The organism is Nocardia sp. NBC_01329 (genome assembly GCF_035956715.1).
GTDB lineage: Bacteria > Actinomycetota > Actinomycetes > Mycobacteriales > Mycobacteriaceae > Nocardia.
In genome coordinates this window covers 5,642,908-6,104,280 of sequence record NZ_CP108381.1, presented here as the reverse complement: position 1 = coordinate 6,104,280, position 461,373 = coordinate 5,642,908, and the positions used below count along the sequence as shown (strand labels likewise).

426 protein-coding genes, 2 tRNA genes, 6 pseudogenes and 1 riboswitch (1 of these 435 only partly in view) are annotated in these 461,373 nt (G+C 66.8%); of the genes and pseudogenes, 207 read left to right on the top strand and 227 right to left on the bottom strand.

Features of this window, described 5'->3' with window-relative positions:
• The 6 genes in view from OG405_RS27780 to mnhG are tightly spaced (at most 17 nt apart) and all read left to right on the top strand, a layout consistent with a single transcriptional unit that may run on beyond the window.
• On the top strand, positions 1–430 hold the 3' portion of the coding sequence (locus tag OG405_RS27780) for a Na+/H+ antiporter subunit A (RefSeq protein ID WP_327149356.1). It extends 2,360 nt beyond the left edge of the window; only the last 430 of its 2,790 coding nucleotides appear in the window; its start codon lies off the left edge, out of view; it ends in the stop codon at positions 428–430.
• Positions 427–807, top strand: coding sequence for a Na(+)/H(+) antiporter subunit C (locus OG405_RS27775; protein ID WP_327149355.1), 381 nt, complete (start codon positions 427–429; stop codon positions 805–807). The genes OG405_RS27780 and OG405_RS27775 overlap by 4 nt, the downstream gene beginning before the upstream one ends.
• Positions 804–2,399, top strand: coding sequence for a Na+/H+ antiporter subunit D (locus OG405_RS27770; RefSeq protein ID WP_327149354.1), 1,596 nt, complete (start codon positions 804–806; stop codon positions 2,397–2,399). Before OG405_RS27775 ends, OG405_RS27770 begins: the two co-directional genes overlap by 4 nt.
• Positions 2,400–2,416: 17 nt before the next feature.
• On the top strand, positions 2,417–2,959 hold the full coding sequence (locus OG405_RS27765; protein ID WP_327152555.1) for a Na+/H+ antiporter subunit E: 543 nt from the start codon (positions 2,417–2,419) through the stop codon (positions 2,957–2,959).
• Positions 2,956–3,216, top strand: coding sequence for a monovalent cation/H+ antiporter complex subunit F (locus OG405_RS27760; protein WP_327149353.1), 261 nt, complete (start codon positions 2,956–2,958; stop codon positions 3,214–3,216). The genes OG405_RS27765 and OG405_RS27760 overlap by 4 nt, the downstream gene beginning before the upstream one ends.
• Positions 3,213–3,560 carry a monovalent cation/H(+) antiporter subunit G gene (gene mnhG / locus OG405_RS27755; protein ID WP_327149352.1) on the top strand — a complete coding sequence of 116 codons (348 nt, stop codon included), beginning with the start codon at positions 3,213–3,215 and terminating at the stop codon, positions 3,558–3,560. The genes OG405_RS27760 and mnhG overlap by 4 nt, the downstream gene beginning before the upstream one ends.
• On the opposite strand, the gene OG405_RS27750 is transcribed toward mnhG, so the two are convergent.
• From OG405_RS27750 to OG405_RS27730, 5 genes are all read right to left on the bottom strand, one after another.
• Entirely contained in the window at positions 3,520–4,926 is a 1,407-nt protein-coding gene (locus OG405_RS27750; protein WP_327152554.1) for a phosphatase PAP2 family protein, read from the bottom strand. The two genes, mnhG and OG405_RS27750, sit on opposite strands and share 41 nt — an antisense overlap.
• A 118-nt stretch (positions 4,927–5,044) precedes the next feature.
• Positions 5,045–6,190 carry a glutamate--cysteine ligase gene (locus tag OG405_RS27745; RefSeq protein ID WP_327149351.1) on the bottom strand — a complete coding sequence of 382 codons (1,146 nt, stop codon included), beginning with the start codon at positions 6,188–6,190 and terminating at the stop codon, positions 5,045–5,047.
• Positions 6,191–6,214: 24 nt separating this feature from the next.
• A complete protein-coding gene (sodC, locus tag OG405_RS27740) occupies positions 6,215–6,907 on the bottom strand; it encodes a superoxide dismutase[Cu-Zn] (RefSeq protein WP_327149350.1) in 693 nt (230 codons plus the stop codon).
• A 125-nt stretch (positions 6,908–7,032) separates the two neighbouring features.
• Entirely contained in the window at positions 7,033–7,590 is a 558-nt protein-coding gene (locus OG405_RS27735; RefSeq protein WP_327149349.1) for a LytR C-terminal domain-containing protein, read from the bottom strand.
• Between the two features lie 399 nt (positions 7,591–7,989).
• Entirely contained in the window at positions 7,990–8,337 is a 348-nt protein-coding gene (locus OG405_RS27730) for a DUF3263 domain-containing protein (RefSeq protein ID WP_327149348.1), read from the bottom strand.
• A gap of 247 nt (positions 8,338–8,584) precedes the next feature.
• Between OG405_RS27730 and OG405_RS27725 the strand changes: the two genes are divergently transcribed.
• The 3 genes from OG405_RS27725 to OG405_RS27715 all read left to right on the top strand — a co-directional run bounded on the left by OG405_RS27725 (position 8,585) and on the right by OG405_RS27715 (position 11,350).
• The gene (locus OG405_RS27725) at positions 8,585–9,175 is read left to right on the top strand and encodes a peptide deformylase (RefSeq protein WP_327149346.1); all 591 of its coding nucleotides are present in this window, start codon (positions 8,585–8,587) and stop codon (positions 9,173–9,175) included.
• On the top strand, positions 9,165–10,172 hold the full coding sequence (locus tag OG405_RS27720; RefSeq protein WP_327149345.1) for an N-acetylglutamate synthase, CG3035 family: 1,008 nt from the start codon (positions 9,165–9,167) through the stop codon (positions 10,170–10,172). Before OG405_RS27725 ends, OG405_RS27720 begins: the two co-directional genes overlap by 11 nt.
• Positions 10,173–10,534: 362 nt before the next feature.
• Entirely contained in the window at positions 10,535–11,350 is an 816-nt protein-coding gene (locus OG405_RS27715; RefSeq protein ID WP_327149344.1) for an exodeoxyribonuclease III, read from the top strand.
• A 6-nt stretch (positions 11,351–11,356) separates the two neighbouring features.
• Here the strand turns inward: OG405_RS27715 and OG405_RS27710 are convergent, their stop codons facing one another.
• Positions 11,357–11,935: a Uma2 family endonuclease gene (locus OG405_RS27710; protein WP_327149343.1), complete on the bottom strand. Its 579-nt coding sequence runs from the start codon at positions 11,933–11,935 to the stop codon at positions 11,357–11,359.
• A 557-nt stretch (positions 11,936–12,492) separates the two neighbouring features.
• Between OG405_RS27710 and thiC the strand changes: the two genes are divergently transcribed.
• On the top strand, positions 12,493–14,121 hold the full coding sequence (gene thiC / locus OG405_RS27705) for a phosphomethylpyrimidine synthase ThiC (RefSeq protein ID WP_327149342.1): 1,629 nt from the start codon (positions 12,493–12,495) through the stop codon (positions 14,119–14,121).
• 181 nt (positions 14,122–14,302) lie between these two features.
• On the opposite strand, the gene OG405_RS27700 is transcribed toward thiC, so the two are convergent.
• Entirely contained in the window at positions 14,303–14,926 is a 624-nt protein-coding gene (locus tag OG405_RS27700) for an NAD(P)-dependent oxidoreductase (RefSeq protein ID WP_327149341.1), read from the bottom strand.
• 120 nt (positions 14,927–15,046) lie between these two features.
• Positions 15,047–15,823, bottom strand: a complete 777-nt coding sequence (locus tag OG405_RS27695) for a helix-turn-helix domain-containing protein (protein ID WP_442790798.1) — start codon at positions 15,821–15,823, stop codon at positions 15,047–15,049.
• Positions 15,824–15,942: 119 nt separating this feature from the next.
• On the opposite strand from OG405_RS27695, the gene OG405_RS27690 reads away from it, so the two are divergent.
• Positions 15,943–16,296, top strand: coding sequence for a nuclear transport factor 2 family protein (locus OG405_RS27690; protein WP_327149339.1), 354 nt, complete (start codon positions 15,943–15,945; stop codon positions 16,294–16,296).
• A gap of 86 nt (positions 16,297–16,382) precedes the next feature.
• Here OG405_RS27690 and OG405_RS27685 read toward each other — a convergent pair whose 3' ends face one another.
• Positions 16,383–17,627 (bottom strand): KasA/KasB family beta-ketoacyl-ACP synthase, encoded by a 1,245-nt coding sequence (locus OG405_RS27685; protein ID WP_442790625.1) that lies wholly within the window; start codon positions 17,625–17,627, stop codon positions 16,383–16,385.
• A gap of 39 nt (positions 17,628–17,666) precedes the next feature.
• On the opposite strand from OG405_RS27685, the gene OG405_RS27680 reads away from it, so the two are divergent.
• The 7 genes from OG405_RS27680 to OG405_RS27650 all read left to right on the top strand — a co-directional run bounded on the left by OG405_RS27680 (position 17,667) and on the right by OG405_RS27650 (position 25,353).
• The gene (locus OG405_RS27680) at positions 17,667–18,224 is read left to right on the top strand and encodes a TetR/AcrR family transcriptional regulator (RefSeq protein ID WP_327149338.1); all 558 of its coding nucleotides are present in this window, start codon (positions 17,667–17,669) and stop codon (positions 18,222–18,224) included.
• 53 nt (positions 18,225–18,277) lie between these two features.
• Positions 18,278–19,117, top strand: a complete 840-nt coding sequence (thiD, locus tag OG405_RS27675; protein ID WP_327149337.1) for a bifunctional hydroxymethylpyrimidine kinase/phosphomethylpyrimidine kinase — start codon at positions 18,278–18,280, stop codon at positions 19,115–19,117.
• 101 nt (positions 19,118–19,218) lie between these two features.
• A complete protein-coding gene (locus OG405_RS27670; RefSeq protein ID WP_327149336.1) occupies positions 19,219–19,539 on the top strand; it encodes a type II toxin-antitoxin system Phd/YefM family antitoxin in 321 nt (106 codons plus the stop codon).
• 11 nt (positions 19,540–19,550) lie between these two features.
• Positions 19,551–19,958: a type II toxin-antitoxin system VapC family toxin gene (locus OG405_RS27665; protein ID WP_327149335.1), complete on the top strand. Its 408-nt coding sequence runs from the start codon at positions 19,551–19,553 to the stop codon at positions 19,956–19,958.
• Positions 19,959–20,234: 276 nt separating this feature from the next.
• On the top strand, positions 20,235–21,488 hold the full coding sequence (locus tag OG405_RS27660) for a bifunctional glycosyltransferase family 2/GtrA family protein (RefSeq protein WP_327149334.1): 1,254 nt from the start codon (positions 20,235–20,237) through the stop codon (positions 21,486–21,488).
• The gene (locus OG405_RS27655; RefSeq protein WP_327149333.1) at positions 21,485–23,596 is read left to right on the top strand and encodes a glycosyltransferase family 39 protein; all 2,112 of its coding nucleotides are present in this window, start codon (positions 21,485–21,487) and stop codon (positions 23,594–23,596) included. Before OG405_RS27660 ends, OG405_RS27655 begins: the two co-directional genes overlap by 4 nt.
• Before the next feature lie 239 nt (positions 23,597–23,835).
• Positions 23,836–25,353, top strand: a complete 1,518-nt coding sequence (locus OG405_RS27650; protein ID WP_327149332.1) for a wax ester/triacylglycerol synthase family O-acyltransferase — start codon at positions 23,836–23,838, stop codon at positions 25,351–25,353.
• Positions 25,354–25,402: 49 nt separating this feature from the next.
• Here the strand turns inward: OG405_RS27650 and OG405_RS27645 are convergent, their stop codons facing one another.
• The 4 genes from OG405_RS27645 to OG405_RS27630 all read right to left on the bottom strand — a co-directional run bounded on the left by OG405_RS27645 (position 25,403) and on the right by OG405_RS27630 (position 29,755).
• Entirely contained in the window at positions 25,403–26,428 is a 1,026-nt protein-coding gene (locus OG405_RS27645; RefSeq protein WP_327149331.1) for an alpha/beta hydrolase, read from the bottom strand.
• Between the two features lie 725 nt (positions 26,429–27,153).
• A complete protein-coding gene (locus tag OG405_RS27640) occupies positions 27,154–27,537 on the bottom strand; it encodes a nuclear transport factor 2 family protein (RefSeq protein ID WP_327149330.1) in 384 nt (127 codons plus the stop codon).
• Between the two features lie 171 nt (positions 27,538–27,708).
• A complete protein-coding gene (locus OG405_RS27635; protein WP_327149329.1) occupies positions 27,709–28,821 on the bottom strand; it encodes a class II histone deacetylase in 1,113 nt (370 codons plus the stop codon).
• Between the two features lie 172 nt (positions 28,822–28,993).
• Positions 28,994–29,755 carry an SDR family oxidoreductase gene (locus OG405_RS27630; protein WP_327149328.1) on the bottom strand — a complete coding sequence of 254 codons (762 nt, stop codon included), beginning with the start codon at positions 29,753–29,755 and terminating at the stop codon, positions 28,994–28,996.
• A gap of 61 nt (positions 29,756–29,816) precedes the next feature.
• Between OG405_RS27630 and OG405_RS27625 the strand changes: the two genes are divergently transcribed.
• Positions 29,817–30,170 (top strand): winged helix-turn-helix transcriptional regulator, encoded by a 354-nt coding sequence (locus OG405_RS27625; protein WP_327149327.1) that lies wholly within the window; start codon positions 29,817–29,819, stop codon positions 30,168–30,170.
• Positions 30,171–30,542: 372 nt separating this feature from the next.
• Here the strand turns inward: OG405_RS27625 and OG405_RS27620 are convergent, their stop codons facing one another.
• Positions 30,543–30,896 (bottom strand): hypothetical protein, encoded by a 354-nt coding sequence (locus tag OG405_RS27620; RefSeq protein WP_327149326.1) that lies wholly within the window; start codon positions 30,894–30,896, stop codon positions 30,543–30,545.
• Positions 30,897–30,908: 12 nt separating this feature from the next.
• Positions 30,909–31,424 carry a hypothetical protein gene (locus OG405_RS27615; protein ID WP_327149325.1) on the bottom strand — a complete coding sequence of 172 codons (516 nt, stop codon included), beginning with the start codon at positions 31,422–31,424 and terminating at the stop codon, positions 30,909–30,911.
• A 158-nt stretch (positions 31,425–31,582) separates the two neighbouring features.
• Between OG405_RS27615 and OG405_RS27610 the strand changes: the two genes are divergently transcribed.
• Both OG405_RS27610 and OG405_RS27605 read left to right on the top strand, forming a co-directional pair.
• Positions 31,583–31,792, top strand: a complete 210-nt coding sequence (locus OG405_RS27610) for a hypothetical protein (RefSeq protein WP_327149324.1) — start codon at positions 31,583–31,585, stop codon at positions 31,790–31,792.
• 12 nt (positions 31,793–31,804) lie between these two features.
• Entirely contained in the window at positions 31,805–32,179 is a 375-nt protein-coding gene (locus tag OG405_RS27605) for a hypothetical protein (protein WP_327149323.1), read from the top strand.
• A 94-nt stretch (positions 32,180–32,273) separates the two neighbouring features.
• On the opposite strand, the gene OG405_RS27600 is transcribed toward OG405_RS27605, so the two are convergent.
• The 5 genes from OG405_RS27600 to OG405_RS27580 are packed head-to-tail and all read right to left on the bottom strand — an operon-like array spanning position 32,274 to position 37,364.
• Entirely contained in the window at positions 32,274–33,287 is a 1,014-nt protein-coding gene (locus OG405_RS27600) for a zinc-binding dehydrogenase (RefSeq protein WP_327149322.1), read from the bottom strand.
• The gene (gene phnE, locus OG405_RS27595) at positions 33,263–34,849 is read right to left on the bottom strand and encodes a phosphonate ABC transporter, permease protein PhnE (protein WP_327149321.1); all 1,587 of its coding nucleotides are present in this window, start codon (positions 34,847–34,849) and stop codon (positions 33,263–33,265) included. The genes OG405_RS27600 and phnE overlap by 25 nt, the downstream gene beginning before the upstream one ends.
• The gene (phnC, locus tag OG405_RS27590; RefSeq protein ID WP_327149320.1) at positions 34,846–35,664 is read right to left on the bottom strand and encodes a phosphonate ABC transporter ATP-binding protein; all 819 of its coding nucleotides are present in this window, start codon (positions 35,662–35,664) and stop codon (positions 34,846–34,848) included. Before phnC ends, phnE begins: the two co-directional genes overlap by 4 nt.
• Positions 35,665–35,671: 7 nt before the next feature.
• Entirely contained in the window at positions 35,672–36,634 is a 963-nt protein-coding gene (locus OG405_RS27585; RefSeq protein ID WP_327149319.1) for a phosphate/phosphite/phosphonate ABC transporter substrate-binding protein, read from the bottom strand.
• A 31-nt stretch (positions 36,635–36,665) separates the two neighbouring features.
• Positions 36,666–37,364, bottom strand: a complete 699-nt coding sequence (locus OG405_RS27580; RefSeq protein ID WP_327149318.1) for a phosphonatase-like hydrolase — start codon at positions 37,362–37,364, stop codon at positions 36,666–36,668.
• A gap of 86 nt (positions 37,365–37,450) precedes the next feature.
• Here OG405_RS27580 and OG405_RS27575 point away from each other — a divergent pair, with 86 nt between their 5' ends.
• The gene (locus tag OG405_RS27575; protein WP_327149317.1) at positions 37,451–38,164 is read left to right on the top strand and encodes a GntR family transcriptional regulator; all 714 of its coding nucleotides are present in this window, start codon (positions 37,451–37,453) and stop codon (positions 38,162–38,164) included.
• 121 nt (positions 38,165–38,285) lie between these two features.
• Entirely contained in the window at positions 38,286–38,936 is a 651-nt protein-coding gene (locus OG405_RS27570) for a hypothetical protein (protein ID WP_327149316.1), read from the top strand.
• A gap of 18 nt (positions 38,937–38,954) precedes the next feature.
• Here OG405_RS27570 and OG405_RS27565 read toward each other — a convergent pair whose 3' ends face one another.
• Complete coding sequence (locus tag OG405_RS27565) at positions 38,955–39,584, bottom strand: TetR/AcrR family transcriptional regulator (RefSeq protein ID WP_327149315.1); 630 nt, start codon at positions 39,582–39,584, stop codon at positions 38,955–38,957.
• Between the two features lie 77 nt (positions 39,585–39,661).
• Between OG405_RS27565 and OG405_RS27560 the strand changes: the two genes are divergently transcribed.
• Positions 39,662–40,573 (top strand): alpha/beta hydrolase, encoded by a 912-nt coding sequence (locus OG405_RS27560; protein ID WP_327149314.1) that lies wholly within the window; start codon positions 39,662–39,664, stop codon positions 40,571–40,573.
• A gap of 3 nt (positions 40,574–40,576) precedes the next feature.
• Here OG405_RS27560 and OG405_RS27555 read toward each other — a convergent pair whose 3' ends face one another.
• From OG405_RS27555 to OG405_RS27545, 3 genes are all read right to left on the bottom strand, one after another.
• The gene (locus OG405_RS27555) at positions 40,577–41,068 is read right to left on the bottom strand and encodes a cupin domain-containing protein (RefSeq protein ID WP_327149313.1); all 492 of its coding nucleotides are present in this window, start codon (positions 41,066–41,068) and stop codon (positions 40,577–40,579) included.
• Between the two features lie 189 nt (positions 41,069–41,257).
• Positions 41,258–41,584: a hypothetical protein gene (locus tag OG405_RS27550; RefSeq protein WP_327149312.1), complete on the bottom strand. Its 327-nt coding sequence runs from the start codon at positions 41,582–41,584 to the stop codon at positions 41,258–41,260.
• 114 nt (positions 41,585–41,698) lie between these two features.
• The gene (locus OG405_RS27545) at positions 41,699–42,106 is read right to left on the bottom strand and encodes a hypothetical protein (protein WP_327149311.1); all 408 of its coding nucleotides are present in this window, start codon (positions 42,104–42,106) and stop codon (positions 41,699–41,701) included.
• A gap of 275 nt (positions 42,107–42,381) precedes the next feature.
• On the opposite strand from OG405_RS27545, the gene OG405_RS27540 reads away from it, so the two are divergent.
• On the top strand, positions 42,382–43,275 hold the full coding sequence (locus OG405_RS27540; protein ID WP_327152552.1) for an oxidoreductase: 894 nt from the start codon (positions 42,382–42,384) through the stop codon (positions 43,273–43,275).
• A gap of 6 nt (positions 43,276–43,281) precedes the next feature.
• Here the strand turns inward: OG405_RS27540 and OG405_RS27535 are convergent, their stop codons facing one another.
• The 3 genes from OG405_RS27535 to OG405_RS27525 form a co-directional block, all read right to left on the bottom strand.
• Positions 43,282–43,800 carry a DUF1990 family protein gene (locus tag OG405_RS27535; RefSeq protein ID WP_327149310.1) on the bottom strand — a complete coding sequence of 173 codons (519 nt, stop codon included), beginning with the start codon at positions 43,798–43,800 and terminating at the stop codon, positions 43,282–43,284.
• A gap of 117 nt (positions 43,801–43,917) precedes the next feature.
• Positions 43,918–44,559 carry a response regulator transcription factor gene (locus OG405_RS27530; RefSeq protein ID WP_327149309.1) on the bottom strand — a complete coding sequence of 214 codons (642 nt, stop codon included), beginning with the start codon at positions 44,557–44,559 and terminating at the stop codon, positions 43,918–43,920.
• A complete protein-coding gene (locus tag OG405_RS27525; RefSeq protein WP_327149308.1) occupies positions 44,556–45,695 on the bottom strand; it encodes a sensor histidine kinase in 1,140 nt (379 codons plus the stop codon). The genes OG405_RS27530 and OG405_RS27525 overlap by 4 nt, the downstream gene beginning before the upstream one ends.
• A gap of 166 nt (positions 45,696–45,861) precedes the next feature.
• Between OG405_RS27525 and OG405_RS27520 the strand changes: the two genes are divergently transcribed.
• A complete protein-coding gene (locus OG405_RS27520) occupies positions 45,862–47,346 on the top strand; it encodes a multicopper oxidase family protein (RefSeq protein WP_327149307.1) in 1,485 nt (494 codons plus the stop codon).
• 412 nt (positions 47,347–47,758) lie between these two features.
• A complete protein-coding gene (locus OG405_RS27515) occupies positions 47,759–48,571 on the top strand; it encodes a hypothetical protein (protein ID WP_327149306.1) in 813 nt (270 codons plus the stop codon).
• A 574-nt stretch (positions 48,572–49,145) separates the two neighbouring features.
• Here OG405_RS27515 and OG405_RS27510 read toward each other — a convergent pair.
• From OG405_RS27510 to OG405_RS27485, 6 genes are all read right to left on the bottom strand, one after another.
• Positions 49,146–49,400, bottom strand: a complete 255-nt coding sequence (locus OG405_RS27510; RefSeq protein ID WP_327149305.1) for a hypothetical protein — start codon at positions 49,398–49,400, stop codon at positions 49,146–49,148.
• Positions 49,401–49,412: 12 nt separating this feature from the next.
• A complete protein-coding gene (locus OG405_RS27505; protein ID WP_327149304.1) occupies positions 49,413–50,912 on the bottom strand; it encodes an ADP-ribosyltransferase in 1,500 nt (499 codons plus the stop codon).
• On the bottom strand, positions 50,909–51,238 hold the full coding sequence (locus OG405_RS27500; protein ID WP_327149303.1) for a WXG100 family type VII secretion target: 330 nt from the start codon (positions 51,236–51,238) through the stop codon (positions 50,909–50,911). The genes OG405_RS27505 and OG405_RS27500 overlap by 4 nt, the downstream gene beginning before the upstream one ends.
• Before the next feature lie 19 nt (positions 51,239–51,257).
• Positions 51,258–51,593: a WXG100 family type VII secretion target gene (locus tag OG405_RS27495; protein ID WP_327149302.1), complete on the bottom strand. Its 336-nt coding sequence runs from the start codon at positions 51,591–51,593 to the stop codon at positions 51,258–51,260.
• A 274-nt stretch (positions 51,594–51,867) separates the two neighbouring features.
• On the bottom strand, positions 51,868–53,031 hold the full coding sequence (locus tag OG405_RS27490; protein WP_442790797.1) for an IS30 family transposase: 1,164 nt from the start codon (positions 53,029–53,031) through the stop codon (positions 51,868–51,870).
• An 83-nt stretch (positions 53,032–53,114) separates the two neighbouring features.
• The gene (locus tag OG405_RS27485; protein WP_327149300.1) at positions 53,115–54,542 is read right to left on the bottom strand and encodes a pentapeptide repeat-containing protein; all 1,428 of its coding nucleotides are present in this window, start codon (positions 54,540–54,542) and stop codon (positions 53,115–53,117) included.
• Between the two features lie 357 nt (positions 54,543–54,899).
• Here OG405_RS27485 and OG405_RS27480 point away from each other — a divergent pair, with 357 nt between their 5' ends.
• The 4 genes from OG405_RS27480 to OG405_RS27470 all read left to right on the top strand — a co-directional run bounded on the left by OG405_RS27480 (position 54,900) and on the right by OG405_RS27470 (position 57,675).
• Positions 54,900–55,517: a hypothetical protein gene (locus OG405_RS27480; protein WP_327149299.1), complete on the top strand. Its 618-nt coding sequence runs from the start codon at positions 54,900–54,902 to the stop codon at positions 55,515–55,517.
• 1,425 nt (positions 55,518–56,942) lie between these two features.
• Positions 56,943–57,143, top strand: coding sequence for a hypothetical protein (locus tag OG405_RS27475; RefSeq protein ID WP_327149298.1), 201 nt, complete (start codon positions 56,943–56,945; stop codon positions 57,141–57,143).
• Positions 57,144–57,326: 183 nt separating this feature from the next.
• Positions 57,327–57,473: a colicin E3/pyocin S6 family cytotoxin gene (locus tag OG405_RS29325; protein WP_442790624.1), complete on the top strand. Its 147-nt coding sequence runs from the start codon at positions 57,327–57,329 to the stop codon at positions 57,471–57,473.
• Positions 57,448–57,675 (top strand): DUF7683 domain-containing protein, encoded by a 228-nt coding sequence (locus OG405_RS27470; RefSeq protein ID WP_327149297.1) that lies wholly within the window; start codon positions 57,448–57,450, stop codon positions 57,673–57,675. Before OG405_RS29325 ends, OG405_RS27470 begins: the two co-directional genes overlap by 26 nt.
• A 366-nt stretch (positions 57,676–58,041) precedes the next feature.
• Here the strand turns inward: OG405_RS27470 and OG405_RS27465 are convergent, their stop codons facing one another.
• On the bottom strand, positions 58,042–58,512 hold the full coding sequence (locus OG405_RS27465; RefSeq protein ID WP_327149296.1) for a hypothetical protein: 471 nt from the start codon (positions 58,510–58,512) through the stop codon (positions 58,042–58,044).
• A gap of 400 nt (positions 58,513–58,912) precedes the next feature.
• Here OG405_RS27465 and OG405_RS27460 point away from each other — a divergent pair, with 400 nt between their 5' ends.
• Positions 58,913–59,131 carry a hypothetical protein gene (locus OG405_RS27460; protein WP_327149295.1) on the top strand — a complete coding sequence of 73 codons (219 nt, stop codon included), beginning with the start codon at positions 58,913–58,915 and terminating at the stop codon, positions 59,129–59,131.
• Positions 59,132–59,493: 362 nt separating this feature from the next.
• Here OG405_RS27460 and OG405_RS27455 read toward each other — a convergent pair whose 3' ends face one another.
• The 5 genes and pseudogenes from OG405_RS27455 to OG405_RS27435 form a co-directional block, all read right to left on the bottom strand.
• Positions 59,494–60,528, bottom strand: a complete 1,035-nt coding sequence (locus OG405_RS27455) for a hypothetical protein (RefSeq protein ID WP_327149294.1) — start codon at positions 60,526–60,528, stop codon at positions 59,494–59,496.
• Positions 60,529–61,139: 611 nt separating this feature from the next.
• Positions 61,140–61,736, bottom strand: a complete 597-nt coding sequence (locus OG405_RS27450) for a hypothetical protein (RefSeq protein ID WP_327149293.1) — start codon at positions 61,734–61,736, stop codon at positions 61,140–61,142.
• Positions 61,733–63,047: pseudogene (locus OG405_RS27445) on the bottom strand (IS256 family transposase). The gene OG405_RS27450 and the pseudogene OG405_RS27445 overlap by 4 nt, the downstream one beginning before the upstream one ends.
• Before the next feature lie 279 nt (positions 63,048–63,326).
• Positions 63,327–63,968 (bottom strand): hypothetical protein, encoded by a 642-nt coding sequence (locus OG405_RS27440; protein ID WP_327149292.1) that lies wholly within the window; start codon positions 63,966–63,968, stop codon positions 63,327–63,329.
• Positions 63,969–64,113: 145 nt separating this feature from the next.
• Entirely contained in the window at positions 64,114–64,554 is a 441-nt protein-coding gene (locus OG405_RS27435; protein ID WP_327149291.1) for a MarR family winged helix-turn-helix transcriptional regulator, read from the bottom strand.
• Between the two features lie 78 nt (positions 64,555–64,632).
• Between OG405_RS27435 and OG405_RS27430 the strand changes: the two genes are divergently transcribed.
• On the top strand, positions 64,633–65,007 hold the full coding sequence (locus OG405_RS27430; protein WP_327149290.1) for a cupin domain-containing protein: 375 nt from the start codon (positions 64,633–64,635) through the stop codon (positions 65,005–65,007).
• A 16-nt stretch (positions 65,008–65,023) separates the two neighbouring features.
• On the opposite strand, the gene OG405_RS27425 is transcribed toward OG405_RS27430, so the two are convergent.
• The 6 genes from OG405_RS27425 to OG405_RS27400 all read right to left on the bottom strand — a co-directional run bounded on the left by OG405_RS27425 (position 65,024) and on the right by OG405_RS27400 (position 69,441).
• Entirely contained in the window at positions 65,024–65,830 is an 807-nt protein-coding gene (locus OG405_RS27425) for an ESX secretion-associated protein EspG (RefSeq protein WP_327149289.1), read from the bottom strand.
• 3 nt (positions 65,831–65,833) lie between these two features.
• Positions 65,834–67,186 carry a hypothetical protein gene (locus tag OG405_RS27420; protein WP_327149288.1) on the bottom strand — a complete coding sequence of 451 codons (1,353 nt, stop codon included), beginning with the start codon at positions 67,184–67,186 and terminating at the stop codon, positions 65,834–65,836.
• 9 nt (positions 67,187–67,195) lie between these two features.
• A complete protein-coding gene (locus tag OG405_RS27415; protein WP_327149287.1) occupies positions 67,196–67,573 on the bottom strand; it encodes a hypothetical protein in 378 nt (125 codons plus the stop codon).
• Between the two features lie 10 nt (positions 67,574–67,583).
• Positions 67,584–68,156 (bottom strand): DUF3558 domain-containing protein, encoded by a 573-nt coding sequence (locus OG405_RS27410; protein ID WP_327149286.1) that lies wholly within the window; start codon positions 68,154–68,156, stop codon positions 67,584–67,586.
• A 171-nt stretch (positions 68,157–68,327) separates the two neighbouring features.
• Positions 68,328–68,540 carry a DUF397 domain-containing protein gene (locus OG405_RS27405; protein WP_327149285.1) on the bottom strand — a complete coding sequence of 71 codons (213 nt, stop codon included), beginning with the start codon at positions 68,538–68,540 and terminating at the stop codon, positions 68,328–68,330.
• The gene (locus OG405_RS27400) at positions 68,527–69,441 is read right to left on the bottom strand and encodes a helix-turn-helix domain-containing protein (protein ID WP_327149284.1); all 915 of its coding nucleotides are present in this window, start codon (positions 69,439–69,441) and stop codon (positions 68,527–68,529) included. The genes OG405_RS27405 and OG405_RS27400 overlap by 14 nt, the downstream gene beginning before the upstream one ends.
• A gap of 394 nt (positions 69,442–69,835) precedes the next feature.
• Here OG405_RS27400 and OG405_RS27395 point away from each other — a divergent pair, with 394 nt between their 5' ends.
• From OG405_RS27395 to OG405_RS27385, 3 genes are read left to right on the top strand one after another with little or no spacing between them, the layout of a single operon-like run.
• Positions 69,836–70,144 (top strand): hypothetical protein, encoded by a 309-nt coding sequence (locus OG405_RS27395; protein WP_327149283.1) that lies wholly within the window; start codon positions 69,836–69,838, stop codon positions 70,142–70,144.
• Positions 70,141–70,488, top strand: a complete 348-nt coding sequence (locus tag OG405_RS27390) for a hypothetical protein (protein ID WP_327149282.1) — start codon at positions 70,141–70,143, stop codon at positions 70,486–70,488. The genes OG405_RS27395 and OG405_RS27390 overlap by 4 nt, the downstream gene beginning before the upstream one ends.
• Positions 70,485–71,393: an NAD-dependent epimerase/dehydratase family protein gene (locus OG405_RS27385; protein WP_327149281.1), complete on the top strand. Its 909-nt coding sequence runs from the start codon at positions 70,485–70,487 to the stop codon at positions 71,391–71,393. The genes OG405_RS27390 and OG405_RS27385 overlap by 4 nt, the downstream gene beginning before the upstream one ends.
• An 81-nt stretch (positions 71,394–71,474) precedes the next feature.
• Here the strand turns inward: OG405_RS27385 and OG405_RS27380 are convergent.
• Positions 71,475–71,832: pseudogene (locus OG405_RS27380) on the bottom strand (transposase); the annotation flags it as partial.
• Between the two features lie 79 nt (positions 71,833–71,911).
• Here OG405_RS27380 and OG405_RS27375 point away from each other — a divergent pair.
• Both OG405_RS27375 and OG405_RS27370 read left to right on the top strand, forming a co-directional pair.
• Positions 71,912–72,337 carry a hypothetical protein gene (locus OG405_RS27375; RefSeq protein ID WP_327149280.1) on the top strand — a complete coding sequence of 142 codons (426 nt, stop codon included), beginning with the start codon at positions 71,912–71,914 and terminating at the stop codon, positions 72,335–72,337.
• Between the two features lie 453 nt (positions 72,338–72,790).
• Entirely contained in the window at positions 72,791–73,618 is an 828-nt protein-coding gene (locus OG405_RS27370; protein ID WP_327149279.1) for a hypothetical protein, read from the top strand.
• On the opposite strand, the gene OG405_RS29320 is transcribed toward OG405_RS27370, so the two are convergent.
• Positions 73,560–74,054 carry a WXG100 family type VII secretion target gene (locus tag OG405_RS29320; protein WP_442790623.1) on the bottom strand — a complete coding sequence of 165 codons (495 nt, stop codon included), beginning with the start codon at positions 74,052–74,054 and terminating at the stop codon, positions 73,560–73,562. The two genes, OG405_RS27370 and OG405_RS29320, sit on opposite strands and share 59 nt — an antisense overlap.
• 88 nt (positions 74,055–74,142) lie before the next feature.
• Here OG405_RS29320 and OG405_RS27365 point away from each other — a divergent pair, with 88 nt between their 5' ends.
• Entirely contained in the window at positions 74,143–74,412 is a 270-nt protein-coding gene (locus OG405_RS27365) for a type II toxin-antitoxin system Phd/YefM family antitoxin (RefSeq protein ID WP_327149278.1), read from the top strand.
• Positions 74,402–74,878, top strand: coding sequence for a type II toxin-antitoxin system VapC family toxin (locus tag OG405_RS27360; RefSeq protein ID WP_327149277.1), 477 nt, complete (start codon positions 74,402–74,404; stop codon positions 74,876–74,878). The genes OG405_RS27365 and OG405_RS27360 overlap by 11 nt, the downstream gene beginning before the upstream one ends.
• 43 nt (positions 74,879–74,921) lie before the next feature.
• On the opposite strand, the gene OG405_RS27355 is transcribed toward OG405_RS27360, so the two are convergent.
• The 8 genes from OG405_RS27355 to OG405_RS27320 are packed head-to-tail and all read right to left on the bottom strand — an operon-like array spanning position 74,922 to position 84,920.
• Positions 74,922–75,761: a tryptophan-rich sensory protein gene (locus tag OG405_RS27355; protein ID WP_327149276.1), complete on the bottom strand. Its 840-nt coding sequence runs from the start codon at positions 75,759–75,761 to the stop codon at positions 74,922–74,924.
• Between the two features lie 27 nt (positions 75,762–75,788).
• Positions 75,789–76,391: a TetR/AcrR family transcriptional regulator gene (locus OG405_RS27350; RefSeq protein ID WP_327149275.1), complete on the bottom strand. Its 603-nt coding sequence runs from the start codon at positions 76,389–76,391 to the stop codon at positions 75,789–75,791.
• A gap of 6 nt (positions 76,392–76,397) precedes the next feature.
• Positions 76,398–77,204, bottom strand: coding sequence for an enoyl-CoA hydratase family protein (locus OG405_RS27345; protein ID WP_327149274.1), 807 nt, complete (start codon positions 77,202–77,204; stop codon positions 76,398–76,400).
• Positions 77,205–77,258: 54 nt separating this feature from the next.
• Positions 77,259–78,419: an acyl-CoA dehydrogenase family protein gene (locus OG405_RS27340; RefSeq protein ID WP_327149273.1), complete on the bottom strand. Its 1,161-nt coding sequence runs from the start codon at positions 78,417–78,419 to the stop codon at positions 77,259–77,261.
• Positions 78,420–78,422: 3 nt separating this feature from the next.
• Positions 78,423–80,453 (bottom strand): acetyl/propionyl/methylcrotonyl-CoA carboxylase subunit alpha, encoded by a 2,031-nt coding sequence (locus tag OG405_RS27335; RefSeq protein ID WP_327149272.1) that lies wholly within the window; start codon positions 80,451–80,453, stop codon positions 78,423–78,425.
• 8 nt (positions 80,454–80,461) lie between these two features.
• Positions 80,462–82,060, bottom strand: a complete 1,599-nt coding sequence (locus OG405_RS27330) for an acyl-CoA carboxylase subunit beta (RefSeq protein WP_327149271.1) — start codon at positions 82,058–82,060, stop codon at positions 80,462–80,464.
• The gene (locus OG405_RS27325) at positions 82,057–83,208 is read right to left on the bottom strand and encodes an acyl-CoA dehydrogenase family protein (RefSeq protein WP_327149270.1); all 1,152 of its coding nucleotides are present in this window, start codon (positions 83,206–83,208) and stop codon (positions 82,057–82,059) included. The genes OG405_RS27330 and OG405_RS27325 overlap by 4 nt, the downstream gene beginning before the upstream one ends.
• Positions 83,205–84,920 carry an acyclic terpene utilization AtuA family protein gene (locus OG405_RS27320; RefSeq protein ID WP_327149269.1) on the bottom strand — a complete coding sequence of 572 codons (1,716 nt, stop codon included), beginning with the start codon at positions 84,918–84,920 and terminating at the stop codon, positions 83,205–83,207. Before OG405_RS27320 ends, OG405_RS27325 begins: the two co-directional genes overlap by 4 nt.
• A gap of 182 nt (positions 84,921–85,102) precedes the next feature.
• Here OG405_RS27320 and OG405_RS27315 point away from each other — a divergent pair, with 182 nt between their 5' ends.
• Entirely contained in the window at positions 85,103–85,549 is a 447-nt protein-coding gene (locus OG405_RS27315) for an SgcJ/EcaC family oxidoreductase (RefSeq protein WP_327149268.1), read from the top strand.
• A 64-nt stretch (positions 85,550–85,613) separates the two neighbouring features.
• Here OG405_RS27315 and OG405_RS29315 read toward each other — a convergent pair whose 3' ends face one another.
• The gene (locus OG405_RS29315) at positions 85,614–85,847 is read right to left on the bottom strand and encodes a hypothetical protein (RefSeq protein ID WP_442790622.1); all 234 of its coding nucleotides are present in this window, start codon (positions 85,845–85,847) and stop codon (positions 85,614–85,616) included.
• Positions 85,783–86,787, bottom strand: coding sequence for a hypothetical protein (locus tag OG405_RS27310; protein ID WP_327149267.1), 1,005 nt, complete (start codon positions 86,785–86,787; stop codon positions 85,783–85,785). Before OG405_RS27310 ends, OG405_RS29315 begins: the two co-directional genes overlap by 65 nt.
• Positions 86,788–86,997: 210 nt before the next feature.
• On the opposite strand from OG405_RS27310, the gene OG405_RS27305 reads away from it, so the two are divergent.
• Entirely contained in the window at positions 86,998–87,153 is a 156-nt protein-coding gene (locus OG405_RS27305) for a hypothetical protein (RefSeq protein WP_327149266.1), read from the top strand.
• Positions 87,154–87,356: 203 nt separating this feature from the next.
• Here OG405_RS27305 and thiE read toward each other — a convergent pair whose 3' ends face one another.
• The gene (gene thiE / locus OG405_RS27300; protein WP_327152551.1) at positions 87,357–88,055 is read right to left on the bottom strand and encodes a thiamine phosphate synthase; all 699 of its coding nucleotides are present in this window, start codon (positions 88,053–88,055) and stop codon (positions 87,357–87,359) included.
• 67 nt (positions 88,056–88,122) lie between these two features.
• Between thiE and thiO the strand changes: the two genes are divergently transcribed.
• From thiO to OG405_RS27270, 6 genes are all read left to right on the top strand, one after another.
• Complete coding sequence (thiO, locus tag OG405_RS27295; protein ID WP_327149265.1) at positions 88,123–89,220, top strand: glycine oxidase ThiO; 1,098 nt, start codon at positions 88,123–88,125, stop codon at positions 89,218–89,220.
• Positions 89,217–89,465, top strand: a complete 249-nt coding sequence (gene thiS, locus OG405_RS27290; RefSeq protein ID WP_327149264.1) for a sulfur carrier protein ThiS — start codon at positions 89,217–89,219, stop codon at positions 89,463–89,465. The genes thiO and thiS overlap by 4 nt, the downstream gene beginning before the upstream one ends.
• A 46-nt stretch (positions 89,466–89,511) precedes the next feature.
• Positions 89,512–90,216, top strand: a complete 705-nt coding sequence (locus tag OG405_RS27285; protein ID WP_327152550.1) for a thiazole synthase — start codon at positions 89,512–89,514, stop codon at positions 90,214–90,216.
• 124 nt (positions 90,217–90,340) lie between these two features.
• Positions 90,341–91,342 carry an ABC transporter ATP-binding protein gene (locus tag OG405_RS27280; protein ID WP_327152549.1) on the top strand — a complete coding sequence of 334 codons (1,002 nt, stop codon included), beginning with the start codon at positions 90,341–90,343 and terminating at the stop codon, positions 91,340–91,342.
• Positions 91,342–92,109, top strand: a complete 768-nt coding sequence (locus OG405_RS27275) for an ABC transporter permease (RefSeq protein WP_327149263.1) — start codon at positions 91,342–91,344, stop codon at positions 92,107–92,109. Before OG405_RS27280 ends, OG405_RS27275 begins: the two co-directional genes overlap by 1 nt.
• Positions 92,110–92,685: 576 nt before the next feature.
• Positions 92,686–93,450, top strand: coding sequence for an adenylate/guanylate cyclase domain-containing protein (locus tag OG405_RS27270; RefSeq protein WP_327152548.1), 765 nt, complete (start codon positions 92,686–92,688; stop codon positions 93,448–93,450).
• Between the two features lie 130 nt (positions 93,451–93,580).
• Here OG405_RS27270 and OG405_RS27265 read toward each other — a convergent pair whose 3' ends face one another.
• A complete protein-coding gene (locus OG405_RS27265) occupies positions 93,581–94,567 on the bottom strand; it encodes a LysR family transcriptional regulator (protein ID WP_327149262.1) in 987 nt (328 codons plus the stop codon).
• A 158-nt stretch (positions 94,568–94,725) separates the two neighbouring features.
• Between OG405_RS27265 and dnaE the strand changes: the two genes are divergently transcribed.
• Positions 94,726–98,265: a DNA polymerase III subunit alpha gene (gene dnaE, locus OG405_RS27260; RefSeq protein ID WP_327149261.1), complete on the top strand. Its 3,540-nt coding sequence runs from the start codon at positions 94,726–94,728 to the stop codon at positions 98,263–98,265.
• Between the two features lie 31 nt (positions 98,266–98,296).
• Here dnaE and OG405_RS27255 read toward each other — a convergent pair whose 3' ends face one another.
• From OG405_RS27255 to OG405_RS27245, 3 genes are all read right to left on the bottom strand, one after another.
• On the bottom strand, positions 98,297–98,749 hold the full coding sequence (locus OG405_RS27255; RefSeq protein WP_327149260.1) for a deaminase: 453 nt from the start codon (positions 98,747–98,749) through the stop codon (positions 98,297–98,299).
• Positions 98,750–98,820: 71 nt separating this feature from the next.
• Positions 98,821–99,525, bottom strand: a complete 705-nt coding sequence (locus tag OG405_RS27250; RefSeq protein WP_327149259.1) for a RibD family protein — start codon at positions 99,523–99,525, stop codon at positions 98,821–98,823.
• A 1-nt stretch (position 99,526) separates the two neighbouring features.
• Complete coding sequence (locus OG405_RS27245) at positions 99,527–100,282, bottom strand: NUDIX hydrolase (protein WP_327149258.1); 756 nt, start codon at positions 100,280–100,282, stop codon at positions 99,527–99,529.
• A gap of 186 nt (positions 100,283–100,468) precedes the next feature.
• Between OG405_RS27245 and OG405_RS27240 the strand changes: the two genes are divergently transcribed.
• From OG405_RS27240 to OG405_RS27215, 6 genes are all read left to right on the top strand, one after another.
• Positions 100,469–101,827 (top strand): hypothetical protein, encoded by a 1,359-nt coding sequence (locus tag OG405_RS27240; RefSeq protein ID WP_327149257.1) that lies wholly within the window; start codon positions 100,469–100,471, stop codon positions 101,825–101,827.
• Positions 101,824–102,849, top strand: a complete 1,026-nt coding sequence (locus OG405_RS27235) for a glutamate ABC transporter substrate-binding protein (RefSeq protein ID WP_327149256.1) — start codon at positions 101,824–101,826, stop codon at positions 102,847–102,849. The genes OG405_RS27240 and OG405_RS27235 overlap by 4 nt, the downstream gene beginning before the upstream one ends.
• 365 nt (positions 102,850–103,214) lie before the next feature.
• Positions 103,215–105,323: a serine/threonine-protein kinase gene (locus OG405_RS27230; RefSeq protein ID WP_327149255.1), complete on the top strand. Its 2,109-nt coding sequence runs from the start codon at positions 103,215–103,217 to the stop codon at positions 105,321–105,323.
• 159 nt (positions 105,324–105,482) lie between these two features.
• Complete coding sequence (locus OG405_RS27225; protein ID WP_327149254.1) at positions 105,483–105,935, top strand: cupin domain-containing protein; 453 nt, start codon at positions 105,483–105,485, stop codon at positions 105,933–105,935.
• 37 nt (positions 105,936–105,972) lie between these two features.
• Positions 105,973–107,148, top strand: coding sequence for an aminotransferase-like domain-containing protein (locus OG405_RS27220; RefSeq protein ID WP_327149253.1), 1,176 nt, complete (start codon positions 105,973–105,975; stop codon positions 107,146–107,148).
• Positions 107,145–107,540 carry a hypothetical protein gene (locus tag OG405_RS27215; protein WP_327149252.1) on the top strand — a complete coding sequence of 132 codons (396 nt, stop codon included), beginning with the start codon at positions 107,145–107,147 and terminating at the stop codon, positions 107,538–107,540. The genes OG405_RS27220 and OG405_RS27215 overlap by 4 nt, the downstream gene beginning before the upstream one ends.
• Positions 107,541–107,604: 64 nt before the next feature.
• Here OG405_RS27215 and OG405_RS27210 read toward each other — a convergent pair whose 3' ends face one another.
• Entirely contained in the window at positions 107,605–108,705 is a 1,101-nt protein-coding gene (locus OG405_RS27210; RefSeq protein WP_327149251.1) for a CaiB/BaiF CoA transferase family protein, read from the bottom strand.
• Between the two features lie 142 nt (positions 108,706–108,847).
• Between OG405_RS27210 and OG405_RS27205 the strand changes: the two genes are divergently transcribed.
• On the top strand, positions 108,848–109,396 hold the full coding sequence (locus OG405_RS27205) for a methylated-DNA--[protein]-cysteine S-methyltransferase (RefSeq protein WP_327149250.1): 549 nt from the start codon (positions 108,848–108,850) through the stop codon (positions 109,394–109,396).
• Between the two features lie 36 nt (positions 109,397–109,432).
• A complete protein-coding gene (locus OG405_RS27200; protein WP_327149249.1) occupies positions 109,433–109,744 on the top strand; it encodes a YdeI/OmpD-associated family protein in 312 nt (103 codons plus the stop codon).
• Here the strand turns inward: OG405_RS27200 and OG405_RS27195 are convergent.
• Positions 109,692–111,500: a cutinase family protein gene (locus tag OG405_RS27195; RefSeq protein WP_327149248.1), complete on the bottom strand. Its 1,809-nt coding sequence runs from the start codon at positions 111,498–111,500 to the stop codon at positions 109,692–109,694. The genes OG405_RS27200 and OG405_RS27195 overlap by 53 nt on opposite strands.
• Before the next feature lie 814 nt (positions 111,501–112,314).
• Here OG405_RS27195 and OG405_RS27190 point away from each other — a divergent pair.
• On the top strand, positions 112,315–112,797 hold the full coding sequence (locus OG405_RS27190) for a DUF456 domain-containing protein (RefSeq protein ID WP_327149247.1): 483 nt from the start codon (positions 112,315–112,317) through the stop codon (positions 112,795–112,797).
• A gap of 18 nt (positions 112,798–112,815) precedes the next feature.
• Here the strand turns inward: OG405_RS27190 and OG405_RS27185 are convergent, their stop codons facing one another.
• Positions 112,816–113,682 carry an amidohydrolase family protein gene (locus tag OG405_RS27185; protein WP_327149246.1) on the bottom strand — a complete coding sequence of 289 codons (867 nt, stop codon included), beginning with the start codon at positions 113,680–113,682 and terminating at the stop codon, positions 112,816–112,818.
• 71 nt (positions 113,683–113,753) lie between these two features.
• Positions 113,754–115,142 (bottom strand): FAD-dependent oxidoreductase, encoded by a 1,389-nt coding sequence (locus OG405_RS27180; protein WP_327149245.1) that lies wholly within the window; start codon positions 115,140–115,142, stop codon positions 113,754–113,756.
• Positions 115,143–115,367: 225 nt separating this feature from the next.
• On the opposite strand from OG405_RS27180, the gene OG405_RS27175 reads away from it, so the two are divergent.
• The 3 genes from OG405_RS27175 (at position 115,368) to OG405_RS27165 (ending at position 117,662) form a co-directional block, all read left to right on the top strand.
• On the top strand, positions 115,368–115,838 hold the full coding sequence (locus OG405_RS27175; RefSeq protein WP_327149244.1) for an Rv0361 family membrane protein: 471 nt from the start codon (positions 115,368–115,370) through the stop codon (positions 115,836–115,838).
• A 66-nt stretch (positions 115,839–115,904) separates the two neighbouring features.
• Positions 115,905–116,017, top strand: a riboswitch (SAM riboswitch).
• A 17-nt stretch (positions 116,018–116,034) separates the two neighbouring features.
• Positions 116,035–116,451, top strand: a complete 417-nt coding sequence (locus OG405_RS27170; RefSeq protein WP_327149243.1) for a rhodanese-like domain-containing protein — start codon at positions 116,035–116,037, stop codon at positions 116,449–116,451.
• Complete coding sequence (locus OG405_RS27165; protein WP_327149242.1) at positions 116,448–117,662, top strand: O-succinylhomoserine sulfhydrylase; 1,215 nt, start codon at positions 116,448–116,450, stop codon at positions 117,660–117,662. The genes OG405_RS27170 and OG405_RS27165 overlap by 4 nt, the downstream gene beginning before the upstream one ends.
• A gap of 36 nt (positions 117,663–117,698) precedes the next feature.
• Here the strand turns inward: OG405_RS27165 and OG405_RS27160 are convergent, their stop codons facing one another.
• Positions 117,699–118,475: an HAD-IIA family hydrolase gene (locus OG405_RS27160; protein ID WP_327152547.1), complete on the bottom strand. Its 777-nt coding sequence runs from the start codon at positions 118,473–118,475 to the stop codon at positions 117,699–117,701.
• Positions 118,476–118,734: 259 nt separating this feature from the next.
• Here OG405_RS27160 and fgd point away from each other — a divergent pair, with 259 nt between their 5' ends.
• A complete protein-coding gene (fgd, locus tag OG405_RS27155) occupies positions 118,735–119,745 on the top strand; it encodes a glucose-6-phosphate dehydrogenase (coenzyme-F420) (RefSeq protein ID WP_327149241.1) in 1,011 nt (336 codons plus the stop codon).
• Positions 119,746–119,794: 49 nt separating this feature from the next.
• Here fgd and OG405_RS27150 read toward each other — a convergent pair whose 3' ends face one another.
• Entirely contained in the window at positions 119,795–120,013 is a 219-nt protein-coding gene (locus OG405_RS27150) for a helix-turn-helix domain-containing protein (RefSeq protein WP_327149240.1), read from the bottom strand.
• 88 nt (positions 120,014–120,101) lie between these two features.
• Here OG405_RS27150 and pta point away from each other — a divergent pair, with 88 nt between their 5' ends.
• The gene (gene pta, locus OG405_RS27145; protein WP_327149239.1) at positions 120,102–122,174 is read left to right on the top strand and encodes a phosphate acetyltransferase; all 2,073 of its coding nucleotides are present in this window, start codon (positions 120,102–120,104) and stop codon (positions 122,172–122,174) included.
• Entirely contained in the window at positions 122,171–123,406 is a 1,236-nt protein-coding gene (locus OG405_RS27140; RefSeq protein WP_327149238.1) for an acetate/propionate family kinase, read from the top strand. The genes pta and OG405_RS27140 overlap by 4 nt, the downstream gene beginning before the upstream one ends.
• 39 nt (positions 123,407–123,445) lie before the next feature.
• Here OG405_RS27140 and yczR read toward each other — a convergent pair whose 3' ends face one another.
• Positions 123,446–124,945, bottom strand: coding sequence for a MocR-like transcription factor YczR (gene yczR / locus OG405_RS27135; RefSeq protein WP_327149237.1), 1,500 nt, complete (start codon positions 124,943–124,945; stop codon positions 123,446–123,448).
• Positions 124,946–125,006: 61 nt separating this feature from the next.
• Between yczR and OG405_RS27130 the strand changes: the two genes are divergently transcribed.
• The gene (locus OG405_RS27130; RefSeq protein ID WP_327149236.1) at positions 125,007–125,216 is read left to right on the top strand and encodes a hypothetical protein; all 210 of its coding nucleotides are present in this window, start codon (positions 125,007–125,009) and stop codon (positions 125,214–125,216) included.
• A 79-nt stretch (positions 125,217–125,295) separates the two neighbouring features.
• On the opposite strand, the gene OG405_RS27125 is transcribed toward OG405_RS27130, so the two are convergent.
• The 3 genes from OG405_RS27125 to OG405_RS27120 all read right to left on the bottom strand — a co-directional run bounded on the left by OG405_RS27125 (position 125,296) and on the right by OG405_RS27120 (position 128,016).
• Positions 125,296–125,604 (bottom strand): hypothetical protein, encoded by a 309-nt coding sequence (locus OG405_RS27125; protein ID WP_327149235.1) that lies wholly within the window; start codon positions 125,602–125,604, stop codon positions 125,296–125,298.
• A gap of 109 nt (positions 125,605–125,713) precedes the next feature.
• A complete protein-coding gene (locus OG405_RS29310) occupies positions 125,714–125,836 on the bottom strand; it encodes an excalibur calcium-binding domain-containing protein (RefSeq protein WP_442790621.1) in 123 nt (40 codons plus the stop codon).
• 146 nt (positions 125,837–125,982) lie between these two features.
• Positions 125,983–128,016, bottom strand: a complete 2,034-nt coding sequence (locus OG405_RS27120; protein ID WP_327149234.1) for an Rv0361 family membrane protein — start codon at positions 128,014–128,016, stop codon at positions 125,983–125,985.
• Positions 128,017–128,101: 85 nt separating this feature from the next.
• Between OG405_RS27120 and OG405_RS27115 the strand changes: the two genes are divergently transcribed.
• Together OG405_RS27115 and OG405_RS27110 are read left to right on the top strand one after the other, a co-directional pair.
• Positions 128,102–128,545, top strand: a complete 444-nt coding sequence (locus tag OG405_RS27115) for a DUF3151 domain-containing protein (protein WP_327149233.1) — start codon at positions 128,102–128,104, stop codon at positions 128,543–128,545.
• 68 nt (positions 128,546–128,613) lie between these two features.
• On the top strand, positions 128,614–129,708 hold the full coding sequence (locus OG405_RS27110) for an FUSC family protein (protein ID WP_327152546.1): 1,095 nt from the start codon (positions 128,614–128,616) through the stop codon (positions 129,706–129,708).
• Between the two features lie 375 nt (positions 129,709–130,083).
• On the opposite strand, the gene OG405_RS27105 is transcribed toward OG405_RS27110, so the two are convergent.
• Both OG405_RS27105 and OG405_RS27100 read right to left on the bottom strand, forming a co-directional pair.
• On the bottom strand, positions 130,084–130,863 hold the full coding sequence (locus OG405_RS27105) for a site-2 protease family protein (protein WP_327149232.1): 780 nt from the start codon (positions 130,861–130,863) through the stop codon (positions 130,084–130,086).
• A 46-nt stretch (positions 130,864–130,909) separates the two neighbouring features.
• A complete protein-coding gene (locus OG405_RS27100; protein WP_327149231.1) occupies positions 130,910–131,569 on the bottom strand; it encodes a hypothetical protein in 660 nt (219 codons plus the stop codon).
• Between the two features lie 204 nt (positions 131,570–131,773).
• Between OG405_RS27100 and OG405_RS27095 the strand changes: the two genes are divergently transcribed.
• Entirely contained in the window at positions 131,774–133,063 is a 1,290-nt protein-coding gene (locus OG405_RS27095; RefSeq protein ID WP_327149230.1) for an adenylosuccinate synthase, read from the top strand.
• A gap of 24 nt (positions 133,064–133,087) precedes the next feature.
• Here OG405_RS27095 and OG405_RS27090 read toward each other — a convergent pair whose 3' ends face one another.
• Positions 133,088–134,203: a BTAD domain-containing putative transcriptional regulator gene (locus tag OG405_RS27090; RefSeq protein ID WP_327149229.1), complete on the bottom strand. Its 1,116-nt coding sequence runs from the start codon at positions 134,201–134,203 to the stop codon at positions 133,088–133,090.
• Between the two features lie 24 nt (positions 134,204–134,227).
• Positions 134,228–135,262, bottom strand: coding sequence for a class II fructose-bisphosphate aldolase (gene fbaA / locus OG405_RS27085; RefSeq protein WP_327152545.1), 1,035 nt, complete (start codon positions 135,260–135,262; stop codon positions 134,228–134,230).
• Positions 135,263–135,472: 210 nt separating this feature from the next.
• Between fbaA and OG405_RS27080 the strand changes: the two genes are divergently transcribed.
• The gene (locus OG405_RS27080) at positions 135,473–136,210 is read left to right on the top strand and encodes a VTT domain-containing protein (protein WP_442790796.1); all 738 of its coding nucleotides are present in this window, start codon (positions 135,473–135,475) and stop codon (positions 136,208–136,210) included.
• Positions 136,211–137,044 carry a DedA family protein gene (locus tag OG405_RS27075; protein ID WP_442790620.1) on the top strand — a complete coding sequence of 278 codons (834 nt, stop codon included), beginning with the start codon at positions 136,211–136,213 and terminating at the stop codon, positions 137,042–137,044.
• On the opposite strand, the gene OG405_RS27070 is transcribed toward OG405_RS27075, so the two are convergent.
• Complete coding sequence (locus OG405_RS27070) at positions 136,976–138,166, bottom strand: glycoside hydrolase family 76 protein (protein ID WP_327149228.1); 1,191 nt, start codon at positions 138,164–138,166, stop codon at positions 136,976–136,978. The two genes, OG405_RS27075 and OG405_RS27070, sit on opposite strands and share 69 nt — an antisense overlap.
• Before the next feature lie 379 nt (positions 138,167–138,545).
• Between OG405_RS27070 and OG405_RS27065 the strand changes: the two genes are divergently transcribed.
• Positions 138,546–139,262: a TrmH family RNA methyltransferase gene (locus tag OG405_RS27065; protein ID WP_442790795.1), complete on the top strand. Its 717-nt coding sequence runs from the start codon at positions 138,546–138,548 to the stop codon at positions 139,260–139,262.
• 302 nt (positions 139,263–139,564) lie between these two features.
• On the opposite strand, the gene OG405_RS27060 is transcribed toward OG405_RS27065, so the two are convergent.
• The 7 genes from OG405_RS27060 to clpB form a co-directional block, all read right to left on the bottom strand.
• Positions 139,565–139,879 carry a DUF4190 domain-containing protein gene (locus OG405_RS27060; RefSeq protein WP_327149226.1) on the bottom strand — a complete coding sequence of 105 codons (315 nt, stop codon included), beginning with the start codon at positions 139,877–139,879 and terminating at the stop codon, positions 139,565–139,567.
• The gene (locus tag OG405_RS27055) at positions 139,876–140,637 is read right to left on the bottom strand and encodes a lysoplasmalogenase (RefSeq protein WP_327149225.1); all 762 of its coding nucleotides are present in this window, start codon (positions 140,635–140,637) and stop codon (positions 139,876–139,878) included. The genes OG405_RS27060 and OG405_RS27055 overlap by 4 nt, the downstream gene beginning before the upstream one ends.
• 2 nt (positions 140,638–140,639) lie before the next feature.
• Positions 140,640–141,698 carry a beta-ketoacyl-ACP synthase 3 gene (locus OG405_RS27050; protein WP_327149224.1) on the bottom strand — a complete coding sequence of 353 codons (1,059 nt, stop codon included), beginning with the start codon at positions 141,696–141,698 and terminating at the stop codon, positions 140,640–140,642.
• Positions 141,699–141,793: 95 nt separating this feature from the next.
• Positions 141,794–142,342 carry an orotate phosphoribosyltransferase gene (gene pyrE / locus OG405_RS27045; protein WP_327149223.1) on the bottom strand — a complete coding sequence of 183 codons (549 nt, stop codon included), beginning with the start codon at positions 142,340–142,342 and terminating at the stop codon, positions 141,794–141,796.
• Positions 142,343–142,475: 133 nt separating this feature from the next.
• A complete protein-coding gene (locus OG405_RS27040) occupies positions 142,476–143,498 on the bottom strand; it encodes a hypothetical protein (protein ID WP_442790794.1) in 1,023 nt (340 codons plus the stop codon).
• Positions 143,499–143,571: 73 nt separating this feature from the next.
• The gene (locus tag OG405_RS27035; RefSeq protein ID WP_327149221.1) at positions 143,572–144,351 is read right to left on the bottom strand and encodes a DUF5666 domain-containing protein; all 780 of its coding nucleotides are present in this window, start codon (positions 144,349–144,351) and stop codon (positions 143,572–143,574) included.
• Positions 144,352–144,836: 485 nt separating this feature from the next.
• A complete protein-coding gene (gene clpB / locus OG405_RS27030) occupies positions 144,837–147,428 on the bottom strand; it encodes an ATP-dependent chaperone ClpB (RefSeq protein ID WP_327149219.1) in 2,592 nt (863 codons plus the stop codon).
• 338 nt (positions 147,429–147,766) lie between these two features.
• Between clpB and OG405_RS27025 the strand changes: the two genes are divergently transcribed.
• The 3 genes from OG405_RS27025 (at position 147,767) to OG405_RS27015 (ending at position 151,143) form a co-directional block, all read left to right on the top strand.
• The gene (locus OG405_RS27025) at positions 147,767–148,924 is read left to right on the top strand and encodes a globin domain-containing protein (protein ID WP_327149218.1); all 1,158 of its coding nucleotides are present in this window, start codon (positions 147,767–147,769) and stop codon (positions 148,922–148,924) included.
• Positions 148,925–148,988: 64 nt separating this feature from the next.
• Positions 148,989–149,771, top strand: coding sequence for an FAD-binding oxidoreductase (locus OG405_RS27020; RefSeq protein ID WP_327149217.1), 783 nt, complete (start codon positions 148,989–148,991; stop codon positions 149,769–149,771).
• A gap of 724 nt (positions 149,772–150,495) precedes the next feature.
• Positions 150,496–151,143, top strand: coding sequence for a helix-turn-helix domain-containing protein (locus OG405_RS27015; protein ID WP_327149216.1), 648 nt, complete (start codon positions 150,496–150,498; stop codon positions 151,141–151,143).
• Positions 151,144–151,249: 106 nt separating this feature from the next.
• On the opposite strand, the gene OG405_RS27010 is transcribed toward OG405_RS27015, so the two are convergent.
• The 4 genes from OG405_RS27010 to dnaK all read right to left on the bottom strand — a co-directional run bounded on the left by OG405_RS27010 (position 151,250) and on the right by dnaK (position 155,654).
• Positions 151,250–151,681, bottom strand: a complete 432-nt coding sequence (locus OG405_RS27010; protein ID WP_327152544.1) for a heat shock protein transcriptional repressor HspR — start codon at positions 151,679–151,681, stop codon at positions 151,250–151,252.
• Positions 151,682–151,734: 53 nt separating this feature from the next.
• Complete coding sequence (gene dnaJ / locus OG405_RS27005; RefSeq protein WP_327149215.1) at positions 151,735–152,910, bottom strand: molecular chaperone DnaJ; 1,176 nt, start codon at positions 152,908–152,910, stop codon at positions 151,735–151,737.
• 171 nt (positions 152,911–153,081) lie between these two features.
• A complete protein-coding gene (gene grpE, locus OG405_RS27000; protein WP_327149214.1) occupies positions 153,082–153,807 on the bottom strand; it encodes a nucleotide exchange factor GrpE in 726 nt (241 codons plus the stop codon).
• Positions 153,804–155,654, bottom strand: coding sequence for a molecular chaperone DnaK (gene dnaK / locus OG405_RS26995; RefSeq protein WP_327149213.1), 1,851 nt, complete (start codon positions 155,652–155,654; stop codon positions 153,804–153,806). The genes grpE and dnaK overlap by 4 nt, the downstream gene beginning before the upstream one ends.
• A gap of 499 nt (positions 155,655–156,153) precedes the next feature.
• Here dnaK and OG405_RS26990 point away from each other — a divergent pair, with 499 nt between their 5' ends.
• The 3 genes from OG405_RS26990 to OG405_RS26980 all read left to right on the top strand — a co-directional run bounded on the left by OG405_RS26990 (position 156,154) and on the right by OG405_RS26980 (position 160,319).
• A complete protein-coding gene (locus OG405_RS26990; RefSeq protein ID WP_327149212.1) occupies positions 156,154–157,470 on the top strand; it encodes a hypothetical protein in 1,317 nt (438 codons plus the stop codon).
• A 161-nt stretch (positions 157,471–157,631) separates the two neighbouring features.
• Positions 157,632–158,987 (top strand): S1 family peptidase, encoded by a 1,356-nt coding sequence (locus OG405_RS26985; RefSeq protein ID WP_327149211.1) that lies wholly within the window; start codon positions 157,632–157,634, stop codon positions 158,985–158,987.
• Between the two features lie 18 nt (positions 158,988–159,005).
• Positions 159,006–160,319: a S1 family peptidase gene (locus tag OG405_RS26980; RefSeq protein WP_442790619.1), complete on the top strand. Its 1,314-nt coding sequence runs from the start codon at positions 159,006–159,008 to the stop codon at positions 160,317–160,319.
• 382 nt (positions 160,320–160,701) lie between these two features.
• On the opposite strand, the gene OG405_RS26975 is transcribed toward OG405_RS26980, so the two are convergent.
• The gene (locus tag OG405_RS26975) at positions 160,702–161,505 is read right to left on the bottom strand and encodes a hypothetical protein (RefSeq protein ID WP_327149210.1); all 804 of its coding nucleotides are present in this window, start codon (positions 161,503–161,505) and stop codon (positions 160,702–160,704) included.
• Between the two features lie 447 nt (positions 161,506–161,952).
• On the opposite strand from OG405_RS26975, the gene OG405_RS26970 reads away from it, so the two are divergent.
• Entirely contained in the window at positions 161,953–165,090 is a 3,138-nt protein-coding gene (locus tag OG405_RS26970; protein ID WP_327149209.1) for a (Fe-S)-binding protein, read from the top strand.
• 163 nt (positions 165,091–165,253) lie between these two features.
• On the opposite strand, the gene OG405_RS26965 is transcribed toward OG405_RS26970, so the two are convergent.
• From OG405_RS26965 to OG405_RS26950, 4 genes are all read right to left on the bottom strand, one after another.
• The gene (locus tag OG405_RS26965) at positions 165,254–165,685 is read right to left on the bottom strand and encodes a PPOX class F420-dependent oxidoreductase (protein ID WP_327149208.1); all 432 of its coding nucleotides are present in this window, start codon (positions 165,683–165,685) and stop codon (positions 165,254–165,256) included.
• Positions 165,686–166,186: 501 nt separating this feature from the next.
• Complete coding sequence (locus tag OG405_RS26960) at positions 166,187–167,329, bottom strand: acyl-CoA dehydrogenase family protein (protein ID WP_327149207.1); 1,143 nt, start codon at positions 167,327–167,329, stop codon at positions 166,187–166,189.
• Positions 167,329–168,561 carry an acyl-CoA dehydrogenase family protein gene (locus OG405_RS26955; protein ID WP_327149206.1) on the bottom strand — a complete coding sequence of 411 codons (1,233 nt, stop codon included), beginning with the start codon at positions 168,559–168,561 and terminating at the stop codon, positions 167,329–167,331. Before OG405_RS26955 ends, OG405_RS26960 begins: the two co-directional genes overlap by 1 nt.
• A gap of 224 nt (positions 168,562–168,785) precedes the next feature.
• A complete protein-coding gene (locus tag OG405_RS26950) occupies positions 168,786–169,316 on the bottom strand; it encodes a YdcF family protein (protein ID WP_327149205.1) in 531 nt (176 codons plus the stop codon).
• A 180-nt stretch (positions 169,317–169,496) separates the two neighbouring features.
• Here OG405_RS26950 and OG405_RS26945 point away from each other — a divergent pair, with 180 nt between their 5' ends.
• Together OG405_RS26945 and OG405_RS26940 are read left to right on the top strand one after the other, a co-directional pair.
• The gene (locus tag OG405_RS26945; RefSeq protein WP_327149204.1) at positions 169,497–170,819 is read left to right on the top strand and encodes a UDP-glucose dehydrogenase family protein; all 1,323 of its coding nucleotides are present in this window, start codon (positions 169,497–169,499) and stop codon (positions 170,817–170,819) included.
• 156 nt (positions 170,820–170,975) lie between these two features.
• Entirely contained in the window at positions 170,976–172,667 is a 1,692-nt protein-coding gene (locus tag OG405_RS26940; protein WP_327149203.1) for an Hsp70 family protein, read from the top strand.
• 409 nt (positions 172,668–173,076) lie between these two features.
• Here OG405_RS26940 and OG405_RS26935 read toward each other — a convergent pair.
• From OG405_RS26935 to OG405_RS26925, 3 genes and pseudogenes are all read right to left on the bottom strand, one after another.
• A pseudogene (locus tag OG405_RS26935) lies at positions 173,077–174,339 on the bottom strand (YibE/F family protein); the annotation flags it as partial.
• 323 nt (positions 174,340–174,662) lie between these two features.
• Complete coding sequence (locus OG405_RS26930; protein WP_442790618.1) at positions 174,663–175,916, bottom strand: pyridoxal phosphate-dependent aminotransferase; 1,254 nt, start codon at positions 175,914–175,916, stop codon at positions 174,663–174,665.
• A 249-nt stretch (positions 175,917–176,165) separates the two neighbouring features.
• Positions 176,166–177,482, bottom strand: coding sequence for a helix-turn-helix domain-containing protein (locus OG405_RS26925; protein WP_327149201.1), 1,317 nt, complete (start codon positions 177,480–177,482; stop codon positions 176,166–176,168).
• A gap of 292 nt (positions 177,483–177,774) precedes the next feature.
• Between OG405_RS26925 and OG405_RS26920 the strand changes: the two genes are divergently transcribed.
• A complete protein-coding gene (locus tag OG405_RS26920; protein ID WP_327149200.1) occupies positions 177,775–178,221 on the top strand; it encodes a hypothetical protein in 447 nt (148 codons plus the stop codon).
• A 28-nt stretch (positions 178,222–178,249) separates the two neighbouring features.
• On the opposite strand, the gene OG405_RS26915 is transcribed toward OG405_RS26920, so the two are convergent.
• Positions 178,250–178,756 carry a hypothetical protein gene (locus tag OG405_RS26915; protein ID WP_327149199.1) on the bottom strand — a complete coding sequence of 169 codons (507 nt, stop codon included), beginning with the start codon at positions 178,754–178,756 and terminating at the stop codon, positions 178,250–178,252.
• Between the two features lie 96 nt (positions 178,757–178,852).
• Here OG405_RS26915 and OG405_RS26910 point away from each other — a divergent pair, with 96 nt between their 5' ends.
• Entirely contained in the window at positions 178,853–179,422 is a 570-nt protein-coding gene (locus OG405_RS26910) for a TetR/AcrR family transcriptional regulator (RefSeq protein WP_327149198.1), read from the top strand.
• A gap of 30 nt (positions 179,423–179,452) precedes the next feature.
• Here the strand turns inward: OG405_RS26910 and dcd are convergent, their stop codons facing one another.
• Positions 179,453–180,028, bottom strand: coding sequence for a dCTP deaminase (dcd, locus tag OG405_RS26905; protein WP_327149197.1), 576 nt, complete (start codon positions 180,026–180,028; stop codon positions 179,453–179,455).
• 89 nt (positions 180,029–180,117) lie between these two features.
• Here dcd and OG405_RS26900 point away from each other — a divergent pair, with 89 nt between their 5' ends.
• Positions 180,118–180,489: a VOC family protein gene (locus OG405_RS26900; protein WP_327149196.1), complete on the top strand. Its 372-nt coding sequence runs from the start codon at positions 180,118–180,120 to the stop codon at positions 180,487–180,489.
• A gap of 99 nt (positions 180,490–180,588) precedes the next feature.
• Positions 180,589–180,662: transfer RNA gene (locus OG405_RS26895), tRNA-Gly, on the top strand.
• Positions 180,663–181,053: 391 nt separating this feature from the next.
• Here the strand turns inward: OG405_RS26895 and OG405_RS26890 are convergent.
• The 6 genes and pseudogenes from OG405_RS26890 to OG405_RS26865 form a co-directional block, all read right to left on the bottom strand.
• Positions 181,054–181,374, bottom strand: coding sequence for a DUF7677 family protein (locus OG405_RS26890; RefSeq protein ID WP_327149195.1), 321 nt, complete (start codon positions 181,372–181,374; stop codon positions 181,054–181,056).
• A gap of 175 nt (positions 181,375–181,549) precedes the next feature.
• On the bottom strand, positions 181,550–182,353 hold the full coding sequence (locus OG405_RS26885; protein ID WP_327149194.1) for an alpha/beta fold hydrolase: 804 nt from the start codon (positions 182,351–182,353) through the stop codon (positions 181,550–181,552).
• 155 nt (positions 182,354–182,508) lie between these two features.
• Entirely contained in the window at positions 182,509–183,006 is a 498-nt protein-coding gene (locus OG405_RS26880) for a flavin reductase family protein (RefSeq protein WP_327149193.1), read from the bottom strand.
• An 11-nt stretch (positions 183,007–183,017) separates the two neighbouring features.
• Positions 183,018–183,527 carry an NADPH-dependent FMN reductase gene (locus tag OG405_RS26875; RefSeq protein ID WP_327149192.1) on the bottom strand — a complete coding sequence of 170 codons (510 nt, stop codon included), beginning with the start codon at positions 183,525–183,527 and terminating at the stop codon, positions 183,018–183,020.
• Positions 183,528–184,010: 483 nt separating this feature from the next.
• Positions 184,011–184,157 (bottom strand): annotated as a pseudogene (locus OG405_RS29305) (cadherin repeat domain-containing protein); the annotation flags it as partial.
• Between the two features lie 71 nt (positions 184,158–184,228).
• Entirely contained in the window at positions 184,229–184,564 is a 336-nt protein-coding gene (locus OG405_RS26865) for a hypothetical protein (protein ID WP_327149190.1), read from the bottom strand.
• Between the two features lie 234 nt (positions 184,565–184,798).
• Here OG405_RS26865 and OG405_RS26860 point away from each other — a divergent pair, with 234 nt between their 5' ends.
• From OG405_RS26860 to OG405_RS26845, 4 genes are all read left to right on the top strand, one after another.
• Positions 184,799–185,614, top strand: coding sequence for an alpha/beta fold hydrolase (locus tag OG405_RS26860; protein WP_327149189.1), 816 nt, complete (start codon positions 184,799–184,801; stop codon positions 185,612–185,614).
• 250 nt (positions 185,615–185,864) lie between these two features.
• A complete protein-coding gene (locus OG405_RS26855) occupies positions 185,865–186,092 on the top strand; it encodes a hypothetical protein (RefSeq protein WP_327149188.1) in 228 nt (75 codons plus the stop codon).
• Positions 186,093–186,520: 428 nt separating this feature from the next.
• Complete coding sequence (locus OG405_RS26850) at positions 186,521–186,892, top strand: anti-sigma factor antagonist (RefSeq protein ID WP_327149187.1); 372 nt, start codon at positions 186,521–186,523, stop codon at positions 186,890–186,892.
• Between the two features lie 116 nt (positions 186,893–187,008).
• On the top strand, positions 187,009–187,689 hold the full coding sequence (locus tag OG405_RS26845) for a PAS and ANTAR domain-containing protein (RefSeq protein ID WP_327149186.1): 681 nt from the start codon (positions 187,009–187,011) through the stop codon (positions 187,687–187,689).
• Positions 187,690–187,730: 41 nt separating this feature from the next.
• On the opposite strand, the gene OG405_RS26840 is transcribed toward OG405_RS26845, so the two are convergent.
• Together OG405_RS26840 and OG405_RS26835 are read right to left on the bottom strand one after the other, a co-directional pair.
• Positions 187,731–188,495 carry a crotonase/enoyl-CoA hydratase family protein gene (locus tag OG405_RS26840; protein ID WP_327149185.1) on the bottom strand — a complete coding sequence of 255 codons (765 nt, stop codon included), beginning with the start codon at positions 188,493–188,495 and terminating at the stop codon, positions 187,731–187,733.
• Positions 188,495–190,015 (bottom strand): acetyl-CoA acetyltransferase, encoded by a 1,521-nt coding sequence (locus OG405_RS26835; protein WP_327149184.1) that lies wholly within the window; start codon positions 190,013–190,015, stop codon positions 188,495–188,497. The genes OG405_RS26840 and OG405_RS26835 overlap by 1 nt, the downstream gene beginning before the upstream one ends.
• Before the next feature lie 304 nt (positions 190,016–190,319).
• Between OG405_RS26835 and OG405_RS26830 the strand changes: the two genes are divergently transcribed.
• The 3 genes from OG405_RS26830 to OG405_RS26820 all read left to right on the top strand — a co-directional run bounded on the left by OG405_RS26830 (position 190,320) and on the right by OG405_RS26820 (position 193,479).
• Positions 190,320–191,426, top strand: coding sequence for a DUF4185 domain-containing protein (locus OG405_RS26830; protein WP_327149183.1), 1,107 nt, complete (start codon positions 190,320–190,322; stop codon positions 191,424–191,426).
• Positions 191,427–191,521: 95 nt separating this feature from the next.
• Positions 191,522–192,778, top strand: coding sequence for an erythromycin esterase family protein (locus tag OG405_RS26825; protein WP_327149182.1), 1,257 nt, complete (start codon positions 191,522–191,524; stop codon positions 192,776–192,778).
• Positions 192,779–192,813: 35 nt separating this feature from the next.
• Positions 192,814–193,479 (top strand): class I SAM-dependent methyltransferase, encoded by a 666-nt coding sequence (locus OG405_RS26820; protein ID WP_327149181.1) that lies wholly within the window; start codon positions 192,814–192,816, stop codon positions 193,477–193,479.
• 52 nt (positions 193,480–193,531) lie between these two features.
• On the opposite strand, the gene OG405_RS26815 is transcribed toward OG405_RS26820, so the two are convergent.
• Complete coding sequence (locus tag OG405_RS26815) at positions 193,532–194,134, bottom strand: alpha/beta hydrolase family protein (protein ID WP_327149180.1); 603 nt, start codon at positions 194,132–194,134, stop codon at positions 193,532–193,534.
• Positions 194,135–194,343: 209 nt separating this feature from the next.
• Here OG405_RS26815 and bla point away from each other — a divergent pair, with 209 nt between their 5' ends.
• Together bla and OG405_RS26805 are read left to right on the top strand one after the other, a co-directional pair.
• Positions 194,344–195,300, top strand: coding sequence for a class A beta-lactamase (bla, locus tag OG405_RS26810; RefSeq protein WP_327149179.1), 957 nt, complete (start codon positions 194,344–194,346; stop codon positions 195,298–195,300).
• A 354-nt stretch (positions 195,301–195,654) separates the two neighbouring features.
• The gene (locus tag OG405_RS26805) at positions 195,655–197,490 is read left to right on the top strand and encodes an acyl-CoA dehydrogenase (RefSeq protein ID WP_327152542.1); all 1,836 of its coding nucleotides are present in this window, start codon (positions 195,655–195,657) and stop codon (positions 197,488–197,490) included.
• Between the two features lie 86 nt (positions 197,491–197,576).
• Here OG405_RS26805 and OG405_RS26800 read toward each other — a convergent pair whose 3' ends face one another.
• Positions 197,577–198,302: a hypothetical protein gene (locus OG405_RS26800; protein WP_327149178.1), complete on the bottom strand. Its 726-nt coding sequence runs from the start codon at positions 198,300–198,302 to the stop codon at positions 197,577–197,579.
• Between the two features lie 71 nt (positions 198,303–198,373).
• Here OG405_RS26800 and OG405_RS26795 point away from each other — a divergent pair, with 71 nt between their 5' ends.
• Both OG405_RS26795 and OG405_RS26790 read left to right on the top strand, forming a co-directional pair.
• Positions 198,374–199,180 carry a TetR/AcrR family transcriptional regulator gene (locus tag OG405_RS26795; protein WP_327149177.1) on the top strand — a complete coding sequence of 269 codons (807 nt, stop codon included), beginning with the start codon at positions 198,374–198,376 and terminating at the stop codon, positions 199,178–199,180.
• Positions 199,181–199,262: 82 nt separating this feature from the next.
• Entirely contained in the window at positions 199,263–200,354 is a 1,092-nt protein-coding gene (locus OG405_RS26790; RefSeq protein ID WP_327149176.1) for a DUF4185 domain-containing protein, read from the top strand.
• An 84-nt stretch (positions 200,355–200,438) separates the two neighbouring features.
• Here OG405_RS26790 and OG405_RS26785 read toward each other — a convergent pair whose 3' ends face one another.
• A complete protein-coding gene (locus tag OG405_RS26785) occupies positions 200,439–202,943 on the bottom strand; it encodes a VanW family protein (RefSeq protein ID WP_327149175.1) in 2,505 nt (834 codons plus the stop codon).
• A gap of 356 nt (positions 202,944–203,299) precedes the next feature.
• On the opposite strand from OG405_RS26785, the gene gnd reads away from it, so the two are divergent.
• Positions 203,300–204,331 (top strand): phosphogluconate dehydrogenase (NAD(+)-dependent, decarboxylating), encoded by a 1,032-nt coding sequence (gene gnd, locus OG405_RS26780; RefSeq protein ID WP_327149174.1) that lies wholly within the window; start codon positions 203,300–203,302, stop codon positions 204,329–204,331.
• On the opposite strand, the gene OG405_RS26775 is transcribed toward gnd, so the two are convergent.
• The 4 genes from OG405_RS26775 to OG405_RS26760 form a co-directional block, all read right to left on the bottom strand.
• The gene (locus OG405_RS26775) at positions 204,307–204,615 is read right to left on the bottom strand and encodes a hypothetical protein (protein WP_327149173.1); all 309 of its coding nucleotides are present in this window, start codon (positions 204,613–204,615) and stop codon (positions 204,307–204,309) included. The two genes, gnd and OG405_RS26775, sit on opposite strands and share 25 nt — an antisense overlap.
• Positions 204,612–205,166, bottom strand: a complete 555-nt coding sequence (locus OG405_RS26770) for an RNA polymerase sigma factor (RefSeq protein WP_327149172.1) — start codon at positions 205,164–205,166, stop codon at positions 204,612–204,614. Before OG405_RS26770 ends, OG405_RS26775 begins: the two co-directional genes overlap by 4 nt.
• A gap of 229 nt (positions 205,167–205,395) precedes the next feature.
• Entirely contained in the window at positions 205,396–205,986 is a 591-nt protein-coding gene (locus tag OG405_RS26765) for a GNAT family N-acetyltransferase (protein WP_327149171.1), read from the bottom strand.
• Positions 205,983–206,591, bottom strand: a complete 609-nt coding sequence (locus OG405_RS26760) for a TetR/AcrR family transcriptional regulator (protein ID WP_327149170.1) — start codon at positions 206,589–206,591, stop codon at positions 205,983–205,985. The genes OG405_RS26765 and OG405_RS26760 overlap by 4 nt, the downstream gene beginning before the upstream one ends.
• Before the next feature lie 236 nt (positions 206,592–206,827).
• On the opposite strand from OG405_RS26760, the gene OG405_RS26755 reads away from it, so the two are divergent.
• The 3 genes from OG405_RS26755 to OG405_RS26745 all read left to right on the top strand — a co-directional run bounded on the left by OG405_RS26755 (position 206,828) and on the right by OG405_RS26745 (position 208,752).
• Entirely contained in the window at positions 206,828–207,454 is a 627-nt protein-coding gene (locus OG405_RS26755) for a TetR/AcrR family transcriptional regulator (RefSeq protein ID WP_327149169.1), read from the top strand.
• 51 nt (positions 207,455–207,505) lie between these two features.
• Positions 207,506–208,051, top strand: coding sequence for a nitroreductase family deazaflavin-dependent oxidoreductase (locus tag OG405_RS26750; RefSeq protein ID WP_327149168.1), 546 nt, complete (start codon positions 207,506–207,508; stop codon positions 208,049–208,051).
• A gap of 317 nt (positions 208,052–208,368) precedes the next feature.
• Positions 208,369–208,752: a Tn3 family transposase gene (locus tag OG405_RS26745; RefSeq protein ID WP_327149167.1), complete on the top strand. Its 384-nt coding sequence runs from the start codon at positions 208,369–208,371 to the stop codon at positions 208,750–208,752.
• A 95-nt stretch (positions 208,753–208,847) separates the two neighbouring features.
• On the opposite strand, the gene OG405_RS26740 is transcribed toward OG405_RS26745, so the two are convergent.
• Positions 208,848–209,201 carry a winged helix-turn-helix transcriptional regulator gene (locus tag OG405_RS26740; RefSeq protein ID WP_327149166.1) on the bottom strand — a complete coding sequence of 118 codons (354 nt, stop codon included), beginning with the start codon at positions 209,199–209,201 and terminating at the stop codon, positions 208,848–208,850.
• 83 nt (positions 209,202–209,284) lie between these two features.
• Here OG405_RS26740 and OG405_RS26735 point away from each other — a divergent pair, with 83 nt between their 5' ends.
• Together OG405_RS26735 and OG405_RS26730 are read left to right on the top strand one after the other, a co-directional pair.
• A complete protein-coding gene (locus OG405_RS26735; RefSeq protein WP_327152541.1) occupies positions 209,285–209,869 on the top strand; it encodes a carboxymuconolactone decarboxylase family protein in 585 nt (194 codons plus the stop codon).
• Positions 209,866–211,311 (top strand): MFS transporter, encoded by a 1,446-nt coding sequence (locus tag OG405_RS26730; RefSeq protein WP_327149165.1) that lies wholly within the window; start codon positions 209,866–209,868, stop codon positions 211,309–211,311. The genes OG405_RS26735 and OG405_RS26730 overlap by 4 nt, the downstream gene beginning before the upstream one ends.
• Before the next feature lie 514 nt (positions 211,312–211,825).
• Here OG405_RS26730 and OG405_RS26725 read toward each other — a convergent pair.
• Positions 211,826–213,118, bottom strand: coding sequence for an acetyl-CoA C-acetyltransferase (locus tag OG405_RS26725; protein ID WP_327149164.1), 1,293 nt, complete (start codon positions 213,116–213,118; stop codon positions 211,826–211,828).
• A gap of 189 nt (positions 213,119–213,307) precedes the next feature.
• On the opposite strand from OG405_RS26725, the gene OG405_RS26720 reads away from it, so the two are divergent.
• Together OG405_RS26720 and OG405_RS26715 are read left to right on the top strand one after the other, a co-directional pair.
• Complete coding sequence (locus tag OG405_RS26720) at positions 213,308–214,666, top strand: 3-oxoacyl-ACP reductase (RefSeq protein ID WP_327149163.1); 1,359 nt, start codon at positions 213,308–213,310, stop codon at positions 214,664–214,666.
• Entirely contained in the window at positions 214,666–215,532 is an 867-nt protein-coding gene (locus OG405_RS26715) for a MaoC family dehydratase (RefSeq protein WP_327152540.1), read from the top strand. Before OG405_RS26720 ends, OG405_RS26715 begins: the two co-directional genes overlap by 1 nt.
• A gap of 252 nt (positions 215,533–215,784) precedes the next feature.
• Here OG405_RS26715 and OG405_RS26710 read toward each other — a convergent pair whose 3' ends face one another.
• The 4 genes from OG405_RS26710 to OG405_RS26695 all read right to left on the bottom strand — a co-directional run bounded on the left by OG405_RS26710 (position 215,785) and on the right by OG405_RS26695 (position 219,958).
• Complete coding sequence (locus OG405_RS26710; protein ID WP_327149162.1) at positions 215,785–216,360, bottom strand: PIN domain-containing protein; 576 nt, start codon at positions 216,358–216,360, stop codon at positions 215,785–215,787.
• A 12-nt stretch (positions 216,361–216,372) separates the two neighbouring features.
• Positions 216,373–216,912, bottom strand: coding sequence for an excisionase family DNA-binding protein (locus OG405_RS26705; RefSeq protein WP_327149161.1), 540 nt, complete (start codon positions 216,910–216,912; stop codon positions 216,373–216,375).
• Between the two features lie 256 nt (positions 216,913–217,168).
• A complete protein-coding gene (locus OG405_RS26700) occupies positions 217,169–218,590 on the bottom strand; it encodes an ATP-binding protein (protein WP_327149160.1) in 1,422 nt (473 codons plus the stop codon).
• A 186-nt stretch (positions 218,591–218,776) separates the two neighbouring features.
• Entirely contained in the window at positions 218,777–219,958 is a 1,182-nt protein-coding gene (locus OG405_RS26695; RefSeq protein WP_327149159.1) for a DUF3068 domain-containing protein, read from the bottom strand.
• 202 nt (positions 219,959–220,160) lie between these two features.
• Between OG405_RS26695 and OG405_RS26690 the strand changes: the two genes are divergently transcribed.
• Positions 220,161–221,402 carry an acyltransferase family protein gene (locus OG405_RS26690; protein ID WP_327149158.1) on the top strand — a complete coding sequence of 414 codons (1,242 nt, stop codon included), beginning with the start codon at positions 220,161–220,163 and terminating at the stop codon, positions 221,400–221,402.
• A 20-nt stretch (positions 221,403–221,422) separates the two neighbouring features.
• Here OG405_RS26690 and OG405_RS26685 read toward each other — a convergent pair whose 3' ends face one another.
• On the bottom strand, positions 221,423–222,055 hold the full coding sequence (locus OG405_RS26685; protein WP_327149157.1) for a TetR/AcrR family transcriptional regulator: 633 nt from the start codon (positions 222,053–222,055) through the stop codon (positions 221,423–221,425).
• Between the two features lie 167 nt (positions 222,056–222,222).
• On the bottom strand, positions 222,223–223,404 hold the full coding sequence (locus OG405_RS26680) for a glycoside hydrolase family 3 N-terminal domain-containing protein (RefSeq protein WP_327149156.1): 1,182 nt from the start codon (positions 223,402–223,404) through the stop codon (positions 222,223–222,225).
• 104 nt (positions 223,405–223,508) lie between these two features.
• On the opposite strand from OG405_RS26680, the gene OG405_RS26675 reads away from it, so the two are divergent.
• The 4 genes from OG405_RS26675 to OG405_RS26660 all read left to right on the top strand — a co-directional run bounded on the left by OG405_RS26675 (position 223,509) and on the right by OG405_RS26660 (position 229,836).
• Positions 223,509–224,021 (top strand): universal stress protein, encoded by a 513-nt coding sequence (locus tag OG405_RS26675; RefSeq protein WP_327149155.1) that lies wholly within the window; start codon positions 223,509–223,511, stop codon positions 224,019–224,021.
• 30 nt (positions 224,022–224,051) lie between these two features.
• A complete protein-coding gene (locus tag OG405_RS26670; protein WP_327149154.1) occupies positions 224,052–225,152 on the top strand; it encodes an isochorismate synthase in 1,101 nt (366 codons plus the stop codon).
• 164 nt (positions 225,153–225,316) lie between these two features.
• Positions 225,317–225,487, top strand: coding sequence for a DUF2613 domain-containing protein (locus OG405_RS26665; RefSeq protein ID WP_327149153.1), 171 nt, complete (start codon positions 225,317–225,319; stop codon positions 225,485–225,487).
• 104 nt (positions 225,488–225,591) lie between these two features.
• Positions 225,592–229,836, top strand: a complete 4,245-nt coding sequence (locus OG405_RS26660; protein ID WP_442790793.1) for an alpha-(1->3)-arabinofuranosyltransferase — start codon at positions 225,592–225,594, stop codon at positions 229,834–229,836.
• Here the strand turns inward: OG405_RS26660 and OG405_RS26655 are convergent.
• Positions 229,793–230,968: a polysaccharide biosynthesis protein gene (locus OG405_RS26655; protein WP_327152539.1), complete on the bottom strand. Its 1,176-nt coding sequence runs from the start codon at positions 230,966–230,968 to the stop codon at positions 229,793–229,795. The genes OG405_RS26660 and OG405_RS26655 overlap by 44 nt on opposite strands.
• Positions 230,969–231,105: 137 nt before the next feature.
• Between OG405_RS26655 and OG405_RS26650 the strand changes: the two genes are divergently transcribed.
• Positions 231,106–232,905, top strand: a complete 1,800-nt coding sequence (locus tag OG405_RS26650; RefSeq protein ID WP_327149151.1) for a hypothetical protein — start codon at positions 231,106–231,108, stop codon at positions 232,903–232,905.
• A gap of 43 nt (positions 232,906–232,948) precedes the next feature.
• Here OG405_RS26650 and OG405_RS26645 read toward each other — a convergent pair whose 3' ends face one another.
• A complete protein-coding gene (locus OG405_RS26645) occupies positions 232,949–234,148 on the bottom strand; it encodes a glycosyltransferase family 4 protein (RefSeq protein WP_327149150.1) in 1,200 nt (399 codons plus the stop codon).
• Between the two features lie 340 nt (positions 234,149–234,488).
• Here OG405_RS26645 and OG405_RS26640 point away from each other — a divergent pair, with 340 nt between their 5' ends.
• Entirely contained in the window at positions 234,489–235,214 is a 726-nt protein-coding gene (locus OG405_RS26640; RefSeq protein ID WP_327152538.1) for a class I SAM-dependent methyltransferase, read from the top strand.
• Between the two features lies 1 nt (position 235,215).
• Here the strand turns inward: OG405_RS26640 and OG405_RS26635 are convergent, their stop codons facing one another.
• The 5 genes from OG405_RS26635 to OG405_RS26615 form a co-directional block, all read right to left on the bottom strand.
• Positions 235,216–235,530, bottom strand: a complete 315-nt coding sequence (locus tag OG405_RS26635) for a hypothetical protein (protein ID WP_327149149.1) — start codon at positions 235,528–235,530, stop codon at positions 235,216–235,218.
• A 340-nt stretch (positions 235,531–235,870) separates the two neighbouring features.
• On the bottom strand, positions 235,871–236,053 hold the full coding sequence (locus OG405_RS26630; protein WP_327149148.1) for a hypothetical protein: 183 nt from the start codon (positions 236,051–236,053) through the stop codon (positions 235,871–235,873).
• Positions 236,054–236,311: 258 nt separating this feature from the next.
• The gene (locus OG405_RS26625) at positions 236,312–238,144 is read right to left on the bottom strand and encodes a phosphoenolpyruvate carboxykinase (GTP) (protein WP_327149147.1); all 1,833 of its coding nucleotides are present in this window, start codon (positions 238,142–238,144) and stop codon (positions 236,312–236,314) included.
• 241 nt (positions 238,145–238,385) lie between these two features.
• Positions 238,386–239,876 carry a hypothetical protein gene (locus OG405_RS26620; protein ID WP_327149146.1) on the bottom strand — a complete coding sequence of 497 codons (1,491 nt, stop codon included), beginning with the start codon at positions 239,874–239,876 and terminating at the stop codon, positions 238,386–238,388.
• Between the two features lie 67 nt (positions 239,877–239,943).
• Positions 239,944–241,038, bottom strand: coding sequence for a hypothetical protein (locus OG405_RS26615; RefSeq protein WP_327149145.1), 1,095 nt, complete (start codon positions 241,036–241,038; stop codon positions 239,944–239,946).
• 153 nt (positions 241,039–241,191) lie between these two features.
• On the opposite strand from OG405_RS26615, the gene trmB reads away from it, so the two are divergent.
• The 3 genes from trmB to OG405_RS26600 are packed head-to-tail and all read left to right on the top strand — an operon-like array spanning position 241,192 to position 246,398.
• Positions 241,192–242,010, top strand: a complete 819-nt coding sequence (gene trmB, locus OG405_RS26610) for a tRNA (guanosine(46)-N7)-methyltransferase TrmB (RefSeq protein WP_327149144.1) — start codon at positions 241,192–241,194, stop codon at positions 242,008–242,010.
• Positions 242,010–242,738 (top strand): NYN domain-containing protein, encoded by a 729-nt coding sequence (locus OG405_RS26605; RefSeq protein WP_327149143.1) that lies wholly within the window; start codon positions 242,010–242,012, stop codon positions 242,736–242,738. The genes trmB and OG405_RS26605 overlap by 1 nt, the downstream gene beginning before the upstream one ends.
• Positions 242,739–246,398 (top strand): MMPL family transporter, encoded by a 3,660-nt coding sequence (locus OG405_RS26600; protein ID WP_327149142.1) that lies wholly within the window; start codon positions 242,739–242,741, stop codon positions 246,396–246,398.
• A 13-nt stretch (positions 246,399–246,411) separates the two neighbouring features.
• On the opposite strand, the gene OG405_RS26595 is transcribed toward OG405_RS26600, so the two are convergent.
• The 3 genes from OG405_RS26595 to OG405_RS26585 all read right to left on the bottom strand — a co-directional run bounded on the left by OG405_RS26595 (position 246,412) and on the right by OG405_RS26585 (position 248,838).
• Positions 246,412–247,110: a DUF1707 SHOCT-like domain-containing protein gene (locus OG405_RS26595; protein WP_327149141.1), complete on the bottom strand. Its 699-nt coding sequence runs from the start codon at positions 247,108–247,110 to the stop codon at positions 246,412–246,414.
• A gap of 36 nt (positions 247,111–247,146) precedes the next feature.
• Entirely contained in the window at positions 247,147–248,502 is a 1,356-nt protein-coding gene (locus tag OG405_RS26590) for an AI-2E family transporter (RefSeq protein WP_327149140.1), read from the bottom strand.
• 105 nt (positions 248,503–248,607) lie between these two features.
• Positions 248,608–248,838: a hypothetical protein gene (locus tag OG405_RS26585; RefSeq protein WP_327149139.1), complete on the bottom strand. Its 231-nt coding sequence runs from the start codon at positions 248,836–248,838 to the stop codon at positions 248,608–248,610.
• 537 nt (positions 248,839–249,375) lie between these two features.
• On the opposite strand from OG405_RS26585, the gene OG405_RS26580 reads away from it, so the two are divergent.
• From OG405_RS26580 to OG405_RS26555, 6 genes are all read left to right on the top strand, one after another.
• Positions 249,376–249,888 carry a DUF6879 family protein gene (locus tag OG405_RS26580; RefSeq protein ID WP_327149138.1) on the top strand — a complete coding sequence of 171 codons (513 nt, stop codon included), beginning with the start codon at positions 249,376–249,378 and terminating at the stop codon, positions 249,886–249,888.
• Positions 249,846–250,751 (top strand): helix-turn-helix domain-containing protein, encoded by a 906-nt coding sequence (locus tag OG405_RS26575; RefSeq protein WP_327149137.1) that lies wholly within the window; start codon positions 249,846–249,848, stop codon positions 250,749–250,751. The genes OG405_RS26580 and OG405_RS26575 overlap by 43 nt, the downstream gene beginning before the upstream one ends.
• A gap of 164 nt (positions 250,752–250,915) precedes the next feature.
• Entirely contained in the window at positions 250,916–251,236 is a 321-nt protein-coding gene (locus OG405_RS26570) for a DUF5713 family protein (RefSeq protein ID WP_327149136.1), read from the top strand.
• 162 nt (positions 251,237–251,398) lie between these two features.
• Complete coding sequence (locus OG405_RS26565) at positions 251,399–252,877, top strand: adenylate/guanylate cyclase domain-containing protein (protein ID WP_327152537.1); 1,479 nt, start codon at positions 251,399–251,401, stop codon at positions 252,875–252,877.
• A gap of 66 nt (positions 252,878–252,943) precedes the next feature.
• Positions 252,944–254,047, top strand: coding sequence for a lysylphosphatidylglycerol synthase transmembrane domain-containing protein (locus OG405_RS26560; protein ID WP_327149135.1), 1,104 nt, complete (start codon positions 252,944–252,946; stop codon positions 254,045–254,047).
• Between the two features lie 55 nt (positions 254,048–254,102).
• The gene (locus OG405_RS26555; protein ID WP_327149134.1) at positions 254,103–254,471 is read left to right on the top strand and encodes a DUF3054 domain-containing protein; all 369 of its coding nucleotides are present in this window, start codon (positions 254,103–254,105) and stop codon (positions 254,469–254,471) included.
• Between the two features lie 24 nt (positions 254,472–254,495).
• On the opposite strand, the gene OG405_RS26550 is transcribed toward OG405_RS26555, so the two are convergent.
• A complete protein-coding gene (locus OG405_RS26550) occupies positions 254,496–256,091 on the bottom strand; it encodes an NTF2-like N-terminal transpeptidase domain-containing protein (RefSeq protein WP_327149133.1) in 1,596 nt (531 codons plus the stop codon).
• Positions 256,092–256,479: 388 nt separating this feature from the next.
• Here OG405_RS26550 and aroQ point away from each other — a divergent pair, with 388 nt between their 5' ends.
• Entirely contained in the window at positions 256,480–256,944 is a 465-nt protein-coding gene (gene aroQ / locus OG405_RS26545; protein WP_327149132.1) for a type II 3-dehydroquinate dehydratase, read from the top strand.
• 24 nt (positions 256,945–256,968) lie between these two features.
• On the opposite strand, the gene OG405_RS26540 is transcribed toward aroQ, so the two are convergent.
• Complete coding sequence (locus OG405_RS26540; RefSeq protein WP_327149131.1) at positions 256,969–257,427, bottom strand: nitroreductase family deazaflavin-dependent oxidoreductase; 459 nt, start codon at positions 257,425–257,427, stop codon at positions 256,969–256,971.
• 265 nt (positions 257,428–257,692) lie between these two features.
• On the opposite strand from OG405_RS26540, the gene OG405_RS26535 reads away from it, so the two are divergent.
• On the top strand, positions 257,693–258,790 hold the full coding sequence (locus OG405_RS26535; protein WP_327149130.1) for a zinc-binding dehydrogenase: 1,098 nt from the start codon (positions 257,693–257,695) through the stop codon (positions 258,788–258,790).
• Positions 258,791–258,866: 76 nt separating this feature from the next.
• Entirely contained in the window at positions 258,867–259,178 is a 312-nt protein-coding gene (locus OG405_RS26530; RefSeq protein ID WP_327149129.1) for a GNAT family N-acetyltransferase, read from the top strand.
• A 20-nt stretch (positions 259,179–259,198) separates the two neighbouring features.
• Here the strand turns inward: OG405_RS26530 and OG405_RS26525 are convergent, their stop codons facing one another.
• Positions 259,199–259,960 (bottom strand): lysophospholipid acyltransferase family protein, encoded by a 762-nt coding sequence (locus OG405_RS26525; protein ID WP_327149128.1) that lies wholly within the window; start codon positions 259,958–259,960, stop codon positions 259,199–259,201.
• Between the two features lie 232 nt (positions 259,961–260,192).
• Here OG405_RS26525 and OG405_RS26520 point away from each other — a divergent pair, with 232 nt between their 5' ends.
• Positions 260,193–260,747: a YqgE/AlgH family protein gene (locus OG405_RS26520; RefSeq protein ID WP_327152536.1), complete on the top strand. Its 555-nt coding sequence runs from the start codon at positions 260,193–260,195 to the stop codon at positions 260,745–260,747.
• Between the two features lie 50 nt (positions 260,748–260,797).
• Here OG405_RS26520 and OG405_RS26515 read toward each other — a convergent pair whose 3' ends face one another.
• The 3 genes from OG405_RS26515 to OG405_RS26505 form a co-directional block, all read right to left on the bottom strand.
• The gene (locus OG405_RS26515; RefSeq protein WP_327149127.1) at positions 260,798–261,601 is read right to left on the bottom strand and encodes an ABC transporter permease; all 804 of its coding nucleotides are present in this window, start codon (positions 261,599–261,601) and stop codon (positions 260,798–260,800) included.
• Positions 261,598–262,560, bottom strand: a complete 963-nt coding sequence (locus tag OG405_RS26510) for an ATP-binding cassette domain-containing protein (protein ID WP_327149126.1) — start codon at positions 262,558–262,560, stop codon at positions 261,598–261,600. Before OG405_RS26510 ends, OG405_RS26515 begins: the two co-directional genes overlap by 4 nt.
• Positions 262,561–262,685: 125 nt before the next feature.
• Positions 262,686–263,198: an EXLDI protein gene (locus tag OG405_RS26505; protein ID WP_327149125.1), complete on the bottom strand. Its 513-nt coding sequence runs from the start codon at positions 263,196–263,198 to the stop codon at positions 262,686–262,688.
• A 211-nt stretch (positions 263,199–263,409) separates the two neighbouring features.
• On the opposite strand from OG405_RS26505, the gene OG405_RS26500 reads away from it, so the two are divergent.
• Positions 263,410–263,898, top strand: coding sequence for a hypothetical protein (locus OG405_RS26500; RefSeq protein WP_327149124.1), 489 nt, complete (start codon positions 263,410–263,412; stop codon positions 263,896–263,898).
• A 93-nt stretch (positions 263,899–263,991) separates the two neighbouring features.
• Here OG405_RS26500 and OG405_RS26495 read toward each other — a convergent pair whose 3' ends face one another.
• Genes OG405_RS26495 through OG405_RS26485 form a run of 3 tightly spaced genes read right to left on the bottom strand, consistent with a single transcriptional unit; the run spans position 263,992 to position 266,111 of the window.
• Complete coding sequence (locus tag OG405_RS26495; RefSeq protein ID WP_327149123.1) at positions 263,992–264,342, bottom strand: hypothetical protein; 351 nt, start codon at positions 264,340–264,342, stop codon at positions 263,992–263,994.
• Positions 264,342–265,199: a DUF692 domain-containing protein gene (locus OG405_RS26490; RefSeq protein ID WP_327149122.1), complete on the bottom strand. Its 858-nt coding sequence runs from the start codon at positions 265,197–265,199 to the stop codon at positions 264,342–264,344. Before OG405_RS26490 ends, OG405_RS26495 begins: the two co-directional genes overlap by 1 nt.
• 3 nt (positions 265,200–265,202) lie before the next feature.
• Positions 265,203–266,111: a TIGR04222 domain-containing membrane protein gene (locus OG405_RS26485; RefSeq protein ID WP_327149121.1), complete on the bottom strand. Its 909-nt coding sequence runs from the start codon at positions 266,109–266,111 to the stop codon at positions 265,203–265,205.
• Between the two features lie 351 nt (positions 266,112–266,462).
• Here OG405_RS26485 and OG405_RS26480 point away from each other — a divergent pair, with 351 nt between their 5' ends.
• Positions 266,463–267,218, top strand: coding sequence for a glycoside hydrolase family 25 protein (locus OG405_RS26480; protein ID WP_442790617.1), 756 nt, complete (start codon positions 266,463–266,465; stop codon positions 267,216–267,218).
• A gap of 4 nt (positions 267,219–267,222) precedes the next feature.
• On the opposite strand, the gene OG405_RS26475 is transcribed toward OG405_RS26480, so the two are convergent.
• The 3 genes from OG405_RS26475 to leuS form a co-directional block, all read right to left on the bottom strand.
• Positions 267,223–269,262 (bottom strand): PhoX family protein, encoded by a 2,040-nt coding sequence (locus tag OG405_RS26475; RefSeq protein WP_327149118.1) that lies wholly within the window; start codon positions 269,260–269,262, stop codon positions 267,223–267,225.
• 54 nt (positions 269,263–269,316) lie between these two features.
• Entirely contained in the window at positions 269,317–269,703 is a 387-nt protein-coding gene (locus OG405_RS26470; protein ID WP_327149117.1) for a hypothetical protein, read from the bottom strand.
• 80 nt (positions 269,704–269,783) lie between these two features.
• Entirely contained in the window at positions 269,784–272,678 is a 2,895-nt protein-coding gene (gene leuS, locus OG405_RS26465) for a leucine--tRNA ligase (RefSeq protein ID WP_327149116.1), read from the bottom strand.
• Between the two features lie 484 nt (positions 272,679–273,162).
• Here leuS and OG405_RS26460 point away from each other — a divergent pair, with 484 nt between their 5' ends.
• The gene (locus tag OG405_RS26460; RefSeq protein WP_327149115.1) at positions 273,163–273,582 is read left to right on the top strand and encodes an SdpI family protein; all 420 of its coding nucleotides are present in this window, start codon (positions 273,163–273,165) and stop codon (positions 273,580–273,582) included.
• 7 nt (positions 273,583–273,589) lie between these two features.
• Here the strand turns inward: OG405_RS26460 and ggh are convergent, their stop codons facing one another.
• The gene (gene ggh, locus OG405_RS26455) at positions 273,590–274,927 is read right to left on the bottom strand and encodes a glucosylglycerate hydrolase (RefSeq protein WP_327149114.1); all 1,338 of its coding nucleotides are present in this window, start codon (positions 274,925–274,927) and stop codon (positions 273,590–273,592) included.
• Positions 274,928–275,171: 244 nt separating this feature from the next.
• Between ggh and OG405_RS26450 the strand changes: the two genes are divergently transcribed.
• Positions 275,172–275,870, top strand: coding sequence for an SDR family oxidoreductase (locus OG405_RS26450; RefSeq protein ID WP_327149113.1), 699 nt, complete (start codon positions 275,172–275,174; stop codon positions 275,868–275,870).
• Between the two features lie 181 nt (positions 275,871–276,051).
• Here OG405_RS26450 and OG405_RS26445 read toward each other — a convergent pair whose 3' ends face one another.
• Entirely contained in the window at positions 276,052–276,348 is a 297-nt protein-coding gene (locus OG405_RS26445; RefSeq protein ID WP_327149112.1) for a hypothetical protein, read from the bottom strand.
• A gap of 355 nt (positions 276,349–276,703) precedes the next feature.
• Between OG405_RS26445 and OG405_RS26440 the strand changes: the two genes are divergently transcribed.
• Positions 276,704–277,375 (top strand): ammonium transporter, encoded by a 672-nt coding sequence (locus tag OG405_RS26440; RefSeq protein WP_327149111.1) that lies wholly within the window; start codon positions 276,704–276,706, stop codon positions 277,373–277,375.
• A 103-nt stretch (positions 277,376–277,478) separates the two neighbouring features.
• On the opposite strand, the gene OG405_RS26435 is transcribed toward OG405_RS26440, so the two are convergent.
• The gene (locus OG405_RS26435) at positions 277,479–278,273 is read right to left on the bottom strand and encodes an LLM class F420-dependent oxidoreductase (protein ID WP_327149110.1); all 795 of its coding nucleotides are present in this window, start codon (positions 278,271–278,273) and stop codon (positions 277,479–277,481) included.
• A gap of 257 nt (positions 278,274–278,530) precedes the next feature.
• Here OG405_RS26435 and OG405_RS26430 point away from each other — a divergent pair, with 257 nt between their 5' ends.
• Positions 278,531–279,358: an alpha/beta fold hydrolase gene (locus OG405_RS26430; RefSeq protein WP_327149109.1), complete on the top strand. Its 828-nt coding sequence runs from the start codon at positions 278,531–278,533 to the stop codon at positions 279,356–279,358.
• Positions 279,359–279,577: 219 nt separating this feature from the next.
• Positions 279,578–280,303, top strand: a complete 726-nt coding sequence (locus OG405_RS26425) for a hypothetical protein (RefSeq protein WP_327149108.1) — start codon at positions 279,578–279,580, stop codon at positions 280,301–280,303.
• 164 nt (positions 280,304–280,467) lie between these two features.
• Here OG405_RS26425 and OG405_RS26420 read toward each other — a convergent pair whose 3' ends face one another.
• The 4 genes from OG405_RS26420 to OG405_RS26405 are packed head-to-tail and all read right to left on the bottom strand — an operon-like array spanning position 280,468 to position 284,388.
• Positions 280,468–281,922, bottom strand: a complete 1,455-nt coding sequence (locus OG405_RS26420) for an MmgE/PrpD family protein (RefSeq protein ID WP_327149107.1) — start codon at positions 281,920–281,922, stop codon at positions 280,468–280,470.
• Positions 281,919–282,758 carry a cyclase family protein gene (locus OG405_RS26415; RefSeq protein WP_327149106.1) on the bottom strand — a complete coding sequence of 280 codons (840 nt, stop codon included), beginning with the start codon at positions 282,756–282,758 and terminating at the stop codon, positions 281,919–281,921. The genes OG405_RS26420 and OG405_RS26415 overlap by 4 nt, the downstream gene beginning before the upstream one ends.
• Positions 282,755–283,597: an HpcH/HpaI aldolase/citrate lyase family protein gene (locus tag OG405_RS26410; RefSeq protein ID WP_327149105.1), complete on the bottom strand. Its 843-nt coding sequence runs from the start codon at positions 283,595–283,597 to the stop codon at positions 282,755–282,757. The genes OG405_RS26415 and OG405_RS26410 overlap by 4 nt, the downstream gene beginning before the upstream one ends.
• Positions 283,594–284,388 (bottom strand): IclR family transcriptional regulator, encoded by a 795-nt coding sequence (locus tag OG405_RS26405; RefSeq protein WP_327149104.1) that lies wholly within the window; start codon positions 284,386–284,388, stop codon positions 283,594–283,596. The genes OG405_RS26410 and OG405_RS26405 overlap by 4 nt, the downstream gene beginning before the upstream one ends.
• A 257-nt stretch (positions 284,389–284,645) precedes the next feature.
• On the opposite strand from OG405_RS26405, the gene OG405_RS26400 reads away from it, so the two are divergent.
• From OG405_RS26400 to OG405_RS26385, 4 genes are read left to right on the top strand one after another with little or no spacing between them, the layout of a single operon-like run.
• On the top strand, positions 284,646–286,013 hold the full coding sequence (locus tag OG405_RS26400) for an FAD-dependent oxidoreductase (protein WP_327149103.1): 1,368 nt from the start codon (positions 284,646–284,648) through the stop codon (positions 286,011–286,013).
• A gap of 38 nt (positions 286,014–286,051) precedes the next feature.
• Entirely contained in the window at positions 286,052–287,512 is a 1,461-nt protein-coding gene (locus OG405_RS26395) for a dihydroorotase (RefSeq protein ID WP_327149102.1), read from the top strand.
• An 11-nt stretch (positions 287,513–287,523) separates the two neighbouring features.
• Positions 287,524–288,732 (top strand): CaiB/BaiF CoA transferase family protein, encoded by a 1,209-nt coding sequence (locus tag OG405_RS26390; protein WP_327149101.1) that lies wholly within the window; start codon positions 287,524–287,526, stop codon positions 288,730–288,732.
• A 29-nt stretch (positions 288,733–288,761) separates the two neighbouring features.
• On the top strand, positions 288,762–290,066 hold the full coding sequence (locus tag OG405_RS26385) for an MFS transporter (RefSeq protein ID WP_327149100.1): 1,305 nt from the start codon (positions 288,762–288,764) through the stop codon (positions 290,064–290,066).
• Positions 290,067–290,307: 241 nt separating this feature from the next.
• Here OG405_RS26385 and OG405_RS26380 read toward each other — a convergent pair whose 3' ends face one another.
• A complete protein-coding gene (locus OG405_RS26380; RefSeq protein ID WP_327149099.1) occupies positions 290,308–290,511 on the bottom strand; it encodes a cold-shock protein in 204 nt (67 codons plus the stop codon).
• A gap of 575 nt (positions 290,512–291,086) precedes the next feature.
• On the opposite strand from OG405_RS26380, the gene OG405_RS26375 reads away from it, so the two are divergent.
• A complete protein-coding gene (locus tag OG405_RS26375) occupies positions 291,087–291,341 on the top strand; it encodes a MerR family transcriptional regulator (protein ID WP_327149098.1) in 255 nt (84 codons plus the stop codon).
• 53 nt (positions 291,342–291,394) lie between these two features.
• Here OG405_RS26375 and OG405_RS26370 read toward each other — a convergent pair whose 3' ends face one another.
• From OG405_RS26370 to OG405_RS26360, 3 genes are all read right to left on the bottom strand, one after another.
• Complete coding sequence (locus OG405_RS26370; RefSeq protein WP_327149097.1) at positions 291,395–291,817, bottom strand: ATP-binding protein; 423 nt, start codon at positions 291,815–291,817, stop codon at positions 291,395–291,397.
• A gap of 261 nt (positions 291,818–292,078) precedes the next feature.
• On the bottom strand, positions 292,079–293,392 hold the full coding sequence (locus OG405_RS26365) for an ice-binding family protein (protein ID WP_327149096.1): 1,314 nt from the start codon (positions 293,390–293,392) through the stop codon (positions 292,079–292,081).
• 1,058 nt (positions 293,393–294,450) lie between these two features.
• Entirely contained in the window at positions 294,451–295,194 is a 744-nt protein-coding gene (locus tag OG405_RS26360; protein WP_327149095.1) for a helix-turn-helix domain-containing protein, read from the bottom strand.
• Between the two features lie 366 nt (positions 295,195–295,560).
• On the opposite strand from OG405_RS26360, the gene OG405_RS26355 reads away from it, so the two are divergent.
• The 4 genes from OG405_RS26355 to OG405_RS26340 all read left to right on the top strand — a co-directional run bounded on the left by OG405_RS26355 (position 295,561) and on the right by OG405_RS26340 (position 301,318).
• A complete protein-coding gene (locus OG405_RS26355; protein ID WP_327149094.1) occupies positions 295,561–297,477 on the top strand; it encodes a S9 family peptidase in 1,917 nt (638 codons plus the stop codon).
• Between the two features lie 285 nt (positions 297,478–297,762).
• On the top strand, positions 297,763–298,836 hold the full coding sequence (locus OG405_RS26350; RefSeq protein WP_327149093.1) for an ABC transporter ATP-binding protein: 1,074 nt from the start codon (positions 297,763–297,765) through the stop codon (positions 298,834–298,836).
• Between the two features lie 130 nt (positions 298,837–298,966).
• On the top strand, positions 298,967–299,959 hold the full coding sequence (locus OG405_RS26345; RefSeq protein WP_442790616.1) for an o-succinylbenzoate synthase: 993 nt from the start codon (positions 298,967–298,969) through the stop codon (positions 299,957–299,959).
• Positions 299,960–300,085: 126 nt separating this feature from the next.
• A complete protein-coding gene (locus OG405_RS26340) occupies positions 300,086–301,318 on the top strand; it encodes an epoxide hydrolase family protein (RefSeq protein ID WP_327149092.1) in 1,233 nt (410 codons plus the stop codon).
• Between the two features lie 22 nt (positions 301,319–301,340).
• Here the strand turns inward: OG405_RS26340 and OG405_RS26335 are convergent, their stop codons facing one another.
• Entirely contained in the window at positions 301,341–301,871 is a 531-nt protein-coding gene (locus OG405_RS26335; RefSeq protein WP_327149091.1) for a TIGR04338 family metallohydrolase, read from the bottom strand.
• 6 nt (positions 301,872–301,877) lie between these two features.
• Positions 301,878–302,738, bottom strand: coding sequence for a DUF2786 domain-containing protein (locus OG405_RS26330; protein ID WP_327149090.1), 861 nt, complete (start codon positions 302,736–302,738; stop codon positions 301,878–301,880).
• 236 nt (positions 302,739–302,974) lie between these two features.
• On the opposite strand from OG405_RS26330, the gene OG405_RS26325 reads away from it, so the two are divergent.
• The 6 genes from OG405_RS26325 to OG405_RS26300 all read left to right on the top strand — a co-directional run bounded on the left by OG405_RS26325 (position 302,975) and on the right by OG405_RS26300 (position 309,720).
• Positions 302,975–304,258 carry an ABC transporter substrate-binding protein gene (locus OG405_RS26325; RefSeq protein WP_327149089.1) on the top strand — a complete coding sequence of 428 codons (1,284 nt, stop codon included), beginning with the start codon at positions 302,975–302,977 and terminating at the stop codon, positions 304,256–304,258.
• Between the two features lie 41 nt (positions 304,259–304,299).
• Positions 304,300–305,334 (top strand): carbohydrate ABC transporter permease, encoded by a 1,035-nt coding sequence (locus OG405_RS26320; protein ID WP_442790615.1) that lies wholly within the window; start codon positions 304,300–304,302, stop codon positions 305,332–305,334.
• A complete protein-coding gene (locus OG405_RS26315; protein ID WP_327149088.1) occupies positions 305,334–306,221 on the top strand; it encodes a carbohydrate ABC transporter permease in 888 nt (295 codons plus the stop codon). The genes OG405_RS26320 and OG405_RS26315 overlap by 1 nt, the downstream gene beginning before the upstream one ends.
• Positions 306,222–306,283: 62 nt before the next feature.
• Positions 306,284–308,641, top strand: coding sequence for a transglycosylase domain-containing protein (locus OG405_RS26310; RefSeq protein ID WP_327149087.1), 2,358 nt, complete (start codon positions 306,284–306,286; stop codon positions 308,639–308,641).
• A gap of 177 nt (positions 308,642–308,818) precedes the next feature.
• Positions 308,819–309,286 carry a GyrI-like domain-containing protein gene (locus OG405_RS26305; protein ID WP_442790614.1) on the top strand — a complete coding sequence of 156 codons (468 nt, stop codon included), beginning with the start codon at positions 308,819–308,821 and terminating at the stop codon, positions 309,284–309,286.
• An 8-nt stretch (positions 309,287–309,294) separates the two neighbouring features.
• Positions 309,295–309,720, top strand: coding sequence for a GyrI-like domain-containing protein (locus tag OG405_RS26300; RefSeq protein WP_327149086.1), 426 nt, complete (start codon positions 309,295–309,297; stop codon positions 309,718–309,720).
• A 475-nt stretch (positions 309,721–310,195) separates the two neighbouring features.
• On the opposite strand, the gene OG405_RS26295 is transcribed toward OG405_RS26300, so the two are convergent.
• The 5 genes from OG405_RS26295 to OG405_RS26275 form a co-directional block, all read right to left on the bottom strand.
• Positions 310,196–310,840, bottom strand: coding sequence for a class I SAM-dependent DNA methyltransferase (locus OG405_RS26295; RefSeq protein ID WP_327149085.1), 645 nt, complete (start codon positions 310,838–310,840; stop codon positions 310,196–310,198).
• 131 nt (positions 310,841–310,971) lie between these two features.
• A complete protein-coding gene (locus tag OG405_RS26290; protein WP_327149084.1) occupies positions 310,972–312,063 on the bottom strand; it encodes an inositol-3-phosphate synthase in 1,092 nt (363 codons plus the stop codon).
• Complete coding sequence (locus OG405_RS26285; RefSeq protein WP_327149083.1) at positions 312,056–312,616, bottom strand: PadR family transcriptional regulator; 561 nt, start codon at positions 312,614–312,616, stop codon at positions 312,056–312,058. The genes OG405_RS26290 and OG405_RS26285 overlap by 8 nt, the downstream gene beginning before the upstream one ends.
• 264 nt (positions 312,617–312,880) lie before the next feature.
• Positions 312,881–313,666 (bottom strand): DUF1707 SHOCT-like domain-containing protein, encoded by a 786-nt coding sequence (locus OG405_RS26280; protein WP_327149082.1) that lies wholly within the window; start codon positions 313,664–313,666, stop codon positions 312,881–312,883.
• 4 nt (positions 313,667–313,670) lie between these two features.
• The gene (locus tag OG405_RS26275; RefSeq protein WP_327149081.1) at positions 313,671–314,774 is read right to left on the bottom strand and encodes a DUF1707 SHOCT-like domain-containing protein; all 1,104 of its coding nucleotides are present in this window, start codon (positions 314,772–314,774) and stop codon (positions 313,671–313,673) included.
• A 310-nt stretch (positions 314,775–315,084) separates the two neighbouring features.
• On the opposite strand from OG405_RS26275, the gene OG405_RS26270 reads away from it, so the two are divergent.
• The 3 genes from OG405_RS26270 to OG405_RS26260 all read left to right on the top strand — a co-directional run bounded on the left by OG405_RS26270 (position 315,085) and on the right by OG405_RS26260 (position 320,477).
• The gene (locus OG405_RS26270; RefSeq protein WP_327149080.1) at positions 315,085–315,498 is read left to right on the top strand and encodes a DUF5318 domain-containing protein; all 414 of its coding nucleotides are present in this window, start codon (positions 315,085–315,087) and stop codon (positions 315,496–315,498) included.
• Between the two features lie 451 nt (positions 315,499–315,949).
• Entirely contained in the window at positions 315,950–318,553 is a 2,604-nt protein-coding gene (locus OG405_RS26265; protein ID WP_327149079.1) for a transglycosylase domain-containing protein, read from the top strand.
• Between the two features lie 109 nt (positions 318,554–318,662).
• Positions 318,663–320,477, top strand: coding sequence for a glycosyltransferase family 87 protein (locus tag OG405_RS26260; protein ID WP_442790792.1), 1,815 nt, complete (start codon positions 318,663–318,665; stop codon positions 320,475–320,477).
• Between the two features lie 17 nt (positions 320,478–320,494).
• Here OG405_RS26260 and OG405_RS26255 read toward each other — a convergent pair whose 3' ends face one another.
• Together OG405_RS26255 and OG405_RS26250 are read right to left on the bottom strand one after the other, a co-directional pair.
• Complete coding sequence (locus OG405_RS26255; RefSeq protein WP_327149078.1) at positions 320,495–322,057, bottom strand: TerD family protein; 1,563 nt, start codon at positions 322,055–322,057, stop codon at positions 320,495–320,497.
• Positions 322,058–322,077: 20 nt separating this feature from the next.
• Positions 322,078–323,424, bottom strand: coding sequence for a TerD family protein (locus OG405_RS26250; RefSeq protein ID WP_327149077.1), 1,347 nt, complete (start codon positions 323,422–323,424; stop codon positions 322,078–322,080).
• A 465-nt stretch (positions 323,425–323,889) separates the two neighbouring features.
• Here OG405_RS26250 and OG405_RS26245 point away from each other — a divergent pair, with 465 nt between their 5' ends.
• The 4 genes from OG405_RS26245 to OG405_RS26230 all read left to right on the top strand — a co-directional run bounded on the left by OG405_RS26245 (position 323,890) and on the right by OG405_RS26230 (position 327,015).
• Positions 323,890–324,513: an AIM24 family protein gene (locus OG405_RS26245; protein WP_327149076.1), complete on the top strand. Its 624-nt coding sequence runs from the start codon at positions 323,890–323,892 to the stop codon at positions 324,511–324,513.
• Between the two features lie 6 nt (positions 324,514–324,519).
• A complete protein-coding gene (locus tag OG405_RS26240; protein WP_327149075.1) occupies positions 324,520–325,215 on the top strand; it encodes an AIM24 family protein in 696 nt (231 codons plus the stop codon).
• Positions 325,212–325,976 (top strand): AIM24 family protein, encoded by a 765-nt coding sequence (locus OG405_RS26235; protein ID WP_327149074.1) that lies wholly within the window; start codon positions 325,212–325,214, stop codon positions 325,974–325,976. The genes OG405_RS26240 and OG405_RS26235 overlap by 4 nt, the downstream gene beginning before the upstream one ends.
• A 73-nt stretch (positions 325,977–326,049) precedes the next feature.
• Positions 326,050–327,015 carry a DUF389 domain-containing protein gene (locus OG405_RS26230; protein ID WP_327149073.1) on the top strand — a complete coding sequence of 322 codons (966 nt, stop codon included), beginning with the start codon at positions 326,050–326,052 and terminating at the stop codon, positions 327,013–327,015.
• On the opposite strand, the gene OG405_RS26225 is transcribed toward OG405_RS26230, so the two are convergent.
• From OG405_RS26225 to OG405_RS26210, 4 genes are read right to left on the bottom strand one after another with little or no spacing between them, the layout of a single operon-like run.
• Complete coding sequence (locus tag OG405_RS26225) at positions 327,012–327,860, bottom strand: HAD family hydrolase (protein ID WP_442790613.1); 849 nt, start codon at positions 327,858–327,860, stop codon at positions 327,012–327,014. The two genes, OG405_RS26230 and OG405_RS26225, sit on opposite strands and share 4 nt — an antisense overlap.
• Positions 327,861–330,305 carry a phosphoribosyltransferase gene (locus tag OG405_RS26220; RefSeq protein ID WP_327149072.1) on the bottom strand — a complete coding sequence of 815 codons (2,445 nt, stop codon included), beginning with the start codon at positions 330,303–330,305 and terminating at the stop codon, positions 327,861–327,863.
• Complete coding sequence (locus OG405_RS26215) at positions 330,302–331,513, bottom strand: HpcH/HpaI aldolase/citrate lyase family protein (protein WP_327149071.1); 1,212 nt, start codon at positions 331,511–331,513, stop codon at positions 330,302–330,304. Before OG405_RS26215 ends, OG405_RS26220 begins: the two co-directional genes overlap by 4 nt.
• A 12-nt stretch (positions 331,514–331,525) precedes the next feature.
• Entirely contained in the window at positions 331,526–332,743 is a 1,218-nt protein-coding gene (locus OG405_RS26210) for a hypothetical protein (protein WP_327149070.1), read from the bottom strand.
• 301 nt (positions 332,744–333,044) lie between these two features.
• On the opposite strand from OG405_RS26210, the gene OG405_RS26205 reads away from it, so the two are divergent.
• Positions 333,045–333,620 carry a TerD family protein gene (locus OG405_RS26205; protein WP_327152530.1) on the top strand — a complete coding sequence of 192 codons (576 nt, stop codon included), beginning with the start codon at positions 333,045–333,047 and terminating at the stop codon, positions 333,618–333,620.
• A 201-nt stretch (positions 333,621–333,821) separates the two neighbouring features.
• Positions 333,822–334,931, top strand: coding sequence for a DUF475 domain-containing protein (locus tag OG405_RS26200; protein ID WP_327149069.1), 1,110 nt, complete (start codon positions 333,822–333,824; stop codon positions 334,929–334,931).
• A gap of 55 nt (positions 334,932–334,986) precedes the next feature.
• Here the strand turns inward: OG405_RS26200 and OG405_RS26195 are convergent, their stop codons facing one another.
• Entirely contained in the window at positions 334,987–335,679 is a 693-nt protein-coding gene (locus tag OG405_RS26195) for a hypothetical protein (RefSeq protein WP_327149068.1), read from the bottom strand.
• Between the two features lie 155 nt (positions 335,680–335,834).
• Between OG405_RS26195 and OG405_RS26190 the strand changes: the two genes are divergently transcribed.
• Both OG405_RS26190 and OG405_RS26185 read left to right on the top strand, forming a co-directional pair.
• Positions 335,835–336,392 carry a sugar O-acetyltransferase gene (locus OG405_RS26190; RefSeq protein ID WP_327149067.1) on the top strand — a complete coding sequence of 186 codons (558 nt, stop codon included), beginning with the start codon at positions 335,835–335,837 and terminating at the stop codon, positions 336,390–336,392.
• Between the two features lie 32 nt (positions 336,393–336,424).
• Positions 336,425–336,577, top strand: a complete 153-nt coding sequence (locus OG405_RS26185; protein WP_327149066.1) for a hypothetical protein — start codon at positions 336,425–336,427, stop codon at positions 336,575–336,577.
• Positions 336,578–336,657: 80 nt separating this feature from the next.
• On the opposite strand, the gene OG405_RS26180 is transcribed toward OG405_RS26185, so the two are convergent.
• From OG405_RS26180 to OG405_RS26160, 5 genes are all read right to left on the bottom strand, one after another.
• A complete protein-coding gene (locus tag OG405_RS26180) occupies positions 336,658–337,047 on the bottom strand; it encodes a VOC family protein (RefSeq protein ID WP_327149065.1) in 390 nt (129 codons plus the stop codon).
• A gap of 3 nt (positions 337,048–337,050) precedes the next feature.
• Positions 337,051–337,404, bottom strand: coding sequence for an ArsR/SmtB family transcription factor (locus OG405_RS26175; RefSeq protein ID WP_327149064.1), 354 nt, complete (start codon positions 337,402–337,404; stop codon positions 337,051–337,053).
• On the bottom strand, positions 337,391–337,756 hold the full coding sequence (locus tag OG405_RS26170) for an SRPBCC domain-containing protein (RefSeq protein WP_327149063.1): 366 nt from the start codon (positions 337,754–337,756) through the stop codon (positions 337,391–337,393). Before OG405_RS26170 ends, OG405_RS26175 begins: the two co-directional genes overlap by 14 nt.
• 310 nt (positions 337,757–338,066) lie before the next feature.
• Positions 338,067–338,579 (bottom strand): nitroreductase/quinone reductase family protein, encoded by a 513-nt coding sequence (locus OG405_RS26165; RefSeq protein ID WP_327149062.1) that lies wholly within the window; start codon positions 338,577–338,579, stop codon positions 338,067–338,069.
• A 168-nt stretch (positions 338,580–338,747) separates the two neighbouring features.
• A complete protein-coding gene (locus OG405_RS26160) occupies positions 338,748–339,572 on the bottom strand; it encodes a TIGR02569 family protein (RefSeq protein ID WP_327149061.1) in 825 nt (274 codons plus the stop codon).
• Between OG405_RS26160 and OG405_RS26155 the strand changes: the two genes are divergently transcribed.
• Positions 339,563–339,961, top strand: a complete 399-nt coding sequence (locus OG405_RS26155; protein WP_327149060.1) for a hypothetical protein — start codon at positions 339,563–339,565, stop codon at positions 339,959–339,961. The genes OG405_RS26160 and OG405_RS26155 overlap by 10 nt on opposite strands.
• Positions 339,962–340,044: 83 nt before the next feature.
• Here OG405_RS26155 and OG405_RS26150 read toward each other — a convergent pair whose 3' ends face one another.
• From OG405_RS26150 to rpsF, 7 genes and pseudogenes are all read right to left on the bottom strand, one after another.
• Positions 340,045–340,383 (bottom strand): hypothetical protein, encoded by a 339-nt coding sequence (locus OG405_RS26150; protein ID WP_327149059.1) that lies wholly within the window; start codon positions 340,381–340,383, stop codon positions 340,045–340,047.
• A 64-nt stretch (positions 340,384–340,447) separates the two neighbouring features.
• Positions 340,448–340,696, bottom strand: a pseudogene (locus OG405_RS26145) (transposase); the annotation flags it as partial.
• A 17-nt stretch (positions 340,697–340,713) separates the two neighbouring features.
• On the bottom strand, positions 340,714–342,096 hold the full coding sequence (gene dnaB / locus OG405_RS26140) for a replicative DNA helicase (protein ID WP_327149058.1): 1,383 nt from the start codon (positions 342,094–342,096) through the stop codon (positions 340,714–340,716).
• Positions 342,097–342,769: 673 nt separating this feature from the next.
• Complete coding sequence (rplI, locus tag OG405_RS26135; protein ID WP_327149057.1) at positions 342,770–343,225, bottom strand: 50S ribosomal protein L9; 456 nt, start codon at positions 343,223–343,225, stop codon at positions 342,770–342,772.
• An 18-nt stretch (positions 343,226–343,243) separates the two neighbouring features.
• Positions 343,244–343,495, bottom strand: coding sequence for a 30S ribosomal protein S18 (gene rpsR / locus OG405_RS26130; RefSeq protein WP_327149056.1), 252 nt, complete (start codon positions 343,493–343,495; stop codon positions 343,244–343,246).
• A 55-nt stretch (positions 343,496–343,550) separates the two neighbouring features.
• Entirely contained in the window at positions 343,551–344,090 is a 540-nt protein-coding gene (locus tag OG405_RS26125) for a single-stranded DNA-binding protein (RefSeq protein ID WP_327149055.1), read from the bottom strand.
• A 97-nt stretch (positions 344,091–344,187) separates the two neighbouring features.
• Positions 344,188–344,475, bottom strand: a complete 288-nt coding sequence (gene rpsF / locus OG405_RS26120; protein ID WP_327152529.1) for a 30S ribosomal protein S6 — start codon at positions 344,473–344,475, stop codon at positions 344,188–344,190.
• A gap of 291 nt (positions 344,476–344,766) precedes the next feature.
• On the opposite strand from rpsF, the gene OG405_RS26115 reads away from it, so the two are divergent.
• Positions 344,767–346,164 (top strand): hypothetical protein, encoded by a 1,398-nt coding sequence (locus OG405_RS26115; RefSeq protein WP_327149054.1) that lies wholly within the window; start codon positions 344,767–344,769, stop codon positions 346,162–346,164.
• A 181-nt stretch (positions 346,165–346,345) separates the two neighbouring features.
• Positions 346,346–347,473 carry a nitronate monooxygenase family protein gene (locus OG405_RS26110; RefSeq protein ID WP_327149053.1) on the top strand — a complete coding sequence of 376 codons (1,128 nt, stop codon included), beginning with the start codon at positions 346,346–346,348 and terminating at the stop codon, positions 347,471–347,473.
• A gap of 864 nt (positions 347,474–348,337) precedes the next feature.
• Here the strand turns inward: OG405_RS26110 and OG405_RS26105 are convergent.
• The gene (locus OG405_RS26105; protein WP_327149052.1) at positions 348,338–349,129 is read right to left on the bottom strand and encodes a winged helix-turn-helix domain-containing protein; all 792 of its coding nucleotides are present in this window, start codon (positions 349,127–349,129) and stop codon (positions 348,338–348,340) included.
• Positions 349,130–349,227: 98 nt separating this feature from the next.
• On the opposite strand from OG405_RS26105, the gene OG405_RS26100 reads away from it, so the two are divergent.
• Entirely contained in the window at positions 349,228–350,601 is a 1,374-nt protein-coding gene (locus OG405_RS26100) for an ABC1 kinase family protein (RefSeq protein WP_327149051.1), read from the top strand.
• A gap of 97 nt (positions 350,602–350,698) precedes the next feature.
• Here the strand turns inward: OG405_RS26100 and OG405_RS26095 are convergent, their stop codons facing one another.
• Positions 350,699–351,298, bottom strand: coding sequence for a GDSL-type esterase/lipase family protein (locus OG405_RS26095; protein ID WP_327149050.1), 600 nt, complete (start codon positions 351,296–351,298; stop codon positions 350,699–350,701).
• Positions 351,299–351,416: 118 nt separating this feature from the next.
• Between OG405_RS26095 and OG405_RS26090 the strand changes: the two genes are divergently transcribed.
• On the top strand, positions 351,417–353,801 hold the full coding sequence (locus OG405_RS26090; protein WP_327149049.1) for a lysylphosphatidylglycerol synthase transmembrane domain-containing protein: 2,385 nt from the start codon (positions 351,417–351,419) through the stop codon (positions 353,799–353,801).
• A gap of 24 nt (positions 353,802–353,825) precedes the next feature.
• Positions 353,826–353,963: a hypothetical protein gene (locus OG405_RS26085; protein ID WP_327149048.1), complete on the top strand. Its 138-nt coding sequence runs from the start codon at positions 353,826–353,828 to the stop codon at positions 353,961–353,963.
• 54 nt (positions 353,964–354,017) lie between these two features.
• Here the strand turns inward: OG405_RS26085 and OG405_RS26080 are convergent, their stop codons facing one another.
• Both OG405_RS26080 and fadD5 read right to left on the bottom strand, forming a co-directional pair.
• On the bottom strand, positions 354,018–354,611 hold the full coding sequence (locus OG405_RS26080) for a cysteine hydrolase (protein ID WP_327149047.1): 594 nt from the start codon (positions 354,609–354,611) through the stop codon (positions 354,018–354,020).
• A 149-nt stretch (positions 354,612–354,760) separates the two neighbouring features.
• A complete protein-coding gene (gene fadD5 / locus OG405_RS26075) occupies positions 354,761–356,329 on the bottom strand; it encodes a fatty-acid--CoA ligase FadD5 (protein WP_327152528.1) in 1,569 nt (522 codons plus the stop codon).
• Between the two features lie 332 nt (positions 356,330–356,661).
• On the opposite strand from fadD5, the gene OG405_RS26070 reads away from it, so the two are divergent.
• Positions 356,662–357,633: an NAD(P)H-dependent flavin oxidoreductase gene (locus OG405_RS26070; protein ID WP_327149046.1), complete on the top strand. Its 972-nt coding sequence runs from the start codon at positions 356,662–356,664 to the stop codon at positions 357,631–357,633.
• A 109-nt stretch (positions 357,634–357,742) separates the two neighbouring features.
• Here OG405_RS26070 and OG405_RS26065 read toward each other — a convergent pair whose 3' ends face one another.
• Complete coding sequence (locus tag OG405_RS26065) at positions 357,743–358,696, bottom strand: MBL fold metallo-hydrolase (RefSeq protein ID WP_327149045.1); 954 nt, start codon at positions 358,694–358,696, stop codon at positions 357,743–357,745.
• Positions 358,697–358,955: 259 nt separating this feature from the next.
• Here OG405_RS26065 and OG405_RS26060 point away from each other — a divergent pair, with 259 nt between their 5' ends.
• Complete coding sequence (locus tag OG405_RS26060; RefSeq protein WP_327149044.1) at positions 358,956–360,968, top strand: acyltransferase domain-containing protein; 2,013 nt, start codon at positions 358,956–358,958, stop codon at positions 360,966–360,968.
• A 101-nt stretch (positions 360,969–361,069) separates the two neighbouring features.
• On the opposite strand, the gene OG405_RS26055 is transcribed toward OG405_RS26060, so the two are convergent.
• Both OG405_RS26055 and OG405_RS26050 read right to left on the bottom strand, forming a co-directional pair.
• On the bottom strand, positions 361,070–361,474 hold the full coding sequence (locus OG405_RS26055) for an RNA-binding S4 domain-containing protein (protein ID WP_327149043.1): 405 nt from the start codon (positions 361,472–361,474) through the stop codon (positions 361,070–361,072).
• 3 nt (positions 361,475–361,477) lie between these two features.
• Entirely contained in the window at positions 361,478–362,116 is a 639-nt protein-coding gene (locus OG405_RS26050) for a C40 family peptidase (RefSeq protein WP_327149042.1), read from the bottom strand.
• A gap of 377 nt (positions 362,117–362,493) precedes the next feature.
• On the opposite strand from OG405_RS26050, the gene OG405_RS26045 reads away from it, so the two are divergent.
• From OG405_RS26045 to OG405_RS26025, 5 genes are all read left to right on the top strand, one after another.
• Entirely contained in the window at positions 362,494–363,681 is a 1,188-nt protein-coding gene (locus tag OG405_RS26045) for an ATP-binding protein (RefSeq protein WP_327149041.1), read from the top strand.
• Between the two features lie 396 nt (positions 363,682–364,077).
• Positions 364,078–364,368 carry a hypothetical protein gene (locus OG405_RS26040; RefSeq protein WP_327149040.1) on the top strand — a complete coding sequence of 97 codons (291 nt, stop codon included), beginning with the start codon at positions 364,078–364,080 and terminating at the stop codon, positions 364,366–364,368.
• A gap of 307 nt (positions 364,369–364,675) precedes the next feature.
• Entirely contained in the window at positions 364,676–365,509 is an 834-nt protein-coding gene (locus tag OG405_RS26035) for a hypothetical protein (RefSeq protein WP_327149039.1), read from the top strand.
• A gap of 15 nt (positions 365,510–365,524) precedes the next feature.
• A complete protein-coding gene (locus OG405_RS26030; RefSeq protein ID WP_327149038.1) occupies positions 365,525–367,495 on the top strand; it encodes a fumarate reductase/succinate dehydrogenase flavoprotein subunit in 1,971 nt (656 codons plus the stop codon).
• A gap of 4 nt (positions 367,496–367,499) precedes the next feature.
• Entirely contained in the window at positions 367,500–368,246 is a 747-nt protein-coding gene (locus OG405_RS26025; protein WP_327149037.1) for a succinate dehydrogenase/fumarate reductase iron-sulfur subunit, read from the top strand.
• Between the two features lie 21 nt (positions 368,247–368,267).
• Here OG405_RS26025 and OG405_RS26020 read toward each other — a convergent pair whose 3' ends face one another.
• Positions 368,268–368,465 carry a hypothetical protein gene (locus tag OG405_RS26020; protein WP_327149036.1) on the bottom strand — a complete coding sequence of 66 codons (198 nt, stop codon included), beginning with the start codon at positions 368,463–368,465 and terminating at the stop codon, positions 368,268–368,270.
• Between the two features lie 66 nt (positions 368,466–368,531).
• Positions 368,532–368,963: a MarR family winged helix-turn-helix transcriptional regulator gene (locus OG405_RS26015; RefSeq protein WP_327149035.1), complete on the bottom strand. Its 432-nt coding sequence runs from the start codon at positions 368,961–368,963 to the stop codon at positions 368,532–368,534.
• Between the two features lie 78 nt (positions 368,964–369,041).
• On the opposite strand from OG405_RS26015, the gene OG405_RS26010 reads away from it, so the two are divergent.
• Together OG405_RS26010 and OG405_RS26005 are read left to right on the top strand one after the other, a co-directional pair.
• Complete coding sequence (locus OG405_RS26010; RefSeq protein WP_327149034.1) at positions 369,042–369,437, top strand: RidA family protein; 396 nt, start codon at positions 369,042–369,044, stop codon at positions 369,435–369,437.
• 31 nt (positions 369,438–369,468) lie between these two features.
• On the top strand, positions 369,469–370,557 hold the full coding sequence (locus OG405_RS26005; protein ID WP_327149033.1) for an alkene reductase: 1,089 nt from the start codon (positions 369,469–369,471) through the stop codon (positions 370,555–370,557).
• A gap of 347 nt (positions 370,558–370,904) precedes the next feature.
• Here OG405_RS26005 and OG405_RS26000 read toward each other — a convergent pair whose 3' ends face one another.
• Together OG405_RS26000 and OG405_RS25995 are read right to left on the bottom strand one after the other, a co-directional pair.
• Positions 370,905–371,687 (bottom strand): SDR family NAD(P)-dependent oxidoreductase, encoded by a 783-nt coding sequence (locus tag OG405_RS26000; RefSeq protein ID WP_327149032.1) that lies wholly within the window; start codon positions 371,685–371,687, stop codon positions 370,905–370,907.
• A gap of 473 nt (positions 371,688–372,160) precedes the next feature.
• Entirely contained in the window at positions 372,161–372,397 is a 237-nt protein-coding gene (locus OG405_RS25995; protein WP_327149031.1) for a DUF397 domain-containing protein, read from the bottom strand.
• A 278-nt stretch (positions 372,398–372,675) separates the two neighbouring features.
• Here OG405_RS25995 and OG405_RS25990 point away from each other — a divergent pair, with 278 nt between their 5' ends.
• Positions 372,676–372,876 (top strand): hypothetical protein, encoded by a 201-nt coding sequence (locus OG405_RS25990; RefSeq protein WP_327152527.1) that lies wholly within the window; start codon positions 372,676–372,678, stop codon positions 372,874–372,876.
• Positions 372,877–372,964: 88 nt separating this feature from the next.
• On the opposite strand, the gene OG405_RS25985 is transcribed toward OG405_RS25990, so the two are convergent.
• The gene (locus tag OG405_RS25985; RefSeq protein WP_442790612.1) at positions 372,965–373,912 is read right to left on the bottom strand and encodes a DNA-3-methyladenine glycosylase family protein; all 948 of its coding nucleotides are present in this window, start codon (positions 373,910–373,912) and stop codon (positions 372,965–372,967) included.
• A 272-nt stretch (positions 373,913–374,184) separates the two neighbouring features.
• Positions 374,185–376,989, bottom strand: a complete 2,805-nt coding sequence (locus OG405_RS25980; protein WP_327149029.1) for an FAD-binding and (Fe-S)-binding domain-containing protein — start codon at positions 376,987–376,989, stop codon at positions 374,185–374,187.
• Between the two features lie 154 nt (positions 376,990–377,143).
• Between OG405_RS25980 and OG405_RS25975 the strand changes: the two genes are divergently transcribed.
• Both OG405_RS25975 and OG405_RS25970 read left to right on the top strand, forming a co-directional pair.
• On the top strand, positions 377,144–378,247 hold the full coding sequence (locus OG405_RS25975; RefSeq protein ID WP_327149028.1) for a DNA polymerase IV: 1,104 nt from the start codon (positions 377,144–377,146) through the stop codon (positions 378,245–378,247).
• An 89-nt stretch (positions 378,248–378,336) separates the two neighbouring features.
• Positions 378,337–380,217: an ABC transporter ATP-binding protein gene (locus OG405_RS25970; protein WP_327149027.1), complete on the top strand. Its 1,881-nt coding sequence runs from the start codon at positions 378,337–378,339 to the stop codon at positions 380,215–380,217.
• A gap of 14 nt (positions 380,218–380,231) precedes the next feature.
• Here OG405_RS25970 and OG405_RS25965 read toward each other — a convergent pair whose 3' ends face one another.
• From OG405_RS25965 to OG405_RS25935, 7 genes are all read right to left on the bottom strand, one after another.
• On the bottom strand, positions 380,232–381,839 hold the full coding sequence (locus OG405_RS25965; RefSeq protein WP_327149026.1) for a molybdopterin-dependent oxidoreductase: 1,608 nt from the start codon (positions 381,837–381,839) through the stop codon (positions 380,232–380,234).
• A gap of 126 nt (positions 381,840–381,965) precedes the next feature.
• Positions 381,966–382,817 carry an anti-sigma factor gene (locus tag OG405_RS25960; protein WP_327149025.1) on the bottom strand — a complete coding sequence of 284 codons (852 nt, stop codon included), beginning with the start codon at positions 382,815–382,817 and terminating at the stop codon, positions 381,966–381,968.
• Positions 382,810–383,475, bottom strand: a complete 666-nt coding sequence (sigK, locus tag OG405_RS25955; RefSeq protein ID WP_327149024.1) for an ECF RNA polymerase sigma factor SigK — start codon at positions 383,473–383,475, stop codon at positions 382,810–382,812. The genes OG405_RS25960 and sigK overlap by 8 nt, the downstream gene beginning before the upstream one ends.
• 151 nt (positions 383,476–383,626) lie before the next feature.
• On the bottom strand, positions 383,627–384,274 hold the full coding sequence (locus tag OG405_RS25950) for a fasciclin domain-containing protein (RefSeq protein ID WP_327149023.1): 648 nt from the start codon (positions 384,272–384,274) through the stop codon (positions 383,627–383,629).
• 182 nt (positions 384,275–384,456) lie between these two features.
• Entirely contained in the window at positions 384,457–386,745 is a 2,289-nt protein-coding gene (lon, locus tag OG405_RS25945; RefSeq protein WP_327152526.1) for an endopeptidase La, read from the bottom strand.
• A gap of 167 nt (positions 386,746–386,912) precedes the next feature.
• Positions 386,913–388,628: a thiamine pyrophosphate-binding protein gene (locus OG405_RS25940; protein ID WP_327149022.1), complete on the bottom strand. Its 1,716-nt coding sequence runs from the start codon at positions 388,626–388,628 to the stop codon at positions 386,913–386,915.
• Complete coding sequence (locus OG405_RS25935) at positions 388,625–389,428, bottom strand: cyclase family protein (protein ID WP_327149021.1); 804 nt, start codon at positions 389,426–389,428, stop codon at positions 388,625–388,627. Before OG405_RS25935 ends, OG405_RS25940 begins: the two co-directional genes overlap by 4 nt.
• A 143-nt stretch (positions 389,429–389,571) precedes the next feature.
• Between OG405_RS25935 and OG405_RS25930 the strand changes: the two genes are divergently transcribed.
• The 4 genes from OG405_RS25930 to OG405_RS25915 all read left to right on the top strand — a co-directional run bounded on the left by OG405_RS25930 (position 389,572) and on the right by OG405_RS25915 (position 393,280).
• Positions 389,572–390,927, top strand: a complete 1,356-nt coding sequence (locus OG405_RS25930; protein WP_327149020.1) for a hypothetical protein — start codon at positions 389,572–389,574, stop codon at positions 390,925–390,927.
• 131 nt (positions 390,928–391,058) lie between these two features.
• Complete coding sequence (locus OG405_RS25925; RefSeq protein ID WP_327149019.1) at positions 391,059–391,862, top strand: TIGR03084 family metal-binding protein; 804 nt, start codon at positions 391,059–391,061, stop codon at positions 391,860–391,862.
• Positions 391,863–392,230: 368 nt separating this feature from the next.
• Positions 392,231–392,701, top strand: a complete 471-nt coding sequence (locus OG405_RS25920; RefSeq protein ID WP_327149018.1) for an SRPBCC family protein — start codon at positions 392,231–392,233, stop codon at positions 392,699–392,701.
• A 9-nt stretch (positions 392,702–392,710) separates the two neighbouring features.
• Positions 392,711–393,280, top strand: coding sequence for a ribonuclease H family protein (locus OG405_RS25915; RefSeq protein WP_327149017.1), 570 nt, complete (start codon positions 392,711–392,713; stop codon positions 393,278–393,280).
• Positions 393,281–393,751: 471 nt separating this feature from the next.
• On the opposite strand, the gene OG405_RS25910 is transcribed toward OG405_RS25915, so the two are convergent.
• The gene (locus OG405_RS25910) at positions 393,752–393,970 is read right to left on the bottom strand and encodes a hypothetical protein (RefSeq protein WP_327149016.1); all 219 of its coding nucleotides are present in this window, start codon (positions 393,968–393,970) and stop codon (positions 393,752–393,754) included.
• A gap of 271 nt (positions 393,971–394,241) precedes the next feature.
• Here OG405_RS25910 and OG405_RS25905 point away from each other — a divergent pair, with 271 nt between their 5' ends.
• The gene (locus tag OG405_RS25905; protein WP_327149015.1) at positions 394,242–395,450 is read left to right on the top strand and encodes a helix-turn-helix domain-containing protein; all 1,209 of its coding nucleotides are present in this window, start codon (positions 394,242–394,244) and stop codon (positions 395,448–395,450) included.
• 74 nt (positions 395,451–395,524) lie between these two features.
• Here the strand turns inward: OG405_RS25905 and OG405_RS25900 are convergent, their stop codons facing one another.
• Complete coding sequence (locus tag OG405_RS25900) at positions 395,525–395,713, bottom strand: hypothetical protein (protein ID WP_327149014.1); 189 nt, start codon at positions 395,711–395,713, stop codon at positions 395,525–395,527.
• Positions 395,714–395,871: 158 nt separating this feature from the next.
• Here OG405_RS25900 and OG405_RS25895 point away from each other — a divergent pair, with 158 nt between their 5' ends.
• Positions 395,872–396,435 carry a hypothetical protein gene (locus OG405_RS25895; RefSeq protein ID WP_327149013.1) on the top strand — a complete coding sequence of 188 codons (564 nt, stop codon included), beginning with the start codon at positions 395,872–395,874 and terminating at the stop codon, positions 396,433–396,435.
• Positions 396,436–396,964: 529 nt separating this feature from the next.
• Here OG405_RS25895 and OG405_RS25890 read toward each other — a convergent pair.
• From OG405_RS25890 to OG405_RS25845, 10 genes are all read right to left on the bottom strand, one after another.
• Positions 396,965–397,600: a hypothetical protein gene (locus tag OG405_RS25890; RefSeq protein ID WP_327149012.1), complete on the bottom strand. Its 636-nt coding sequence runs from the start codon at positions 397,598–397,600 to the stop codon at positions 396,965–396,967.
• Between the two features lie 36 nt (positions 397,601–397,636).
• Positions 397,637–398,371, bottom strand: a complete 735-nt coding sequence (locus OG405_RS25885) for a hypothetical protein (protein ID WP_327149011.1) — start codon at positions 398,369–398,371, stop codon at positions 397,637–397,639.
• 133 nt (positions 398,372–398,504) lie between these two features.
• Positions 398,505–399,668, bottom strand: coding sequence for an MlaD family protein (locus tag OG405_RS25880; RefSeq protein ID WP_327149010.1), 1,164 nt, complete (start codon positions 399,666–399,668; stop codon positions 398,505–398,507).
• Positions 399,668–400,762 (bottom strand): MCE family protein, encoded by a 1,095-nt coding sequence (locus OG405_RS25875; RefSeq protein WP_327149009.1) that lies wholly within the window; start codon positions 400,760–400,762, stop codon positions 399,668–399,670. Before OG405_RS25875 ends, OG405_RS25880 begins: the two co-directional genes overlap by 1 nt.
• The gene (locus tag OG405_RS25870) at positions 400,759–401,859 is read right to left on the bottom strand and encodes an MlaD family protein (RefSeq protein ID WP_327149008.1); all 1,101 of its coding nucleotides are present in this window, start codon (positions 401,857–401,859) and stop codon (positions 400,759–400,761) included. Before OG405_RS25870 ends, OG405_RS25875 begins: the two co-directional genes overlap by 4 nt.
• A complete protein-coding gene (locus OG405_RS25865) occupies positions 401,856–402,854 on the bottom strand; it encodes an MCE family protein (protein ID WP_327149007.1) in 999 nt (332 codons plus the stop codon). Before OG405_RS25865 ends, OG405_RS25870 begins: the two co-directional genes overlap by 4 nt.
• Positions 402,851–403,882 carry an MCE family protein gene (locus tag OG405_RS25860; protein WP_327149006.1) on the bottom strand — a complete coding sequence of 344 codons (1,032 nt, stop codon included), beginning with the start codon at positions 403,880–403,882 and terminating at the stop codon, positions 402,851–402,853. Before OG405_RS25860 ends, OG405_RS25865 begins: the two co-directional genes overlap by 4 nt.
• Positions 403,879–405,429, bottom strand: a complete 1,551-nt coding sequence (locus OG405_RS25855) for an MlaD family protein (protein ID WP_327149005.1) — start codon at positions 405,427–405,429, stop codon at positions 403,879–403,881. The genes OG405_RS25860 and OG405_RS25855 overlap by 4 nt, the downstream gene beginning before the upstream one ends.
• Positions 405,430–405,432: 3 nt before the next feature.
• Entirely contained in the window at positions 405,433–406,296 is an 864-nt protein-coding gene (locus tag OG405_RS25850; RefSeq protein ID WP_327149004.1) for an ABC transporter permease, read from the bottom strand.
• Between the two features lie 4 nt (positions 406,297–406,300).
• Positions 406,301–407,119, bottom strand: coding sequence for an MlaE family ABC transporter permease (locus OG405_RS25845; protein WP_327149003.1), 819 nt, complete (start codon positions 407,117–407,119; stop codon positions 406,301–406,303).
• 611 nt (positions 407,120–407,730) lie between these two features.
• Here OG405_RS25845 and OG405_RS25840 point away from each other — a divergent pair.
• Entirely contained in the window at positions 407,731–408,423 is a 693-nt protein-coding gene (locus OG405_RS25840) for a serine protease (protein WP_327149002.1), read from the top strand.
• 94 nt (positions 408,424–408,517) lie between these two features.
• Here OG405_RS25840 and lppU read toward each other — a convergent pair whose 3' ends face one another.
• Entirely contained in the window at positions 408,518–409,120 is a 603-nt protein-coding gene (gene lppU, locus OG405_RS25835) for an LppU family putative lipoprotein (protein WP_442790611.1), read from the bottom strand.
• Positions 409,121–409,786: 666 nt separating this feature from the next.
• Here lppU and OG405_RS25830 point away from each other — a divergent pair.
• Complete coding sequence (locus OG405_RS25830) at positions 409,787–410,674, top strand: L,D-transpeptidase (protein ID WP_327149001.1); 888 nt, start codon at positions 409,787–409,789, stop codon at positions 410,672–410,674.
• A 360-nt stretch (positions 410,675–411,034) separates the two neighbouring features.
• Here OG405_RS25830 and OG405_RS25825 read toward each other — a convergent pair whose 3' ends face one another.
• The 3 genes from OG405_RS25825 to OG405_RS25815 form a co-directional block, all read right to left on the bottom strand.
• On the bottom strand, positions 411,035–413,095 hold the full coding sequence (locus OG405_RS25825) for a M13 family metallopeptidase (RefSeq protein WP_327149000.1): 2,061 nt from the start codon (positions 413,093–413,095) through the stop codon (positions 411,035–411,037).
• A gap of 103 nt (positions 413,096–413,198) precedes the next feature.
• Complete coding sequence (locus tag OG405_RS25820; protein WP_327148999.1) at positions 413,199–413,678, bottom strand: DUF4190 domain-containing protein; 480 nt, start codon at positions 413,676–413,678, stop codon at positions 413,199–413,201.
• A 114-nt stretch (positions 413,679–413,792) separates the two neighbouring features.
• The gene (locus OG405_RS25815; RefSeq protein WP_327148998.1) at positions 413,793–414,572 is read right to left on the bottom strand and encodes a pirin family protein; all 780 of its coding nucleotides are present in this window, start codon (positions 414,570–414,572) and stop codon (positions 413,793–413,795) included.
• 200 nt (positions 414,573–414,772) lie between these two features.
• Between OG405_RS25815 and OG405_RS25810 the strand changes: the two genes are divergently transcribed.
• From OG405_RS25810 to OG405_RS25790, 5 genes are all read left to right on the top strand, one after another.
• Positions 414,773–415,276, top strand: coding sequence for an NUDIX hydrolase (locus tag OG405_RS25810; protein WP_327148997.1), 504 nt, complete (start codon positions 414,773–414,775; stop codon positions 415,274–415,276).
• 10 nt (positions 415,277–415,286) lie between these two features.
• Positions 415,287–416,678 carry an MFS transporter gene (locus OG405_RS25805; RefSeq protein ID WP_442790610.1) on the top strand — a complete coding sequence of 464 codons (1,392 nt, stop codon included), beginning with the start codon at positions 415,287–415,289 and terminating at the stop codon, positions 416,676–416,678.
• 121 nt (positions 416,679–416,799) lie between these two features.
• Positions 416,800–417,555 (top strand): LamB/YcsF family protein, encoded by a 756-nt coding sequence (locus OG405_RS25800; RefSeq protein WP_327148996.1) that lies wholly within the window; start codon positions 416,800–416,802, stop codon positions 417,553–417,555.
• An 18-nt stretch (positions 417,556–417,573) separates the two neighbouring features.
• Positions 417,574–418,263: a 5-oxoprolinase subunit B family protein gene (locus OG405_RS25795; protein WP_327148995.1), complete on the top strand. Its 690-nt coding sequence runs from the start codon at positions 417,574–417,576 to the stop codon at positions 418,261–418,263.
• A complete protein-coding gene (locus OG405_RS25790; protein WP_327148994.1) occupies positions 418,260–419,132 on the top strand; it encodes a biotin-dependent carboxyltransferase family protein in 873 nt (290 codons plus the stop codon). Before OG405_RS25795 ends, OG405_RS25790 begins: the two co-directional genes overlap by 4 nt.
• 13 nt (positions 419,133–419,145) lie before the next feature.
• Here OG405_RS25790 and OG405_RS25785 read toward each other — a convergent pair whose 3' ends face one another.
• Complete coding sequence (locus OG405_RS25785) at positions 419,146–420,798, bottom strand: DUF4185 domain-containing protein (RefSeq protein ID WP_327148993.1); 1,653 nt, start codon at positions 420,796–420,798, stop codon at positions 419,146–419,148.
• Between the two features lie 109 nt (positions 420,799–420,907).
• Between OG405_RS25785 and OG405_RS25780 the strand changes: the two genes are divergently transcribed.
• A complete protein-coding gene (locus OG405_RS25780; protein WP_327148992.1) occupies positions 420,908–421,732 on the top strand; it encodes a hypothetical protein in 825 nt (274 codons plus the stop codon).
• A gap of 8 nt (positions 421,733–421,740) precedes the next feature.
• Here OG405_RS25780 and OG405_RS25775 read toward each other — a convergent pair whose 3' ends face one another.
• The gene (locus OG405_RS25775; RefSeq protein ID WP_327148991.1) at positions 421,741–423,201 is read right to left on the bottom strand and encodes a CCA tRNA nucleotidyltransferase; all 1,461 of its coding nucleotides are present in this window, start codon (positions 423,199–423,201) and stop codon (positions 421,741–421,743) included.
• A 331-nt stretch (positions 423,202–423,532) separates the two neighbouring features.
• On the opposite strand from OG405_RS25775, the gene OG405_RS25770 reads away from it, so the two are divergent.
• From OG405_RS25770 to OG405_RS25735, 8 genes are all read left to right on the top strand, one after another.
• On the top strand, positions 423,533–424,069 hold the full coding sequence (locus tag OG405_RS25770) for an NUDIX hydrolase (RefSeq protein ID WP_327148990.1): 537 nt from the start codon (positions 423,533–423,535) through the stop codon (positions 424,067–424,069).
• Positions 424,066–426,681: a DUF6049 family protein gene (locus OG405_RS25765; RefSeq protein WP_327148989.1), complete on the top strand. Its 2,616-nt coding sequence runs from the start codon at positions 424,066–424,068 to the stop codon at positions 426,679–426,681. The genes OG405_RS25770 and OG405_RS25765 overlap by 4 nt, the downstream gene beginning before the upstream one ends.
• Positions 426,682–427,969: 1,288 nt before the next feature.
• Complete coding sequence (locus tag OG405_RS25760; protein ID WP_327148988.1) at positions 427,970–431,803, top strand: murein biosynthesis integral membrane protein MurJ; 3,834 nt, start codon at positions 427,970–427,972, stop codon at positions 431,801–431,803.
• Between the two features lie 287 nt (positions 431,804–432,090).
• Positions 432,091–432,648 carry an RNA polymerase sigma factor SigM gene (gene sigM / locus OG405_RS25755; protein WP_327152523.1) on the top strand — a complete coding sequence of 186 codons (558 nt, stop codon included), beginning with the start codon at positions 432,091–432,093 and terminating at the stop codon, positions 432,646–432,648.
• Between the two features lie 134 nt (positions 432,649–432,782).
• Positions 432,783–433,646, top strand: coding sequence for a hypothetical protein (locus OG405_RS25750; protein ID WP_327148987.1), 864 nt, complete (start codon positions 432,783–432,785; stop codon positions 433,644–433,646).
• Positions 433,647–433,762: 116 nt separating this feature from the next.
• Positions 433,763–434,752, top strand: coding sequence for a thioredoxin-disulfide reductase (gene trxB / locus OG405_RS25745; RefSeq protein ID WP_327148986.1), 990 nt, complete (start codon positions 433,763–433,765; stop codon positions 434,750–434,752).
• Between the two features lie 40 nt (positions 434,753–434,792).
• The gene (gene trxA, locus OG405_RS25740) at positions 434,793–435,125 is read left to right on the top strand and encodes a thioredoxin (RefSeq protein WP_327148985.1); all 333 of its coding nucleotides are present in this window, start codon (positions 434,793–434,795) and stop codon (positions 435,123–435,125) included.
• Positions 435,126–435,300: 175 nt separating this feature from the next.
• Positions 435,301–436,494, top strand: coding sequence for an N-acetylmuramoyl-L-alanine amidase (locus OG405_RS25735; protein WP_327148984.1), 1,194 nt, complete (start codon positions 435,301–435,303; stop codon positions 436,492–436,494).
• 23 nt (positions 436,495–436,517) lie between these two features.
• Here OG405_RS25735 and OG405_RS25730 read toward each other — a convergent pair whose 3' ends face one another.
• The 9 genes from OG405_RS25730 to rpmH form a co-directional block, all read right to left on the bottom strand.
• Positions 436,518–437,240: a GNAT family N-acetyltransferase gene (locus tag OG405_RS25730; RefSeq protein ID WP_327148983.1), complete on the bottom strand. Its 723-nt coding sequence runs from the start codon at positions 437,238–437,240 to the stop codon at positions 436,518–436,520.
• A 217-nt stretch (positions 437,241–437,457) separates the two neighbouring features.
• Positions 437,458–438,474, bottom strand: coding sequence for a ParB/RepB/Spo0J family partition protein (locus OG405_RS25725; RefSeq protein WP_327148982.1), 1,017 nt, complete (start codon positions 438,472–438,474; stop codon positions 437,458–437,460).
• A gap of 73 nt (positions 438,475–438,547) precedes the next feature.
• Positions 438,548–439,504 carry a ParA family protein gene (locus OG405_RS25720; RefSeq protein WP_327152522.1) on the bottom strand — a complete coding sequence of 319 codons (957 nt, stop codon included), beginning with the start codon at positions 439,502–439,504 and terminating at the stop codon, positions 438,548–438,550.
• A 2,763-nt stretch (positions 439,505–442,267) separates the two neighbouring features.
• Positions 442,268–443,014, bottom strand: coding sequence for a 16S rRNA (guanine(527)-N(7))-methyltransferase RsmG (gene rsmG / locus OG405_RS25715; protein WP_327148981.1), 747 nt, complete (start codon positions 443,012–443,014; stop codon positions 442,268–442,270).
• A gap of 174 nt (positions 443,015–443,188) precedes the next feature.
• Positions 443,189–443,734, bottom strand: coding sequence for a Jag family protein (locus OG405_RS25710; RefSeq protein ID WP_327148980.1), 546 nt, complete (start codon positions 443,732–443,734; stop codon positions 443,189–443,191).
• Positions 443,735–443,811: 77 nt separating this feature from the next.
• Positions 443,812–444,915, bottom strand: a complete 1,104-nt coding sequence (gene yidC / locus OG405_RS25705) for a membrane protein insertase YidC (RefSeq protein ID WP_327152521.1) — start codon at positions 444,913–444,915, stop codon at positions 443,812–443,814.
• Positions 444,916–444,919: 4 nt separating this feature from the next.
• Positions 444,920–445,267: a membrane protein insertion efficiency factor YidD gene (yidD, locus tag OG405_RS25700; RefSeq protein ID WP_327148979.1), complete on the bottom strand. Its 348-nt coding sequence runs from the start codon at positions 445,265–445,267 to the stop codon at positions 444,920–444,922.
• Positions 445,264–445,668: a ribonuclease P protein component gene (gene rnpA, locus OG405_RS25695; RefSeq protein ID WP_327148978.1), complete on the bottom strand. Its 405-nt coding sequence runs from the start codon at positions 445,666–445,668 to the stop codon at positions 445,264–445,266. The genes yidD and rnpA overlap by 4 nt, the downstream gene beginning before the upstream one ends.
• 105 nt (positions 445,669–445,773) lie before the next feature.
• Positions 445,774–445,917: a 50S ribosomal protein L34 gene (rpmH, locus tag OG405_RS25690; protein ID WP_327148977.1), complete on the bottom strand. Its 144-nt coding sequence runs from the start codon at positions 445,915–445,917 to the stop codon at positions 445,774–445,776.
• Between the two features lie 563 nt (positions 445,918–446,480).
• On the opposite strand from rpmH, the gene dnaA reads away from it, so the two are divergent.
• From dnaA to OG405_RS25635, 11 genes and pseudogenes are all read left to right on the top strand, one after another.
• The gene (gene dnaA / locus OG405_RS25685; RefSeq protein WP_327148976.1) at positions 446,481–448,694 is read left to right on the top strand and encodes a chromosomal replication initiator protein DnaA; all 2,214 of its coding nucleotides are present in this window, start codon (positions 446,481–446,483) and stop codon (positions 448,692–448,694) included.
• 188 nt (positions 448,695–448,882) lie between these two features.
• Entirely contained in the window at positions 448,883–449,245 is a 363-nt protein-coding gene (locus OG405_RS25680; protein WP_327148975.1) for a putative glycolipid-binding domain-containing protein, read from the top strand.
• A 1,616-nt stretch (positions 449,246–450,861) separates the two neighbouring features.
• On the top strand, positions 450,862–452,037 hold the full coding sequence (gene dnaN / locus OG405_RS25675) for a DNA polymerase III subunit beta (RefSeq protein ID WP_327148974.1): 1,176 nt from the start codon (positions 450,862–450,864) through the stop codon (positions 452,035–452,037).
• A 181-nt stretch (positions 452,038–452,218) separates the two neighbouring features.
• Positions 452,219–453,433: a DNA replication/repair protein RecF gene (gene recF / locus OG405_RS25670; protein ID WP_327148973.1), complete on the top strand. Its 1,215-nt coding sequence runs from the start codon at positions 452,219–452,221 to the stop codon at positions 453,431–453,433.
• 347 nt (positions 453,434–453,780) lie between these two features.
• Positions 453,781–454,347 (top strand): DUF721 family protein, encoded by a 567-nt coding sequence (locus OG405_RS25665; RefSeq protein ID WP_327148972.1) that lies wholly within the window; start codon positions 453,781–453,783, stop codon positions 454,345–454,347.
• Between the two features lie 319 nt (positions 454,348–454,666).
• A complete protein-coding gene (gene gyrB, locus OG405_RS25660) occupies positions 454,667–456,709 on the top strand; it encodes a DNA topoisomerase (ATP-hydrolyzing) subunit B (protein WP_327148971.1) in 2,043 nt (680 codons plus the stop codon).
• Positions 456,710–456,803: 94 nt separating this feature from the next.
• A complete protein-coding gene (gyrA, locus tag OG405_RS25655) occupies positions 456,804–459,305 on the top strand; it encodes a DNA gyrase subunit A (RefSeq protein WP_327148970.1) in 2,502 nt (833 codons plus the stop codon).
• A 39-nt stretch (positions 459,306–459,344) separates the two neighbouring features.
• Entirely contained in the window at positions 459,345–460,451 is a 1,107-nt protein-coding gene (locus OG405_RS25650; RefSeq protein ID WP_327148969.1) for a DUF3566 domain-containing protein, read from the top strand.
• A gap of 171 nt (positions 460,452–460,622) precedes the next feature.
• Positions 460,623–460,696: transfer RNA gene (locus OG405_RS25645), tRNA-Ile, on the top strand.
• Between the two features lie 132 nt (positions 460,697–460,828).
• Positions 460,829–460,936, top strand: a complete 108-nt coding sequence (locus tag OG405_RS25640; protein WP_327148968.1) for a DLW-39 family protein — start codon at positions 460,829–460,831, stop codon at positions 460,934–460,936.
• 75 nt (positions 460,937–461,011) lie between these two features.
• A pseudogene (locus tag OG405_RS25635) lies at positions 461,012–461,241 on the top strand (oxygenase MpaB family protein); the annotation flags it as partial.
• Positions 461,242–461,373 lie beyond the last annotated feature (132 nt).

Genomic DNA, 461,373 nt, shown 5'->3' with positions numbered 1-461,373 from the left:
GATGGTCCTGCAGATCACGACCCGGCTCGTCTTCCCGACCATCATGGTTCTGTCGGTGTACTTCTTCTTCTCCGGCCACAATGCGCCCGGCGGCGGCTTCGCGGGCGGTCTCATCGCGGGGCTGGCGCTGGTGCTGCGCTATCTCGCCGGCGGCCAGTACGAACTCGGCGAAGCGCTACCCGTCGAAGCCGGCCATCTACTCGGCGCCGGCCTGATCCTGGCGGCCGGTACCGCCACGGCATCGCTGGTGCTGGGGTACCCGCCGCTGTACTCCACCATCCTGGAGGCCTCGGTACCGCTGCTCGGCCACATCAAATTGGTGACCTCACTGTTCTTCGACCTCGGCGTCTACCTGATCGTGGTGGGTCTCATCCTGGACGTGCTGCGCAGCCTCGGCGCACGCCTCGACGACGAGCTGGTGCAGTCATGAGCGCTAATCTCACCCTCCTGATCGTGGTCGGGGTCCTGATCGCCTGCGGTGTGTACCTGCTGCTCGAGCGAACTGTGTCGAAGATGCTGCTCGGCATCCTGCTGTTCAGCAATGCGGTCAACCTGCTCATCCTCACCATGGGCGGTTCGGACGGGGCACCGCCGATCCAGGGCGCGGGCGATACTCAGCACGACACGATGGCAGACCCACTGGCGCAGGCACTGGTGCTGACCGCCATCGTCATCACCATGGGAGTCTCGGCGTTCGTCCTGGCGCTGGCCTACCGCTCCTACATCCTGACCACGAGCGAAAAAGTCGAGAACGACCCGGAGGATGTCGGGATCGCCGCGCGCCCGCCGGAGGAACCCGAAGAATGAGCCTGTCGCACGATCTGCTCGCCACCTTCGCGCCGTTGCCGGTGCTGATTCCGCTGCTCGCCGCCGCTGTGACTCTCGTCGTCGGTCGCAGTCCGCGGGTACAGCGCGTACTGGCGACCGTCGCGCTGAGCGGCGCGGTCGCGGTCTGCGGTGTGCTGCTCTACCTCGCCGACCGCGACGGGACGGTCGCGGTCCAGGTCGGCGGCTGGGAGACCCCGATCGGTATCACCATCGTGGTGGACCGGCTCTCCGCCGCCATGCTGCTGGTCTCGGCGATCGTCCTGCTCGCGGTCGCGCTCTACGGCGCCGGCCAGAACATCGCCGACGCCCAGGCCAAACAACCCACATCCATCTTCTGGCCCACCTACCTGGTGCTCAGCGCGGGGGTGGCGATGGCGTTCCTCGCCGGTGACCTGTTCAATCTGTTCGTCGGTTTCGAGATCCTGCTGGTCGCCTCGTTCGTACTGCTCACTCTCGGCGCGACCGCACAGCGCATCCGGGCCGGGGTGTCGTATGTGATGGTGTCGATGGTGTCGTCGCTGATCTTCTTGATCGGCACCGCCGTCATCTACGGCGCCACCGGGACCCTGAACTTCGCGCAACTGTCCCTGCGGATGGATGCCATTCCCGACGGGATCCGCCAGGCCGTGTACGCCGTCCTGCTGGTCGCGTTCGGGATCAAAGCGGCGGTCTTCCCGCTGTCGAATTGGCTACCCGATTCCTATCCCACCGCTCCGGCGCCGGTCACCGCGGTTTTCGCGGGCCTGCTCACCAAGGTCGGTGTGTACGCCATCGTGCGCACCCAGACCCTGATGTTCCCGGACGGCGGCTTCGACAATCTGCTGCTGATCACCGGGCTGCTCACGATGTTGATCGGCATATTCGGCGCCATCGCGCAGAACGATATCCGGCGACTGCTGTCGTTCACCCTGGTCAGTCATATCGGATACATGATGTTCGGGGTGGGGATCGCCAATACCATCGGGCTCGCGGGCACGGTGTACTACATCGCGCACCACATCCTGGTGCAGACCGCGCTGTTCCTGGTGGCCGGTCTGATCGAACGGCAGGCGGGCTCGACCTCGCTGCGCCGGGTCGGCGGGCTGGCCGCGGCCAGCCCGGTACTGGCGGGCCTGTTCCTGATCCCGGCGCTCAACCTCGGCGGAATACCGCCGTTCTCCGGATTCATCGGCAAGGTCGCGCTGCTCCAGGCCGGCGCGCAGGACGGCAGTTCACTGGCCTGGATCCTGGTGGCCGGGTCGGTGGTCACCAGTCTGCTCACGCTGTATGTGATGGCCCGGGTATGGAGCAAGGCGTTCTGGCGGCCGCGGGAGCAGGCCCCGGACGGTCATCTGGTGTCCGCGACCCTGCCGTCGCTGGTGGAGGACAACACCGACATGCTCTACGACGAACGCACCGACCCGGGCCGATTACCGGCGATGATGGTGCTGCCCACCGCCGCGCTCGTCGCGGTCGGGCTGGCGCTCACCGTATGGGCGGGCCCGGTGCTCGGGATCGCCGACCGCGCCGCGGCCGAACTGGAGGACCGCAGCAGCTATATCGGCGCGGTCCTCGGCGGGGGGACCAAATGAGCCCGCTACGTGAACTGATGAACCGCGACAATGTGCTGCGGGTCGGTGTCCTGATCTGGTTGGCCGTGGTGTGGGTGGCGCTGTGGGGTCAGGTCAGCACCGCGAACGTCCTGGCCGGGCTCGCCGTCGGCGCGATCATCATGGTGACCCTGCCGCTGCCCCGGATACCGGTGCGCGGGCGGTTGCGGTTGCTGCCGTTGCTGAAGCTGGTGGCAGTCAGCGTGTACTACGGGCTCGAATCCAGTCTTCAGCTGGCCTGGTTCGCATTGCGGCCCGGGCCACCGCCGGTCTCGGGCGTACTGAAAGTCCAGTTCGCCTTCAGATCGGATCTGGTCCTGGTGCTGTGCACCAATCTGCTGAACCTGATCCCGGGCACCATGGTGCTGGAGATCGATCGCGAACAGTGCGTGGTCTACGTGCACGTCATCGACGTCGGCAGTGAGAAGGCGGTGGCGAAGTTCTACCGGACCATCCGGGTGTTGGAACAGTTGCTGATCGACGCTTTCCAGCGTCGCGCCACCCCGCTCCCGCCGCCGACCGGTCAGGAGGTGAACCAGTGATCGTCGTGGCCGTGGTGGCCGCGGTCCTGCTCAGTGCGGCCGCGTTGATCACCGCATATCGCATACTCGCGGGCCCCGATACCCTCGACCGCGTGGTCGGGATCGACTCCATCATCGCGATGACGATCTGCGGTCTGGCGGTGTGGGCGGCCTACAGCCGGGATACCAGCGTGGTGCCCGCCATCGTCGCACTGTCCCTGGTGGGCTTCCTCGGGTCGGCCGCCGTCACCCGTTTCCGGGTCCGGGACGACCGATGAGCGCGGTACTCGACTGGATCTCCGGCACCCTGATCATCCTGGGCGCGTTGCTGGCACTCACCGCGGCGATCGGCATCGTCCGGTTCCCGGACACTCTGCTGCGTATGCACTCCGCGACCAAACCCCAGGTCATCGGATTGATCTCGGTACTGACCGGAACGTGTATCCGGGTCTACGACGACCCGAATGTCTGGATGCTGGTGCTGGTGGGACTGTTCACCCTGCTCACCGCGCCGGTGATCGCCCATCTGATCGGCCGCACCGCCTACCGGGAGCAGCTGCACCGCAAGGATCTGCTGGTGGTCAACGAACTCGAGGACGAACTGGATCCGCCTCGCCCGTGATCCCGTCCGGCACGACGGCCCTCGTCTCGAACGGATCCGCGGTGGCGGTCACCGCGTCCGCCGAATCGGCGGGCAAGGTCGCGACCTCGGGCCCGGCCGGCGGGTCGGCCCGGTGCCGAGCGAACCAGGTGGCATGGAAAGCCGCGGCCATCGCGGCGAGCAGCGCCGAGACGACCGAACCGGCGACCACCGGATAGTCGGCCATGTGCACCGCGAGATACCGATAGCCCAGCAGCAGCGTCACCAGCACCAGCGCACCACCGGCGACCAGACGAATCCGGAACCAGCCCCAGCCGCGTCGCGGTTCCCGCAGCGCGGATTCCACGGTCAGGCACAGCACCGCGCCGGCGACAAGATCGACTCCGTAGTGGTACCCGAACCCGAGAGTCGCGGCCAGCGTGCACAGCAGCCAGAACATCCCACCCCAGCGCAACCAGGTCGGCGCGAGCGAACCGTCGGCGTTGCGGCGGGTGTGCAGGAAGAGCGCCAGCGCCCACGCGGTGTGCATGGAGGGCATACAGTTGCGCGGCGAGAACGAGTCGAAATCCATCGATTCCGGTGCCCGGTCCAACGGCGGAACCACATTGGGCCAGAAATTGCCCAGCTGGAAGCCGTTCCCGTCGACCCCGTAGGCGAACATCGGCCCGACCACCGGGAACAGGATGTAAGCCAGCGGCCCCACCAGCCCGAGCACCAGGAAGGTGCGCACCAGATAGTGGTCCGGCCAGCGCCCACTGGCCACCACCGACCGCAACTGCCAGACAGCCACCACTATGGCCGCCGCGGGCAGTTCGATGTACACCCAGTGCAGAACGGCGTCGGGTATCGGGCCCAGTGTCTCCAGTACCCGGCCCATCACCCAGGCCGGATCACCGAGCGCGTGATCGGCGAGCATCACGTACTGGTCCAGCACCCGCGGCCGCAGGTCCACGGTGATGTGCAACCAGACATCGCCGACCTTGGTCGCCAGCACCAGCAGGGCGCCCAGCGCCGCCGCGTGCAGCGCGTTACGCCGGTCGCCCCCCGTCCAGCGCAACCAGGCCACCAGCACCAACCCGGTGAGCACGAGGACCGGTCCGTTGCCGACCGTGAACGGACCCCCCATCAGCAGCCGCACCCCCGCGAAGGCGAGATCGATCACAACGGCCGCCCCGAACGCGATCACCCGGCGCCGGGCCGAGATCCCGACCAGCGCCAAGACCAGACCAGCCCAGGGCACAGTCATGGATTTGGGGGTACCGACGTAATCGCGGGCCAGGCTCGTCAGTGGGCCCTCGAAGCCTCGCCACACCGCCACACCCTGTAGCGCCAGCAACAACACCGGCACCGCGGCGGCGGCGGCGACCCGAAAGCCCCGTGGCGGCACCGATCCGCGCGCCGCTGCTCCGGCTACCGTATTCGGGTTTTCGACTAGCACCCGCCTATCGTAAACGGCACGTGAACGGCAGGTCACCGGGCTGCTGAACAGCAGCAGACCGGCCGGGTCAGCTGTCGAGTTCGCGGACCAACGCGTCCACCACCGCGATCAGATCCCCCTGGGACGCCGCGGCCACCTGCCGCTGCCGCTGATAGTTGGCCCCACGCCGGGGAATATCGGCCACCGCGGCAAGCTCTGCCACACAGTCGAGCCGCCGTGCGGTCGGCTCCAGCCGGTTCAACAGCTCCTCGAGATCTTCGGTGACCAGGCGCTCACGGTTGTCGTCGCCGACGATCACGATAGCGTCCAGCCCGTAACGGGCGGCCCGCCATTTGTTCTCCTGCACATGCCACGGCGGCAGGGTGGGTAGCGTCTCACCGCGTTCCACCTTCTCGTCCAGATACACGATGAGGCAGTGGATGAACGCCGCCAGCGCGGCCAGTTCGGCCCGGTTGGAGATCCCGTCACAGATCCGCACCTCGATGGTTCCCCATTTCGGCGCGGGCCGGATATCCCAGTGCATGCCGCCGAGCTGTTCGAACACACCGGTTTTCATCTGGTCGTGTACATACCGCTCGAACTCCCCCCAGCTCTCGAACTGGAAAGGCAGTCCCGCCGTGGGCAACTGCTGGAACATCAGTGCGCGATTGCTCGCGTACCCCGTATCCGAACCCGACCACATCGGTGAGGAAGCCGACAGCGCCAGCAGATGCGGATAAGACAGCAGCAGCGCGTTCAGAATGGGAAAAACCTTGTCCCGGTGGGAAACCCCGACATGGACGTGCACGCCCCAGATCAGCATCTGCCGCCCCCACCACTGGGTGCGTTCGATCAGTTCGTCGTAATGCTCGGAACGGGTCAGCTGCTGGGTCGACCACTGCGCGAACGGATGGGTGCCCGCGCAGAACAGATCCACACCGAGTCGATCCGCCGCCCGGCGCACCGTGTCCATGGTGCCCGAAAGATCCGCTACGGCCGCCCCGACGGTTTCATGTACCCCGGTGACCAGCTCCACGGTGTTGCGGAGCAGTTCCTTGCTCACCTGCGGTGTGCCGTCGTGGGCCCGTAACTCACCGACCGCGTCGAAAACGGCTGCCGCGGTATTGGACAGATCACGACTCGTCTTGTCGACGAGCGCGATCTCCCACTCGATACCGATGGTCGGCCGGGGCGACCCACGGAACGGCACCGGATCGATCCGCGCCCCACCCATAACGCCCCTCCGTCGTGCGTCTGTCTAGCCGATGACGCCGCAGCCGACACGGCCGCCCGCGTCACCGGTACTCATCGTCTGCTGGTCCGGGCCGGTGCCACCCTGACGGTTGTACCGATCCGGGATATTGGCGAAGTTGTCGGAGTCGGCGTGAACGATCAGCGCCTTACCCTCGATATCGCTCAGAGTGACCGTGTCAGTGGTGGTCACCAGGTAACCGTTGCCGTCCTTACGCACCTGCAACGAGGTCAGATCACCACTGGCCGGGTGGCCGGTGGCACCACCGACCTGCAGATGCCCACCCGCGGACAGGAAGTCACCCGGCGCACCGCCGGCAGGCGGCGCGGAATTCGGCTCGCACTTACCCTCCTGGTGGATATGCAAGCCGTGGAAGCCCGGGGTGAGACCGGTCGCATCGACGGTGATCCGCAGATGATTGCCTTCTTGGGCGATATTCGCGGTCCCGATCTTCGTACCGCTCGGCGACTTCAGCTCGACCTCGGTACCGGAACCGGCCGGGGTGTCCTGTTCCGCACCGTGCTCGCCGTGCTCACCCGCACCGGCCGGCGCCGGGGAGGACGTCCACACCGGCGGAGTCGTCCCCGCCACGTCGCTGGACTCCTGGCTGTTCGTGCAGGCAACGAGGCCGAAAGCCGCGACAGCCAGCACCGGCGTCACGCTCCGCCAAGACGGGCGACGAGAAGTGGACGGTGCCATCAGGGAACTCCTTTACGAGTACCGAGTTTACGGGTAGAGCGTTTCGACAACGATCTTTCGACGCATCAGATGATGCCACGACGCCTACATCCGTCCGGGACGCCCCCGACCTCCGGCAGCCGGAATCACCGACCGGTCACCACCACGACGACGCCGGAACCATCGCCCAGCCCCGGAATCATCGGCGCGGTGGTGGCGCCGATATCCGAGGCGACAGCGGCGGCGGTCGCCTCGTCACCGGGCGCACTCCCGTAATACACAGTGGTGGCGGCAAGAGTGGTGGACGCGTAATTCCCGGTCGAGGTGTTGGTCCAGCCGCGTGCCGTGAGATCGCTCGCGGTCGTCGACGCCAACCCCGCGACCATGCTGTTGTTGAGTATCCGGATCGGTGCGGACCGATCCGCGCCGCCGGCTGCCGCCGTGGTCGTGGGAACGGTAGCGGTGGTGGACCCCGCGGCCGCTGTGGTGGGCGCAACCGCCGCACCGGTGGTGGCGCGCGGCGCGGCCAATGCGGTCGTCGACGAAGTCGTCGTCGGCGCACCCTCGGCGTTGTCGGAGCTCTCGGAATCGGCACTCGACAGCGACATCGCGCCCAGACCGGCAAAAACGATCGCCAGGGCGATCAGAACCATCGCCGTCGCACGCAGCGGCGGTCCACCGGAGCCAGGGTTCGAATTGCTCACCCGCCCGAGCCTAGCGCCTGCTGTGTTGATTTGCCCCGCCTGCGGCGGGGCGGGTCGGGGCCCTCGTGACCCCGGTTCTTCACTCCGGCGCTCAGTCGCTTCGCTCCATCGCTCTGTCGCTCCAGAACCGGGGCGGGCCCCGACCACGGAGGGCGACCATTCGAAGTGGGCAAGGAGCAGATAAAGGTCCGCGTGCGTGGGGCGCGCATAGAGCGGCGTGCGGGAAAGTCGCGGCATGGCGGGCACTCGGGAGTCCCGGATCTGTAGACCGTCGCCGGCGGTCGGTCGCTGCCTCCCCCGGCAGCACAGCGCCCGATCGCGGATGGCATTTTTCCAGTGGAAAGAGGTGGGCGCCGCGACGAGGTGGCCCCGGGGCCGCCGGGCCTCGGTGACCGGGGCTCAGACCTGGAAGCCGAGCTTGCGGGCAGCGCGCGACTTCTGACGGCTGGCGCGCAACCGGCGTAGGCGCTTCACCAGCATCGGGTCGGCGGCCAAGGCTTCCGGCCGATCGATCAGGGTGTTGAGGACCTGGTAGTAGCGGGTGGGCGACAACGCGAACAGTTCGCGGATGGCCTCTTCCTTGGCGCCCGCGTATTTCCACCACTGCCGCTCGAAGGCCAGGATCTCGTGTTCGCGGCGGCTCAGGCCGCTCTCGAGATCACAGGGCGCTTCTGGATTCGCATTCTCTGTATTGGCCGGAGGACTGCCCTGGATTGCGGAAAGGTCCCGCGCTACTGCGCCGTCCATCTTGCTCCTCGCCGAGTTACCACCGGACGCGATCGCCGTCTCAGGTCACGATCGGGTCACCGTGCTACTGCCTTGCGATATTCAACCACGCCGTCCGGATAACCGCTGCTGTCGACGTCCGGCGTGTCCGGGACGGTGGTACCAGAACATCGTCAGCAACCGGTTCTACCCGCCTGGACCGGTCACGGCGACTGCGCGGAGCAGGCCCTTTTCACGCCCCGGTATCGGCCCCAATAAGCTCGTATCCATGTCAATCCTGCCCATCGTGATCGTCGGCGACCCCGTGCTGCACGGCCCCACCGCGCCGGTGACCGAATCGCCGGCGGACCTGGCCGGGCTGATCACGGATATGTACGAGACCCTGGACGCCGCCAACGGTGTCGGCCTGGCCGCCAACCAGGTCGGAGTGTCCAAGCGTCTCTTCGTCTACGACTGCCCGGACCGAGCCGAGGACGGTACGGTGACGGTGCGGCGCGGAGCGGTGATCAACCCGGTGTTGGAAACCTCGGCGATCCCGGAGACCATGCCGGACCCCGATGACGACGAAGAGGGCTGTCTCTCGGTACCGGGCGAGCAGTACCCGACCGGCCGCGCCGATTGGGCCCGGGTCACCGGAACCGATGAGCACGGCGAACCGGTCACCGTGGCGGGCACCGGTTTCTTCGCCCGGATGCTGCAGCACGAAGTAGGCCATCTCGACGGCTACCTCTACATCGATGTCCTGGTCGGACGTCACGCGCGAGCGGCCAAGAAGGCGGTCAAACGCAACGGCTGGGGCGTCCCCGGCCTCGACTGGCTACCCGGTAGCGACCCGGACCCCTTCGGGCATGACGACTGACCCGCACGAGCCCGGCGACGACGTCTCGATCACCGATATCCCGATAGGCGAGCGAGTGGTGGTGCGCTATCGGTTACCCGAGGGCAGCACTCCGCCGCTGACCGATGTGATCGGGGAGGTGGTGGAGACGAATCCGCTCACTGTCCTGGCCGCCGACGGGCATCCGGTGATGATCCCGGCCGCCAGTGTCGTGGCGTTGAAATCGCTGACACCCAGGCCGATTCGTAATTCGGAGATCCGCGCGCTGGAAACCGCGGCCGCGTTCGGCTGGCCCGGTTCCGAGTACGCCTGGATCGACGGCTGGCTGCTGCGCGCCGGGCACGGTTACACTCGGCGCGCCAATTCCGCTGTGCCCATCGGGGATTCCAGCGGCCCCGCCCGGATCACCCCGGACACCCTGCACCGGATCGGCGCTTGGTACGCCTCCCAGGGACTACCACTGCAACTGGCGCTACCGGACCGGCTGGCCACGGTGCCACCGGGCTGGAACAGCTGGGGTGAGACCCGCGTCCTCGGCATCGATCTGGACAATTTCGTGCTGCCGCAGGGTCCGTCCATGGTGCGTATCGCTCCCGAACCCGATATCTCGTGGCTGGAGATCCACCGCTATCGCGGCGACGAACCCAGCGGCCACACCACCACGGTGCCGCTGCCCGAAGTGCTCTCCGCCGTCCACGACGGGCAGCTCGGATTCGCCTCGCTGGGCCTGCCCAACCCCATCGCCATTGCCCGCGGCGCACTCACCACCGCCGCCGACGGCCGCCGCTGGGTCGGCCTGACCTGCGTGGCGGTCATGGCCGCCCATCGCCGGCACGGGCTGGCCGCACTCGTCTGCGGCGAACTGCTGCGGTGGGGTCACGACCGTGGCGCAACGCACGCGTACGTGCAGGTCGAGGCCGGTAACGTGGAGGCCCTGGAACTGTTCGGCGAGCTCGGCTTCCTCGATCACCACAGCTACCGCTACGCCGTCCCCGGCAGTTCCGGAGCCACGCCGTAACGCCATTGCGACAGCACCGACCGTAGTCGCGGCTACCCCCGGTGGCACAGAAGACCGAGCCCCCGACCGCGCCCACCTTCCGCCCACTACGGACGGTCAGCTTCAATGGTCGGGGCCCGCCCCGGTTCTGGAGCGACGAAGCGATGGAGCGCAGCGACTGAGCGCCGGAGTGAAAAACCGGGGTCACGAGGGCCCCGACCGCCCCGCCGCAGGCGGGGCAAACAACACAGTCGGGGCCCGCCCCGGTTCTGGAGCGACGAAGCGATGGAGCGCAGCGACTGAGCGCCGGAGTGAAGAACCGGGGTCACGAGGGCCCCGACCCCGCGACGCCGAAGGCGGCGCCATAGATACAGAGGTACACGTTGCGACTGGCCACCTGGAACGTCAATTCGATCCGATCTCGGCAGGACCGGGTGCTGGCCTGGCTGGATCGCCAGGATATCGACGTACTCGCGATCCAGGAGACGAAATGCCGCGACGACCAGTTCCCGTTCGAGCGTTTCGCCGAGGCCGGGTACGAGGTGGCCCATGTGGGGTTGAACCAGTGGAACGGGGTCGCGATCGTCTCCCGGGTAGGTCTCGACGATGTGGAGATCGGGTTCCCGGATCAGCCCGGGTTCGATCGTGACGCCGCCGATACCCTCATCCCCTCTCCGACCGTGGAGGCGCGCGCCCTGGGCGCTACTTGTGGCGGGGTCCGGATTTGGAGCCTGTACGTGCCCAACGGCCGGTCGCTGACCGACCCCCACTACGAGTACAAGCTCGCTTGGCTGGCCGTGTTGCGCGATTACGCCGCCCGCCGACTGGCTGCCGACCCGGAGGTGAGGGCAGCGCTGGTCGGGGATTGGAATATCGCGCCCACCGACGACGATGTGTGGTCGCCGGAGTTCTTCTCCGGCAGAACCCATGTTTCCCAACCGGAACGGGATGCGTTCACCGCGATCACCGATATCGGTTTCACCGATGTGATGCGACCGTTCGCGCCCGGCCCGGGGGTGTACACCTACTGGGATTACACCCAGCTGCGGTTCCCTCGGAAGGAAGGGATGCGTATCGATTTCGTCCTGGCCTCCCCCGCCTTGGCCGCGACGATCGTCGATGCCGGAGTGGACCGGGAAGAACGCAAAGGCAAGGGCGCCAGCGATCACGCCCCGGTGATCGCCGAGTTCACCGACTGACTCGCGCTACAGCCAGTCCGCGAGCGGATCGGTGGCCAGGAAGACCCCGAGCGGCTCCGGGATTTCGATATCGGTCCCGAAGGGCACGGTCACCTTTGTGTTGTAGCGTCCGTCGTCCGGTTCGCTGTACACGCTCACTTCCGCGGCGCCCCGATCGATGAGGAAGTAGAGCGGGATACCCGTGGCCGCGTACAGGAACGGTTTATCGAGCCGGTCGCGGAGTTCGGTGTGCTGGGCCCGCGAACTGATCTCGATGGTCATGAACACCGGCTGCGGGTCCGACCATTCACCTTCGCCGGCGAAGGCGGACGCGGGCGCGAGTATCGCATCGGGCCGCACCCGGCTGCCGCCGGTCCGCCCAGCCCGCAAGCCGCGGTCGGCGAAAAGCCACAGTTCGGACCGGCGTGGCACCAGGAACCGCGCCAGCCACTGCACGACCCGGGTGTGATTGGTATCGGGTCGCGCCTTCGCGGCCAGTAGGCCGCTCAGGTATTCGAGCCGCAGCCCTTCGGAAATCCGCTGAGCAGCGGCGTCGAGTTCTTCGAACTCGTCGACGGTCATCAGCGATCCATGCGAGAGGGTCACGGATAGACCCTATCGCCTGTGTCTATTTGCCCCGCCTTCGGCGGGGCGGGGCTGTGTTTATTTGCCCCGCCTGCGGCCGGGCTGTCGGGGCCCTATTAACCCCGGTTCTTCACTCCGGCGCTCAGTCGCTGCGCTCCTTCGCTCTGTCGCTCCAGAACCGGGGCGGGCCCCGACCATGGAGGGTGACCATCCGGATCAGGCGGAAGGTGTGTGCGCAGTGACCCCATGATCCGTCCGGGTAGGTCCGTGACGAATGTGAGGACTCGGTGGTCGCCGAGTTGTGGACGGCTTACTGCGACGCGTTCAGTCGCTGCGCTCCTTCGATTCGTCGCCGCAGAACCGGGGTGGGCCGACTGTCGCGGTGGGCCGCTCGTGAACCGGCGAAGTTCTGCGTGCGGCGCTGGATCTGGTTCGAGGCGGGTAGGGTCGGCGTCGAAAAACTGCACATACCAACGGGGGCTCGCACCAGCGGGCTGAGAGGACGGCTAGCTCCACGGAGCGTTCAGGGCCGTCGACCGTATGAACCTGACCGGGTAATGCCGGCGTAGGGAGGAAATATGACGACCACACCTGTCGATTCCGTGACCACGGGTCCGATCGAGGGCAGCGTCAAGCACTACCGGGATGTCGACGGTCTGCGCATCCCGGTCCGCCGGATCGAGCTGACCAATGGCGAGAGTTTCGATGTCTACGACACCTCCGGGCCGTACACCGACGATGCGGCGGCCATCGACCTCGAGGCCGGGCTGCCCGCTCTCCGAGACAGCTGGGAAAGGCCGGCTGTGGCCGGACCGCACACTCAGCTGGCCTGGGCGCGGGCCGGGATCGTGACGGCGGAGATGCGGTTCGTCGCCGCCCGTGAGGGTGTCGCGCCGGAGGTCGTGCGCGCGGAGGTCGCGGCGGGGCGGGCGGTCATCCCGGCCAACCACCGGCATCCGGAGCTGGAGCCGACCGTTATCGGCAAGAAGTTCCTGGTGAAGATCAACGCCAATATCGGCAACTCGGCCGTCTCGTCCTCGATCGCCGAGGAGGTCGAGAAGATGGTGTGGGCGACCAGATGGGGTGCCGATACCATCATGGATCTGTCGACCGGTAGGAACATCCACGAGACCCGCGAGTGGATCCTGCGCAACTCCCCCGTACCGGTCGGCACGGTGCCGATCTATCAGGCACTGGAGAAGGTGAACGGTGATCCGGCCGCGCTCACCTGGGAGATCTACCGCGACACCGTGATCGAGCAGTGTGAACAGGGCGTCGATTACATGACGGTGCACGCGGGGGTGCTGCTGCGGTATGTGCCGCTCACCGCGAAACGGGTCACCGGCATCGTGTCGCGGGGCGGTTCCATCATGGCCGCGTGGTGTCTGGCCCATCATCAGGAATCGTTCCTGTACACCCATTTCGAGGAACTCTGCGAGATATTGGCCCGCTACGACGTCACGTTCTCACTGGGTGACGGCCTGCGGCCCGGGTCGATCGCCGATGCCAACGATGAGGCCCAGTTCGCCGAACTCCGCACGCTCGGCGAGCTGACCAAGGTCGCGAAATCGCACGGCGTCCAGGTGATGATCGAGGGACCCGGCCATGTGCCGATGCACAAGATCGTGGAGAACGTGCGGCTGGAGGAGGAGCTGTGCGAAGAGGCTCCCTTCTACACGCTCGGGCCGCTGGCCACTGATATCGCGCCCGCCTACGACCACATCACCTCGGCCATCGGCGCCGCGATCATCGCGCAGGCCGGGACCGCGATGCTGTGCTACGTGACTCCGAAGGAACATCTCGGTCTGCCCGATCGCGATGATGTGAAGACCGGCGTCATCACCTACAAGATCGCCGCCCATGCGGCCGATCTCGCCAAGGGACATCCGCACGCGCAACGCCGAGACGACGAATTGTCCAAGGCGCGTTTCGAATTCCGCTGGCGCGACCAGTTCGCCCTGTCGCTGGATCCGGATACCGCGCGCGAGTATCACGACGAGACGATGCCCGCAGAGCCGGCGAAGACGGCACATTTCTGTTCGATGTGCGGTCCGAAGTTCTGCTCTATGCGGATCTCGGCGGATGTGCGCGAATACGCGGAGAAGAACAATCTGACCGATGTCGATGCGATCGAGGCGGGTATGGCGGAGAAGTCGGCCGAATTCGCGGAAACGGGCAAGCGGGTGTATCTGCCGGTGGTGTCCTGATCCACGGGCGGGCTCGCCACGAACGTCGAGCCCGCCCCGGCCTCGCGGCCAGGACCCGGATCCGATATGCGGATCCTTTCCCTGCCTGGGATGCACCGCATGAGCACGCCTGAACCCGATGAGCGGAGCTCGGCCCCCGCCGCCCTCGGGCACCCTTCCGCCTCGATCACTTCCGGCGCGCTCAGTTGGAGATACCGGGAGCCCTGTGCACATAGGTACGGTCGGTGACCTGGTCGAGCAGGAACTCCGCGATATCGGCCCGGGCGATCTTCAGGCTGAGCCCGGTCTCCTTCCCACCGAATCCGCGCCGATAGGTGCCGGTCCGCGGGCCGTCGGTGAAGGCGCTGGGCCGCACAATGGTCCAATCCAGGCCACTGGCCCGCACATGGGTCTCTTGCTGCTGGTGATCGGCATAGGCCGGGCGCAGCAGCAGTCCGAACATGATGTATTTCCACAGGAAGTCCAGATTGGCGCGACTGTCGCCCACTCCCAGCGTGGACTGGCAGATGAGCCTTTTCACCCCTGTGCGGTTCATCGCTTCGATAATCGTGCGGGTGCCCTGCGCCCGCACCACACCCTTACGTCCGTTGCCCAGTGCCACCAGGACGGCGTCCTGGCCGAAGACCACCCGTTCGACCGCCCCCGGATCGAGCACATCGCCTTCCACGATGCGCAGATTCTCGTGGGTCCGGGTGATCCGGGCGGCATCCCGGGTGAGCGCGGTGACCTCGTATCCACGTGCCAGCGCCTGCTCGACGATGTGCTGTCCGACCGTACCGGTCGCTCCGAAAACCGCGATTCGCATGATTGCTCCTTGACTCGAAACCGTTGCTCTGTGACTGAATCCAGTACAGCAACCAGCGGCGAGACGAACCATGGCTCGAACGCTCGTCGGCATAAGCGAGCGTCCAGGGATATCCGCGTCTCAACCCGCGCGGAACACCCGGGCGGTCACGTCGTCGGCCGGGTAGAAGGCTTCGATATGGAGTTCGTCGATGGTGACGTCGGTGGCCGACAGAGCCGAGGCGGTGATGCTGAAGAACGAGAACTCCGCGTCACCCACCCGCAGCCGGAGGGGTACCACGACATCGGTCCGCGCCCGCGCACCGCTGTCGTGGCAGGGGTAGGCGGATACCTCGTCCAGCAGCGCTTTCAGCCGGATATCACCGGTGGCCGCCAGCCGGCTACGGACCTGGCCGAGTAGATGGTCGCGCCACTGACCGAGGTTGCGGATACGCGGCGCCAAACCACGGGGATGCAAGGAGATCCGGATGGCATTGACCGGCGGTTCGAGTAATTCGGGGGCGCATCCTTCGAGCAGCACATCGGTGGCGATGTTGCGGTCGACCACATCCCAGCACCGGTCCAGCACCAGTGCCGGATGCGGTAGATGCGCGTCGAGCAGGAGCCGGAAGGCGTCCATCACCGAACGCAACTCCGGTGCGTTCACATCGCGCTGGCCGTAGCTCGGCGCGTATCCGGCCGCGAGCAACAGTTCGTTGCGTTCGCGCAGCGGAACGTCCAGATGCCCGGCCAGGTGCTCGACCATCTCCCGGGTGGGCCGCGAACGACCGGTCTCCACGAAGCTGAGGTGGCGGGTGGACACCTCGGCCTGCGAAGCGAGCTGCAGCTGACTCAACCGGCGCCGCTCCCGCCAGGACTTCAGCAGCCCGCCGACCGAGGGTTCGGTATCCGAGATCAGCACACCGAAATCGTAACCCGGCCGGTAACCGATCTCATTACCTCCGAGGTAATCGTCTACTCGATCGGGCGCGGCGATGCTGATGGCACCTGGTCGACACAACCCCGGAAGGAACTCCGATGAAAGACACAGTCACCACCTACCTGCGGACCTGGAACACCACCGACGCGACCGCCCGGACCGAACTACTGGCCCGGCACTGGGCGCCGGAGGCCTCCTACGTCGATCCGCTCGCCGAGGCTGTCGGCCGCGATGCGATCGGCGCGACCATCGGCGCGGTGCACGAGCAGTTCCCCGGGTTCGTCTTCACCCCGGTCGGGGAGCCCGACACCCACCACCGCCAGGTCCGGTTCCAGTGGGGCCTGGGGCCTGCGAATGCCGAACCCGTGATCATCGGCTTCGATGTCCTGGTCACCGACGAGCAGGGCCGGATCGCTACGGTGCTCGGCTTCCTGGACAAGGTGCCGGGCTGATCGCGGGGCGGCCGAACCGGCGTCCGGCATCGTCCGGAGCTCGATTCGGCCGTCCCCGTACCAGCGCCCGCCCCGGTCGGCACGTTTCAGGCTCGGCCCAGGGCCAGGGTGACGTTGTGGCCGCCGAAACCGAACGAGTTCGTCAAGGCGTAGTCGATCCGCTGGGGTCGGGCACTGCCGTGCACGATATCCAGGTCCACATCAGGATTCTCGAGGTTCAGGGTCGGCGGCACGATCTGTTCGCGCAGGGTGAGTGCGGCGAGGATGGTCTCCACTGCGCCGACCGCCCCGATGGAATGCCCGAGTGCCGATTTGGGCGCGTAGACCGAGGCGCCCGGAGTGACGGCCTCGAGCGCGGCAGCTTCGGAGGCGTCCCCGATGGAGGTCGAGGTGGCGTGGGCGTTGACGTGCTGGATATCGGCAGGTTGCAGCCCCGCGACGGCGATCGCCTTGCGCATGGCACGCGCCGCCCCTTCGCCTGTCGGATCGGAGGCGACGATGTGGTAGGCGTCGGAGGTGATTCCGGCGCCGAGTACGCGGGCATGGACCCGGGCACCTCGCGCCCGGGCGTGCCGTTCCGATTCGAGAACGACCAGCGCACCCGCCTCGCCGAAAACGAAGCCGTCGCGGTCCCGGTCGAAAGGCCTCGAGGCCGCGGCGGGTTCGTCGTTGCGGGTGCTCATCGCCCGCATCATCGCGAAACTGGCGATGGGGACGGCATGGATATGCCCCTCGACGCCACCTGCCACCACGATGTCCGCCTCGCCGGTGGCGATCAGCCGCCAGGCCTGCGCGATCGCCTCGGTACCGGAGGAGCAGGCCGAGACGGGCGCGAACACCCCGCCCTTCGCCCCGATTTCGAGGCTGACGGCCGCCGCCGGGCCGTTCGGCATGACCATCGGCACCGACATCGGCGACACCTTGCGATACCCGCCGGCGCGCATCGCGTCGACCGCGGCGATGAGCGCGTCACCACCGCCCAGTCCGGTACCGATGGATACGGCCAGCCGCTCGCCGTCCACCTCCGGCGCACCGGCGGCCCGCCAGACGCGCCGGCCCAGCACCAGGGCTAGTTGCTCCACATAGGAGTGCCTGCGCTGTTCGATCCGGGTCAGCTCCGCCCCGGGATGTGCGGTCAATTTGCCACCGATCCGCACCGGCAGATCGTATTCGGCGACGAAGTCGTCGTCGAGGGTGGCGATACCGGTCCGGCCGTCCAGCAGCCCGGACCAGGTCTCGTCCATATCGTCGGCGATCGAGGTGGCACCCGCGTAGGCGGTGATGACCACCTGGTCGGCCGCCCGAATTTCTGAAGCGATCGGTACAGTCACGGGCTCATGAATACCTGTAGCGTTCGCTACAGTCAACCCATGGCCCGCCCACTCGACCACGCCAAACGCGCCGAGATCCTCGACGCGGTGGTGCGCTATATCGCCGAACGCGGACTCGCGGACCTCTCGCTGCGCCCCCTGGCCGCAGCCCTGGGCACCAGTTCGCGAATGTTGATCTACTACTTCGGCACCAAGGAAGAACTGCTGGTCCAGGCCCTGGCCACGCACCGGCCGGATCTGACGGCCGTATTCGCCGACATCGGCGACGCCGCGGCGCTACGGGAGCGGCTCTGGGACTTCTGGCGCTCGAACACCACCGGTACCGGCGCCGTGAGCGTGCGGGTGATGCTCCAGGTCCTCGGCGCGGCCTGCGCCCCACACGGTCCCTACGCCGGTTACGCGGGCGAGGCGACCGCGAGGTTCGTCGACTCCCTCACCACCGGACTCCGCACGCTGGCGACGGTCGACGAACCCGACGTGGTGGCGACCCTGGTGGTCTCCGGGTTACGCGGCATCCTGCAGGACCGGCTCATCACCGGCGATATCGAACGCACCGACCGCGCGGCCCGCCGGCTGATCGACCAAACCATCCGCTGAGGCCCCGGGCGGCTACCCGCCCCGGCCAGGCCCGGCCCACGTAGGGTGACGGCGTGAAGTTGTTGCCGCTGACACCCCCGGGACAGACCCCGGTCCGGGTGCTCACCATCGCCGGTACCGATTCGGGCGGCGGAGCCGGAATACAGGCCGATACCCGCACCATGGCCCTGTGCGGAGTGCACGCCCTGGTGGCGGTGGCCGCGGTGACCGTGCAGAACACCGTGGGTGTGAGCGGCTTCCACGAAATCCCGCCAGAGGTGGTCGCGGACCAGGTTCGATCGGTGGCCGACGATATCGGGGTGGGCGCCGCGAAGACCGGCATGCTCGCGTCCAGTGCCATCATCGAGGCCGTCGCCGGGGTCTGCCGGGAGGTCGGTATCGGCCACGACGCCGAGATCCCGCTGGTGGTCGACCCGGTCGCGGCCTCGATGCACGGCGATCCGCTGCTGCACGCCGAAGCGCTCGACGCCGTGCGGTACACCCTGTTCCCGCTGGCCACCATCGTCACCCCGAACCTGGACGAGGTCCGGTTGCTGACCGGAGTGCAGGTCACCGACACGGCGTCCGCGCATACCGCGGCGGAGGCGTTGCACGCCCTCGGACCGCAATGGGTCGTGGTGAAGGGCGGGCATCTGCGCACCTCCGCGCACAGTACGGATCTGCTGTTCGACGGCAACCGGTTCCTGGAGTTCTCCGCGCCGCGGATCGACACCGGCAACGACCACGGCGGCGGCGATACCCTGGCCGCGGCACTGGCCTGCGCACTCGCCCACGACTATTCGGTTCCCGACGCCTTCGAATTCGCCAAAGAGTGGACGCGACGCAGCCTGGAATCCGCCTACGAACTGGGCAAAGGCCACGGACCGGTATCCCCGCTGTGGCGCCTGAGCTGACCGCGGCCGTCCCCTGAACCTGTCGGTGGGCGATCTGATCATTACCGCATAGCGTAGTAACGCTGTAGCGCATGCGTAGCATATCGGTATAACCTGGAAGAATGACCGTTCCAGCTGAACTCCCGGAGATTCCGCAGCGAGAACTGCGCAATCAGGCGAGCAGAGTCTTACGTGAAGTTCGTGAAGGCCGGTCGTACACGATCACCGTCGATGGGTCGCCGGTTGCCGACCTGGTACCGCACCGCCGGAGTAAGCGGCGGGTTGCGGTTCCGACCGACGAGGTCGTGGCGGCGTTCGCCGGGTTGCCGGCCTCGGGGCGCGTCCGACGTTCCGAGGCCGACGATGTACTGGATGATTCGCTGTACGACCCGTACGACCGGGCATATCGTCGGGGTGAGTTCGCTTCCGAGGGTGACGGCTGATGTCCGCGGGTGTGCGCGGCCTCGTCGACACCAACATCCTCATCCTCCTCGACCGACTGGACCGTGCGGAGCTGCCGCAGGAGATGCTGATCAGTTCGATCACGATGGCCGAGTTGGCTGCCGGGCCGCATTATGCGGTCGATGCGGCAGAGCGGGCGGTCCGGATCGAGCGGGTGCAGAATGCCGAGGCGTTGTTCGACCCGTTGCCGATGGATACACGTGCGGCCCGGCGGTTCGGTCACGTAGTTGGCTCGGTGCTGGCTACCGGGCGCAACCCGAAGCCGCGCCGTATTGATCTGATGATCGCGTCCATAGCATCGGCGAATGATCTGCCGCTGTACACGGTCAACCCGAAAGATTTCGCAGGACTCGAAGATCTGGTGGAGATCTGCCGGGTATCACACCCGGCTGACCGATGATTTGATTTACAAAGGAGCGCAGCGACCGAGCGCCGAAGCGAAGAACCGGGCGCACGAGGGCCCCACATCGCCGCCGCAGGCGGGGCAATCCACACAGTCGGGGCCCGCCCCGGTTCTGGAGCGACAGAGCGATGGAGCGCAGCGACTGAGCGCCGGAGTGAAGAACCGGGGTCACGAGGGCCCCGACCCGCGGCGCCGCAGGCGCCGCAAATAGACACAGCTACCTCCCAGGTTCGCTGGAGCGTGGCCCCAGCCCCCGGGCCGACTCTGGTCCACATGACCGAGACCGTGACCCTCGCCGCAGCGGCGGATCTCCGGGACGATACTGCCGGGCCGCCGGTGCTGGATGTGGTCGTCCCCGTGTACAACGAAGAAACCGATCTCGGCGTCTGTGTGCGCCGGCTTCGCGACTATCTGGACAGCGGGTTTCCTTTTCCGGCGCGGATCATCGTCGCCGATAATGCCAGTACCGATTCCACGCGGGCGGTGGCCGAGTTGCTCGCCGGTGAATTGGAGGGCGTGCGGGTCGTATACCTGGATGCCAAGGGTCGCGGTCGGGCGCTGCGGACGGTGTGGCAGGAGTCCGACGCGCAGGTGGTCGCCTATATGGATGTCGACCTGTCCACCGGTCTGAACGCGTTGCTTCCGCTGGTCGCGCCGCTGGTGTCGGGTCATTCGGATCTGGCGATCGGCACCCGGTTGGGTGCCGGGTCCCGGGTTGTGCGCGGGCCGAAGCGCGAATTCATCTCCCGCTGCTACAACCTGCTGCTGAGGGCTTCGTTGCGAGCGCGTTTCTCCGACGCGCAGTGCGGTTTCAAGGCGATGCGTACCGCGGTGGCGCGCGAATTGCTGCCGCTGGTCGAGGACGGGGAATGGTTCTTCGACACCGAGTTGCTGGTGATCTCCGAACGGGCGGGTCTGCGGATTCACGAGGTGCCGGTGGATTGGGTCGACGATCCCGACAGTCGCGTCGATATCGTCGATACCGCATATAAGGATCTGCGCGGCGTCTGGCGGATGGGCCGGGCACTGGCTACCGGGTCGCTGCCGCTGGCCGAATTGCGTACGGCGGTGGGCCGGGAGCCGCTGGTGCCCGGGGTGCCGCGCGGCATGATCGGCCAGTTGGTGCGGTTCGCGCTGGTCGGAGTGGGGTCGACGCTCGCCTATGTACTGCTCTATCTGCTGCTGCAACCGATGGGCGGCGCGCAGGTCGCGAATTTCGCGGCGCTGTTGATCACTGCGGTCGGCAATACCGCCGCCAATCGCGCATTCACTTTCGGGGTGCGCGGGCAGCGCGCGATGGTGTCACATCAGTTCCAGGGTCTGCTGATTTTCGGGTTCGGTCTACTGGTGACCAGCGGTTCACTTTTCGCGCTGCACCATTGGGCGCCCGGCGCCCCGGTGCATCTGGAGTTGTTCGTGCTCGTCGTCGCGAATTCGATCGCCACCCTCACGCGGTTCGTCGGACTGCGTTGGGTGTTCCGTGACAGCGGACGCCCCGCGCGGGTCGCCGGGGAGGCCATCCGATGACCTTCACCGCGACTCCGCCCGGTGCCGCAGCGCCGCCGGCCGCCGTGACCGGTCCCGAACCGGTCCGCGCGAATCGCTGGGAGTACCCCGCGCTGGCGGTGCTGCTGCTCGCCACCGGCCTCTGCTACCTGTACAACCTCGGCGCGAACGGCTGGGCCAATTCCTTCTACTCCGCTGCTGTCCAAGCGGGTTCGGTGTCGTGGAAGGCGTTCTTCTTCGGTTCTTCCGACGCCGGGAATTCCATCACCGTGGACAAGGCGCCCGCGTCGCTGTGGCTCATGGAGCTGTCGGTGCGACTGTTCGGTTTGAGCAGCTGGAGCATTCTGGTTCCCCAGGTGCTGCTGGGGGTGGCGACGGTGGCGCTGGTCTGGGTGACCGTGCGGCGCTCGTTCGGCTCGCCGGCCGGTCTGATCGCCGGGCTCGCGCTGGCGGTGACCCCGGTGTTCGCGTTGATGTTCCGGTTCAACAACCCGGACGCTCTGTTGGTGTTGCTGATGGTCGCCGCGGTGTGGGCGATGATGCGCGCGCTCGACGATGGGCGCTGGCGCTGGCTGGTGCTCACCGGAACTCTCATCGGATTCGGCTTCCTGGCCAAACAGCTGCAGGTCATGCTGGTGGTACCTGTGCTCGCATCGGTGTACCTGGTCGCCGGACCGCCGAGACTCGGGAAGCGGATCGCTCAGTTGTTCGCCGCCGGTGCTGCGGTGGTGGTGGCCGCCGGATGGTGGATTCTGGCCGTGGAACTGTGGCCCGTGGGTTCGCGGCCTTATATCGGTGGTTCGCAGAACAATTCGATCATCGAACTGACGCTCGGGTACAACGGGTTCGGCCGATTGAACGGTAACGAGACCGGCAGTGTCGGACCCGGGGGTGAGCTGCCGCCCGGCGGCAACGGGATGTGGGGACAGACCGGCATCACCCGAATGTTCGATCCGATGCAGGGTGGGCAGATCGCCTGGCTGATCCCCGCAGCGCTCGTCGCACTGGTCGCGGGACTGCTGGTGCGCGGCCGCGCGCCACGTACCGACAGAGCTCGGGCCCAACTGCTGCTGTGGGGCGGCTGGCTGGTGGGCACCGGCCTGGTGTTCAGTTTCATGGCCGGGATCTTCCACCAGTACTACACGGTGGCGCTGGCTCCCGCGATCGCCGCGCTGGTGGGTATCGGTGCGGTACTTCTCTGGCGTGACCGGTCCCGCTGGTGGGTGCGGGTGATGGCCGCGCTCACGGTCGGGCTCACTACCGCGACCGCGTGGATGCTCCTCTCGCGCAGCGCGGATTTCGTGCCGTGGTTGCGCTGGGCGATCCTGGCCGGCGGTATCGTCGCCACCCTCGCGCTGCTGGTTCCGCTGCCGGGGCGCGCCGCCGCGGCCGCCGCACTGCTCGCCGGAGCGGTGGGTCTGGCGGGGCCGGTCGCCTATACGGTCGACACGCTGAACACCGGGCATGCCGGGTCGATCCCGACCGCCGGACCGGACACCGGGATGTTCGGCGGTCTGCGCCCGCCCGGTATGCGCGGCGATATGCCGGACGGCGTCATGGGCGGGATGATCGGCGGGCCGGGCGTGGACGGGGGACCTGGCGGAGCGCAGCGCGCGAACGGTGGTCCCGGCGGTATGCCGGGCACGAGCGACGCGATGCCGGGAAGTGGCCCCGGAGGTATGCCCGCGATGATGGACGATGGGGCACCCCAGGGTGCCGGTGGGGCCGACGGCGGCCGGGACGGAAACCGTCGCGGCGGACCCGGAGGCGGACTTCTGAACGCGAGCAGCCCCGGCGATGCCCTGGTGGCTCTGCTGAAGGACGACGCCGACGCCTACACCTGGGCCGCGGCCGCCATTTCCGCCAATGGGGCCGCCGGGTATCAGCTGGCGACCGAGCTTCCGATCATGCCGATCGGCGGGTTCAACGGCAGCGACCCCTCGCCGACTCTGGAGCAGTTCCAGCAGTATGTCGCGTCGGGACAGGTCCATTACTTCATCGGTGGTGGCGGTTTCGGGCCGGGCGGCCGGCCGGGTACGACCTCCGCGATATCCCAGTGGGTCACGGGCAACTTCACCGCGAAAGAGGTGGACGGGGTAACGCTCTACGACCTCACCGCGCCGAAGTGATCCGGCTCTGAACGCCGATGGCTCGGACTTTCCCGGTCCGGGCCATCGGCCGCCGACTGTACCGACCGACCACTTCGAGCAAATATGTGGCGACTACGACAGCTCGATTCGGTTCAGCTATTTTTCTGGGCTGCCGGGGCGCGGGCCGGACCTCGGGGTATCGACCGGACCGCAGCCGAGCACGACTATCTGAAATTTCATCTTTCCTCATCGGGAATTCCCTCTCGACTCCGCCGATCGTGACGATAGGATCGACCGAAACGCCTAACTCGAACAGGCAATTCTCCGCGTTGGAAATCGGCCCGTCAGGAAACATGATGATTTACGGGAACAGTGGCGTTCTCGCCCCGAAGAGGGCGAAAAGCGTTGTCACAAAAGAACAGTTGACCGCGCGCGATGCGGTCTTCGTCTACGACGAAACCGAGCGGCACCCCTCCAATATCGTTGCTGTCTATATTTTCGATGCCACCGGGTCCGAGCCGGTGGATACCGTCGCGGTACTGCGCTGGGCGCGTGCGCGATTGGGGTTCGCGCCGCTGTTCCAGCGGCGATTGCGCCGGGTTCCGATGGATCTGGACCTGCCGTACTGGGTCCCCGACCCGGCATTCGACATCGCCGAGCACGTGGTGGTCGAACCATCGGGATCCCACTGGGACTTCGTGCGCTCTCGGCTCGCGGAAATGGCAACGGCACCTATGGATCTTACCCGTCCGCCCTGGCAGATCCAGGTATTCGACGGGGTTCGCGCCGTTCCCGGGATACCGGGCGACGCGACGGTGATCGCGCTGAAATTCCACCACAGCGCCGGCGACGGCGTCGCGACCCGGGAACTCGAACTGGAACTCTTCGGCGGGCAGGAGGCATCGGCCGCGCCGACGGCGGGCCGCTGGTCGGCGGCCGTGGCGGCCGTGCGGGCCGCGATGCTGTTTCCTTACCGGTCAGGTCGTTTCGCGTTCGGACTGTCGCGTACCCGCGCCGCGGACGCCGCGGCCCGTGCCCGGATCGAGGCCGGAATACTGCACGAACCGCCGCCGACGCGTCCCGCGACCCGCTTCAACCGAACGATCGGTGCCACCCCCTCGGTCGAGCAGATCTTCCTGCCGCTGCCGGAGGTGACGGCACTGCGTGCGCGGTGCGGCGAACGCGTCACGGTCAACGATGTGATGCTGACCGTGGTCTCCGGTGCGCTCGCCGCCTACCTCGGCGAACAGGGCGAGACACCGCCGAGCGCGCTCGCTGCGATGGTGCCGATGTCGATGCGCGGGATCGCACAGTGGGATTCGGCGAATCAGCTGAGCCAGATGACGGTCGACCTGCACACCGACCAGCCCGATCCGCGCGCGAGATTGGCGGCGATCCGGGAGTCGGTGCGTCGGGAGCGCCGTCGCCACAGCGATCCGGCGGTGCTCCGGCACGCCGCGCGGGTCGATACCGCGCCTGCCTGGTTATTGCGGCTGGCGGGCCGGGCGCGCGCACATCGTTCGTTCGCCGATGCGACCTCGATTCCGCTGAGCAACACCACGATCAGCAATGTCGCACCACTGGGAGCCGACCTGACCTTCCTGGGCGCACCGCTGCTGCGGGTGTTCGGTGTGCTGCCGATACTGGACGGCGACGGATTGCGGCATCTGATCACCTCACAGGGGCCGGAGATCGTTCTCACCTTCAGCGTGGATGCGGCAATGATGCCGGACCCCGATCGCTACCGGGAGTTGCTCCGGGAATCGTTCCGCGAGCTCGTGACCGCGATCGGATGATGTGCCGGGGCCGATACCGGCCGGGCCTCGATGCCGCCGGGGCCACGGTTCAGGGGAGCAGCGCACCGGCCAGCAGTGGCCACGATCGGTGCAGGTCGTCTTGCCAATACCCCCAGGAGTGAGTGCCGGCAGGCCGGAGGTCGTAGACGATATCGGTCCGGCCGAGTTCCTGGGTGCGGCGCTGGAGCGCCCGGGTGCAGTAGTCCGCCGCGGCCTCGATCCCCCCACCGACCAGCAGCTGGTTCCACAGCATTCGCTGGTCACCGTCGAGGCGCGGGTCGCCGGCCGAGTCGTATCGACCGGCCAGTCCGGTGCCGCTGGAGATGTACATCGGGATGTCGGGCAGCCGGTCGGCCTGCAGATAGGGATCGTGTTCGCGCCAGCCCGGCCCATCGCTCGGGCCCCACATGTTCTCGGCGTCTCCGCCGCCCGCACTCACCACCAGTGTCACGAATGCCTGTCCCAGGGGATCACTGGTCATGGCGCAGCCGCTGTAGGCGGCCGCGGCGCGGTAGAGCTGGGGCGCGCGGATGGTGAGGTCGAGAACCGAGGTCGCGGCCATCGAGATACCCGCGATCGCGTTGCGGCCGGAGGTGCCGAAAGCGGAATCGACGACGGGCGGAAGTTCTTCGGTGAGGAAGGTCGCCCACATATTCCGGCCGTTGTTGTCCAGTTTCGCGGCCAGGCCGGTGTCTTCGCGCTGCCAGTCGGTGTAGTAGCTGAAGGCCCCCTCCCGGGGGATCACCACATTGACGTGCTCATCGGCGAAGAATTCCGAGACATCGGTCTGCGCGGACCAGGTGGCGGCGTCCTCACCACCACCGGCACCGTTGAGCAGATACAGCGTGGGCGCGGGCGTTTCGGTATCGGCCGGCCGCAGGACCTGGAGGGCGATATCACGTCGCATGGCCGGGGAATACACCGTGACCTCGACCGATCGCCCGGTACCGGGCTCGAGCGAGACGAGACGCGCTCCCGGCTCGGCCGTGGCCGGCGGTACCGCGCCGAGGACGAGAACGAACAGTGACGCGACCAGCTGTACCGCGACGGCCGCGCTTCGTGAGGGGGAGATCATGGATTCCTACGCCTGGCTCTCGAGCGTGGGGTCCACCCTGTCGTAACAGGGTGGACCCCACATCTGACCGTCGATCTATTTACCGGCGGCAGGCGTGCCCCCGCTGAGGGTGATCAGCGCGTTGACGATACTGGTACCGACGCCTCCGGCGCTGGCGGTGCCCATGCCGAGAATTTCCATGAGGGATCCCATGTCGTGCTCCTTGTAAATGCCGAATTATCGAATTCCGAGTGGAATTTCGAAGAATGTGGGTTTGCCGGTGGCCGGATCAGGCGATGATTCCCTGCAGGGAACCGAGGAATACGTCCAGCAGACCGTCGCCGGCGGCGGCCGAACCGAGTGCCGGAATCAGCGCGAGGAGCAGATCGCTCATCGAACCCATAGTGAAACTCCTAGAGTGGGTTGAGTCGTCCTCATAGATTCGGCTCAGGGCCGGGAGGACGGTCACCGACCGTGGTGTCCGACGGTGACCCAGGCAACATATCAAGCGACCAGTTTTCCCGCAAGAACTTCCTCTTAATTCGAGTTACAGAAACTGGCAATCTTGTGGCAACCGAGCTGGGCGCGCGGCCGAGCTCCCACAGCGAGGAACCGGCCTGTTCTCGACTTCACCGGCCGGAAATGAATCGGCGCTGATACATCGATGGCTCGGACCGGTCGGGTCCGAGCCATCGATGTATCAGCGCACCATGTGCAGACGTATCAGCGCACCATGTGCAGCGGAATCAGGCGAACACCTCGGTGAGATCGCCGTAGAGCCGTTGCTCGGTGCACTGGTTGTCTGAATCGAAGCTCGCGTACACCGCTCCGGGGATATCGAGTTCCCTACCGCTCTTCAACCAGTAGTGGATACGGATCTCGAAGAGGACCTCCGTCGTCCCGTCCGCTGCCGTCTGCGGTTCGATCCAATGGAAGACACTGTGCTGGATCTTGGTGCACTGGTCGAGCACGAACCGGATGGAGGCGCTCGCCGCTTCCCGGCCGGTCACCCGTTCGGCATTGGCGAAGGTCAGCGACACGTCCTCGGTCATCAACTGCACGGCGTCGGCCAAACGGCCGGAGTCGACGTATTCGTAGTAGTCCTCCACGGCCTGCCGGACGGACGCCATTAGCCAACTCCTCGGTGAGATCCCCAGCAAGGGAACGGGTTTCGAATTACTGCGAGCACACAGCAGTGGAACCCCGCGCCCCGCGCCCGGTATCTCGTCACAGCGCTGCTTCCGCCGATCCGGCACCGAAGCCACCGGCGGACCGGCCTCGTGAGTGGACCCGATCAGCGCTCAGGACGATGCCGGCGCAACTCCGGGAATCGCCGCCCGGATGGCCGCCGCCTCGTGATCCAGCAGCACGTCCCCGCCCTGCGACGACACGATCGGCGCGTACGGATCGGCTTCGTAAGGGTCACCGAGCATCTCGCGCAGCACCGCCAGCCCGCAGAACGGAACATAATGCGGGCTGTACCCGCCTTCCTGGACGAACGCGATACGTCCCTCGCAGAGTTCGGCCGCCACATCCAGTACTCGCCGGGTGAGCTGCGCGAACCCGGCACTGGTGACCATCTGACGGGCCAGCGGATCCATGATGCCCGCATCGAATCCGGACGCCACCAGGATCAGTTCCGGCCGGAACTCCCGCAGCGCCGGAAGCACGACCTGGTCCATGGCATGCGCATAGGCGGCGTTACCGCTGCCGGGCGGAAGCGGAATGTTTATCGAAAAGCCCTCCCCCGCAACCGTACCCCGCTCCTCGCGGTATCCGGAGTTCGGCGGAAAACACAGATGCTGGTGCAGGGAGATCGTGAGCACCGACGGATCGCTGTACCAGATCTCCTGCGTACCGTTGCCGTGGTGGACATCCCAGTCCACCACGGCCACCCGCTCGACCCCGAGGACTTCCCTGGCATACGCGGCGGCTACCGAAACGTTGTTGAAAATACAGAACCCCATACCGCTCGCGCGGTAGGCATGATGCCCCGGCGGATTGACCAGCGCGTACCCGGTGTCGACGGTCCGGGAGACAACCTGATCGACGAGCTGGATCGCGCCACCCGCCGACAGCACCGCGATCTCGTAGCCGCCGCGCCCGAACGGCGAACAACCATCACCGGCGTCGCCGCCCTTCGGCTGAAGGCTCTCCTCCTCGATCCGGGCCAGGTGCTCGGCGGTGTGCACCCGGAGGATATCCGCCTCGGTGGCCGGAACCGCGCGGACCGGTCGCAGCCGGTCCAGCAGTCCCGAAACGGCCACCAACTCGTGGAACCGGCGTTTTGTGTCGGGGTGGGCCACATGGTGACCTATCGGCTGGAGTCCGGTGGTCGCATCGGCGGGGAACAGACTTCCCGAACCGGTGTCGGCCCATCCGTAGATCGTGTTCCAGACATACCCGATTGTCATGGTCGAACTCCTTGGTGTCCGCGGCCCGCGCCGACGGACGCCGGACGGCAAACCTCGCGCAATCGATCGACAACGCCAGCTCATCGAGCCACAACCAGCCCGTTCCCGCAACCGGAACTCCTCACCGGCCGGATGGGAGCCCTCGGTCAGATCTCCCGCGACACGCTTTGGCTCAGTGTGTCGTCGTGGTGAGGTAGTCGTGCCCACCGACAAGGAAGGTGTGTCCGTCAGCGGCGGCGGCATCGAGCGCGGCGACGATGGCCGCGGCGAAATCGTCGACGGTGGGCAGTGGGCCGTGAGTTCGGCGGGCGGCGACCGCGTCGGGGTCCCGGCGTTCCAGGAGTCGGATGACGATTGTCCCGTCGATCATGTCGCCGGAGACGACAACGAACCCGACGCCGCGGTCGCCGAATTCGGGGATGAGAGCGCGCAAAGCGTCCTCACCGGCGCGTTTGCTCGCGGCGATCGGCTCGTATCCGTCGGGCAGAGGACCACCGCCGGCGTGGAAGTGGGCCTGGTGACTGGTGACGAACACGATCCGCCCGCCGGGCGGCATCAGAGGTAGGGCAAGGGTGGCGAGCCGGACCTGGGCGTCGCGGTTCAGGCGCAGAGCGTAGCCGGGGTCGGCGCCGCGTTCGAGTCCGCCCGAGGCATTGAGCACGAGCGCGTCGAGACGGCCGAATCGGTCGCGGATGTGGTCGACCATTTCGGTAACCGCGGTGTCGTCGGACAGGTCCGCCCCGACCGCCGAGGCGCTGCCGCCGGCGCCGGTGATCGCGTCCACGACCGTCTGCGCTCGTTTGAGCTTCTCGCGGTAGTTCACCAGAACATGGATGTCGGGACCGGCCAACTGCTGGGCGGTGGCGGCACCGATGCCGCGGGAGGCGCCTGTCACCAGCACGATTCGCCGCGGGGACGTGTCCACAAGGTCCATCGGGTGTTCTCCTCACTCGGCCCGAACGCTTCTGATAGAGAAGCAACTATGGTGCTTCGAAATGAGAAGCGCAAATGATCGCGACCGGGCCGAGGCAGCCGACGAGTCCGGCAACGCATCGGTCCTAGCGGTGATCGATCTACTGGGGCAGCGATGGACGCTGCGGGTGCTGTGGGAACTCGAACCCGGGCCGCTGGGGTTTTTGGAGCTGCGGCGGCGGATGGGTAACTGTTCGTCGAGCATGTTGTCGAACCGGCTCCAGCAACTCCAGGGAGCCGGGCTGCTGGAGAAGCACGGCCCGAAAGGCTCCTACGAACTGACCGTCGCCGGAGTCCGTCTCGGGGAAGCCCTGCAACCGCTGTGGAACTGGTCGGAGATCTGGACCGATCGGCCCGACGACTTCCGATGGCCCTGAACCATCTCGGCGAGCTCGGTCGTCAAGGCCGAAGCGCAGTGTTCATGAGCTGATTCGTGACCACTCGCGTCGCCTTCCGCCAGGTGTTCGCGTATTTGTGGCGCAAGCGACCAGGACGAGGCTATGGAGTACCTGGAGCAGTGCATCCAGGTACAGCGCGATCTGCACCCGAGCCCGCGTCGATCTGGCCGGCCACTACCCGACCCCACCGGCTTCGGCGGCAACCGGCCCGGGTCGGCGACGAGGGTCCTTTCCCGCGGTGTGCTGGGGCACCATCTGTTCACGACGCGGGAACCCGCTGAAAGATGAGTGCTCCAGCGCCATCAAGGTCTTGATCACATGGCTCCTTCGCGTGCGAAGGAGCCATGGTTTCTACCGAGTGACCCGGTTGTACACCAGGTCGTAGACCCGGACTCCTGCGGTGTCATACCACCCGTCGGCGCCTCGACTGTAGATGATGTTGCCTTCGCCGTCGTACCAGTGATCCGCGTCGTAGGTCCAATTCCGCTTCTCCGAGGTGAGCATCTCGTCGGCACGGGCTTGCAGCTCAGCCATCGTTTCAGGGTTGAGGTCCGGGCCAGGGTTGGCCGCGGTGGCGGCGCGCGCTTCGCGGATCTCGACGTTGAACTGGTCGAATATCGCCTGGTTACGGACGTATTCGTCACTGTTGAAATAGTCCTCGCCGGTCAGCAGTGGCTTCTTGCGGCCGGTGAATCGTTCGAACACAGCGGGTACTCCTTAGATCTCGGTCATCTGAATGATGACGCGCCCATTCGGGAGCACGATCTTGTCGTGCACCATGAATCCTGTCCCGGATGGAAACATCACTTCGTCGGGGCGTGTGGCGTACTGCCCGACCGGCTTGCCGGTCTTGCTCACGATCTGGAACTCGGTGTTCTGACTAGAAACGAATTGCGGGTTGATGCCGTCGGGTTTGAGGGTGCTGTATGGGAATCCGTGTTCGGTGACCGGCTTTCCCGGCACGTAGCGCTCCAACTCTTGGGGGTCCAGGCCGGCATGACGAACCAGCGGTCCCTCATAGGAGGGCAACTTGGCAAGGGCCTGGTTCAGCGCGTCGGCGTGGCGCTGTTCTTCCGGAGTCAGCGGTATGCCTCTGATGTCCGCCCGAACGCTGATGCCGCGCGGAGGAACTGAGCTACCGGGGATCCGGAAACCGTGCCACCCGCACGATCTCGGAGCTCGGCTCGGCATTGGCGCCGATTCGCGGTGAACACAGTGCCCCTCCTCGCGCATCCCTCACCTGGGGCGCCGGCTGTTCGCCTGTGTTCGTCCGATGTCTGGAACCGTCCCGGCGCGCGCCGCGTCCAGGGCATTTGTGAGGATCGGTAACCATAATTGACTCAGGAAAGAATTGAGGGATCTTGACGACACCACTACCGGACTCTGTGTCCGTGTCGGAAATGGCGCTGATGGACGCGGGAGCGTTCTTGCGGCAGATCGCCAGCACCGTGGGCGGCGGGTTCCGGCAGCTGGACCACGAAATCGACGGGATGGCCGCCTACTGGGGTGGCCCTGCCGCCGCGTCGTTCTCCGCCGGATGGCAGGAAGCATATATCGACGAAAACGGCAAGGTCATCGTCGAACTCGCCCCCCTTCCGTAAGGAGACACTGTCATGCCCGAACAGATCGGCGGCCGCACCTACTACAGCCGCGAAGAAGCCGAAGCCCTCGGACTCACCCCCACCCCCGAACACCTCGCGCGCGCCCGCGCATCATTCGACCAACTGGACGCCGCCCAACGCGAAGCCCGCGCCACCGCTCCCGATCCAGGATCGGTGGACGATATCGACCCGAAGCTCCGGGAACAGATCCAGGCCCGCGCCGACGATGTCCACGCCGGAACCGACGCCGAGGGCTCGACCCTGCGCGACGGCGCGTGGTACGACGCCGAGGGAAACCTGCTCTACACCCAGGGGCCGGGCGGCTGGTACGACCCCGCCGGGGTGCTGGTCTACGACCTGCTGGGCCGCCGGCCGAACGGCCAGTAAGGACCGGTAACCGCTCAGCGTGGCTCTTCTCGTGGATGTTCCCCACTCCCGGTCTCGACGCGGCGACCCCGCGGACATCACACCCGGCCCCCGGTCAGGGGGAGACAGCCGCGCGCAGGATCGCGCGGGGCGGCGGAGCGAAGACCGCGGCTATCGCGTCGAGCCCGACCGGATCCGCGACCAGGTCGCGCCACGGCAGTGAGTCGTGGGTGCGGGTGAGGAACTCCACCGCGCTGGACAGATGGCGCGGTTCGTAATTGTGCACACCGGTGACCGTCAACCAGCCGCGGACAGCGGCCTCCGGGTCGAGCGACACCGTGGGGCCGGGAGCGACCGAACCTGCGAGCACCAGTGTTCCACCGAGATCCAGCCGGTGCAGGGCCGCGGTGACAGCCGCCGCCGAGCCGGAGAAATCGAAGGCGAGATCCACCGGGCCGCCGCTGTCGGGGGTGCCGCCGAAGCGGCGGGCGAGTTCCAGCCGTTCCGGGTGAGGGTCGGTGATCAGTACCTCGGCGCCTCGCTCCGAGCAGGCGGCGACAGCGGTGATACCCAGCATTCCGGCGCCGCAGACCAGTACACGCCGGCCGGTCGGGTCACCGGCGGCCTCGAGAGCGGCCATCACGGTCGCCGTCGCACAACCGGCGGGCGCGGCGACGGCGTCGGGAACCCGGTCCGGTACCACGACCGCCGCGATCCCCGCGGGCAGCAGAATATGTTCGGCATAGCCGCCCGAGAGCGGCCAATCGCCGGTGAAGGCCTCGTGCCCGACCTTGCGGACGCGTTCGCATTTGGCGGTGAATCCGCGACGGCACCGGGCACAGCGGCCGCACGCCGCGGTCACCGACCAGACCACGCGCTCCCCTATCTCGTGGTCGGTATCCGGCCCCATCGCCACCACCCGGCCGACCGCTTCGTGTCCGAGGATCGAAGGCGCCGGCGCCGGGCGGCGACCGGCCACGGTGTGCAGATCGCTACCGCAGACCGTGGCCAGGTCCACCCGCACCAGCAGTTCCCCGGGCCCGGGTTCGGGCAGCTCGACTTCGCGCAGTTCCACGCCGGTTTCCGACCAGACGGCCGCGCGGGTCACACGACGAGTGAGCGTATCCATCCGGACAACCTTTCGATGGTGTAGACGATGACGAAGACGACGATCACGATCGCGCCCGCGATATCGAAGTTCAGGGTGCGGATGGATTCGAAGAGCAGATAGCCGATTCCGCCCGCACCGACGATGCCCAGCACGGTCGAGGTGCGGATGTTCACATCGAGCAGGTAGAGGCCCGCGCCGATCATCGACGGCATCGCCTGCGGAACTACCGCGGCGAACAGCGTTTTCCACCAGCCGCCGCCGACCGCGCGCACGGCCTCCAGCGGCCCGGGGTCGATCTCCTCCACCGCGTCGGCGACGAGTTTGCCGAGGAACCCGATGGAGCCGATCGCCAGCGCGCAGGTTCCGGCGATCGGCCCGAGCCCGAGGGCGGCGACGAAAACCACCGCGATGATCAGTTCGGGTACCGCGCGCACCGCCAGGATCCAGGCCCGCGCGACCCAGTAGACGACCGGGTGCGGGGTCGCGTTCGCCGCCGCGAGAATGCCGAGCGGTACCGACAGCACCACCCCGATCGCGGTGGCCACCAGGCCGATCGCGACGGTCTGCAGTGCGGCGTCGAACAGGTCGGTGCCGAGCGCGCCGAAATCCGGTGGGAGCATTCGGCCGAACACCTCGAACGACTGCCACGGCCAGGTGAACAGCGTCCACGGGTCGATGTCCAGGACCAGCAGTGCGGCGGCGCAGGTGCCGGCCGCCAGCGCGCCGAAGGTGAAGCGGGTCGCCCGGTCCCGGCGTGGGCCGGAGCGTGAGGGGGTGAGCAGAATGCGCCGGATGACGATGGTGAGCACTTCCATGGCAGCGATGATCACCAGGATCACGGCCACGATTCCGAGCGCACGTGGGTAGATCAGCCCGCGCAGGGCGTCTTGGAGGGCGAATCCGATGCCACCGGCGCCGACGAATCCGAGTACCACCGACATCCGCAGATTGATATCGATGCGGTAGACGAAGGCGCCGATCCACGCGGGGATCACCTGCGGTACCACCGAGTTGAGCATTTCCCGGAAATAGCCCACCCCCGTGGCGCGGACCGCTTCGCGTGGACCGGGGTCGGTCTGCTCGATGGCGTCGGCGAAGAGTTTGCCCAGCATCCCGATCGAATGCAGGGCGAGGGCGAGTACACCGGGCAAGACACCGATACCGAGTGCCCGCACGAAAAGCGCGGCGAACAGCAGGTCCGGCATCGCCCGGCAGAAGGTGATCACCGCCCGGGCCGCACCGTGGATGGCCGGGTGCGGTGTGGTGTTGCGGGCGGCCAGGAAGGCCAGCGGTACCGAGACGACCGCGGCGAGGACCGTGCCGAGGACCGCCATCAGCAGTGTCTCGACGGCGAGGGCGGAAACCCGGCCAGGGTCGCCGAGCCGTGGCGGCAGCATGCGGTTCAGTAGCGCGGCGATCTCGTCGAGACCGTCGAACAGAGTGGCGGGCGCGAAATCGATGTACCAGGCCCCGGCCAGGGTCGCCAGCACGGCCGCCCCGGCCGACGTCCGGAGCAGCACACGGCGGAGCGATTCCGGTTTCGAGTCATCCGGGTGCACGGTGCGCAGCAGCGTGCTCATCGCGACTCGGGGGCGTTCGAACCCGCGGTCGCCGGTTCGACCCGCCGATAGATCTCCATGACCTCGTCGCGCGAGAGCCCGACGGCCGGGCGGTCGAGCACCTTCGCGCCACCGCGCAACCCGACCAGCCGATGCGCCCACCCCATCGCCAGATCGACCTGGTGCAGGGTGCACAGCACCGTCAGTTTCTCTTCGATACAGACCCGGAACAGCAGGTCCATCACCACCGCCGCGTTCTCCGGATCCAGCGAAGCGACCGGTTCGTCGGCGAGCAGCACCGCAGGCCGCTGCATCAGCGTCCGCGCGATCGCGACTCGCTGCTGCTGCCCACCCGAGAGCGTGTCGGCGCGGCGTTCGGCGAGGTCGGCCAGCCCGACCCGGTCCAGATGGACCAACGCCTCGGCCCGCATCGGTTTGGGATAGGTGAGCGCACCGTAGCGCGGCACCCGTATCCGGCCCAGACCACCGATCAGCACGTTTTCCAGGCAGCTGAGCCGGCCGACCAGGTTGAACTGCTGGAAGACGAATCCGACGTCGCGGCGCAGGGCTCGCAGCCGCGCTCCGGAAGCGAGGTCGACGCGAGTGCCGTCGACCTCGATTCGACCCGAGGTGACCGGATGCAGTCCGTTGAGGCAGCGCAGCAGGGTCGATTTGCCGGAGCCGGAAAGACCGAGCAACACGACCATTTCGCTGCGGTGCACCTCGAACGAGACATCGTCGAGCGCCACGGTGTCACCGAATTTCTTGGTGACCGACTGTGCGCGGATGACGGTGTCGTCTCCGGCGACAGTCGGCCGGTGGGGCGCGGGAGGCATCGCCGGATCAGCCCTTGCACTTCTCGGAACCGGTGACTTCACAGACGTGGCGTACACCGTTGTAGTCGGCGTCGGTAGCCGGCGCTACGCCCCAGATGCGTTCGTCGGTGATCCGGCACTCATCGGTGCAGAAGCCCTGACCGAGCATGTATTCCGCGTTGGCCTTCTCGGTGAAGATCGTCTTCAGGTTCGCCACGACATCGGTACCCAGATCGTTGTTCGCCGCGAAAAGCGAGCCGGCGATGGTCTCCGATTTCCAGACCGTCTTCAGCTGACCCGGTTTCAGATCGCCCTTGTCCACCAGGGTTTTGTCGACCATCGTGTCGAAGGCGAATCCGGCGTCGCAGTCACCGGCGGCGACGGCCAGCGCCGAGGCATCGTGCCCGCCGGCGTAGATGGGCTGGACCCCGGCCGACAGGTCGGCTTCCGCACCCGAGGCGATCACTTCCGATTCGATCAGACCGGCGGTGGGATACAGGAATCCGGAGGTCGAGCTCGGGTCGACGAAGCACACCTTCTTCCCCTTGAAGTCGGCGAGCGAGGATACGGCCGGGTTATCGGCGGCAGCGAGCCCGTAGGACTTGTAGCCGGGCCGGCCCCCCTTCTCCTGCACTCCGGCGCCCAGCGGAGTGATGTCGGCGCCGTTCACCCCGGCGACCACGTAGGCGAACGGCCCGAAGAACGCCAGATCGACATTGCCGGCGATCATGCCCTCGACCACACCCGCGTAGTCGGAGGCCTGGACGAACTCGACCTCGGACCCGGTTTCTTTCTCCAGCAGCGCGATCAGCGGGTCGTAGCTGGCTGACAGATCGGTCGAGTTCTCCGCCGGGATCGCGGCGAGAGTCAGCTTTTCGGGAAAGCCTTGTTCGGTGCGGGCACCGGAATCACCGGAGCCGGAACAGGCGGAGAGGGTGAGAGCCAGACCGGCCAGGGCGGCGACCGCGGCGTGACGACGACGGAAGAACATGGGACGTCCTCGGAGAGAGTGTGAAACGGGATCAGGCGGATAAGAGCAGGGCGGGCAGATCGGCGACGGAGTCGAGTACGTGGGTCGCTCCGGCCGCGCGCAGGGTGGCGGCATCGTGTGCGCCGGTGCGGGTTCCGGCCACGATCGCGGCACCGGCCCGGAGACCGGAGGTGATATCGCTGGAGGTGTCGCCGATGACCGCGATATGGCGGACGTCGTCGGCCCCGGCGCGCAGCAGTGCGGTCAGCACGAGGTCGGGGTAGGGACGGCCGCGACCGGCGTCGGCGGGGGCCAGGACCAGATCGGCGATATCGGTCCAGTCCAGGGCGGCGAGGATGCGCCGCTGGGTGGCCGGGCTGAAACCGGTGGTCAGGGCGACTTTGATACCGGCCTCGCGCAGTTGTGTGATGGCTTTCTCGGCGCCCGGGATCGGCGCGATCCCGCCTTCGTCGACATAGCGTTCGTAGGCGGTCTCGAAGGCGGCGTTGGCCTGGGCGGCGCGTTCGCCGGAGCCGAAAAGTGTGCCGAACACCGCGATCTTGGACTGCCCCATGGTGTCGAGGACGTACTTCCGGGCCGCATCGCGTTCGGGGCCGGTTCCGGGCAGGCCGACCGCGGTGGCGGCGGTGTCGAAGGCGCGGATGACCGCGCCGTCGTCGGCCACCGTGGTGCCGGCCATATCCATTACAACCAGGGTGATATCGCTGTTGTCTTGCACGGGATCGAGCATGCCGCTTGGTATAGACCAGGGAGAGACCGTCGGGCGAACCCTGGGTTAACAGCTGGTATAGACCAGCATCGCGGTAGAGTTGGGCCGTGTCGTCGACGGTCGAACCCCGGGTCCTCAAGCATCAGATCGTGCGCGCGAGTATCGAAGTGCTGCTCGACGGGCTGGATGTGGGAGCCACCGTGCCCTCCGAACGCGATCTCGCGGTGCGCTTCGATGTAGCCCGGGAGACGGTGCGCCAAGCGCTGCGCGAACTGCTCGTCGCGGGCCGGATCGAACGTCAGGGCAAGACCACAGTGGTCGCCGGCCCGAAACTCGTGCTGCCGCTGGCCCTGGGCTCCTATACCGAGGCCGCGCGCTCCGAAGGCCGCAGCGCCACCCGCATACTCGTCGGCTGGTCCGAGCAGACCGCCGAACCCGAACTGGCAACGCTACTCGCCATCGAACCCGGTGATCCGGTGATCCAACTCGAACGCGTACTCACCACCGACGGTGTCCGGCTGGGTCTCGAGACCACTCGTCTACCTGCCTACCGCTACCCCGGCCTGCTCGAATCCTTCGACTACACCCGGTCGCTCTACGCCGAGATCGCGAACCGGGGAATCGCTTTCGCCGAGGCCGTCGACAGTATCGAGACCACCCTGCCCGACGCCCGCGAGGCCGCCCTGCTGACCGTGGACACCCGCACCCCGATGTTCCTGCTCAAACGCGTCTCCTACGACCCCGGCCGGGTCCCCATCGAGCATCGCCGGTCCCTCTACCGCGGCGACCGCATGACCTTCACCGCCATCCAGACCCCCTGAACGGGCGAAGCGCCGGCCACGCCCGGGCGACCGCTTCCATCGATCCCTCTATGTAGTTCCTCCCCTGCGGTTTTCCGCGCGCCATCGATGCGCACCGATGAAGCATTGATAGCTTTCGCAAATGAATCCGAGAAGAGTATGCGGCGGCTCGCTGTCACTCGTCGCCGTGATCGCCGGCCTGCTCGTCGCGACCCATTCCGCGGCGACGCCCGATATCGAGTTGACCGGCGTCGAGCCGCCGAAACGAAGCCCAGCGAGTGTCACCTCCAACGGATTTCCCGGCGGGAAGTTCGCGCTCCGTAACGAGGAAGCCCGGCTGTGCCTGGCCAGCGAACCCAGCCGCTACTACGAATTCGACGGCACCTGGCAGCAGCGGGAGTACACCCGCCGCAGCGACCGGGCGAGCGTGATCACCGATCCCGGCCTGGAAATGCGCGGCTGCGCCAGTTCCGCCCGGCAGCACTGGTTCTTCGACTCGAGTGGTGCGAACACCTACTCCGGAGTCCACAACCACCTCGTCAACACTGTCGCGGAGGAAACCCGCGGATATTTCGCCCTCTCCTATGGAAACGTCCCCTCAGAGGGCGGGACGAACGCGCGTCTGGTCGACTCCGGGTCCTCGCTCGCGGCGGGGTGGGAGATCGCGGACGGCTACCTCTTCGAGGAGGGCTACCCGAAATCGGTGCTCACCTACATACCCGGCAGCCGGGCCCTGAAAATGACCCCGCGCGGCGGCCCGTACCAGCGTTGGCGTCTCCAGCCGGCGCCCTGACCCGGCGCCGGGGCGCGCTCAGGAGCGCAAGCCCGCGAGGACGATTTCCAGTCCGGCGCGGAATTCGGCTTCCGGAGCGCTGACGGCGGCGGCTTGCGCGATCTCGATCAACTTCGGGAACCGGTCCGCCGGCAGTTCGGCCACTCGGGCGGCCGCTGCACCCCGATCCTCGCCGGTGCGGGCCGCGAGCGGGCTGGTGAGTTCGGCTTGCGCGAAGCCGGTGACGAACCCGGAGACCGCCCGAAAGGCGACCAGTAGTTCGATCCCCGAACGCCCGGAGCCTGCCAACGCCCGCAGCAGGGCCTCGGCGGGCGCGAGAGTCGGGATATCGGAACCGCGCCGAGTCAGTATCAGCGGAATGGCGTGCGGATGGGCGCGAATGGCCTGCCACATCCCCTCGGCGACGGCCCGCACCTGCGTCGGCCAGTCACCTGCGTTCTCGATCCAGCGGGTCTCACCCATGACAGCCGCGGTCACCAACTCCTCGAGTCCTTCGCGGCCGTCCACGTAGTTGTAGATCGTCATCGCGCCGGTACCCAGTTCGGTGGCGAGATTGCGCATGGTCAGCGCGCCGAGTCCGCGCTCGTCGACCAGCGCCAGCGCGGCGGCCTGCAACTGTTCCCGACTGAATTTCCTGGGTGCCGGCATGACCCTCCCTTGTTTAGGTACGTCGTACGTGATTAACTGAACCTCGTTCACGTACAACGTACCTAAATCGAGGTCTCATGACGATCCGCACCACTTTCCCGTCCGGCCGCGACCATTGCGCGGCCTGGCTGACACTGCCCGAGAGCCCCGGGCCACACCCGGCCGTGGTCCTCGTCCACGGTGGCGGCGCCACCCACGAGATGATGCTCGGGCAATACGAGCGATCGTTCGCGCAAGCGGGAATGGCCGTGGTTGCCTTCGACTTCCGGCACCTGGGCGAATCCGGCGGCGAGCCGCGACAGCTGGTCGACCAGCGCCGCTACGCCGAAGACGTCGACGCAGCACTGACCTTCGCCCGTTCACGCCCGGAACTGGATCCGGCGCGGATCGCCCTGTGGGGCACCTCCTTCGGTGCCAGCCATGCCCTGGCGGCCGCCGCCCGCCACCACGATCTGCGCGCGGCAGTCGTACAGTGTCCGGTCTTCAGCGGGCGTGCAGTGGTAGCCCAGGCCGGGGTGAGACATCTGCTCCGGTTCACGGTCCCGATCCTCTCGGACCTGGTACGCGCCGCCACCGGAAGGTCCCGGCATTACGTGCCACTCGTGGGGCAGCCCGGTGACCTCGCCTTCGTCACGCAACCGGGCGCGCTCGAAGGATGGCAGTCGGTGACTCCGCCCGGTTACCGCTTCGACAACCGCATCACGGCGGCCTCCGGACTCGGCATGCTGTTCTACAACGCGGCATCGGCAGCGCAGCGGGTGCGGTGCCCGCTCCTGGTCTGCGCCTGCGAACGCGAGAACCTCATCGACCCCGCGATCGCCGGCCGGGTGGCCGCCACCGCACCCCGGGCTGTGCTGAAGCATTACGACGCCGACCATTTCACCGTCTACCATCCGCCGGTGGTCGAGCAGATCGTCGCCGACCAGATCGCTTTTCTGACCGAACACCTCGTACGGCCGGCCACGAGTAGTTCCCAGCGCACCGAGTAGTAGCTACGTCCTGTTCCATTCGCTCCAGACCGGCGGCGGGCCGATGAAGAACACGCCGAACCTCTCCAGGAAATCGGAGTTGTCCTCGTCGTGGCGGACCTCCGCGGGACCGACACCCTGGAAATATCCCTCCAGCGCACCCGGCGTATTGCCGACGAGCACTTCGGCGGTCTCGGTGATGGTCTGGAAAGTGTGCGCGATATTTCGGGGCCCCAATACGAACGCGCCCGGATCGGCCTCCTGCACAGCACAATCGCCCAATGTGGCCCCACCCAGCCAGAACCGCACCCGACCCGAGGTCACGACCCAGAACTCGTCCTCACGCGTGTGGTAGTGCAGCGGGGGCGCAGAATCCTTGTCGATGGCCAGCCGCATCACCGTCAACCCGCCGGCGGTGTCCTTCTCGGTGAGCGACTGCTCGAACGAACTGTTGTAGTAACCGTAGGTCGGCTGCGTCCACGGATTGCGTACGCCGCCGCGACCGATCGCGGTCATGGCAGAGCCTCTTTCACCTTGTCCAACCGGCAGTTTCGCCGAACCAACCGACTGTAATCGGCTGCCGACGGGCGGACTGGTGAATTGGGCGACCGCCGCCGCGGCTGTTGCGCCCGCGCCCCGGTCCGAGCGTCCGGCCGGAAAACCCTTCGGGTGTATCGGGCCCGGCCGGACGCTGTCGTGCTCGATTCAGAGACTCCCGGACATCCGCCCGTACACGATCAACAGAAGGATCTCGAGCACGGCTATGCCGAGCGGCACCAGCCACTGCTGCCGCGGCCGATCTCCGCGCATCACCACGAACACCCCTGTGAAACCCACGATTCCGGCGAGGCAGTATCCGGCCATCCAGCCGAAACCATCCGCGGTCAAGCCCATCACGACAGTGATCGACGACAGGACCAGGGCCGCGACCATCAGCTCGTTACGCAGTGATCCCTCGTCGAGCTGCGCACCGATCCGCTCGATCGCGGCGCTCACGCCGCTCGGACGCCGTGCGCGACGTATATCCCCCATATGGCACACCCCTTTCGCTTGCTGCCGCAGGTCACGCGGCAGGTCTGTGTCTGCCTTTCGGTCCGGAATCCGAGCAACCACCGCGATCGACGCGCACGGCGGGCATGCCGCCCATCAGAGCACCGGGCAGGCGGAGCCGAGGTTCAGGCCGGAGCCGACCTCTACTTGAAGAGACTGTTCACTGCCGATGTTCACGGCGTGCAGAGTGTGCGTACCGGGCGTCTCCGGGGACCATTGCGCGGTGACTGTCCCGGAAGCGCCGACGAGGATCGCGCCGGGCGGATCGAACGAACCCTTCTGGCTGTCGTAGAAACTGACATACTCCCCCGGCTCCGCGGTCGCGGAAGCGGTGTAGGCGCAGTGGGTGCCATAGGGTGCCGGGGAACTGCCCGTACCGCTTCCCGGCGCCAACTCGAATTCGGTGATCGCGGCGGACGCATGGGGCGCGGCGACCACGAGCGCCGCCGCCAGCGCGCCCATTACCGACGCCGCGGTTGATACGGTCCTGCGTGAACGATGCATCGACGATCCTTTCGGTGACAGCGGATCGAGCGGGAAAGCCGGTAACACCTGATCGAGAACGTTCGGCCGAAATCGAACATAACGCCGAGCTACCGGGTTTCGACGATCTGTGACCGAACCCGGAACGCCCCTCACGCTACTCGTCCGGCCGGTGGTATTCCGCGCTTCCGGCCAATTGTTCCTCGCCTGGGGTGGCGTGAATCGTCGGGCGTAACCGCTGGCAGCGCGTGATTTCCGCCGTGTCGGCGCCCGGTGCGAGTCCCCCGCGCTACCGTCTGGACATGAGTTCTTCGCACTGGACCGCAGCCGATCTGCCCGCCTTCGACGGCCGCACCGTGGTCGTCACCGGCGCCAACAGCGGCGTCGGATTCGGCACCGCCACACTGCTGGCCCGGGCCGGAGCGCATGTGGTGCTCGCGGTTCGCGATATCGGCCGCGGTAACGAGGCGGCGCGCCGGATCGGCGGCAGTAACGAGGTGCGGCGACTCGATCTCGCCGACCTGGATTCGATCCGTGAATTCGCCGAGACGTGGAAGGGCGAGATCTCGATACTGGTGAACAACGCCGGGGTCGCGATGGTGCCGGAGGCCCGCACGAAGGACGGCTTCGAAATGCAATTCGGCACCAATCATCTCGGCCATTTCGCGCTGACCAATCGCCTGCTGCCGCATATCACCGATCGCGTGGTGAATCTGGCCTCCGGCGCCCACCGCGTGGGGATCATCGATTTCGACGATCTCGACCTCACCGCGAGCGGCTACAGTCCGGTGAAAGCCTACGGACGGTCGAAACTCGCGAACCTGCTGTTCACCCTCGAACTCGAGCGCCGGCTACGGCAGGCCGGGTCGGCGGTCCGTTCGACGGCCGCCCATCCCGGATACGCGGCCACCGAACTCGGCACCGCGAACCGCAACAAATTCCTGGTCGCCATCGTGCACCTCGCGGGTCGCTATCTCGCCCAAACCCCGGAGAAAGCGGCTCTGACCACCTTGTTCGCTGCCACACAGGACCTGCCGGGCGCGAGTTACGTCGGGCCGGACGGGCGCGGGGAGATGCACGGTTATCCGACACTCGTCGGCCGGTCCGCCCGCGCCAGCGATGTGGCCGCGGCACAGCGACTCTGGGAGGTCTCCGAGGAACTCACCGGCGTCCGCTTCGGTCTGTCCTGATCCGATTCATCGCTCCCGTGGTGTCCGGCGCAGCACCGCGAGGTAGGCCGCCGCGGCGACCCGCTGGGCCAGCACCGCCAGCGGCCCGCCGAGGCGCGTGTACCAGCTCGCGGGCCGGGAGAACGCGGTGACCACGCCGTACACGGTGCCGGTTTCCCGGTCGTATTCGACGGCGAAGAGTTCCTCACCGCTCTCCGGGTGTCCCGGCAGAGTGCCGTAGGCGAACCCGATCCGGTCGGGTTCGCGCAGAACGTAGACGACCCGGCACGGCGCGCGCAGGCCGAACCGGCCGACGCCGAGCAGGACTGTGATATCGGCACCCGGCTCGGCCACCGGAGTCTGCGTTTCCCGGAGGATGCCCAGACCCTGCTGTATCCGATACCCGAGCACCGCCTGCCCCAGCCGGTCGAATTCGTCGACACCGCGACCGATCTCGCGTCGCAGGCGGAGATGCCGGTAACCCGCGGGCAACTCGCCTCGCGTGGCGCCGATCTCGGAGTAGGTGAAAGAGGGCCGATCGTTCATACCCTCGATCCTCGCCGTCGTACCTTCTCGTGGCGAGAGTCCGGGGAGACGGTTGACCGTACACCCAGCCCCACCACCGGTCGCACGAAGCACTGCGGACTCACCCTCGGCGCGGGATCAATCGCCGACGAATCGCGCCGCGTACACCGCGAGCCGGATTCGGTTGTCGGTTCCGGTCTTGTCGAGCAGGTTCGCGATGTGAGTTTTGACCGTGCTGACGCCGAGGTGCAGGCGGTCGGCGATGTCCTGGTTGCCGTATCCGGCGACGACCAGGCGCAATACATCGAGTTCGCGGGAGGTCAGATCCGCCGGAACCGGAACGGACTCGGCACCTTGGGGTGCTTCGATCGCGCGATCGAGCAACCGGCGTAGTAGCGCCGGCGAGAAGAGCAGGTCGCCCTCGACAGTGCGCCGAATCGCGTCGAGTAGCACGGCCGGCTCGGTGTCTTTGACGAAGTATCCGGCAGCACCCGCGGCGAGTGCGGGAAACAGGTGCTCGTCGTCGTCGAAGGTGGTGAGCACCAGAACTTTCGCGCGGGGCGCCGAGGCGAGAATGTGTCGCGTGGCGGTAATGCCGTCCATCCCTGGCATCCGCAGATCCATGATGACCAGATCCGGGCAGAGTTCGGTGTACATCCGGATCGCGCCGATCCCGTCGGTGGCCTCCCCGACGACGGTGAGGTCGGCGGTGTCGTCGATGAGCATCCGCAATCCGGCCCGCACCAGGCGTTGGTCGTCGACCAGCAGCACGGTGATCACGGTTGGTGTTCTCCCTTCGCACTACCGGGCAGCCACGCGCGAACCACCCAGTTGGGCCCGTCGGGCCCGATATCCAGGGTGCCGCCGGTGAGTTCGATCCGCTCGCGCATCCCGACGATGCCGTGTCCGGAGCGCCGGTTGCTCCCATGGCCGCGGTTGAGGAGGTGAACCTCGATACCATTCTGCGCGGCCGCGACGCGGAACAGGACCGGCGCGTCACGATCGGCATGTTTCATGACGTTCGTCAGCGATTCCTGGACCAATCGCAATAGCGTGAGCCGCTCGATCGCGTCCAGGCCCGCGAACTCGGCGTCGATCCGGGCATCGACCTGGAAGCCCGCGACCCGCACGCGCTGCAGAGCGGCCTCGATCTCCGCGGCAATCGCCTCGGTATCGACCAGTGCGATCGTGCCCAGACCTGGATCGCGCAATACGGTCAACAGCCTGCGGATATCGGCCAGGGAGGCCGTGGCGGTGCTGCGCACGTCGTCGAGCACCTCGGTAATACGCGGATCGGCCTGTCGCAGGACGTGCCCGGCGACCGACATCCGCAACACGATCGACGCCATGTGATGGGCCACCACGTCGTGCAGTTCCCGCGCCAATGCCGCACGCTCATCGAGACGAGCCCGTGCCTCGACATCGGCGGCGCGGTTATCGGAGAGGTCACGCTGACCGCGCAGATACAGGCCCAACAGCAACGGCAGACACACGTAGGCCGCAGCTTCGACAGCGGTGGAGGCACGCCCGATCGAGGTGTCGTGCATACCCGCACGTCCCAGCACAACCGCCGCGGCCCAGCCGCCGCTCGCCAACCACACCGTCGACGCGCGGTGGGTGCGGGCGACGGCATCGACAAGGGCCACCGCACCCAGATACGGAACCAGTCCGGAGACACCCCAGGCGGGTATGCGAAACATAGGAATCGCCAGCGCGGACAACACGATCGACGTCGAGAGCGGCCAGCGCGCACCGGCACCGAACACCACGCCCGCCGACATCGCCAAGATCCAGTATGCGACGGGGACCCGGAACTCACCCGGGTAGGTGCTGGCCAGCAGCAGCACCGGGATCAGCAACAGCGGCAGCCAGCGCAGCAGCTGCCGCGGATCACGGAGCGCTCGGAAGTCGATCACTCGTCCACGGTAGGTGAATTCCGCGACCGCAACCGCTTAGCACGCCGTGGAAATCTACGCAATCCCCGCGCGGCCCGAATTCGGCCGACCGTGTCCGACCTGACAGCCGAGGTGTCGTGTCGACCCGCAATCCAGTCTGGAGGTTCCCCATGAACGAGGAGCGTAGGTGGCATCACGTCGAGGATTTCTCACCGGGCTGGCCCTGGCGCCAGTGGCCTTTGCCGTCGGGTGTGGACTGCCGGAACCGACCGGCATACCTGGAGGCGGCTCCCGCCCGCTGCCGATTCCCCCTCTGGCCCCGTCGACCGTCGGCGATGATGGCGTCCGCCGGTTCACGCTGCGTGCCCACTCGGCGACAACCGAGATCCTCCGGGGAAAACACACGCCGACCTGGGGGTACAACGGATCGGTACTCGGGCCCACCCTGCGGGCCCGCGTCGGCGAGCAGGTCGGGTTCACCATCACCAACGACACCCCTGAGCCGACATCGGTGCACTGGCACGGTATGCACGTACCCGCCGAGTTCGATGGCGGGCCGCATCAGATGATCGCCCCCGGCGCACAGTGGGCCCCACACTGGACGATCCGCCAGCAGGCCGCCACCCTTTGGTATCACCCGCATCCACACGGGGCGACCGAAAAGCACGTCTACCGTGGACTGGCCGGTTTCTTCCTCATCGACGACGAATCCGCCGATACGCTCGACCTCCCGAAGGATTACGGTGTCGACGATATTCCGCTGGTGATCCAGGACCGCCGATTCGCCGCCAACGGAACACTCGACGAATCCGATCCCACCGACATCGGCCTGCTCGGCGACACCATCGTCACCAACGGTATCGCCGGAGCCCATCTGGACCTCAGCACCGAACGGGTCCGGCTACGCATCCTCAACGGCTCCTCGGGCCGGCTCTACAACCTGGCGCTCGCCGACGGACGAACCTTCGACCTGATCGCCACCGACGGTGGACTGCTCACCGAACCGGTCGCATTGCAGCAGATCCAACTCAGTCCCGGCGAGCGTGTCGAACTGGTACTGACGATGCGCCCGGGCGAGAAACTGGCCCTGCGGTCGCTGCCGATCACCGAACGGGCCGGTATCGACCGTGCGACCGAGTTCGGATTCGACGACACCTTCGACATCCTGGAATTACGCGCGGCTCGCGCGTTGCGCCGATCCGCCGCCCTCCCGGCCGCGCTCGTCCCCATCCGGCCACTCACCGCCGTGAGCACCGAACCGACCCGCACCTTCGACCTGCAATGGTTCATGATCAACGGCCGCCGCATGGACATGAATCGCATCGACATGACGATTCCCGTCGACACCACCGAAGTCTGGTCGGTCCGCAACAACGACAATTGGCCGCACAACTTCCACGTACACGACGTCCAATTCCAGATCCTCGCCATCAACGGGACCCCACCCCCGCCCGCACTCGCAGGCTGGAAGGACACTGTCTACACCGGCTCCGGGTCCACCTACACGCTGGCCATGCGCTTCACCGAATACACCGATCCCACCTACCCCTACATGTATCACTGCCACCTGCTCCACCATGAAGATCAAGGCATGATGGGACAGTTCCTCATGCTCGCCCCCGGACAACAACCGGCCCCGATGCCGATGATGGCCGGCCATGAGACCTCCTAGCGAAGAACTCATGCATGGCGGTGGCCAGCAGGCTGGGGTGGTGTCCGCCGAGGTGTTCCCCACTACCCGCGGCCCGCGCGACCAGTATCTCGGCGGTTGACGCGTCCCAGGGAAGAGGCTGATGAAACGGGCGATTTAGCCTGGTGAATCGCCTCGCGGCACCACGACGCGGGGCCGCCCGCCAGACGGACACCGCGCCTTTCGTGGAGGTTCTTGCATGACCCGCACCACCGCGCCCCGACCGGTCGATATAGCAGCCGTCTTTCCAGCCCTGGCGCCGCTTGCCCGGACCGCGACTCGGCTGCACCCTCGCCCCGGCTCCCCTTCGTGCCACGACAGCTCCGTGGGCGGGCCCCTGTTGTGGCCAGCGGGTGAGCCCTGGCCACACTGTCACGACGTGCACACAGGCGAGGTGACGTCGCTGAAGCAGGCCCGGTCGAAGCACCAGGACCACGACACCGTCCGCGATCAGGCCGTGCCGAGCGAGGACGACTACCAATGGCAAGACACACCAGAGGATCTGGCGAGGTTTCAGCAGCTCTTCGACCCCGATCCGGTGCTACCGGAGGGCTCGGTCGCCATGTTGCCGATCGCGCAACTGTATGTCCGGGACGTTCCCGGTCTGCGAGCGCCAGCGGGCAAGGATCTGCTGCAAGTGTTGTGGTGCCCGTTCGAGCACGACGACGAACTGCTCCCCAAGACCACTGTCGTGTGGCGGTCCGTGGCCACAGTCACCGACATTCTGGCCGATCCCCCCGAGCCTGTGACGGTTCAAGACGGGCTCGGGCAGTTCGTTCTCGAACCGTGCACGATCGCGCCGGAACAAGTGACCGAGTATCCCTCAGCGCTCGAGCTCGACGAGGATCTCTATGAGCAGATGCAGCGGTGGGAGGCCGGACACCTCGGCATCGAGGTGAAGGACCTCGGTGTGTGGACCGAAAGTCCGTACCAGATGGGGCTATCCGTGGCACCCGGGTGGAAGATCGGCGGCTATGTCGCCTGGGCACGCAGCGATCCGTGGGTCGAGCCGTGCCCGGCCTGCGGGACACCCACCGAACCGGTATTGACCATCGCCTCCGCGGAATGGCAAGACGACAGCTGGGTCCCCTACGAGGACCGGCACGCCGACGGAGCTGCCTCACCCACCAAGATCAACATAGGTGACGTATGGGATCTGGTCATCGGCGCCTGCCCGGCATCGCCGGAGCGCCCCACGTGCTGTTGAGGGGTTGAGCCGCCAGCGAATCCGAACATCCGCACATGCCACATATCGCGTGTTCGAAACGGGGTTTGGGATCAGATCCGCGAAAGTCCACCACGCGTTGGGGCTATCAATGCGAGCGGCCCAAGAGGTACTGCCGCGAACAATTGCCGGAATCACTGGACCGCTGACGCGGCAGTCGCGGCGCTTGTCGGTGCGACCTCCTGGGCTCGCGGCCATACAGTCGAAGAGATTGCCATGGAAGACCCGACGGGTATCGCTGCGCTGACCGAGATCCTGCCGCCGGACCACGGTACGGACGAGGAAATCGATTGGTCCGTGGCCGAGGCGCGATGGGGCATAACGCGAGCGAGGGCAGCTGGAGCAGTGCCCCCGAGGCGCCCCCGGGAATCGACATCGACGCACAACCCAAAGATCGGAGACCGCATCGCGCTCTCGCCCGCTCGGAGCCCGACCCATCGGTCCCTCCTCGAACGGACAAGGCCCGTTGTCTATTTGGGCTACACCCCAGATAGACGGCACTCCCGGCTGCTCCTTCGGCCGGGAGTGTCTGAGTTGGGTATGAGGGAGGCGGCCCTTACTGGCCGGGGTCTTTGCGCATGTGGTCGGGAATGCCGGGGGTGTCGGGGTCGTACTCGGTTCCGGCAAGGTCATCGGAAAACTTCCCCCCGACCGCGGCGGGGCCGGGGCCGGCTTTGGAGCGAACGTTTTTGTCCCAGTCCTCGAACTGAGCTATGGCGGCGTCTCGTTCCTCCTCGCTCAGCGGTCGCCCGCCGGAAGCGATCACTTCTTCCCTGCTCCGGAATATCTTTCCAGCGATGCGTTCGGCCATTTGCGATACCTCCTATTGCTCGACCATACGGATCACGGTCCGTCCGGTCACTGGATCGGTGAAGCGCTGCACCACCTCGAACGGGGTGCCGGACTGGAACAGCACTTCCAGTTCCTCCGGGCTCTTGGACAAGCCGGAGACGTCCTTGCCTGTTTTGGAAATGATCTGCATCTCGACGTTGCTCACGCCCTTGAACAGCTCGCTGGCGCCGGCCGGGTTCTGAGACGTCGAGGTGAACGCGGTTTCGGTGATCTCTTCACCTACCCGATACCGGGCCAGTACATCTTCGGGAAGGTAGGTATGGCGGACTACCTGCCCCTCGTAGTTCGGCAGTTTGCTCAGAGCCTGGTTGAGCGCGTCGATACGGGCTTGGGCGTAGGTGTCGGGGTCGGCGAGCGGGTTGCGCAGCGCCTCGTTGATCCACTGGTAATCCTGCCCTGTATACGCGTTGATTGCCGTCTCATCGTCGGGGGAAAGGCTCGGTCGGCCTGGTGTGGTCGATGGCTTCCCCCCTGGTTTCTCAGTTTCGGCCTTTTTCGGTTTCAGGGAAGCCAGCTGCTTGAGCGTCGGGGTGTGACTGGTGGCGTTGTGGGTGGTCTTCACCCCTTTGCCGATCTTGAGCGATTTGAACGTGACCACCAGGGAGCGGATCGGGCCGGCGAACTTCTTGACCGCGGCCGCACCGCGCGCGGTGGCCAGCGCGGCACCGAACCCGGCGGTGACCACCGACAGGCCGATGCCGATCAGGACTTCGGTGGCGATCTCCTTACCGAGCTCGACGAGCTGGTCTTTCAGCTTGTTACGCAGGTCTTGCAGCCCGGCGAGGTGATCACCGACCGCGGTGGCGATCTCGCCCACCATGCCGGCCACGTCGGTGGCAGCGGCCGCCATCGCGCGCAGGTCCTCATCCACGAACACCGCTTCGCTGGTGGTCACGGTGGCGAACAGGTCGGCGATGCGGTTCAGCTCGGCGGCGAAGCCCGCGACCGCTTGGTCGGCGGCGATCTCCGACCACAACCGCTGCGCGTCCCCGAGCTTGCCGGTATTGCCGTCGGGGATGACGACCCCGATCTCGTCGAGCAGATCGACCGCCCCGGACAGTCCCTCGGCCACCAGACCGTTGCCCGGCCCGCCGGCCGACGGGATCGGCGGGCGGTTGACCATCGAGATCCAGTCCGGATCCGGAAGGCGGGCCGGTTCCGGGGCGGTATTGCCGAGCACGCTGGCCCAGTCGGCCATCGCGTGGTTGTAGCCCATCTCCCCGAGCAGCATGGCGTAGCCACGGGCGGCCTCGGCCAGCAGCATCGCGGTGTCGACGGCTTCGTTGGCGCGCGCGTCGTAGTCGGCGGCCCACGCTTTCGCGTCATCGTAGGAGCCGGCCATCTCCTCGCAGTCGGCCAGCGCCGACCATCGGTTATCGACAGCGCGACCGAACCCCAGCGCCGCAGCACCCAGCGCAGTGGCGGCGTCGTAATAGACCTGGGGATCGACGTCGACGGTGGTCGGGCTCACTGCCCGCTTTCCGGTGCAGCACCCCGGCCCAGCATCGCCACGTTCGTGGCCACGGCATTGGTGTAGTTGGTGTGCGCGGTACGGGCAGCCTCACGCATTCGCAGCAACCCGTCTTTCATGTCCCCCACGCCGTCGAGCCATTCGGCGTGCGCGTTGTCGTAGGCGGTGGCGGCGTCCCCGGACCATCCCTGCCGCAGCACACTCACCCGCGTCTCGATCTGGTCGAGCGAGTCCTCCAAGAACCCGATGAGGTTGCCGAGCCGATCCCCCGCCGCTTCCAGCTCGGTGAGATCCACCCGGTATCCGCCGTTGGCCGGATCACCCATGTTGTCGCCCCTTGCCCGTCTAGAGCCGCAGCGAACTCGGCGCGGCCGCAGCGGCCTGGTCAGCCAGATCGCCGGACAGGTCAGAATCGGTGCCTTGGAAGTCCATCCCCTGCACCCCCATCAACTCGGCCATATCTCCCAGCGACTCCAGCACTTCCAACGCCCCCGTCCGGGCTTCCTCCCAACCGCCGGCGTATGCGGTCGCCGCTGCGGATTTCCAGGTGCCGAGCAGGTACTCCATGTCGGCGTCCACATCCTTGACCGCATTGATCAGCGTCGTCGCCATCGACGCGAAAAACGTCGCAGCATCAGCCATCGCGGCCGGATCGACAGTGATCGGCTGCCCGTCTGCCATCTCAATCCTCTCGATCACGTATCAGACCACTCATACCCGACCCCCTAACCAATCGACGCACCGGCCGGACTACTGGTTCCACAACACCTGGAACTCGACGTCCCCCTCCGACAACCATTCCCGAAGCCGGCCTGTCTATCTGGAGTAGACCCCAGATAGACAGGCGGCTCCAGCTGCCAGCGGTGACATGGCCTTACCGGCCTCGCTGAAGCTCCGCCCGCATCGCTTCGGGCAGTCTCCGGCGCAACGCCACGCCGGCGGCCAGTTGGCGATCTCAAAGGGTCAGCGCATCACCGCTGCTCAGATGTTCAGCGTAAACCTCGGCAGGGCTGCGGTATCCATGGATCCTGCGGGGCCGGTGATTGAGTTCGCAGGCGATGGCATCGAGGTCGGCTTGGTCGAATCGACGCAGGTCAGTGCTCTTGGGTAGATATTGGCGCAGCAGCCGATTGGTGTTCTCGTTGGTGCCGCGCTGCCAGGGACTGCGTGGCTTGCAGAGGTAGATCGGTGTCCGCGTCGCCGCCGTGATGGTCTGGTGCCCGGCGATCTCGCGGCCGCGGTCCCAGGTCAGGGTCCGGCGCATCGATGCGGGCAGCCCGAGTAGGAACCGTGTCAGATGTGGTGTGACCCGCTCGGCTTCGATGCCGTCGGGCAGCGCCACCAGGACCGTGAATCGGCTGGTCCGCTCCACCAGCGTAGCGATCGCCGACGGCCGCGAGCCCATCACCAGATCACCTTCCCAGTGGCCGGCGACTTGGCGGGTTTCGACCTCGGCAGGTCGTTCACTGATGGGCACGAGTTCCCGGATCACGCCGCGCCCGTCAGGCTTGCGGGCCCGTTTCGGGTGTCGCATCGGACGTCCGGTGCGCAACCGCTGCGTCAGGGTGCGATCGATCGCCTTGCGGCGCGGATCGAACAATGCCAGATAGATCGCTTCGTGCGAGATCCGCATCGACGGGTTGTCGGGGAAGTGCCGGCGCAGCCATCCGGCGATCTGCTCGGGCGACCACAGAGACTTGAGCTTGTCCTCCACCAGCACCCGCAAGTGTGGGCGGGCCACGAGCTTGGCCGGCTTCGGGCGCCGCGCTCGCTGAAAGGCCAGCTGGTCAGCAGCCGCAGCCCGGTAAGTGCTCTGGCCGCCGTTGCGGGCGATCTCACGCGAGATCGTCGAGGGTGAGCGCCCCAGCGACACCGCGATCGTTCGTGCTGAGCAGCCCATGGCCAGGCCTCGCGAGATCTCCTCGCGCTCGGTGAGTGTCAGATGTCGGCTTTGCCGAGCTCGGGGTCGTTTTCGGACTCCTCCGGTCTGGGCGAAGAACCGGCGCACGTGCTGCAGCGGAATACCGAGCGACCGCGACATCGAACTGAGCGACTCACCCGCCCGCCACCGTGTCCACAACTCGTCCTGACCAGCAGGTGACATCCCGTAGTCCCGCACCGAACCCTCCACGCCGACATGATCATCCATGCGGTGATGCAGTGACCAGTTGAGCCCAAGATCAATTAATGGACGCCCTGCTCCTACTGCGACGGGCTCAAGGCCGGCGGCCATTCCTGTGGTTCGATGTTTGCTGGTCTCTCCACGCTGTCATGGCACCAATCGAATTCCGGTGCTGGAGGTCCCCACTGCCGTGGCGCGATGAACGACACTCGCGCTGACCCGAAGTCGGCTGATGTGAATCGGGCAGGACCGGCGAAGGTGACTGCCCGGAATCCGACCTCCCCGACAAAGGTCACCTTCTCGAACCGAGCATCGCCGCGGAACGTGGCCTCACCGAACCAGGCGCCGCCGTGGAATGTGGCCTCGTCGAGCCGGACGGGGCCGGCGAACGTGGCCTTGCCGAACCCGACGTCGCCGCCGAAGGTTGTCCCGCTGAACAGTGCCTCGCCCCGGAACGTAGCTCGGCTGAAGGATGTGTCATCGAACGCCACTCTGTGGAATATGGCCTTGCTGCGGAACTTGGCTTCGCGGAACCCGGCATTCCCGGTGAAGGTCACGTTATCGAACCAGGCGTCACCACGGAAGGTGGTCTTGTCGAACCGGGCATCGCTGGTGAAGACAGCCTGACGGAAGCCGGCGTTGCGGCGGAAACTGGTTCGGTCGAACCGGGCGTCACCGGTGAAGAGGACCTGGCGGAACCCGGCGTCGCCGACGAAGGTCGCCTCGCGGAACCAGACATTGCTACCGAAGTGGGCGTTGTCGAACCAGGCGTCACGACGGAACGTGACCCTGTCGAACCGGGCAAGGCCGGCGAACACGGCGCTGTTGAAGTCGACGTCTTCGAGGTGGGCGGTACGGAAATCGAAATCGGACGTTGACCAGCTGTATTCACTGCCCGGTTTCAGGCGGTCGGCGATGACGCGGACGATGGTGTCGCGAACCTCGCGGTCGTTCTGCCGGTACTCGAAGTGCTGTTCGTGACCTGGAGCGGATGGCGCGCCGGACGGATAAGTGCGGATCTCCTTCGTTTGATGGTTGCCACCGAGACTCGGAGAGTAAGGAAGCCGCAGATACCCGCACAACACGTCGATGCATTGCTGTCGGCGTAGCCCGTCGGATTCATCGGCTACGCCAGCCATCGCGTAGGCCCCCGCGATCCGAACCGCAACGTCGGTGTCCCCGAGCTGGGCGGCCGCCGCGCCGAAACGTTCCACGAACCGGCTCTGTTCGAGATCGCGCTGCCGACGGTAGGCGATCACCAGCGCGACCACACCGCCGACGCCGGCAACGACGGTCAAGGCGACTTTGGTGAGGTCGATCGGCGCGGCCGCCGCGTTGCTGGTGGGCGTCACCCTGCGCAGCACCTGATAGGCGATCAGGGCCACAGCCAGACCAGCGCCCAGCGCGAGGATGACCGCGGTCAACAGCCTGATCCGGCCCGCACGACGCACAGTTGTGTTGGTCTTCACGCGTATCGCCGCACCAGCAGCACTCACCCACCCGATCACCGCTCGATTCTGGCCGAAGCCAACCGAACCCGCGATTCTCGCTGTTCGGCGCTATCGACTGGAACCGCGTACACCACATCGCGACCTACCTGGAGAACGGCTCCGTGGTGAGTTGCTGATCGGCCGGCTGCGGAGCCAACCTCCATGATGTCCAAGAATGGGGTAATCCTGGACGAAATTGTGGCTGAGTACATCTATGAGCTGCGATGATTCGTTGTCGTTTGTCCAAGAAAACATCGTTCTACGAACAGGCCAATCGCCGCGCCAACATTCGGGCTAAATCCGGCGTATAGCGCGATGGCTTAGCGCTGGCTGGGACATGATTACATCGAATGATGTTGAAGGGGAAGGGGATGCGTGGACGTGGTTAGTACGTTGGTGACAGCGGCGGCGGCGCTCATAGGCGTTCTTGTCGGCGGTTGGATCACTATCCGCAACCAAGATCGGCAGTGGCAGCGTGAACATGCCCGGCAGTGGCGAGACATTCGACTGTCGACCTACGCGGAGTTCGTATCCGCGTACCGCGAGTATGTCGCATTCGCGCTCGAACCTACTGCAAACATCGTGGTGCGGCCGCACCCGCGAGTTCCTGAGCTGATGCCCTTCTTCGACGGAGCAGGGCGTCCGTACAAGGAGCGGCTGGAAGCCGCGATGGCATCGATGCGGCTCGTTTGCGAGTCGGATGCGAGCAAGCTCTCTTCATCGAGAGTAGTTTCAGCAGTCCGCCAGATCGCGGCTGCGCGGTCTACGACCTCCGCAGATGCTGTAGATCCAGCACTGTTTGCGGAGCTCTATGCCGCACAGTACGAGTTCATCAACACCGCTCGCGCTGAGATCGGCCTCACCGCCCTCACAAGCAACCCGCTGTTGACAGGTGAACCTAGCTTGAGCAGTGTCCCCTCATTCAGCGAAGCTACGGGCGGTGCTGACCAAGAAGGCGGGGTAGGGGTGCACCCGCCGGAAATCCGGCGGTAGGCAGCCGAGCGCGTGCCAGGCGGGGACGATGCTATCGAGATCGAGTTGGGCAACCCGCCCACCGGAGCCTTCCGTCCGCGCACCGAAGGTTCTGGAAAACGATCGTTTTAGAGAACCATCCGCACGGACTGTCGGTACTCGGGGCCACACTGGATTACGCGATCGGCCGCCGCCAGTGAACAATGCCCGCGGCTGCCGAGATGAGAACGGGGGTCGTGATGTCAGAAGGGCCGTGGCTGGAACGGACGGTACTGCTCGGAGCATCCCGCAAACGGGCCACCCACGGCCCACTACTCGTGTATCTGCCGTACGAAGGGTCATCCAACAAACCCTGGATCAGGGCGGTCGTGGGCAAGGGTGTACCGATCAAACCGATCACGCACCGCCACCTCAAGGTCTGGGAGCTCAGCGCCGGTCATCTGCTGCCACTGGCGGCGGCGATGGCCGATCGGTACGGCGAGGTCGAGATGCGACTACAGGTCTCACCCACGATGAAATGCAGCCACAGTTGCCAGACCGCCTACGCGTATACGGTCTGGGAGTGCGTGTGCGAGTGCGGTGGTCGCCATCACAGCGGCGAAGGCACATACGACGACTGGTACTCGACAGGTCGATTCCGCATCGAGCGCCAGGGCGACATCGAAGTGCGCCACATACAGATCCGGCGCGGGCAGATCCCCCTACCCCCCGAAATCTCGCCCGCTGCTCTCGAACGAGCCCTGCCCGAACCCCCGCCACCGGTCCCACTGGTACAGCGCGCCCCTCATCGTCAGACCCCACCCCTGCTGGGCATCAGTGCCCCCGAGCGGGTCCAGCGAGCCGGCGCCGACCCCGTACAACCGCCGCCGCGGCCACATGTCGTACCTGAACCACCGCCGATGCCAGCTTCGCCCGCGGCATCCAGGTCGACCGCTTCGCAGGCTCCCGGATGGGCACCCACCCACATACCTCGCCCCCTGTCCAAACCGCCACTATCGGTTGCGACTTCGAAACCACACAAGCCAGGATGGGCTGGGCCGTTGATCGCGGCGGCGGCCGTCCTGGCCGCACTCGTCCTTGGTCTATGGCTGGTTCTTCCCACCGCCTCGAAGGACGAACTTCGGGGACCGAGCAGCCCGGAGTCGGTCCAGCAGGAAGTCGCCGAGCCCGCGCCGCCGCCTGTGGCCGAAGAGCCCGCACCACCAGCGCCACCGGTTCAGGCCCCGCCGCCGGCTGCGCCGCCGAACGGCTGTTACCCGTTCCAACAGAACTGCTGAACCCCGTCATACTTCGGTTATGGGGATCGAGTCGCCACGGAGGCATGCACGCGGGGGACGCCTGGGCGGTACCAACGTGAGGGGGTACACCCGCGTCACCGACAGGCCCGCGCCGCGGCGGGGTGGCGGCCGGTCACCGTACTACCCCGGATCGCGCAGCGCCTCGGTCATGCCGACCCTGTGGGCCCTCGGCGCGTTGCTGGTCGGCGGGATTCTCGTGCTGGTCGTACTGACCCTCACCCACATGGACTCACCCACCGAAAGCACCAGGGGGCCTGCCGCGCCGTCGACGGTCGTGCCCGCGAAACCCGCTGCCCCGCCTGCACCTGCTGCCCCGCCGCCGGCGTGCTTCCCTCTGGCGCCCTGCTGACGGCAGCCGCACCGCCTTGATCAGTCTCCGCACCGGTGTCTCGAAACCTTGGTATCGAGACAGGGGGTCGCCGTAGTATCGGCCGAATTTCGGGCGGATATGGCGTAACCCGCTGGTAGGGGTTCCGGTAGTAATCGCGCGAAAAACAACAACAACGGCTGGAACAGCAAATTTGGGAGCTCATTGCCCCTTTCGCTAGTATCCCGGCCGTCCCCGTACAACAAGCGTGGCAAGCATCTCGGTGAATACGACCCCAAGGCCGGTCAGCAGACGAAGCCTGCCGCCCGACGCGAACAGTGGCACCGTGAAGTACTCCATCACCACGTTTGAGAAGGGCTCCGACGCCCTCATCGAGGAGGTCGAGGTCGAGGTCTGCAATGTCGACGCTCTGGCAGCCCTCTTCCGGGAACCGGTTGAGACGTTCGTGAACGTCTACCCCATCAGCTCGGCCGAAGCGGTCGGCCTGGTCGAGATGTTCGGCATTGACCTCGACCTCGCTGCAGCCGACTACTTCCTCGAAGTCTCGGAGTGAGCGGGTTGTCGCGGCTAACCAGCCTCGGAATCCGGGGTGCCGGTAAGCCCGATTCGGTGAGCGGTGTCGGACTGTAGGTGATTCATGTGGCGATGATCGGTGAGCCAGCTACGGCCGAGGAGTGACTGGCAGCGTCCTCGCCGCACCCATCCCCGGCCGCCTCCCGCGTTACGGCAGATAGTTTTCCGAGCCGCCTGGTCACGATGGTGTCGTCGCACCAGGACCAGCTGGGGGTCCCGGTAGCACTGACGAAGTCTCGGTCGGATATAGCCGTGAAATGCTCTAACCCGGTTTATCCGGCTCGGATGTGGGGGGTGGTCGGTGTCAAGCGCACCGCACCAGGCTTCGCCGCGCGTGCGGCAGCGATCACCGGCCCGGTGCCAGCGTTGCGGCGAGGGCCTGTTCGGCCTCCGGCCAGTTGCGGGTGTGGTGGAGCCAGTGCGGTATCGGCCCCGAGTACACCCCGAAAAGAAAAAGATGGGGTACCGAACTGCGCAGAGCTTCGTGCACCTCGAGCCGGTCGTCGATCATATGAGTGATACCGAGGTCGGCGCAGTGCAGCGCCTTATCGGCACGACGGCGGCAGAACCGCAGGTTTTTCCGTAGAATCCCGGTCTGTCCCCAGAAATCATGGTGGTCCAGCCACTGCCGCGTCCGCTCCTCAACCCGCGGACTGCATTTGGAAATTACCCACGCCCGCCCCTCGAACCGGGCGACCAGCCGGTTCAGCACCTCGAACGCACCGGCGGTGGGCGAAGTGCGCATCGCCTCGTACCACCCGCCCGAAAGAAAGACGGTGTCCGCGCCACCGTCCGCGAGTGCGGCCCCCTGTATCACTCGGCCGAAATCTATTCCGAGTCTCGGTTCCCCTGTATTCATGTCCTGTCAGTGTTCGTGATCGAAACCGGGTCCGCAAGTCCTTTGCTACTCAACCCCATGTCCCCTGGCGGCGTTCGAGTCTCCCGATTGGTTCTATCGGCCATCTGTGACGTCACTCATCGGTGGATGTTGCCGTCGGTCGGGATCGGGAGATGTGGCTGTAAGGGTGAATTCCGAGACCAGTTATAGGCGAATTCCGAGTGGTTTTATCCGTGAATCACGACACCGTTGATCGGTGAATCTCGACACCGACTCGGAGCGGAAGGTGTTGGTATCCGTGAATTTTGACACCACATAGCGGGTTGCAGTGGCAGGATCATCCTGCTATCAGTCTGCAACGGCCCGTAGGAGTGGACCTGTGCCGCCGAACCAGTCCAAGGCGCAGCTGTTTGCCGCGATCCGCCGAGACTCGAGAGCGGGCATGTCGGGCCGGGAGCTACAGGCCAAGTACAACATTGGCTACCGCACGGTCAACGCCGCGCTGACGTCGGCGTTTCCCGAGAGGCGGAAGGAGTATCCAGCGCGGGCTTCGAAGCTGGATCCGTTCAAGCCGTTCATCGATGAGATGCTGCCCTGACCAGCACTCTATCGGCGAATTACGACACCAACCCGGTGCCCGAGCACAGGCCGGCATCCGAAGGCACAACACCCCCGTGACCACACCAGACCCTCATGACCGGGTCAGCCCCCTCTTTTCCGGACTCACCGTCGACGACGCGATCGAACTCGCCGAGATGTTGACGTTCATCGGCAACTGGCTAACCGGCAGCGACCCGGCCGTCGCGCAGTGGGCCGACTCCGTGAATTATCTGCGGTATCCGGTCTTGGTGACTTTTCGGCCCGTGCGGAACCCACGGGCCGCCACGCACCGATAGGCCCGGGGCCTCTTTTCTGCCGCGGACGGGTACGCCGGGCGTGAGCCCGGTGTGACGTGGCCGGCTAGGCCATCAGCTCGGTGTGGGCGTGCTCCGGCGCCGTCTGGCAGACGTAGAGCTGCTGGTTGTAGCCGCTACCTATTTCGACCGCAGTGGGCTTGAAGCCGATGGATGGTTCATGCGCCGGTTCCTCGCGTGGGAGCCAGCTGCTGTCTCTGCTGCCGGCTTCGTACGTGGCGATGATCAGCAGGGCATCCATGTCGCTGTCGCAGGTAGGGCAGAGCAGGGGGCTGGGGTCGGCGGCTCCCCAGGCAGGCCAGCCGCCGACTCTCCAGCCGGGTGCGACGGACAACTCGTTGGCGTAGAACTCCGGCGGGTACGACGCGTAGGCGCTGTCCACACCCGTCTCGGCTGCCTGCCACAGGCTCCAGTCTCCGATCTGCTCCCGGAGTTCCTTGCTCAGCTCCCTGATGTCGGGGTATTCGGTGACCTGCTCCGGGTTGAGCAGGCACGGCTCGGGCAGGTAGCCGTCGAACTGCACCGCGGGCGGTTCGGGGGGCGTGGTGAGGATGTCGGTGACTGTGGCGGCCGACCGCCAGAACAGCGCGGTCTTGGGCATGCCCGCCGGGTGGTTGAAGGGGCACCACAAGACCTGGAGCAGGTCTGCGCCTTCAGGCGTGTGTAGATCGGGCACGTCGCGCGCGTAGAGCTGTGCGACCGGCAGCATCGCTATGGAACCCTCATAGGGGGCGATCGCCAGCTTGAGCGGATACTCCTGCGGGGGGCGGATTCGCTCGAGGGTCTCTCGTTCCTGCGGGGTCAGGGTCCTGCCGCGCGAGGCGGCACGGATCCGTCGTTCCAGCCTCACCTCCGCTGGGGTCAGGGTCGGGTTTATTCCGTCCACTTCATGGGGTTCGTCGCAGTGCGGCCACGGCTCGGCGGCGGGCCAGAGCAGCGGTCCGCCGATGGAACTGTCCTGCGGTGACGGCGACCCGGGGCGGGGGTGCAACCGGGTCGCTGTGCGTGCCAGCGGAGCCAGTGCAGGGAAGACGGTGGTGACGTCGAACGGCCGCGGCGGAGTGGTCGGGGTGCTGGTCATAGCCGCGATCTTGCCAAATGACTCTGACAACGGCGGGTCGCCGTGGTATCAGCCGAATTTCGGGCGCATGACGTATCGGCTGGTCAGAAGGCTATTAGTTGTGTCCGAGGGAAACCCGCACAACAGGCCGATATCCGGGGCAATACACCTACGACCTGCCGCGATACCGCTAAAGCCGTGTGCGACATCGCCCGCTGGCTGGGGCAAGCCCAAATGTGGTGTTTTTTCGGCAGTTACTACCGGAACCCCTATTGCGGCCAACATGACCGAAACCGCTTAGCGCCGGATCCCGTTCAGTTACACCACTACCCCCTCGTCGGCGCAGACGGTACGCACTCACCGACCTACGAGGCGACCTGAACCGGTTCGCCACCCTGCTGGGCGGCCTCGAGATCCCGGCCCACGACCTCCACATCGAGCCTTTCTGACACGCTCAGCGACCGGACACGCCGACCGGGGTGACGTCAAAATTCACGGATACACCCGCCCCGGATCGGCCCTGAGTGACGTCGGAATTCACCGATAAGCGGTGTCAGAATTCGCACTTAGGGCCATCCGAGGTCACGAGATATTGTCAATACCTGTGGGTTGGTGAGTTTGGGCGGTCTCACTCAGCGGTGTTTGGGGATGCCTGTTTGTGAGGCCATTTCCTGGCTGAAGACGACCATGATGTCGTCGGTGCCTAGATAGAAGCCTGCTTCCGATCCTGGATCGGATGAGCGACCTGCAGCGATCCATACGGCTGTTTCCCGGAGGCCGAGTCGGATGGCTGATGGCACTCGGACTGCGCCGCTCGGGTCGTGGTCCCAACAGATCTCGGCAGCAACTATGTTCTCGCCGATCAACCCGGCCCAGCGCGGGTGGTCGGACACGGGCACTGCGACGCTGCCTCCTGGTCCGACGAGCAGGAAATCGGTCATCGGCTTCGGGAAGATCTCGAGTCCGTATTCGGTGAAGGTGTTGTTCCAGATCGCCGAGTAGCGGTGGCCGCTACCGGTGAGCAGTTCGACACCCATCGTCGGTTCGTGCCAGTCGCCGAAGTCCCACTCCCCGGGGCACCGGCCGTCATCGCCAGTGGTCAACGGGTAGTACACGACATCGGCGAGGCGTTGACCGCGCAGGTCGGCCACGACCGCTTCGAGGTGCTTCTCGGCAGTGGATACCGACGGGCGCTCGACACGGTTGCTACCCGGGTAATCGGATTTCATGCAACATCCTTTCCGGTGGCCCGATCGTAGGTGCCTGACGTTGCCGGCGTGATGTCGATGGGGCGTTCCAGCAATTTGCCCTTGTAGAAGATGGCGCCGTTGCGGACGAGCGCGACCAGGTGTGGAGCGTTCACGGCCCGCCACCGTGTCTGAGCGGCCTCGATCAGTTTGAACGCCATGGCGAGGCCGGCCGCGCGAGAGCCGGGACCCTTGGTGACCTTTGTTCTCAAACGGACTGTGGCGAAGGTGGATTCGATGGGGTTGGTGGTCCGCAGGTGGATCCAATGCTCCGCCGGATACTTGTAGAACTCCAGCAGCACGTCGGCGTCGTCGACGATCTTGGCGACCGCCTTCGGGTACTTCGCGCCGTAATCGATCTCGAACGCCTTGATCGCGACCTGCGCCTTGTCGATGTCCTCGGCGTTGTATATTTCCTTCATCGCCGCTACCGCGCCAGGATGAGCCGACTTCGGGAGCGCTGCGAGAACATTCGCGGATTTGTGGAACCAGCAGCGTTGTTCGCTGGTCGTGGGGAAAACCTCACGGACGGCTTTCCAAAACCCGAGCGCTCCGTCGCCGACCGTCAGGACCGGGGCTGTCATGCCGCGACGACGGCAGTCACGCAGCAGATCGGCCCACGACTCGGTCGGCTCGCGGTAGCCATCGGTCAACGCGACAAGCTCCTTGCGGCCGTCGGCACGGACCCCGATCATCACCAACAGACACAGTTTCTCCTGCTCGAGACGCACTTTGAGGTGGATTCCGTCGACCCACAGGTACACGTAGTCGGTGTCCGCGAGGTCGCGGGTAGTGAAGCCGCGGGCCTCGTCCTGCCACTGCGTGGTGAGCCGGGTGATCGAGGCCGCCGACAGGCCCGCGCCGGTGCCGAGGAACTGCTCCAACGCCGGCCCGAAATCGCCGGTGGACAGCCCATGCAGGTACAACAGAGGCAGCACCTCCGTCATCTGCGGCGACTTCCGTGCCCACGCGGGCAGGATCGCGGAGGAAAACCGTTGCCTCTCTCCGGTGTCCGGGTCGACGCGCTTGTCGTTGACTCGCGGTGCCTGCACCGCTACCGCGCCCGCCGCGGTGAGGACTTCCCGTTCGGGCGTGGTAGCCGTTACGGACGACGAGACGACGGCCTTTCTCATCGAGCTGGTCGGCGAACTGGGCGATGTAGGCAGCGACCTCGGCCTACAGCGCGGCCGCGAGCATCTGGCGGGCACCGTCGCGGACGATCTCATCGATCAACGACCGGGTCGACCTGGCGTCGTCGTTGGCGGACTGGGTGTTCTGAACTACCGTGAGCACGGACGTACCTTCCCGACCGGCGTTGGCGCGCCGGCATGATCAAGACTTCTCTGACTACGTAGATCATCCGGGAAGGTGCGTCCTTCCCGTCATCCACAGGTCTTGATCATTGCTCGGCCTTCAAAGCAATGTCGCTCAGCTCGGGCTCCCCGCCGTCACCGCAAGATCGGCTCGATGAACACCGCCGCCACCGTTGCAGCTGAACCGGACCACGGACCAGTCCAGATCGTCATGCGGATCCTCGACCCAATAGCCGGCCGAGGCGAAATCCGCCGCTGCTCAATCGATGGGCAGATCCAACGGAGCCGTAATGGTGAAGTTCCGGTCGATCGCCTCCACAAGAGCGGTTCCATCGTCGCCCAACCCGTTGCGCTCCGTCCACTGCTTCACCAGGGCAAGGAAGCCGACCAAGTCCTGCTGCACGGTTCTCAGCAGGTCGGTCAGTATGAGCCGGGGCAGCACGATACTTGTCCCCGCCCACCGGCCGTGGTGACGGTTCGGGCCGCCGTCCTGCCACACGCGCAGACCACCGTCACTGGCGATCTCGACTTCCGGACCCGGGTCATGACCCAGCCACGGCGAATCTCCCGTCAGTACCTGCCCCCACTCGCGCCAATCTTCGAGCCCGGCGCAGCAGCCCGGCACCACCGCGGTCCCCGTAGCCATATCGAGCAACCGCAGGCCACCAGCCACGATGAGGATCTCCGCACCGAGCAGCGTCGCCATGACCTCATCGCGCCCACCCGGCGACTCGACATCGAGGCGATGAGCCAGAGCGCCGGTGAACAGCCCGATTTCCTCATCAGTACGGTCGGCGTCGAGCACCAACCACGACCCCGCAGCCACCGACGCGACAGGCCACGGCTGCGGCGATTCCGTATCGAAGACCGGAACCTCGACGATGGCCTGCATCTTGATCACCTCGACACTGAAGCAGAATCAGCCTGCATATTCCTCCGGTTTTCGGCGACCTCAGCGTGTCGCCGACAGCACGGCCACCGCGAGCTCGAGCGTATGAGCCCGGCCGGCGGCTACCGGAGCCTGGCGCCGCGGCGTGCGATCGCAGTCACCAGGCCGAGGGGCGGACCCGGCCGGGCGTGACAACATGCGCGAGGGCATTGCGCAACTGCACCGATGTCGCCGGTCCGAGCGCCCGTCCCCACTCCTCGGTGAACCGCGCGAGGGCGGCATCGGCTGCGTGGGTGGCCGCCCGCCCGCGCACGGTCAATGTGATCAATCGCGCCCGGGCGTCTGCCGGATGCGGGTTCCGTTCCGCGTAGCCCTTTTTCACCAGCTCCTCCACCAGTTGGCTGGCCGCCTGTTTGGTCACTCCCAGATGCTCGGCGATCTCACCGACCGTCGCCCCGTCCGGCGACATCCGGACGAACGCGAACCCGTGGGTGGGCCGGATATCACCGAATCCCGCGGCCGCCACCCCCTGATGAATGGCATCGGTGACCTCGGCGGCGGCCGCGAGCAGCAGCAACGGCAAATCCTGAGCGGACATGAATGCATCATGACACTTGACAGGTTAGTCAAGGTACTTGACAGTATAGTCAAGATACTTGACCAAAAGGAGTTGGATATGCCCGTCATTCGCACCGCCGACATCGCTTCCCATCAGATGCACGGCTCCACTTTCACCCCGCTGGTGCGCCCCACCATGGGCAGCGCCGAGCTCTGCGTATGGCGTCTCGAAGTCGCCCCCACCATCGAGGGCGTAGCTCACCGCATCCACCGCGAAGAGGCCTTCGTCCTGCTCTCCGGCACCATCACCATCACCATCGAAGGCGAAAGCAGTACCCTCACTCCCGGCGACGCCGCGGTAGCCCCGGCCGGCTCCGACATCAGCCTCGACAACCCCTCCGACGTCCCCGCCACCGTCCTGGTCACCACCACCGTCGGCTTTACCGGCGAACTTCCCGACGGGACCATCGTCGACCCGCCCTGGGTCAACTAACCGACGCGAAGATGTATCAGAGTTCTTGGTCTTCGCGGTAGTCGCGCAGGGTGCGTTCGAGCAGTTCGTGCAGGTGGGTGGCCAGTTCGCCGGTATCGGCGGGGGCGGCGTGGACCTTTGCGGTGGCGCGGACCCGGTAGCGGCCGTCGGGGTAATCCATGAGGTGGAAATCGCGAGCCGGGGCCGGGCGGTGATCGTAGGCTCCGCCGGGGTAGACGGCGAAATGAGCGACGGTGGAGCGGGGGCGTTCGAAGAAACGGCGAGCCGCGTCGTGTGGGGGTCGGGGCGCATCGTCGGAGAAGGCAGTGAAGGGCCGGTCGGCCGGTTCGTCGACTTCCGCGCGGTCCAACCGGATCTCGGGGCCGCTGCCGCGGGCCACCTCGGGGAAGGCGGCGAAGACGCGACGGGCGAGGGTGTGCGCGGGGACGAATTCGAGCCGCACGTCGCCGCCGCGGCCGGGGTCGGCGGTCGAGCCCTGGGTGAGCAGAACGGAACCTCGACCGGCGACAGCCGCGTGCATACGCACTTGGGCGGCAGGGTCGGCGGCGGCGCGCGGCAATACCGGACGGGCCGCGCCCGCGAATCCGGCGATCTCGATTCGCGCCTCCGGCTGCACCAGTACACGCAGCGGGCCGTAGAGATCTTCGTCGAATATGGTGCGCAGCCGGGCGGCCGCGGTCTTGTACGCGTGCTCGTAGTCGGCGGCAGTGTCCTCTACCGACCGGTATCGCAGCGGGTAGGGCAGCACATCGCGGCCGATGGCGTGCCACAGCACCATGAATTCGAGTGCCGACAGCCGCCAGGCGCTCCGGGTGGAATCCACTGGCTACTCCCCCAGGACGGGCGGCACGGTTTTCCGGCGATGTTCGGGGTCGAGGCCGGTCAGCTCGTCACCGTGCTGCTGGGTGACCAGCGCCTCGGCTATCGCGGACTTCTGTTTCTCTTTGTCTTCGTCGCCTTTACCGCGAGCCCCCGGCGGCATCATCGTCCCCGGTGTACCACCACGGCCCGCCGCGGTGCCGGTGCCGGCACTGTTCGTGGCCGCCACGGCGGGGCGGCCTGCTCCGGGACCGGTGACTGTGCGTCCCGGCATCGGTGCGACCGGGCCGCCGGGGGCGGTACCGACCGGACTGCCCGGACCGCCCGGGTTGGTGGACGGGCTGCCCGGGGTTCCGAGCGGGCTTCCCGGACCGGCGGGCAGGGCGACGCCGGGGACAGTGGTGGTGGATGCGGCGGTCGTGTCGAGTCCCGCCGGGTCGTCGGTGGTGGTGGCCGGGCCGGGCTGCAGTTGCGATGCGGTCTGAGTTTCGCCCTGGCCCGGTGCGGCGGTGCCGGTCGTCGTGCCGGGGGCCCGGGTACCGTCGCCGGAGGACATCGACGGTTGGGTGCCGGTCGAGGTCGAGCCGGGCAGGACGGGACCGGGGGAAGAGGGGTCGTGAATCGGGTTGTGAGCCAGCGGAATACGGGGTTGCGCGGTGTCTCCCTCGCGGATTCCGGGCTGGTAGACGCGTTCGAGTACAGAGTAGGTGGCGAGTTCGGCGGCGCTGGTGCGATCGCTGTCCATCTTCCAGCTGGGACCCGGCACCCAACTGGCGACGGTGCTGGCCCAGCCGGTGTCCGGCGCGGGCTGCACGTTCTGTTTGGTCACCTCGACCGCGGATTTCACGATCCCGACCTTATCGGCCATGATCCCGGTACCGGAAACGAGATTCTGCGCTTTGGTCACGTATTCGGCGATACCGCCGGCCGCCGCGGCGGCGGCAGGCCCGCTCCACGATTCCGCGATGGCTTTCAGTACGGCGGGCCCGAATTCGTTCAGCCCGGTCTCTAGTTTCGCCGACCGCGCGGACCACATCCGATGCAATGTGTCCATGGCGGAGACATCGATGGTCTGCGCTTTCCGGTACAGCTCGTCCAGGTCTTCGCTGCGCACATTGCCGAACAGCTGTTCCGGAATCCGCGGATTGTGGAATTCGCCGTCGAAGTTGTTGTCGGTGAGATCCTGGATACGATTACGCGCGGCGATCGCTTCGGGACTCTGATCCCCGTACGCCTCGGCCAGCGCCTGCGCGGCGGAATCCATATCCGCCGACCCGGCTACCGCGGCGCCGAGCGGGCCCCGCATCGCCAATGCCCCCAGATTCACGATCACTTCGCCGAACGACGGCAAACCGAACATCTCTCCCCCTCAGCTCACCTGGTTGTAGTGCTGCGAGTTACTGGAATCCTGCTCCTGCATACGATCCAGTGACACCTGGATCGTGTCACCCATCAACTTCAAGACCTGTATGTGATCCCGCAACGAGGTCGCTAGATCGCCATCACCTGCCGAATCTACTGCCTTCAATCCGAACAACCGCGCAAGTTCCTGACCGCACGCGAACTCCCCGAGACCGGCTACTCGAGCCATTTGCCCGATTCCTTGCAGGCACTCCTGATAGGTACCGATCTGGGCTTCGATAGCGGTCCGGCACCCGACCGCCACTGATTCGTCTAGATAAAGTTGCCCAGCCTTCGCCTGATCCGACAAATACTGCCACTGGGTAATGCTTTCCTCAATACTCATCTCACTCCCGTTACTGCGCCGGAAATATCGGCACCAATATTTCCGCTGCAGCTGATGCAATATCGCATGGAGCTCTTCTATCCTCAGTCAGTACCGTTTTGTAGATAGATATTTCTATGGACTGACCATCAACAGGAAAGCTCAAATAGCACATTTCTTCGTGACTATCTTCTGCACGTTTGAACTGCACCCCCGATCGGCCAGCAACGATGACATCGGCAAAGTCGATATTATTATGATCCTGCTTGGTTTCCTCGATGCTGTGGGATGTTGCCCAGACTCCGAGCGCATAGTTCCAACGGACAGGTTTGTCATGCCATGAGCACAACTTCCACCCCTCGACGTTCTCCACCCCCGATATCGTGTTGTCGCGCGTGGAGGGGTCCACCCCCACCTGCCGCAGCACTCCATCACTGATCTGCGTGCATGGGTCCCACAACGCTTCGGTTGCCGCCGCATCCGTGGTCGTCACAGCTACCGCCGAACCGCCGGTGGTCGCGTCACAACCACTCACCGCCAGCACAGCCCCTGCCAGTACCGCTACAGCCGCCACTGTCGTCCGTTGTCCCACCACTGCTCCCATCGGCCGTCAGTACTCCGCTCGTAGTGTAAGACGCACCGCCGAGGGCTGCGGTTCCATCGATCGCTGCCGAAAGGCATGGCACGCACGGTAACAACCGTGCGCGGCCGATGGAATCATGGCCGCTATCGGCGGTCTCATGGAATCGCTAGGGATTGATTCGGCATCCCAGCGTCACGGCCGAGAGCCGAATCCGCCTGCTCGGAGCTCGTTCGCAAAGGCATCCCACTCTCCAGGAGCGAACATCAAGGCAGGACCGGAAGTGTCCTTCGAATCCCGCACCCCGACCCGACCGTCTGTCAACCACGCGACCTCGACGCAGTCGCTCTGGCTGCCGCTGTGGCTGCTCTTGAACCAGTTCGCTCCGGCTAGATCAACGATTGTCACGATCGAACTCCCTCGTAACCCGGCGAATCAGCTCCCGGGTTTGTTCTTCATCTAGTGATGTACTGCGAATTGCAGATGCGAGCTCACTATAGAGCTGTACTTCGTCGGGCTTCTCGAGATAAACGTCCTGGGCGGGCCCACCCTCCATGAAGACGATCGGAGGCTCAACGCTCCCACCGGCCCTGTTCACATCGAACGAAAGGATGGTGAACCTGCCGTGAGGCATTCCCCATATAACACCCGCCTCATATGGATGCACTCGCAGGACGACATTCGCGAGCTTCGAGATCTCGGCCAAATGCCTTAGTTGCGCACGCATTACCTGCGAACCGCCAACCACTCGCCGCAGCGCCGATTCGTGGAGGAGGACCTCCAACATCACCGGGTTTGTCTTGCGGGTGACGATGGCTTGCCGTTTCATACGGTGCTCAACACGCCGGTCGATGTCGTCGCCGCTCGTGAATCCGGGGTACGCACTGATGACAGCGCGAGCATAGTCAGCGGTCTGCAACAGGCCAGGTACATGCTCGTGATAGGCGGTTTGCTGGCGCGCAACAGCTTCCAGGCCGACATACATGTTGTAGGCGTTGGAGTACAGACCCCCGTAGGCGTGGTACCAACTCTGCTCCCGAGCCAATACGGCCAGGTCCATGGCCGCACGCATGTCGTCGGGGTCGACTTCGTACAGCTCGCACAACGCACGAACGTCTTGTTTGCGCACCTTCTGAGTCTGGCCGGCCTCAACTCGCTGCAGCGCGGACGACGACAAGTCCGCCAATTTCGCAGCAGCGGCGATGGTGAAACCGGTCGCGTCGCGCCTCTCACGTAGGAACCGTCCGAGCTGGCGTCGTGGCAGCGTCGAGGCCGGAATCGGATCGGTCTCGTCGGCAGCGCTGTGCATGATGAACCCCCTTGTCGCGGAAACGGATCGAATCGGCTGCGCAATCGGGTCTGTTTTATCGCACATTCGGGTCCCTTCGTGGCACTTTGGGCTAGTTTGATTCGGGTACCCGATAGTGCTTGGCCCGGAACGGCGGGCATGGTCCCCTGATACAGGCGTTCGGGGTGAAGTCGCAGGCCGATTGCGAAGGTCCCAATCTTTCTGACACCAAGGATCTTCAGTAAGACACGGGGTCGGCCGCGCTCCGCGATCCGGCGGTACATGCATTCCCTTCCGTACTCGGGCACCCGAACGCGCCACGCATTCGCTCAGCTACAGGTTTCCGGGAGGACCGATGCCGTACCCACATGTCCGCACATCAGCAGAGCCGCGCAGACCCCTCGCTATCGGGTTCGTGCGCACCGAGATATCCGGGTTACACGCCCCGCGTCACGCCTGCGAGATCCAACGGTATGCCCACGAATCCGGCTACCGCTACGTCTATACCGTGCGACCACCCGCCGACGAGCCGCATCCGCTCACCTATGTGCGCGCTCTCGCCACCGAACTCGGCACCGCGGTGATCATCGCCTTCGATCTCGGCCAGGTCGACGACCGGCCCGCGCTGATCTGCGACCTCGGGTTCCGACTGGAAACCGTATGCCCCCACACCGTGTGGGCGCCCAGTGTTCCAGCGCTCGGTTCGGGCGGTGCGACGGTATGACTCCGTGGCAGATGTTGTGCGCCGTCGCTGTCACTCTCGCGATGTCCTCGATAGCGGCGGTCGCCCTCGGCTGTGTCTGGCCCGCCGACCCACCGCCGCGGAAGCGTCCCGCGACGCGCCCGAACACCCGGCAGCACCGGCGCTCCACCGGCCCCGGCCCCATTGATTGGACCTGCGCACTTCCCGGAGTACCGCTGAGCCCGGTCGACGCCCACAACGCCGCGCGGCACCACCTCGACCACGACTGCCCACGTAAACGGGTCGCGTTCGCCACTCTGGTCGCCTACGGCTGCGTCGTTCCCGACACGAGCCGACGGCCGTACCGGCGGAAGGTGCTGTCGTGAACCATATAGTCGTCACCGGAGGGGCCGGTTTCCTCGGCTCGCACCTGTGCCGCCGCCTGATCGCCCGCGGCGATCGCGTCACCGCTGTCGACAACTTCAGCACCGGACGTGCCGCGAATATCGCCGATCTGACCGGTCACCCACGCTTCGCCCTACGCACCACCGACACCACAGCCTTCGGCGCGTTCACCGGACTCGACGGGATCACCCATATCGCGCACCTCGCCCACCCCGGCAGCCCCTTCGCCGCCGCCCGCGACTCCGCGGCAGTCGTGCGCGCGGCCTGCACCGGAACCCTCGCTGTACTCGACCTCGCCGCAGCCCACACCGCCCGGATCGTGCTGGCCTCCGGACCTGACCCGGGCACCCGGCTGGACAGTCGCCGGCCCGCGGCATTCGAAGCCCACCGCACCGGCCACCATCTGATCGAAACGGCCGCCCACCACGACCGGCGCACCTCCACCGGTATCGCCCGGCTGTTCGAGGTCTACGGTCCGCACCTGGCCCCCGGCGACGGGCGCGCTACCGCGACGATCTGCGCCGCCGCTCTCCGCGCCCAGACCCTGTACCTCACTGATGACCCGGCACAATCGTTCGTCTATATCGCCGACGCTGTCGACGCCCTCACCCGCATGCTCGACACCGATATCCCGGGCCCGATCGATATCGCCGGTCCCACTCTGCGAGTCAGCGAATTCGCTCGGACCGCAATCGCGCTCGCCGGTACCGGCTGGCTGGAGACAACACCGGGCAGAGCAAGACCTGATTCCGCTGTCCCGGACCTGGCCCGGACTCGCAATAGCCTGGGCTGGCGACCGAGCACCGACCTACCAACCGGCTTGCACAGCACACTCACCTGGATGCGCACGGTCGTCGCGGGAGCGCAAACGCCTCGGTCGTGCTGAGCGATCCCAGCATCGAGACCGCGCCTTTCCGCGCAGTATCGACTGTCTGGAGCGGAATGACTCAGTCACTCGACCAGGCGAGCGGACCGTGTCCTCGGTCCAGGAGCGCGGGACATACAGTTCCCGGTCGATCGCCGCGTGCCCACGAGGAGTCGAGTAGGCGAGGTAAACAGCGACCTGGCTGTTCTCGATGCGTCCGGCGGTGCCGGTGTACTGGCGCTGCACGCCCACCGTGGCAGTGCCCTTCTTCGTCGGCGTCCCACCTGGCCCTCGACAACAGGTGCTGCAGGCCGTCCGGTGATGCGTCCCCTGCGTGCTCGGCGAGCGTCCAGCAATTCTTTCGTGGCAGGTCCGACAGCAACCCGAGCACCCTCGCCCGGCGCCGCGGTTCCACCCGGGCGAACCGCCCCGCGATGCGGTCCATCAGGACCTCGAACATATCCTGCCACCGGGCAGAATCTCTGCTGTGGCCTGCGGCCACTGTCTGATCTTCTGTCTTCACACACCGATGATCACCGGTGGCCGCACCCGTTCCCGGACGAGCCCCGACCAGCAAGGCCACGGTCCGGGCCGGAGTACCAGCTCTGGAGTTGAAACCGATGGACATGTCCTCCCGAGACATCCGTATACCCCTCAACGAGATCGTGGCAGTCCTGCAGGACCTCAACGAGTTCGTGGTTTCCCTCGACCGACTCGGATCCCGCCAGGCATTCGGAACCGCCGACGAGTACACCGTCGGCACATTCATCGCCGACTGGGATGTCGCTCGGCGATTGGCCCACGCCCGACACGTCATCAGCGTCGCGCTGGATGTGCAATTGAGCGAGGATGAGAACGCCGAGATCGACGACTTGTGTGACCGGGGCCGCTTCTACGGGGGGGTGGGACCCGAATACCCCGGAAAGGGGCCGCGGCGGGGGACAGATGCTGGTCGGTCGGGCTGAGCGAGGTGTCCGTTAGGGGAACCTTCAGCGGCCAAGATCAACGTTGCGCTGACAGGGGGGTGTGGCCAGGCGCGGTGTGATCTTCGGAGTTCGGTGGGCAACTGCCGGGAGGCGTACCTTGTTTGGGTCGTCCCGGCCGCGGGGAGGGGGTTGATGAGATGGCGTTTAGCCTGAGAACTCGTATCGAGTGGTTCTGAGCGTGAACCTGGGCATTGCGTGCCGGGCCGGATGTTCTTGTTTCGTGGAGGTTTCAGCGTGACCCGTACCACCGCGCCGCGGCCGGTCGATATAGCGGCCGCGATTCCGGCTCTGGCGCCGCTTGCCCGGACCGCGACTCGGTTGCACCCTCGCCCCGGCAGCCCCTCGTGCCACGACAGTTCCGTAGGCGGGCCGCTGCTGTGGCCGGCGGATGAGCCCTGGCCCCACTGCCACGACAGACACTCGGGAGAGGTGATGTCACTAAAGCAGGTCCGAGCCGAGCAGCAGGGCACCGTTTGCGATGAAGCCGTGCCGGGCGGAGACGACTACCAGTGGCAGGACACCCCGGAGGATTTCGCGAGGTTTCAACAGCTGTACGACCCGGATCCGGTGCTTCCCGAGGGCCCGGTCGCCATGCTGCCGATCGCGCAACTGTATGTCCGCGACGTTCCCGGCCTGCGGCCACCCGCGGGCAAAGATCTGCTGCAAGTGTTGTGGTGCCCTTTCGAGCACGACGACCTGCTACTCCCCACAACCACTGTGGTGTGGCGGTCCACGGCCACGGTCACCGACATTCTGGCCGATCCCCCCGAGCTCGTGGTCGTTCAACATGACGGGCGGTTCGTTCCGGTCCCGTGCACGATCTCGCCGGAGCTGGTGACCGAGTACCCGGCAGCGCCCGAGCTCGACAAGGATGTGTATCAGCAGCTGAAGCTGTGGGAGGCCGGGTATCTCGGTATCGATGTGGAAGACCTCGGCGACACCGAAAGCCCCTACCAGCAGGATCTGTCTGTCGCGCCCGGGTGGAAGATCGGTGGCTACGTCGGCTGGGGGCGCAACGATCCCTGGGTGCAGCCGTGCCCGACCTGCGGGAGACCCACCGAACCGGTATTGACCCTCGCCTCGTCGGAATGGGACGGGGGACAACACAGCTGGGTCCCCTACGAGGATCAGCCCGCCGACATGTCGCGCTACGGCAGCGGGGAGCCGACCAAGATCCAGATCCATGACATGTGGGACCTGGTCATCGGCGCCTGCCCAGCATCGCCGGAGCACCCCCACGTGCTGTTCCCCGGGTCTTGATCCGCTCTGCCACCGGGCCCTGTGAACCTGGACTCCGCAGACTGACGCGCGACCACGCGCACCGCGGGGATCTGTGACGTCGTTGGTCGCCGGGTTCCGGACTTCGGGTCGTGGTCGCTACTCGCGTAGATGTACCCGGCCTGGTCTCGTCCCAGCCGACGCGATACGCGGTGGCGGAGTTGCCCTTCCACACCTCCAACACGGCATCGATGTCGATATCGAGGTCCTGCAGGGCTTTCACCAGATTGTCGGCGGTGAGCTGGACGTACTTGCCCGCATCCAGGACATGGTCCGGCACGACCCGAATTGCCGGTGTCGAATCCGCTGAGTCGGCCACAACGTCCCCCTCGATGATCGAACCGCAGCTGTGCCCGACAGTACCGGCGCGCACCCGCGTGTCAACGGGGCCGGGCGCCCTGGCGACTCGGCCCGGCATCCACAACGCACAGCCGGGACCGGGTCCCGATCACCAGGGCGATGGCACCTGGTAGCACTGGGTGGCACAGTACCCGTATTATCGGGTTGTGAGCGCTCAGCCGGAAATCACCCAGCGGGATCTACGCAACAGATCCAAGGAGATAATGGACGCCGTCCAGGACGGGCAGGCGTTCACGGTCACCCGCGACGGCCACCAGATCGGCCAACTCGTGCCCCTACGGCGTCGCCGCAGGTTCATCCCGCGGGCAGAATTCGCCGCGATGTCCGGCACCGCGCCCGCGTTGGACACCGATACCTTCCGCGCCGATCAGGACGCTACGGCCGATCAGTACCTGGACGACCCCTATGACCGTTGACCGTCCGGACCGTACGCGTGGGCTGATCGACACCAACATCATGATTCTGCGTCGCTGGGTGGATCCCGCAGAGCTTCCGGACGAGATGGCGATCACGGCCGTCACACTGGCCGAGTTGTCGGCCGGGCCGCATGAGGTCCGCGGCAATGCCGAGCAGAACAGCTATGACGAGCACGCTGAACGAGCCCGCCGTCTCGATGTGCTCCAGCGAGCCGAACACGAATTCGATCCCATACCTTTCGACGCGGAAGCCGCTCGCGCCTACGGCCGAATATGCGCCGCCGTGATCGCTGCCGGTCGCAAACCGCGCCGCCGCATCGCCGACTTGATGATCGCCTCGATCGCCCTGGCCGAGGAGCTACCGCTGTACACGACCAACCCTGACGATTTCACCGGGTTGGAAGGGCTCATCACAATCGAAGCGGTTACTCGTCCGAGAGCACCGCACGAGAGCCGCACCGAGTAGGTCGTCTTCCCCCGATCACGCGACCCGTCGTGGATGTCGCGGCTCATGAGGCCGGTGACACCTGGCCGGCGTTCTTTCGCCCGAGCGCTGCGGCGGCGGCCACCGCTACCACCACGGCGGCAGCGACCGCGACACTTCCCACCACCGCCGATTCCGGCGAGTCCGCGAAACGAGCGACCCCGATCCACCCGAGTCCCCAGATCATGGCGAGAGCGAACGCGACCCGCCCGCCGCTGATGAAGGCCAATCCGACCCCGACAGCGGCGGCGATCACCAGCACCACCACCGCCCACGGCTCAGCGCCGAGACCGAGTTCACCGACGTCCCCGGCTTTCAACGCGGCGGCGATATTCGCCACCGTCGCGATGACGACCCACCCGAGATACAGCCCCATCACGCCGTCGAGCAGCACGGCCTCGACCCAGCTCGCGGGACGCGAGCGCAGCAAGCGGGCGAAAATCACCGCCAGCGTTGCGAGGAGCGCGAGGATCACCACGACGCTGACGTAGACCCACCCGAGCTGCACTGTGGCGATCCACAGCACGTTCAGCAGCAGCGACAGGGCGATCAACCACCACACGTCCCGTACCCGCGGGTTCCCGCGCTGCGCAGGTAACAGCTGCCAGACCGCGAGCGCGAGGAAACCGATGTACAACAGCGACCAGATGGCGAACGCTGTCCCGCCGGGAGCGACGAAGGTGGCATCGGCCGCGAGCGCCCCATCGGCGGCCTCGGCGATCGGTGTACCGCCCAGCGCGCCCGAACCGATCACCGCGGCGATCACCGCTAGCACGGCAGCCACCGCGAGCAGTACCTGACTGGGGATATCGGAGGACCGGTCCGTCATGTAGCGCGAATGCCCGCTCGCGGGGTATTCAACCACCGGCTCGAGAGTCGGCCCGGCGTTGGCTCACCGGCGCGCTTCCAGGGCCTCGTGCAGCGTGACCGCCCACTGGTGCACGATCTGTTTTCGACGGGCCGAATCATCGGTCAGTACATCGGCCAACCCCAGGCCGCGAGCCAGGTCGAGCGTGGCCTGGACCAGGTGATGGGTGACCGGGTCGGAGTCGTCGACTCCCAACTCTTGGACGGCGCGGTGGTGTGCACCGCGGCCGAAACGGGACTCGAGGGGAACGATACTTTCGCGCAGAGCGGGATCGGCTGCGGCGTGCGTCCACACTTGCAGGGCCGCTTTGAAGAGCCGGCTCGTGTAGGACTCGACCAGGCCGGCGACCACGGCCTCGGTGCGGGCGAAACCTGGTTCGGTGGTCGCCGTGGTCACCGCCCCGGCGTTGCGGGTGTCGAACATGTGGGTGAGGGCGGCGGTGATGAGGTCTTCCCGGGTCGGGAAATGATGCTGGGCGGCTCCCCGGGACACCCCGGCCCGTTCGGCGACCACCGCTACTGTGGCCGCCGCCCAACCCTTTTCGGCCAGGCAGTCGATGGTCGCCTCGAGGAGCCGCTGCCGGGTGGCCCGGCTGCGGTCCTGTTTGGGTTCGTGGGGTGTCGCCATAGCGGCCTATTCTGCCGAGACCGATTCGACGGTCGGGACGGCCCAGCGGGGTGGGCGGCGTTGCAGGAACGCGGTCATGCCCTCGATCACTTCCTCGGTGCCGAAGAAACTGCCCGAGCGGGTGGCCAATTCGTCGGCGGAGCGATCGAATTCGGCGAGGATCGGCGCGGTGGTGAGTCGTTTGCTCTCCGCGAGACCCTGCGGGGAGCTCTTGCGCAGTTCGTCCAGCAGTTCGGCCACCCGGGCGCTGGGATCGCTGGTGGCCAGGGTTATCAGGCCGATGCGCTCGGCGGTGTCGGCGTCGAACTTCTCGCCGGTCAGGAAGTATCGGTCGGCGGCGCGCGGCGCCATCCGCGGCAGCAGGGTCAACGAGATGACGAAGGGGGCCAAGCCGAGGCGAGCCTCGGTGAGCGCGAAACTGCTGGACAGACCCGCGACGGCGATATCGCAGGCCGCGAGCAGTCCCATACCGCCGGCCCGCACGTTTCCGTCCACCCGCGCGATAACGGGTTTCGGAAGTTCGAGGATGGTGCGCAATAACCGCACCATCCATCGGGTGCGGATATCGGCGGCGGCGGCGGGGTCGGCGTCCACCGCTTCTTTCAGGTCCGCCCCCGCGCAGAAGGTATTGCCGGTATGGGTGAGGACCACGCCCCGCACCTGCGGATCGGCGGCCGCGCGTTCCAACCCCTCCAGCAGTTCGGTCACCAGACGCGCGGAGATGGCGTTGCGGTTGTGCGGGGAGTCGAGGGTGAGGGTGGCGAACCCGTCCTCGACGGCGTAGTCCACAAAACGGGTCTCGGTTCCGGTCACGGCGGTCCTGCCTTTCCGGACGGGCCGGGGCAGGGCCCCGGCTCGTCGAAGTGCTCAGTAGGACTTCGGCAGGCCCAGCGAATGCTGGGCGACGAAGTTGAGGATCATTTCCCGGCTCACCGGGGCCACCCGCGCGATCCGGGCGGCGCCGAGCATTGCGGCCAGACCGTATTCGGAGGTGAGGCCCGCCCCGCCGTGGGTCTGGATGGCCTGGTCGAGGGCTTTGATACTGGCTTCCGCCGCCGCGTATTTGGCCATGTTCGCGGCCTCGGCGGCACCCATCTCGTCACCGGCGTCGTAGAGGGTGGCGGCCTTGAGCATCATCAGCCGGGCGAGTTCCAGTTCGATCTTCACTTGCGCCAGCGGATGCGAAATACCCTGGTGCGCACCGATCGGGGTCTTCCAGACGATGCGTTCCCTGGCGTATTCCACCGCCCGGTCGATGGCGTAGCGGCCGACGCCGACCGCCATGGCGGCACCCATGATCCGCTCCGGGTTCAGGCCCGCGAACAGTTGCATGAGGGCGGCGTCCTCTTTGCCGACCAGCGCGGTGGACGGCAGCCTGACATCGTCGAGGAACAGCGTGAACTGGTGATCCGGTTCGATGATGTCCATTTCCTGCGGAGTCTTCTCGAAACCGGGCGCGTCGGTGGGGACGATGAACAGGGCGGGCTTGAGCTTGCCCGTCTTGTGGTCTTCGGTGCGGGCGACGATCAGTACCGCCTCGGCCTGGTCGACGCCGGAGATGAAGATCTTGCGGCCGGTGAGCAGCCAGTCGTCACCGTCGCGGCGGGCGGTGGTGGTGATCTGGTGCGAATTGGAGCCGGCGTCGGGTTCGGTGATACCGAAAACCATCTTGGCCGAACCGTCGGCGAGCTTCGGCAGCCATTCGGATTTTTGTTCGTCGGTGCCGTATTTGGTGATGATGGTCCCGCAGATAGCCGGGGAGACCACCATGAGCAGCAGGCCCGCGCCCTGCGCGGACAGTTCTTCCATCACCAGCGCCAGCTCGTACATACCGGCACCGCCGCCGCCGTATTCCTCCGGCAGGTTCACCCCGAGGAAACCGAGCTTGCCCGCTTCGTTCCAGAGCTCGTCGAGGGGCTGGTTGTCACGCGCCTTCGGCAGTACATAGTCGCGGTAACTGTATTTGGCGGCGAGCCCGGCAACAGCGGCACGCAACTCTTTGCGTTCGTCGGATTCGATGAAGCTCATTGCTCACTCCTGGTTTTCGGCGGCGGGATCCACCACGGCGAGAACGGTGCCGACCTCGACCTGCCGGCCGACCTCGACATTGACGGCACTGAGCACCCCGGCCACCGGAGCGGCGACGGTGTGCTCCATCTTCATAGCCTCCAGCCACAGGATCGGCTGCCCGGCGGTGACGGTGCTGCCGACCTCGGCGCCCAGCCGGATCACACTGCCCGGCATGGGCGCCAGCAGCGAACCGGTGGCGATCTGGTCGGCCGGATCGGTGAAGCGCGGCAGCCGCCGCACTGTCACCGGACCGAGCGCGGAATCGACACAGACGAGGTCGTCGTAGCGGGCGACGGCGAACTGCCGCCGCACCGGACCGTGTTCGCCGGGTACCGCCAGCACCACCTCACCCGGAGTGGCCGTGATCAACTCCAGCCCCGCGAGATCCGCCACCTCGACGCCGGTCCGGGTGAACCGGTAGTCGATCTCGTGGGTGCCGGTGCTGCGGCTCTCGTAGGATTTGCGCTGCGACTGCGCGGGCAGATTGCGCCAGCCGTTCGGGATACCGGCGACCACACCGGCACCCGCGCGGTTGGCGGCCGATTCGGCCAGCGCGGCCGCGACGATCGAGAGTTTCTCGTCGGCGTCGGTGAGCACGGGTGCGGCCAGCGCAGCCAGGCCGTGGGTGGCGAAGAACGCGGTATCGGTGTCTCCGGCGAGGAATGCCGGATGGCGCAGCACCCGGACCAGCAGATCGCGATTGGTGACGAGACCGTGGATCCGGGCGCGCTGCAACGCTGCGGCCAGTAGCCGGGCGGCCTCGTCGCGGGTACGGCCGTAGGAGATGACCTTGGCGAGCATCGGGTCGTAGTGCACACCGACCACGGAACCGTCCACCACACCGGAGTCCAGCCGGACGCCGGGCCGGGTGGGAAGATCGAATTCCGTCAGCACCGACGGGATCTCGATGTGATGCACCGTCCCGCTCTGCGGCTGCCAATCCTGTGCGGGATCCTCGGCGTAGAGGCGGACCTCGATCGAATGTCCGCGCATGGCCGGGGGTTCGGGGTCGAGCCGGGCACCCCGCGCGATGTCGAGCTGGAGCGCGACGAGATCGAGACCGGTGGTGCACTCGGTGACCGGGTGTTCCACCTGGAGCCGGGTGTTCATTTCCAGGAAGTAGAACTCCCCGGCCTCGTCGGCGAGGAACTCGACCGTTCCGGCGCCGGTGTAGCCGATAGCGGCGGCGGCCTGGCGGGCCGCGTCGAAGAGCCGAGCCCGCATACCGTTCTCCACCGAGCCGGCACCGTCGATACGCTCCACCAGCGGTGCGGGCGCTTCCTCGACGACTTTCTGGTGGCGGCGCTGGATCGAGCACTCCCGTTCGCCGACCGCCCAGATGGTGCCGTGCGTATCGGCCATCACCTGGACCTCGATATGGCGGCCGGTCTCCAGATAACGCTCGCAGAAGACGGTCGGATCGCCGAACGCCGATTCGGCTTCCCGCCGGGCCCCGGCCAGCTGGTCGGGGAGCTCGGCCAGGGTGCGCACCACACGCATACCGCGACCACCACCACCGGCCGAAGCCTTGATCAGCACGGGCAGCTGCGCTTCGGTGACTTCGTCCGGGTCGAGTTCGGCCAGCACCGGCACTCCGGCGGCGTCCATCATCTTCTTGGCCGCGACCTTGGAACCCATCTCCTCGATCGCGGTGGCCGGCGGCCCGATCCAGACCAACCCGGCGGCTTGCACCGCCCGCGCGAATTCCGCGTTCTCGGACAGGAATCCGTAACCGGGGTGGATCGCGTCGGCGCCCGCGGCCTGCGCGGCGGCGATGATCAGATCTGCGCGCAGATAGGTCTGCGCCGGGGTGCTGCCGGGCAGCCGGACCGCGGCGTCGGCCTCGGCCACATGCGGCGCGTCGGCGTCGGCGTCGGAATAGACGGCGACCGTGCCCAAGCCCGTCCGACGGCAGGTGGCGAAGATCCGACGAGCGATCTCACCCCGATTGGCGACCAGGACACTGCTGATGAGCTGCTGTGAATTCGTCACGTCCGGCCTCACATTCGGAAGACGCCGAAGGATTCGGCGCCCTGGACAGGAGCAGTGTGGATGGCCGACAGGGCCATTCCCAGCACTGTGCGGGTATCGCGCGGGTCGATGACCCCGTCGTCGTAGAGCCGGCCGGACATGAACATCGCCAGCGATTCCGCCTCGATCTGAGCTTCCACCATGGCGCGCATCCCGGCGTCGGCCTCTTCGTCGAACGCCTGCCCGCGGGCTTCGGCGGACGCGCGGCCGACGATGGAGATCACCCCGGCCAGCTGCGCACCACCCATCACCGCGGATTTGGCGCTGGGCCAGGCGAAGACGAACCGGGGGTCGTAGGCCCGGCCGCACATGCCGTAGTGGCCGGCACCGTAGGAGGCGCCCATCAGTACGGAGATGTGCGGGACCTTGGAATTGGATACCGCGTTGATCATTTGGGCACCGTGTTTGATGATGCCCTTCTGCTCGTATTCCTTACCGACCATATAGCCGGTGGTGTTGTGCAGGAACAGCAGCGGGGTGTTCGTCTTGTTGGCCAGCTGGATGAACTGGGTGGCCTTCTGTGATTCCTCGGAGAACAGCACACCGCGGGCGTTGGCGAGGATGCCCACCGGATACCCGTGCAGGTCGGCCCAGCCGGTGACCAGGCTGGACCCGTAACGCGGTTTGAACTCGTCGAAATCGGAGCCGTCGACGATCCGGGCGATCACCTCACGCGGATCGAACGGGATCTTGAGATCGGGTGGGACGATGCCGAGTAGTTCGTCCGGATCGTAGAGCGGTTCGAGTACCGAGGGGCGCGGCGCCGGACCCTGCTTCTTCCAGTTCAGCCGTGCGACTATGCGCCGGCCGATCCGGATCGCGTCCTGTTCGTCGAGCGCGTAGTAATCGGCCAGACCCGAGACCCGGGCGTGCATTTCCGCACCACCGAGCGATTCGTCGTCGGACTCCTCACCGGTGGCCATCTTCACCAGCGGCGGACCGCCCAGGAACACCTTGGAGCGTTCCTTGATCATCACCACGTGATCGGACATACCCGGGATGTAGGCGCCACCGGCGGTGGAGTTGCCGAAGACCAGCGCGATGGTCGGGATTCCGGCCGCCGAGGCCTGGGTGAGGTCACGGAACATCCGTCCGCCGGGGACGAAAACCTCTTTCTGCGTGGGCAGATCGGCGCCGCCGGATTCCACCAGGGAGATCACCGGGAGCCGGTTCTCCCGGATGATGTCGTTGACCCGCAGCGTTTTCCGCAGCGTCCACGGGTTGGAGGTACCGCCACGCACGGTGGGGTCGGGGGCGACGATCATGCATTCCACGCCCTCGACGACGCCGATTCCGGCGACCGTGCTCGCGCCGACCTGGAATTCGCTGCCCCATGCCGCCAGCGGACACAGTTCGAGGAACGGGGAGTCCTCGTCGATGAGCAGTTCGATGCGCTCGCGGGCGGTCAGTTTGCCGCGTTTGCGGTGCCGGGCCAGTTTGTCCGGGCCACCGCCCGCGATGACCTTCTCGAATTCCACCTCGACCTCGGCGAGTTTCGCGGTCATGGCCTCGGCCGCCGCGGTGTACTCACCGGTGCCGGTGTCGAGGGTGCTGCGCAGTGTCGTCATGCCTGATACCCCAATCGTTTCGCGGCCAGGCCGGTGAGGATTTCGGTGGTGCCGCCGCCGATACCGAGGATCCGCATATCGCGGTACTGGCGTTCGACCTCGGATTCGCGCATATAACCCAGCCCGCCGAACAACTGCACCGCCTGGTTGGCGACCCACTCACCGGATTCGACGGCGGTGTTCTTGGCGAAGCACACCTCGGCGATGAGATCGGTTTCCCCGGCGGCGGCGCGGGCGGCGACATCACGGGTGTACACCCGGGCGATATCGATCCGGCGCGCCATCTCGGTGACGGTGTTCTGCACAGCTTGCCGGCTGATGAGCGGACGGCCGAAGGTCTCTCGATTGCGCACCCAGTCCAGAGTGAGGTCCAGGCAGCGTTGCGCGCTGGAATACGCCTGCACGGCAAGGCCCACCCGCTCGCTGACGAACGCGCCCGCGATCTGCAGGAAACCGGAGTTCTCCGGCCCCACCAGATTCGATACCGGCACCCGGACATCCTGGTAGGACAGCTCCGCGGTATCGGAGGCCCGCCAGCCCATCTTGTCCAGTTTCCGGCCGACCGTGAACCCGGGTGTGCCCTTCTCGACCACCAGCAGCGAGACACCCGCCGATCCGGGACCGCCGGTGCGGACGGCGGTCACCACGAAATCGGCGCGACAGCCGGAGGTGATGTAGGTCTTGGCGCCGTCGACGACGTAGTGGTCGCCGTCGCGGCGGGCGGTGGTGGTCAGATGGCCGACATCGGAGCCGCCGCCGGGTTCGGTGATGGCCAGTGCGCCGATCTTCTCCCCGGCCAGGGTCGGTTTCACCCAGCGTTCGATCTGCTCGGCATCACCCGCGCCGATGAGATGCGGTACGGCGATACCGCAGGTGAACAGGGAGGCGAACAGACCGCCGGAGACACCCGCGTAGTGCAGTTCCTCGCAGACGATCGCGCCGTCGATACCGTCGCCGCCGGCTCCGCCCGCGGCCTCGGGGAACTGGATACCCAACAGGCCCAGCGCACCCGCCTTCTTGTGCAGTTCACGCGGGATCTCCCCGTCGCGTTCCCAGCCGTCGAGGTGGGGCAGGATCTCGCGTTCGGCGAACGCGCGCACGGTCGCACGCAGTTCGCGGCGCTCCGGCGTGTTCCAGACAGTGCTCACGGCAGCAACTCCAACGGTATGTCGAGATAACGGGACCGCAGCCATTCGCCGAGTCCCTTCGCCTGCGGATCGAATCGGGCCTGATAGGCCACGCCTTCACCGAGCAGACCGGAGATCAGGAAGTTCAGGGCGCGCAGGTTCGGCAGCACATGCCGGGTGATCTCCAGCGTCGCGGTCTCGGGGAGCAGTTCGCGCAGCCGGTCGACCGTGAGTGTGTGCGCCAGCCAACGCCACTGATCTTCGGTGCGCACCCAGACGCCGATATTGGCGTCGCCCCCTTTGTCACCGCTGCGGGCCAGGGCGATCGCGCCGAGCGGCACCCGCTTCGTCGGCCCGGACGGAAGTGGTTCGGGGAGTTCGGGTTCCGGGACCTCGGTCAGTTCCCGGGTCTCCGACGGCGCCCCGACCGGCACCTGGCAACCTGCCGGGCGATGCGCGGCATGGGGAACCTCGGCCGCGTCGACGTACCCTGGGCGGTAGACGCCGTAGGGCGAACCGTTACCGGGCGGGGCGGTGAAACTGCATCCCGGATAGCTGGCCAACGCGAGTTCGACGGCGACGCTGGAGAACGCGCGACCCACCTTGTTCGGATCGGGATCGCGAACCACACAGCGCAGCAGGGCGCTGGCCTGCTCCTCGGTTTCGGCGTCGGAGCGGTCCAGCCGCGCCAGGGTCCAGTCCAGTTCGGCCGGGCGCTGCGGCAACCAGGACTCCAGTTGCCGGCGCGCCAGTGCGGCCTTCTCCTCGATATCGAGACCGGTGAGGATGAACTCCATCTCGTTGCGGAAGCCGCCGAGAGTGTTCAACGAGACCTTCAGCGTCGGCGGCGGCGGCTCGCCCTCGACCCCCCGGATCGACACGCGGTCCGGGCCGTCGGCCGCGAGTTCGACCGTATCGAGCCGGGCGGTGACATCGGGCCCGGCGTAGCGCGCGCCCTGGATCTCGTACATGAGCTGCGCCGCCACCGTATCGACGGTGACCGCGCCGCCGGTGCCCGCGTGTTTGGTGATCACGCTGCTACCGTCCGCGCGGATCTCCGCCAGCGGGAACCCGGGACGGCCGAGATCGGGGAGTTCGGTGAAGAACGCGAAATTGCCACCGGTGGCCTGGGTACCGCATTCGATCACATGACCGGCCACCACCGCACCGGCCAACCGGTCGTAATCGCTGCGTTTCCAGCCGAAATGGGCGGCGGCCGGGCCCACCACCACCGAAGCGTCGGTGACCCGTCCGGTGACCACCACATCCGCGCCCGCCTCCAGGCATTCGGCGATACCCCAGGCCCCCAGGTAAGCGTTGGCGGTGAGCGGCGACCCGAGCTCCAGTTCGGCGGTACGGCCGGTGAGGTCGTCGCCGTCCACATATCCGACCCGCACCTCCAGACCGAGCCGGACCGCCAGGTCCTGTACCTTCTCGGCCAGCGCCGCTGGATTCAAGCCCCCGGCATTGGTGACGATCTGAACATCGCGGTCCAGCGCCAGGCCGAGGCAGTCCTCGAGCTGGCGCAGAAAGGTCTTGGCGTAGCCGAGGCCGGGGTCCTTCATCCGGTCGCGGCCCAGGATCAACATGGTCAGTTCGGCGAGATAGTCGCCGGTCAGTACATCGAGCTGCCCGCCCTCGAGCATTTCGCGCATCGCGCCGAACCGGTCGCCGTAGAACCCGGAACAGTTACCGATCCGGATCAGGCCGGGATCGGCAGCCAGACCACTCATCAGCGGTTTCGCCTCCTAGCGCGGCACCGGGCAGGGTCGCCGATATGCGCCCGTGGCTGTCCGCGTTCCGCCCCAGCATCACAGGGGCCAGGTAAAAAATCAAGCACGCGTGCTTGTTAATTCCGAGCCCGGCGATCCCGGTCTATTGACCTCGAGTGGGCTTGAGGTTTAATACTGCCTGCATGAGTTCGATCAACAGCCCAGAGTCCACTTCGACACAGGGGCCGCCGCTCCTTTCGGTCGAGGACGAGCGTGCCATTCGTGACCTGGTGGCCCTCGCCGACCGTTCCCAGACCGACGCCGCCGTACTCCCCGGCCTGCACACCGATACAACGGCGATCGTCAACTTATACGGACGCCGGCTCCTCGGGCGCGATACCTTCGAGGCGGCGATGAGCGCGGCCCTGGACAGCGGACTCGGGGATGTCCGCACCAGCGTCGAGGTGCTCGACATCCGACCCCTCACCGCCGACGCCGCCCTCGTCAGCTGCATCAAAACGGTGCACGACCAGCGTCCAGGAGCTGAGCTGATCCCGCCGACCACCGGCGCCCTGACCTACGTGACAGTCCGGACTTCGACTGGCTGGAAGATCGGCCTCGCCCAGACGACCCCCATCGCCTCGGACTGACAGATCGCCCCACATCGCAATGGCCACGGCGATTCAATCCAACCGAGAGGAGAAGCCGACCCCATTACGAGCGGCGTCCGGACCGTCCGGACCCCTGACTCCACCGATATCGCCCCCGGTGAGCGGGGACGCGGCCACCACCTTGCGCAATCGGCGGGCGCGTCGGCTCGTCACCGAGTTCGGCAAGCAGTTCCCGACGCCGATCGGTCGAGATTTCGCGCCGGTCGCGATAGCTAAGCGCGCCCTCCATCGCCCAGAGCATCTCGCGATCGAGACCCAGCACCCCGGCGGCGCGCATGCGACGGTATGCCGCGCATGCGACGGTATGCCTCGACCGGACCGACTTCCGCGAGGTCGTCGAGACTCGATACATCGGCTCGGGCGAGCATGCCGGCGGCAGCCCGACCGAGCTGGTAGCTGCTGCCCTGCCATTCGCGAATCCGTAGCTGGGCGTCGCCGCGAACGCGTTCCGCCTCCCGCCACACGGCCGGTCGGAGGGCGTCGTCGCTGGTAGGCGGACAGGGACGAGCGAGGACCTGCGCGCGAGCACGGGCGGCCACACTCACCATGGGACGAAAACGCCGGAAGATCTGCACTTCGCCCTCGTACCCGTGGTCCCAGGAGCCCAGGTATGTGTAATCGGTGCCCCACCGGTCGCTCGGATCGAGACCGGCCGACTGCAACGCCCAGCTGCGGGCTTCGTCCGGAGTGCCGGGGGTGAGGACGAGCAGTCCGCAACGACGCGCGACCCTGCCCGTGTCCTTGCGGTAGCGCTCGCGATCTCGCCGACTCTCGACAGCTTCGGGTTCGAGCGCCCGGTCCAAGCCGAAAGTACGCCAGCGCACCGTGCCGTCCGGGTGCCGCAGGGGCAATCGGCTGCGCATTCGCCGGGCCGCACGATCGTCGAAACGGGTGCACCAGCCGGGAACCAGCACGATCGGGTCGGCCGGATCGGCATCGAACGGATTCGGGGTGAGAAACGGACGATCGATGAGCACGACGGTGCCGGGCCGAGCCTGATACGACAGCCCCCACAGCAATCGCGCCAGCAGCCGGGCACCGTGGTCATCGGAGAGTACGTGCCAGGTTTCGTGAAAACGGTTCGTGCTGAAACGGGCACGTGTACCGGGCCGAAGGGTGATGACCGTGCGGACGCGATCCGACCACTGCACCGAATGTCGGTGCAGTTTCAGGCCGTCCGTGACAGCACTGGCGGTGGCCGGACGTTGCTGCTTCATAGATGTTCACGAGACCACAGCGATCACCGGCCCGGCAAGCGATAAATCATGACCGCCGTCCTTCCGGGAAGCGGTCACTTCATCCGAGTGGCGACCAGCGATAACCGCCCCACCTCTATCCGGCGAGCCCAGCCGACCCGCCAGGGCAGATGAGAACCGGCACCCGCCCCCGACCCGCGCCGATGCGAGGACCAGGCACAATAGGGCTCCGTGTCCACCGATGTCGCCGTAGTGCTGCTGTTCACCCTCGCCGGATTTCTCATCGGCGGCGCCTACACCACCTGGAAGACCGCCCGGCCGCTGTCGATCGGGCTGGGCGTCTGCGCCGTACTCGCGGCCGTGGGAGCGGTGTTCTGGTTGCTCTGACAGGTTTCCGACGCACCCTCAGTGTCAACACTCAGAGCACGGCGCGCTGCGCGACAGGGCGGAAACGCGGTGAATCAGAGCCCGGGTCTGCGACCGGATTCCACCGGCTACCTCCCTGGCACCGCCGGAAAACGCGTCGGCCGTGCCGCTCTGCGCCGGGCACGGCCGGCGCGCCTTCCTCTCCGATCGGTTCGACGGCCGGGTCAGTCGGCTTCCAGCAGTGCGGCCTTCAGCTCACGCGCTGCGGCTTCCGGATCGTCGGCGGCGGTGATCGCACGCACCACCACTACCCTTTCGACGCCCGCGGCCAGCACCTCGGGGAGCGTCACGCCGTCGATACCACCGATCGCGAACCACGGGCGGGTGGGCCCCGCGGCTGCGGTTTCGCGCACCAGATCCAGCCCCGCGGGCGTACGCCCGGGTTTGGTGGGTGTGGCCCACACCGGGCCGGTGCAGAAATAGTCGATATTCTCGTCGGCCGCGGCCAGCCGGGCCTGGTCCCGGTCGTGCGTGGACCGTCCGATCACCACATCCGGACCGAGGATCTTGCGGGCGTACCAGGGCGGCAGGTCATGCTGACCCAGGTGCAGCACATCGGCGCTCGCCGCCAGCGCGATATCGGCGCGGTCGTTCACCGCGAGCAGCGCGCCGTGGCGGCGGGCGGCCGCCTTCAGTTCGGCGAGAGCCGCCAGTTCCCCCTTGGCCTCGAGCGGACCGTACTGCCGCTCCCCGGGCGACCCCTTGTCGCGGAGCTGGACGATATCGACACCACCGGCCAGCGCCGCTTCCACGAACTCGGCCAGATCCCCCTTTTCCCGGCGGGCGTCGGTACACAGGTACAGCCGGGCGGTGGTGAGGCGGTCGCGCGGGGGCAGCGGTCGGCGAGGGGAGGACGGTTGCACAACTGCCACGGTAACCGCGCTAACGTGGAGAAGTTGCAGGAGGTGGAACCCCGAGGAGGTGGCACAGGTGAGCGAACCTGCCACCGACTCGACCCTGGCTGTCGTCGGCGGCGGTGTGATCGGGCTGGCCGTGGCCTGGCGGGCCGCCGCGGCGGGCTGGACTGTCACCCTGTTCGATCCGGCCGTGGGAACCGGCGCCTCATGGGTGGCCGGGGGGATGCTCGCACCGCTGTCGGAGGGCTGGCCCGGTGAGGACGCGGTGCTGGAATTCGGTGCCACCGCCCTGGCGCACTGGCCCGATTTCGCGGCTCGGCTCGAGGCTGTCACCGGCGTCGATGTGTTCGTCGCCGCCGAGACCCTGACCGTCGCGCAGGATGCCGCCGATGCCGCCGACCTACGCACTGTCGCCGATTGGGTGGGCAAGCGCGGGCACGAACTGCGAGTGCTGGACCGGGCCGGAGTCCGCGAACTGGAACCAGCGCTGGCCCGTACGGTCCGCGCGGGCCTGCTCGCCCCCACCGAACCGGCCGTCGACAACCGCCGCCTGGTGACAGCCCTGCGCAAAGCGGTGGCCGAGGCAGGGGTGACCGTGCGTCCGGAGCGAATCGACGATCTCACCGGCCTCGCGCAACAGCAGGTGGTACTGGCCGCCGGGGCGGCGTCGGCCGAACTGTGGCCCGGCCTGCCTGTCCGGCCGGTGAAAGGTGAGATCCTGCGGCTGCGGCACCGGCCCGGCGCGCAACCCCCGCCGACCCGGGTCGTCCGCGCCCGGGTCCACGGCCGGCCCGTGTACTTCGTACCCCGCGCCGACGGACTGGTGCTCGGCGCCACCCAGTACGAGGCCGGTTTCGACACCGCGGTCACCGTCGCCGGGGTCCGCGACCTGATCGGTGACGCCGAAACCGTGCTGCCCGGTATCGGGGAATACGAACTGGCCGAGGCCCAGGCCGGGTCGCGCCCCGGCTCCCCCGACAATCTTCCGCTCGTCGGGCGGCTCTCCGACCGCGTGATAGCGGCCACCGGGCACGGCCGCAACGGCATGCTGACCAGCGCGCTCACCGCCGACGCGGTAGTGGCCGAGCTCCGCGGGAAACCGCTGGCCGCGGCCGCCGCGGCCGATCCGCAGCGGTTCACAGCGTCCGCACCTTCAGGAGGTAGTCGATGACACAGTCGTCAACACAAGGGTCACCGGCGCACGGATCGTCCGTGCCGATCGGGGTCACGGTGAACGGGATCGACCACGAATTCACCGAACAGCTCACCGTCCGCGAACTGCTCGAGCGTCTCGAGCTGCCGCGCCAGGGCGTGGCACTGGCGGTCGACGGGGCCGTGTTCCCGCGCTCGCGCTGGGACGAACCGGTGGGTCGCGGCTGGGAGATCGATGTGCTCACGGCGGTCCAGGGTGGCTGACGACGCGCTACGGATCGCCGACCGCACCTTCGGCTCCCGGCTGATCATGGGCACCGGCGGCGCGGAGAACCTGACCGTGCTGGAGGAAGCCCTGCTCGCCTCCGGTACGGAACTGACCACCGTCGCCATGCGCCGGGTCGATGCCGCGGGCGGTACCGGCGTGCTCGATCTGTTGAAACGGCTCGATATCACGCCGCTGCCCAATACCGCGGGCTGCCGGACCGCGGCCGAGGCGGTTCTCACCGCCCAGCTGGCCGCCGAGGCCCTGGACACCAGGTGGGTCAAACTCGAGGTGATCGCCGACGACCGGACCCTGCTGCCCGATCCGATCGAGTTGATCGATGCGGCCGAACAGCTGGTGGACGCCGGTTTCACCGTGCTCCCCTACACCAACGACGACCCCGCGCTCGCCCGGCGGCTGGAGGACGCGGGCTGCGCGGCGGTGATGCCGCTGGGTTCCCCGATCGGCACCGGCCTGGGTATCGGCAATCCGCACAATATCGAGATGATCGTGAGCCGCGCCCAGGTGCCGGTGATCCTGGACGCCGGGATCGGGACCGCCAGCGACGCCGCCCTCGCGATGGAACTCGGCTGCTCGGCGGTACTGCTGGCCACCGCGGTGACCCGAGCCGAGCATCCCGCGCTGATGGCCGCGGCCATGGCCGACGCGGTACGGGCCGGTTACCGGGCGCGGGCGGCGGGCCGCATCCCGAAGCGGTTCTGGGCCCAGGCGTCCTCACCGGGGCGGTAGCTCCCCGAGGCCGGACCAGCCGCGAGTAGGTGGCGAGCCGGGGCCGGGTCATCCTCCAGGATGAGTACCGATGGCGACCATCGGGCGACGCGGGCCCGCCCGGGGATAGGGCATGCTGGTCGTCATGATCGAAGTCCGGGGCTTGACCAAGCATTACGGGCAGACCGTCGCGGTCCAGGATCTGACCTTCACGGTGAAACCGGGTCAGGTCACCGGATTTCTCGGACCCAACGGCGCCGGTAAATCCACCACTATGCGCATGATCCTCGGCCTGGATCGCCCCACCGCGGGCAGCGCGCTCGTCAACGGCAGACCGTACGGGCAGCTGAAGCATCCGTTACGTGAGGTCGGCGCGCTGTTGGACGCGAAATGGGTGCATCCCAACCGTTCGGCGCGGGCTCATCTGGAATGGATGGCGGCCTCCAACGGGTTGCCGAAATCCCGGGTGGAGGAGGTGTTGCGCCTGGTGGGCCTCTCCGAGGTCGCCGGTAAATCGGCCGGTGGGTTCTCCCTCGGCATGTCACAGCGGCTCGGTCTGGCCGGTGCGCTGCTGGGTGATCCGAAGGTCCTGCTGTTCGACGAGCCGGTCAACGGCCTCGACCCGGAGGGCATCCTCTGGATCCGGCGGTTCATGCAGCGGCTGGCCGCCGAGGGCCGCACCGTTCTGGTTTCCAGTCATCTGCTGTCGGAGATGGCACAGACGGCGGACCATCTGGTGGTCATCGGCCGCGGCCGGCTCATCTCCGATTCCACGACCTCGGAGTTCATCGAACGCGCGTCGGAGTCCTCGGTGCGGGTGCGCAGTCCACAGCTCGACGAGTTGCGCAGCCTGCTCACCTCCAACGGAATGACCGTGAAACAGAACGAGGGCAATGCCGACGGCGCGGCTCTGGTGGTGAACGGGGTAACCAGCGACGCGGTCGGCGCGCTGGCGGGTGAGCACAACATCACGCTTTTCGAACTTGCCCCGCAGCGAGGTTCGCTGGAGGAGGCGTTCATGCGGATGACCGGCGGGGATGTCCAATATCACGGTGAGGTCGGCCCGCAGGGAGATGTCGCGGCTGCCCCACTGGGCGGAGAACCGGCACAGCCGGTCGAGCCCAAGGTTCTCGGAGGTGCCAAGTAATGGGTGTTATCGCCGCGGAACGCATCAAACTCACTTCCACCCGGTCACCGTGGTGGTGCTCGGTGATCGTCGTGGCTCTCGCGGTCGGCTTCGCCGCCCTGTTCGGGTTGATCGGCCGGATCGCCGCCGACGACCCCCAGGCCTCCGGCGCGCCGGCCCTGACCGTGGACACGGCCTTTCTCGGGATCAGCGGGTTCGGGGTGATGGTGCTGGCCATCATGGCCACCCTGACCGTGACCAGCGAATACCGGTTCGGCATTATTCGCACCACCTTCCAGGCGGTACCCAATCGCCTGCTGGTGATCGGCACCAAAGCCGGCCTGGTCGGGCTGTACGCGGCCGCGCTGACCACCGTGCTGGCCTTCGCCGCGTACGCGGTGGCCAAAGCGGTGGCCGGGGATGCCGGATCCACGCTGGTCCTGGACGGCAACTGGCGGGCTCTGTACGCGATACCGATCCTCGCCTTCCTCAATGTGGTGCTCGCCATCGGTATCGGTGTGCTGGTCCGGCAGTCGGCCGCGGCGATCTCGTTGATCGTGCTCTGGCAGCTGATCGTCGAACCGCTGGTCGGAGCACTGGGTAAGGTGGGGCGTGAGATCAGCGCGTTCCTGCCGTTCCAGAACGCGAGCCGCTTCGCGCTGATGGACGAGTCGATGGCGTCGGGCAACTGGCACTGGGGTGCGTGGGGCAGCCTCATCTACTTCATCGCCTTCGTCGCACTCGTCACCGGCGTCGCATTGCTGGTGGTGAACCGGCGCGACGCCTGACCACAAACCACCCGAGCTGCTTCCCTCGCCGCTCGGGTAGTGGGTAGCGCGACCTTGTCGGGAGGATCGCGCGCCCCGCACGCCGACGACCACTGCCCGGTCGTCGGAGTGCACTTATCACCGGCCCGGCGCGGCGACGCGCCGGGCCGGTGGTCGTTATCACACAGATGACCGGGCGCGCTGATCACGGGCTCACCGGCAGGCCGCTTCTACGGAACTTGCCAAATATCTGTAACCATGCGTTCACCAGCAGACCGCCGGTCGTCGCTACGATCGGGTTCAGGCACCACACGTAATCCATCGGCGGACCCAACGGCGTGCCGCACTCCTCCGATAGAGAGGCGACAGGTGACGATTCTCAGCGTTCCCCCCGCGTCCGATCCCCTGAGATACCCTCGGGACGTGAACGAAAAGCCCGCCGGCCGTGCCGTACCGGAGCCGGAGGTCGACAGGGCCGCCGCGCCGGGCGCCGCTCACGCGACCGCGGACGAGATCAGGATCGGACTGACTCCCGTACCCGACAACGGCGAAGCCGTCGGCTCCGGCCGCCCACGCGTCCACCCGCTGTCCGCCCTGATGAACGTGGCGAACCAGCGTCCGGACGTGATCGAGGTGTTGCGCCGAGCCCGCCACCAGCTCCCCGGTGACCCCGCGTTCGGCGATCCGCTCTCGGTCACCGGGCCCGGCGGCGCCCGCGCCGTCGCACGTGCCGCCGACCGGCTGGTCGGTGACAACCCGAGCGCGGCCCGGGAGATCGGTTTCGGCGCACTACAGGTCTGGCAGGCGATGCTCGAACGCCTGGGCCGGGGTCAGGGCACCCAGGAGATGACGGTGATGTTCACCGATCTGGTCTCGTTCTCCTCCTGGTCGCTCACCGCGGGCGACGAAGCTACGCTGGATCTGCTGCGCAAGGTAGCCAAAGCCATCGAACCGCCCATCGCCGAACGCGGCGGTCAGGTGGTGAAACGGATGGGTGACGGCGTGATGGCGGTGTTCCCGTCCGCCGACCGGGCCGTCGCGGCCGCGATCGCGGCGAAACGCAACCTCGCCGATATCACCGCGGACAGTTACCGGCCCCGCATGCGGGTCGGCCTGCACACCGGTTCACCGCGGGAGATCGGCGGCGACTGGCTGGGTGTGGATGTCACCATCGCCGCCCGGGTGATGGAGGCGGGTGGCAACGGCAAGATGATGATCTCCGAGGCCACGCTGGCCGCGCTGGACCCGGAGACCTTGGACGAACTCGGGCACACCGCGCGCCCCTACCGCCGCAGTTTCTTCGCTGCCCCGCTCAGCGGAGTACCGGAGGATCTGCGGATCTACCGGGTCAGTTCGGCCTGATCAGCGGAGGCTGTTGCGGTCCAGCCAGTCGGAGACAGCGGCGGCGAGCAGGCTGGCCGCGCATATGCGCAGCCTGGTCGACTGGGCCGAACGGCAATTCCACGAGATGGGACGGCCGCATCCGGCCCCGCTACGCGGGCAAGAACAAGGGCCGGTCGATCTCGGGGATCCAGCAGTCGCGCGCGATATCGCGGTTGTAGTTGTCACGAAAGTAGGCGACCAGGTCCGCGATACCCGGATGCGGATCGGTCCTGTCCCACAGCAACGCGTGCGGGTACGCCGGAGTCGGGTCTACGACGGGCACCCGGCGGATATGCGGATGCCACGGGGATTCGAAACCGTCGGCGCTGAAGGTCGCCAGCGTGTCCGAATCGGCGATGTGCTCGATCACCATCGCGATCGGGGCCGGTCCGCGGTCGCCGGCGATATCGGGGAACATGTCGGCTCGGCGACTGCTGTCGATCACGACTCCGCTGTACCGGCTCAGTTCGCGGTAGTAGTCGGTCCATTCCGATTCCACCGACGTCCCGGGCACCCACACCGTGACGCCGGCCAGTTCGCCGAGCGTCACCGCCGCCCGCCCGGCCAGCGGATGCCCCTTGCCGACCAGCAGATGCAACTGATCCAGATGGAACGGGATCGCAGTGATCCGCGCCGGGAGGGCGCGGGGCCCGCCGTGGGCGCGGGCGAAGGACGCGTCTACCCGCCCGGCGACCAGGGCGTCGCGAGAGGTGACGAACGCGTTGGTCAGCACGATCTCGGTATCGCGGTCGGGGTGGCGGCCGAGGTAGTACCGCATGGCCCGCATCTCGGTCGCCCGCTCGCCCAGGACCGCGACCCGCAATGGTCGCGGCTGCCGCACCACCGTGGCGACGGCCTCATCGGCGACGGCGAGCAGGGAACGCGCGTTCGGCAGGAACCGGGCGGCGGCCGCTGTCGGGGTGGCACCGGTGGGCACTCGATCGAACAAGTCGCGGCCGAGCTGCTTCTCCAGCCGCGCGATCCGCTTGGACACCGCCTGCTGGCTGATCCCGAGCAGTGCGGCTGCCGCGCTGAACTGGCCTTCGTCGGCGACGGCGACGAAGGCTCGCACCGTCGCCAGATCGAGCTCGCCCACTCCACCTCCTGATACATCCAACGGTTGTCTCCACCCTCGTGCCGATTGTTCGACTCAATACGTATGAGCTGGTCATATGTAGCCGAAATGACCTTATCGGTCCGGCCGGATGGACAACCGGACGGCCTGCGGACCGGTTCGACGGCACGGGGTTATCGATGACGAACACGTCTTTCGTGCATCTGCACAACCACACCGAGTACTCGATGCTCGACGGAATGGCTAAGGTGGGTCCGCTGTTCGCCGAAGCCGAACGGCTGGGGATGCCTGCCGTCGGGATGACCGATCACGGCAATATGTACGGCGCGGCGGAGTTCTTCCGCGAGTCACGGCGATCGCCGGTGAAACCGATCATCGGGATCGAGGCCTATATCGCGCCCGAGTCGCGGTTTTCCGGCAAGCGAGTGTTCTGGGGTGATCCCGGCCAGAAGTCCGACGATGTGTCGGGATCCGGTGCGTACCTGCATATGACGCTGTTCGCCGCGAACGCGATGGGTCTGCGCAATCTGTTCCGGCTGTCGTCGCGGGCATCCTTCGAAGGGCAGCTGGGGAAATGGCCCCGGATGGACGCCGAACTGATCGCCGAGCACGCCGAGGGAGTGCTGGCCACCACGGGTTGCCCGTCCGGTGAGGTCCAGACCCGGTTGCGACTCGGACATTTCGACGCCGCCTACGAGGCGGCGGGTCGCTGGCGTGACATCTTCGGCCCGGAGAACTTCTTCCTCGAGGTGATGGATCACGGTCTGACGATCGAACGCCGAGTCCGCGAGGATCTGCTCGCGATCGGCGCGAAGGCCGGGCTGACACCGCTGGCCACCAACGACTGCCACTACGTCCTACGGCAGCAGGCGGCGGCGCACGAGGCGATGCTGTGTGTGCAGACCGGTAAGACGCTGTCGGACCCGACGCGGTTCCGGTTCGACGGCGACGGTTTCCATCTCCGGTCCCCGGCGGAGATGCGGGCCCTGTGGGACGACGAAGTACCCGGAGCCTGCGATGCCACACTCGCGGTGGCCGAACGGATCGAACCCTATGACGAAATCTGGGAGTTCCGCGACCGGATGCCGGTATTCCCCGTCCCGGACGGGCATACCGAGGACAGTTGGCTGCGCCGCGAGGTGGACGCGGGCCTGTGCCGGCGCTTCCCGGGCGGCGTTGCGGACGGCTACCGACACCGTGCGGAGTACGAGCTGGACATCATCCGGGACAAGGGTTTTCCCGCCTATTTCCTGGTGGTCGGCGATCTGGTGGCGTATGCGCGCACGGCGGGTATCCGGGTCGGGCCCGGACGCGGTTCGGCGGCCGGGTCGCTGGTCGCCTACGCGCTGGCGATCACCAATATCGATCCCATCGAACACGGACTGCTGTTCGAACGCTTCCTCAACCCCGAACGTCCGTCGGCCCCCGATATCGATATCGATTTCGACGACCGCCGGCGCGGTGAGATGATCCGCTACGCCACCGAACGCTGGGGCGCGGACAAGGTCGCCCAGGTGATCACCTTCGGCACGATCAAGACCAAAGCGGCGATCAAGGACGCCGCCCGCGTGCAGTTCGGTCAGCCCGGCTTCGCGCTCGCCGACCGGATCACCAAGGCGCTGCCGCCCGCGATGGCCGCCAAGGATATTCCGGTATCGGGAATCACCGATCCCGCCCACGAACGCTACGGCGAAGCCGCGGAGGTGCGGGCCCTCATCGAGTCCGATCCGGATATGCGGCGGATCTACGACACCGCGGTCGGGCTCGAGGGGATGGTCCGCGGTGCCGGAGTGCACGCCTGCGCGGTGATCCTGTCCAGCGAACCGTTGCTCGATACCGTGCCGCTGTGGAAGCGGCCGCAGGACGGCGCGATCATCACCGGCTGGGACTATCCGTCGTGTGAGGCCGTGGGCCTGCTCAAAATGGATTTCCTGGGGCTGCGAACGCTGACCGTGATCGGCGACTGCCTCGACAATATCCGTGCCAACCGCGGGATCGAGATCGATCTGGACACGCTGGCCCTCGCCGACGAACCCACCTACGCCATGCTGGCGCGTGGCGACAATCTCGGAGTCTTCCAAATGGATTCGGCCGGTATGCGGGAACTGCTGCTGCGCATGGCACCCACCGAGTTCAACGATCTGGTGGCCTCCAACGCGCTGTATCGGCCCGGACCGATGGGCGTGGGGGCCCACTGGTCCTACGCCGATCGCAAGAACGGGCGGGAAGCGGTGACACCGATCCATGCCGAACTCGACGAACCACTACGCGAGATCCTCGCCGAGACCTACGCGCTGATCGTCTATCAGGAGCAGATCATGCAAATCGCCCAGCAGGTCGCCGGCTATTCCCTGGGCCAGGCCGACCTGCTGCGCCGCGCGATGGGGAAGAAGAAACCGGAAGTGCTGGCCATGGAGTTCGAGAACTTCCGGGACGGTATGCGCGGCAACGGCTACCGCGACGAGGCGGTGACCGCGCTCTGGGAGGCGGTGCTGCCCTTCGCCGGTTACGCGTACAACAAGTCCCATGCCGCCGGTTACAGCCTGGTGATGTACTGGACCGCCTACCTCAAGACCAACCATCCGGCCGAGTTCATGGCAGCCCTGCTCACCTCGGTCGGCGACGACAAGGACAAATCGGCGATCTATCTCGCCGATTGCCGGAAGCGCGGGATCCGAGTGCTGCCGCCCGATGTGAACCAGTCGGCGGCCACGTTCACCAGTGTCGGATCCGATATCCGCTTCGGGCTGGGGGCCGTCCGCAATGTCGGGGATCCGGTGGTGCGGGCAGTGATCCGGGCACGCGAGTCGGCCGGTGAGTTCACCGGCTTCTCCGACTATCTGGCCAAGGCCGACGGCGTGGCGTGTACCCGGAAGGTGGTCGAATCACTGATCAAGGCCGGGGCCTTCGAATCACTCGGTCACCCTCGCAAAGGTCTGTTCTCGATCCACGGCGAGGCGATCGATGCGGTGACGGTCACCAAGAAGGCCGCCGCGCGTGGACAGTTCGATCTTTTCTCCGGCGCCACCGCCGATCCCGATACGAACGCGTCCCTCTTCGATCTGCCCGTACCCGAAGAGGAATGGGACACCCGGGAACGATTGGGTTATGAACGGGAGATGCTCGGGCTCTACGTGTCCGGGCATCCGCTCGACGAGATCGCGACCGCGCTCGCCGCCACCGGCGACACTCCGATCGCCGCCCTGCTGGACGGCCGCGTACCGCACGGCCGCCGAGTGCGAGTGGCCGGAATCATCGCGGCGGTGGACCGCCGGGTCACCCGCAAAGGCGACCCCTGGGCGGTGACCCGCCTGGAAGATCTGGAGGCCGGTACCGAGATCCTCTTCTTCCCCGCCGCCTACGCCACGGCCGCCGGTTATCTCACCGAGGACGCCGTCGTGGTGGTCACCGCGACGGTCAGCATCCGCGACGGACGGCAGTCGCTGCTGGGTGATCAGGTGAGCACCCCGGACCTCACCGCGGGGGCCGCCGGTTGCCCCCTCACTCTCGCCCTCACCGTGGCGGCCTGCACCCCGCATACGGTCCGCGCCCTGCGCGAAACCCTGCAACGTCATCCGGGCCCCACCGATCTCCGGATCGAACTGATCGGAGCTCGCGGTCCCCGGCTGCTTGCCCTGGATCCCCGATTCCGGGTGACCGCCTCATCCGCGCTGATGGGCGAACTGAAAGCCCTGTTCGGTCCCTCCTGCCTGCGGTGACGGCTCGCATCTCGCCGTGCGCGATCGCGCCCTACAGGTCGAGATGCCGGTTCACCGCCATGGCGGCATCGGCCAGGTCGGGAAGTTCGAGTACGCGGACACCTCGCTCGCGCAACTTCTCCACCCCCACACAGTTCTCGACGAAGGTGGACGGCTCCCGCCACGCGATCACCACCATCGGGATCCCGGCGGCGAGCACCCGGTCGGTACACGGCAGCCGCGTCTTGGTCGCCCGCTCCGAACAGGGCTCCAGGGTGCTGTAGAGGGTGGCTTGCCGCAGCCGTGGATCGTCCGCACTCAGTTTGTCCAGCGCGGATTCCTCGGCGTGCACCTTCGGATCGGATTCCCGAGAGTAACCGGTGGCGATCTCGACACCGTCGGCGACGATCACCGCGCCCACCGAGAAAGCACCGGGTGCCTGCGGACTCCGCCGGGAGAGATCGATCGCCCGGTTCATCCAGTAGTGGTGATCGAGTGCGGGCACCGGGGCCTCCTGGAGGGCACTGTCGGGCGTAGCCCGTCCGCAGCCCGCGCACGGCCGGAGCGGAGGTACGCCTAGAGTCGATACCGCAACACTGCCACATCACCGAGCCGGTCGATATCGACCAGTCGCATCCGGTGGACGGAGCCACCCGGGAACCGGGCGGCGTGCAGAAAACGCGGTGCGGCCGGGTCGCCCACGAGAGCAGGCCCGATGGCGAGTCGGAGCTCGTCGGCCAGGGCACCGGCCAGGAAGGCGGTATGGATCCGGCCACCGCCCTCCACCATCAGCCGCCCGATACCCCGGGCACCGAGATCATCGAGCAACGGCCCGAATTCCAGGTCCGGGCCGAGTACCACGATCTCGGCCGGTTCGGACAGACGGTCACGTAACCGACGCGCACCGGCCTCGCTCGTGTACACGAGCGGTGCGTGTTCCGCGGTGCCGTAGCGCCAGAAACGCGCCTCGGGATCCAGATCGCCGCTCGCGGTGACCGTCACCTTCCGGGGGTACTCCGTCCGGCCCGCGGCGACCCGCTCCGCGCGACGCGACTCGTCCCGCACGATCAGCCGTGGATCGTCGCGCCGGACGGTCTCGGCCCCGACGAGGATGGCGTCCGACCAGGCCCGGACCCCGTCCACGCGGTCGAAATCGGCGTCGTTGGACAGCAGCAGACGTTCGGGCTCCGTATCGTCGATATAGCCGTCGACACTCATCGCGACCGACAGCAGTACATACGGGCGGCCCGCGCGCCGGGCTTCGTCGGCGACGAAATCCATCTCAGTCCCCGGATCCCAGCACCGCGCTGCGCGGAATTCCCAGCACCCGGGCATCCGCCGAGGCGGCTCCGCCGCGCCCCGCTCCCGGATCGCCCACCCCGCCCACCGGATTCGGGGAACCGCTCGGCTCCGGATTCTCCGGAGGGTATGGGGGGTTCAACAGCACCGCGCGCTCACCCGGGCCGCCCGGTTCGGCGTGCAACCAGACGAATTCCTCACCCAGGTCGACCGTGCGCGGCAGGGTCGCGACCAACTCCGCCGCTTCGGACGGTGTGCACTCATCGGTGTCCATCCGGGCGAAGGTGGCCCGCAGGCCGGGCCAGGCGTCCGCGAAACCGGCATGCAGTGGACGCTGATCCACCTCGTCCTCGGGAACCCAGGCCAGTTCCACGCTCTCCATGTTCGGGCGTACCGGCAGCGGTTTACCGGCATCGGCGATCACGGTGGTGTAGGTCCAGCCGCTCGGGGCGGCGGCGGTGAGCCGTTCGGCGCGCACCCGGATATCGGCGGCGTTGATCCCGGCCTCCTCGTCGGCTTCCCGGACCGCCGCGTGCACCGCCGTCTCGTCGCTGTCGCGCGCACCGCCCGGCAGCGCCCAGGTGCCGCCCTGATGGCTCCATAGGGCGCGATGCTGTAGCAACACCGCCGAACCACCGGTACCGAGCGGGGCGCGTAGCAGCAATCCAGCCGCACCGAACAGGCCCCAGTGCCGCACACCACCCGGGCTTATCGACCACCCGTCACCATCACCACGCATCTCGCACCACCCTCGTCGACCGTCGCCTCCATCCTGCCCCACCACACGGTGCGAATGAGGCGTTGTGGAGGTCCGGGGCGCGCGCGTGGACAATACCGAATACGCTCATAGGCGCGGTGTGAGTGATCTCGCGCGGCACCGGCGAAGCGATACAGCGCACACGGCGCCCAGAGTTGGAGGGTGGACATGACGCGGTTGGCGGTGGATCGGGTGGTACCCGAACCCGACCCGGCCCACCCGGAACCGGCGTCGGCCGCCGGGCGAGCGAGCATCGTCCGCCCCCGGTTCGCGCAGGCCTCGAAGTGGTTGAATCCGGCACGGTTACGCCTGTTCGCGCAATCGTCGCCAGGGCGGTTGCTCGGGGTGGGCCTGCTACTGGTCGTGCTGTGTGTGGGATCGGGGGCGATCACGGCGGGTGCTGTGCACGACCGCCAGCGCGATCTCGATATCCTGCTCGCCCACACCGAACCCGATGCGAACACGGCACATCGGCTCTACACCTCGCTCTCGGTCGCCGATGCGGCCGCCGCCACGGCGTTCATCTCCGGCGGCCTGGAACCCGAGCAGGTGCGCTCCCGCTACAGCCAGGCGCTGGGGGAAGCGGGAGCCGACCTGGTGACGCTGTCCGGTGACGACGCGCGGGACATCGAGCAACGGATGGGGATCGGGTCCGGCTTGCCCGTGTACTCGGGCCTGGTGGAGACCGCGCGCGCGAACAACCGCGAAGGTCATCCTGTCGGCGCGGCGTATCTGAGCGAGGCGTCGTCGCATATGCAGACGGTGCTGCTACCGGCGGCGGAACAGTTGTACGTGCGGCGCGCGGCCGGGGTGGACACCGCCCAGGACCGGCACGTGCGGCCACCGTGGTTCGCGATAATGCTGCTGGTGATCACCGTGATCGCGCTCTTCTGGGGGCAACGGCTGCTGGCTCGGCGCTGGCATCGGACCTTGAACCCGGGCCTGCTACTGGCTTCGGGTGCGCTGATGATCCTCATGTTGTGGACCGTGATCGCCGGATCGGTTTCGTCGGTGGCGATGTCCAGCGGGCGCGCCGACGGTACGGTGCCCGCCGCCCGTCTCACCGAGAGCCGGATCCTCGCACAGCGGGCGCGTTCGGCGGAGACCCTGAAACTGGTGCGCCGGGACGCCACCGGCGACTACGACCACGCCTTCGACGCCAACATCACCCGGCTCAACGAATTGCTCGCCGGTCATACCGACCGGGCCACCGTCGACGCGCGCACCGCCCTGCTGCACTGGCTGGCCGCACATCAGCGGATGAACGAGGCACTCAACCGCGGGGAATTCGCCCGCGCGGCCACAATCGCCACCGCGCCCGGCGCCGAGAACGCGACCGTCCATGTGGAATCCCTGGACAAGGCGCTGGGCAGCGGTATCACCGAGAACCGGGAAACACTTCGCAGCAATATTTTCCACAGCGCCCGGGTACTCGACTATCTGGCGCCGGGTGCGTTGATCCTCGGTATCGCCGCCGCGGCGTATATCGCCTTCGGCATCTGGCCAAGACTGCGGGAGTATCGATGAGGTTTGCGCGAAACCCGGCCCGACCGGCGGCCCCCCGGCGGCGGGCGTGGCGATCGTGGCGGCTGCTGGCCGGGGTGGCGTGTACCGCGCTACTCCTTACCGGTTGCGCCACCGGCCCGGGCCCGCACAGCGAGCTCCCGCACAGCGACTACGCCTCGCCACCGTTACCCGCGCAGGCGACGGCGATGGAGGCCGACGGTCCGCTACCCCTCCCCCGCGAGCCCGCCGACTGTGGTGACCCGACCGCAGGTCTGCGCCCCACCGGCCCGGGCGCGAGGGGTCCGGCCCTGGACCGGATCCGGGCCCGCGGCCGGCTGGTGGTCGGCTTGGACACCGGCAGCAACCTGTTCAGTTTCCGGGATCCGGAGAGCGGTGTGATCGTCGGTTTCGACGCCGATATCGCCCGCGAGGTGGCCCGGGACCTGTTCGGCGACCCCGAGCGGATCGAGTATCGCAGCCTGAGTTCCGAGGACCGCGAAGCGGCGCTGATCGAGCACCGGGTGGATATGGTGGTCAAGACCATGACCATCACCTGCACGCGACTGGAACGGATCGCCTTCTCCACCGTGTATCTGAAGGCAAATCAGCGAGTACTGGCGATGCAGGACTCCGGGATCCGGAGTCTGAAGGATCTGGCGAACAAACGGGTGTGCACGATCCGCAACACCACCTCGCTGGAACGTATCAGCCAGATCCAGCCGGACGCTTCCGTTCTCACCGTGCCCACCTGGGCCGACTGTCTGGTGGTACTGCAGCAACGGCAGGTCGACGCGGTGAGCACCGACGACACGATCCTGGCCGGTATCGCCGAACAGGACCCCTACACCGAACTGGTGGGCCCGAGTATCAGCGAGGAACCGTACGGGATCGGCATCCCCAAGGGGGACGAGGATCTGGTGCGGTTCGTCAACGGCACCCTCGACCGTATCCGCGCGGACGGTACCTGGAACCGCCTCTACAACCAGTGGCTGTCGGCCCTCGGCCCCTCCCCCGGACCCCCGCCGCCGGCCTATCGGGACTGATCGCCTTGGCGACGGACGAGACTCCGAGTGCGGCCACCCAGCTCGGGGCCGGGCGGGCCAGAAACGAACGAGAGTCGCACGGGGGCGAGGCGACCCCGGACACCGGATCGACCCACACCCCGGAGACAGCCGCGGTCGCAGGTACCGCTGTCGCCGGGACAACGGCGGCAGTCTCGAATACCGCCCCCGCTCCGGAAACAGCAGCCGTCGCGGGTACCGCCGCGTACCCGGGCAGGACGGCGGACGCGGCGTCCTCGGGTACCGGTACGGGAGCGAGCAGAGGCTCGGCCGCGGATTCCGGGCGCGGTAGCGGGTCTCAACTGCGCACCGGCCGCAGCTCTCGCACCGTACGCTCTCGGCCCACAGTGCGCACCCTCGTCGCGGGGTTGGTCGAGATCCCACCCGTCGAAGCGGCCGACCCGGTCGCCGCCGTACTGGCCGACCCGGCCGTCGCGGAGGGCAAGCGGTTCTGCTGGCGCTGCGGTAAACCTGTGGGCCGGGCGAGCGCGAGCCGCCCGGCCACCACACGGGGGATCTGCCCGAATTGCGATGCCGCCTACGATTTCCGCCCGACCCTGGACCCCGGCGATATGGTGGCCGCGCAGTACGAGGTCCAGGGTTGTCTCGCGCACGGCGGGCTGGGCTGGATCTATCTCGCCGTCGACCGCAATGTCAGCGACCGCTGGGTAGTGCTCAAGGGGCTGCTGCATGCCGACGATATCGAGGCGCAGGCGGTGGCCGTCGCGGAACGAGAGTTCCTGGCCGAGGTCGCGCATCCCGGCATCGTGAAGATCCACAATTTCGTCGAGCATCTCCCACCCGGCGGGGAACCGATCGGGTTCATCGTGATGGAGTACGTGGGCGGCCGTTCCCTGCGCGGCATGCTCGACGATCACGTCCGTCCCGAACGGATCCCGGTGGCGCAGGCCATCGCCTACATCTTGGAAGTACTGCCCGCGCTGGACTATCTGCACGCGACCGGCCTCACCTACAACGACCTCAAACCCGACAACATCATGGTGACCGAGGATCAGGTCAAACTGCTCGATCTGGGTGCGGTCGCGCCGATCGAGGCCTACGGGAACCTGTACGGAACACGCGGTTTCCAAGCGCCGGAAATCGCCCGGACCGGGCCTACGATCGCGTCCGATATCTATACGGTCGGCCGCACGCTCGCCGTGCTCACCCTGAACATGCCCACCGAGCACGGCGCCTATCGAGACGGTCTGCCCACACCGGAGGACGAGCCGATCCTGGCTCGCTACGAATCGTTCCATCGGCTGCTGCTGTGCGCCACCGATACCGACGCGAACCGCCGGTTCCCCTCGGCCGGCGCCATGGCCGACCAGCTGTCCGGGGTGTTACGGGAGATCCTGGCACTCGATACCGGTGTGGAGCGGCCGCACCGGTCCACGGTTTTCGGCAAACAGCGCAGCGCGTTCGGCGCACAGGAGCTGATCGGTCAGACGGACGCCTTCGCCGACGGCCTCGCACGTGACACTCGGCTATCGGCCACCGATATCGCCGCCGCGCTGCCGATCCCGATGCTGCCCCGCACCGATCCGGCCGCCGCCCGGCTGACCGACACCTTGCAATCTGATCCCGACCAGGCACTGGCCGCGCTGCACGAGGCACGCGAGCAACTCGTCGAGGATCCTGTGGCGGCGCCGGAGAATCTGGAACGCGAACTGCGCCTGGCCGAAGCTCGGATTCTGCTGGACACCGATCGTGTCGCCGAGGCCACCGAGCTGCTCGACGCGATACCGCGGACCGCCCGCCGGGATTGGCGTATCGACTGGTATACCGGTTTGGCCGGGTTACGCGAGAAGGACTACGAGAAGGCTTATTCCGCGTTCGATGCCGTGCTCCGGGTGCTACCGGGCGAACTGGCACCGAAGCTGGCGCTGGCCGCCACCGCCGAACTCGTACTCCAGCACTGGGAACCCGACGAGACTCGCGCCTGGCGCGACTACGCCGAGAATTTCTACGCCACCGCTTGGCGCACCGATCACGGCCTGGTGAGCGCGGCGTTCGGTTCGGCGCGCCTGCTCACCGCGGCCGGACGCCACCCGGAAGCCATCGCCGCGCTGGACGAGGTGCCCGGCTCCTCCCGCTACTTCACCACTGCCCGAATGACCGTAGTACTGCTGCTGCTCACCAGCGCGCCCGTGGCCGCACTGCGGGAGAACACAGTGCGTGAGGCGGCGGCCCGAGTGGAAGCGCTGCCTCCGGATGAACGCCGGGCCGTACAGCTGCGGGTCATGGTGCTGGGCACCGCGCTGGCCTGGCTGCAGGCCGGTAACACCCCGGAGCGGCCGCGACCGCCGATCATGGGAGTCGCGTTCACCGAGCACGCGTTGCGCGACAGCGCCGAGTCGGGATTGCGCACCCTCGCCCGCCTGGCTCCCGGCCGACGCCACCGCTATGCGCTGGTCGATCTGGCCAATTACATCCGGCCGACCACGTGGTTCTGATCCGACGCGCTCGGGCGTTCTCGGACAACGTGTTCCGGCCGGATTCCGGCGGCCCGCAGTACCCATATTCCCGGTTCGAACGGCGGATGTCTCCGGACCGGCGACGGTCGTAGCCTTCGGCGTGAAGCCGCGACCGAACCATCAGCGAAAGCAGTTCGAATGAATGACCTGGTCAACACCGCTCGCGTCGTATCCGCAGCCGATATCCAGGAGACCGTGGGCCCGCACAACCAGTTCCTGGTTCCCTGCGTCACCGCCGAGACCTGCGGCACCGAAGCGATCTCCGCGGGCCTGGTGAACATGCCGCCGGGAAAGGTCGCGCGGGCACACTATCACGCGCACTCCGAGACGATCGTGGTATGCACCCGGGGCAACGCCGCGACACTGATCGGCCCGGACCTGGTACCGCACGTGCACGGCCCCGGTGAATTCCTCTATATCCCGGCCGGTGTCGTGCACGTCGCCGTGAATCTGAGCGCCGCCGACGATCTGGTCGCCCTCGATATCCGCACCGACCCGAAGTTCAGCGAAGACCTCGTCCTGACACCGGAGTTCGACGAGGCCGCCGGCGAGATCGGGGCGCGGTTGCAGCGGGAACGCGCCGCAGCGTGAGGGGCCGAGTTCCCCATGAAGCCGGGAAGGATCCAGCATGACCGCGATCCTGCGGGCGCGGCGGCGCCCGGTCGTGCGCAGTGGGCCGATCGATGAGGCGTTCGCGGTGCTGGCCCGGCGTCCGGAAGTGATCCCATTCGCGGTCGGCGCCCCCGACCCCGGACTCCTTCCGGTCGATACCGTCGCGGCGCTGGCGGCCGAGGTATTGGCCGAGTACGGGAGCACCGCGCTGCAATACGGCGTCACCAGGGGGTTCCCGCCGCTGCTGGAGCAGGCCCGGGTCCTGTTGTCCGGTCGCGGTATCGACTGCCCGGCGGATCGGCTGCACATCGCGACGGGTGGTTCCGGGGCACTGCACAATCTGTGTATGGCATTGCTGGAGCCCGGCGCGGTGGTGCTGGTGGAAGCGCCGACCTACGGTCCGGCGGTCAAGGTTTTCCACAGCCACGGCGCCCGGGTGCGCGAGGTCGGATCCGATGCCGAAGGGATGCTGCCGGCGGCATTGGATAAAGCACTGGCCGATCTGGATGTGGCGTTCGTCTATCTGCTGCCGACGTTCCAGAATCCGACCGGGCGCACCATGTCCGGGGGCCGGCGGGCCGCGATCGCCGATATCGTCGAGCGTCGGGGCGCCCTCGTCGTCGAAGACGATGTGTACTCCGACCTGCGATACCGTGGGACCTCAGTACCCGCCTTCTGGTCGTTCGCGCCGGACCACACTGTCTACATCACCTCGCTGTCCAAGACACTGGCTCCGGCCCTGCGGATCGGAATCGAGGTCCTACCCACCGAACTCGTCGACTCGGTGCTCGCTCTCAAACAGGGGATCGATATGCAGACCTCGGCGTTCGCCCAGGCGATAGCGGCGCGGTTCCTGGCCGGGGCCGCGGCAGCGGACCATCTCGATCTGCTGAAAGAATCGTATGCGGCGAAACTGGAGACGATGACTGCTGCGCTGGCCCGGCATTTCCCGGGCGAATATCACTGGACCGAACCGGAAGGCGGAATGTTCCTCTGGCTGGAGGGCCCGCCCGGCCTGGACACCGATGCCCTATTGGCGCCGGCGCTCGAATCCGGAGTGGCGTTCCTGCCCGGCTCCGCGTTCTTCGCCCAGGAGGCACCGAGTTCGGCGATGCGACTCAGTTTCGCCGGCGCACCGGTCGATCGGATCGATCACGGCATCGAACTGCTGGCCCGGGTGTGCGGAGCGTGAAAGGCCGCGGTATCACCGGAGTGTGGGAGGTGGTCGTGGAGGGCGCACCTTTCGAATACCACGTCATGACCTTCCACGCCGACGGCACCATGCTGCAGTCGAACCCCGATTCCGGGAACCGGATGTCCAGCGACAGCAACGGTATGGGTACCTGGCGCGCCGACGGGTCCCGAGTGCGCGGGGCATTCGTCGAGTTCACCGTGGATCGGCAGGATCCGGATTCGGTGAGCCGGGGAATCGTCCGATTCGATGTGGAGGTGGGCCTCGACACGTTCACCGGGTCGGCCAGCGCGACCTTCTACGACCTGTCCGGCGTAGCGCGCGGCGCTCCGGCACCGGCTCGGCTACGGGGCCGCCGGTTCGACGCGTTCGCGCTGATCCCCGAACCGTAGCAATCCGCTCTCTCCCGGTGCGCCCGGTGGAGAGCCGGTACCGGCCCGGCCCTCCGTCCGGTGTTCAGTCCGTCCAGATCGTGTCGATCGGGGTCGCCTCGTTCGGCGGCGGGGTGGGCACACCGTTCGGGGTACGGGAGAAGCGGGGCGCCGGCGCGTGCTGGGTGACGTTGTCCAGTTCGATGAGCGAACCGCGGGCGGCGATATGTTCGTTCGCGCTCGCCTCGTCGAAGGTGAGCACCGGGCTCACGCAGGCGTCGGTGCCGGTGAAGATCGCGGCCCATTCGTCGCGGGTCTTGCTCCGGAACTTCTCGGTGAAAAGCTTCTTCAGCGTGTCCTGTCCGGCCGGGTCCATCTGGAAGGGCAGCCCCTCGGGGTCGATCTCCAGACCGGCCAGCAGCTGGGCGTAGAACTGCGGTTCGATGGCGCCTACGGCCATGTATTTGCCGTCGGAGGTCTCGTAGGTGTCGTAGAACGACATACCGGTGTCGAGCAGGTTCGTACCGCGTTCCGACGACCAGGCGCCGGTACCGCGGAAGGCCCAGATCATATTCGACAGCGCGAGTGTGCCGTCGACCATCGCGGCATCGATGACCTGGCCCTTACCGGAGTTCTGGCGTTCCACCAGGGCGGCCAGGACACCGAAGACCAGGAACATGGAACCGCCGCCGAAATCACCGACCATGTTCAGCGGGGGCACCGGCCGTTCGCCCTTGCGGCCGATGGCGTGCAGGACACCGGTGAGACTGATGTAGTTGATGTCGTGCCCGGCGCGGTCGGACAGCGGACCCTCCTGCCCCCAACCGGTCATCCGCCCGTAGACCAGGCGCGGGTTACGGCCGAGCAGGTCGTCGGGTCCGAGTCCCATCCGCTCGGTGACGCCGGGCCGGAATCCTTCGATGAAGACATCGGCCTTCTCCACCAGGGCGAGCACCTTCGCGATATCCGCCGGGTCCTTGAGGTTCGCCTCCACGATCGTGCGGCCGCGCAGCTGTGGACGGTCGGCTCCGCCGGGCAGTTGCCCGGCCCGCTGAATCCGGACCACGTCGGCGCCGAGATCGGCCAGCAGCAGCGCGGCGTGCGGACCCGGGCCGATCCCGGCCAGTTCGATCACGCGAATGCCCGCGAGCGGGCCCCGCTCGGTGGCGGTGGATGGTGTGCTCACGCCCTACCTCGGTTCGTCGTCGATCCAGTTTCTGCCCCGCGGGACATATTGACAGTATGACAACAGGGCCGTCGGAGTCACGGGGTCGGTGCCGTCCGGCTCGAACCTATCCGCTGTCGGTGGGCGCGAGCAGACTGTGGATATGCCGGACAGCACGGTCGCGCCATTGGACGCGACGGATTTCGACACCGCCATCGGTCGCTGCGCCATCGCCTGGCGGGCGGGCGCCGTAGCCCGCTTCCAGCTACCCGGCCACGATCCCGGCACCACCCGGCTCATCGGCGACGACGCCCGCCCGATCCCGGTACCGGCCGACGGCCCGCGCGCCGAGACGATCGCCCGGATCCGTGCCCACCTCGACGGCGATCTCGACGACCTCCGCTGGATACCCCTGGACCTCGCCGGGCTTCCGGAATTCCACCGGGCGGTGTACTCCGTCACCCGGGCCATCGACCCGGGCCACACTCTCAGCTACGGAGAGATCGCCCGGTGCTGTGGCGCGGTAGGTGCGGCACAGGCGGTAGGACAGGCGCTGGGCAGCAATCCGATCCCCCTCATCGTGCCCTGCCACCGTGTCCTGGCCGCCGACCACTCGCTGCACGGTTTCTCGGCGCCGGGCGGTGTCGATACGAAATCGAAGCTGCTGGCGATCGAGCGCACCCCGGGCTTCGGCGAACCGACCCTGTTCTGATCGAGCCGCACGCCCGGCCCGGGCACGCGACACCGCGTGATGTGCCGGTCCCTCGACGTCGCCCCCTGCTACGGCTGGATCGACAGCCGCCGCGACCTCGACGCCGGCCACTATCTCCAGCGCTACTCACCCCGCCGCCCGAAGAGCCTGTGGTCGCAGATCAACCTGGGCGAGGCCGAGGTCCTGATCGCCACCGGACGGATGCGCAAGCCGGGCTACGCGGCCATTGCTTCGGCCGAGGCGGACGGTCGAGGGCCAGAACACCGCGAACTCACCGAGGTCAGCGGTGGGCGATTCACCTGCTGTGGCGAGGGCTGCCCGGTGGCCGCGGTCGGCCCGTGGCCGTGACCTGGCGTAGACCGTGCCACCGGTGCGCGATCCGGATGGCGCTGCACGCGCCCGCCGATAGCGCTCCCAGCAGTACCAGTCCCAGTAGATACGGGCCGAAATCGTACGGCGGGCGCTGGGCGGCGGCATCGGCACGAGGCTGCGGCTGCGCTCCGGCGCCGACCGCGACGTTGCGGATTTCCGGCTGGACCACGGGCGGAGGCGGCTGCTGCGGTACCGGCAATCGAGGCGCGGGCTGTTGGGGTCCGGGCGGCCGGGGGGCCGGCGCGCCGCCGGATTCATCAAGGGCCGGCCCGGCGGGAGCCGCTCGGCCCGGGGCGGGTTCGGGTATGCGGTTGGTGGCGAGATCCTCGGCGACGGCGGCGAACCACTGCAACACCAGGTCGGTGGCCGGGCGACCGTCAGCGGTGTAGCCGGCGTGAAAGTAGTCACCGTGTTTGCGGACGGTATCGGCGTACCGCAGCCACAGCACGGGGTCGAGGAGTTCGGCGTTCTCGGCACTCAATTGACCGAGTGCGTCGAATGTTTTGGTGACCAGGTTGAACACGGTGCGCCGCGGCAGCGGGCGGCGCACGGCGTCGATGAGGGCGGTGGTCGCGCGGTCGAGGCCGCTCAGCGGGTCCGGGGCGGTGGCGACGGCGGCGACCTCGGCGGGTTCGAGGGCGATACCGATGATCGCCAGCAGGGTGTTGAGCGCGCTGGTACCCAGCTTCAACAGTGCTTCGCGGGCCTGCGGTTCGCTGACCGAACGCGGGTCGGCCGCTTCGGCCAGCCGGACACCGAGCGGCTTCTCCGGTGTCAACCGCAGTGTGCCCAGGGAGTATCCGCGCAGATCATGAGTGACGACTGCGGTCGCGGTCCGCCCCAGAGTCGCCGAGAAGCCGTCGGCAATCGACGACAGCGCGGTCACCGGGTCCGAAGGGATGAGCTCGGCCTGGCCGAGAATATTGACCACCATATGCAGGAGCGGCGCATCGGTGGGGGCGTCACAGGCAAGGTCACCGGGCAGGCACATCGAGGCCACGCGGCCGGTGAGTTCCCCGAAGTCCGGGGCGATATCGCGCAACGGGCCGATACCGCCGCCCGGCGCGGGATGCTGTGGAAATTCCTGCAACGCACCCAGTTCCGCACCTGTCGTGCCTGGTGCCGGCTCCGGGCGCGCGGTATCGGGCAGCCCGGGGAACACCCCGGCCCCGGGCGCGCGGGTGGGGTCGGCCAGCAGCGCCACCGCCGCGATCCGGTCGGCGGATATCACACTCTGTCCGGTACCGACCTCACGGGCGAACATCGAGACAACGTGCGCGCCCTGCGAGTAGCCGATCAATCCCAGCTGCGAGCGCGGGCAGTGATCGGTCACCTCGGCAGCCATATCTCGCAGTCGCCCGAGCCCTTCTTCGGCCGAGACCGAATACGGCGCCGACGTCGCCCCGGGAAGCGCACCGCCGAAACCGGCCAGATAAGGGACGTAGGCGCGGCCCACAGTGGGTCCGCTCAACATCTCGGTCAATGGACCGAGCACCAGGGAAAGCAGACCCGCGTCCGCCGCGACCGGTGAATTCGGCGTCGACTGCCCGGTCCCCTGCACACCGAGAACGAAAAGGCCGGGGCAGCCCCCGGCCTCCGCCAGCGCGACCTCGACCCCGTCCTGTGCCCTGGCGATCGAAGGTGGCCCGAACGTCAAGGTCGCGACCGCTGCTGTCACCGCGCCGATGACAACGGATACCACTCGTGGGAGCACCGCGCGGGCGCAGCTCATCCAGACCTCCGGATCAATCAGAACGCAGACGGCGCCGAGCGGCGGTCGACCTCGGGCAGGCTCGCTAGGGAACGAGCAACCCGACCACGAGATCCAGTACAGTGCCGACAAGCTGTCCGACAACACTCAGAAGCAACGGAACTCCTCACCGCGAAGCGAATGCGCCGACAAGAATCGGCCGTACCCAGCACAAAAGAGTTGCTACGTCGGAATGCCCGCCCCGGCCCTCACCACTCGGCGATCGGCCGAAGCGGGCAACCCACATAGAATTCGCCCGAACGGAAGCGCTCGTCAGATGCAGTTTTCACGAGCACAACCGGCGGCGAGACGACCTACTCAGAACAGCACGCCGCCGAGACCGCCGACAACACCGGCGAGGTTCGTGACGACGCTACCGACGAGATCCAGCAGACCACCGAGCAGTCCCATTTCAATCCTCGTTTCTCTGATTTCGTTGCCGCCCGAGCGGTCGCCCGGACTTCTACGGTTGCGCTCTCACCCAAGCCCCCGACAGCCGACAGAGCGATCGACCGTACCGCTTGAACAGCAGTTATGGCTTGAAGCTATGAGACATACCATCTTGTATTCGGCACCACCGGGCAGCTGGATCGGCCGGATGTGTAACGAATTTCGCGCTACGAGCGATGCGTTCGACTCATCTCCGGTAATCCGGCGCCGAAGAGGTTGCCGCCCAACGCTTCCACCCGGAGAGCACGAACTCGCGATCGAACTGGCCCCGAGATCACCGATCCGGTTCGTGCTCCCGGCGCCGCACGCCCCGGCGGCAGGGCCGGATCCGGGCTAGTTTGGTGCGGTGAGCGTATGGGGAGAAATCGTTGTCGGCCTGGTGATTCTGGTCGGGCTGGTCGGTATCGTGGTGCCGATCCTGCCGGGGGTGATCTTGATCTTCGGGGCGATCGCCGTCTGGGCGTTCGTCACCGGCGGTACGACAGCATGGGCCGTCCTGGCGATCAGTACCGTCCTGCTGGTCATCTCGGGGGTCGTGAAATACACCTGGCCGGGGCAGAAGTTGAAGGAAGCCGGCGTACCGAACCGGACACTGCTGCTCGGCGGCCTCGTCGGGATCGCCGGATTCTTCGTGATACCCGTCGTCGGCCTGTTCGTGGGTTTCGTGGTGGGCGTCTACCTTTCGGAATTGCAGCGCCTCCCCGACAACCGGCAGGCATGGGTGTCGAGCAAACATGCGATCAAAGGTGTCGGGCTCTCGATCCTGGTGGAACTATTGGGCGCGCTGCTGGCGAGCGGGGTCTGGGTGATCGGCGCGATCGCGGCGTGATCACCTCGAACCGCCGGATCAGCCCGGGCCCGGCCGCTGCTGAATGATCGGTAGCGGGCGAGTAGTTCCGTCGTGGGCCGCGGGCCGGCCGTCGCGCGGCGGAACGAACAGCGGCAGCGTCGGCGTCGGATCCTCGGCGGTTCGATCGATCGCGGGCAAGCCGTAGAACGCGCGGGCATTGTCTTCCAACACCGCGTTCATATCGGTGCCGACCACATCGCAGATCAGCTCCACATCCGATTCCCGGAACGGCCGACCCGCACGCGTGCCCGGCAGATCGCTGCCGAACATCAGCGCCGCCGGATTGACCGCGTGGATCCGGCGCAGCGCCGTAGCGACATTCATATCGACCCTGCCGAAACCGGTCGCCTTCACCCGCGCACCGCGGTCGACCAGATTCAGCAGATACGACATACCCTCCTCGGACATTCCGAGGTGGTCGACGGAGACCTTCGGCAGTTTCAGGATCACCGGTTGCAGTGAGGCCAGCATCTGGCCGTCCACATAGATCTCCACATGCCAACCGGCCAGTTCATGGGCGCGCAACGCCTGGCGGGTCATACTCGCGATATCGGCTGCCGCGCGTTTGAGGTTGAACCGGACCGCACGCACTCCGGCCTCGTGCAGATCGAAGATCTCGGCGTCGGTGGCGTCGAGATCCAGCCGGGTCACCCCGACCCAACCGGGGCCGAGTTCGGCGAGGGCGGCCCGCAGATAGCTCTGATCGTTCCCCTGGAACGAAGCGCTCACCACCGCGCCACCGGAAGGCCGGAACCGGGTCATCCGCCGCCGATAGTCGGCGACGGTATAGGGCTCCGGTAGGTAGCCTTCGTTCTCGGTCAGCGGAAACCGCGGATCGATGATGTGCACATGGGCGTCGAACACTGCTACAGCATGCCTGAGATGTCGGGGCATTCGCTCCTCCCAACCATGGACCGGGAGGAGCGGGCCACCATTCAGACCTTGTTCGGTTCGCTGGCGCGCAACATGTCCTCGCGCTCGACGACCTTGACCCGCTCGCGGCCCTCGGGCTCACCGAGCGACCGCTCGTGCGCGTCCAGCCGGTACCAGCCGGCCCAGGTGGTGAACGGGATGCCCCGGCTCTCCAGGAACTCGAGCACGGCTTCGGGCTCCGGGCTCTCGGCAGCGACGAAATTCGCGCTGTCGTCCACGAGGCAGGCGACCGTCTCGTTCGCATCACCCTTGGTGTGGCCGATGAGTCCGACCGGCCCACGCTTGATCCAACCGGTCACGTAGGTGCCCGACATATAACGGGCGGCGCCGTCGGCGTTCTCGTCGACCAGGACCCGGCCGGCCTCGTTCGGGATGACACCGGCCTGATCGTCGAAGGGCAGTTCGGAGATGTTCTGGGACAGGTAGCCGACGGCCCGGTAGACCGACTGCACATCCCATTCCTTGAAGGTGCCGGTGCCTTTCACATTGCCGGTGCCGTCGAGCTGGGTGCGCTCGGTGCGCAGGCCCACGACCTTGCCGTCCTCACCCAGGATCTCGGCCGGGGATTCGAAGAAGTGCAGGAACAGCTTGTGCGGGCGATCACCCTGGTCGCGGATGGCCCACTGCTCGAGAGTGTTGGCGACCATATCGACCTGCTTGGAGTGACGGCGCGCGGCCTCGGAGCCCTCGTCGTAGTCGATGTCCTCCGGATCGACGATGACCTCGATCGTCGGGGAATGGTCGAGTTCGCGCAGTTCCAGCGGGGTGAACTTGGCCTGCGCCGGGCCGCGGCGGCCGAATACGTGCACCTCGACGGCCTTGTTGTTCTTGAGGCCCTCGTACACATTCGGCGGAATCTCGGTGGGCAGCAGTTCGTCACCGGTCTTGGCCAGCACGCGCGCCACATCGAGCGCGACATTGCCGACGCCCAGGACCGCGACCTTCTCCGCGTCCAACGGCCAGGTGCGCGGCACGTCCGGATGGCCGTCGTACCAGGACACGAAATCGGCCGCGCCGTAGGAGCCGTCCAGATCGATACCCTGGATCGGCAGCGCCCGGTCGGCGTTGGCCCCGGTGGAGAAGATCACCGCGTCGTAGAAGCGGCGCATATCCGACAGCGTGATGTCGGTGCCGTAGTCGATATTGCCGAGCAGGCGCACCTGCTCCTTGTCCAGCACCTTGTGCAGGGCGGTGACGATTCCCTTGATCCGCGGATGGTCCGGAGCGACGCCGTAGCGGATCAGCCCGAACGGCGCGGGCATCCGCTCGAACAGATCGATCGAGACGTCCGCATCGGATTTCATCAACGCGTCAGCGGCATAGATGCCGGCCGGCCCGGCCCCGACGATCGCGATCCGAAGCGGGCGGTTCGCTTCCTTCTGCTCGGTCATCTGTTACGCGCACCCTTATCGGTCGAAAGAATCACTGGCGTTGTCGTTAGCTTAGGCTAACTTGACGCGCGGTCCGTATGCACCTACATCGCGCCGTTCGCGGGCGGCTGTTCACCGGTCATCCCACGTCCGCGCGGATAACGCTGTGCTGCGATACCCGCCTCTCACTCGATTCTATCGGGGTGCGGGCACGGGCCGATCCGGGGACCAGGGATGATCGTCGGTATGAGCGATGCCGGAGGAGCCGACGAGCAGGCGCCCACCGAATCGGGGGACGGTGAGCCACCGCGCTCGATCACCCCGTTCATCGTGGCCGCGGTGGTCGCGGCCCTGGTACTGGGCGGTGTACTGATCGCCGGACTGGTGGCGCCGGTTGAGAAAAATGTCACAGATTCCGACCGCATCGCCGGAGCGGTCCGCGACTTCGCCCAGACGAGCAGCCGCTACGGGGTGGCGCCGCCGCGCGAGGCGGTATGCCCGGGCTTCGCCCCCGCGCGGTCGCCGCTGGCCGGGCAGCTGAAACCCGACGAAACCGGAAAAGACATCGAGATCACGAGATTCGGCCCCGTCCAGGTCAACGGTGATACGGCGACCATCGAAGTGACCAGCCGCGTCGAGGGCGACGAGAAGACCGCGACCTGGTGGCTGTTCCAGTCCGACGGCGAATGGCGGGTGTGCAACCAACCGGTGGAATGATCCCGCCCGGGAGCGTCAACCAAGGTTTGACACGGCCGGGCCGGGCCGGGTTAATCTCGTGAATTAGGTCATGAGTGCCAGTGTCAAGCCCCGGCTCGCTGGCCGGCAACCCTCCTCCGCGGTGGGGTGCTCCGGGTGACGACCTGGCGCGCATCGATCGGATGCGGCAAGTGCGGATTCGCAGGAGGTGCCACATATGAGTTACGCAGGGGATATCGGTCCGGAGCAGGCATGGGAACTGCTGACCGAGAATCCGGACGCAGTCCTGGTGGACGTGCGGACCGAAGCCGAGTGGAAGTTCGTCGGAGTACCCGATACCAGCGCCATCGCCAAGCCGACACTGCTGGTGGAGTGGGTCGACGGCACCGGCACTCGCAACAGCGGATTCCTCGACCAGCTGCGTAGCGCGCTGACCGACCGTCCCGCCGGCGCACCCGTACTCTTCCTGTGTCGCTCCGGTCAACGTTCGGCCCACGCGGCCGACGCCGCGACCGCGGCCGGTATCGGCCCCTCCTACAACATCAGCGAGGGATTCGAAGGACCGCTGGACGAACTCGGCCACCGCGGTGGCTCCGGCTGGCGGGCCCACGGACTCCCCTGGCGCCAATCGTGATCGGCGGCGGCTCGTTCGAACGCCCGCTACCCGAAGGCGTCGGCCCCGCGACACTGGGCGTGCGCGGCGGCCTGAGCAGGTCGGGCTTCGACGAAACCTCCGAAGCCCTGTACCTGAACTCCGGATTCGTCTACGCCAGCGCCGAAGCGGCCGAAGCCGCGTTCACCGGCGACAACCCGCACTACGTGTACTCCCGCTACGGCAACCCCACCGTCACCACCTTCCAGGAGCGGATGCGCCTACTCGACGGCGCCGAAGCCTGTTTCGCGACCGCCAGCGGTATGGCCGCCGTTTTCGTCGCGCTCGGTGCGCTGCTGAAAGCGGGCGACCGGCTGGTGGCCGCGCGCAGCCTGTTCGGATCCTGCTTCGTCGTATGTAACGAAATCCTGCCGCGCTGGGGCGTGGAGACAGTATTCGTCGACGGTGAAGACCTCGACCAATGGGAAGCCGCCCTGTCCGAACCCACCACCGCGGTGTTCTTCGAAACCCCGGCCAATCCGATGCAGACCCTGGTCGATGTGCGCAAGGTCTGCGAACTCGCCCACGCCGCGGGCGCGAAGGTGGTGCTGGACAATGTGTTCGCCACCCCGTTGCTACAACGCGGATTCGAACTCGGCGCCGACGTGTTGGTCTACTCCGGCACCAAACATATCGACGGCCAGGGCCGGGTCCTGGGCGGCGCGATCCTCGGTACCTCGGAGTACATCGAGGGCCCGGTGAAAACACTGATGCGCCACACCGGACCCGCACTGAGCCCGTTCAACGCCTGGACGCTGCTCAAAGGTCTGGAAACCATGCCGCTGCGCGTCCGGCAGTCCACCGATTCCGCGCTGCGGATCGCCCGCTACCTCGACGAACATCCCGCGGTCGGCTGGGTAAGGTACCCGTTCCTGGAATCGCACCCCCAGTACGCCCTGGCGGCCGAACAGATGAGCGGCGGCGGCACCGTGGTGACCTTCGAACTGAAGGCCGCCGCCGACCACGCCAAGAAACGGGCCTTCGAAGTACTCAACGGGTTGAGGATCGTCGATATCTCCAACAATCTGGGCGACGCCAAAAGCCTCATCACCCATCCGGCGACCACCACCCACCGAGCCATGGGCCCGGAGGGGCGCGCGAGCATCGGCCTGTCGGACGGGGTCGTGCGGATCTCGGTCGGACTCGAGGACATCGAAGACCTGCTCGGCGACCTGGACAACGCGCTCAGCTGATCTGCCCCGCCTGGGAAGGTAGGGCCGTTCCGCCGATCAGGTCGTCTGAGGGGGCGGATCGGAGAATGGGGTGCGTACCCGCCCGACCAGGTCGGCCACCGAGTTCAGGACCATGGTCGGGCGGTAGGGGTAGTGCTCGACCGACATTTTCGTCGAGATACCGGAAGTCACCAGGATGGTGCGCATACCGGCCTCCATTCCGGAGATCACGTCGGTATCCATCCGGTCACCGATCATCACACTGGTCTGTGAGTGGGCATCGATCCGGCGCAGCGCCGAACGCATCATCAGCGGGTTCGGTTTGCCGATGTAGTAGGGATCGCGACCGGTGGCGCGGGTGATCAGAGCGGCCACCGAGCCGGTCGCGGGTAGTACACCGTCGCGGGACGGGCCGGTCGGGTCGGGGTTGGTGGCGATGAACCGCGCACCCCGTTCGACCAGCCGGATCGCGGTGGTGATCGCTTCGAACGAGTAGGTGCGGGTCTCGCCCAGCACCACATAGTCGGGGTCGACCTCCGTCAGCACATAGCCGATCTCGTGCAGCGCGGTGGTCAACCCGGACTCACCGACCACATAGGCCGTCCCGCCCGGCCGCTGTTCGTCGAGGAAACTGGCCGTGGCCAGGGCAGAGGTCCAGATCGAATGTTCAGGGATCTCCAGCCCGGTCTGCCGCAACCGCGCCTGCAGATCGCGTGGAGTGCGAATGGAATTGTTGGTCAGCACCAGGAAAGGGATCTCCTCGGCCCGCAGTTCGGCGAGGAATTCGTCGGCGCCGGGAACCATATGGTCCTCATGTACCAGCACCCCGTCCATATCGGTGAGGTAGGACAGAATCCGGTCGTCTGTGCTCACCCCATCGATTCTGCGCTTCGCGATCCGAGGGATGGGTATGCCGCGCCCGGAATCGAGAACGCGAGCCGAGAACGGGACTACCGGAGACCGCCTACGACGCGTACTTCCGCCCTCGCTCCGGCCGTGCGCGGGCTGCGGGTGGGCTTCGCCCAACTGCGCCTATTAGGGTCGAATCCGGGCCGGAAACGGTCCGACCACAACGCGACAGGAGTGGGCGCAAATGGGTGAGCTGAAGCTCGGGTACAAAGCGTCGGCGGAACAATTCGGACCCCGTGAACTGGTTGAGCTGGCGGTACTGGTCGAGGAACACGGCCTCGACAGCGCGACGGTCAGCGATCATTTCCAGCCGTGGCGGCACAAGGGCGGTCACGCACCGTTCTCCCTGGCCTGGATGGCGGCCGCGGGCGAGCGCACCGAGCGCATCATGCTGGGCACCTCGGTACTCACCCCTACCTTCCGGTACAACCCCGCGGTGATCGCCCAGGCCTTCGCGACCATGGGCTGCCTGTACCCGGGACGGGTGATGCTGGGCGTCGGTACCGGCGAGGCACTGAACGAGATAGCCACCGGGTACTCCGGTGAATGGCCGGAGTTCAAGGAGCGGTTCGCCCGGCTGCGCGAATCGGTCGATCTGATGCGCGCGCTGTGGACCGGCGCCCGCACCGACTTCGACGGCACCTACTACAAGACCGTGGGCGCCTCCATCTACGACGTTCCCGAAGGTGGTATCCCGGTGTACGTCGCTGCCGGTGGCCCCGTGGTGGCCCGCTATGCGGGGCGCGCCGGCGACGGGTTCATCTGCACCTCCGGCAAGGGCATGGACCTATACACCGAGAAACTCATGCCCGCGGTCGCCGAGGGCGCGGCCAAGGTCGACCGCGAAGTGAGCACGATCGACCGGATGATCGAGATCAAGATCTCCTACGACACCGATCCCGAACTGGCACTGGAGAACACCCGCTTCTGGGCCCCGCTCTCACTCACCGCCGAGCAGAAGCACAGCATTACCGATCCGATCGAGATGGAGGAAGCGGCCGACGCGCTGCCCATCGAGCAGATCGCCAAACGCTGGATCGTCGCCAGCGACCCGGACCAGGCAATCGAGCAGATCGAGCCGTATATCGACGCGGGATTGAACCACCTGGTGTTCCATGCCCCCGGGCACGATCAACGCCGGTTCCTGGACCTGTTCCAGCGCGACCTCGCGCCGCGCCTGCGCACACTGGGTTGAGGCGGCCCGGGCCGGTATCCCGTGCGCCGCGGCGTTCACCCGGATCGGCTCAGAGCCGGGTGAACGCCGCCCGATAGGCCCGCGGGGTCAACCCGTGTCGGCGCACGAGGTGCAGGCGCAGCGATTCCGCCGTCCCCAGCCCGGATCGGCGCGCGACTTCGGTGATCGCCAGATCGGTGACCTCGAGCAGTTCGCGGGCCCGGTCCACCCGCTGATACAGCAACCATTGCGACCACGGCAGGCAATCATCGAGCGCTGACAGCCACACCGCCTGCCCAGCCGCACGAGGGTGAGAGTGCGGAAGGGCACAGGTCAGCCGACCGTTCACGGCAGATGAACACAGCTAGGCTCTTGCCATGGCCGAGGTAGCTGCGTCCAGTGTGTACATCGCGTCCCCGGAGGGCGATACCGGGAAATCGACCGTGGCGCTCGGCGTACTGCAGATGTTGTGTGCGACCACCGCGCGGGTGGGGGTGTTCCGGCCGATCACCCGGTCGGCCACCGAACCCGACTACATTCTCGAACTGCTGCTCGAACACAGCACCGTCGATATCGAGTATCAGCAGGCGGTGGGGGTCGGCTATGAGCAGGTGCACGCCGACCCGGATTCTGCGATTTCCGAGATCGTGGAGCGGTACCACGACGTGGCGGCCGTCTGCGATGCCGTGGTGGTCGTGGGCAGCGATTACACCGATGTGGCCAGTCCCAGTGAGTTGCGGTTCAATGCCCGGATCGCGGTGAACCTGGGGGCGCCGGTGCTGCTGGTGGTGCGGGGGGCGCAGCGGTCGGTCGCCGAGGTCGAGCAGCTGGTGGAGTTGTGCACGGCGGAGTTGAAGTCCGAGCACGCGCAGCTCGCGGCGATCATCGCCAATCGCTGTGCGCCGGGGGAACTCGATACGGTGCGGGAAGCGCTCGTACCGTTCGGGGTGCCGTCGTGGAGTCTGCCCGAGGTGCCGTTGCTGATCGCACCCACTATGGCGGAGTTGTGCGAGGCCCTGGACGGCGATATGTACAGCGGCGATCCAGAACTGCTGCACCGGGAGGCGCTGGGCGTGATGGTGGGCGGGATGACCGCTGAGCACATTCTGGAACGGCTGTACGACGGGGCGGTGGTGATCGCGCCGGGCGATCGTTCCGATGTGCTGCTGAGTGTGGCGAATGCCCATGAGGCGGAAAGTTTCCCGTCGCTGGCCGGGATCATCATGAACGGCGGGTTGCTTCCGCATCCGGCGGTCGCGCGACTCATCACAGGACTGAAACCGCGATTACCCATCCTGACCACCGCTCTGGGTACCTACGACACCGCCGGGGTCGCGCATCGCACGCGCGGCCGGATGTCGGCGCACAATCCGCGCAAGGTGGATACGGCCCTGGCGCTGATGGAAACCCATGTCGATGCCGCGGATTTCCTGCGTCGGCTGGAGGTTCCGCTGACCAGTGTGGTGACCCCGCAGATGTTCGAATATCAACTGATCGAACGTGCCCGAACCGACCGGAAGACGATCGTGCTACCCGAGGGCGACGATGACCGGGTGTTGCGCGCGGCGGGGCGGGTATTGCAGCGCAAGATCGCGGATCTGATCATCCTCGGTGACGAGACGGCCATCCGCGCCCGGGCCGCGGAGCTGGGTGTGGAGATCGCCGAGGCGCGGGTGCTCGACCCCCGGACCTCCGAATATCTCGACGAGTTCGCCCGCGAATATGTGGAACTGCGCAAACACAAGGGGATGACGCTGGAGCGAGCGCGGGAAACGGTCGCCGACATCTCGTATTTCGGCACCATGATGGTGCATCGCGGAATCGCCGACGGCATGGTGTCCGGGGCGGCACACACCACCGCGCATACGATCCGGCCGTCGTTCGAGATCATCAAAACCGTTCCCGGGGTGTCGACGGTGTCGAGTGTGTTCCTGATGTGCCTGGCCGATCGGGTGCTGGCCTACGGCGACTGCGCGGTGGTTCCGGATCCGAGTTCCGAACAGCTGGCCGATATCGCCGTCTCCTCGGCCGCGACCGCGACCCGGTTCGGGATCGACGCCCGGGTGGCGATGCTCTCGTATTCGACGGGCGAATCCGGTAGCGGCGCGGATGTGGACAAGGTGCGGGTGGCGACGGGGCTGGTCCGGGAGCGGGCGCCGGAACTGCCAGTCGAGGGCCCGATCCAATACGACGCGGCGATCGAACCCACAGTGGCCGACGCCAAACTTCCCGGTTCCGAAGTGGCCGGGCGGGCGACGGTTTTCGTCTTCCCCGACCTCAATACCGGGAACAACACCTACAAAGCGGTTCAGCGCAGTGCGGGGGCGGTCGCGATCGGGCCGGTGCTGCAGGGTTTGCGCAAACCGGTGAACGACCTGTCCCGCGGCGCACTGGTCACCGATATCGTGAACACGGTGGCCATCACCGCCATTCAAGCGCAGGAGCAGTGACCGCGGCGCGGTCCGGCGAGAAGGAGACGGTGGTGGGCGGCAACCTGGTGCTGGTGGTCAATTCCGGTTCCTCGTCGATCAAGTACCAGCTGCTGGACCCGGATTCGGGCACGATCGCGGCGGCGGGCCTGGTCGAGCGGATCGGCGAGGACGGCGGTGCGATCGAACACACCACCGATGGCCGGACATCGACCGAGCAGGTCGCGATTCCCGACCACACGACCGGGTTGCGGCTGGCGTTCGCGAAATTCGCCGCCACCGGTCACGACCTGACCGCGGCGGGAGTGACCGCGGTCGGGCATCGCGTCGTGCACGGCGGTGAAGTGTTCTACGAGCCCACCCTGGTCGACGACCGGGTGCTGGCGACGATCGATGAACTGTCGGCCTTGGCGCCGCTGCACAATCCGGCGAACGTGCGGGGTATCGAGGCGGTACGCACTCTGCTGCCCGATGTCCCGCAGGTCGCGGTGTTCGATACCGCGTTCTTCCACGGTCTGCCGGATGCCGCGAAAACCTATGCGATCGATGCGCGGGTCGCCGCCGCGCACGGTATCCGCCGCTACGGATTTCACGGCACCTCGCACGAGTACGTATCCGGGCGTGCCGCCGAATTCCTGGGCCGCCCGCCCGAATCTCTCAGCCAGATCGTCTTCCATCTCGGTAACGGCGCCTCGGTCTCGGCGTTGCGCGGCGGGCGGCCGGTGGATACGAGTATGGGGCTGACCCCGCTGGAGGGCCTGGTCATGGGCACTCGCTCCGGCGACCTGGATCCCGGGGTCATCCTCCATCTCATGCGCACCGCACATCTGGATATCAACGGTGTCGATCGCCTGCTCAACCGCGGGTCGGGTCTGCGCGGTCTGGCCGGCGTCAACGATTTCCGGGAGTTGCGGCGGCTCATCGGTGAAGGTGACGCCGCGGCGCGGCTGGCCTACGACGTCTATGTCCACCGCATACGCCACTACCTCGGCGCTTACCTGATCGAACTCGGCGGGGTCGACGTGATCACATTCACGGCCGGAGTGGGCGAGAACAACGCGGATGTGCGTGCCGACGCCCTCGCCGGTCTGTCCCGGTTCGGAATCGCTGTCGACCCGGACCGCAATACTGTGCGGGAGCGCACCGCGCGCCGGATCTCCCCACCGGACGCGAAAGTCGATGTCCTGGTGGTACCGACGAACGAGGAACTAGCCATCGCCCGCGCGGCGGCGGCACTCACCGAAACAACCTGAGCCCGAACAGTTCCGGGGCCCACCCGAGCGGCCGAGGATTCAGTAGCAGGTGAGCGGCTGGAGCGAATCGCCGACCTGCGGCCCCAGTGTCGCGTAGGCCGTCGCGATGGCGGTCACCGCACGCCGCAGTTCGGGTTCCGGGCTGGTGTAGGGAAGCCGCAGGAAACGTTCGAACGCCCCCTGCACGCCGAACCGCGGACCCGCCGCCAACAGCACTCCGTGATTCGGCGCCGTAGCCGCCAGCGCCGTCGAAACCGGGGTCGGCAGTTGCGCCCATACCGACATTCCGCCGACTCCGGGAAGTACGTACCAGCCGGGGAGTTCGTCGGCCATCGCCGCCAGCAGCGCCTCCCGCTGGCTGCGTAGTTGCCCGCGGCGGCGGTCGAGGATCGGGTCCGCGTTCTCCAGCAGGTGTACCGCGGCCAGCTGATCCATCACCGGAGTACCCAGGTCGACGGTCGCACGGATACCGAGCAGCCGGGTGATCAGCGATTCCGAGGTCCGGATCCAGCCGACGCGCAGTCCGCCCCAGAACGATTTGGATGCCGATCCGATGGTGACGACCTCGGATCCTTTCGCGAAAGCCGCTACCGGGGCCACCGGTGCCGCCGTGCCGAGGGACAGATCGGCCATGGATTCATCGATGATCAGCAGCATTCGGGTATCGCGGGCGATGGCGACCAGTTCCGCCCGGGCCGCGTCGTCCATCAGGAATCCGGTGGGGTTGTTGTGGTCGGGTACCAGGTAGGCCAGTGAGGCCGCGGTCTGCCGGGCGGCGCTGCGCAAGCCGTCGAGATCCCAGGCGCTGGCCGGGTCTTCCAGGCGCAGCGGAACCGGAACCGGGCGCGCCCCCACATCCCGGATGGCCTCGATGGCGTTGGGGTAGGTGGGATGGTCGATGAGGACCCGGCCGGCGGTGGTGGCCAGCACGTTGAGCAGCAATCGGAGTCCGTGCTGGGCGCCCAGGGTCACCAGGATCTGGTCGGCACCGGTCGGCAGTCCGCGTTCGGTATAGCGGCGGGCCAGTGCCTCGCGCAACGGCAGAATGCCCACCGGATCCATTCCGTGCGTACCCAGATAGGACGGTATGCCCTGGAGTGCGACCGAGTATGCCTCTGCCATCTCCGGCGGCGCGGTCATCGCGGCGTAGGTCAGGTCCACGGCCGGAGCGGAGCCGTTGGACATGGTGGCCAGGATGCCGCGGGCGGCTCTGGTGCCGTCGTGCGCGATGGCAGGCGGCAGCGCGACGGTGCTGCGGGAGCCCTGTCGGGTGATGAGGTAGCCGTGCTCGCGCAGCAGCGCGTAGGTGGAGGTGACCGTCGTGCGGCTGACGCCGAGGGTGGTGGCCAGATGGCGTTCGCTGGGCAGGGCGATCCCGAGGGGCGCGCGACCGTCGTGGATCAACAGGCGGATCCCCTCGGCCAGCGCGAGATAGGCGGGCCGGGTGGCTTTGCGGGATGCGCCGTCGGTGCCGTCGGAGTTACGCCAGTGCCCGAGATCGCGAGCCAGTCCTGTCGCGCCGATCACTCTTGTCGCCATAAGGTCCAGTATTAGGCGATTGGCTCTTTATCGGCAAGTCCAGTCGGTGGATGCTGTAGACATGACACTCTTTGTGGCACTCGTGGGAGTGGGAACATTCGGCTTCATCGCCTATGACTACATAGTTCACGAATCGCGGATCGCCGAGATGCTGGAACGATACCGACCACTGGCTTCGGTTGCCGACGACTCGGCGAACCGATACGACCTCGAGCGAATGCACCGCGATCTGGAGACCATCCGGCCCTACCGGGAACGGGACGCGGCCTGAACTGTCCGCAGATTCGGGTCCGAGCGTGGCTCAAGGAGACGGGAGAGCAGTCCAGTTGAATAGCTGGACTGCTCGGTCGCTATTTCATCGGGTGGGTGCGGTAGAACTCGCACGCCTCCCCGGCGAGCAGACCGTCCTCGCACGCGAAATAGGTCTGGATACAGGAATTGGTATCGCAACCCAGCCGGGTCAGTTCGTCGCGGACGCGGATACTGCGTTCTTGCGGCGTCTCCGACTGCGGTTCTTGCGGCGTCTCCGACTGCTGCTGCGCGGCGGCCGGGGCCACCGGGACGGCGGTGCCCTCGTTGTCCGAGCAGGCCCCGAGCAGGAGCGTTCCGGCGCACATCGCCGCCAGGGCGGCGAATCGAACAGCGGATCTCGTAGCCATGCGCACCTCCACATCCCCCGGGGTGTTCGACGAGCGGCCAGAGTAACCGATGCCCGGCCCGATGGGTACCGGCTGATTCGCACCGACCTCCCGATCTGCGCTGCCTGCCCTACCCCGCTTCACAAGCCACACCGTCGCCGTCCTCATCGAGCTGCCACGAATAGCCCGGCTGACCGCCCGGCAGTGGAGTAACGGTCTCCCGGCGGGCGTGATCGCAGTTGACCCTCGGCACGGTCGGCGGGCAGCGGATGGGAATCGCCCATATCCCGTTCGTGCGGCGTCGAGCCGGGGCACGAACGGGATATCGACAGGCCGAGGACTACCTGGCACCCGGCCCGAAATGGGCAGGTACGCCGAGTATTCCTGCTGATCGAACGGTTACGAGGCGCCCGAAGGCGGATCGCAGACCTTCCAGCCGCCGTCGGTCTCCTGCAGATCGAAGGTTCGGGTGGTCTGCGGGTCCGCCTCGGTCTGCACGCTCACCTGCGCCAGAGCGGTCCGATCGGTGATCTGGACAGCATCGACGCTGGTCACATCCGGGATGCTGCCGCCTGCGACGGATTGCTGATGTACCGCGGCGAACTGCTCCTCGGACAACCCCTGGTAGTAGTCGTGCAGCCCACCGCAGGTCACATCGCGCAGACCGGCCAGGTCACCGCGCTCCAGCGCCCCGGCGTAATCACCGATCGCCGCGCGGATCCGGCCCTGTGGCGAATCGTCACCGGATCCGACACCGACCACGATCGCGATCAGCGCGATCACGACCGCTGCCGCGGCACCCGCCGCGATCAGCCATTTCCGGTTGTTCGCCGAACCGGCCGGCGCGGCAGCCGGCTCCACCCGTTGCGGTTGCGCGATCTGCCCGGGAGCGCCGAACTGCGGTGACTGCGCAACCCGCTGTTCGGCCACGGTCGGTTTGATATCCGCCGGTGACGGCGCGCTACCGGGACGCTGCGTCCCTGCCTGCGGCCGATCCGGACCGCCGACCGGCCGGGGCGCGCCCTGCGGACTTCCGGCGCCCTGCGGTTGGGGAGCGGGGCCGCTCGGCCGCTGCGGCGCGGGCTGATCCGGACGGCTCGGCGCCTGCGGACCGGGATGTTTCGGCCCCGACTGCGGACGCGGTGTACCGCGCGGTTTCGACAGCGGCCCCGGCGCACCCGAACCCACCCGATCGGTGCGGGCCGGTCTCTGCGGACCGCCGGGCGGTTTGGGCCCTGGGCGAGCGGCCTTGCGCACCTGATTCATATCGATGCGCTCGGTAGCGTTCGGGTCGGGTTTGCGTACCGAGAGGGATTCGGTCGGCGCCTCCTCCGGACGCTGTGCTTTCGGTATCACGACGGTTTTCGCTTCGGCGGGTACTTCCAATTCGACCGTGGCGTCCGTAGCCGCCGGGCCGACTGTCTGCGCCGCGTCCGATGCTTTCTCGGTGGACTCGGATTCCGCCGCTTCCGCGGCGGCGTCACCCGGCCCGGACTCCCCTTCGGTGTCCTCGGTGCCCTGCTCGGATCCGCGCACGGCGGATTCGGCGGTGACGTCGTCCCCGGCCCCTACCGCCGCGGTTCCGGCACCGGCCTCCTCGGCATCGCCGGGCGGGTCGGCGTTCTCGGTAACCGCTTCGTTCTCGGTGACCGCTTCGGAAGTCGCAGTCGTATCGGCTTCCGGTTCGTCACTCCGGTCGGCCGTTTCCGCGGCCGCCGCACCTGCGACGGCGGGCTCGGCGGCCCGCTCTTCGGTGGTCTTCTCGTCGCGGGACCCGGTGCCGGTGTCACCGGAATCGGCTTTCGTGCCCGATGCCTCGGAATCTTCCGCGGAAACCGGTGCCGTACCGGAAGATCCGGATGCCGCGTCCTGCTCGCTGAGCACCGCGGAAACGTCGGCAGTCCCTTCCCCGGGCGAACCGTCACCGGTCTGTCCGGAACCGCTGCCGGGCGGACTGTCGGCGTCGGTCTGTTCGGCGTCCGTCTGTTCGGCGTCCGTCTGTTCTGCGCCGGCACCGGTGGGTGACGCTTCCGCTTCGGCGGTTTCCGCTGCGGGTGAATCGTCACCGGTGGTGGTTACCGCCGCCGTTTCATCCGATTCCTCAGTGCTCACCGGGGTGTCCTCGCCGGACTCCGCGTCCCGATCTGGTTCCACCGCGTCCGCCCGCTCACCGCCCGGCTCCTTCGACGCGTGCACGAGCGCCTCGGCCGGTGTATCGCCGCCCTCGCCCGGCTCGGCGGCGGCCCCCGCTCCGTTATCGGGAGCCTCCGTCGCGGCCGGGTCGCCCGCCGCATCCGCTGCCCGCGACGGCTGCGATCCGGCGTCGGCCGGCTCCGGCTTCTCCGCGGCGGGAGAACTCACGCGGGAGTCGCTTCCGGCGGATGCGCCGGAGTCGGAGCGGATCGGTTCCTTGTCGTCGGTCGGGTGCGACACCTATACCCCTCGTTGCTGGCGAACAGAATGTGATGTAGATGGCCAGCCTATCGAGCAATCCCCATACCCGTGCACAATGAAGCCCATGACCTCGTTCGGTGATCTGCTCGGACCGCAACCGGTACTCCTTCCTGAACTACACGAGGCGGAGGACGCGCTCGACGCCGGCACCGACCCGGTGCGGGTGGCGGCCGACAATCCCGCCGCCTCGATCGCCTGGGCGGCCCTGGCCGAAGCCGCGTTGGACCGGGCCGCCGACGCCACGGAACCGATCAACCACGATGTCGTGGCCGCCTACGCGTTCGCCCGCACCGGCTATCACCGTGGCCTCGATCTGCTGCGCCGCAACGGCTGGAAGGGTTTCGGCCCGGTCCCGTGGGAGCACGAGCCCAACCGGGGCTTCCTACGCAGTGTGGCGGCGCTGGCCCGGGCCGCGAAAGCCGTCGGTGAATCCGACGAATACGCGCGCTGCCTGGACCTGCTCGAGGACTGTGATCCGCGGGCAGCCGGCGAACTCGGCCTGGGCTGAACGAAACAGCGGCATTGATCGACCCGAATTCCCGAGTGGCCCGAGCCCGGACCAGGGGCGTCGACCGGATGCGGCGATCCTGGAAAAGGCTCCGGCTCTCGGCGATCCCGATTCTGCAGTGCTCGCTGGCGGCGGCGCTGGCCTGGTTCCTGGCCAAGGACGTGGTCGGCCACTCGCTACCGTTCTTCGCCCCGACCGCCGCGGTGGTGTCCATCGGAACCGCGTTCGGGGCGCGGCTGCGCCGATCGCTGGAACTGGTGGTCGGGGTCGCCGTCGGCATCGGCGTCGGCGACCTGTTCATCTCCCAGGTGGGGACCGGGGCCTGGCAGATCGCTCTGGTGGTGGCCATCGCCATGGCTCTGGCGGTGTTCCTCGACGGCGGCGCCATCATCGGTATCCAAGCGTCGGGTTCGGCCGTACTGGTGGCCACGCTCATGCCACCGGATACCGGCGGCGGCCCGTCGCGGATGGTGGACGCGCTGATCGGCGGCCTGGTCGGGGTGGTGGTCGTCGCCGCGCTGCCGTTGCATCCGGTGCGGCGCGCCCGGGAGCAGGCGGCAGCGATTCTGGGTGTGATGGCGAAATCGCTCAACGACGGCGCCCACGGCCTGCTCGAACAGGACCCGAGCAAGTTGCACACCGCGCTCACCGCGGTCCGGGCCACCCAAGCGCAGCTGGATTCGCTGCGCAAATCGCTCGAGGGCGGGCGCGAGGTGAGCCGCATATCGCCGCTGTACTGGAACTCCCGTGGCCGGCTGGAGCGTTTGCGCGCCGCCGCCGATCCGTTGGACAACGCGGTCCGCAACATCCGGGTGCTGCTGCGTCGTTCGCTGACCCTGGTGCGCGATGACGAGATCCTCGATCCGGGCGTGATCGAGGAAGTGGAGCAACTGGCCGCGGCCGTGGATGTGGTCCGGCGCATGCTGCTGGCCGACCCCGGCGAACAACCCGACCGCGCCGAAGCCGCCCGGGTGTTGCGGTCGGTGGCCAAACAGGCCCACCCCGAGCTGGTTGCGGGGGCCGGTCTGTCGGCGCATGTAGTCTTCGCCCAGATCCGATCCACGCTGGTAGACCTGTTACAGGTCTGCGGGGTGCAACGCGTATCGGCCCTGGCCCTGCTGCCGCCGACGGTACCCAATCCCTATGTGACACCGAAGAATTGACCATTCGACCCGCTCACCGTACGGCGACCGGGGCACGAATGTTCGCCACCCGGTTGCCGGCGCTGTCGGTCACGGCGGATTCGAGTTCCACAGCACAGATCGTCCGGCCGAGGCAGGTATTCGAGTAACGGTTTACCTGTGCCACAGCGCTCGAACTCCACTAATGTGAAACATGACCGAACCGGCTCACGGCCGGTTCGGTCGGCCCCCTCCCGTGCGCCGCGTCGCCGACGACGGCGCGAGAGCGCCGTAAGTTTCGGATACCTGGACGCCGGCCCGGGCGGGGAATCCGGGCCCGTCCGGCCGGCGCCGCGCCGGGCGGGCCCTCTCAGATCGGTACGCCCTACCGGTTCGGCGGGCCCAGCGATGCGCGGCCTACGCCCAGAACCTGGTCAGATATCCGCCGTAGCGCGACCACTGTTCCGAAACCCCGGAAAGGTCGTAGAGCGCGTACACGACATCGAAGAAGATCTGATTGATCGACGGCGTGAACAGCAGAGCGAACAGGATGAGCATGCCGAAGGGTTTGAACTGTTCCAGACCACGCCGGGTCCGGTAACTCAGCGACGGCTCCACCACCCCGTAACCGTCCAGTCCGGGTATCGGCAGCAGATTCAGCAGTGTCGCGGTCACCTGCAGGAACGCCAGGAAGCTGAGGCCGAACCAGAATGCCGGGTGCTCGGTCGCGCTGCCGAACAAACGCACCACCGAAAGCAGCACGACCGCACAAGCCGCGTTCACCGCCGGGCCCGCCACACTGATCAACCGTTGCGTCCGCGCCGATACCTGATGAGTGTGCACATAGACCGCGCCGCCCGGCAGTCCGATCCCGCCGAGTGCGATGAAAACCATCGGCAACACGATCGACAGCAGCGGATGGCTGTACTTGAGCGGATTCAAGGTCAGGTACCCGCGTAACTCCACCTCGCGGTCCCCGGCCCGCCAGGCGAGATAGGCGTGCGCGAACTCGTGCAGGCACAGGGTCACCACCCAGCCGAACACCACCAGCACGAAAACACCGGCTTTGGCCGTGACAGAGTCCAGCTCCGCGCCCCAGGCCAGCACCCCGCCGGCGACCGCGATGGCCAGCACGAGCAGGAACACCGGACTCGGCCGTACCGCGCCGCGCCGCAGCGCCGGCACACCGCGGGTCACAACCGGCCACCGATACTCGACGCGACCATGCCGGACGGCGATCGCATCAGCGGACCAGCAGCCAGGGTTCGTGGTGCCGGTAGAAGGTCGAACGCGGTACCACGCGGCCGCTCTGCACACCGTCGCGGTTGATCACCGCACCCGGTGTACCGAGCTGCGCCGCACGGCCCGCTGTCCAACGGCGACGGCGGAAACGACGTGGATAGCTCGCCCGGACCCCCGGCAACTCCAGGGTGGGGGTCACGAACATGGCACGGACCGAGCCGGAGAACAGCCGGGTGTCGTCGACATAGGCCTCGCCGGTGAGCTGTGCGCCGTCCGGGCCGGTGATCTTGGCGCGTCCCACCAGGACCGTCCCGGTGTCGTCGCGCACCAGCGGGGTTTCCGTGGCGGAACCCTCCAGCGCCAGCTTGGCCGCGTCGTTCCCGGTCGGCAGGCCGTAGGCCTGCGCACCGTAGGTGCGGTCCAGCGGTACGTACCCGACCTCCACGTGCAACCGTTCGGTCCGCATCAGATGGGTGAGCACAGCGGCCAGGGCCGCGTCGCCGCCGAGAACGATCAGACGCGGCAAGCTGTCCGCCGCCAGAACCGGAAGGATCTCGTCGATCAGCCCGGAGCTCGGTATCGCCTCGGTCTGCGCGGTCGGTTGCGCGGCCAGAGCAATGGGTACCGGCGCGTCGGCACAGCGGAGAACCTGGGTACTCAAACGCCCAACACCCTCCCTCGGACCGGCTTCCCACCGAGTGTAAAGGGTGCCCCTCGGCGACCCGCGCGACGGCCCGTCCGCAGCGACCGTTCCCCGGCCGCCGGACGGGCTCGGCTAGACTGTGCTCCCGGCTTCCTCCGCATTACGGCAGGTAGCTGCAGCACGAAGTGCGTGTTGCGCGTCGAAACCGTAGGAGACACGACCATGCCGGCAATCGTCCTCATCGGCGCCCAGTGGGGTGACGAGGGCAAGGGCAAAGCCACCGACCTACTCGGCGGCCGCGTGCAGTGGGTGGTGCGGTACCAGGGCGGTAACAACGCCGGTCATACCGTGGTGCTGCCCAACGGCGACAATTTCGCACTACACCTCATTCCGTCCGGCATCCTGACCCCCGGCGTGAAGAATGTCATCGGCAACGGTGTGGTCGTCGACCCCGGTGTGCTGCTCGACGAGCTCGCCGGCCTGGAGGATCGGGGTGTCGACACCTCGGGCCTGCTGCTGTCCGCCGACGCGCATCTGATCATGCCTTACCACGTGGCCATCGATAAGGTCACCGAGCGGTTCCTCGGTAACAACAAGATCGGCACCACCGGCCGCGGTATCGGCCCCTGCTACCAGGACAAGGTCGCGCGAGTCGGCGTGCGGGTCGCTGATGTGCTCGACGAGAAGATCCTCACCCAGAAGGTGGAGGCGGCGCTCGAATTCAAGAACCAGGTGCTGGTCAAGATCTACAACCGGCGCGCCTTGGACCCTCAGCAGGTGGTCGAGGAGGTGCTGAGCCAGGCCGAGAAGTTCGCGCACCGCATCAGCGATACCCGGCTGGAACTGAACCTGGCCCTCGAACGCGACGAGACCGTCCTGCTCGAGGGGTCGCAGGGCACGCTGCTCGACGTGGACCACGGCACCTATCCGTATGTCACCTCGTCGAATCCGACCGCCGGTGGCGCCGCGGTCGGCGCGGGTGTCGGGCCAAACCAGATCGGCACCGTGCTGGGCATCCTGAAGTGCTACACCACCCGCGTCGGCTCGGGCCCGTTCCCGACCGAACTGTTCGACGAATCAGGCGCCTATCTGGCCAAGACGGGCGGGGAGGTCGGCGTCACCACCGGGCGGGCCCGGCGTTGCGGCTGGTTCGACGCGGTCATCGCCCGCTATGCCACCCGGGTCAACGGCATCACCGACTACTTCCTCACCAAACTCGACGTGCTCTCCAGCCTCGATCGGGTGCCGATCTGCGTGGCCTACGAGGTGGACGGCGAACGGGTCGAGCAGATGCCGACCACGCAGACCGGGTTCCACCATGCCAAGCCGATCTTCGAGGAGATGCCCGGCTGGTGGGAGGATATCTCCGGCGCGCGTACTTTCGAGGAGCTGCCGGCCAATGCCCGGGCCTATGTGCTCCGGCTCGAGGAATTGTCGGGCGCCCGGATCTCCTGTATCGGAGTGGGCCCGGGTCGCGACGAGACCATCGTCCGCCACGACATCCTCGGCTGAGGTATCAGCGCATCTTCGGAGATCTCAGCGGACGGCCTGGAAGCCCAGCACAGTGCCGCCGATCCGGATCGAATCACCGTCGGCGAGCAGCGCGGAATCGATCGGCTGCTCGTTGACGAAGACACCGTTCGCCGAATCCAGGTCCTCGAGCAGCAGTCCGGCCCGGCCCAGTTTGATCTGGGCGTGATAGCGGCTGGCCTTCGGATCGTCGAGAATCAGATCGTTGTCGGTCATCCGGCCGATCCGGAAACCACCGTGGGCGATTATCACCGTCCGCCCGTCCGGTAGCCGGAGCCGGCCGCTGCGCACCGTCCGCGGCACCTCGGTGACCGTATCGGTCATCGCCGCGGCCATCTGCTCGACGCTTTTCATCTCGACGGTGCTCAGCGGCTCCTGACGCAGGACCCGCCGCTCCAGTTCGACCAGGGCCGGGCCGGGGTCGATACCGAGTTCGGCGGCGAGTACCGTGCGCACCCGCCGGCACGCCTCCAACGCGTCGGCATGCCGTTCGGACAGATACAGCGCGGTGATGAGCTGCCCCCACAGCGGTTCTCGCAGCGGATGCTCGTTGGTGAGTGCGACCAGTTCACCGATCACGGCGGTTGCCCGGCCGCAGGCGATCTCCGCGTCGAACCGCGCCGAAACCGCCAGCAGCCGCTCTTCCTCCATCGCGGTGGCGAAGCTGTCGGCGAAGCCGAGTCCGGTGAGGTCGGACAGCGCCCGCCCGTTCCATTCGCGCAGGGCGGTGCTGAACAACCGGGAAGCGGACGCGTGATCGCCGGCGCCCGCGGCTCGGGTGCCGGCGTCCCGGGCAGCTTCGAACCGGCCCAGGTCACACGCGTCGTCGGCGATCTCGAGTCGATATCCCGAGGATTCCGTGCGCAGCACACCCGCTGGGTCGACGCCGGAATTACGGAGCGCCTTGCGGGTATTCGAGACGAATACCTGCAGGCTGGCCGCGTACGCGTCCGGCGGCTCCTCGTTCCAGACCATATCGGCCAAGGTCGACGAGGACACCGCCCGGCGGCGGTTCACCGCGAGCGCCGCCAGCAGCGCCCGCGGTTTGGGCCCACCGACCGGCACCGGCTCACCGCCGACCAGTAACCGGACGGGCCCCAGCACACGGAGATCGAGAATCATCCGGCTACGAGCGGCGAGAAGGGATCAGGCACTGATGGAGCGGCCCGCGGAGCGCAGGTCGTCGCACGCCTGCACCACCCGCTGGGCCATCGACAGCTCGGCCTTCTTCAGGTAGCTGCGCGGATCGTAGGTCTTCTTGTTGCCGACCTCGCCGTCGATCTTCAGCACCCCGTCGTAATTGCTGAACATATGAGCGGCGATGGGCCGGGTGAAGGCGTACTGGGTATCGGTGTCGACGTTCATCTTCACCACGCCGTAGCGCAGCGAATCGTCGATCTCCGATTTCAGCGAGCCGGAACCGCCGTGGAATACGAAATCGAACGGCTGCGCGTCGTTGGCCAGGCCCAGTTTGGCGGCGGCGACCCGCTGCCCCTCGGCCAGTACCTCGGGCTTGAGGACCACATTGCCCGGCTTGTACACACCGTGCACATTGCCGAAGGTGGCGGCGAGCAGGTACTTGCCCTTCTCACCGGAACCGAGCGCGTCGATGGTCTTCTCGAAATCGGCGGGCGAGGTGTAGAGCTTCTCGTTGATCTCGGCCTCGACACCGTCCTCTTCACCACCGACCACGCCGATTTCGACCTCGAGGATGATCCTGGCCGCCGCGGCGGCGGAGAGCAGTTCCTGCGCGATCGAGAGATTCTCGTCGATCGGAACCGCCGAACCGTCCCACATATGCGACTGGAACAGCGGATTCTGTCCCGCGTCCACACGCTCCTGCGAGATGGCCAGCAGCGGCCGGACGAACCCGTCGAGCTTGTCCTTGGGGCAGTGGTCGGTGTGCAGCGCGATGGTGACGTCGTACTTCGCGGCCACCACATGGGCGAATTCGGCCAGCGCGACCGAACCGGTGACCATATCCTTCACACCCTGGCCGGAACCGAATTCCGCGCCACCGGTGGAGAACTGGATGATCCCGTCACTGCCCGCCTCGGCGAAACCCTCGATCGCCGCGTTAATCGTCTCCGATGATGTGCAGTTGATGGCCGGGAAGGCGAAAGAGTTCGCCTTGGCCTGACCGAGCATCTCGGCGTAGACCTCCGGAGTCGCGATCGGCACTGTGAAGACCTCCGTGTTGTGCGGCAGACGTGGGATTGTCTGTTTCTGCACATACCCTAAGGCAGGCGGGTTTCATCCGGTATAAGGGGATTGTTTGCGCCGCCGCACCCTACGGCGGCCGATGTAACCGGTACTGTGGGCCGGGTGATTGCGCTGGCAGCTACCGACGCGGTGACGAGCAATCTGGCTCTGACCGAACTGCTCGACCCGATGCACCTGTTGACCGAGACCTGGCTGAAGAACGCGGTGCTACCGGCCATTCTGGTAATCGTCTTCATCGAGACCGGCCTGCTGTTCCCACTACTCCCCGGCGATTCGCTGCTTTTCACAGGCGGCCTGCTGGCCGCGCAGCCCAATCCGCCGGTATCGATCTGGGTGCTGGTTCCGGCCGTCGTCTTCATCGCGTTCGCCGGCGACCAGTGCGGGTACTGGATCGGCCGGGCCATAGGTCCCGCGTTGTTCACCAAAGAGGACACACGCTTCTTCAAGAAGAGCTACATCACCGAAACGCACGAATTCTTCGAGAAGCACGGCCCCAAAACGATTATCTTGGCCCGATTCGTCCCGATCGTCCGGACTTTCATGCCGGTGCTGGCCGGGGTCTCCAAGATGAGTTACCAGCGCTATGTCGCATTCGATATCGTCGGCGCGGTCGCTTGGGGTGGCGGTGTGACCGTTCTCGGCTACTTCCTCGGCAATGTCGCCTTCATCCGCGACCATGTCGAGGCCATTTTCTTGCTCATCGTGTTCATCTCGATCCTGCCGGGCATCAGCGCGATCGCCAAGAAACTGCTCGGGCGCAAGGCCGCGGGCACCACGGCCGACGGCCGCCTCACTTCGACCGCGGAACTCCCGGCCATGGATCTGCCCACCCAGGTCGACAGCACCATGCCCCTGCCGGTGGTGCCGAACAGGCCGGTCGGCGCGAACGATTCTCCCGTTCGGTAAGTGGTGAGCGCCCAGGCCATGCCCCATGCGATGGGCAGCTTCGAACCCCTGATCTCCGCCGGGCCGGCGCTGGTCTGGACGGTCGTTCTCACCTTCGTCTTCCTGGAATGCGCGTTCATTCTCGGACTGTTCCTGCCCGGCGATTCGATGCTGCTCACGGCGGGCATCGTGATGGCCTCCCACGCCGCCGGGGAAACCCAGGTGTGGCTACTGGCGATGGGCGCGATGGGCGCCGCCGTCGCGGGCAACCAGGTGGGCTATACGGTCGGGCGAAGAACCGGCCACCGGCTCGTGGCCCGGAAGAACGGGCGCTATATCAATACCCACAACCTGACGAGGGTGGCCGATCTACTGGAGCGGCACGGCTTCGTGGCCGTACTGATCGCGCGGTGGATCCCCTGGGTGCGGACGCTCTGCCCGATGGTGGCCGGAGCAGCCGGGATGGACCAACGGCGCTACACCGTCGCCAGCACCATCGGCGCCATCATCTGGGCGCCGGTGCTGCTGCTGATGGGTTACTACGCCGGTGGCTTCATCCAGCAGATCTCCTGGCTCATGCCGATCGTGATCGGGACGCTGGTGGTGTGCCTGATCGTGGGCACGATCGTCGGTATCCGGCAGTACCGGCAGGAGATGTCCCAGCCGGTCGAGGACTTCGATCTCGATTCCGCCGGAGCCGACGCCGACACCATGCCGCTACCCGGCCTGGGCCGCGCGCACCATCCACCTGGTCATCACCCCGGCACCGCGCACGACCACCTCGGATTACAGCCCGGCCGCGGTGACCATATGAGCGGCTTCCATGAGCATCCAACCCGAGAGCTGTACCGATAGGTCGCGTGCGGGTACCCGCGAGGAACTGACCGCGCCGTTCGAGGTGAGCCCACCGGCGCCACCGCTGCCGCTGGGCAGCTCGGCGGATACGGTCCAGTCGTGGCCGAACAGCGGTTCGCCCTCGACATCGAGCCGGTTCTCCCACGCTGCGGCCGCCGACTCCTTCACGATCCGCGCCGCCGTACGCCGGTCGGCGAGTTGTTCGTGTTCGTTCCCGGGCAACATGAGCGCGACCAGCGCGAGGTAGCGGATGAGGATCCCGTTGAACAGGCCACCGTCCCCGCCGGTACCGCCACGCACCACCCCTTCGATGGTCAGATGGTCTTCCACCGCGTCCAGCAGCCGGTGCACGCGGTCGAGGTGTCCGAAATCACCGGTGTGTACCGCGAGTTCGGTCTCCAGACCGAGCACCACGCCTTGGCAGTAGCTGTAGATCGGTCGTTCCAGATCCCGGGCGGGGAGATGGATACCGTCGAAGATCAGCCCGGTCTCCGGATCACGCAGCGTCTCGTCGATCCAGCCCGCGATCTCGGCCGCCCGCTCGTAGCGGCCGAGCCGGGCCAGTGCGATACCGGCCGGACCATTGGCCGGTGCGTTGTAGAAATCCGACCCGACCCGCCAGGGAACTCCACCGCCGACCGCCGGGTTCCACCCCGTGTACAGCTTCTGCTCCAGCGGGCCCAGCGCGCCGACGGCTTCCCCGTTGTCGTGGATGCGGGCCGCGCGTTCCAGGGCGATGGCCAGCCAGGCCATATCGTCGTAGTACCGGTTGGGCCACCCGGATATATTGCGGAGCCGATGCGAACGAGCCAGGGTCGCCACCCGTTTGCGGCGTTCGATGGTCGGCGCCCGGTTGGCGGCGTCGACAGCGCAGTCGATGAGGTGGGCCTGCCACCAGTAGTGCCAGGTGAGGAAGAACCGCTCGCGCCGGATCGACGGCCAGCCCACCACCCCGAGCGCGGTACCCGGCAACAGCCAGACCGGCCGCAGATGGCGGGATACGATCGCGGCCTCGGCCCGGTCGGCCCGCTCGGACCAACGGCTCGCGGGGTCGCCCTGCGGCCTGCGCTGTTGCCCGGCCGAGCGCCGGGGAACGTCGAGATCGTCGCTGGGCGGGGTCATGAAACCCATATTGCCAGGCGAATCGGCTTTTCCGCCGCTCAATTGTTACCGACTCGACGCGCAACCGTTCGACTTCTCCCGGATTCGGTCCGGACCTCGCGGAATTGCACCCGGACTGGGCGGGCGATGATCGCACCAGAATCGTAAAGTGGGGTAAACGTTCGGGCGTGTCGCCCGGCAGACCTGCCGCCGGAACCGGACCAGCGACTCGGCCATCTGGTAAACACACCGCTGCACAACGCTTTTCGAGCGGACTAGACCGAGCCGGATCCCCCCGGCCCGCCCACACTACGATCATGCCGTGACCAACCCAGCGCTACCGGCCGATACGAACCCCGCCCCGACCCAGGGCCGGACCCCCGGGACCGCCGCGGCGAGTATCCAGGACACGGAGTCGGCAGCGGGACAGGAATCGACCGATCCCGATCCGGACTCTGAGCAGGGGCTCGGCCCGACCGAATGGGGAGAGAACCCGAACGGCGTCGGCCCCTGGACGGCCGAGCACGACGGACCGCCGCCGGAAGACGACCGATTCGATCCGGTACTACTCGCCGAAGGCGACCGCCGCAATGTCGTCGACGCCTACCGCTACTGGACCAGGGAAGCGATCGTGGCCGATATCGACCGCCGCCGCCGCCACCCGTTTCATGTCGCCATCGAGAACTTCGGGCACGACGCGAATATCGGCACCGTGGTGCGCACCGCGAACGCGTTCGCGGCCGGCGCGGTGCATATCGTCGGCCGCCGCCGCTGGAACCGACGCGGCGCCATGGTCACCGACCGCTACCAGCACATCACCCATCATTCCGATATCGAGGCACTACTGGAATTCGCCCGATCCGAGGACCTGAGCGTGGTCGCGGTGGACAACGTCCCGGGCTCGGTACCGCTGGAAACCGTTCGATTGCCGCGACGTTGCCTGCTGCTGTTCGGACAGGAGGGGCCGGGTGTCACCGAAAGCGCCCGCGACGCCGCGGTACTCACGGTCTCCATCGCGCAGTTCGGTTCCACTCGCAGTATCAACGCGGGAGTGGCAGCCGGTATCGCCATGCACACCTGGATCCGTCAGCACGCGGACCTCACCACCGCCTGGTGAACCGCACCGGATACCGACGCACCCGCTGTGTTGATGGCGTCGCCTTCGGCGCCGCGGGTCGGGGCCCTATTAACCCCGGTTCTTCACTCCGGCGCTCAGTCGCTGCGCTCCTTCACTCTGTCGCTCCAGAACCGGGGCGGGCCCCGACTGTGGATGTCGACCATCCGGGGGGAGCGGGAGTTTGGGGTGGTGCGCCTTGTCGGCCTACCACTGTGCGAAGTGCTCGCTTGTCGCTGATCTTCGGAACGCGTATCGAGCGGATCCCCGACCCGCCCCGCCGAAGGCGGGGCGAATAAACACAGCTACGCAGAGCTGGAACCCACCAGTACGACGATGAGCACGATGTAGGCGATGATTCCGAGCACCATCAGGATCAGCAGCACCGAGCCGATGATGCCCAGTACGTAGCCCACCATCACATTGCTGCGGCCGCCGACGGTGCCACCGGACGCGTCGATCTCGTTGAGCGCCCGGCGTCCCAGAATCCATGCGAACGGGGCACAGATCTGGCAGAACATCATCCCGACAATGCCGAGGATCAGCACCGTGGTCGCTTGCGGGTGTTCGGGTGGCGGGCCGTACGCCGGGTATCCGTACGCGGGCGGCGGGTAGCTCATGGGTGGATCGTATCGGGCCGGCTCCGGGAGCGACCAGCGGAAATCCGTTCGTGCCCAGCGGCACCGGTCCGATCCCGGATATGTGCGCCCGGATCGGCCAGTAGGAACTGCGCGGCACCGTAGGTCGCCAGGATCACTCCTTCGATCACCCGCCGCGACCGCTCGCCGCGCGCGAAGAGCCGCCGCAGAACGATCAGACCGTCGGACACCGTGAACAGCAGCGCACCCACTCCCAGGCGACTGCGCGGATCGGCGCCCGGAATGTTCAGCCCCGCAACACTGTCTGCGTCCGGGGCAAGTGCCGGATCGGAGGCCAGCACGGCCGCGCTGCCCAGTGTCGCACCATAGGCGCTCAGCGGTGCCGCGAGCACCGGAGCCTTGGCACGCAGCAACGCGGCGGCACCCGCCCAGGCCAGCACCCGCGGCAGCGCCACCGCGAGCGCCGGGCGCGCACCGTGACGCCACCACAGCACCGCGTACCCCGTTTGCATCACGGCGAACGACGAAGCCCCGGCGATGAGCCGACGATCGTCGTCGGGGTCGATGAGCAGCACATCCCCGACCGTGGCGGCGCCGAGTGAACTCAACAGCAGGGCCCGGTCACCGGGGGCGATATCGGCACCACTGGTGGCGATATCGGCCGCGAGCAGCGGCATCATCAGCGGTTTGGCCGCCCACTGCCAGCGCTCGCGACCGGTCAGCGCACCCGCCACCGTCACCGTGGCGGCGGCGACGAACCCGACCCGCAGCGCACGCATCTCTACAGACTCGACTCGGCGGGCGCCGGCGGCAGGATGACCACCTGACCCGCATAGCTCAACCCGGCACCGAAACCGAGCAGCAACGCCAGCTGACCGCCCTTGGCCTTACCGGTGGCCAGCATCTCCTCCATGGCCAGCGGAATCGAGGCCGCGGAGGTGTTGCCGGTGTTCTCGATATCGCCCGCCATGGGGATTTCGTCGGCCAGGCCCAGGTTCTTCTTCATCAGCTCGTTGATCCGGGCATTGGCCTGGTGCGGGATGAAGACCTCGATATCCTCCTTGGATACCCCGGCCACATCGAGCGCGGTGGACAGCGCGCGCGGCAGGGTGACCGCTGCCCAGCGGAAGACCCGCGGGCCTTTCATCCGCAGTGCCATCCGGCCGACCGGTTCCACTTTCGGATCGGTGCCCTGCAGGTCCTGGGCCCGCTGCATGTAGTCGACGAAATTGATGTCCTGTTTGATCGCCTCGGCGTTCTCGCCGTCGCTGCCCCAGACCGTGGGCGAGATACCGTTCTCCTCGCTCGGCCCGATCACCACCGCGCCGGCGCCGTCACCGAAGATGAACGCCGTACCGCGGTCGGTCGGGTCGATCCCGATGGTCATGGTTTCGGCCCCGATGAGCAGCACGTATTCGGCGGATCCGGCGCGGATCATATCGGTCGCGACGCCGAGGCCATAGCCGAAACCACCGCATCCTGAGGTCAGGTCGAAGGCGGCGATACCGTTCATCCCCAGATCGCTGGCGACGATCGGGGCGCCGTGCGGGGTGAGCATCGGCCAGCTGGAGGTCGCCAGGATGAGGGCGCCGATGCGCGAGGGATCCACACCACTGTTGCGCAGGGCGCGGCGGCCCGCGGCCACCGAGATGGACCGCAGCGATTCTTCGCCGCTGATCCAGCGCCGGTTGCGGATACCGCTGCGTTCGAAGATCCATTCATCGGTGGAATCCAGGACCTCGCACACCTCGTCATTGCTGACCACGCGCGTCGGCCGGTAGGCACCGATTCCGAGCATTGCTACGTTGTCGTGCCCCTTCTTGCCGGCAATGCTCACCACGACTCCACGACCCTTCACTTGCAGTACTGACGGATTCTCAGGCTAGCCGAGCGGGACGGACCGGTGTACAGCCCGCCGGGATCGAGCAGCGGCGTTCAGCTCAGCTCGAGGTCCTCGAGGCTCAGAATGGAGCGATATTCGAGACCTTCATCGGCGATCACCCGGTCGGCGCCGGTTTCCCGGTCCACCACCGTGGCCACTCCGACCACTGTCGCGCCGGCGTCGCGCAGCGCGCGAACCGCGGTCAACGGGGAATTACCGGTGGTCGTGGTGTCCTCGACCACCAATACGCGTCTGCCGACCACATCGGGGCCCTCGATCTGCCGTTGCATCCCGTGGGTTTTCGCCGCCTTGCGGACCACGAACGCATCGATCGGCCGGCCCGGGGCGTGCATAACAGCCAGGGCTACCGGGTCGGCGCCCATGGTGAGTCCGCCGACGGCGTCGAATTCCCAGTCGGCGACGAGTTCGCGCAGCAGTTTGCCGATCAGCGGACCGGCCCGGTGGTGCAGGGTCGCCCGGCGTAGGTCGACGTAGTAGTCGGCCTCGTTGCCCGAGGACAGCGTCACCTTGCCGTGCACGACAGCTAAATCGCGCACCAGCCCGGCCAAAGCGTCCCGGTCGGTCGTTGCCTGGTCGATCATCGGTGTCCTTCCGCCCACGTAGGCGAGTCACGGCAGTAATGTCCCGGCGCATGCTGCGGCGCCCTGCGAAGCAGGATACGGGGGCGCTCCGCGCGGAGTTGTCGCAGGTCGCGCGGAGTGCGTATCGAGAAACCTACTGCGGTACCGGACCCTGGTAGGGGCGGAACCCCGGATGGAAGGGGCCGCCGGGCTGACGCGGCTCCTGGTCGTCGCCGGGAGCGGGTTCGCGGCGCTCGCGTGGGCCCGAATCACGCTCGGGTTCAGAGCGCGCCGACCGGTTCACCGTCCGGGCGTCGGGCACCACGGCCAGGCTCGGCCGCCGCGGCGCGGCGTCGCCACCGTCGGATTCGCGCCGGCCGGGCTCGTCGAGATCCGCCGGATCGTCCTGGCGGTAACGGACATTGGGCACCGGGCGACCGTAGCGACCGTCGTCACGGTCGTCGTCCTCGTAGTCGTCGTAGTCCTCGTCCCGGGCATCGGCGTCGTCGTATTCGGCCGAGCGGATTCGGGCCCGCGGACGCGGGTCGCCGGATTCGGGTTCGTCGGAGCCGGGTTCGGTGACCGGCGGCAGCACGTGCAGCAGACCCGACAGCCGCAGGACGGCGTCGATACCCGTCTCCCAATCCTTGGCCGCGGTTCCGACGGGGAGCATCCCGAGGGTCCAGTTGCCCTCACTCCACAGCATCTGCACGGTATCGGCCAGCGATTCGATGAACGCGACCATCCGCTGATCGACGGCATGCCGTGCGATTTCGGGATTGGTCGCGAAAACGACGCGATCGCCGATGGCGCCGAGCAGTTCGAGATCGGCGTCCTTGGGCGGGTTCATCGTCTTGAGCCGCATATCGACATCGATATCCGAACCGATCTGCCGGCGAACGGCGACCAGGGTCGCGGAATCCTCGAGATCCAGCAGTACGAATTTCTCGCCCTTGCGGATACCGGTCACCACGTCGACCGCGGTGAGGTAGCCGAGTTTGGCCAGCGCACCGCGCCGCCACGTCGAAGCGAGCGCCGGTTCCACCGACACATAGGTGTATCCCTGGGCTTTCGCCCACACCTGGCGCGCGTGACCGGTCCGCTGCCGCTGTCGCCGGTCGAAGTAGAGCAGCACGATCGCACCCGCGAGGGTGATTGCCGCCAGCCCGAACCACATTGCCGTCATCGTCGCCTAGCCTATCGACCCGCCCGGCGTAATGCCGGGCACCCACACTGCGCGCCGCGGTTTTTCATCGGCCGCCCCCTTCGAGGGCAGTACTGATGATGACATCGGCCTGGATTGATCCGTCCGGGCTCTTCTGGCCCTGCACGATCACCAGGTCCCCGGTCGGCAGAGCGTCGACAGTGGTCCCGGCCAGCGAAATCACCTGGGTGGACGCGGTGGTGTGCACCGTGACCTCGCTACCGGTGAGCGTGCTGATGGTCAGAGTACCGCCGGAGTTGGCGCTGATAGTGCCCATGGTGGTGCCACCGGCCTCCGCGTCTCCGGTATCGGGCAGATCCGGCGCACCGGGCAAGCCCGGGATCCCGGGCCCCGAATCACCCGGATCGGCCGGCAGCCCGCGACCCGTCGGGCGGCTGCTGGTCGTGGTGTCACTCGCGGTGGTATCGGAGTCGTCGCCGCCGAAGAGCATCCCCGCAGCGATACCGGCGAGCCCGATCAACACGATCACCGCGACCACGACGCCGATCCACATCCCGTTCTTCTTCGGCGGGCGGGGCGGCCCCGGCGGCGCCTGACCGGGTGGCACCTGCCCCGGCGGCCCGTAACCACCCCACGGACTCTCATAGGCACCGCCCGGATAGGCCGGCATCTCCCGGGTAGGGTTCGGACCCGGCCCCCAGCCGCCGTAGGGATCGTTGCCCGGATACGCCGTCGTCGACTCTCCGTAACCTGCCTGGCCGTAGCCGGTGGACAGCTTCTCGGTGGCCGATTCGCCCGGCTGACCCAGGTGCTGCGTCGGATCGTCGTCCGGCCGCCTCGCCCAGGGATCGTTCGGGTTGGTCATGCCAACCAGCGTATGCGTACCTTCGCCTTCGCTGCGGCCGTGCGCGTCCGCAGCCCGACAATCCGCCCACAAAACCCACCCCTGCGAACCTCGGCGTACCTTCGCCTTCGCTGCGGCCGTGCGCGTCCGCAGCCCGACAAACCGCCCACAAAACCCACCCCTGCGAACCTCGGCGTACCTTCGCCTTCGCTGCGGCCATGCGCGTCCGCAGCCCGACAAACCGCCCACAAAACCCACCCCTGCGAACCTCGGCGCACCCCAGCCTTCACTGCGGCCATGCACGTCGACATGCGACGAACCGCCCACAAAACCCACCCCTGCGAACCTCGGCGCACCCCAGCCTTCACCGCGACCATGCCGGCGATCCACTTACAACGCCGGCAGCGGTGCCCGGTGGCCGAACCGGCCCCGGGCGAACACCCGGGACCGGTACTCACGACAGCGATGGAGACGAGGCGATGCCGTCTTCGGGTGATACGGCCCGGTTACGGACCCGCGGTGACGGCGGTGGGGTCGCGGTCGCGGCGACCGACGACGAGGCCGTCGCCGTCCGGCGTGACGGCCACCTCGACGGTATCGCCGTCGGTGACCTTCCCGGACAGCAGTTCCTTGGCGAGCGTGTCGCCGATCGACTGCTGGATCAGGCGCCGCAACGGGCGGGCGCCGTATACCGGGTCGTAGCCGCGTACCGCCAGCCAGAACCGCGCCGAATCGCTCACCTCGAGGGTCAGCCGCCGCTGCGCGAGCCGCCGCTGCAACTGGTCGAGCTGAATATCCACGACGTGCGCGAGCTGGTCCTCGTCGAGGGCCTGGAACATCACCACATCGTCGAGCCGGTTCAGGAACTCCGGTTTGAACGCGGCGCGTACCGCGTTCATCACGAACTCCGCGTCGGCGCCGGCACCCAGGTTCGAGGTCAGGATCAGGATGGTGTTGCGGAAGTCCACCGTCCGGCCCTGGCCGTCGGTGAGCCTGCCCTCGTCGAGCACGGCGAGCAGAATGTCGAAGACATCGGGGTGCGCCTTCTCGATCTCGTCGAACAGAACCACCGTGTAGGGCCGCCGCCGCACCGCTTCGGTGAGCTGGCCGCCCTGGTCGTAACCGACATATCCGGGCGGAGCGCCGACCAGGCGGGCGACCGCGTGCTTCTCGCTGTACTCACTCATATCGATGCGGACCATCGCGCGTTCGTCGTCGAACAAGAAGTCCGCCAACGCTTTGGCGAGCTCGGTCTTACCGACACCGGTGGGACCGACGAACAGGAACGAGCCGGTCGGCCGATTCGGATCCGCGACTCCGGCGCGCGCCCGCCGCACCGCGTCGGATACCGCTCGCACCGCGTCGTTCTGCCCGACCACGCGGCGGGCGAGTTCGGATTCCATCCGCAGCAGCTTCTCGGTCTCGCCCTCGAGCAACCGGCCCACCTGGATCCCGGTCCACGCCGAGATCACCTCGGCGATATCGTCCGGGCCGACCTCTTCCTTGAGCATGACCTCACCGTCGGCGGCCGCCCCGGAGACCTCCTCGGCCTCGGCGAGTTGCTTCTCCAGCGTCGGGATGCGGCCGTACCGCAGTTCCGCGGCCTTGCCCAGATCTCCGTCGCGCTCAGCGCGGTCGGATTCACCGCGCAAAGTCTCGAGCTGCTCTTTGAGCACGCGGACCTGATCGATCGCCGTCTTCTCGTTCTGCCAGCGGGTGGTGAGCTGGTTGAGCTTCTCCCGGTCGTCGGCGAGTTCGGCGCGCAGTTTCTCCAGCCGCTGTTTCGATGCCTCGTCGGTCTCCTTGGTGAGCGCGACCTCTTCGATCTCGAGCCGCCGCACCGCGCGTTCGACCTCGTCGATCTCCACCGGCCGGGAGTCGATCTCCATCCGCAGCCGCGACGCCGCCTCGTCGACCAGGTCGATCGCCTTGTCGGGCAGGAACCGGGAGGTGATGTAGCGGTCCGACAGCGTGGCCGCCGACACCAGCGCGGAGTCGGTGATCCGCACACCGTGGTGCACCTCGTAGCGTTCCTTGATACCGCGCAGGATGCCCACGGTGTCCTCCACCGAGGGTTCACCGACCATCACCTGCTGGAAGCGGCGTTCCAATGCCGCGTCCTTTTCGATGTGTTGCCGATACTCGTCGAGCGTGGTGGCGCCGACGAGCCGCAGTTCACCACGGGCCAGCATCGGCTTGATCATGTTCCCGGCATCCATCGCGGATTCGCCGGTCGCGCCCGCGCCGACAATGGTGTGCAACTCGTCGATGAAGGTGATGATCTGCCCGGCACTGGACTTGATCTCCTCCAGCACGGCTTTGAGCCGTTCCTCGAACTCACCGCGATACTTCGCGCCCGCCACCATCGCGCCCAGGTCGAGCGAAATGACGGATTTACCGCGCAGCGACTCCGGTACATCGCCCGCGATGATGCGTTGGGCCAAGCCCTCGACGATCGCCGTCTTGCCGACACCCGGTTCACCGATGAGCACGGGATTGTTCTTGGTACGCCGGGAAAGCACCTGAACCACCCGGCGGATCTCGGTATCGCGGCCGATCACCGGATCCAGCTTTCCGGCGCGCGCGGCGTCGGTGAGATCGGTGGAGTACTTCTCCAGCGCCTGGTAGCTGCCCTCCGGGTCAGGGCTGCTGACCCGGGCGGTGCCGCGCACCGCGGTGAAAGCTTCACGCAGCGCCGCGGCGGTGGCGCCGTATTTCTCGAGCAACATGGTGATGTCGGTATCGCCGGAGGCCAGGCCGACCATCACATGCTCGGTGGAGACGTACTCGTCACCGAGTTCGGTGGCCAGATGCTGGGCCGCGGTGATCGCGGCCAACGCTTCGCGGCCCAGTTGCGGAGTGGTGGTGGCGCCGGAGGCGCGCGGCAGCCGGTCGACGATGTCCTGTGCCTCGCGGCGCACCGTGGCGGGATCGGTACCCACGGCTTTCAGCAAGGGGGCGGCGATACCGTCGGTCTGGTCCAGCAGTGCCACCAGCAGATGGGCCGGCCGGATCTCCGGGTTACCGGCGGCCGAGGCTGCCTGCAACGCGGCAGTCAGCGCGGCCTGGGTCTTGGTGGTGGGATTGAACGAGTCCACGAAGCACCTTCCTGCTAGTCGATATCTCATCCGGCATCCGCACCGTTTTCGGTGTCTCGTGCCGTTCTGCCCGATTCAACGTTCGAAAGGTTGAGTCTGTTCCGCTCAACTTTGAAATTTTCGGTGGCGGCCTCCCGGCACCGGGTTGCCAGAAAAGTGCTGGATCGCGGCTCACAACGACGCGTCGTTACCCGCGAACAAGATCAGCCAAACCCGGTAACCGTATTTCACACCCACCATCATCTCTTTTTTCGGGGATACTGGTCGGGGTGAAGGACCGCCGGTAACGGCCGGTCGGTCCCTCCGGGTCGGAATTCAGGGAAAGGAAGCTCCACGCCGTGGATGCGCGTTCGGCAGCGCTGGTCCGCGCCAATTTCCAGTCGGTGGTCGATGCGCCGAGTGGACCCGAGCGGTTGGTCAGCGCTTTTTACGGTCACCTGTTCGCGGCGAACCCGCGGCTGCGGGAGCTGTTCCCGCCCGCCATGGATATGCAGGCGAAGCGGGTGGTCACCGCTGTCCAGTACATGCTCGATCACCTGGAGGACTGGGACCGCGCCCAGAAGTTCCTCGAACAACTGGCGCGCGACCATCGCAAGTACGGTGTCGACGCCTCGCATTACGACCTGGCCGGGCCGGCGCTCTACGCCGCCTTCCAGACCTACAACGGCCCGTACTGGACCAGAGAACTGGCCGAGGGCTGGCGCGATGTCTGCCTGCTCATCTCCGCCGCCATGGCCATAGGCGCCAATTCCGATGATTCGCCGCCCTATTGGGAGGCCACCGTGGTCGGCCACCGGCACGTCCTCGACGACCTGGCCATCGTCCGGCTCCAGTCCGACGACCCGATTCCCTATCTGGCAGGCCAATACGTCCCCATCTCCGTCCCGCAGCGGCCCCGGATGTGGCGCTATCTCTCTCCCGCCATCCCGTCGAACCCGTACGGCGAAATCGAATTCCACGTCCGAAAAGTTCGCGGGGGCTGGGTGAGCCCGTCGATCGTCAACGAGACCAAGGTCGGCGACCGCTGGCTCATCGGCGGACCGCTCGGCGGCCTGCAGGTGGATCAGAACAGCGGCCGCGATGTGCTGATGATCGGGTCCGGCACCGGCGTCGCGCCGCTGCGCGCCCAGCTGATCGAGATGGGCCGCCGCGGTATCAACCCCCGGGTGCACTTCTTCATCGGCGGGGTCTACCCCTGCGATCTCTACGACGTGGAGAACATGTGGCAGCTCTCGCAGAGCAACCCGTGGCTCACCATCGTCCCGGTCTGCGAACACAAGACGAACCCGTGGTGGTATCCGCATCCCACCGAGGACGCGCCCTACGGCATGCACCGGCGCCTGGTCGGCAACCTCGGCGCCGTGGTAGCCAGTTTCGGCGCATGGGAGGATCGGCAGATCCAGATCGCCGGTTCGGCGAAGATGATCGCCGATACCCGGCGCGCACTGCTCGCGGTCGGCACCCCGGAGGAGATCATCAGTACCGATCCGGTCTGATCGGTGTCGGCACATCGAGCTCCGGGCGGTCTCCGTCCGGCCCGGCCTGTCAGGTGAGTGAAGTATGAGCAACGACCCGAGCGCATTCCCCGGCCATTCGCCCCAGCGGGCACACTGGCTGGCCGATGTCGTCGAACATCATCGGCTGCGCCACGATTTGGCCGTGGTCCGGTTGATCGGCGAATACGTGCCGTTCCATGCCGGACAGTCCCTGCAGGTCGAGGTCCCGCAGTTCCCGGGGATGCGGCGGCGGTTCTCCCCCGCCCTACCGCCCTCACTGGACGGCAAGCTCGAATTCCATATTCGAAGCGTGGCCGGCGGCTGGTGCAGCGGCGGGATCGTCGCCGATACCGCGGTCGGGGATCGCTGGAAACTCGCTGCGCCCGAAGGCATGTTCACCGTGGACCCCGAGGGCGACGAGGTGGTCATGATCGCCGGCGGTACCGGCCTGGCCCCGCTGCGCGCCCAGATCCTGGAGCTGGCCAGGCAACCGGACCCGCCCACCACCTATCTGTTCTTCGGGGGTTCCGCGCCGCGCGATCTGTACGCCGCCGATATGCTCGTCCTGCTGGCCGCTGATCTGCCCTGGCTCACGGTGGTACCGGTGGTGGAACGGCTCGACGACCCGTCCTGGGCCGATAAATGGCACGAAAGCCACCGGGTGGACATAGGTTTCGACGAGGACGATCTGCTCCAGGGCACCCTCGCCGAAGTGGTCGGGTCTTATGGGTCGTTCGGTCGGCACCAAATCCTGGTGTGCGGCTCCCCGGCAATGACCCGCTCCACCGTCGAACGTCTTCTCGACTCGGGCACTCCGCCCGAGAGAATTCAGTTCGAGGGCGCCTGAGCTCTGCCGGGACGCGATTCCGAATCCCGGTCCGGCACAGCGCCCGGTCTCGCATGGCCGGACATTCCTGGCATACGGTCACAGGCCGAAAAACCCGTCGCCGATTTCACCCACTCCAGGCTGCGGAGGGTTCGAATGTGGCGACGGCAGGGCTCGGAGATGCGGGGGAACTCTGCCCGATCGGTCCTTCGGCGGTCTCGGCGGCTCACCCCATGGTGAACGCACGTCCCGGCTGCTCGATCTTCGAACGGGGAGAAGGGGATCGCCGCACTCCTCCGAGAGCCGGTAGGTCATGCCGTTCGAGGACGTGATGGAAGGCCAGCGGGCGTACACCTCGTGAGCGTCCACTATCACGTCGGCTCGGAGCGCTACGCGCATATGTTCGCCGTCCAGATGGTCCAGATGTGGCACGAAGACCGCCTCTGCGCGTTCGATCGCAATCAGCCTGAGTAACCGGTCTATCCGGCTATGGGTGGCGGCGCACAGCACAAGGGTCTCGCACAGTGTGTAGCCGAGTCGTTCGGACAGCCGGCGCATGCGGCATTCATCCTGATACTGCTGGGCTCCTGACACATCGGTGCGCAAGTAGGCGATAGCGGGTGCCTGCTCCATAACCTGCTCCCTGAAGAAGGACTGATCAGTCCTGAACGACCGTAAATCGCCCCTGATGATAGGACTAGTTAGTCCACTTTGAGTTATTTTCAGTCAATGGAGAAGATGGGGCATGAGCAAGACCGCTGATGTGATCCGGGTACGACGAAGTCAACTTCGTTTATCGCAGGACCGACTGGCCGAGCTCGTCGGCGTTACTCAACGCCAGATCGGACGCTACGAATCCGGCGAACAGTCTCCCAGCCTCGCGGTGAGCGTCCGGCTGTCCAACGCATTGCAGGTGTCGTTGGCCGAGCTGGCCGGCGCGGAGGCGTCCGAGACCGACTTGTCCGGCGAGTGGTGGGTGGCGTGGCAATATCGGCGGAGTGGCGCCGACCATGTGAATGTTCACCTGTTGGCCGTAGCGCAGGACGACGAATTACTTCACGTAGCTGACGGCGATCGCGCTCATCCAGTTGTCGACGGCTCGTACACGTGGCGTAGCGAGCTCCGGCTATGGGGCGGTGAAGTGCTGATGGGCTGGTATACGACGTCGGGTGGAAGCATCCGCCACATCGGAACTCTCTACTTCGCGCTGCACCCGGATGGCTCGCAGATGATCGGCTCATGGACCGGTTTGCGGCCGACAGGCTCGCTGGCTCGGGGCTGGACTGCGATCGCGCGCGATAAAGACTGTGCGATCCAATTGGTCACGTCGCTGATCGACACGAACGGGGAATTGCCGACATGGCCCGAAAGGGCTATCCGATCGTCGCGCTGACCATGCACATCGATATCGGTGAGCCCGCCGGCCAGGGCACCTCACCGCGCGCGGTGAGGCCCTGCGCCGCGTCCCGGCGGTGTCAGAACCTCATGGCCTCATCCAACTAGTGCCGCCGGTTACGCGGCTGCCACACCACCAGCGCGGTATTGCGCTGCGGTGGAATCAGTTCCGGCCGGTAATCCGGCCGAGCCCGCTCCCGTTCCAACGCCGCGGACAGTTCCATCACCCGCTGCTGGAGTTCGGTGACCTGGTTGGTGAGCTCGATGATCCGTTTGATCCCGGCGAGATTGACGCCTTCGTCCTGGGACAGCCGCTGCACCTCGCGCAGCAGCTCGACATCGTGTTCCGAATAGCGCCGGCCGCCGCCCGAAGTACGCTGCGGCGTCACCAGACCCAGCCGGTCGTAGGTGCGCAGGGTCTGCGCGTGCATACCCGCCAGCTGGGCGGCCACCGAGATCACGAAGTATTCGCTGCTCGATCGGCGCCCTTCACGGGGCCCTACGCGGTCATGCTGCGCCGCCGCCTCCGGGCCCATCGCTCGAGCCGCGGGGCGTGCCGACCCCCCCTCGGATACCCGTTTCGGCTCCATCACGCACCTGCCCATCCCGCTCTCGGATCGAACCCGCTGGCCTTCTCCGCCTCTTGCAGCGCGCGCAGCGCCGCTACGGCATCGTCATCCAGCTTCGGCGGCACGGCGACCTTCACGGTGACCAGCAGATCACCGGCTCCGCCACCACGTTTGGGCACTCCGCGGCCGCGCACCCGCAGGATGCGGCCGTCCGCGGTACCCGGCGGCACTTTCACGCCGACCCGGCCCTCCAGCGTGGGCACCGATACGGTCGTGCCGAGCACCAATTCACTGTAACTGACCGGCAATGCCAGGGTCAGGTCGTCGCCGACCCGGCCGAAGACCTTGTCCTGGCTCACGTGCACCGTGACGAACAGATCGCCTGAGGGCGCACCCCGCAGGCCCGCCTCACCCTGCCCGGCCAGCCGGATCCGTTGCCCGTCCGCGATACCCGGAGGGATCCGGACATTGATGGTGCGGGTGCGGTTCTGGATACCGCTGCCGTGGCAGTCGACGCACGGGTCATCGATGATCGATCCGGTACCCCGGCAGTCGTCACAGGGTTCGCTGAATCCGAAAGCACCCTGATTGCGGCTCACCACACCGCTGCCGTTGCAGATCGGGCACACCCGCGGGCTGGTACCCGGTTTGGCGCCGCTGCCGTGACAGGTGGTGCACGGTGACGGGCTGGTCAGGTACAGGGGCACCGTGACGCCCTTGGCCGCCTCGCGGAACCCGAGTGTCGTTTCGGCCTCCACATCCGAGCCCCGCCGCGGGCGGCTGCCGGCACGGGTGGCACCGCCACCGCCCCGGTTGAACAGACCGCCGAACAGATCACCGAGGCCACCGTCGGCTCCGCCGGCGCCGGCTTGGCCGAAGATATCGCCCAGATCGAAACTCTGGGAGAACCCGCCGCCGGCACCCGGGGTGAAACCGCCGCCCCGGCCGTATCCGCCGCCGGAGAAAAGACGGCGGGTCTCGTCGTATTCGGCGCGTTTGGCCGAGTCGGACAGCACGGTGTGTGCCTCACTGACGGCCTTGAACCGTTCCTCGGCCTCGGCGTCACCGGGGTTGGCGTCCGGATGCAGATCACGGGCGAGTTTGCGATACGCCTTCTTGATCTCATCGGTGGAGGCGCCGGCGGAGACACCCAGCTCCTTGTAGAAGTCCTTCTCGATCCACTCCCGCTGGCTCACCGGGTATCTCCTCCTCTCGCTACCGTTCCACGGCCCGGACGGGCCGCTGTGGGGTCACACTTTCCTACCGTCTCCGGGCCCGCCGCGCGCGGCGCGACGGGCGCGCGGCGCCCCCGAATCACTCCGGGGGTACGCCGCGCGACCCGGTCCGAGGCTCTCGCCGCGGAGTCGTTACTTGTCCGAGCCGGCATCAGCATCCGATGCCTTCGCCGGAGCGGGTTCCGCCGTGGTCGCGGAATCCGGGTTCGACCCGAGATCCCCCGCCCCGTCGGTGACCCCGACCAGCGCGTGCCGCAGCACCCGCTCGCCGAAGCGATACCCCTTGCGCATCACCACACCGATCACCGGATCGTGTCCGGATCCCTCGTGCTGAACCGCCTCGTGCAGGTTCGGATCGAAAGGCTCGCCCTCGGATCCGAAATCCTCGAGACCCTGTTTACGCAACGCCTCGATCAGCTTGTCGGCCACCGAGCGCAGCGGCCCGGATTCCAGGTCGCCGTGTGCCTTCGCGCGGTCCAGATCGTCGAGGACCCCGAGCAGTTCGGTGACCACGGCGGCCTTGGCGGAATCGATCGCGGTCTTGCGGTCGCGTTCGACCCGGCGCCGATAGTTGGTGTACTCGGCGGTCAGCCGCTGCAGATCGGCGGTGCGCTCGACGAGCTCGTCCGACGCACCGGGCGGAGCGTCCGCGGGCGCCGCCTCGACGCCGTCACCGTCGAGGCCGGCCTGCGGCGCCTGGGGCGCTACACCCTCCTCGGCCCCGGCCGGGGCGGCGCCGTTGGCCGCCCCGGCCTGATCCCGTACCTCACCGGTTTCCGGATCGATCTTGCGCTTGTCCACGAAGCTGACCGGATCCGCCGGCTCTCCCGAATTACCTTTGTTTCCCGAATTCGTCACTTCTTCTCCGTGTCGACCGGCTCGTCCACGACCTCGGCGTCGACCACCTGGTCGTCGCCGGCGTCCGCACCCGCGGCGCCGTTACCGGCGGCCGCGCCTTCGGAGGCCTGGGCCTCGTAGATCGCCTGACCCAGCGCCTGGGATTCGGTGGCCAGCTTCTCCACCGCGGCCTTCACCGCGGCGGTATCGGTGCCCTTCAGCGCCTCCTTGGCCTCCGTGATCGCGGCCTCGACCTTGGACTTCACATCCGCCGGAACCTTGTCCTCGTTGTCGGCGATGAACTTCTCGGTCTGGTGTACCAGCGATTCGGCCTGGTTGCGGGTCTCCGCTTCCTCCCGGCGCGCCTTGTCCTCGGCGGCGTGCGCCTCCGCGTCCTTGACCATCCGGTCGATCTCTTCCTTGGACAGACCGGAGCCGTCCTGGATCTTGATCGTGTTCTCTTTACCGGTGCCCTTGTCCTTCGCCGTCACGTGCACGATGCCGTTGGCGTCGATATCGAAGGTGACCTCGATCTGCGGCACCCCGCGCGGGGCCGGCGGGATTCCGGTCAGCTCGAAGGAGCCGAGCAGTTTGTTGTGCGCGGCGATCTCCCGCTCACCCTGGAACACCTGAATCTGCACCGACGGCTGGTTGTCATTGGCCGTGGTGAAGGTTTCCGAGCGCTTGGTCGGGATGGTGGTGTTGCGCTCGATGAGGTTGGTCATCACGCCCCCCTTGGTCTCGATCCCCAGCGACAGCGGGGTCACATCGAGCAGCAGGACGTCCTTGACCTCGCCCTTGAGCACACCGGCCTGCAGGGCGGCGCCGACTGCGACGACCTCGTCCGGGTTCACGCCCTTGTTGGGCTCCTTGCCGCCGGTCAGTTCCTTGACCAGTTCGGAGACCGCGGGCATCCGGGTGGAGCCACCGACGAGCACGACGTGGTCGATATCGGCGACCTTGATGCCGGCGTCCTTGACCACGGACTGGAACGGCGCGCGGGTGCGGTCGAGCAGGTCCGAGGTGATCTTCTGGAACTCGGCGCGAGTCAGCTGCTCATCGAGGAACAGCGGGTTCTTGTCCGCGTCGACGGTGATATAGGGCAGGTTGATCGAGGTGCTCTGCGAGGAGCTCAGCTCGATCTTGGCCTTCTCGGCGGCCTCACGCAGCCGCTGCATGGCCATCTTGTCCTTGGTCAGGTCGATGCCCGAGCTGGACTTGAACTTGTCGACCAGCCACTTCACGACCCGCTCGTCCCAGTCGTCACCACCGAGGTGGTTGTCACCGGAAGTAGCACGGACCTCTACGACGCCTTCGCCGATCTCCAGCAGCGAGACGTCGAAGGTACCGCCACCGAGGTCGAAGACCAGGATGGTCTGCTCCTTGTCGCCCTTGTCCAGCCCGTAGGCCAGCGCGGCGGCAGTGGGTTCGTTGACGATACGCAGCACGTTGAGCCCGGCGATCTGCCCGGCTTCTTTGGTCGCCTGCCGCTGCGCGTCCTCGAAGTAGGCGGGGACGGTGATCACCGCGTCGGTGATCTCCTCGCCCAGGTAGGACTCGGCATCGCGCTTCAGCTTCATCAGCGTGCGCGCGCTGATCTCCTGCGAGGTGTACTTCTTGTCGTCGATCTCCACGGTCCAGTCGGTGCCGATATGGCGTTTCACCGAGCGGATCGTGCGGTCGACGTTGGTCACGGCCTGGTTCTTGGCCGGCTGCCCGACCAATACCTCGCCGTTCTTCGCGAACGCGACGACAGAGGGCGTAGTACGCGAACCCTCGGAGTTGGCGACGACGACCGGCTCACCACCTTCGAGAACGGCGACGACCGAGTTCGTGGTCCCGAGGTCGATTCCGACCGCACGAGCCATTTGTTTCCTCCTCATTTTCGACTGCTTGTGTCTGTCCGGGCCGGTGCCCATGGCGCGCGGCGGGCCCTTGGGGCCCCACCGCATGGACCCGCCCCTGGCAGAACATAGAGCACGGTCCCAGCAATACTGAGCGTGGTCGGCTCAATCCTGCCCCGCTTCCGCGGGGCCGTCAAGTCAAACTTGAGCCGCCATCACTCAACATTGTCGATCCACTCAACCCCCGACCCCGGCGATGTATTCCCACACCCGCATCCCGACGCCGCCACCATTGTTCCCCGGGCCCGGCACAGCGAACCGAGTCGGTGCGACATCGTGACCCAGCCGTACCGCGCCCGGGCGCCTCCACCGGGGCCGAGCCCCGATCCCCATCCGCCGCTCATCGGCGCTATTGTCAATGCTCCGCCCATGGTGACCCGGCACCCCGCGTCGCGGACCGGTGTCGCGCGGGCGAACCCGTACCGTGGTTTTTGGATGAGGAAGTCGAAGCGAGGATCCGAGAATGGCCACTGGGGTGGGCCTGCACATCGCGGAGTACGCGTGCACCGCGGCAGTCGTCGACGACGACGGGGATCCGCACTTCATCCTCCGTGAGCCGGTGCTGCACATGTCCGACGAGGGCGACGCGGTGCTCGGTGGTGCTGTCGCTCCGGCCGGGTACTCCCATACGATCACCGGTTTCGTCGCCGCCGTGGGCGATCCGGCGGGCGTGGTCGTAGACGACGGTGAGGCATACCGGGGGGAAGACCTGCTCGCCACCGCCCTGTTCTGCCTGATCAACCTCACCGCCGACCATCTCAACGGCCCGGCCGAGTTCTATGCGACACATCCCGCCGGATGGCCCGCCGCACAGGTCCTGGCCCTGCGCGGCGCACTCGACTATCTGGGCCTGAAATCGGTGACCTTGATCGGCGAGGACGAACTCCCGGCGCCGGCCACCCGTCTCACCCCGGGGGAAACCGCCCGGTACTTCGCCGAGAGCGTGGGCCGCGCGGCACTGGCCGTTGTACTCCGCACTCCGGCCGGGGCGACCCCGCCCGATCCCGGCACCGCCCAGAACTCCGCACTCGACACGGTCGTCATGCCCAAACTCCGCGACGGCGACACCTCGGCCAAGGCGTACTCCGCGATGGTCCCGGCCATGGATCCCGAAGCCACCTACGGCGGCCCGAGTCTCGGGGTCCTGGCCGCCGGACTGGGCTCCGCGGCCGAGCCCGGCCCCACGACCGACGCGCGCCCCGGGACCGGTACCTCGGCGGCACTCTCGACAGCCGCGGCGAAACCGGCGGCGAAAGCGGCGGCCGCGGCCCCGCCGCGCCGGGATCGGAGCGGCGGGGGCCGCCGCACCGCCGGGTTGGTGGCGGCCGCCGCGGTCGGCGGCCTGCTGATCGGAGCCGTCGGCGTCACCGCGATTCTGCGGACCGGCGCGGCCGAACCAGGTGAACCGGTCACCACCTCGGTTACCGAAACACCCCCTCCGCCACCACCGGTCCAACCACCACCGGTCCAGCCACAACCGGTGGCTCCGGTACCCGAGACCTACGAGCCGGAACCGACCTACATCGAGGAACCGACGGTCGAGCCGCCGCCTCCGGTCACCGTCACCGAGACAACACCGGCGCCCACCACGGTCCCCCCGACGTCCACCGGCCGACCCACCGGTCCGACCCTCACCGAGCCGACCACGGAAACCGAAACGACAACCACCCGGACCCGCCCCCGGTACTTTCCTTTCCCGGTTCCGTTCCGCACCGACGACCCCGATGTGAACCTTCCCGACACCGGATCCCAAGAAGGCGGGCAAGAAGAAGCCAGATAGCGATTCGTGCCTTAGAGTGATCCGCTGACCGGTGTTATTCCGGCCACCCCGGCAACCCGGTCGAAGCTCGAGCAAACCTGTGCGCCAACGGATTCGATTCTCAACGATTCGAGGCCCGTGGCCACAGATTATCTGGCACACAGTGCCGACGAAGGGACTTCATGCGCAAGTCGGTGGCGCGTCGCGCCGCGGTCAAGGCTGCCGTTATCGGCTCGACCGTTCTCCTGGCTCCCCTGTTCGGTGCGACAGCGGCAACCGCGGCACCCGCTCCGGAACAACTCGGTGCCGAGGACCTTCCGGCCGAACTGGTTCAAGCGCTGTCCCGCGATCTCAATATGACCCCGACCGAATATCTGGACCGCGCGGCCCGCGCCCAGCAGCTGCAGACCTATGCGGCCGAATTCCGGTCCGAGCGGCCCGATGTCTTCGCCGGCGCCTGGCTGACTCCGGAAGGTAAACCTACTGTCGCCGTGACCTCCCCGGACGCAGCCGAGGTGGCCAGCAACGACGGTTACACAACCCGCCTGGCCCCGGTCTCGGCGGCCGCGCTGGAAACCTCGCTGACGCAGATGAACCAGTGGGTCGCCGCGCAGCCTCGGGATATCTCGCAGCTGATCAATTCGATCGCGATCGACTTCCTCAACAGCCAACTGATCGTCAACGTCGCGAATACGCCACTGGCGCATGTGCTCAACCTGCCGACCCTCATCGCCAATATCAAGGTCGTGCTTTCCCCGAACGGCGGCGGCCCGGTCGAGCACCGGCCGATGGGCGGCGACACCTATATCAGCGCTCCCGGCCCGCTCGACGACGCGGAACTGAAGACCGTGGATGTGTGCTCGTTCGGCTTCAACAGTGTCGATTCCGCGGGCAACGCATTGAATATCAGTGCCGGACACTGCAATCCCAATATCGACAAAGGCGACGAACGGGCCCCCGTATACGGCCCGAATATTCGCAATATCCCGGCCAGTCCGCAGCTCGGCACATTCGTCCAGTCGGAACTCGGCGGACCGAGCACCCTGGACTACTCGTTGATCCAGTTGAACGAGCGCGCGGTAGGCGCCGGAATGGACCAGCCCACGGTCCGCGGCGCCAACGGCACCACCCTGACCGTCACCGGCACGGCCGACCCGGTGGTCGGCGCCCCGGTCTGCAAATCCGGCCAGTCCTCGACCTTCACCTGCGGTTTCGTTGTCGCGGATCGGGTCGAGACCCAGCTGTTCACCACCGAGGGCGATGCGAAGGTCGTCCGCGGTTTCGCCAGCTCGGCCTGCACCCTGGGCGGTGACAGCGGCGGGGCCATCATCAGCGGCACCCTGGCGCTGGGTATCACCAGCGGTTCCAACGCCGCCGATGCGCCCGATTGCGAAAAAGCCAATATCGCCCTCGCGCAGTACGGTGGCACCGCTACCCTGGGAATTCCCATTCGAGGCATCCTGGCGCACGCCGATTCCGCAGCCGGTGGGGGCATCGGAAGCGGCATCAGCGTACGAACCAGGCCGAATGCAGGCTGAGCCCGATATAGTCTTCGCATGCTCATGCCACGCGTAGGTAAACGAAGGTCGGCGCCGGCCAGAAAACGCATTCAACGTGCCGCGGTCGCTGCCTCGGCGGCCGTGCTGCTGTTCGGCCCGACCGCGGTCTCCACCGCTGCCCCCGACCCGGGTATCGGCCTGCCGGCCGACCTGGTGGCCGCACTGAACCGGGATCTGCACATCTCCCCCGAGCAGTACCTGCAGCGCGCCGATACCGCCCAGCAGGTGGCCGCGTTCGCCACCACCGCGCAGCGCCAGTACCCACAGGTGTTCGGCGGCGCCTGGCTCGACGAGCAGGGACGCGGCGTGGTCGCACTGGCGAACGGCCCCGGCGCCGACGAGGCCCGCGGTGCGGCGGAATCGACCGGATTCGTCGTCCGCAATGTCGCAAAGAGCGAATCGGCGCTGCGCGGCGAGAAGAGCGCCTTCGAACGCTGGCTCGACGGTCAGCCCGAAGCGGTGGCTTCCCTGGTGCGCGGTGTCGTGATCGATACCGTGAACAACAGCATCGCGGTGCGGGTCGACAAGGTCGGCCTGCCGATGCCGAACTTCATCGATCCGGCCCGCGTCATCGTCATGGCCCCGCCGATCGCGGCGGAAACACTGCCGCAGGCGGCCGCGATCGCCGAGTCCGGCGCGACTCCGGTCGGCGGCGGTGACGGTTTCGCCGCGATCGCCGGCGACAGCTCGCTGCGCTGCTCCTTCGGCTTCAACGGGATCGGCCCGGCGGGTAACACAGTCAATATCACCGCCGGACACTGCAACCCGAACCTGGACGACCCCGGTGCCGCCGCCGTGCACGAATCCCTCGGCGGTAACAAGGTGGGCCCGAAGATCGCCACCTATCAGAAGTCGGTACTCGGTTCCCAGGACTACTCGATCATGGGTATCGAGGACGGGGCCGCGGGTCGCTTCCAGAACAATCAGGTGAAGGTGCCCGGCGCGGCCCCCATCGCGGTCGACGGTGTGGCCACCCCGGTAGTCGGCGCCCCGGTCTGCAAATCGGGTTCCCGGACCGGATTCAGCTGCGGTGTGGTGAACGCCGTGGACCAGACCGTCCAGGTCGGTGACCGGCAGCTCACCCAGAGCTTCTCTGCCAATATCTGCGCCCTCCCCGGCGACAGCGGCGGACCGATCGTGACCGGACGCCAGGCCCTGGGTATCTCCAGTGCCTCTTCGGTCGCCGATTATCCGATCTGCGAGATCCCCAACATCCTGGGCGTGCTCACGGGTAATGCTCCCCAGCTGTTCGCGCAGCCGGTGAGCGTGGTGCTCTCCGACAACCCGGGACTGCGCATCCGCACGAGCTAGTGGTCCGTCCCGCCGCCGCTCCGATCGGACGCGGCCAGCGGGACATCGGCGCCGCGCCTCGCGCGCGACTCGCATAGAGCAACGAAAGGGCCGGCAGCATTACACGCTGCCGGCCCTTTCGTCTGTTCCGAACTCTTCTCTCTGCCACGTCAGCCGACGGACCCCGGCGATACATACCAGCGCTGTCGCCGATACGGACGCCTCCGTTCTTGCCTGCCGTCGTGCGACCGCAGGATTCAGCGCATCAGCGCGCCAAGCCCCGCAATGCTGCCCGGTTCGCGGCTGAAAGCAACGCCGCGAAGGAGCCTTTCCATACGACGAGGCCCCGCCTCCCGGGGAGAAGGCGGGGCCTTGTTGCCGCTGTACGAGAGCCGCTGGAGGCTTACTTCGGCGGTTCTGCCGGAGCTTCCACCGGGGCTTCGGCCGAGGCCGGAGCCGGGCCCTGCCCATCGTTGGCCCATTTGGTGCTGCCGGCGGGCGCCTGGATCGTGTTGATCAGCTCGATACCCGCGGCGACCAGTGTCGGACCACCGACAGCGATGGTCCCGAGGATCCCGCCTACGCCGGCGCCGGTCAACAAACCGGGAACGCAGCCCGCCACGATCGTCACCACGCAGCCGATAACGGCACCGACGGCGGTGCCGACGAAACCACCGATCGCAGTGGCGATACCGAAATTGCTCGCGAATTCATTCTGAGCCTGCTGGTTCTCCGTCAGAGAGGCAATCGGCTTCACCACGACGGGCTGGCTGGTGTCCAGGCCGGCGGGCTTCTCCGGAGTGATCTCCAGAACAGCGCCATCCTTTTTGACCTCGGACTTCACCGGAATCTCGGTTCCAGCAATGTTGAACGCGAGCGGCCAGGAGACAACCGGGTTGCCGGCTTTGTCCTTGATCTCGACGAACTTCTCGACGTCACCCTTGCCATCGTCCGCGATGGGGTCTCCAGCCGCCCCCGCGACCGGTTCTTCCCGTGGAGCGCTCGGCTCCTGCTCGGAGATCTCCTTCTCGACGATTGCGAAGGTTCCGCCGTTGACGGTCGCGACCACGGTCTTTTCCAGCAATTGAACGGCGTAGTTGACGGTTTCCTTCGGCGCGGGCGCCGGTTCCGCGTGAGCCGTGCCGAAGCCCAGGGCGAGTGAACCGCTGACGAGTGCTGCGACCGCGGCGGATCTCGGGAGTGTCATCCATTTCCAATCGGGTATCCAGCGTTACGTCTCGACGCGAGGGGGTCGATGTGATCGGACCCTGAATCCTCCCCGAGCGTTATGAGATTTCACGCATTCTGATAGATCGGGCTGAGCGTAGTCGAATGCACTGCCAAAAGGCGAGATTCGTTTCCCAGGCGTAAGAATAGGACGGGTAAGCCTGGCCTTAGCAGGGGCCGGCGACCGGGGCCCTTTACGGTGTTAATCAGCCCTTATGGGTTATGGACAGCCAACTCAATAACGTGATATTGATCACGCCGCGATCCACGCGGATAAGCCCAGGCAGACGCGCTGCGGGCTGCCGCAGATCGTACAGTGGACACCACTAGTTACTGGTGGGTAACTTACTGGCGGTTACGATACGAGCCGGACGGGGTACTGCTCAGTTCCTCGTACCTCGTGTTGCCTCGAAAGAAAGGTCGCGACATGAATGCCCTGACAGTGACGCTGGGCACCTTGGGAGCGGCGCTCAGCCTGCTGTGTTGGGCGTCGTTCTTCGGCGGCGTCCGCAAAATCGTGCGCGCGATCATGGTCGGCCAGCCCGCACCCGACCGCTGGCTGCCGTTCTTCCCCCGGTTCAAGCAGATGCTGGTGGAGTTCCTGGCGCATACGCGGATGAACAAGTTCCGCACCGTCGGCTGGGCGCACTGGCTGGTGATGATCGGCTTCCTGGGCGGCTTCATCCTGTTCTTCGAGGCATACGGCCAGACCTTCGATCCGGAGTTCCACTGGCCGATCATCGGTGATCTCGCCGTGTACCACCTGTGGGACGAGATCCTCGGCATCGGCACGGTCATCGGCATCGTCACGCTGATCGTGATCCGCCAACTCAACCACCCCCGAGTACCGGATCGTCTGTCCCGCTTCAGCGGATCCGCGTTCGCCCCGGCCTACGTGATCGAGAGCATCGTGCTCGTCGAGGGCCTCGGCATGGTTTTCGTGAAAGCGGGCAAGATCGCGACCTATGGCCACGCGAACGCGGCCACCGACTTCTTCACCATGCAGATCGCGAAGCTGCTGCCCGCGAGCCCCACCATGGTTTCGGTCTTCGCGCTCATCAAGCTGCTGTCCGGCAGCCTGTTCCTGTACCTGGTCGGCCGCAACCTCAACTGGGGTGTCGCCTGGCACCGGTTCTCGGCCTTCTTCAACATCTACTTCAAACGCGAGGACGACGGCGGGGTCGCGCTCGGCGCCGCCAAGCCGATGATGTCCCAGGGCCGCGCCCTGGATATGGAGAATGTCGACCCCGATACCGATACCCTCGGCGCCGGCCGGATCGAAGACTTCTCCTGGAAGGGCTGGCTCGACTTCACCACCTGCACCGAATGCGGCCGCTGCCAGTCGCAATGCCCTGCCTGGAACACCGGTAAGCCGCTGTCGCCGAAGCTTCTGATCATGTCGCTGCGCGACCACGGATACGCCAAGGCCCCGTACCTGCTGGCCGGTGGCCGCACCGATATGGGCGGCGACGAAGTCGGCCTGGTGGACGCCGAGGGCAACGCGGACGAGAAGAAGCTCGCCGAAATTCCCGAAGCCGCCCGTGACGAAGCCACCCGGCCGCTGGTCGGCGAGGCGGAAGCCCGCGGCATCATCGATCCCGAAGTGCTGTGGTCGTGCACCACCTGCGGCGCCTGCGTCGAGCAGTGCCCGGTCGATATCGAGCATGTCGATCACATCATCGATATGCGCCGCTACCAGGTGCTGATCGAATCGGACTTCCCGTCCGAACTCGCGGGCCTGTTCAAGAACCTGGAGAACAAGGGCAATCCCTGGGGCCAGAACGCCAAGGACCGACTCAACTGGATCAACGAGCTGGACTTCGATATCCCGGTCTTCGGCCAGGACGCCGACAGCTTCGACGGATACGAGTACCTGTTCTGGGTCGGCTGCGCCGGCGCCTACGAGGATCGCGCCAAGAAGACCACCAAGGCCGTCGCCGAACTGCTGGCGACCGCCGGGGTGAAATTCATGGTGCTCGGCCAGGAGGAGACCTGCACCGGCGATTCCGCCCGGCGCGCGGGTAACGAATTCCTCTTCCAGCAGCTGGCGATGCAGAACATCGAAGTGCTGAACTCGGTATTCGAGGGTGTCGAGCAGAAAAAGAAGAAGATCGTCGTCACCTGCGCGCACTGCTTCAACGCGCTCAACAACGAGTACCCGCAGGTGGGTGGCACCTACGAGGTCGTCCACCACACCCAGCTGCTGAACCGGCTGGTGCGCGGTAAACAGCTCGTCCCAGTGGCTCCGGTAGCGCAGAACGTGACCTATCACGACCCCTGCTACCTCGGACGCCACAACAAGGTCTACAACGCACCGCGTGAGCTGATGGCCGCTTCCGGGTCGAACCTGGTGGAAATGCCCCGCCACGGGGAACGTTCCATGTGCTGCGGCGCCGGCGGCGCCCGCATGTGGATGGAAGAGCAGCTGGGCAAGCGGATCAATGTCGACCGCGTGGACGAGGCGCTGAGCACCTCACCGGCCAAGATCGCTACCGGCTGCCCCTTCTGCCGGGTCATGCTCACCGACGGTGTGACCGCCCGCCAGGAGTCCGGCCAGGGCGAGGGCGTGGAGGTCGTGGACGTCGCGCAGCTGATGCTGGAGTCGATCGAGCGGGTGGATCCGGCGAAGCTGACCGAGTCCCTCACCGTCGTCCAGGAGCCGAAGGCCGAGCCGGAACCCGAACCCGAGCTGGAACCCGTTGCCGCCGAAGCCGAAGCCGAAGCCGCACCGACAGCCGAGAAGACAGCCCCGAAGGGCGGCGGCCTCGCCATGAAGGGCCCGGCCAAGGCACCCGGCAAGGGCCTCGGCATGAAGGGCGCCGCGAAGGCCCCGGGAGCCAAGGCAGCGGCTCCCGCAGTCGATACCGAGGACAAGCCGGCACCGGCCGCGAAGGGCCTCGGCATGAAGGGCGCCGCGAAGGCACCCGGCGGCAAGGGTCTGGCCATGAAAGGCGCGGCCAAGGCACCCGGCGCCGAGAAACCCGCTTCGGCCGCAGAACCGGCAGCCGAGGCAGCCGGGGAACCCACCGCGAGTTCGGCTCCGACCGAGAGCAAGCCCACGGTCGCGGCCAAGGGTCTGGCGATGAAATCCGGATTCAAACGGCCCGGCGCCAAGGCTCCGGGTGCGAAGGCCCCGGCCGCCGCGGCGAAGGCCGATGCCCCAGCGGAATCGGCGGCTCCCACCGAACCGGAGGCGGTGGAAACCGAACGGACCACCGCGACGGCACCCGCCGAGAGCAAACCGTCGAAACCCGCGAAGGGTCTGGCGATGAAATCCGGATTCAAACGTCCGGGAGCGAAAGCTCCGGGCGCCGCGGCCGCGACGCCCACACCGGAACCGGAGTCCACACCGGAACCGGCGGCGGAAGCCGAACCGGCCGAGGTCACCGCCGAATCGACGCCGGAGGTCACGGCCGAGCCCGCGTCCGACGTCACCGCGGAGCAGGTTTCCGAGGGCTCGGACAACGGCAATTCGGGCAACGGGTCCGGTGCGACTCCGCCCCAGGCCAAGCCGGGGGCGCTCGGCTTCAAGTCCGGTGCGAAGGCACCGGGGCGCAAGGGCTGACGGAAAAACCCGGCCGAACAGCGGCAGGGCCCGGCGAATCCTTCGCCGGGCCCTGCTTCGTTTCCATGGTCCTGCACCATCGTCGTCGCGGTGCTGTACCTGGCGGCGCCGATCGCGCTGCGCTGGGCGGGTCTTCCACCCCGGCGCCGCCCCGACCTGCCGGTCAGTGCAACGCGGCGCCGTACACGCGTTCGACCGCCAACTTCATGAGGACCCGGCGGTCGGCGACCATGACAGTCCGGTATTCGTCCCAGTCCGGGTGCTCGCCGGCCGCTTTCCGGTAGTAGTCCACCAGCGCCTCGACCTCCGGCCCGTGCGGATCGGCGCCGGGGCCGGTGAGCGTGACCGTGCCCTCGGCGGTCGCCCAGGCCCAGCCGTCGGCGCGGGTGACCTCCAGCGCGGCCCGCGGATCACGGCGCAGGTTCACGGTTTTGGCACTGCCCGCGGTCATCGAGACATAGATGACCTCGGCCGCGCGATCGTAGTAGGGCGTCACGGGTGACAGCTGCGGCAGACCATCGGATTTGATGGTGGCCAGGACGCCGAGCTGGCTCTCACTCAGCAGGGTGCGCGGATCGAACTGCGTACTCGTCATAACCGGGTCCAAGTCGGCCGGGCAGGACGGTATTCCGGGCGCACCCATCCGGTCCGGAAAATTCGCTGGCGCGAGAACACGGCCACGCCTGCACGCGGCCTACGACGCCTGCGTGGGATCCGGACGCTGGGCGCGCCGCGGCCACCGCCGACTTCCCCACTGCCTGCGCCACCGGCAAGGCGGGCGACGTCTACCTCTGCCACCCGTTCCTGGTCCACGCGGGTCAGCCCAATCGTGGCGTCCACCCCAGGTTCCTCGCCCAGCCGCCGCTGCACCCGGCACAACCACTGTGTATCAGCGGTCCCGGCCCGTTCTCGGCGATCGAGACGGCGATCCGTTCCGCGATCGGGTGATCGCGTGCTTCCGTCCGTATTCCATGGACGGAGTTGGAGTACTGACCAACCGGGCCGCGCGGCGATCCCCCTCTTGAAGATCGCCGCGCGGCTCGGTGGCGTGAGCCCCGCGTCCCACTCGGGCACGGTGAGTGGGACGCGGATCCGCTCAGGACTTCGTCGACGCGATATAGCGCGCGAGATGATCGGAGCTGGAACCGAATTCGTATTCGATGGCGGTGAGGCGCTTGAAGTAGTGGCCGATGGCCAATTCCTCGGTCATCCCCATCGCGCCGTGCAGCTGGACCGAATTCTGGCCGATGAACCGGGTGGCCCGGCCGATCGTCACCTTGGCGGCCGATACCGCGCGGGCCCGTTCGGCGGGCTCCGCTTCGACGGCGTAGGCGGCCAGGTACGCGGCGGCGATACTCTGCTCGAGTTCGATCAGCATATCGACCATCCGGTGTTGCAACGCCTGGAAGCTGCTGATCGGGACGCCGAACTGCTGCCGCTGCTCGGTGTATTCGACGGTGTCGTCGAGGACTTTGCGCATGAGGCCGACGGCTTCGGAGGCGACCGCGGCGATCGCCTCGTCGATGGTGGCGTCGATGGCGGCCCAGGCCTGCCCTGCCACGCCCAGCAGTGAGTTCGCGGGAACCCGGAATCCGGCGAAGGTGAGGTCGGCGGCGACGCGGTCGTCGATGGTGCGGTACCGGTGCACCTCGACTCCGGCGGGCGGGGCGGCCGGATCGAATTCCACCAGGAACAGCGAGATCCCGTCCTGATCGCGGCGCTCACCGGCGGTGCGCGCGGAGACGATCAGATGTGTCGCGACCGGTACACCGGTCACCACGATCTTGGTGCCGTCGATCACCCAGTCGTCGTCGCGGCGGGCGGTCGTGGCAACATCGTGGCGCACTTCCCCGGACTGCGGTTCGAGCGCGGCGAAGGCCGGCCGGACGAGACCGTCCGCGATCCCCCTCAACAGTTCCCCGGCCCGCTCACCGCCCGAACGGCGTAGCAGGCCGCCGCCGATCACCACGGCGTCGACATAGGGTTCCACGACCAGGGCGCGGCCCAGTTCCTCGGCGATGATCATGCCCTCGATCGGGCCGCCACCCGAACCACCGGACTCCTCCGGCAGGGTCACACCCAGCACATCCAGTTCGGCCAGCCCGCGCCAGATCTCGGGCTGCCAGCCGAGACCGGATTTGACCGCGGCCCGGCTCTTCGCCAAGTCGTATCGGGCGGCGAGAAAACCGGAGACCGCATCGCGCAGCATCTGCTGTTCGTCGGTGAAGGTGAAGTCCATCAGAGCCCCAATGCTGCCTTGGCGAGGATATTTCGCTGGATTTCGTTACTGCCCGCATAGATCGAACCGGCGCGATCGTTGAAGTAGCGCAGCGGTGCGACGGCCTGCCAGTCGGCTCCGCTGAGGTAGCCGTCGGCGGGCGGGGTGTATTCGGCGATCGGGCCGCCGGGCGCGGTGGCGTGCGGCTGATAGACCCGGCCGCGCGGCCCGGCCGCGGTGAGCGCGAGTTCGGTGAGTTGCTGGCTGAGCTCGGTGGACAGGATCTTCAGCATGGACGAAGAGGTGCCCAGATCCTTGCCCTGGGCCATAGCGGCCAGGGTCCGGAACTCCAGCACTTCCAGTACCTCGGTGCGGATCCGGGCGTCGGCCAGCTGCGCCGCGAAATGCGGGTCCTCGCTGAGCGGGTTGCCGTCACGGCCGGGCTGATCGGCCGCCACGGTGGCGATGTTCTGGGCGATCGCCTGCAGTGCGGGGGCCATGGCGCCACCGCCGCGCTCGTGGACCAGCAGATATTTCGCGACGGTCCAGCCGTCGTCGATCTGCCCGAGCACATTGCTCTTGGGAACCCGCACATTGTCGAAGAAGATCTGGTTCTGGACCTGTTCGCCCGAACTCATCACCAATGGCCGGATCTCGATACCGGGCGCCGTCATATCCATCAGCAGGAACGTGATGCCCTGCTGCTTCCGGCCCTCGCGAGAAGTGCGGACCAGCATGAAGATCCAGTTGGCCTCGGTGGCGTGGGTGGTCCAGATCTTGCTGCCGGAGCAGACGAAATCATCACCGTCGGAGACCGCGGACATATTCAGCGCGGCCAGGTCGGAACCCGCTTCGGGCTCGGAGTACCCCTGGCAGAAGAAGACCTCGCCGGTGAGGATCCGGGGCAGGAAGTAGTTCTTCTGCTCGTCGGTGCCGAAGGCGACCAGCGCCGGTGCGACCATCCGGATCCCCATCGGCGACAGCGCCGGGGCGCCGGCCAGGGTGAGTTCCCGGCTGAAGATGTAGTGCTGGGTGAGCGACCAGTCGCAGCCGCCGTACTCGACCGGCCAGTGCGGCGCCGCCCAGCCCCGTTCGTGCAGGACGCGCTGCCATTCCAGGCCGGCTTCGTGATCGGAGTAGACACTGGTCATCAGCCGGCCCGCGGTGCTCACTTCGGGCGTCAGCTTCTCGGCCAGGAACGCTCGTACCTCGTCTCGGAAGGCCCGATCGGCCTCCGACCAGTCGTAATCCATACACGCTCCCGAAGGCTTCATGCGTCGTAGCAGCAGGTCCGGCGACTACCGGTGCTAGTGCGAATGTAGCCAGGTCGCCGCCGTCCGGTCAAACTGAAGGCGCATGCCATCAAAACTGGCCGGCCCATCTGTTCCACTCCCCGGAAGGTCAGCAGCCACACCCCGGGGCGCCCCGCTTCCGGCGCGACGAACCGACCGAGCCCGTGCAGCCGGAGGCGGCGCAATCAAACACATTCCTCGAAAATCGCCTTCGCGTACCCCGCGGATTGATAGACATAGTCGTAGGCCCAGCGTGGAACCGATAACCGGGGCCCGGCGTCGACGAACAACATCTGTCCGTCCCAGCACTTCCCCAGAACGAACCGGGCCCGCGAGATGTGGGGAGTGAAGGTGACCACGATGACCCGCTCCCAGCCGTGCTGCCGCGCCTGCTCGGCGAGGTAGCGGCCTTCGCCGCGGGTGGTGCGCGGCGAAGGGTCGAAGCACACCACCTCGAAGCTGTACCCACCGTGGCAGATCCGGTTCACCAGCGGACTGTCCTCGTAGGGGTCGGAGATCAGCACCCGCGGTGCGTACCCCGAGCGGGCCAGGCGCAATCCCAGCTCTTCGCGTCCGTCGTGGGCACCGCCGAGCACCAGGATGGCGTCGGCCGGTGCGGGCTCTTCACGTTGCGGACTCACATACACCGGCCACAGGCCGAGCACCAGCGCGACGACAGAGACCACCCCCGCGGCGAGGACTAATCGGCGGCGCACTGGCGCGATCCTATCGGGCACCATCCCTCCACAGACATTCACAGGCCGCGTATGCCCGAGCCGAGGCAGAGCGCTCGGGCAGCGACCCGGCGGCGACCGTCGTCGGGTGTACATCTTCTGTTGCCCGGCACCTCGCCTCGGTTTTCTGGTGTGTGCACCGGCGAGGATTACCACTGGATCATGCGATGCACAGTCTTCGGAACCGGGTACCTGGGGGCCACGCACGCAGCGTGTATGGCCGAACTCGGACACGATGTGGTCGGTGTCGATATCGACCCGGGTAAGGTCGCCAAACTCTCCGACGGGGTGACTCCCTTCTACGAGCCGGGCCTCGAGGCGGTGCTGCGCCGCAATCTCGATGCGAGCCGGCTCAGGTTCACCACCTCCTACGCCGAGGCGGCAGAGCACGCCGACGTCCATTTCCTCGGGGTCGGCACCCCGCAGAAGAAGGGCGAGTACGCCGCCGACCTGAAATACGTGCACGCGGTCGTGGATACGCTCGCTCCGCTCATCACCCGCCCCGCGGTGATCGTCGGCAAATCCACCGTCCCGGTGGGCACCGCCGCCGAACTCGGCCGTCGCGCCCGCGCCCTGTCCCCGGTGGACGTCGAGGTGGCGTGGAATCCCGAATTCCTGCGCGAGGGTTTCGCGGTCAAGGACACCCTGCGGCCGGATCGGCTGGTACTCGGCGTGGATCTGGAGCGGGAACGGTCGGCGTGGGTGCGCGAGCTCGTCGAAGAGCTCTACGCTGAGCTGCTCGCCGCCGAGGTCCCCTTCCTGCTCACCGACCTGGCCACTGCCGAGCTGGTCAAAGTATCGGCCAACGCGTTCCTGGCCACCAAGATCTCCTTTATCAATGCGGTCTCCGAGGTCTGCGAGGCCACCGGCGCCGATGTCACGGTGCTGGCCGACGCGCTCGGCTACGACGCCCGGATCGGCCGCCGCTTCCTCAATGCCGGAGTCGGTTTCGGTGGCGGCTGCCTGCCCAAGGACATCCGGGCATTCATGGCGCGGGCCGGGGAACTAGGTGCCGACCACGCGCTGGCTTTTCTGCGGGAGGTCGACAACATCAATATGCGTCGCCGCACCAAGATGGTGGATATGGCGGCCCGTGCCTGTGGTGGTTCCCTGTTGGGCGCGAATGTGGCGGTGCTCGGGGCGGCCTTCAAACCCGAATCCGACGATGTGCGTGATTCTCCCGCGTTGAACGTGGCCGGCATGATCCAGCTGCACGGCGCGGTCGTCACCGTCTACGACCCGAAAGCCCTGGAGAACTCTCGTCGAGTATTCCCCACGCTGAATTACGCCACCTCGGTGGTGGAGGCCTGCGAACGTGCCGATGTGGTGCTGGTACTCACCGAATGGAACGAATTCGTGGAGCTGCGGCCGCGAGATCTGGACAGTGTGGTGCGGGCTCGCTCCATCATCGACGGCCGCAATTGTCTCGATCGGGCCGCCTGGCGCTCGGCCGGATGGGTGTACGCGGGGCTGGGCACCCCGTAGAGTCGTGGAGCCGGTCGGCTCACGGCAGCGATTGCTGCCTCCCGCGGCGACGGGGCCGGGCGGTACTGTCGACAAGAGTGGTTCGGGGGATGAGCCGTCACCATCGACCGGGCGACGCTCGCAGATCGTGAAGCGGGAAGTACGGATGGGCTGCCGATGAGTTCAGCACTGGGAGTGTCGGTGGGGACCGGCGCGATCCGCTTGGCGCGTCCACCTGCGGGCGCGGCGACGCCCGACCCGCAAACATTCGAGTTGCGGACCTTCATCGTCCCGTCCGAGACACCGAGCGCCGAGCGAGCCGCTCTCTCGGTCGCCGCCGCCTTGAACTCCGACCCCGAAATTGTCCGGACCGTCCTGGCCTGCCGAGACGAGTTCCAGGCCGAGGCCATGCAGGTGGCGATGGCCGAGCACGGTTTCGACGATTACGACATAGTGGCCGATATCGAGGCCACACTCGAATTCGCCACCGCCTCCGGCGCCTTGGCCGGAATCACCACCCTCGGCGTCTACGACCTGGGTGCTTCCGGCCTGTCGGTCACCATCGTGGATGTCGGTTCCGGGCAGGTCGTGCACACCGAACGCACCGGCGATATCAGCGGTGAATATTTCGACTCGCTCATCCGGGAGCAGCAGATAAACTCCGGCCGGATCGCCCATCCGCCCGACCCGGCGGGTCTGGCCCGGCTGGACGCGTTGTGCCGTTCTGCCAAGGAAAAGCTCTCGGCGACTTCGGCCGTCGCGTTACCCAGCGATTACGGGCCGGTGCTGCTCACCCAAGAGAATTTCACCGCGCTGGTCACTTGGGCCGTCGAGGCGTCGGTCCGCTCCACCCGCGAGGCCATCGGCCGTTCCGGCCGGGAAGTGCAAGCAGTGCTCGCGGTGGGCGGTGGCGTACGGATCCCGCTGGTCAGCCGCACGCTGCGGGATATTCTGGAGGTGCCGGTCCTGGTTCCTCCGGAACCCGAGGCGGCGACGGCCCGTGGGGCCGCTCTGCTGGCGCAGCGGGCGCCGGAGCCGCGCCCGGCGATCGGACCGGCACGTGCGAACGAATCCGCGCCTCCGGCCACGGCGACTCCGGGCGACACCCCGCCGAACGAGAGCCGGTTCGGCGTATTCGCTGCCGAGAACCACACGCCGACACCGGACGACACAGCGTCGAAAGCCGGTGTCCCCGGCCCGGCGATTTCCCCGCGCAGCCCGATGCCGCAACCGGGCATCTTCGGCCCGCCCGCCGGTACCGCCGTCGGCCTTCCGGCAGCCTCCGTTCTGCGGACCGGTGCGGCCGCCGCTACCGCGCCGACTGTCCAGGTCACCACTTCGATCGGTACCGACAAGTACCCGAGTGGTGCCACACCGGACCCGGTATCGCGCCCGGCTCCTGCGGCAGTACCGGAACTCTCACCCGAGGAGGATCCGCCGACCATCGCGCTGCGGATCCCGCAGAAGCTGCTGCCCCGGCGGTCGTTCGGCGAGCCCCCGCATCGCCGGCATCGTGAACTCGGTGCCGCGGCGGTCGCGGTGAGTGCCCTGGCGGTGGTGGCCGCGATCGGTATCGGGCTCGGCTACGGCCAGCACATGTTCCGCCAGGAATCGACCACCGTCGAAGGTACGACCTCGCCGCCGCCGACGTCGGCGGCCACCCCCTCAGCTCGTCCCGGAATGGCGGGCGCCTCGCTGACGCCCGCGTCGGAGCACGAATCGCTGGCGGAGCCGCCTCCGGTGGCCGCACCTCAGGAGACCGAGGCACCGACGACCACCAACGGCCCGAACACCTTCCAGGTCCCGGGGCTGCCACCGATCGTCGTCCCGACTATTCCCCCGTTGTTTCCGCCACCGCCCAACCGCTGAACGGACCGACCCGCCCGGGCAGGCCGGCGAACCGGAATCAGCTCTCGCCGTACCCCGGTCCGGGCCGGCGCGGCCGCCGGGCCGGGCGCTGCTCCCCGCTCCAGGGTCGCTGGTTGTCCGGACGCGGCGGTCCGGCCTGCTGGTCCCCGGTCTCCGGGGGCGCGGGGTATCGCCGCGCGGACCGCGGTGGCCCGTACTGCCCACCCCGCGTGGCCGGCGTCTCATCGGTGCGCGGGCTTTGGCGCTGATCACCGGGCCCGGTGCGCGGCACTCGCGGTTGTTCCCCGGTCGTGGGCCACGGCCGATAACCACGACCGTCGGATCGGTTACGCGCACCGGCACCTTCGGAACCCGCGCCCGCGCGTGGGATCTTGCGGTGCGTACCCGTATCCGCGCGGCGGCCCGCAGTGGACCGCCGCGGAGACCCGGCCGGACCGCGGGCCGGCTTGTTGCCGAACGGCCGGGCGAGCATGACCGCGATACCGGTGGTCAGTGGAACCGACAGCGCCAGGCAGATACCGCCGACCGCGGACCGCGTGATCTCGATGGCCACTGCGTCACCCACCAGCACATCGCGGATCGGGCGGCCCGCCACACTGAACAACAGCAGCAGCGGTAGCGCGCCACCGGCATAGGCGAGTACCAGGGTGTAGACGGTGCTGGCGATATGGTCACGCCCCACCCGCATGGCGGCCGTGAACACCTCACGCCGCGTGGCCTTCTTGTCGAGTTCCGCGAGTTCGAACGCTGCCGAAGCCTGAGTGATGGTCACATCGTTGAGCACACCGAGCGAGCCGATGATGAAACCGGCCAGCAGCAGACCGGTGATGCTGACGTGCTCGATATAGGTCGCGACATTGGTGTTCTGTTCCTCGGACAAACCGGTGAGGGATGTCGCCTCGATGGTCAGCCAGGACAGCACGGCCGCGACCACCATGGAGGTGAGGGTGCCCAGCAGCGCGGAACTGGTGCGCAGATTCACCCCGTGTGCCAGATAGAGGACCGCGTACAGGATCAACGAGCCTGCGACGAGTGCGACCGGTATGGCGGGTTTTCCGTCCAACAGTGCGGGGAGCAGGAAGACGACCAGCACCGCGAACGCGAAGACCAGTCCGAGCAATGCGCGGGCCCCGCGCCAGCGCGCGACGACGATGATCACCACGACGAAGGCCAGCACGATCAGGGCCAGCGGGAGCCCGCGCGCATAGTCGTCGAACGAATACAGTGGTGTCCCGTCCGGCCCGGCCTGGCGCACGATCCGTAGATCGTCACCGGCCGCGAGATCGGGTTGTCCAGGGCCCGGCGCGATCTCCAGGAGCGTGTGCTTACCCTCGTGCGGACCGGATTCGATGACGATCAGACTGCGCTGGCAGTCGTAGACCTGCATCGCGGGCGGTCGAGGTTCGCCTTCGAAAACCCGGCCGATGGACGAACTACCACACGCACCGAGGTCTTGCCGGATAACCTTGCCGGCTTCGGTCACCACCGCGGACCCGTCGGCGTTCTGCATGGGGAGCGGGATCTCGACCTGCTGCCGGTCGGGCCACAGGGCGATTGTCGAGATGACGACCACGATTCCGATGGCGACCAGCAGACCGATCACGACGCGTGCCGCGGTCGCGCCGATGGCGATCGGCCGGGAGTGGTCGTGATGGTGATGGTGGTCGCTCACCCCGGTCAGCCTAGAGGATTCACCGACGGCCGATGAACGGCAGATAGGGGCTTACGCTGCGATTACGCTGAATTGCTCCGAGGATCTCGGGAAGGGGCGGCGGAGAGCAGGGGGATGTCTCCGCCGCCCGCGGGCAGGCGGCCCAGGGGGGTAGGCGGCCTAACCCGAGGACCAGGTTGCCCAGGGGGGGTAGACAACCTGGCCGGGCACTTTGAGTGCCGAGGACCACTGTACACACAGGATCCTCTTTTGTGCCAGAGGGTTCGGAAAATTGGGCTTAATCCGGACGAAGGGTCTGTTTTGACCCGAAGTTACCCGCCTCGCTACTGTCGATAACCCGCGAGGAAATTGCCGAAACGTTCTATGGCAACGGCAAGATCGCGCGCCCAGGGCAGGGTCACGATGCGCAGATGATCGTGGTTCGGCCAGTTGAAACCGGTGCCCTGCACCATCAAGATCTTCTCTTGCAGCAGCAGGTCCTGAACCAGCTTCTCGTCGTCGCGGATCTCGTGGACTTCGGGATCCAGCCTAGGGAACGCATAAAGTGCGCCTTTGGGTTTCACGCACGACACGCCGGGAATCGCATTCAACCGCTCCCAGGCCACATCCCGCTGCTCCAGCAGCCGCCCACCGGGCAGGATCAGATCCTCGACGCTCTGATAACCGCCGAGCGCCACCTGAATAGCGTGCTGCGCGGGAACATTCGGGCACAACCGCGACGATGCGAGCAGATCCACCCCCTCCAGGAACCCGGCAGCGTGCTCTTTCGGGCCGGTGATGGCCAGCCAGCCGGACCGATATCCGGCCACCCGGTAGGCCTTCGACAAACCGTTGAAGGTGAGGCACAGCAGATCGGGCGCCAGCGTCGCGAGGGAAATATGTTTGGCGTCGTCGTAGAGGATCTTGTCGTAGATCTCGTCGGCCAGCAGCAGCAGTTGGTGTTTGCGGGCCAGGTCCACCAGCTGCTGGAGCACCTCGGCCGAATACACGGCGCCGGTCGGATTGTTGGGGTTGATCACCAACAGCGCCTTCGTTCGATCGGTGATCTTCGATTCGATATCGGCGATATCGGGTTGCCAGCCGATGGCCTCGTCGCACAGGTAGTGCACCGGAGTGCCACCGGCGAGGCTGGTCATCGCGGTCCACAGCGGATAGTCGGGGGCCGGGATCAGCACCTCGTCCCCGTTGTCCAGCAGCGCCTGCATGGTGATGGTGATCAGTTCGGATACCCCGTTACCGAGGTAGACGTCGTCGACGTCGAGCTCCGGAAAACCGGGTACCAGCTCGTAGCGGGTGACGATGGCACGGCGCGCGGGCAGGATCCCCTTGGACTCGGAATAGCCCTGCGCGGTCGGCAGGGCGGCGATCATATCCCGCATGATCACATCGGGCGCCTCGAAACCGAACGGCGCGGGATTACCGATATTGAGCTTCAGGATCCGGTGTCCCTCGGATTCGAGCCGTGTCGCGTGTGCGTGTACCGGTCCACGGATCTCGTAGACGACATTCTGCAGCTTCTTCGACTGCTCCAGAATCCGGGGCGCGGGGTGCGAATGGCCAGTACTCACCCGATCCATGGTGCCACCAGGGACAAGTTGATATCCGGGCCGCCCCGGCCCGGTGCAGTACCGTTACCACTGAAGGGGAGGCAGCGGAGAGCTGGGCGGGGCAGTCACCGGGGAGCCGCGAGGTTTTCGCCGCGAGGCCGATGCCGGTGAGCTGCTGCGGGCCGCGACCGCTCCCGGATCCGCAGAACGATTACGGTGCCATCGGCCCAGTGACCGGCATGCCCGCTCCCGGTGGGGTCGCCACCGGGAAGTAGTGGATTATCCGGTCCCCGGCGGCAGACTGCGGGTAGCGGTCGATCCGCAGAATTCCTCGATCCGCTCGTCCAGCGCCCGGGCTTCGGCCACCCCGTGGAAGGCCGGGGCACAGATCCGGCGGCGCAGACCGGTGAGCCGCTCCTCCAATTGGGCGATCCGCTTGTCCTCGGCGAGCGCGAGGACCGGCTGCAGCGCCGCGGCGGCGCCGTCGAGGCTGCCGTTGATCAGATGTGCCGCGGCCGAATCGACCCGCGCCAGGGATTCGGCCCCGTAGGACCGCTGCCGTGCAGGGCCGGTGCGGTAGAGCTCGATCGTACGTTCGGTCGCAACCAGCGCGGGTTCGGCCATACCGAGGTGGATATAGGTCGCGCCCGCGTAATAGGAGGCCTTGGCGTCGGAGAAGCCGAATACACCGCCCACCTCGTCGTGCAGGCTGTCGGCGCCACCCGCGGAACCGGCGTCGGCCGCACGCCCGATACACCGTTCGGTATCGGCAGTACTGCCGATCTTCGACCAGATACGGGCCTCGATATTGTGCAGGCGCACTGCGGCGGTGGCCGAATCCGCGTATTGCTGGCCGTTCTGTGCCAACTGCAGCGCCCGGTGGGGGCGTCCGGACCAGTATTCGATGAGGGCGTGCATACCGCGCGCCCAGGCACGTAACCCGTTGTGGCCGCTTATTTCCGCATATGCCCAGGCGGCCCGGATCTGTTCCCCGGCGGCATCGAGATAGCCGAGATCGGTACTCGCGTTGGCGAGCAATCCCGACAAAGAACCCGCCAGCAGGTATAGATGGCCGGCGTCCGACGGTCGCTGATGACCCTCCAGCAGCCGGTACACCCGGCGCCGCACCCGCAGCATCTCCACCATCATCGGCATGGGCGGCGTGTGCACGTAATCGTTGGCGATCCGAGTGACATCGGCGTCGAGCTGATCGAGTGTGCTCGGACCGATATTAGTGCCTTCCGCCCGGCCCGCGTGTTCGCTCGCCTCGTGCGCTGCCGCCATGATGAGATCCTTCTCCGAAATCGCCGCCAGGCCCTCCCCGCGGGCCGCACCGGTATCGATGAGGGCCAGGAGTTCGGCGTCATTGGAATATCCGCTGGGCGCGGCGAACCGGCCGGCGTCCACGCGCGGGCCGGGGTCGGGGTCGGTCAACGCCGCGAACCGGACCCGTTCGATATCGTCGGATCTGGCGAGACAGGTGTCGAGGGCAGCCTGATTGACCGGACGCGGATGCACCCGGTCGCCCCCGGCCTCCCATTTGGATACCAGTCGTTCGTGCACACCCAGATGTGCCGCGAACTCCCGGATACTCATCCGCTTGGCCTCGCGAAGCGCCCGAGCCTCCCTTCCAGACCACTGGCCGACCACGTTGTCACCCTTTCCGAACGATTTCCTCTCCTAGGGTACGAGCCGAATGTGACTGCAACCACAGGGAAATTCACCACCACTGCGAATGGCAGCGCAAGGGCAGTGGAACGCGAGCGTGTAGGCGTTCCCGACGCGCCGCCCCGGGCGCGATCCTGGAAAAGACAGGTCGGCGAGACCGGCACAGGCCGTGGCCCGGCATGCCAGGGAAGTTCGGCAGCAGGAGGCAAGGGGATTCACCGTGAACGTGGAAAAGCTCAGAACGGTCGACGACTGGGCCGCTTACTATCGTCACGAATTCGGGTTACCGGCCACCGAACGCGGCGGATTCGTGATGCTGCCGATCACCAGCCGGGCCTGCGTCGTCCATCTGCCCACCGAACGTGCCCGAGCGGTCCGCGGTCTACTGGATTCCCGGGATATCCGAGTTCCCATGCTGGCCCGGCAGATCCGCTGGAGCTTCCTGGCCTATCCGGATCGCCGGCCGGACCCGGAAGTTGTCGAGATGCTGCAGCGTATCGAAATCGATATCCCCGGGGTGGGCAGTGCGGTCATGCTGCCCACCGGCCTGGGCCGGTGGAACCGTGAGGGCTGCAACTGGGTGGTACCACCGGTACGCGACGGTTTGCTACCGCCGCTGTCCTCGGTGATCAACGCGGCGCTCCTGGCCGGCGGCGCGGCGGAATGACCGGGGCTCGTTCCCGCGCCGGGCGGCGTCACGACCGTTCGGGCAGGAGTCGCCGCGCATCGGTGAGCAGTAGCGGTGCGACCCGGCGGTGCGCGGGAGATACGGCGCCCCAGACGCGCGCACCCAGCGGCCGTTCGTAGCGGAGAAAGCAGGCCAGGGAAACGGACCCGTCCAGGACTTCGACCACCAGCCGGCCGACGAACAACCACGATCGCGCCTCGAGCGTGATCCAGGAGTCGCCGCGGTCGGCGATCCGCCACCCGGCGACCTGCTCGATCCCGGAACGGCGGGTGAGCCGCAGGCCCAGTACGACGCGCCAGACGAACTGCCCCTTCGCCCCCGCCGCCTCGTCCAGGGCGGCGCGCGCCCACTCGTGCGGGGTCGCGGCGAGGCCGGTGAACAGCACGAATTGATCGGCGTAGTCGTAGGCGGTCATACCGCTGCGCGCTCGGGCCGATTCGGTGATCTCGCACTGCCGGGCCGCTACCGGATCGGGCCGATCCGGGGCCGGGCGGTTCTGAGAATTGTCGGTCATCTCTGCCACCAACCTCCTGTTATACGCTTACGTATATCAACGTTAGCGCGAGTATACGGTGGCGTATATATCTGTTTCTGTGATTGGAGGCACAACGTGGGCGCCGTACGGACCACGACCGCCGACTGGATCGACGAAGGGCTGCGCGCCCTCGCCCGCGGCGGCCCCGACGCCGTCCGCGTCGAAGCGCTCGCGAAATCGCTCGGCGTCACCAAGGGCGGTTTCTACGGATACTTCGCCGACCGCAACGCGCTGCTCGCGGCGATGCTGGACGCTTGGGAGCGGCGCAGTATCGACGATGTACTGGAAAGCGTCACCCGCGAAGGCGGCGATGCGCGCGCCAAGATCCAGCGGGCCGGCGCGCTCACCCTGTCCCCGGAGCTGCTGCCCATCGATCTGGCGATCCGCGACTGGGCCCGCCGCGACGACGAGGTGGCCGCCCGGCTGCGCCGGGTCGACAATCAGCGTATGGCGTTACTGCGCGAGATGATCGGCACCTACTTCACCGACCCGGTCGAAATCGAAGCCCGCAGCCTGCTCGCCTTCTGCGCCCGCATCGGTATGCACTTCCTGGCCGCCGATCCACTCGACGGCACCGACCGAGCCGAGGTGATGAGCCGGACCGCCGATCTCGTGCTCGGCTCGCACCTCACGGGAGATCGGTAGCAGCACCCGGTCGACGGATCGAGTGCCCGGTCAGTGATCGGGTGCCGTGAAATTCAGGTACGCCCGCGACGGCGTCGGCCCGCGCTGCCCCTGATACTTCGATCCGGTGCCCGCGCTGCCGTACGGATTCTCCGCCGGACTGGCCAGCCGGAACAGGCACAACTGACCGATCTTCATCCCCGGCCACAGCGTGATCGGCAGATTCGCGACATTCGACAGTTCCAGGGTGATGTGACCGCTGAATCCGGGATCGATGAACCCCGCCGTCGAATGCGTGAGCAGCCCCAGCCGTCCCAAACTCGACTTGCCCTCGAGCCGCCCGGCCAGATCGTCGGGCAGGGTGCACACCTCCAAGGTGGATCCGAGCACGAACTCACCCGGATGCAGCACGAACGGCTCGCCCTCGGCGGGCTCCACCAGGCTGGTCAGCTCGTCCTGGCGCTGGGCCGGGTCGATATGGGTATAGCGAGTGTTGTTGAAGACCCGGAACATCCGGTCCAGCCGCACATCGATACTGGACGGCTGGACCAGGTTGTCCTCGAACGGTTCGAGCCCGAACCGCCCGGCGGCGAACTCCGCCCGGATGTCACGATCGGAAAGCAGCACGCCACGAGCGTAGCGACCGCCCCGCGGCGTGAAGCCCCCCGGTCCTCGAGGTCTCGTTTCCTGTCGTATCCGGCGGGCATACTCCGGTCATGTCCGAGACGAGCGCACACACCCATCACGGCATCGACTACATCGAACTCGCGGTCACCGACCTCGACGCCGCCAAACGGTTCTACCGGTCGGCGTTCGGCTGGGAGTTCAACGACTACGGCCCCGCTTATGCCGGTATCCGCCGCTTCGACGGCTCCGAAGGCGAAGCGGGTGGTCTGGCCACTGCCGACGAAGTCCCCACCGGCGGCCCACTGGTTCTGCTCTACTCCGAGGACCTCGACACCACCCTGCGCGCGGTCGGAGCGGCGGGCGGCACGGTGACCGAAGGCCCCTTCGACTTCCCCGGCGGCCGCCGCTTCCACTTCGCCGACCCCAGCGGCAACCGGCTCGGGGTCTGGTCCGAACGCTGACCGACGCAGCCGGCGCAGCAACTGCTGCGAGGAGCGGGCCGAAAATTTACGGCTCACGCCCGCCCTCTGCTAAGCTGCCCTTCGCGCCTGTGGGCGCAGGCCGGTGTAGTTCAATGGTAGAACTTCTGCTTCCCAAGCAGATGGCGCGGGTTCGATTCCCGTCACCGGCTCCACCATCACATGCTCTGTATATGCGCTGATCACCCGCGCCATCTGCCCCACCTCCCCAGTGCTGGATTCCCGTTCCGGCCGGACTCCACAATGCCGCTGTGCCACACACGTGCCACTACGCCCCGGTGCGGCCCTTTACCCGAAACTTCAACCAGCGCCTTGCTGCTCCGGACCGATGACACATCGTCGGAGAAGTCACCACGGAACAACGCCGACGCCTCACCCCAGCGCAGGGAGCAGAAGTGTGGGCACGACGAGAGCCGTACCCGACTTACCTCCCGCAGTCGCACACGAATCGGCCGGCACCCAGCTCAGTCAACTGGTTGTGGTCCGGTTTCGTCGAGTTGCCGAGATGGCGTAAACCTCGCATCGAGAACCATGGGCGCTGGTTCTTCAAAGGTGGAGTTCGGTCTCCCAATCCTGGAACGGCGGCTCGACCTCGTAGTTCGGATCGCAGCGGGCGCGAATCCATTGGGCGACGCGGTACTGCGCATCCCCATCGTTGAGCACCGTGCCATCCACATCGACTTGCAGCACATTGGTGTAGATAGCGAAGACCTGCTCCAGAGACGAACCGAATTCGAAGACAGCTGGGCGGTAGTCGATATCGTCGAGCAGGTCGAGGTCGAGGGTGCCGTTCGCCAAGTAGAAGGCGAAGAGCCGGAGCGAAGCACGCACGTCGACCGAGAGATGTCCCACCAGCACATCATGCATGGCGCCTGCACCACCTTGACAAGATCTAGGGAATACGGGCACTGCACCCGATCAGCCGAGTGAAAGCCCACCTACCCCGGAGATCGCCGGCGCACGATTGCGCCACGGCGTGGCGCACGAGAGTCGTTTCAGCGCAATGTGTTTCGAATATCGAGGTGGCGCCGGTCCTGCGGGCCTAATACAGGAATCCGGCGAGGGTTCTCGCCACTGTTTCGGGGATCGTCGACGGCGCGAAATGCATCTGCCCGGGAAAAGTCTCGAGTGTCGCGTGCGGCATACCCGTCGCCAGCCGCTCGACGGTCTCCGGCATCGGCTCCCAAGTGTCCGAGCCCCGCATCAGCAGCGTCGGGGTGGTCAAGCTGGCCCAGCGATCGAGATAGGCCGTATCGGCGATCATCGATTCGAGATCCCGGCTCCACCCGTAGGAGTCGTCGGGTTCGTGCTCGTCCGGTTCGGTCTCGCCGACGGCCTCCAGTAGCGACGACGGAACCCGGGAAACCTGCTCCGCGAGCAGCCGGACGGCCCGGCCTCGGTCGCCGTTCGTGATGAGCTCGTCGAACCGGACCAGCACCGGTGCCAGCTCGGCCCCCGCGGCGTACAGCGGTGGTTCCCACAGCGCCAGCGATCGGACCGGGAGTCCGGCGGCCGCGGCGTGCAGGGCGACCGTGGCGCCGTAGGACATACCCACCAGATGCGCGGGGCGGCCGATCATCTCGATGATCATCCCTAGATCGCGTACTTCGTCGGCATAGTGCTTGGGCGCGTGACCGGGTCCGCTCGGCGCGTAGCCGCGACGGGCCGGCAGCCACAACTCGAACCGGTCGGCCAGATATTCGGCCACCGGCTGCCACGAATGCAGCCCGCCACCGGAGCCGTGGATCATGATCACCGGTGACCCCGACCCGACCCGCTGGTAATAGATCCTGGTCCCGTCGAAGGATTCGAAGGACGCGGGCGGTTCGCTGGCGAATATGGGCATGCGGCTACTCTCGCAAAGCCGGGAGCACTCCTCCAGCGAATTGCCGCCGTTTCGCCGACTCATGCCACCGAGTATTGCGCGACGCCCGGGTTCTGCCCCCGAGTACCGCGACGCGACACCGTCCGATACGCGTGCTCGTCCCGGCCGCTGCGTCGTCAGCTCGCGTGCAGCAGGCGGAAGCGGGAGCCGTGGAAGACGAGAGGTTCGCGATCCGGATGGATGGCCAGCCGGTTGACCCGCAGAATCACCACGGTGTGGTCGCCGGCCGGGACATGCGCTTCGGGCGTCCCCTCGATCCATACCGACGCGCCCTGGATGAACAGTGCTTCGCCGGTGCCCTCGTGCAGGTCCAGGTCACGGAAACGATCACCGGTGCGGGAGCTGAGCGAGCGCGCCGCCTCCTGCTGATCGGTGCCCAGCAGGCTCAGGCCGAGATACCCCGCGTCGACCAGTTCGGGCCAGGTCGACGAGCTGTTCTGGATGCAGAACGAAACCAGCGGCGGATCCAGGGAGACCGGGACGAATGTGCTGACCGCCAGTCCGACCGGCTTTCCCTCGATATCGGCACAGACCGCGACGACCCCGCTCGGGAAGTTGGCGAAGGCTCGGCGCAGACCGGTGCCGTCGGCAGGGGTTTCGAAGATCTCGTTCATGATTCGCCCTTTCACTTCGAATGGGTTGTCGCCGCCGACAGCGCCCGCGCCACCGGTCGCCACCGGTCTGCGTACGCGTCGAGCGCGCCGTCCTCGGCGAACCTCCGGTCGGAGAGGTACAACCCCGGCAGGGCGGTGGTCGCGCCCAGTTCGACCAGGACCGGTTTGAGCAGCAGATCCGGGGCGAGCGCATGAGCGGGCCCCGCACCCAGCATCAGTGGAACGGCCAGCACTCCGGCCAGCCCGGTACCGCCGTCGAACTGCTCCAGAAACAGTTTCAGGAGCCCGGTATAGGTGGCTTTGAAGGTCGGGCTGGCGAAAACCACCAGTTCGGCGGCAGCGACGGTGCGCGTGGCCTCGGTTACGGCCGGATCGCCCCAGTTGAGCAGACCGGGCCCGAATTCGACCAGGTCGATGACGGCGGGCTCGGTATCCGGCCGTAGCGCCGTGGCGAGGCCGACGGCCGCGGAAAGAGTTCGAGATGCCGGTTTCGGGTTTCCGACCACTACTGCCACGGTCACGCCGGAGCCTCCTGTCTCCGGCGCGGGCCGGACTCGACTGGTGCTGTGTCCTCAGTGCACCATCCGGGGCCCGGCAGCGGGAGGGTTCGACTCGACACGATCGGAACCGGTCGTCCGCGTGAGTACGTACAGGCCCTTCAACGATCGGGGCGAACCGCGGTGTACCGGACGGTCGGCGGCGGCGGGGAAGTATGCGGCCAACCGGCCCCGTCCGGTGGCGACCAGGGTGAGATCGGTGGATGCCGCGATCGCGCCGAGCGATTCCGGGGTCACCGATTCCACCAGAAACGCCCCACCCCGCTCCACGAAGGAGGTGATCCGGCCCGCGGTCTCCAACGTACTGTCCACCGTGACACCGAGATAGCCGTCGAAGGCGATACGGCCGGTGGGTCGTGACGCCCGGCCGGGGCGACGGCTGCCGCCGGGTGGGCCCGCCGAGGGCGGTGCCACCGCGACCGGCCGAACGCCCGGCCGGGTTCGATTGCGCAACGCGTTCTGGTCACGGTCGCTGTAGAGAGCGACATCGAACCCCGCGTCGAGCAACCCCAGCGCGGCGGTGACGCCCGCCGGGTCGGCGCCGATCACCGCGGCCGTGCGGGCCACGGCGAAGGGCGGATTCTGTGGTGTCATGCAGGCATGCTGCTGGGAGGTGATTCCCGAGAGCAGTATTACGCTCAGCGAGAATCATTTCCGAGTTACTGCTACTGCGCCTTACCGAGGCATTCGGTGACGATCTTGTTGGTCGCCGCCCGGGCTTTGTCGGCGTCTTCCTCGCTCATGCCGAGGGTTTCCGGATCGGCCATCTGGGTGTCGAATTCGTCACCCACCATGGTTTGCAGGCCGTCTTGCGAAATGCCCTCCGCGATGTACAGTTGCGCGGCACAGTCGGCGAAGGCGGGATCCTGGAGTCCTTTCTCCTGCAAGGATTTGGAAAGATCCGCTTCGGTCAGCGTAGGCGCGGATTCGGTATCGCTACCGCAGGCCGCCGCGAACAACGGCAGAATGACGAAGGTCGCGGTAATCAGGGTCTTCCGCACCGGGTTCCTCTCTCAGATGTATCACACGGCCGCCGCGTCGGCCGGGGAAAGATACCCGCGGCCGCCCGCGTGACGTCCACGCATGTGTGTAGTCGCAGTCACAGTCGGCACGCAACCCGGGGCCCCGAATTCCGACGTGAGTCACAGTGTGGCCGCGCGCGGACCGAACTGAGGGCTGCCGCCTGCTGTTAGTCTGGAAACCCGGAATCGCGACCCGATCGGAGAGCGGCGCATATGACGATCCTCAACCATCATCGTGAAGGCCGCGGTGAACCGCTGGTGCTGGTCCACGGGGTCGGTAGCCGCTGGCAGGTATGGGAACCGGTCATCGGCACGCTCGCCGAACATTTCGATGTGATCGCGGTGGATCTCCCCGGTTTCGGCGAATCCGTACCCCTTCCGCGCACGACCGTCGACACGCTGACCGACGCGCTCGCCGCCTTCCTCACCGAGCAGGGCATCGACCGACCCCACTTGGCCGGAAATTCCATGGGCGGCGGAATCTCGCTGAACCTGGGCGCCCGCGGCCTGGCCCGCTCGGTCACCGCTTTCTCGCCGATCTTCTTCTGGGACAACGCCGGCCGGATCTGGTGTCAGCAGGCGCTGGGACAGGCCGCGAAGCTCGGCCGGGTTCTGGGCCCGGCAATGGCGAAAGTGCTCGCCACCCCGGTCGGCCGGACTGCTTTCCTGGGCTTGGTTTTCGGTAAACCGTGGGCCGTCAGCGCACAGGTCGCACTGGATACCGCACGTGGCGCGGTCGATTCGCTGGGGTTCTCCCCGGCCCTCGCGTCGTTCACCGACGCCGCATTGCGGGATTCCGCCGCTCTCGCCGGACTACCGGTGACGATCGCCTGGGGTAACCGCGACATCCTGCTCACCTATGCCACGCAGAGCCGTCGGGCTCGCGAGGTGCTGCCCGGTGCCCGGCACATCACGCTCGCGGGTAGCGGGCACACGCCCTTCTACGACGACCCAGAGGGCTGCGCCCGCCTCCTCCTGGACTGGCTGCCCACGCTGCGGGACGACGCCGGCCACCGGGGGGCACCGTAGTACTCGCCGAAAACCGTCGGATACAGGAGTAACCACAGCTGAGGGCGCTGCCCGTGGTGGCGGCCGGGCACAGGACGGCGCCACCGCGTTGATCGATCGAGCCCGAAAACGGTTTATGGCCAGTTGTTCGGGCCGCTTCCGTTGACCTTGTACGGCGACTTGGGATACACGCTGTAACGAAATTGCGTCCGCTGAGCAACTGTGGGTGTAACGATCTGTCCCGACGTGGGACACCGATGATACGAACACTGTGAGATCCAGCATCAACACCGTCGTCGCCGCCGTTTCCATCGCCGCGGCCGGCGTGGGTACAGCGGCCGGGACCGCCTCCGCGGCGCCGGTGCAGTTGACCCCAGCGGCACCGGTTACCGATACCGCCCCGGGGACCGGAGGTGCCACCGGATCTGCGAACCAGCTGGCGCAGGTGCTGCAGCTGCTGCAGACCGGGTCCACCAACAACCCCGGCGGAATGCTGTAAACAGCACCACCCCGTACGAACCTCCGTGGACGATTTCGGCGCCGGGACGCCGGCGCGGCCACTTCGCGAGCCAACGTAGGGCACCAGCCGAATCTGCGCAGCCTCAGGTGACTGGTCGCCAAGCCGCTGAACCCCGGAAAGCTTCCCCGCTTCGCTCACCTACGGTTCTGCAATCCGGGACCAGGAGTGAACACGGCCGATGTCAGGACTGGCTTCCGCCACGCTCGGGACCTGCTGATGTGGCGTCGTCCCGTATTGTCTCGAATCCTTCATGTCGGTTCACCACGTCGAACCGTCACCTGACGCTCTGGGGGCGACGTGGTGAGAGGCGAGGCGAACATGGCAGTGCGCTGAACTGTGAATACGACATCAGACGTGAGGGGTGGGTGCAGCAACCAACCTGGCTTCTGAGGGATAAGGTCTGATAGGTGACTGAAGGCGAGGATGCGTCGGCGGTTTCCGGGCTGCAGGTCGAGCATCGGATGGCCGGCGAGGTCGCGGTCGTGGTGGTGAACGGGAAAGTCGATCACGCGACCGCCCACCAATTGATGCAGGCGGTGCGTACGGGGTTGGACCACACCCGCGGCGGGTTCTGCGTCCTGGATCTGACCGCTGTGCGTTTCCTGGGCGGCTACGGCCTCAGCGCCTTACTCAAAGCCGCCAGGACTGCTGAGAACCGCCGACAGCCGCTGCGCATCGCCGTCGACCACAACCGGCCAGTGGTTCGTCCGCTCGAGATCACCGGGCTGGAGGAGTTCCTCGCGCTCTATCACAGCGTCGATGAGGCGCTACAGGCCTGAACCCACCGTAGCTGCCGGCCACCGGCCGGACCTCTGCTTTCGTTCGGACTTGCACAGGTCGCGCGATCGGCTGATCGGGGCAGCGGCAATACTGGGGTGGTGATCGAGAAGACCCTATGACCATCCAGCCGAACCCCAGCCCCGCAACGCAGCGTGTGGGGGGTTTCAGGTTCTATGCCGACGGGCAGCGCTGGGAATGGTCCGACGAGGTCGCGGCTCTGCACGGCTACAACCCTGGCGAGGTCGAACTGACCATCGATCTTCTGTTGAAGCACAAACACCCTGATGACCGGGATCAGGTAGCCGACGTGCTGTCGGCGGTCGTGGATGCCGGGCAGCCCTACTGTTCCCGGCACCGCATCCTCGATGCCGGCGGCGCCGAGCATCATGTCCTGGTGGTGAGCGATGAGATGCGCGACGGGTCCGGCGCGTCGATCGGCACCATGGGCTTCTACATCGATGTCTCCGACACCGCGGCCAGCATCCGTACCCAGGTGATCGACGAGGCGATGCCGGAGATCGTGGAAGCGCGCTCCGCGATCGAACAGGCCAAGGGCGCCGTGATGGCGATGTATGCGATCCCGGCCGAGAAGGCATTCGATGTACTGGTGTGGCGGTCCCAGGAAACCAACACCAAGCTGCGGGTCCTGGCCGAGAAGCTCGTCGCCGGCCTCGTCGAGTTCGGTGGCGTGGCGGTGCAGACCCGCACCCGCTTCGACCACCTGCTGCTCACCGCTCACGAACTCCCGGACCGCACCGCGGATAGGGGCGTCGACCAGGCGGAACGCTCGTCATGACACGTCTCTCGGCCTCGCGGTGAGTTCCGGCAGGTAAGCGCTCAGCGTCCCTGCCAGACCGGGTCGCGCTTTTCCGCGAAGGCCAGCGCGCCCTCGGCCGCGTCCTCGGAAACCAGGGCGGGAAGGGCGATCTCCCCCTGCTTCGCGAAACCCTCCGCCGAGGTCCAGCCGGGAGTTTCGTCGATGATCCGCTTACTGGCGGCCACCGCGAGCGGCGCCGCGGCCGCGATCTCCCCGGCCAATTCCAGCGCGACCTCCAGGGCCTCACCCGGTTCGGTCACTCGGTTGACCAGGCCCAGCTGGTACAGACGCTCGGCACTGATCCGTCCGCCGGTGAGCGCCAACTCGGCCGCGATACTGCGCGGCAGCCGCTGGGTCAGCCGCATCACGCCACCGGCCGCCGCCACCAGTCCCCGCTTCACCTCGGGCAGACCGAATTTCGCGTCCCGCGCGGCGACGATCAGATCACCGGACAGTGCGAGTTCGAAACCACCGGCGAGGGCGAATCCCTCGACCGCGGCGATCATCGGCTTCACCGGCGGCGCCGCGGCGATACCGAGCGGACCACGCTTCTCGGTGACCGGAACCTCACCGCGCGACATGGCGATCAGATCCATTCCGGCGCTGAAAGTTCCCTCGGCTCCGGTGAATACGAGGACTCGGGCCGAATCGTCGGCCTCGAACTCGTCGAGCGCCGCCTCGATCGCCTTGGCGGTGGCCAGGTCGATGGCGTTACGCACCGCGGGCCGGTTCACCGTGAGCACGGTTATCGCATCGCACCGGTCCAGGAGCACGGTGTCGGTCATCAGGCGGTCCTCTCGCTACGCAGAATGAAACGGTCGGCGGCGGTGATATCGATGGCGGCGCCCAAGCGGTCGGCCGCTGTGACCGCCGCGATGGTCTCGCTATCCGTCGCCCGGACAAGTATGCGGGCACCGGCCGGGTTCAGAGCACTTGCCACGACCGCTTCGGGTTCATCGCCCGCGCTGCTCTTCCGGTGCGGAACCGTGTAGGCCTCGATCACCGCCGGTCCCGTGTAACCGGGCGCGGTCGCCCGCCGGGCGACCGGTACTTCGGCCTCCACCGGTCGGAACATCCGGGCCGGCGGTTTCGCCGAGTAGACACCCACACCGTGCTTGGTGATATACCAGCCCAAGGCAGTGGTCAGGCCGTAGTCACCGGGGTTGCGTCGCAGAATCGCGGCCATGGCCGCGATGCCGTGGGTGCTGTAGTTGTTGCCGGGCCCGCCGCCGAAGGTCAGCCCGCCGGTGACGGTCAGCGGCCGCGCCGGATCGTCGATGCGCAGTCCGAGGGCTGCCGCGCCGACCTGGACGGCCACCGGAAAGCACGAGTACAGGTCGATATGCGCGATATCGTCGATCTCGATTCCCGCGCCACCCAGCGCCGCCCGGCCGGCCGCGGCGATCGCCGGAGAAGCGGCCATATCGGTGCGCTCGGAGACGAACCAGGTATCGGTGGCGGTAGCGCCGCCGTGCGGGAAGACCCACAGATCCCGCGAGACCCCCGCCGCGTCCGCCGCGGCGGCACTGCACAGGATCAGCGCAGCGCCCTGGTCGACCGTCAGGTTCGCCATCAACAGTTTGGGGTACGGAGTAGAGACCATCCGGTTGTCCGGTCCGGAGGTGATCAGTTCGCTCACGCCGCGTTCCCGGGGCAACCACGCGTACGGGTTGCGCGCCGCCACCGCGGAGAACCGCGACCACAACCCGCCGATCCGGGCCAGATGGGCCTGCTCGTCGAGGCCGAGCCGGTTACGCAAGGCCGATTCCATCAGCGCGTACACATAGCTCGGGCCCCACAGACCGGCCGCGGTCTCCATATCGGTGCCGGGGGCGTCGTCGGTGCCGATGATCCGGTCAGGGTGCGCGTTCTCGTCCTGGTCCGGCCAGCCCGGATCGGTGCCGGACCGTTTGGCGATGTTCCACGAGGCGACCGATTCGGCACCGCAGAGCAACGCGATATCCGAGCGGCCCTCGGCTATCTCGCTCGCCAGCAGATTCAGCAGCCGCTGGGGGGCGTCACCGCCGTAGGGTGCCGACTGCACGGTCTGCTTCGGGGTGGCACCCAGCTCGGCCGCGACCAATGTGCCCAGGTCGGCGTACTGGCGGCTCACCGGTGCCACCGAAGCGATCACATCCGCCGAACGCAGCAGCGCATCCCCGGTCCCGCTGTCCGCACCGGCGCGGCGTAGTGATTCGGCCGCGAGCTCGACGGGTCCGGGCAGGCCCGGTTCACCGGATCGGTGCACGACCTGTCCGACGCCGACGAGCACCGGTGTGCGCGGGTCCATTCCGGCTGGCAGCATGCGTCCTCCGCTTCCTCGCTGAAGTCTCCCGCTGAAATCGGCGGTTAACTTTCGATTAGACCATGGAGTGATCTATGTCGTCCGTGGGCCAACGCCCGGGCGCGACACCGCGCGGGCCCGGCCACGGCCGCCACGGGGGCTACGAATGACACCCGCGCAGAACCGCCGACAATGCGTCTGATCAGGCCGAATCCACTGCTAACATGTCCGCGTTCTGCCAGCCAGTCGAAATGTTCCGTGTATCCATCGAGACGCACCGGATAAGACCGCGGCGTCTTTGACATGACCCGGAGGTCCGACGGACTTGAAGAGAACCCGATCTTTACTTGTGTCTGTGCTGGCGAGCGCATCGGCCGCACTCATTGCGGTCACCGCACCGGCCACCGCTAATCCCAACGCCATCAATCCGATTCCCGTGCTGAACGGCACCAATGGGCTCCCCCAGTTACACGGGGCCACCCGGGCCGTTTTCCAGGTGACGGGTATGGCCAGCCCGAACGGAACCCAGAACTACAACATGCTCGGGACCGACCTGGGCATCATGTGGGACAACGGTCAGGGCGAAATGCTGACCGCTTTCGGCGATACCGCCGGAGTCGGTTTTCCCAATCTTCTCGCGGGCAGTATGTGGGCGTGGCGCAGCAATGTACTGCTCCGCAGCCATACCGTCGATCCGCGTCAGGGAATTTACTTCGACAGCGTCGTCCGGGACGTGTTCGGCCAGGCCAGGGACCTTATCCCGAGCCCGAAGATCCCACTGCTGGAGATCAGCCGAATTCCCACCGCGGGTATCTCGGTGGGCGGTGTGCAGTACATGAGTCTCATGTCGGTGAAAACATGGGACACCCCCGGCGATTGGACGACCAATTACTCCGGACTGGCCGCTTCGGCGGATAACGGGGAAACCTGGGCCGATCTCGCCTTCACTCGCCGTCCGAACGAGGGCGCGAACCGTAATTTTCAGATGAATGCCCTTTTGAAGGACGCTGGTTACGTTTATCTCTACGGCACCGCATCGGGTCGCGACAATGCCGCATACGTATCCCGGGTGCGGGAGCCGGAGATCCAGGACCTGGCCGCCTATGAATACTGGGACGGCGGCGGCTGGAAACGCGGCGATGTGAATGCCGCCAGGCCGATCATGCACGGTGTCGGCGAACTGTCGGTGATGTGGAACGACTATCTCGGGCAATACGTTTCCCTCACCACCGATCCGTTCAACTCGGTGGTCATGCGAACCTCGCCCGCACCGGCCGGACCCTGGAGTGAACCGCGAGTATTGATCGATAATCGTGAATTGCCGACGGCCTATGCACCCTCGATTTTTCCTTATCAGACCGGAAGCGATCTGTACTTCCTCACCACCCTGCACAACCAGTACAACGTCGTTCTGATGCGCACCCGGTTGTGAGATTCCCGGTTCGGCGCATATCCACGGCTTGACCTGAACAATGATTGAGGTAAGAGGCTGGTCCGCGATACCCGCTCCAGACACCAGGAGTCCTCGTGACGACCACCTCGACCTCGACCGGCACCAGCGAGCCGGTGCACGAGTGGCTGCGCAGCGCGGCGCAGCCCATACTCGGCACCGATTCCACCGATACCGGACCGGATCTGCGGAAACTGACCGACCGCCTGGCCACGGCCACGGTGGTCGGGCTCGGTGAATCCACCCGCTTCTCCCGGCAGACCTACGGCGTCCGGGACCGAATCTTCCGGGCACTGGTCACCGAACACGGTTTCCGGACCCTGGCCATCCAGGACAACGCCCGATCAGGCGCCCGGCTCGACGCCTACGTGCGCACCGGAGGTGATCCGCTCGCCGCACTCGCCGGCGCGTGGCGGCCCTGGCGTACCGGCGACGCTGTGGCGACCCTCGAATGGATTCGGGCTCACAATCTCGAACATCCCGATGACCAGGTCGGCATCATCGGTGTGCAACCCCCGGCGGCCGAACCCGCCGACTACGACGACGTCCTCACCTACACGCGCCGCTGGGCGCCGACGCGACTGGCGGAACTGGAGTCGAAGCTGACCCCGATCCGCACCGCGCACCGGATCGACGAGCATGTACAACATCACCAGGGCATACATCCGGGTCGCCCCTTCGCCGAAGACGCCCGGGACGCGCTCGCGCTACTGAAGTCGCTGCCCCGATCGGCGGATCCCGGCGCTACCGCCGAATTCGCCACCGCGCTCGGACTCCTCCGCTCGATCGTGGATTTCCATGAGCACAGCGTGGCCGGGCGTGGCGGCTTCGGCGGCGGCGAACCGGCGCCGGCACAGACCCTGATCGACCACTACGAGCACACCGGTGCGCGGATCGTCTACTGGGATGGGATCGCCCACACCGCCGCGACCGACCCTGCTGTCGGAGGCACCGCGGCAGCGCGGATGCGGACCGAGGGCAGCCATCTGCGCGCACGTTTCGGTCCGGCCTATCGGTCGGTAGGGATAGGTTTCCACCACGGTGACCTCGGAACAACGCACGCACCGGTTCCGCATCCCGAACTGGCCGACGCCACCTTCGGCACCGTCGATCTACCCGCCTGGTTCGTCGTCTTCGGCGACGAAATCCCCGCCGAGGTCCGGGCTTGGACATCGGCACCCGCCCAACTCCGGGTGATCAGCGGCATATACGACCCGGCCCGGGACGAGGAAGCGCGCTTCCGGGTGGAATCGCTGCGCGCCGCGTTCGACGCGCTCATCCATATCCGCGAAACCACACCGGTGCACTGGCTGCCCGAAACCGACGCGGGCTGAACCCGCGACCCGGCCGCATCCATACACTGGGCCGTATGAAGGCGGCCGAATGGGATGCGCGCTACGTGCAGAGCGAACTGGTGTGGGGTGCGCCCCCGAACAACACGGTCGTGGAGTTCGTGCACGGTCTGGAGCGGCGCGTGCCACGCCGGCCCGGACCCGACGGCGAGGTGCCCGAACTACCCCGCGCACTGGACCTGGCCTGCGGGGAGGGGCGGAACGCGCTGTGGCTGGCCACGCACGGCTGGCGGGTGCACGGTATCGATTTCTCGCAGGCCGGCATCGACAAGGGACGTACGGTGGCGACCCGGCTGACCCGGTCGATCCGGGAACGGATCACCTGGCAGTGCCAGGATCTCACCGATCCCGCGCTCGACATCGGCGGCCCGTGGGAACTGATCCTGCTGGTATTCCTGCATCTTCCGGCGCCCGAGCGCCGGAGATTGCTACGGCGGGCCGCCGATTCGCTCGCTCCCGGAGGGATGCTCCTGGTCCTCGGCCATCACAGCGAGAACCCGGCGCGGGGGTACGGGGGTCCCCAGGATCCGGCGGTCCTCTTCACCGCCGAGGACGTGGTGGCCGATCTGGGCACCGATTCCGGGCTCGACATCGACACAGCCCGAGAGGTACTGCGCCCGACCGAGAGCGGGGATGCGATCGACGCCCTGGTCGTGGCGACGAAATCCACGCGGGAGCGGTAGCGCGGGTCCGACGACGGCGGAGCGAAGTCCGGTCCGGACCGCCCGCGGGGTCCTATCGAGAACTCCACTGCCGGAACCAGGGCGCGAGGGTTTCGGCGATGGTGTCGAAACCCTTCCGGAAGGCATGCGGCTGCCCCGCTATCACCCGCACTTCGGCCGCGTCCCCGGCGTCCGGGATTCCGAACGGGTCGCTACCGCCGTTGATCACCACTACCTCGGCATCGCCTGCGGCCAGCAGTTCGTCGCGGCGGGATTTCTCCGGCTTACCGGGCGGGTGCAGCGGGAACGAGAGGGCGACCACCCCGCGCGCGCCGAGTTCTGTCGCCGTCCGACACGCCACCCGCGCGCCGTTGCTACGCCCGCCCTGTACCAGCGGCAGTTCCGGTCCGGTCCGCGATCGCAGCGCAGCGACCACTTCCACCCAGGCCCGGTCCTGCGGCTCGGGTTTACCGGGTGCACGGCGCCCGGCGACACGGTAGGGCTGCAGGACCCGGGCCACCACCCCACCGGCGGCCAATGCGGTATCGCGCACCGTCAGGATATCCGCGGAGTCCACACCGCCGCCCGCACCATGGGTGAAGACCAGCAGGAACGCCGGAGTATCCGGGTAGTCGATCTCGGCCTCGGCGGGCCCTGAGTTCGTCTCGATCCGCACGCCCCACCCTAGCCGGGCGCGGTGGGGCGGACCCCGGCGACGATCCGCACGCGGCGGCGGCGAATGTATGGTGCTACGGGCATTGCGGGCGAGTGGAGCGCTTTCGGGCGCGGTTCGCCCCGGGTGAACTGCGACGATACCGAGTCCGACTCGTCCGCGGAGAGATTGAGTATTGGTCTCACCTGCTGAAGTGGTGATGTGCTGCGGCGGTGAAATTCTCCGCACTCGTTCAGCTCGTCAGATTCGATCGCCGCCGGTTCGCTGCCGCCGCCTTGGCGGTGTCGGCGCTCTCGGCGGCCACCGCATGCGATGCCGACCCCGGCACCTCGGTCGCGTCCGCACCTCTGGGTACCACCACGCAAGTCGTATCGACACAGCAGCTGGCCGATCTGGAAGCGGCACACGGTGCGCGGCTGGGCGTGTTCGCGCTCGATACCGCCGATGGCCGCAGCGTCGCCTATCGGGACGGCGAGCGCTTCCCGATGGCTTCCACGTTCAAGGGGCTCGCCTGCGGTGCCCTGCTGCACGAGCATCCGCTGTCGTCGGGTTTCTTCGACCGGCTGATCCGGTATCCACGCACCGATCTCGTCGAGAACTCGCCGGTGACCGAGCAGCATGTCGATACCGGGATGACGGTTGCCGCCCTGTGCGAGGCCGCCATCACGGTCTCCGACAACACGGCCGGAAATCAGATCCTGAAACTCCTCGACGGACCCGCGGGCTTCACCGCGTTCCTCCGCACCCTCGGTGACAACACCTCGCGCTTGGACCGCTGGGAAACCGAGCTGAACACCGCGATCCCCGGCGATGAACGCGACACGACCACACCCGCGGCGCTGGCCGCCGACTATCGCGCACTCGTCGTCGGCGACAGCCTCGCCGAACCCGAACGCGCGCAATTGGCCGCGTGGCTCGTCGCCAGCCAGACCGGCGGTAATCGCATTCGAGCGGGGCTGCCCGGCGGCTGGACCGTCGGCAACAAGACCGGGTCCCCGGCCTACGGTTCCGCTCTCGACGTCGCCATAGCCTGGCCGCCGGGACACGCCCCGCTCGTCATCGCGGTGCTCACCACCAAATCCGAGCAGGACGCCGAGCCGGACAATGCTCTTGTGGCCGCCGCCGCCCGGGCCGCCGTGGAAGCGCTCGGGATCAGCCCGGCCGGCTGACGTTCTCCGTTGTCGGTCTGGATCAGCTCATCGATGCGCGGGGCTTCGATGCTCTCGGCGACACGGCGAGCTGGTCCAGTGGGTGTAGATGATCCCCAGATCATCGAGCAGGCTGAGCAGGCCTGCCGCGCGGTGGTCGAGAGCGGCCCGAAACCGCTGGTGTGAGCCCAGGTGTCTGTTTTTCGCGTCACAATGCGGCGGGACCCTTTGCCGAGCGCCTTACTCGCCGGTAATATAATCAATAAGTTACCCGTGAGTAGCCTGTCGTTACGCGTCAGCTACCCGACGGCAACCGACGGGCGGGAACGGTATCCACACCGACCGCACCCGACTCAACGGAGAGTGAGTATCACAATGGGTCATTACAAGAGCAACGTCCGCGACCTGGAGTTCAACCTCTTCGAGGTACTCGGCCTCGGCAGCATCCTCGAATCCGGCGCGTACGGCGATCTGGACGCCGACACCGTCAAGGAGATGCTGAACGAAGTCCGTCGCCTTGCCGAGGGGCCGCTGGGCGAATCCTTCGCCGACGCCGACCGCAACCCCCCGGTCTTCGACCCAGAGACTCATACGATCTCCATCCCCGAATCGTTCAAGAAGAGCTACCGCACCCTGCAGGAAGGCGGCTGGGACTCCTACGCCGTCGACCCCGAACTCGGCGGTATCGACGTCCCCCGCGCCGCCTACTGGGCCATCGCCGAACTGGTCCTGGGCGCCCAGCCCGCGGCCTTCATGTACGCCGCCGGCCCCGGTTTCGCCAATATCTTCTACAACAACGCCACCGAAGAGCAGAAGAAGTGGGCCAAGATCGCCGTCGAGCAGGGCTGGGGCGCCACCATGGTGCTCACCGAGCCCGACGCCGGCTCCGATGTGGGCGCCGGCCGCACCAAAGCGGTCCAGCAGGAGGACGGCTCCTGGCATATCGAGGGCGTGAAGCGCTTCATCACCTCGGCCGACTCCGACGACCTGTTCCCGAACATCATGCACCTGGTGCTCGCCCGCCCCGAGGGCGCGGGCCCGGGCACCAAAGGCCTGTCGCTGTTCTTCGTACCGAAGTTCCACTTCGACCACGAGACCGGCGAACTCGGCGACCGCAACGGCGTCTTCGTCACCAATGTCGAGCACAAGATGGGCCTGAAGGTCTCGGCCACCTGTGAGGTCACCTTCGGCGGTCACGGCGTCCCCGCCCAGGGCTGGCTCGTCGGCGAGGTCCACCAGGGCATCGCGCAGATGTTCGACGTCATCGAGCACGCGCGGATGATGGTCGGCACCAAGGCGATCGCCACCCTGTCGACCGGCTACCTGAACGCCCTCGACTACGCCAAACAGCGGGTCCAGGGAGCCGACCTGACCAAGATGACCGATAAGACCGCGCCGCGCGTCAGCATCACCCACCACCCGGATGTGCGCCGCAGCCTGGCCACCCAGAAGGCCTACGCGGAAGGCCTACGCGCGGTGTACCTCTACACCGCGGCCCACCAGGACGCCGATATCGCGGCTGCCGTCTCCGGCGCGGACGCCGATACCGCCGCCCGCGTCAACGACCTGCTGCTGCCGATCGTCAAGGGTGTCGGCTCGGAACGGGCCTACCAGTACCTGACCGAATCGCTGCAGACCCTGGGCGGCTCCGGTTTCCTGCAGGACTATCCGATCGAGCAGTACATCCGCGACGCGAAGATCGACTCGCTGTACGAGGGCACCACCGCGATCCAGGCGCAGGATTTCTTCTTCCGTAAGATCGCCCGCGACCGCGGTGTGGCACTGGCACACGTGGCCGGCCAGATCCAGCAGTTCATCGACTCCGAGGCGGGCAACGGCCGCCTCAAGGGTGAGCGGAAACTGCTGGCCACCGCGCTCGAGGATGTGCAGGCCATGGCCGCCACCCTCACCGGGCACCTGATGGGTGCGCAGGAGCAGACCGACGAGCTGTACAAGGTCGGCCTCGGTTCGGTGCGCTTCCTGCTCTCGGTCGGCGATCTACTCATCGGCTGGCAGCTGCTGCGGCACGCCGAAATCGCCGGGGCAGCTCTCGACGCGGGCGCCGATGGCGCGGACAAGAGCTTCTACCAGGGCAAGGTGGCCGTGGCACAGTTCTTCGCCCGCAATATCCTGCCGGAACTGACCGCCACCCGCACCGTCCTGTCGAACCTCGACAACGACATCATGGAGCTGGACGAAGCGGCGTTCTGAGTCCTGCACTGCCGGACACTGTCGTGGCCCCGGGCCACGGTGACACACCGTGGCCCGGGCCTACTCGGTCGACCCCACACGGCCGATCATGTGCGAGCGGTGAGTGAGAGTTCGACGTCGCGGGGCGTCTTCTTCACCAGGATCGCGACACCGACGATCGCGAGCCAGATGGCCGCGTAGCCGTTGAACATGGCGACCGCGCCCCATCCGTTGGATGCGTAGAACTGCGACGAGTTGTAGCCGAAGAACATCGACGGCACAGCCGCGAGATGCAGGGCTGCGATCGTGAACGAGGACCAGCCGATCCATCGCGGAAGTGCGCGACTGCGCAGGACCGCGTACCCGAAGGCGAGACCGAAGACGAGCAGCATCAGGTGGCTGATGGTGCCGTAGAGCAGGTAGGTGGGAACGGTTCGGGTCGGGTCGATCCGGGCGGCGGTCTTGATCGCGGTGCCGCCCTCCAGGCCCTTGGCGACCATGTCGAAGATCGTCCAAGCTACGCCGGCGGTGCCGGCGAGGGCGCCGAACCATTCGTAGCGAGCGTCTGCCCGCGTGATCAGTGGCCGGATGCCGGTCATGAAGACCAGGAACAGTGTGAGGGCGAGAAAGTTGAACAGGGTGCGGGTGAGGATCAGCCAGTCCGGCATGAGGCTGCCGGTGTCGACGCTGCACTTCGGGGGGTCACACGACGGCACGACGAAGTAGAGCGGAAGCTCGGCCATCGCGAAGACGGCGCCGAGGATCCCGGCAGCCCCTGCCCAGCGACGAGCGGAATCCGGAAATTCTATCTGTGTATGCAACGCACTGTTCATGCCATGCACAGTAATACTAACTGTGCATGCCGTCTACTGTTTTGTATGCGCCCTCTGGAAGGATTCCCGCTGTGACCCCACCCAAGAGCCCCCGAGGCGCGGCAGCGGATGACGAGGCCGCACCGGGGATCGAGTCCGCCGACACCGACCGTGAGGCGTTACCACCCGGCCTGGCAGCGGCCTGGGGTGTCGTCGGCACCGGACCGCGGCGCGGTCCCAAGCCTGCGCACACAGTCGAGGAGATCGTGGCGGTAGCGACACAACTGGCCGACGACGAGGGCATCGCCGCGGCTTCGCTTCCCAAGGTGGCCGGTCGTATCGGCGTGACCACCAACGCCCTGTACCGCTATATCAGCTCGAGAGATGAGCTGATCACGCTCGTGGCCGACCGCGCCTGGGGCGACCCGCCGGTGCTGCCGAACGGTGACTGGCGAGACGCGGCCGGGCTGTGGTCGCGTCAGCTCTTCCACCGCTTCTTATCGCGTCCATGGCTGCTGGACGCACCGACGACCATCCCGCTGACACCGCACAACGCAGCATGGCTGGATGCTCTGATCAGCGTCCTCGAGCCGACCGGCATGGCCGCACAGCAGATGCTGAACTGTGCGTACCTCCTCGACAGCCACGCGCGGTACGGCGCCAACCTACAGCGCAACACTCCAGCCCCGGCAGCGCTGCGACGTACGAATCCCGATCAACAGCGGACGATCCGCGCGATCCGTCTGTTCTTGGACGAGCAACTTCGCGCCCGCAACCTGAACGCGGTAGCGGAAGTGCTCGCGGACCCGGCGTACCTCACCGACGAGCTACCACTCGACGGCTTCGAGTTCGGCCTCGCGAGGATCCTCGACGGCATCGAGGCCTACATACGGCAATAGCGAGCTCACAGCGCCGAAGGACACAGCATGGCAAGATGAGCGACCGAAACCACCTCGCCCGCCCAGCAGGAGGACATCGAGAATGAGCCGCCGTCCGCTGTCCGTCCTCGTACGTACCGGTGTCGCCGGTGCCGTCGCCGCGCTCGTTCTGGCCGGTCCGGCGGCGGCGGATCCGAACAATGTGAATCCGATCCCCGGTATCAACGGCGAGCCCCGCGGATTGCCGCCGTTGCCGGGGCCCACTCAGGCCGTGTATCAGGTGACGGGGATGGACAGCCCCAACCGGACCCAGCAGGTGAATGTGCTCGGCACCGATCTCGGCGTCATGTGGGACGACGGTGCCGGCACCATGCTCACCGCGTTCGGTGATTCCGCGGGCTTGGGGGTCCCGAATCTGCTGGCCGGCAGCGTATGGGCGTGGACCAGCAATGTGCTGTTCTACAGCCACACCAAAGATCCGGCGCAGGGCATCGTCTTCGACGGGGCCGTCCCGAATCCGCTGCCCAGCCCGAAGATTCCGGGTATCGAGATCAGTTTGATCCCCACCGCCGGTATCGCGGTGGGCGGGGTGCAGTACATGAGCATGATGTCGGTGAAGGAGTGGGGTGACCACGGTCGGTGGAACACCAATTTCTCCACTCTCGCGGCATCCGGCGACGGCGGGCGCACCTGGGCCCAGCTGCCGAATACACGGCGGGCGAATGTAGATGGGCACGAGCGGTTCCAGCAGAACGCGTTCGTGAAGAACGCCGGGTTCGTGTACCGGTACGGCACACCGGCGGGCCGTAACCATCCCGGGTTCGTCTCGCGGGTCCGGGAAGCCGATATCGCGAATCTGGACGCCTACGAGTACTGGGACGGTCACGGCTGGAAACCCAACGATGCCAAGGCTTCCGCGCCGATCGTCGACGGGGTGGCCGAATTGTCGGTGCAGTGGAACGACTATCTGCGCAAATTCGTGATGACGACGACCGATCCGTTCAACTCGGTGGTGCTGCGGACCGCGGATGCGCCCGAAGGACCGTGGAGTGCTCCCCGGGTACTGCTGGAGGCTGCCGCGCTGCCGACGGCGTACGCGCCGATGATCTTCCCCTACCAGACCGGTAGCGACCTGTACTTCCTGCTGACGGTCCACCGCCAGTACAACGTGCTACTGATGCGGACTCCGCTGTAACGGCGCCCGCCCACGGATATGAGACCGCCCGCCCCCGATGATCGGGGGCGGGCGGTGTCGTATGAGTTCCCGCGCTGCTGTGGATCAGCGGGATCCCGGGCGGCCGCTGGGCCGGGTGCTGATGGGTGGACTACTGCTGGGCGCGGCGCTGCTGGGCTGAGTGCCGCCGCTCGAACCATCCCCGGAGTCCTCCGGTTTGTCCGGTGACTCGCATTCGACCTCCGGAACCGGATCGTATTTCACTGTGCGGGTGGTGCGGGAAACCTCGGCACCGGTATTGATATCGGTGATCACCCGGGTGTTGGAGATAGTGAACCCCGGCGCACCGGTCGAGGCGATACAGTCGTCGCCTTCGGGCAGCTTGATGGTCTCCGGTTCGGTCGGTTTGCTCTTCTCACCGGTGATGGACTCCACGTTCACCGTCTTGGTGCCCCAGATGCGGACCGTCACCTCGGAGCTGTCGGCGACTGCCTGGATGTACAGACCGTGCGGGGTGTTGTTGCGGAACTGGAGGTCGATGGCCCCGTCGAACACTGTCGCTTCCCGGGCCGCCGGATAGCGGGAGATGTAGTAGCTGTGTTCGGTGTGGCCGGCGTCCTCGAGGCCTGCGAAATAGGCAGCGTTGTAGAGGGTGGTCGCGAACTGGCTGATCCCGCCACCCACGGCTTTGCTGGGGCGGCCGTGATCGATGATGCCGGATTCCACATAGCCTTCGGCGGCGGTACGGGGACCGGTGTGGGTGTTGAGCGAGAACGTGTCGTTCGGTTTGACGATGGCGCCGTTGACCTCTTGGGCGACCGTCCGGATGTTCACCCCGGACGGTCCGGTGAACCCACTGGTGGTGAACTCGCCCATCGTCTCGTTGATCCCGAGTGACTCGGCTGCCTGAGTGGTGAGTTTGGGTTCGATCCGCTCGTAGATTCCCGGGGTGGTGCGCTGGGCGCCGCCGGCGGCCAGCATCGCGGGCAACTGATCCAGCGTTTTCGCCCAGTTGATCTTGTCGCCGACCACGGCAGGGACCACGGTGGGCGCACCGGAGAAGGTGAAGCTCGCATCCTTGGGTTCGACCTCGGTCGAGGCCAGTTGCGGGGCGAGCAGATCGGTGGCCACCTTGTGGTCGAACTCGACCCGCAGCCCGCCGTGCCCGTCGGGTACGAAGCCGACGATGGTCGCGATCTGTTCCGGGCTGAGTGCGGCGTTCGCCGCCTCCTTACCGGTGAAGACGACCGGCGCGCTCACCGCGGGTTCGGCGATCTGACGCATCGCCTGATCGATCGCGTCCTGACGGACAGCGGGCGGAGCGATGGCCACGGGCAGATCCAGGGTGCTCGCGGTCGCCCACTGTTCGGTGAGAACGGTGCGGGCGGCGGCCTGATCCAGTACCCGGCCGGAAGTCGGATTCACCTCGACCGGCCGCGTGCCCTCGAAATGGATACCGCCTTCCACCGGCGGCTGATCGTGCACCCTCAATTCGTCGAAGGTACGGCTCAGCGCGGCTTCGTCGACCGAGCTGGCGACCGTGACCTCACGAGTGGCGACGAACGACAGCAGCCGGGAGGCGGGGTTGAGCGGCTGCTCGCCGACTCGTTCCCAGGTCGACTCCCAATCGACCCCGAGCCCGGCGGCGGAAGGCACCAGCTGGGTTTGCACGTCGGCGATCTTCACCGGCACGACCTCACCGGCGCGGGGATCGAGTTCCGCCTGCAATTTCGCGCGGGCGTCCTCTTCGTCCATTCCGCCGATAGCGACCCCGGCGACCTCGACGCCGCGCGGGATCTTGCCGGAGGTCATCACCAGGTCCGCGATATATCCCACCAGCGCGACACCGAACACGATCGCGGCGACCAGCAGCACACGCCGGGCGTTCGCGGAGCGCAGCCGGGCACGGGCGCCGGAGAAGCGGCCGTTGTCGTCACCGGACCCGCCGGTACCGCGGCCGCCGCCCGGGCGGCGCGGCGGGGTGGGCGGACCGGATTCACCGTGCGACAGGATATCGGCGCTCGTCGGATTGTTGGGATGTCCCGGCCAGGAGGACGGACCGCCGGAGAGCCGCTGGGTCAGTGCGGCCGAATCGAAGACCTCGGTCGGGGCGTCGTCGGGGTCGGAGTCGGCGAAAGCGGCCTGCGCGGGGGCAGGGCTGGGCAGCGCGAACTGCTGGGTGGCGTAATCGGAGCCGGTGGGGTCGGACGTAGCGGGCCCACCGGCCGGCGGCATCCCGGGAGCAGCGGGACCGCGGCCGCCGGTACCACGAACGGGCAGCCCTGGTCGAGGGCCCGGCGGGGAATCCACCGGACCGTGGGCCGAGGTTTGCGGGGACGCGGCGCCGGAAACAGAACCCGGTGACGGCCGACCTCGGTTCGGCTGTGGTTCCTCGGACTCCTGCGACCGTTCGCCGGTACTGGGGTTCAGCCAGGAACTGCCGCCGCGCCAGTCGGACGCGACATTGTCGATCGGCCCGGTCGATGCGGGCAACTGCTGTCCGTGCTGGTTACGGCCGTTTTCGAGCAGCTGACGTAGGCCGCCGTCGACCGGCTGCGGACGGCCGGAATCGCGACTGTCACCTCGGTCGGTGTTCGATTCGCTGCTCACGAACCGTCCTCCCCAATCGATACTTCGGGGACTCGCGGGTGCGAGCCTTCGCCAACGATAGTTGTCCGAACTGTAATCTTCAGTGCCTGATCGATCACAGCTGCGCCATCTGGATACCGCAATGACGTCGCATTTGGGACATATCGCCCGAACCGAGCCCCGGACAGCAAAGTGGCTCCGGACAGCAAAGTGGCTCCGTGCAGTCGCCGGGTCGGGGGTCAGGCGAATGCACGGAGCCGACCGGTATATCGGTGCCGCGCGCAGGTCGTTACACATCAGCTCGACGAATTTTCTCGACCGGCGAGCACAATCGGTGACGACGTGCGATCCGGACTCCGATCAGAAGGGGACGCGAGATGCAGTTGGGCATGATCGGGCTGGGCCGGATGGGTGCCAATATCGTGCGGCGCATCGTCGCGGCCGGGCATACCGCAGTGGGCTGCGAACGTCACGCGGACGTAATCGACGACCTCACCGCCGAGCTCGGCGGCAGCTTCCGCGGGAGCACCGACCTGGCGGAGTTCGTGGCCGATCTCGACACCCCGCGGGTGGTGTGGGTGATGATCCCGGCCGGTCTCACCGGCGCCACAGTCGATCAGCTGGCGCGGCTGTTGGAACCCGGTGACATCGTCATCGACGGCGGTAACAGCCGGTACCACGACGATATCGCCCGCGCCGCGCAGCTGACCCCGCTCGGTATCCACTACCTCGATATCGGGACCTCGGGCGGCGTATTCGGCCGGGAGCGCGGTTTCTGCCTGATGATCGGCGGCGAGGCGGAACCGGTGCGGTACGTGGAGCCGCTGCTACAGGCCATCGCGCCCGGGGTATCGGCCGCACCCCGGACCCCGGGCCGGACAGGCGAGCCCGGTCCGGCCGAACAGGGGTACCTGCACTGCGGTCCGGCGGGAGCCGGTCATTTCGTGAAGATGGTGCACAACGGTATCGAGTACGGGGCCATGGCCGCCTACGCGGAGGGCTTCAACATCCTGCACAAGGCCGATTACGGCGACCGGGCGAGCGGCGAATACTCCGCGGAGGAGACTCCGCTCGAACATCCCGAGTACTACCGCTACGCCATAGATATCGCGGAGGTCGCCGAAGTGTGGCGGCGCGGCTCGGTGGTGGCGTCCTGGTTGCTGGACCTCACCGCGGCGCAACTGCACGCCGACCCGAACCTGGACTCCTTCGGCGGCCGCGTCTCCGATTCCGGGGAGGGGCGCTGGACCCTCGACGCTGCAGTCGACATCGGCGTCCCGGCACCGGTGCTCTCGGCGGCGCTCTTCCAGCGCTTCGCATCGCGCGGGGAATCCGAATACGCGGACAAGGCACTGTCGGCGATGCGCGAGGCTTTCGGCGGGCATCACGAACTTCCGGAGCCGGGGTAGGGCACACCGTTCCCGGCGGTGGCCAGTGTGCACTGACCGTCCTGGCACGAACGCTGCAGCCTGCCCCTTGAAAGGGTCTCCATCAGCCCGATCGTCCAGCACATCGGGCATCCGCGCAGCGCGATCAGACCGACGGGCAGGAGTATCAGAGCGACCGGTCCGACGACCGGGATCAGCGCTACCGAGCCGAACAGCGCGCCGAAGCCCACCACACCGCGGACCAGATGCTCGGGAAGGGTCGCGCTCGCGAAGTCGGGACCGTCAGGTTTTGTTCCGATCATCATTTCCCTCCAGGAGCCGGGTCGGATGGGGTCAGTAGTGTTCGACGAACTGCTCCGCGGGCTCGGTGCAGACGCGATTTCATCGCTGCTGTGCTGAGACCCAGCGCCTCGGCGACCATCGGGCCGCTGTAGCCCTGGATATCGCGCAGGATCAGCACCCGGCGGTGGTCCTGGGGCAGGGCGGCGATCGCGGCCACCACTCTGCCCGCTTCCAGACGTTGCAGTGCCTCGTCCTCGGCCGAGGCGGCCACGGCGGTGTCCTGCAACGGGGCGTGGTCTCGCCTCATCCGCGCGCGCCGTAGGCATTCGTTGCGGACGATGCGGAACATCCACGACGCCAGGGCGCCGGTTGCCCTCAGCATCCCGATCTTGCGGTACAGGATGACCAGAGCCTCCTGCGCCGCGTCCTCCGCGTCCTCCGCGGTGTCGCACAGGGAGCGGGCGAAGCGCCGAATATTCGGGTGCGCGCCCGACACCAACGCGGCGATCGCGTCGACGTCACCGCCCTGCGCGGCGACGATCAAATGTTCGCCGGGCCAGGTCGAGTCAGCCACGCCCGGCTCGTTTTCGCTTCATGACGAACATGCACGTGCAGAGCAACACCAACCCGACGGCGATACCGATACCGATGATCACGACAACCTCCGTATTCCATCCCGACGTTCGCCGGGATGTATGTGAGAGGCCTGGACCGTGCCAAAGGATTCAACGGCCCACTACCTTCTTTCAGCGCAGGATTCCGGCGGACAATCGCGCCGCTGCCACTTTTCGACATGGGCAGGCCTACGCCTTTTTCAGGTGCAGTGATAGGTAGTGGTCGAAGCCGGCGCGGCGCGCGAAGCGGACGGGTCGTCGCTGGTATTCGGTGAAGCCGAACTTGCGGTAGAGACCGAGCGCGGGCGCGTTGGTGTCCTTGATCTCGCGCAGGATGAACTCGTCGTATCCGGGCAGCGCGACGATGTGTCGCATCAGTGCGGTACCCACCCCACGCCCTTGGTGGGCGGGGACGGTGGCGACGAAGGCGATCTCGGCCAGTCCATCTCGTGCCTCATCGGGCGCGCCGAGGAACTGCGAGCGCACGATCGGGTAGCTGAGGGTCCCGTGCAGGAGCCCGAGGTGGCGGCGGAACTCCGGCAGTCGGGGCGCGAAGCACTCCTGATCACCAGTGGTGATCGATGCGATGGCCGCAGGTTCGCCATCGGCCAGGGCCACAGCGAACCTCTCCAGCAGGAGCATGTGCTCGAACGCGGCGGTCAATTTCTCCGGGTCGGAAGAGAAAAAGGCGAAGTCCTCAGCGAAGCCACGCACCAGCACCTCGGTGATCCGTCGGCGGTAGCCCTCGCCCAGCTTGTGACCGTGCTCGATCTCGATCATCCAGTTCGTCCCTCTATCAGCAGTTTGAGTACGACATCGACGTCCGGGGCGGTGAATTCGGCGCCCAGGCCCACGCGGATCGAGGTGAGACCGCCGAGCATCGCGAAGTAGCAGGTCGTGAGTTGTGCCGGATCACCGTGACCGAACTCGCCGATCGCCTGGCCTCGACGGATCAGATCTTCGAAGGCCCGCCACATCGAGCGGTGGGCGCCGTGGAGTCGAGCGATCGACGCGTCCGGGGTACCGGCGGTGACGCCCTGGTTGATGACGATCATGAACTCCGCGGCGCCGTCGTCAGCGGTGAGACCCGCGAGGTACTGAACGGTGAATTCCCGGATCGTCTCGACCGGACGTCCTGGGCCGGAAAGGTTCTCGGTCAGCGCGACGAGGCCGGTCAGGGCCTGGTCGAGCAGGTCGGCGTACAGCGCGTCTTTGGTCGGATAGTGGCGGTAGATCGTGCCGATGCCGACGCCGGCTTCGACCGCGATATCGCGGATGGCCGACGCGGCGTACCCGTGCCGGGCGAAAACGCGCACCGCCGCGGTCTGAACCGCGCTCCGGGTCGCCGCGGACAGCGCGGCACTCTGCTCAGCGGTACGTGCCATACCTCTCCCCGAATGTAGTGAACCAATGTTCATTCTATAGGGATCGGGTAGTAATCGCCGAAAAACAACCGATATGGCGTAGGACTTGGGCTTGGAGGCGTTCGCGAAGGTCGGTTTCCTCGGGTGTCATCGGCTCACCGGGGCGGCGGATGCGGGTGGGCTCTGGCCGCATCGGCAGGCCCAATCTTCCGCAGTCGCTTGCTGTGATAGATGAACATCTGTTTACAATAGTAAACATGCGTTCACTCATCGAGGATAGGACGGCGCGAGCGAGGATCCGCGACGAGGCGCTGCGACTGTTCGCCGAAAGAGGTCCGGACGCCGTGAGCGTGCGCGACATCGCGGCCGCGGCGGGGGTTTCGCCCGCGCTCGTCATGCGTCATTACCGCACGAAGGAAGGGCTGCGCGATGCGGTCGACGAGCATGTGGCCGCGGTCTTCGAGACCCTGCTGGACCAGGTCACCGATCCGCACGGCACGAAACCGCTCGACAGCAAACTGGCAACGACCATGGCCGAGATCGTGATCGCGCAACTCCCCGCCGACTCACCCATCCCCGCCTATCTCGGACGGATGCTACTAGGCGGAGGGCCAGTCGGAAATGCGCTATTCGCACGGCTGTACGTGATAAGCCGGGACGCCTTGGCCGGTCTCGCGGCCGCGGGTTCGGCCGATACCGGCGACGACCCCGCCATCCGTGCGGCATTTCTCTTGATCAATGATCTCGCCTTCTTGATGCTGCGACCGCACATCGGCGAAGTACTCGGCGTCGAACTGCTGTCCCCGGCGGGAATGCGTCGCTGGGGCACCGAGGTGCTGTCGATCTATCGACACGGATTAGGGGGCGCCGCCAACCTGGCCTGATAGCCCAATTTCCCCGAACCACAAGCTTACTCAGCGCAAACGAGGTATATCATGTCCAACTCCCGCGCACTGCCCGCTGCCATCACCGATGCCCTGGTCTCCACGGCGACCCGGGCATTGCACAACCGGCGCCTGATGCGCGCCCCGATCTGGGCTTACCGCGCCCGGCTCGGATTCCTGTTCGGATCACGCATGCTGATGCTCGAACACATCGGCCGCAAATCCGGTACCCGCCGATACGTCGTCCTCGAAGTCATCGACCGTCCCGAACCCGGCACCTACGTCGTAGTCTCTGGATTCGGCACCCGCGCACAATGGTTCCGCAATCTGCAAGCCAACCCGGCCGCGCGGATCTGGCCCGGGACCCGCGGCCCGGCCCACGCCACCGCACAGCTACTCGACCCCGATGCGGCAGCACAATCGTTGCAGTCCTACATCACTCGTCACCCACGCGCGTGGAACACGATGAAACCGGCACTTGAAAACACCCTCGGTGCCCCGATAGACGACCAGGGCACAGAACTACCCATGGTCGCACTACACATCGGAACCCGTCAGCAACCTGAGCATCGACCGGTCACCGTAGAACGACGTTGAATGGCATCCCAAGTGCGTTGCGGCAGGCGTGATATCACGGCGGCGATCCAGATCCCCATGTCGAGGACTCCGCCGGCCAGCCGGACCGCGTGGAACGGGATCGGATCGGAATGAACACAGCACTGAACGCCATCAATACCCCCGCGGCGCGCGGCATCCGGCGCGAATGCCAGGTCACCACGGCGAACGCGGAGGGTGTCCATGGCAGGGAGCCCGTTAGTAATCGCCGAAAAAACAACGGATAGGGCGTAAGACATGGTCAGGGGGCTTTTGCGAAACCCTGCGCTACCTCGCGGACGCGCCGCTGCGCCCGCCAGGTGACCGCGGCGACGAACAAGGCCGAGTCGTTCAACCAGTTTTCAGTGGGCGGCTTCGGCAACGGTGGTGCGATCGCCGACAACGACCCCGTCGAGCAGGAGAAGACCGCGAAGTTCAACGCGCTGCTGTCCAATGCGGTGATTTTCCATAGCGCCCTAGACATCGCCGAGATCGTGCGCCAGCTGCAGGCCGAAGGGATGGAGATCCATCCGGAGGACCTGGCGCAGGTCTCGCCGTGCCTGACCGAGCACATCCGTCGCTTCGGCGAGTACTCCACCCACGAACTCGGCGATGAACCGGCCGCCTATGACTCGCGCCTGGACATCAACTTCACCCGCCGCGCGGGCCGACCCGGCGACCTAGGCTTCTCACAGGCCGCGTGAGCACGCAGAGCTGACCCGGCTTCCGCGCTGCGGGACAGCGGAACCCGGGGACCAGGCCTTCGGGCCCAGAAACGATCGAAGAGCGCTCGCGACCTTCATGCCTCCACCGGATTCTGATCGTTCCGCTCTTGCGCCTGCGCCCAGGTGATCGCCCATTCGTCGAGCGGTCGGAGGGCGTAACCGAGTGCTGTCCCAAGCTCAGTGAGCTCGTAGCCGTCGGCCGAGGGGGCGATGAGCCCGCTTGCTGTGAGTTCGCGAAGCCGCTGGTAGAGGACACTGGATGACAGACCTTCGCACCGTGCCAGCAGCGCACGCGCACCGAGTGGACCCGCACGCAGCTCCCAGAGAATTCGCAGCGTCCACCGACGGCCGAAGAGATCCATCGCGGCCATGACCGGACGGCCGGTAGTCGATCCACGAACCGGTGTTGCTGGGCGCGGTGTCGGCATGACTCTCCTTGCGTTTCGCTATTCGAAACACTAGCATCCATCCCGTGTTTCTAATTTAGAAACAGTCTCGAACGGGAGTGACGATGTCGCGAATAGCCCTGCTAGAACCGCCGTACGCCGATCAGGCCGGCGCGCTACTCGCGCGCATGATGCCCGGGGACGTGCCGCCGATCGGGCTGTTCCGGATGTTCGCCAGAAACCTCCCGATGGCCGGCGCTATGCACGGATGGGGGCGCTACGAGCTGGGCCGACAGCTGACCCTGACCATGAGGGAACGCGAGATCGCCATCGACCGGACATGCGTGCTGTGCGGCTGCGAGTACGAGTGGGGCGTGCACATGATGCTGTTCGCCGAACGGGTCGGGCTCACCCGCGAGCAAGCCGCATCCCTGGTGCACGGCGGCCCCGCTGACCAGTGCTGGACGTCGGAGCGGGAACGGCTGCTCATCCTGGCTGTCGACGCCCTGCACGAGCGTTCCGACATCGATGACGCGCTGTGGACACGGCTCGTGTCGGTTTTCGACGAGCTCCAGTTGCTCGATCTGCTTCTGCTGTGCGGGTGGTACCACGCCGTGAGCTTCGCCGCGCGCGCCACGCGCGTGCCGCACGAGCCCGGCGCGCCTCGCTTCGCCGACTTCCTCCCGCTAATCCCCGAGACCAGCCGATGAACACTCCCCCGGAGCGCTCCGAAGCGCGGCTGCTGGTCCGCTCGTTGATATTCATTGCCCTGGTCGTGGCGGCGGTCGGCAGCCTCGGGACGCCGCTCATCACCAGCGTGGCGACCACGTTCCACGTCTCACTCGACAGCGCGCAGTGGACGCTGACCATCTCGCTGCTGAGCGGCGCCATCGCTACGCCCGTCCTCGGCCGGCTCGGAGCCGGCCCACACCGACGAGCCACGATTCTCGCCACGCTGGCGGTCGCCGTCGCCGGCAGCGCGCTCACCGTGCTACCGCTGCCGTTCGCGTGGCTGCTTGCCGGTAGGGCGGCCCAAGGCGTCGGGCTCGGTCTGACGGCGCTGATGATGGGCGTGGCCCGTGACCATCTTCCCGAGGGACGCGGCGCGGCCACGATCGCCCTGATCTCGGTGGTCTCGATCATCGGGGCCGGCGTCGGTTACCCGCTCGCCGGGCTGCTCACCGAGTTCGGCGGGGTGCGGGCCGCCTATGGCCTGGGTCTGTTCGTCACCGCTCTCGCTTTCCTGGCCGCGTGGCGCTCCATCCCCGCAGCTCCCGACGGCCGCTCCGCTCACGTGGATGTAGCGGGCGCGCTCATCCTGGCGGGTGGACTGTTCCTCGTCCTGTTCCTCGCAAGCGAGACGAGTCTATGGAGCCATCACCTCGCCGTGGCGATGGTCCTCGCCATCGCTGCCGTGCTCTTGCTCTGCATCTGGACCGCCTCCGAGTTGCGCAGTAAGACGCCGCTGATCAATGTCCGGGCACTGCGGCACCCGGTGGTCGCCGGGGCGAATATCGCCATGTTCGCCGGCGGGATCGGCATGTACCTCCTACTCACGCTCATCACCCGGTACGCGCAGACGCCGCACAGCGCCGGCTACGGCTTCGGGCTGACCACCTTCGTCGCCGGGCTGGTCCTTGTCCCGTTCTCTGCGCTGGGATTCGTCGCCGGGAAGCTCACGCCTCGGGTTCGCGAACGGGTCGACGCCCCCTTGCTCTTGGCCGGCAGCGCCGTCGTCGTCGGCGGCGGGTTCGTCCTGTTTGCGGCGGCCCGATCGAACCTGGCCGAACTGTTCGTCGCAATGGGCGTGCTGGGCTTCGGCGTCGGCAGCTTCTCGGCCGCCATGCCCGGCGTCATCCTGGCCGTCACCCCCAAGAGCGAGACGGCGAGTGCCATGAGCTTCAACTATGTCGTCCGCAGCGTCGGGTACTCCCTGGGCAGCGCTATAGGCGGCCTGGTCCTGGCCGCTGGCACCGATATCGGCCATCTCTTCCCGAACAACAGCGCCTACACCACGGCAGCGCTGGTCGGCATCGCCGCGATGGCGATCACGACTATGACCAGCCTCGCTCTCGCCCACCAACGCCCCCTCGAGACCAACCCGCCCGCCGCCCCAACCGGCGCGCCGAGCCAGGGCCGGTCGAGTCGATGACCGGCCCGCCGCAAGTACGGCGGCCCGAACAAGAACGAAAGAGAGCCGACAAGTCGGCTGGTGTGCGCAGGCAGGTCCGGAATTCTTCCCCAGGACCTCGATTGAGATTCTGCGCCACCGGATCCGGGCCAAGCACATGCTCGCCGCAATCGGCGCCGTACAGGCGGCATCGCGTTCCAGGGTTCGGGCTGCTGTCCGGTTCAGGTAGCGAACACACTCCAGACAGGAGTGAGACCATGAAGCATCACATCGCAGTTCTCAGGACCGGATACGCTGGAGCTGAGGCTGCTGGACCCATCCTGAGCGCGAAACACGTTCGCCCCCAACATATTATGCGTATCGCGCGAATTCTCGGCGATTGCTACCTGAACCCCAATAGTGCATGCGCACCTACCGGCCGAACGAAAACGGAGGTGCCCCGATCTTTCCGATCGGGGCACCTCCTCTTCCCTGCCGGTCCGCCGCGGCTGTGGGCGCTTCCCTCACCCGCCGGACGGACCCGTCGTGGCTCGGCTCAGCGCTCCAGGATGGCCACCACGCCCTGACCACCGGCTGCGCAGATCGAGATGAGCGCGCGGCCCGACCCCTTCTCCGCCAGCTGCTTGGCGGCCTGGGCGACGATCCGGCCACCGGTGGCGGCGAACGGGTGCCCGGCGGCCAGCGAGGACCCGTTGATGTTCAGCTTGGTGCGATCGATCGAACCGAGCGCCCCGTCGAGACCCAGCCGCTCCTTGCAGTACTGATCCGATTCCCAGGCCTGCAGCGTGGCCAGCACCACCGAGGCGAAGGCCTCGTGGATCTCGTAGAAATCGAAATCCTGCAGGGTCAGGCCGTTGCGGGCCAGCAGCCGCGGCACCGCGTAGGTGGGGGCCATGAGCAGGCCGTCGGGACCGTGGATGTAGTCGACCGCGGCGACTTCGCTGTCCACCAGATGCGCGAGCACCGGCAGATTGTGCTGGGCCGCCCATTCGTCGCTGGACAGCAGCACCGCCGAGGCGCCATCGGTGAGTGGGGTGGAGTTACCCGCCGTCATGGTGGCGTCGCCCAGCTTCACCCCGAACACGGGCTTCAGCGTGCCCAGCTTCTCGAGCGAGGAGTTCGGGCGCAGGTTGTCGTCCCGGCTGAGCCCGAGGAACGGGGTCACCAGATCGTCGAAGAAACCGCGTTCGTAGGCGGCGGCCATATTCTTGTGCGACAGATAGGCCAGTTCGTCCTGCGCATCGCGGGATACCCCGAATTCCTTCGCTGTGATGGCGGCGTGCTCGCCCATCGACAGGCCGGTGCGGGGTTCGGCGTTGCGCGGGATCTCGATCCCGACCATGCCCGGCCGCAACTGGCCCACCAGCTTGAGCCTGTCCGCGTTGGTCCGCGCGCGGTTGATGTTCAGCATCCATTCCCGCATCCGCTCGCTCACCCCGATGGGCGCGTCGGAGGTGGTGTCGGTGCCGCCGCCGATACCCACGTCGATCCGGCCGGCCGCGATCGCGTCGCCGACGGTGACCACGGCCTGCAGGCCGGTACCGCAGGCCAGCTGCAGATCGTGGGCGGGGGTGTAGGGGCTGAGCCGGCTACCCAGCACGCTCTCCCGGATCAGGCCGTGCTCACCGACCCGCTTGAGTACCGCGCCACCGGCGACCATGCCCAGCCGTTCCGATCGCAGGCCGAACCGGCTCACCAGTCCGTCCAGGACGGCGGTGAACATGTCCTGGTTGGAGGCGTGGGCGTAGGCCTTGTCGGACCGCGCGAACGGGATGCGGTTACCGCCGAGGATGGCTACCGGACGGGTCGTACGGGATTTGGTGGTCACTCGGGTCTCCCAGGTTGTCGAGGTGGCGAGAGGGTCGGGTGCTCCGGGCCCGGGCCGAGGCTCCCCGCCACGGCATCCGAGGCCCGCCCGCGCTCGGTTTACGATAAACTTACTCCGGAGTAAGTTCAATGTCGACACCGCCTCCGGCGACTCCCGACACCACATCGAGCAACAGAAAAGGTGGGAACTGTGGCAGCCAAGAGCAAGGGTGCACCCAACCTCTACGGATCGTTCGTCAATTCCGCGCCGGGCGGGTTCCTCGCGAACAAGCTGGGCCTGCCGAAGCCGGAGAAACTGCGGCGCTATGTAGCCGGCGAACCGGCGCTGCCGGGCCCGGTGCTGCTCGGCGGTAAGGGGCGCGTCGCCGAACCGGTGCGGGCACTGCTGGCCGACGACTACACCTTCGCCGATTCCATCACTGCGGGTGCCAAATACGGCGCGCTGGTCTTCGATGCCACCGGCATCGGCAGCATCGAGGATCTGTCGCAGCTGTTCGAGTTCTTCCAACCGGCGATGCGCAGTATCGCCCCGTCGGGCCGGGTGCTGGTCATCGGCACCACCCCCGAACTCGCCGGCAATGTGGACGGTCAGATCGCCCAGCGCGCACTCGAGGGCTTCACCCGCTCGGTGGGCAAGGAACTGCTGCGCGGCGCCACCGCACAGCTGGTGTACCTGCACCCCGACGCCTCCCCGGCCGCAACCGGCCTGGCCTCGACCCTCAGGTTCGTCCTGTCGGCCAAATCGGCGTTCGTGGACGGCCAGGTGATCCGCGTGGGCAAGGACGACGCGGTCGCACCGGCGAACTGGGACAAACCGCTCGACGGCAAAGTCGCCGTGGTGACCGGTGCCGCCCGCGGTATCGGCGCCACCATCGCCGAGGTCTTCGCCCGCGACGGCGCGAAGGTGATCGTCGCCGATATCCCCGCCGCGGGTGAGGCATTGACCGAGACGGCGAACAAGGTGGGCGCCACCGCGCTGGCCCTGGACGTCACCGCACCCGATGCCGCGCAGCGACTGGCCGAATTCGCCACCGAACGCTTCGGCGGAATCGACATCATCGTGCACAACGCCGGCATCACCCGCGACAAACTGCTGGCCAATATGGACGAGGGTCGCTGGAACGCGGTACTGAACGTGAACCTCGCCGCACCGCACCGGATCACCCAGGGCCTGGTGGCCGCGGGCACGCTGAAGGAGGGCGGCCGGGTCATCGATGTCTCGTCCATCGCCGGTATCGCCGGCAACCGCGGACAGACGAACTACGGCGCCTCCAAGGCCGGGGTCATCGGCATGGTGAACGCCGAGGCACCGGAACTGGCCGCCAAGGGCATCACCATCAACGCCGTGGCACCCGGTTTCATCGAAACCGCCATGACCGCGGCGATCCCGCTGGCCACCCGTGAGGGCGGCCGACTGATGGCCTCTCTGAACCAGGGCGGCCAGACCGTGGACGTCGCCGAGACCATCGCCTATTTCGCCGGTCCGGCCTCGAACGCGGTGAACGGCAATATCGTCCGGGTCTGCGGCCAGAGCATGATCGGCGCGTGATGACCGAGACCATCACCCTCGACGCACCGCCGAAGAACGGCAGCCTGTATGTGAAGGCCGCGCTCGGCGCGGTCCCGCTACCGCTGGTGTCGTCCCGGAAATCGACGATTCCGGACCGTGAGGTCCGGCTCGACGGCTTCCGGGTGGATCCCGAGCACCTGGCCGCCTACTGCACGGCCACCGGGCTGCGATTCAATGACGCCCTGCCGCTGACCTATCCGTTCATCATCACCTTCCCGCTGGTGATGAAACTCGTGGTGCAACGCGATTTCCCGTTCGTCGCGGTCGGTGCGGTACACGCGGAGAACCTGATCGAGCGCCCGCGGGAGATCTCGCTGAGCGAACCACTCGATATCACCGCGCATATCGAGAACCTGCGGGAGCACCCGAAGGGTCTGCTGGTCGACGCGATCAGCGAGATCCGGGTGGGCCGGGAACTGGTGTGGCGGCAGGTCACCACCTTCCTGCACCAGCAGAAGACGTCGCTGTCGGGTGGGCCCAAACCCGAGCCGAAACCGGACGAGGTGCCGCCGCCTCCGCTGCGGACCTTGAAGGTCGATCAGCAGACGATCAGCCGCTACGCGAACGCCTCCGGCGACCAGAACCCGATCCACACTTCGGCATTGGGTGCCAAGGCGTTCGGTTTCCCGCGGGCCATCGCGCACGGGATGTGGTCGGCGGCAACAATCCTCGGCAGCCTCGAGGGCCGGGTTCCGGACAAGACTTCCTACGCCGTGAAATTCGGTAAACCGATTCTGCTGCCGTCCACGGTGAACGTGTACGCCGACCAGGTCGAGCAGGGTTGGGATCTGGCACTGCGGCATCCGAAGAAGGGCTACCCGCACCTCACCGCGACCCTGCGCTGAGGCGGGCAGTCCACGCTCGGAAAGCCCCGCTCCGAATCGCTCGGAGCGGGGCACACTCCGTTTCCTTTGCCCGAACGACAGCAGACTTCACCGACTCGGCGTATGGAGCGGCGAGAATTCGGCTCGCCGGGCCGGGAACCCGCCTGTGTCACGACGATCAGAGATGTTCCGATAGGCAGTCTCGGCCGACAGCCAGGAGCGCGCGGCTGCGGAGTGCGCATTCGAGCTCGGCTCGGCGTGCATCGCTCTTGCCTATCTGGCGCTTCGGAGCAGATCTACCGCTGCGTGCATTCCGTACACAACGATCAGTGAGTCCAGTACCTTGTCGACAGTCAGCGGCGGGTTTCTGCGCCGGCTCACAATCGCCTCGATTGCCCGGAGCGCTGTCTCGGGCGAGACAGCCACGGTATCGGCCGCGAACTGGGCCGGTTTGATGATCTGGATATGTTTCGGCACCGCAGAGGCCGGAAAATGACGCACGTTGTCTGTCACGATGGCCCCGGCGCCACCGACAAGCGCGGCGGCAAGCACATGCTCGTCGTCGGGGTCTTGGAGACCGAAGGTTCCCTCGTGGGGCTCCCAGCCTTCCACAAGGGCATCATCGAATGCCGCTTGCATCTGCCGGGTGAGCCGCTTCGCTCGTGCTGCGGATTCTTCCGGATCGACCTCGCATCTCTGGCTGAGCTTGATGGCCTCGTGGGTCTCCAGCTCTTCGAGGATCGCGTTGGACCACAACGGGCGATATAGGCCCTCGATAGCCAACGACAGCAGAAGATCCCGCTGGAGGCTGGGCCACAGGACACACGTATCCAAGAGGGCGGCGAACATGCCGGAATTATTTCAACCCTTCGTCTTTCGGCGTCGCTCAGCAACGAGATGGCGGACCTCACGCAACTGCTCACGCACCTTCGCTGGATCTTCCTCGGCGTCGATGTCGACCTCCATCGCCGCCAATGCGTCGTATCGACCCTGACGCCGTGCTTCCCGGTATGTCAGGACGTCGTCCAGGCGGAGCCGGTGACGTGTGCCTACACGTTCGGCAGGCAGCTCCTGTTTGTCGATGAGCCGGATCACGGTCGGTCGACTGATACCGAGGAGATCGGCTGCCTGCTGCGAGGTCAGCGTCAGGCTGTGCGGTGCCACGGTGACGGCTTTGCCTGCCATCAACGCGGCCACGATCTGTTTCAGAGCCTGGTGGACTTCCGCCGGAAGTTCGATCCGATCGTGCTCGTCGACACCGACCAGCGCGTAGCTGGGGTCCGGCTTCGAGCCGGAGCCCCTGAGTCGCTCATGAGCAGCGAGGAAGCTGAACACGGACGCGAGGCTCTCGCGATCCTCGTCCGGGATGAAGGTCCTCTCCTCCAACGCTCGTGCAGCCATGCGAAACCTCCCCAATCGAACGTTTCGAACACCATTTCGGAACGTTCGAATATTGTGTCACGTCTTGGCTGGGCGTGTCGAGCGAAGTCTGGTCACACGCCGATATCGAATGCCGTCCACGGTGAACGTGTATCCCATGCCCGTTCACGCTCAGCTCCGTCCGCATCCCGGATATGCCGGAGGAGCCGGTGAGCGGCGGCGCAGCCCACGCGGCGACCCTGACGGCCGCGAGGCGCCGCTCGGAATATCGGCTTCGTCAGGTCCACGCCGCGAGCAGTTCGTCCGGTGTCAGCACTTGCACGCCCGCTATCGCGCCGCCCGCGCGCGCGACAGCCAGCATCGGGGTATCGGCATCGGCACCCGGTAGTTGTGCACGGTGAGTGACGAGAGCCGCGAGATCTCGCTGATCGAACGGCTTCTGCTCGAGCCATTTCACCGATCCCACACACGTGATCCGCTTCGCGATCGGTCCCCGATCGGCGGCGACGATATCTATCTCAGGGTTGTTCGTCCGCGTCCAGTAACCGCCGATCGCCCCCGTCCCCTCGGGCAGGTACCTGTCCGCAGCCCGCCACATCGCTTCCCGGATCACCGGCTCCACGGCCCGGCCCCGCCAGGATGTCCAGCCCGCCCGGATAGTCTCGAGCACCAGATCCCCCCGCCCTCGTTCTATCGCAGGCATACCGGGACCGAGAAAGAACAGCCAGAACCGCAGATGCGAATCTTCCACGCGATAGCGGGTTTCCCTACTCGACCGCACCGACAGGGGCCGCTCGACCGCCACCATGCGCCGGTCGGCGAGCATCCCGAGTGATCGAGTGAGCGAGGTCGGGGGCAGGTCTCCGGCTGCCCGGCCGATAAGGCTGAATGTCCGCTCACCGTGACCGATGGCGCCGAGAACCGTACGCGCCTGCACCTCGGTGGGGAATTCCGCGGCCAGCGCCCGTTCGGCGCTGACCAGCAGCGCCGAGGTCGGACGGCGGAGTGCGTAGGCGAGATAATCCCAAAGCCCCGCCCCTCGCGGCCATTCCTCGAGAATGAGGGGCAGACCGCCGCTCACGAGGTATGCGTCGAACGCATCTGCCGGTGAGAGGTCGAGCATGGCCGCGACATCGTGCGGATTCATCGGTGGTACAACCATTTCGGTGCCACGTTGGTAGAACGGCCGCCCATAAGTGTTGAGCTTCTCCATCATCGCGATATCGGATCCGATGAGCACCAACAGCACCGGCAGCTTCGACAGAGTCCGGTCGAACACCTTCTGCAGGGTGCCCTCGAATGCCCGATCCTCCCGCACCAAATAAGGCATTTCGTCCAGCACTACGACGCTCGGACGATCCGTGGGCAGCACAGTGGCAAGTAGATCGAACGCGGCCCGCCAGGTCTTCGGTGCCGCGAACTCCGACACCCTTTCGCCGCCGGGTAGCTCCGAGTCCGCGATCTCCGAGACAAATCCCGCCAAGTCCTCGTCACGCGACCCACCCACCGCAGTAAAGAACACGTGCGGCACCCGCGCCCGCGCCAGGAACTCCTCGACGAGCCGCGACTTCCCCACTCGCCTGCGCCCCCGGATCAGTACCGCTCGACCCGGCCGCCCCGACCGAGCACCCCTGCGCAACGGCTCGAGCAGTTCGTCGAGCACTGCGAGTTCAGCGCGTCGCCCAATGAACCCGTCCACCCACCCTCCTTTTACTATCATTCAAGATAGTATCTTACATGAAGGTATCATCAATGATAGTTACTGATGAGAAGTGCAGCTTCCCGTGAAACGACACGATCGCCGCAACCTCTACTTCAAGAGTGTTGCGACGATCGTGTGAATCCGCGTTCCGGTCCGGAGGCGCCTTCGCTGCCCCCGCCGGGCTCAGAGATTCTTCGGGAGCTTGATGGTCTCCGTCGGAGCGTCCGCGTCGCCGGTGCGCGGCAGCGTGGTGGTCGGCGCGTCGGCGGCCGAGGCGGCGACCGGCGAACTCCCACCGGGGCGGCGACCGGTGGGGCCGGTGGGCCGGGCCGGGTTACCACCGCGGCCACCGGTCAGCCCGAGGGCGATACCGGCGATCAGCGCGAGCACACCGATGATGCCGAAGACGATCGGCAGCACCCGGCCGAACAGCGACAGCGTGTCGATATTGTCCTTGGCCACGGCCAGCTGCGATTCGACAGTGTCGGTATCGAAGACCATATTGGCCTTGAGCGCCTGCACCTCGACTTTGTCGGCACTGCGGCCGTAGAAGATGTTGAGCTGTTCGCCGCCCTTGACGACCGTGCCGGTCTCCGGCTCGACCCATACGTCGCGGGTGTTGCCGTAGAAGCGGTACATGGTGACCGGTTCCTCGCCACCCTCGACGCCCCACTTGGCGGCGGGAAGTTCCAGTTTGTTGGTCGGCGCCTTGGAGACATCGTTCAGGTTGGTCACCGGGACGTTCTGCCGGAAGTGGTAGACCTTGGTGCCGTTGATCTCGGTCTCTTCCTGGAACTCCATATCGGTGGTGGTCCGGGCGAGCACGTCGAAATACGGGTAGGTCTTCTTCTCGGTACCGATCGGGAACCGATACTGCAGCCCCGTGTGCTGCACCGGATCCGCGAGCGCCTCGCCCTTGGAGTTGGTGGTGATCGCGATCGAACCGTTGGGATCGGCGGCCACCGGCTCACCGGTCGTACGATCGATGGTGACCCGGTCGACGTAGGCGGTCAGCACGCCGGTGTCACCGGACTTGTCGATCCGGCGCAGCGTGTTACCCGCCTGGATGGTCATCTCGTCGGCGTCGGAGGGATCCTCGACGGTGAGAAAACGCTGGGAGACCAGCGGCACGTTCTTGTTGACCTCCGCCGAGCGGCCCTCGGCGGTCAGCGACGAGGAGTCCAGGACCAGGCTTTCCTGATCCTTCTGATTGACCGCGACCGTGGTGATCTCGAGATCGAGAGGAGTCTTGGCCATTTTGCTGACGGTGTAGGTCGGGATCATCAACGCGGCGACGATCAGCAACGCGCCGAGACCCACGAGCACGCAGGCAACCGTCCTTCTGGTTCCGGCACTCAGTGCCATGCAAAGTCTCCTCGTCGTAGAACACAGGTCGTTCCGCGGGTACAGCGGGGCGCCGCGGCACTCGTGAGCCCCGACACTAACAGCCTGGAGGTTACCCGGGCGGTGGCGAGGCCGGAATCGGACCGAAATCGGGGGGAGTCTAACCCTCATTGTGAAATACCGGCTTCCTACGCGCCCGAGCGGCCCGGCAGACTGGACCCCGATGACGACCACCCCGACGACCGATACCGGCTCCCGACCGCCCGTCGAACCGGCCGGCCCCACCGCTGACCAGGCCGAGGCCGACAATGGCACCCGCCCGTCCGGCCGGACGCCGGGGCCCGCGGCGCGTCAGCGGGGGTTCCTCCCCGCGCTCGAGGGTATGCGTGGCCTGGCGGCCCTGGGTGTACTGCTCACCCACGTGGCCTTCCAGACGGGCACCACCGGTATTCCCGGAGGCCGGTTGCTGGAACGCTTCGATATGGCCGTCGCGGTGTTCTTCGCGCTGTCCGGTTTCCTGCTGTGGCGCCCGCACGCGCTCACCGCGCACGGGCTCGGCGAGGCACCCACGCTCGGGTACTACCTGCGGCATCGGGTGGCCCGGATCGTGCCCGCTTATTGGGTCGTGGTCTGCACTGTCCTCGTCCTGGTCCCGGCAGCAGCGGGCACCGCCGGTCTACAGGTGTGGATTTCGAACCTGCTGCTGCTCCAGGTTTTCGTTCCCCTCACCCTGACCGACGGACTCACTCAGATGTGGAGTCTCTCGGTCGAGGTGGCCTTCTATATAGCGCTGCCGTTCCTGGCCTGGCTGCTGCACGGATTGCGCGGCCGCGCGGCGGCGGCGCGGGTACCGGCGGTTCTCGCACTCGGGCTGGCTTTTCTGAGCTGGAACTTCATCCCGGTCCCGACCCCGGACGCCATCCACGCCGACAACTGGCTCCCGGCCTATATCCCCTGGTTCGCGGGCGGCATGCTGCTCGCCGAACTGACCTGCGACAACCGCTGGCGGCAGCGTTTGCGGCTACTGGGCAACCAGCCGGTCATGTGGGCGATCGCCGCCGCGGCGTTCGTGGCGTCGTCGACACGATTGGGCGGGGTCGCCGGACTGACCCGGGCAGAACCGTGGCAGTACGCCGCGAAGATGGGGCTCGGCGCGGTGCTCGGCTTCGCACTGCTGGCTCCGCTGGTGCTCGGACCACCGGACAAACCGCACCGCTGGCTCACCGCGGCACCGGTCGCGACCGCGGGGCGCTGGTCCTACGGCATCTTCATGTGGCATCTCGCCGTGCTGTCGGTGATCTTCCCGGTATTCGGCATCCTGCCGTTCCAAGGTGACTTCGGAGTCGTGCTGGTGCTGACGATCGCGTTCACCCTGCCGATCGCCGCGGCCAGCCACGCCCTGGTGGAAGAGCCGTGCCGACAGTGGGCGCGACGCCGGGACCGGCCGCGGCCCGCGAAATCCTGAACCGGCCGGCTCACTTGCCACTATTCGGGCAGATCCATCGATTCGGCGGTATCGGCCGACCCCGGTTTGCGACCCGACAGCCCCCGCCAGGCCAGCGCGTCCAGCAGATCCACCGCCTCGGCCACATCGATCCGGCCGTCGGCCACGGAATCGGCGATGGCCTCCCCCGCGCCGATCACGGCGACGGCGACGATATCGAAGTTGGTGCCCGGATCTGCGTGTTTGGCGCTCGACTCCAGCAGCTTGGCGGTCAACTCGATGACCCGCTCGCGGGCGTTCTCGATCTCCGAGGCGAATGCCTGCTGCCCGAGGGCTTGGCGGTACAGGACCTGCCACGAATTGCGGTGCATATCGACGAAACCGAGGAATCCCTCGAGCGCGGTGCGCAATTGTTCGTGCGGGCTGAGCAGTGGGTTGCCGGCGGGTGCGACGGATTCGAGGAAGCGCAGGCCCTCGCGCTGGATACAGGCGCGGAAGAGTTCGTCCTTGGAGCCGTAGTACAAATACAGCATCGGTTTGGAGATCTCGGCCTCGGCGGCGATGGCGTCCATGGAGGTTTCGTGGAAGCCCTTGCGCGAGAAGACCTCGACCGCGGCATCGAGCATCTGCTGCTCGCGCACCGCTCTCGGAAGTCTTTTCGTACCGCCCGCCATTACATCTCCTAGCCGCGTGAGCTCTCTATATTACTCCAAAGTAAGTTCCGCAGGACCGGAACCACCGGCCGCGATGCGCGCACGCCGACGTTCTTCCGGTGGACGGCCGGAAACCCGAAACCCCCGTCTCGCCCGGGCCGGCCCCCCGCCGGCCCGTCACCGCCCGCTCAGCAGGCGCGCGGTACCCGCTTGTAGTCGGCCATCCGGAGCACGGAGGCGTCCACTCGTTCCATCGGCAACCGCCCGGCGGCCACCGCCTGTTCCAACTGGTCGAGGACCTGACCCACGGCGTCGGTACTGATCCACAGGGCATTGTCCACGCCTGCCACCAGCGCGGCCTCCACCGCCTGCTCGATGGACAACCGATCGGTGATCGCGGCCATTCCGCTCAGATCGTCGGTGAAGATCGGGCCGTCGAAGGGCGCCGCCCCGTACCCGGAGCCCTCACGCAGCAAATTCATCACCTCCGGGCTGATACTCGCCGGAACGCCCGGGGTGGTCAGACCGGGAACATCGAGGTGACCGACCATCACGGCGGAACCCGAATCGATCAACTCGCGGAACGGCACCAGATCGCTATCGCTCAGCTCCGACAGCGGAGGCACGGTCACGGCCCCCAGATGAGAATCACCGGTGCTGGACCCGTGGCCCGGGAAATGCTTGAGCACCGTACCGAGACCGACCTCGTGCATGGCGCGGATATACGCGTCGGCGTAGTCGGTGACCACGGCCGGATCGTCGGAGAACGAACGGTCACCGATCACCGAATCATCGGGCTGGGAGCTCACATCGATATCCGGGGCGAAATCCACCGTGATCCCCAGGTCCTGCATGGCACGCGCGCGGTCCAGGGTCGCGGTGTAGAACTCATCGGATGTCATGGTCTGCGCGGTTTCCCGGGCCGACGGCGCGGTACCGATCAGATTCCCCAGGCGCGACACTCGGCCGCCCTCCTCGTCGGTGGTCACCATGAGCGGCGTTTTCGCCGCGGCCGTCACCTGTGCGAGACCACCTTCGGTGAGCATCGACTGGTCGGTCCAGCTGCCGACGAAGATCCCGCCGACCTGATGGTCGCGTACCACGGCGAGCGCGTCGTCGGTGCCGGTCACTCCGACAGTGAGCAACTGCGCGAGCTTCTCCCGAGTAGTGAACTGCCCCAGGAACTGGGCGGCGCAATCGCCGCCGGCTGTGGTGGTGGGGCCGGCTTCACCACCGGCCGCGCCCTCGGGACCGGTCGCGCCACCGGGGCTCGCGGTGGTCGTGGTACCGGAGCCGCCGCCGTCACCGCCCGAACAGCCGGCAAGGACCACGGCGAGCACCGCGAGCAGGACGAACGGTATCTTCCGCATCGGTCGACGGTAGCCCGAGCACCGCGACCGTGAAACCTCGGCTCGGCTTCCGCCCGGAGGTAATCTGGTAACACCGGTCAGGATTGCGCCTCGGAGGAGCTGATATGCCCTGCGATCTGATGCTCATCGCATACGACGGTTCCGAACACGCCAAACGCGCGATCGAATACGCCGGGCGTTTCCTCGCCGCCGACCGCGCAGTGGTCGTCACCGCCTGGGAGCCGATGGTGCGGCAGGCGGCGCGAATATCCGGCATCTCCGGGATGGTGCAACCGGAATGGGTGCCCGACGAGGAACTCGAGGACATCGCCTACAGCACCGCCCGCGCAATCAACGACGAGGGCGTGCACCTGGCAGGCCTGGCGGGCCTGAACGCCGAGGCTCGCATACAGGAATACGCCACCGGTGTCTGGCAGGCGGTCGTCGAGGTCGCCGACGAACTCGACGTCGACATCATCGTGGCGGGCACCCGCGGCGCCACCGGGTTACGGGCGCTGGTGCACAGCAGTGTCGCCGACGCCGTCCTCAAACACTGCCATCGCCCGGTTTTCCTGGTGCCCCCGGTGCAACGAGCCGATGACCGGCCGAACGGGCGTAACGATCACGCCGCGAAATAGGGTCGCCGCGAACCGGGCTACGGTCGGCGTATGACCGGGTTCCTGCTGGCACGACCCGACAGCGTGGTGCGCGGCAGCGGCGTACGCGCCGTCCATCGCGACCCGTGGCAGGCCGCGGCCGCACTCCGGGACGGGACCGCGGCGGCGATAGCCGGGTCATTACCGTTCGATCCACGCCGACCGGCCGCGCTGGTGGAACCCGATGCCCTGCTCGACACCGTGGGGCCGTGGCGACCCGCCGCTCTCCCGGAACTGCCCGCGGTCCGGGTGGTCGAGCAGACCCCCGACCCGGCCGGACATCGCGCCCGGGTGGCCCGGTTGGTGGAGCTGTTGAACGAGCCCGACGCTCGCCTGCGCAAAGTGGTGGCGGCCCGGTCGGTGCGCGCCGAGGCCGACGCCGTCCTGGACCCCGAGGTGGTCGCCGGATATCTGCTGACCCGGCATCCGCGCGCCAATGTCTTCGCGGTCGATCTCACGCCCGCCGGGCGCCCCGGCGCGACGCTGCTCGGCGCCAGCCCGGAACTTCTGATCCAACGCCGCGGCACAGCGGTGGAGCTGTATCCGCTGGCCGGCACTCTGCCCCGGCTGGCGGACCGGGCAGCCGATACCGCGCAGGCCGACCTGCTGGCGGCAAGCGCGAAGAACCACGCCGAACACGCGTTCGTCGTGGACTGGATCGCCGAACGGCTGGCCCCGGTCTGCTCCGGACTCTCGGTCCCCGAGCGGCCGCGGCTCGTCGCCACACACGATGTCTGGCATCTGGGCACCCCGATCCACGGGATCCTGCGGGACCCGGCGCCCAGCGCGCTCGAACTCGCCCTGCTGCTGCACCCGACCCCGGCCGTGTGCGGGACCCCGACCGCGGACGCGCTCGAATACATCACCGATCACGAGGCCGACCGGGGCTTCTACGGCGGCGCGGTCGGCTGGTGCACCGCCGACGGTGACGGGACCTGGGTGGTCGCCATCCGCAGCGCCGAGCTGGCGGCCGACGGACGGACGTTGCGCGCCTACGCCGGCGGCGGGATCGTCGCGGCCTCCGACCCGGACGCCGAACTCGCCGAGACCACCGCCAAACTGCGCACTCTGCTCGGCGCTCTCGATTGCGCCGTACCTTCCGGCGACGCATGAGAACCGCGGGTCCGAGCAACCGCACCCGGGACAGGCGCGGACCGCAGTCGGTACCCGGCCGACCGGAACCGTTAGGGTGAAACACCCGACGGTACCTATCCGGACCCGTCCGGTCCTGCTAGGTTGACCCAGATATCTGCCTGCGTCGAGTTTGGAGTGCTGCGATGAAGTTTGCTGTCCCCGGTGTCGCGAGTGCGGTCGGTGGCGCCCTGCTGGGCGCGATCGCGGTCTTCGCCATCACCGCCGCGCTGCAGCAGAACACCCGCCCCGAGGTCGACCGCAGCGGCAATGCGGACAGCTCGCTGCTGAACAACGTCGAATACGGCAAGCGCTGAGACCCGGCCCGATCTCGTCCCGTCCCCGCCGGTTCCTTCCGGCGGGGACGGTAAACGCCTGACCCACGGTGCCCGTCCAGTCCGACCCCGTCGAACCCGCCGACGTGGCCCCCCGCTCCGTCCCCGACCCGGCGCCCACCGCCGAACTGGGTCGGCGCTGGTTCCTCGGATCGGCTTTCGCCGCATTCCTGCTGACCTTCCTGCAGGCCCCCGGCCTCACCGTCGCCGATACCAAATACGATCTGGCCGAGAATCCGCTCGGCTTCCTCGCCCGCGCCGCCCATCTGTGGAGCAGCCAGGCAACGATGGGTCAGGTCCAGAACCAGGCCTACGGCTATTTCTTCCCGCACGGCGCGTTCTTCGCCCTCGGTGATCTACTGCACCTGCCCGCCTGGATCACCCAGCGTGTCTGGTGGGCGCTCTTGCTGCTCGCCGGTTTCTGGGGCGTGGTCAAACTCTGCGAAACGCTCGGCATCGGCAGCCGTGGCTCGCGGGTCATCGCGGCCGCCGCCTTCGCCCTCTCCCCCCGGGTATTGACGACCGTCGGCTCGATCTCCTCGGAGACGCTGCCGATGATGCTGGCGCCGTGGGTTCTGCTCGCACCCGCCGCGCTCGGCACCGCGTACCGCCGGCACCGGCGCGGCGGGGCACGCTCACCGGCAGGCAGCGCCGTGGCGTTGGCACTGATGGGGGCGGTGAACGCGGTGGCCACAGTGGCCGCCTTCCTGCCCGCACTGCTCTGGTGGGCCAGTTTCCGCCCCAACCGCACGTGGTGGCGGTTCACGCTGGCCTGGGTGCCGCTGCTCGCGCTGGCGGTGGCCTGGTGGGCGGTACCGCTGCTCCTGCTCGGCCGGGTCAGTCCGCCGTTCCTCGACTACATCGAATCCTCCGGGGTCACCACACAGTGGGCTTCGCTGGGCGAGGTGCTGCGCGGCACCGACAGCTGGACACCGTTCGTCTCCCCGGAGCGGATCGCGGGCGCGGTCCTGGTCACCCAGCCCGCCGCAGTCCTGGCCACCGGCCTGATCGCCGCGGTGGGGATGGCAGGGCTGGCGCTGCCGTCGATGCCGTCGCGCGGACGGCTGGTACTGATCCTCTGCGTCGGGCTGACCGGGATCTGCGCGGGCTATGTGGGGCAACTGGGCGGGCCGTTCGCCGAACAGATCCGGGTCTTCCTCGATTCCGGCGGCGCACCCCTGCGCAATGTGCACAAACTGGAGCCGCTGATCCGGCTGCCACTGGTGCTGGGTATCGCCCAGTTGCTGGCCAAGGTGCCCCTACCCGCCTCCGTCGGTCCCGAGGTCTGGCGCCCGGCGTTCGCCAACCCGCACCGGGACCGCCGGGTCGCGGTGGCCCTCCTGGTATTCGGGGCGCTCGCTCTGTCCAGCTCCCTGGCCTGGACCGGTAAACTCGCGCCGCGCGGCGCGTACGACGAGGTCCCCGCCTACTGGCAGCAGACCGCCGACTGGTTGCACGAGAACGCCGCCGACACCCGCGCTCTGGTCGTTCCCGGCGCCCCTTTCGGGAGCCAGGTGTGGGGCCTGACCCGGGACGAACCCCTACAGGCGCTGGCGCGGAGCCCATGGGCGGTGCGTGACGCTGTTCCGTTGAATCCGCCCGGCACCATCCGGGCGATGGATTCGGTGCAGCGGCTGATCGCCGACGGACGCCCCTCGGACGGGCTGGCCGCCACCCTGCGCGGACAAGGTATCGGCGTGCTGGTGCTGCGCAACGATCTCGATCCGGATACCTCCCGTTCGACCAGACCGATGCTGGCACACAGCGCGGTGGAGGGCTCGCCGGGGCTGCGCAAGGTCGCCGAATTCGGGGATCCGGTGGAAAACGACTCCGGCAGAGACGATTTCGTAGTCGACGCGGATCTGCGACCCGATTACCCCGCGGTGGAGATCTACCGGGTCGATACACCGGCCCCCGGCACCCCGGCGGAATTGCGCGGCGGAACCGGTGCGCCCGAACAGTTCCCGGGCGCGTATACCGTCCCCCTCGAATCGGTCCCGGTGGTGCAGGGTGGGCCCGAGGTCCTGGAACGATTGCACCGCGACCCCGCCACCTCACACGAACCCACCCTGTTCGCCGCCGATGCCGCGGCGGCGGGGTTACCGGTGGGGCCGGTCACGGTCACCGACACCCCGATGAACCGGGAAACCGATTTCGGCAGGGTCGACAACCACAGCTCCGCCCTACGTGCCCCCGGTGACGCGCGGCACACCCACAACCTGGTTCCCGACTACGACGTCCCGGGAGCCGAGCCGGTCCAGGGCGGTTGGACCGGTGCGACCATCACCGCATCCGGTTCGGCTGCCGACGCCACACAGATCGGGGGCGCGGCCCCCGGGAACTCGACCGCCGCCGCGGTGGACGGCGATCCGGCGACCGCCTGGATCAGCAACGCGGGCGAATATGCCCTGGGCCAATGGATCCGGCTCGACCTCGATACACCGTTCGAATCGGGATTGCTGCGTTTCACCACCACCCCGGCCGCCATCGGCGACCCCGTGAAATGGGTGGAGGTGCGCACCGACAACGGCAGCGTCTCGGCCCGCATCAGCGAACCGGGCGAACCGGTTTCGGTCGCACTGCCGGTGGGCTCCACCGAATGGGTGAAGATCACCGCCATCCGCACCGAACGTGGTAGCACCGGTGGCCAGTTCGGGATCAGCGAACTGGGGCTGGACGATTACACAGTCCGCGACGCTCCCGTCCCGGTCGAGATCCGACATCGGACGGTCTTGCCGCCGCCCCCGCCGGACGCCCCCGTGACCGGCTGGGATCTCGGCCAGGAATTCCCCGGCCGCAGTGCGTGCTTCGAAAGCCCCGACCGGGTCCGCTGCGGGAAAGGGCTGGCGCTGGCACCGGAGGAGATGGGACCCTTCGGCCGCACTCTTTCGGTGCCCGCGCCCGCCATCGTCGATCCGGTGCTCATGGTCCGGCCGCGCCAGGGCCCCGCGCTGGAGGCACTGCTGACCGATCCCGCCCGCCCCGTGGCGCGCGGCACTTCCGATGTCGGTGACCTGCGCGGTTCCGCGTTCGCCGCCACCGACGGCGATCCGCGCACCAGCTGGACCGCACCGGAGGATACCGTCCGCGACCCACTCGGGCCCAAACCAGCTCTGACGCTCGAACTTCCGGAACCCACCCTGGTGACGGGACTCGAATTGTCCCCTTCCCTGGGCGGTCTGCCCGCCGCACCCACCTCCGTCACGGTGAATCTGGGTAACGGTCCGCAGGTCCGGGAACTCGAGGAACCCGACGAGATCTCCCGGATCGATCTGCATCCCACGGTGACCGACCGGATCGAGTTGAACATCCGCAGCTGGGAATCGGTGCTGGACCGGACCGCGCTCGGTTACCACCAGCCCCAGCCGCCGGGGCTCGCCGAGGTCGGCGTACTCGGCCCGGACTATCCGCCGCCCGCCCCGGCGGACCGCCTGGTGACCGTCGGCTGCGACACCGGCCCGACCATCGCGGTGGGCGGCCGGTTGGTACACACCAGCGTCACCGCCACCGTGGGCGAACTGCGTTCCGGTGAACCTGTTCCCGCACGGGTGTGCCCGGATCTACCACAGGACACCGGCGCCTTCCCGGCCACCGAACCCGGTTCCGTGCGACCGGTTTCGCTACCGGTGGGCGAGGTCGACGTCCTGGTCGCGCCGACGGATCTGTTCTTCGTCGACCGGTTGCGCCTGATGAACACCCAGCCACCGGCGCCCGCTCCGGGCGACGGTACCCGGCTGCTGACTCTCCCGCTGAGCACCAACAGCGGTTGGTCGGCTCATACTGCCGACGGCCGCGAACTCCGGCCGATCGTGGTCGACGGCTGGCAGCAGGGCTGGCTGTTACCGGCCGATGCCACCGGTCCGGTCACCGTCTCCTTCCCGATCGACAGCTGGTACCGGGTCGCTATCGGCCTGGGGCTGCTACTGCTGCTGCCCCTCATCGCGCTCGCGGTCCCCCGTGGCCCCCGGGCCCGGCCGGTCACACCGACGCCGGGCGTGTGGTCGCCGCGGATACTCGCGACCCTCGGCCTGGCGGCCGCCGCCACCTTGATCGCCGGCGTCACCGGCGTCGTGCTGACCGTCGCGGGTCTCGCGGCGCTGCGGTTCGCGCCCCGGGTCCCCCGCCGCGTCCTCGCAGCGGTCGCCGGAATCGGCACCGCGGTCTCGGCGGCCGCACTGTCGACCGGCCCGTGGCGGATGCCGGGCGGGTATATGGGTGATTCGCTGTGGGTCCAGTTCCCGGCGCTGGTGGCGGTGGTCGCGGTGGGTCTGTCGGCGCTGCCGCGGATCAGGCGGGAGCCGGAAGCCGACGACGCGCCGCCGCTCGGATGACCAATGCCGCGACGAGGGTCGTGGTCACCGCTGCCACCGACGCGACCGTCGCGATCAACTCGGTGATGCTGTTCGCCAGGGTCAACATGAGGACCACCTCCAGCACCAGACCGGCCCACGCGAGTCCCGCCAGCGCTGTCCGCTTCACCGCGATGGCCGAGAGCAGCGCCCCCTGGAGCACCGCCAGAATCGCGCCGTGCAGCGCGAACAACCACAGCAGGCCCTGGATCGGCGCGTAGTCCTGACCCGCGAAAAGCGGGGCCAGCGGCGCGGCCACCGCCGCCCCCGCCACGGCGAACACCCCGATTCCGGAAAGCACCGCGAGCGCCGAGCGGACCGCCGAACCCGACAGAGCCGGTTGCGCCATCCGCGGATACAGCACCACCCCGACCGCCTGCGGTAACCAGAACGCGACCTTGGTGGCGATGGTGCCCAGGGCGTAACGGCTGGCATCGGTTTCGTCCAGCACGATCCGGACCACGATCAGATCCGCGGAGGACAGCGCCATCAACGCCGCCTGCACCTGTGCGGCCTGCAGGACCGCGAAAACCCCGGCCGGTGATCCCGGGGCCCCGCCCGGTGCCGTTCCGGGATCGCCCGCCGATACCGGAGCCGCCGGGCGGCCCGCCACCGTCCGCGCATACACCGCGGCGGCGGCGATACCGGCGGCGGCGGCCCACAGCGCCGGGGTCGCGCCGCCACCGCAGGCCAGCACCACCAGCGCCGGGATCACTTTGGCGATACCGGCGACCCCGAGCACCACGGCCAGTCCCCGGAAGCGGCGTGCCCCCTGCAGTACTCCCTGCTCACCCGCCAGCATTACCAGCGCGGGTGCCGACCCCAGCGCTGCCGCCGACGCCGCGATCCCGACGTCGAGCACCACGCTCACCACCGGGACCAGCATCACGACTGCCGCGGCCACCAGCAGCGCGCACCGCAGGCGCAACACCCGCAACGCGGAAATATCGGCCCCGTGCACGAGTTCGCGCGCCACCACGTTCTGCAATGCCAGTGCGGGCACCGCGCACAGCAGCTGCACCGCGAGCAGGCTGGCGAACTCGCTGTAGCCCGCTACTCCGAGCCAGCGCCCGGCCAGCAACTGCAGCAGATAGCTGGCGATATTCGCGGTCATCGCCCCCGCGGTCACCAGGGTCATGTCCGCCACGGCGGGAAGACGGCGAACGTACTGCACGAGCGCAAGTGTCCCACCCGACCCGGTGTGTATACCGGTCCGCCCCGCCGCGGCGACCGGACGTAGGGTGACTGGCCGTGAGTGCGCAACGTGCAGGGCGGTGGACGCATCTGCTCCCGGCCGGTTACAGCCTGCTGCTCACTCTCCTCATCACCGTCCCGCTGCTGCGGCCCGGATATCTGCTGCTCCGCGATGCCGTGAGCACCCCGCGCTCCTATCCGACCGATGCCGCGCTCGGCCTGGGTGATGCGGCGCCGCGCGCCGTACCCCAGGACGGGTTGCTCGCCGCGCTCTCCCCGCTGATCGACGGCGGACTGATCGTGAAGGTCATCCTGGTCGCCGCACTGTGGGCCGCCGGGTACGGCGCCGCCGTACTGGTTCGGGAACTGCTCGGTGCCCCGCTCGCGGCGCAGCTGGTCGCGACCACCCTCGTGGTCTGGAATCCCTATATCGCCGAACGGCTCCTGCAGGGCCATTGGAGCCTGCTCACCGGCTACGCCGCCCTCCCGTGGACGGTGCTGGCCGCGCTCCGGCTGCGTATCGCGGGCGGTGACCGGTTCGAACGGTTCCGGAACTGGTCCGCGCTGGCCGGCTGCCTCGCAGCAGCCGGCCTCACCCCCACCGGCGCCCTACTGGCCGCGACCGTCGCCGTGCTGGTGGTGGGATGGCGACGCAGTGCCGGAGTTCTCGTGCTCGCGGCCGTCGCCAGCGCGCCGTGGCTCGTCGCCACCGCGGTCTCCGGGGTCGCGGCCGAACCGTCCGACCCGGCCGGTGTCACCGCCTTCGCCGCCCGCGCCGAACCGTGGCTCGCCACCGTGGGCAGTCTCGCCGGGCTGGGCGGTATCTGGAACGCCGAGGCGGTACCGGTATCGCGGACCACTCCGATCGCCGCGCTCGCGACAGTCGTACTGCTCGCGATCGTCGCGCTCGGGTTGCGGACAGTGGTGGCGGCAGACAGCAACCCCGATCGCACCCGGGTTCGCCGGCTACTGATCGCGCTGGCCGGTGTGGCAGTGCTGGTCCCGGCTGTCGCGGCCACCCCGGCCGGGCTGACCGTCCTGGAATGGCTGGTCGTCGAAATTCCCGGCGCGGGGTTGTTGCGCGACACCCAGAAATTCGTGGCGCTCGCCGCCCCTGGGTACGCGCTCTGCGCAGCGGCCGCATGCCTCCGGTTCGCCGGCAGCGACGACAAGAGGGCCGCCCGGGACGCCGCGGACACCGGCTCCAATAGTTCACCGACCCCACCCGCCGACCGCCCGGCGCGCTGGTCGCCGGCATGGGCCGCGCTGTTCATCGGAGCGCTCACCCTGCCGTTGCTCGATCTGGGCTGGGGTGTCGGTGGGCAGATGCGGGCGATCCACTACCCCGATTCCTGGCACGAGGTGGCCGAGCGGATCGACGGACCCGGCGATATCGCCGTACTGCCGGGCGGTATGTTCCGGCGCTTCCCCTACAGCGGCACCGCCCCGGTCTTGGACCCGGCACCCCGGATGCTGCCGCGCGATGTCCTGCAGACCGGCGCACTACCGGTCCACGATCTGACAGTGACCGGCGAGGGCGCTCGCGCGCAGATCGTGGAGGATCTACTCCTCGAAGGCGGACCGGCGGGCCGGCTGGCAGAGTTCGGTGTCGGCTGGGTCCTGGTCGAACGGGACACCCCGGGCCCACTCGGAAACTCCACCGCGACGCTGGCGCAACTGCGGCCGGTCCACAGCACCGGCGAACTGGCGCTCTACCAGGTCCCGGACGTGCGGCCGCGGCCTACGCCGGAACATCGATCCCTGGTGATCGCCGCGCATATCCTGTGGGCGATCCTGCTGATCGCACCGCTCGCCACCTACGGGTACAGCACCCTGAGCCGCAGAGCCAGGCGCTGAGGATCCGCTACCGGGCGTGATCGGGTTCGGCGTGGAGGCCGAGTCACCGATGCGATCCGAGTGCCGGCGGAATCGTATCCTCCCCGGGCGAGATGAGCCCACTGACCCGCTGCCCCGCAGCGGCGGCGGCCAGCACCCGGTGCACACCGGAGCCGGTGTATTCCCAGGAGAACTCCCGGGCCCGGGCGCGGGCCTTCTCACCCATGATCGTGCGGGCGGCCGCGTCGTCCAGCAGCTCACCGACGATATCGGCCAGTTGATCGGCGTCGTCGGCCAGCACCCCGGTCACACCATCGACGATGGAATCGGTGAGACCACGGGAGGACCGGTAACCGACGGTCGGCACACCGTGCTGTGCCGCCTCGATCACCGCCAGGCCCCAGCCTTCTTTGCGGGAGGGAAGGACATGCACCCACGCGCGGGAGAGGAGTTCGTGTTTACGGCCCTCGTCGACATGACCGTGGAAGGTCACCGCGTCGGCGATACCGAGCGCCGCGGCCTGATCGCGCAGTTTGTCCGCCCACCAGCCGTCACCGATCACATCCAGTCGAACCCCGGGGTTGCGGGTCCGCAACCGAGAGACTGCGGTGAGCGCGTCTTCGATCTGCTTGTGCGGAACGAGCCGCGAAAGCACCACCACCCGGGGGTCGGTGGAGCGCACCGCCGCGGTGCCGGTGGGCACATGCGCGGGAACAGCTTCGGCCCCGTTGCGGACCACCGCGATCCGGGACCGTTCGACGCCGAGGGTCGCCAGTTCCTCGGCCGAGGGCAGTGAGACGGTGAGGTACTGGTCGGCCCGGTGCACCCGAGGCGAGAGCACCGATTCGATCCACCAGCCGATCCGGCCCACCAACCGGCCGGCCACCGGCCACTGCTCCCGGTGCCCGTGATGAACCAGCACGATCGAGGGCACACCCGACACCAGCCGGGCGAAGAAAGGGATCCCGTTCTGGGTGTCGATCACGGCTTCGGGGCGTATACCGCGCAACGGTCCGAGACCGAGTCGGCCCAGCGCGATCGCGGCCAACGCACGCGGATACACCGAGAACCGGCCACCACCCCGGCTGATATCGATACCGTCGATCCGCTCCCGCTTCGGCGCTCCCGGATAGCGGGCAGTACGCAGCGTCACCTTCACCCCGCGGGCGGCGAGTTGCGCGCCGGCCTGTTCCAGGTACCGCTCGCTACCGCCGCCCTGTGGATGACCGGTATCACGCCAGCAGAGCAGAAGTACTTCGCGCACGTGAGACTTCTCCGGTCGGCTCGGGTCCCGCGGACGGGACATGGGCATCGCGATACACCTTAACGCTCGGAGGTGTCCGCTAAGTCGCCCACCTGCGTGTCCATTCGATATCGAAGACCGGGTTCCGGGGTTTTCCGGCTGCGGAATCTGTCACTTGTCACAATGTGCGAGACTCGGCATCGTGCTCGACGCCGAGGAATCTCCTGTGGACCGGATAACGCCCGCGGCGGGCGGCGATATCGACACCGCGGCCCGCCCCGGTTATGCGCCGGACGATTCCGCCGACCCGGCCTTCACCCGATCGACGCCGAAACGTTTCCGGTTCGCGCGCCGCGCCACTGTGCGCAGGTCGCTGCGTCTGCTGCACAGTTTCCGGTTCGAACAGACCGATCCAGCCCGGTTCTACGGCGGTATCGCCACCGACAGCGCCGACCTGCTCGCCGATTTCTACGCCGACCTGACCGGCCGCGATCTCACCGGTGCCACCGTGCTCGATGTCGGTGGTGGGCCCGGCTATTTCGCCGACGAGTTCGCCCGGGCCGGTGCTCGCTATATTCCGGTGGAACCCGATCCGTCGGAGATGCATGCCGCCGGTATCTCGGTGCCGGCCGCGGTCCGCGGTTCCGGAATGGCTCTGCCCTTCCGTGACAACGCGGTCGATATCTGTTTCTCGTCCAATGTGGCTGAGCACGTGCCGGATCCGTGGCAGATGGCCGACGAGATGGTGCGGGTGACCAGGCCCGGCGGCATGATCGTGCTCTCTTACACGGTGTGGCTCGGCCCGTTCGGCGGCCACGAAACCGGACCGTGGCACTACCTCGGCGGAGAGTATGCCGCGCGCCGGTATCGGCGCCGGAACGGAAAGGAGCCGAAGAACCGTTTCGGCATCTCCCTTTTCGCGATCCGTGCGGCCGACGGAATGCGCTGGTCGCGGCATACGCCCGCGCATGTCCGCGTACTGTTCCCGCGATACCACCCGCGATGGGCCTGGTGGCTGGTGCATGTACCGGGTATCCGGGAGTTACTGGTGAGCAATCTGGTGGTGGTCGCGAGCAAACCCGGCTGATCTACAGCGCCACTTGCGCGCGGCTCCGCCCGATCCGGCCGCGCCAACCGCTGCGGATCACCGGTTCGGCTCGGGTCCACGGGGATTCCTGAATCGCCAGCCCGACGGTTTCGAGGGTGGTGAGCCCGACCAGATCGGCAAGTCCGCCGACCATCGCCACCGCCTCGGCGGCCTGGATGGCCGCTATCGCCTGCTCTGTGGTCAGGGTGCGTCCCGGTAGAAAGGAGACGACCCAGCCGCCGCTGCCAACGCTTTTCGCCTGATGGTCGGTCTGGTCGCTGGTCATCAACGCCCGGCCGATCACTTGCACCGCCATGAACACCTCTCCCAATCGCGGGTATTCGGTTCGATGAATGGAGCGAGCTGATATCTGGCTAACAGCATGCGCCTTCCAGCACCAAAACGCAATAGTGCGTTCGATGAAACACGAACCGAGAGGTCGGATTTCGGAGCGAAGACCACCTGCGCCGACAGCGTACGAGTGGCACGATTCCAGGGATGAATTCGCGAGTTCTCTTCGCGCACACGGCAACATTCATCCGAACCGAAAGTTTGCCACAGTCCGGCATTGCCGCCGGGAAGAAACGCCGCAGGCACGAAAGAACGCCTACGGCAGCGGATCTCGCGCGCCGCGGTGGAAAAATTCGGGTAGCGAACTAATCGGTTGCCAGCAACGCGCGCAGCACGGGCTGCTCGCCGGTCAGCGGATCGTCGACCGCGACCACCTCGACCCGCCAACCGTCCGGAAGCGCCGATTGCAGCCGGCCCGCGGCGCGGTGCAGCGGTGTACTCGCCGGCATACCGTCGGAGGGTTCCGGTGTGATGTACCCGTCGGCCATGTTCCAACCACCTCTCGAGGGTGATCGGCTCGGTCACGGCGTGAGCCGATCGGGCGATATCAGGACGGTCCAATCGGGACTGCGCGATCGTGAGATCCAGTGCACATCCAGAATAAGGCACACGACCTCGTCGAACCCACGTTCACCCGGCCGGGTCCTGGCCCGGAATACCCAGCGGCCCGCGGCGAAAGATATTCGCCGCGGGTCGCGAGAAGAATTCACCGGTTCATCCGGACAAGTCCGAATGAACCGCCGCGATCACTGCACGCGCTGTTTGAGCGCCTCGAACTCGTCGCGCACGCCGGAGGGCAGTTTATCGCCGACGAATTCGAACCACTCCTCGATGAGCGGGATCTCGGACCGCCATTCATCGACGTTCACCGCGAGCGCCGCGTCGACATCGGCGGGTTCCACATCCAGCCCGGCCAGATCCATCTGGGCCGCGGTCGGCACCTGACCGATCGCGGTGCTCTCGGCGTCGGCGGAACCCTCGATCCGGCCGACGATCCACTCCAGCACCCGAGAGTTCTCGCCGAAGCCCGGCCACAGGAAGCGGCCGTCGTCGCCACGGCGGAACCAGTTCACGTAGAAGATCTTGGGCAGTTTGGCCGAATCGGCGTTCTTGCCCAGATTGATCCAATGGCCCAGGTAGTCGCCCACGTGGTAGCCGAGGAACGGCAGCATGGCCATCGGGTCGCGGCGCACGGTGCCGACCTTGCCCTCGGCGGCCGCGGTCTGCTCCGACGACAGGGTGGCGCCCATGAACACACCGTGCTGCCAGTCGAAGGACTCGGTCACCAACGGCACCGTCGTCTTGCGGCGACCACCGAACAGGATCGCCGAGATCGGCACGCCCTGCGGGTCGTCCCATTCCGGGGCGAGTGTCGGGCACTGCGACATCGGGGTGCAGTACCGGGAGTTGGGGTGCGCGGCCAGCGTCTCGGTCTCCCGCAGATACCAGTCGTTGCCCTTCCAGTCGATCAGGTGATCGGGCTCGCCCTCCAGACCCTCCCACCACACATCGTTGTCGTCGGTACGCGCGACATTGGTGTAGACGGTATTACCGGCCCCCAGCGTCTCCATGGCGTTGGGATTGGAGGAATAGTTGGTACCGGGCGCGACACCGAAGAAACCGAATTCCGGGTTCACCGCGTAGAGACGGCCGTCCGCGCCGAAACGCATCCAGGCGATATCGTCGCCCAGGGTTTCCGCACGCCAGCCCGGCACGGTCGGCTGGATCATGGCGAGGTTGGTCTTACCGCAGGCGCTCGGGAAAGCCGCCGCGATGTAGTAGGCCTTGTTCTCCGGGGAGATCAGCTTGAGGATGAGCATGTGCTCGGCCAGCCAGCCCTCGTCATGGGCCATGGCCGAGGCGATCCGCAGCGAGTAGCACTTCTTGCCGAGCAGCGCGTTCCCGCCGTAGCCGGAACCGTAGCTCCAGATCTCACGATCCTCGGGGAAGTGGGTGATGTATTTGGTGTCGTTGCACGGCCACGGGACATCGGCCTGCCCCTCGGCCAGCGGTGCGCCCACCGAGTGCAGTGCCTTGACGAAGGGCCGATCCATGCCCAGCGAGTCCAGCGCGGCCTGTCCCATCCGGGTCATCACCCGCATGGACACCACGACGTATTCCGAATCGGTGATCTCGACGCCCAGCTTGGGGTCGTCGGCGCCGAGCGGACCCATGCAGAACGGCACCACATACATGGTGCGGCCCCTCATCGAACCCCGGTAGAGCTCGGTCATGGTGGCCCGCATCTCCGCGGGATCGACCCAGTTGTTGGTCGGCCCGGCATCGGCCGCGGTCTTCGAACAGATGAACGTGCGTGATTCGACCCGGGCCACGTCGGAAGGATCGGATAAAGCCAAGAACGAGTTCGGCTTCTTTTTCTCGTCGAGTTTGCGGAAGGTGCCCGCCGCGACGAGCTGGGTGGTGAGCCGGTCCCATTCCGCGTCGGAACCGTCCGCCCAGACGACTCGATCCGGCTGAGTCAGTTCGGCGACCTCCTGAACCCAGGCGAGCAGTTCGCTGTGTTCGGTCGGCGCGGTGCCGTCGGATCCACGAAGACCGGGAATGGTCGCTGAGGTCATGAAAACTCTCCTGAAATGGGCGACGAAGAATGCCTCCGCCCTGGCCCTTGGGCCCGTGACCAGCGCGAAAACACCTAGCGCCACCGTTGGCGGGTAAGGCTTCCGCAACGGTCCATCCTGTGCACCGCCGGATCGAGGCAGTGTACAAAGGGCGAAGCGGACGTCCAGGTTCCTGTCTAGAGATTAACGCGGTATTGCGGCCCCTATGGAATCGGGTTGCCGATCAATAGGGGTGGACAAACTATTTCCCGGAGGCCGGTGTCCACTGCTCCAGTATCTGCCTGTCCCGGGCGCAGGCGGCGAGCCGGCCGGGTTGTCCCGTGGTGGCGCGGCGCAATGCCGTCTCGAGTTCGGCGACCCGGCGATCCACATCCACCATGCCGGCCGCCGCGGCTCGCACCATCTCGTCGGACACCTCGGATTCGGTCTCGACCAGCGCCGTCACCGCGCGCTGCTCGAGCTGGGCTTTCACATTCGCCACCGCGTCGGCGACCCATTGCCGTAGATGATCGCGGTCGGCGAGCTGGCGGCGCGCCCGCACCACCCACGCGGCGGCGCCCGCCCCGAGCAGCAGGGTGACCGGAATGCTCGCCGCGTCGAGAGCCGGAACCAGCGCCAGCGGCGACACCATCAGGCGTCCCAGACCGACCCCCGCCGAGGCGCCCAAGACGATCATGAGGTGATCTTCGACACCCCCGGGCCTGGGTTGCGGATCGGGACCGAGCGTGGGCGCCGGCTCGTACCGCAGCGTGGGCGCGCCCTCCGGCGGTGGCACGCTCGCCGGGTGCGCGGCGGCCGCGCGCACCCGCAGCTCGGTCAACCGGGCGGCGATATCGGTATCCACCGTCGCGGTCAGCTGACCGACCGCCTGCCGCAGTCGCTCCGGAAAAGCGCGGCGCCCCGCCCCGTCCATGCTGTCCAGTTCGGCGCGGGCCTCCGTGTGCAGTGCGCGGACCCGGGATCCGACCTGGGTGAGCAGATCGACCCGGGCCAGATTGATCTGTGCGCGCAGAGTCGATACCGCCACCGCGCGACCGCCGTCGCGGTCGGCCAGCAGCCGGGCCCGTTCCCCGCGCAGCAGCTCGGTCTCGGTACCCGACCGCAGTAGCGTCTCCTCCTGCACGATGCGCTCCCGGGTCCCGGCGACGACCTGGGCCACCGCCGCCGCGCGGCGCGCGCTAGCGGTCGCGGCATCGGTGGTGAGCGCGATCAGCCGGGCGTGCAGTGCCGCGAGCCCGGACCGATCGAGCAATGTCGAATCGGTCCCGCTCCGGGCGGCCATCGCCAGGCGAGCCGAAACCGGCACGATCTCGCAGTCCAGACCCGCCGCGGCCAGCAGCTCGGCGCTGCGGTCGCGGACCAGCTGCCATTCCTTGTGGGCCTGGGTGCCGTTCAACACCAGCAGCACCCGTGCCCCCTCGGCACCCAGCCGGCGCACGATATCCAGTTCCGCCGCGCCGATCACCACCCCGGCGTCCAAGATCAGCAGCACCACCGTTCCCGGCGCCGCGCTCACCCGGGGATCGGCGGTCGGAGCACTCAGTTCGATACGCGGTTCGACGCGGGTCAGCTCGGTGCGCAGCAGTGTGGTGTTGGCATCGTCGGCGCCGATCACCTTGACCTCCGCGGCGGAACCGGTCACCGAGATCGTGCGCAGCAGGGCCATACCCTGCGGGTTCCAGCGCCCCACCACCTCGGCGACCCCGTCGGGCAGTCCATGTTCCGGAGGCACCGTGTTCTCGGCCACCGACTCTGCGGAAGTTTCCGGAAGACCCGCCGATACGTCCGCCGGACCCCGGTCAGAGTCCGACACTGCTCATCCGCTCCCACATGCGGACGTATCCGTTGTGGACCCGGACGGCCGCCCGACGCGCGGCCGGCGACATCTCACCGGCCACCACCGCCCGCCACCGGATGGCACGGGCCAGCGCATCGTCGGCGTCCTCGGGCTCGGGCCGGGGGTAACCGGCGGCCAGATGGGCGACCTCGGGGTCGACCAGACCGCCGCACAGGCCGAGCCACCGGGCCTCGTCGGTATCCAGGTATTCGGTGATCAGCGCCCGCGCCCGGCTGCCCCCGTGCGGTACCGCGCGCGCCGCCAGCCGGGTCAGCTCATCGATCAGAGTGCCGGCCCGGCGCGATATCGCCTGCTGGTAGCGCTGCCCGAGCAGTCGTGCCACCGGATCGATCCCGCTGACCGTGTGCAGGATCTGCAACACGATCTGCGGCGCGAGCTCCGGTTCGCGTTCCAGGGCTGCCAGTACGCACGCCAGTCCGTACAGATCCCAGTGTTCGAGCAGCTCGGTGCGGGCGGCGGTATCAGGGCCCACGGCCGGGGAGACGAACGCCTCGGCGGAGACCGCCGCCGCTGTACCGGATTGCGCCAACCGGCGCAGCAAAGCGAGATCGGACTCCTGGAAGGCACCGGAAACGGTCCGCGCCGCCAGCGATCCGACCAGGGGGAACGCCGGCAGACCGAATTCCTGGCCGAATTTCCTGGACGCGTTCACCGCGTCGGCCCAGCTGGTGCCGATCGCGTCGGCCTTGTTCAGCACCAGGATCGTGCGCTCCGGGCGCAACGACGCGAGAATCCGCCGATCACCCGGCGACGGCGTACTGGCCAGGACATAGACGACGATATCGGCGTCCAGCACCGGATCGGGGAATCCCGGCTCGTCCACCGGCGCCGTCTCCACCCCCGGCTGTAGTCCCAGGGCTCCGGCGACCGTGGTCCGCCCGGCCCGGGTGCGCCCGGCGACCTGCGCGCGCGGCAGGGTCCGCCAGCGCTGCGCCGCCACCTCGATACCGTTCGCGATCCCCGCGTCCGCCCCGTCGCCCATCCGCAGTGTCGAGATCAGCCGGTCCAGCGGATCAACCGACCCCACCTCACGCATATATCTGTCCGATCCCTCTACTGCCGACACACGCCAACCCCCTTCTTCCGGTGCGCATTCTGTCAGAACCGGGGCCGCGACGCGGCGGGCGCGGACCGAGTCCGTCCTACCAACCGGTAGTCTCTACCGGTCCGCTGCGTCCCGGAACCGGCCATGCTGGACAATAGGGCTGTGAACGACGCCGTGCACCCCAGCTCCGACTCCGTTCCCGTCGCCCTCTCGGAAACCTCCGGCGATACCGGAGGCCGGCGGCGACGGCACGCCGGTTCCCGTCTCTACCCCCGGGTCACCAGTTTCCGCTCCCGGCGCGGTGCGCTCACCCCCAACCAGCAGCAATCCTGGGACCGCAGCTGGCCGGTACTCGGCCGGGAGGTCGCCGACGAACCGCTCGACGCCGACGCCTGGTTCGGGCGCAGCGCGCCACTGGTGATCGAGATCGGATGCGGTACCGGCACCGCGACCGCCGCCATGGCCCAGGCAGAACCCGAGCTGAACCTCATCGGCATCGAGGTCTATCAGCCCGGATTGGCCCAGTTGGTCCAACGGATCGAGCGCGAGGAAATCGGTAATATCCGGCTGCTGCGCGGCGATGCCGTAGATGTGCTGGAGAACATGATTGCTCCCGGGTCGCTGACCGGTGTGCGGGTGTTCTTTCCGGACCCGTGGCCCAAGGCCCGCCACCACAAACGCCGGCTGCTGCAACCGGCAACGCTGGCCCTCGTCGCCGACCGGTTGCGGCCGGGCGGAATTCTGCACGTGGCCACCGACCACGCAGGGTACGCCGAGCATATTGCCGAGGTCGGCGCGGCCGAGCCCCTGCTCATCGGGTTGAACGAGGCCACCGGCGGTACCGGTGCCGAGCAGCGCGACGCCGCGCCGATCGGTTTCGAGCGACCGGTCACCAAGTTCGAGAGCAAGGCACACACCGCCGGTAGTGCGATCAACGAGTTCATATGGGGCAAGATCGAATGATGAGCGTCAGTGAAGTGGCCCCGGCCGGCGACGAGGTTGCCGGAAGTCTGCACGAATCCGGCGAGGAGACCGTCGGCCCCGAGGCGGACGGCCTGCGGCGGGTCCTGCTGGTCTGGGACGCGCCGAACCTGGACATGGGCTTGGGCGCCATCCTGGGTGGGCGGCCCACCGCCGCCTATCGACCCCGTTTCGACGCGCTCGGCCGCTGGCTGCTGGCCCGCACCACCGAACTCTCGGCCGGCGAGAAGCAGCGGCTGGAACCCGAAGCCACCGTGTTCACCAATATCGCCCCCGGAACCGCGGACGTGGTCCGGCCGTGGGTCGAGGCGCTACGCAATGTCGGGTATGCCGTTTTCGCGAAGCCGAAGATCGACGAGGATTCCGATGTCGATTCGGATATGCTCGGCCATATCGCGCAGCGCACCCGAGGTTCGGGTCTGGCCGGGATCATTGTGGCCTCCGCCGACGGGCAGGCGTTCCGCGAACCGCTGGAACAGCTGGCCGACGACGGCATCCCGGTTCAGGTGCTCGGCTTCCGCGAGCACGCGAGTTGGGCAGTAACATCCGATACTCTCGAATTCGTCGACCTCGAGGACATCCCCGGAGTTTTCCGCGAACCGCTACCGCGGGTGAGCCTCGACTCGCTGCCCGACGAGGGTGCCTGGCTGCAGCCGTTCCGGCCGCTGTCGGCGCTGCTCACCTCTCGCCCCGCACAAGGAGTCGCTTAAGTGTTCACCCGCTGGGGCGATCTGGTCTATCGGTTGCGATTCGCCGTCATCGGAGTTGTCGTCGCCGGGATGCTGGGCCTCGGGGCCTACGGTCTCGGGCTGGCGGACCATCTCAGCTCCAGCGGTCTGTTCGATCCGAACTCCGAATCCGTCGAGGCCGCCGAACTGTCCGACGGGGCTTGGGGGCGCGACCACCAAGCCGATGTGCTGGTTCTCTATACCGCGCCCGAGGGTCAGACCATCGACAGTGATCCGGCGTTCCGGGACAAGATCGTCGACAGCCTGAACCGGCTGCCCCGGGACCATCCGGATCAGATCGACAAGGTCAACGCCGCCTACTGGAAGACCGAGACCGGCGAATCCCAGCCCGCGGTCTTCGGTTCCAAGGACAAGACCAAGACCTTCGCCTCCATCGCGATCGTCGGCGACAACGACACCGAGATGGTCCGCAACTTCCGGGCCGTCAAGGACGTTTTCGATATCGACGGCGTCAATGTGCAGGTAGCGGGCCTACAGCCGGTGTCGGGCACGCTCAACGACACCATGGCGCACGACCAGCACCGCATGGAGATCCTGGCCATCCCGGCTGTGGGCATCCTGCTGTTCTTCATCTTCGGCGGCGTGGTGGCCGCGGCCCTGCCGCTGATCATCGGCGGCCTGACCATCATCAGCGCCAACGGCATCATCATGATGCTGACGAAGTTCACCGAGGTGAACACATTCGTCGGGGCGGTGGTCTCGATGATCGGTCTCGGTCTGGCCATCGACTACGGGCTGTTCATCGTCAGCCGCTTCCGCGAGGAACTCGCCGAGGGATACGACACCGCGGCGGCGGTCCGCCGCTCGGTGACCACCGCCGGACGTACGGTCGTCTTCTCCGCGACGATGATCATCGCCAGCCTCGGCGGTCTGCTCCTCTTCCCGCAGGGCTTCCTCAAGTCCATGGCCTACGGCACCATCGCCACCGTCGCGCTGGCCGCGCTCGCCTCGATCACCCTGCTGCCCGCCATGCTGAGCGTGCTGGGCAAACGGGTCGACATGCTCAGCTTCAAGCAGATCCGCAAGACCAAATCCGCCGAGGAGGTCGAAGCCAGCTTCTGGGGCCGGGCCACCACCTGGGTCATGCAACATCCACTCAAGATCGCCATTCCGATCTGTGTGCTGCTCCTGCTGCTGATCATCCCGGTGAAGAACCTCGCCTTCGGCGGTATGAGCGAACGCTATCTGCCGCCGGACAACGCCACCCGGGTCGCGCAGGAGGAATTCGACCAGACCTTCCCGCTGCGCCAATCCGATCCGATCCAGTTGATCTTCATCGGCGAGAACACCCGGTCCATCGCGAAAGTGATGAAGGAGGCCGACAAGGCTCCGGGCCTGGCGGATGCGTCCGGGTTCTCGGTCCCTTCCCAATCCCCCGAGCGCAAGGATCTCTTCCGCTCGAGCGCGACCCTGCTCGATTCCGAGGATTACGAACCGACCGTCGACTATCTCCGGTCGATCGAGGTCCCCGACGATGTGACCATGCTGGTCGGCGGTCAGCCGACGCTGCAGATGGACAGTATCGACGCCCTGCTGGACCGGATCCCGTTGATGATCGCCATGGTGCTGTTGGTCACCACGGTGCTGATGTTCCTGACATTCGGGTCACTGGTGCTGCCCATCAAGGCAGCGCTGATGAGCGCCCTCGGCCTCGGCTCCACCCTCGGCATCCTGACCTGGATATTCGTCGACGGCCACGGCGCGGGCCTACTCAACTTCACCCCACAGGCCATCATGTCGCCGGTGCTGGTGCTGATCATCGCGATCATCTACGGCCTGTCCACCGACTACGAGGTGTTCCTGCTGTCGCGAATGGTCGAGGCCCGCGCGCAAGGCGCCTCGACCACCGAAGCGGTCCGTATCGGCACCGCGCACACCGGTCGCATCATCACCGCGGCCGCCCTGATCCTGCTGGTGGTGACCGGCGCCTTCGCGTTCTCCGATCTGGTGATGATGCAGTACATCGCCTACGGCATGATCGCCGCGCTCATCATCGACGCCACCATCCTGCGGATGCTGCTCGTTCCGGCGACCATGAAGCTGCTCGGCGACGACTGCTGGTGGGCACCCGCCTGGATGAAGCGGATCCAGCAGAAGATCGGTCTGGGCGAACCCATCCTCGACGATGAGCGGCCCGGCGGCGGCGATGTGGTCGACCTGGTCAAAACGACCCCGGTCACCGATCCGGTCACCATGCTGATGCCGGCGATCGACACCGAGAAGCAGCGCAAAACCCCGGTGCTCAAACGCAGCCGGGAAGAGATCGAGTCGGCCGCACCGACCGCGCATATGCAGTCGGTGGACAAGGGACAGAGCAAAGCCGCTCGCAACCAGCCTCCGGCGCCCGGTCCCGCGGCGCCCAAACAGCAGATGCCCACCCCACTGGATCCGACGCGTCCGCGCGCGAACCCGCGCACCGAGAGTTCCGGTGAGCCCCGCCGGGGCGCGTCCGAAGAACCCGGTAGCCGTGGTCCCCGCCCACCCGCCGAGGGCCACGGTCCGCAGCCCTCCGCGACGCAGTCGCCCACCGAAGGCCGGTCGCCCAACCGGAATCCTCAGCAGCACGCGGGTGGCGCCGAGCCGGGTGTGGGAGCGAGCCGTCTCCCCGGGCGTATGCCCGAAGCCGGGCGTGGCCCCGGCGCCCCGGGGCCCGAACCGGGCCGTGGTCCCGGCCCACGCAGCGATCTCCGGCCGCAACCCGGTCGCGCTCCCGGTAACCCGCCCGGTCCCGGCCGCCCGCAGAACGATCACCCCGGACCGGACCAGCCCAGGCCCGCCGCCGACACACCGCGCGCCCCGGCTTCTCCGAGCGGGCCCCCGGCCGGACCGGGCCGCGCCGGGTTCGGCACGCCGAACCTGCGGGGCCTGTTCGCCTCCGAACCGACCGAGGACGCCGACGCTCAGAACGCGAGCGGCCGCACCGTCTATCCGACCCCGGCCGACGCGCCTCCCCTACCGCCCACGCCGCAGCAGACCCGGACCGGCGGCACCACCCCCCGCCCCCAGCCGGACAGTTCACCGCGGATACCCGGTGCGCCCGGACAACCCGGTGGTGCGATCAGGCCGCCCGCCCCACCGCGTCCACCGGCACCCGAAGGACGTCCCCCCGGCCGTCCCGGCCCCGGCCAGGGTCCGGCGCGACCACCGGTTCCGCCGCGTCGCCCCGGACCCGACGTCCAGCCGGATACGCGGTCGCCGCAGGACCAGGGTTCGCAGCCGCGACGTATGCCCCGGATTCCCGATCCCGGCGCCGCTCCGGGTAGGCCCGCTTCGGCCCTACCCGAACTGCCGCGCCGGGTGCCGGGTGCCCAGCCTCCGGCGGTGCCCGGTCTCTACCGGGCACCGGAGCCGCCGACCCGGCCCGCCGAACGTCCGGCCCCCGTCGAACAGCGACCCGAACAGCGACCCGACAGCTTGGCTCAGCAGTCCGCCGAAGGGACCGGCCCCCAGCAGAATCCGGACCCGCGCGAACGCAACAGCATCGAGTCGTGGATGGCGGGTCTGCGATCCGCGCGCCGTCAACAGGCCGGTACGCCGGCCGATGACAGCGGCCGCCACCAGCACGGTGAGGGCCGTTCGGTCAGCGTGAACGAACTGCTGCGCCGACGCGAACAGGATTAGTGGCGCTCGGGTTTCACTGCCCGAGCAGTCGCCGCCAGTGCGCCATGAAGGGTTGCCTGGCGGTGACCGACCCGAATCGGACCCGTCCGTGCACCAGCAGATGCAGCGGGCCGATCGGCGGGCCGCTGCGGACCTTGTTGTTGACGCTGGAACCGACCAGTTCGAGGCCGTCCAGATCGACCGTGGCTTCCTGCGGCACCATGAGGGTGAGTGAACTCGCGTAGTCGTCGACCTGGATCTCCACCACCTGGGTGGTCATGATCGCCTGGGTGAAATCCAGGGTCACCCCGGACAACCAGCTGTTGACCCGCAGCATCGGAGCGACCTGCCAATTGCCCCGGCGGTTCACCCCGGACATACGCGGCCGGATGACCCCGCCCTGCACCATCGCGGCCAGCCCGGAGGTGGCGGCGCCGGGTTGCGGTAGCGGCACGGGTTTACCGTGACCGGACGCTCGCTCGGTGGTGGGTTCGCCGATCAACCGGACCCCGGGCAGATCGACGAGTACCGAGTTCAGTTCGCCGCGGGTCCGCGAGGCCAGGGCGGTATCCATCCGCTCGGTGAACTCCCCGAGGGAGAGCATGCCCAGACCCACCGCGCGCTGCAGCAGTTGCCCGACATGTTCCCGTTCGGCATCGGAAACACGCAGGTCCCGGTTGCCGACCTGGCTACCGGGACCCGCACCGTCGAAAACCGGATCCGGGCCGTTCATAGATCCGAGATTACCCAGCAGCGTCCGGATCCCGCATCAGGGCATTCCCGGATACGGGGGTGGCGGGACCCGGGGTAAGCCCTGCTCATCTCGGTTTTCACGCCGGTCGGCGACCGGATCCGGCCGAGTGAGGGTATCGGTGCCGCGCGGGTCCGGGTCGGCGGTCCGGGCCAGCGGTAACCGCCGCTGCGCTTCGGCGAGCAGGGCACCGATATCGAAACGGCCCAGGGTCTGCGGTCCGACCGTGGAGTGGTCCCCGACTTCCGGTGAATCCGGTTCGGCCACATAGATACCTTTACGGTCCGGCGTCAGCTCGCCCAGCAGTTCTTCGGGGTCCGTGGCCAGCAGTGAGCGGATGGCGGTGTTGAGCACGGCGACCAGCGGTACCGCCAGCAAGCCGCCGGCGATCCCACCCAGCACAACGCCCGCGGCGATCGCGAGTACTACCGCGAGCGGATGGATCCGCACGGCCCGCCCGAGCAACAAGGGTTGCAGCACATGCCCCTCCAGCTGCATCACCGCCACGATGATGCCGAGCACGATGAGCGCGGTCACGAAACCCTTGGTGACCAGGGCGATGAACACAGCCACGAAACCGGCCAGGAACGCGCCGATGATCGGGATGAACGCGCTGATGAACACCAGCGATGCCAGCGGCAGCGCGAGCGGCACCCCCAGTAGGGCCAGTCCCGCGCCGATACCGATCGCATCCACCGCGGCGACCACGACGGTGGCCCGCACGAAACCCACCAGCGATCCGAACCCGAGTTCCCCGGCGGTGCGCACCCGTTCCCGGTGCGCCGTCGGCACCACCCGGGTGATGAAATGCCAGATCTGGTCGCCGCTGTAGAGCAGGAAGATGAGGATGAACAGGGTCAGGAAGGTGCCCGTCAGGATGTGCCCGATCATGGTGGCAGTGGTGAGGGCACCGCTGGTGAGCGTGTCCTGGTTGGACTGGATGGCCCGGACCGTCGCATCACCGGCATTGCGGATCTGCTCGTCACTCAGATGCATCGGACCGTTGATCGCCCAGTCCTGGACCTTGTGGATGCTGTTGGTGAACTCGTCCGAGAGCTGCGGCACACCGACCACGAACTGCTCCACCACGAAGGTCACCACCCCGGCGACCAAGCCCAGCGATCCGAGCAGTGCCACGAAAACACCGACCCCGCGCGGTACCCCGCGCCGCTGCATCCAGTCCACCAGCGGGGCGAGCAGCGCGGCCGCCAGCATGGCGATGGACAGCGGGATCACCACGGTGTCGAGCCGCCGCACTGCCGCAGCGAGCACCCCGATCAGGGCGAAGATCACCAGCAGCCGCCAGGCCCATTCCGCGGTCTGCCGGACGATGGGGTGAACGGCGTCTGCGGCAGATGGTTTCGGCTCGGTCACCCGGCCGAGCCTAGTCACGGCTGCCGGAAGGTTGCGGAGGTGCGTGGAAAGCGCACGCCGGGAGCCCGGCCGCCGAGTTTCGAGACAGGGCTCCGGCGGGCTGTCTCACGGCTGATCCCGGACCGGCCCGATCCCCAGCAGCGCGGCTCTGTCGACGACCCGGCCCAATTCCAGATCGATGTCGAACTCGGACGGAGCAGCACCACACTTCGTGATCATCGCGTGCGCTTCCTCCCGGATACGCCCCTTATCCGATACGAACCGCGATACCCCGAAGGCCGGCGAATACAGGTACCACTGCGACCCACAGCAACTCACCTCGACCGAGAACACCATGAATACCCTTTGTTCGTCTTGTTCGTCGTTGGCTTGCACGCCACGCCGAGGAGACGACACCCGGCGCGGCGGCTGAGACGAAGCTACGAACATCTCCGGAGAAAGGCCATCGTCATGCACAACAATGCACAAGATTGAAAAATCTCTACTACCTAGTGAAATTACCCAGTCACACTGGCATGGATGCCATCATGCTCGTGCATAGCTGACAGGAGATTCACGCGATGCGGTTGAGGTTCCTCGGAAGAGGTGGAAGCGAATCCCAGGGTTGCCCCACTCTGTATGCAACAGACCAGGGCAGTTACCTGGTTCAGGGATGGGAGACAGGCACACTCGGCACGGTCGAGATACCACACTTGCTGACAGGATTCACCGAGCCCGACACCTACCTGGGTGCGACCATGACCGACACCGGAAGAGGTACGTTCCGGCTCAGCGGTCGGCCTGTGACCGAACCAGCGGTGATGGGCCAGCTCGATCTAGCCAGTGACGAGGCTGCGATCCTGGTCGCGAAACGAGAGAGGACGTTTTTCGGCGATGCTGCTGGTCGAGGGTGATCCCTGGGCGGATTGGTTCAATGGGCTACAGCACAGCGCGTTTCATCTCGAAGTGCGAGACGTCTACGTCGAACCGTCCGAGAACAGCCGATTTCGGGCGTTCCTCGCAGGTGAGCCGGCATCGGATGAACCACCGGCGCCTTGGCATGCGCTCATGCGTAAGGTCACCGATCGAGGCATTCCGGTGACTCGCGTCCGGGTCGTGACCGTCCCGCACAGCGACTACCACCGATGGCTGCTGTCCGTCACCGATCGCAATATCCAGTCGGGAGAAGATATCCGGTACCTGCCGCGACGGGATGCCGGAGAGGTCCCACCGGATGACTTCTGGCTGTTCGATGACGAGCGGGTCGTCTATAACCTTGCAGGTGACGGCGGCGAGCCCGCAGGAGCGGCAGTCACGAAAGATCCGAGGATCGTGGACTACTGCCGCGGTGTTCGGGACAGGTTGTGGAAGCTGGCAACGCCGTACACGGAGTACGTCACGACGTGACCGGCTCCATCCACCAACAGCGCGAAGCTCTCGGGGGTCGGCTCCGGGAGCTTCGTCTCGACGCTGGCTTGTCCGGCGCGGAGCTGGCCCGCCGGAGTGGTTGGCACCAAACCAAGGTGCCGAAGATCGAGTACGGCAAGATCAAACCGTCCCGTGACGATATCCGGTCGTGGTGCGAGCACTGCAACGCCTTGGATCGAATCCCGGACCTGGTGGCCGGTCTCGACAACATCGACGCCGCATACCAGGAGTGGCGCAAGGTGCTCGGGACCGGCACCAAGAGACGCCAGCATGCACTGGTCGGCTTGACCGAGGCTGCTGAGATCATCCGAATCTACAACCCGTACTTCATGCCCGGATTCCTCCAAACCGCCGAATACGCTGCGGTTGTTCTTCAGAACGTGAGCAGCTTCTATCGGACACCCGGCGACATAGAGGCCGGCGTAGCCAAACGCCTCGAGCGCCAGCAGCTGATGTATCGAGGGAACCGCCGATTCCACTTGCTGATCGGCGAACAGGCGCTGTCGACCACAGTCGGCGGCGATCCCGTGATGATCGGCCAGCTCGACCGCTTGCTCGCTGTCACCGGACTCCCGCGGGTGAGCTTCGGAATCGTGTCGGCCGCCGCGGAGATCCCGTTCCCGCCAACGAACTTTTCGATGTTCGACAACACAACGGTGCTGGTGGAGGGGATCTCCGCGGAGCTGACCATCACTCAACCGAGGGAGGTCGACATGTACGGACGAGCGTTCGACATTCTGGCGATGATGTCGGTCACCGGGGACGCAGCCCGGGGGTTGATTCGGACGGCGATCGAACGGCGTCGCCAGTTCCGCGGCGGACTCCCCCGGACGCGCCGATAGATATATCGGCGCAAGTAGGACGGGACAGGCCCGGGGAAGCGAAGGACCGCCACGGTGGAGCTGATGCAGAGGCGCTCTCCCCGAGGCGCGGTGGCATATGGAATGATCTCCGGGGCCGTATCGAAGACCGAGAGCAGGACATCATACCGGTCAGTAATCCGCAGGTGATCACACACCATTTTCTGCAATTTCTGTACGAGGACGACTTCTACCCCGACCATCTGGTGGACCGGGGTAAGACGATCTTGCTGAGGTTGTGCGAGCGTATCGAGGTCGAGCAGCCTGTCGACCTGGCCGCGCTGTACGTCCTCACCCAGGCCGCCACCGAGGAGTTCAATGCGCTGGAGGCCGAGTTCGACTCGGCGGGCAGCGAAATCGAGACTGTGGCTCGTGGGGAGATAGGCGAGGACTTCTGGTTCGTGGCCCGTGCCTATGGTTTCCAGGACGCGGATGCGGAGGAGTTGATCGCCGGCCGGGACTGGTGAACGGCGTCGGAACGGCGCGCCGCCGGCAACGAACAGCGGGATAGGCCCGAACGCTCGTTCGAACGGGTTTCCGCGTCGCCGCAACCCGGCAGCACGGGACCGTCGGCCCCGGGCGCTAGATTGGTACACGTGTCAGCGCCATTGGAAGCGGTCAAACAGACCATGCATACGCGCTGGCCCCTGTACCTGACCTCGATGTTGCTCGCGAACGCGTTCGGTGCTGTTCTGGTGTGGGCGTTCATCCAGTACGGGTTACCGGTCCCCGAGGGTGAGGAACCGGGCACCCGGCAGGTCGGCCTGCTTGTCCCGGCCATCGTGTTCCTCACCGGCGGTGTCCTCAGCTTGACCGCCTCGGCCCTGATGCTGCGGCCGGTGATGCGCTGGCAGGTGCGTGGCGGACCGCCCAGTCGCCAGGAGCAGATGGCGGCCCTGCACGCGCCGCTGCGGCAGGCGATCCTGCATCTCGCCCTGTGGGTGCTCGGCGGCGGTGTGCTCGGCGCGGCGATCATCTCCGAGACCCCGGCCCTGGCCGGGGCAGTGATCATCACCGAATGTATGGCCGCGACCATCGTGTTCGGTTTCACCTACATGCTCGGTGAACGTATTCTGCGGCCGGTAGCGGCCGAGGCCCTCACGGCGGGCCGTTTCGACCACACGCTCACTCCCGGCGTCGGTACCCGGATGGCCATGACCTGGGGAATGGGGACCTTCGCCCCCACCATCGCGATCGTACTGCTGTGTGTCACCCAGATCTCGTCGGATGTGAAGTTCTCGGCGCAGTCGCTGGCGGTATCGATCCTGCTGCTCTGCGGTGTGGTGATCATGCAGGCGCTGGCCCTGTCCATGCTGACCGCCTCCAGTATCTCCGACCCGGTCCGCCAGCTCAGCCAGGCCATCGACCAGGTGCAGAACGGCGCCCGTGATGTGCAGGTGGAGGTTTTCGACGGTAGTGAGATCGGGCTGCTACAGGTCGGTTTCAACCGGATGATGGAGGAGGCGGCGACCCGGCAGCGGCTCCAGGAACTGTTCGGCCAGCACGTCGGCGCCGAGGTAGCTCAGCGCGCCCTCGACTACGGCACCGAGCTGGGCGGGGAAACCCGGTTCGTGGCAGTCCTGTTCGTGGATATGGTCGGTTCCACCGCGACGGCCGCCGAGCATCCGCCCACCGAGGTGGTCAGCCTGCTCAACGAGTTCTTCCGGGTGGTGGTCGATGTCATCGACCGTCATCACGGATTCGTGAACAAATTCGTCGGGGACGCCGCACTCGCGATTTTCGGCGCCCCACTGGACCGGCCGGACGCACCCACCGCCGCGCTGGCCGCCGCGCGTGATCTGCGCGAGGCACTGCGTACGGTTTCCGGACTGGATATCGGTATCGGAATTTCCGCCGGTTTGGCTGTCGCGGGGAATATCGGTGCCGCCAACCGCTTCGAATACACCGTGATCGGTGACCCGGTGAACGAGGCCTCACGCCTCACCGAACTCGCCAAGGATCATCCGGGCCGGGTGCTGGCCTCCGGTTCGGCGCTGTACTTCGCCGAGGACAGCGAGCAGCGGAACTGGACGGCGGGCGAGGAAGTGCAGCTACGCGGCCGGCGCCGCAAGACGCGGCTGTCCTGGCCGAGCGAAAGCGTCTCCTAGATCCGCCTGCCGAGGTATAGGAGCAGGCAGCGGACCCCGGCCAGGGGTGTCCATTAGGCTGGGCCCGTGACGGCCAACGGTGATGCAGCGGGTACTGCCGCTGTGCCTCCGGCCGGGGAACCGGGGCTCGCCGGGAATCGCCACCGGAAATTCCGCTGGCTCAAATGGCTGGCCGTTTCGATCGTACTTCTGCTGTTGATCGGCGAGGCTTTCTATCTGTGGCCCCGATTACACGAATCGTGGCAGAAACTCACCGAGATCCATTGGGGCTGGGTCGCCCTGTGTATCGCGGCGCAAATGCTGTCCATGACCGGTTTCGGATACGTCCAGAAACGGCTCCTGCACGCCGGCGGTGTCGAGGTGAGCCAGCACGGATCGGTGGCGGTCGTCTACGGCGCCACCGCCATGTCGGTGACCCTGCCCGCAGGTCAGGTGTTCTCCACGGCATTCACCTACCGGCAGACCAGGCGCTGGGGCGCCAGCCCGGTGGTGGCCTCGTGGCAACTGGTGTTCTCCGGGGTCGTCTCCGCGGCGGGCCTGGCTCTCATCGGGGTGCTCGGTACCGTGCTGGTGGGCGGCCGGGTGGGGCCGGTCAACCTGCTCGTTTCGGTGGCCGCGGTGGTGGCCCTGGTCTGGGCGGGCAACTATGCCTCCCGGCATCCGGGCACCTTCGAGGGGGTACTGCGCCGAGCGCTGATCCTGGTGAACCGGGCGCGCAAACGCCCGCCGAACACCGGTATCGACAAGATGCGGGAAATGCTCGACCAGGTCGAATCGGTGAAACTGGGTACCCGGGACGGCGCGTGGGTCACCTGGTGGGCGGTTGTCCACCGGCTGGCCGATGTGGCCTGCCTGGGTGCGGCCTGTTATGCCATCGGCGGTGATCCGCGGTGGGCGGGACTGCTGATCGCGTTCGCGGCGGGCAAGGCCGTAGGTTCGATCCCCTTCGCGCCGGGCGGAATCGTCTATGTGGACGCGACCCTGATCTACGGTCTCACCGCGGCCGCCGGATTGCCGGCGGCGCAGGCAGTCGCCGCCGCTTTCGTGTACCGGCTGGTCAGCTTCGTGCTGATCGCGATCATCGGCTGGATCGTCTTCGCGTTCCTGTTCCGCACCCGCAATGCCGAGGACGACGAATACGAGCAGGAGTTCTCCCGGCGTAATGCCTGAACCGCCGCGGACAGCGGATGGGCTGCGCCCGACCGCGCCCACTAGGCTCCTCGATGTGAAGTGGTACGTAGCGATCGCCGTCGACGTCGTGCTGGTGGTGGTGTTCTGCGCCATCGGCCGGCGCAGTCACGAAGAGGCTGTGCTCACCGGTCTGCTGCACACGGTCTGGCCCTTCGCGGTGGGGCTCGCCGTGGGCTGGATCGTCGCGGCGGCGATCGCTCGCCGGTCGGCCGCTGCCGAACCGTTCGACGGTTCCCGCCTGTGGCCCGCCGGGGCGGTGATCTGGTTGTGCACCCTGGTGTTCGGCATGCTGCTGCGGGTGGTGGCGGGGCAGGGCACCGCGTTCAGTTTCATTGTGGTGGCGGCCGTGGTACTCGCGCTGTTCCTGCTCGGCTGGCGAGGAGCCGTCCGGGCGATCAGGTGATCGCCCGGCTACCCGCCACGCGGCTCACTCGTCGGGATGGGCGAGCGCCTGCAGCATCCGTTCACCCATCCGGACGACCATATCGCCGCTGTCGATATCGGCGATATGGATCGCGAACGTCAGATCACCCATACTCGCGATCAGCCAACCGTCGTCCCCGGCCTTCGCCGAGAACCCGTTGACATCACGGAATCCGCGCAGCCGCGCCATGTGCGGCGCGTTCATCCCGTCGCGCAGCGCGGCGCGCAGCGCGGCGTCGACCGGGCCCGGAAGCGGTCCCATCGGTGCGTCGGTTTCGCCGGGACGACCGCGTTCGAGCATCGGCGGGCGGACCGTACCGTTGGTGATCGCCGCGGCCGCGATGGCCATCCCGAAGGGGCTCACCAGCAGCGCGTCCGAACCACCGCCTTGGCGAACCGGTTCGGCATCACCCGCACCGGCCGGGCGACCGGTCACTTCCTCCAGCCCGGGAACCCGGAAGTCCACTCCGACACCGAGCATGGCCGCCGCCTCGATCACCTCCTGGTCGGTGACGTCCTCGGGTGCCTTCCCCTCGGCAGCTCCGGCCGCTTTCCGGAACAGGTCGATGGTGCCGCCGGCCGGGTAGAGACCGGTGAACGCGACCGGACCCTGGGCACTGGAGTAGTTGTTCTGCGCCGCCGCCACGACGGCGCCGGTGGAGGGCTGGGTGACGACGATGGAGGCCGGCGAACCGGCGCTGACCACCGCGTCCTCGGCGGCACGCTGCAACCGCTGGTCCATGGTCCCCGCGATATCGGGACCGGCCGGGCCCTGGTTGCCGGCCAGTTGTTTGACGAACCGCCCGTTCTCGGACAGTTGCACGGCCCAGCCGGAGTGCTGGTCCTGGCTCTGTTCCCAGACCTTCTTCATCGCGTCGAGCATCGGCGAGAAGATCCGGCGATCGGAGACGATGAGCCGAGGCTCCTGTTTCATCACCACACCCGGGATCGGCGCCATTCGAGGTTCCAGGATCGCGAAATCGCCCTCGCGCAGGCTGACCGCGGTGATGGGCTTACCACCGGCCGCGGCGAGGTCCTCGCGCAGCGCAGCGCCCGTGATCAGCGGCGCCACCGGTTCGATGGCGCGGGCCAGCGCGTCGGTGGAGGCCACCTGGTCGGGCATCCGGGTGGGATCGAGTTCGACCACGTTGATCACCTGCTGGGTCATCAACGGCTTACCGACGTTGTCGACGACCTTCGGCGCCGGGTCGGGCGTGGTGCGCACCAGCTGAACGGAGCGATTCTGGCTGAGCTCGGGCATGACCACGGCCGGGTCCCAGGAGATCCGCCAGCCGTTGGCGAGTTTGCGGACGTTGCCCTGGAGACCGTAGCTCCAGTTCTTCCGCTCGCCGAAGCTCCATTCGACATCGAGGTTGAAGATGCCGGATTCGGCGTCGAGTCCGATGAATTGCGCCTTCTCGTAGTCGACGGTCCCCGATTCGAGACCCTCGAACATTTGCCGAAGGGTTGCCGAAGCCGCCGACGGGTACGAGGTCAACTCGGCCGCGCCCGCGTAGTCGTGTTCGTCGAGTCGTTGGGTGAATCGATCGACGACCGATTCGGGTCCGGCCGTTTCGGTCCCGGTCCCGCACGATCCCATCGCAATTACCAGAGCCGCCACCCCCGTAAGGGCCATAGCGCCCCGGAAGCGAAAGCGGCGGGATCCCCTCACGTCCATGTCGCCCACTCTTCACTCTTGTCACACCGGTAACAAGACAACCGTACCTGAAAAATGCCTGCTTGCGAGTGATCGCAAACCCGAAATCGTACCCCGGCCCACCGTGCGCGGTTGCGGCCGAGCCCAACTCGCCGCGCAACGGACCATGATCAATTATCGGGGCGTCCGAGAACACCCGGCGACGCTACGCTACCGATCGACCGGAAGCGGTGCGCCGTTACCCCGCCAGTCCGCGTTCATCGAAGAGATACCCGCTCACGGTAGCTCAGAATCATCCGCTCACGGGTTAGGTGTCGGTAGGGTTGCTGCCATGTCCGACGGCACCCTCCCGCAAACCTCGAGCAGCCCGATTCTGGTCCTCAACGGCCCGAATCTGAATATGCTCGGCACCCGGCAACCCGAGGTGTACGGGACGGAGACCCTCGACGATGTAATCGAATTGTGTCGTCGGGCCGCGGCGGCGCACGGTCGGGAGATCTCCCATTTCCAGTCCAATTCCGAGGGCGAACTCATCGACCGGATCCACGGGGCGCACGGCACCGTGTCGGCAATCGTGATAAACCCCGGCGGGTTGACCCATACCTCCGTGGCCTTGCGCGACGCGCTGGTCATTCCCGAGGTGCCGATCGTCGAGGTGCACATCAGCAATGTGCATGCGCGCGAGGAGTTCCGCCGGCACTCCTACGTGTCGCCCGTCGCCGACGCGGTGGTTGCCGGGATGGGCATACAGGGTTACGCCGCCGCGATCGAATTCCTGCTGACCCGCCGGGCGTGACCCGGCCGGCCCGCGGCTGGGCGTTCAGCTCACGCGGTCGATCCGGAAAACCGGGAACCCCGGCGCGATCGCGGCGAGTTCGGCATCGGTGGAGTCCTTCGTGATGCCCTCGAAGAATCGCCCGACTTCCCAGCCCCAGCGCTCGAGGTAGAGCCGCAGCAGCGGAACCTTGTCCGCGTCGTCGACCTCTACCGCGGTGAAGACCTCGGTCCGCCGGCCCAGTCGCAGCTCGCCGGCGCCGGCGACGCGCAGGTTGCGCACCCATTGGGTATGCCCGCGCGGCGCGACGAGGTAGCGCTGCCCGTCGGCGGCGGTCATGAGATTGACCATGGTCGTCCGCCACTCTCCGGATTTGCGACCGCGTACCGCCAGCAACCGGGACCCGGCGATGCTGATTCCGAGCTTGGGTAGCAGATTGGCGATCCGGTTGAAGATCGGGTCGAAACCGGTGGGGCCGAGGTAGCGGGTCGTCGCGTCGGTCATCTCGTTCTCCTTTGTGAGCAATGCTCTCTGTTGTGAACAACAATCGCATCTCCGCCCGACAAAGTCAAGAGCGGTGCTCTCTATTTATTGAGCCGCAGGTCAGGAGGCCCGAGAACAGTCACGGAGCCAGCGGCCGGGCAGCGGTTTCCACCCGGCCCCGCGGAACCCGCTACCGGCAACCCGTTTTTCTGAGACGGTGGTCGAGGGCCCGGTCCCCCGCGGATATCGGGCAGGTGTGCTGAAGCGAATGGCGGAGGAGAGTGGCGTGCGAGCCGCAGTTTTCCACGGAACCGAACCCCGATTGGTCGTCGAGGACATCCCGGTGCCGACCCCCCGACGAGGCGAGGTCCTACTGAAGGTCACCGCCTGCGGGGTCTGCCACACCGACCTGCACGTCCTGCGATCCGAAGTGAAGTTCCCGGCCCCCGCCGTCCTCGGTCACGAGGTCTCCGGTGTCGTCGAACGGCTCGGTGGGGGTGTGGGCAACGTCGCCGTCGGCGACAACGTGGTGTGCAGTTTCATCATGCCCTGCGGCGATTGCCGCCACTGTGTCCGCGGCGCCGAGGACCTGTGCGAGAAGTTCTTCGCGCACAACCGGCTCAACGGCACCCTCTACGACGGCACGACCCGGCTCGCCCGGGCCGACGGCACCCCACTGGCCATGTACTCGATGGGCGGGCTCGCCGAATACTGCGTGGTGCCCGCATCCGACGTCTTCACCGTCCCCGCGGACATCGGTCTCGAGGCCGTATCGATCCTGGGTTGCAGCTCGTTCACCGCGCTCGGCGCGATACACACCGCCGAACTGGGTCTCGGCGACCGGATCGCGGTGGTCGCGGCCGGCGGGGTGGGATCCTCGATTGTGCAATTCGCCGCGGCGGCCGGCGTCGCCCAGATCATCGCTATCGATATCAGCGACGAAAAGCTCTCGGCGGTAGCGAAACTCGGTGCCACCCATACGATCAACTCCCGGACCGACGACGCCGCGACCCGGGTCCGGGAACTCACCGGGGGACACGGGGTCGATGTGGCGTTCGAAGCATTGGGGAGCGCCGCCACCTTCGCGACCACGCTGGACGTGCTCGACGACGGCGGCCGAGCCGTGGTGGTCGGGATCGCCCCGGCCGGTTCCACCGGTGCGATCGACCTGGCCCGGCTGGTCCGCCGCAAACTGCAGATCCGCGGCTCCTACGGCGCGAAAGCCCGCACCGATATGCCCGCGTTGCTCCGGATGGTCGCGGCGAACACGGTGCGGCCGCAGGAGGTGATCACCCGCCGCTACTCCCTCGACCGGGCCGACGAGGCCTACAGCGCGCTCGGCCGCGGTGAGATCGTCGGACGGGCGATCATCGAAATGGGTTGAGGCGCCGCAGCACCGGTCCGCCACGCGCCGCGCGGATCAATGCGAGAATTCACCGCCGAGCGAGTAACGTCGAGCCATGCCGACGGAGGTCCGCAACAACATCGCACTGGAACGCTTCGAGATCACAGTCGACGGCGAGGTCGCGGGATATACCGAATATCAGGACACTGCCGGCGAGCGCGCGTTCGTGCACACCGAGGTGGACCCACGCTTCGACGGCTCGGACTATGCCCGGGCCCTTGTCGAGAGCGCACTGGACGCCACCCGCCGGGAGGGGCTGGGCGCACTGCCGATGTGCCGGCAGGTCCAGCGTTTCATCGGGACCCACCCGCAGTATCTGTCGATGGTGCCGCACTGGGCCCGGGACCGCCTCGGAATGCCGCAGTAGTAACGCTGGGCACCGCCGGTTCAGTAGGCGGCCACCGCGCCGTCCAATGCCTGCTGTAGGTCGGCGCGAACCAGCCGGGCTACCTCCGCCGGCCGGGCCGGAAGGTCGGTGTGCGGGACCCCGAAGTGGAAGCTCGCGGACTTCACCTCCTCCCTGGTCGGCGGCGCCGCCGGATCGGCTCGGGGCCCGTAGCTCAACCCCAGGCTGACCAGCGCCGGCCGGGCACCGAGTTTGGCCGTCCGGAAGGCGATATGCCCGATCCCGGTCCCGACCGCCTGCACCTGCGCCGGATCGACCTCGTTGCAGGTGCCTTCCGGGAAGATCGCCAGGCTGTCCCCTACAGCCAGGCGTTCAGCACAGATATCCATCATCCGCTGGCCGGCCGCGTTCACCGCCCGTAGTCCGTGGTCGCGGCCGCGGAACACCGGGATCCCGCCCATCATGTCGATACGGCGGCGCAGTTTGGTCTCCTCGAACAGCTCGTCCTTCGCCAGCACGCGGGTGCGACCGATGATCGGCCGCAATTCGCTGCGCCAGGCCGCGGCCGCGAGCGTGTACGGATCCAACTGCGACAGGTGGTTGACCGCGATCAGCAGCGGGGTCCGGGAACGGATCAACCCGCGGATCGCCTCCCGGGCCCCGGCCGCGTAGCCGACCCGCGGCCGGTAACGGCGGCCGAGCAGCGCGTAGGCCCCCGTCGCCTGCAGCCGGTTCTGCCGGTGTTCGCGATAGAAGTCGTACACATCGTCACTGTTGTCCAGGAGCACCTCGGGGGGACGCATACGGCTGACTCTACGAGCCTGCGGCGGTATGTCCAGACGGCCCGGAAACGGCCGCCGAGTGAACTCCGCGCGAAGTGAACAGTTGATCAGAGCGGCACAGTCGGGCAATAACTGCGATGATGGCCAGGTGGCGCAGGCAGATGACCCCGATGATCGCAAGACCCGGGGCGGCCGCGGTGACGGGCACGAGCCCGAACCTGGTCGTCGCGGTAACCGGCAGGGTGAGCAGACGGTGCGGGCCGGTACGCTCCTGGTTTCCTCGACCGAACTGGCCGAGCCCACGTTCCGCCGTACGGTGGTCTACATCATCGAGCACAACGACGCCGGAACGCTCGGAGTGGTGCTGAACCGGCCCAGCGATACCCCCGTACACGATGTGCTCCCACAGTGGGCGGAGTTGTCCGCGCAGCCGCACACCCTGTTCGTGGGCGGACCCGTCAAACGCGACGCCGCGTTGTGTCTGGGCACGCTCCGGGTCGGTGCGTCGATCGACGGGATTCCGGGATTGCGGCGGGTGGACGGCCGGGTGGTACTGGTCGACCTGGACGCCGACCCGGACCGGATCGGTCCGCTGGTCGAGGGTGTCCGGGTCTTCGCCGGCTACGCGGGCTGGACGTTCGGCCAGCTGGACAGCGAACTGGCCAGCGACGACTGGATCGTGGTCTCGGCTCTGCCCAGTGATCCGATCGCCGGCCGACGCACCGATATGTGGGCCCAGGTGCTGCGCCGGCAGCCGCTGCCGCTGTCGCTGCTCGCCACTCATCCGATCGAGGTCGAGCGCAACTAGAAGCGCCCTGTCCCCGCCGGCGGACCGGCGAGGACAGGGGCGTCGGGGTGTCAGCGGCCCTGGCGCCGGAACACGGTGGTCGACCAGAAGAAGCCGCCCAGGCCGATCACCAGGCACCAGCCCAGCGAGATCAGCGCGTTGTTCCCGATCGCGCTGCCCATCAGCAGCCCCCGCACCGTTTCGGTGAACGGCGTGAACGGCTGGTATTCGGCGAACCAGCGCATCACCGTCGGCATGGTGTCGGTGGGGACCAGACCGGAACCCAGGAACGGCAGCATGAGAATCGGGAACGGCAGATTGCTGGCGCTCTCCGGGTTCGGAGCGATCAGCCCGAACGCGACCGACAGCCAGGTGAGCGAGAAGACCACCAGCAGCAGGAACCCGATCGTGGCGATCCATTCCAGCGGTGTCGCCGACGGACGGAACCCCATCAGCAGTGAGACCCCCAGCATCGCGACGAGTGCCAGGAATGCCTGCACCTGTACACCCAGCGCATGCCCGGTGAGCAGCGCGGAACGCGAGATCGCCATGGTCCGGAATCGGTTCACGATGCCCTTGGTGACATCGGTGCACACCGATATGGCCACCGAGGCGGTCAGATAGGCAGGCAGCAGCAACAGCATCCCGGGGACCAGATAATCGATATAGGCGGTACCACCGTCACCGCCGAGACCGGGCTCCAGCGCACCGCCGAACACGTAGTTGAATATGGCCATCAGAACGATCGGCATCACCGTGACCGAAATCGTCATGCTCGGATAGCGCCGCGCCTGCAACAGATTGCGCCGCAGCATGGTCCAGGAATCGGCCAGGGCCCTCGCCCGGCGCGGCGGGTGGGCGGTGAGGGTTGTCATCGCACGAGTTCCTTGTCTGTGGTGGTGTTTCCGGTGAGGGTGAGGAAAACGTCGTCCAGGTTCGGGGTGTGCACGGCCAGGCCTTCGGCGGCCAGCCGATGGGCGTCGATGCGGTCGAGCACCTCGCGTAGCGAACCGAGGCCGCCGTCACCGGGGACGGCGAGGGTCAGTTCTTCGTCGATGGCGCGGGCATCGGAATCGAAAACAGCTGCTGCGGCGCGCAATCCGGCGATATCGCCGAACCGCACCCGGATATGCCCACCGGGCACCAGCCTTTTCAATTCCGCTGAGGTGCCTTCGGCGACGATCCGGCCGTGGTCGAGTACCGCGATCCGGTCGGCGAGCTGATCGGCTTCCTCCAGGTACTGAGTGGTGAGGAAGACGGTGACCCCGTAGTCCTGCACCAGGTTGCCGATGATCTCCCACATGGTGCGCCTGCTGCGGGGATCGAGGCCGGTGGTGGGCTCGTCCAGGAAGATGATGCGCGGATCGCCGACCAGGGTCATGGCCAGGTCGAGACGCCGCGTCATTCCGCCGGAGTAGGTTGCGGCTGTCTTGTCGGCGGCCTCGGTGAGATCGAAGCGTTCGAGCAGCTCCTGAGCGAGGTCCCGGGTGCGCCGCCGGGACAGATGGTGCAGATCTCCCATGAGCAGCAGGTTCTCGCGTCCGGTGAGCAGTTCGTCGACGGCGGCGAACTGTCCGGTCACCCCGATCACCGACCGCACCGAGTCCGGTTCGGTGGCCGGGTCGTGGCCACCGATCCGGATATCACCGGCGTCGGCCCGGATCAGGGTGCTCAATATCTGCACGATGGTGGTCTTCCCGGCGCCGTTGGGTCCGAGCAGCGAATAGATGGTGCCTTCGGGCACCGTGATGTCGACGCCGTCGAGGACGACCTTGTCCCCGTAGGACTTGCGGAGACCGGCCGCGCGAATGGCCGGGCTGCGTCCGTTGTTCATGGATCTACCCTTTCGAAATCAATAATCGAATGCGAATGTGAGCATGTATTATCGACACCGCCCCCGGGGGAGGGTGTGGAGTCAGCAAGTGGATGGTTCCGGCGGGCGCCACCCCGCCGCCAGGATCAGATATCGAGCTCCTCGACGGGGGCGTGCTCGGCGATATCGGAGAGGCGTCGGTAGAGCAGATCGGGGATCTTGCCCTTCAGTTCCTCGACAGTGCCGACGATGGTGAGCACATAGTCGCCCCAGTCGTGTTCGATACCCAGCATGCGGCGCCAGTTCTTCAGATCGCGCAGCCAGTTGTCCGATTCCGGATATTCCGACCAGTTCGCGTATTGCTCGTGCAGCACGAATTTGTTCTTACGACTACGGAACACGCGCACATGTTCCATTCGCTCGTCGGTGACATCCCGATGCTCGACGAGCAGGGCGCCCTGGAATCGCACCTGCCGGGCACCGTTGTGGCCGACCCGCAGGACGATCTCCTCGTACCCCTCGAGCTTGCCCTCCTCCAATTCGATGAAGCGCTTGAGCGCGGTGACCACCGCACCGGACAGATTGCCGCCGACCAATTCCTGCGCCCGCTGAAACAGTGGCAGATCGTCGTCGGCGACGTAGATGGTCTTGTTCGGCATGAGCTGACTATACGTAGAAATATACGTATAGCGCAAGCGGTCGCGATCACCCACCTTCCGCGCGGTCACGAGGGTTCATCCCCAGTTGCTTCTCATCTACCTATTGAACGTGCCGTTGTTTAGCGGTACAGTAGGCATTGTTCCGATAACGCAAAGAAAGAGTGCGACCCGCCCCCAAGGCCGCACCGAGCGTGACCGAGTGAGGACCCCGATGAACACGAACCCCGCACAGCGCACCCGCCGCCTCGCCGCGCGAATCGCCGCAATCGCGGTCATCGCCCTCGCACCACTTGCCGTCACCGCCGGTCCCGCTCTCGCCGACCCGGGCCAGGCGGTCCAGATCAGCGATTCCGACGACAGCTTCGGCGACAGCGGGAACGGCAACGGCGACTTCGGTTGGGACGACAACGGCCAATACGGCTACACCGACCACAACCGGCAGAACTACGACGGGTACGAAGACAACCTCAACAGCGGCGGGAACCAGTACGCCGACCGCGACTCGCACAACAACTACGACGGCGGCTATGACCAGCCGGCCGACTGGGACCGCGAGAACCACAGCGGCAGCACCCAGACCCCAGCCGTCTGGAACGCGCCCAACCCCCACATCCCGGCTCCGGCGCCGAGCCTCCTGCCGCAGGTCCACTTGCCGGTACTGCTGCCCTTCGCGATCCCGGGCGGACTGCCCCTTCCCTGAGAAGGACAGCGAACCGATACGGCGAACAAGTTGCCGTTGTCTAGCGGCACATAGCTGAGCGAGTCGTTATCGGGAAGTGGAAGGCCGGGTCGGTTAGCGCCGACGAAATCGCCGGAACAGCCGGACGATCGGAGCGAGGAAACCCGGACGGGGCGGAGGCCACGGAATACCGGACTCGCGAGCGAAACGCACAGCGTCGGCCGCCGTTCCGCTTCTCGGCCGGGCCCGAGCCCACTCGACGAACCGTGTGGTGAAGTCCGGGCCGGCCGCATGCACCAGTCCGGGATAACGGACCGCGACTTCCCTGGCCCGCTTATACCGGAGTGCTTGCGCTGTTGCGTGCACTCCGGCCGGATCGAAACCCGGCGGGACCGGCTCCCCGGCCACCAGCGCACGCACCAGTGCCGCTTGCCGGTCCGCCAAACCGGGCGCCTGCCCGTCCATCACCGCGACCTTGCCCGGGCGGCGGCGGTGACCGGTGGGCGGGCCGCCGCGTCGGCGATTGCGTCGAGTTCGTCCAGCAACTCGTGGGCGGGCGGATAGTCACCGTCCCGTTCGAGCATGAGCGGGACCGGGAGATCGTGTAAGAACTCGGTGACCAGCGCGAGCACCTCCGCCGGTATCGGATGCAGGTGGGTGTCGTGATAGCGCCCGCCGGATTCGTGGCCGCCGGCGATATGGCAGTAGGCGATGCGCTCGGTGGGCAGTCGGCGCAACTCGATGCGTGGATCGCGACCCCGATTGCGTGCGTTCGCGTACACATTGGCGATATCCAGCAGCAGATACGCACCGGTCCGTTCGACGATCTCGGTGAGGAACTCCGATTCACTGAATTCGTCGTCGGGCCAGTCGAACAGCGCGGCGATGTTCTCCACGGCCAGCGGTACATCCAATCCGGCCCGGGTCCGGGTGATATTCGCGGTCAGGGCGTCGAGCGCTTCGCGGTTGCGCGGGATCGGGAGCAGATGACCGGCCTCGAGGCCCCCTGCACGCACGAACGCGATGTGCTCACTGACCAGCGGTGCCGCCACTGTCCGCGCGCAGGCCGCCAGGTGTTCGATCCGGCGGCCGTCCACCGGTTCCGCACCACCCAGTGACAGTGAGATCCCGTGCGGAACAATGGCAATGCCCCGGTCCCGCAGCGCTGCGAGCTCCGCCGGAACCTCGATCCCGCCGCGGCCGCGACCGAGTGATTCCGCGATGACCTCGCAGAAGTCGAGACCGTCCAGCTGGTCTATCAGACCGCAGATCTCCGGGCGCCAGCCGATTCCGAGAGCCGATTCGGGTAGCGGACCGGTCACCGGTCAGCCACCGCAGCCACCACCACCACCACCGCAGCCACCACCACCACCGCAGCCACCACCACCGCTGTCGCCGCCACCGGCGTCACCACCGCCGGATGCTCCGTCCGCGCTGAAACCGGACATGGCAGTGTTCAGTGCCGGATCGAGCAGTACCAGCGCCTGCACACCGAACAGAGCGACGGCCAACCCGGCGGCCGCGGGACCGTAGGTCTGGTAAGACGGCGAATTCCCCGGACGCAGATACCGATTCTCGGCCTCCGCCTCCGCCAGCGCCGCCCGGCCCGCCGGGGTGAGCCGCACCGGCGCCACCACCCGCCACCAGGCAAACCCCGAAGCCAACAGCACGAGCACCAGGAAGAGCACCGGATTGCCGTTGAACAGTCCGGTGACCAGCCGGGCCACCCCGAAGAAACCCACGACCAGAATCGGCAGGCCCGCCTCGCGCACCTGCTTCGTGTACCGGGCGTCGGCCAGATAACCGCGATGGACGAGAACTTTCCGCATCCGATCGAGTTCGCCGCGGAGCCGATGGGTCACCTGGGTGATGCTCTGTTTCGAAACGTCGAGCCGTCCGCGCACCGCGACGGTGAACGGATCGAGCGTGGCCGTCGCGGGAGCGGACCCGACCGGCCGGCCACCGGCATCGATGAGATCGTGGCTGCGTAACAGCGCGATCGAGGCCATCACCGCCCGCCGATCACTGGTCAACAGACCGAGCTCGGGTGCGGTCAACTCGCCCACCGGAACCGGCCCGGTCGCGGTGACGATCCGGTGCCGCAACCAGACACCTACACCCACGGCGACGATCGCGAAGGGGATATAGATCAGCAGGAATCCAGGACCCGAAATACCCCAGGTCTCACCGGCACCCAACACCGATTCCGCCGCCGACCATTCGACAATGCGCATACCCACCTCCGACTCCGCGCGATATCGACTCCAGTATCCGGTTATATTGCCCCGCCTTCGGCGGGGCGGTCGGGGCCCTCGTGACCCCGGTTCTTCACTCCGGCGCTCAGTCGCTGCGCTCCTTCGCTCTGTCGCTCCAGAACCGGGGCGGGCCCCGACCACGGAGGGTGACCGTCCGGAGCTGACGGAAGGCCGCTTTGAGCGCGGGGTGGGTGCCGATGTCCGCCGACCGGGCGGGCGGTGCTTCGGACACGGCGGCGTAATACCGGAGAGTGCCCGGGCACGTGCCTAGGGTCGGGGACCATGAACACTGCCCGTAAGAGATCGACCGTGAGAAGGTCCGGCTCCCGTATGGGGCCGGGCAGTACCGTACGACGCCGTTTCGGGCGACCCGGGTTCGGGTTGGTGACGTTCGCGCTGGTGGCGGGGCTCGCGCTGGTATCCGCGCCCGCGCACGCCGAACCCACCGGGCCGGACGTCTCGTCCTGGCAGCACGGCGGCGGCCGGCCCATCGACTGGTTCTCCGTCCGCGCGGCGGGCCATCGTTTCGCCATGGTCAAGGCCACCGAGGGCCTGGACTACATCAACCCGTTCTTCATCCAGGACAGCCTGCAGATGCGGGTAGCCGGGATGGCCCGCGGCACCTACCACTACGCCCGTCCCGAACTCCCACCCGAACCCCAGGCTGCCCTCTACGCGACGATCGTGCTCGGCCAGAACGGCCCGCTGGATCTGCCGCCGGTGCTGGATATGGAGAATTCCGGCGGCCTGGCGCCGGGCGCCCTGATCGACTGGACCCACCGCTACCTCAACACCGTGCAGACACTCACCGGCCGGGTTCCGATCGTCTACACCTATCCCCGGTTCTGGCAGACCGCTATGGCCGACAGCGATCAGTTCCACCGCTACCCGTTGTGGATCGCCGACTACCGTGACCGGGCCGAACCGGAGGTCCCCGGCCGCTGGCCCACCTGGACGTTCTGGCAGCAGACCGACTCCGGCTCGATCCCGGGTATCCACGGCAACACCGATGTGAACGTGTACAGCGGCGCGCAGGGCGATTTCGCCCGCTTCGCCCGGATGGGCGGACTCACGGGCAGCGGATAGCCCCCTAGACTCCGATCCGGCCGCCCCCGGACTTCCAGACCGCCACCACGGCCGGGCGCGGCTGGGTCGTCCCGCCGTCCGGCCAGTGCGATGCCGGCCGATCCACCGACGCGTCGTCGGTTTCGCCCGGATGCTGGACACACACCATGACCCGTTCCTCGGTGATCACCGGACCGCAGGTCTCGGCGCCGACCGGGACCGACAGGAACTGTTTGGTCTCGCCGCGCCGGTCGCCGTCGAGTACCACCGCGAACAGTCCGTCGTTGGCGTCCAGCGCGTTACCGTCGGTGCTGATCCACAGGTTGCCGTACGGATCGAACGCCAGGTTGTCCGGGCAGGAGATCGGGCTGACCTTCGTCTTGTCGTAGCCCGCGAAATAGGTGTCGGCGGCGGCCGGGTCACCGCAGACCAGCAGCAAGGTCCAGGTGAACGCGGTACCCGCGTGATCGTCGGTGAGCTCGAGGACCTGCCCGTTCTTGTTCTTGTCGCGCGGATTGGCCTCGTCGACCGCCGGTTTGCCGTCGGTACCGCGCTTGTCGTTGTTGGTCAACGCCACATAGACCTTGCCGGTCTTGGGGTTCGCCTCGAAATCCTCGGGTCGGTCCATCTTCGTGGCGCCCACCTTGTCCCCGGCGAGGCGGGTGAACACCGCGACCTCCTCGGCGGTCATCCCGTCCACCAGCGATTCGCCGCGGCCGTCCTCGGCCGCGCGCAGGATCGGGATCCACTGGCCGGAACCGGTGAAACCCTTGTCGGAGGGCACCGTGCCGGAGCCGTCTATCCGATCGGGGTGGTCACCGGTGAGTTTCGCGACATAGAGGGTGCCCGCGTCCAGCAGGGTCATATTGTGGCGGCGGCTCGCGGCGCCGGTGCCCGCCTCGATCTTTCGTGCGGAGACGAATTTGTACAGGTAGTCGAAACGTTCGTCGTCCCCGCAATAGGCGACGACGGTGCCATCAGCGGTGACGTGGATATTCGCCGCCTCATGTTTGAACCGGCCCAGCGCGGTGTGCTTGACCGGGGTGGAGGTGGGATCCCACGGGTCGAGTTCGACCACCCAGCCGAAGCGGTTGGGTTCGTTGGGCTCGGCGGCGATATCGAAGCGTTTGTCGAATTTCTCCCAGTAGTGCGGGGCATCGGATTCGGCGATGCCGTAGCGCTTCAACCGGGCGGCCGATACCGGATCGGCGGCGTCGCCCACGAAATAGGCGTTGAAGTTCTCCTCGCCGGAGAGCACGGTGCCCCACGGGGTCACACCGCCGGAGCAGTTGTTGATCGTACCGAGCACCTTGGTACCGGTGGGATCGGCGGCGGTCTTGACCAGCGGACTGCCCGCCGCCGGGCCGGTCAGCCGGAACTCGGTCGTCGCGGTGATCCGCCGGTTGTATTTCCCGAACGCGGGCGCGAGCCGCCCCGTCCCGGCTTCCCCGTGCACCTCGACCACGGACAAACCGTGCGCGGCCATCGCGATCTCGACCTGCTCCCGGGTGATCGCCGCCGGCTCGTACCCCGCGAACATGAACTGCTCGGTCGTGTACTCGTGATTCACCACGAGCAGATATCTGCCCGGCTGTCCCTCGATCGGCAGCAGACCGGCGAAATCGTTGTTGTAGCCGAACTGCTTCGCCTGCGCGGCCGGGGTCTGCCGGAAGAAATCGAATGCGGGAGCGTCCTCGAACAGCGGATCACCCCAGCGGATCACCACGCCCTGCTCGTAACCCTCGGGAACGACCAGCGCGTCCCGAGTGTTCGGCGCCACCGGGGTGAACCCGGTTCCGGTACCTTCGGTGGTCGCGGTCGTCCCGACCTGCGGGTCGTCACCACAGGCGGCGAGCGCGCTCGCCGCACCGACCGCGACCACCGCTGCCGCGCTGCCCTGCAGCAGGCGCCGCCGGGAGATCCCCGCGACGATATCCCCGAAGTAGGTGTTCGACGAAGTGTTGGGCACCTCGTGGAAGCACGCGTTTCCGCATTTGTACTGGCAGGTGACGCGAGACCGCGACCCGGCCGGGTCGTGGGCGACGAAAAGCGCGAGGGGTTTCACAGTGGACTCCTGTTCCGGGCTGAACGCCCGCACGGTAGCCCACCCAGGCGAGTCTCAGGAGGACAGCGGATTAACGATTGTGTTTTCGCCCTTGGCGGCGTGCACCTCATCGAACAGGTCCCAGCCGTCGCGGCGGCCGACGGTGCGTACCTCGGCCATCCACCCTCGTCGAACCGCTCCGTCGACGAAGGCTCGGACCACGCCGGGCTTGTTCAGGTTCAGGAAACGGTCCCCGATCCAGATTTCACCGGCCGAGGAGTACCCACCATCGGGGACATTGCGCTCCCCATCGGAGCGGAAGACAAGCGTCAGGCCGGCCACCGAGCCGAGTTGCCGCAGCCGCAGAACTTCCGTACAGCCGTCCACATGCTGGTGGTAGGTCCGCCAGAGGTACTGCCACGCACCCACCCTGAGCACCCGGTAGCTGTGATCCTTCCGCATCGCACGATGCTAACGGCGGACCATAGGTCCGCCCCAACGATTTCTCGAGCGGACGGCCGTGCCGAGAACTCTCGGCACACTCAGCCGACGATGTTGATCAACCTGCCCGGAACCACGATCATTTTGCGCGGGGCCTTGCCGTCGAGCAGAGCGGCGATCTTCTCGTCGGCCAGCGCGGCCGCTTCGATCGCCGCCCGATCGGCCTCGACATCGACCTGGATACGGCTGCGGACCTTACCGTTGACCTGGATCGGGTACTCGACGGTCTCGGCGGTCAGCAGCGCCGGATCGGCCACCGGGAACGGACCGTGCGCCAGGGAGTGGCTGTGGCCCAGTCGCTCCCACAGCTCCTCGGTAATATGCGGGGCCAGCGGCGCCAGCATCAGCACCACCGGTTCCACCGCCGAACGCGGCGCGCCGCCCGGATAGGCCTTGGTCAGATGGTTGGTCAGTTCGATCAGTTTGGCACCGGCGGTGTTGTCGCGCATGGCCGCCAGATCCTCGTCGACCCCGGCGATCGTCCGGTGCAGCAACCGCAGTGTCTCGTCGGCGGGATTGTCCTCGGTGACCCGGGTCGCGCCGGTCTGTTCGTCCACCACGAGCCGCCAGACCCGCTGCAGGAACCGGTGTGCCCCGATGACATCCTTGGTCGCCCATGGGCGGGAGAGGTCCAGCGGACCCATCGCCATCTCGTAGAACCGGAAGGTGTCGGCGCCGTACAGTTCGCAGATCTCGTCAGGGGAGATCGCGTTCTTCTTCGATTTACCGATCTTGCCGTATTCCTGGTACACCTCGATCTCGGTGCCGGCGGTATCGGTCCAGTAGAACTTGCCGTCACGTTCTGTCACTTCGGCGGCCGGGACGTAGCTCTTACGTGCGTCGGCGTAGGCGTAGTCCTGGATGTAGCCCTGGTTGAACAGGCGGCGGTAGGGTTCGCTGCTGGTCACATCGCCCAGATCGAACAGGACCTTCTGCCAGAACCGGGCGTACAGCAGATGCAGCACCGCGTGCTCCACCCCGCCCACGTACAGGTCCACGCCACCCGGATCGTCGGCGCCGTGCTCGGCCGGGCGCGGGCCCAGCCAGTAGTTCTCGTTCTCTTTCGCGCAGAACGCCTCGGCATTGGTCGGGTCGGCGTAGCGCAGCTGGTACCAGGAACTGCCCGCCCAGTTGGGCATCACATTGGTATCGCGGCGGTAGGTGCGGGGCCCGTCGCCCAGATCCAGTTCGACCTCGACCCAGTCGGTGGCCTTGGCCAGCGGCGGGGACGGTTCGGAACTCGCGTCGTCGGGATCGAAGGTGACCGGGGCGAAATCGTCCAGTTCGGGCAACCGCACCGGCAGCATCGATTCCGGTAGCGCGTGCGGGGCACCGGATTCGTCGTAAACGATCGGGAACGGCTCACCCCAGTACCGCTGCCGTGCGAACAACCAGTCCCGCAACTTGTACTGCACCGTGCCCGCGCCGTGGCCGTCGGTTTCCAGTCGGGCGATCACCGTGGCCTTCGCATCCGCGATGGTCAGGCCGTCCAGATAGTCGGAATTGATGGCCGGTCCGTCACCGGTGTATGCCTCGCCGTCGAAATCCGCGGGCGGCTCGACGGTACGGATGATCGGCAGACCGAAAGCGGTCGCGAAATCCCAGTCGCGCTGGTCCTGGCCGGGCACCGCCATGATCGCGCCGGTGCCGTAACCACTCAGGACATAGTCGGCGATGAAGATCGGGATCCGCGCCCCGTTGACCGGGTTGGTGGCATGGGCACCCAGGAAGACTCCGGTCTTCTCCTTGTTCTCCTGGCGTTCCAGATCCGATTTCGCGGCAATGGATTTCCGATAGGCCGCCACGGCCTCGGCCGGGCTCGAGCCACTACCCGTCCAGCGCGGATCGGTCCCCGCCGGCCAGGCGGCCGCCGTCACACGATCCACCATCTCGTGTTCGGGAGCCAGCACCATATAGGTCGCACCGAACAGCGTGTCGGGTCGCGTGGTGAATACCTCGACATCACCGGCCGCCGTGGCGAACTCGACCCGCGCGCCACGGGAACGGCCGATCCAGTTGCGCTGCATGGCCTTCACGTTCTCCGGCCAGTCCACCCGGTCCAGATCATCGATCAGCCGGTCGGAATACGCGGTGATCCGCATCATCCACTGCCACAACCGCTTACGGAACACCGGGAAATTACCGCGTTCACTGCGGCCGTCGGCGGTCACCTCTTCGTTGGACAGCACCGTGCCCAGACCCGGACACCAGTTCACCACCGAATCCGTCTGGTAGACCAGGCGATAGGAGTCGAGGATCGCATTACGTTCGGCGACCGGCAGATCCGCCCAGTTCCTACCGTCCGGGGCCGGACGAGCCCCCGTCGCGAACTGCTGCTCCAGCTCCGCGATCGGCCGGGCGCGGCCGATCTCCTGGTCGTACCAGGCGTTGTAGATGCGCAGGAAGATCCACTGCGTCCACTTGTAGTACTCGGGATCGGTGGTCGCGAACGACCGCCGCCGGTCGTGCCCCAGCCCCAGCCGGTCCAGCTGCCGCTGCATGGTGGCGATATTGGACTCGGTGGTATCGCGCGGATGGGCCCCCGTCTGCACCGCGTACTGCTCGGCCGGCAGACCGAACGCGTCGTAACCCAGCGCGTGCAGCACGTTGCGGCCGCGCATCCGGTGGTAGCGGGCGAACACATCAGTGGCGATATAGCCCAGCGGATGGCCGACGTGCAGCCCCGCCCCCGACGGGTACGGGAACATGTCCTGGACGAACAGTTTGTCGGCCGGGACCTCCCCGGCCAGCGGCCCGACCGGGTTCGGAGCGTAGAAGGTGCCGCGCTCGTTCCAGCGTTGCTGCCATTGCCGCTCGATCTCCCCGGCGAGCTGGGCGGTGTACCGGTGAGCGGGCGTATCACCGGCGCGACCCTGGGGTGCGCCGTGGTCTACCGAGCCCGGCCCGGCCGTCTCGGTTGCGCGGGAGTCCTGCACGGTCCTGCCTTCTCTAGCTGCTGTGGGGAGAATTCCGTGCCGACAGCCTAAGACTTGCCCCCTGACAAGCCCAAAAAGGCACAGGCGTAGCCAGCGTTGGTGACCGTGATCACCCACGACCGCCGCCCGGCCAACGGCACCAGGACGGAGGCGATACGGCCGCCTCCCCCTCCTGTCTACTGCCGATGGTCGGGGCCCGCCCCGGTTCTGGAGCGACGAAGCGATGGAGCGCAGCGACTGAGCGCAGGAGTGAAGAACCGGGGTCACGAGGGCCCCGACGCCCCGCCGCAGGCGGGGCAAACAACACAGTCGGGGCCCGCCCCGGTTCTGGAGCGACGAAGCGATGGAGCGCAGCGACTGAGCGCAGGAGTGAAGAACCGGGGTTAATAGGGCCCCGACCCGCGACGCCGGAGGCGGCGCCATATACACAGCCCCCGACCCGCCCCGCCGAAGGCGGGGCAAACAACACAGCTATTCTCGGTGGGTGTTCGTTGTCGCAATTCTCCTGTTCGTCTTGGCCCTGGTGGCTCTGACGACGGGTGTGCTCGGCCTGGTCGGCCGTCTTCCCGGCAACCGTTATGTAGGTGTCCACACCGAGGCCGCGTTGCGCGATGAAGCGGCGTACCGGGCCGCCAACCGGGTCGCCGCACCGACTTCGATCGCAGCCGGTGCGCTGCTGGCCGCGGGGGCGCTGGTCGTGCTGGCCGCCGGTGGGCTCATCGGCGTGGTGGTGACCGCGGTGGTGCTGGTTATCGCGCTGTTCACGCTCGGCGCGGGCGCGAATGCGGGTGCCCGGGCCGCGGAGGCTCTCGCGCCGCCCGCGGAGACCGGCGGATGTGGTGGCTCCTGCGGGGGTTGTTCGCTCAAGAGCACCTGCGAACCGGCCGCGGCGCAGCCGGCTTGATCGCCGGTCAGCCCAGCCAGTCCAGTACCGATGCGGCCGTCCACGACTGCTGCATACTGCCCAGCGGTTCGCCGGTGAAGGGTTCATAGTATTCGGCGAAGCTGCCGTCGCTGGCCTGCCGGAGCGCCTCGGCGCGCAGCATGTACGAGCGTTCCGCCCAGCCGCGGTGGGCGAATACCCAGGAGAACAGCCAGCTCATCACCGGCCATACCGGGCCCCGCCAGTATTCGCGCGACCGGAAATCCTTCGATACCGGCGAGGTGGAGGGCGGTAGCGCGTAGCGCAGATCCGGGTGGCCGCAGAACCGCGGGCCCTCGAACAGGCGCAACAGGTTGCGTTCGGTGGCTCGGGGCAGGCCACCGCTGATCAGGGGGGCGAACATGGCCAGGGTTTCGGTGGTGATCCAGCGTTGTCGGCGGGTGTCGTAGTCGCGGGCTGCGCCGGTGCGCGGGTCGGCGGTGGCGATCACCCCGGCACGGAACCGGTCGGCCCAGCCGAAGAGTTCCCGGGTGTCGGATCTGGCCTGGTGATACTCCTCGCCGATCTGTCCGAGCACCTCGCAGGCGAGCGCGAAGATCGCGGTCACGAATACGTCTTCGACCGCGAAGTCCATCGCTGAGCTGAGCGCGTCGTCGTCGTAGCGGGCGCGGCGCATCTGCTCCAGGAGCCACAGATACCGGTCGTATTCGCGGTCGGTCGGCCGCTGGGTGGTGTCGGCGACGACGAGGAGGTCCTCGCGCCGGTAGGGCGGGAGATCGCCCGGCACCACGTTCGCGTAGGCGCGGTCCCAACGCGGGGAGTTGTCCATCCCGGATTCCCAGCCGTGGTAGAGCGTGATGCGGCCGCTGCCCAGCGGATCGCGGGCGTGGGCCAGCCAGCGATGCCAGCGCACCAGGTCGGCCCAGCGCCGGTTGAGGAATTCCTCGGCGACGGCGCGGGTACTGCGGCCGTGGCGGCGTGAATGGTCCAGGATGCGTTGTACGGCGATGGCGTGGACCGGCGGCTGGGTGATGCCGGAGGTGTCCGGACCGTCCGGTGCGTTGGCGGCCAGCAACCGGCATTCCCAGCGGGACGGGCCGGGGAAGTATCCGTCCACGCCGTTGGCGAAGACGATATGGGGGATCATGCCGTTCTTCCACTGCGCCGAGAGCAGGGTGTCGAGTTCGATCACCGCGCGTTCCACACTCAGCGGCGCCAGCCCCACCGCCACGAACGCCGCGTCCCAGCTCCACATATGTGGGTACAAGCGCGGCGCGGCGCTGGTCATGGTTCCCAAATCGTTGCCGCGCAGCAGATAGGCCGCGCGGGCGGCGAGCTGCGTGGGAGTGAAACCTGGGTGCGCCATCTCTACATCTTGCTGGTCGGTGCCGGGGACACGCGGTATCGGTGCGTGTGAACGCAATATCTACCCAGTCGCGGTTTCGTTCCGGTGTGCGCCGTATTTCGCGCGCGCTACACGAACTTGCCGAACCCTCGCATCGCGAGGGTGGGCGCGGTGCGGTGTGGTACGCACTACCCGGCAGGCCGTTCACGGACCGCCCGGGCAGGGGCCGAACCTCGGCAGCGCGACGAAACGAGGAGTGGGCGATATGCAGGACGAAGCCGACGCACCCCGGGAACAACCGGTAGCGCTGGTGACCGGCGCCGGTCGTGGTCTGGGCGCCGCGATCGCACGGGAGCTGGCGGCCGACCACCGACTGCTGCTGGGTGCGCGTACCGCCGCCGGGTTGGAGCCGATCCTCGCCGAGCTCCCCGGGGCCGTCGGCGTGCCGGTGGATCTCACCGATTACGCGGCTGTCGCGGCCGCGGTGCGATCGATCGACCGGCTGGACGTACTGGTGCACAATGCCGGGATCGCCGATCTGGGCACGATCGCCGAATCCTCGGTGCGGCAGTGGCGCGATACGCTCGAGGCCAACCTGATCGCTGTCGCGGAGCTCACCCGTCTGCTGCTACCGGCCCTGCGGGCAGCCAACGGTCATGTGGTGCTGGTGAATTCGGGCGCGGGGCTGCGCGCCAATGCCGGCTGGTCGTCGTATGCGGCCAGCAAATTCGGCCTGCGAGCGTTCGGTGACGCGCTGCGGCTCGAGGAACCGTCGTTGCGGGTGACATCGATCCATCCGGGCCGAATCGATACCGATATGCAACGGGCGATCGTGGCCGGCGAGGGTCGCCGCTATGAGCCGAACCAGTTCTTGCGTCCGGAAACTGTCGCCCGCGCCGTCCGGACCGCGATCGACACCCCGCGCGACGCGCAGCCCACCGAGATCGTGTTGCGCCCCTGGTGACCGCCTCCTCCCGGCAGCCTCACCGCCGGTGATCCGCCGAAGCCGATAGCGATGCCGACCGGATTGCGCGCCGATACCATCGGCCCATGGGAGCAGGGGGACTCCGAGGTTCGTACGGCGGCGGACGCGAGTGCGCATCCGCCGCCGTGAAAGCCGACCCGCGGCACCGTGTCCGGTGTGGTCAGTGCTCGTCGTAGTGGCCGTCGTGAGCTGCGTGTCGGTGCCCGTCGTGGATGTAGTCGACGTGGTCCCCGTGCGGCACCGCGACGTGACCACAGCCCTCTCCGTGCATGTGCTCATGTGCTGCGTGCTCGGCGTGGCCGGGAGTTTCGCATTCGTCGAAGTGCCCCTCGTGGGCGCGGTGCAGATGTCCGTCGTGGACATAGTCGACGTGATCGCCGTGCGGAACCGCGACATGCCCGCAGTCCGGGCCGTGTACATGGGTATGGTCGGTGTGCTGATCGTGTGCCGTTGTCATCGGTGTTCTCTCTTTCCTCGAGCGGTCGTTTTTCTCGAAACGATCACCTGGAATTACGCACACGGATACATTATCAAATGCGCATCAATGCAGGTAGCCACAGATGCGCCGGCGTGGATAGTACGGCGGTTCGCGAGGCGTGAACCCGCTACCTCCCAACCATGGCAACCTGACCATCTACCCGAATCATCCGACCATCAAACGCGTTTCGGGAATTTTCTGGCACGTTTCAGTGTCTTCCGAGTACCAACCGCGTAACGTCGGTGTAGTTCGAAACCGCCGGGCGACAGTCTTCATGGCCCGGCGGTTACCGCTGCGCGTCAGTTCTGGCTGGTATTCCACTGGCAATACCGTGATGAAGATCGGACACGAGGACCTCATGATGATCCGCAAGATCGTTGCGGCCGTAGTGCCGCTGCTCGCAACCACCACCGTGGGCGCGGCAGTCGTGCACGCGGAACCCGCGACCCCCGAGATCGGCTACCGGGCCGAGCTCATCGGCAACAGGGTGGTCACCACTCTCACCAACGGTACTTTCGAGATCGACGGCGAAACCGTCCAGATCCTGGACACCTCCGGCACCACTGTCGTCTCGCTACCGCTGGCGGTTCGCGAGGGCGCGACCGAATACCCGCTTCCGCACGCCGTGCGCGACGAAGGCCGGGTGCTGGAGTTGACGGCGGTCAAGGATGTGGCGGCGGCGCGGCCCGCGGCACAACCGGTGGCGTCGCCGTACGAGAACTACACGGCCCAGAACAACTTCGCTTCCCAGTTCGGCCTCGCCACCGCCATCGGCGGTTTCATCGGTACCGCACTGGGCGCGCTGATCGGGCTGACCGGAATCGTCTCCGGACCCGGGGTGATCGCCAGCGTGATCGCCGGTGCCGCCATCGGTGGCATCATCGGGTCCATCGTCGTGGGCGGGCCCACGCTGATCATCGCCGGCGTCGACCTGCTCAACACTTTGGCCGCCGCCCCCGGCACCACACAGTGGGCGCCGCGCCAGCAGGCGCAGTCGACGAACTGACGGTGCCCGCGGCCACAGGTCGGTGACGCGATCCGATGATCGTAGGGACAAAAAGGGCCCGTTCCGGCGTATACGCCGGAACGGGCCCCTTCCACGTCGGTCGTCAGGCGATACCGCTGACCGGCTCCGGATTGATCTCGTCGCGCCAGGCGATGGCCTCGCGGACCTGGGTCAGATCGTAATCCGGGCCGGTGATGCCGACAGTGAACAGCGTGGCACCGGCCTTCAGGTAGTCCGGCGCCTTCTCCGTGCCGGGCCAGGCGACCGATCGCTCGATATCGGCCGTTTCGGTGCCCACTCGCGTGCAGTGCTCGTCGAGCACCTCGCCCTTGTGGGTGAAAACATCCAGTTCACCGAAGCTGTGCCAGATATCGGCGTATTCGGCCACCAGCCGCAGCGTCTTCTTCTCCCCGCCGCCGCCGATGAGGATCGGGATCTCCCGCACCGGCTGCGGGTTGAGCTTCGCCAACCGACCGGAGATCCGCGGCAGGTACTCCTTGAGGAGGTTCAGGCGGCTGCCCGCCGTACCGAAGTCGTACCCGTACTCGTCGTAGTCGCGTTCGAACCAGCCCGACCCGATACCCAGGATGAGCCGGCCGCCACTGATCCGGTCGACGGTGCGGGCCATATCGGCCAGCAGGTCCGGGTTGCGATAACCGCCGCCGGTGACCAGCGCACCGATCTCCACCCGTTCGGTCTGCTCGGCGAACGCGCCGAGCATGGTCCAGCATTCGAAATGCACGCCATCGGGATCGCCGTACAGCGGATAGAAATGATCCCAGTTGAACACGATGTCCACACCCGCGTCCTCGGCCCGCAACACGGCATCGCGGATGAGTCCGTAGTCGGGCGCGTGCTGGGGCTGGAGTTGAACTCCGATCCGGACCGGTCGGCTCATCTTGTTTGACTCCTCGTCGTCGGGTGATCTCCCGAACCCGAGGCTACCGGGGTTCGGGGCGCCCGGCCCGGTACCGGCGGCATGTCCACCGACCATCGCCGGCGTCGATATCTTCCCGAATTCCGGTCGGGCATGGATTGCGTAACAGATGAATACACCCCTATTTCGGAATTCCTACGTGGGTAGCATTTCGACAGCGTCTCGTTGCCACGACCCGCTGCCGGTCGGCGATCACGCACAGAAGGAGGCTCCCGCCCATGCCTGTGTGCACAACTCGCGACGAAGTGAACATCTATTACAAGGACTGGGGCAACGGACGACCGGTCGTCTTCATCCACGGCTGGCCGCTGAACGCCGATGCCTGGGATGACCAGATGAAATGCGTGGCCGACCACGGCTACCGCGGTATCGCTCACGACCGGCGCGGCCACGGCCGCTCGGATCAACCGTGGAACGGTTACGATTTCGATACCTTCGCCGATGACCTGAACGATCTGCTGACCGGTCTCGAGATCCACGACGCGACGCTGGTCGCGCACAGTATGGGCGGCGGCGAGCTCGCCCGGTATATCGGCCGGCACGGCACCGAACGAGTACATTCCGCGGTACTGCTCTCGGCGATCCCGCCGTTGATGGCCAAGAACGAGAGCAACCCGGAAGGCGTGCCGGACAAGGTTTTCGAAGAGATCAAATCCGGAATCCTGAATGAACGTTCGCAGTTCTGGAAGGACACTTCCGAAGGATTCTTCGGCGCGAACCGCCCCGGCAACAAGGCCACCCAGGGTAATCGCGACGCATTCTGGATGATGGCTATGCGGGAAAGTATCCAGGCCGGTGTGAAATGCGTCGACGCGTTCGCCTGTACCGATTTCACCGAGGACCTGCGGAAGTTCGATTTTCCCACCCTGGTCGTGCACGGTGACGACGACCAGGTGGTCCCGTTCGAGGCCACCGGCCGCAAAACCGCAGAGATCGTGCAGGATTCGACGCTGAAGGTGTACGAGGGCGGTTCGCACGGAATCGCGCTGGTTCCCGGCGACAAGGAGAAGTTCAACGCCGATCTGCTGGAATTCCTCGACCACTGACGGCCACGGGGCACGGACCGCGTTCCTCGGCTGACCGGAGGGACGCGGTCCTTCGTGCTGTCCGGAGGCGGACATCCGCCGTTTTCGTGATCTCGGCAGGTCAGCGGAGTATCACTCGCCTGAAACGCCGACCTCGCCGGACACCGGGTATTCGGCAGGGGGTTTTCTACCGTTTCGCTGTACCGCTTCAAACCGAACGATCACGGGAGGTTGGACAGAGTGGCAAACAGCATTCGTGCCGTAATGGTCGCCGCGCTGGCGGCGGCGGCAGTAACCGGGCCCGCCGCGGCGAGCGCACTCGCGGCACCCGACTCCGAGCCCGACGCCCACTCGAACTACCGATCGGGAATCGGTGACCACACCCGCCCGGTCCCCAACGGCGACGAAAAGAGCGGGGCACCGGCCTCGATTCCCGGCTACTCGTCGTCGACCGGTGACAGCCGACAGTCCGATCGCTCCGGGGTGGACGAGGACCGGCAGTCCGGCGGCCTCGGTCACGACCAGCAGTCACAAACCGGTGGCCAGGACGGCAGCACCTTCCCGGGATGGGGTGTCGGCGCCAGCGGGCAGTCACGAACCGGCGGTGCCCAGTCCGATTCCAGCGGCTTCGGCGACAGCGGGCAATCCGGCAACGTCGGTAGCGACCAGCAGTCACAAACCGGTGGCCAGGACAGCAGCACCTTCCCGGGTATCGGCGACAGCCGACAGTCCGATTCCGGCGACAGCCGACAGTCCGATTCCGGCGGCGTCGGCAGTGCGCAATCACAATCCGGATCCGTGGACAGCCGGCAGTCGCAGTCCGGAAGCGGCGGTGGCCAGCAGTCCGGAACCGACGGTAGTCGGCAGTCGCAGTCCGGATCCGTCGGCGAAAGTCAGCAGTCGAGTCAGGGATCCGATTCGAGTGGGTCGGTGACCTCGCCCTACGAGATGGAAGAACGCCGGTAGAAAGCCACTGGGCGGTGGTCGAGGGCGCCCAGCGGTCGGGATCGGGCCGGCAACAGCGGAGCAGCCCCGCGGGTCCCGCGGGGCTGCTCCGCTGTTGCCGGCCGAGTCCGGGGCGCGGCGGTTCGCGACCGCTACCGGACCGGACGAGGTAGCCGGGACGAGGGTCAGTCCCGGACGAGCGACATCAGGTGATCCAGCGATCCGGCCGAGGGCAGTCCGAGCGCTCGCTCGGCAACGGTGCCCGCCTGCACCGCCGACAATCGACCCGCCACGTTCAAATCGAATTTCAGGGTGAGTTCGTCATCGGAGAGCGGGTCGGCGGGGCCACCGCGATTGTGGTCGATCCGCGCTTCGTGCCACTGTCCGTCGGTGGTCCGTACTCGTAGCACGGCCGGGAACTGATGCGGGTAGATCTCGTCGCACCGGTCGTCGCTCCGGCTGACCACGAGTGCGGCCAACTCGAGGGTACGCGGATCCCGGGCGGCTTCGTCGGTGAAGTCGGCATGTCCCACGCCCAGTCCGGAACCGCCGAGCAGTGCCCGCGCCACCGTGTACGGCCCCGAGAAGGCCGCGTGGTAACCGGATTCCGGCGCGGCCTTCGCCGCAGGCGGTTCGGCGATTGTGCGCAGCACCGGCTTCGGCACGCCCAATTCGATTTCCGCGATCCGGTCCGGATCGAGCCCACCGCCGCGCAGTGCGCGGGCGGCATCGATCCCGGCGTGGGTGAAGTGGTTGCACGGATAGGGTTTGAAGAAGATCCCCGGGAGTTCCCAGTGCTCGCCCAGCCGGTCGACGACCTTGGCCGTATCGGCCCGGTCACCGCAGAAGGCGTGCAGGAATCCGAAGCGGCCCTCGATCACGGTGGGCGGTCCCGTGAGGCCGTGCCGGGCGAATTCCGCGGCGGTCACGCCCGAATGCGCGGCCCAGCCGCAGTGCGCCCGTTTGACAGTGCCGCCGGTGCGATTGGCTTCCAGCAGACCGGCACCGAAACTGGCGGCGATACCCATCGCGTCGGCGATACCCTCGGCGTCCAGGCCGTACAGCATCGCCGCGGCAGCGGCCGAACCGACAGCGCCACAGATGGAAGTCGCGTGCTGGCCGCGTTCGAAGAATTCGGAGTTGCCCAGTTCTTCGTCGTAGCCGCCCATCCCGAGACGTACCGCGATCTCGATACCCATTCCTGCCGCGTCGAGAACCGCGGCGCCGTCGGCGCCGGTGGCCTCGCCGACCGCGAGGGCCGCCGGGACAACCGAGGCCGACGGGTGCAGGACTGACGGCAGATGCGTGTCGTCGGAATCCATCGAATGCGCGAGGGTGCCGTTCACCAGCGCGGCGGTGGCGGCGGGGAAACGCTCGCCGGTACCGATACCGGTGGCCGCGGCGGCACCGGCCCAGCCGCGAGCGACGGCCGTAACGGCCTGTGCCGACGGCTGGCCCTGAGCGGCAAGGGAATTACCGAGCACGTCCAGGACGCGCCGGGCCACATCCTTGCGGAGTTCGTCGGAGAGTCCGGCGGTGCGGGTCTTCGCGGCCAGGGCGGCGAGCCGGCCGACGACGGTACCGGTGAGGTCGTGGCGAGCGGAGGTAGCGGTGCTCACACCGTGTCCTGACTCGCTCATGCCGGCACCACCGCGACCGGGCGCACCGGCGACCCGGTCCCGCCGGTGATGCGCAGCGGCGCCATCACGAAGGTGAATTCGGTGAGGCCGCGCGCACTCGCATCCTCCAGGTTCAGATGTTCGATGATGTGGATCCCGTTCTCCACCAGCAGCACCCGGTGTACCGGCAGGACACTGTGTCCCTTGCCCGGCGGGATATGTTCGAAGGCAGTGGTATCCGCGCCCGCGGCCACGATCCCGGCCGCGGCGAGCCACTGCGCCGCACCCACATCGGCACCCGGAACCCCGTCCTGCTGGCCGAGGTAGCGCTGGGCATTGTCGAAATGGCGGGCCCAGCCGGTACGGATCAGTACGACATCTCCGCGCCGTGGCGTCACCCCGGCGGCGTCCGCGGCGTCGCGCAGATCCTGTTCGGTGACGGCCTGACCTGCCTCGAGGGCTTCGACGCCGCGGACCCGCGGCACATCCAAGAGCAGCCCTCGCCGCAGCATGAACGGGATCGTCTCGGCGCCGAGTTCGGCGAACCGGCCGCCGCGCTGCGCCTCTTCGGCGTCGATATCGCCGTGCAGTTTGCCGCAGTGACTCACATGCGAGAGGGCATCCACATGGGTGCCGACGTGCCCACCGGTCACGATGATCTCGTTGGCCGCCGATCCGCCGTCCGGGCGGACCATATCGCCGTGCCGGCGGATCAGGGTCATCCGGAAACCGGGATGGTTGGGCGAACAGGGCATCCCGGTCGTATACGGATGACCGAGCTCGACATAGTCGACATCGCTGCTCACCACCGCGTTCAACAGCGCGTCCGGCGCGGTGGTCACGGTTTGTTCGGTCATGCTCTCACTCCTCGTACTGCGGTGGCCTCGGCCCGGTCGAGAATCACGCGGGCGTTCGCGACGACGGCGGGATCGATGAAGCCGCCGTTCTCGTCGAGGACCGCGGATTCACCCGCCGCCTGCGACGCGGCCGCGCATTCCACGATCCGCCGGGCTCGGCTATGTTCTTCCGGCGACGGTGTATAAGCCTGGTTGACGATGCCGATCTGGTCGGGATGGATGACGGATCGCCCGAAGAAACCCTGGGCGCGTCCGGCGCGCGACGATTCCGCCAGACCTGCCGGGTCGTCGACCGCGGTCCAGACGCTCTGGACCGGTGACGACAGTCCGGCGGCGCGCGCTGCCGTGACGATCCAGCCCCGCGCCCAGGCCAGACCCTGGGCCTCGGTACGCATATCGGCGGCCAGATCCGCTTCCCCCAGCGCGATTCCGGTGACGCGCGGATGGCATTTCGCGATGGCGGGTGCCGCGAGCAGGCCCGCGGCCGATTCGATGATGGCATGGACCTGGCAGGTGAGCCGGTCGGTCGTGGCCGCCACCGATTCGGGCGTCTCGGCTTTCGGCAGCCGCACCCCTGCGGGAGGGACCTGCGCAGCGGCCAGGCCGGCGAGTTCGCTTTCCAGCCAGGATGACCCGATCGCATTGAGCCGCAACCAGATCCGCCGTTGTGGCGGCACGGTGCGCAGCGCGGCAAGGGCATTGGTCAGCGCGCGTTCCTTCGCGTGGACCGGAACAGCGTCCTCCAGGTCGATCACCACGGCGTCGGCGGGGCTGTCGATCGCCTTGCCGATGCGGTCGTCGCGATGACCGGGTACATAGAGCCAGCTGCGCGGTGTCATTTCGCCACCGCCCCAGCGGTATCCGGCATCCGGTAGCCCAGCGCGCGCGAGACCCGCTGCGCCGCTTCGATCAGTGCGCTCTCGTAGCGGTCGCAGGCTTCCTCGGTCATCCGGTAGCTCGGTCCGCACACCGATACCGACCCGATCACCGCGCCATCGGCCCCGAACACCGGCGCGGCGATCGACCCGGCGCCCTCCTGACGTTCGCCACTCGACCGGCACACGCCACGCTCGCGCGCTTCGCGCAGCGCTTCGCGCAGCGAAGCCGGGTCGACGATGGTCGTGCTGGTCAGCCGGGGCAGCGGCCGCGACAGCAGATCGTCCTGTTCTTCCTCGGAGAGGTGGGCCGCGATGATGCGGCCCGACGAGCCACTGTGCAGGTCGAACCGGCGACCCAGGTCGACGGTCATCTTGATTTCCTGAGTACTCTCGACCTGGTCCAGGTAGACGCGCCCCCCGGGCAGCCGCCCGGTGACGGTCGCCGTCTCGCCTGTGGCGCGCTGTAGGTCCACCAGGGCCTCGCGGGCCATCCGTCGCAGCGGGGATACGTCCAGTGCGCGGGCGCCGAGCGTCGCCGCCGCCGGTCCGAGCAGGTACCGGCGGGTCGAGGGTTCGTAGAGCAGTAGACCGCATTCGACGAAGGTTGTCAGGATGCGGTGGGCGACCGCCTTGGACATACCGGTCGAGCGGGCGATCTCCGAGACGCCGAGCGCGCTCGATCGGCGGCCGAACTCGAGCAGCACATCCGCTGCCCGCGCGGCAGACGTGGTGCCTCCACTGGAGGACTCCATCGTGGCTCCGTTCTGCGGGGTCTTTTCGTTGTTCCGACAGCGACGCTACCGACGTGCCCGTCGTACATATAAATAGAATCTATGAACTAAGTTGTACCGCTTAGCGAAACGAATGTCCAGGCCGCTCGATCAGCTCACACTTGAGTTTCTGCGGCGTTAATCCTTTCTACAGGCACTTGTGTCCAGATTGTCAAACGTGCATAGTGCAGGGGACCACATTCTTGCGTTCCGCTCAGCGGAACATGATAGGAGGAAGCGTGGACGGTCCGGATTTCGATCTCGTCGTCGCCGGCGCGGGTGGCGGGCTGGTCGCCGCACTACGCGCCGCCGAACTCGGCGCGAACGTGCTCGTGGTCGATGCCGACGAGCACTTCCAGCGCGGTAACAACACCTCGATGTGCACCGCGATGATCCCCGCCGCCGGCACCCGCTGGCAGCACGCCGCGGGCGTCCAGGACAGCCCGGACCGCTTCCTCGCCGATATCGACCGCAAAACCGGCGGTACCGCCGATACCCGGCTCGCCCGCGCGCTGGCCGGGGCAGGCGCCCCGCTGGTCACCTGGCTGGCCGACGTGCAGGAACTCGACCTCGAACTGGTCACCGACTTCCGCTACCCCGGGCACAGCGCCGACCGCTGTCACACCATCCCCGGCCGGCACGGCTCCCGGCTGCTGCGCCACCTCGTGGAGCGCGCCCGGGCTCACCCCCGGATCGAACTGATCGCTCCGATGAGCCTGCGCGAGGTGTACACCACCGACGGCCGGGTCAGCGGAGTCGAGATCGCGACCCCGGATGGGAACAGCGAACACCTGACCACCCCCGCCGTACTGCTCGCGACCAACGGCTTCGGCGCCGACAGCGATCTGGTCCGCCGATGGATCCCGGAGATCGCCGACGCGCACTACCACGGCGGCCGGTTCAGCCGCGGCGACGCGCTGCGGATCGGCCGGGGCCTGGGCGCCGATACCGGCTACCTCGACGCCTACCAAGGGCACGCGGCGCTCTCCTCGCGCAGCCAGACCCTCATCGGCTGGGCCACCGTCGTACACGGCGGCGTCATCGTGAACAGCGAAGGCCGCCGATTCGCACCCGAGACCACCGGCTACTCGGAATTCGCGGCCATCCTCGCCGCGCAGCCCGGCGGTACCGGTTGGATCGTCATCGACGAACACATCGAAGAGCTGTGCTCGGTGTTCGACGATTTCCGTACGGTCGCCGACAGCGGATCACTGGTCCGTGCCGCGACCGCCGCCGAACTGGCCCAACGGATCGGCGTACCGGCCGCGACGCTGGACGACGAACTCACGGCTGTCCGGCGCGCAGCGACGGGCGAGGAAGCGGATAGGCAGGGCCGCACCGACGAGCGACATCCGCTCACCGCGCCCTACGTCGCCATCGCCGTTACTCCCGCCCTGTTCCACACGCAGGGAGGGCTGGTCGTCGACGAACACGCGCGGGTACTGGCCGATGGTTCGCCGGTCCCCGGTCTCTACGCCTCGGGCGGCGCGGCCATCGGGATCTCCGGCCACGGCGCCGGGGGCTATCTCGCCGGCAACGGACTCATCACCGCACTCGGGCTGGCCTACCTCGCCGCCGAGCACGTGACCAGCCCGGTCACCGCCTGACCACAGATTTCACAAACGGATATTCGCCAGGAGAAGAGATGACCTCGTACCTGATCAAGAACGGCACCGTGGTGCGTACCGAGAACGCGGCCCCCGAGGAGGGCGAGGCCGCGGACATCCTGATCGTCGACGGCAAGATCGCGGCCATCGGCGCGAACCTGCGGTCCGAGGATGCCGAGATCGTCGACGCCACGGGCAAGCTGATCTTCCCCGGTGTGGTGGACGCCCACCAGCACTGGGGTATCTACAACCCCCTGGCCGAGGACACGCAGACCGAATCCCGCGCGAGTGCGCAGGGTGGTGTCACCACCGCGCTGACCTATATGCGGACCGGGCAGTACTACCTGAACAAGGGCGGCTCCTACGCCGATTTCTTCCCGGAGGTCCTCGACGCCGCCGCGGGCCGCAGCTATATCGACTACGCGTTCCATCTGGCGCCGATGTCCAAGGAACATATCGGCGAGATCCCCGACCTGGCCGCGGATCAGGGCGTGACCTCGTTCAAGATCTTCATGTTCTACGGCAGCCACGGGCTGCACGGGCGGTCCACCTCGCAGAGCGATTTCCTGATGATCCCCGAGGACGAGCGCTACGACATCGCCCATTTCGAATTCGTGATGCGCGGGGTGCAGAAGGCCCGTGAGCAGTTCCCCGAACTCGCCGAGCACATCTCGCTGTCGCTGCACTGTGAGACCGCCGAGATCATGAGCGCCTACACCAAGATCGTCGAGCAGGAGGGAACGCTGAGCGGCCTGGCGGCCTACAGTGCCTCGCGCCCGCAGCATTCCGAAGGCCTGGCCGTCACCATCGCGTCCTTCCTGGCCGACGAGACCGGACTGCCGAATATCAACTTGCTGCACCTGAGCTCGGCCAAGGCGCTGAAGGCCGCCATGAAGATGGCCGAGGCTTTCCCGCACGTGAACTTCCGCCGCGAGGTCACCATCGGCCACCTGCTCACCGATATCGACAACGCGAACGGCCTGGGCGCCAAGGTGAATCCGCCGATCCGCCCCCGCGAGGATGTCGAGGCGCTGTGGGAGCATCTGCTCGCCGGCAATATCGACTGGGTCGTCTCCGATCACGCCTGCTGCAAGGACGAGGTCAAATTCGGCGAGGACCGCGACGATGTGTTCGCCGCCAAGTCCGGTTTCGGCGGTACCGAATACCTGCTGCCCGGCCTGGTCACCGAAGGCCGTAAGCGTGGCCTGTCACTGCGCCGGATCGCCCAGCTCGTCGCGTCGAACCCGGCCGACCGCTACGGCCTGCCCGGTAAAGGTCGGCTCGCCGAGGGCGTCGACGCCGATATCGCCATCGTCGACCCGAACCGCACCTGGACCGTGCGCGCCGCGGATTCCGAATCCACCCAGGAATACACGCCGTTCGAGGGCTCCGAGCTGAGTGCCGCGGTCACCGACACCTTCGTGCGCGGGAACCGGGTGCTGGCCGACGGCGTCGTCACCGGCGAGCCCGCGGGCCGCTACATCTCGCGGCCGTACTGAGGAGATCGAGATTGAACGACGAGTCGCAGCCGACCGGCCCGCTACGCGGAATCAAGGTCCTCGATGCCTCCACCATCCTGGCCGGACCGCTGACCGCGCAGATCCTGGGCGATTTCGGAGCCGAGGTCATCAAGATCGAGCACCCGCAGAAACCGGACGGGATGCGCGGCCACGGCCTCGACAAGGACGGCATACCGCTGTGGTGGAAGATGGTCGCCCGGAACAAGCAGACCCTCACACTGAACCTGAGCATCCCCGACGGCCAGCAGATCTTCCGGGATCTGGCCGCCGAAGCGGACGTGGTGATCGAGAACTTCCGGCCGGGCACCTTCGAACGCTGGGGTCTGTCCTACGCGGAACTGGCGGACCGTAATCCCGGACTGATCATGCTGCGCGTCACCGGTTTCGGACAGCACGGACCGTATTCGAAACGGCCCGCGTTCGGGACACTGGTCGAATCGATGAGCGGCTTCGCCCACCTGACCGGGCAGCCCGACGGACCGCCGACGCTGCCCGCTTTCGGGCTCGCCGATTCCATCGCCGGTGTCGCCGGTTCCTCGGCGATCTCGATGGCGCTGTTCGAACGCGAACGCAACGGCGGCACCGGGCAAGAGGTCGATCTCGACCTGCTCACCCCGATGATGACCGCGGTCGGCCCCGGGGTGATCTACGCCGATCAACTCGGGATCGATCAGGAGCGGACCGGTAACCGGTCGCAGAACAACGCGCCGCGAAACCTCTACCGCACCAAGGACGACCACTGGGTCGCGATCTCCACCAGCGCCCAGGCCATCGCCGAACGGGTCATGCGACTGGTGGGTCACCCCGAGGTGATCGACGAGGAATGGTTCGCGACCGGGCGCACCCGCGCCCAGCACGCGGACCTGCTCGACACATACGTCGGCGACTGGATCGCCGAACGAACCCGTGACGAGGTCACGAGTGTTTTCGAAGAAGCCGGCGCGGCCGTCGCGCCGGTCTACCGTCCGAGCGACCTGCTCACCGATCCGCAGGTCGTCGCCACCGACATGGTCACCACCGTCGAGGACAGCGAGCTCGGCCCCATGCGCATGCAGAACGTCATGTGGCGCATGACCCGATCGCCCGGGGCGATCCGGCACACCGGCCGACCCGCCGGTGCCGATACCGACAAGGTCCTCACCCACCTCGGGCGCAGTCCCGAGGATATCGACGACCTGCGGGCACGCGGGGTCATCTGACCCGCGGCAGCTTATCCGAGGAGTTCGCTATGAAATCGCGTTGGTGGACAATCACCATCATCTTGGGCCTGGTGGTGGTGAATTATGTCGATCGCAGCGCCATCTCGTTCGCAGCCAGTGATCTGCGGGACGAGTTCGGTATCACGACCAGCCAGTACGGCGTCATCAGTTCCGCATTCTCGATCGGCTATATGCTTTTCGCCCTGCTCTCGGGGCCGCTGGTCGACCGGTTCGGATCGCGCCGCGTCCTCATCGCGGGGATGTTCATTTGGGCCGCGGCCACGGGGCTGACCCCGTTCGCGGGCGGGTTCGTCGGTCTCATCCTGCTGCGTCTCGTCCTCGGCGCCGGTGAAGCGCCCTGCTTCCCGGCCGCGACGCGAATCGCCAGCCGGTGGTTGCCGGTGCACGAACGCGGCAAGGCACTCGCTCTGATCGGCGGTGTCGCCGTGTCCGGCAGCCTGCTGGTCGGCGGGCCGATCCTCACCCAGCTGATCGAGCTGACCAGCTGGCGGGGCATGTTCTGGGTGCTCGCGGTCGCCGGAATCGTCTGGGTGGTCGTGGCGTATCCGTTCCTGAAGAACTCCCCGAGCGAAGCGTCCTTCGTCTCGAAGGAAGAACTGGCCTACATCAAGTCGGGCCAGGCCGAAGGTGAGGACAGCGGACACGAGTCGAAGGTCGACTGGGGCGAGATCCTGCGCAACCGCAACCTGTGGCTCGTCGGACTCGGCTACTTCGCCTGGGGATTCATGTTCTGGGCCTTCATGTACTGGCTCCCCCAGTACCTGGAGCAAGAATTCGGGCTCTCCATCAAGGAGGTCGGCGGATTCTCGGTGGCACCGTGGGCGGCCGGTGTGGTCGGCGCGCTCGCCGGCGGCATCCTGGTGGACCGCGTGTACAAGCGCACCGAGAGCATCCGGTCGCGGTTCCTCATCATCGGTGTGGCGCTGCTGCTCGCCGGTGCCTCGATCGTCCCGATCCTGTTCTTCCCGGGCAATCTCACCGTCGCCCTGATCTGCATCTCCGCCGGCGTCGGTTTCGGGTTCATCACCGGCGGGATCTGGTGGGTGGCCTCGATCGACGCCGCACCGACCCAGCCCGGTACGGCGGCCGGTTTCGCCGACGCGTGCTTCGCCCTCTCCGGGATCATCGCTCCGTCGGTCATGGGCTTCATCGTCTCCGAGACCGGCACCTACGACGGCGGTTTCATCGTCATGACGGTGCTGTGCCTGATCGGCGCGGCGGCGATGCTGTTCTTCACTGTGGAACCGGAGCGTCCGGCGTCGCCGCGGGTACGCCCCGGAGAATCGGAGGGCGAGCTCACCACCACGAGCTGACGTCCGCCGGGATCCCCCGGCACCGATACGACGCACCGCGTAACCCGATGAGGGGTTACGCGGTGCGTTTCGCGGGGCTGACGCAGACCGGGGCGGTCCACCAGGCGGAGACGGCCGCGGCGACCTCACCGGGGCCGCCCTCCGGCGGCCCGCGCCATGGCTGGAGCCCGGCGGATCGTGACCGGGCCCCGGACAGCAAGAAACCCGCGCGGATCGCGCGGGTTTCTGTTCTCGTCGGCTCCTAGATGGCGCGGACGTCCTGGGCCTGCGGGCCCTTCTGACCTTGGCCGATCTCGAACTCGACACGCTGACCCTCATCGAGGGACTTGAAGCCGGAGCCGGAAATCTGGGAGTAGTGGACGAACACGTCAGGGCCGCCCTCGTCCTGCGCGATGAAACCGAAGCCCTTTTCGCCGTTGAACCACTTCACACTGCCTTGCGACATACTTTTGCTTTTCTTCCTGTTGCGAGCCGGGCGATCACTGCAACAACCCGTGCCCATCCCCCAGCATGCCACACCCCGGGCGGACACGCCGTGCAACCGCACGGCGGCGCTCGGACCTCTGAGACAACCCGGCTCGACCACTCGAAAAAATCTGCAGCGGCAACAGTAGACATTCCAACCAAGGTGCGGTAACTTCTGTCTCGTCGGAAACGAAGGAAGTATCCAAAGGGCACGGGAGATGACGAACTGCCCGTGAGGACAGGACCGGCGGGCGCGGCCACGGGACCAGCATGTACGACGGTCCCACCGCCCACCGGGAAGCACGTGAAGTTGCACGGAAAGAAGAGGAAGTACCACGAGAAGGAAGGAGGCGTTGCCCGTCGGGTCGCCCACGAAGTTATGTGGTCAGGGTGATCACCGACGTTTCGGTTACATGTCGGAAGACGAAGTAATTCCCCCTTTCAACGCCCCGGCGCCACAGGCGCCGGGGCACTTCGGCGTCCGGAGGCCGCACGATTTCTGAACCCACGACCGCGAACGAGAAGTTCGACGATGACGACTACCCCGCCTACACCATGGGCCGGGCCGCCGACCTGCTCGGCACCACCCAAGCGTTCCTGCGCACCCTCGACGACGCGAAACTGATCGTTCCGCAACGCTCGCCCGGCGGGCACCGCCGCTACTCCCGATACCAGCTACGTATCGCCGCCCGCGCCCGCGAACTCGTGGACTCCGGCACCCCCCTGGAAGCCGCGTGCCGGATCATCATCCTCGAAGACCAACTCGCCGAAGCCCGCGAAATCAACGCCGCACTCACCCGAGAGGATTGAGCGGAACTCACCCCGCCCAGTTGCGAAAGACCGCCCGCCCGCCGGGGAGGCGGTCACAGGTGGATAAGCCATCCGTCGGGCCGATCGAGTTCGGCCCACACGGTTTTCCCGCCCTCGCGATAGTCGGTTCCCCACCGGGCCGCGAGCTGCGCGACCAGCAGCAGCCCGCGCCCGCCCGTGTGGTCGGGCCGACGGATCCGCGGCGAGACGGGCGAGGCGTCGTTCACCTCGATACGGAACCAGCTGTGGCCGTCCACCATCAAGCGGCAGATGTGCGGCGAGCGGGCGTGACGCCGAGCATTGCTGACCAACTCATCACTGACCTGCACCGCATCGCACACCTCGATCCCGGCACACCCACTCATCAGGCGGCGCACCTCGGCCCGCACCTGCCCCGCCGACGTCGTCTCGAGATCCACCTCGACAACCCGGCAACCCCGTCCATCACCGCCCCGCACCGGGTTCAGTGTCGTCATGCCCACCGCGGCTCCTCCTCCCGCTCCGCGAAACGCCCCGCAATCCGCAGCCGCTCCGACTGGCCCCTGCTTACCCGTCATGAACCGACGGAAACCCCACCGCCGGAACTCCTCAGCGCCGCATCTCGGGCGACTGTCCCTCCACCCCACCCGTAGCGGCGGTCCCGGACCGTGTACGGGCTACCCACGCCCGGATACGGCGCTGTCCGCGCGCCGATGGCACGCGGACAGGGTGATCGAGTCCTTTCGGTGGGTTGTGGTTCAGGGTGCCGTGATGGTGTTGGTGTCGAGGGTGACTGCGCCGTTGAGGGCCAGGATGTTCCCGTCTGCGGTGACGCCGGTTGTCACCGTCACCGAGGTGAAGGCCAGCAGGCTTCCGGCGAAGTCGGTATCGGCGCCCAGTGTGGCCGAGCTACCGACTTGCCAGAACACGTTGTCCGCGGTGGCGCCGTTGATGAGGTTGACCACGCTGTTGGCTCCGGTGATCAGTGTCGTCCCGGCCTGGAAGATGAACACTGCGCTCGGATTGCCTTGCCCGTCCAGGGTGACCGTGCCGTTCAGGCCGATCCCGCCGGTGGCGTTGTACACCCCGGAGGTCAGGGTTTGTCCGGCGAGATCGGTGGTCACGGCAGCGGTGGGTGTCCGGCCCGCCGCATCGGTGTAGGCGGCCTGTAAATCGGTGTGTGCCTGCGCCGCGGCCGCGTCCCCGGCATGGATCGCACCGCCTGTCACCGTTCCCGGCGGGAATCCGGTCACCGAGGTGCCCGGGCTGACACCCAGGTCGCCGGAGATGGCCGTGGCTCCGGTGTTGGTGACTGTCGAGGCACCCAGTACCGCGAACGAAGCCGCGGTCCCCAGATCGACAGGCGCCAGACCCGAAGAAGCGTAGGTGAAGGAGACACCATTGCTGGTTCCACCTGGAGTGGTGACGGTGACAGACACTGTTCCAGCTGCATGAGCTGGGGTGAGGACGGTGATCTGGGTGTCGGAGTTTACCGTGAACGAGGTTGCCGGTGTCCCACCGAAACTCACCGCGGTGGTTCCGGTCAGGCCTGTGCCGGTGAGCACGACCGCTGTCCCACCGCTGGGCGGTCCTGAGTTCGGGGTGACGCCGGTGAGGGTGGGCACCGCGATATAGGTGAACGCGACACCGTTGCTGGTTCCGAACGGGTTGGTCACGGTGACCGATACCGGCCCAGCTGGATGGGCAGGGGTCACCGCGGTGATCTGCGTCGAGGAGTTGACCGTGAACGAGGTTGCCGGTGTCCCACCGAAACTCACCGCGGTGGCTCCGGTGAAGTTGGTCCCGGTGAGCACGACCGCCGTCCCGCCGGCCGCGGACCCCGAAGTCGGAGTGATGCTGGTCAAGGTAGGAACCGGAGCCGGACCATAGATGTAGGGCATCGGGTTGCTCGTGCCGTCCAGCAGTACTTGGACGGTGACGTTGACCGTGCCGGTGCCGGGCGGGACGATGGCCGTGATCTGGGTATCGGAGTCGATGGTGAATGTCGTTGCGTTCGCGCCGAACCGGACGGTCAAGGGACCGACATTGGCGTATCCGGAGCCGGTGATCACTACAGAGTTGAAACCCGCCGGAGGGCCGAAAGAGGGTGTCAGTGAGGTGATAACAGGTGCCATTATATTGCTTTCTGATCAGTGAACGCGAAAAAAGGGGTTTCCGCAGCAGCGCAGGGTTCGTCTGTTTGATACGCCGCCTATAACCAGTAGTCGTCCAGCGGTGGCACTTTGGCAAGGAATCCGCGGTCAGTTCTTGTCCGGTCTCTTTCCATTTTCGGGTCCGGTCGATAGCTCCAAGGAAGCTGAAATCGGTCGGGAACTTGTGTTATGTCTTCGATGGGAGCCGCCGCCCAGCTAGGACGCCTGAGCTTTGTTCGCGAATTCCGGTGCCGATTGTTCGCGAATTCCGGTGCCGATTGTTCGCGAATTCCGGTGCCGATTGTTCGCGAATCCCGGTGCCGATTGTTCGCGAAATTCTGTGCCATTATTCGGGAATTTCGGTACCGGACGTTTGCGAAATTCGGTGTCGTTGTTCGCGAATTCTGGCGTCGGTCGTTCACGAATACAGGCATCGGCGGGGCAGGATGCTTCCCGACCCCGGTCAGGAAAGATTGACATCACTGGGCTAGGGCCTACCACCAACAGTGGTGTCGAAATCGGCGATCACAAAAAATCTCGAGGTGATGTCGAGATTCGCCAGCGACTGCTGCCCGTATTCACGATCAGAACCAGGTGCCGGCAAGAACCGTGCCATCTGGCACGGCAGCGCAACTGCCCGGTAGCGGTGGTGGCGGGCGCCGTCTGTCGTGTGGCGAGGGGGCTTGACTTGTCGGGGCCATCGAATTCGACTTCGAGATGCCGCAGACCCGGGCCGCGGATCAGCGAATCCGCCTCTTCACACCACCACCCGGCTCCCCGGGCGTCACGGCTCTCGAACTCCTCCGCGTCGTTGAACCGGAGACCGCCCACCGCAGTCACCGTTGAGCGCCTTGCGCGATCGGCGAAACCTGGAGTCGATGCGAGTCACGGCAGACCCGTTTACACCGAGCAGCCGGACCGGGTCACCGAGGTCCGCCGCCGGACAGCGTGGGAGGACATCGATCGAGCCGCGAGTATCAGTTCCCGCCCGGGCGCTGCTGATCCGATCCGTAGAGCAGCCGGTTGACCCGGACCAGGACGTCGAGCTGAGCCGGGTTGTAGAGATCTCGCAGAGCTTTGCCGACCGTTTCCGCCGCGCGTTTCGCGCCCACCGGCGAATCGGTGGCCGGCGCGGCGATCTCGGGGTATTCGGCGCTCACCTCGCCGGCGTACGGGGCCAATCGTTCGGCCAATTCGATACGGGTGGGTTCGTCGGCCTCGGCGGGCAGCTCGTCGAATTCCGACATCGCGGGCACAGTGCGTTGTTCGTTCAGCAGACCGCGCAGCGCACCCAGACCGGAGGGGCCCAGCACCCGGGTGAGGATGACAGTGAAGTCGCGGTCGGCGTCGGTGAGCACGGCGGTGGCCGGACCCATATCGGATGGGAGATCGGTGGAGGCGCCCTGCCGCAGGATCAGGGCGAGTTCCACTCGGATGCGCTGGAGCCGATCGATGGTCGCCGCCAGTTCGGCGTCCAGAGTCTGTAACGCGTCACGGGGAAAATCTTCCCCTTCACCCATCTCGGCGATCTGTGCGAGCGGTATTCCGAGATCGGAGAGTCGTTTGATCCGCAGAACACGCAGCAGGTGGGCTACCCCGTACCGCTTGTAGCCGTTGGAGGCCCGTTCGGGCTCGTCGAGCAGACCGATGTCGTGGTAGTGACGGACCGCGCGCACGCTCGTGCCCGCGAGTTCCGCGAGCTGACGGGTACTCCACGTCATGACCGACTCCTCCGCTCCGGTTCCGCCGCCACAACGCGGCGGCTCGATACCAGCCCGACTCGATACCAGCCTGAACTGTGCCGTAGCGGCACAGTCAAGCGCGCGCACCCCGGCGCACGGCATCCCGGTGGCGAACGACACGAACCGATCCACCGATGTGACCTGGATCTCGCCGGATCGGCGTTGACCGTGCCGTTGCGGCCTGGTGTCTCCTGGCATCAGCCATCGAGCACAGCGTCCGATCGAGCACAGCGTCCGATCGAGCACAGCGTCCGATCGAGCACAGCGACCTCCGGACGTGGGACACCCACGGTACCGCCGCTACCGGTCGCAGTCGCCTACCCACCGACAGCCGGAAGGATCGATATGGCACTGCCCGAACTACTACCGGAATTCGTCACCGTGGAGGACTTCTTCGGCCCACCCGTCCGCACGGCCGCCTCCCTCTCGCCGGACGGGAACCGGATCGCCTATCTGGCACCGTGGCGAAACCGCCTCAATGTGTGGATCGAAGACCTCGACGGGGCCAGGACACCGCGCTGCGTCACCGCCGACGCGGATCGCAGTGTGCAGGAATACCACTGGACCAACGATCCGCGCCGGCTGCTGTACACCCAGGACAACGGCGGCGACGAGAACTGGCATCTGTACCGGGTCGACCTGGACGCCCCGGACGCCGCGGCCGTGGATCTCACACCGTTCCCCGGGTCGCGGGTACTGCATTTCGAAATGCCCGCCGAAAGGCCGGGGCGCGCACTGCTGACCCTGAATCTCAGGACGCTCCAGGAATTCGATCTCCACGAACTCGACATCGCCACCGGCGAAATCACTGTGCTGGCACAGAATCCGGGGTACGTCTCGGATTGGGTGCCCGGACGCGGCAGTGAACTGTTCGCCACCACGATGACCGCGAGCGGCGACTTCGAGTTCGGGCGCTGGGACAGCGTGACGGGCACGCTGCATCCGCTCCTGGTGTTCGACGGCACGGACTATCCGATGGGCGTCTATCCGGTGCAGCTCACCCCCGACGGAACCGGAGTGTGGATCGGCTCCAACCGGGGGACCGACCGCACCCGGGTGGTCCGGGTGGATCTGGCCTCGGGCGCGGAGACCGAGGTCGACAGTCACCCCACCTTCGATCTCGACACCCGCCCCATGGTGAACCCGGCACTGCCACCGCCGCTCATCCTCGATCGGCGGACCGGCGAGTTGATCGGCGCCCGCTACCTGCGCGAACGGCAGGTGATCCGACCCCTCGACCCGCTATTCGCGGAGGTGCTCGAGAACCTTTCCGCGCTGTCGGACGGCGACCTCGCCGCGATCTCCTCGGACGAGAGCGGCCGGCGATGGGTTGTCTCTTTCACCCACGACCGCGATCCCGGCCGCACCTATTTCTACGACCACACCACCGGGGAGAGCAGGCTGCTCTTCCGGCCTTTCCCGCATCTGGACCCCGCGACTCTGGCGCCGATGACACCGGTGACGGTCCCTTCACGCGACGGACTCGAACTGCCGTGTCATCTGACGCTGCCCGTGGGGGTCGAACCGTGCGGATTGCCGATGGTCGTACAACTGCACGGCGGCCCGTGGTTCCGTGACAGCTGGGGCTACAGCCCAGGTGTACAGCTGCTGGCGAATCGTGGTTACGCGGTACTGCAGGTCAACTTCCGCGGATCCACCGGATACGGAAAAGCTTTCGTCGAAGCGGCGGTCGGCGAATTCGCCGGGCGGATGCACGACGATGTGATCGATGCGGTGAATTGGGCCGTCGGTGTGGGATACGCCGATCCCGACCGGGTCGCGATCTTCGGCGGCTCCTACGGCGGTTACGCCGCCCTGGTCGGGGTCACCCGTACCCCTGATATCTTCGCGGCGGCAGTCGATTATGTCGGGATCTCCGATCTCGCGGGTTTCATGCGGACCATCCCCGAGTTCGGGAGGCGGTTCCTGGTCAACAACTTCCATCGTTTCGTCGGCGACCCCGACGATCCGGAGCAGGCGGCCGATATCGCGGCCCGGTCGCCCATCTACCACCTCGACCGGATCCGCACGCCCCTGCTGGTGATCCAGGGCGCGAACGATGTACGGGTGGTCCGCGCCCAATCCGACGACCTCGTCGAGGAGCTACGGGCGCGCGGGGTCGAGGTCGAGTACATGGTCAAAGAGGACGAAGGGCACGGTTTCGTGAACCCGGACAACCAGATCGATATGTACCGCGCGATCGAGCGTTTCCTCGCCCGGCACCTCGGTTCCGGCGCGGGCGAGCAGCAGCTCCGAACCTGACCATCGAGTGGGCGGTGTCGTTCGGGCCGGCGCCGCACCCACACCGGCCCGGCCGTCGGGATTCGCTGGTTCCGCGCGACCCGCGGCGGCCCGGGTCGGCAGGTCGCGCAGGGCTCCGACGGGGGTGGACAGTCGATGCGTTCACTGGCACGATACGCACCGAAAACGTACAGACCATGCGGAGCTCGAGAACACCAGCGGTAGCCTCTGACGCCATGACCACGCACATGTTGCGAATTCGCTCCACTTCGCGTGTTCCAACCGGTGAAGGGAAGTGAACAAGCCGTGGCCACGGTGACCTTCGATCGCGCCACCCGGCAGTACCCGGGGGCCAAAACGCCCGCAGTCGATCAGTTGCAGCTCGAGATCGCCGATGGTGAGTTCCTGGTGCTGGTCGGCCCCTCCGGGTGCGGGAAATCGACTTCGCTGCGGATGCTCGCCGGACTCGAGGAAGTATCGGACGGTCGCATTCTGATCGGCGACCGCGATGTCACGCACTCCGATCCCAAGAATCGCGATATCGCGATGGTCTTCCAGAACTATGCGCTGTACCCGCATATGTCGGTCGCCGAGAACATGGGTTTCGCGCTCAAACTCGCCAAAGTCGGCAAGGACGAGTCCCAGCGCCGGGTGCGTGAAGCGGCCCGTCTGCTCGATCTCGAACCGCTGCTGGACCGGCTGCCCAAGGCACTATCCGGTGGTCAGCGGCAGCGGGTGGCGATGGGCCGGGCCATCGTGCGTGATCCGCAGGTGTTCCTGATGGACGAACCGCTGTCCAATCTGGACGCGAAATTGCGGGTGCAGACCCGAACCCAGATCGCCCAGCTACAGCGCAGGCTGTCGACGACGACGGTGTACGTCACCCACGACCAGGTCGAGGCCATGACGATGGGCGACCGGGTCGCGGTCATGCGCGACGGCCTGCTCCAGCAGTGCGCCGCCCCGCGCGACCTCTACCGCGATCCGGCGAACGTGTTCGTCGCCGGATTCATGGGGTCGCCGGCCATGAACCTGTTCACGCTGCCGATCACCGACGGTGCGGTGCGGATCGGTGGATTCGCGCTGCCCCTGCCACGCTCGGTCACCGACGCCGCGGGAGCCTCGGTGACCGTGGGCATCCGCCCCGAGCACCTGGAGACCGGTGATTCGGGTATCGAGATCGAGGTGGATGTGGTCGAGGAACTGGGTTCCGATGCCTTCATCTACGGCCGCCCCACCGAGAACACCCAGGGCGCGGACACGATCGTGGCGCGCACCGATTGGCGCAACCCGCCGGCGAAGGGCAGCCGGGTACGGCTGGCCACGGACCCCGAGCACGTCTACTTCTTCGCACCCGACGACGGTCGCCGCTTGAACTGAGCGGGGAACCCGGTTTCCGGGTCGCACCGGTCCGACGCCATGGACCGGTGCACGAGGTCGTCGACGGGAAGATCCGTGCCGCACCCTCGGTTCCCGTTATCCGCCGCCGACCCGCACCACCCGGCCTAGTGTGGTTCCGGTGAGCGAACTGCCCTGGCTGGACGAGGTCCACGTCTACGCGATCCCCTTGCGGACGCGATTCCGCGGGATCACCGTTCGCGAAGGGGTGTTGGTGCGCGGGCCCCGCGGCTGGGGTGAATTCTGCCCGTTCGCCGAATACGAAGACCGCGAGGCAGCGCACTGGCTCGATACCACTGTCGAGCAGGTCACCGTCGGCTGGCCGGAACCGGTGCGGGACCGGATTCCGGTCAACTGCACGGTGCCGGCCGTCTCCCCGGAACGGGCGCACACGATCGTCGCCGGGTCGGGCTGCCGTACGGCGAAGGTGAAGATCGCCGATCACCCCGGCTCACTGCCGGAGGACCTGGCCCGGGTGGAGGCCGTACGGTCGGCCCTGGGACCCGGCGGTGCGATCCGGGTCGACGCCAACGCCGTATGGGATGTCGAGACCGCCGTCCGGAGCATTCGCGAAATAGACCGGGCCGCAGGCGGACTGGAGTATGTCGAGCAACCGTGCCGCACGATCGAGGAGCTCGCCGCGGTGCGCCGCCGTGTCGCCGTGCCGATCGCCGCCGACGAATCGATCCGCCGCGCCGAGGACCCACTGCGCGTCGCGGTGGCCGGCGCCGCGGATATCGCGGTACTGAAATGCACTCCGCTCGGCGGTGTCCGGCGGGCACTGGAGGTCGCCGCGGCCGCCGGACTGCCGTGCGTGATCTCCTCGGCCCTGGAAACCAGCGTCGGACTCGCCGCGCAGCTCGCCCTGGCCGGGGCTCTTCCCGAACTCGACCACGCCTGCGGACTCGGCACGGTGAATCTGTTCGAAGGCGATATCGTCGCCGAGTCGCTGCGTCCGGTCGACGGTTACCTCCCGGTTCCGCGCACCGCCCCCGTGCCCGACCCCGATCTGCTGGCGAAGTACCGCCACCCGGACGCGGAGCGCGCTGATTGGTGGATCACCCGAATGCGGCGCTTGCTGGAGCTGCGGCGCACGGAGAATTGATGCCCGGCGCCACATGCGCCGACGGCAGCGTTCCGGACCGCGAGTAGGTCGGGCGAACCCTCCATCCACTTGTTGGTTTCACCAACGTTTGCTAACGTTGGCCTCACCAACAATAGGAGACGTTACATGGACGGGTTCGTTCGATACGCCGGCTCGGCCGCAATCGCCCTCGCACTCACCGTGACCGGATGCGCATCCTCCACATCCGCTACCGACCCCCGCGCCGCCACCCAGGAGACCACCGTGAACCCGGCTGCCATCACCCCCTTCGAGATCGACATCCCGCAGTCCGACCTCGACGACCTGAACGACCGACTCGCCCGCACTCGCTGGCCCAACGAGATCACCGACGCCGGAACGGACTACGGCTTCCCGCTGGCACGACTCCAGGAACTGGCCGAGCACTGGCGCACCGGCTACAACTGGCGCGAACACGAAGCCGCACTCAACGAACTCCCCCACTACACCACCGAAATCGATGGCCAGAACATTCACTTCGTCCACGTTCGCTCACCGAAATCCGACGCGCTCCCGCTGATCCTCACCCACGGCTGGCCCGGATCGTTCCTGGAATTCCTCGATGTGATCGAACCCCTCTCCCGCGACTTCCACCTCGTGATCCCGTCCATCCCCGGCTTCGGATTCTCCGGACCCACCCACGAACGCGGCTGGGACACCACCCGGGTCGCCCGCGCCTGGGCCGAACTCATGCACCGCCTCGGCTACCAGCGCTACGGCGCACAAGGCGGCGACTTCGGCTCGGGTATCTCGACCGCGCTGGGCGCGTCGGCGCCCGAACACGTCGTCGGAGTGCACGTCAATTACCTGCCCACCCGACCCGACCCCGAAGCCGGAATCGAACTGACCGCAACCGATCAGGCGCGGCTGGACAAGATCAAGCAGCTGATGGCGAACCGACCGCCGTACCAGGCTCTGCAGGCAACCACGCCGCAGACCATCGGTTACGCGCTGACCGACTCACCGGTCGGCCAGCTCGCCTGGATAGCCGAACGCTTCGCCCAGTGGACCGATCCGAGCACCCCGGTCGACGACGAACGGATCCTCACCGACGTCTCGCTGTACTGGCTGACCGCCACCGCGGCCTCCTCCGCGCGACTGAGCCGCGAGGCTGCGCGACGGACCGAACCGTGCCCCGTACCGCTCGGCGTGGCGGTATTCGCCCATGACATCACCCAGTCGGTGCGACCGCTGGCCGAACGGCTCTACGACATCCGGCACTGGTCCGAGTTCGACCGCGGCGGTCACTTCGCCGCGATGGAGGTACCGGAACTGCTCGCCGAGGACATCCGGACCTTTTTCCTCACCCGGCTCGACACCGATCCGGCCGCCCCTCGCTGAAGAACCGCCGGGCGTGCACCACTCACTCCACCCGCACTCCGCAGTCGTGAAAAGTCATCCGCAGCAACAACCCCGCCTCGGGTCCGATCACGCCCTCCACCAATTCCAGATAGCGACCACAGAATCCGGGCCCGTGCGCCGCCGCCGTTTCCGGCCTCGGTTCGAGGTGATGGGCGAGCTCGTGCAATACCACCAGTTCCCGGAGCGCCCACGCCGTCCGTCCGCGTCCCGAACGTCGGGCGGCGACCGGCACTGCCAGCACCGCGACGTCGGATTCATAGTGGGCGGCAACGCTTCCGGCGCGAGCACGAACCCGGATGGGCACCCCGGCCCGATCCCAGGTGGCCGCGACCCAGCCCAGTGCGAGCACTAGATCGCAGTACTGCTGCACCGAATCCACCGAGGCGAATCTCCGTTCCACCGGGAGAGTCAACCGCGACCCGTGCACTTCGACAGTTCGCTGCCCGAATTCCGCTGCTCGATCGAATATCGAGCGCACCAGTTGTTCCGCGTCGTACACCCTGGCGCGCTGGGTATCCCGCACGGCACTCATCGCGGGCTATTCGGGGAGTTGCCCGCGCGCGCCGTCCAGCTCGCGGGCGGGGCCGAGCCTGGCCGCCTGCCCGGCCCGGTCTCCCGCTCGCCGGGCGGCCGGCGCGTACCCGGTGGAAGTGTGCGGTCCGCGCCAGGTACCGCGGGCATCGGAAGTGCGGGTGTAGAAGTCGGTCAATTCGATGTCCTTGCCCCGCAGCGCGAGCGCCGTATCCGCGGCCTGCTCCGGGGACACGGATTCGGCCGCGTCCGCGTTCCGCGTGGTCGCGACCCGCTCGACCTCCTTTTTGGCCTCGGCCAGCCGGATTCCGATCCGCTCGGCGAACGCCAACTGGAAATTCAGCCGGGCCGTCACTCCGGCCACCGGTACCCGCGCCACCCGGCGTACCCGGCGCCCGGCGCGACGTTCGGTGACCACCTTCTCCACGGTCGCCGACCGATAATCCCCGGATTTGATGTATCGGTCCGAGGCCCGCACCATCTGCACCAGCAGGCTGGAGTAGAGCGCCTCGCAGACGGCGATATCGGCGGCGAACCCGTAGGCGTAGACCTGGGTGGAAGTGCGGGCGACATCGCAGCGCACATCGTTGGCGCCGGCGATCGCCACGAACAACTGCACATAGGTGCGCAACCCCTTGCGCCCGGGTTCACCGATCGGGATCATCCGCTGGATCAGCACGTCGGGCCGTTCCCGGTCCCGGGTGTGTGCCCGCGCCACGGCCAGATCGATCGAGGACCGGGTCGCCAGCCGCTGCGCCGCGGCGAGGAAAGCCTCGGCCTCGTGCTCGTTGTCGGTGGATTCGGCTTTGCGCAGCAGTCCGCCGATCCTGGTGAGCAGACGTTCGGATACTGCGTTCGCGGAAGACATCGGGCACCAGCCTACTGGTCGTGGCGGCCGCGAGACGGGCACAGGCATCCGCACCGGCTCCGCCACCAGTAGTTATGCGCACTGCCACACATTCCGGCGGACCGCACGGCCTGCCGCGCGCGGGCCGCGGCGGGCGGGGTTCAGCGCACTTCGATCCAGGAGTATCCGACACCGACGGTGCACACCATGTATGTTGCCTTGTGCTGCCGCTCACGTGTCGACCCTGGAGTTCCGCGATGGCTTTCAAGAAGGCGCCGTCCCTACGTGCCGCGCTCGTCCTATGGCCGATCGCGCTGCTGACCGTGACCTTTGCCACCGCCTGCAACGCCAGTGACACCGATGAACAGCTCGGCATGAACCAGGACGGACGCGGCCCGATCACCTACGTCGAAGGTAAGGACACCACCGAGACCGGTGCGGTCAAGCAGGTGATCGACAACTGGAATGCCACCCACCCGGACGAGCAGGTCACCTACAAGGAGCAATCCAACGACGCCTCGGCGCAGTACGACGATCTCGTCGAGCACATGCGCGCGAAGTCGACGGACTACGACGTGGTCGCCCTCGATGTGCCGTGGACCGCGGAGTTCGCGGCCAAGGGCTGGATCCAGCCGCTGGAGGATCAGTTCACCATCGACACCTCCCCGCTGCTCTCGCCGCCGGTGGCCGGCGCCACCTACAACGGCACTCTCTACGCCGCACCGCGCAACACCAACGGTGGCCTGCTGTTCTACCGCAAAGACCTGATACCCGACGCTCCCCGTACCTGGGCCGAGATGCGCGCCGCCTGCCCGCTGGCCCGCGATAACCAGATCGGCTGCTACGCGGGCCAGTTCGCCCCCTATGAGGGCCTGACCGTGAACACCGCCGAGGTGATCAACGCCTTCGGCGGCACCTTCGTCGGCACCGACGGCCGCACCCCCACAGTGAACAGCCCGCAGTCGCGGGCCGGGCTCGAGCAACTGGTCGACGCCTACCGGGTCGGCGATATCCCGCGCGAAGCCATCACCTTCCAAGAACCGACGAGCGGTGCCGCGTTCACGCAGGGCAAGCTCATGTTCCTGCGCAGCTGGCCCTCCACCTACGGTGACGCCTCCTCGGAGGCCTCGGCGGTCAAGGATAGATTCGGGGTCGCCCCGCTCCCCGGCGACACCGGTATCGGCGCCTCCACGCTCGGCGGCTACAACGCCGCGATCAGCGCGTACTCCGAGAACAAGGCCACCGCCCTGGATTTCCTGAAATACCTGATCGGCGAGGAAGCCCAGCACATCATCGCCTCCGGCGCGCTGCCGTCGGTGCGAGCCTCGATCTACGACGATCCGGCGCTCATCGCCAAGATGCCGTACCTGCCCGCCTTGAAGGATTCCATCGCCAGCGCGGTGCCCCGACCGGTCACACCGTTCTATCCGGCGGTGTCCAAAGCCATTCAGGACAATGCTTATGCTGCCCTGACCGGAACCAAGTCCGTGAACGACGCGATCATCGGCATGCAGAAGGGCATCGAGACGGCCGGATCGTAGCGGTTCAACCGGACCCGGCGAGCCCGTAGGAGAGAGTAACGGTGTCGGATCCTTCCGGAACGGACGCGCAGGCGTCGGTCCGTACAGAAAAGCCCGCGAACGCACGCGCGGATCGTGGGACGGCCGGCAGGCTTCGTGATGAAGCCCGCCTGTCGGGTCGGGCGTGGCTGTTCGTCGCGCCGGTACTGATAGCGCTCACCGTGGTGATCGGCTATCCGGTGCTGCGGGCGCTGTGGATGTCGTTCACCTACGACGATCAGCTCGATCCGGCGACCGGCCGTTTCGTCGACAGCGGCGAAGGCACCTTCTACAACTACCTGCACTGGCTCGTCGGTCAGTGCCAGGTGATCACCGGGGGCGTCACCGAATGCCCGACCGGCAATCTGGGCTCCGAGTTCTGGGGTGCCGTCGGCGTCACGCTGTTCTTCGCGGTCGTCACGGTGACGCTGGAGGTGGCGATCGGGCTGGGCATGGCGATCGTCATGGGCAAAACCTTCAAGGGCCGGGCGCTGCTGCGTGCGGCGGTACTGATCCCGTGGGCGATCCCGACGGCGGTGACGGCCCGGCTCTGGGAATTCATGTTCCAGTACGACGGTGTGGTCAACACCGTGTTCGGCACCGAGATCCTGTGGACCTCCGACGCCTGGCCGGCCCGTTTCGCGGTGATCGCCGCCGATGTGTGGAAAACCGCGCCGTTCGTGGCGCTGCTGCTGCTGGCCGGACTGCAGATCATCCCCGAGGACGTCTACGAGGCGGCGCGGGTGGACGGCGCCTCGGCCTGGCAGCGGTTCACCCAGATCACCATGCCGCTGCTCAAGCCGGCGTTGCTGGTCGCGGTGCTGTTCCGCACCATGGACGCGCTGCGCATGTACGACCTGCCCGCCATCATGACAAATGATCTGCCGGCCACCCGGACCTTGTCGGTGCTGGTGGTGGAGCAGACGCGGCAGGGTCCCAACAGTGCGGCGGCGCTGTCGACGATCACCTTCCTGTTGATCTTCGCGGCGGCCTTCCTGCTGGTGAAGGTATTGGGTGCGAACGCGGTGCGGACGCAGGAAGAACAGCGGAAGGCGTGATGGCCGCGGTGACAACAACACAGCAAACCGGGGCCGCCCGGCCGGCATCGTCCTGGCGGCGCAGGCTCGGCTCGGCCCGTATCTACGTGGGCGCCCTGATCGTGTTCCTGTGGGGGCTGGGCCCGTTCTATTGGATGGCGGTGACCGCGTTCCGCGACCCCGCCTACACCTTCGATCCCACGCCGTGGCCCACCCACGTCACCCTGGACAACTTCCGCGACGCCTTCGACACCAGCCGCGGTAACGATTTCGGCCGGGCATTGCTCAACAGCGTGATCATCGGCACCGCCACCACCGCGATCGCGCTGGTCATCGGGATCATGGCCGCCTACGCGCTGGCACGGCTCACCTTCAAGGGTCGCTACCTGGTGTCCGGACTGATCCTGAGCGCGTCGATGTTCCCGGTCGTAGTGCTGGTGACCCCGCTGTTCCAGCTGTTCACCGATATCGGCTGGATCGGCAGGTACCAGGCGCTCATCCTGCCGAACATCTCCTTCGTGCTGCCGCTGACCGTCTACATCCTGGCCTCGTTCTTCGCCGAACTGCCATGGGAACTCGAGGAGGCGGCCCGTATCGACGGCGCCACCAAAGTCCAGGCCTTCCGTTTGGTGATGCTGCCGCTGGCCGCGCCCGCGGTGTTCACCACCGCGATCCTGGCGTTCATCGCCGCCGTGAACGAATATCTACTCGCCCGAGTCCTATCCGGTAGCGAAACGGAACCGGTGACCGTGGCAATCGCCCGTTTCTCCGGGAACAATCCCCTGGTGGAACCGTATGCGGCGATCATGGCCGCGGGCACGTTGGTGACCGTTCCGCTGGTGATACTGGTACTCGTCTTCCAGCGGCGAATCATCTCCGGGCTCACCGCGGGCGGCGTCAAAAGCTGATCACTGGGTATCCTGAGGACCGGCGGTGGTGCGCCTGAGTTTTTCCGACGCTCCGAGAGGAGATGATCGTGAGCTCGTTCCGTTCCAGACGTGGTCGCAACACACCCCAGCCACCCCGGTATCCGTCCATAGCCGGTTGGAACCAGCTCGACGATTCCGGGCCGAATCCCCACCCACCCCGGCCGCCCGCATATATCCGTCCGCACCGGACACGCGGCCGGCGCATCCGCCATCTGCTGCTCTGGCTGTTCACCATTCTGGTCGCGGTCCCCGCGCTGTTGGTCGCGCTGGTCTACTGGAGTGCCGAGATCCCGGCCGCCGGGACGGTGCCCATCAACCAGACCGCCACCATCACGGCCGCCGACGGCACGACCGTGCTGGCGAAGGTCGTGCCACCGGAGGGCAACCGCACCCCGGTGCCGCTGTCGGATGTACCCGAACACGTCCGTGAGGCGGTGCTGTCCGCGGAGGACCGCAACTTCTACAGCAACCCCGGTTTCTCCACGTCGGGTCTGCTGCGCGCGGTTCGCGACAACGTACTGGGCCGGGCCAACGCCGGGGGCGGTTCCACGATCACCCAGCAGTATGTGAAGAACGCTTTCCTCGACTCCGAGCGCACCGTCAGCCGCAAAGCCCACGAGCTGATCATCTCGTCGAAGATGTCGAAGGAATGGAGCAAGGACGAGATCCTCGGCGCCTATCTGAACACCATCTACTTCGGTCGTGGCGCCTACGGTGTCGCTGCCGCCGCCGAGGCCTATTTCGGGAAACCGGTGCTCGAACTGACCACCGCCGAGGGCGCCGTCCTCGCCGCCCTCATCCGCTCCCCGTCCGCGCTGGATCCGCAGGCGCGGCTCCCCCAGCTGCTGCAACGCTGGAACTACGTGCTCAACGGAATGGTCGAGATGAAGGCACTGGCCCCGGGTGAGCGCGACGCGATCGTCTTCCCACCGACGGTCCCGCCGCCCGCTCCCGAGGACGCGAACAGCACGCGTGGCCCCGAGGGCCATATCAAAGCCCAGGTGTTGCGCGAACTGTCCGACGCCGGGATCTCCGATCAAGAGCTGAACACCGGCGCACTGCAGATCACCACCACTATCGACGCGAAAGCCCAGCAGGCGGCCACCGCCGCCGTGACCGGCGCCCTCGACGGACAGCCGCCGGAACTGCGAACCGCGGTGACTTCCATCGACCCGCGTTCCGGAGCGGTACGCGCCTATTACGGTGGCGCCGACGGTATCGGTTTCGACTTCGCCCAGGCCCCGGTCCAGACGGGATCGGCGTTCAAGACCTTCGCGGTCCTCGCAGCATTGCAGCAGGGCATCCCGCTCTCCCGGGCCTTCGACAGTGCGCCCGTGGATGTCAACGGTGTGCTGGTACGCAATGTCGAGAACGAATCCTGCGGTACCTGCAGTGTGAGCGAGGCCTACAAACGCTCCCTCAACACCAGCTTCTACCGGCTCACCCTCGCCATGAACAACGGCCCCCAGGCGATCGCCGACGCCGCCCATCAGGCCGGTATCCCCCAGGATATTCCCGGAGTCCCGGGCCAGTCGCTCACCGAGATGGGTTCGGCACCCATGCCCTCCATCGTGCTCGGGACCTATCTGGTGCGGCCGATCGACATGGCGTCGGCATATGCCACCGTCGCCGGCGATGGCCGCTACCACCAGCCGTACTTCGTACAGCGCGTGGTCCGCGGCGACGGCCGCGTCCTGCTGGATCGCGGCGGTGAACCGAAGCAGCGGACCGGCGCGCAACCGCCACCCGCCGAACAGCGGATTCCGCAGACCATCGCGGCCCAGACCGCAGCGGCCATGCTTCCCATCGCGTCGTATTCCAATGGTCACGGGCTCAGCGGGCGACCCTCCTCGGCCAAGACGGGCACCACCCAGTTGGGTGATACCGGCCAGAACAAGGATGCCTGGATGGTGGGCTTCACCCCGTCGCTGTCCACCGCGGTCTGGGTCGGTACCGAATCGAATCTCCCGATCGTGACCGCGGGCGGCGGCCCGATCTACGGGTCCGGTCTCCCCTCCGATATCTGGAAACAGACCATGGACGGCGCTTTGGTCGATACCCCTGTCGAGCAGATCGGCGCACCGCCGTCGAACCCCGCCCCGGTCGTCCCCGCCGCACCCCAGCAGCCTTCGGGCAACCCTTACGACATCCTCAACCCGCAGCCTCCCCGGCAACCGGAGCCGCAGCAGCAACAGCCGTCCCCCCAGCAACCGTTCATCGTGATCCCGCCCGCCTCCGAACCGTATGTGCCCGAACCCGAATACCAGCCGGAACCGCAGGCACCGGCCCCTCCCCCGGTGGAGGGGCCCGCGCCCGCACCGGCACCACCGGCACCGCCCCCGCCGCCGGCCCCACGAGTCGTCGAAATCCTGCCCGGCGTCACGATACCCGTACCGTGATCTACAGATTCCGGTCGTGATCCCTCCGAAGGAACGGTCGGCGTGGCAGCATCGTTGGCCAAGAGTGAGATGTCGCCCATCCGACCGACCGGCCCGGCCCGGGCCGACGCCCGTGCCGGGACTGGCGTGCGGGAGGATATGCGCTGGAGCGACGACGTATGACGAGACATAGGGGCTATGCCGGTGGAATTCAATGTCGTTGACCGCCCGGAAACGCTGGTGGCGGGAATGGTGCTACGCAGCCCGGCACTCGCCGTGGAAGGGCCGCGCCGCACCAGAGTCGAAGAAGCCTGGAAACGTACCCTGGCTCGCTCCTTACCCGGTCACCCCGCCAGCGCGTTCGTCGATCATGCCCCGGAGATCAACTCCTACCTCACCCATATCATCGGCTACCGCTGTCACAGCCTCGACGACCTACTACCCGGCGATGTCCTCGCCCGTATCCCCGCCGGCCGCTACGCGCGGTTCACCCTCAGCGGCGACGACCTGGGCGAAACGATCGTGACCCTGTGGCGCGCGATCTGGGACGCCGAGGCCGCCGGGCGGTTGATCCGCTCGTATGCCGGCGACTACGAGCGTTACCCCGACGAGCACACGGTGGAAGTGTTCGTCGCACTGGCAGAAGATGATTCGGTGAGCAGGTAGGAACAGCTGTGGACTTCGAAATTGTCGAACTCGACGAAAGCCTGGTAGCCGGGCTGACCATCCCGCTGGCCGGCCGTGAAGTGACCGCCCGCGACCTCGACCTGGTGAACTTCACCTGGGACCGCTACCTCTCCCGCGAGAAGAACGTCCCCCGCGTCGCCGCCTACATCGGCCAGGGCGACCACGCGGTAGCCGTACTCGGCTACGAGATCAAAGGTATGGACGACCTGGATCCGGGCGATGTTCTCACCCGGGTCCCGACCGGCCGCTACGCAAAGTTCGTGGTCACCGAGAAACCCTACGACCTGCTCCGCACAGCATGGGCAAGGGTCCGGGAAGCGGAGAAGGCAGGCACGATAACCCGTTCCCACACCGCCGAACTGGAACGCTACATAGGACCGACCTCGGTAGAGGTCTACGTCTCCCTGGACTGAATACCCGCCCGATTTTCCCACCCACCCGAGCTACCATCCCCAACAGCCCCAACACCGACCCGCACGTCGAATCCCGACCCAACCCAATGAGTCGAGTCTTACGAGACACCCCAAAGGGTTGAGGCCGTCTCGCCGTTCAGGCCTCGAAGCGCATGCGCCGCAGGCGCGAGTCTCGAGGCCTGAACGGCGAGACTTCAGGGCCTCAACCCCGCGCGCGCCAGCGCGCCAAAAACACAGCACCTTCACGAGCGACCCCACCCCCACCTTCACGAGCGACCCCCCACCTTCATGAGCGACCCCCCACCTTCATGAGCGGCCCCCCACCTTCACAAGCAAGCCCCCCAACCTGCACGAGCCACCCCCCACCTTCACAAGTGACCCCACCACTCACCCCACGAACAAGCCCACCCTCAACATCCCCGAAGACCCGCGTTCACCGTCGGAAGCGACCCGCCCCCACCGCGGGTGACAACGATCAGGACCTCGGCGGCTTGCGAACCAGCAGCTGGGCCTGTCGGCCCCGTTCGCCCTCGTGCGGCTCCCGCAGCAGACGGCCGACCTCGACGAACCCGGCCGCGGCCAACAGTTCCGCGAGACTGTCGGGCGACCATCGGTAGGCAAGCGCCACCTTGTGGTCGAACTCTCGCGGTTGCGCATCGGGGCCGGCGAAAAATCCGAGTAGCAGGTAGCCGCCCGGCGCCAGCACTCTCTGGAATTCGGTGAACACGACCGGCAGTTGCTCAGGTGGTAGGTGGATGATCGAGTAGAAAGCGAGAATGCCGCCGAGCACTTCGTCGGGGAGGTCCAGAGCGGTCATCGATCCCTCCTCGAACCGCAGCTCCGGATACGCCTGCCGGGCCAAGGCGATCATTGCGGGCGAAAGGTCGACGCCGAACGTATTCGATCCGAGCGCCCGTAGGTGAGCGGTGACCTGACCGGGGCCACATCCGATATCGGCGACCGGTCCGCCGCCGTGAGCTTGTACGAGTTCGGCGAACGCGGCAAGCAGTGCACGTTCCAGCGGTAAGGCATCGAGCATGTCACTGAAGAGCTCGGCGTAGAGAGAGGCGACGGCGTCATAGGCCGACCCGGTGTCGGGCAAGGCGGAGGCTTCGGTCACGACGAAACCGTACCGTCTCGGTGGCCGGGGACCAGGGCCCGATTCCGGAACTCCCACGCCGCTCCCACAACAGACCCGGCCGCCGTGAACATTTCGAGTGTTCACGGCGGCCGGGTTCTGCTCTCGACCGCTTACGCGTCGATGATGAAAGCTTCCAGCTGTGTGCGGGCGATATCGTCGGGCAGCTGCTGCGGCGGGGACTTCATCAGGTATGCCGACGCCGGGATGACCGGTCCGCCGATGCCGCGGTCCTTGGCGATCTTCGCGGCGCGAACCGCGTCGATGATGATGCCGGCCGAGTTCGGTGAGTCCCACACCTCGAGCTTGTACTCCAGGTTCAGCGGTACATCACCGAAGGCACGGCCTTCGAGGCGGACGTAGGCCCATTTGCGGTCGTCGAGCCAGCCCACGTGGTCGGAGGGGCCGATATGCACATCGCCGGCGCCCATTTCCTTCTTCAGGTTGCTGGTGACCGCCTGGGTCTTGGAGATCTTCTTCGATTCCAGTCGCTCACGCTCCAGCATGTTCTTGAAGTCCATGTTGCCGCCGACGTTCAGCTGCATGGTGCGGTCGAGCTGGACACCGCGGTCCTCGAACAGTTTCGCCATCACCCGGTGGGTGATGGTGGCGCCGACCTGGCTCTTGATGTCGTCGCCGACGATCGGGACCCCCGCGGCGCGGAACTTCTCGGCCCATTCCGGATCCGAGGCGATGAACACCGGCAGCGCGTTGACGAACGCCACATCGGCGTCGATCGCGCACTGGGCGTAGAACTTGTCGGCTTCTTCGGAGCCTACCGGCAGGTAGGACACGAGGACGTCGGCCTCGGAGTCCTTCAGCGCCTTGACGACGTCGACCGGGTCGGATTCGGCGAGTTCGATGGTTTCGGCGTAGTACTTGCCGATGCCGTCGAGGGTGGGGCCGCGCTGGACGGTCACGCCGAGCGGCGCTACGTCGGAGATCTTGATGGTGTTGTTCTCGCTGGCGAAGATCGCCTCGGACAGGTCGAAGCCGACCTTCTTGGCGTCCACGTCGAAGGCGGCCACGAACTGCACGTCACGAACGTGGTATTCGCCGAACCGCACATGCATCAGTCCGGGCACCGTCGTGGAATCGTCGGCATCCCGGTAGTACTGGACGCCCTGGACGAGCGAAGAGGCGCAGTTGCCCACACCCACGATGGCGACGCGAACACTGGACTTGTTGGTGTCTCCACTACTCATGGCCGGTATTTCCCTCTTTCTGTGGTGCCGCCTTCGTCGATTGCTCCGCCGCAATCAACTCGTTGAGCCAGCGCACTTCGCGCTCGCTTGATTCGAGTCCGAGTTGATGGAGTTGACGGGTGTAGCGATCCAGCGATCCACTCGCCTTCTTGACCGCTTCCCGCAACCCCTCTCGGCGCTCCTCGACCTGACGCCGCCTGCCCTCCAGGATCCGTACCCGTGCTTCCGCGGGGGTACGGCTGAAGAAGGCGAGGTGGACGCCGAAGCCGTCATCGGTGTAGTTCTGCGGACCGGTATCGGCCAGGAGGTCGTTGAAACGCTCCCGACCGGTAGGGGTCAGCTGGTAGACCCGCCGGGCCCGGCGGGTCGTCGACAGTCCCTCGGGTACTTCCTCCGCGATCAGCCCGTCCGTCCTCATTCGTTTCAGGGTCGGATACAGCGATCCGTAGGAAAAAGCCCGAAACGCCCCGAGTAGACCGGTGAGCCGCTTCTTCAGCTCGTAGCCGTGCATGGGCGATTCCAGGAGCAGCCCGAGGATTGCCAGTTCGAGCAACGGGCTTCACCCCCTGACTTCCGTACAGACCTAACCAATGGATGCAGTTACCCACTATATCGGACCGATATAACCACGCATAGTTCAGCGCGATGCATCACACACCCCAAAGCGAACATCAACCCCCCACCACCCCCGTAAACAGCCAATTCACCCGCCCCCAAGCCGCCGATCCCGACGCAACCCAGTGAGTCGAGTTCTACGCGAGCGAACTCACCCACCACGGCCTCGTCCACCTGCCGATGAGCCTGTGTCGATCGGTCGTCAATCTATCGGGTGGACGGCCAGCGGCTCCCCGTCGAAAGCGACCTGGAACCAGCCCCTGTCCGATTTCGCTTCGTTTTCCACGAAGATCTCCACCATCGGCTCGGCGGCGCCGTGCCGAGAGGATTCGTAGGTCACCGAGATATAGTCGATCGTCCCGCCCGGCGCCTTCGCGGTCTGCGGTGCCCCGGCAAGCAGCCCCGCCAGCGCGGTCAGATCGATCTCTCCCAGGTCCAGGGTGGGTTCCTCGGCAGCCCGCGAGGTGCTGGTGGTCCAGTCGTCGAACTCACCGTCGCGATAGGTGTAGGAGGTCTGCACCCGGGTGACGGGGTCGTACCGATCGACGGACACATGATCGGGGTAGAAAGAGGCCTCGTCGGCGACCGTATCGCCGAACTCGGCACGATAGACCTCCACGAAATCGGCGATCCCGGCCGCCGTCGTCGTATCCGGCAGCACGGCGCGCGCGGCGGGCTGATCCTCACCACCCGCCGAGAGACCGCCCAGCGCACCGAAGGCCAGCGCGGCGGCGACCACGCCGACCGGTATCCACCACGGCCGTGAGCGCCGCCGGCCACGCAGGACCGGCACATTCACGAGGTCGCCGGGTATCTGCAGATCGTCGATCAGCGCATCGAGTTCGCCGAACGATTTCGCCCGCATCGCGGCCGCGGTGCGCTGCTCGTGTTCACCGGCGGTGAGCTGGCCCTCGGCCAGCGCGGTATCGAGCAGTCCGCAGATATCGGCGCGGTCGCGGTCGCGCGCCCGGAGTTGGTTCGTCGCCACGGGCCTACCCTTCGAAGATCGAGATATCGAGAATCGCGCCCACGGGGTCGACGTATACAGTCCCCGATTCGTCGAATTCGTTCTGCACGTAGATCCGGACAACCGGACGACCGGCGAGATCGCCGGAGGACTCGATAGCGACGATCATCATCGAGACGGCACCGCCGGGCACTCGGGTGGCCTCGACCGCGTTCGCGGCCGCCGTCCCGATGGCAGCGGGGTCCAGGAGCCCCAGATCCATCGCTTGTGTATCGGTTCGTCGAGTGGTGATGTCATCGGACTGCGTGAATCCACCCCGATAGTCGTAGCCGACCTCTCGGTTCGTCGCGCCCGGTACGGCCCGATCGATGGTCGCGAATTCGGGGTAGAGGTAGACGCTGTCCGCCGCCATATCTCCGAATTTCTCGCGGTATTCCGCGAGGAAGTGCGCCAGACCCGCGCTGGTCAGTAGATCGGGCGTCTCGATCACCACCGCAGCGATGTCGTCCCGGCCCGGAGCCGCGGCCGACCCTGGGGCGGCCTCCGGGACCGGTGAGCCGGAATCGGGGCTTGTCACCGCGAAACCCACGAAGGCGGCCACCAACCCCGCCGCGAGCAGCAGCGCCGGATTCCGGCCGGAAACGGGGGGTACGGCGGGCACCGGGCGAGTCGGTACCCGGCGACTGCCCTGTAGGTCGGCCACCAGATCTGCCAATTCGCCGAGTGTGCGGGCCGAACCGAGCAGTTCTGTCAGGACCCGGTGCTCTTCCTCGGTCAGCTGGCCGTCCTGCCGCCCGGCGTCGATGAGCGCACCCGCGTTCGCCCGGTCGGCGTCGCGCGCCCGCGTCCGCGGCGGATAGCCCGCCTTCGTTCCGGCCCGGCTCGCTGCGGACCGGGATTCGTGTGCCGCCCCCGGCGACAGGCGGCCCGTAGCGGCCGGGGTCTGCAGATCGGCGACCAGTCGTCGCAGTTCACCGAGGGTTTTCGCGCTGCGAGCCTGGGCAACCCGGTCGTGGTATTCGCCGGCCTCGAGTTGCCCTTCCGCGTATGCGGCGTCCAGCAGGGTGGACGTTTCGGCGCGATCGATATCCCGGGCGCGGATGGAATCAGCGGGAACTGCGGTGGACACCTCCGGATCGTACGGCTCCGGCGATGCTCGTACCGCGCTTCCTTCAGCTGTTCACGCGGCCGCGACCGCCCGGAAACCGAATGCCGCGATGGCCCAAGTGCGCCAAACACTGTCTCCGGCGGCGAGGTTGAACGACCCCACCGAGCCGCGACCGGGGAAATCCGGCGCCCCGGAGACCGGATAATCCCGCGTGGTGCGAATATGCCTCGGCCCCCGAGGAGTCCGGCCGACCCCGCCTCCGGCGGCCGCCGACCGGACGGATCCCATGCAGCCGCGGGCGGCGCAAATACATCACCGCTACTCTGGGAGCGTGCGAATTCAGCGGCAAGTGGTCGACTATGCGCTCCGGCGCAGGTCGCTGCTGGCTGACGTCTATGCGGGCCGTGTCGATGTCGCCGAGGTATGTGACGCCAATCCCTACCTGCTGCGTGCGGCCAAATTTCACGGCCGGGGGAGCGAGGTTACATGCCCTATCTGCCGGAAGGAACAACTCACCCTCGTATCCTGGGTCTACGGCGACGGCCTGGGGCCGGTCGCGGGTTCGGCGCGCAGCCCGGAAGAGCTGGTACGCCTGGCCGAGACCCGAGAGGAATTCTCGGTTCATGTGGTCGAGGTGTGCCGGACATGCAGCTGGAATCATCTGGTGCAGTCCTATGTGCTCGGGAAGACGCCGCAGGGCCGGCGTTCCGGTTCCCGGGTGAACCGGCGCACCGCCGCGGAATGACCCCGCCCGGCCCGACGATGGTGCACGCGCCGTGCCCCTCGGGGCGTCGCGGAGCGAGCCCATCAGACCGATACGAGCTTTGGAGACCTTGTCAGTGACTTCGCCCTACGAGCCCCCACCCGGCGATGACCCGCGCGGTGGTCGCACCCAGCGCGGTCCGCTTCCGGGTCGAGAGCCACAACAGCGACCGGGGGTGCCCGATCGGGGTCCCGCGCCGAACGCGAACGCCCCGCGCCCCGGACCGGGCGCACGCCCGCCGGCCCCCGGCGGTCCGCGTCCGGCACCGGGAGGTCCGCGACCGGGCCCGGTAACGGGTCCGCGACCCGTCGCGAACGGGCCACGCCCGGCACCGAACGGACCCCGGCCCGGCCCGGGCGGTTCGGGCCGGCCACCGGCGCCGGGGCCGCGCCCCGGACCCGACGGCCGCCGGCCCGGCCCGAACACCGGTGGGATGCCCGGGGCACCGCGGGGTCCGCAGCCTCCGCAGCGGCCGGGCACGCCACCCGGCCGTCCACCGCAGGGTCAGCCGCCGAACCAGCCCACCCAGCGCATGGGCCACCCGGGAGAACCGGGTGCGCCGCGCGGTGAGCAGGGCACGGCGAAGATGGCACAACCCGCCGCGCCCACCGAGACCACACGTCGCGATCGCACCGCGACCGGCCCACGACCGGTGACGGGCCGACCGACCACCGGTGAGCGCCGGGCGGCCGGCGCGGACGACCGGCCGGCCCGCTCCGGTGCCGCGGGCGGTCCACCGCCGCGCCGACCGGGTGGCCGTTCGGGCGGGCCCGGCGGACCCGAAGGCCGCGGACCCGCTCAGAAACGCAGGAACTGGTGGAAGATCGCTCGACGGGTCACCTATGTGCTGGTGGCGCTGGCGATCGTGGTGCCGAGCACGGTGTTCCTGATCGCCTATTCGACGGTGTCGGTGCCCGAACCGGGCGATCTCAAGACCAACCAGGTCGCAACGATTCTCGCGGCCGACGGCGAAACCGAGATCACCCGGGTGGTGCCGCCACAGGGCAATCGCACCGATGTGACGATCGATCAGATTCCGCCGCATGTACGCAACGCGGTGATCGCCGCCGAAGACCGGGACTTCTACAGCAACCCGGGTTTCTCGATCTCCGGATTCGCCCGTGCCGCCCGTGACAATGTGCTCGGACGCGAAAGCGCCGGTGGTGGTTCGACGATCACCCAGCAGTACGTGAAGAACGCGCTGGTCGGTAACGAACACAGTCTCACCCGTAAGCTCAACGAGCTGGTGATCTCGGCGAAGATGGCCCGGCAGTGGAGTAAGGACGAGATCCTCACCGCCTACCTGAACACCATCTACTTCGGACGCGGCGCCTACGGTATCGATGCCGCTTCGAAGGCCTACTTCAACAAGCCGGTCGTGGAACTGAGTCCGGCCGAGGGCGCGGTGCTCGCCGCGACCATCCAGCTGCCGTCACTGCTGGACCCGGAATCCAATCCCACCGGCGCCGAGTCCCGCTGGAACTATGTGCTCGACGGGATGGTCGCCGGCGGCAATCTCGATCCGGCCGAACGTGCGAGCCTGACCTACCCCGCGGTGGTGCCGTCGTCGACGGTCGGCCAGAAGACCGATTCCACCGGACCGGAAGGCCATATCAAAGCGCAAGTGCTGCGCGAACTCTCCGAGGCGGGCATCAGCGAACAGCAGATGAACACCTCCGGCCTGCAGATCACGACGACCATCGACGCGCAGGCGCAGAAGGCCGCGCTCGACTCTGTGCACAAGAACATGGAGGGCGAACCGGACAAGCTGCGGACCGCGGTGGCCTCGGTCGACCCGAAATCCGGTGCGGTGCGCGCCTACTACGGCGGCGAAGACGGCTACGGCTACGACTTCGCGAATGCCGCGCTGCAGACCGGCTCCTCGTTCAAGGTGGTCGGCCTGGCACAGAACCTGGAGAGCGGTATCCCGCTGTCCCAGATGTACGACAGCTCGCCGATCACCGTGAACGGTATCGAGATCACCAACGTCGAGGGTGAGCAGTGTGGGGTCTGCACGATCGCCGAGGCCCTCAAGCGCTCGCTGAACACCAGCTTCTACCGTATGCAGCTGGAAATGCAGAACGGCCCGCAGAAGATCGCCGATATGGGTCACAAACTCGGTATCCCGGAGGAACTCCCGGGAGTCGGCGCCACGCTGACCGAACCGGGCGGCGCCGGCCCGAACAACGGTATCGTGCTCGGTCAGTACCAGGCCCGCCCGCTGGATATGGCATCGGCCTACGCGACGCTGGCGGCGTCGGGCATGTACCACAAGCCGCACTTCGTGACCAAGGTCGTATCCGCGGACGGTACGGTGCTGCTCGATCGCGGCGACGTGGCCGGCGAACGGCGGGTCTCCGAGGCCGTCGCCGACAATGTCACGGCGGCCATGGAACCGATCGCCGGATACTCCCGCAATCACGGTCTCGCCGGAGGCCGCCCCTCGGCCGCCAAGACCGGTACCGCGCAGCTGGGTGACACCGGGGAGAACAAGGACGTGTGGATGGTGGGCTATACGCCGTCGCTGGCCACCGCGGTCTGGGTGGGCAGTACCGACAACTCGCCGCTGCGCAACTATGGCGGCGCGATGATCTACGGTTCCGGATTGGCGTCGGATATCTGGAAGGGCACGATGGACGGTGCTCTGGAGGGCACGCCCGTCGAGAAGTTCCCCAAACCCGCGCCGATCAAGGGTCAGGCCGGTGTGCCGAAGTGGACGGCCCCCTACACAGCGCCGTCCACCACGATGCCGACCTTCGAGCCGCCCGTGGTGATCCAGCCGAGCCAGGTCGAGATCCTGCCCGGTATCACCATCCCGGTGCCCGGGGTCCAGCCCAACCCGCGTAGCCAACCGCAACCACAGAATCAGCCGCAAGGTAACGCGCAGGGCGGCCCGATGCCCGGACAGCCCACTGCCGGGCAGGCGGCCCCGACCGTCACCCAGGCGCCCGATGCCGGCGGTGGAACCGACACCGGCGGCGACAGCGGGGACAGCAGCGACAGCGGGGATGACAGCCGTCCGAACTCCGGAGGATAAACCCGCAACACTGTCCGGGGTTCCGGCTCGGTCCGGGCCGGGACCCCGGTAACAGGTAACGTCGGGTGCCGTGAGCGAGCAGCGACTGGTGGGTGGGCCGGACGACGGTGTGGGTCCCGGAAACGGGCGAACCGGACCGGCCGACACAACCGGTTACGATTCGCCCACCCTCCTCGCCCGCGACCTGCGCTCGGCCGACGCACGCGACAAACCGAGCCGCAACGACTCCATGACCGCCCAACTGTGCACGATCGTGGGCGGCCCGGTCGGTGATCACGCACTGATCGGGCGCGCCCGGTTCTGGACGCCGATGCGGGTGCTGCTGGCCTTCGCGGTGATCTTCCTGGCGTTCGGCTGGTTCGCGAAGGCCGGATGTATCCAGCAGACCACCACCTCGGACGGCCTGCTCACCCTGGACTGGAACAACGGCCGCCAGTACACAGCCATGTGCTACTCCGACACCGTTCCGCTCTACGGTGCCGAACGGCTCAACGAGGGCGCGTTCCCGTACAAGAAATCGTGGGTGGAGGAGACCCCCAGCGGCGATACCGAGGTCCGGCACATGGAATATCCGGTGCTGTCGGGGATGTATCAGTACGTCTCCATGCTGGTCGCCAAGAGCTGGGACGCCAGCCCGCTGCCGGGTGCGCTGCAGGTGGTCCTCTATTTCAATGTGGTGGCGCTGGGGTTGTCCGTAGCCTGGCTCGTCACCATCTGGGCGACCGCGCTGCTGTCCGGACGCCGGATCTGGGATGCGGCGCTCGTGGCGTGCTCACCACTGGTGATCGTGCACGCCTTCACCAATTTCGATTTCCTCGCAACCGCGTTCGCGGCCCTGGGTCTGCTCGCATGGGCGCGGCAGCGCCCCCTGCTGGCCGGGGTGCTCCTGGGTCTGGGCGGCGCGGCGAAACTGTATCCGCTGCTGCTGCTCGGCCCGATCGTGGTGCTGTGCCTGCGCGCCGACCCGATGCACCGAACCCCGCGGGCACACCAGACGACCCGGTTACGCGATATCGACAGTGTCGCGGAACTACGCACCTGGCTCGTAGAGCTCCCGGCACGCACCCGGTTGCTGGGCACCCGCCCACTCGGTGCGGCCGGTCTCACCATCGGTGGCGCCTTCGTCACCTGGGCGCTGGCCAATCTGCCGATCGCACTGCTGTACCCGGACGGCTGGCGGGAGTTCTTCCGGCTCAACACCACGCGGCACGCCGATCCCGATTCGCTCTACAACGTGGTGATGTCGTTCACCGACTGGTCCGGTTTCGACGGTGTGCTGCGGCACGGCGAACCACCCACCGTCCTCAATCTGGTGTCGCTGTCACTGTTCGTGGCGGCCTGTCTGGGGATCGCCTATATCGGTCTGACCGCCCCGCGGCGCCCCCGGCTGGCGCAGCTGTGCTTCCTGGTGATCGCCGCGTTCCTGCTGACGAACAAGGTGTGGAGCCCACAGTATTCACTGTGGCTGGTACCGATCGCGGTGCTGGCACTACCGCATCGGCGGGTACTGCTGGCCTGGATGACGATCGACGCGTTGGTCTGGGTGCCGCGCATGTTCTACTACCTCGGTGTCGACCGCAAGGGTCTGCCGGAGCAGTGGTTCACCGCGACGGTCCTGCTGCGCGATGTCGCCGTGATCGGATTGTGCGCGCTGATCATCCGTCAGATCTACCGGCCCGAACAGGATCTGGTGCGCCGGGTGAATCAGGACGACCCGGTCGGCGGAGTGATCGACAATGCGCCGGACCCGCTGCTGCCGTGGCTGCCCGAGATGCTGCGTCCCAGGATCTCCCGCGAAACCCATTGGACCGCCGCGGCGGCCGCGACACGCACCCACCCGCGGGAGTCCGCCACCGTGGCGTCCTCGATCAGGGCGCCCCGGGAGAACGCCGGCCCCACTCGCCCGCCCGCTCGCCTGGGCTGAAGCGCGTCCCGCCTGTCTCAGCCCGCCCGCAGGATCCGCGCACGCTGTTCGGGTTCCTGGGGAAGCAGGTCCAGGTCCAGCTGCCAAGCGTTACCGGTCCACGGATCGAACAGTGGCGTTCCGGTGACGGTCGGCAGATGGCGGCAGGCACGCGAGAGGGTGGCCACAGCGCTGTCACCGGAATCGGATTCGTTACCGCCGACGATCATGGCCGACAGTCCGATCAGGTCCCCACGCGCCAGCAGAGCGACCAGACGTTGCGCATCGGCGGCCTGGTATCCGTGCGGGAAATCCGCGGCGAGCAGGATCCGGTGTTCGGCCGGCGGGGCGCCCTGTCCCGAGCTGTGGGCCATCTCCGCCAGTTCGGCGGCGTCCACGAGTTGCTGCAGTCGCGGGGAGATATCGGAATGGTCGGTGATCGGTGGTCCGGCCAGCACCGGTGCGAGCATGCCGGTGAAACCGGTGAACGCGCCGGTGAGATCGATGAGGTCGACAAGGGTCCGGCGGCCCGGGGCAGCTCGCAACAACCTTGCCAGCAGGGCACCGATTACCGGCGCCACCGCCGCGGATGATTCGGTATCCACCCACAGCGGCCGGTTCAGCGGAATCGGCACACAGTACGGAACCCGCAGCGCGCCTCGGTCGAGTGCGTGGAGTTCGCCGAGCCGGATTCCGTCGGCCGGGGCAGCCGGACGGTCCCAGGCCGGTGAATTCCACGAGGCCAGCGCCGCGGGTAGCACCGCGTCGGCCTCGTGCAGTTCGCGCTGCAACTGGGTGCTGTCGCGGCGATGATTGTCCTCCGCGGTGGTCGTGAGCTCGTCGTGGCGGCGCTGAGCGGCCGACCGAGCGGCATCAGCGGCCGGGGTGTTACGGGTGGCGGGATCGGAGACCGCGGCCGAGAGTTCCTGGTCGAGTCGTTCGGCCGCGTAGCCGCGTGCGGATTCCAGTGCGGCGGCCGAACGGGCGGCGTCCTCGAAGATCATCCACAGCCGCTCCAGCCCGTGCCCGACCTCCAGGGTCGGGAGCTCGGCCTGCGGGCCGACCGGCGGAGTAACCGCAGTGGGCGCACCCACCGTCGCGTCGTGCACGGTGGCGGTTGCCGACGCCGGGCCCGCGTAGCCGTCGGCGCCATGAGCCCGCAACAGTTCCCCGATACCCCCCGCATAGCCCTGGCCGACCGCACGAAGTTTCCAGCCGGCGCCGCGCCGATACAGTTCGAAGCAGATCAGCGCGCTCTCCCCGGCCTGCGGGGCGATTACGAACTCGGCTGCCGGAGTGTCGTTCTCCGACAGCGACGCGGTGACCACACCGATCCCGCGCTGGGCGGCGGCCACCAGGAGCACCGCCTGCGCGTCGGCGCGCACCTCGGCGGGGGTGACGACGACGGCCGAAGCCGCCTCGTCCACCCGGACTCCGGGACCCGCCGACCGTTCGGTCCCCAGCACATCGGCTGCCGAGCCGACGCGCAGATCCGCGGCCACCACCAGCGCCGAAACCGACAGCGGCCCGGCGGTATTCACCTGGAATCGAACGATCTCACCGCTCAACGGTATGTTCTGCCCCGCCTGCAACTGCTTCATATCCTGGCCCCCGACTCCGTTCATACCGCCAGGAACCGGCCCAACTGCGGAATCGCCTCACCGGGGTGTTTGGCGTTGAAGCCCTCGCCGATGGCCTGCATCTTCCAGTCGGCACCGGCCCGGAACAGCTTCGCCATTGCCATCGCGGTGGTAGGGGTGCCGCCGGTGAGCGAATAGCGGGCGAGCTCGGTGTTGTTGGCCCCGTCGATCAACCGGCAGAACGCGTTCTGCACCTGACCGAACGTATGCCCCTTGTAGGAGGTCACGACGAAGACCAGGTTGTTGACATGCGCCGGGAGCCGCGTGAGGTCTACCAGAATCACCTCGTCGTCGCCCGCGCCCTCACCGGTGAGGTTGTCGCCCTGGTGCCGGATCGAGCCATCCTTGGACGTCAGCTGCCCGTAGTAGGCGACGTCCACCGGATTCATATCGGCGAACATCACGACCGCGGCGTCGAGGTCGATATCCACGGTGCGACTGCCGAACATGCCGCGCTGCTGCACCGGATCCCAGCCCAGACCCATCTTGACGAAGGTGAGCGCCGCACCGTCCTCCTTGCGGAGGCTGACCCGCTGCCCCTTCTGCAGGCTCACCGGGCCGGTCTTGCTCAGACTGATCTCGTTGGGATGCTGCTGGGTGGGCGCCGGCTGCTGCGGGTATCCGGGGCCCGGCGGGGGCGGGTAACCACCGCCCTGCGGCGGATAACCACCGCCCGGCGGCGGATAACCACCACCCTGCGGCGGGTAGGGCGGGGCCGGCGGCTGCTGGGTGGGATAGGCCTGCTGGGTCGGCGGCGGCACCGGGGCGGTCTGCTGGGCGGGCGGTGGAGGCGGAGGTGCGGCGGCCTGCGTCTCGGCTGGGGAATCGTCCACGGTGACACCGTGATCGGTGACAAGTGCCGCGAAACCACCCGCGTAGCCCTGCCCGACCGCGCGCACCTTCCACGCACCCTGACGGCGGTACAGTTCGAGCGCGATCACGATGGATTCGGTGGCGAGACCGTCGACCCGGTACTCGAACAGCTGCGCGCCGGACTGGTCCGATACGTAGGCCACCGGCGGCGCGAACTGCCCGAAGTTCGTATTCGGATCATCGAGTGTGATGACGGCGCGCACCTGCGCGATCTCGGCGGGCACCGCACCGAGGTTCACCGCCAGCGAAGCGGGCTGCCCGGCCGGGCCGGGCCGCAGGTTCACACCCGGACCGCTGGGCTGATTGTAGAAGACGAAATCCGCGTCGGTCCGGACTTTGCCCTGCTCGGTGACCAAGAGTGCGGACAGATCGGCCGGAGCCGCCAACTGAATGGAAATCACCACGTCGTTCGTGGCCAGAGGACCGTTCTGGCCCTTGGCGAGTGTTGCGGACAAGGCAGACCCTTCGCTTGTCGGTGCGTATGGATGCCACTGTATCTTTTGCCCCGCCTTCGGCGGGGCGGGTCGGGGCCCTATTAACCCCGGTTCTTCACTCCGCCGCTCAGTCGCTGCGCTCCTTCGCTCTGTCGCTCCAGAACCGGGGCGGGCCCCGACTGTGTTCGATTGCCCCGCCTTCGGCGGGGCTGTCGGGGCCCTCGTGACCCCGGTTCTTCACTCCTACGCTCAGTCGCTGCGCTCCTTCGCTTCGTCGCTCCAGAACCGGGGCGGGCCCCGACTGTGTTCGATTGCCCCCGCTTGCGGCGGGGCCCTCGTTACCCCGGCCACGGATGCCGACCAGGCGCGGCAGACGTTGTATGTGCTGGGCATGGACTGGATCGACCTGCGGCGATTAAGGTATCGGCGACGGATGAGCACCAGCGGTGTGCGGGGCTCCGGGGCGGCGAGGACAGGCGACTATCCATGGCACAACTCTTCGAACAATCGAAGAAGGTGATCGAGGTACACCTGGCGAACACCAGTATTCGCGCCATCTCCGGCTCGATGGTCGCCTACGAGGGAGCTGTGCAGTTCAAATCGGCCGGTTTCGGCGGGGGCGACGGCGTGCTGGCCGGGATGAAACGCCGCGCCACCGGCGAAAAGCTCTCGCTGATGGAATGCGGCGGCCAGGGCCGGGTCTTCCTCGCGGTGAACGGCCAGTACGTCTCGGTGGTGAATCTGAACAACGAGACCCTGCAGGTCGAATCGCAGCAGTTGCTGGCCTTCGCCGGGAACCTGCGCACCGATGTGCGATTCGCCGGTGTGCGTGGGGCGTCCAGCGGCCAGGGGCTCTTCACCACCACGGTCAGCGGTCAAGGGCAGGTCGCGCTGCTCTCGGCGGGCGGGCCGCTCATCCACCTCGAGGTTTCACCGCAGTTCCCGTTGGTGGTGGACCCCGATGCGTTCGTCGCGGCTCGCGGCAACCTCAACCAGTCCTTCGTCACCGATGTCTCGTGGCGCTCGGTGATGGGACAGGACGGCGGCGAGGCGTTCTCGCTGCGCTGGGACGGGCAGGGCGTGGTCTCGATCCAACCGGCGGAACGGTAGGGCGGCATGTTCGAGAAGATCAATTCCAAGGTCGTGGCGGTCGATATCGGGATGGCGGGCGGCGTGGTCGCCCGTACCGGCGGCATGCTCTTCTACACCGGCGATGTGTCCTTCGCTCCGCACGAGATACCGGGCGGGTCCGGTATGGGTGGCGGCGGCGGTATCTTGCAGATGGCCGGGCGGATGATGGCCGGCGAACACCAACGCACCATGATCGCGCAGGGCAGCGGCCGCGTGCACTACGGGTTCGCCGGGCTGGAAGTGGAGGTTGTCCAGGTACAACCGGGCGCGACGCTGCAGGTGGAGGCCTCTCGCCTGCTGGCCTACACCGCCGGATTGCAGACCTCGGTCGTATCGGTCGCGAGTTCCGGTGGCGGAGGCGGCGGCGGTCTGATGGGCGCGCTGCGCGGCGCGGCATCCGGCGCGCTGACCGGTCAGGGCATGTTCACCACGCAGCTGTCCGGTCAGGGCAGTGCAGTGCTGCTGGCGCACGGCGGATTTCTCGAGCTCCAGGTGGGCGGACCGAATCCGGTGGTCGTCGACCCGCAGGCCTTCATCGCCTCCTACGGAAACGTACACACCGATCTGAAGGCAGCGGTGAGCTGGCGCGACGCGGTCGGCCGCGGATCCGGTGAGGCAATGCAACTGCAGTGCGCGGGCCAGGGGCTGGTGTACGTACAGGCATCGGAGGAGAAACTGTGAGCGAGATCCTCAGCCCGGTGACGCTCGGGGAGAGCGACAATGTGCCCGGCAACAGCTACGCGTACTGCATCGACCTCGTGAAACCGTGGTTCATGCGCAAAGGCGCGATGATCGCCTATTACGGGCAGATGCAGTTCCGAGCACTCACCCACGGGTTGCAGGGTCACCTCCTGAACATGGTGGCGAATCAGTTCTCCGCGCCCCTGTTCACCGGTGATTACGTGGTGGCCGAGGGACAGGGCAAACTGCTGATCGGCGATCGCGGGTACGACATCAACTCCTACGACCTCGACGACGGCAATCTCACCATCCGCGCGGCGAATCTGCTGGCGTTCGAACCGGGTCTGTCGCTGAACCAGTCGATCGTGCCGGGGTTCCTCACGCTGATCGGTACCGGGAAGTTCCTGGCCTCCTCGAACGGCCCGGTGATCTTCGCCGAACCACCGTTGCGGGTGGACCCGGAATCGCTGGTGGGCTGGGCCGACTGCCCGTCCCCCAGTCACCACTACGACCAGCGGTGGGTGTCGGGCTTCCTGGCCGCGGGGGCGGCGGCATTCGGCGTGAACTCGGGTGAGGAACGGCAGTTCGATTTCACCGGCGCCGGAACCGTACTCATCCAGTCCAGTGAGAAGGTGCTCAGCGACCACGCGCTCATCCGGACCATCGAGGGACAGTTGCAGAGCGGTGTCACCGTCCCGGGCCTGCAGCGTCTGCAGGGTGTGATCGCCCAGCAGCTCACGGGTCAGCAGCAGGGGTACTGAGCACCGGCCTCGCGCGACACGACCGGGGGGCCGGGGACCGGTACCCGCGCTGTCGCACAGGCAGACTTGGCCCATGCTGCATCTGCGGATAATGTCGCCGGCCGCGCTGACCGGCGAGGTGGTCGAGATCTTGGAGTCCGATCCGGCTGTCAGCGGTCTGGCGGTGTTCCGCGGCAACGCGGTCCGCCCCGAGGGTGATGTGGTGCTGGCCGATCTGGCCCGGGAAGCCGCCAACGAAGTCCTCGACCGATTGCGGGCGACCGGGCTACACCACCGGGGCAGTATCGAACTGCAACCTGTGCCCACCTGGATGTCGCTGTCGGGGTATCTCACCGAGCTGCGTACCCCGGGGTACAGCGCGGATGCGGTGATCTGGGCCGATGTGACCCAGCGGTCCTACGAGGAGACCGAACTCAACTGGACCTACCTGAGTTTCATGACCCTGGCGACGGTGCTGGCCAGCATCGCGATCGTGGTGGATTCGCAGATCCTGATCATCGGCGCCATGGTGCTGGGCCCGGAATTCGGGGCGATCGCCGCGCTCGGTGTCGCGCTGGTGCGGCATCGGCTCGCCTTGTTCGGGCGCGCGCTGGCCACCCTCGTGCTGGGGTTCACGGCGGGTATCGCGGTGACCCTCACCCTGGTGGTGGTCGGACGGCTGGTCGGCTGGATCACCGTCGATGCAGTCACCGGGGACCGGCCCGAAACCGCTTTCATCTACACGCCCGACAAATGGTCGTTCATCGTGGCGCTGATCGCCGCTGCCGCCGGTGTCCTCTCGCTGACCTCGTCCAAATCGGGTGCGCTGGTAGGTGTCTTCATCTCCGTGACCACCGTGCCGGCGGCCGGCAATATCGCGCTGGGGCTCGCGTTCGGCGTGAGTTCGGCCATCTGGGGCAGCACCCTGCAATTGGTGATGAACTTGGCCGGGATGGCCATAGCGGGATGGGCGACGCTCGCGTTGCAGGACCTCGTCTGGTCGCGGGTCTCGCCCCGGCGGCCGCGCGCCGAAGCACGGGCGCGCCGGCGCATGCTCTAGCCCGGTACTCCGGCGATCGCCGGATCGGTGAGCGCGTCGGTGAACCAGTCGAGGATCTCCTCCCCGGCACCGATTCCGGCGGCCGTGGTGACGGTGAGACCGGGCCGAGTCCAGCCGAGCTCTTCGAGTTCACCGTGCCGGGGCCGGATCGCATGGTCGGCGGCGGCGAGCATTTCGGCATCCAGCGCACCGTCGCCGGCGGCGAGCGTCGGTGCCGCTGCCGCCAACCGACCCGAGGCCACGAGCCGGGAGCGGACCTCCGATACCGCCCGGCTCTTGCACACCGCCAACGGCATCGTGTAGATCTTGCGTCCCTGCCGGGATGCCGACCATCCGCGTTCCCGGCACCAGGCATCCCAGTCGGCGAGGAACTTCGGCGGAGTGGCGGCCGAATCCACCACCAGATAGCAGAAGAGGTCGTCGGCGCCGCGGAATTTCAGCACCCACGAATCGTCGATTCTGGCCCGCAGCGCGGCCTCGATCTCGGTGAGCCCGGCGCCCCCGGCCCGGACCGCCGCATCGATTCCCCGGCGCCACTGCGGGTCGGGCACGCCGTCCACCAGGATATTTCCCCCGTTGCTGGTGATCGCGTACTGCCACGGTGCGCCCGGGAGGCGGATCCGGCCGAACTGCTCGATGGTCCGGGTGGTGGTGGGGAGTACCGCCGCCGCGGTCGCCAGCCACCGCAGCCGGTCCACGGCGGCGGAGGTCATATACGACAGCGGAGCACCGTCGAGATGCTCCACGCACACCGTTTCCGCGGCGACGGCTCCGGCGGCGGCGCTCGAATAGATCATGGTGCGATCCAGATCGGTGGCCATCAGCAATGGTTTCGGGACCGTCATCTACCGCTGCACATCCTTGATCAGACCCACGCACGAGTACGCCAGCTCCGGTACGACCTCCACCGGCACCGCCCGGGCCTGCGCCAGCAACCGGATATGCGCGTGCTCGGGCGCGTCCGCCTCCCGGACCAATACCCGCCAGGGCACCCGACGCAGTAGTACCCGGGTGGTCTCCCCGACACCCGGTTTGACGAAGTTCACAGTGGCGATCCCGTATTCGGCCCGCACCTTCTCCACCGAGGCCCACCCCGCCCAGGTGGGTGTCCGCGCGCCGGATCGCACCGCGTCGACCTGAGCGGATACTCGCGGCCGGACAGTTTCGAAAGCCCCGGTGACCGTGTCGATCAGGCGCGCCGACACATCATCGGCAGCCAGTTCGGCATAGAACTTGGCGCCGTGGAAATCCTGGGGCCCGATCAACTCCCGGTTGAGAACTGTTCGCGAGACCAGGCCCGAGACCGTGGAATTCAGGCAGGCGGAGGCGATCAGGAAATCGTCGCGGGTCCCGTAGGTGCGGACGCAATGCCCCGGGTCGGCGAGCACGGCCAGATCGTCATCGAATCGGGCACCGCCGGTCGCGTGGTACTCGTCCAGTGCCGCGGACAGTTCCCGGGCGATAGCACCCTTACCGGTCCAGCCGTCCACGAACACTACTGAGGCGGGGTCGTGATGATGGGCCAGATAGTCCAGTGCCATCACATCGATCCCGCGATCCCGCACGATCGACACCGCATAGTGCGGGATATCGAGCGCCCGCCGGTCCGCGTGCGGGCCGGCCAGCCAGCGGCGGATGAGGATCCCGATCGGGGTGCCCGCGCGCGCCAGCGACGCCAGCACGATATCGGTACCGCGTTCGGCGACCACGAGTTCGGCCACCGTTCCCACCGCCAGGGCCAGCCGCTCGGCGCTGTCGGCGAGGACCCGGTCGAACAGTTCCCGATAGGCGGCGTCGGGCTGGTATTCGATGGGCAGCGATTCGGCGTAGTGCGCGAGGCCGGCCTGGATCCGCTGCTCCCGGGCAGCGGTATCGGCCTCCAGGTCGACGCCGGACAGGTCCTTCAGCAGCCATGCCACATCGGCGCGCTCGTAGGAACCGAATTCGGGACCGAACAGCGGCCCCGGTCCGACGAAGGTCCCTGAGCGGGCGGCGGCCAGCGTGCGTGGATCCGCACCCCGGACCACCGCTACGAGCACATCGGAACCGGCGGCGGTCAGTACATCCACCAGACCGCCCGGGGCATCGAGCAGTTCGCTGTCGGCCGGGGAATCGGCAACGAAAACCAGCACCGGATCGGCGCTCGGATCATCGGGCCAGGAGGCGTTGTAGAGGTAACGCGGCTGTTCCTCGCCGAGTTCGGGAGCCGTGAACCGGAATCCGCGCCGCAACGGATAACCCGGTTCGTCCAGTACGTGGGCGGGCGATCGAGTGGTGGTCTGATACCGCACCGGTATCCCGGATTCGGCGATCGTCACAGCCAGGCACAGCGGAAGATACATGAGTTCTTCGTGGCCGAGCACGATCACCGGACGGCCCGAGTACTGGGTGACCAGCTGGTCCCGCAGCATTTTTGCCGCGGCATCGGCCGCCTGCTCGAAACCGGCGCGGTCGGCTCGTAGGAACCCGTGCCGGCCGCCCTCGGGCATATCATCCGGCCACGACAGGTCCAGCCGCGCCGACGCACCGCGCCGGACCGCCACCGGATTCAGTTCGGCCGCGGGTAACCTCGCGACTGTTGCCACCAGGCCGTCGGGCAGGATCGCGGTGCCCGAAGCCAGGCACACCGTATCGATCCGCGCCCCCAGCGCCGCGGCCGCCGCGGCGAACCGGTCGCGGTCGGCGTCGGTGCGCATATCCACCAGCGTGGCCAGCACATAGTGGGTCCGCGGGGCGAATTCGTGCAGTGCCTGGATGGCATCCAGGGCGGTATTACCGGTGGAGATCTCGTCGTCGACCAACACCAGCGGCAGACCCGCGGTGAACACGTCCCCGGGCATCGGCTGCAGCAGATGCGAGGTGGCGTGCGAATGTCCCTCCTCGAACCCGGTCAACGTCACCGCCCCGGGCACCGTACGGCGGGTCGAATGCAGATAGCACGCGGCGTCGATCCGCGTCGCCACACAGTGGCCCAGGCCCGTGGCGGTCTCGGCGAATCCGAGCACCACCGCGTCCTGATCACCGAGCACCGCGCGCACCAGATCGCCGAGCCGGTCACCGGAATCGCGGACCCGCATCGGATCGGTCGGCAGATGTTTGCCCAGCACCGTGGACACCAGCAGATGCGCACGCCGCGGATTCTTGCGCAGCCCGGGCTGCAGCAGATCGGTGATCTCCGGTGCGGGCAGCAGCCTGTCCGGAGTGTCGCCGTGGCGGAACGTCTCCCGATGGCGCAGCTCGATCCCGAGAAGGCGGGTCGCCCAATACGACTGCCCGGTCCGCGAACTCATACCGTGACCAGCGCTGACAGTAGATCCACGAAGGACACTCCTTTCTCGGCCACCCCGAAGACCCGGGCTCGGATCAGGGTGTTGCGCGCCCAACTGCGATGGGGACGCATCTCGTTCATCTTGTTCCGGTAACCGGACGCGGCGACCCCGCCGACCTCGACCTGCAGAATGTCCAGCGCATCCGAATACTCCTCGTGGGTGACCACCGACAGCGCGTGCACGGCCGCCACATGCGAGGGATGGATAACGGTTTTGCCCTGGATACCGTTGGCGCGATCGAGAGTGATCTCGCGCAGCAGACCATCGAGGTCCCGGCTGACCAGATAGCTGCGGAACGGCACCGCGTCGGATTCCTCGAACGGCGCGGTACGCAGCAGCGGGCGGAACATCCGCTCGTGATCGGCGAAGTACTCCCAGACCGGGCCGGTGATCACGAACCCGGTACCGTCGGCGCGCCCCAGATAGTTGACGATATCGGCGATCACATCCGCGATGACGCGCACGTCGTAGATGGTCAGATCGCGATCCCGGCGGATTCCGAAGGTCGCGCACATATCGGTGGCGCCGATCCGTACCGCCAGGATCCGTTCCCGGTGCTCGGCCAGGCAGGCCGCGATATGGGCGAGTTCGCTGTCCCTGGTCTGCCGATGGACCAGCGCGGCGGATTCGAGGACCGGCATCCCGTAGAGCGGCCGCTGCGCGCGAGCGCCCGCCGCAGCCAGTGCGGCGAGGTATTTCGGCGCCGAGGAACTGTCGAACTTGGGGAAGACGAAACCGGTCAGCGCCTGCACCCCGGCGCCCAGCCGGTCGAGGAGTTCGGGCACGGTATCGGCATCGCGGACCCGGACGAACAGCATCGGGCTCGGATCGGGCCGGGCCGCGAGCTCGTCGAGGGTGCGCACGGTCTGCAGTTTCGCGAACTCGACCTCGTGGTCGGCGACGGCGTCCTCGAGGTCGATCACCATCGAACACACCCCGCGATCGGCCCGGCGCACGATCGTGGCCGTCAGATCGGCGCGGGTGGCCGGTACGTACAGGGTGGCGCCCAGCGCTGTGGCGAGTATCTCCCGGTCGGCGAGATCATCGAACGGCTCGGGTTGCCGGTGGAACAGCACTCTGGCGTCCGGACCCTGCAATTGCCTGAAATGTCGGCGCGGTATCCGTTTGTGCAGGGAAATTTCCTGCCGGACGGCCATGCCTGCGGTCATCGAGCCCCCGTTTCATCCTCGTCGTTGTCCCGGTGGTGATTGTTTGCGCATCCGCTCGACAATCCCGGCAATGAATTCGGTGATGGTGTCGAGTTCGTTTACATACGCCCAATAGTCGGGGTGCCGCCCGGTGAGGGATGCGGCGACCCGGTCGAGGCGATCGACCTGAGCGTCCAGCACCGAACCCCATTCCGGCACCAGTCCCCTTGACACGGCGAGCATCTGGGCATCCCGGAGCCGGAACCGTACGGTCTCGGCGCGTTGTCGCGGATCGTCGCGGACCGCCCGCAACTCGGTCAACCGTTTGGTCACGGCATCGACCAGTTGTTCGGCGTCGGCGAGGTGGCCGCGCGCGGTGGTGGTCAGTTCAAGGGCCTGCTCCGGGGTGTTCTCGGCCGCGGCGGCGCGCGCCCCGGCGAGGGCTTCGGCCGCGGCGGCGATATGACGCTCGCTGGTGCGCTCATTGTCTGCCAGATCGGCCGAACTCGCAGCATTGAACTCACGCAGCAGCGCCGAATGCGCGGGCCCGATTCTCTCGGCCCGCGTGCGGACCGCCGCAAGCCTGGTGGTGACCGATGAGACCGCCTTGCGCGCGGCTCCGGACCGAGATGGAGCCTGGGCCAATGATTCCGACAAATCGGCCGTAGCGGAAGCCAGCCGGTTGGCCGCCGCGCGCGCCCGGCCACGCTGGTCCGGCGGGACCGCCGCCGATGTGACCATTGCCTCATCCACAGCCGCGGCTCCATCACGCACGGAGGGGTAATCGGCGTACTCCGATTCGGCCGCCTGCCTGCGCACCCGTGCCGCCTCGGCGGCGACCCGCTCGACCAGCTCCGGCACCGCCCGCCGCACCGCGACCGCTTCTTCGAGCGTGCCCCGGTCGCCGTGATAGAACCGATCGACCTGCTGCGCGGCGCTCCCCAGCTGCCGCACCACCGCGTCCACCCGCTGCTGCCGGTCCGGCCGGCGGGCACCGGTCTGCTCGTCTTGGTCCAGCTCACCGGTCAGCTGAAGGTAGGCCTCCGCGGCCGCGTAGCAGATTTCCCGCACCGCTGCCCAGCGGCGACCCAGGTCCCGCTCCGGGAACATCTCGTCGGCGGCCGCCGCGGCCGCATCCGCGGCCGACTGCCGCCGGTCCATATCCAGGAACGCCGACGTCAGCGCCGACCGTGTCTGTTCGAACCACGGATCCTCCCCCGACCGGAACCATCCACGCCTGCGGCCTGCCACAGACCCGATGGTATGAGATCCGACCGCCTGCGCGCCGCCACCGGGCGTACCGCCCGGGTCCGCGCTCACCACGTCGAACACCGCCCGGGCGCGTCGAACGCCGCCCGAGCTACCCGGCAGGCGAACCGGTCACTCCGAAAGTGCTCGGCACCAGGGCTTCCGGTTACATCGCCCACGAGTGCCGATGACCGGCTTGCCCGAGTTTGTACGCAAGTTCACCGAAAACCACTACTGTCGTATTCCGTACCCGGCGGTTACCGACATGCTGGGAATCACAGACGACTACGAAAGGGAATCCCGCATGGGTGTCAGTTTGTCCAAGGGCGGCAACGTCTCGCTGAGCAAGGCGGCTCCGGGCCTCACTGCGGTCGCCGTCGGTCTGGGCTGGGATGTGCGCACCACCACGGGCACCGATTTCGACCTGGACGCCAGCGCGATCGCCACCGGAGCCGACAAGAAAGTCGTCTCCGACCAGCACTTCGTGTTCTTCAACAACCTCAAGTCCCCCGAAGGGGCGATCGAGCACGCCGGCGACAACACCACCGGTGAGGGTGAAGGCGACGACGAGGTCATCAACGTCGACCTCGCCAACACCCCGCCCACCATCGAGAGCATCTTCTTCCCGGTCTCGATCTACGAGGCGGACGGCCGCTCGCAGTCGTTCGGTCAGGTGCGCAACGCATACATCCGCGTGGTGAACCGGGCGAACGGCGAGGAACTCGCCCGCTACGACCTCTCCGAGGACGCTTCCACCGAAACCGCCATGGTCTTCGGTGAGCTGTACCGCAACGGGGCCGAGTGGAAGTTCCGCGCCATCGGCCAGGGTTACGCGTCGGGCCTGTCCGGGATCGCGCGTGACTACGGTGTGAACGTCTGACGATCCACACCTCCGGGTAGCGTGAGGGGGTCCGGCGACGGGCCCCCTCGTTCTCTGCCCCCAGAGGCGCGAGGGGACAAATTGGACAAATAGGCCGTCGGCGGCAACGCTGGTGGCTGGTCGTCCATATCGCCGATCAGGTTTCTCGTACAGGCCGGGATACCGACCGCAGTCCGGCCACCGCACACGAAAGGTCCCAGCGTGGTCCTGCGCATATTCGGCTTATCCCTGGTAGTCACGGTGCTGTCGCTGGGGGTGGCGTTCCTCTACGGCGGCCCGACCGCCCTGGCCCTCTGCCTGATCCTCGGCATCCTCGAGGTCTCGCTGTCCTTCGACAACGCTGTTATCAACGCCACCGTCTTGGAAAAGATGAGTGAGTTCTGGCAGAAGATCTTCCTCACCATCGGCATCCTCATCGCCGTCTTCGGTATGCGGCTGGTCTTCCCGCTGGCCATCGTGTGGGTCACCGCGGGACTCAACCCGGTCGAGGCCTTCGACCTCGCGCTGAACCCGCCGGCCGACGACGCCGCCTTCTTCCCCGACGGCAGCCCCAGCTACGAGACCCTGCTCACCGACGCCCACCCGCAGATCGCGGCGTTCGGCGGCATGTTCCTGGCGATGCTGTTCCTGAACTTCATCTTCGAGGACCGGGAAATCAAATGGTTGTCCTGGGTGGAACGCCCGCTGGCCAAGGCGGGCAAGCTGGACATGATGTCGGTGGTCGTGGCGGGTATCGGCCTGGTTCTGGCGGCGGAGTTCCTCGCGCACGACGACACGCGCTCCACCGTCCTGCTGGCCGGCCTGCTCGGCATGATCCTCTACATCGCCGTCGACGGGCTGGGTTCGATGTTCCACGTCGAGGAACAGGCGGAAGCGGCGAGCGGCCCGTCCGAACTGGCCAAGGCCACCGGTAAGGCCGGGTTCTTCCTCTTCCTCTACCTGGAGGTCCTGGACGCCTCGTTCTCGTTCGACGGCGTGATCGGCGCGTTCGCCATCACTGCCGACCCGATCATCATCGCCCTCGGCCTCGGCCTGATCGGCGCGATGTTCGTCCGGTCGATCACCGTCTACCTGGTGCGCAGGGGGACACTGAACGAATATGTGTACCTCGAGCACGGTGCGCACTGGGCTATCGGCGCATTGGCCCTGATTCTGCTGATCACGGTCGGCGATATCCACGTCCACGAACTCGTCACCGGTCTCATCGGCATCGCCTTCATCGGCGCCGCGGTGCTCTCCAGCATCCTCCGTAACCGCAAGGAAGACGACCCGAAACCCGCCGAGGTATCTGAACCGGCACCGGTGAGCTGATCCACCGGCTCGAATATCGCGGGAGCGGACCTCGAGGTCCGCTCCCGCCGTCGTTTCAACGGCCGGACGCTTCGAAGTACGCCTGACCCACCGCGAAAATGCCGCGTTGCGGCAGCCAGAACTCACCCAGTCTCGTCTGCCCGGCCAAGGGCCCGGCCGGGCCGATATCGACACCGTCGATACGAGCCACCGTGCGATCGACCGTCCACAGCAACCTCGGGTTGGTCCGGAACCATTGCCCGTTCGGAGTGGTGCCGCGCAACCGCACCCGCCCGACTCCCAGCGCAGGGCCCGCGACCCGCGACATGACCGACAACACAGCCGGGTTACGCCACAGCGCCGAGGGCATCGCGCCGCCGAGACCCGTCATCGCCGCCGTCGCCGCCGACTGTCCCAACTCGATGTCCCATACCAGCCTGTCCGGTATCTCCACCGTCAAAGCGAACGGGCCGGTCCAGGTGACCGAGATATCCGCGACTCGCGTATCCGTGAGCGCGGAACCGTAGTAGCGCGGACAACTCATCTCCGGCGCCACACTGCTGTAGATGACCCATTCCTCGGCCGGGTTCCGGTGCCAAACCGATTCGTACCCGGGACCGACCGAACTGGCGCCGAAATGCCGGAAGGCCAGATAGTGGCCGCTCGTGAACGGCTGCCCCATCACTCCGTACCCGGCGAAGCGCTCGGCATCGGCACCCCGGGGCAGCGCCGGCTCGACTCCGGCGATCGATCGTGGACTTCCGGTCATTACCGTCCTCCTCGACGAGCGAACCCCGCACCTACCACCCTACGGCTGTGAACTGGGAAAACGATCCACTGATCCTGAATCGACACGGGCCTCTCGACAGCGCGCTGCCAGCGGGTCGGCGCATCCGATCGCGGTGATCCGGCAGGATCGGGTCCATGGCCACCGACAAGGAACGTATGCTGCGCGGCGATCTCTATCGCGACAACGACCCCGAACTCGTCGCGGAACGCCTGGCCTGCCGCGCACTGATCGCCCGCTACAACGACTCGCCCCCCGAGGCCGATACCGAACGACAGGAGATCCTCGACCGGCTGCTCGGCGGCTGCGGTACCGACACGGTGATCATGCCGCCTTTCCGCTGCGACTACGGCTATCCGACACGGATCGGCAGCAACACCTTTCTCAACTACGACGCCGTGATCCTCGACTGCGCCCCCGTCACCATCGGCAACGACGTATCGATCGGTCCCCGCGCGCAGATCCTCACCCCGCTACACCCCATGGATGATCACGAACTGCGCCGCGCCCGCTGGGAATCCGCCGCTCCCATCACGATCGGTGACAATGCCTGGCTCGGCGGCGGGGTCATCGTCTGTGCTGGGGTCACGATCGGCGAGAACGCGGTGATCGGCGCGGGTAGCGTGGTCACCCGGGATATCCCGGCGCGAGTCTTCGCCGCCGGTAACCCCTGCCGGGTCATTCGGGACCTGTGATCCGTCCTGCCCGGGAGAGAACGAGGAACAGAGTGCGGAACGATTATCGTTCCACGCTGGTGGAGCAGCTGCGGAAGTACGCGCCCGCGCTCCCTCCGGGGAAGGCGGATTCACTGCGCACGAGGGTGATCGTCGGTGAGCTCTCCCTCGCCTCCGTCGATCTCGTCAGCGCATTGGTCGAGTGAGAGTCGCCGCCTCGACAGCGGCGATTCGCTGATCTCGCTCATCCGTCACGCGAGATTCGTCCGGTCGTCCTCGCGAGCGATCACTCACCGTCGGCGGGGAGCCGGACTATGTGCGGGACGCCGACCGGATTGCTGATCCAGTGGGCGTTCATGCCCGCGGGGAAGGGTTCCAGCTCGTCCTGCACGGGTGCACCGTATGCGGCCAGATGCTCGGTTGCCCGGTCGACGTCGTCGGTGAGAAGTTCCAGCCAGAGGTCGGCGCGCGCATAGTTGTCGACACGGTCGAGCCACAGCGTGACGGGCCCGAACCGTACCGAGGCACTCTGGACAACTCCTTCGGCGACAGCTTCGCCGCTGCTGTCGGTGACTTCCATGCCCAGTACGTCACGGTAGAAGGCGACGGTCCGGTCGAACTGTGCTTTGGGAAGTTTCATGGCGATGTTGTGCCCGCCGCGGAATTTTGGGGTCATGGTTCAGTTCTCCTGTGTCCGATCGAGGTGGTCACGTAGCGCGCTCAGGCGTCCGTCCCAGGTGTGTGCGAGCGCGGCGAGAAACGACTGGGCCACGACCATCGGCTGGGTTCGCAGGTGATAGTGGATCCGGCGCCGCTGTCCGGGCTCGGCATGGACGAGTTCGGCATCTGTCAGCAGGTTGAGGTGTTTGGCGATCGCCTGGCGCGAAATGGGCAACCGAGCCGCCAGATCTGTCGCGGTCGCCGGACCGCGCGCGGCGAGTTCGGCGAGGATGCCGCGTCGCGTCGGGTCGGCCAGCGCTGTGAATACCGCCTGGGCGATCAGCTCGGTGTCGGGATGGTCAGGCCGCGGCATCGAGATACTCGGCCAGCTCGGCCAGTTCCATCGCCCACCCATTGGTATTGCCTTCGTACGCCTGGGCCGAGTGGTCGAGCAACTGCGCGAAGCCGGTTTCCACCATCGTGAGCCGGGTGCCGGTGGGTGTCGGCTCCAGCGTGAATTCCACGTGGGTGCGGCGTGGATCACCGGCCGGTAGCCCTTCGATCGCCCAGGCGAACGCGAAACGGCGGGGCGGCTCGACGATCTGGATCCGCAGGGTGTGCGGTCCGTCTCCGTCCCACCACACCCGCACTGTGCCGCCGGGGCGCAGGTCATCGATTTCGGCTCGGGAACCGAACCAGCCTCCGAGCCCTTCGGGCGTAGTCAAGGCTTTCCACACCTTTTCGGGCCGGTGGTGTAATTCGAGATCACGCTCGATGCGATCGGGTAGGGGCAAGGCGACCTCCAGGTATAGCAACCAACTGATTGCAACAATCTATAGCAACCAGTTGATTGCGACAAGGCGTCTCGACGAAGTCGGCCCACCGGGAGGTGCAGATCGCATCAGAGCTTTGTGCACACATTGCGAGGCATACAGGACGCACTACCGAGTGCGACCTCCGGCGGCATCCCGGTTCTGCCGCCCAGCCCGGTGCGCACCATTCGACGCACCGCGGCCGGCAGGTTCCCGGGAGCGCTCAGCCCTCGCCGTCGAGAGTCAGCACGACCAGCGGCAGCGGCCGGTCGACTTTGGACTGGAAATCCGCCAGCAGGGGGTTGTTGGCCAGCACCCAGGACGCGAACTCGTCGTAATCCGCACCTTCGAGCACCTTGCCGGTCGCCTGGTAGGTCTTGTCCCGGAGCTCGATGGTGACCTGCGGTTTCGCCTTGATGTTGTACCACCAGGCCGGGTACTTGTCCTCGATGAACGAACTCACGTACATGATGTCGTCCCGGTACAGGGGTCCCAGCGGAGTCGTGTGCCGCTTGCCGCTCCTGGCTCCGGTGGTGGTGAGCAGGATGAGGTCCCCGCCCGCGTACGCACCGCCCACTTTGCCCGAGTTCTCCCGGAACTCCTTGATCACGTCGTCGTTCCAGTCGGCGATCCCGCCCTGCTGGTCCCAATCCTGGTTCCACGGCGCGTTCGGATCGTTGTACTCGGTGAAGTCGCCCTGTTCCGGCTGCCCCACAGTCGATTCGGTTTCGCTCATGATCCGAGTGTGTCGTGGAATCAGGACAGCTATTGTCCTAATTCGACCAGAGAACCGTGCGGCCGCGGCCGATGCGATGGCCGATGAGCTGGAATGCCGACTACGGGCGAGCGACCTCGGACTGCGGAGCCTCGGTCGGTATCCGCACCGAGTGGAGCCAAGGCGGTTTCAATGGTCGAGGTCGGCGTAGGCGATGGCAAGGTCGACCACGGGCCGATAGACGGCGACCCGGTCCAGCGTCCACCCGCCAGGCCCGAGCAATGCCTCGTCGGTGGCGATCCGGTAGATCAGGGCGCGGATCAGCATCTGACCCCACGCCGGCAGATGCGACCATCGCACGGCCAGTTCGGTTGAGGCTCCGAACCAGCACAGCGCGTCGACGACAGCGACGGCGGACGCCCACGAAGCGGGCCGCCAGTAAGGTGCCCAGTCGATGACCGCCGGTGGCAGACCTTCCGCGAACAGGACGTTGCCGATCAAGTCGCCGTGCACCACCTGCGGCATGAGATCGACTGGGCGGCGAGCTCCGGTCAGCGGTCGCAACAGGCTCATCGCGGCCGGACAACCGTCGACCGGGAGTTCCTCCCAAGCGACTCGGTCACCGATAGACCACGGATCGGCGCGCAAGTCCAGAAACTCCGGACGGGGTAGGTCCGCGATCGCCTTATGGAAGGCGATCCCGGCGCGCAGCGCGTCGTCGGGTCGGCTGAGGTCCGGCCGGCCGGCAACGAGTTGGCATGCCTCCCAGTTCCGGGCTGTCCATGCCCCGTCCGCGGCTTGGACAGGACGGGCGATCCGAAACTGCGCCGAGTCGGGTAGTGCGGTGAGAACCTCGGCGCGCCAGAGCGTTTCCGCCAGATGCTCGACTGGTTTGACAACCAGATCGCCGACGCGCCAGGTCCCGTCCTTACCGCCGGGTAGCACGACAGGCGCCCCGGCCGCGCCGAACGCGGCCAGCACCGGATCCGGCGGGACCGCGGGTGATGAGTTCATATTCGAGATCGTATGGCTTCGCCTGGTCGCCGGTTGCCCTCGACTATCGCCGCAGCGGTGGCTCAGAGTTGGTGGCCGAGAAGCCGAATCTCGAGATCATGGCCAACTGGGTGGCCACCGTGATCGGTCTCGAATCTGTGGCGTTTCTTCGCGGGTGTCGTCGAGGGCGCGCTGAGGTCGACCACTGGTGGGCCCTGGCGCTCGGCCTGCTCGCCCCGGCCGCCAAAGCGGTGCACTCGGTGATCGTGAACCGGCGGATCGACATACTCGCCCAGGACGGTCCGGCCGGCCAGGCGAGTATTGATCATCAGGTTTCCTCGGTAGGGGTTCGGTCTGCCGGATCAGTGGACGACGAGCATGCCGGGTCGGGCGAGGAGGTCCACGGGTAGGAACCGGCAGCGCATACCGAGGACGAGGCTGCAATGACCGCGCGCGAGGAGTGGGGAAAATCGCTCGCCCAACGCCGCGGCCTTCAGGGTTCATCCCGCCCCTCGTCGGACCATCGGAACCATGCGTCGCCCTCGTGGATGTGTAGCAGGAAATCCGCGACAGGCGTGCCGCGGTCGTTGATCAGGGTGAGTGCGCTGCTGATCGCTTCGTAGGTCTCCTCCCAGGCCTCCATCGCATCCCCGGTGTCCGGGTTGCCGGGGCCGTCGATGAGTTGGAGTTCGCGGTCGAACAGTGGTTTGAACTGTGCGAAACCTGGATGTGGGATGAAGGTGCCCGACAACCACGGGAAGTCACCGTCGGTGATGTGGATCTCCCCGATCAGCTCATCGGCGTTCGCGAGCTTCCAGACTGGTTCGGACACGGGATCTCCTCTGTCATCGGTAGTCATGCGACGTCCGCACGGCCTCCGGGGCTGGCGTCGTCGGCTCCTTGCGGCCGTCGGCCCGGACGCCGAACATCACCAGCAGGCACAGCTTCTGCTGGTCGAGCCGGACTTTGAGGTGGATTCCATCGACCCACAGGTACACATAGTCGGTGCCCGACAGATCACGCTGCCCGAAGGATTTGGCTTCGTCCCGCCACTGCGTCGTGAGCCGGGTGATCGACGCCGCCGACAGACCCGTGCCGGTGCCGAGGAACTGCTCCAACGCCGGCCCGAAGTCACCCGAGGACAGCCGAGCCGCTCGAGTTCTCAGCCCCGGGCCATGTCGACGAACCGCGACAGGTGCAACTGGTGCGCCACCGTGATGGTCGCGGTGGGACCGTTACGGTGTTTACCGAGGATCAGATCCGCCTCACCACCGCGCGGATCATCACGTTCGATCGCGTCGGGCCGGTGCAGCAGGATGACCATATCCGCGTCCTGTTCCAGCGAACCGGATTCGCGGAGATCGGATACCTGCGGGCGTTTGTCCGTCCGCTGTTCCGGACCACGGTTGAGCTGACTGATCGCCACCACAGGCACTTCCAGTTCTTTGGCCAGAAGCTTGAGATGCCGCGAGAATTCGGATACTTCCTGCTGACGTGATTCGACCTTCTTACCGGAACTCATCAGCTGGAGGTAGTCGACCACGACGAGCTTCAGGTCGTGCCGTTGTTTGAGCCGGCGGGCCTTGGCCCTGATCTCCATCATCGTGAGGTTCGGCGAATCGTCCACGAACAGCGGTGCTTCGCTGATCTCACTCATTCGCCGAGCCAATTTCGTCCAGTCGTCGTCGCTCATCCGCCCGGCCCGCATATCCCCGAGTTTGATCTTGGCCTCGGCCGACAGCAGGCGCATGACGATCTCGGTCCGGCTCATCTCCAGCGAGAAGATAACGCTCGCCAGTCCGTGCCGAATCGAGGCACTGCGCATGAAATCCATTCCCAAAGTGCTCTTGCCGACACCGGGCCGCGCCGCCACAATGATCATCTGACCGGGGTGCAGGCCGTTGGTGACCTCGTCGAGTTCGGTGAATCCGGTGGGCACACCGAGCGAGATTCCGCCGCGGGAGGCGATGGAGTCGATCTCGTCCATGGTGGGCTGGAGCAATTCCTCGAGCGGGAGGAAATCTTCGGCGGTCCGGCGTTCGGTGACCTCGTAGACCTCGGCCTGGGCGCGGTCCACTACTTCGGCGACGTCTCGGCCGTCGGCGCCGGCATAGCCGTACTGCACGATGCGGGTTCCCGCTTCCACCAGCCGGCGCAGAATCGCCTTCTCGGCGACGATCTCGGCGTAGAAGCCGGCATTCGCCGCGGTGGGAACGGTCTGCGTGAGGGTTACCAGGTACGGAGCGCCGCCGATTCGCTTGAGCTCACCACCGCGGTCCAAGCCGGCTGCCACGGTAACCGGGTCGGCGGGTTCGCCACGACCGTAGAGATCGAGGATGACGTCGTAGACGGCCTGGTGTGCGGGGCGATAGAAATCGCCGGAGCGCAGTACCTCGATCACATCGGCAATGGCGTCCTTGCTGAGCAGCATGCCGCCGAGCACCGACTGTTCAGCCGCCATATCGTGTGGCGGCTGGCGCCCGAAATCCTCACCGGGCGGCTCCGGCGGGAAGTCCCTGTGCCCGCGGTCATCGACGACTGCCATCCGACTCGACCGTCCTCTCCTTCAGACCGGACGCCACCCTTCGACGACCGGTTCTACCCCACGGGACCGACAGATCGCACTCCGAGATGCCGATGACCAGTGGTCAGACGTACCAGCTATCACCCGGATAGGGCTGATACCCCACATCGCGGCGGAGTGTTGCCAGTGGTGCTGCGACGAACCTAAGCGACGTTCTATCCACATGCCAACCGAGGCTGTGCACAGACCTGTGGATAACCTGGGGATAGTTCACCCCTCGTTGTGCACAACTTGTGGATAACTTGGGGAAAATGCAGGTCAGCCGCAGAAAATACCCAGCTAGACGCTGATTTTCGAGGCCCCCGCAGTGTGGATAAACAAAGTATCGGCGTGTCGGAGATGTTGAACAGCCGGGCGTGTTGAGTTAACGGATAAGCGAACAGATATGACGTGGATCACATTACGTCCGGTTGGTTTTGTGATTGATCCACAGGACTCACATCTTGTGGATAAGGCACGCGCGGTACGAACGTGCATCACCCGCGAACATGCGGGCACCTGCCGTCACAATGAATGCCGCAAACCAGCGGCTAATATGCCGTTTCCATGGGAGAACACAACCGACCGGGGATCACGTCCGATCTTCAGCGATCGGACGTGATCCCCGGGTTCGGGTATATGTGGCAGAACCGGGTCAGGCCGCGGCCACGACATCCAGCGCAAACTTCGCGGCGACGTCCGGGTGCAGATGGACGGTCACCTGATGCTTGCCGGTGGCCTTGATATGCGACTTCGGCAGTTCGATGCTGCGCTTGTCCAGAACCGGACCGCCCGCCGTCTTGATCGCGGCGGCGACATCGGACTGGGTTACCGAACCGAAGAGCTTGCCGGTGCCCGCAGTCTTGACCGATAGTGAGACCGAATCCAAACCCTCGATGGCCTGCTTCAGCTCGTTGGCATGACCGAGATCGCGCACCCGGCGGGACTCCTGGGCCCGGCGGATGCCCTCGACCTGCTTCTGCGCGCCGCGACTGGCAACGATCGCCAGACCCCGGGGCAGCAGGTAGTTACGGCCATAGCCGTCCTTGACCTCGACGCTGTCGCCAGGAGCGCCGAGGTTGTCCACATCGGCAGTCAGAATGAGCTTCATTTGCTTTACCGACCTTTCTCAGCGAGCCGTCGAAACGTAGGGCAGCAGCGCCATCTCACGCGAGTTCTTCACCGCGATGGCGACATCGCGCTGGTGCTGTACGCAGTTGCCGGTGACCCGGCGAGCACGGATCTTGCCGCGCTCACTGACGTACTTGCGCAGCAGCTGCACATCCTTGTAGTCGATGTTGACGATTCCGGTCTTGCTTTCTTTGCAGAAAGTGCAAGCCTTCTTCTTGAGCACCTTTTCGCGCGCCGGTGCCTTGGCCATTTTCGTTCACTCCGTATTCTTGGTGGCCCGCCGTCGCGGGCCGATGCGGGCCGTCTCAGAACGGCGGTTCGTCGTCCACCCGGCCGCCCCCGAAGGAGCCGGCTGCGGGCGCGCTACCCCATGGGTCTTCAGCTGCGCCCTGCTCGGAACGTCCACCGCCACCGTTGCCGGCGTTGTTGTTACCACCACCGCCGCTGTTGGAACCGAATCCACCACCGCCGCCACCACGACTGGTCTTGTTGACCTTGGCCGTGGCGTACTTGAGCGAGGGGCCGACCTCGTCGACCTCGAGCTCGACGACTGTGCGCTTCTCGCCCTCACGGGTTTCGAAGGAGCGCTGCTTGAGCCGCCCGCTGACGATCACACGGGATCCCCTGGTCAGGCTTTCGGCGACGTTCTCCGCGGCCTCGCGCCAGATATTGCAGCGCAGGAACAGCGCCTCGCCGTCTTTCCACTCGTTGGTATTACGGTCGAAGATCCGGGGCGTGGAGGCGACGGTGAAATTCGCCACCGCCGCGCCCGCGGGCGTGAATCGAAGCTCGGGATCGGCCGTCAGATTTCCGATGACCGTGATTACCGTATCGCCAGCTGCCATGGGGGGTTCCTCCTGCTCGGTGTGCAGTCCGGGTGCACTCGCCTGTTGCGCTAGAGCCTAGAGACAGGCTCCGACGAAACAGCGGTAGCGACCGGAACTACTTGTCGTTGCGCAGAACCTTGGTGCGCAGGACCTGCTCGTTGAGGCCCAGCTGGCGATCGAGTTCGTTCACAGTGGCGGGCTCGGCGGTCAGATCGACAACCGCGTAGATGCCTTCGGCCTGTTTGAGAATCTCGTAGGCGAGGCGCTTACGGCCCCAGATTTCGACCTTGTCGATTTTGCCGCCCTCGGTACGGACAACGCCGAGCATATTTTCCAGGGACGGTCCGACGGTGCGCTCGTCCAGGCTCGGATCGAGGATGACCATCACTTCATAATGACGCACGAACCAATCACCTCCTGTGGTCTGGGTGTCGGCCACGGACGGTCCGTGGCAGGAGGTCGTCGCGTCAGCAACCGGGCAAGAGTACCTGAGTGCCCGGCCCGCAGCGAAATCGATCTTCGATATCGCGACAGCCCTGCCGTCGCGACTACGAAATGGATTCCTATCACCAGGGGGCGGTGTATTCTCCGTATTCATCCGGCACCCGTGACCAGGTCGTGAGCGAGCTACACGGCGGGCCGGAGCCCGTTCGATCGAACAGCGGGCCCAGATAGCGCCCACTAGGGTGGTCGTATGTCGATCGGACCGGCCGCGGGTGCGTTCGGGGCCGATCGCGTGGCCCGGCGTACGACCATTCTCACAGTCGTACTGCTGTGTGGCGCCACACTGCTGGTCGCATTCCTCAACAAGGCGCGGTGCGCGGGATCGCCTTTCCGCGCCGACGGCCGCAGTGCCGCCTTCGATTACATCAAGGACGCCCGGGTCTGTTATTCAGATATCCAGTTCCTCTGGCTGGGCCGCGATATCGATCAGCATATTTTTCCCTATGTACACGGCGGGATCACCGCCGACGGGACACTGACCGGCGGCGCCGTCGAATATCCGGTGCTGAGCGGACTGCTGATGTGGCTCGGCGCACTGGGCGCGCACAACGACGCAGCCTTCCTCCTTCGGTCCGCCCTGCTGTTGGCGCCGTTCGCCCTGGTCACCGCCTGGCTGCTGGCCCGGTTGGCGGGCCGGGCCGCGCTGCTCTGGGCGGCGGGGCCGCCGCTGGTGCTTTACGCGTTCCACAACTGGGAACTACCGGTGGTGTGCACGACCGTGGCGGCCGCCGCGATGATGGCCTCGACCCGGTATCCGTTGCGCGTACGGGGGGCACTGGCCGCGATGCTGCTGGGGTTGGGGTTCTGTTTCAAGATCTATCCGGCGATCTTCGTGGTCCCACTGATGCTGTATGTCCTGACCGGCGGGGAGCGAGAGCACGCCGAGCCGAGGGTCCGCCGGCGCCCGGATATCGCCGGTGCGCTGATAACCGGGGCCGCCGCCGCCGTGACAGTGGCGGCGTTCAATCTGCCTTTCGCCCTCGCCGGCTACGAAGGCTGGCGGGCTTCGATCGAGTTTCAGCAGCAGCGCGAAGCCGATATCACGACCAACTCGATCTGGTACTGGGGCCTGCGACCGCTGTTCGGTTCGGATCCGCTGAGCAGCTCCGCCTTCTCCGAGATCGTCTCGATCGCCTCACCGACTCTGATCATCGTGTCGTTCGCCGTGGCCTTGTGGGCGGGGTGGCGGCGCTATGCCGAATCGGGCGTGTATCCGTGGCTCGGCGTCAGCGGGGCGATGCTGTGCGGATTCCTGGTGTTCCACAAGGTGCATTCACCCCAGTACACGCTGTGGTTGATCCCGTTTCTGGTGTTGCTGGCGGTGCCGTGGCCGGTGGTGTGGAGCTATCTGGTCGCCGATATAGCGATCGGGGTGGGCGTTTTCCGCTACTTCTACACGATGGGCACCGGGGATTCGGTCGAGCTGATGGAGGCGGTGGTCCGGTTCGGGGTCTGGGGGCGGGCCACCTTGCTGGTGTTGCTGTTCTGGCTGTTTCTGAAGGTTCCGCTGCGGGCGCCGCGAACCTCCGCGGGTGATCGGGAGCCGGGCGACCTGATGAACGAGGCCGGGCGGAGGACGCACGGCTGAAGCGGTTCCAATAAAACTAGAACGTGTTACATTCAAGGTGTGACACCTGTCGGGTTCCGCTGCGCCGGCCACTGTTGTAGGAGGTGTGCGGCATATTCGAGGCCTACGGGTGACAGCGGTCGAATCAGCCGCCGCGCGGCAATTATGTAACTTGTTCCAGCCATAGGGAGACAGCACCGCCATGCGTACCGATATCTGCGACCGGCTGGGGATCGAGTTCCCCATCTTCGCCTTCACCCACTGCCGCGACGTGGCGGCCGCGGTCAGCAACGCCGGCGGTCTCGGCGTCCTCGGCGCCGTCGGATTCACCGCCGAACAGCTCGAGGTCGAGCTGGCCTGGCTGGACGAGCACGTCGGCGACAACCCCTACGGCGTCGACCTGGTGATCCCCTCCAAATACGAGGGGAAAGGTATCGACGGCCTCTCCCCCGAACAGCTCGAGGCCGAACTCGTCAAACATGTCCCCCAGGGCCACCGCGACTTCGCCGAGAAGATCCTCGCCGACCACGGCGTCCCGAAGCTTCCCGAAGAAGAGGTCCATCCGCAGTTGCTCGGCTGGACCGCCACCACCGCCGCCCCGCAGGTCGAGGTGATCCTGCGGCACCCGAAGGCGAAGCTGGTCGCCAACGCGCTCGGCACCCCCCCGCCGGAATTCGTCTCCCAGATCCAGGAATCCGGCCGGTTGATCGGCGCGCTGTGCGGTTCGGTGAAGCACGCCCTGAACCACAAGGACGCCGGCCTGGACTTCGTGGTCTGCCAGGGCACCGAAGGCGGCGGCCACTGCGGTGAGGTCTCCTCACTGGTCCTGTGGCCGCAGGTCATCGACGCCGTCGGCGATCTGCCGGTGCTCGCGGCCGGCGGTATCGGCGACGGCCGCCAGATCGCGGCCGCGATGGCGATGGGCGCCGCGGGCGCGTGGACCGGATCCATCTGGCTGACGGTGGAAGAGGCCAATGTGCCGCCCGCCCAGATGAAGACCTACATCGACGCCACCAGCCACGACACCATCCGCTCCCGCGCCTGGACCGGTAAACCGGCCCGCATGCTGCGCAACGACTGGACCGACGCCTGGGAATCGGCGGAGACCCCCGACCCACTCCCGATGCCGCTGCAGATGATGGTCGCCCTGGACGGCGTGAAGCGCGGCCACCGCTACCCCGAAGCCGCCAAGGACGTGAACTTCAACCCGGTCGGCCAAGTGGTCGGCATGATGAACAAAATGGAGCGCTCGGGCGAGGTCATGAGCCGGCTGGTCGACGAATACGTAACGGCCTGCGAGCGGTTGAACAAGCTGAACGGCGATATCTGAACTGTGTCTATTTGCGCCGCCTGCGGCGGCGCGGGTCGAGGCCCCCGGAAGTCCCGCCGTTCAGCGCCCGAGACTCGCGCTTCGCGCATGCGCTTCGGGCGCTGAACGGCGGGACGGGCCTCGACCTTTGTGGGCCTCGTAAAACTCGGCACCGTGCAGGCGCGCCAGTCCGCGAAGAGAACCGGATACAGGCCTACCGCACGGCCGGACCTGCATGCCGCCCGAGACCACCAATCCCGACGCAACCCAATGAGTCGAGTCTTACGAGACACCCCAAAGGGTTGAGGCCGTCTCGCCGTTCAGGCCTCGAAGCGCATGCGCCGCAGGCGCGAGTCTCGAGGCCTGAACGGCGAGACTTCAGGGCCTCAACCCCCGCGCGCGCCAGCGCGCCAATAAACACAGCACCTTCACAAACAAGCCCACCTCTCACCCTCACAAACAAGCCCACCTCCCACCCCTCGCTAGCAACTTCACCCCCACTCCCGCGAGAAGCCCACCACTCACCCTCACCCTCGCCCCTCGCTAGCAACTTCACCCCCACTCCCGCGAGAAGCCCACCACTCACCCTCACCCTCACTCCCGCGAGCAACCTCACCTCTCACCTTCACGAGCAAGCTCACCTCCCACCCCTCGCGAGCAACCTCACCCTCACTCCCGCGAGAAGCCCACCACTCACCTTGACGACCGAGCTCACCCCCGCGGGCACCCCCCACCCCTCACCGCCACGAACGAGCTCACCACCAACTCCCACAAGCAAGCCCAACACTCAGCATTCACGCTGGTACCGGATTCTCGGTCGACGGTGAGCTTGCCACCCGCCCTACAGACGGCTTCCGCCCGTCGGGGGCTGCGCTGCGACCGCACTCAAGCGGTGGCCGCGTGGACTTCTTCGACTTCGCCTTCGGCGCCGAGCAGTTCCTCGAACCGGGCGACAACTTTGTTGTGGTACATCCCGAACAGGTCCTCGAAGAGCGCGAGTTGTGCTGGAGTGGGGCCGGATTCCGATTCCCAGACCGCGATCAGTGCCCGCCAGACCAGGACGTGCAGGTCGGCGGCGCCCGCGAAATAGGCGTCGACGGCTTCGGGGACTTCGAGCACCATTTCGCCGATGGAGTTCAGAATGGCTCGCTGCATGCTCGATTCGAGTGCCACCAGCAATTTGCGTACTACGTCGATCTCGATGGCGAGGATCCGGCGGTAGTCGGGAACATCCAGTCGCGCCAGCGTTTCCAGCGTGTCGATCTCGGCTTTCAGTTCGGCGAGATCGACTCCGGCGGCTGCGGCTGCGCCGTGAGCGAGGCCGGTGTAGGAAAGCAATGCGTCCAATACGATGCCGCGTTCGACCTCGACGATATCGCGGAACATCTCGATCGCGACCTCGGGCATCGGGACGGAGAACCGGAAGAGGTGCCGGTAGACGTCCAGGCCGCCGGCTGCGCGGACTTCGCGGATGGTGAAACCTTTACCGCGCCGGGCCTCGACGAACCCGTAGGATTCCAGTCGGCCGAGGGTGAGCTGGGCGGTTGCCCGGTTCATCTCGAACTCTTCGGCGACCTGCCGGACCGAGGGCATCAGCTCGCCGGGCTGATATTCCCCTGCGGCGACCCGCCGTGCCAGTTCGTCGGCGACATCGGCGACCACCGTCCGGGACCCCATGGATGCACCTTTCTCGGCAGCTGATACGTCCCAGACAGTCTATGCGCAAATATGCCAGACTGCACAGGAGAACAGGCGAATCGCTTCTGGGGTGAGGAATGAGCAGTCGACGTGATCCTGGCGCGCCCCCGGTGCGACGGGCGCTGCGCAGCGCCCGACTCGTAGCGCTACCGGTCGCGTTCGCGGGCCGGCAGGCGGCGGGCGCGGGCCGCCGGGCACTGGGCCGTCCGGCGCGGGAGGTGAACCGGGAAATCCAGACCCGGACCGCCGAGCACATGTTCCAGGTGCTGGGCGAGTTGAAGGGTTGCGCCGCCAAGCTCGGCCAGTTGCTGGCGATCTATCAGCTCGCCCTGCCGCGCGATATCGCCGCGCCGTATCAGGCCGCGCTGGCCCGGTTACAGGATTCGGCGCCGGTGATGCTGCCGACCACTGTGCACGGAGTACTGGCCGAACATCTGGGTCCGGATTGGCGGGAGCTGTTCCGGGAGTTCGACGATCGGCGGGCGGCGGCTGCCTCGATCGGTCAGGTGCATCGCGGGATCTGGCACGACGGGCGGGCGGTCGCGGTGAAGGTCATGTATCCGGGTGCCCGGGCGGCGGTGGAGTCGGATCTGGTGCAGTTGCGACGGATCTCCACGCTGGCTTCGGTGTTCCTGCCGGGCGCGGATGTGAAATCGGTGACCGAGGCATTGTGCGAGAGTGTGCGCGCGGAACTGGATTACGCTGCCGAGGCAGATAATCAGCGGACCTTCGCCCGGGTCTATGCCGGGAGTGCCGAATTCCGGGTACCGGAGGTCCTGGCACAGCATGGCGATGTGCTGGTTTCGGAATGGCTCGAGGGCATTCCGGCCACCCGGATCATCGAGTCCGGCAGTCGGGCGCAGCGGGACCGGGTCGGCGAGACGATGATGCGGTTCGTGCTGACGGGCTGGGAGCAGCACGGGCTTCTGTACTGCGACCCGCATCCCGGCAATCTGCGCCTGCTCGCGGACGACCGGCTAGGGGTGGTGGATTTCGGTGCATGCGCGCCGTGGCCGCATCCGGGTTTCACCCGGTTGGTGGTCGAGATGTGCGACGCGATCTTCAACGGCGATCCGGCGGCCTTGGAGACGGCGGTGCGTACACACGGGTTCGCTTTTCCGGGAAGGACTCTCGACGCAGTCGCCTTGGATGTGGCACTGTCGGCGTGCGCGGAGCCGGTGCGGCATCCGCGGTTCCGCATCACCACACCGTGGTTGCGCAAACAGGTGCTGCGCACTACGGCCCTGCGGTTGACGAATGTGATGCGCGAGCTGACGCTGCCACCGGAATGCACCCCGTTCGCGCGGGCCGCGCTCACCATGGTCGGCACTTTGAGCCAGCTGGAATGTGAATGCGACTTCAGTGCCGAACTGGAGCGGTCGGTGCCCGAACTCGGCGAGGTTTTCGCGGTGATGCGGCACGATCCGGCGCCGGGTGTAGCGGCGAACTGATCTCCCGGCTGCCGGAAATCGCACACACCGTCTGGGACATTTTTCGGTGAGAATGCCTGATTTACGGAATATCTCTCCTATTTATCCCTGGGCACAATCAGTAGCCCAGCCATTGCCGCCACGCGGGCAGCAGCCGGTCGGCGAAAGCGGCATAACCATCCGCCCCCGGATGCGCGCCGTCCCCGGCCCGCACCTGCTCCGCCCAGACCGGGGCGTCGGCCAGCAAACGGAAGGACGCGGCGTAGGGGACCTCGAATTCGGCGCACGTCTGCTCGAAGGTCCGGTCCAGCTCTTCGATCCGCTGATTGCGCCCCGCGTCGTCGACCGGCGGCGGGCCCACCACCAACACCGGCCACTCCTGCGCCCGAGCGGTGGTGAGCAGCACGGACAGGTTCGCAACCGAGCTCCGTGCCTCGACCCGGGGGCGGCCGTCGACGAGCAGGGTGTCGTTCACCCCGAACGAGAACACCACCCGTCCGTCCGACCCGACCGGCAGCCGCACCAGACATTCCGCGAACCACCGTGCGGCGATATCGGCGGAGGTGTGCCCACGCACCCCGAGGTTGTACACGGTCCGCGCCGCCCCCGCGGCGCGGGCGTGCGCGGTCAGCCGGCCGGTCCAGCCCAGAGCCTGCGGGTCACCCACCCCGGCGACGAAGGAATCCCCTACCGAACAGATGCGTTGATCACTACTCACCCCTGGATTCTGGCAGCGTGTTGGTGTGTATCGTCCGGCTCGGGCTCCTGCATACTCACCTGCTGGTGGCCGTGACCGGCCCGTCAGCTTCACCTCGATCCGAAAGTACCGATACGACATGCGAGTCGATGGGCGGGAGATCCCGGTCACGGGCAGTCTCCTCCAGCCGCTCACGCGGCGGACCAGCGATATTCTGCGTGTCGTATTCGCGGCGGTCGGGGTGACGGTCGTCATCGCCGGTTCGCTGATCACCCGGCCGGAATGGCTGGCACTGGAACGTTCGGTCTCCAATATCGTCGGATTCCTCAACCCCGACCAGTCCAATCTGGTCTACCTGCTGTACGGGATCGCCATCCTCATCCTGCCGTTCGCGATCCTGGTGGAACTGGCTTTCGGGCGGCAGTGGAAGCTGCTCGCCGGCTACGCCACCGCCGGGTTGACGGCGGTACTGCTGCTCTCCATCACACCGAGCGGACTATCGGCGCCGCAATGGCACCTGCAGGTTCCGGAGAACCTGGACGACAAAACCTTCCTGCAGCAGTTCCTGGACGACCCGCGCTGGATCGCCCTGCTGGCCGCGGTACTCACCGTCGCCAGCCCGTGGCTGCCGGTGCGGCCCCGGCGCTGGCTGTGGGTGTTGCTGCTGGCTTTCGCGCCCATCCATCTGGTGGTCAGCACAGTGGTTCCGGCCCGGGCCATGTTCGGTCTGGTGGTCGGCTGGCTGGTGGGCGCGGTGATCGTGCTGTTGGTGGGGACTCCGGCGCTGGAAGTACCGCTGGACGCGGCGGTACGGCAGCTGGCGCACCGCGGTTACACCGTCACCAGATTCACCGTCGTACGGCCCGCCGGACCCGGCGCGCTGATGCTCTCGGCGACTGTGGAGGAACCCGAGCGCGCGCTGGTGGTCGAGCTGTACGGCAAGAATCAGCGCTCGCTCAGCGCGCTTCGCCAGTTGTGGCGCTGGCTCACTTTCCGCTCCAGTGAGACCGCCCCGCTGCACGGTTCCATGCATCGTGCCGTCGAGCATCGCGCGCTGATGGCTATCGCGCTGGACGAACTGGGCACGGCCGCGCACCGGCCGGTCACGGTATCGGGCCTGCCACGCGGCTGGATGCTGTATGCGCATACGCTGCCGGCCGGGCGCTCGATCGGACAGGACCCCGGCGATGCCGGGGCACTGGATTCGGTATGGCGGGCGCTGACGGTGTTACGGGAGCGCGGGATCGCCCACGGTGAGCTGCGACCCGCCGAAATCCGGATAGGACCCGATGGCGCGTTGTTCGGCGGTTTCGCCGCGGCGGAACTGTGCGCCTCCGATGCCCAGCTCCAATCCGATATCGCCCAGTTGCTGGTCTCGATGACGGCGGTTTTCGGTGCGGAACCCGCGGTGCGCTCGGCGATCGGTGTACTCGGCGAGCAGACCGTGCTCACCGCGTCGCGCCGGCTCACCAAGTTCGCCATGCCGGGCGGTATCCGTAAATCCATCCCGGGCTGGAAATCGGTGGTGACCGCCGCGCGCGAGGAGGTCCGCACACAGACCGGCGAGGACCGGATCGAGGCCGAGCAGATCACCCGGTTCAACCGTAAGAGCCTCATCCAGCTGGCGCTGCTGATCGGCCTGGTCTATGTGGCCTATCCCTTCATCAGCGCGGTACCGACCTTCTTCACCCAGCTCAGAGAAGCGAACTGGTGGTGGGCGCTGGCGGGGCTGGCACTGTCGTCACTGACCTATCTCGGGACGGCCGCGGCGCTGTGGGCCTGCGCTGCCGGCGTCGTGAAGTACTGGCCGCTGGTCCTGATGCAGATCGCGAACACCTTCGCCGCGACCACCACCCCCGCGCGCGTGGGCGGGCTGGCGCTGAGTGTGCGCTTCCTGCAGAAGGGCGGGGTCGGGGCGGTACGCGCCACGGCCGCCGTGGCACTACAGCAGGCCGTGCAGGTCTGCACCCATATCTCGCTGCTGGTGCTGTTCAGTGTGGCCGCCGGGACTTCGGCGGACCTCTCGCATTTCGTACCCTCGCCGACAGTGCTCTACCTGATCGCCGGAGTCGGGGTGGGCATCGTCGGCACCTTCATGTTCGTACCGAAACTGCGGCGCTGGCTGAACAATTCGGTGCTCCCGCAGGTCCAGGAGGTGGTCGTCGAACTGGCGGTGCTCGCGCGTGATCCGAAACGCTGCGTGATCATCGTGCTCGGCTGTGCGGCCCTGACCCTGGGACAGGCGCTCGCCCTTTTCGCCAGCGTGCAGGCATTCGGGGGCGGAACGACCTTCGTGACCGTGACCATCGTGACGATGATCGGCGGCACCCTGGCCTCGGCCGCACCGACGCCGGGCGGTGTCGGTGCGGTGGAGGCGGCGCTGATCGGCGGCCTGGCCGCGTTCGGTCTGCCCGCCGCGGTGGCCGTACCCTCGGTTCTGCTCTATCGAGTGCTCACCTGCTGGATTCCGGTGTTCTGCGGCTGGCAGGTGATGCGTTATATGGCCGAGAAGCACATGATCTGAGCTGTATCTGTGGCGCCGCCTCCGGTGCCTCGGGTCAGAGCCCATCAGGGCGTGTTCCACAATGCGCTCGGCGCCGCGACCAGCTACTTGTTCGAGGCGGCCGTCGTCGTGGACTTCGGCGTCGACCGGATCGAGAGCAAACTCGCGCGATCGGCCGGCTAGGCCCCGGTTCTTCACTCCTTCGCTCCAGAACCGGGGCGGGCCTCGACCTGAATGTCAGTCGAGTTCGGCGAAGGCGTCGGCGGTGGTGCGGAGGCCGGCGCTGACGAGTGCGATATTGGCCAGTGAGGCGGTGTGCACATGGGGATCGGCGGCGGTCACGCAATCGGCGACCGTGTAGACGGTGAATCCCAGGTCTGTCCCGTGGCGGGCGGTCTGCTCGACGGTGAGGTTGGTGGCGACACCGGTCAAGAACAGCGTGTCGATATCGTTCTCGGCCAGCCAACGCGGCAGATCGCTACCGGCCAGCCCCGACAACTTCTGATTGTCGACGACCCGGTCGGCCAGGTCGGCGATCTCGTCGATGAGTCGGCTGCCGGCGGAGTCCGGCCGGAACTCGTGCTGAGCCGCCCCGACCGATTGCATGAATCCGGTATTGCGCACCAGCCGGCCTTCCCCCTCCGGAACGGTGAACCGGGTGCAGATGATGGGCAGGCCCAACTCCGCCGCCTGCGTGTGGAAATCCGCGGCCCGCTGGACCACACCGCTGGCGGCCACCGGCTCGGCCAGCATCGGGCCGAAGAACCCTTCCGGCCGAATGACGTTCACCTGCCAGTGCAGGGCTAGGACTGCAGCATGTTGATCCGACATGGCGTAGATAATCGACCATCTCCGGCGCAGGTGCACAACCGGCCGGGAAAAGTCCCGGCCACCGGGCACGCCGGAGCAGACGAGCAGGTGCCGGATCGGCGAGCCCAAGGGATCTTCCGATCCGGCGAATGCTTCACGTGAAACATGACCTACGAATCGACCTTGCGCAGTTCCACTTTCACGACCTTGCCGCTGGCGTTGCGCGGCAGTTCCGCCACGATCACGAGTTCCTTCGGATGCTTGTAGCGGGCCAGGTTCTCGTTGAGGAACGGTTCGAGGTCGGTGAGGGTGAGCTCGCCTTCCGGATCGTCGAGCGCGACGACCGCGACCGGAACCTCGCCCCACTTCTCGTGCGCCTTACCTATCACCGCGGCCTCGCGGATCAGCGGATGCGCGAACAGAACGTTCTCCACCTCGGCGCAGTAGATGTTCTCGCCGCCGGAGATGATCATGTCCTTCTTGCGGTCCACGACGTAGACGAAACCCTCTTCGTCCTGACGGACCAGGTCGCCGGAGTGGAACCACCCACCGGCGAAAGCCGCCGCAGTCGCCTCGGGCTTGTTCCAGTAGCCGGCCATCATGGTGGGGCCGCGGTAGACGATCTCACCGACCTCGCCGGGCGCCACATCGTTCATCTCGTCGTCGACGATACGGGCCTGGATGGTCGGGATGACCTTGCCGACCGAACCGAGCTTGCGGATCGCGTCCTTGCCCTCGAGCACGCAGGTGATCGGTGACATCTCGGTCTGGCCGAACACCGCGACATTGAAGGCATCGGGGAACGCCTCTGCCATCGCCTTCAGCACGGTGTCCGAGGCGGGGGCGGCACCCCAGCTCAGCGCCCGCAACGCGAGTTTGCGTTCTTTGACGGTCGGATCGTCGCAGATCAGCTGCCACTGGGCAGGCACACAGAATGCGGAGGTCGCCTGCTCGGCTTCGACCGCGTCCAGGAATTCGGTCGCGCTGAAGGCGCCCAGCGGATGCAGCACGGTCTTCGCCCCGAGCACGAAGGCGGGGGCCAGGCTGCCGAGTCCGGCGATATGGAACAGCGGCGAGGTGCAGAAGCCGATCGACTCCTGTTCCAGCTGCAATGCCCGGATACAGGTGAGCGCCTGGGCGTTCATATTGCCGTAGGAGAGAACGGCGCCCTTGGGGCTGCCGGTGGTGCCCGAGGTGTACATGATGAGGCAGGGGGTGTCCTCGGGGATATCGAGCGGGGTGTGCGCTCCCCCGGTCTCGGTGATCGCGTCCTCGAATCCGACGGCCCCCTCTCCACTGCTGCCACCGATGACGAAGGTGTGCTCGAGACCCGGCGCCTGCGCCCGAACCGCGGCGGCCAGCGGCTGCAGTACGGAATCGGTGACCACGGCCTTGGCGCCGCTGTCGCCGACGATATAGGCCAGCTCGGGCGGGGTGAGCCGGAAGTTCACCGGGACCGCGATCGCGCCGAGGGCGTTGATCCCGAACACGGCTTCCAGGTATTCGGGGTAGTTGAGAGCCAGGATGATCACGCGGTCACCGAACGCGACGCCGCGGCGCGCGAGCGCGTCGGCGAATTTCTGCGACCGTTCGTGCAGTCGGCGCCAGGTGGTGTCGGCGCCACGGAAGCGTAGTGCCACCTCGTCGGGCCGCATCACCGCGTGCGCGGCGATCTGGTTGTTCCAGTGATTGCGACGCGATCTGATCGGCTCGTCGAGGGCCTGCGCACCGGTGGACATCCCACGTACTCCTCTCGGTACCGCGTGACCCGCCGGAGTGCCCGGCGCCACACGCGGTGTGAACATGTCGGCAGAATAACAATTCACATGAGCACCGGCAAGGAAATCGGGGCCGAATAGCGGTTAATCCCGAGGAACTCGACCAGGGAACGAGTTCGCGCTCGCTGAAGCGCGTATTTGCGGCGATACCCGCTGCCGCGCACGTCGCCCAGCTACACGAGATCCCCTCACTTGTGCGAATCACGACTCACTTCCAGGGTTGATCGGGTGCTGATACCCGTGGCACCATGCAGCAGACGCGGAGTATTCCGCGAAAGTAGAGGAGAGCACCGATGCTGCGGACCAGGTTCACCGAGACCTTCGGTATCGAACATCCGATCGTGCAGGGCGGGATGATGTGGGTCGGCCGGGCCGAGCTCGTCGCCGCCGTCGCGAACGCCGGTGGGCTCGGTTTCATCACCGCACTGACCCAGCCCACCCCCGACGATCTCCGCCGCGAGATCGAGCGCACCCGCGAACTCACCGACAAACCGTTCGGGGTGAACCTGACCATCCTGCCCTCGATCAACCCGCCGCCGTACGAGGAGTACGCGAAGGCGATCGTGGACAGCGGCATCAAGATCGTGGAGACCGCCGGCAGCAATCCGGAGCCGTTCCTACCCACCTACCACGAGGCCGGAATCAAGGTGGTGCACAAATGCACCAGCGTCCGGCATGCCCTCAAAGCCCAGAAGATCGGCGTGGACGCGGTCAGCATCGACGGTTTCGAATGCGCCGGCCACCCCGGGGAGGACGATATTCCGGGCCTGGTCCTGATCCCCGCCGCGGCGCGCGCGCTGACCATCCCGATCATCGCCTCCGGCGGTATCGCCGATGCCCGCGGCCTGGTCGCGGCGCTGGCGCTGGGCGCCGACGGCGTGAACATGGGGACCAGGTTCCTGTGTACCGAGGAGTCCTCCATCGACCGGAAGGTCAAGGAGCAGATCGTCGCCAATTCCGAGCGCGATACCAAGCTGATCTTCCGCACCATGCACAACACCGCCCGGGTCGCCGCCAACGAGGCGAGCCGCAAAGTGGTCGAGATCGAGAAAGCCGGCGGCAAGTTCGAGGACGTCCGCGAACTGGTCTCCGGTGCCCGCGGCCGGCGTGTTTTCGAAGAAGGCGACCTCGACGCCGGCATCTGGTCGGTCGGTCTGTGCCAGGGCTTGATCTCCGACATCCCGACCTGCGCCGAACTCATCGACCGGATGGTCGGCGAGGCCGAGGAACTGATCAGCGCCCGGCTGGCCGGTTTCCTGGCTTAGGTCTGACCGGGGGCGGGAAAGGCTGGCTTCCCGCACTTTCCGGTCGTGAGTCGACCGCGCCCGCACCGCCGGAGTTCAGTGCACTACCCGGGTTCGCTGCGGCGCCGGTTCAGTGGGCGGCGAGCGCGGCCACCGCGTGGTAGTCGTGCGCGGCGACCACCTCGATACCGTCGGGCAGCGCATGCAGCCGGTGAATGGTCTCGAAGGCGAGATCGCGGTCGGCGTCGAACAGTTGCCCGGGCATGGGCGCCTTCTCTCGGATCAGCTCGATCTGCAGCCGGTTCCATACCGAATCACCGGCGAGTAGTACCCGGCGACCGTCCCGGGTGGCCAGCAGGACACCGATACTGCCCGGGGTGTGCCCGGCCAGACCCACCAGCAGTATCGAACCGTCTCCGAACAGGTCCAGGCTGCGGGCGAAAGTCAGCACCGGCGGGCCGTCGAGTTCGAGTGGTTCCAGCGGACGGCCCTGTAGCGGGCCTCGGACCACCCCGACCGGCGCGTGCGGACCGTCGAGCGCCCAGCGCAGTTCATCGGAGGGCAGCCGCACCGGCACCGAAGCCGGTAGTTCGAGCACCCCGGAAATATGATCCCAGTGCAGGTGGGTGGGCAGTACGAAATCGACGGCGGCGGGGTCGAGGTCGCGGGCGGCCAGCGCGTCCGCCAAGCCGAGCACCGGCTCGTCCGGCGCCACGAGGTATGGAATCGGGAAGGGCAGTCCCGGTAACACCCGCCGGTGCACATGAGCGCACAGTGCCGGGTCCACCAGGAATCGCGCCGAAGGGTGATCGACGATATAGGCGCCCATGACCATCGGCAGATGTCCGAAACTGCGCACTCCTTCGGCGACGATGGTCGTCGGAGCCGACATCCGGCCCTGGACGAGTACGGTCAGCCCCACGCTCACCCGGGCCGGCGGCAACGGTGCGGGTTCCAGCCGCGCCAGGAATCCGGTATCGGCCCGCCGAGGACGCAGCAGCCGCGCCGGAGTAGCGGCCAGTGCCGCGCAGCAGCGCAACACGGTGGGCAGGGTGCGGGTACGTCCGTCCGCGGAATCGGCCACTCGGCAACGGTACCGGCCGGCCCGGACGAGATAGGGACAACACCGGCGACCGAGTCCGATAGCGGCGGACCTCGGGAAACAGATCAGCGAGTCGCCGGGCTCGTCCCCTGACATACCGGTCCAGACCATGGGAGTGGAAGACTCACGGCACCAACGGATTCGGAAATCCGGTGTATCGGAATTTCCGGCATAATCGAAGCGTGAGGCCATCCGCTCGCCACGGCCGCCAGGCAGTCCGTCCCTCCACAGTGTCACTACGATGATCGGTCCTCGCGACGGTGTGCTCTTCCTGTTCGGTGGAGAAGGCGGGGAACACGAGCGGATGGGCCGGACGCTGGCCGGACGCTATCCGATCTTCGCCGAGGCGGTCACCGCCGCCGGCGATGCTGTCGCCGCCGCGGGCGGGCCCCGAGTCTGGACACCTCGCTACGGTTTCCGGCAGGCCGTGGGAAGTACGGCCGCCCCAGAGCAGGCCGCGGCGCAGTCCCACCCGGAATTCGTCCAACCTGCCCTGTTCGCTTTCCAGGTGGCGATCGCCGAATTGCTGGCTGCCTGGGGTGTGCGGCCGGACGCGGTTGCCGGGCACGGGATCGGGGAGGCCGCCGCCGCGGTGACGGCCGGAGCGCTGTCACTGGCCGAAGGCGCCAAAGTCGCGGTGGCGCGCGGCCGCGCGGCGGGCCGAATGGCGGGATCCGGTGCGGTGGCCGAGTTGCTGACCTCGGAATCGGAGGCGATCCGGCTGGTGCGGCCGATGGCGGAGAAGGTGACGATCGCCGCGATCAACGGACCGCGATCCGTTCTGGTCTCCGGCACTTCGCGTTATGTGGATGTGGTGGTACGCCGAGCCGAACGCCGCGGTATCGTCGCGGCCCGGACGAGTTCGGATCACCCTGCACACAGTCCGGCCATGGCCGAGGTGGTGCCGCGGTTCCTCGGCGACCTCGGCCCGATACGGCCCACCGTCCCGCGTATCCCGCTGTACTCGGGAGTCCACGGCGGTACGGTCGTGGATTCGGCGGAGATGTCACCCGCTTATTGGGCCGAGAACATCACCCGCCGGGTAGAACTCGGGATGGCGCTGCTGCGGGCGGCCGAAGACGGACTGTCGATGATCCTGGAGATCGGGCCCGAACCGCTTCTCGCGACGGCCGTTCGGGCCGTCCCGGAGTTCGCGCACACCACCTACGGCACGGCGGACCGCACAGACGAGGGCACGGCGTTTCTCACCTGTCTCGCCCAGCTCCACGCGACGCGAGCACTGGGTGGCGGCATCACGGAAACCGGCCGCGACGGCGCCCCACGCCCGCTCCCCCATCGAACGGGGACCGCAGTGGGCGAAAACGGCGAGCGACAGGAAACTTCGCCCGCAGAGTGGGAGAACGCGCCGGGCGGTTACGGAACAGGCCTTCCGGCAGTCTCTTTCGGCACTTCGGGATCTTGCGGTGTACCGGGACGATCGGAGTCTTCCGAGCACGAGGACACGGCTGATCCCGACCGGCTGCCGAACGGGGAGGATTTGCGGGCGGAGGCCACGGGTGCCGGAACGCTGGCATCGGTACGGCTCGCCGACAGCCCCCCACCCACAGATATCATCGCATGGACCCGGGTGGTCGATGCCAATAGGGCTATCCGCTTCATCGCGGGCCGGGTCGCCCTGGACCCGCCGATGACGATCGATCGATCCGGAACCTACGTGGTCAGTGGCGGTTTGGGTGCTCTCGGGTCGGTTATGGTGCGGCGACTGCTCGCGGCGGGTGCTCGCGATGTAGTCGTGCCGACTCGCTCACCGCGCCCGGTCCCGCCGCTGCTCGAGGGGCTCGAGGATCGGATCGTGGTGGTGCGCTGCGATACCGCCGACCGACACGACCTCGACAATGCGCTGCGTGATATTCGCGAAACCGGCTGCACTATTCGCGGAGTAGTCCATGCGGCACAGGTTTTCGAGGATACGACGGTCGGGGTCGCCGTATCTGCCGATACCGCAAGCGGTTCGGTGTGTGCGGCACAGGAGCCGGGAGCGGCCGGCGAGGACCGGGAACAGCAGGATCCAGATCTCGACGCGGGCCGGTTGGCACGGCGCTTCGCGCGGATCTCGGCGGCGGCGGCCAATCTCATCGAACTCACCGCGGCAGACCCGGTGGCGTTCATCGCGGTGTTCTCCACCCCGATTGCCGGAACACCGCGACCCGCCGGTCCGATCACCCGCGTCTCCTGGTCGCACACGGAAACCAAGGACACCGGCGGACCGGCCGACGGGGTTCGAGAGTATTGATTGTTCCGGCGCAACCGGAGCACGTGGGTCGTGCCGGAACGGAATAGGTCGCGTCTACCCGGTGGGCAGGCAGAACGTCGACGGATGCAACCGAACCGGTATCAGTCCTCGGACCGGCCGAGTAGCCGATCGGTTTCGCGGCGCTCCCGTTTCGTCGGACGTCCGGTTCCGCGGTCACGTTGCGGAAGGGCGGCCAGAACTTCGCGGGGTGGTGGCGGCGGACTACGGTCGATCATGCACTGGGCGGCGATCGGAGCACCGACCCGTTTGCTGATCACTCGTTCCACTATGACGATCCGCTCGATACCGTTGTTCCGGATACGGATCTCATCACCCGGCCGTACGGGCTGTGCTGGCTTGGCTGTCGTACCGTTCACGCGCACATGCCCGCCTCGGCAGGCGGCCGCGGCAGCCGACCGAGTTTTGAACAAGCGAACAGCCCAAACCCAGGAGTCGACCCGGGCCTGGGTATCGCCGTTGCTCGGCTCGGTTGCGGCTCGGTTCACCCGCTACATGATACGGCGCGCGGTAACCACATCGTCGGCGGAAAGATGGGTATAGGTGACCGGCTCACCGGACTGTACCGCGTTCAGCAGCAGGCCGTCACCGGCGTACATGCCCACGTGGCCGCCACCGTTGGTGATCACGATATCGCCGGGCTTCAGGCTCGCGAACGCGATCGGCGCACCGACGTGGGACTGCTCGAAGCTGGTGCGCGGCAGTTTGATGCCGGCCTGCTTATAGGCCCACTGGACGAGGCCGGAGCAGTCGAAGTTGGCCGGGCCGGCCGCACCCCAGGAGTACATGGCGCCGACCTTGGTCTTGGCGGCGTCGAGCGCGACATCACCCAGGGACTGCTGCACCGGGGCGGGGGGCGCGAAGCTCGGCAGTGCGGGAGCGCCCGGCATGACGTGCGGGGCCTGCTCGATGACCTGGTTCAACTGCTGGTTGAGCTGATCCGCCTGCGCGGAGAACTGGTCCGGCACCTCGACATCGAATTTGCCTATCCCGGGAACGTCGATCGTGGTCGTCGCGGCCGAGGCGATCGCGGGCATCGTGCCCGTGGTCGCGGCCAACGTACCCATGACCAGTGCGCCCTTGACAGAATTAGGCAGCTTGGATTCTCGCTGCAAGCTGTGCTTACCCACCGAGCTACGTCTCCGATCCTCGTGCTCTCCGTCGCTCCGATCGCGCGTCCTACTCGATTCGCGGCGTTCGACTGCGGCGGTGACCAAATGGCGCCGCCTCACTGACGAAACGACTCGACTCCACTAAGTCACAAGAAGGTTACGATGCCCATCGGATGTTGTCCAGCCGAACAGGTGTCCTTTTCGCGCCAACAGGGTATAGGACCGTAAAAAAGCACGGCGACACCGTTTTTCGTCCCGGCGCAAGGTCACACGAAGGTCTCGTCCGGGCGTGTCGAGTCCGTACTCGGCCGCGGGCGCCGGGCGGCGCCAGGCCTCTCTAGAGCACGGCATAGATACAGCCAGATTTTCCGATAGGCCCGCTACGGTGTGAGGGTATGGACCCCGTGCGGAACCCGTATGCGCCCGGCGCTGGTCAGCGTCCACCCGAGCTCGCCGGTCGCGGCAAACAGCTCGACGCGTTCGATATCGTCCTCGAACGGATCGCACGGGCCCGCCCGGAGCGCAGCGTGATGCTCACGGGTCTGCGCGGAGTGGGAAAGACCGTACTGCTCAATCAGCTGCGCTCGGCCGCGGTCTCCCGGGGCTGGGGCACCGGGAAGATAGAGGCCCGCCCGGACCAGGAATTGCGCCGGCCGCTGTCGTCGGCCCTGCACATGGCCGCGCGGGCCATCGCCAAAACTCATCACAGCCAGGAACGGGTAGACGATTTCCTGGGCATTCTCAAAGCATTCGCGTTACGCGCGACCGCGGACAAGGGCATGCGGGAGCGCTGGCAGCCGGGTATCGATGTACCGGCGGTGACCGGCCGCGCCGATTCCGGCGATATCGAGATCGATCTGGTGGAGCTGCTGATGGAGGCCGCGGCGCTGGCCCAGGACATCAGCTCGGGTATCGCCGTGTTCATCGACGAGATGCAGGATCTGGGTCCGGCCGATATCTCGGCCATCTGCGGCGCCTGTCATGAACTCAGCCAGGACACCGCCCCGCTGATCGTGGTGGGGGCAGGTCTGCCGCATCTGCCGGCTGTCCTGTCCGCGTCCAAGAGCTACTCCGAACGGCTGTTCAGCTATCACCGCATCGATCGACTGGATCGGACCTCGGCCGACCGGGCACTGATCGCCCCCGCCGAACGCGAGGACGTGAAGTTCTCCGACGAAGCCCTCACCGCGCTCTACCGCAAGGCCGACGGCTATCCGTACTTCGTCCAGGCCTACGGCAAAGCGACCTGGGATCAGGCGCCGGGGAGTCCGATCACCGCGGAGGATGTCGAGGTAGCGGCGCCCACCGCCGAGGAGGAACTGGCGGTCGGATTCTTCGGGTCACGGTACGAACGGGCGACCCCGGCCGAACGCGAGTACATGCGGGCCATGGCGGATCTTTCCGGCGACGACGGCCCGGTCGCCACCTCCGCGGTCGCGGCCGAACTGGACCGCAAGCCCGCATCGCTGTCGCCTGCGCGCGATGGGCTGATCAAGAAAGGCCTCATCTATTCGGCGGAACGCGGGACCATCGGATTCACCGTCCCGCATTTCGGTCGCTACCTGCGCAGTGTCGCGACCTGAACGGTACCGGTACCGGTTCATGGGCTCGGCCAGCGCATTCTGTACAGGTCGACAGATGGTCGGATACCACCCTCGATCAGTTCGTATACCTATCTCTATACAAGAACATAGATAGGCATATAGAGGGGTCGAGACCGAATCGAAGGCCGTATACATATCTCTAGCCTCTAAACTAGATATGCGTATAGGGCTTCATAGCCCCGACATCGGCCACGGATCGAGCCCCATATCGGCGCCCTGACCGACACCCGATCTCGATCTTCGGACGAGCCGGAATCCAGATTTTGCCGTACTGTGTTGTAGATCACCTTGTGTGGTCGGTCACAAGCCACGCCGGACGGTCGGCGCCGTCGGCGGCGTTCGCATCACGACCGGTCAGCAACTCAGGAGGTATCCATGACACGCAGCGACATCGCGGAGCTCCGATACGCCGTAAACCAGCTCCGGCGCTCCATCGGGGTGCTTCGCACCCACTACGGAGACGCCGGCACTGTGCGGCGGCTGGAGAACGACCTGGAACGGCTCTGCATCGATGCCGACGAACTCGAACAGAGCCCGCCGCCCCAGGTGGCGACACCTCGCGGCCAGGAACCCATCTACGTCCCGGACAGCAAATCCGACGAATCGGCATGGATGGGCGCCCAGGACGAGGGGCTCGGCTTCCATTCGCGGCCCCGTACCCAGTAGCGCTCGCCCGGATCACCCGGCGCCCGCGCGATTCACCGCCGGATAACTGAATACCGATCCTCGGGTCCGAACCCGGGGATCAGGGGACGACCGGTCGCCGGACAGGCGACCGGTCGTCCACATTTGCGGCGTGTTCACCGACCGCGATCGCCAGTAAATGTGGCGCAAATCACCATCACCCGAGCGCAACCAGATTGCGCGGACCCCGCTCGTTCGATAGCGGGCCGGGCGTATGGTGCTCAGCATCACATTCGATCGCGGAGGTACACATGACCACCCGCACCGCCGATCAGCGAGGCATCGACCAGTGAGTGCCGCAACGACCACGACCGCTCCCGAAGCGGGTACAGGCGTATTCAGCAGGACCCGGGCCCGGATCACCTCCCGGACCCTACGCACGGATCAGTGGTGGCTACCGCCGCTGATCACGGTGATCGGCCTGGCCGCGTTCGTCATCTACGCGACCGTCAGATCGTTTGTGCGCACCGCCTATTGGGTGCCCGACTACCACTATCTGACGCCGTTCTACTCGCCCTGCCTGAGCACCTCGTGCGTGGCGGGGGCGAGCCATTTCGGCACCCCGTTCGGCGATCTGCCGATGTTCCTACCGCTCGGTTTCCTGGTGTTGCCGTTCCTGCTCGGATTCCGGCTCACCTGCTACTACTACCGCAAGGCCTACTACCGTTCGGTGTGGTTCTCCCCGCCGGCCTGCGCGGTCGCCGAGCCTCATACGAAATACACCGGAGAGACCCGGCTTCCGCTGATCATCCAGAACGCGCACCGCTACTTCTTCTACGCCGCGGTGATCATCTCGTTGATCAACACCTATGACGCTGTGATCTCCTTCCACGGCAAAACCGGAGGATTCGGCCTGGGGCTGGGCAGTCTGATCATCACCGGGAACGTGATCCTGTTGTGGGCCTACACCTTGTCGTGCCATTCCTGCCGGCATATCGCGGGCGGGCGGCTCAAACACTTCTCCGCGCATCCGGTCCGGTACTGGTTCTGGACCCAGATCTCCAAGCTCAACACCAGGCATATGCAACTCGCCTGGACGACGCTGGGCACTCTCGTGCTCACCGACTTCTACGTGATGTTGGTTGCCAGCGGAACGATTTCCGATCTTCGCATCATCGACTGAGGAGTTTGTACGGCTATGCCCGAAGTGGAGCGGCACACCTACGACGTCGTGGTGATCGGGGCCGGCGGCGCCGGACTGCGCGCGGTGATCGAGGCGAGGGAACACGGCCTGTCGGTGGCTGTGGTCTGCAAATCGCTGTTCGGTAAGGCCCATACCGTGATGGCCGAGGGCGGCTGTGCGGCGGCGATGGGCAACGCCAACGAAAAAGACACCTGGGAAACACATTTCCGCGACACCATGCGCGGCGGAAAATTCCTGAACAACTGGCGCATGGCGGAACTGCACGCCCGCGAGGCCCCCGACCGGGTCTGGGAGCTGGAAACCTACGGTGCCCTGTTCGACCGGACCGCCGACGGCCGGATCAGTCAGCGCAACTTCGGTGGCCACACCTATCCCCGGCTGGCCCACGTGGGCGACCGCACCGGACTCGAATTGATCCGCACCATGCAGCAGAAGATCGTATCGCTGCAGCAGGAGGACTACGCGCAAACCGGCGACTACGAGTCCCGTATCAAGGTTTTCGCCGAATGCACCGTCACCGACCTCCTCAAGGACGGTGAGCGGATCAGCGGTGCCTTCGGCTACTGGCGCGAATCCGGCCGCTTCATCCTGTTCGAGACCCCGGCGGTCGTGCTGGCCACCGGCGGAATCGGCAAGTCCTACAAGGTGACCTCGAACTCCTGGGAGTACACCGGCGACGGTCACGCGCTCGCGCTGCGGGCCGGCGCACGGTTGATCAATATGGAGTTCCTGCAGTTCCACCCCACCGGAATGGTGTGGCCGCCGAGCGTGAAGGGGATCCTCGTCACCGAGGGTGTCCGAGGCGACGGTGGGGTGCTGAAGAACACCGACGACAAACGCTTCATGTTCGACTACATACCCGCCGTCTTCAAAGGGCAGTACGCCGAGAGCGAGGAAGAGGCCGATCAGTGGCTGCGCGACAACGACTCGGCGCGGCGCACGCCCGATCTACTGCCTCGTGACGAAGTGGCCCGGGCGATCAACGAAGAGGTCAAAGCGGGCCGCGGTACCGAACACGGTGGCGTCTACCTGGATATCGCCTCGCGGCTCACTCCCGAGGAGATCATCCGGCGGCTCCCCTCCATGCACCATCAGTTCAAGGAACTGGCCGATGTGGATATCACCAAGGAGCCGATGGAGGTCGGCCCGACCTGTCATTACGTGATGGGTGGTATCGAGGTCGATCCCGATACCGGCGCGGCGCATGTTCCGGGCCTTTTCGCCGCGGGCGAATGCTCGGGCGGTATGCACGGGTCCAACCGGCTCGGCGGTAACTCGCTGTCGGATCTGCTGGTCTTCGGGCGGCGGGCCGGGCTCGGCGCGGCGGAGTATGTCGAAAAGCTCACCGAGCGTCCGGGGATCGCCGAAACCGATATCGCGACGGCGGCCCGATCGGCTCTCGCCCCGTTCGATCCCCCGGAGGGCGGCTCGGGCGAGAATCCGTACACCCTGCACACCGATCTACAGCAGACCATGAACGATCTGGTGGGCATCATCCGCAAAGAGCACGAGGTGGGCGAGGCGATCAGCCGGCTCGAGGCGCTGCGCGCACGGTTCGAGCATGTCACCATCGAGGGGCATCGGCAGTTCAATCCGGGCTGGCATCTGGCCCTGGATATGCGGAACATGCTGCTGGTCAGCCAATGTGTGGCACAGGCCGCGCTGCTGCGTACCGAGAGCCGCGGCGGGCATACGCGCGACGATCACCCGGGAATGGACCCGCAGTGGCGCAACAAGCTCCTGGTCTGCGCCACCGGCGAGGAGGGGGTCGCGAATATCCCCGATATCTCGGTGACCGTGCAGGAGCAGCGACCGATGCGCGGCGAACTGCTCGCCCTTTTCGACTTCGGCGAGTTGGAGAAGTACTACACCCCAGCAGAGATCGCAGGTCACCCGACCGCGACGAGCGGCACCGTGGCAGGGTCGACGCCCGCGGACCGCGTTTCGGACAGCAAGGAGGCGTGAGCGGATGAGTTACGACGCCCAGTTCCGGGTATGGCGCGGCGATACCGAAGGCGGGGAACTACAGGACTTCACGGTCGCGGTGAACGAGGGCGAAGTGGTACTGGATATCATTCACCGCCTGCAGGCGACCCAGGCATCCGATCTGGCGGTCCGGTGGAACTGCAAAGCGGGCAAATGTGGTTCGTGCTCGGCCGAGGTGAACGGAATGCCACGACTGCTCTGCATGACCCGTATGTCCACGTTCACCCCGGAAGATGTCGTTACCGTGACGCCCCTGCGAACATTTCCGGTGATTCGCGATCTGGTAACCGATGTCTCCTACAACTATCGAAAGGCGCGGGAGATACCGTCGTTCACCCCGCCGCCGGATCTGCAACCCGGTGAGTACCGCATGCAGCAGGTGGACGTGCAGCGCTCGCAGGAATTCCGCAAATGCATCGAATGCTTCTTGTGCCAGAACACATGTCATGTGGTGCGCGATCACGACGAGAACAAAGAATCATTCGCCGGGCCGCGGTATCTGATGCGGATCGCGGAGTTGGAGATGCATCCGCTGGATGTGGCCGATCGCCGGGATGCCGCCCAGGAAGAGCACGGCCTCGGTTACTGCAACATCACCAAATGCTGCACCGAGGTGTGCCCGGAAAATATCAAGATCACCGATAACGCGTTGATACCGATGAAAGAGCGCGTCGCCGACCGGAAATACGATCCGATCGTCTGGCTCGGCAACAAGCTCTTCCGACGCTGATCGGTAACGAACCGTCCAGCATCACAGCATCGCGACCACACCGGTCGCGACCAGCCCCACAAGCACCCCGACGAACAACGCCGAGAGCACCGAGCCGGTAAGTACGAACACGCCCACCGCGGATGCCGCAAAGAGCAGGCCGACGATCAACCATTCGACGCCGTCGCCGGGCCCGAACTTGCGGAGCCGGGGATGTGAATTTTTGATCCCTGGGTCCACATATCGTTGTCTACCCGTTACCCGAGAGACCCAAACGCGGTGTTCGGGCGGGCACACGATCTCCGATCAGGCGCGGAGCCGGGCGACGAATTCGCTTACCCGGGCATCCGCGGACGCCTCGTCCAGGGCCTTGGCCAAGGCCTCCTGGTAAGTCGGTTCGGCCTTCTCCTGCAGGGCGCGTCCCTCCTCGGTTATCACGGTGTACACACCCCTGCGATCCTTGGGGCACAGGTCGCGATGGGTGAGCCCTGCCGATTCCAGCCGGGCGGCCAGACGGCTGACCGAGCTCTGGTTGAGGCCGATCAGTTCGGCCAACTCCTGCATACGCAGCTCGCCGTCGTCGGCGCGCGCGAGCCGGCAGAGGGCCTGATACTCCGACAACCCGATACTGTGTCGCCGCTGCATCTCCTTGGCCAGCCGCTGGGTCACCATGCCGTGCACTGTCACGACCTGATCCCAGATCATCGCGTCCATGATCCCGCCTTCCCGTGTTGACATCAGAGTACATGCAGTGCCATTATCTGCATGCACATACATTAATTGCATGTACATGCAGACTCTGAGAGGGAGTTCGCCATGACCGCACAGCGCGCCGAGAAGATCGCCACCACACCCGACTGGTACGAGCCGTACAAGATCTCACAGGCCATCAAGGCGAACGGCCTGATCCACGTATCCGGACAGGCAGGCATCGACGAGCGGGGGCGCACGGTCTCCGACGACTTCCTGGCACAGGGACGTCAGGCGTTCGTCAACATCCGGCGGGTACTGGAACAGGCAGGCGCCGACCTGAACGACGTCGTGAAGGTCGGCATCTTCGTCACCGACATGGCCGCGAACCTGGACAAGGTCATTGCGCTGCGCGGGGAGTTCCTCAGCGAGCCCTACCCCGCCGACACCTTGCTCGAGGTGTCCTCCCTCGCCCAGCCCGACTGGCAGATCGAAGTAGAAGTCACCGCCCTCGCCCGCTGACCCGCGTTCCGCACCTGTGAAAGGAAGACCAATGTCCGACAGCCCTTTGCTACGTCCCTACCGGCGCGGCGCGCTCGACCTGCCGAACCGGATCGCGATGGCCCCGATGACCAGGGGGCGCGCGGACGATTCCACCGGCGTACCGAACCCGCTCACCAAGGACTACTACGCACAGCGCGCGGGCGCCGGATTGATCGTCACCGAAGGCATCTACCCCAACATCCTCGGCAAGGGTGGCCCCGGCATCCCCGGGCTCGTCGATGACGCGCAGGTAGCGGGCTGGCGCGAGGTGACCGATGCGGTACACGCAGCGGGTGGGCGCATTTTCGCCCAGCTGTGGCATGTCGGCCGGATGACCCACCCGCTGATTCTGCCGGGTGGCGCGACCCCGCTGGCGCCCTCGCCCGAACGGATCACCGGCTCGCAGATCTTCACCGCCCAGGGGCCGGTAGATCATGTGACGCCGCGAGCGATGACGACCGCCGAAGCCGACGACACGGTCGCGGACTTCGCCGCCGAGGCGCGCAGCGCCATCGCGGCCGGATTCGACGGAGTCGAGATCCACGGCGCGAACGGCTACCTGATCCAGCAGTTCCTGGCGGAGAACACCAACCGGCGGACCGACCGCTACGGTGGTTCACGCAACGGTCGGCTCCGACTGGCCGTCGATATCGTCACGGCCGTCGCGACCGAAATCGGCGCCGAACGGGTAGGCCTGCGCATCTCACCGGACAACCCGGAAAACGAGATAGACGAGCAGGATCCGCAGGGCACCTACCGTGCCCTCGTGGACACCCTCGACCCGCTCGGCCTCGCCTACCTCCATGTGATCGAACGCGGCGAGTACGCGGCCCTTGCCGACCTCCGCCCGCGCTGGTCGGGCACGCTCATCGCGAACTTCAACGGCCCGGCCCCCACAACGCGGGACGCGGGCGAAAAAGTGCTGGACACCGGGCTGGCCGACATCTTCTCGTTCGGGCGGCTCTTCATCGCCAACCCCGACCTGCCCGCCAGGTTCGCTTCCGGCGCCCCGATCAGCGAACATGCCCGCGACCTGGTCTACGGCGGCGGCGCCGAGGGCTACACCGACTATCCCGCGCTACAGGCCGCCCGGATATGAGTTATCGGTCTACCGCCTCGGATCACCTGCGGTAGCGGGGTCGCGGCACCGCAACGCACAGCGGCAGCGGGCCTCAGAATTCGTGACATCGGGCGGCCCGCTGACCTGGTCGCTTTCGGGTTGTCTCACGTTGCGGTCCGCGGTAGGTGTCTCAGATCGATGGCATTTCTTCAGCTCGGTCCGGGGTGCGCGCCAGGCATCGAGCACCCCGGACCGGCCTGTGGATGTTGGGCGTCAGTCCTTTTCGTCGGCGGTCAACCGTGTGATGGTCCCGCCCCCTTCTGCCGAGTACTCGTTTTCCGTGGATGTCATGAACGTGGCCTGGTCGGGGCCGGTGGCCGACACAGTCAGAGAGCGTGTCCGCCGGCTACCTGCAGAATCTGTCCGGTGACCCAGCGGGCCTGGTGGGACGCCAGATACACCACCGCGTCAGCGATATCGTCCGGCTCCCCCACCTGGCCCATCGGCACGATCTCCCTCGCCTGCGCGAGGATGTTTTCGTCCATCCAGCCGGTCTGGACAGGGCCCGGGGCGACGGCGTTCACGCGGATGCCGCGCGGTGCGAGGTCCAGGGCGGTGGAGCGGGTGAGTGCTTCCAGCGCCGCCTTGGATGTGCCGTAGCCGGTCTGGCCGGGGAAGGCTCGGGCGGCGTCGGTGGTGATGTTGATGATGCTCAACGGGTCGTCTCCGCGATGTAGTCGTGCCACCTCGGCAGTGAGGACCGCGGGGGCGACGGCGTTCACCCGATAGTGGCGCTCCATCGACGCATGGGTCAACGTGTCGACGGTGTCCGGTGTTTCGCAGTGTGCGGCGTTGTTGACCAGGACATTGATCGTGCCGGTGCGGGCGGCGACCGCACCCACCAGCCGGATCGCGCCGTCCGGTTCGGACAGGTCGGCGCTGACGGCGAAGGAGTCGTTGCCCAATTCGTTCGCGAGTTTGTCCGCCTCCTCTGCAGTGGGAGTGAGGTGGGCCCATTCGGTGCCGGCCGGGGCTGGAGGATCTTGGTCGAGGTAGTGGATCGCTACGCGTGCCCCCTGGGCGGCGAACGCGCGACTGATCGCTGCGCCGATATTGCCGGAACCGCCGGTGACCAGGACGGTCCGGCCGGCCAGGCGAGTATTGATCATCAGGCTTCCTCGGTAGGGGTTCGGTCTGCCATATCAGTGGACGACGAGCATGCCGGGTTGGGAGAGGGGGTCCACGGGCAGGAATCGGCAGCGCACCGGGGACGAGGCTGAAATGGCCGCGCGCGAGGAGTGGGGAAGCAGGAAACGAACATCGGCGTCCTGATCAGAGACAGTTTTCACCCACAAGGCTGCATGCCGCGTACGCGGGGACCGATACTGTCAGGAACGCACGTGGGGAGAGTACACAATCCGCTTCTGCTCAACGAGTCGTTTTGCGCGGGATCAGTCGCTCCGGTCGAGATCGCACAGGGTACCTCCCCGCTCGGACCGCAACCGGCGACACCGGCGGCCCCGGTCGGACCAGCGCAAGGAGCAGAAATCTCACAGTGATGTCGGATCCGTCATGTCACCGACAAACATTTTGAGATTCCGACACGAGTTCTGAGGCCCTACAGCAACTCCGCCGACCGGGATCAGGGACGGTCGAACTCGCCGTCACGTACACCCGCGGTGAATGCGGCCCATTCGCCCGGCGTGAAGACCAGAACCGGCCCTTCGGGATTCTTTCCGTCGCGCATCCCGACATGCCCCTCGGCGAGCATCGCGATCTCCACATTGTGGGTCCCCGGCACACCGGCACCCACACCGGTCGCACCGCTCACCCAGCGGGCGCCGGAAAGATCCACATTCGTACCGTTGTCGATGCTCATCCAGGTTCTCCTTCACCGCCGCGCATATCGCTGTGTTTCGTGTCCAGGGCCCCGACGCAGCGCGCCATCAGCATGTAGCGCGATGCTACGCGTCGCGTCGGCGGAGCTGGGTTTACACCCGTCTACAAGAAATTCGCAACTCGGTACCGGCAAAGTCGCCGAATCTCACACCATATGCGCCGTTCTCGGCCTATGGTGAGCTGTTGGTCGTATGTGCACACCCGGAAAACCACCGCGGACAACAGGTGTCGACCGCGGGTTCATAAGGAGGTCGTGTGATGCGGTTGAATCTGGACGCCCCGATCCCCACCCTGCTCGCTTGCGGTGACGATCCCGGCGTGATGACCCCCGAACAAGCCCATTCGGCAATGCAGTTGCACCTGGACTGCACCGTCGACGAGTGCCGGGTCCGCCGGCGGGCCCGAGCCACCCTTGTGGATTCGGGACGCTGCGTTCTGGACAATCGCGCCCTCCAGTAGAAGCCGGATCTCGCTGCTGTACCGGCCGATCACCGGCCCGCCGGAGCGGGAACTCCCGATCTCCGCAACCGTGAATCCCGTTACCGACTCAGCGACGGCGGTGGTCGGTGATCGGAGCGCGAGGGCCGAATCGCGGCTTACGGGCCTGCCCGCTGACCTCCAGGAGACGGATGGTGCGGTATCGATGTGGACGTACCGGTTCGAGGTACTCGACCATCTCCGCGTCGTCGATATCGCGCCCGAGCAGGGTCCAACCGACGATAGACGCCAGATGGAAATCACCCACCGAGAGCGCGTCGGCGTCACCGAAAGCACGCTGCGCCGTTTCCGCTGCCGTCCACTCCCCTATCCCGGGGATCGTGCGAAGGCGGCGCGCGGCCTCACCCGAGGGCAGGGCTGCCGTTCGCTCCAGCGAGTCGGCGACGCGAGCCGCCCGTACGACGGTCTGCCAGCGCTGCGGCCCTACATTCGCACGGTGGAAGCTCCATGAGGGGATCCGGCTCCAGGTCGCCGCGTCGGGCGGCACCCGCATTCCCGCCGGAGCCGGGCCGGGCGGCGGGCTACCGAAACTGTGCACCAGGCGACGCCACGCCGCGTGAGCGGAAACGATCGTCACCTTCTGCTCCAGGATCGCGGGGATCAGCGCTTCGAGTACCCGGCCGGTGCGCAGCATCCGCAGCCCGGGGTGCCGCTGATGCGCGGCCGCCACCGTGGGATGGACGGCGACGAAATCGTCGACCTTTTCGTCCAGGCACAGCATTCGATCCAGCCCGTCGAGGAACTCCGCGGCGCCCGCACCCCAGGCATCCGCGGTGACAGTGGCCGGATCGTCCTGGACCAGCCGGTAGGTGACCGGTCCGGTCGGCATCCGGGAGGTGTGCCAGTGCGCTCCGTCCGGAGTGATCTGGTGGCACGGGTCGCCCGGCCCCCGGCGCAACGGCGCGAGAGTATGGGCGAGGTGGACCGGTGCGGCGGCGGACAGAGTCCGGGTCGCCCACGCGTCGTCGGTGGTTCCCGCTGTTCGGACAGGCACCATGTCATTGTGCGCTGTCGCGGGTAACGGTGTCGCATTGCACGACGATGAAATCGCAGCCGAGCAAATATCCGAATTCTGTCGTGACTGGAGGTTTCTATGATCACCGAGGCACTCAATTGGCTACTCGATCTGTGGGGGGCGGTTTTCGCCGGCAGCTCCGGATACGAGATTCCGCCCGGGAGCATTCCTTCCGGAAGTTGATCGTTTCCGGGCGAGGCCGCCGATACACGATCGGCCGCCCCCGGCGATAGCGCGCCGCCGTACCAGGGAAATCAATTGTCCCGCAGCAGAATCTGCGCCAGATGCCTACCGCGACGCGCGGTCAGGTGGGCGGTCTGAGTGCGACAGGAGAATCCGTCGGCGACAACGACCGCATCCGGCCCGGCATTGTCGATCGCCGGCAGTATTCCGTTGGCCGCCACCGCCGCCGATATCTCGTAATGCCCTTTCTGCATTCCGAAATTGCCGGCCAGACCGCAACATCCTGCAACCTCGGTCACATTCACCCCCATTTGGGCGAATATTCGGCGATCGGCCTCGAAACCCAGGACCGAATAATGGTGACAGTGCGGCTGCACCACCATCGACGTGCCCGCGAGACTCGGTGGCCGCCAGTCCGGTTGCGCGGTCAGGAACTCGGCGAGCGTGCGCACCGCCGCCGCGACCGGTGCGGAACGCGGATCCTCGGGCAGCAGTTCGGGCAGATCGGCCCGCAGCACGGCCGTACAGGAGGGTTCGAGACCGACCACCAGCCCACCGGCCCGCACATGGTCCTCCAGCGCGCCGAGCGTGGCACGTAATCGCGTCCGGGCACCGCTCAGTTGCCCGGTGCTGATCCAGGTCAGCCCGCAGCACACCCGACGGCGGGGCACGACAACGCGGTATCCGAGGGAATTGAGCAGTCGGACAGCAGCCAGCGCTATCTCCGGGTCGAAGGCATCGGTGAAAGTATCCACCCAGAGCATTACGGTCGACGCGTTCGCTTCCGCTACCTGCTGGTTTTCCGATTCCTGCCAGATCCGCCGGAACGAACGCGGTGCGAGCTCCGGTACGTCGCGGCGCGGATCGACCCCGGCCGCCCGCATACCCAGCCTGCGCAACGGTCCGGCCCCCGCCAAGGCGTTGACCAGCCACGGCACCCGGGTCGCCCCGGAGAGCCAGCGCGGGAGCCGGCCCAGCGTGTAGTGGTCGCGGGGACGCAGCCGCCGACGATAGCGGCGGTACAGGGTCTCGGACTTATAGGTCGCCATATCGACCCCCGCCGGGCAATCCGTCCCGCAGGCGCGACAGGAAAGACACAGATCCAGCGATTCGGCCACTTCGGGCGCGGACCAGTCCAGGTCGCCCCGGACTACCTCTTGCAACACCCGCGCCCGGCCCCGCGTGGTGTCCTTCTCGTCGGCCGTCGCCAGGTACGAGGGGCACATGAAACCGCCTGTCGCCCGCGTATCGGCCCGGCATTTGCCCACCCCGACACAGCGGTGCACCGCGGTCGACAGATCCCCCGCATCGCTGCCGAACGCGAACCCACGGGCCCGCGGCAACGGCGGCAGGCCCACCAGTCGCAGATCGGCGTCGAGTGGGCGCGGCTCCACCAGAACACCCGGATTGAAAATGTTCGCGGGATCGAACAACGCCTTGTAACCGGCGAACACCGCGCGCGCCTCGGGCGAGTACATGATCTCCAACAATTCCGAACGAGCCCGGCCGTCACCGTGCTCACCACTGAGCGAACCCCCGTGGCCCACCACCAGATGCGCCGCGTCGGTCAGAAATGCCCGGAACCGCTCCGGTGCGGCGGCTATGGGCAGATCCAGGCGCACATGGATACAGCCGTCACCGATATGCCCGTAGAGCAATCCCTCGACCTTGTGCTCGCGCGTAAGGTCCTCGAAATCGCGGAGGTAGGCACCGAGCCGGGCAGGTGGAACCGCCGCGTCCTCCCAGCCCGGCCAGGCCGGCTCGCCGTCACGGGTCCGGCCGGCCAGACCCGCCCCGTCGGCCCGGATACGCCACAGCGCGGCCGCGGCCCGCGGGTCTTCGATGATGCGCGTATCCAAGGCTCCGGCCGCCGCGCACAGAGTCCGGGCGGCGGCATGGGTCGCGGCCGCGTTCTCCCCGGCCAGTTCCACGAACAGCCAGCCGGTACCTCGCGGGAGGTCGGGGACCCGGCGGCCGTGCGCCCGCACCATCTCGACCAACCGGGCATCGATACCCTCCACCGCGACCGGTGCGACCGCGACCACCGCAGCTATATCGTCGGCGGCGGTCGCCAGGTCCGGATAGCCGAGCACGACCAGCAGAGTCGCGAGCGGGATCTCCACCAGTTCCACTTCGGCCTCGAGCAGGACACCACAGGTGCCCTCGGCACCGACGAACGAAGCCGCCACCGACCCGCCTCTTTCCGGCAGCAGATGTTCCAGGCCGTAGCCCGATGCCTGCCGGTCGAATCGGCCCAGATCGGTGCGGAGTACGGCAAGCGAATTCGCGGTGAACTCCGGCAATCCCGGAACCGCGTCCAAGGAATCCGCGAGCCGCCGAGCCGTGCCGGTACCGTCGAGGATCCGCAGCTCCCGGACCCGGTCGGAGGTACGGCCCCAGGCGATGGCATGCGGCCCGCAGGCATTGTTGCCGATCATCCCGCCGAGAGTGCAGCGGTTCTGCGTGGACGGGTCGGGGCCGAAACGCAGCCCGTGTTCCCGTGCCCGGCGCTGCAGGTCCGACAGCACGACACCCGGTTGCAGCCGCGCGGTCCGGCGCCGCGGATCGATCTCGGCGATTCCGGTCATATACCTGCTGAAATCGATGACGATGCCGGGACCGACCGCGTTTCCCGCGACCGAGGTGCCACCGCCACGCGGGGTGAGAACCGTCCCCTCGGCCCGCGCGACCTCCACTACGGCGGCCACCTCCGCATCGGCACGGGGAAAGACGACCGCCTCGGGTAACACCCGGTAGTTCGAGGCGTCCGACGAGTACTCCACCCGGCGGCGGTGGGAGATGTCCACCGCGTCCACACCGATCCGCGCGCGCAGATGCCGCGCGAGGGTGCCCCGTCGTACATCCTGGTCGGCCACACGAACCAGCCTAGGCTCGCCGTCCTCGATCCTTCCGGACTCGGCGCGACGGTGCCGTCCGCGGCGGGTCGGTGCCCGGGACGGTAGTCACCGATTTCGAAGGCCCGCGCCCGATATCCACCTTCTTGTCACCCCGGTGGAGTAGACCGGAGTGGTGGCCAGATGGCTGTTGCACGTAGACCTCGACCAGTTCCAGGCCGCGGTCGAGTTCCGGCGTCATCCCGAACTGCGGGGGCAGCCGGTGATCGTGGGCGGGAACGGCGACCCGGAGGAACCGCGCAAGGTCGTGACCTGTGCGTCCTACCCGGCACGGGCTTTCGGCGTACGTGCCGGAATGGCATTGCGGTCGGCGGCGCGTAAATGCCCGGACGCGGTGTTCCTGCCTCTGGATGTCCCCTGCTACGAGGAGGCGTCCGAGGAGGTCATGGCCCGGTTGCGTTCGTTCACCGACCAAGTGGAGGTCTGGGGGTGGGACGAGGCGTTCGTGGCAGCCGATACCGACGATCCCGAACAGCTGGCCCGGGCGATCCGAGCCGCCGTAGCGGAACTGGACCTCACCTGCGCGATCGGCATCGGCGACAACAAACTCACCGCGAAGCTGGCCACCGGTTTCGCCAAATCGGTCGGCAAATCCGGTGATATCGCGGCCGACCCGCCGGGAGCGCACGCGGGGATGTTCCGGCTCACAGCCGCCAACTGGTCGGCGGTGATGGCGCATCGCCCGACGAACGCGCTCTGGGGGATCGGTAGCCGGATCGCGGCGCGGCTGGCCGAGTCGGGAATACACACGGTCGGCGATCTGATGGCCGCCGACCGGGCCCGGCTCGCGGCCGAGTTCGGTCCGGCCAATGGACCCTACCTGTGGGTGATGGGCCGCGGTGCCGGGGATACCGAGGTGGTGACCAAACCGCCGCCGGCGGTGGGGCGCAGCAGGTCGGAGACCTTTCCCCGGGATATCGAGGATCACGCGGAGATCGGGGCGCAGGTCGCCCGGTTGGCGGCGGAGGTCGCCGCGGAGATCGCCGCGGCGGGCCGTATCGCGACCCGGGTGGCCGTCACCGTGCGCACCAGCACCTTCTACACCCGCAGCAAACAGTCCAAACTGCCCGAGCCCACCACCGATATCCCCACCATCGTCGAGGCGGCGCTGCGCGTACTGGATCGCTTTCCGCTGGATCGCCCGGTCCGGTTGCTCGGTGTCCGCCTGGAACTCGCGCCGGTCACGGAGATATCCGGTATCGATACCGACGAGTCCTGACCGATCGAAACTTGACATCAATATTGGTTGAGCTTTTAGTGTCGGTGCACTGGAGTTGAATCGGACTCCGGAGCGGAAGGACATGTCAGATGAGCATGGAATCGGTGGCCTGGGACCAGATGTACCGGCGCATGCACGCCCCGGAGGAGCAACGGTCGTTCAGCCTCGCCACAGCACGGCGCATTCTGCGCTTCGCCCGACCGCATCAGCGGCGGCTGATCGCCTTCCTGGTGCTCAGCGTGGTCTCGGCGGTACTGGTGGTCGCCACGCCACTGCTCGCGGGCCGGGTGGTCGACAATATCTTCGCCGGTTCGCCACCCCGGACGGTGATCCTCCTCGCGCTGGCCATCGCGGGGCTCGCGATCCTCGATGCCGGGATGGGCCTGGCCATCCGAGCGCTCTCGGCGCGTATCGGCGAAGGCCTGATCCTCGACCTGCGGACCGCAGTATTCGATCATGTACAGCGCATGCCGGTCGCATTCTTCACCCGGACCCGGACCGGAGCGCTGGTCAGCCGGTTGAACAACGATGTGATCGGGGCGCAGCGCGCGTTCAGCGACACCCTGTCCGGTGTGGTCGCCAATATCGTCACCGTGGCGCTCACCCTGGTGGTGATGTTCCAATTGTCCTGGCAGATAACCTTGCTCGCGCTGCTCCTGCTACCGGTATTCGTGATCCCGGCCCGGCGGATGGGCGACCGGCTGGCCGATATCCAGCGCGAAGCGGCGGGGTTGAACGCTTCGATGAGCACGCAGATGACCGAACGCTTCTCCGCGCCGGGCGCGACGCTGGTGAAACTCTTCGGCCGCCCGGCTCAGGAATCGGCCGAGTTCGCCCTACGCGCACAGCGGGTCCGCGATATCGGCGTGCGCACCGCGATGCTGCAAACAGTGTTCGTGACGGCTTTGACGCTGGTATCGGCACTGGCCGTCGCACTCGTCTACGGCCTGGGCGGATGGTACGCACTGCGCGGGCAGTTGGACGCGGGTGCCGTGGTGGCCCTGTCGCTGCTGCTGACCAGGCTGTACTCACCCCTCACCGCGCTCGCCAGCGCCCGAATGGAGATCATGTCCGCGCTGGTCAGTTTCGAGCGGGTGTTCGAGGTGCTCGATCTGCGGCCGCTGATCGAGGACGCACCGGATGCGCGGCCGGTGCCCGCCGGGCCCGTCGAGGTGGAATTCGACGATGTGCGGTTCGGATATCCTGCCGCGGATAAGGTTTCGCTGGCCTCCCTGGAGGAGGTGGCGACACTGGACACTCGCGGTGGTGAGGAAGTGCTGCACGGGGTGTCGCTGCGGGCCGAACCCGGTCAGCTCATCGCTCTGGTGGGTTCCTCGGGCGCCGGTAAATCGACCATCGCACAACTGGTTTCCCGCCTGTACGACGTGGATTCGGGCGCCGTCCGGCTCAACGGCACCGATATCCGCGAACTCACCACGACGTCGATACAGGAGACCATCGGTCTGGTCACCCAGGACGGACATCTGTTCCATGACACCATCCGGGCCAATCTGCTGCTGGCAGCCCCGGCGGCCGAGGAGGAGCAGTTGTGGGACGCGCTGGAACGGGCCCGGCTGAGCGAGCTGATCGCCGGCCTGCCCGACGGTCTGGACACCGTCGTCGGGGAACGCGGCTATCGACTCTCCGGCGGGGAACGCCAGCGACTCACCATCGCCCGGCTACTGCTCAAACAGCCGCGGGTGGTGGTGCTGGACGAGGCGACTGCCTCCCTCGACTCCACTTCCGAGGCAGCGGTACAGGCGGCGTTGACCGAAGCGCTCCAGGGGCGCACCGCGCTGGTGATCGCCCACCGGCTGTCCACAGTACGTGCGGCCGACCAGATCCTGGTGGTCGAATCCGGCGGCATCGTGGAACGCGGAACGCATACCGAGTTGCTCGCCCTGGGCGGACGGTACGCCGAGCTGTACCGGACCCAGTTCGCCGACGATCCGGCACCGGCGGCCGCGTAGCCTGGCGCGGACGGTCACCGGACGGTCACCGTCCGCGTGTGCCGGCCGGTCGCGCCGTCCGGTACCGGGTCGGCGCGGTCGGCGGTCTGTACCCGGCCGGTCCCGTCCGTCGCCCGAACCCGCAACGTATGCGAACCGGGCGGCGCGTCCCAGCGCCAGGTCCACTGACGCCAGGTATCCAGCGAATACTCCGGCGCCAGCTCGGCCGGTTGCCAGGGACCGTCGTCGACCTGCACCTCCACCGCGGCGATCCCGCGATGCTGAGCCCAGGCCACCCCGGCCACCACCGCCGGTCCGGGAGTGATGTTGCCGAATGCCGCCGGAACATCGATACGGGAGGCGGTTTTGATCGGACCGAGCGCCGACCAGCCGCGCCGAGTCCAATAAGCCCGGGCCCGATCGAATCTGGTGATCTCCAGATCGACGACCCATTTCGTGGCGCTGACATATCCGTAGAGGCCGGGCACCACCATGCGGGCCGGGTAACCGTGCGCGACCGGCAGCGGCTCACCGTTCATACCCACCGCTAGCAGAGCGTCTCGACCGTCGGTGAGTGCCGCGACGGGCGTACCCGCGGTGAAGCCGTCGGCGCTGGTGGACAGCACCATATCCGCGTCGGGCCGGATCCCGGCCTCGGCGAGGAGGTCAGCGAGCGGGTACCCGATCCAGGTCGCGTTGCCGACCAGATCACCGCCCACCTCGTTGGAGACACAGGTCAGCGTGATCACTTTTTCCACGGCGGGCCGCCGCAGCAGATCGTCCATGGTGAACTCGATTTCGCGGTCCACCATGCCGTGGATCCGTAGTCGCCAGTCGTCGCTGGTCAACGCGGGTAACCGCAGGGCGGTGTCGATTCGGTAGAACGTGTCGTTGGGAGTGATGAATTCGGTGATCCCCCGCACGGGCGGATCGGTTCCCAGCGGTACGGGCGCGGCCGCGAACTGTGGACGCGGGACCACGAACCGCCGCAGATCGGCGGTCACCGCCCGCGCCCGCTCCCCGGCCCACCGCCCCGCCGCCGCGGACCCCGCGGCGAGTACAAGAGCCCCGGCGGCCAGCCCCAGGAACCGCCGCCGCGACGCTTCGGCGCCGTCCGCACCCAAGCCCTCCTCGGTGGACACGAGCCCCGGCCCGGAACGGCGCCGCGGCGCCCGGGTGATCAGCACCCGGAGGGTGAGCACCCCGGCGGCGGCTCCCAGCAGGATCGGCACCGTGTAGGCCGCGGTCGCGGTCGGCCGCTGGAGTACCGCGATACCGACGACCACCGCGAGCCCGGCCAGCAGTGCGCTGCCATAGGGCCCGCGGCGTTCCAGCAGCCCCGCCGTCACGGCGAGCACCACCATCACCACACCCATACACAGGAAGAGGACGGGTTTGTCGCGGGTACCGAATTGTTCGATGGCGAACTCGCGCAATGCCTGCGGCGTGTGGTCGACCACGGTCGCCCCGGTCGCCAGGAAGGGCGCGGCCGCCGGGGCGATCAGAGCCGCGGCCAATTCACCGACACCGAGGACGACCGCGGCGGCCGCCAGACCGCTCAGCCCCGCCGCGAACCGTCCGACGGGGTACCGGGCCGCTGGGCCCGGCGCCGGGGAACCGGCCGAACTCGTCGTGTCCTGCATCAGCGTCCTCGTTCATCCGTCGGGGCGGGCGCCCCGACGGATGGGAATTCGTCACACCAGCCACTGCGGATGGTGTCACTTCCGGCCGCGGGGCGGAAGCCTCGGCAAACCCGGACCGGGCCGAGCTCAGCCGAGGGTGAGAGCCGCGATCGGATCGGTGGTGGGCGCGGGTGACCCGCCATCCGGCTCCAGCGTTATCGCGAGCTGATCAGAACCGGTGAACTCGGTGACGTACGGATCGCTCGCGCCCGGAAGCTCGGCCAGCACCCCGGCCGAACGCGGCGTCCCGCTCGCATCGATCAGCCACAGCTGATAGTCACTGCCGGGAGGCGGTTCGGGCGTCGCGTCGAAGGAAACGGTGGCCGCACTCAGCGCATCGGATACATGCACGGTGAGAATGCCGTCGGTGCCGATCCGGGTGCTGGTGGTCCGGGCGTCGGGCTGGTTCAGCACCTCCTGCGCGGTCACGGTCCCGCCCGGCTCGTCGCCGCGCTGCGCGACCACACCCACACCGACCGCGATACCGATGGCGACCACCACCGCGGCGGCCGCACCGAGCACGGCCCACCGGCGCGAAAGCGCCCGCCTACGGTCCCGGGCGAGAGTGAGTTCATCGGTGGTGCCGATGTCCGGCGGATCGGTCTGCGTGAGCCGGGTCGGATCGCTGATTTCGTCGTGCGGCGAATCGGACCGCACCGCGGAGCGGGCTCCGGGCGGGTGGTCGAGTGCCGCGAGAATTCGCGCCTCGATCCGGGCCGGGGGCGTTTGGGCGTCGAGAACCGACAGCGCCGCCATCGCTTCCCGCACCTCTCGGACGGTGCCGTCGAAGGAACGCGCGGTCTCTGGGTCGGCGGCACGCACACGCTGTTCGATCTCCGCCTCCTCGGCGGCGGCCACCGCGTCGAGGGCGTACGGAAACGCCAGGTCCAGCAGGTCGCCGCTGTTCTCCGGCGAATCGGGTGGTGCGGTATCAGGCATCGGAGGCAACCCCTGCCAGGCAGTTCTGGAGCCGCTTCAGACCATCGCGGATGCGGCTCTTGATTGTGGGTAGCGGAGATTCGAGGTGGTCGGCCACCTCGCGGTAGGTGCGCCCGCTGTAATAGGCGAGAGCGACCGCCTGCCGCTGGGTGGAGGTCAGTACCTCGAGACAGTCGCGTACCGCCTGCTCGTCGAGGCGCTGGTCCACCGTCTCGGAGACGACGTCGTGATCGCGCCCCAGATGGGTGTGCCCGTAGACGAGGTCCCTACCGGCGGCCGACTCCTCGGACCGTACCCGGTCGACCGCGCGCCGATGGGTGATCATCATCAACCAGCCGATGGCGCTCGACCGAGCCGGGTCGTAGCGTGCCGCCGCGGACCAGACCTGGAGGTATACCTCCTGGGTGGCTTCCTCGGCCGCCGCCGGGCTGCGCAGGATCCGCCGCGCCAGCCCGAACACGCGGGGACTGGTCTCCCGGTAGAACCGGGTGAACGCGTCCCGATCGCCGTCCCCGGCCGCGGACAGCAGGTCGGCGAGCCGACGCTGCGTCGCACGGTCGTCGTGTCCGTCGGTCCGGACCGAGCATGCCGCCGCATCGTCGGTTTCCGAATCCGCCAACCGGATCGGTCCGGGGCCGGACCCCGGCCGATTCGTCATGAGCGCGCCCTCGACTGCATGGCAAGGCATTCGCCGCAGCCCTCGGCCGGGATCGGTTCGCCGCCCGGGTTGTCGTCCAGATCACCGTGCCGAACACAACGCATCATGACGCCAGTCTGGTGCACTCGCCCTGCACACGCATCCGAAACAGTCAGGTCGGCGGCATGAGTACCTTGTCGATCATGTAGACCGTGGCGTTGGCGGTCTGCACACCGCCGCAGATCACCGCGGCGTCGCCGATCTCGATGTTCTCGCCGGTGCGGGTGGCCTCGACGGTTCCGCCTTCGACCGTGACGTGGTCACCGGCGATATCGGCGGGCGCGATCCGGCCGGGAACGACGTGGTAGGTGAGGACCTTCGTCAACGTGTCGGAATCGGTCTTCAGACTCTCGATCGTCGCCGGGTCGACCGCGGCGAAGGCAGAATCGACCGGAGCGAAGACGGTGAACTCGCCGCCGTTGAGCGTATCGACCAGATTCACCTTCGGGTTGAGCTGACCCGATACCGCCTGGACCAGTGTCTTCAGCATCGGGTTGTTCGAGGCCGCCACCGCGACCGGGTCCTGCGCCATTCCGCCGACCGAACCGGCCCCGCTGGGTACTTGGGCCGCGTAGTCGGCGCAACCGGGTCCGACGAGACCGGTGGCCGGTTCGCCGGCGGCCGGGGTGCTCGCCATCGGACTATTCGTGGCCGTGGCGGCGGAGTCGCTGGACGCGTCACCGGAACACGCCGTCGATCCCAGCAGGGCGGCGGTCGAAACGAGCGCCGCCGCAAGCACACCGCGTTGCATGCTCTTCATGGATTCCCATCACTTTCAGCCAGGCCGACCCTGTGCGGCCGCACCGCGAACATTGCAGGACGGAATTCGGGTGGATCGGCGGATCGGATGGGCGCGGGCCGGGATCGGGCGAAAAGAACCCGCTGGATACGGAACAGGCCGCGGTGGCTTCACCGGGAGCTACCGCGGCCCGTTCGCGTGGATCAGGCGCTGACCGCCAGGGTTCGGCTGTCCACGGCCGGTTCACGGACCGGTTCGATGGCGTGGGCGAGGATCTCGGCGACATCGCTCACCGGGCGGACGTCGAGATCGGCCAGCACATCGGCGGGGACATCGTCCAGGTCCGGCTCGTTGCGCGCCGGGATGAACACCGTCTTCAGCCCCGCACGTTGAGCGGCGAGCAGTTTCTGCTTCACCCCGCCGATCGGCAGCACCCGGCCGTTCAAGGTGACCTCGCCGGTCATTCCGACATCGGAGCGCACCGGGCGGCCCAGTGCCAGCGATACCAGCGCGGTGACCATGGTGACACCGGCGGACGGGCCGTCCTTGGGCACCGCTCCGGCGGGAAAGTGGACGTGCAGGTTCCCGTCCAGCACCGCCGATTCGATACCGATCTCGCCCAGATGCGACCGCACATAGGTCAGCGCGATCTGCGCCGATTCCTTCATGACGTCGCCGAGTTGGCCGGTCAGCGTCAGGGCACGTTCGCCGGCCGCGGTGTTGGCCTCGATGTAGAGGACATCACCACCCAGACCGGTGACCGCCAGCCCGGTCGCCACGCCCGGCACAGCGGTACGCTCCGCCGAATCCGGGGTGAAGCGCGGCCGCCCGAGATAATCCTTCAGGTCCCCGATATCGATGGTCAGCGCGGCCGCCGACGCATCGACCTCGGACAACCGGGTCGCCGCCTTGCGCAGTGCCTTGGCGATCAGCCGTTCCAGCTGCCGCACACCGGCTTCCCGGGTGTAGTCGGCCGCGATCTCGCGCAGTGCCTGGTCGGTGACCCGGACTTCCGCGGCGGTCAGCGCATTGCGTTCCAGCTGCCGGGGCAGCAGGAAGTCACGGGCGATGGCTACCTTGTCGTCCTCGGTGTACCCGTCGACCGTGATCACTTCCATCCGGTCCAGCAGCGGACCGGGGATGGTGTCCATGACATTGGCCGTGGCCAGGAACAGCACATCGGACAGATCCAGGTCCATATCCAGGTAGTGATCGCGGAAGGTGTGGTTCTGGGCGGGATCGAGCACCTCGAGCAGGGCTGCCGCCGGATCGCCGCGGAAATCCGAGCCGAGCTTGTCGACCTCGTCCAGCAGCACGACCGGATTCATCGATCCGGCTTCCTCGAGCGCCCGCACGACCCGGCCGGGCATGGCGCCCACATAGGTGCGCCGGTGACCGCGGATCTCCGCTTCGTCGCGCACACCGCCCAGGGCGACGCGCACGAACTTCCGGCCGAGAGCCCGGGCTACGGATTCACCCAGCGAGGTCTTGCCGACACCGGGCGGCCCGGCCAGGACCAGCACTGTGCCGGATCCGCGCCCGCCCACGACCGCCAAGCCGCGCCGGGCACGCCGCGCACGGACCGCCAGGTACTCGACCATCCGGTCCTTCACCTCGTCCAGACCGTGGTGGTCGGCGTCGAGCACGGCCCGGGCCGCCGCCACATCGGTGGAATCCTCGGTTTTCACCTGCCACGGCAATTCCAGCACGGTATCGAGCCAGGTCCGGATCCAGCCGCTCTCGGGGCTCTGATCGCTGGACCGCTCCAGTCGGCCCACCTCACGCAGGGCCGCTTCGCGCACGTTCTCGGGCAGGTCGGCCTGCTCGACCCGGGCGCGGTAGTCGTCGGCGCCGTCCGGTTCGTCCTCGCCCAGTTCCTTGCGGATGGCGTTGAGTTGCTGGCGCAGCAGGAATTCGCGCTGACTCTTCTCCATGTTCTCGCGGACCTCGTCACCGATCTTCTCGGTGACCTCGGCCTCGGCGATATGGGCCCGGGTCCAGTCGATCAGCAGGTTCAGCCGCTGCGCGACATCCGGGGTGTCGAGCAGTTCGCGTTTCTGCTCATCGGTGAGATACGCGGCATAGCCGGCGGTATCGGCGATGGCGGACGGTTCGGTCAGCTGGTTGAACGCGTCGACCATCTGCCATGCCTCACGCCGCTGGAGTACCGAGACGACGAGTTTTTTATATTCGGCGGCCAGTTCGCGGGTGCGGCCGTCGGCGGCGGGGATATCGACCGGTTCGGCTTCCACCCACAGCGCCGCACCGGGGCCGGTGACACCGTGCCCGATTTTCGCGCGCCGTTCCGCCTTGAGCACAGCGGCCGCCGCGCCGCCGCGCACCCGGCCGATCTGTTCGATGGTGGCGATCACGCCGTAGGCGGCGTAACCCTCGGTGAGTCGCGGGGCCAGAAGTACGGTCCCGGTCTTCGCGGCCTGCGCTGCGTCGATCGCCGCCTGTGCGGATTCGTCCAGTTCGATCGGCACGACCATCCCGGGGAGCACGATGGGATCGGTCAGGAACAGCACCGGAAGATTCAGTGGTGTAGTCACGAACACAACCTCCAATAGTTGAGCTAATCCCACTCAACTTCACCGGTATCGCCTTTGTTCCGCCTCCCGCCCCTGTTCGCCCAGGGCGAATAATCCGCAGATAATGCTCAGTGCCCGGCGAAGGCCTCCGCGAGCCACCACGCGCCGCCGTCACTGGTGATCTTCGCGTCGATCACCAGCGGCCGGGCCCGGCCGGTTCTCCGGTAGTCGGCTACCCAACGGCGCACGGCGGCGAGGTCGGCGACCGATCCGACCGTGACCCCGGTGGCCCCGAAACCGTTCGCGATGGCGGCGATATCTGTTTCGGGGAAGGTGACGGTGCCGTGGTCCGCGTCACCGAAGTGATGGACTTCGGCGCCGTAGGCGGAGTCGTTGTAGACGATCACCACCAGCGGCAGTTCGCAGCGCACCGCGGTCTCCAGTTCGGAGATCGCCATCAGGAAACCGCCGTCGCCCGCGCCGAGCACCGGAAGGCGATCGGGCCGCGCGAAAGCCGCGCCGACGGCGGTGCCCAGCCCCAGCCCGATCGACTGGAACGCCTGAGTGAAACAGAATCCGTTCTCGTCGGGCACCGACAGATGTGTTGCGGGATAGCCCATGAAGTTGCCGGAGTCGATCGAGACGATCCGCTGGGCGGGCAGTATCTCGTCGAGCGCGATCGTCAGGTGTCGCGGGTCGATCCGGCCGTCCCCGGCGGAGTCCTCCACCGGTACGTCCTGCCAGCGGCCGGTGCGCACGATCCGCGAAGCGACCTCGGCCGTGCGATAGCCGGTCACCTCCTCGGTCCCTGTTCTGCGCAGTTCGGCCAGCGCGTCGCGGGCGGCGGGTTCGCAATCGCCGAGTACCCCGAAATCGACCGGGCGGTGCGCGCCGATGGCGTCGATATCGTCGTCGACCTGCACAACCCGGGTATCGGAGCCGATGAGGCGCCCGTGCCGCGTGGTCCACATGTTCAGCGCACAACCCCAGCCGACGACGAGATCGGCGGCGGAGATCAACTCGGCCGTGGTCGGCGAGGCGAAGCCTCCGGAGATACCGAGCGCGAACTCGTCGCCGGCGAAGAGTCCGTTGGCCACGGCCGAGGTGGCGAGCAGAGCCCCGCATGCCGCGGCCAGGGCGGCGATCGCTGGTCCGGCGTGCCGGGCGCCGCGACCCGCGACGAAGACCGGCCGACGCGCGTCGCGCAGCGCCTCGGCCAGTTGCGCGACCGCCTCGGCACCGGGTCGTACCCGCTCCCGCGGCACGGGAGCCGCGACGGGCCCGGTCGCGGTGCAGGGTGCGGCGGCGATATCGATCGCGATATTGAGAACCACCGTGCGGCGCCGGGTCACCGCGGTCCGATGAGCCCGGATCACATCGGATACCGCGGTCCGCGCCGAGTACACCCGCTCGCTCACCGCACCCACACTCCTGGCCAGGGCCTCCTGATCGACCCGGAAATTGGACCGCAGCGCCGCCGCCGGGCTGTCCGCGGTGAGCACGATCATCGGGGTACGGCTCTTCGCGGCCTCACCGATCCCGGTCATGGCGTTGGTCAGCCCGCAACCCTGATGCAGTGAGACCACCCCGACCCGGCCCGACATCCGGGTGTAGGCGTCGCCCATGCTCGCCGCGCCGCCTTCGTGCCGGGCCGCGGTGAAGGGCACCCCGCCGCGACGCAGCGCATTGGTCATCACGAAGTTGCCGCTGCCCACGACCCCGAAACAGTGCCCGGCACCGAGATCGGCGAGTACCCGGCCCACCACATCGGCGACGGTCGGGCCGTAGACCACCGCGGCCGGGGCCGCGGGCGCCGGGGAGTCCGTCGAACCGGTGACGGTCATGCCTGTGCGCCGCTGCGATCGAGCACCGCGAGCACCCGCGCCGGGCTCCCGGTGCCGCCGACGATCGGCAGCGGGCTCACCACCAGCATCGCGCCCACTGCCGGCAGATATCCGAGGTTGCGCAGCGAGGTGAGACCGTATTTGTCGTTTCCGAGGAAGTAGTGGTGGACCGGGAAGGCGGGATCGAAACCACCGGCCAGGCCGGCGTCCACACCGACGGTTTCGACCCCGAGACCGGTGACCGACCGTTCGGTGGCCAGCCAGTGCGCACAGTCGACCGCCACTCCCGGTGTATGCGAACCGGTGTCGTCGGCGTTGAGGAATTCGGCCGCCGAACCTCCGCGCGACTCCCACCCGGTGCGCAGCAGCAGCCAGGTGCCCTCGGTCAACCGGCCGTGTTCCGCCTCCCAGGCCTCCACCTCGGCGATCGTGAGCAGATGATCGGGATCGGCGGCGACCTCACCGGTGAGGTCCAGGACGGCGGCGGGGCCGATGAGCCGGCGCACCGGGATCTGCGAGACATCGTCCCCGTCGCGCCCGGTGACCCAGTGCACCGGGGCATCGAGGTGGGTGCCGATATGTTCCCCGGTGTGGATGTTGTTGTGCCGCCAGAACGGGCCGGGCTCGTTGTAGGCGCTGACCTCTTCGAGACTGAAATCGATCAGATTCGCGAACGGTTCGGGCAGGCGCAGGGCCGGTGTCGAACTGCTCAGCGGAGTGGTCAGATCGATCACTTCCAACCGCCCGGTCGCGAGTGCGTCGAGGAAAGCGGGGAGTACCGAGGTCTCGGGGTTGCTCATGCCGGCACCCTATTCCGGATTTTCGCGGTGCGGCATACCCTCGCGAGGGCAGCCACTGCACCGGTGAGCCCTGATTGACACCCGGGACGGCCCGATGACAATGTGATCATTTCGAACACCGATCCGGCCAAGGGGAGCGCGCGATGATCACACTCTCGTCCGGAGTGTTGATCAACTGGGAAGAACTCACCGGTCAGAGCAAGTTCGTCGTCGATCTGATCAGTTTTCCGATATTCAGCGCGGCCGCCGGATGGCTCACCAACTGGACCGGCGTACTCATGCTGTTCTGGCCGCTGATGTTCCGCGGTATCCGGATTCCGGGCCTCGATGTGCTGTATCCCTATCTACCGCGCCGGGTCCAGGTATTGCCGACATTTTCCGAGGACGGGTCGCGGCTGGGTTTTCAGGGATTCATTCCGGCGCGCGCCGAGAAAATGGCGAGTATCTGTGTCGACAAAGCGCTGCTGCGGATCGGCAGCCCCCGGGATTTCATCCACGAACTGGATCTCGACGGTATCGCCGACTATGTCGCGGCGCTGGCCCGTAAACAGGTGAAGAGCATTGTCGACGAAGTGATGAACCGGGAGAACCCCGATCTGTGGAATGCCGTGCCCCGGGCGATGCGGCAACTGATCTATCAGCGGGTGGAACGGGAACTGCCGGAGCTCACCGGCCGGGCGTTCGATTCGCTCGGCGACAACGTCGATCAGCTCATCGACGTGAAGGGTTTCGTGATCCGGTATCTCCAGGAGAATCCGGAGATCCTCAAGGACCTCACCACCACGATCGCGGCGCCGGAACTGAAATTCATGGTGCGTATCGGCCTGCTCGGCGCCCCGTTCGGCCTGCTGCTGGCCCTCTACCTGCACATCCATTCCGATATCCCGGTCTGGGGCTGGATTCCGTCCTGGGTGATCGTGCTGGCCGCCTCGGCGCTCATCGGGGTCGCGGTGAACATCATCGCCGTGCGGGTGGTGTTCACGCCGGGCGATCCACAGCCCCGGTACAAGTACATCTGGAAACAGGCGCTGCTGGCCAAACGGCAGCCACAGGCGGCCACCGACCTGGCCCATATCCTCGCCTATCAGGTGCTCACGCTGCCCAATCTGTCCAACGAGTTGCTCAACGGCCCCAACGGCGACAAGACCCGGCTGCTGCTCGAACAGCTCATCTCCGACGAGATCCACCGGCAGCTCGGCCGGACGACCTCGGTGGTACGGGCCGCGTTCGGCCGGCGGCAGTTCGACAACCTGAAGGTCGGTGCGGCAGGTGCGGCGGTCGGCCTGGCCCCTTCTCTGGTGGAAGACGCCGATTTCATCCGGGAGCAGGCCGAGAACATCGACGAGTTCGCGGCCCGCAAGCTGCAGTTGCTGACTCCGGGTGAGTTCATGGAGATGTTCTACGCATCGGTCGAACAGGACGCCTGGCTGCTCTATCTGCACGGCGCCGCGCTCGGGCTGCTGGTCGGTGCCACCCACCTGCTGCTCTTCGGCTGGTAGAGCCTCCTTCTGACACACCTCGACAGAGCCTGCCTGCGCGCACAAAATCAAGCAAGCGTGCTTGTATTTTTCCCGCACCGCTGGAATGCTGAACCGCGCACGATGCCGTGCACGACGGAGGTGAGGGAACCATGGCCGATCTGGACGCGCTACTACGCGACCTCGCCGCGGAGAGCGCCGACCTGGAGAGCCTGGTCGCCGAACTGCCACAGCCGGACTGGGCTCGTCCCACTCCCGCGGCAGGCTGGACCGTCGCCCATCAGATCGGGCATCTCGCCTGGACCGACGAGGTGGCCGGGCTGGCCGCCACCGACGCACGAACCGGCGGCACCGCCTTCATCGACTTGTTGACCGAAGCCGCCGCCCGGGTGACGACCTTCGTGGACGAAGCCGCCGCGGCAGCCGCCACCACACCGCCGCCGGAACTGCTCGAGCGATGGCGACGCGGCCGGACCGAGCTCGCCGCGGCACTGCGTGCCGTACCCGGGAACGCGAAAGTGCCCTGGTTCGGGCCGCCCATGCGGCCGGGCTCGATGGCAACCGCCCGGCTGATGGAGACCTGGGCGCACGGCCAGGATGTCGCCGACGCACTCGGAATCCACCGCACGCCGACCGACCGGCTGCGTGCGGTGGCGCATATCGGCGCGCGGACCCGCGATTTCGCGTATGCCGTCCGGGAACTCCCCGCTCCCGCCGCCGAGTTCCGGATAGAACTGCGCGCACCGTCGGGCGAACTGTGGTCGTGGGGCCCCGAGAGCGCGGCCGAACGGGTTACCGGTCCGGCAGTGGATTTCTGCCTACTGGTCACCCAGCGCCGGCATCCCGAGGATCTGGCGCTGCGCACTACCGGCCCGGAGGCGGCGCACTGGCTCACCATCGCCCAGGCTTTCGCCGGCCCGCCGGGAAGCGGTCGTGAGCCGGCTCGGCAGAGCTGAGAAGGAGCCGGCGAGCGGCACACCAGGTTCCCGCGGCGGCCGGACATCGTTGGCCGGATGGGCACTCACGGCAGTGGAGTACGGCGCTCGCCGGCTCGGTGATAGGTACCCCCCGTACTGTCCCCGAAACCCCTCACCGGTCACGGTTGGACCACCAGCCCGTACCTGTTCGACCATGCTGTGACCCTCGTCTCGAGTATTCAGGCGGCTTGCACTTCCCCGCCTGGCCCTCACCTGCTCTGATACGCTCTTCGGACGTTTGGGCCCCTACGTCACATTCGGTGTCCTACGGCTATCGAATCTCCAACTGCCTGAAATAAAACGGAAAGTTATAGTATTTTTGTCGGGCAGCCGTGGAGGGAGGGCCCGTGGGCTTCATCAAATACGCGAGCGACGTAACGGCGCCGATCACAGTCGCCTTCGCTTATGCCGACAACCCCCTGTCCATCCCGAACTGGATGGCGGGAGCCCCCGAGATCACCCGGCGGGGCGATCCGGAGCGCGGGGTCGGCGCGAAGTACGAGATCCGATATCGGCTCGGCCCGTGGCATCCCGTCCTCCACTGCGAGATCGCCGAGCACCGTCAGGACGCCGTACTGGGTTACCTCCTGACCGGCCCCCTCACCGCCCGGCTGACCCTGCGTTTCGACCCACTCGGCCGCGGCCGCTCCGTGCTGACCACCGAACTCGACTACCCCAGTTCCGGCGGATTCACCGCGATCCTGCGCGATCGGCCGCGCGACGCGCTCCTGCGCCGGGCGCTACGGCGAAGTGAATCGCGATTGCGCAGGGCGATAGAGGAATTCCACGGTACCGATCTTGTCGGCCGACTTGCGTAGGGTACATCCATGATCATCGTGAGTACCGACGGATCGTGTCTGCGAAACCCCGGCGGAGCGATCGGTTGGGCGTGGGTCGACCACGCGGGTGGCGCGGAGAGCGGCGGCGCAGCATCGGGTACCAATCAGATCGCCGAACTACGGGCTGTACTGGAGGCGGTCCGAGCCCATCCGGGGTCGGACCCGCTATTGATCGAAAGCGATTCGCTGTACGCCATCAAATGCGCGTCCGAATGGCTGCCGAACTGGCGCAACAACGGCTGGCGCACCTCGAACGGGTCCGCGGTCAAGAACGTCGAGATCATCCGCGAGATAGACCACGCCATCGCGGGCCGTCCCGGCCCGGTGCGCTTCCGCTGGGTGCGCGGTCATGTCGGGAACTATTTCAACGAGCAGGCCGACGCGCTGGCCGGCGCCGCCGCCCGCAAGGCCGCGGCCTCGGCACCCGCGAGCCGAACAGTAACCATGGTCGCCCCGGTGACCCCCGAAACCTCCGCGGCAGCAGGGAAGGCCGCGGAACCGGTGGCTGTCGCGGCCGCCGAATACGCGACAACAGCGCAGGCGCTCCACCTGTTCTGAATCCGGCCGGGATGGGAACGCCCGCGCTGTTGTCGCCGTAGTACTCGTATTCCGATACCACCCGAATAGCCTCCGGCGGTGGTGGCTCGACCCACCGCCGGAGGCGCCCGGGCTCGAAAGATAGGCCTTTAACAGCGATTATGCCGAAACGGCATCATCGTGGATCACACGAAGTTGTGCCCGAAATGTGCCCACGGAGGAGGCGTCGAGCGCGGACGTATCCCCTGTTCGGGACAATATTGTCGGCGCCGAAAAATGATCGGCCGGGGTCCTCGATGGTGAGTACTCCGGCCATCTTGCGGGATCCCGCAAGGTCGTCAGCGGCGGCAAGCCAGATGACCTGGGGATACGCGCTCAGCGAGTACTCCGAGGGGAGTTGCTTGGAGAAACTCCCCTACTTGGCCCGGAACAGCGCGACGGTGAGCCCGGCCAGCCCGAGAGCGAGCAGAACCAGGGCAATATCGTGGCCCGTCACGTCAGCGGGCCGTCGAGGTCCAACAGTGGCCAGCGGTACCCGCGCGGGTAGGTCTGCATCGGGGTCACGAGGTCGCACAGATCGGTGATGACATGGCGCACCGGGTCGGCGTGCTCGAAGCTTGGCACGATGACGGCCGCAGGACTGTGCTCGTAGATGTTCTGCGCGATCACCAGAGCAGAGACCAGGGGCCCGGTATCCAGAACGATGCTCATCACTATTCGATACCCGTGCCGATCCGCGATGTCGTGAACATCGCCGCCGCGGGCGGTGACATCTCGCCGTACCAACCCGATCGCCTTCGGCTGTTCGCCGGCCATGTGATGCCCCTTGTCCCTGCTCCGGTGTGTGGTGGCAGCACCCGGGGTGAGCGTCGGGGATCAACTCACTCTGGGTGCCGATTCAAGGTTCGACCTGGCAAAGCCTGTGGGCTGCCAATTCCCTTGTCACACTGGTTGTCAGGGGGACGCCAGGATGGGAGCCACGATGAGCAGGAACACAGACCGTGGCGTAGGCCAGCGGATAGCAGACGAACGGAAGCTTGCCGGGTGGACGCAAGACCGGCTGGCTCAGGAAGCCAACGTCTCGGTGTCGCTGGTGCGCGCCGTGGAGCAGGGGCGGGCGCCGGCGTCGTCGGCGTTCGTGTCCTCGGCGGCGAAGGCATTGCGGACGAGTCCGGCCGAACTACTCGGCCAGCCGTACCCGCGAACGACACGTGACGAAATCGAGGTTTCCTCAGGTATCGCGTTGATCCGCAGCGAGCTTGCCGCGTACGACATTCCGCCCGCCGGACTACAGCCGCGACCGATCGAGGTGGTAGCCGCGGATGTGGAACGGATGCGGACCCTACGCCGGGCGTCGCATCTCCGGCAGATGTCTCAGGATCTGCCCGCGCTCATGACCGAAGTCCGGGCTTTGGTTCATAGCGAACAGAGCGGCAATCGGCGGCGCGGGTACCGACTGCTGTGCGAGATGTACTTGTGTGCCCGCGGTCTGGCGCACAAGCTCGGATACACCGATCTGATGACGGTGGCTATCGAGCGTCTCGGGTGGGCAGCCGCACGGACCGGGAGCCGGCTGTGGGTGACCTCGGCGCAGTACTTCCGGGCATCCGTCCTCACGTCGACAGGCGATTGGAACACCGCGCTGATGTACCTCGAGCGCTGCCGTTCCGAACTGGAATCCGAACTGGGCGTCGGCGATATCGAGCACCTGGTGAGCTGGGGCGGCCTACACCTGCAGTCCGGTCTGGCCGCGGCGCGGGCCGGGGACCGGGATACCGCGGACGCGCACCTGGGCGAAGCACGCGAGACCGCGGCCCGGGTCGGCGGCGCGGACTACCACGAACCGGTGTTCTACTTCGGGCCCACCAATGTCGGTATCTGGTCGGTCGGCCTGGCCGTCGAAATGCTGGACGGGACGGAAGCGATCACCCGGGCCGATGGCCTGCCGGTGCCGGCGTCCACCCCGAAATCCCGGGCCGGGCATCTGTATATCGACCTGGCACGCGGGTTCCTGCTGCACGGGGACCGGGCCAAAACACTCGATGCGCTCAACACTGCCCGCAAGATCGCCCCGATACTGACCCGGTACCACCCGATGGTGCACGAGACGGTGCGCGTGCTGGCGCGGCAGGAAGCCCGGAGCACGGAGAGCCTGCGCGGATTCGCGGCATGGTGCGGAGTCGGTCAGTGACGGTAAGCGACTGTGGGAATTGGTCAGTTCCGGCCGTAGATCGCCACGATCAGCCAGCTCACTGTCGACGACGTTCACGTCGACAACGACACCGTCGCGATCAAGTTCGGCACCTCGGCGACGACCGGATCGGCCAGCGTCTCCACAAGATCGGGATCCGGCCCCGGCAGGACCGCTCCACCGCATTGTTCATCCTCGCCGCCGAACTGTCCGCCGCCATCCTCGCTCGGGTACTCGGCGTCCACATTCAAGTCGCCGTCCAATGGCAGAAGGCATCAGCCGGCGACTGGGCCGCTTACGCCGCCGATGTCAGCCGCAGTGTCCCGGAGAACCAATGAAGCTACCTGTCACCATCCACCGAGCACGGCTCGGATCTACGGAGTTCAAGGTCATCCGACCCGCACAGCCCCTGGTCCACGCAGTGCTCATCGACCATGATCGGCACCTGGACACCTACCTCGATCAGGACGCCGCCCATCGCATCGGTGGGCTGTGGAAGCTCGCTGCCTCTTCACCGCGCTCGCTGGTCCACCTGCCGATGCGTGGGAACCGTGGCCCCTCCCACAAACTGCCGGAAGACGGCACACGGCAGCTTGATCTCGTACTGCTGCACCACTCGCTCCAGTTCGCACCCTCACGCTGGAAGGAAATACGAGGACGGCTCGGCCCAGGGCGTCCGCGGACCGTGACGCTGCCCGGCCCAGGGCACACCGACGAAGCCGTGATTGACCACGAGGCACGGCACTACCAGGAGAACCGGGATCTGTTTCACCAGCATCTCCACGCCGAGACCCTGTTCATGACCGGCAGCGCGAAGGTGTTCAGGGACACCGCCCAGCGCTTCTTCGACGTCGCCCGAAACGGTCCCGGATACGTCCCCGTACATCCGAGCGACCACTTCTGCACCGAACTCCACTCCAACGACGGCATTCTCGGCGACGCGCGCGAGATCCACATCGAGTACTGCGACCAGTGGGGCTCATGACCCCGACCGACAGGAACCCGCCGACCATGACGTTCAACGATCACCTCCAGCATCTCGTCGAGAAGGCCCTCGCATCCATCCCGGCCGCCGATGCCGGGCGACATCTACGCTGTCTCCTTCCTCATCGACAACGAGGACGACGACCCGCGTCAGCCGACCTTGACGATCGGCTACAACACTGAGGCTCAGGCCCGACGCAGCATTCAGGACGCTTCTGACCAGGCAGAAGCCCGTTGGAATTACGCTTTCTGGATCCAGAACGAGCTAACTGTGGTCGGCGACCTGACCAGCGACCCCGCCGGGGCCATAGCTCGCCAGGAGTGGATCAACGACCTCGGACTTTGGTACGAAGAGCCGACCGACCTCGCCGACTGGGATTCAGTCATCGGGCCACTCGCCGCGCAGATCGAGTCCCACTTCAACCAGACCTGCTGCCGGCTCGCCCGAACCCTCCATACGACCCGCGTCATCGAAAGGGCTGGTGAGCGATCCCGGCGGATCACCGGGATCGCTCACCGGATGTCACAGGTCAGTTCCCCGGTGCCGGGGCGGGTTGTCCACCCGCGGGCGCGGCCGGCGCGGGACCTGCCGGTGCCTGCGCTGCGCCCTGGCCGGCGAGTCCGCCCAGCATCGCCAGTTCCCACTGGTTCACGATCCAGCGGTCATCGTCCTTCTCCAGGGTCGCGACCACCGCGATGTCCTGGCGCTTCGGTTCGGGAGTCACCGAATTCGTCTTCATCAGGCCGATATTGACGAGAACCTTCGCGCTCTTCTCGTCACCGGACTGGAAGCCGCAGGTCGCCTCGTCCACCCAGGATTTCACCTTGGATTCGGTGAGCAACTGGCGCAGCACATCCCAGTTCTGTTCCAGCGAGGACACCACATTGTCGGTGGCGCCGTCCTTCATCGCCTTCATGAACCCGTCCAGGTCGCCCTGGTAGTCATAGGTGTTGGTCGAGCGAGCGAACTCGCATGCCGCTCGGGTGGACTGGTCCTGTGCGTTCAGTTCACCCCGGTTCTGTTGGAACGCGCGGAAATACACGACTCCCGCGACGACCAGCGCCACCAGCACCACACCCGCCACGAAGGCGGCCACCACCGGGAGCAGTCCGGACCTGTTGTCGTTGCCCGGTTCCGGTGTCGCCGCGATCTCCTTCTCAGCCATAGCTTCGAGTCCTCACTTCTCGTCTCGCGGCTGCAACTACTGCTGCATCATCGGTGTATCGAAGTCGGCGACCAGCCAAGTGCCGTCGATCTTCTGCATGGAGACATTGGCCGCTACCTTGACCTGTCCCGGTCCCTGTTCCTGCGGAACGCTGGCGGTGGTGAACTGCTGGTCGATGACCAGGACCACCCGTGCTCGATCGCCGGACCCGGATTCGTATCCGCACTGCACCGAGGTCGCGGTGGAGCTGACCTTCGATTCGGCGAACCGGGTCTTCAGGTCCGGGCCGATCTGGCCGACCAGGTCCTTCCACTTACCGGTGGCGGAATGGTCCAGCCGCTGGATGTAGTCGTCGGCCTTGTCACCGGTGTAAGTGGCGAAATTGTTTCCGAAATCGCAGGCGGCCTTCGTCGCCGCGGCGCGACGGTCCACTTCGTCCTGCTTGTTCCCGGCCAGGAAGAAGAAGACCCCGACCGCTACCAACGCCGCTACCAGCAGCACCGCCGCACCGATCAAGGCGGGCAGCGGGAACGGTGAGCGACGACCGGTGGGTTTTTCCGCATCGGTGGGCGCGTCGGTCCCGGACTTCGTCCCGGTCGCCGAGATCTTCTCGGTGGTGTCGTCCGCCTTCTTCTCGGTATCAGCCTTGTCACCGCTGGTCACGATGTCGTTCTCATCTTTTCCGGAAGTGGCGTGCTCAGCCGCGGCGTCCGCTGGCACACCGGTGCCTTCCGGCTCCTGGGGGTCGGAGACGGGTTTTTCTGAGGACATCTGTACTGTTCACACCTTCCCGGCGCGGCTGGAAACGCGCCGTAATCTACCGGTCGAAAACGACCGCCGGGTGTGGCGGGCATCTCTGCGAGAGTATGCACCGTCGCACCCGGCTCTCCACGACCGGTTCCGTCTACCGCACGGGCGGCAGCGTACGTTCGTTCGGGTCCACTCCCGGCGGAATGGTCTTACCGTTGTCCGGGATGTTCGGACGCGGTGCGTTCACCGCGCCACGGATCTGCTCACCCGGTCCGGGGCTGTCGCAGTAGTTCCACATCGGCAGCGTCCCATCCTGCACCACCTGCGTGTTCACCGGAGTGGACTGGTACTGGCAGTACGGCCGGAACCAGATATCGAGGATGGTGTGGAACTCGTTGTCGTGAGCGGGGACACCGAGGGCCGCGCCACCGAGCTCGAGCGCCGGGAACAACGCCGCCAGTGCGGGTGTGCGCAGCTGCGCCGCCCGGGTGAGGGCGAGGAAGTTGCCGGCCAGCGCGGTGATCGGATCACTGGTGCTGTCCAGGGTCGCGGTCACGGCCGCGAACTGTCCCGGCGCCTGGTCCAGCACCTTGATCAGTTCGGCGTTGGCCTTGTTGAACTGGTCGAACAACACCCGCGAATTGGCGGTCAGCGTCCCGAGATCGGGCTGCGCCTGTGAGGTGGTGGCCGCGATGGTTCGCAGATTGGTGATCAGGTTCGTGGTCTGCGGCAGCAGCGAATCCATCCCCGCCGTCACCAGACTGACCCCTTCGATCAGCGACCGCAGCTGATCCGGGCCGCCGCTGAGCGCGGTATCGAGTTCGTTCAGGATCACCGCGAAATGCTCCGGATTCACCTGAGCGATGAGGTCGCTGGAGTTCTCCAGCACCGACGACACCGGAACCGGGGTGCTCACGCGCTCCGGATTGAAATCGATCGACGAACCGTCGGTCAGGAATGGGCCCTGAGCGGTGGCCGGCCGGAAGTCGATGTACTGCTCACCGGCGCCCGACAGCGCCTGCACGGCGACCTGCGTATCCACCGGGATGTCGTAGCGGGAGTCGATCTCGGCCTTCGCCTGGATCCCGGCACCGTCATCGACGAGTTCGAGATTGCTCACCTCCCCGACTCGGTAGCCCCGCAGAGTCACATCGTTACCGGGTTGCAGGCCGCCGGAACGGTCGAGGTTCACCGTGACGGTGTAGGTGCTGCGCAACGGATTGACCCGCATCACGTTGACCAGCAGATAAGTACCGCCGATCAACAGCGCCAGGACCAATCCGATATTCGACAGCAGGATCTTGTTCCTGGACAACATCACTGGCCTCCTACGCGGTACTGCACGACCTGGAGGATCTGGATCAGGCTGCCCGCGAAGTCCTGCAGATCGCGCACATCGTAGAAATGGCTGGTACCGGGCGCGGTCAGCATCGCGATATCGAGATTGGTGACGTTGACCTGCGCGGCCAGGCTGCTGCCACGGAAAGTGGCGTTCACCGGAGCCTTCAGATCGTGCAGGGCGTCCATCAGTGCGCCGAAATTGTCACCGGTCGCGGCGAGTGCCGACATCAGGCTGTTCAGACTGTCCAGCGTGCCGGCCAGATCGCCACCGGTGGTGTCGGCGTAGTCGCCGAGTGCCGCGCTGGTGGTGGCGATCTTGCCGAGCAGATCACCGAGCGCGCGGTTGTTCTCCGCGATCGCGCCGATCATATCGGGCAAGGTGTCGGCTACCTGGCCCAGTTCGGTGCGCCGGGCGTCGAGCGTATCGGCCAGCACATTGAATTCACCCAGCACGCTGTCGATACGGGACGAGTTGGCATTGATACTCGAGACCACACCGGTGATCTCGTTCACCAGGTGCACCAGCTGATCGCTGCGTCCACCGACGATCGAGTCCAGTTCGGTGCCCAGCCGGGTCAGATGGGCGATACCGCCGCCGTTGAACATCAGCGATACCGACAGCAGCAGTTCCTCCACCGTCGCACCGGCCGAGGTCTTGTCGATGGGCAGCGTATCGCCGTCGGTGAGCAGCTGACTGTTCTGTTCGGTGGGCGGTTTGGAGACCGCGATGAACACGTCACCGAGGGGTGTGGCCTGGCGGAGTTCAGCGGTGGTGCCGACGGGTAGATCGATATCCTTGCGGATCTGCATATCGACGATGGCCTGGAAGTTCTCGGTTTCGATATTGGTCACGACACCGACATCGGAACCGCCGATCTTCACCTTGGCCTGGTCGGGCAGGTTCAGCGCGTTCTCGAATACCGCCTGCAGTGTGAAGGTGTCACCGCCGATCCCCGGTTTCGGCAGCGGTATATCTTCAACGTTCAGACCGCATCCGGAGGCCAGCACCACCGTCCCGGCCGCCACGAGGGCTGCCATGGCACGACGGGCGCGGCGGATCGTTCGCATCATTTCGTCAGTCCCAGCAGTGCGGCGGTGAGTCCGAAGTCCGGTCCGAAATCCTCGGGCCGGCCGGTGCGGCAGCCGTCGGACTTCATCTGAATCCGTTCGCAGAAAACGCTGACCAGCTCGCCGTTGGCGAGGTTCGTACCGATCAGCGCGTGCAGCCGGACATAGCCCTGTTCGTAATTCATCGACCGGTGGATGCTCTGCAACAGCATCGGCGCGACGTCGACCACCTCGGTGACTCCGTGCGCGTTCGCCCGCAACTGGTCGATCACCCCGTTCATCTTGGTCAGCGTGTCCACCAACTGATCCTGATGGGTCGCGAAGATCGAACTGGTGTTGTTCAGGAAGTCGTAGAGCTGCTGGAGGGTGGACTGCAGACCGGGTGCCTGCTCGGCCAGCATGGTCGTCATCTGGGTGGCCTGATTGCTGAAATCGCGGACCGCCTGGTCGTTCTCGGCCAGCATCGTGGTCAGCTCGTTGAGCTTGATGATGATGTTCGAGATGTGATCCTTGTTGTCCACACCGAGCTTCAGCGCACTCGACAGCGCGTTGAGCGTGTCGCGCATCTTCGCACCCTGGCCGTTGAGCATGGGGTAGAGCACCCGGCCCGACAGCGGGCCGAGACCCTCCTGGCCCTCCTGAGGTTTCAGGGCGTCGGCGAATTTGTCGATCGTCTTGAGCATCGTGTCCAGCTCCACCGGAACGTCGGTCCGTTCCAGTGGCAGATGGTCGCCGCTCTCGAGCGCATCCCCCTCGACGTAGCGAGGAGTCATCTCGATATGCCGGTCGGTGACGATGGACGGTGAAACCACCACCGCCATGGCGTCCTTCGGGATCTGCACATCACCGTCGATGGTCATATGGACCTCGACCAGATCACCGTGCGGCACGATCTTGTCGACCTTGCCTACTTCGAGTCCGAGCACGGTGATCGGGTTGCCCTCGAACATGCCGGCGATGTTCTCGAAATCGGCGGTGATCGCGATATCGCCGCCGGTCACACTGTTCACCACCGAGCAGCTGCCGAGCGCCAGCGCCGATACACCGACGACCAGCGCCTGGCCGGCACGCTTCATGATCCCGTTCTTGTACTTGATCATCCCTGGCACCCCTCGGCGACTTCGGCGAAGCACAACCAGTTGTCCGGGAACAGCCACGGAATACCGACCTCGGCGTAATTGCCGTTACCCCAGGCATTGGCCAAGTAGCGCACCGACGGCGGCATGATCGACAGCAGCCGATCCAGGTTGTCCTTGTTCTTCTGCAGACCCGTCGCCATCGTGTTCAGCTGATCGAGCGTATTGCCGAACTGGTTGTTGTTCTGTGCGCCGATCGCCTGCAGCTGCGCGGTCAGCGTGGCCACATTGTCGAGCAGGGTCCGCAGCAACTGCTGCCGTTCCACCACCCGCGAGGCGATGGCCTCACCCTGGGTGATGATCAGCAGCGTGCTGTTGCGGTTGTCGGCCAGAATGGTGGTCACCCGGTCGAGATCCTTGAGCAGCTGCGAGACATCGTCCTTGCGGTTGTCGATCACCTTGGCCAGTGCGCCGATACTGTCCAGCGACTGCACGACCAGTTCCGGCGAACCCTGCAACTGCTCGTTGAACAGATTCAGCGATTCGGCGAGTTTGCCCGGCTCGAGTTCCTGGAACTCCGGGGTGCCCTTGGAGACCACATCGGCCAGATCGTAGGGAACCGCGGTGTTGGTCTTCGGGATCCGGTCGTCGGGCAGGCCCGAACCGTCCCCGGGATCCAGGTCCACGTAGCGGGCACCGAGCAGTGTCGCCATCTTGATGGAGGCCCGCGCGTCGGGTCCGAGTTCGACATCGTTGGTGATCTGAAGGGTCAGCAGAACGTGGTCGCCTTCGAGTTCGGCGGCCGCCACCCGTCCCACCGGCACACCGGCGATATCGACCTTGTCGCCGACGGTGATGCCGGCGGTCTGCACGAATTCGGCCTCGATGGACTGTTCACCGATTCCGAGACTGCGGAAACCAGTCGAGGCCAGCACCAGCGCACCCACGACGATGACACCGATGATGCCGAGGCCGAAGTAGCGATTGTTGTTGAACCAGGTCTTGAGCTTGGTCATCATGGCCGGCACACCGCCGATTGCGAATTTCCACCGATCTGAGAGAACAGGCCGCGCGGGAAGAGGACACCGTAGAGCGATACATCCAACCGGCAGATGTAGGCGTTGGCGTACGCGCCTTCGGAGGTGAAGCGCCCCGCGTCGGCGAGGATGGACGGCAGATCGATCGCGGCCTGATCCAGTTTGGCGCCGTTGGCCAAGAACAGGGTCAAAGCGTCACGTGTCGAATTCTGCACCGCCTCCAGCTTCGGCTGGATATTGCCCACCATGCCCACCAGGGCGGTGGTCGCACCCGCGATCTGCTCGGTCGAGCCGAGTAGTTGCTGTCCCTGCTCGTACAGTCCGCCGATCAGCGCACGCGTCTGGGTTATCAGGGTCTCCAATTCATCCCCTCGTTTGGCCAAACCAGCCATCACACCGCTGAGATTGGTGATCACATCGCTGAGGATGGCGTCGCGCCGCTGAAAATCGGTGGCCATGGTGGCCGCCTGGGTGATGAACGAACTCAATGACACCCGGTCGCCCTGCAGGGCGAGGATGAAGGTCTCCGAGAGCCGGTTCACCTGCGCGGGTTCGAGCACCTCGAACAACGGCTGGAATCCGTTGAGCAGCGCCGAGATATCGAAGGAGGGCTCGGTGCGGTCCACGGGAATATTGCCGTCCTCCGGCAGCGGGGACGCGTCCCCGCCGGAGCCCGGCGCCAGCGCGACATAGCGCTGACCGATCAGGTTCTGGTAGCGCACCAGCGCCTTGGTGTTGCCGAAAAGGGTCTGATCGTCCTGGACGATAAAGCTGACCTCGGCGTTGTGGTCGTCGGTCAGCTCGATCTTCTCGACCTTGCCGACGCGCACACCCGCCATCCGGACATCATCGCCCTCGCGCAGACCCAGCACATCGGTGAAAACCGCCGAATACGATTTCGTACCACCGTCGACCGTGCGGGCCAGCGTGTTCCACACCAGTACGGTGACCAGCACCGACACCACTGCGAACAGGCTGAACCCGATCAGCGGTTTGCGAACTCCCCTCACGAGGCGGCCTCCTCGGTCACACTCAGGGTTCCGCCCTCCAGGATCGAACTCAGTATCAGGTACTCCATCGAGGACGGCTTCCGGCCGAGCAGAGTCGTCACGGCGGCGTCGCCCTCGTAGGTGATCGGTGCGGCCGCGGGCGCCACGCCGGTGCCCGGGGTGCCGTTGTCCGCGGCCGGCGCGGGCGCGCCCGGCGCGGCCGGCGGATTCTGCGGTTGTTCACCGGGCTGCGCGGCGGGAGCCGGAGCCGGTGCGCCGGGCAGCCCCGGAAGCTGCGGCAGCCCCTGCGGGAACAGCCCTTCCAGTGGCGTCCCCGCGAACGGGTTGTTGCCCTGCGCCTGGGTCGGCGCGGGTGCCCCGCCCTGCGTGGTAACACCCGGGATCTGCGGCAGTCCGGGCAGCGGCGGCATCACCGGCAGGCCGTCGGCGGCGGCCAACCGGCGCGGTTTCACCTGCTCGGGGAGGTATCCGGGATCCGCGACCGCAGGAGCGGTCGCGCAGCTCGGGCCGGCCAGATCGCCGTAGCGCGGGCAGTCCGCCACGGTGTTGGGGTTGAACGGGGTGAAGGTGACGCCCGCGTTCCACACCATCTGTCGCTGCGGCCCCCAGGTGAACACCGTGTTCAGCTTGCGGGACGAACTGTTCAGATTGCTGATGGCGTTGGTGATCGACGCCGGGTTCGCGGCCAGCGCACCGAACGTCTGGTTCATTCCGACAGTGAGCTCTTTACCGACGTTCGGGTTGCGGGCGAACAGATCGTTGATCTGGTCGGCCATACTGCTGGCACCGGTGATCACGTTCACCAGTTCCGCACGCCGGTCGGCGATCGTGCTCGCGGTCTGCACCGAGGAGGCCAGCACATCCATCAGATCCGGCGCCGACTCGTTGAGCGCGTGTACCGATCCCGACAGATCACCGAGGAAGACACCGAGATCCGGGATCGACTCATCCACCGAGGTGACCCAGCGGTCGAGCCGCTCGATGGTGGACCCCGGGACCCGGCCGCTGCCGTCCAGTGCGTAGGACAGGGTGCCGAGCACCCGGCCGAACTGGATCGGATCGATCGCGTCGAGGATGTTCTGAACCGTGGTCAGCGTGTCCTGCAGGGCGATGGTGCCCTGGCTGCGGTCTTCCTCGATGATCGAACCCTCGTCGAGGTGGTCGGCGTTGGGCCCGTTGTAGACCAACTCCACCGAGGTGACCGCGAACAAGTTGCTGGGTACCACCCGGGCGGTGACGGTGGCCGGGATACCGTCGGCGAATTCGGGCTTCAGCTCGATGTTCACCTCCTGCACTTCCCCCTGGGCCGCGACCGAGACACTCTTGACCGCGCCGACCAGCACTCCACGGAACTTCACATCGGCTTGTTCGGGCAACCCGTCACCAGTGGTGGTGAGGTTGGCCGTAACCTTCACTTTCTCCACGAAATAGCCCTGATACCGGGCCATCAGGAAGCCGAGAACAATCGCGAAGACGATCAGGCCGCAGACGCCCGCGATGAGCAACTGCTTCATCGTGGGCCCACGCCCACTCGGATCGATGATCATTACCTACCCCGAGATCCGGATGCCGGGGTTGACACCCCAGATGGCCAAGGTCATGAAGAGGTCCACAAAAACGGTGGCGATGATGCACATCTTGATCGCACGACCGGCGGCGACACCCACGCCCTCCGGGCCACCGGAGGCGAAGAAGCCGTAGTAGCACTGGATGAACGTGGTGATGGCGACGAAGATGATTGCCTTGAGCAGCGAATACAGCACATCGGTCGGAATCAGGAACTGATAGAAGTAGTGCTGGTAGGTGCCACTGGCAGTACCACCGATCAACTGCACGGTCAGCGCGCAAGAGATGTAGGCCATTGCCAGGCCCAGGCAGTACAGCGGCAGAATGGTGATCATCGCGGCGATCATGCGAGTGCTCACCAGATAGGGCAGCGGACGGATCGCGATCGACTCGAGCGCGTCGATCTCCTCGGAGATACGCATGGCGCCGAGCTGAGCGGTGAAACGACAGCCCGCCTGGGCCGCGAAAGCCAAGGCGGCGAGCAACGGGCCGAGTTCACGAGTGGTCGCGAAGGCCGAGATGGCACCGGTGATGGGACTCAGCCCGAGCAGATCGAGCGAGGTGTGGCCCTGGATGGCCACGGTCATTCCACCGAACGCGCTCAGGATGAGTACGACGCCGATGGTTCCGCCGCCGACGATGAGATTGCCGTTGCCCCAGGTGACATCCGAGAGCAGCCGCCAGACTTCTTTCGGGTACTGCTTGAACGCCAGCGGCATCGAGCCGACCGAACGCAGGAAGAAGAACACCTGGTGCCCGAGCCGGGCAAGCATATCGACCGGTACACCGGCCGCATTTCGCAGTTGCTGAAGGGGTTTGAGCAGCGGGGGCACATATGTTGCGGACACCGGCTCACACCACCTGAGGGGGGAACAAAGTGTTGTACACCTGGGTGAAGATCACATTCACTCCGAACAACATCACCGCGGACATGACAACGGCGGTATTCACCGAGTTGGCGACACCACCCGGACCACCGCGGGTGTTCAGTCCGGTATCGCAGGCGATGATTGCGGCGAGGAGACCGAACAACAGCGATTTCACCAGCGCGACAAGCAGATCGAGCGTTACCGCGAATGAGGCGAAGGTCGAGATATATGAACCCGGAGTTCCACCCTGGGCGAAAATATTGAAAACGTATCCGGTCAGAAATCCGACGAAGACAACAAATCCGCAGAGCAACACGCTGACCAGCATTGCGGCACCGAGTCGGGGTGCCACCAGTCGGCGCAGCGGATCGACGCCCATAACTTTCATGGCATCGATTTCTTCGCGAATGGTCCGGGAACCGAGATCGGCGCAGATCGCGGACCCGACTGCGCCCGCGATCATCAGCACGGTGACCAGTGGCGCGCCCTGTTGAATGATGCCGAGGCCGTTGGCCGCACCGATGAACGAGGTGGCGCCGACCTGCTGTGCGACCGCGCCTACCTGGATGGATACGATGACACCGATCGGGATGGCCACCAGTAGCGTCGGCGCGGCGGCCACGTTGGCCATGAACGCGCACTGCCGGATGAACTCGTTGACGGGAAACCGGCCGCGGAAAATACTGACCACGAGTTCGGTAATCGCTTCGACGGCCATGGTCATCTGACGGCCGAGCGTCTCCACTGAACGTCTGGGGTGGTCGCGCCAGTAGTCCCGCGTCCACTCGACCGCTCCGCTCAACCGAGAACCTGTTGGTGGACTCTTGGTCGACTGCACTGACTAACCCCTCTCGACGTCGGTTACCTACCCCGACGGCTGGTTTGCTTGAGGCACCTTACTACGTAGTAGTGCGGAACACACCCTAGGCGCGTGAGCGCGGTCACAGATGTTCATCACTTTGTGGCGTGACCACTGAGTTATCGCCCGTTCTTTGGTGTGTATCCCAATGAGAGTTCCGCGTTACCGGAAGAACATACAGCTGACCGGCGCTAAATGTAACGAAGACCGCGAGAACTGATGCGAACCGTGGTTCACTTAAATAACGGAGAGTATTCCGGGAAATTAACCCTTTCGCGGCGGTGCGGAGATTCGACCGTTACTCGACCCGCGCGGCCAAATCCGGGACAATTAATAGCGTTCGGCTATTCTTCCGAGGGTTATCGTGGCCGGAGTTCGCGCGGTGCGCGCCGCACGTGGAACACCCCCGGCCGAATGCACGACCGAAGAGCCGAAGTTCCTTGTTACACAACCGAACTCGCGGTTAGCGGCTACTCGGGGCGCGCGTCGGGGCCTTTGCTGCCACGATGAGGTGCCACACATTGATATCGTGCGGCTTCAAGGTCTGGAGGGATATGTTCAGGAAACTCGCCCAGGCGGCCAGCGCCGTCTTCGCCGTCGCGCTGAGTACGGCGCTCCTCGGCACCGGGACGGCCGCCGCCGATCCCGCCCGACCCGTACTCGGTGGCGGCTCAGGGCTCATCATTTCCTCTGAGTCCGGTCAGATGTCCGAGTATGCGATCCAGTGCACGCTCACCACGATCGGCCACGACAGCGCCGGCAGACTCGTCGGCCTCACCGCGGGACACTGCGGAACACCTGGGCACGAGGTGTATTCGGAACAAGACCCCGGCGCCGGAGTGCTCGGGCGATTCGTCTACTCCAACCAGGACCTGGACTACGCGGTACTCCAATTCGATCCCGGTCGAGTGGCCCCGGTCAACCGCGTCGGCAACCTGAGCATCACCGGGCTCGGCGCACCGGCCCAGTTCCCCAATATCGTCTGCAAAGAAGGCCGCACCACCGGCAACACCTGCGGTATCGCCTACGGCGACGTCTTCGCCAGCAGTGTGGAGACCTGGTCACAAATGTGTGTGATGGAAGGCGATTCCGGCGCACCGGTCGTCGTCGGGTCGACACTGGTCGGCATGGTGAACGCCTACCTGGCCATCGCCTGCTTCGGACCCGAGGTCGGCACCAATATGGCGACCATCATGGGCGATATCGACCACCGGAACAGCGTCGGAGCCGGGTACCGACCCATCTAGCGGCTACCGGAGATCGACATCGAGGCGGGCACCACCTGGTGCCCGCCTCGACTTTTATCCTCGGGCCCCGGGCGGGCGCCGCGCGTCCCTGACCTCAGAGCTCCTCGACGCACACCACGAAGCGACGCTCCGGATACACATATCCGCTGTTGCCCGAGCCACACGCGTTCACGTCCGTGGCGCTCTGCTCGATCGCGACAACCTTCACTCCGTCCGCGGCCGAGGTCTCGGTGCAGTCGATCCGCTCCGGCCCGGTCGTGCCGCCGCCCACATCCATACAACCGCCGACCACCCAGTCGATATCGAGGCACAGAGCCCCCATCTCGATGCCGTTGCGGCTCTCGGCGTAGTAGTTGTCGGCATCGCTGATGCACTGAGTGCTCTGCTCGGCCTTGCCGATCACCTTGTAGTTCGACTCGTTGCTACCGCAGGACGCCTCTTCGATGCTGGCATCGGTGGTCGTACCGCCGAGGGTCACGCACTCGCCGACCTCGGCGTCGAAGCCGACATCGCCACCTTCCGGGGTGGTGGTCGGCGCGCTGGAGGTAGTGGTGCCGGAGCCCGGTGTGCCGGTTACATCCACCGCGTCCACGGTGCCCGTCTCCAGCACCGGTTGCGCCCGGCCCTCGATGGTGGAACTACAACCGGCGACCGCCAAGCCGGCCGCCACCGCGGCCCCGGCGATCGCCACCGTCAATCGAGATGATGCCCATCCAGACACGCACAGTCCTCCCGCTGTGATGCCGAACTCTGCTCCCGCATCGAATCCGAACCTCACTACAGCTCCGCCAGCAATATCACGCCATGAATACACCATGACGGCGCGAGCGTCGACTCCGCTGACCCCGCCTCCGGGGAGCCCGCCGCCGACTGCCCGAGGGCAAGGAGCATCTGGCGCGCGAAGGCGTGACATATGTCATCGACAGGTTTGCCCACACCGCGCCGCCGGGCCATGGCGGTGCGTACCGGCCGAACAGGAATTCCCGGCACACCCGGTATTCGGCGTGCCACCGGGGACACCGCGCGCGGGCGGTGGCGCAGCACACCATTGATGCATAACAGCTATGTAACGAAAAGGGGGACTGGTAACGACTGGATAAACGCAGTACCAAGGACCTTGGAGCGGAGGCGCACCCGCAGGATCACGTGCGAGCTTCCGCGTTGCGCCACAACCAGTCGGGACCGCTCCACAACTCCACGACCGGCGACGCGCGGACGGCCTTTCGATAGGGCTCACGAGCCACACGACAGCCGTGGAGGGGCTCCACCAACTCCGCGAACACTCGCCGGGGTGCTCCGAAGGACGTACCGGCGGCCCACCAGCCCCGTGCGCTCCAGAGTCGAATGGACGGACGAACACTCTATGCATGTCTTCAACAACACCGGGTCGCTGCCGACCAGTCGCCGGACTTCGAACCGGCTTCGGCAGGGTGTCCTGTTGACGGCCGCGATCGCCACTGCCACCACGGTGGCCACCGCGCCCGCCTACGCGCTGCCCAACCTGCCCTCCGGTTCATCGGCCGGCGTCGCCGAACCCGTCCCGCCGGCGGCCGACTTCGCGCCACCCGCGATCAACCCCTCCGAGGGTGAAGAGGTCGGAATCGCGCAGCCGATCATCATCAACTTCAAGGATCCGGTCGACGACCGCGCAGCAGCCGAACGCGCCATCAAGATCACCCCGTCGGCCGATGTGGCCGGCCATTTCTACTGGTGGAGCGATAAGCAGGTGCGCTGGCGGCCGAACCAATTCTGGCCGGCACAGTCCGACGTCGTGGTGGAAGCGGGCGGCAGCCGCAGCGCCTTCCACGTGGGTGACGCCGTGATCGCCACCGCCGACGACAACACCAAGATGATCACCGTGACCCGTAACGGCGAGGTCGTGCGCACCATGCCGACCTCGATGGGCAAGGTGGACCACGAAACGCCCAACGGCACCTACATCGTCGGCGAGCAGAAACGTGAAATGGTCATGGACTCCTCGACCTATGGTGTCCCGATCGACGCCCCCGAGGGCTACAAGCTCGACGTCGAATACGCGACCCGTATCTCCAACAGCGGGATCTTCGTACACGCGGCACCGTGGTCGGTCGGTTCGCAGGGCTACGCGAACACCAGCCACGGCTGCCTGAACGTGAGCACCGAGGACGCGCAGTGGTTCTTCGAAAACGTTAACAAGGGTGACGCGGTGGTCATACAGAACACCCAGGGCGGCACCCTCAACACCGGCGACGGCCTGGGCGACTGGAACTGAGCTGTGTTGATCTGCCCCGCCTTCGGCGGGGCGGGTCGGGGCCCTATTAACCCCGGTTCTTCACTCCTACGCTCAGTCGCTGCGCTCCATCGCTTCGTCGCTCCAGAACCGGGGCGGGCCCCGACTGTATTGTTTGCCCCGCCTTCGGCGGGGCTGTCGGGGCCCTCGTGACCCCGGTTCTTCACTCCGGCGCTCAGTCGCTGCGCTCCTTCGCTCTGTCGCTCCAGAATCGGGGCGGGCCCCGACCACTGGGGTAGACCATCCGGGGAGGCTGCGCGGGTTCGACGGCGGCGGAACTGGGCAGGAGAACGGTGGCCTATCCGAAATTCGGGTGGGCCACCGTTCTGTCACCAGGTGGGGTCACCAGATCTTGACGCGCTCCTCCGGAGCCAGATACAGGGCATCCGCCGGCGTCAACTCGAAGGCCTCGTGGAACGCGTCGATATTGCGTACCACCGCGTTGCAGCGGAACTCCGGCGGGGAGTGCGGGTCGACGGCCAGGCGGCGCACCGCCTCCTCCGGACGCGATTTGGTCCGCCAGACCTGCGCCCAGCCGAAGAACACCCGTTGCAGCCCGGTGAGGCCGTCGATCATCGGCGCCTCCCGGCCGTCCAGCGATATCCGGTAGGCCTGCAGGGCGATCGACAACCCGCCCAGATCGCCGATGTTCTCGCCGATCGTGAACTCGCCGTTGACGGTGTGCTCGTCCGGCAGATCGACGGGGGAGAGTACGTCGTACTGGTCGATGAGTGCGCGCGTGCGCTTACCGAACTCGGCGCGATCGGAATCGGTCCACCAGTCGACCATATTGCCGTCGCCGTCGTACTTGGCGCCCTGATCGTCGAAACCGTGCCCGATCTCGTGGCCGATCACCGCCCCGATCCCGCCGTAGTTGGCGGCATCGTCGGCGTTCATATCGAAGAACGGCGGCTGCAGGATGGCAGCCGGGAAGACGATCTCGTTCATCCCCGGGTTGTAGTAGGCGTTCACCGTCTGCGGGGTCATGAACCATTCGTCGCGATCCACCGGACCGCCGAGTTTGTTCAGGTCGCGATCGTGATCGACGGCGTAGCCGCGCCGGTAGTTCCCGACCAGATCGGCCGGAGTCACCGTGATCGCGGAGTAGTCGCGCCAGCGGTCCGGATAGCCGATCTTGGGGGTGAACTTCTCCAGTTTGGCCAGGGCGGCCTGCCGCGTCGCCGGGCTCATCCACTCCAGCTCGGCGATATTGCGGCGATAGGCTTCGCGCAGATTGTCCACCAACCGCACCATCGCCGTTTTGGCCTCGGGCGGAAAGTGCTCGGCCACATAAAGTTTGCCCACGGCCTCACCGAGCAGATCCTGGACCAGCGACACTCCACGCTTCCAGCGTTCCCGGTTCTCCTGGGCGCCGGTCAATGTGCGGCCGTAGAAATCGAAGCTCTCCTCCACCACTGCCTCGGTGAGATAGGGCGCACGGGAACGCAATACCCGCCACTGCGCCCACAGCCGCCACTCCTCGACAGATTCCGAAGCCCACAGCTGCGCGAAGGTCCGCAAGTAGTCCGGTTGCCGGACAACCAGTTCCGCCAGCAGCTCCGGGCCGGCGCCGGAAACGCCCTCGGTGAGACCGCCGGCCCACGCGGTCCAGTCGAATTCCGGATCATCGGCCAGCAGGTCGGTGAAGGTCGTGAGGTTGTAGCTCAATTCGGCGTCGCGGCGGCGCACCACATCCCAGTGTCCGGCCGCGAGTTTGCGCTCGAGCTCGAAAACGCGAGAGCCCACCGACCCCGCGGGCACCAGTTCCGCGACTCGCGGATCGGCCGCCACCAGGGCGAACATCCGATCGATATGCGCGATGTAGCGTTCGCGTACCTCGGCGTATTCGTCGGAACGGTAGTAGGACTCGTCGGGTAGTCCGATACCGGACTGCGTCGCGTAGACGAGGTAGCGCTCCGAGTCCTTGTCGTCGGTATCGACATAGACGGCGACCGCACCGGAGACGCCGACACGCTGCAACCGGCCCAGCAGCCCGGCGAACTCACCGCGGTCGGTGGTCCGCGCGAGCGCGGCCAACTCCTCGACGATCGGCGTCAGCCCCAGCGATTCGACGGTATCGGTATCCATGAACGAGGCGAAGAGATCGGCGATCTTGCGCGCATCGCTGCCGGGTTCTCCCTCGGCGTTGCGAATGATCTCCTGGACATCGAGCTCCGCCCGGTCGTAAAGGGTGCGGAACGCGCCGTCGACCGCCCGATCGGCCGGGATCTCGTACCCGGTCAACCAAGCGCCGTTGACATGCGTGAACAGGTCGTCCTGCACCCGGACAGCCGGGTCGAGATGGGTCAGATCGATACCGGAGTGGCTGGTCGGATCGGAGTCGGCCGCCTCCCCATAGCTGGTGGGGATTCCCTGACTCACGACAGAGGGTTCCTGTTTCATCGACGGTCGCCTTCCTGCATCTGACGCGCTGATCTCCCGGTCACCAGCCCCAGTATGCCGGTGCCGGACGGGGGCGGGCCGGCCACGCACCCGGCCCGCCTGTTCAGTTGGTCGGCTCCGGGGGCGCGATCGTCACTCCGTATTGGTCCTCGATGCGCTGATTGAACTCGTCCTCACACTGCGAGACGGCGGTCTGGTCGCCGTTCGCGTTGCTCACACAGTCCACGAAATCCCGGCCGCCCGAATCCGACCAGATCCCCCAGCCGACGATGGCGACAACGATCACGCCGACGATGGCGAGCAGGCCGAGAATCAGGCCGATCACAGCCATGATCCCGCCGCCGCCGGTACCGCGTTTGGCCTTGACCAGGGCGATCACCCCGAGGATCACCGCGATCAGCCCGAATAGGATGCCGCCGGCGATCGTCCAGAAACTCAATACGCCGAGGATGCCGAGAACCAGCGCGGCGATCGCCATCCCTTTGCGTTTCGGCGATTCCTGCCAATACTCGGGCTGCCCGCCGGGACCGGGATAGGGCCCCGGTCCCGGCGCGGGATAGCCCGGGGGTGGTGGGTAGGACATACATTCCTCCTCAGCTGAACTGATCGAGACCCTGCGCTCGAATGATCTCGGTCCGCATATCATTGTCGAGGGTCCCTACCGCTCGGGTCGACCCCTATCCAGACTTTTCGGACGTTACCCGGCTCCGAGCCGAGCATGCATCTCCCAGATCAGCACTTCCGCCGGTTCCCGTGCGGTGAGCCGCTGGCCACCGGAAAAGGTCAGGCGCACGGCGTCACCCGCATCCAGCGGACCCGAGCCCTCCATCTCGACAGCCCCGCGGGCGACGAACACATGCAGATACGGCGCCTCGGGCAGATCCACCGTCGCCTGGCCCTCCGGCGCCAACTTCGCCACGTGCAGCGCCGAATGCGAACTGTTGATAGCGATCGCGGTCCGATCGCGATACCGCGGCAGCCCGGACGCGACGGTCACCAGCCCACCCGCGGCCAATTGGTCGTCGATCTCCAGCTGCTGATAGCCCGGTTCGATGCCGGGTTCGTCGGGCAGCACCCACATCTGCACGAAATGCACCGGCTCGTCGTGCTCGGGCCGATCGCCCTCGACTCGCCAGGAATCGTTCTTCTCCGAATGTCGTATCCCGGTGCCGGCGCTCATCCGCTGCGCGAGTCCCGGGTAGATGACGCCACTGTGGCCGAGCGAATCCTGGTGAACAAGGGAACCCTCCAGCACCCAGGTCACGATTTCCATATCGCGGTGCGGATGGGTGTCGAAGCCCTGACCGGGCAAGACGATATCGTCGTTGTTCACCAGCAACAGACCGTGGTGGGTGTTCTCGGGGTCGTAGTGCGCGCCGAAGGAGAACGAATGTTTGGAGTCGAGCCAGGATATCCGGGTTTTCATGCGGTCACCCGCACGATGTACATCGATATGCGGCGTCGGCAGCGTGGACATCGCACGACTCCTTTCCGGCTCGGGCACAATTACCTTTCCCGTATGTAGCAACTCGGCGATACCACGACCTCGTCGATTGTCCGCTCCCGGCATTTTACGCGAGCGGCCTCGGGGTGAACGGCTCGTGAGCAACAGGGGCGGTAATAGCGGTGTGGCACGTGTTTCGTCGAAAATGGATAAAAAGAACCAGGAGGTGGAAGATGCGCCCCGGAGCACTCGCGCGAACCGAACAACGGCTGCGTGCCGCCGCGCGGCGCGACGGTGTCACCGATCTGGTCGTCGGCGTCGCAGTGTTCCGGGACGGAAAACTACTGGTGGTGCGCCGGGTACCGGGTGACTATCTCGGCGGAATGTACGAACTACCCGGCGGCGGGGTCGAATCCGGAGAATCGCTCACCGAGGGCGTAGCACGGGAACTGCTCGAGGAAACCGGGCTGGTGGCCCGCCGTATCACCGATTTCCTCGGCTCGTTCGACTATGCGACCCGAACCAAAGCCAAGGTCCGTAAATTCAGTTTCCTGGTCGAGGCCGCGCCCGGTGAGATAACTCTGGACCCGGACGAGCACGACGATTACGCCTGGATTGATGCCCGCGACCTGGGCACCCTGCCGATGGCCCCGGACATGCGTGAGGCCGTCGACCTGCTGATCGCCGAGCGGGTGCCCGGACCAGCCGATATGCCTCGCGGGCTCCGGGGCGGGTAGCGTCGCGGCGGTGTCCAGCACTGCGCCCGAACCCACCACCACGGCCCGGACACCCGGAGGCGGCGGGCGCAGACACGATCTGTCGGCCCTGCGGGCGGCGATCACCGAGAGCCCCGGCGCGATCCGGTTGACCCTGGTGCGGTTCACCAGCCAGTTCGGCGACGGTATGTTCCAGGCCGCGCTGTCCGGCGCGATCCTGTTCAACCCCCAACGGGAAACCGATCCGCTCGCCGTCGCGGCCGGCTTCGCTGTGCTACTGCTGCCCTATTCGCTGATCGGACCGTACGCCGGCGCCCTACTCGACCGGTGGGATCGGCGACTGGTCATGCTGGTCGCCAACCTGGTGCGCGGCCTGCTGATCGCCGCTGTCGCGCTCGGGCTGCTCGCCGGCGCCCGCGCCGGCGCGTTGCTGCTGGTAGCACTCACAGTGGTCGGGATCAGCCGCTTCACCGCCGCCGGTGTGTCGGCGGCACTGCCGCGGGTGCTGTTGCAGCGTCGGCTGGTACCGGCCAATTCCGTCCTCGCCACCGTAGGTTCGGCGTGCGCCGCGGCAGGTGCCGGCGCTGCGGTGGCGGTGATCGGCGTAATCGGCGCCGGGGATGCCGGATCGGCTGCCGCCGTGGCCCTGAGTACGAGCGGTTCGGTGGCCGGGGTGGTGCTCACGGCCGGATTCCGGCCCCGCACGCTCGGCCCGGAATCGGACCCCGGAGATACAGCCGGCGCTGTCCGGGCGGTACTGGCCGGGCTGCTGGTCGGCGCACGCGCGGTCCGGCATTCGGTCGATGTGTCCACTGCGATGATCGGGATCGGAACCCACCGGATCGTGTTCGGCGCCAACACACTCGTCATGGTGCTGGTACTGAGGGAGACGCCGTCGCACGGCGCGGCGGTGGACAGCGGACTCATCGGTTTCGGCGTCGCGATCACCGCCACCGCCGCCGGAATGCTGCTGGCGGCCCTGCTGACCCCGCTGCTCATTCCACGCCTGGGCCGGCCCCGCACAATACTGCTCGCGCTGTCCGGCGCTATCGCCGTGCAGCTGGCGCTGGTCCTGCCGACCGCCCTCGCCCATTCCGCCGATACCGTGCACCGGGCCCACCAACTCCTGCTCGCCGGGGCATTCCTGCTCGGTCTCGCCGGGCAGACGATCAAGCTCACCGGTGACGCGGCCATGCAGATGGATATCCCCGACGACCGGCGCGGACAGGTTTTCGCCCTCCAGGACACGGTGTTCAATATCGGGTTCGTGCTGGCGGTCGCGATGACGGCGCTGGTCGTTCCGGCGGACGGCAGGTCACCGGTGGTGGTGCTGGCGGGGGCGGGGTGCTACGGCGCCGGGATCGTCGCCTTGCTGCTCAACAACCGCAGGCAGAGCCGACCGGCCGTCGGCGAGATCGGTTGACCGATCGGTCGCACCACGGCGGTATCCGCCCGGTCGCGCCGGTGGTCCACCGGCTGACCGAACACGGTGCGTGACACCCCGACCAGGTGAACAATGGAGACAGAGCCGGAAGGAGGATGCCGTGGGATTGGATCTCAACAGCGACCTCGGCGAGGGGTTCGGTGCGTGGAGCATGGGGGAGGATGCCGCCATGCTGGATATCGTGACCAGCGCGAACATCGCCTGCGGTTTCCACGCCGGCGACCCGTCCATCATGCGGCGCACCTGCGCGACAGCGGTGGACAAGGGGGTGCGGATCGGGGCGCATATCGGGTATCGGGATCTGGCCGGGTTCGGCCGGCGGGCCATGGCTGTGCCGCCCGATGAACTGCGCGACGAGACGCTCTACCAGATCGCGGCCCTGGACGGGTTCGCTCGGGCATCCGGTGACCGGGTGCGGTACGTCAAACCGCACGGCGCGCTCTACCACGCCGCCGCGGCCGATGCGGCCCTTGCCGAGGCCGTGGTCGGAGCCCTCCACGACTACGACCCGGCCCTGGCATTACTCGGTCCCGCTGGTACCCATCTCGAGAAATCCGCGCTCGCTGCCGGGACCCCGTTCGTGAGCGAAGGATTCGCCGACCGGGGCTACACCGTGGCAGGCGGGTTGGCCGCACGGGGAACCTCCGGCGCCGTTCTCGACACTGATACAGCTGTCGCCCAGGCGGTATCACTGGCGGAGACCGGCACTGCTCGGGTGGCGCACGGGGGCGGCACCGTGGCGGTCGCACCGGACAGCATCTGCGTTCACGGCGACACCCCGGCGGCGGTCGCGATGGCCCGGCGGATCCGCGCCGCACTGGAGGACGCCGGGATCGCCGTAGCGGCCTTCACCTGAACGAACGGAGCGGGTGACGTGAAATCGGCACGACCACAACAGATCCGGGAAACTGGCCCGGCGGCGATACGGTGTGCGGGCGACCGGGCCTTCCTGGTCACTCCGGCCGATCCGGGCCGGGTCGGCCAACTGGTCGCGGCGTTGTCCGAGCGAACCCCGGCCGGTGTGGTGGATTTCCTGCCCGCCGCGGAAACCGTTCTGATCACCCTGGATTCGGTGGGCTCGGCGGCCCGGGTGCGGCGAGGGCTGGAGCAGATCGTCGCCGATGTCAGCGCGACGGAACGCGATGTTTCCCGTGGAACATTCACCACCACAACCGAACCCCTACAAATCCCGGTGCGCTACGACGGTCCGGATCTCGAATGTGTGGCCGATATGCTCGATATGCGCCCCGAACAGGTGATTTCCGCCCACACCGCCGCAGTGTGGCACTGCGCTTTCGTCGGTTTCGCGCCCGGATTCGGATACCTCACCGCCGCCGACTGGCAGTCGAAGGTTGTTCGCCGGAGCGCGGCACGCACCCGGATACCGGCGGGATCGGTGGGTCTGGCCGATAGCTATACGGCGGTGTACCCCCGGGAGACCCCGGGCGGCTGGCAGCTCATCGGTACCACCGACCTGACCATGTGGGATACCGGCCGGGAACCGCCCGCGCTGGTGCGCGCGGGCGCCCGGGTGCGGTTCGTCGACGTGGATGCCGCCTCGTGATCGTGATCGAGCAGGTCGGTCCGCTGGCCACCGTCCAGGATCTGGGTCGCCCGGGCTGGTTCGATTCCGGTGTCGGCCCCGCCGGGGCGGCGGACCGTGGCGCCCTTCGACTGGCGAATCGACTGGTGGGAAACCCACAGGGGGCGGCCGGGATCGAGGTTCTGCTGGGCGGACTGACCCTGCGCGCCGAAATCTCACTACTGGTGGCGGTCACCGGAGCACCCGCCCCCGCCACCGTCGACGGGACCCCGGTGGGACATGCGAGCGTGCTGCATCTCGAACCCGGCCGACGGTTGCGTCTCGGTTTCACCCGGACCGGGTTACGCAGCTATATCGGCGTACGCGGGGGAGTGGATGTCGCACCGGTCCTGGGCTCCCGCAGTCACGACACACTGTCCGGTATCGGTCCGCCGCCGTTGCGCCGAGGCGAAACGATCCCCATCGGTCCACAACCCCGCGATTGGCCGAATATCGAGCAGGCGCCGCAGCCCGGTCCGCCCGGTCCGCCCAGGGCACTGCAGATCCGGGCACTGCCCGGCCCACGCGACAACTGGTTCACCGACCCGGGCGCCCTGTTCACCGGGCACTGGGCAGTGAGCGCCGATACCGACCGCGTAGGTGCGCGCCTCGACCGGGCGGAAGGACCACCGCTACAACGTATCTCGGCCGGCGAACTGGCCACCGAAGGTATGGCACTCGGATCGGTACAGGTTCCGCCCAGCGGGCAGCCGGTGGTCTTCCTCGCCGACCATCCGATCACCGGCGGCTACCCGGTCATCGCGGTGGTCGCCGACGCCGATATCGACCGCATCTCGCAGGCCCGGCCCGGTCAGCGGATCCGTTTCCGTCGCGTGGCGGGCCCCGGCTGAACTCGGACGACCGTCACGGTGCGGGCGGCTCGTCCGGCGGACTCAGCTGGGCGTGCAGTAGATAGACGTTGTAGGAATCCCACGCGGACACGGTGAAGTACAGGTCGCGCGACGTCGACCACGGATGGATGAAACCGCCGTAGGACTGGGGATAGTCGGCCGTCGATACGAGCTGGACCGGGTCTGTCCAGGTTCCCTGCGGGTCGGCGGCGGTCCGCAGGACGATCGCGCCGCGCGCCGGGTCGAGATAGCACATCTGCCATTGGCCGGTAGCCGGATCGACGCGCACCGACAGTTCGCTGGCGATCCCCGCCACCAGCGGTGTCGCCTGGTTCTCGGCCGCCGGTGCCCAAGTACCGCCGACCCAGTACTGATACGCCGATTTGTTCAGCACCTCATCTTTCGGGACCCGAGCCAGCCCGATCACACCGATCCGGCCGTTCGGGGTGCCGAACATGTAGACATGGTCCCCGTGCGGCACCATGGCCGCCACCTGGAACCGCCCGAGCCCGAACAGGTTCTCCCATCTGGCGTGCTGATCCTTGACCCAGGTGCTGCCGTTGTCGTCGGAGTAGGCGATACCGCCGTAGTTGGTCGACCACATACCCGGTACTCGGCTCCACGCGTTCACGGACATGAAGCTGAGATACTGCCGGCCGGCCAATGCGAAACCGGAGGTCGGAATGGTTGTGGTTTCCCAGTTCTTGATCTTGCGGCTACCCAGCAGTTCGGCGGCGTGACAGCGGCTGTCCTGGACCATCGTGTCCAGCGAAAGACCGTCGGCGAGATCGCGGTCGGTGCTGTAGCCCAGCACATTGCTGCGCCAGTCGGCATCGGGACCACCCGCGCCACCGGCCGACCAGCCCTTGCCGAACGTGTCACCGAAGACCACCGCGACCTCACCCGGTTTCGTCTCCCACATCAGCCCCAGGTCGGTGCCGTCGACCTGCCAGCGCATATCGGTCCGATTCCGCGAACCGTGCCCGGTCAGCTGCTCGACCAGCCGCACCGACTCGACCCGCGGCGCGGCGACCGGCGCCGCGACCGGACCTGGTTCGGCTGGATGCACAACCTGCGGCGGCGCCGGTTGCGGCGGAACGCCCGGACCGCCGGGCACGGGGTAGGGGATGGGTTCGATCTCCGGATCGAACCGCACCTCGGGCAATCGCCACGGCACTCCGGAACCGGACCCACTGCCCGAACCGCTTCCGCTCGCCGAACCGCTGTCCGGGGGCGGCGGCGGTGCGCCGAGCTCCGGTGCGGGCACCGGCGGTTTCGGCGTATCGCGGATATCGGGACACGGATTGTGGCAGGGATCGACGGGCAGCGGCTCCGGCGTGATCCGCGTATTGTCGGGCGGCGGATCCGGTACGGGCACCGGCTGTAGTCGCGGCACCGGAATCGGGATATCGATACGCGGGGGCACCTGTAGCGGCGGAGCGGGCGGCGCCGACGGATCGGGTTCGCGGGCCAGCGGATCGAAACCGGTCTCACCGCAGGCATTCACCGGTGGCGGAGCCCACGGGAACGGTGCGGAACGAGCAGGAACCGGAACGACCACATACCCCGCGAGAACCACGCCGAGGAAGGCGAGCCCGACCCGACCCGGCCGGGAACCCGGCACCACCCCGAACACAACTTTTCGTAGCCTGATGTCGAGTCCCATTGCCGGAATGAACCTACCCGAAACGGGCAGCATCCGTGCTGATTGATCGATGCCGGGTCGGCCTCCGCGTGGTGGCCGCCGCGCCGGCCCAGTAAGCTCACAGGTGATCATGGCCGCCTACTCCGATCCGCGATCGGCCTCCCCGTTCTCCGCGCTGCGGGCCGTCGAACTCGGCAGACGACTGTTCGAGCAGACCCGGCTGGAACAGTGGGTCAGATATACCACCGCCTGGATGGGACCGATGGCCGACCTCGGCGCCGGGACCGTCACCGCGCTGCTCCCGGACACTCTGCTCACGGTGCTGAGCGAAGGAATCCTGAGCCGATTCGGCGGGCAGGAGCTCAGCGCGACCCTGCTCGGCCACCAGCTCACCGGCACCCTGAACGTGCTGAAGGTGCGCCGCCGCGGCGCGCATTTCCAGACCAAGGCCGTGCTGCGGGAACTGCGCTGGGATGAACGGCCCATCGACGAGATCACCGTCATTTCACACGAGGTCAGGCTGGTCCCCGGCGTGCCGACCCGGGTCCGCGCCAACCAGATCGATATCGAGGGCACGGTCGGCCTGGCGACCGTGGTGGACTGGCTCGCGAGCCGGCAGCGGGAATGGGACCTGTCGGTCACCGAATCGGGGCTGATCCGCGCGGTACACCGCCGCAAACGCGTCACCGCCGAATTGGATGCCTCGATCACCGACGATGCACTACACCTCGAGATACACCGCGCCCACTGGGCCGGACTGCCGGTACCGAGGCGGTGGCGCGCAATGAACCCCATCCCGATGGGGGAGCTACCCCGGGGTGCCCGGGTGCGCTGGGCTGTTCGCGACGGCGCGCTCATCCGGTTCCGGATCGAACTGGCGCCGATCAGCGGGTCCTTCGACCTGACGCAGATCCGCTCCGCGATCGTGGCCGGAACGACGCTGATCGTTTTCTGACGGCACGATCAATTCTGGGTCTGCCACCATTGCTCGAGTGCCTGCTCGGCCTCGTCCCGAGTGAGCGGACCGCGATCGAGCCGCAGCTCCTTCAGGTACCGCCAGGCCCGTCCGACCTCCGGCCCCGGCGGCAGGCCCAGCAGTTCCATAATCGCGTTACCGTCCAGATCCGGCCGCACCCGGGCCAGATCCTCCTGCTCCTGCAACCGGGCGATCCGCGCCTCGAGATCGTCATAGGTGGACCGCAACGCCGCCGCCCGGCGCTTGTTCCGGGTGGTGCAGTCGGCCCGCACCAGCTTGTGCAGGCGAGGCAGGAGATCCTCGGCATCGGTGACATATCGGCGGACCGCCGAATCGGTCCACTGACCCTTGCCGTAGCCGTGGAACCGCAGATGCAGGAACACCAGGCGGGCGACATCCTCGGTGAACTGCTTCGGATACTTCAGCGCACGCATCCGCTTGCGCACCATCTTCGCGCCCACCACCTCATGGTGATGGAAACTCACCCCGCCACCGGACTCGTTGCGTTTGGTATCCGGTTTCCCGATGTCGTGCAACAGCGCGGCCCAACGCAGCACCAGGTCCGGATCGCCTTCCTCCTGGTCGATGGCCTGGTCGAGCACCGTCAGCGAATGCCAGTAGACGTCTTTGTGCTGGTGATGCTCATCGATCTCCAGTTTCATGGCCGGTACCTCCGGCAGCACCCGCTGCGCCAGACCTGTTTCACACATCATGTTGATGCCGTCGATCGGATGGGCGCCACCGATCAACTTGTCCAGCTCCGTTCGCACCCGCTCCGCGGTGATCCGATCGATCTCCGGCGCCATCTCGACAATCGCGCCCCGCACTCGCGGATGCACATCGAAACCGAGCTGTGCGACGAAACGCGCCGCCCGCAGCATCCGCAGCGGATCATCGTTGAACGAGTCCTCCGGAGCGGCAGGCGTATCCAGGACCCCGGCCAGCAGCGCGGCCATTCCGTCCAATGGATCCACGAACTCCAGCGACCCGTCCACCGCGATCCGGACGGCCATCGCGTTCACCGTGAAATCCCGCCGGACCAGATCGCCTTCCAACGTGTCACCGAAGCTCACCTGCGGATTCCGCGAAACCCGGTCATAGGTATCGCTACGGAACGTGGTGATCTCCAGCTGCTGCCCGTCCTTGGCCGCGCTCACCGTCCCGAACGCCAGCCCGCCGGTATCCCACAACTGATCGGCCCAGCCTCGTACGATCTCCAGCACCTGCTCCGGCTGTGCGTCGGTGGTGAAATCCAGATCGGTCCCGAGCCGCCCCAGCACGGCATCCCGCACACTGCCCCCCACCAGATACAGCTGGAACCCGTGCGCGGCGAACATCTCCCCGAGCGGAGTCAGCACATCGGAGAGCCGACCCAGAGTAATAGCGGCCGCCGCTAGCAAACGGGTACGGCGATCCTGCACAGCGTCGTCGGACTCGGTCGAAACCACAGCAGAACCTTACTGTGCTTATTTGCGCGCCTTCGGCGCGCGGGGTTGAGGCCCTGGAGGTCTCGCCGTTCAGGCCTCGGGACTCGCACCCTGGCCTGGGTGGGTTCACCTCGGCCGAAGGTGCTCAACGGTCGGTCCATCGGATGGCCGACCGCACGTCGCATGCGCTTCGAGGCCTGAACGGCGAGACGGCCTCAACCCTTCGGGGTGTCTCGTAGAACTCGACTCGGGTGGTTGCGTCGAGATTCGAGGGCTGAACGGCGGGACCCCAGGGGGCCTCGACCCGCGGCGCCGAAGGCGCCGCAAACAAACACTGCTCTAGTATTGCGTAGTGTCTCCGGCCGATCGTGCGAACAGTAGACGCCGCCAGCCGCGGCGTCGTGGTTCGGCCGGTGGTGCGGCGAAACCTCGCATGCGTACCGTGCGGGAGACCTCGGCCGGGGGTTTGGTGGTCGATGGTCTGGACGGTCCGCCGGAAACGCGCTGCGCCGCTCTTATCGGCCGTACCGACCGCCGGGGCCGGCTGCTATGGTCGCTGCCCAAAGGACATATCGAAGAGGGTGAATCCTCGGAGCAGACGGCGATCCGTGAGGTTGCCGAAGAGACCGGTATCCAGGGCGAGGTAGTCGCCGAATTGGGCAGTATCGATTACTGGTTCGTCACCGAGGGTCGGCGGGTACACAAAACAGTGCATCATTTTCTGCTGCGTTCGGTCGGTGGTGAATTATCCGACGCGGATGTAGAGGTCACCCAGGTCGACTGGGTACCGCTGAGCGAATTGAACTCTAGGCTGGCCTATGCCGACGAGCGCAGGCTGGCCGAGGTGGCGAACCGCCTGATCGACCGGATGGAGACCGGCAAGCGATGACGCGTGGACTGAGTCGGATCATGCTCGTGATCCTGACCATCCTCGGCTCGGCGGCGCTGCCCGCGCTGCTCGGATCCCCGGCGCGCGCCCAGCCGACGGGGTCGGCCGAGGACACCGCTGCGCCGCAGTTCTTGAAGTTGTCCCTCGATTCGGTGAGTCCCGGCACGGTCACCGCACAGAGTGATCCCATGCTGACAGTTGCGGGCACGGTCACCAATATCGGTGATCGCGGGGTGGACGAGGTGGCTGTGCGGGTGCAGCGGGCACGACCGGTTGCCGACCCCAGTGAGCTGCGCACGAGCCTGAAGCTCGATCAGGTGAACTACGAATTCCCGACGCCGTTCCAGGATGTGGCGGTGCGGCTGGAGCCGGGGCAGCGGCAGCAGTTCACCATGACCGTCCCGCTGCGGGATGCGGCGGGGACTTCACTGAATATCACCGAGGCCGGCGTGTACCCGCTGTTGCTGAACGTGAACGGGACCCCGGATTACGGCGGTCAGGCGCGGTTGGACGACGCCCGTTTCCTGCTGCCGGTGCTGGGTTTGCCGGCGGCTGCCGACGGTAGCGGTCCGCCGCGGCCCGCGCCTGCCACGCCGCCGGTGCAGACCACCCTGTTGTGGCCGCTGGCCGATCGTCCCCGCATGGTGGCCGGACAGACCGGTGACCTGGATCGGGAGGTCGAGCTGACCGATGACGAACTTGCCGCGTCGGTGAGCCGGGGGGGCCGGTTGGACGAGCTGGTGGGGGCGCTGGAATCGGTGTTCGCCGCCGATCGGGGCGAAGACGGCCCATCATCGGCGGTCTGTTTGGCGATCGACCCCGATCTGCTGCTCACTGTGCAGGCGATGACCAGCGATTATCGGGTTCTGGCCAGTCCGTCGGACCCGGACGGTGCGACCCGGCCCGGGGCCGGAACCGAATCCGCGAATGCATGGCTGGACCGGTTGCGGAATCTGGCGTCGTCGATGTGCACGGTGGCGCTGCCGTTCGCGCAGGTCGATATCTCGGCGCTGGCAGCGGCCGCCGATCCGGCGCTCACCGCGCGGGCACTAAATTCGCCGGCATCGATCGTGGATTCGATTCTGAACACCCGGTCCGTGCGCGGGGTGAGCCTGCCCGACGCCAGCAGTCTGGATCAGGGCGCGGCGCAGCTGTTGAAGGCGCAGGGGTTCGGGACGGCGGTGCTGGCGGGTAACGCGGTGGCCCCCGAAGGCGGTATCGGCGATCCGTACGCGGCCGTGCCGGATATGGTGCGGCTGCCAGGTGTGCCCGGTGCGGTTCCGCCGCCTGCCCCGGCACCGGAGTCCGGTGACACCCCGGACGCGGTCCCCGCCGGTGAACAGACTGATTCCGGAGTACCGTCCCCGGCGCAGACCCCGGCGGGCGCCGCGCCCTCGCAGGCGGGCGGCGGCGGCGCTTCGACGGCCGATCCGGCGCTGCGGGTGGCAACCTTCGATATCTGGCCCGCCGCCGCGTTGGCGGGGGTCGGTTCCAATCCGCCCACCCCGGCTTATGTTCCCGAATCGGCGCGGTACGCGGTGACCAACGATTCCCGGACCGCGCGGCTGCAGGACGCGCTGGGGGCGGTTTCGTGGCGGGCGCTGCAAACCGATCCGCGCCGCCCGCGCTCACAGTTGATCATGCCGCCGCAACAGTGGGGCGCGAATCGCGACGAGGCCGCCGCCCTGTTGCGGCAACTGGACCTGTTGGCCGAGAACAAGCTGGTCGATCCGCGGCCGTTCGACGATCTCGTCGGCCAGGCCCCCGATCCGGTCCCGTATCAGCTGACGCCGCTGCCGGAGGCTGCCGTGGAGGGGGTGCCCGGCTATTTCGCAACTCCCGCGCGCGACCAGTCCCACCGGATCTCCCAGTTGCTGCAGGCGATGGTCGAGGTGCCCGAAACGGCGCCTACCCCCCGCGCCTATCTCGACCCGCTGCGCGACGATCTGGTGCGCGCGCTGTCGCTGTCGGACCGGCGGGGCGGCCCCACCGCCCAGGCCGAGGTCTTCGCGCAACGCCGGATCGAGAAGGCGACGTCGACCGTGGACGAGATCTTCCGTTCGGTATCGGTGCTGCCGCCCGGTGGCGTGTACACGCTGGCCTCCGAGTCGAGCCCGTTGTTGCTGGTAGCACGCAACGACTTGCCCGTCTCGGTGCGGATCCGGTTCCGGATCGACGCCCCGCCGGAAACCAAGATCACCGATATCGGTGAGCAGTTGCTCCCCCCGCGGGGCACGCGGTCCTTCCAGATCCCGACCGAGGTCAGCGACAGCCGCAAACTCGTGGTGCCGATCTCGCTGAGCACACCGGATGGGGTACCGCTCGGCTACGCCACCTCGATCTCGGTGCGTTCCAACGCCTACGGTCAGATCCTCGCGATCATCACCGCGTGCGCGGCGGCCCTGCTGTTCCTGCTGGCCGGACGCCGGTTGTGGCGGCGGTTCCACGGCAAACGCGATCCGGCCGACAAGGGTATCGACCCCGGGCTCCGGCAGCGCGTCGTCCGGCTGGGCCGGGCCCGCCGCCGTGGACGCGGTCGTTCCGGGCCCGAGTCGACCGCCGAGGCCCAGCAGCCGACCGACCGCACGGTACGGGGCCGGGAACACGTGTAGTCGCGGATTCCGCGTTCCGCGCGGGTAGGCGGCCGGGCGTCGGCCGTGCACACGGTCGGGGGAGGGTGACCCGGACCCGCGTCCCATGGAAGATAGAGAGTGCGCACCGGCTGTCCGGAGATCCGTCCGGGTGTCGGTGCGCAGTCGGACGCGCCACCACCGCCGAACCGTACGGTCAGGCGCGCGTTGGTGCCGAGACAATGTGTTCGACGCGACACAGGGGACAACCGCCACGCGGAGTCCGGGCGATACAGGAGGCATGATGAGCGACGATGAATCCTCCGCTCATCGGCAGCAGCCCGGTCGACAGCCCGACGGTCCACGTGCCCGCCGGTCCCCCAGCGCACCGTGGGAGCGAGTGCATCGAGCTCCCGGCCCGGAGACGGATATGACGGGTCATCCGGGTGATCCGGAGCTCGACCGCGAACGCCCCGCCGCGTTCCGGGAGCCACCCCCGCAGATGCGCCGGCCCGAACGGCCCGGTGGACCGCCGGATCACGCCGTCCCACCCGGTCCCCGACCGGGCCCAGGGCCGCATCCGGGGGAGGACCGCTACGCGCCCACCCGGCAGCCGAACCCGGATCCGCGCATGCCCCGGAATCCAGCCCCGGGCCGGCCCCCGAGCCCGCCGTCCGGCGCGCGCCCAGCGGTCCCACCGGAGCAGCGATCCGCACCACCGTCCGGCGCGCGCCCGGCCGTCCCACCCGGCCTGCGATCCGCTCCACCGTCCGGAGCCCGCCCGGCCGACCAGCGATCCGCACCACCGTCGAGTGCGCAGGGCGCGGTCCCGCCGATGCCGGGGTCCCGGCCGCCACAGCCGCCCGGCCGCCCGCCGATGCCCCCCGGCCAGGGCCGGCCACCGGCTCCCGGTGCCCACCCCCGAGGCCGAGACCACCACGACGGCGGGCGCCCCACACAACGCCCGAGGCCCGACGGCGGCGCACCGGCGGGACCGCCCTCCGAACCGTTCCCCGCGCAGCGGATGAGGCCGATGCAACCGCCACCCGCCGCCGGGCCACCGCCACGGCGCCCGGGCCCACCGGACCGGCCGCTCCAGCCGTCCCCGGCACGCCCGCCGCAGGCGCCGGATTCTTCTCCTCGCATGCGCCCCGGCCGGCCGGGGCAGTCGCCCGGCATGCCGGGCGGGCCGCCGCATCAGCAGGCTCCACCGCGGCAGGCGCCGCCATCCCAGCCGTTCCGGCAGGTCCCCCCGGGCCGCGACCCCGTACAGCCCGCAGCGGACCCTGCCGCCGCAGCTTCCGCGCGCGGCCGGACGGGAACCGGGTCCATGGCCGCGGTCGCCGTCGCGGAGAAACCGGCGTCCGGCGCGGCACCGGAAAAAGGGGACGACAGCCAGGTCAGGCTGCTCAAGGATTCGGGATCCATCGCGATCGCCACCTTGATCAGCCGGATCACCGGTTTCGGTAAGCAGCTGCTCCTGCTGGCGGTGCTGGGCCCGGCGATCGCCAGTTCGTTCACCTCCGCCAGCCTGATCCCGAACATGATCGCCGAACTGGTGCTCGGCGCTGTGCTGACGGCGATCGTCGTGCCGACGCTGGTTCGAGCCGAACAGGAGGATCCGGACGCCGGTGCCGCCTTCATCCGGCGCCTGGTCACGGCCGCCTCGGTGATCCTGGGAACCGCCGCGCTCCTGGCCACCGCCGCCGCGCCGATCCTGGCGACCCATGTCTTCGTCTCCTCGAACGGCAAGGTCAACACCGCGCTCACCACAGCACTGACCTTCCTGCTGGTACCGGCCGTGCTCTTCTACGGCCTGTCCGCGTTGTTCACCGCCATCCTCAACACCCGGGGCGCGTTCAAACCGGGCGCGTGGGCGCCGGTGCTCAACAACGTGGTCGTTCTGGTGGTACTGGGTCTGTACGCGCTCACCCCCGGCGAGATCACCCTGGACCCGGTACGGATGAGCGATCCGAAACTGCTCGTCCTGGGATGCGGGGTAACCCTCGGCGTTATCGTGCAGGTGGTCAGTCTGCTGCCGGCGATCCGCCGCCAAGGGATAGATCTGCGCCCGCTGTGGGGCATGGATGCCCGGCTCAAGCAATTCGGCACCATGGCAGGTGCCATCATCCTGTACGTGCTGATCAGCCAGATCGGCGGCATCTTCGCGAACAATATCTCCTCGCAAGCCGACGAGGCGGGTCCGGCGATCTATCAGAACGCCTGGCTGCTGCTCCAGCTGCCCTACGGCGTCATCGGCGTCACCCTGCTCACCGCGATCATGCCCCGGCTCAGCCGTAACGCGGCCAACGACGACACCCCCGCGGTGGTGGACGATCTCTCGGCCGCCACCCGGCTGACCATGATCGCGCTGATCCCGATCGTCACATTTCTGACGGTGGCCGGTCCGCAGGTCGGCGACGCGTTGTTCGGCTACGCCCGGTTCGCCGAGGACGCCTCCCGGCTCGGTACCGCGGTCAGTTTTTCGGCATTCACCCTGATCCCGTACTCGCTGGTGCTGATCCACCTGCGCGTTTTCTACGCCCGCGAACAGGCGTGGACACCTACCTGGATCATCCTGGGGATCACCACGATCAAGATCCTGTTCTCGGCACTGGCCCCGTTCATCGCCGACAACAGCCAGCAGGTGGTGATCGTGCTCGGCATCGCGACCGGCCTCGGGTTCACCACCGGTGCGGTGATCGGCGGCTACCTGCTGCACCGCAGTCTCGGCGATCTACGAATGGCCAATGTGGGGCGGACGGTCAGCAGGGTGTTGCTGGCCTCGCTGGCCGGCGGTGCGGTCATGTTGATCGCGGACCGGGTCATGGGCCTGGACCGGCTGACCGAATCACTCGGCGGCCCCGGCTCCTTCATCCGGGTGGCGATCACGGGGATCGTCATGTTCGCGGTCGCGTTCGGCCTGATGCGCCTCGCGGGTATTCCCGAGGTCGTCGCCATAACCGTCGCCGTCTCCCGGCGTCTCGGCATCACCCCGCCGGCCCCGGAGATCGACCTCGGACCCGCCGAGGACGAATATGCCACCCGCATACTGCACCGCCGGGATCCGTATCTCGCGTACTCCGGCTTCGACTCGGCCATGGACGCACAGAGCACAATGGTGCTGCCCATAATTCGGCCGGACTCGGTTGAGCGCACCGGCTCGGGTCAGTTCCCGTACCCTGTTCGGCAGACGAGCACAAGAGGCAGGACCGCTGAAGTTGCGGCATACCAGGGCGAAGGAGGTCCGAGGGTGAGCGACGACGCGGTGGGCGAGCGCCCAGCCGCCGATTCTTCCTCGAATCCGGCGAGCGGTCGCCTGTCCACCGATGTTCCCCCGGAGCAGACGGAACCGGGCGACCCGCACACCCAGCGCGTGGGCGGAGGACCGTCCACGCACGATTCCGCGTACTCGGCGGAGCGGCGGCCGGAGTCGGGGGCCTACCCCGGCGACGGCGAAGCCGCCGGATTAGCGGATGAATCGGACGAGGGATACGAGCCGGAGGAATCCGGCGAACACGTCTCGGAAGAGCATCTGCACCAGGCAGGTTCGACGGTCTCGGCCACCGATCCGGTCTACGACACCGGCATGATCCCGGTACCGCCGATTACCCAGTCCAGCCGGGTACAGCGCGGGCCGAAACTCATCCCCGGCGCCTCGGTGGCAGGTGGCCGCTACCGGCTGCTGGCCGGGCACGGCGGGGCACGTGGTCTGCGGTTCTGGCAGGCACTCGATATCAAACTCGACCGTGAGGTCGCGCTGACCTTCGTCGACGCCGATCAGAAGTCCGCCGGTAATTCCGGCCAGGACGGCCCACAGGCGATCCTGTCCCGGACGCTGCGGCTGGGCCGGATCAATTCGCCGGGCCTGGCCCGGGTCCTCGATGTGGTGCGCGGTAGTTCCGGCGGCATCGTGGTCGCCGAATGGACTCCCGGGCGCTCGCTGCGCGAGATGGCCGAAACGGCGCCGTCGCCGATCGGTGCGGCCCGGGCCATCCGCGTCCTCGCCTCGGCCACCGAAATGGCGCACCGCAGCGGCGGAGCTCTGTCCATCGATCATCCGGACCGGATCCGGATCAGCGCGTCCGGTGACGCGGTGCTGGCCTTCCCGGGCACTCTCGGGGATGCCGACCCGCAGAGCGATGTCCGCGGTCTGGGCGCCATGCTGTATGCCCTCATGACCGCCCGCTGGCCGCTGCGCCAGGGCGGGATGAGCGGGAACGCCACCACAGTCGGCGGACTGCACCTGGCCGATTTCGGGCCCGACGGCACCCCGGTGGAGCCCCGCCAGATCCGTCCCGAGGTCCCGTTCGAGATCTCCGCGGTGGCAGTACGGTCACTGGAGCCGAACAAGGGCGTCCGGACCGCCGCCACCATCCAGCACGTACTGGAGCAGGCCTCGGTGGTGGATCAGAAGACCGATCTCATTCCCGTGCTGCGCCTCGGTCAGCGCGCACCGGCACCGGCCGACGAATCATTGGCCGATCCGGAGTTGCTCGCCGCCGAACGCGAGAAATCGCAGCGGATGATGTGGATCATGGTGGCCTTGGGGATCCTCACCGCCCTGGTCGTCGGCATCGTCATCTGGTGGCTGGTCAGCGTTTTCGCTCCGGGTGATTCCAGCGAGCCGCTCAACGAGCAGAAGGTCATCGGGCTCACCACCAGCCGAGCGCCCGATGCCTCGGAAACGCCGGCGGGCCCCTCGTCGGCGCCCGCGGCGGCCGGTGCGCCGGTGCCGGCCAGCGGAGTCGTCGTGTTCTCCCCGGAGGGCACCCCGGACGATCCTTCCGGCGCGGCCACGACGACCGACGGCGACCCCGCGACCGCCTGGAGCACCGATCAGTACTTCCAGCAGTTCCCGGCCCTGAAAAAGGGGGTCGGCCTGCTGGCGACACTGCCCAGTCCCGCAACCCTGACCAAGGTTTCGATCACTTCGTCCACCCCCGGAACCAGTGTCGAGATCCGTACCTCACCTACCGAGACGGCCACGCTGGACCAGACTCAGCTCGTCGGCACGGCGGTCCTCGGCGACGGGGTGACCGAGGTCCCGATCCAGACCGATCAGGCAGCACGCTATGTGCTCATCTGGGTCACCGGACTGGGCAATTCGGGCGCGCAGTTCCAGAGCTCCATCGCCGAACTCGGGTTCGAAGCCAAACCCTGATACCGCGATTCGGCCTCCACATCTGCGCGCGTGCGGAGGCCGAATCGGTTGCCGCAGAATCGTTTGCCGGGATATGATCTCGATCCGCGCTCTCAGCAGGGAGCCCGGCGGGATCAGGGGTACGATTCCGCACGCTGCCTACTCGCAGTGGTTGTCGGTGCCGGATCGCCGACCGTCGTTGCTGTCGTGAGCGCTGTCCAAGGGGTTGGCTATTGTCGTTCGAACTGAACGTGGGGGGTCGTGCAGGGACGACCGGGACCGGTGCGGCGGGAACGGGGGAATCCCGGCTGGATACGACAACCGATATAGATCTGCTGCGGGCGCATGTGAACGGCGCCCCACACGCTTTCGCCGCACTGATCCGCAGGCACAACGACCATCTCTGGCAGACCGCTGCACGGGTCTGCTACTCCCCGGAGGACGCGGCCGACGCCTTGCAGGAGGCGCTGCTGTCCGCGCACCGCAATGCCGCCTCCTTCCGCGCGGAATCCGGGGTCCGCACCTGGCTCCACCGGATCGTGGTCAACGCCTGTCTGGACCGGATACGCCGTAATCGCGCCCGACCCGCTACCTTCCTGCCGCCGGAAGTATGGCCCGAAATATCGGACGAATCCGATGATTACAGCCGGGTCGATATCTCACTCGTGCTCGAACGCGCGCTTTTTCAGCTTCCCCCGGACCAGCGTGCGGCGGTGGTCGCGGTGGACGTGGAAGGATACAGCGTCGCGGCCGCCGCGGAACTGCTCGGCGTTCCGGTGGGCACGGTGAAGAGCAGATGTGCCCGCGCCCGGCAGCGCCTGAAGACCGAACTGGATTCTCTGCACGTGGAGAGGAACCAGATGTAGCCCCGCCGCGTCAGTATCAGTGACACATTTTTCCTCCCGAACGGTATGTACCCGAGGGAGTAGGTAACCACCGGCCGCAGGAATCGGTACCCGAGTCAGATGGACGCAGCAGCAGCATTGGAGGTGTGCAGGTCATGAGCCCTATTCCGCAACCTCCGTTCACCGAGGAGTTGCTCGCCGACCTGCATGCCGGAAATATCGATCCGGAACTCGGCGCCCGCTTGTGGCCCGCGGTACAGCGGGACCCGGAGGCTAAACGCTACCTCGATTCGCTCGATAGGATCCGCGGGTCCCTGGCCGCCTTGGGTGGTTCGGAGCGGATCGCCCGCCCGATCCCCGGCGATATCGCCGCGCGCCTGAACGCGCTGGCCGAATCGCTGGGTGGGCCGCTCGGTGATTCGGTAGGGGATGCAACGTCGGTCGAGTTCACCGAGCCACTGGATAGCCGACCGCCCGGCCTCTTACACTTCCCGTCACCCTCTCCCGATTCTCCGATCCGCGATTTCGGGGACGCGAGTCCCGGAACACTTTCCGCGAATTCAGGCGCTGTCGCAGTCCCGATTCCACTCGACGCGCGCCGGCGGAGACGCCGTATCGCGGCCGCACTGTCGGCCGCGGCGGTGACCGTGGTCGCCGCCGGGGCCGCTTTCTTCGCCGTGAACGACTCCGATCACGCGACCGATCCCACAGCCGCCCCACCACTCTCCGAAAGCATCGAACCGAGCCTCGGTCTGGACACCGCGGTGGCCCTGCGCGCGCTCGGCCGAAACGATGTCCGCGGCCGGCTCGCCGACCCCGCCGCCCTCACGGCATGTGTGCGGGCCGTGGGAATCGACCGCCCGGTACTGGGGTCCACCGATATGGACTTCCGCGGCCGCGAAGCGGTGCTCGTTCTGGTCGGGGGGCGTAACGGCGCTCAGATCACCGCGCTCGTGGTCGGCTCCGGTTGCGGGCCCGGCAACCCCGAGGTCCTCGCGACCCCTACCGATATCGGCTAGGCACGCCTGGGCCCACGCCTCCGGCCGCACTCGCCGGGGCCGGGGGAGCGGGAACAAAGCGCGTCTACGCTGTTGTTGACCGAATCGTCCCCGCTAGCTTTCTCTGGAAGGGTCTCATGAGCACGCCAGTTCGCGACCTGATCATCGTCGGCTCCGGTCCGGCCGGCTACACCGCCGCCGTGTATGCCGCCCGCGCCGAGCTCCGGCCACTGGTGTTCGAGGGCACCCAGTTCGGTGGCGCGTTGATGACCACCACCGAGGTGGAGAACTTCCCCGGTTTCCGCGACGGCATCATGGGCCCCGACCTCATGGAACAGATGCGTGATCAGGCCAAACGCTTCGGTGCCGATATCCGGACCGAAGATGTGGATGCGATCGACCTGAGCGGTCCGGTGAAGAAGGTCACCGTGGGTGATGATGTGTACGAGGCATACGCGGTGATCCTCGCCATGGGCTCAGCAGCTCGCTACCTCGACGTCCCCGGTGAGCAGGATCTGCTCGGCCGCGGCGTCAGCGCATGTGCCACCTGTGACGGCTTCTTCTTCAAGGGCCAGGACATCGTGGTGGTCGGCGGTGGCGACTCGGCAATGGAGGAGGCGATCTTCCTCACCAAGTTCGCCGCCAGTGTCACCGTAGTGCACCGGCGCGAAGAGTTCCGGGCGTCCCGCATCATGCTCGAACGGGCCAAGGCCAACGAGAAGATCCGCTTCCATCTCAATGCCGAAGTCTTGCGGGTACACGGCGAGACCAGCGTCACGTCGCTGACACTGCGCGACACCCGGACCGGTGAGACCTCCGAGCTCGCCGCCACCGGCCTGTTCGTCGCCATCGGCCACGATCCGCGCAGCGAACTCGTCCGCGGCCAGATCGATCTGGACGCCGCGGGTTATGTGCAGGTCCGCGATCCGGGGACCCAGACCACTGTCGAGGGCGTCTTCGCCGCCGGTGACCTGGTGGACCACACCTATAGGCAGGCGATCACCGCGGCCGGTACGGGCTGCCGTGCCGCCATCGACGCCGAACGCTGGCTCGCCGAGAAGGGCGATATCACCAGCAATACGCTGTCGCACGCCGACCAGCCGGTCGATGTCGCCGTAGCGAACTGACCCCGCGGGCGAGTCGCGCCCGGAGATCAAGGAGAACACCATGTCCGAGAGCACCAATACGGTCACCGTCACCGACAAGTCGTTCGCCGACGACGTGTTGCTGAGCGAGAAGCCGGTGCTGGTCGATTTCTGGGCCACCTGGTGCGGGCCGTGCAAGATGGTCGCCCCGGTCCTGGAGGAGATCGCGGGTTCGCACGGCGAAAAACTCACGGTGGCGAAGCTGGATATCGACGCCAACCCCGAGACCGCCCGCGACTATCAGGTGATGAGTATCCCGACTATGATCCTGTTCGCCGGCGGCAAGCCGGTGAAGCAGATCGTCGGAGCCAAGGGCAAGGCCGCTCTCCTGCGGGAAATCGAAGACGTTATCTGACGTCTCGAATACGCCAACAGGCAGCCATGACATGGCGGCGCGCCGTAGTATGCCCTGACCAAGATTGTCGAATTCCGGTCCGGGTCTGACAGAATCGACCACGCTCCGTCGTGCGAGGGTATAGGCCGTCGCATGAGTGGGTACCCGGGATTGACGGAAGGAAGGGCCCTCACGCATGCACCGACTTCGTCACGGCGACACCGGTCCAGCCGTAGCAGAGGTTCGGAGCACCCTGGCCAGTCTGGGGTTCCTGCACGCGCACAACGGCGTGGACACCGACGGCGCGGGCGAATATTGGAAAGACACCGAAGCCACCTTCGATTATCAGCTCGACTCCGCGGTGCGTGCGTTCCAGCAGCACCGCGGATTGCTGGTCGACGGTGATGTCGGTCCGGCCACCTATCGGGCGCTGAAAGAGGCGTCGTACCGGTTGGGCGCCCGGACCCTCATCTATCAACTCTCCGCACCGCTCTACGGCGACGATGTCGCGACATTGCAACGCCGACTGCAAGACCTCGGTTTCTACGTGCACCGGGTGGACGGTTTCTTCGGTCCGCACACCCATGAGGGTCTGACCTCCTTCCAGCGCGAGATCGGCTTATCGGCCGACGGGATCTGCGGTCCGGATACGCTGCGCTCGCTGGAACTGCTCGGCGCTCGGGTCACCGGCGGTAATCCGCATCGGATCGCCGAAGAGGAAGTGGTGCATCGGGCGGGCCCACAGCTCACCGGTAAGCGCATCGTCATCGACCCGGGTCTGGGTGGCGATGATCGAGGTCGCGCCGTACCCACCGAATTCGGCGATGTGTACGAAGCGGAGGTCCTGTGGGATCTGGCCAGCCGGCTGGAGGGCCGGATGGCCGCCACTGGGATGGAGACGTTCCTGTCCCGCCCGTGGGGTAGCAATCCAACCGATGTGGAACGCGCGGAAACATCCAACGCCTTCGACGCCGATCTGATGATCTCGCTACGGTGCGCGTCCAATTCCAGCCCTATGGCCAACGGTGTGGCCGGGTTCTACTTCGGTAATTCGCACGGCTCGGTCTCCATGATCGGGCAGGTACTGGCCGGGTTCATCCAGCGTGAGGTGGTGGCTCGGACCTCGCTGCAGGACTGCCGCACCCATCCACGCACCTGGGATCTGCTCCGACTGACCAAGATGCCGACTGTGCAGGTCGATCTCGGCTACGTGACGAATCAATACGACGCGTCGGTGCTGGCCAGCCCGCGGATGCGCGATGTCATCGCGGAAGCGATCCTGATCTCGGTGAAGCGCCTCTACCTGCTCGGACAGGACGACCAGCCCACCGGCACATACACTTTCGCCGAGCTATTGGCCGAGGAACTCGCCGCCGCCGATAGCGGTTAGCGAATTCCGTTCCCACTCGGTTTCTACAGGGTGAGTACCCGGGTCGGCACGGTCATGGAAGCGGCGGCCAGCAGTTGGTCGAGTGCACGCTCGACGTCTTCCTTCCAGCCGTGGTCGGAATCGAGTTCCAGCCGCAGCCGCGGAAAGCGATGATGCTGTGCGACCACTTCGAATCCGACTTCCTCCAAGAAGTCGGATTCGATCATGCAGTTCTGTGGGCTGCAGTCGAGAATGGACCGTCGCGCACGGTCGGGCGCGCCGATCCTTTCCATCAGGCGCATGGTCCCGGTGGGCCGGTCGGAGAGAGCCGTACTCGGTGGGGTACCCCGGATACCGAAGGCTTCCAGGGCGCGGACACCTCGCCGGATCAGGTCGGTGACCACTCCCTGCACCAAACGGTAGGCGATATCACCGTCCAGGTCGGGATACTCCGTGCCGAGTGTGGTGAGCAGTATCGCGTCGGGGCTGACCGGTGAAGTGGGGAAGAGCCCCGCGCGGGGCACCACCCGCGGCGGTGCGTACAGCGCGCAACCGACAGTTTTGTCGTCGATTGTCGCCAGTTGGCCACACGAACCCCATTCGAGCATGACCGTCGAGATCCAGGCTTCCTTCTCGAACATCGGATCGCTGAATCCACAGGAGTCCGCGGCCACCGCCGGGTCCATTTCCCAGAACACACAGCGGCGGGCATGTGCCGGCAGCCGGCTGATGTTCTCCAGGGTTAGTCCTGTGACGCTGGTCGACACCGCTCTGCTCAGCCTCCAGCTATCCGATTCGTCTACACTCACGCCGCATCATAGTTTTCTCGACAGCCAGAATATGCGATCAAGCGAACCCGCCTCATTTCGCGTCACCGTGATCTTCGTTTGATGGCCGTCATCACGCTCGAGCCCCGATTCCGGACACTGTCACAGTGACGCTTCATCTCCAGGAGAGAGTTCGGGCGGGCAACACGGCAAATTTTCAATTCTCGAGTGCGGATTGCAGCATCATATCGACGATCCGTTCCAGATCATCCACCGATCCGAACTCGACGACAATCTTGCCCTTCCGTTTACCGAGGCTCACCGATACTTGAGTATCGAACGATGTGGACAATCGATCAGCGACATCCTGTAAGCCGGGGGAGTGGATCGGCGGCCGCTTCGGTGTCGGCGGTTTGGGCGGTTCCTGTTCCCGGTTCGCAAGCTTCACCGCTTCCTCGGTGGACCGCACCGAAAGCCCCTCGGCGACAATCCGAGCCGCCAGCACTTCCTGCGTGTCCGCTCCACCTTCCAGACCGAGCAGCGCCCGCGCATGCCCGGCAGAGAGCACCCCGGCCGCGACCCGGCGCTGCACCGGAATCGGCAGTTTCAGCAGCCGGATCATATTGGTCACCACCGGCCGAGACCGGCCGATACGGGTCGCGAGCTCTTCCTGGGTGACCCCGAACTCCTCCAGCAGCTGCTGATAAGCCGCCGCTTCTTCCAGAGGATTCAGCTGAACACGATGAATATTCTCCAGGAGCGCATCCCGGAGCATGGCGTCGTCATTGGTCTCCCGGACGATGGCCGGGATCGTTTCCAGACCGGCCTTCTGGCAGGCTCGCCAGCGCCGCTCGCCCATGATCAACTGATAGCGGCCGTCGCCGGACTCCAGTTCGCGGACCACGATCGGTTGCATCAGCCCGAACTCACGAACCGAATGGACGAGTTCAGCCAACGCCTCGTCGTCGAAATACTGTCGCGGCTGCTTCGGATTCGGCTCGATCTTGTCCGGAGCGATCTCTCGATAGACCGCGTCACCCGCCGGAGCCAGGTCCGGCAGCTCCACCGGCTCCGGCACTTGGTGCAGATAGGTGGATGCGGGGCGGGGCCCAGGATCCAGACCTATCACCGCATTGGCCGCCTCGGTGCCCAGTCCCGCCGCGACCGGCGCCGGTCCCGTCGGAATCAATGCCGCAAGACCGCGTCCCAGTCCACCCTTTTTCGACTGACTCACCGGCCTACCCTTTCCCTTGCCCGCGTCCACAATCACGACCGATCACACACCCGATCCATTCACTTCGCGTCATTTACTCCGCGCCGTCTGTCACCGCGGCGATTTTCACCGCACCGCGCGCGGCCATCTCCCGGCCGGCGTCCAGATAACTCAAGGCACCACGGGAGCCCGGATCGTAGTCGAGAACCGTCATCCCGTATCCGGGTGCCTCAGAGACCTTGACGCTGCGTGGGATCACCGAGCGCAGTACGATATCGCCGAAGTGACTGCGGACCTCTTCGGCGACCTGGTCCGCCAGTTTGGTACGACCGTCGTACATGGTGAGGACCACGGTCGACACGTGGAGTTCGGGATTGAGATGCGATTGCACCAGGCCGATATTCCGGATCAACTGCCCCACTCCTTCCAGCGCGTAGTACTCGCACTGGATCGGAATCAGGACTTCCCGAGCAGCGACCATCGCATTGATGGTGAGCAAGCCGAGCGAGGGCGGGCAGTCGATCAGGACGTAGTCGATATCGTAGCCCGCGATATTCGCTTCCTGGATAGCTCCCTTGAGCCGTGCCTCCCGAGCCACCATCGAGACCAACTCGATCTCCGCACCGGCCAGATCGATCGTCGCCGGAATGCAGAGCAGGTTATCGCTGTGTGGGCTCTGCTGGATCGCATCATGAACCTTGATCTCGCCGATCAACAGCTCGTACGTGGATGGCACACCGGAGTGGTGCTCAACCCCGAGCGCGGTACTGGCGTTGCCCTGTGGATCCAGATCGATCACGAGCACCTTCATCCCATGGTGCGCCAGAGCCGCGGCCAGATTCACCGTCGTCGTGGTCTTACCCACCCCGCCCTTCTGGTTGGCCACGGTGATGATGCGTTGCTCATGCGGTTTCGGCACTGTCACCTTTCCTGGATGCATTAGCTGGCTCGCGCGGTGCGCCTCGGCAGCGATCGGCGTCTCGGTAGCGGAGATATGCCCATAAGGCGTACTTCCCAAGGCTTCCGGGCCGATACTGCTGCCGTCCAGCATTCCCGGTACGCGTGATGTTTCCCGTGAAACATTCGCTGAACCGCTCGACATAGACCGCTCCTAACGCGAGAACTGCAAGATCACGTGGCCTGACGGGTGTCGGCGCCGTGTCGTCGTAACAAGCCGTACAGGATCGAATCACGCTCCACGGCGACCTCGGCATCCGCGTACGGCCCCGACAGCTTCGCAACAATGCGTGGACACGCGAAGCTACCTCCTCCGACGCTGACGCTCTGCCGCCAGTCGACCGAGCGGAGCCTTGCCGCCGCAACACCAAGATTCCTTACGTGGCACCGGCGCTCACGCCCGACGTTCAATAGCTTGCCAGCCGCAGGCGCGATTAGAAAGCTGAATCGCGGCGACGCGCCCATTACACGCACAAGTTTTCTACATTCGGACACGCATCGACCGCGCCGACCGAGTTCGCCCTTCGATGTTTCACGGGAAACATCGAAGGGCAGCTCCCGAAAGCGGCGAGAATGCCCACCGGTGACCCTCCGCCGAGCCGGGGTCGGCAACGAAACCACACCGGCCGGGGGAGCGACTGCCTGTTCCGACGACAGTCACCGTCCACCCGTTATCGACTATGTCGCTCGTCCCGCAGCCGCCCGTTCGCAGCTTCGGGATGCACGCAGAGACCGATACACAACCCGCCCGACGGTCAGCGCGCCGACCGTCACACCATCTGCTCCTACTGGGGTCACGAGCTAGTTGTCACAGTGACGTTCCCGGGGATAGGTGGGGCTTCCACCCAGCAAGCTCTCGCCGAGACGATCCCGCCAGTGCTAGACGCTCAAAGCAGCCTGTGGACGGCGGATCCCGGTCACCTCGACCGGCGATTCCCACAGCCGGGATGGGCAAGCCCACCCAGCGCAAATCTCGGCGGCGATCCGGGGCTGACTGTTCTCGTCGCGATAGCGGACCGCTCGCGCCCCTCGGACTGCCCTATCGGGACCGTCGGATAACCCCCGCAATATCGAAATCCTCCATCCACACAGGGACCGGTAGCCAGTACCTATCGACAGCACATCATCGGAAGCTGTCACGACTCGGTCGGCCGTGTCGGCGTGGCACCGTTTCCGGCACAGCCACTCAGATGTCGAACACAGAACTGGACTGGCTAACCGACCCCTCGGAGTTGTTCCGACCCACGCGGGTCCTACTCGCCAGATGGTCCACCGCCGATAGCCGGCCTGACGCCTCCGACCGACCTCGCGACGTCCGCCCCCTTGCTTTCTCTGCTGTCCCCCACAGCGTCCAACTCCCGCACCGATACCGAGAGGGCGGCGCCCCTCGACGTTTCGCACAAGACAACACGGAGGAGCGCAGTCGTTACAGCGAATTCCTGCCACGGGAGACCTCTGGCCTTGCGACTCTTCCTGCCCGGCTCGAATCCGAATAGAAAGAAGTCCCGGCGTATCGGAGGAGTCGAGGAGCGATCGCGCCGAGTGGTTCGCCAACATGCGACACTGCCGTTCTCGCATTCTCTGACTCCCGCAGTGCTGGGTTCGCACGCTGAATGCCGATCCGGAGCACACTGAAATATCGCGATGGGCGTGAAGCCGACGCCACGGCGAATCGGAGTCCGGGACGGCGAGCCCTACCACTCGACCTCCGACATCGATCGCCGAACTCTGCAGTCACCCGATCCGCCCCGGAACGCCGGGACGGGCTGTCCGGATGGCAGAGAGCCGATTCCGCCGGCACGAGGACAGCGGGATCGACCCCGCCTTGCGACCCCGCCTTGCGACCCCGCCTTGCGACCCCGCATTGCGACCCCGGCATTGCGACCCCGCATTGCGACGCCGACCGTTTCACGTGAAGTGACCATCTACCTGTCGTAGCTTGCGGCAACTCCAATTCATCCACGCACCTGCACACCCGAATCGAGACACCGATCCGGCAATAACGCAATGTTCGGCGTCGATCCACCTGGGCAGAACCACTCTCCGATCCCTGCCACCGAGCATGCCATCGGCCTGCCTCACATCGACAGTTCACAGGATCCAACGTCACCGAAGCTTCTCCGGTGACGCCCAGCGCGCAGCCGGACTTCTCCCCGATCAAGGAGCCGGACAGAAAACATCGTCGAGCCCGCGATTCGCCGAAACGGCATGCCGGCAGAAGCACTGGCTCATCACCGGACTGGTATTTCTCGCCCCCGGCTACCGATCTGCACCTGTCCGAGCTCCTCCAGGAGGTGAGCACATATTCACCAGGGCGTGTTGCGGGGACAGCGCAGCCCCGTAGAAAACAACCAGAGTCCTCGCAAGGGAGATGCGTCCGCCGCATAGGCCGCTTCAAGCCGAAATTCACTCCGGGACTCCGGGACTCCGGGACTCCGGGACTCCGGGACTCCGGGACTCCGGGACTCCGGGACTCCGGGACTCCGGGACTCCGGGACTCCGGGACTCCGGGACTCCGGGACTCCGGGACTCCGGGACTCCGGGACTCCGGGACTCCGGGACTCCGGGACTCCGGGACTCCGGGACTCCGGGACTCCGGGACTCCGGGACTCCGGGACTCCGGGACTCCGGGACTCCGGGACTCCGGGACTCCGGGACTCCGGGACTCCGGGACTCCGGGACTCCGGGACTCCGGGACTCCGGGACTCCGGGACTCCGGGACTCCGGGACTCCGGGACTCCGGGACTCCGGGACTCCGGGACTCCGGGACAGAGGATCGCCGAACCTCGACCAGGGGGCAAGCGAATGTTTCCCGTGAAACATTCGCTTGCCGCACCGAGCTGGGGAGTGGCTACTGTTACCTGCGACCGACCCGGCGCTCCGCGCGCGCCACGCGCCTGGCGGATTTCTTCGGCGCACGCTCCGAGCGTCGCAGGCGCTCCGCCGACAAGACCATGGTGGGCGTCGCGATTATTCCTGCCCCGCATTCCAGCACAGAGAAGTTGCCGGCGCCGACTCGCTCCACTGCGGCGCGATCGCGCTCCAATTCCTCGGCGACACTCGAGCCTTTGAGGGCAAGCATATGCCCGTGATCACGCAGGAGCGGAATCGACCACTCGGCCAGACGTGCCAGGGGAGCGACCGCCCGAGAGGTGACGACATCCGCCCCGCCGGCTTCCTGAACGACGCCGGGTTGTTCCGCTCGACCGCGAACCACCGTAATCCCGAGCCCGGCGGCATCGATGAACTCCTTCAAGAAGACGGTCCGCCGCAGCAGGGGTTCGACGAGAACGATCCGGAGGTCCGGGCGCGCCAATGCGAGCGGGATTCCGGGCAGTCCGGCGCCGCTGCCGATATCGACCACCGATGCGCCCTCACCGATCAACTCACCGACTACCGCGCAGTTGAGGATATGCCGCTCCCAGAGCCGTGGAACCTCTCGCGGTCCGATCAGTCCGCGTTCCACCCCGGCGGTGGCGAGAGCAGTCCAGTAATCACGTGCCAACTCCAACCGATCACCGAAGACGATTCCCGCCTCGGCCGGTGGCAGCGATTCCGGTGGTCCGGCCTCCGAATCGCCGAGATCTGGTTTCACGTGAAACACCTTTCTCTGTGGTCGTGCCGATCTACCTGAAATGGAAACATCCGCTATCGACTTTCAACCGTAGCCGCGGCGTGACGATGCTGTCCCGGGCACCGGATACGGAGGAGGCCCGGGTCCGTGGACCCGGGCCTCCTCCGGCCACTCGGCACCCGGCTGACGCACGGGCCGACGACCTCACTCCGGTACGACGACCACCCGGCGATTCGGCTCGACGCCTTCGCTTTCGCTCGCAACGCCGTCGATCGAGGCGACCGCGTCGTGCACGATCTTGCGCTCGAAGGGGGTCATGGGGGCGAGTTCTTCGGGAGCGCCGGACTGGAGGACACGCTGCGCGGCCGCGGCGCCGAGTTCGCTCAGATCCGCTCGGCGCTTGGCACGCCAGCCCGCCACGTCCAGCATGAGACGACTACGGATACCGGTCGACTGCTGGACAGCCAGCCGAGTGAGTTCCTGGAGTGCGTCGAGGATCTCACCGCTGTGGCCGACCAGTTTCGTCAGATCTTTACCGCCGTCGATGCTCACCACGGCGCGGTCGCCCTCGACGTCGAGATCGATATCACCGTCGAAATCGAGTACATCGAGCAACTGCTCGAGGTAATCGGCCGCGATCTCACCTTCTTCGATAAGCGCCTCTTCGGCGTCACTCACCGCATCATCGGACTCGGCCTCCACGACGGTCGTGGATACGGTGGCGTCCCCGCCTTCGGTCTCGAGAGTCATCTGTTTCCTCTATCTGCTCGCCGGACCCCGGCCGCCCCGGCCGGAATCACGATCACAAGGGGTCTGGGGGGAGTGGCTCAGCGCCGACGCTTCTGATTGGCACGGCCGCGACCGCCCGATCGCTTCTGGCCGCTCGGTCGCCGCTGACCCGGCTGCTGCTTTCCGCCTGCCTTGGCCGCCGGCTTCGCCGGTGTCGATCCATTGCTCTCCGCTGTGCCGGCATCCGCCGAATCGGAGTCCGCGTCACCGTCCGCTTTCACAGTCTTCTTCTTGGTATCGACGGGTTTGACTCCGGGCTTCGGCGCGTTCTGGGCCTGTTTCTCCCGTTTGGCCGCGAGCTTGGCTTCCTCTTCTTTCGCCATCCGGCCGAAGACGAGGTGCTGCTGGCCGTAGGTCCAGATGTTGTTGGAGACCCAGTAGAGCAAGATCGCGATCGGCAGGAACGGACCGCCGACGAGCACACCGAATGGGAAAACCCACAGCGCCAGCTTGTTCATGAGCGCAGCCTGCGGGTTGGCCGCAGCCTCGGCGCTCTGCCGGGCGACCGAAGCGCGCGCATTGAAATGAGTGGCGATGGCGGCGATGATCATCAGCGGAATGGCAACCGCGGCAATACTCACCTTGCTCGGGATACCACCGTAGTCGGCGAACGCGAGGAGTTCGTCGGCCGGAGCCGTGATGAATGCCGAGATCGGAGCACCGAAGATACGGGCACTCAGGAACGATTGCACATCGTCGGCGTTGAAGACGTAGTTCGGAGTGTGCGCGTTGGTGTAGGGGTCCATACCGATCTGGCCGAACCCGTGGCCGGTCCGGTTGAACGACCGCAGCACATGGAACAAACCGAGGAACACCGGAACTTGGGCGAGGATCGGCAGACAGCCCATGAGCGGGTTGAAGCCGTGGTCCTTCTGCAGCTTCTGCATCTCGGTCGCCATCTTCTGGCGATCGTTCTTGTACTTCTTCTGCAGCTCCTTGATCTGCGGCTGCAGTTCCTGCATCTGCTTTGTGGTACGCACCTGTTTCACGAACGGTTTGTAGAGCACCAATCGCAGCGTGAAGACCAGGAACACCACGGCCAGGGCCCAGGAAAGGCCGTTGTCCGCCCCGAAGGCGAAGCCGAAGACCCGGTGCCAGAACCAGAGGATCCAGGACACCGGATAATAGATGAAATCGAGCACGGCTCTATGCACTCCCGTCGGTAGTGTCACCGATCACCGCATGCGGTGATCCCTTACAAGCTTCGGTCCGCGGATCGTCGTGGCTGACGCTGCGCCGCCGCTCCGGTACGGGATCCCATCCACCAGGGTGCCAGGGTGCGCATTTGGCCAGTCGCACGGCCGTCAGTCCGAGACCGAACACCAGCCCGCGGGTACGCAGCGCGGTAACCGCGTACTCACTGCAGGTGGGAGTGAACCGGCACACGGGCATGCGGGTCGGGGAGACGTAGGTCCGGTACAGCTCGATCAGAAAGATCAGAATATTCGCCGGCCACCGCCGAATGGTCGCTACTCGCGTACTCGGGGGACTCATCGCGAAATACCCCGGCCGGATACCGTCACAGCCGATAGGGCACCGAGCTTGCGCAATCCGCTCACCAGTTGGCGACGCAACTCATCGCTGTCGGCGGTAGCGGCGCCGGGAAGCGCGCGGATCACGATATCCACCTCGGCGGGGATCTCGGCGGTCAGTTCTGCACAGATATGACGCAGGCGGCGGGCCACGCGGTGTCGTACAACCGCATTTCCCACCGCCTTGCTGACGATCAGCCCGAAACGCGGACCGCCGAAACGAACCGGCACATCAGGCACTGCCGGCTCCACCTGATCGGCCAGAGCATGGACGACCAGGTTCCCTTTACCCGCACGCCGGCCGCGTCGTACCGTTCTGGAGAAATCGGCACGATCGTGCAGCCGGCGCGGCTCAGGAAGCACCCGGACGTCCGGGGCGCATCGAAGCCGCCGCTGCGGTACAACTACCGGCAACGTGGGTCACGGGGTTCGGCGGACCCGGCATCGGACACCGAATTCGACGGGGAATCAGGCGGTGAGCGTGCCGCGGCCCTTACGGCGGCGCGCGGTGACGATGGCGCGGCCCGCACGGGTCCGCATCCGGAGACGGAAACCGTGGACGCGCGCCCGACGACGGTTGTTCGGCTGGAACGTCCGCTTGCCCTTGGCCACGGTCAACACTCCTCGAATTGGTGGATACCCTTCGGCACCCGAAGCTTTTCGGTGATTCTGGCGATGTCTGCCCGGCGCCGCGGTCCTGGCGAACGGTCAGCACAGAACTGTCACCACGCCGGGGGGTGACTGTACGAGGGTACTTATCCAGTTCTACCGGGTCAAACTCGCCCCCGTTGCGGCGTCCCGCCGGCAACCCGGCACCCGCCCGGCGGTGGCGATCGTCACCGTGCGATCGTGATGGCGTAGAGGGATGCAGGTCGGGCGCTGGACACCGACCCGCGCGCAGCGCGGGACCGCAGTGCTGGTCCGCTGAGATTGTCCCCATCTGTGGATAATTGTGTGGAAATACCCTGTGAATGGCATATTCGTAGGGCCGAAGGTGCCACGCCGAAGCCGGGAGATCGGGGACTCCGGGCAGCGTCCCCGGGCACCGTATCCATGAGATACGGCTGAGCGGTGGAGCGGACGTCAGCGGTGTCACTGGGACGAACCAGTACAGTAGACGCACCGTGAGCCCCGGACGTCTGCGCCGAGCAACCGACTCCCGGGGAGGACACTGGATGGACGACGAGCAGAACGTACTGGCCACCGTGTGGCCGGAGGTGGTCGCGGAGTTGACCACCGGTTCGCCCGACGGTGCCATCGGCGCGGTGACCCGAGCTCAGCAGGCCTGGCTCAAACTGGTCAAACCGTTGATGGTCGTTCAGGGATTCGCGCTGCTCTCGGTTCCGTCCTCACTCGCCCAGGAAGCCATCGAACGTGACCTGCGCGAACCCATTCTCCGGTCGCTCGGCCGGCGCCTCGGGCCGCAGGTGGAGGGTCTCGGGGTCCGGATCGCCGCACCGCTGCCCGCCGGTGCCGACAACGCGCCCGCCCGGCACGCGCGGATGACCAGCCGACCGGAACCGGTCGCGACCCGGCCCGAACACTTCGGAACCCCGCGACCCGGTCCGGCACCCGCCGTGTACCCCGCGACCGGGCCGAGCGGATCCACCTGGCCGGCCGAGGGCGGACGCGACTCCGAGGGGGGTGAGTTCCCCGCTCGCGGATATGAGCCGGACCCGGGATTCCCGCGCACTCCGAGTGAGCCGCGTTTCCCGCGGCACGGTTTCTCGCACGAAGCCGAACTGCCGCTCACCGGTGAGCTACCCCTCAATCCGCTCTCGCGCAATACCGAACCGATCGGGGGCGAGCCGACCGGCCGGCCGCCTCTGCCCGAACTGCCGCACGGCGGGGATTTTCCGTCCGAACCTGTGAATTCCAGGGGGACCGAGGAACCGGGCCGCGAGCCGTACCCGCGTTCCTACCCGCGCGAGTACGCGCCGGTCCCGGAATATCCCCGGGACAACGGCTACGACCGGGACCGGCAGTATCCGCCCGCGGAGTACCGCGATACCTACGGGGGCGCCCGCGGCGATATCGCGGACCCGGCGGCCAACGGACACGAGCGCGGTGCGCCACCTTCGCGGGACATCGCACCTGAACGCGAACCGATTCTGCCGCCACGGCGCGCCGACCGCCCTGCGCAGGAAACGCTGTTCGCGCCCGATATCGCTCCCGGCGATATCGGAGCACGGGAGGGGATCCGCGATACCGATCGCGACAGCCTCCGCGAGAGCGTTCGTGATCCGGGGGTCGACCCCGAACCCGATGTGCACCACGAAGACGAGAAGGTGGTGAATGCCCGGGATTCCTGGCCCACCTTCTTCGCGAAATCACCTGACGCAGGTGATACGGCGAGACCGGCGGCGAGTCTGAACGCCAAGTACACCTTCGAAACGTTCGTCATCGGCGCGTCCAACCGGTTCGCGCACGCGGCCGCTGTCGCCATCGCCGAAGCTCCGGCCCGCGCCTACAACCCGCTGTTCGTATGGGGTGCCTCGGGGCTGGGCAAAACCCACCTGCTGCATGCCGCCGGTCACTACGCCCAACGGCTCTTCCCGGGTATGCGGGTCAAATACGTCTCCACCGAGGAATTCACCAACGACTTCATCAACAGCCTGCGTGACGACCGCAAGGTGGCGTTCAAACGCCGCTACCGGGAGACCGACATCCTGCTGGTGGACGATATCCAGTTCATCGAGGGCAAAGAAGGCATCCAGGAGGAGTTCTTCCACACCTTCAACACCCTGCACAACGCGAACAAACAGATCGTGGTGTCCTCGGATCGGCCGCCCCGGCAGCTGGCCACGCTGGAGGAGCGGCTGCGCACGCGGTTCGAATGGGGCCTGATCACCGATGTGCAGCCACCGGAGCTGGAGACACGGATCGCGATCTTGCGTAAGAAAGCCCGCATGGACCGGCTCGATGTCCCGCACGACGTCCTGGAGCTGATCGCCAGCCGGGTGGAGCGCAATATCCGCGAGCTCGAGGGTGCGCTGATCCGGGTCACCGCTTTCGCGTCGTTGAACGGGCAGCCGCTGGATCAGTCGCTGGCCGAGGTGGTCCTGCGCGATCTGATGCCCGAATCACACGATGTGGACGTCACCGCGTCCACGATCATGGGTGTCACGGCGGAGTACTTCAATACCTCGATGGACGAACTCACCGGCCCGGGTAAGGCCCGTCCGCTGGCCCAGGCCAGGCAGATCGCGATGTATCTGTGCCGCGAACTCACCGATCTGTCGCTGCCCAAGATCGGACAGGCATTCGGTCGCGACCATACGACGGTGATGTACGCGGAGAAGAAGGTACGCAAGGAGATGTCGGAGCGTCGCCGCGTGTACGACCAGGTTCAGGAACTGACCGCCCGGATCAAACAGCGCTCCCGGTGATGTCCTCGCCCTGAGCGGGACCGGGATCTCCCGATGTCTCGGCCGAGGCGATATCTCGGGGCATGCAGGCGTCGGTGCCGGCGATCGGTTCGGACAGTCCAGGCCCTCGTATGGATCCGAGCAGGCCGCTGATTCGAGGGCGGAGCCGAGCCGGTCGGCAGTCGAGGTTCGGGGGCGGCAGAGCGACCGTGTCATTCACCGAACTACCGGCGACCGCGGCCTGGACACACCGGGACGCGCGGTCCGGCTTCGAGGTCGTGTACCTGCGGCGCGACGGGGGCGGCCACCGGATGGACGGCTGCACCAGCGCCATGCCCGTACACCGTCTCGCATTGCCGGTCGGTGCCTGCGCCAATGCGCCGGCTGCCTATGTGCGCGCAGCCGATCTGTCCGTCACGCGGCTCGAACACCAGTACCGGCGCATCGCCGATGACGGCACCCACCCGCGTTACGAGTACGGCGCGCCCGCATTCGATTTCGCCTGCCGGTTGGTCTACGACGAGTCGGGCCTCGCCCTCCGCTACCCCGGAATCGCCATCCGCGCCGATTGAGCGTGCTCGACCGCTTCGCGCAGTCCACGTACAGCGACGCCCGCGCCGGCCGCGAAAGTTTAGATCGCGCATGGTGGTCAGTCGGTCGTTCTCCTCTCCCCACGACAGCCCGCGGGTAACCGATGCGGCGCTCGACGACCCATGGATACGCCACGCCACCTCGCTCGAGCGATCTCGGCCCACCGAGCGCCGCGTGGCCGGCCCCTCGCCCTTGCTGTGTCCGAGGGCAGAACTGGCGCTGCACTCGCCGCGGTGGCCCAGCGAACCGGAAAGTTCCTCCGGCGCAATCCGGTTCGCCAACCGGACGAAGCACCCTCGTTTCCGGGCACCGGATCCGGACCCCATCGGCGTCGGCGTGTCGCATTGATCCACATGTACTTCACTAACAGGCTGTGGATGCGCTGAGCTGGCAGTATTCGGTATCCACACCTGTGGATTCCCCAGGTTGTCCACGGGTTCATCCACAGGATCGACGACCGGTTGGGGGCAACTTGTCCACAAGCTGTTTATCCACAGTTTCCACAGGCTGATTCGTCCACAGCCACTGAACAGCGGTGTCCCGGTCAGAGGCTTGGGGACAACCTGTGGATTCCTCGAGGATTCCTCGAGGAATCCACAGGTTGTCCACGGATCCATGCACAGTGTGCACAACTGCCCGAAATCTGGGGACCAAGTTGGGGATGGACTGTGGACGCAATGTGGACAACAAAAACTGTCCACAGCCACCGCCGATTCATCCTCGAGTTATCCTCGAGCCATCCACAGCAGGACACGCGGTGTGAACTGGATGAACAGGGGAAATCCACAGTTTCCACAGGGCCTATTACTACTCCTGTTCTTCATATAGATAATTTCTCTTCAAAACAGGCTGTGTGGACAAGTCTCGAGCGGCTCGCACGACCGCACGCACCCAGAGGAAGACACAGGGACAGCCACCGAGCGCTCCGCCGGGCACCGACATCACGCCCGGGAACGGGTTGCCGCTCCTGCACAGCTCGCAGCGGCGGTCCGATACCGGACACGTTCCCGGTACCTGTGCGCACCGAGGACCGAGGGATACCGGCCATCCATACCCGCGACGACCGGATGTGACGTATGAAGACCGGCCAGTGGGCAGATCAGTGCGCTGCTCGCTGCGCGCTCGCTGAGTCGCTGTACCGCCGGTGCGGATTCGCCGAACATCGAGCACGATGCGAGTCCGCAGAAGCGGGTACGGCCGGAACCAGGTGCGGGAGTTGTCCACACCGCATTCAGCGGAAGACCGTGGACAGCGTCACGAGACTGTGGACAGCGTCACGGGCGGGGGAGTTCGCCGGTCATCCACAGGTCTGCACAGACCATCGGCGCAGTTCGAGCCGCTGCGCCGTGATCGATCCGCCCGGCCTGGCCCGCACAACACCGGAGGACGTATCCTGCACACGGAGGGGCAGCCGACCCGGTCGCTCGAAACGGGGTACGGTCTGATGTCGGCCGCTCGTGCCGGACTCCTGGGGCGGTTGGTTCGGATCCCCGGCCACCGCATCGACCACCGCGCCGGTGACGGAGTCTGCACAGCGGGATACACAGGGGCGCTACAGCCGTCGATCCACACTGAACGGGAGAGGACACCTCGGGCGATGGACCTTGCAGGCATGAAGTTTCGGGTCGCGCGTGAGGATTTCGCGGAGTCGGTCGCCTGGGTGGCGCGCAGTCTGCCGTCTCGCCCGCCGGTCCCGGTACTCGGTGGAGTCCTGCTGGTCGCGGACGAGGACGGTCTCACCGTCTCCGGGTTCGACTACGAGGTATCCGCGCAGATGCGGGTCGCCGCGGAGGTCGCCGGCCCCGGCCGCGTACTGGTCTCCGGCAAACTGCTGGCCGATATCACCAAGGCGCTGTCCAACAAACCGGTGGACGTGTCCGTGGACGGCAGCCGTGTCCTGATCCAGTGCGGTAGCGCGAAGTTCTCGCTGCCGACCATGCCGGTGGAGGATTACCCCCAATTGCCCGAGGTACCGCAGTCGAGCGGGGAACTGGCGGTCGAGGTGTTCGGCGAGGCGGTCGGCCAGGTGGCCGTCGCGGCGGGACGCGACGATACGTTGCCCATGTTGACCGGTATCCGGGTCGAGATCGAGGGACCGCAGGTCGTTCTAGCGGCCACCGACCGGTTCCGCCTCGCGGTGCGGCATATCCAGTGGCAGCCCGTGCGCACCGATATCGAGACCGCTGTGCTGATTCCCGCGCGCACCCTGTCCGAAGCCGCCAAAACGCTGGGCGCCTCCGATCGGCCGGTCCAGCTTTCGCTGGGTTCCGGTGCGGGTGCCGACGGGCTGCTGGGGATCGTCAACGGTGGCCGGCGGACCACGACGCGACTACTCGACGCCGAGTTCCCGAAGTTCCGTCAGCTGCTGCCCAAGGAACACACCTCGATCGCGACGCTGGCCGTGGCCTCGCTCACCGAGGCGATCAAGCGCGTCGCGCTCGTCGCCGAGCGCGGCGCGCAGGTGCGGCTGGAGTTCTCCGCGGAGGGACTGCTGCTGTCGGCGGGTGGCGACGACGCCGGCCGGGCCGAGGAGTGGCTCACCGCCGATTTCCGGGGCGAACCGCTGACCATTGCCTTCAACCCGGGTTACCTCATCGACGGGCTGTCGGCGTTGCGCTCGGAACGGGTGACCTTCGGGTTCACCACCCCCAGTCGCCCGGCGGTGCTGCTGCCTGCCCGTGAGGAGGAGCCGGAGCCGCTGGATTCCGGTTCGTACCCGGCGCTGGAGAGCGATTACATCTACCTGTTGATGCCGGTCCGGCTTCCGGGCTGAGCGGGCGTGGGTTCGGTAGCGACGAACCGGCGCGCGTCCGCCCGGTATCACGGGTGTCCCGGTACTGTGCGAGCGACAGTTGGTAGCGATAGCTCCGCAAACCATCGCCGCGACCTGCGCCGTCTCGGGTTATCCACAGCTGTGGATAACCAAGCTGTCATTTCCCGGACGGTGTGAGCAGGTGCGTATCCGTGCTCTGACCTTGCGTGATTTCCGATCCTGGGAGCACGCTGAGATCGAGTTATCCACAGGCCCCACGGTTTTCCTGGGGGCGAACGGGAACGGCAAGACCAACCTGCTCGAGGCTCTGGGCTATCTGTCCACGCTGGGGTCGCACCGGGTTTCCGCCGACGCTCCGCTCATCCGGTCCGGCGCCGAACGCGCCCGAGTCGGCGCGAACGTCGTGCACCTGGGCCGGGAACTGCGTATCGATGTGGAGATCAACCGCGGCGTCGCCAATCGAGCGCAGATCAACCGGTCGCCGGTGCGCCGCCCGCGTGAGATTCTCGGGATACTGCACACCGCCTTGTTCGCACCCGAGGATCTGGCGCTGGTACGGGGTGACCCGGGGGAGCGGCGTCGTTTCCTGGACGAACTGTGTACCGCCCGTCGACCGGGTCTCGCCGGGGTGCGCGCCGACTACGACCGGGTCCTGCGACAGCGTTCCGCCCTGTTGAAGACCGCGGGCCGGTCCTCGCGGGCGGATCTCGGCACACTGGACGTCTGGGACGGGCACCTGGCCGGTCATGCTTCGGTGCTGCTCGCCGAACGACTACGCCTGGTTCACGAGCTGCATCCACATCTGACCGGGGCGTACGCCGCTCTCGCGCCCGAGTCCCGCCCGGCCGTCATCGGCTACCGCAGCGGCGCACTGCCGGCCGAGCTGCTCGATCCCGCCCGGGCGCCCGGGTCGGGCGACCCGGCACTCCTCGAGGAGATCCTGCTGCGCGAGCTCGCGGCGGCGCGGCCCAAGGAACTCGAACGTGGTATCTGCTTGGTCGGTCCGCATCGCGACGAGCTGGAGCTGATGCTCGGCGAAACCCCGGCCAAAGGATTCGCCAGCCATGGAGAATCCTGGTCGTTCGCGCTGGCGCTACGGCTCGCGGCCTTCGAACTGCTCCGGGCCGACGGCACCGAGCCGGTTCTGCTGCTCGACGATGTCTTCGCCGAGCTCGACCGGCGCCGTCGCACCGCGCTGGCCGCCGTAGCCGCGGCCGCGGAGCAGGTTTTGATCACCGCCGCGGTGCCCGAGGATGTCCCCGCCGAGCTGATCGGCGACACCGTGCGGGTGACGACAACCGGTGATCCGGAGCATCGGATATCCGGTTTCACGTCGGATCGCCCGGCGGCCGGAGGTGACCCGCCGCGGGCGGTCGCGGGCGATTCGCCGACTTGACGGACACGCACCCGGCACCGCCTTGCATGCGGGCCGGGGCGTTCGTAGAGTGAGCCGATACCCCGGGCCGTTATCCCTTGCCCGGACTCGGAAATCAGTTGTCCACAGCCTGTGGATAACTTGTTCGACCAGGTCGTCGGCCCGCACTCCGGGCACCGTCCGGGTCCCTTCGGTGACAACCGGCACCGGCACTCGAAATACCCATCCTGAACTGGGCATTTACCCGATGGATCGGTCTTCTGTCCGATTCGGGTGCCGTGGTGCCCCAGTCCGGCCCCCGGATGTGCACAGCTTGAGGAAAACCGGTCGAACCTGGGGATAACTCGCACCGGTGAGTGGAGCAGCGAATGACCGATCAGCCCGGACCGCCCGGTGGTACGACGCCCCCCACCGAACCGGAACTGCGTGGGGTCGACCTCGCCCGCCGGGCGCTGGAGGAGGCTCGGGCGGCAGCGCGGGCCAGTGGGAAATCCGTCGGACAGGGGCGGTCTTCGCCGCGGCGGGGCAATCGCTCCGGGGGGCGCCGCCGTAGCGGTTGGTCCGGCCCACGTCCCGATGATCGCGATCCACAGCCGCTGTCCAAGCTCGCCAACTCGATCGCTCGTAGCCGGGGATGGTCGACCAAAGTCGCCGAGGGCACGGTGTTCGGTCATTGGTCGGGTGTGGTCGGCGAGGACATCGCCGCGCACGCGAAACCGGTGAGCCTGGAGAACGGGGTGCTCAGCGTCGCGGCCGAGTCCACCGCATGGGCCACCCAACTGCGCCTGTTGCAGGCGCAGTTGCTGGCGAAGATCAGCGCGGCAGTGGGCCCCGGTGTGGTGCGCTCGCTGCGAATCTCCGGGCCGACTGCGCCCAGTTGGCGTAAAGGCCAACGTCATGTTCGTGGTCGCGGGCCGCGCGACACCTACGGCTAGGGCGGTTTCACGTGGAACGCCGACGGGCGGTACTGCCCGGCTTTTCCGGCCGCGGTCCCTCAGAGAACTCTCAGGCCGAATCTGATGGTTCGGAAGGGCTGGATCGCGAGGGGACCCGTGCCGGTCCGATTTATCGCATCCAGGAAGCTGTCAGGGGTGTCGCAGGTGCACTGTAAGTTGGGCCGCGAAGTAGGATGGAAACGTAAATCAGCGGCGATACCCTCGGCGCGTTGTGTGCAGCCCTCTGATCGGTCTCGTGCCCACGTGCGCTGTCCCACCGCCGTCCCGGGGATCAGCAAGTAAGGAGAGCTACCGACCAGTGGCTGCCAAAGACTCCAAAGCATCAGGCTCGGGCGCATCGGAAAAGCAGGACTACGGTGCCTCCTCCATCAGGGTCCTGGAAGGACTCGAGGCGGTACGGCTGCGCCCGGGCATGTACATCGGTTCCACGGGTGAGCGCGGTCTGCACCACCTGATCTGGGAGGTGGTGGACAACTCGGTCGACGAGGCGATGGCCGGCCACGCCACCAAGGTCGAGGTCACGCTACTCGCCGACGGTGGCGTCCAGGTCGTCGACGACGGCCGCGGTATCCCGGTGGCCATGCACGCCCAGGGCATCCCGACCATCGAGGTCGTCATGACCCAGCTGCACGCCGGCGGCAAGTTCGACTCCGATTCCTACGCCGTCTCCGGTGGCTTGCACGGCGTCGGTATCTCGGTGGTCAACGCGCTGTCCAGCCGGCTCGAAGCCGAGGTCGACACCGACGGTTACCACTGGAGCCAGACCTACAAGGACGCGGTCCCCGGTCAACTGAGTCAGGGCGACCCGACCAAGGCCACGGGCACCACCATCCGGTTCTGGGCCGATCCCGCCGTCTTCGAGACCACGACCTACAACTTCGAAACCGTGTCGCGGCGGCTGCAGGAGATGGCCTTCCTGAACAAGGGCCTGACCATCGTGCTGACCGACGAGCGGGTCAGTGCCACCGAGGTCATCGACGAGGTGGTCAGCGAAACGGCCGAGGCGCCCAAGCACGACGACGGCGAGAATCCCCCGGTCGAGCACAAGGTGAAGACCCGCACGTACCACTATCCCGGCGGTCTCGAGGATTTCGTGCGGCATATCAACCGGACGAAGCAGCCCATCCACAACTCAGTGGTCGCGTTCAGCGGCAAGGGCCCCGGGCACGAGCTCGAGGTCGCGATGCAGTGGAACTCGGGCTACTCCGAGTCGGTGCACACCTTCGCGAACACCATCAACACTCATGAGGGTGGCACGCACGAGGAGGGCTTCCGGGCGGCGCTGACCACTGTGGTCAACCGGTACGCCAAGGAGAAGAAGCTCCTCAAGGAAAAGGACGGCAACCTCACCGGCGACGATATCCGTGAGGGTCTCGCTGCCATCGTCAGCGTCAAGGTGAGTGAGCCCCAGTTCGAGGGCCAGACCAAGACCAAACTCGGTAATACCGAGGTGAAGTCTTTCGTGCAGCGGGCCTGCAACGAGCACCTCGGGCACTGGTTCGAGGCGAATCCGGCGGATGCCAAGACCATCGTCAACAAGGCGGTGTCCTCGGCGCAGGCCCGGGTCGCGGCGCGGAAGGCCCGTGAGCTGGTCCGGCGCAAGAGCGCGACCGATATCGGTGGACTGCCGGGCAAGCTGGCCGACTGCCGGTCCAAGGATCCGGTCAAATCCGAGATCTACATCGTCGAGGGTGACTCCGCCGGCGGTTCGGCCAAATCGGGTCGCGACTCGATGTACCAGGCGATCCTGCCGCTGCGCGGAAAGATCATCAATGTCGAGAAGGCCCGGATCGACAAGGTCCTCAAGAATACCGAGGTCCAGTCGATCATCACCGCCTTCGGTACCGGTATCCACGATGAGTTCGATATCGCCAAACTGCGGTATCACAAGATCGTGCTGATGGCCGACGCCGACGTCGACGGGCAGCACATCTCCACCCTGTTGCTGACGCTGCTGTTCCGCTTCATGCGTCCGCTCATCGAGCACGGTCACGTGTTCCTGGCGCAGCCGCCGCTGTACAAGCTGAAGTGGCATCGCATCGAACCCGAGTTCGCCTACTCCGACCGGGAACGCGACGGTTTGCTCGAGGCCGGGCTGGCGTCCGGTAAGAAGATCAACAAGGACGACGGTATCCAGCGGTACAAGGGTCTCGGCGAGATGAACCCGAAGGAGCTGTGGGAAACCACCATGGATCCCTCGGTTCGCGTGCTGCGTCAAGTGACGCTGGACGACGCCGCCGCAGCGGACGAGTTGTTCAGCGTCCTCATGGGTGAGGACGTCGCGGCTCGTCGCAGCTTCATCACCCGTAATGCCAAGGACGTTCGCTTCCTCGACGTATAGGGGCAGCGGTTGCACCCGCAGCGCCTTCGCGCTCCGTCGACACGCGCTCGCGCGCGGGTGATCCGCCGTATTCCGTCAGTACCAAGGAGATTGCATGACCGACACCACGCTGCCGCCGGAGAGCGCGGGCGACCGGATCGAGCCGGTCGATATCCAGCAGGAGATGCAGAACAGCTACATCGATTACGCGATGAGCGTGATCGTGGGCCGTGCGCTGCCCGAGGTCCGCGACGGCCTCAAACCGGTGCACCGCCGGATCCTGTACGCGATGCACGACAACGGTTACCGGCCCGATCGCAGCTATGTGAAATCGGCGCGTCCGGTGGCCGACACCATGGGCAATTACCATCCGCACGGCGACTCGGCCATCTACGACACCCTGGTCCGGATGGCCCAGCCGTGGGCGATGCGGTATCCGCTGGTCGACGGCCAGGGCAACTTCGGCAGCCGGGGTAACGACGGCGCCGCCGCCATGCGTTACACCGAATGCCGGCTCACCCCCCTGGCCATGGAGTTGCTGCGGGAAATCGACCACGACACGGTCGATTTCATCCCCAACTACGACGGTAAGACCCAGGAACCGGTAGTTCTGCCCAGCCGGGTGCCGAACATGCTGATGAACGGCAGCAACGGCATCGCGGTCGGGATGGCGACCAATATCCCGCCGCACAATCTCAACGAGCTGGCCGCGGCCATCTACTGGATCCTCGACAACCACGAGGCAGATGAGGAAGCCACCCTCGCCGCCTGTATGGAACGGGTGAAGGGCCCCGACTTCCCGACCTCCGGCTTGATCGTCGGGTCCCAGGGCATCCACGACGCCTACACCACCGGTCGCGGTTCCATCCGGATGCGCGGAGTGGTGGAAATCGAGGAGGATGTCCGCGGGCGCACCACGATCGTCATCACCGAACTGCCCTACCAGGTCAACACCGACAACTTCATCAACGCGATCGCCGAACAGGTCAAGGACGGCCGGATCGCGGGCGTCGCCGATATCCACGACGAATCGTCGGACCGCGTGGGTATGCGCATCGTCGTCACGGTCAAACGCGACGCGATCGCCAAGGTCGTGCTGAACAACCTGTACAAGCACACCCAGCTGCAGACCAGCTTCGGCGCGAACATGCTCTCCATCGTCGAGGGCGTACCGCGCACCCTGCGGCTGGATCAGATGCTCCGGCTGTATGTGAACCATCAGCTGGAAGTGATCGTCCGGCGCACCCGGTACCTGCTCCGCAAGGCCGAGGAGCGGGCCCATATCCTGCGCGGTCTGGTCAAGGCGCTGGATCTGCTGGACGAGGTCATCGCGCTGATCCGGCGGTCGGCCAATACCGATACCGCGCGTACCGGCCTGATGGAACTGCTCGATATCGACGAGACCCAGGCCACCGCCATCCTGGATATGCAGCTGCGGCGGCTCTCGGCGCTGGAACGGCAGAAGATCGTCGACGAACTGGCCAAGCTCGAGGCCGAGATCGCCGATCTGAAGGACATTCTGGAGAAGCCGGAACGCCAGCGTGCCATCGTCAAGGACGAACTCGCCGAGATCGTCGAGCGTTACGGCGACGACCGGCGCACCCAGATCATCTCGGCCGACGGCGACGTCGCCGACGAGGATCTGATCGCCCGCGAGGACGTGGTCGTCACGATCACCGAAACCGGGTACGCCAAACGCACCAAGACCGACCTCTACCGCAGCCAGAAGCGCGGCGGTAAGGGAGTGCAGGGCGCTGGGCTGAAGCAGGACGATATCGTCCGGCACTTCTTCGTGACCTCGACCCACGATTGGTTGTTGTTCTTCACCAACAAGGGCCGGGTGTACCGGGCCAAGGCCTACGAATTGCCGGAGGCCAACCGCACCGCGCGCGGGCAGCACGTGGCGAACCTGCTGGCCTTCCAGCCGGACGAGAAGATCGCCCAGGTCATCCGGATCAAATCCTACGAGGATGCCGCCTACCTGGTGCTGGCCACGCAGAAGGGTCTGGTCAAGAAATCGCGACTGGTCGACTTCGACTCCAACCGCAGCGGCGGTATCGTCGCGGTGAATCTGCGCGACAACGACGAATTGGTCGGCGCCGTACTGTGTTCGGCCGAGGACGATCTGTTGCTGGTCTCGGCGCAGGGGCAGTCGATCCGCTTCGCCGCCACCGACGAGGCACTGCGCCCGATGGGCCGCGCCACGTCCGGCGTACAGGGCATGCGGTTCAACGCCGAGGACGCCCTGCTGTCGCTCAATGTGGTCCGTGACGGGACATATCTGCTGGTGGCGACGTCGGGCGGCTACGCCAAGCGGACCGCCATCGAGGAGTACACCGCCCAGGGCCGTGGCGGAAAAGGCGTATTGACGATCCAGTACGACACCCGCCGTGGCACCCTGGTGGGGGCACTGATCGTCGACGACGACGACGAGCTGTATGCGATCACCTCCAATGGAGGCGTTATCCGTACTGCCGCCCGGCAGGTGCGCAAGGCCGGTAGGCAGACCAAGGGCGTGCGATTGATGAACCTCGGCGAGGGCGATACCTTGCTTGCGATCGCACGTAACGCCGACGAGCCCGAGCAGATCGACGGCGGCGATTCTCCCGAGCAGTAATCCCATATCGGCGGCAAAGAACGGATCCGAGGATTCCCATTGACCACTCCGAAACAGCCGAGCGACGAGCGGCAGCAGACGAACGGTGTGACCGAGCGGGTCACCCCGTCCCCGATTCCGCCGCGCCCGACTCAGCGGCCGGGCGAGGCCGTGGACAACGAACAGGCCGGTGCGCAGTCGGGCGGTAATCCGTCCGGTGGTTCGTCCGCCGGTGGTCCGCAGCTCGAAAAGCAGGAGCAGCAAGGCGAATTCGCGTCCGAATCGCGCAACGCGCCCGCGGACCGGAATTCCGGCCCGCAGGCCGGTGGCGGGCCGGGCGATCAGCAGGGCGGCGCGGGTAATCCGCAGGGCGGCAACGGTCCGGAAGCCAACCGGTACCAGGAGGGCTGGTCGCAGCTGCCGCAGCGGGAACCGCAGTCGAACCTGTCACGGCCCGGTCATATGCCGGTGGGTGGGGCTCCGCAGCGGTCGGGCGGGCTCCAGAGCGGGGGACTGCAGAGCGGCGGGTTGCAGGGCGGGGTCACCAACGCCCGCACCACCAGCGACCTGGCGGCCAAGGCGGCGCGCAAGGAAGCGGCCATGTCCAAATCCGTTGGTCTGGACGGACCTACGCGCAGTATCGCCCGGCCGGAGCTGGTGAAGGATATGCCGGATCTTTCCGAGATCCGGCATCCACTACCCCCGGACCAGCCTCCACACCCACAGCACAACCCGTACACCCCGCCGCCGGTGGCTCCGTCCGCCCCGGCGGCGCCGCGCGGGCTACCGCAGGCGGTGCTCGGCGGAGAACCGTTGCGCGCCACCGTTCAGGTGCGCCGCATCGATCCGTGGTCGACATTGAAGATCACGCTGGTGATCAGCGTGGCCATGTTCTTCGTGTGGATGATCGCGGTGGCGCTGCTGTACATGGTGCTCGCCGGTATGGGCGTATGGGAGCGGCTCAACAGCACGTTCACCGATATGGTGTCCCCGGACAGCGGATCGGTGGGCCTCATCGATGCGGGCACGGTCTTCGGCTACGCCGGCGTGATCGGCCTGATCAATGTCGTGCTGTTCACCGCGCTGGCCACGGTCGGCACTTTTATCTACAACCAGTGCTGCGATATGGTCGGCGGGATCCAGGTCACGCTGGCCGATCCGGACTAGCTTCGTAGGACGGCTGGCGCCCTGTGGGGTGCCAGCCGTTCATCGTTGCGGAGCAGCACGATACCAATGCTCTGACCAGCTGTTTTGGTTGATATCATGGTTTCATGTAATCTCTGTTCTCGGTCATTGAACTATACGGAAGTCGAAGAACTACAGTTCTGTGAGCCCCGCGGGTCTATAGCTCAGGCGGTTAGAGCGCTTCGCTGATAACGAAGAGGTCGGAGGTTCAAGTCCTCCTAGACCCACACTTATACAAGAATCAACAACCCCCGAGCCGATCAAGGTTCGGGGGTTGATTCGTATCCGGACCCCGGCGCCCGGATACCGCTCGGTCCGGAATTGAGCCGTTCCGCCGTCACAGTACTAGGCTCGAGGCTATGAAATACGTTCTCACCATCGGTATTGTCGCTGCGGTTCTCATCGGTATCAACAAGCTGCGCCAGCGTGACGACGCCGACCTGTGGCACGAGGTCACCACGCGCTGACCGGGCTCCGGGCGACGTCTCCTCGCCTCCGCCCTACCCGGTGACAGCCGGGTAGGGCGTGATCACGGCCGGGCCGAGACGGTTCCCGGCTGGGTCCAGCCTGAGCTGGTCGAACGTGGTGCCGCGGTCTGGCGTCGCTGGGGCACCGTACTGTTCAGCTTCGACGGGGCCGAACGCTGGAGATGTACACCGAATCCGCGGTCGCTACACCGCTTTCGCTGGCCGGCGGTTACGCCGGCGACAGCGCCTTGCGCCGATTCCTGGAAACCTGCCGGTTCTGGATGGACGTGTCCCGCCCCGGAGCCCACCCGTCGGCCGGGCCCATGAACAGCTCATGCTCTGGCACCGGGAGAACCGGTACCGCGAACAGATGCAGGGCCGGGAGGCGGAGTTCGCGGCCGTGGGGCGTGCTGCGCAGGTGATATGCCGACCGTTGT

Excerpts from the sequence above, each read along its gene's own strand:
- OG405_RS25960 (WP_327149025.1), bottom strand. The coding sequence starts at position 382,817 with ATGCCTGATACCGCACCACCCGATTCGCCGGAGAACAGCGGCGACCTG.
- OG405_RS27565 (WP_327149315.1), bottom strand. The coding sequence starts at position 39,584 with ATGCCGGCACCCAGGAAATTCAGTCGGGAACAGTTGCAGGCCGCCGCG.
- OG405_RS26430 (WP_327149109.1), top strand. The coding sequence starts at position 278,531 with ATGCCTGTGTGCACAACTCGCGACGAAGTGAACATCTATTACAAGGAC.
- OG405_RS26790 (WP_327149176.1), top strand. The coding sequence starts at position 199,263 with ATGAGCCGCCGTCCGCTGTCCGTCCTCGTACGTACCGGTGTCGCCGGT.
- OG405_RS26805 (WP_327152542.1), top strand. The coding sequence starts at position 195,655 with ATGGGTCATTACAAGAGCAACGTCCGCGACCTGGAGTTCAACCTCTTC.
- OG405_RS26885 (WP_327149194.1), bottom strand. The coding sequence starts at position 182,353 with ATGCCCATATTCGCCAGCGAACCGCCCGCGTCCTTCGAATCCTTCGAC.
- pyrE (WP_327149223.1), bottom strand. The coding sequence starts at position 142,342 with ATGATCGACCAGGCAACGACCGACCGGGACGCTTTGGCCGGGCTGGTG.
- OG405_RS26990 (WP_327149212.1), top strand. The coding sequence starts at position 156,154 with ATGGCCACTGGGGTGGGCCTGCACATCGCGGAGTACGCGTGCACCGCG.
- OG405_RS26820 (WP_327149181.1), top strand. The coding sequence starts at position 192,814 with ATGAAGGCGGCCGAATGGGATGCGCGCTACGTGCAGAGCGAACTGGTG.
- OG405_RS26370 (WP_327149097.1), bottom strand. The coding sequence starts at position 291,817 with ATGACGACACTGAACCCGGTGCGGGGCGGTGATGGACGGGGTTGCCGG.
- OG405_RS25885 (WP_327149011.1), bottom strand. The coding sequence starts at position 398,371 with ATGTCCTCAGAAAAACCCGTCTCCGACCCCCAGGAGCCGGAAGGCACC.
- OG405_RS26765 (WP_327149171.1), bottom strand. The coding sequence starts at position 205,986 with ATGATCGAGATCGAGCACGGTCACAAGCTGGGCGAGGGCTACCGCCGA.
- OG405_RS26615 (WP_327149145.1), bottom strand. The coding sequence starts at position 241,038 with ATGCGTGAGGTGGGGTCGGTTGATCCGCTGGACCGGCTGATCTCGACA.
- OG405_RS26750 (WP_327149168.1), top strand. The coding sequence starts at position 207,506 with ATGTCCAACTCCCGCGCACTGCCCGCTGCCATCACCGATGCCCTGGTC.
- aroQ (WP_327149132.1), top strand. The coding sequence starts at position 256,480 with ATGTCCGACGGCACCCTCCCGCAAACCTCGAGCAGCCCGATTCTGGTC.
- OG405_RS27110 (WP_327152546.1), top strand. The coding sequence starts at position 128,614 with ATGCGGCGATCCTGGAAAAGGCTCCGGCTCTCGGCGATCCCGATTCTG.
- OG405_RS26290 (WP_327149084.1), bottom strand. The coding sequence starts at position 312,063 with ATGAGTAGTGGAGACACCAACAAGTCCAGTGTTCGCGTCGCCATCGTG.
- OG405_RS27560 (WP_327149314.1), top strand. The coding sequence starts at position 39,662 with ATGACGATCCGCACCACTTTCCCGTCCGGCCGCGACCATTGCGCGGCC.
- OG405_RS25910 (WP_327149016.1), bottom strand. The coding sequence starts at position 393,970 with ATGAGCATCGTTCTGGATACCGGGCCCCTGGTCTCTGCTCTGGTGATC.
- OG405_RS27070 (WP_327149228.1), bottom strand. The coding sequence starts at position 138,166 with ATGACCCCGCCCAGCGACGATCTCGACGTTCCCCGGCGCTCGGCCGGG.
- OG405_RS27330 (WP_327149271.1), bottom strand. The coding sequence starts at position 82,060 with ATGACGACACTGCGCAGCACCCTCGACACCGGCACCGGTGAGTACACC.
- OG405_RS27015 (WP_327149216.1), top strand. The coding sequence starts at position 150,496 with ATGAGCAAGACCGCTGATGTGATCCGGGTACGACGAAGTCAACTTCGT.
- OG405_RS25710 (WP_327148980.1), bottom strand. The coding sequence starts at position 443,734 with ATGACTCTCGAGACCGAAGGCGGGGACGCCACCGTATCCACGACCGTC.
- OG405_RS26860 (WP_327149189.1), top strand. The coding sequence starts at position 184,799 with ATGACGATCCTCAACCATCATCGTGAAGGCCGCGGTGAACCGCTGGTG.
- OG405_RS27600 (WP_327149322.1), bottom strand. The coding sequence starts at position 33,287 with ATGGATACGCTCACTCGTCGTGTGACCCGCGCGGCCGTCTGGTCGGAA.
- OG405_RS26715 (WP_327152540.1), top strand. The coding sequence starts at position 214,666 with ATGACCGAGACCATCACCCTCGACGCACCGCCGAAGAACGGCAGCCTG.
- OG405_RS27125 (WP_327149235.1), bottom strand. The coding sequence starts at position 125,604 with ATGGCTACGAGATCCGCTGTTCGATTCGCCGCCCTGGCGGCGATGTGC.
- OG405_RS26105 (WP_327149052.1), bottom strand. The coding sequence starts at position 349,129 with ATGGGGTCCCGGACGGTGGTCGCCGATGTCGCCGACGAACTGGCACGG.
- OG405_RS26975 (WP_327149210.1), bottom strand. The coding sequence starts at position 161,505 with ATGACACTCCCGAGATCCGCCGCGGTCGCAGCACTCGTCAGCGGTTCA.
- OG405_RS26840 (WP_327149185.1), bottom strand. The coding sequence starts at position 188,495 with ATGACCGACACCGTGCTCCTGGACCGGTGCGATGCGATAACCGTGCTC.
- OG405_RS27245 (WP_327149258.1), bottom strand. The coding sequence starts at position 100,282 with ATGCGTGGTGATGGTGACGGGTGGTCGATAAGCCCGGGTGGTGTGCGG.
- OG405_RS26160 (WP_327149061.1), bottom strand. The coding sequence starts at position 339,572 with ATGAACTCATCACCCGCGGTCCCGCCGGATCCGGTGCTGGCCGCGTTC.
- OG405_RS26115 (WP_327149054.1), top strand. The coding sequence starts at position 344,767 with ATGTCGATCGGACCGGCCGCGGGTGCGTTCGGGGCCGATCGCGTGGCC.
- OG405_RS26125 (WP_327149055.1), bottom strand. The coding sequence starts at position 344,090 with ATGGCAGCTGGCGATACGGTAATCACGGTCATCGGAAATCTGACGGCC.
- OG405_RS26385 (WP_327149100.1), top strand. The coding sequence starts at position 288,762 with ATGAAATCGCGTTGGTGGACAATCACCATCATCTTGGGCCTGGTGGTG.
- OG405_RS26060 (WP_327149044.1), top strand. The coding sequence starts at position 358,956 with ATGATCGGTCCTCGCGACGGTGTGCTCTTCCTGTTCGGTGGAGAAGGC.
- OG405_RS26540 (WP_327149131.1), bottom strand. The coding sequence starts at position 257,427 with ATGACCGACGCGACGACCCGCTACCTCGGCCCCACCGGTTTCGACCCG.
- OG405_RS25990 (WP_327152527.1), top strand. The coding sequence starts at position 372,676 with ATGCGGTTGAATCTGGACGCCCCGATCCCCACCCTGCTCGCTTGCGGT.
- OG405_RS25950 (WP_327149023.1), bottom strand. The coding sequence starts at position 384,274 with ATGAAGAGCATGCAACGCGGTGTGCTTGCGGCGGCGCTCGTTTCGACC.
- OG405_RS27055 (WP_327149225.1), bottom strand. The coding sequence starts at position 140,637 with ATGCGTGCGCTGCGGGTCGGGTTCGTCGCCGCCGCCACGGTGACGGTG.
- OG405_RS26740 (WP_327149166.1), bottom strand. The coding sequence starts at position 209,201 with ATGCCGACACCGCGCCCAGCAACACCGGTTCGTGGATCGACTACCGGC.
- OG405_RS27410 (WP_327149286.1), bottom strand. The coding sequence starts at position 68,156 with ATGGGAGCAGTGGTGGGACAACGGACGACAGTGGCGGCTGTAGCGGTA.
- OG405_RS26495 (WP_327149123.1), bottom strand. The coding sequence starts at position 264,342 with ATGGACGGGCAGGCGCCCGGTTTGGCGGACCGGCAAGCGGCACTGGTG.
- OG405_RS26755 (WP_327149169.1), top strand. The coding sequence starts at position 206,828 with ATGCGTTCACTCATCGAGGATAGGACGGCGCGAGCGAGGATCCGCGAC.
- OG405_RS27630 (WP_327149328.1), bottom strand. The coding sequence starts at position 29,755 with ATGGACCTTGTGGACACGTCCCCGCGGCGAATCGTGCTGGTGACAGGC.
- OG405_RS27640 (WP_327149330.1), bottom strand. The coding sequence starts at position 27,537 with ATGGCGTCCGTCCGGCAGGCCGTGGAGGACTACTACGAATACGTCGAC.
- OG405_RS26690 (WP_327149158.1), top strand. The coding sequence starts at position 220,161 with ATGACGACCACCCCGACGACCGATACCGGCTCCCGACCGCCCGTCGAA.
- OG405_RS26470 (WP_327149117.1), bottom strand. The coding sequence starts at position 269,703 with ATGCGGAAGGATCACAGCTACCGGGTGCTCAGGGTGGGTGCGTGGCAG.
- OG405_RS25640 (WP_327148968.1), top strand. The coding sequence starts at position 460,829 with ATGAAATACGTTCTCACCATCGGTATTGTCGCTGCGGTTCTCATCGGT.
- dnaA (WP_327148976.1), top strand. The coding sequence starts at position 446,481 with ATGGACGACGAGCAGAACGTACTGGCCACCGTGTGGCCGGAGGTGGTC.
- OG405_RS25905 (WP_327149015.1), top strand. The coding sequence starts at position 394,242 with ATGAGCAGGAACACAGACCGTGGCGTAGGCCAGCGGATAGCAGACGAA.
- OG405_RS27130 (WP_327149236.1), top strand. The coding sequence starts at position 125,007 with ATGACACTCTTTGTGGCACTCGTGGGAGTGGGAACATTCGGCTTCATC.
- OG405_RS26015 (WP_327149035.1), bottom strand. The coding sequence starts at position 368,963 with ATGTCAACACGGGAAGGCGGGATCATGGACGCGATGATCTGGGATCAG.
- OG405_RS26410 (WP_327149105.1), bottom strand. The coding sequence starts at position 283,597 with ATGACACCGCGCAGCTGGCTCTATGTACCCGGTCATCGCGACGACCGC.
- OG405_RS27745 (WP_327149351.1), bottom strand. The coding sequence starts at position 6,190 with ATGGGTGGGGCGCGGATCGATCCGGTGCCGTTCCGTGGGTCGCCCCGG.
- OG405_RS26265 (WP_327149079.1), top strand. The coding sequence starts at position 315,950 with ATGCCCGGGGCACCGCGGGGTCCGCAGCCTCCGCAGCGGCCGGGCACG.
- OG405_RS26190 (WP_327149067.1), top strand. The coding sequence starts at position 335,835 with ATGGCCACCGACAAGGAACGTATGCTGCGCGGCGATCTCTATCGCGAC.
- trxB (WP_327148986.1), top strand. The coding sequence starts at position 433,763 with ATGAGCACGCCAGTTCGCGACCTGATCATCGTCGGCTCCGGTCCGGCC.
- OG405_RS27195 (WP_327149248.1), bottom strand. The coding sequence starts at position 111,500 with ATGAGCTGCGCCCGCGCGGTGCTCCCACGAGTGGTATCCGTTGTCATC.
- OG405_RS27175 (WP_327149244.1), top strand. The coding sequence starts at position 115,368 with ATGAGCGATGCCGGAGGAGCCGACGAGCAGGCGCCCACCGAATCGGGG.
- OG405_RS25925 (WP_327149019.1), top strand. The coding sequence starts at position 391,059 with ATGGCCGATCTGGACGCGCTACTACGCGACCTCGCCGCGGAGAGCGCC.
- OG405_RS26445 (WP_327149112.1), bottom strand. The coding sequence starts at position 276,348 with ATGACAACGGCACACGATCAGCACACCGACCATACCCATGTACACGGC.
- OG405_RS27625 (WP_327149327.1), top strand. The coding sequence starts at position 29,817 with ATGAGAAGCGCAAATGATCGCGACCGGGCCGAGGCAGCCGACGAGTCC.
- OG405_RS25875 (WP_327149009.1), bottom strand. The coding sequence starts at position 400,762 with ATGATGCGAACGATCCGCCGCGCCCGTCGTGCCATGGCAGCCCTCGTG.
- OG405_RS27510 (WP_327149305.1), bottom strand. The coding sequence starts at position 49,400 with ATGGCCGAACGCATCGCTGGAAAGATATTCCGGAGCAGGGAAGAAGTG.
- gyrA (WP_327148970.1), top strand. The coding sequence starts at position 456,804 with ATGACCGACACCACGCTGCCGCCGGAGAGCGCGGGCGACCGGATCGAG.
- rplI (WP_327149057.1), bottom strand. The coding sequence starts at position 343,225 with ATGAAGCTCATTCTGACTGCCGATGTGGACAACCTCGGCGCTCCTGGC.
- OG405_RS25825 (WP_327149000.1), bottom strand. The coding sequence starts at position 413,095 with ATGAAACAGGAACCCTCTGTCGTGAGTCAGGGAATCCCCACCAGCTAT.
- OG405_RS27080 (WP_442790796.1), top strand. The coding sequence starts at position 135,473 with ATGCACCTGTTGACCGAGACCTGGCTGAAGAACGCGGTGCTACCGGCC.
- OG405_RS26500 (WP_327149124.1), top strand. The coding sequence starts at position 263,410 with ATGAACACGAACCCCGCACAGCGCACCCGCCGCCTCGCCGCGCGAATC.
- OG405_RS25750 (WP_327148987.1), top strand. The coding sequence starts at position 432,783 with ATGAGCCCTATTCCGCAACCTCCGTTCACCGAGGAGTTGCTCGCCGAC.
- OG405_RS26040 (WP_327149040.1), top strand. The coding sequence starts at position 364,078 with ATGACACGCAGCGACATCGCGGAGCTCCGATACGCCGTAAACCAGCTC.
- OG405_RS26680 (WP_327149156.1), bottom strand. The coding sequence starts at position 223,404 with ATGCGGAAGATACCGTTCGTCCTGCTCGCGGTGCTCGCCGTGGTCCTT.
- lon (WP_327152526.1), bottom strand. The coding sequence starts at position 386,745 with ATGGTCGTGCCGATCGAACTGGACGAATCCGCACAGGCGGCGATCGAC.
- OG405_RS27725 (WP_327149346.1), top strand. The coding sequence starts at position 8,585 with ATGTCAATCCTGCCCATCGTGATCGTCGGCGACCCCGTGCTGCACGGC.
- dnaE (WP_327149261.1), top strand. The coding sequence starts at position 94,726 with ATGACGAACACGTCTTTCGTGCATCTGCACAACCACACCGAGTACTCG.
- OG405_RS26180 (WP_327149065.1), bottom strand. The coding sequence starts at position 337,047 with ATGACCCCAAAATTCCGCGGCGGGCACAACATCGCCATGAAACTTCCC.
- OG405_RS27450 (WP_327149293.1), bottom strand. The coding sequence starts at position 61,736 with ATGAAATCCGATTACCCGGGTAGCAACCGTGTCGAGCGCCCGTCGGTA.
- OG405_RS26355 (WP_327149094.1), top strand. The coding sequence starts at position 295,561 with ATGGCACTGCCCGAACTACTACCGGAATTCGTCACCGTGGAGGACTTC.
- OG405_RS25915 (WP_327149017.1), top strand. The coding sequence starts at position 392,711 with ATGATCATCGTGAGTACCGACGGATCGTGTCTGCGAAACCCCGGCGGA.
- OG405_RS26940 (WP_327149203.1), top strand. The coding sequence starts at position 170,976 with ATGAGTTCAGCACTGGGAGTGTCGGTGGGGACCGGCGCGATCCGCTTG.
- OG405_RS26205 (WP_327152530.1), top strand. The coding sequence starts at position 333,045 with ATGGGTGTCAGTTTGTCCAAGGGCGGCAACGTCTCGCTGAGCAAGGCG.
- OG405_RS25760 (WP_327148988.1), top strand. The coding sequence starts at position 427,970 with ATGGCCGCGGTCGCCGTCGCGGAGAAACCGGCGTCCGGCGCGGCACCG.
- OG405_RS25995 (WP_327149031.1), bottom strand. The coding sequence starts at position 372,397 with ATGAGCATCGACAACGGTACGAATGTGGATCTTTCCGGCGCCCGCTGG.
- OG405_RS26310 (WP_327149087.1), top strand. The coding sequence starts at position 306,284 with ATGATCGTGAGCTCGTTCCGTTCCAGACGTGGTCGCAACACACCCCAG.
- OG405_RS26735 (WP_327152541.1), top strand. The coding sequence starts at position 209,285 with ATGTCGCGAATAGCCCTGCTAGAACCGCCGTACGCCGATCAGGCCGGC.
- OG405_RS27340 (WP_327149273.1), bottom strand. The coding sequence starts at position 78,419 with ATGAGCTTCATCGAATCCGACGAACGCAAAGAGTTGCGTGCCGCTGTT.
- OG405_RS26100 (WP_327149051.1), top strand. The coding sequence starts at position 349,228 with ATGAGCAGTCGACGTGATCCTGGCGCGCCCCCGGTGCGACGGGCGCTG.
- OG405_RS26925 (WP_327149201.1), bottom strand. The coding sequence starts at position 177,482 with ATGAGTATCCGGGAGTTCGCGGCACATCTGGGTGTGCACGAACGACTG.
- ggh (WP_327149114.1), bottom strand. The coding sequence starts at position 274,927 with ATGGCGCACCCAGGTTTCACTCCCACGCAGCTCGCCGCCCGCGCGGCC.
- OG405_RS26220 (WP_327149072.1), bottom strand. The coding sequence starts at position 330,305 with ATGAGTTCGCGGACCGGGCAGTCGTATTGGGCGACCCGCCTTCTCGGG.
- phnC (WP_327149320.1), bottom strand. The coding sequence starts at position 35,664 with ATGCCTCCCGCGCCCCACCGGCCGACTGTCGCCGGAGACGACACCGTC.
- OG405_RS27435 (WP_327149291.1), bottom strand. The coding sequence starts at position 64,554 with ATGTCCGCTCAGGATTTGCCGTTGCTGCTGCTCGCGGCCGCCGCCGAG.
- OG405_RS26955 (WP_327149206.1), bottom strand. The coding sequence starts at position 168,561 with ATGGATTACGACTGGTCGGAGGCCGATCGGGCCTTCCGAGACGAGGTA.
- OG405_RS25720 (WP_327152522.1), bottom strand. The coding sequence starts at position 439,504 with ATGCTGGACGGCAGCAGTATCGGCCCGGAAGCCTTGGGAAGTACGCCT.
- OG405_RS26005 (WP_327149033.1), top strand. The coding sequence starts at position 369,469 with ATGTCCGACAGCCCTTTGCTACGTCCCTACCGGCGCGGCGCGCTCGAC.
- OG405_RS27020 (WP_327149217.1), top strand. The coding sequence starts at position 148,989 with ATGAGCAACGACCCGAGCGCATTCCCCGGCCATTCGCCCCAGCGGGCA.
- OG405_RS27170 (WP_327149243.1), top strand. The coding sequence starts at position 116,035 with ATGAGTTACGCAGGGGATATCGGTCCGGAGCAGGCATGGGAACTGCTG.
- OG405_RS25815 (WP_327148998.1), bottom strand. The coding sequence starts at position 414,572 with ATGTCCACGCTGCCGACGCCGCATATCGATGTACATCGTGCGGGTGAC.
- OG405_RS25820 (WP_327148999.1), bottom strand. The coding sequence starts at position 413,678 with ATGTCCTACCCACCACCCCCGGGCTATCCCGCGCCGGGACCGGGGCCC.
- OG405_RS27455 (WP_327149294.1), bottom strand. The coding sequence starts at position 60,528 with ATGACCAGCACCCCGACCACTCCGCCGCGGCCGTTCGACGTCACCACC.
- OG405_RS27310 (WP_327149267.1), bottom strand. The coding sequence starts at position 86,787 with ATGAAGCAGCAACGTCCGGCCACCGCCAGTGCTGTCACGGACGGCCTG.
- OG405_RS26375 (WP_327149098.1), top strand. The coding sequence starts at position 291,087 with ATGGGCCGGGCCGCCGACCTGCTCGGCACCACCCAAGCGTTCCTGCGC.
- OG405_RS26845 (WP_327149186.1), top strand. The coding sequence starts at position 187,009 with ATGACCATCCAGCCGAACCCCAGCCCCGCAACGCAGCGTGTGGGGGGT.
- OG405_RS26175 (WP_327149064.1), bottom strand. The coding sequence starts at position 337,404 with ATGCCGCGGCCTGACCATCCCGACACCGAGCTGATCGCCCAGGCGGTA.
- OG405_RS26505 (WP_327149125.1), bottom strand. The coding sequence starts at position 263,198 with ATGCCGAACAAGACCATCTACGTCGCCGACGACGATCTGCCACTGTTT.
- OG405_RS27475 (WP_327149298.1), top strand. The coding sequence starts at position 56,943 with ATGCCGACCCTGTGGGCCCTCGGCGCGTTGCTGGTCGGCGGGATTCTC.
- OG405_RS29315 (WP_442790622.1), bottom strand. The coding sequence starts at position 85,847 with ATGCGCGCCGCCGGGGTGCTGGGTCTCGATCGCGAGATGCTCTGGGCG.
- OG405_RS27585 (WP_327149319.1), bottom strand. The coding sequence starts at position 36,634 with ATGTTCTTCCGTCGTCGTCACGCCGCGGTCGCCGCCCTGGCCGGTCTG.
- OG405_RS26605 (WP_327149143.1), top strand. The coding sequence starts at position 242,010 with ATGAGCGTCAGTGAAGTGGCCCCGGCCGGCGACGAGGTTGCCGGAAGT.
- OG405_RS25765 (WP_327148989.1), top strand. The coding sequence starts at position 424,066 with ATGACGCGTGGACTGAGTCGGATCATGCTCGTGATCCTGACCATCCTC.
- OG405_RS27690 (WP_327149339.1), top strand. The coding sequence starts at position 15,943 with ATGAAAGACACAGTCACCACCTACCTGCGGACCTGGAACACCACCGAC.
- OG405_RS27360 (WP_327149277.1), top strand. The coding sequence starts at position 74,402 with ATGACCGTTGACCGTCCGGACCGTACGCGTGGGCTGATCGACACCAAC.
- OG405_RS26415 (WP_327149106.1), bottom strand. The coding sequence starts at position 282,758 with ATGACCGAACAAACCGTGACCACCGCGCCGGACGCGCTGTTGAACGCG.
- OG405_RS26450 (WP_327149113.1), top strand. The coding sequence starts at position 275,172 with ATGCAGGACGAAGCCGACGCACCCCGGGAACAACCGGTAGCGCTGGTG.
- OG405_RS26360 (WP_327149095.1), bottom strand. The coding sequence starts at position 295,194 with ATGACGTGGAGTACCCGTCAGCTCGCGGAACTCGCGGGCACGAGCGTG.
- OG405_RS25780 (WP_327148992.1), top strand. The coding sequence starts at position 420,908 with ATGGCCGCCTACTCCGATCCGCGATCGGCCTCCCCGTTCTCCGCGCTG.
- OG405_RS27775 (WP_327149355.1), top strand. The coding sequence starts at position 427 with ATGAGCGCTAATCTCACCCTCCTGATCGTGGTCGGGGTCCTGATCGCC.
- OG405_RS26960 (WP_327149207.1), bottom strand. The coding sequence starts at position 167,329 with ATGGACTTCACCTTCACCGACGAACAGCAGATGCTGCGCGATGCGGTC.
- OG405_RS26970 (WP_327149209.1), top strand. The coding sequence starts at position 161,953 with ATGAATGCCCTGACAGTGACGCTGGGCACCTTGGGAGCGGCGCTCAGC.
- OG405_RS26580 (WP_327149138.1), top strand. The coding sequence starts at position 249,376 with ATGCTGCTGGTCGAGGGTGATCCCTGGGCGGATTGGTTCAATGGGCTA.
- OG405_RS26945 (WP_327149204.1), top strand. The coding sequence starts at position 169,497 with ATGCGATGCACAGTCTTCGGAACCGGGTACCTGGGGGCCACGCACGCA.
- OG405_RS26985 (WP_327149211.1), top strand. The coding sequence starts at position 157,632 with ATGCGCAAGTCGGTGGCGCGTCGCGCCGCGGTCAAGGCTGCCGTTATC.
- OG405_RS26510 (WP_327149126.1), bottom strand. The coding sequence starts at position 262,560 with ATGAACAACGGACGCAGCCCGGCCATTCGCGCGGCCGGTCTCCGCAAG.
- OG405_RS27645 (WP_327149331.1), bottom strand. The coding sequence starts at position 26,428 with ATGATCTCCCCCTCACGAAGCGCGGCCGTCGCGGTACAGCTGGTCGCG.
- trmB (WP_327149144.1), top strand. The coding sequence starts at position 241,192 with ATGCTGGACAATAGGGCTGTGAACGACGCCGTGCACCCCAGCTCCGAC.
- OG405_RS26045 (WP_327149041.1), top strand. The coding sequence starts at position 362,494 with ATGGACCCCGTGCGGAACCCGTATGCGCCCGGCGCTGGTCAGCGTCCA.
- OG405_RS27680 (WP_327149338.1), top strand. The coding sequence starts at position 17,667 with ATGGCCCGCCCACTCGACCACGCCAAACGCGCCGAGATCCTCGACGCG.
- OG405_RS26480 (WP_442790617.1), top strand. The coding sequence starts at position 266,463 with ATGGGGCCGGGCAGTACCGTACGACGCCGTTTCGGGCGACCCGGGTTC.
- OG405_RS27495 (WP_327149302.1), bottom strand. The coding sequence starts at position 51,593 with ATGGCAGACGGGCAGCCGATCACTGTCGATCCGGCCGCGATGGCTGAT.
- OG405_RS26110 (WP_327149053.1), top strand. The coding sequence starts at position 346,346 with ATGCGTACCGATATCTGCGACCGGCTGGGGATCGAGTTCCCCATCTTC.
- OG405_RS27770 (WP_327149354.1), top strand. The coding sequence starts at position 804 with ATGAGCCTGTCGCACGATCTGCTCGCCACCTTCGCGCCGTTGCCGGTG.
- OG405_RS25985 (WP_442790612.1), bottom strand. The coding sequence starts at position 373,912 with ATGGTGCCTGTCCGAACAGCGGGAACCACCGACGACGCGTGGGCGACC.
- OG405_RS25930 (WP_327149020.1), top strand. The coding sequence starts at position 389,572 with ATGATCACACTCTCGTCCGGAGTGTTGATCAACTGGGAAGAACTCACC.
- OG405_RS27430 (WP_327149290.1), top strand. The coding sequence starts at position 64,633 with ATGCCCGTCATTCGCACCGCCGACATCGCTTCCCATCAGATGCACGGC.
- OG405_RS27605 (WP_327149323.1), top strand. The coding sequence starts at position 31,805 with ATGCCCGAACAGATCGGCGGCCGCACCTACTACAGCCGCGAAGAAGCC.
- OG405_RS27220 (WP_327149253.1), top strand. The coding sequence starts at position 105,973 with ATGACCGCGATCCTGCGGGCGCGGCGGCGCCCGGTCGTGCGCAGTGGG.
- OG405_RS26635 (WP_327149149.1), bottom strand. The coding sequence starts at position 235,530 with ATGGCGGTGCAAGTGATCGGCCGGGCGTTGATGACCAGCGACCAGACC.
- OG405_RS27060 (WP_327149226.1), bottom strand. The coding sequence starts at position 139,879 with ATGAGCTACCCGCCGCCCGCGTACGGATACCCGGCGTACGGCCCGCCA.
- OG405_RS26380 (WP_327149099.1), bottom strand. The coding sequence starts at position 290,511 with ATGTCGCAAGGCAGTGTGAAGTGGTTCAACGGCGAAAAGGGCTTCGGT.
- OG405_RS26335 (WP_327149091.1), bottom strand. The coding sequence starts at position 301,871 with ATGAGTGCCGTGCGGGATACCCAGCGCGCCAGGGTGTACGACGCGGAA.
- OG405_RS27655 (WP_327149333.1), top strand. The coding sequence starts at position 21,485 with ATGACCTTCACCGCGACTCCGCCCGGTGCCGCAGCGCCGCCGGCCGCC.
- OG405_RS26485 (WP_327149121.1), bottom strand. The coding sequence starts at position 266,111 with ATGCGCATTGTCGAATGGTCGGCGGCGGAATCGGTGTTGGGTGCCGGT.
- OG405_RS29320 (WP_442790623.1), bottom strand. The coding sequence starts at position 74,054 with ATGCCGGGCCGAGTCGCCAGGGCGCCCGGCCCCGTTGACACGCGGGTG.
- OG405_RS26800 (WP_327149178.1), bottom strand. The coding sequence starts at position 198,302 with ATGAACAGTGCGTTGCATACACAGATAGAATTTCCGGATTCCGCTCGT.
- OG405_RS26525 (WP_327149128.1), bottom strand. The coding sequence starts at position 259,960 with ATGCGTCCCCCCGAGGTGCTCCTGGACAACAGTGACGATGTGTACGAC.
- OG405_RS27180 (WP_327149245.1), bottom strand. The coding sequence starts at position 115,142 with ATGACCGAGCAGAAGGAAGCGAACCGCCCGCTTCGGATCGCGATCGTC.
- OG405_RS27090 (WP_327149229.1), bottom strand. The coding sequence starts at position 134,203 with ATGATTCTCGATCTCCGTGTGCTGGGGCCCGTCCGGTTACTGGTCGGC.
- OG405_RS26685 (WP_327149157.1), bottom strand. The coding sequence starts at position 222,055 with ATGGCGGGCGGTACGAAAAGACTTCCGAGAGCGGTGCGCGAGCAGCAG.
- OG405_RS26435 (WP_327149110.1), bottom strand. The coding sequence starts at position 278,273 with ATGAGCCGACCGGTCCGGATCGGAGTTCAACTCCAGCCCCAGCACGCG.
- OG405_RS27095 (WP_327149230.1), top strand. The coding sequence starts at position 131,774 with ATGCCGGCAATCGTCCTCATCGGCGCCCAGTGGGGTGACGAGGGCAAG.
- OG405_RS25970 (WP_327149027.1), top strand. The coding sequence starts at position 378,337 with ATGAGCATGGAATCGGTGGCCTGGGACCAGATGTACCGGCGCATGCAC.
- OG405_RS27350 (WP_327149275.1), bottom strand. The coding sequence starts at position 76,391 with ATGGCGACACCCCACGAACCCAAACAGGACCGCAGCCGGGCCACCCGG.
- OG405_RS27285 (WP_327152550.1), top strand. The coding sequence starts at position 89,512 with ATGGGCACCGGCGGCGCGGAGAACCTGACCGTGCTGGAGGAAGCCCTG.
- OG405_RS26405 (WP_327149104.1), bottom strand. The coding sequence starts at position 284,388 with ATGGAGTCCTCCAGTGGAGGCACCACGTCTGCCGCGCGGGCAGCGGAT.
- gnd (WP_327149174.1), top strand. The coding sequence starts at position 203,300 with ATGCAGTTGGGCATGATCGGGCTGGGCCGGATGGGTGCCAATATCGTG.
- OG405_RS26585 (WP_327149139.1), bottom strand. The coding sequence starts at position 248,838 with ATGGTGTTCTCGGTCGAGGTGAGTTGCTGTGGGTCGCAGTGGTACCTG.
- OG405_RS27240 (WP_327149257.1), top strand. The coding sequence starts at position 100,469 with ATGACGCGGTTGGCGGTGGATCGGGTGGTACCCGAACCCGACCCGGCC.
- OG405_RS26340 (WP_327149092.1), top strand. The coding sequence starts at position 300,086 with ATGGACGGGTTCGTTCGATACGCCGGCTCGGCCGCAATCGCCCTCGCA.
- OG405_RS26710 (WP_327149162.1), bottom strand. The coding sequence starts at position 216,360 with ATGTTCGCCGCCCTCTTGGATACGTGTGTCCTGTGGCCCAGCCTCCAG.
- OG405_RS26025 (WP_327149037.1), top strand. The coding sequence starts at position 367,500 with ATGAGTTACGACGCCCAGTTCCGGGTATGGCGCGGCGATACCGAAGGC.
- OG405_RS27730 (WP_327149348.1), bottom strand. The coding sequence starts at position 8,337 with ATGGACGGCGCAGTAGCGCGGGACCTTTCCGCAATCCAGGGCAGTCCT.
- OG405_RS26915 (WP_327149199.1), bottom strand. The coding sequence starts at position 178,756 with ATGACCGACAATTCTCAGAACCGCCCGGCCCCGGATCGGCCCGATCCG.
- OG405_RS27555 (WP_327149313.1), bottom strand. The coding sequence starts at position 41,068 with ATGACCGCGATCGGTCGCGGCGGCGTACGCAATCCGTGGACGCAGCCG.
- thiC (WP_327149342.1), top strand. The coding sequence starts at position 12,493 with ATGACGACCACACCTGTCGATTCCGTGACCACGGGTCCGATCGAGGGC.
- OG405_RS26195 (WP_327149068.1), bottom strand. The coding sequence starts at position 335,679 with ATGACCGGAAGTCCACGATCGATCGCCGGAGTCGAGCCGGCGCTGCCC.
- OG405_RS26980 (WP_442790619.1), top strand. The coding sequence starts at position 159,006 with ATGCTCATGCCACGCGTAGGTAAACGAAGGTCGGCGCCGGCCAGAAAA.
- fgd (WP_327149241.1), top strand. The coding sequence starts at position 118,735 with ATGGGTGAGCTGAAGCTCGGGTACAAAGCGTCGGCGGAACAATTCGGA.
- OG405_RS27010 (WP_327152544.1), bottom strand. The coding sequence starts at position 151,681 with ATGGGCCCGGAGGCGGCGGCGCAGCATGACCGCGTAGGGCCCCGTGAA.
- OG405_RS27570 (WP_327149316.1), top strand. The coding sequence starts at position 38,286 with ATGAATCCGAGAAGAGTATGCGGCGGCTCGCTGTCACTCGTCGCCGTG.
- OG405_RS27250 (WP_327149259.1), bottom strand. The coding sequence starts at position 99,525 with ATGGATTTCGTCGCCGACGAAGCCCGGCGCGCGGGCCGCCCGTATGTA.
- OG405_RS25830 (WP_327149001.1), top strand. The coding sequence starts at position 409,787 with ATGCATGTCTTCAACAACACCGGGTCGCTGCCGACCAGTCGCCGGACT.
- OG405_RS26550 (WP_327149133.1), bottom strand. The coding sequence starts at position 256,091 with ATGGGATCGTGCGGGACCGGGACCGAAACGGCCGGACCCGAATCGGTC.
- OG405_RS26695 (WP_327149159.1), bottom strand. The coding sequence starts at position 219,958 with ATGGCACTGAGTGCCGGAACCAGAAGGACGGTTGCCTGCGTGCTCGTG.
- OG405_RS26155 (WP_327149060.1), top strand. The coding sequence starts at position 339,563 with ATGAGTTCATATTCGAGATCGTATGGCTTCGCCTGGTCGCCGGTTGCC.
- yczR (WP_327149237.1), bottom strand. The coding sequence starts at position 124,945 with ATGGCGACAAGAGTGATCGGCGCGACAGGACTGGCTCGCGATCTCGGG.
- OG405_RS27275 (WP_327149263.1), top strand. The coding sequence starts at position 91,342 with ATGGGTGTTATCGCCGCGGAACGCATCAAACTCACTTCCACCCGGTCA.
- OG405_RS26395 (WP_327149102.1), top strand. The coding sequence starts at position 286,052 with ATGACCTCGTACCTGATCAAGAACGGCACCGTGGTGCGTACCGAGAAC.
- OG405_RS27615 (WP_327149325.1), bottom strand. The coding sequence starts at position 31,424 with ATGCGCGAGGAGGGGCACTGTGTTCACCGCGAATCGGCGCCAATGCCG.
- OG405_RS27535 (WP_327149310.1), bottom strand. The coding sequence starts at position 43,800 with ATGAACGATCGGCCCTCTTTCACCTACTCCGAGATCGGCGCCACGCGA.
- OG405_RS27720 (WP_327149345.1), top strand. The coding sequence starts at position 9,165 with ATGACGACTGACCCGCACGAGCCCGGCGACGACGTCTCGATCACCGAT.
- OG405_RS26440 (WP_327149111.1), top strand. The coding sequence starts at position 276,704 with ATGAAGATCGGACACGAGGACCTCATGATGATCCGCAAGATCGTTGCG.
- OG405_RS26670 (WP_327149154.1), top strand. The coding sequence starts at position 224,052 with ATGACCGGGTTCCTGCTGGCACGACCCGACAGCGTGGTGCGCGGCAGC.
- mnhG (WP_327149352.1), top strand. The coding sequence starts at position 3,213 with ATGAGCGCGGTACTCGACTGGATCTCCGGCACCCTGATCATCCTGGGC.
- sigK (WP_327149024.1), bottom strand. The coding sequence starts at position 383,475 with ATGACGAATCGGCCGGGGTCCGGCCCCGGACCGATCCGGTTGGCGGAT.
- OG405_RS27040 (WP_442790794.1), bottom strand. The coding sequence starts at position 143,498 with ATGTGGTTCGGGCTGGCGGCAATCACCCTCGCGGGTGCGATCGTGCTG.
- OG405_RS26775 (WP_327149173.1), bottom strand. The coding sequence starts at position 204,615 with ATGATGATCGGAACAAAACCTGACGGTCCCGACTTCGCGAGCGCGACC.
- OG405_RS25965 (WP_327149026.1), bottom strand. The coding sequence starts at position 381,839 with ATGCAGGACACGACGAGTTCGGCCGGTTCCCCGGCGCCGGGCCCAGCG.
- pta (WP_327149239.1), top strand. The coding sequence starts at position 120,102 with ATGGCCGAGGTAGCTGCGTCCAGTGTGTACATCGCGTCCCCGGAGGGC.
- OG405_RS25855 (WP_327149005.1), bottom strand. The coding sequence starts at position 405,429 with ATGATCATCGATCCGAGTGGGCGTGGGCCCACGATGAAGCAGTTGCTC.
- OG405_RS25810 (WP_327148997.1), top strand. The coding sequence starts at position 414,773 with ATGCGCCCCGGAGCACTCGCGCGAACCGAACAACGGCTGCGTGCCGCC.
- OG405_RS27550 (WP_327149312.1), bottom strand. The coding sequence starts at position 41,584 with ATGGGGGATATACGTCGCGCACGGCGTCCGAGCGGCGTGAGCGCCGCG.
- OG405_RS26760 (WP_327149170.1), bottom strand. The coding sequence starts at position 206,591 with ATGGCACGTACCGCTGAGCAGAGTGCCGCGCTGTCCGCGGCGACCCGG.
- OG405_RS26315 (WP_327149088.1), top strand. The coding sequence starts at position 305,334 with ATGGCCGCGGTGACAACAACACAGCAAACCGGGGCCGCCCGGCCGGCA.
- OG405_RS27420 (WP_327149288.1), bottom strand. The coding sequence starts at position 67,186 with ATGTTCGGTTTGCCGTCGTTCGGCGAAGTGATCGTGAATCTGGGGGCA.
- OG405_RS25880 (WP_327149010.1), bottom strand. The coding sequence starts at position 399,668 with ATGTTGTCCAGGAACAAGATCCTGCTGTCGAATATCGGATTGGTCCTG.
- OG405_RS26225 (WP_442790613.1), bottom strand. The coding sequence starts at position 327,860 with ATGACGGTCCCGAAACCATTGCTGATGGCCACCGATCTGGATCGCACC.
- OG405_RS27415 (WP_327149287.1), bottom strand. The coding sequence starts at position 67,573 with ATGAGTATTGAGGAAAGCATTACCCAGTGGCAGTATTTGTCGGATCAG.
- OG405_RS27370 (WP_327149279.1), top strand. The coding sequence starts at position 72,791 with ATGTCACTAAAGCAGGTCCGAGCCGAGCAGCAGGGCACCGTTTGCGAT.
- OG405_RS26305 (WP_442790614.1), top strand. The coding sequence starts at position 308,819 with ATGCCGGTGGAATTCAATGTCGTTGACCGCCCGGAAACGCTGGTGGCG.
- dnaK (WP_327149213.1), bottom strand. The coding sequence starts at position 155,654 with ATGGCTCGTGCGGTCGGAATCGACCTCGGGACCACGAACTCGGTCGTC.
- OG405_RS26420 (WP_327149107.1), bottom strand. The coding sequence starts at position 281,922 with ATGAGCGAGTCAGGACACGGTGTGAGCACCGCTACCTCCGCTCGCCAC.
- OG405_RS26255 (WP_327149078.1), bottom strand. The coding sequence starts at position 322,057 with ATGAAGCAGTTGCAGGCGGGGCAGAACATACCGTTGAGCGGTGAGATC.
- OG405_RS26890 (WP_327149195.1), bottom strand. The coding sequence starts at position 181,374 with ATGCATGATGTGCTGGTGGGACATCTCTCGGTCGACGTGCGTGCTTCG.
- OG405_RS26215 (WP_327149071.1), bottom strand. The coding sequence starts at position 331,513 with ATGACCGCAGGCATGGCCGTCCGGCAGGAAATTTCCCTGCACAAACGG.
- OG405_RS27660 (WP_327149334.1), top strand. The coding sequence starts at position 20,235 with ATGACCGAGACCGTGACCCTCGCCGCAGCGGCGGATCTCCGGGACGAT.
- OG405_RS25865 (WP_327149007.1), bottom strand. The coding sequence starts at position 402,854 with ATGATGACCAAGCTCAAGACCTGGTTCAACAACAATCGCTACTTCGGC.
- OG405_RS26880 (WP_327149193.1), bottom strand. The coding sequence starts at position 183,006 with ATGAACGAGATCTTCGAAACCCCTGCCGACGGCACCGGTCTGCGCCGA.
- OG405_RS26530 (WP_327149129.1), top strand. The coding sequence starts at position 258,867 with ATGCCGACGGAGGTCCGCAACAACATCGCACTGGAACGCTTCGAGATC.
- OG405_RS26705 (WP_327149161.1), bottom strand. The coding sequence starts at position 216,912 with ATGGCTGCACGAGCGTTGGAGGAGAGGACCTTCATCCCGGACGAGGAT.
- dnaN (WP_327148974.1), top strand. The coding sequence starts at position 450,862 with ATGGACCTTGCAGGCATGAAGTTTCGGGTCGCGCGTGAGGATTTCGCG.
- OG405_RS27580 (WP_327149318.1), bottom strand. The coding sequence starts at position 37,364 with ATGCTCGATCCCGTGCAAGACAACAGCGATATCACCCTGGTTGTAATG.
- OG405_RS26655 (WP_327152539.1), bottom strand. The coding sequence starts at position 230,968 with ATGACCGCGAATATCGCCAGCTATCTGCTGCAGTTGCTGGCCGGGCGC.
- OG405_RS26665 (WP_327149153.1), top strand. The coding sequence starts at position 225,317 with ATGAAGTTTGCTGTCCCCGGTGTCGCGAGTGCGGTCGGTGGCGCCCTG.
- OG405_RS26080 (WP_327149047.1), bottom strand. The coding sequence starts at position 354,611 with ATGTCGGATCAACATGCTGCAGTCCTAGCCCTGCACTGGCAGGTGAAC.
- OG405_RS27270 (WP_327152548.1), top strand. The coding sequence starts at position 92,686 with ATGAACGTGGCGAACCAGCGTCCGGACGTGATCGAGGTGTTGCGCCGA.
- OG405_RS26230 (WP_327149073.1), top strand. The coding sequence starts at position 326,050 with ATGCTGCATCTGCGGATAATGTCGCCGGCCGCGCTGACCGGCGAGGTG.
- fadD5 (WP_327152528.1), bottom strand. The coding sequence starts at position 356,329 with ATGTCCACCGGTGCGCAGGCCCTCGACGAGCCGATCAGATCGCGTCGC.
- OG405_RS26835 (WP_327149184.1), bottom strand. The coding sequence starts at position 190,015 with ATGCTGCCAGCCGGAATGGACCCGCGCACACCGGTGCTCGTCGGCGTC.
- OG405_RS25785 (WP_327148993.1), bottom strand. The coding sequence starts at position 420,798 with ATGGGACTCGACATCAGGCTACGAAAAGTTGTGTTCGGGGTGGTGCCG.
- OG405_RS27635 (WP_327149329.1), bottom strand. The coding sequence starts at position 28,821 with ATGACAATCGGGTATGTCTGGAACACGATCTACGGATGGGCCGACACC.
- OG405_RS26030 (WP_327149038.1), top strand. The coding sequence starts at position 365,525 with ATGCCCGAAGTGGAGCGGCACACCTACGACGTCGTGGTGATCGGGGCC.
- OG405_RS26245 (WP_327149076.1), top strand. The coding sequence starts at position 323,890 with ATGGCACAACTCTTCGAACAATCGAAGAAGGTGATCGAGGTACACCTG.
- OG405_RS26930 (WP_442790618.1), bottom strand. The coding sequence starts at position 175,916 with ATGGATCGGGTGAGTACTGGCCATTCGCACCCCGCGCCCCGGATTCTG.
- OG405_RS26595 (WP_327149141.1), bottom strand. The coding sequence starts at position 247,110 with ATGAACGGCCCGGATCCGGTTTTCGACGGTGCGGGTCCCGGTAGCCAG.
- OG405_RS26625 (WP_327149147.1), bottom strand. The coding sequence starts at position 238,144 with ATGACCTCAGCGACCATTCCCGGTCTTCGTGGATCCGACGGCACCGCG.
- OG405_RS26565 (WP_327152537.1), top strand. The coding sequence starts at position 251,399 with ATGCATACGCGCTGGCCCCTGTACCTGACCTCGATGTTGCTCGCGAAC.
- OG405_RS27205 (WP_327149250.1), top strand. The coding sequence starts at position 108,848 with ATGCCGGACAGCACGGTCGCGCCATTGGACGCGACGGATTTCGACACC.
- OG405_RS26330 (WP_327149090.1), bottom strand. The coding sequence starts at position 302,738 with ATGTCTTCCGCGAACGCAGTATCCGAACGTCTGCTCACCAGGATCGGC.
- OG405_RS27400 (WP_327149284.1), bottom strand. The coding sequence starts at position 69,441 with ATGCACAGCGCTGCCGACGAGACCGATCCGATTCCGGCCTCGACGCTG.
- OG405_RS25735 (WP_327148984.1), top strand. The coding sequence starts at position 435,301 with ATGCACCGACTTCGTCACGGCGACACCGGTCCAGCCGTAGCAGAGGTT.
- thiS (WP_327149264.1), top strand. The coding sequence starts at position 89,217 with ATGACACAGTCGTCAACACAAGGGTCACCGGCGCACGGATCGTCCGTG.
- OG405_RS27390 (WP_327149282.1), top strand. The coding sequence starts at position 70,141 with ATGACTCCGTGGCAGATGTTGTGCGCCGTCGCTGTCACTCTCGCGATG.
- OG405_RS26070 (WP_327149046.1), top strand. The coding sequence starts at position 356,662 with ATGCTGCGGACCAGGTTCACCGAGACCTTCGGTATCGAACATCCGATC.
- OG405_RS25870 (WP_327149008.1), bottom strand. The coding sequence starts at position 401,859 with ATGATCAAGTACAAGAACGGGATCATGAAGCGTGCCGGCCAGGCGCTG.
- dnaB (WP_327149058.1), bottom strand. The coding sequence starts at position 342,096 with ATGGCAGTCGTCGATGACCGCGGGCACAGGGACTTCCCGCCGGAGCCG.
- OG405_RS27160 (WP_327152547.1), bottom strand. The coding sequence starts at position 118,475 with ATGGACGGGGTGCTGGTACATGAGGACCATATGGTTCCCGGCGCCGAC.
- OG405_RS26325 (WP_327149089.1), top strand. The coding sequence starts at position 302,975 with ATGGCTTTCAAGAAGGCGCCGTCCCTACGTGCCGCGCTCGTCCTATGG.
- OG405_RS25665 (WP_327148972.1), top strand. The coding sequence starts at position 453,781 with ATGACCGATCAGCCCGGACCGCCCGGTGGTACGACGCCCCCCACCGAA.
- OG405_RS25840 (WP_327149002.1), top strand. The coding sequence starts at position 407,731 with ATGTTCAGGAAACTCGCCCAGGCGGCCAGCGCCGTCTTCGCCGTCGCG.
- OG405_RS26090 (WP_327149049.1), top strand. The coding sequence starts at position 351,417 with ATGCGAGTCGATGGGCGGGAGATCCCGGTCACGGGCAGTCTCCTCCAG.
- OG405_RS26240 (WP_327149075.1), top strand. The coding sequence starts at position 324,520 with ATGTTCGAGAAGATCAATTCCAAGGTCGTGGCGGTCGATATCGGGATG.
- OG405_RS26630 (WP_327149148.1), bottom strand. The coding sequence starts at position 236,053 with ATGGCCGACGGGTACATCACACCGGAACCCTCCGACGGTATGCCGGCG.
- OG405_RS27500 (WP_327149303.1), bottom strand. The coding sequence starts at position 51,238 with ATGGGTGATCCGGCCAACGGCGGATACCGGGTGGATCTCACCGAGCTG.
- OG405_RS27115 (WP_327149233.1), top strand. The coding sequence starts at position 128,102 with ATGACCTCGTTCGGTGATCTGCTCGGACCGCAACCGGTACTCCTTCCT.
- OG405_RS25935 (WP_327149021.1), bottom strand. The coding sequence starts at position 389,428 with ATGAGCAACCCCGAGACCTCGGTACTCCCCGCTTTCCTCGACGCACTC.
- OG405_RS27225 (WP_327149254.1), top strand. The coding sequence starts at position 105,483 with ATGAATGACCTGGTCAACACCGCTCGCGTCGTATCCGCAGCCGATATC.
- OG405_RS26730 (WP_327149165.1), top strand. The coding sequence starts at position 209,866 with ATGAACACTCCCCCGGAGCGCTCCGAAGCGCGGCTGCTGGTCCGCTCG.
- OG405_RS27280 (WP_327152549.1), top strand. The coding sequence starts at position 90,341 with ATGATCGAAGTCCGGGGCTTGACCAAGCATTACGGGCAGACCGTCGCG.
- OG405_RS27670 (WP_327149336.1), top strand. The coding sequence starts at position 19,219 with ATGACCGTTCCAGCTGAACTCCCGGAGATTCCGCAGCGAGAACTGCGC.
- OG405_RS26165 (WP_327149062.1), bottom strand. The coding sequence starts at position 338,579 with ATGAGCGAAACCGAATCGACTGTGGGGCAGCCGGAACAGGGCGACTTC.
- OG405_RS26965 (WP_327149208.1), bottom strand. The coding sequence starts at position 165,685 with ATGACGAGTACGCAGTTCGATCCGCGCACCCTGCTGAGTGAGAGCCAG.
- OG405_RS27700 (WP_327149341.1), bottom strand. The coding sequence starts at position 14,926 with ATGCGAATCGCGGTTTTCGGAGCGACCGGTACGGTCGGACAGCACATC.
- sodC (WP_327149350.1), bottom strand. The coding sequence starts at position 6,907 with ATGGCACCGTCCACTTCTCGTCGCCCGTCTTGGCGGAGCGTGACGCCG.
- OG405_RS27545 (WP_327149311.1), bottom strand. The coding sequence starts at position 42,106 with ATGCATCGTTCACGCAGGACCGTATCAACCGCGGCGTCGGTAATGGGC.
- OG405_RS26010 (WP_327149034.1), top strand. The coding sequence starts at position 369,042 with ATGACCGCACAGCGCGCCGAGAAGATCGCCACCACACCCGACTGGTAC.
- yidD (WP_327148979.1), bottom strand. The coding sequence starts at position 445,267 with ATGAGTCCCCCGAGTACGCGAGTAGCGACCATTCGGCGGTGGCCGGCG.
- OG405_RS27315 (WP_327149268.1), top strand. The coding sequence starts at position 85,103 with ATGAGTTCGATCAACAGCCCAGAGTCCACTTCGACACAGGGGCCGCCG.
- OG405_RS26515 (WP_327149127.1), bottom strand. The coding sequence starts at position 261,601 with ATGACAACCCTCACCGCCCACCCGCCGCGCCGGGCGAGGGCCCTGGCC.
- rpsR (WP_327149056.1), bottom strand. The coding sequence starts at position 343,495 with ATGGCCAAGGCACCGGCGCGCGAAAAGGTGCTCAAGAAGAAGGCTTGC.
- OG405_RS27235 (WP_327149256.1), top strand. The coding sequence starts at position 101,824 with ATGAGGTTTGCGCGAAACCCGGCCCGACCGGCGGCCCCCCGGCGGCGG.
- trxA (WP_327148985.1), top strand. The coding sequence starts at position 434,793 with ATGTCCGAGAGCACCAATACGGTCACCGTCACCGACAAGTCGTTCGCC.
- OG405_RS27320 (WP_327149269.1), bottom strand. The coding sequence starts at position 84,920 with ATGAGTGGTCTGGCTGCCGATCCCGGCCTGATCCGGATCGGTAACTGT.
- OG405_RS25890 (WP_327149012.1), bottom strand. The coding sequence starts at position 397,600 with ATGGCTGAGAAGGAGATCGCGGCGACACCGGAACCGGGCAACGACAAC.
- OG405_RS25940 (WP_327149022.1), bottom strand. The coding sequence starts at position 388,628 with ATGACCGTCACCGGTTCGACGGACTCCCCGGCGCCCGCGGCCCCGGCC.
- phnE (WP_327149321.1), bottom strand. The coding sequence starts at position 34,849 with ATGAGCACGCTGCTGCGCACCGTGCACCCGGATGACTCGAAACCGGAA.
- OG405_RS26900 (WP_327149196.1), top strand. The coding sequence starts at position 180,118 with ATGTCCGAGACGAGCGCACACACCCATCACGGCATCGACTACATCGAA.
- OG405_RS27765 (WP_327152555.1), top strand. The coding sequence starts at position 2,417 with ATGAACCGCGACAATGTGCTGCGGGTCGGTGTCCTGATCTGGTTGGCC.
- OG405_RS27035 (WP_327149221.1), bottom strand. The coding sequence starts at position 144,351 with ATGACCAACCCGAACGATCCCTGGGCGAGGCGGCCGGACGACGATCCG.
- OG405_RS26675 (WP_327149155.1), top strand. The coding sequence starts at position 223,509 with ATGCCCTGCGATCTGATGCTCATCGCATACGACGGTTCCGAACACGCC.
- OG405_RS26000 (WP_327149032.1), bottom strand. The coding sequence starts at position 371,687 with ATGATCAATACTCGCCTGGCCGGCCGGACCGTCCTGGTCACCGGCGGT.